Annotated in this window: 463 protein-coding genes, 22 tRNA genes, 3 rRNA genes, 1 other RNA gene, 2 pseudogenes and 1 riboswitch (1 of these 492 cut by a window edge); of the genes and pseudogenes, 430 read left to right on the top strand and 61 right to left on the bottom strand. The window is 37.2% G+C overall.

Going from position 1 to position 461,373, the window contains the following annotated elements; translation table 11 throughout:
• Window positions 1-828 carry the 5' portion of a hypothetical protein gene (locus Gferi_RS03530; RefSeq protein ID WP_069974302.1) on the bottom strand. It extends 207 nt beyond the left edge of the window, so 828 of the gene's 1,035 nt are visible here — the first part of the coding sequence; it begins with the start codon at window positions 826-828; the stop codon falls past the left edge of the window.
• Window positions 829-1,006: 178 nt separating this feature from the next.
• On the opposite strand from Gferi_RS03530, the gene Gferi_RS03525 reads away from it, so the two are divergent.
• The 12 genes from Gferi_RS03525 (at window position 1,007) to Gferi_RS03470 (ending at window position 14,904) form a co-directional block, all read left to right on the top strand.
• Window positions 1,007-2,389 (top strand): radical SAM protein, encoded by a 1,383-nt coding sequence (locus Gferi_RS03525; RefSeq protein ID WP_069974301.1) that lies wholly within the window; start codon window positions 1,007-1,009, stop codon window positions 2,387-2,389.
• A 234-nt stretch (window positions 2,390-2,623) separates the two neighbouring features.
• The gene (locus tag Gferi_RS03520) at window positions 2,624-2,842 is read left to right on the top strand and encodes a helix-turn-helix domain-containing protein (protein ID WP_028309340.1); all 219 of its coding nucleotides are present in this window, start codon (window positions 2,624-2,626) and stop codon (window positions 2,840-2,842) included.
• A gap of 44 nt (window positions 2,843-2,886) precedes the next feature.
• Window positions 2,887-2,976, top strand: a riboswitch (cyclic di-GMP riboswitch).
• Between the two features lie 695 nt (window positions 2,977-3,671).
• Window positions 3,672-3,950, top strand: coding sequence for a sigma-70 family RNA polymerase sigma factor (locus Gferi_RS03510; RefSeq protein ID WP_169832960.1), 279 nt, complete (start codon window positions 3,672-3,674; stop codon window positions 3,948-3,950).
• A 636-nt stretch (window positions 3,951-4,586) separates the two neighbouring features.
• Window positions 4,587-6,941, top strand: a complete 2,355-nt coding sequence (locus tag Gferi_RS03505; protein ID WP_069974300.1) for an ATP-dependent DNA helicase — start codon at window positions 4,587-4,589, stop codon at window positions 6,939-6,941.
• Window positions 6,942-7,017: 76 nt separating this feature from the next.
• Entirely contained in the window at window positions 7,018-7,224 is a 207-nt protein-coding gene (locus Gferi_RS03500; RefSeq protein WP_069974299.1) for a DUF6870 family protein, read from the top strand.
• Between the two features lie 142 nt (window positions 7,225-7,366).
• Entirely contained in the window at window positions 7,367-9,004 is a 1,638-nt protein-coding gene (locus Gferi_RS03495; RefSeq protein ID WP_069974298.1) for a recombinase family protein, read from the top strand.
• Window position 9,005: 1 nt separating this feature from the next.
• Window positions 9,006-10,694 carry a recombinase family protein gene (locus Gferi_RS03490; RefSeq protein ID WP_069974297.1) on the top strand — a complete coding sequence of 563 codons (1,689 nt, stop codon included), beginning with the start codon at window positions 9,006-9,008 and terminating at the stop codon, window positions 10,692-10,694.
• Window positions 10,691-12,349: a recombinase family protein gene (locus tag Gferi_RS03485; RefSeq protein WP_069974296.1), complete on the top strand. Its 1,659-nt coding sequence runs from the start codon at window positions 10,691-10,693 to the stop codon at window positions 12,347-12,349. The genes Gferi_RS03490 and Gferi_RS03485 overlap by 4 nt, the downstream gene beginning before the upstream one ends.
• On the top strand, window positions 12,234-12,680 hold the full coding sequence (locus Gferi_RS27440; RefSeq protein WP_083273342.1) for a recombinase family protein: 447 nt from the start codon (window positions 12,234-12,236) through the stop codon (window positions 12,678-12,680). The genes Gferi_RS03485 and Gferi_RS27440 overlap by 116 nt, the downstream gene beginning before the upstream one ends.
• Window positions 12,681-12,907: 227 nt before the next feature.
• Window positions 12,908-13,294 carry a helix-turn-helix domain-containing protein gene (locus Gferi_RS03475; RefSeq protein ID WP_035270256.1) on the top strand — a complete coding sequence of 129 codons (387 nt, stop codon included), beginning with the start codon at window positions 12,908-12,910 and terminating at the stop codon, window positions 13,292-13,294.
• 226 nt (window positions 13,295-13,520) lie between these two features.
• On the top strand, window positions 13,521-13,619 hold the full coding sequence (locus tag Gferi_RS29365; RefSeq protein ID WP_408607481.1) for a putative holin-like toxin: 99 nt from the start codon (window positions 13,521-13,523) through the stop codon (window positions 13,617-13,619).
• A gap of 460 nt (window positions 13,620-14,079) precedes the next feature.
• Window positions 14,080-14,904 (top strand): hypothetical protein, encoded by an 825-nt coding sequence (locus Gferi_RS03470; RefSeq protein ID WP_156782316.1) that lies wholly within the window; start codon window positions 14,080-14,082, stop codon window positions 14,902-14,904.
• A gap of 317 nt (window positions 14,905-15,221) precedes the next feature.
• Here Gferi_RS03470 and Gferi_RS03465 read toward each other — a convergent pair whose 3' ends face one another.
• Window positions 15,222-16,055: a MurR/RpiR family transcriptional regulator gene (locus tag Gferi_RS03465; RefSeq protein WP_069974293.1), complete on the bottom strand. Its 834-nt coding sequence runs from the start codon at window positions 16,053-16,055 to the stop codon at window positions 15,222-15,224.
• 165 nt (window positions 16,056-16,220) lie between these two features.
• On the opposite strand from Gferi_RS03465, the gene Gferi_RS03460 reads away from it, so the two are divergent.
• From Gferi_RS03460 to Gferi_RS03385, 16 genes are all read left to right on the top strand, one after another.
• Entirely contained in the window at window positions 16,221-17,009 is a 789-nt protein-coding gene (locus Gferi_RS03460; protein WP_069974292.1) for a sugar phosphate isomerase/epimerase family protein, read from the top strand.
• Window positions 17,000-18,031 (top strand): ABC transporter substrate-binding protein, encoded by a 1,032-nt coding sequence (locus Gferi_RS03455; protein WP_069974291.1) that lies wholly within the window; start codon window positions 17,000-17,002, stop codon window positions 18,029-18,031. Before Gferi_RS03460 ends, Gferi_RS03455 begins: the two co-directional genes overlap by 10 nt.
• Before the next feature lie 109 nt (window positions 18,032-18,140).
• Entirely contained in the window at window positions 18,141-19,853 is a 1,713-nt protein-coding gene (locus Gferi_RS03450; RefSeq protein ID WP_069974290.1) for an ABC transporter permease, read from the top strand.
• Between the two features lie 17 nt (window positions 19,854-19,870).
• The gene (locus tag Gferi_RS03445) at window positions 19,871-20,908 is read left to right on the top strand and encodes an ABC transporter ATP-binding protein (protein ID WP_069974289.1); all 1,038 of its coding nucleotides are present in this window, start codon (window positions 19,871-19,873) and stop codon (window positions 20,906-20,908) included.
• Window positions 20,905-21,615 (top strand): phosphatase, encoded by a 711-nt coding sequence (locus tag Gferi_RS03440; protein WP_069974288.1) that lies wholly within the window; start codon window positions 20,905-20,907, stop codon window positions 21,613-21,615. Before Gferi_RS03445 ends, Gferi_RS03440 begins: the two co-directional genes overlap by 4 nt.
• 588 nt (window positions 21,616-22,203) lie before the next feature.
• Window positions 22,204-22,827, top strand: coding sequence for a hypothetical protein (locus Gferi_RS03435; RefSeq protein ID WP_069974287.1), 624 nt, complete (start codon window positions 22,204-22,206; stop codon window positions 22,825-22,827).
• A gap of 230 nt (window positions 22,828-23,057) precedes the next feature.
• Complete coding sequence (locus Gferi_RS03430; protein WP_069974286.1) at window positions 23,058-23,864, top strand: IclR family transcriptional regulator; 807 nt, start codon at window positions 23,058-23,060, stop codon at window positions 23,862-23,864.
• A 329-nt stretch (window positions 23,865-24,193) separates the two neighbouring features.
• The gene (locus Gferi_RS03425; protein ID WP_069974285.1) at window positions 24,194-24,583 is read left to right on the top strand and encodes a RidA family protein; all 390 of its coding nucleotides are present in this window, start codon (window positions 24,194-24,196) and stop codon (window positions 24,581-24,583) included.
• 102 nt (window positions 24,584-24,685) lie between these two features.
• Window positions 24,686-25,702, top strand: a complete 1,017-nt coding sequence (gene eutB, locus Gferi_RS03420) for a hydroxyectoine utilization dehydratase EutB (protein ID WP_207645794.1) — start codon at window positions 24,686-24,688, stop codon at window positions 25,700-25,702.
• 70 nt (window positions 25,703-25,772) lie between these two features.
• Entirely contained in the window at window positions 25,773-26,951 is a 1,179-nt protein-coding gene (locus Gferi_RS03415) for a M24 family metallopeptidase (RefSeq protein ID WP_069974283.1), read from the top strand.
• Between the two features lie 137 nt (window positions 26,952-27,088).
• Window positions 27,089-27,658 (top strand): TRAP transporter small permease, encoded by a 570-nt coding sequence (locus Gferi_RS03410; RefSeq protein WP_069974282.1) that lies wholly within the window; start codon window positions 27,089-27,091, stop codon window positions 27,656-27,658.
• A 2-nt stretch (window positions 27,659-27,660) separates the two neighbouring features.
• The gene (locus Gferi_RS03405; RefSeq protein ID WP_069974281.1) at window positions 27,661-28,929 is read left to right on the top strand and encodes a TRAP transporter large permease; all 1,269 of its coding nucleotides are present in this window, start codon (window positions 27,661-27,663) and stop codon (window positions 28,927-28,929) included.
• A 38-nt stretch (window positions 28,930-28,967) separates the two neighbouring features.
• Window positions 28,968-30,146, top strand: a complete 1,179-nt coding sequence (locus tag Gferi_RS03400; RefSeq protein ID WP_069974280.1) for a M20 metallopeptidase family protein — start codon at window positions 28,968-28,970, stop codon at window positions 30,144-30,146.
• Window positions 30,147-30,215: 69 nt separating this feature from the next.
• Window positions 30,216-31,295 carry a TRAP transporter substrate-binding protein gene (locus tag Gferi_RS03395; RefSeq protein WP_069974279.1) on the top strand — a complete coding sequence of 360 codons (1,080 nt, stop codon included), beginning with the start codon at window positions 30,216-30,218 and terminating at the stop codon, window positions 31,293-31,295.
• A 24-nt stretch (window positions 31,296-31,319) separates the two neighbouring features.
• Window positions 31,320-31,988, top strand: coding sequence for a GntR family transcriptional regulator (locus tag Gferi_RS03390; RefSeq protein WP_069974278.1), 669 nt, complete (start codon window positions 31,320-31,322; stop codon window positions 31,986-31,988).
• Between the two features lie 369 nt (window positions 31,989-32,357).
• The gene (locus Gferi_RS03385) at window positions 32,358-33,296 is read left to right on the top strand and encodes a hypothetical protein (protein ID WP_069974277.1); all 939 of its coding nucleotides are present in this window, start codon (window positions 32,358-32,360) and stop codon (window positions 33,294-33,296) included.
• Between the two features lie 124 nt (window positions 33,297-33,420).
• Here Gferi_RS03385 and Gferi_RS03380 read toward each other — a convergent pair whose 3' ends face one another.
• Entirely contained in the window at window positions 33,421-35,283 is a 1,863-nt protein-coding gene (locus Gferi_RS03380; protein WP_069974276.1) for a sigma 54-interacting transcriptional regulator, read from the bottom strand.
• A 392-nt stretch (window positions 35,284-35,675) separates the two neighbouring features.
• On the opposite strand from Gferi_RS03380, the gene Gferi_RS03375 reads away from it, so the two are divergent.
• The 8 genes from Gferi_RS03375 (at window position 35,676) to Gferi_RS03340 (ending at window position 47,980) form a co-directional block, all read left to right on the top strand.
• Entirely contained in the window at window positions 35,676-36,941 is a 1,266-nt protein-coding gene (locus Gferi_RS03375; RefSeq protein ID WP_069974275.1) for a peptidase, read from the top strand.
• A gap of 42 nt (window positions 36,942-36,983) precedes the next feature.
• The gene (locus tag Gferi_RS03370; protein ID WP_069974274.1) at window positions 36,984-38,573 is read left to right on the top strand and encodes an L-serine ammonia-lyase, iron-sulfur-dependent, subunit alpha; all 1,590 of its coding nucleotides are present in this window, start codon (window positions 36,984-36,986) and stop codon (window positions 38,571-38,573) included.
• A gap of 135 nt (window positions 38,574-38,708) precedes the next feature.
• On the top strand, window positions 38,709-40,265 hold the full coding sequence (locus Gferi_RS03365) for a BCCT family transporter (RefSeq protein ID WP_069974273.1): 1,557 nt from the start codon (window positions 38,709-38,711) through the stop codon (window positions 40,263-40,265).
• 59 nt (window positions 40,266-40,324) lie between these two features.
• Entirely contained in the window at window positions 40,325-41,506 is a 1,182-nt protein-coding gene (locus Gferi_RS03360; protein WP_236932682.1) for a M24 family metallopeptidase, read from the top strand.
• 271 nt (window positions 41,507-41,777) lie between these two features.
• The gene (locus tag Gferi_RS03355) at window positions 41,778-42,545 is read left to right on the top strand and encodes an IclR family transcriptional regulator (RefSeq protein WP_069974272.1); all 768 of its coding nucleotides are present in this window, start codon (window positions 41,778-41,780) and stop codon (window positions 42,543-42,545) included.
• Between the two features lie 63 nt (window positions 42,546-42,608).
• Window positions 42,609-43,460, top strand: coding sequence for a 3-methyl-2-oxobutanoate hydroxymethyltransferase (panB, locus tag Gferi_RS03350; protein ID WP_083273341.1), 852 nt, complete (start codon window positions 42,609-42,611; stop codon window positions 43,458-43,460).
• Between the two features lie 330 nt (window positions 43,461-43,790).
• Window positions 43,791-45,779 (top strand): toprim domain-containing protein, encoded by a 1,989-nt coding sequence (locus tag Gferi_RS03345; RefSeq protein WP_069974271.1) that lies wholly within the window; start codon window positions 43,791-43,793, stop codon window positions 45,777-45,779.
• 11 nt (window positions 45,780-45,790) lie between these two features.
• The gene (locus tag Gferi_RS03340; RefSeq protein WP_069974270.1) at window positions 45,791-47,980 is read left to right on the top strand and encodes a DNA gyrase/topoisomerase IV subunit A; all 2,190 of its coding nucleotides are present in this window, start codon (window positions 45,791-45,793) and stop codon (window positions 47,978-47,980) included.
• A 120-nt stretch (window positions 47,981-48,100) separates the two neighbouring features.
• Here the strand turns inward: Gferi_RS03340 and Gferi_RS03335 are convergent, their stop codons facing one another.
• Window positions 48,101-49,297, bottom strand: a complete 1,197-nt coding sequence (locus Gferi_RS03335; RefSeq protein ID WP_069974269.1) for an FprA family A-type flavoprotein — start codon at window positions 49,295-49,297, stop codon at window positions 48,101-48,103.
• 252 nt (window positions 49,298-49,549) lie between these two features.
• Between Gferi_RS03335 and Gferi_RS03330 the strand changes: the two genes are divergently transcribed.
• The 10 genes from Gferi_RS03330 to Gferi_RS03290 all read left to right on the top strand — a co-directional run bounded on the left by Gferi_RS03330 (window position 49,550) and on the right by Gferi_RS03290 (window position 60,782).
• Complete coding sequence (locus Gferi_RS03330) at window positions 49,550-50,080, top strand: ferredoxin domain-containing protein (RefSeq protein WP_069974268.1); 531 nt, start codon at window positions 49,550-49,552, stop codon at window positions 50,078-50,080.
• A gap of 122 nt (window positions 50,081-50,202) precedes the next feature.
• A complete protein-coding gene (locus tag Gferi_RS29360) occupies window positions 50,203-50,337 on the top strand; it encodes a cyclic lactone autoinducer peptide (protein WP_083273340.1) in 135 nt (44 codons plus the stop codon).
• A gap of 61 nt (window positions 50,338-50,398) precedes the next feature.
• A complete protein-coding gene (locus Gferi_RS03325) occupies window positions 50,399-51,778 on the top strand; it encodes a sensor histidine kinase (protein ID WP_069974267.1) in 1,380 nt (459 codons plus the stop codon).
• Between the two features lie 55 nt (window positions 51,779-51,833).
• On the top strand, window positions 51,834-52,067 hold the full coding sequence (locus Gferi_RS03320; protein ID WP_069974266.1) for a hypothetical protein: 234 nt from the start codon (window positions 51,834-51,836) through the stop codon (window positions 52,065-52,067).
• A 273-nt stretch (window positions 52,068-52,340) separates the two neighbouring features.
• The gene (locus Gferi_RS03315) at window positions 52,341-53,882 is read left to right on the top strand and encodes a sigma-54 interaction domain-containing protein (protein WP_083273339.1); all 1,542 of its coding nucleotides are present in this window, start codon (window positions 52,341-52,343) and stop codon (window positions 53,880-53,882) included.
• A 353-nt stretch (window positions 53,883-54,235) separates the two neighbouring features.
• Complete coding sequence (locus tag Gferi_RS03310; protein ID WP_069974265.1) at window positions 54,236-55,603, top strand: uroporphyrinogen decarboxylase/cobalamine-independent methonine synthase family protein; 1,368 nt, start codon at window positions 54,236-54,238, stop codon at window positions 55,601-55,603.
• Window positions 55,604-55,884: 281 nt separating this feature from the next.
• A complete protein-coding gene (locus Gferi_RS03305) occupies window positions 55,885-56,523 on the top strand; it encodes a cobalamin B12-binding domain-containing protein (protein WP_069974264.1) in 639 nt (212 codons plus the stop codon).
• A 1-nt stretch (window position 56,524) separates the two neighbouring features.
• A complete protein-coding gene (locus Gferi_RS03300; protein ID WP_069974263.1) occupies window positions 56,525-57,889 on the top strand; it encodes a uroporphyrinogen decarboxylase family protein in 1,365 nt (454 codons plus the stop codon).
• Window positions 57,890-57,923: 34 nt separating this feature from the next.
• Window positions 57,924-59,300: an MFS transporter gene (locus Gferi_RS03295; RefSeq protein WP_069974262.1), complete on the top strand. Its 1,377-nt coding sequence runs from the start codon at window positions 57,924-57,926 to the stop codon at window positions 59,298-59,300.
• 114 nt (window positions 59,301-59,414) lie between these two features.
• Window positions 59,415-60,782, top strand: a complete 1,368-nt coding sequence (locus Gferi_RS03290; RefSeq protein WP_069974261.1) for a uroporphyrinogen decarboxylase/cobalamine-independent methonine synthase family protein — start codon at window positions 59,415-59,417, stop codon at window positions 60,780-60,782.
• Between the two features lie 160 nt (window positions 60,783-60,942).
• Here the strand turns inward: Gferi_RS03290 and Gferi_RS03285 are convergent, their stop codons facing one another.
• Window positions 60,943-61,155 carry a helix-turn-helix domain-containing protein gene (locus Gferi_RS03285; RefSeq protein ID WP_069974260.1) on the bottom strand — a complete coding sequence of 71 codons (213 nt, stop codon included), beginning with the start codon at window positions 61,153-61,155 and terminating at the stop codon, window positions 60,943-60,945.
• Window positions 61,156-61,238: 83 nt separating this feature from the next.
• Here Gferi_RS03285 and Gferi_RS03280 point away from each other — a divergent pair, with 83 nt between their 5' ends.
• Both Gferi_RS03280 and Gferi_RS03275 read left to right on the top strand, forming a co-directional pair.
• Complete coding sequence (locus tag Gferi_RS03280; protein WP_069974259.1) at window positions 61,239-61,784, top strand: GNAT family N-acetyltransferase; 546 nt, start codon at window positions 61,239-61,241, stop codon at window positions 61,782-61,784.
• Window positions 61,785-61,821: 37 nt separating this feature from the next.
• Window positions 61,822-62,247 (top strand): CGGC domain-containing protein, encoded by a 426-nt coding sequence (locus Gferi_RS03275; RefSeq protein WP_069974258.1) that lies wholly within the window; start codon window positions 61,822-61,824, stop codon window positions 62,245-62,247.
• A gap of 46 nt (window positions 62,248-62,293) precedes the next feature.
• Here Gferi_RS03275 and Gferi_RS03270 read toward each other — a convergent pair whose 3' ends face one another.
• Window positions 62,294-62,755, bottom strand: a complete 462-nt coding sequence (locus tag Gferi_RS03270; RefSeq protein WP_069974257.1) for a hypothetical protein — start codon at window positions 62,753-62,755, stop codon at window positions 62,294-62,296.
• A gap of 154 nt (window positions 62,756-62,909) precedes the next feature.
• Here Gferi_RS03270 and Gferi_RS03265 point away from each other — a divergent pair, with 154 nt between their 5' ends.
• Together Gferi_RS03265 and Gferi_RS28740 are read left to right on the top strand one after the other, a co-directional pair.
• Entirely contained in the window at window positions 62,910-63,650 is a 741-nt protein-coding gene (locus Gferi_RS03265; RefSeq protein WP_083273338.1) for a DUF3298 and DUF4163 domain-containing protein, read from the top strand.
• Between the two features lie 223 nt (window positions 63,651-63,873).
• Entirely contained in the window at window positions 63,874-64,701 is an 828-nt protein-coding gene (locus tag Gferi_RS28740; protein WP_069974256.1) for a copper amine oxidase N-terminal domain-containing protein, read from the top strand.
• Here Gferi_RS28740 and Gferi_RS03255 read toward each other — a convergent pair.
• Window positions 64,648-64,989, bottom strand: coding sequence for a hypothetical protein (locus Gferi_RS03255; RefSeq protein ID WP_069974255.1), 342 nt, complete (start codon window positions 64,987-64,989; stop codon window positions 64,648-64,650). The genes Gferi_RS28740 and Gferi_RS03255 overlap by 54 nt on opposite strands.
• A gap of 121 nt (window positions 64,990-65,110) precedes the next feature.
• Entirely contained in the window at window positions 65,111-65,995 is an 885-nt protein-coding gene (locus Gferi_RS03250; RefSeq protein WP_069974254.1) for a DMT family transporter, read from the bottom strand.
• A gap of 522 nt (window positions 65,996-66,517) precedes the next feature.
• On the opposite strand from Gferi_RS03250, the gene Gferi_RS03245 reads away from it, so the two are divergent.
• The 24 genes from Gferi_RS03245 (at window position 66,518) to Gferi_RS03130 (ending at window position 73,373) form a co-directional block, all read left to right on the top strand.
• Window positions 66,518-68,036: ribosomal RNA gene (locus Gferi_RS03245) — 16S ribosomal RNA — on the top strand.
• Between the two features lie 65 nt (window positions 68,037-68,101).
• Window positions 68,102-68,177 (top strand) — tRNA-Ala (locus tag Gferi_RS03240).
• Between the two features lie 51 nt (window positions 68,178-68,228).
• A 23S ribosomal RNA gene (locus tag Gferi_RS03235) occupies window positions 68,229-71,292 on the top strand.
• 135 nt (window positions 71,293-71,427) lie between these two features.
• Window positions 71,428-71,544, top strand: a 5S ribosomal RNA gene (gene rrf, locus Gferi_RS03230).
• The 16S, 23S and 5S rRNA genes sit together here with 21 tRNA genes alongside, the layout of an rRNA operon.
• Before the next feature lie 9 nt (window positions 71,545-71,553).
• Window positions 71,554-71,628 (top strand) — tRNA-Asn (locus Gferi_RS03225).
• A gap of 7 nt (window positions 71,629-71,635) precedes the next feature.
• Window positions 71,636-71,723, top strand: a tRNA-Leu gene (locus tag Gferi_RS03220).
• Window positions 71,724-71,731: 8 nt separating this feature from the next.
• Window positions 71,732-71,807 (top strand) — tRNA-Met (locus tag Gferi_RS03215).
• A gap of 4 nt (window positions 71,808-71,811) precedes the next feature.
• Window positions 71,812-71,886 (top strand) — tRNA-Glu (locus Gferi_RS03210).
• Window positions 71,887-71,893: 7 nt separating this feature from the next.
• Window positions 71,894-71,969 (top strand) — tRNA-Val (locus Gferi_RS03205).
• Window positions 71,970-71,976: 7 nt separating this feature from the next.
• Window positions 71,977-72,053 (top strand) — tRNA-Asp (locus Gferi_RS03200).
• Between the two features lie 19 nt (window positions 72,054-72,072).
• Window positions 72,073-72,147 (top strand) — tRNA-Thr (locus Gferi_RS03195).
• Window positions 72,148-72,153: 6 nt separating this feature from the next.
• Window positions 72,154-72,238 (top strand) — tRNA-Tyr (locus Gferi_RS03190).
• 5 nt (window positions 72,239-72,243) lie between these two features.
• Window positions 72,244-72,318, top strand: a tRNA-Gly gene (locus Gferi_RS03185).
• 9 nt (window positions 72,319-72,327) lie between these two features.
• Window positions 72,328-72,401, top strand: a tRNA-Gly gene (locus Gferi_RS03180).
• Between the two features lie 4 nt (window positions 72,402-72,405).
• A tRNA-Arg gene (locus Gferi_RS03175) sits at window positions 72,406-72,482 on the top strand.
• Window positions 72,483-72,491: 9 nt separating this feature from the next.
• Window positions 72,492-72,568: transfer RNA gene (locus Gferi_RS03170), tRNA-Gln, on the top strand.
• A 4-nt stretch (window positions 72,569-72,572) separates the two neighbouring features.
• Window positions 72,573-72,648: transfer RNA gene (locus tag Gferi_RS03165), tRNA-Lys, on the top strand.
• A 103-nt stretch (window positions 72,649-72,751) separates the two neighbouring features.
• A tRNA-Ser gene (locus tag Gferi_RS03160) sits at window positions 72,752-72,840 on the top strand.
• Window positions 72,841-72,845: 5 nt separating this feature from the next.
• Window positions 72,846-72,937, top strand: a tRNA-Ser gene (locus tag Gferi_RS03155).
• A 19-nt stretch (window positions 72,938-72,956) separates the two neighbouring features.
• A tRNA-Trp gene (locus Gferi_RS03150) sits at window positions 72,957-73,032 on the top strand.
• Between the two features lie 16 nt (window positions 73,033-73,048).
• Window positions 73,049-73,125: transfer RNA gene (locus Gferi_RS03145), tRNA-Pro, on the top strand.
• 6 nt (window positions 73,126-73,131) lie between these two features.
• Window positions 73,132-73,208: transfer RNA gene (locus Gferi_RS03140), tRNA-Ile, on the top strand.
• Window positions 73,209-73,215: 7 nt separating this feature from the next.
• Window positions 73,216-73,292, top strand: a tRNA-Ile gene (locus Gferi_RS03135).
• A 5-nt stretch (window positions 73,293-73,297) separates the two neighbouring features.
• A tRNA-Phe gene (locus Gferi_RS03130) sits at window positions 73,298-73,373 on the top strand.
• A gap of 47 nt (window positions 73,374-73,420) precedes the next feature.
• Here the strand turns inward: Gferi_RS03130 and Gferi_RS03125 are convergent.
• Entirely contained in the window at window positions 73,421-74,428 is a 1,008-nt protein-coding gene (locus Gferi_RS03125; protein ID WP_069974253.1) for a ribonuclease H-like domain-containing protein, read from the bottom strand.
• A 192-nt stretch (window positions 74,429-74,620) separates the two neighbouring features.
• Here Gferi_RS03125 and Gferi_RS03120 point away from each other — a divergent pair, with 192 nt between their 5' ends.
• The 3 genes from Gferi_RS03120 to Gferi_RS03110 all read left to right on the top strand — a co-directional run bounded on the left by Gferi_RS03120 (window position 74,621) and on the right by Gferi_RS03110 (window position 77,701).
• The gene (locus tag Gferi_RS03120) at window positions 74,621-76,045 is read left to right on the top strand and encodes a hypothetical protein (RefSeq protein ID WP_069974252.1); all 1,425 of its coding nucleotides are present in this window, start codon (window positions 74,621-74,623) and stop codon (window positions 76,043-76,045) included.
• 109 nt (window positions 76,046-76,154) lie between these two features.
• Entirely contained in the window at window positions 76,155-76,514 is a 360-nt protein-coding gene (locus tag Gferi_RS03115; RefSeq protein WP_069974251.1) for a hypothetical protein, read from the top strand.
• Window positions 76,515-76,630: 116 nt separating this feature from the next.
• A complete protein-coding gene (locus Gferi_RS03110; protein ID WP_069974250.1) occupies window positions 76,631-77,701 on the top strand; it encodes an HD-GYP domain-containing protein in 1,071 nt (356 codons plus the stop codon).
• Window positions 77,702-77,730: 29 nt separating this feature from the next.
• Here the strand turns inward: Gferi_RS03110 and Gferi_RS03105 are convergent, their stop codons facing one another.
• Window positions 77,731-78,729, bottom strand: coding sequence for an asparaginase (locus Gferi_RS03105; RefSeq protein ID WP_069974249.1), 999 nt, complete (start codon window positions 78,727-78,729; stop codon window positions 77,731-77,733).
• A gap of 206 nt (window positions 78,730-78,935) precedes the next feature.
• A complete protein-coding gene (locus Gferi_RS03100) occupies window positions 78,936-79,382 on the bottom strand; it encodes a hypothetical protein (RefSeq protein ID WP_069974248.1) in 447 nt (148 codons plus the stop codon).
• 382 nt (window positions 79,383-79,764) lie between these two features.
• On the opposite strand from Gferi_RS03100, the gene Gferi_RS03095 reads away from it, so the two are divergent.
• From Gferi_RS03095 to Gferi_RS03035, 15 genes are all read left to right on the top strand, one after another.
• Window positions 79,765-80,382 (top strand): lactate utilization protein, encoded by a 618-nt coding sequence (locus Gferi_RS03095; RefSeq protein ID WP_069974247.1) that lies wholly within the window; start codon window positions 79,765-79,767, stop codon window positions 80,380-80,382.
• Between the two features lie 211 nt (window positions 80,383-80,593).
• On the top strand, window positions 80,594-81,754 hold the full coding sequence (locus Gferi_RS03090) for a cysteine desulfurase family protein (RefSeq protein ID WP_069974246.1): 1,161 nt from the start codon (window positions 80,594-80,596) through the stop codon (window positions 81,752-81,754).
• 4 nt (window positions 81,755-81,758) lie between these two features.
• Window positions 81,759-82,934 (top strand): tRNA uracil 4-sulfurtransferase ThiI, encoded by a 1,176-nt coding sequence (gene thiI, locus Gferi_RS03085; RefSeq protein ID WP_069974245.1) that lies wholly within the window; start codon window positions 81,759-81,761, stop codon window positions 82,932-82,934.
• A 29-nt stretch (window positions 82,935-82,963) separates the two neighbouring features.
• On the top strand, window positions 82,964-83,314 hold the full coding sequence (locus Gferi_RS03080) for a phage holin family protein (RefSeq protein WP_069974244.1): 351 nt from the start codon (window positions 82,964-82,966) through the stop codon (window positions 83,312-83,314).
• A 117-nt stretch (window positions 83,315-83,431) separates the two neighbouring features.
• Window positions 83,432-83,767 carry an anti-sigma F factor antagonist gene (spoIIAA, locus tag Gferi_RS03075; protein WP_069974243.1) on the top strand — a complete coding sequence of 112 codons (336 nt, stop codon included), beginning with the start codon at window positions 83,432-83,434 and terminating at the stop codon, window positions 83,765-83,767.
• 31 nt (window positions 83,768-83,798) lie between these two features.
• Window positions 83,799-84,209: an anti-sigma F factor gene (spoIIAB, locus tag Gferi_RS03070; protein WP_069981278.1), complete on the top strand. Its 411-nt coding sequence runs from the start codon at window positions 83,799-83,801 to the stop codon at window positions 84,207-84,209.
• A 17-nt stretch (window positions 84,210-84,226) separates the two neighbouring features.
• Window positions 84,227-84,997 (top strand): RNA polymerase sporulation sigma factor SigF, encoded by a 771-nt coding sequence (sigF, locus tag Gferi_RS03065; protein ID WP_069974242.1) that lies wholly within the window; start codon window positions 84,227-84,229, stop codon window positions 84,995-84,997.
• A gap of 119 nt (window positions 84,998-85,116) precedes the next feature.
• Window positions 85,117-85,278, top strand: coding sequence for a hypothetical protein (locus tag Gferi_RS27940; protein ID WP_156782315.1), 162 nt, complete (start codon window positions 85,117-85,119; stop codon window positions 85,276-85,278).
• Between the two features lie 4 nt (window positions 85,279-85,282).
• Window positions 85,283-85,918, top strand: a complete 636-nt coding sequence (locus Gferi_RS03060) for a stage V sporulation protein AA (protein ID WP_169832959.1) — start codon at window positions 85,283-85,285, stop codon at window positions 85,916-85,918.
• 15 nt (window positions 85,919-85,933) lie between these two features.
• Entirely contained in the window at window positions 85,934-86,347 is a 414-nt protein-coding gene (locus tag Gferi_RS03055; RefSeq protein ID WP_069974240.1) for a stage V sporulation protein AB, read from the top strand.
• A gap of 14 nt (window positions 86,348-86,361) precedes the next feature.
• Complete coding sequence (locus tag Gferi_RS27935; protein WP_156782314.1) at window positions 86,362-86,514, top strand: hypothetical protein; 153 nt, start codon at window positions 86,362-86,364, stop codon at window positions 86,512-86,514.
• An 89-nt stretch (window positions 86,515-86,603) separates the two neighbouring features.
• Window positions 86,604-87,029, top strand: a complete 426-nt coding sequence (gene spoVAC / locus Gferi_RS03050) for a stage V sporulation protein AC (protein WP_069981277.1) — start codon at window positions 86,604-86,606, stop codon at window positions 87,027-87,029.
• Between the two features lie 13 nt (window positions 87,030-87,042).
• The gene (gene spoVAD, locus Gferi_RS03045; RefSeq protein WP_069974239.1) at window positions 87,043-88,065 is read left to right on the top strand and encodes a stage V sporulation protein AD; all 1,023 of its coding nucleotides are present in this window, start codon (window positions 87,043-87,045) and stop codon (window positions 88,063-88,065) included.
• Between the two features lie 12 nt (window positions 88,066-88,077).
• Window positions 88,078-88,434, top strand: a complete 357-nt coding sequence (gene spoVAE / locus Gferi_RS03040) for a stage V sporulation protein AE (RefSeq protein WP_069974238.1) — start codon at window positions 88,078-88,080, stop codon at window positions 88,432-88,434.
• A gap of 23 nt (window positions 88,435-88,457) precedes the next feature.
• The gene (locus Gferi_RS03035; RefSeq protein ID WP_069974237.1) at window positions 88,458-89,042 is read left to right on the top strand and encodes a stage V sporulation protein AE; all 585 of its coding nucleotides are present in this window, start codon (window positions 88,458-88,460) and stop codon (window positions 89,040-89,042) included.
• 85 nt (window positions 89,043-89,127) lie between these two features.
• Here Gferi_RS03035 and Gferi_RS03030 read toward each other — a convergent pair whose 3' ends face one another.
• The 5 genes from Gferi_RS03030 to Gferi_RS03010 form a co-directional block, all read right to left on the bottom strand.
• Entirely contained in the window at window positions 89,128-92,007 is a 2,880-nt protein-coding gene (locus Gferi_RS03030; protein WP_069974236.1) for a transglycosylase domain-containing protein, read from the bottom strand.
• A 166-nt stretch (window positions 92,008-92,173) separates the two neighbouring features.
• Window positions 92,174-92,980, bottom strand: coding sequence for an ATP-binding cassette domain-containing protein (locus Gferi_RS03025; protein WP_069974235.1), 807 nt, complete (start codon window positions 92,978-92,980; stop codon window positions 92,174-92,176).
• Window positions 92,980-93,744: a cobalt ECF transporter T component CbiQ gene (gene cbiQ / locus Gferi_RS03020; RefSeq protein WP_069974234.1), complete on the bottom strand. Its 765-nt coding sequence runs from the start codon at window positions 93,742-93,744 to the stop codon at window positions 92,980-92,982. The genes Gferi_RS03025 and cbiQ overlap by 1 nt, the downstream gene beginning before the upstream one ends.
• A complete protein-coding gene (locus Gferi_RS03015) occupies window positions 93,741-94,055 on the bottom strand; it encodes a PDGLE domain-containing protein (protein ID WP_069974233.1) in 315 nt (104 codons plus the stop codon). Before Gferi_RS03015 ends, cbiQ begins: the two co-directional genes overlap by 4 nt.
• On the bottom strand, window positions 94,055-94,699 hold the full coding sequence (locus Gferi_RS03010; RefSeq protein ID WP_069974232.1) for an energy-coupling factor ABC transporter permease: 645 nt from the start codon (window positions 94,697-94,699) through the stop codon (window positions 94,055-94,057). The genes Gferi_RS03015 and Gferi_RS03010 overlap by 1 nt, the downstream gene beginning before the upstream one ends.
• A gap of 384 nt (window positions 94,700-95,083) precedes the next feature.
• Here Gferi_RS03010 and Gferi_RS03005 point away from each other — a divergent pair, with 384 nt between their 5' ends.
• Window positions 95,084-95,572, top strand: a complete 489-nt coding sequence (locus Gferi_RS03005) for a prolyl-tRNA synthetase associated domain-containing protein (RefSeq protein WP_069974231.1) — start codon at window positions 95,084-95,086, stop codon at window positions 95,570-95,572.
• 17 nt (window positions 95,573-95,589) lie between these two features.
• Here Gferi_RS03005 and Gferi_RS03000 read toward each other — a convergent pair whose 3' ends face one another.
• Window positions 95,590-96,063 (bottom strand): DUF441 domain-containing protein, encoded by a 474-nt coding sequence (locus Gferi_RS03000; RefSeq protein WP_069974230.1) that lies wholly within the window; start codon window positions 96,061-96,063, stop codon window positions 95,590-95,592.
• A gap of 292 nt (window positions 96,064-96,355) precedes the next feature.
• On the opposite strand from Gferi_RS03000, the gene Gferi_RS02995 reads away from it, so the two are divergent.
• Window positions 96,356-97,714: an MATE family efflux transporter gene (locus Gferi_RS02995; protein WP_069974229.1), complete on the top strand. Its 1,359-nt coding sequence runs from the start codon at window positions 96,356-96,358 to the stop codon at window positions 97,712-97,714.
• Between the two features lie 193 nt (window positions 97,715-97,907).
• Window positions 97,908-98,492: an accessory gene regulator ArgB-like protein gene (locus Gferi_RS02990; protein ID WP_069974228.1), complete on the top strand. Its 585-nt coding sequence runs from the start codon at window positions 97,908-97,910 to the stop codon at window positions 98,490-98,492.
• 79 nt (window positions 98,493-98,571) lie between these two features.
• Here Gferi_RS02990 and Gferi_RS02985 read toward each other — a convergent pair whose 3' ends face one another.
• Window positions 98,572-99,006 carry a hypothetical protein gene (locus Gferi_RS02985; protein ID WP_069974227.1) on the bottom strand — a complete coding sequence of 145 codons (435 nt, stop codon included), beginning with the start codon at window positions 99,004-99,006 and terminating at the stop codon, window positions 98,572-98,574.
• A 656-nt stretch (window positions 99,007-99,662) separates the two neighbouring features.
• Between Gferi_RS02985 and Gferi_RS02980 the strand changes: the two genes are divergently transcribed.
• The 17 genes from Gferi_RS02980 to Gferi_RS02900 all read left to right on the top strand — a co-directional run bounded on the left by Gferi_RS02980 (window position 99,663) and on the right by Gferi_RS02900 (window position 119,434).
• A complete protein-coding gene (locus Gferi_RS02980; RefSeq protein ID WP_069974226.1) occupies window positions 99,663-101,273 on the top strand; it encodes a BCCT family transporter in 1,611 nt (536 codons plus the stop codon).
• A 343-nt stretch (window positions 101,274-101,616) separates the two neighbouring features.
• Entirely contained in the window at window positions 101,617-102,072 is a 456-nt protein-coding gene (locus tag Gferi_RS02975; protein ID WP_069974225.1) for a (2Fe-2S)-binding protein, read from the top strand.
• A gap of 23 nt (window positions 102,073-102,095) precedes the next feature.
• Entirely contained in the window at window positions 102,096-102,977 is an 882-nt protein-coding gene (locus Gferi_RS02970; protein WP_069974224.1) for an FAD binding domain-containing protein, read from the top strand.
• A gap of 1 nt (window position 102,978) precedes the next feature.
• On the top strand, window positions 102,979-105,246 hold the full coding sequence (locus Gferi_RS02965; protein ID WP_069974223.1) for a xanthine dehydrogenase family protein molybdopterin-binding subunit: 2,268 nt from the start codon (window positions 102,979-102,981) through the stop codon (window positions 105,244-105,246).
• A gap of 25 nt (window positions 105,247-105,271) precedes the next feature.
• Window positions 105,272-106,795, top strand: a complete 1,524-nt coding sequence (locus tag Gferi_RS02960) for an HAL/PAL/TAL family ammonia-lyase (protein ID WP_069974222.1) — start codon at window positions 105,272-105,274, stop codon at window positions 106,793-106,795.
• Window positions 106,796-106,863: 68 nt separating this feature from the next.
• Complete coding sequence (locus Gferi_RS02955) at window positions 106,864-108,825, top strand: glycine betaine ABC transporter substrate-binding protein (RefSeq protein WP_069974221.1); 1,962 nt, start codon at window positions 106,864-106,866, stop codon at window positions 108,823-108,825.
• Window positions 108,826-109,008: 183 nt separating this feature from the next.
• Entirely contained in the window at window positions 109,009-109,407 is a 399-nt protein-coding gene (locus tag Gferi_RS02950) for a ribosomal maturation YjgA family protein (RefSeq protein ID WP_069981276.1), read from the top strand.
• A 122-nt stretch (window positions 109,408-109,529) separates the two neighbouring features.
• Window positions 109,530-110,093: a rubrerythrin family protein gene (locus Gferi_RS02945; protein WP_069974220.1), complete on the top strand. Its 564-nt coding sequence runs from the start codon at window positions 109,530-109,532 to the stop codon at window positions 110,091-110,093.
• Window positions 110,094-110,462: 369 nt separating this feature from the next.
• The gene (locus Gferi_RS02940) at window positions 110,463-110,975 is read left to right on the top strand and encodes a ferritin-like domain-containing protein (protein ID WP_069974219.1); all 513 of its coding nucleotides are present in this window, start codon (window positions 110,463-110,465) and stop codon (window positions 110,973-110,975) included.
• Between the two features lie 330 nt (window positions 110,976-111,305).
• The gene (locus Gferi_RS02935) at window positions 111,306-111,941 is read left to right on the top strand and encodes a GntR family transcriptional regulator (protein WP_169832958.1); all 636 of its coding nucleotides are present in this window, start codon (window positions 111,306-111,308) and stop codon (window positions 111,939-111,941) included.
• A gap of 535 nt (window positions 111,942-112,476) precedes the next feature.
• A complete protein-coding gene (locus Gferi_RS02930) occupies window positions 112,477-113,496 on the top strand; it encodes a zinc-binding alcohol dehydrogenase family protein (RefSeq protein ID WP_069974218.1) in 1,020 nt (339 codons plus the stop codon).
• Between the two features lie 45 nt (window positions 113,497-113,541).
• On the top strand, window positions 113,542-114,573 hold the full coding sequence (gene dctP / locus Gferi_RS02925) for a C4-dicarboxylate TRAP transporter substrate-binding protein (protein ID WP_069974217.1): 1,032 nt from the start codon (window positions 113,542-113,544) through the stop codon (window positions 114,571-114,573).
• Between the two features lie 91 nt (window positions 114,574-114,664).
• Window positions 114,665-115,180: a TRAP transporter small permease gene (locus tag Gferi_RS02920; protein WP_069981274.1), complete on the top strand. Its 516-nt coding sequence runs from the start codon at window positions 114,665-114,667 to the stop codon at window positions 115,178-115,180.
• A complete protein-coding gene (locus tag Gferi_RS02915) occupies window positions 115,171-116,460 on the top strand; it encodes a TRAP transporter large permease (protein WP_069974216.1) in 1,290 nt (429 codons plus the stop codon). The genes Gferi_RS02920 and Gferi_RS02915 overlap by 10 nt, the downstream gene beginning before the upstream one ends.
• Before the next feature lie 41 nt (window positions 116,461-116,501).
• Window positions 116,502-117,986: a tagaturonate reductase gene (locus Gferi_RS02910; RefSeq protein WP_069974215.1), complete on the top strand. Its 1,485-nt coding sequence runs from the start codon at window positions 116,502-116,504 to the stop codon at window positions 117,984-117,986.
• A gap of 243 nt (window positions 117,987-118,229) precedes the next feature.
• Entirely contained in the window at window positions 118,230-118,763 is a 534-nt protein-coding gene (locus Gferi_RS02905; protein WP_069974214.1) for a GNAT family N-acetyltransferase, read from the top strand.
• A gap of 32 nt (window positions 118,764-118,795) precedes the next feature.
• Window positions 118,796-119,434, top strand: coding sequence for an MBL fold metallo-hydrolase (locus tag Gferi_RS02900; RefSeq protein ID WP_069974213.1), 639 nt, complete (start codon window positions 118,796-118,798; stop codon window positions 119,432-119,434).
• A gap of 80 nt (window positions 119,435-119,514) precedes the next feature.
• Here Gferi_RS02900 and Gferi_RS02895 read toward each other — a convergent pair whose 3' ends face one another.
• Entirely contained in the window at window positions 119,515-119,961 is a 447-nt protein-coding gene (locus Gferi_RS02895; RefSeq protein WP_069974212.1) for a hypothetical protein, read from the bottom strand.
• A gap of 302 nt (window positions 119,962-120,263) precedes the next feature.
• On the opposite strand from Gferi_RS02895, the gene Gferi_RS02890 reads away from it, so the two are divergent.
• From Gferi_RS02890 to ybaK, 19 genes are all read left to right on the top strand, one after another.
• On the top strand, window positions 120,264-121,346 hold the full coding sequence (locus Gferi_RS02890; RefSeq protein WP_069974211.1) for a D-alanine--D-alanine ligase: 1,083 nt from the start codon (window positions 120,264-120,266) through the stop codon (window positions 121,344-121,346).
• Window positions 121,343-122,755: a UDP-N-acetylmuramoyl-tripeptide--D-alanyl-D-alanine ligase gene (locus Gferi_RS02885; RefSeq protein ID WP_069974210.1), complete on the top strand. Its 1,413-nt coding sequence runs from the start codon at window positions 121,343-121,345 to the stop codon at window positions 122,753-122,755. The genes Gferi_RS02890 and Gferi_RS02885 overlap by 4 nt, the downstream gene beginning before the upstream one ends.
• A 21-nt stretch (window positions 122,756-122,776) precedes the next feature.
• The gene (locus Gferi_RS02880; RefSeq protein WP_069974209.1) at window positions 122,777-123,484 is read left to right on the top strand and encodes a response regulator transcription factor; all 708 of its coding nucleotides are present in this window, start codon (window positions 122,777-122,779) and stop codon (window positions 123,482-123,484) included.
• Complete coding sequence (locus Gferi_RS02875) at window positions 123,468-124,565, top strand: sensor histidine kinase (protein WP_207645792.1); 1,098 nt, start codon at window positions 123,468-123,470, stop codon at window positions 124,563-124,565. Before Gferi_RS02880 ends, Gferi_RS02875 begins: the two co-directional genes overlap by 17 nt.
• Before the next feature lie 147 nt (window positions 124,566-124,712).
• The gene (locus Gferi_RS02870; RefSeq protein WP_069974207.1) at window positions 124,713-125,567 is read left to right on the top strand and encodes a D-alanyl-D-alanine carboxypeptidase family protein; all 855 of its coding nucleotides are present in this window, start codon (window positions 124,713-124,715) and stop codon (window positions 125,565-125,567) included.
• A 338-nt stretch (window positions 125,568-125,905) separates the two neighbouring features.
• Complete coding sequence (locus Gferi_RS02865) at window positions 125,906-126,472, top strand: flavodoxin family protein (RefSeq protein ID WP_069974206.1); 567 nt, start codon at window positions 125,906-125,908, stop codon at window positions 126,470-126,472.
• 534 nt (window positions 126,473-127,006) lie between these two features.
• Window positions 127,007-127,315, top strand: a complete 309-nt coding sequence (locus tag Gferi_RS02860; RefSeq protein WP_069974205.1) for a PTS sugar transporter subunit IIB — start codon at window positions 127,007-127,009, stop codon at window positions 127,313-127,315.
• A 125-nt stretch (window positions 127,316-127,440) separates the two neighbouring features.
• Window positions 127,441-129,369: a BglG family transcription antiterminator gene (locus Gferi_RS02855; RefSeq protein ID WP_069974204.1), complete on the top strand. Its 1,929-nt coding sequence runs from the start codon at window positions 127,441-127,443 to the stop codon at window positions 129,367-129,369.
• Between the two features lie 192 nt (window positions 129,370-129,561).
• A complete protein-coding gene (locus tag Gferi_RS02850) occupies window positions 129,562-130,509 on the top strand; it encodes a N(4)-(beta-N-acetylglucosaminyl)-L-asparaginase (protein WP_069974203.1) in 948 nt (315 codons plus the stop codon).
• A gap of 33 nt (window positions 130,510-130,542) precedes the next feature.
• On the top strand, window positions 130,543-131,859 hold the full coding sequence (locus Gferi_RS02845; RefSeq protein ID WP_069974202.1) for a PTS sugar transporter subunit IIC: 1,317 nt from the start codon (window positions 130,543-130,545) through the stop codon (window positions 131,857-131,859).
• A 57-nt stretch (window positions 131,860-131,916) separates the two neighbouring features.
• Window positions 131,917-132,612, top strand: coding sequence for a copper homeostasis protein CutC (locus tag Gferi_RS02840; RefSeq protein WP_069974201.1), 696 nt, complete (start codon window positions 131,917-131,919; stop codon window positions 132,610-132,612).
• Between the two features lie 280 nt (window positions 132,613-132,892).
• Complete coding sequence (locus Gferi_RS02835) at window positions 132,893-133,159, top strand: HPr family phosphocarrier protein (protein WP_069974200.1); 267 nt, start codon at window positions 132,893-132,895, stop codon at window positions 133,157-133,159.
• A 119-nt stretch (window positions 133,160-133,278) separates the two neighbouring features.
• The gene (locus Gferi_RS02830) at window positions 133,279-133,608 is read left to right on the top strand and encodes a PTS lactose/cellobiose transporter subunit IIA (RefSeq protein ID WP_069974199.1); all 330 of its coding nucleotides are present in this window, start codon (window positions 133,279-133,281) and stop codon (window positions 133,606-133,608) included.
• A 244-nt stretch (window positions 133,609-133,852) separates the two neighbouring features.
• Window positions 133,853-134,497, top strand: a complete 645-nt coding sequence (locus tag Gferi_RS02825; RefSeq protein WP_069974198.1) for an accessory gene regulator ArgB-like protein — start codon at window positions 133,853-133,855, stop codon at window positions 134,495-134,497.
• Window positions 134,491-134,610: a cyclic lactone autoinducer peptide gene (locus Gferi_RS27425; protein WP_083273331.1), complete on the top strand. Its 120-nt coding sequence runs from the start codon at window positions 134,491-134,493 to the stop codon at window positions 134,608-134,610. The genes Gferi_RS02825 and Gferi_RS27425 overlap by 7 nt, the downstream gene beginning before the upstream one ends.
• Before the next feature lie 222 nt (window positions 134,611-134,832).
• Complete coding sequence (locus tag Gferi_RS02820) at window positions 134,833-135,318, top strand: hypothetical protein (protein WP_069974197.1); 486 nt, start codon at window positions 134,833-134,835, stop codon at window positions 135,316-135,318.
• Window positions 135,319-135,323: 5 nt separating this feature from the next.
• Entirely contained in the window at window positions 135,324-136,226 is a 903-nt protein-coding gene (locus Gferi_RS02815; RefSeq protein ID WP_069974196.1) for a sensor histidine kinase, read from the top strand.
• A gap of 344 nt (window positions 136,227-136,570) precedes the next feature.
• A complete protein-coding gene (locus tag Gferi_RS02810) occupies window positions 136,571-137,188 on the top strand; it encodes a lactate utilization protein (RefSeq protein ID WP_169832957.1) in 618 nt (205 codons plus the stop codon).
• 154 nt (window positions 137,189-137,342) lie between these two features.
• Complete coding sequence (gene ybaK, locus Gferi_RS02805) at window positions 137,343-137,795, top strand: Cys-tRNA(Pro) deacylase (RefSeq protein ID WP_083273810.1); 453 nt, start codon at window positions 137,343-137,345, stop codon at window positions 137,793-137,795.
• Window positions 137,796-137,985: 190 nt separating this feature from the next.
• Here the strand turns inward: ybaK and Gferi_RS02800 are convergent, their stop codons facing one another.
• Window positions 137,986-138,570, bottom strand: coding sequence for a GNAT family N-acetyltransferase (locus Gferi_RS02800; protein WP_069974193.1), 585 nt, complete (start codon window positions 138,568-138,570; stop codon window positions 137,986-137,988).
• 137 nt (window positions 138,571-138,707) lie between these two features.
• Here Gferi_RS02800 and Gferi_RS02795 point away from each other — a divergent pair, with 137 nt between their 5' ends.
• Window positions 138,708-139,166: a hypothetical protein gene (locus Gferi_RS02795; RefSeq protein ID WP_069974192.1), complete on the top strand. Its 459-nt coding sequence runs from the start codon at window positions 138,708-138,710 to the stop codon at window positions 139,164-139,166.
• 92 nt (window positions 139,167-139,258) lie between these two features.
• Window positions 139,259-139,804: a GNAT family N-acetyltransferase gene (locus tag Gferi_RS02790; protein WP_069974191.1), complete on the top strand. Its 546-nt coding sequence runs from the start codon at window positions 139,259-139,261 to the stop codon at window positions 139,802-139,804.
• 224 nt (window positions 139,805-140,028) lie between these two features.
• Here the strand turns inward: Gferi_RS02790 and Gferi_RS02785 are convergent, their stop codons facing one another.
• Window positions 140,029-140,394 (bottom strand): YmaF family protein, encoded by a 366-nt coding sequence (locus Gferi_RS02785; protein WP_069974190.1) that lies wholly within the window; start codon window positions 140,392-140,394, stop codon window positions 140,029-140,031.
• A 509-nt stretch (window positions 140,395-140,903) separates the two neighbouring features.
• On the opposite strand from Gferi_RS02785, the gene Gferi_RS02780 reads away from it, so the two are divergent.
• The 10 genes from Gferi_RS02780 (at window position 140,904) to Gferi_RS02735 (ending at window position 150,611) form a co-directional block, all read left to right on the top strand.
• Window positions 140,904-141,425 (top strand): aminoacyl-tRNA deacylase, encoded by a 522-nt coding sequence (locus tag Gferi_RS02780; protein ID WP_236932681.1) that lies wholly within the window; start codon window positions 140,904-140,906, stop codon window positions 141,423-141,425.
• Between the two features lie 1,214 nt (window positions 141,426-142,639).
• Window positions 142,640-143,125: a GNAT family N-acetyltransferase gene (locus tag Gferi_RS02775; protein WP_069974189.1), complete on the top strand. Its 486-nt coding sequence runs from the start codon at window positions 142,640-142,642 to the stop codon at window positions 143,123-143,125.
• 257 nt (window positions 143,126-143,382) lie between these two features.
• A complete protein-coding gene (locus Gferi_RS02770) occupies window positions 143,383-144,339 on the top strand; it encodes a lysine exporter LysO family protein (RefSeq protein ID WP_069974188.1) in 957 nt (318 codons plus the stop codon).
• A 178-nt stretch (window positions 144,340-144,517) separates the two neighbouring features.
• Window positions 144,518-144,766 carry a hypothetical protein gene (locus tag Gferi_RS02765; protein ID WP_069974187.1) on the top strand — a complete coding sequence of 83 codons (249 nt, stop codon included), beginning with the start codon at window positions 144,518-144,520 and terminating at the stop codon, window positions 144,764-144,766.
• 141 nt (window positions 144,767-144,907) lie between these two features.
• The gene (locus Gferi_RS02760; RefSeq protein WP_069974186.1) at window positions 144,908-145,354 is read left to right on the top strand and encodes a hypothetical protein; all 447 of its coding nucleotides are present in this window, start codon (window positions 144,908-144,910) and stop codon (window positions 145,352-145,354) included.
• 683 nt (window positions 145,355-146,037) lie between these two features.
• Complete coding sequence (gene yunB / locus Gferi_RS02755) at window positions 146,038-146,721, top strand: sporulation protein YunB (protein WP_069974185.1); 684 nt, start codon at window positions 146,038-146,040, stop codon at window positions 146,719-146,721.
• 544 nt (window positions 146,722-147,265) lie between these two features.
• A complete protein-coding gene (locus Gferi_RS02750; RefSeq protein ID WP_069974184.1) occupies window positions 147,266-148,105 on the top strand; it encodes an MBL fold metallo-hydrolase in 840 nt (279 codons plus the stop codon).
• A 50-nt stretch (window positions 148,106-148,155) separates the two neighbouring features.
• Window positions 148,156-148,347: a DUF6954 family protein gene (locus Gferi_RS02745; RefSeq protein ID WP_069974183.1), complete on the top strand. Its 192-nt coding sequence runs from the start codon at window positions 148,156-148,158 to the stop codon at window positions 148,345-148,347.
• Between the two features lie 271 nt (window positions 148,348-148,618).
• The gene (gene hflX, locus Gferi_RS02740; protein WP_069974182.1) at window positions 148,619-149,917 is read left to right on the top strand and encodes a GTPase HflX; all 1,299 of its coding nucleotides are present in this window, start codon (window positions 148,619-148,621) and stop codon (window positions 149,915-149,917) included.
• 19 nt (window positions 149,918-149,936) lie between these two features.
• Window positions 149,937-150,611, top strand: a complete 675-nt coding sequence (locus Gferi_RS02735) for a HEAT repeat domain-containing protein (protein ID WP_083273330.1) — start codon at window positions 149,937-149,939, stop codon at window positions 150,609-150,611.
• Here Gferi_RS02735 and Gferi_RS02730 read toward each other — a convergent pair.
• A complete protein-coding gene (locus tag Gferi_RS02730; RefSeq protein ID WP_236932740.1) occupies window positions 150,601-151,071 on the bottom strand; it encodes a DUF3189 family protein in 471 nt (156 codons plus the stop codon). The two genes, Gferi_RS02735 and Gferi_RS02730, sit on opposite strands and share 11 nt — an antisense overlap.
• A 219-nt stretch (window positions 151,072-151,290) precedes the next feature.
• Between Gferi_RS02730 and Gferi_RS02725 the strand changes: the two genes are divergently transcribed.
• From Gferi_RS02725 to Gferi_RS02715, 3 genes are all read left to right on the top strand, one after another.
• On the top strand, window positions 151,291-151,722 hold the full coding sequence (locus Gferi_RS02725; RefSeq protein WP_069974181.1) for an NUDIX hydrolase: 432 nt from the start codon (window positions 151,291-151,293) through the stop codon (window positions 151,720-151,722).
• Window positions 151,723-151,779: 57 nt separating this feature from the next.
• Window positions 151,780-152,430, top strand: a complete 651-nt coding sequence (locus Gferi_RS02720; protein WP_069974180.1) for a YigZ family protein — start codon at window positions 151,780-151,782, stop codon at window positions 152,428-152,430.
• Window positions 152,431-152,513: 83 nt separating this feature from the next.
• Window positions 152,514-152,903 (top strand): CoA-binding protein, encoded by a 390-nt coding sequence (locus tag Gferi_RS02715; RefSeq protein ID WP_069974179.1) that lies wholly within the window; start codon window positions 152,514-152,516, stop codon window positions 152,901-152,903.
• 9 nt (window positions 152,904-152,912) lie between these two features.
• Here the strand turns inward: Gferi_RS02715 and Gferi_RS02710 are convergent, their stop codons facing one another.
• Together Gferi_RS02710 and Gferi_RS02705 are read right to left on the bottom strand one after the other, a co-directional pair.
• Window positions 152,913-153,275, bottom strand: coding sequence for a sulfite exporter TauE/SafE family protein (locus Gferi_RS02710; RefSeq protein WP_069974178.1), 363 nt, complete (start codon window positions 153,273-153,275; stop codon window positions 152,913-152,915).
• Window positions 153,275-153,637 (bottom strand): sulfite exporter TauE/SafE family protein, encoded by a 363-nt coding sequence (locus Gferi_RS02705; RefSeq protein ID WP_069974177.1) that lies wholly within the window; start codon window positions 153,635-153,637, stop codon window positions 153,275-153,277. The genes Gferi_RS02710 and Gferi_RS02705 overlap by 1 nt, the downstream gene beginning before the upstream one ends.
• Before the next feature lie 146 nt (window positions 153,638-153,783).
• On the opposite strand from Gferi_RS02705, the gene cysK reads away from it, so the two are divergent.
• Complete coding sequence (gene cysK, locus Gferi_RS02700) at window positions 153,784-154,707, top strand: cysteine synthase A (RefSeq protein ID WP_069974176.1); 924 nt, start codon at window positions 153,784-153,786, stop codon at window positions 154,705-154,707.
• Window positions 154,708-154,927: 220 nt separating this feature from the next.
• Window positions 154,928-155,683: an NAD(+) synthase gene (gene nadE / locus Gferi_RS02695; RefSeq protein ID WP_069974175.1), complete on the top strand. Its 756-nt coding sequence runs from the start codon at window positions 154,928-154,930 to the stop codon at window positions 155,681-155,683.
• Window positions 155,684-155,743: 60 nt separating this feature from the next.
• Here nadE and Gferi_RS02690 read toward each other — a convergent pair whose 3' ends face one another.
• On the bottom strand, window positions 155,744-156,175 hold the full coding sequence (locus Gferi_RS02690; protein ID WP_069974174.1) for a DMT family transporter: 432 nt from the start codon (window positions 156,173-156,175) through the stop codon (window positions 155,744-155,746).
• Between the two features lie 179 nt (window positions 156,176-156,354).
• Between Gferi_RS02690 and Gferi_RS02685 the strand changes: the two genes are divergently transcribed.
• Window positions 156,355-157,419: an HD-GYP domain-containing protein gene (locus Gferi_RS02685; RefSeq protein WP_069974173.1), complete on the top strand. Its 1,065-nt coding sequence runs from the start codon at window positions 156,355-156,357 to the stop codon at window positions 157,417-157,419.
• A gap of 161 nt (window positions 157,420-157,580) precedes the next feature.
• Here Gferi_RS02685 and Gferi_RS02680 read toward each other — a convergent pair whose 3' ends face one another.
• Window positions 157,581-158,585 (bottom strand): hypothetical protein, encoded by a 1,005-nt coding sequence (locus tag Gferi_RS02680; protein WP_069974172.1) that lies wholly within the window; start codon window positions 158,583-158,585, stop codon window positions 157,581-157,583.
• Between the two features lie 187 nt (window positions 158,586-158,772).
• On the opposite strand from Gferi_RS02680, the gene Gferi_RS02675 reads away from it, so the two are divergent.
• The 4 genes from Gferi_RS02675 to galU are packed head-to-tail and all read left to right on the top strand — an operon-like array spanning window position 158,773 to window position 162,744.
• The gene (locus Gferi_RS02675; RefSeq protein ID WP_069974171.1) at window positions 158,773-159,327 is read left to right on the top strand and encodes a phosphatase PAP2 family protein; all 555 of its coding nucleotides are present in this window, start codon (window positions 158,773-158,775) and stop codon (window positions 159,325-159,327) included.
• Between the two features lie 13 nt (window positions 159,328-159,340).
• Window positions 159,341-160,492 carry a glycosyltransferase family 4 protein gene (locus Gferi_RS02670; protein WP_069974170.1) on the top strand — a complete coding sequence of 384 codons (1,152 nt, stop codon included), beginning with the start codon at window positions 159,341-159,343 and terminating at the stop codon, window positions 160,490-160,492.
• 13 nt (window positions 160,493-160,505) lie between these two features.
• Window positions 160,506-161,915, top strand: coding sequence for a UDP-glucose dehydrogenase family protein (locus tag Gferi_RS02665; protein WP_207645791.1), 1,410 nt, complete (start codon window positions 160,506-160,508; stop codon window positions 161,913-161,915).
• The gene (galU, locus tag Gferi_RS02660) at window positions 161,851-162,744 is read left to right on the top strand and encodes a UTP--glucose-1-phosphate uridylyltransferase GalU (RefSeq protein WP_069974168.1); all 894 of its coding nucleotides are present in this window, start codon (window positions 161,851-161,853) and stop codon (window positions 162,742-162,744) included. Before Gferi_RS02665 ends, galU begins: the two co-directional genes overlap by 65 nt.
• Window positions 162,745-162,775: 31 nt before the next feature.
• Here galU and Gferi_RS02655 read toward each other — a convergent pair whose 3' ends face one another.
• Genes Gferi_RS02655 through Gferi_RS02635 form a run of 5 tightly spaced genes read right to left on the bottom strand, consistent with a single transcriptional unit; the run spans window position 162,776 to window position 166,653 of the window.
• A complete protein-coding gene (locus Gferi_RS02655) occupies window positions 162,776-163,873 on the bottom strand; it encodes an NADH:ubiquinone reductase (Na(+)-transporting) subunit F (protein WP_069974167.1) in 1,098 nt (365 codons plus the stop codon).
• 12 nt (window positions 163,874-163,885) lie between these two features.
• On the bottom strand, window positions 163,886-164,476 hold the full coding sequence (locus Gferi_RS02650; protein ID WP_069974166.1) for an NADH:ubiquinone reductase (Na(+)-transporting) subunit E: 591 nt from the start codon (window positions 164,474-164,476) through the stop codon (window positions 163,886-163,888).
• The gene (locus Gferi_RS02645; protein ID WP_069974165.1) at window positions 164,473-165,093 is read right to left on the bottom strand and encodes an NADH:ubiquinone reductase (Na(+)-transporting) subunit D; all 621 of its coding nucleotides are present in this window, start codon (window positions 165,091-165,093) and stop codon (window positions 164,473-164,475) included. The genes Gferi_RS02650 and Gferi_RS02645 overlap by 4 nt, the downstream gene beginning before the upstream one ends.
• A 1-nt stretch (window position 165,094) precedes the next feature.
• Window positions 165,095-165,697 (bottom strand): FMN-binding protein, encoded by a 603-nt coding sequence (locus Gferi_RS02640; RefSeq protein WP_069974164.1) that lies wholly within the window; start codon window positions 165,695-165,697, stop codon window positions 165,095-165,097.
• Entirely contained in the window at window positions 165,694-166,653 is a 960-nt protein-coding gene (locus Gferi_RS02635; RefSeq protein ID WP_069974163.1) for an RnfABCDGE type electron transport complex subunit D, read from the bottom strand. Before Gferi_RS02635 ends, Gferi_RS02640 begins: the two co-directional genes overlap by 4 nt.
• A 274-nt stretch (window positions 166,654-166,927) precedes the next feature.
• On the opposite strand from Gferi_RS02635, the gene Gferi_RS02630 reads away from it, so the two are divergent.
• Window positions 166,928-167,572, top strand: coding sequence for a glycosyltransferase family 4 protein (locus Gferi_RS02630; RefSeq protein WP_069974162.1), 645 nt, complete (start codon window positions 166,928-166,930; stop codon window positions 167,570-167,572).
• Between the two features lie 39 nt (window positions 167,573-167,611).
• Here Gferi_RS02630 and Gferi_RS02625 read toward each other — a convergent pair whose 3' ends face one another.
• Window positions 167,612-168,250: a nitroreductase family protein gene (locus Gferi_RS02625; protein WP_069974161.1), complete on the bottom strand. Its 639-nt coding sequence runs from the start codon at window positions 168,248-168,250 to the stop codon at window positions 167,612-167,614.
• A 613-nt stretch (window positions 168,251-168,863) separates the two neighbouring features.
• Between Gferi_RS02625 and Gferi_RS02620 the strand changes: the two genes are divergently transcribed.
• Both Gferi_RS02620 and Gferi_RS02615 read left to right on the top strand, forming a co-directional pair.
• A complete protein-coding gene (locus Gferi_RS02620) occupies window positions 168,864-169,130 on the top strand; it encodes a hypothetical protein (RefSeq protein WP_069974160.1) in 267 nt (88 codons plus the stop codon).
• A gap of 85 nt (window positions 169,131-169,215) precedes the next feature.
• Window positions 169,216-170,244 (top strand): homoserine dehydrogenase, encoded by a 1,029-nt coding sequence (locus tag Gferi_RS02615; RefSeq protein WP_069974159.1) that lies wholly within the window; start codon window positions 169,216-169,218, stop codon window positions 170,242-170,244.
• A 57-nt stretch (window positions 170,245-170,301) separates the two neighbouring features.
• Here the strand turns inward: Gferi_RS02615 and gltS are convergent, their stop codons facing one another.
• The 3 genes from gltS to Gferi_RS02600 all read right to left on the bottom strand — a co-directional run bounded on the left by gltS (window position 170,302) and on the right by Gferi_RS02600 (window position 173,786).
• Window positions 170,302-171,507, bottom strand: a complete 1,206-nt coding sequence (gene gltS, locus Gferi_RS02610; protein ID WP_069974158.1) for a sodium/glutamate symporter — start codon at window positions 171,505-171,507, stop codon at window positions 170,302-170,304.
• Between the two features lie 158 nt (window positions 171,508-171,665).
• Complete coding sequence (locus Gferi_RS02605) at window positions 171,666-172,541, bottom strand: response regulator (RefSeq protein WP_069974157.1); 876 nt, start codon at window positions 172,539-172,541, stop codon at window positions 171,666-171,668.
• A gap of 6 nt (window positions 172,542-172,547) precedes the next feature.
• On the bottom strand, window positions 172,548-173,786 hold the full coding sequence (locus Gferi_RS02600; RefSeq protein WP_069974156.1) for an ATP-binding protein: 1,239 nt from the start codon (window positions 173,784-173,786) through the stop codon (window positions 172,548-172,550).
• 367 nt (window positions 173,787-174,153) lie between these two features.
• Between Gferi_RS02600 and Gferi_RS02595 the strand changes: the two genes are divergently transcribed.
• The 15 genes from Gferi_RS02595 (at window position 174,154) to Gferi_RS02525 (ending at window position 193,238) form a co-directional block, all read left to right on the top strand.
• A complete protein-coding gene (locus Gferi_RS02595) occupies window positions 174,154-174,453 on the top strand; it encodes an ATPase (protein WP_069974155.1) in 300 nt (99 codons plus the stop codon).
• A 136-nt stretch (window positions 174,454-174,589) separates the two neighbouring features.
• Window positions 174,590-177,544: an ABC transporter substrate binding protein gene (locus Gferi_RS02590; RefSeq protein WP_069974154.1), complete on the top strand. Its 2,955-nt coding sequence runs from the start codon at window positions 174,590-174,592 to the stop codon at window positions 177,542-177,544.
• Between the two features lie 283 nt (window positions 177,545-177,827).
• Window positions 177,828-179,390 (top strand): recombinase family protein, encoded by a 1,563-nt coding sequence (locus Gferi_RS02585; protein ID WP_069974153.1) that lies wholly within the window; start codon window positions 177,828-177,830, stop codon window positions 179,388-179,390.
• A gap of 254 nt (window positions 179,391-179,644) precedes the next feature.
• Complete coding sequence (locus Gferi_RS02580) at window positions 179,645-180,085, top strand: Lrp/AsnC family transcriptional regulator (RefSeq protein ID WP_069974152.1); 441 nt, start codon at window positions 179,645-179,647, stop codon at window positions 180,083-180,085.
• A gap of 13 nt (window positions 180,086-180,098) precedes the next feature.
• Window positions 180,099-180,692, top strand: coding sequence for a LysE family transporter (locus Gferi_RS02575; RefSeq protein ID WP_207645790.1), 594 nt, complete (start codon window positions 180,099-180,101; stop codon window positions 180,690-180,692).
• Between the two features lie 135 nt (window positions 180,693-180,827).
• Window positions 180,828-181,634, top strand: coding sequence for a hypothetical protein (locus Gferi_RS02570; RefSeq protein WP_069974151.1), 807 nt, complete (start codon window positions 180,828-180,830; stop codon window positions 181,632-181,634).
• Between the two features lie 90 nt (window positions 181,635-181,724).
• Window positions 181,725-182,729 (top strand): LacI family DNA-binding transcriptional regulator, encoded by a 1,005-nt coding sequence (locus Gferi_RS02565; protein WP_069974150.1) that lies wholly within the window; start codon window positions 181,725-181,727, stop codon window positions 182,727-182,729.
• Between the two features lie 141 nt (window positions 182,730-182,870).
• A complete protein-coding gene (locus Gferi_RS02560; RefSeq protein ID WP_069974149.1) occupies window positions 182,871-184,319 on the top strand; it encodes a tagaturonate reductase in 1,449 nt (482 codons plus the stop codon).
• Between the two features lie 75 nt (window positions 184,320-184,394).
• Complete coding sequence (gene uxaC, locus Gferi_RS02555) at window positions 184,395-185,801, top strand: glucuronate isomerase (RefSeq protein ID WP_069974148.1); 1,407 nt, start codon at window positions 184,395-184,397, stop codon at window positions 185,799-185,801.
• Between the two features lie 31 nt (window positions 185,802-185,832).
• Window positions 185,833-187,320, top strand: coding sequence for a UxaA family hydrolase (locus Gferi_RS02550; RefSeq protein WP_069974147.1), 1,488 nt, complete (start codon window positions 185,833-185,835; stop codon window positions 187,318-187,320).
• Between the two features lie 275 nt (window positions 187,321-187,595).
• Window positions 187,596-189,071, top strand: a complete 1,476-nt coding sequence (locus tag Gferi_RS02545; RefSeq protein ID WP_069974146.1) for a sensor histidine kinase — start codon at window positions 187,596-187,598, stop codon at window positions 189,069-189,071.
• Entirely contained in the window at window positions 189,068-190,123 is a 1,056-nt protein-coding gene (locus Gferi_RS02540) for a response regulator transcription factor (protein ID WP_069974145.1), read from the top strand. Before Gferi_RS02545 ends, Gferi_RS02540 begins: the two co-directional genes overlap by 4 nt.
• A gap of 201 nt (window positions 190,124-190,324) precedes the next feature.
• Window positions 190,325-191,353: a TRAP transporter substrate-binding protein gene (locus Gferi_RS02535; RefSeq protein ID WP_236932680.1), complete on the top strand. Its 1,029-nt coding sequence runs from the start codon at window positions 190,325-190,327 to the stop codon at window positions 191,351-191,353.
• Between the two features lie 73 nt (window positions 191,354-191,426).
• Window positions 191,427-191,903 carry a TRAP transporter small permease gene (locus Gferi_RS02530; protein WP_069974143.1) on the top strand — a complete coding sequence of 159 codons (477 nt, stop codon included), beginning with the start codon at window positions 191,427-191,429 and terminating at the stop codon, window positions 191,901-191,903.
• Between the two features lie 39 nt (window positions 191,904-191,942).
• Window positions 191,943-193,238 carry a TRAP transporter large permease gene (locus Gferi_RS02525; protein WP_069974142.1) on the top strand — a complete coding sequence of 432 codons (1,296 nt, stop codon included), beginning with the start codon at window positions 191,943-191,945 and terminating at the stop codon, window positions 193,236-193,238.
• Between the two features lie 27 nt (window positions 193,239-193,265).
• Here the strand turns inward: Gferi_RS02525 and Gferi_RS02520 are convergent, their stop codons facing one another.
• Together Gferi_RS02520 and Gferi_RS02515 are read right to left on the bottom strand one after the other, a co-directional pair.
• Complete coding sequence (locus Gferi_RS02520; RefSeq protein ID WP_069974141.1) at window positions 193,266-195,836, bottom strand: calcium-translocating P-type ATPase, PMCA-type; 2,571 nt, start codon at window positions 195,834-195,836, stop codon at window positions 193,266-193,268.
• A 434-nt stretch (window positions 195,837-196,270) separates the two neighbouring features.
• Complete coding sequence (locus Gferi_RS02515; protein ID WP_156782313.1) at window positions 196,271-197,152, bottom strand: vanadium-dependent haloperoxidase; 882 nt, start codon at window positions 197,150-197,152, stop codon at window positions 196,271-196,273.
• Window positions 197,153-197,360: 208 nt separating this feature from the next.
• Between Gferi_RS02515 and Gferi_RS02510 the strand changes: the two genes are divergently transcribed.
• Window positions 197,361-198,758 (top strand): Na+/H+ antiporter NhaC family protein, encoded by a 1,398-nt coding sequence (locus Gferi_RS02510; RefSeq protein ID WP_069974140.1) that lies wholly within the window; start codon window positions 197,361-197,363, stop codon window positions 198,756-198,758.
• Window positions 198,759-198,925: 167 nt separating this feature from the next.
• Window positions 198,926-200,305 carry a cardiolipin synthase gene (cls, locus tag Gferi_RS02505; protein WP_069974139.1) on the top strand — a complete coding sequence of 460 codons (1,380 nt, stop codon included), beginning with the start codon at window positions 198,926-198,928 and terminating at the stop codon, window positions 200,303-200,305.
• A gap of 173 nt (window positions 200,306-200,478) precedes the next feature.
• Here cls and Gferi_RS02500 read toward each other — a convergent pair whose 3' ends face one another.
• The 3 genes from Gferi_RS02500 to Gferi_RS02490 form a co-directional block, all read right to left on the bottom strand.
• Window positions 200,479-201,681: an alanyl-tRNA editing protein gene (locus Gferi_RS02500; protein ID WP_169832956.1), complete on the bottom strand. Its 1,203-nt coding sequence runs from the start codon at window positions 201,679-201,681 to the stop codon at window positions 200,479-200,481.
• Window positions 201,682-201,747: 66 nt separating this feature from the next.
• Complete coding sequence (locus Gferi_RS02495; RefSeq protein ID WP_069974138.1) at window positions 201,748-202,737, bottom strand: hypothetical protein; 990 nt, start codon at window positions 202,735-202,737, stop codon at window positions 201,748-201,750.
• Window positions 202,738-202,887: 150 nt separating this feature from the next.
• On the bottom strand, window positions 202,888-203,355 hold the full coding sequence (locus Gferi_RS02490; protein WP_069974137.1) for a hypothetical protein: 468 nt from the start codon (window positions 203,353-203,355) through the stop codon (window positions 202,888-202,890).
• A 171-nt stretch (window positions 203,356-203,526) separates the two neighbouring features.
• Between Gferi_RS02490 and Gferi_RS02485 the strand changes: the two genes are divergently transcribed.
• The 4 genes from Gferi_RS02485 to Gferi_RS02470 all read left to right on the top strand — a co-directional run bounded on the left by Gferi_RS02485 (window position 203,527) and on the right by Gferi_RS02470 (window position 205,893).
• Entirely contained in the window at window positions 203,527-204,123 is a 597-nt protein-coding gene (locus tag Gferi_RS02485) for a hypothetical protein (RefSeq protein WP_069974136.1), read from the top strand.
• Between the two features lie 96 nt (window positions 204,124-204,219).
• Window positions 204,220-205,152, top strand: coding sequence for a hypothetical protein (locus Gferi_RS02480; protein WP_069974135.1), 933 nt, complete (start codon window positions 204,220-204,222; stop codon window positions 205,150-205,152).
• 17 nt (window positions 205,153-205,169) lie between these two features.
• Window positions 205,170-205,355, top strand: a complete 186-nt coding sequence (locus Gferi_RS02475; RefSeq protein WP_069974134.1) for a DUF4177 domain-containing protein — start codon at window positions 205,170-205,172, stop codon at window positions 205,353-205,355.
• 103 nt (window positions 205,356-205,458) lie between these two features.
• Window positions 205,459-205,893, top strand: a complete 435-nt coding sequence (locus Gferi_RS02470; RefSeq protein ID WP_069974133.1) for a hypothetical protein — start codon at window positions 205,459-205,461, stop codon at window positions 205,891-205,893.
• 34 nt (window positions 205,894-205,927) lie between these two features.
• Here the strand turns inward: Gferi_RS02470 and Gferi_RS27415 are convergent, their stop codons facing one another.
• Complete coding sequence (locus Gferi_RS27415) at window positions 205,928-206,104, bottom strand: small, acid-soluble spore protein, alpha/beta type (RefSeq protein WP_169832955.1); 177 nt, start codon at window positions 206,102-206,104, stop codon at window positions 205,928-205,930.
• A 150-nt stretch (window positions 206,105-206,254) separates the two neighbouring features.
• Between Gferi_RS27415 and Gferi_RS02465 the strand changes: the two genes are divergently transcribed.
• The gene (locus Gferi_RS02465; protein WP_069974132.1) at window positions 206,255-206,866 is read left to right on the top strand and encodes a hypothetical protein; all 612 of its coding nucleotides are present in this window, start codon (window positions 206,255-206,257) and stop codon (window positions 206,864-206,866) included.
• Between the two features lie 28 nt (window positions 206,867-206,894).
• Here the strand turns inward: Gferi_RS02465 and Gferi_RS02460 are convergent, their stop codons facing one another.
• Window positions 206,895-207,536: a hypothetical protein gene (locus Gferi_RS02460; protein ID WP_069974131.1), complete on the bottom strand. Its 642-nt coding sequence runs from the start codon at window positions 207,534-207,536 to the stop codon at window positions 206,895-206,897.
• A 124-nt stretch (window positions 207,537-207,660) separates the two neighbouring features.
• Between Gferi_RS02460 and Gferi_RS02455 the strand changes: the two genes are divergently transcribed.
• From Gferi_RS02455 to Gferi_RS02445, 3 genes are all read left to right on the top strand, one after another.
• The gene (locus Gferi_RS02455) at window positions 207,661-209,814 is read left to right on the top strand and encodes an Eco57I restriction-modification methylase domain-containing protein (protein ID WP_069974130.1); all 2,154 of its coding nucleotides are present in this window, start codon (window positions 207,661-207,663) and stop codon (window positions 209,812-209,814) included.
• Window positions 209,815-209,838: 24 nt separating this feature from the next.
• Window positions 209,839-210,468: a hypothetical protein gene (locus Gferi_RS02450; protein ID WP_069974129.1), complete on the top strand. Its 630-nt coding sequence runs from the start codon at window positions 209,839-209,841 to the stop codon at window positions 210,466-210,468.
• 133 nt (window positions 210,469-210,601) lie between these two features.
• Complete coding sequence (locus tag Gferi_RS02445; protein WP_069974128.1) at window positions 210,602-211,885, top strand: tetratricopeptide repeat protein; 1,284 nt, start codon at window positions 210,602-210,604, stop codon at window positions 211,883-211,885.
• A gap of 26 nt (window positions 211,886-211,911) precedes the next feature.
• Here the strand turns inward: Gferi_RS02445 and Gferi_RS02440 are convergent, their stop codons facing one another.
• From Gferi_RS02440 to Gferi_RS02430, 3 genes are all read right to left on the bottom strand, one after another.
• The gene (locus Gferi_RS02440) at window positions 211,912-212,097 is read right to left on the bottom strand and encodes a DUF1858 domain-containing protein (protein WP_069974127.1); all 186 of its coding nucleotides are present in this window, start codon (window positions 212,095-212,097) and stop codon (window positions 211,912-211,914) included.
• Between the two features lie 18 nt (window positions 212,098-212,115).
• On the bottom strand, window positions 212,116-212,778 hold the full coding sequence (locus Gferi_RS02435; protein WP_069974126.1) for a hypothetical protein: 663 nt from the start codon (window positions 212,776-212,778) through the stop codon (window positions 212,116-212,118).
• Between the two features lie 65 nt (window positions 212,779-212,843).
• On the bottom strand, window positions 212,844-213,518 hold the full coding sequence (locus Gferi_RS02430; RefSeq protein ID WP_069974125.1) for a nitrite/sulfite reductase domain-containing protein: 675 nt from the start codon (window positions 213,516-213,518) through the stop codon (window positions 212,844-212,846).
• Between the two features lie 165 nt (window positions 213,519-213,683).
• Between Gferi_RS02430 and Gferi_RS02425 the strand changes: the two genes are divergently transcribed.
• The 7 genes from Gferi_RS02425 to holA all read left to right on the top strand — a co-directional run bounded on the left by Gferi_RS02425 (window position 213,684) and on the right by holA (window position 221,286).
• Window positions 213,684-214,370 (top strand): Crp/Fnr family transcriptional regulator, encoded by a 687-nt coding sequence (locus Gferi_RS02425; protein ID WP_069974124.1) that lies wholly within the window; start codon window positions 213,684-213,686, stop codon window positions 214,368-214,370.
• Window positions 214,371-214,524: 154 nt separating this feature from the next.
• Window positions 214,525-215,064: an ECF transporter S component gene (locus Gferi_RS02420; RefSeq protein WP_069974123.1), complete on the top strand. Its 540-nt coding sequence runs from the start codon at window positions 214,525-214,527 to the stop codon at window positions 215,062-215,064.
• 259 nt (window positions 215,065-215,323) lie between these two features.
• The gene (locus Gferi_RS02415; protein ID WP_069974122.1) at window positions 215,324-216,064 is read left to right on the top strand and encodes an MBL fold metallo-hydrolase; all 741 of its coding nucleotides are present in this window, start codon (window positions 215,324-215,326) and stop codon (window positions 216,062-216,064) included.
• 105 nt (window positions 216,065-216,169) lie between these two features.
• Window positions 216,170-216,478: a hypothetical protein gene (locus tag Gferi_RS02410; protein ID WP_069974121.1), complete on the top strand. Its 309-nt coding sequence runs from the start codon at window positions 216,170-216,172 to the stop codon at window positions 216,476-216,478.
• A gap of 99 nt (window positions 216,479-216,577) precedes the next feature.
• A complete protein-coding gene (locus Gferi_RS02405; protein ID WP_069974120.1) occupies window positions 216,578-217,690 on the top strand; it encodes a YibE/F family protein in 1,113 nt (370 codons plus the stop codon).
• A 138-nt stretch (window positions 217,691-217,828) separates the two neighbouring features.
• A complete protein-coding gene (locus Gferi_RS02400; protein WP_069974119.1) occupies window positions 217,829-220,177 on the top strand; it encodes a DNA internalization-related competence protein ComEC/Rec2 in 2,349 nt (782 codons plus the stop codon).
• 74 nt (window positions 220,178-220,251) lie between these two features.
• The gene (holA, locus tag Gferi_RS02395) at window positions 220,252-221,286 is read left to right on the top strand and encodes a DNA polymerase III subunit delta (protein ID WP_069974118.1); all 1,035 of its coding nucleotides are present in this window, start codon (window positions 220,252-220,254) and stop codon (window positions 221,284-221,286) included.
• A gap of 87 nt (window positions 221,287-221,373) precedes the next feature.
• Here the strand turns inward: holA and rpsT are convergent, their stop codons facing one another.
• Window positions 221,374-221,649 carry a 30S ribosomal protein S20 gene (rpsT, locus tag Gferi_RS02390; protein WP_069974117.1) on the bottom strand — a complete coding sequence of 92 codons (276 nt, stop codon included), beginning with the start codon at window positions 221,647-221,649 and terminating at the stop codon, window positions 221,374-221,376.
• A 197-nt stretch (window positions 221,650-221,846) separates the two neighbouring features.
• Between rpsT and gpr the strand changes: the two genes are divergently transcribed.
• From gpr to rpoD, 42 genes are all read left to right on the top strand, one after another.
• Window positions 221,847-222,821, top strand: coding sequence for a GPR endopeptidase (gene gpr / locus Gferi_RS02385; RefSeq protein WP_069974116.1), 975 nt, complete (start codon window positions 221,847-221,849; stop codon window positions 222,819-222,821).
• Between the two features lie 93 nt (window positions 222,822-222,914).
• Window positions 222,915-224,189 carry a stage II sporulation protein P gene (gene spoIIP, locus Gferi_RS02380; RefSeq protein ID WP_069974115.1) on the top strand — a complete coding sequence of 425 codons (1,275 nt, stop codon included), beginning with the start codon at window positions 222,915-222,917 and terminating at the stop codon, window positions 224,187-224,189.
• 149 nt (window positions 224,190-224,338) lie between these two features.
• On the top strand, window positions 224,339-224,671 hold the full coding sequence (locus Gferi_RS02375; RefSeq protein WP_069974114.1) for a hypothetical protein: 333 nt from the start codon (window positions 224,339-224,341) through the stop codon (window positions 224,669-224,671).
• Between the two features lie 119 nt (window positions 224,672-224,790).
• A complete protein-coding gene (lepA, locus tag Gferi_RS02370) occupies window positions 224,791-226,602 on the top strand; it encodes a translation elongation factor 4 (RefSeq protein ID WP_069974113.1) in 1,812 nt (603 codons plus the stop codon).
• Between the two features lie 36 nt (window positions 226,603-226,638).
• Window positions 226,639-227,778, top strand: a complete 1,140-nt coding sequence (hemW, locus tag Gferi_RS02365) for a radical SAM family heme chaperone HemW (protein WP_069974112.1) — start codon at window positions 226,639-226,641, stop codon at window positions 227,776-227,778.
• A 105-nt stretch (window positions 227,779-227,883) separates the two neighbouring features.
• Window positions 227,884-228,915: a heat-inducible transcriptional repressor HrcA gene (gene hrcA, locus Gferi_RS02360; protein ID WP_069974111.1), complete on the top strand. Its 1,032-nt coding sequence runs from the start codon at window positions 227,884-227,886 to the stop codon at window positions 228,913-228,915.
• A 90-nt stretch (window positions 228,916-229,005) separates the two neighbouring features.
• Window positions 229,006-230,538 (top strand): TCP-1/cpn60 chaperonin family protein, encoded by a 1,533-nt coding sequence (locus tag Gferi_RS02355; RefSeq protein WP_083273324.1) that lies wholly within the window; start codon window positions 229,006-229,008, stop codon window positions 230,536-230,538.
• A 26-nt stretch (window positions 230,539-230,564) separates the two neighbouring features.
• Complete coding sequence (gene grpE, locus Gferi_RS02350) at window positions 230,565-231,143, top strand: nucleotide exchange factor GrpE (protein WP_069974110.1); 579 nt, start codon at window positions 230,565-230,567, stop codon at window positions 231,141-231,143.
• 39 nt (window positions 231,144-231,182) lie between these two features.
• Window positions 231,183-233,021, top strand: a complete 1,839-nt coding sequence (gene dnaK, locus Gferi_RS02345) for a molecular chaperone DnaK (protein ID WP_069974109.1) — start codon at window positions 231,183-231,185, stop codon at window positions 233,019-233,021.
• A 127-nt stretch (window positions 233,022-233,148) separates the two neighbouring features.
• Entirely contained in the window at window positions 233,149-234,282 is a 1,134-nt protein-coding gene (gene dnaJ, locus Gferi_RS02340) for a molecular chaperone DnaJ (RefSeq protein ID WP_069974108.1), read from the top strand.
• 125 nt (window positions 234,283-234,407) lie between these two features.
• Window positions 234,408-235,364, top strand: coding sequence for a 50S ribosomal protein L11 methyltransferase (gene prmA, locus Gferi_RS02335; protein WP_069974107.1), 957 nt, complete (start codon window positions 234,408-234,410; stop codon window positions 235,362-235,364).
• Window positions 235,357-236,115 carry a 16S rRNA (uracil(1498)-N(3))-methyltransferase gene (locus Gferi_RS02330; RefSeq protein ID WP_069974106.1) on the top strand — a complete coding sequence of 253 codons (759 nt, stop codon included), beginning with the start codon at window positions 235,357-235,359 and terminating at the stop codon, window positions 236,113-236,115. The genes prmA and Gferi_RS02330 overlap by 8 nt, the downstream gene beginning before the upstream one ends.
• Window positions 236,116-237,435 carry a tRNA (N(6)-L-threonylcarbamoyladenosine(37)-C(2))-methylthiotransferase MtaB gene (gene mtaB / locus Gferi_RS02325; RefSeq protein WP_069974105.1) on the top strand — a complete coding sequence of 440 codons (1,320 nt, stop codon included), beginning with the start codon at window positions 236,116-236,118 and terminating at the stop codon, window positions 237,433-237,435. It abuts the gene before it with no gap.
• Between the two features lie 81 nt (window positions 237,436-237,516).
• Window positions 237,517-237,861 carry a histidine triad nucleotide-binding protein gene (locus Gferi_RS02320; RefSeq protein ID WP_069974104.1) on the top strand — a complete coding sequence of 115 codons (345 nt, stop codon included), beginning with the start codon at window positions 237,517-237,519 and terminating at the stop codon, window positions 237,859-237,861.
• A gap of 127 nt (window positions 237,862-237,988) precedes the next feature.
• Entirely contained in the window at window positions 237,989-238,171 is a 183-nt protein-coding gene (gene rpsU / locus Gferi_RS02315) for a 30S ribosomal protein S21 (protein WP_069974103.1), read from the top strand.
• Window positions 238,172-238,184: 13 nt separating this feature from the next.
• The gene (locus Gferi_RS02310; RefSeq protein WP_069974102.1) at window positions 238,185-238,628 is read left to right on the top strand and encodes a GatB/YqeY domain-containing protein; all 444 of its coding nucleotides are present in this window, start codon (window positions 238,185-238,187) and stop codon (window positions 238,626-238,628) included.
• A 164-nt stretch (window positions 238,629-238,792) separates the two neighbouring features.
• Window positions 238,793-239,917, top strand: coding sequence for an endonuclease/exonuclease/phosphatase family protein (locus tag Gferi_RS27410; RefSeq protein ID WP_083273323.1), 1,125 nt, complete (start codon window positions 238,793-238,795; stop codon window positions 239,915-239,917).
• A gap of 127 nt (window positions 239,918-240,044) precedes the next feature.
• A complete protein-coding gene (locus Gferi_RS02300; protein WP_069974101.1) occupies window positions 240,045-241,364 on the top strand; it encodes an NfeD family protein in 1,320 nt (439 codons plus the stop codon).
• Between the two features lie 36 nt (window positions 241,365-241,400).
• Entirely contained in the window at window positions 241,401-242,369 is a 969-nt protein-coding gene (gene floA, locus Gferi_RS02295) for a flotillin-like protein FloA (protein WP_408607504.1), read from the top strand.
• Between the two features lie 40 nt (window positions 242,370-242,409).
• Window positions 242,410-242,916: a hypothetical protein gene (locus tag Gferi_RS02290; protein WP_069974099.1), complete on the top strand. Its 507-nt coding sequence runs from the start codon at window positions 242,410-242,412 to the stop codon at window positions 242,914-242,916.
• 119 nt (window positions 242,917-243,035) lie between these two features.
• Window positions 243,036-243,314, top strand: a complete 279-nt coding sequence (yqfC, locus tag Gferi_RS02285; protein ID WP_069974098.1) for a sporulation protein YqfC — start codon at window positions 243,036-243,038, stop codon at window positions 243,312-243,314.
• A gap of 14 nt (window positions 243,315-243,328) precedes the next feature.
• A complete protein-coding gene (yqfD, locus tag Gferi_RS02280; protein WP_069974097.1) occupies window positions 243,329-244,510 on the top strand; it encodes a sporulation protein YqfD in 1,182 nt (393 codons plus the stop codon).
• Between the two features lie 60 nt (window positions 244,511-244,570).
• Window positions 244,571-245,560: a PhoH family protein gene (locus Gferi_RS02275; protein ID WP_069981265.1), complete on the top strand. Its 990-nt coding sequence runs from the start codon at window positions 244,571-244,573 to the stop codon at window positions 245,558-245,560.
• 20 nt (window positions 245,561-245,580) lie between these two features.
• Complete coding sequence (locus Gferi_RS02270; RefSeq protein WP_069974096.1) at window positions 245,581-247,677, top strand: HD family phosphohydrolase; 2,097 nt, start codon at window positions 245,581-245,583, stop codon at window positions 247,675-247,677.
• Between the two features lie 2 nt (window positions 247,678-247,679).
• On the top strand, window positions 247,680-248,135 hold the full coding sequence (gene ybeY / locus Gferi_RS02265) for an rRNA maturation RNase YbeY (protein WP_069974095.1): 456 nt from the start codon (window positions 247,680-247,682) through the stop codon (window positions 248,133-248,135).
• A 13-nt stretch (window positions 248,136-248,148) separates the two neighbouring features.
• Entirely contained in the window at window positions 248,149-248,847 is a 699-nt protein-coding gene (locus Gferi_RS02260; protein ID WP_069974094.1) for a diacylglycerol kinase, read from the top strand.
• A 165-nt stretch (window positions 248,848-249,012) separates the two neighbouring features.
• Window positions 249,013-250,287, top strand: coding sequence for a hemolysin family protein (locus tag Gferi_RS02255; protein WP_207645789.1), 1,275 nt, complete (start codon window positions 249,013-249,015; stop codon window positions 250,285-250,287).
• 29 nt (window positions 250,288-250,316) lie between these two features.
• A complete protein-coding gene (locus Gferi_RS02250) occupies window positions 250,317-251,378 on the top strand; it encodes a DUF3048 domain-containing protein (protein WP_069974092.1) in 1,062 nt (353 codons plus the stop codon).
• A gap of 17 nt (window positions 251,379-251,395) precedes the next feature.
• Window positions 251,396-251,791 (top strand): cytidine deaminase, encoded by a 396-nt coding sequence (locus Gferi_RS02245; protein WP_236932679.1) that lies wholly within the window; start codon window positions 251,396-251,398, stop codon window positions 251,789-251,791.
• Window positions 251,792-251,824: 33 nt separating this feature from the next.
• Window positions 251,825-252,712: a GTPase Era gene (gene era, locus Gferi_RS02240; protein WP_069974091.1), complete on the top strand. Its 888-nt coding sequence runs from the start codon at window positions 251,825-251,827 to the stop codon at window positions 252,710-252,712.
• A gap of 97 nt (window positions 252,713-252,809) precedes the next feature.
• Entirely contained in the window at window positions 252,810-252,953 is a 144-nt protein-coding gene (locus tag Gferi_RS27405; protein ID WP_169832954.1) for a YqzL family protein, read from the top strand.
• Between the two features lie 4 nt (window positions 252,954-252,957).
• Window positions 252,958-253,701 (top strand): DNA repair protein RecO, encoded by a 744-nt coding sequence (gene recO / locus Gferi_RS02235; RefSeq protein ID WP_069974090.1) that lies wholly within the window; start codon window positions 252,958-252,960, stop codon window positions 253,699-253,701.
• A gap of 16 nt (window positions 253,702-253,717) precedes the next feature.
• A complete protein-coding gene (locus Gferi_RS02230; RefSeq protein WP_069974089.1) occupies window positions 253,718-254,212 on the top strand; it encodes a DUF4342 domain-containing protein in 495 nt (164 codons plus the stop codon).
• 329 nt (window positions 254,213-254,541) lie between these two features.
• Window positions 254,542-255,930, top strand: a complete 1,389-nt coding sequence (locus tag Gferi_RS02225; protein WP_069974088.1) for a glycine--tRNA ligase — start codon at window positions 254,542-254,544, stop codon at window positions 255,928-255,930.
• Between the two features lie 213 nt (window positions 255,931-256,143).
• A complete protein-coding gene (locus Gferi_RS02220; protein ID WP_069974087.1) occupies window positions 256,144-256,773 on the top strand; it encodes a helix-turn-helix transcriptional regulator in 630 nt (209 codons plus the stop codon).
• Window positions 256,774-256,795: 22 nt separating this feature from the next.
• Window positions 256,796-257,614 carry a pyruvate, water dikinase regulatory protein gene (locus tag Gferi_RS02215; RefSeq protein WP_069974086.1) on the top strand — a complete coding sequence of 273 codons (819 nt, stop codon included), beginning with the start codon at window positions 256,796-256,798 and terminating at the stop codon, window positions 257,612-257,614.
• Window positions 257,615-257,635: 21 nt separating this feature from the next.
• Window positions 257,636-260,260 carry a pyruvate, phosphate dikinase gene (gene ppdK / locus Gferi_RS02210; RefSeq protein ID WP_069974085.1) on the top strand — a complete coding sequence of 875 codons (2,625 nt, stop codon included), beginning with the start codon at window positions 257,636-257,638 and terminating at the stop codon, window positions 260,258-260,260.
• Window positions 260,261-260,765: 505 nt separating this feature from the next.
• Window positions 260,766-261,797: a 1-aminocyclopropane-1-carboxylate deaminase/D-cysteine desulfhydrase gene (locus tag Gferi_RS02205; RefSeq protein ID WP_069974084.1), complete on the top strand. Its 1,032-nt coding sequence runs from the start codon at window positions 260,766-260,768 to the stop codon at window positions 261,795-261,797.
• A gap of 338 nt (window positions 261,798-262,135) precedes the next feature.
• On the top strand, window positions 262,136-263,140 hold the full coding sequence (locus tag Gferi_RS02200) for a deoxyguanosinetriphosphate triphosphohydrolase (RefSeq protein WP_069974083.1): 1,005 nt from the start codon (window positions 262,136-262,138) through the stop codon (window positions 263,138-263,140).
• Window positions 263,141-263,237: 97 nt separating this feature from the next.
• Window positions 263,238-263,696 (top strand): YaiI/YqxD family protein, encoded by a 459-nt coding sequence (locus Gferi_RS02195; RefSeq protein WP_083273320.1) that lies wholly within the window; start codon window positions 263,238-263,240, stop codon window positions 263,694-263,696.
• 81 nt (window positions 263,697-263,777) lie between these two features.
• Window positions 263,778-265,625 carry a DNA primase gene (gene dnaG / locus Gferi_RS02190; RefSeq protein WP_069974081.1) on the top strand — a complete coding sequence of 616 codons (1,848 nt, stop codon included), beginning with the start codon at window positions 263,778-263,780 and terminating at the stop codon, window positions 265,623-265,625.
• A gap of 25 nt (window positions 265,626-265,650) precedes the next feature.
• Window positions 265,651-266,769, top strand: coding sequence for an RNA polymerase sigma factor RpoD (gene rpoD / locus Gferi_RS02185; protein WP_069974080.1), 1,119 nt, complete (start codon window positions 265,651-265,653; stop codon window positions 266,767-266,769).
• A gap of 94 nt (window positions 266,770-266,863) precedes the next feature.
• Here rpoD and Gferi_RS02180 read toward each other — a convergent pair whose 3' ends face one another.
• Window positions 266,864-267,064, bottom strand: coding sequence for a hypothetical protein (locus Gferi_RS02180; RefSeq protein ID WP_069974079.1), 201 nt, complete (start codon window positions 267,062-267,064; stop codon window positions 266,864-266,866).
• Between the two features lie 96 nt (window positions 267,065-267,160).
• Here Gferi_RS02180 and Gferi_RS02175 point away from each other — a divergent pair, with 96 nt between their 5' ends.
• The 5 genes from Gferi_RS02175 to rnpB all read left to right on the top strand — a co-directional run bounded on the left by Gferi_RS02175 (window position 267,161) and on the right by rnpB (window position 271,000).
• Window positions 267,161-267,883, top strand: a complete 723-nt coding sequence (locus Gferi_RS02175; RefSeq protein WP_069974078.1) for an HAD family hydrolase — start codon at window positions 267,161-267,163, stop codon at window positions 267,881-267,883.
• Window positions 267,884-267,920: 37 nt separating this feature from the next.
• Window positions 267,921-268,634: a tRNA (adenine(22)-N(1))-methyltransferase gene (locus Gferi_RS02170; RefSeq protein ID WP_069974077.1), complete on the top strand. Its 714-nt coding sequence runs from the start codon at window positions 267,921-267,923 to the stop codon at window positions 268,632-268,634.
• Window positions 268,601-269,719 carry a Nif3-like dinuclear metal center hexameric protein gene (locus Gferi_RS02165; protein WP_069974076.1) on the top strand — a complete coding sequence of 373 codons (1,119 nt, stop codon included), beginning with the start codon at window positions 268,601-268,603 and terminating at the stop codon, window positions 269,717-269,719. Before Gferi_RS02170 ends, Gferi_RS02165 begins: the two co-directional genes overlap by 34 nt.
• A 91-nt stretch (window positions 269,720-269,810) precedes the next feature.
• The gene (locus Gferi_RS02160; protein ID WP_069974075.1) at window positions 269,811-270,524 is read left to right on the top strand and encodes a zinc ribbon domain-containing protein; all 714 of its coding nucleotides are present in this window, start codon (window positions 269,811-269,813) and stop codon (window positions 270,522-270,524) included.
• 87 nt (window positions 270,525-270,611) lie between these two features.
• An RNA gene (gene rnpB, locus Gferi_RS02155) (RNase P RNA component class A) lies at window positions 270,612-271,000 on the top strand.
• An 84-nt stretch (window positions 271,001-271,084) separates the two neighbouring features.
• Here rnpB and Gferi_RS02150 read toward each other — a convergent pair.
• Window positions 271,085-271,321 (bottom strand): hypothetical protein, encoded by a 237-nt coding sequence (locus tag Gferi_RS02150; RefSeq protein ID WP_069974074.1) that lies wholly within the window; start codon window positions 271,319-271,321, stop codon window positions 271,085-271,087.
• 227 nt (window positions 271,322-271,548) lie between these two features.
• On the opposite strand from Gferi_RS02150, the gene Gferi_RS02145 reads away from it, so the two are divergent.
• Window positions 271,549-272,445 (top strand): divergent polysaccharide deacetylase family protein, encoded by an 897-nt coding sequence (locus tag Gferi_RS02145; RefSeq protein WP_069974073.1) that lies wholly within the window; start codon window positions 271,549-271,551, stop codon window positions 272,443-272,445.
• Window positions 272,446-272,488: 43 nt separating this feature from the next.
• Here the strand turns inward: Gferi_RS02145 and Gferi_RS02140 are convergent, their stop codons facing one another.
• Entirely contained in the window at window positions 272,489-273,469 is a 981-nt protein-coding gene (locus tag Gferi_RS02140) for a hypothetical protein (protein ID WP_069974072.1), read from the bottom strand.
• Between the two features lie 240 nt (window positions 273,470-273,709).
• Between Gferi_RS02140 and Gferi_RS02135 the strand changes: the two genes are divergently transcribed.
• On the top strand, window positions 273,710-274,966 hold the full coding sequence (locus Gferi_RS02135) for a hypothetical protein (RefSeq protein ID WP_069974071.1): 1,257 nt from the start codon (window positions 273,710-273,712) through the stop codon (window positions 274,964-274,966).
• 346 nt (window positions 274,967-275,312) lie between these two features.
• On the opposite strand, the gene Gferi_RS02130 is transcribed toward Gferi_RS02135, so the two are convergent.
• Window positions 275,313-275,792, bottom strand: coding sequence for a hypothetical protein (locus Gferi_RS02130; protein WP_069974070.1), 480 nt, complete (start codon window positions 275,790-275,792; stop codon window positions 275,313-275,315).
• 209 nt (window positions 275,793-276,001) lie between these two features.
• Between Gferi_RS02130 and Gferi_RS02125 the strand changes: the two genes are divergently transcribed.
• The 12 genes from Gferi_RS02125 (at window position 276,002) to Gferi_RS02075 (ending at window position 285,210) form a co-directional block, all read left to right on the top strand.
• Entirely contained in the window at window positions 276,002-277,588 is a 1,587-nt protein-coding gene (locus Gferi_RS02125) for a DEAD/DEAH box helicase (RefSeq protein WP_069974069.1), read from the top strand.
• 260 nt (window positions 277,589-277,848) lie between these two features.
• Complete coding sequence (locus Gferi_RS02120; protein WP_069974068.1) at window positions 277,849-279,033, top strand: ABC transporter substrate-binding protein; 1,185 nt, start codon at window positions 277,849-277,851, stop codon at window positions 279,031-279,033.
• Window positions 279,034-279,095: 62 nt separating this feature from the next.
• Window positions 279,096-279,974 (top strand): branched-chain amino acid ABC transporter permease, encoded by an 879-nt coding sequence (locus Gferi_RS02115; protein ID WP_069974067.1) that lies wholly within the window; start codon window positions 279,096-279,098, stop codon window positions 279,972-279,974.
• An 11-nt stretch (window positions 279,975-279,985) separates the two neighbouring features.
• Entirely contained in the window at window positions 279,986-280,882 is an 897-nt protein-coding gene (locus Gferi_RS02110) for a branched-chain amino acid ABC transporter permease (protein ID WP_069974066.1), read from the top strand.
• Window positions 280,879-281,652 (top strand): ABC transporter ATP-binding protein, encoded by a 774-nt coding sequence (locus Gferi_RS02105; RefSeq protein ID WP_069974065.1) that lies wholly within the window; start codon window positions 280,879-280,881, stop codon window positions 281,650-281,652. Before Gferi_RS02110 ends, Gferi_RS02105 begins: the two co-directional genes overlap by 4 nt.
• On the top strand, window positions 281,646-282,374 hold the full coding sequence (locus Gferi_RS02100) for an ABC transporter ATP-binding protein (RefSeq protein WP_069974064.1): 729 nt from the start codon (window positions 281,646-281,648) through the stop codon (window positions 282,372-282,374). The genes Gferi_RS02105 and Gferi_RS02100 overlap by 7 nt, the downstream gene beginning before the upstream one ends.
• A gap of 137 nt (window positions 282,375-282,511) precedes the next feature.
• Window positions 282,512-282,859: a YkvA family protein gene (locus Gferi_RS02095; protein ID WP_069974063.1), complete on the top strand. Its 348-nt coding sequence runs from the start codon at window positions 282,512-282,514 to the stop codon at window positions 282,857-282,859.
• A 15-nt stretch (window positions 282,860-282,874) separates the two neighbouring features.
• Entirely contained in the window at window positions 282,875-283,414 is a 540-nt protein-coding gene (locus Gferi_RS02090) for a cob(I)yrinic acid a,c-diamide adenosyltransferase (protein ID WP_069974062.1), read from the top strand.
• 114 nt (window positions 283,415-283,528) lie between these two features.
• On the top strand, window positions 283,529-284,068 hold the full coding sequence (gene hpt / locus Gferi_RS02085) for a hypoxanthine phosphoribosyltransferase (RefSeq protein WP_207645788.1): 540 nt from the start codon (window positions 283,529-283,531) through the stop codon (window positions 284,066-284,068).
• Window positions 284,069-284,190: 122 nt separating this feature from the next.
• Window positions 284,191-284,364, top strand: a complete 174-nt coding sequence (locus Gferi_RS28420) for a hypothetical protein (RefSeq protein ID WP_169832953.1) — start codon at window positions 284,191-284,193, stop codon at window positions 284,362-284,364.
• 165 nt (window positions 284,365-284,529) lie between these two features.
• Window positions 284,530-284,790 carry a YkuS family protein gene (locus Gferi_RS02080; RefSeq protein WP_069974060.1) on the top strand — a complete coding sequence of 87 codons (261 nt, stop codon included), beginning with the start codon at window positions 284,530-284,532 and terminating at the stop codon, window positions 284,788-284,790.
• A gap of 78 nt (window positions 284,791-284,868) precedes the next feature.
• Window positions 284,869-285,210 (top strand): rubredoxin-like domain-containing protein, encoded by a 342-nt coding sequence (locus Gferi_RS02075; protein WP_069974059.1) that lies wholly within the window; start codon window positions 284,869-284,871, stop codon window positions 285,208-285,210.
• Between the two features lie 13 nt (window positions 285,211-285,223).
• On the opposite strand, the gene Gferi_RS02070 is transcribed toward Gferi_RS02075, so the two are convergent.
• Window positions 285,224-285,739 (bottom strand): hypothetical protein, encoded by a 516-nt coding sequence (locus tag Gferi_RS02070; protein ID WP_069974058.1) that lies wholly within the window; start codon window positions 285,737-285,739, stop codon window positions 285,224-285,226.
• Between the two features lie 132 nt (window positions 285,740-285,871).
• On the opposite strand from Gferi_RS02070, the gene Gferi_RS02065 reads away from it, so the two are divergent.
• The 8 genes from Gferi_RS02065 (at window position 285,872) to Gferi_RS02030 (ending at window position 291,775) form a co-directional block, all read left to right on the top strand.
• Window positions 285,872-286,867, top strand: a complete 996-nt coding sequence (locus Gferi_RS02065; RefSeq protein ID WP_069974056.1) for a restriction endonuclease — start codon at window positions 285,872-285,874, stop codon at window positions 286,865-286,867.
• A 26-nt stretch (window positions 286,868-286,893) separates the two neighbouring features.
• Entirely contained in the window at window positions 286,894-287,466 is a 573-nt protein-coding gene (locus tag Gferi_RS02060) for a flavodoxin family protein (RefSeq protein WP_069974054.1), read from the top strand.
• Window positions 287,467-287,479: 13 nt separating this feature from the next.
• Window positions 287,480-287,785: an MTH1187 family thiamine-binding protein gene (locus Gferi_RS02055; RefSeq protein ID WP_069974053.1), complete on the top strand. Its 306-nt coding sequence runs from the start codon at window positions 287,480-287,482 to the stop codon at window positions 287,783-287,785.
• A 134-nt stretch (window positions 287,786-287,919) separates the two neighbouring features.
• Entirely contained in the window at window positions 287,920-288,495 is a 576-nt protein-coding gene (gene pduL, locus Gferi_RS02050; RefSeq protein ID WP_069974052.1) for a phosphate propanoyltransferase, read from the top strand.
• Window positions 288,496-288,510: 15 nt separating this feature from the next.
• The gene (gene deoC / locus Gferi_RS02045) at window positions 288,511-289,179 is read left to right on the top strand and encodes a deoxyribose-phosphate aldolase (protein ID WP_069974050.1); all 669 of its coding nucleotides are present in this window, start codon (window positions 288,511-288,513) and stop codon (window positions 289,177-289,179) included.
• A 79-nt stretch (window positions 289,180-289,258) separates the two neighbouring features.
• Window positions 289,259-290,635 (top strand): CapA family protein, encoded by a 1,377-nt coding sequence (locus tag Gferi_RS02040; protein ID WP_083273319.1) that lies wholly within the window; start codon window positions 289,259-289,261, stop codon window positions 290,633-290,635.
• Between the two features lie 205 nt (window positions 290,636-290,840).
• Window positions 290,841-291,071: a hypothetical protein gene (locus Gferi_RS02035; protein WP_069974046.1), complete on the top strand. Its 231-nt coding sequence runs from the start codon at window positions 290,841-290,843 to the stop codon at window positions 291,069-291,071.
• 59 nt (window positions 291,072-291,130) lie between these two features.
• On the top strand, window positions 291,131-291,775 hold the full coding sequence (locus tag Gferi_RS02030) for a YidC/Oxa1 family membrane protein insertase (RefSeq protein ID WP_069974044.1): 645 nt from the start codon (window positions 291,131-291,133) through the stop codon (window positions 291,773-291,775).
• 85 nt (window positions 291,776-291,860) lie between these two features.
• On the opposite strand, the gene ychF is transcribed toward Gferi_RS02030, so the two are convergent.
• The gene (ychF, locus tag Gferi_RS02025) at window positions 291,861-292,955 is read right to left on the bottom strand and encodes a redox-regulated ATPase YchF (RefSeq protein ID WP_069974043.1); all 1,095 of its coding nucleotides are present in this window, start codon (window positions 292,953-292,955) and stop codon (window positions 291,861-291,863) included.
• Window positions 292,956-293,223: 268 nt separating this feature from the next.
• On the opposite strand from ychF, the gene Gferi_RS02020 reads away from it, so the two are divergent.
• The 56 genes from Gferi_RS02020 to Gferi_RS01755 all read left to right on the top strand — a co-directional run bounded on the left by Gferi_RS02020 (window position 293,224) and on the right by Gferi_RS01755 (window position 342,754).
• Entirely contained in the window at window positions 293,224-293,733 is a 510-nt protein-coding gene (locus Gferi_RS02020; RefSeq protein WP_069974042.1) for a YhcN/YlaJ family sporulation lipoprotein, read from the top strand.
• Window positions 293,734-293,840: 107 nt separating this feature from the next.
• Entirely contained in the window at window positions 293,841-295,046 is a 1,206-nt protein-coding gene (locus Gferi_RS02015) for a ferrochelatase (protein ID WP_069974041.1), read from the top strand.
• A 68-nt stretch (window positions 295,047-295,114) separates the two neighbouring features.
• Window positions 295,115-296,398, top strand: coding sequence for an EF-P 5-aminopentanol modification-associated protein YfmF (yfmF, locus tag Gferi_RS02010; RefSeq protein ID WP_083273317.1), 1,284 nt, complete (start codon window positions 295,115-295,117; stop codon window positions 296,396-296,398).
• Window positions 296,398-297,687, top strand: coding sequence for an EF-P 5-aminopentanol modification-associated protein YfmH (yfmH, locus tag Gferi_RS02005; RefSeq protein WP_156782310.1), 1,290 nt, complete (start codon window positions 296,398-296,400; stop codon window positions 297,685-297,687). The genes yfmF and yfmH overlap by 1 nt, the downstream gene beginning before the upstream one ends.
• Window positions 297,688-297,775: 88 nt before the next feature.
• Window positions 297,776-298,510 (top strand): prolipoprotein diacylglyceryl transferase, encoded by a 735-nt coding sequence (lgt, locus tag Gferi_RS02000; protein WP_069974038.1) that lies wholly within the window; start codon window positions 297,776-297,778, stop codon window positions 298,508-298,510.
• Between the two features lie 231 nt (window positions 298,511-298,741).
• Window positions 298,742-298,885: an aspartyl-phosphate phosphatase Spo0E family protein gene (locus Gferi_RS27400; RefSeq protein ID WP_083273316.1), complete on the top strand. Its 144-nt coding sequence runs from the start codon at window positions 298,742-298,744 to the stop codon at window positions 298,883-298,885.
• Window positions 298,886-299,078: 193 nt separating this feature from the next.
• Complete coding sequence (gene mraZ, locus Gferi_RS01995; RefSeq protein WP_330389553.1) at window positions 299,079-299,552, top strand: division/cell wall cluster transcriptional repressor MraZ; 474 nt, start codon at window positions 299,079-299,081, stop codon at window positions 299,550-299,552.
• 58 nt (window positions 299,553-299,610) lie between these two features.
• On the top strand, window positions 299,611-300,546 hold the full coding sequence (gene rsmH / locus Gferi_RS01990; protein ID WP_069981261.1) for a 16S rRNA (cytosine(1402)-N(4))-methyltransferase RsmH: 936 nt from the start codon (window positions 299,611-299,613) through the stop codon (window positions 300,544-300,546).
• A gap of 30 nt (window positions 300,547-300,576) precedes the next feature.
• Window positions 300,577-301,065, top strand: coding sequence for a cell division protein FtsL (locus Gferi_RS01985; protein WP_069974037.1), 489 nt, complete (start codon window positions 300,577-300,579; stop codon window positions 301,063-301,065).
• Between the two features lie 38 nt (window positions 301,066-301,103).
• Window positions 301,104-303,131: a stage V sporulation protein D gene (locus tag Gferi_RS01980; RefSeq protein WP_069974036.1), complete on the top strand. Its 2,028-nt coding sequence runs from the start codon at window positions 301,104-301,106 to the stop codon at window positions 303,129-303,131.
• 222 nt (window positions 303,132-303,353) lie between these two features.
• Window positions 303,354-304,832 carry a UDP-N-acetylmuramoyl-L-alanyl-D-glutamate--2,6-diaminopimelate ligase gene (locus Gferi_RS01975; RefSeq protein WP_069974035.1) on the top strand — a complete coding sequence of 493 codons (1,479 nt, stop codon included), beginning with the start codon at window positions 303,354-303,356 and terminating at the stop codon, window positions 304,830-304,832.
• On the top strand, window positions 304,816-306,207 hold the full coding sequence (locus Gferi_RS01970; RefSeq protein ID WP_069974034.1) for a UDP-N-acetylmuramoyl-tripeptide--D-alanyl-D-alanine ligase: 1,392 nt from the start codon (window positions 304,816-304,818) through the stop codon (window positions 306,205-306,207). The genes Gferi_RS01975 and Gferi_RS01970 overlap by 17 nt, the downstream gene beginning before the upstream one ends.
• Window positions 306,208-306,211: 4 nt before the next feature.
• Window positions 306,212-307,177, top strand: coding sequence for a phospho-N-acetylmuramoyl-pentapeptide-transferase (mraY, locus tag Gferi_RS01965; RefSeq protein WP_069974032.1), 966 nt, complete (start codon window positions 306,212-306,214; stop codon window positions 307,175-307,177).
• Between the two features lie 34 nt (window positions 307,178-307,211).
• Window positions 307,212-308,576, top strand: a complete 1,365-nt coding sequence (murD, locus tag Gferi_RS01960; RefSeq protein ID WP_069974031.1) for a UDP-N-acetylmuramoyl-L-alanine--D-glutamate ligase — start codon at window positions 307,212-307,214, stop codon at window positions 308,574-308,576.
• Window positions 308,573-309,676, top strand: coding sequence for a stage V sporulation protein E (gene spoVE / locus Gferi_RS01955; RefSeq protein ID WP_069974030.1), 1,104 nt, complete (start codon window positions 308,573-308,575; stop codon window positions 309,674-309,676). Before murD ends, spoVE begins: the two co-directional genes overlap by 4 nt.
• Window positions 309,677-309,680: 4 nt before the next feature.
• Window positions 309,681-310,811: an undecaprenyldiphospho-muramoylpentapeptide beta-N-acetylglucosaminyltransferase gene (gene murG, locus Gferi_RS01950; RefSeq protein ID WP_069974029.1), complete on the top strand. Its 1,131-nt coding sequence runs from the start codon at window positions 309,681-309,683 to the stop codon at window positions 310,809-310,811.
• 116 nt (window positions 310,812-310,927) lie between these two features.
• Window positions 310,928-312,181, top strand: a complete 1,254-nt coding sequence (murA, locus tag Gferi_RS01945; RefSeq protein WP_069974027.1) for a UDP-N-acetylglucosamine 1-carboxyvinyltransferase — start codon at window positions 310,928-310,930, stop codon at window positions 312,179-312,181.
• Between the two features lie 63 nt (window positions 312,182-312,244).
• Complete coding sequence (locus Gferi_RS01940) at window positions 312,245-312,994, top strand: cell division protein FtsQ/DivIB (RefSeq protein ID WP_069974026.1); 750 nt, start codon at window positions 312,245-312,247, stop codon at window positions 312,992-312,994.
• Between the two features lie 13 nt (window positions 312,995-313,007).
• Window positions 313,008-313,739: a DUF881 domain-containing protein gene (locus tag Gferi_RS01935; RefSeq protein ID WP_069974024.1), complete on the top strand. Its 732-nt coding sequence runs from the start codon at window positions 313,008-313,010 to the stop codon at window positions 313,737-313,739.
• A 22-nt stretch (window positions 313,740-313,761) separates the two neighbouring features.
• Window positions 313,762-314,481 (top strand): DUF881 domain-containing protein, encoded by a 720-nt coding sequence (locus tag Gferi_RS01930; RefSeq protein WP_236932739.1) that lies wholly within the window; start codon window positions 313,762-313,764, stop codon window positions 314,479-314,481.
• Window position 314,482: 1 nt separating this feature from the next.
• Window positions 314,483-314,824: a small basic family protein gene (locus Gferi_RS01925; RefSeq protein ID WP_330389551.1), complete on the top strand. Its 342-nt coding sequence runs from the start codon at window positions 314,483-314,485 to the stop codon at window positions 314,822-314,824.
• A gap of 225 nt (window positions 314,825-315,049) precedes the next feature.
• Entirely contained in the window at window positions 315,050-316,129 is a 1,080-nt protein-coding gene (gene ftsZ, locus Gferi_RS01920) for a cell division protein FtsZ (protein WP_069974019.1), read from the top strand.
• A 191-nt stretch (window positions 316,130-316,320) separates the two neighbouring features.
• Complete coding sequence (spoIIGA, locus tag Gferi_RS01915; protein WP_069974018.1) at window positions 316,321-317,217, top strand: sigma-E processing peptidase SpoIIGA; 897 nt, start codon at window positions 316,321-316,323, stop codon at window positions 317,215-317,217.
• Between the two features lie 82 nt (window positions 317,218-317,299).
• A complete protein-coding gene (gene sigE / locus Gferi_RS01910) occupies window positions 317,300-317,980 on the top strand; it encodes an RNA polymerase sporulation sigma factor SigE (RefSeq protein WP_236932738.1) in 681 nt (226 codons plus the stop codon).
• A 110-nt stretch (window positions 317,981-318,090) separates the two neighbouring features.
• The gene (sigG, locus tag Gferi_RS01905) at window positions 318,091-318,864 is read left to right on the top strand and encodes an RNA polymerase sporulation sigma factor SigG (RefSeq protein ID WP_069974015.1); all 774 of its coding nucleotides are present in this window, start codon (window positions 318,091-318,093) and stop codon (window positions 318,862-318,864) included.
• Between the two features lie 124 nt (window positions 318,865-318,988).
• On the top strand, window positions 318,989-319,258 hold the full coding sequence (locus tag Gferi_RS01900) for a YlmC/YmxH family sporulation protein (protein WP_069974014.1): 270 nt from the start codon (window positions 318,989-318,991) through the stop codon (window positions 319,256-319,258).
• A gap of 157 nt (window positions 319,259-319,415) precedes the next feature.
• Window positions 319,416-319,871: a transcriptional regulator NrdR gene (nrdR, locus tag Gferi_RS01895; protein WP_069974012.1), complete on the top strand. Its 456-nt coding sequence runs from the start codon at window positions 319,416-319,418 to the stop codon at window positions 319,869-319,871.
• 119 nt (window positions 319,872-319,990) lie between these two features.
• Window positions 319,991-320,806 carry a peptidoglycan editing factor PgeF gene (gene pgeF, locus Gferi_RS01890; protein ID WP_069974010.1) on the top strand — a complete coding sequence of 272 codons (816 nt, stop codon included), beginning with the start codon at window positions 319,991-319,993 and terminating at the stop codon, window positions 320,804-320,806.
• Between the two features lie 29 nt (window positions 320,807-320,835).
• Window positions 320,836-321,528, top strand: a complete 693-nt coding sequence (locus Gferi_RS01885; RefSeq protein WP_069974008.1) for a response regulator transcription factor — start codon at window positions 320,836-320,838, stop codon at window positions 321,526-321,528.
• Window positions 321,529-321,537: 9 nt separating this feature from the next.
• Window positions 321,538-323,313: a two-component system histidine kinase PnpS gene (gene pnpS, locus Gferi_RS01880; RefSeq protein ID WP_069974005.1), complete on the top strand. Its 1,776-nt coding sequence runs from the start codon at window positions 321,538-321,540 to the stop codon at window positions 323,311-323,313.
• Between the two features lie 247 nt (window positions 323,314-323,560).
• Complete coding sequence (gene pstB, locus Gferi_RS01875; RefSeq protein WP_069974003.1) at window positions 323,561-324,313, top strand: phosphate ABC transporter ATP-binding protein PstB; 753 nt, start codon at window positions 323,561-323,563, stop codon at window positions 324,311-324,313.
• A gap of 23 nt (window positions 324,314-324,336) precedes the next feature.
• The gene (phoU, locus tag Gferi_RS01870; protein ID WP_156782307.1) at window positions 324,337-324,987 is read left to right on the top strand and encodes a phosphate signaling complex protein PhoU; all 651 of its coding nucleotides are present in this window, start codon (window positions 324,337-324,339) and stop codon (window positions 324,985-324,987) included.
• A gap of 132 nt (window positions 324,988-325,119) precedes the next feature.
• Window positions 325,120-325,323 carry a YIEGIA domain-containing protein gene (locus tag Gferi_RS01865; protein ID WP_069974002.1) on the top strand — a complete coding sequence of 68 codons (204 nt, stop codon included), beginning with the start codon at window positions 325,120-325,122 and terminating at the stop codon, window positions 325,321-325,323.
• Between the two features lie 2 nt (window positions 325,324-325,325).
• Window positions 325,326-325,454 (top strand): YIEGIA domain-containing protein, encoded by a 129-nt coding sequence (locus tag Gferi_RS27930; RefSeq protein WP_236932678.1) that lies wholly within the window; start codon window positions 325,326-325,328, stop codon window positions 325,452-325,454.
• A 13-nt stretch (window positions 325,455-325,467) separates the two neighbouring features.
• A complete protein-coding gene (locus tag Gferi_RS01860; RefSeq protein ID WP_069974001.1) occupies window positions 325,468-325,662 on the top strand; it encodes a capping complex subunit for YIEGIA in 195 nt (64 codons plus the stop codon).
• 129 nt (window positions 325,663-325,791) lie between these two features.
• Window positions 325,792-327,132 (top strand): DUF512 domain-containing protein, encoded by a 1,341-nt coding sequence (locus Gferi_RS01855; RefSeq protein WP_069973999.1) that lies wholly within the window; start codon window positions 325,792-325,794, stop codon window positions 327,130-327,132.
• Between the two features lie 2 nt (window positions 327,133-327,134).
• Window positions 327,135-328,457 (top strand): ribosome biogenesis GTPase Der, encoded by a 1,323-nt coding sequence (der, locus tag Gferi_RS01850; RefSeq protein WP_069973998.1) that lies wholly within the window; start codon window positions 327,135-327,137, stop codon window positions 328,455-328,457.
• Window positions 328,457-329,050, top strand: coding sequence for a glycerol-3-phosphate 1-O-acyltransferase PlsY (gene plsY, locus Gferi_RS01845; protein ID WP_069973996.1), 594 nt, complete (start codon window positions 328,457-328,459; stop codon window positions 329,048-329,050). The genes der and plsY overlap by 1 nt, the downstream gene beginning before the upstream one ends.
• Window positions 329,051-329,066: 16 nt before the next feature.
• Window positions 329,067-330,095 carry an NAD(P)H-dependent glycerol-3-phosphate dehydrogenase gene (locus Gferi_RS01840; RefSeq protein ID WP_069973994.1) on the top strand — a complete coding sequence of 343 codons (1,029 nt, stop codon included), beginning with the start codon at window positions 329,067-329,069 and terminating at the stop codon, window positions 330,093-330,095.
• Between the two features lie 206 nt (window positions 330,096-330,301).
• Window positions 330,302-331,780 carry a stage IV sporulation protein A gene (spoIVA, locus tag Gferi_RS01835; RefSeq protein WP_069973993.1) on the top strand — a complete coding sequence of 493 codons (1,479 nt, stop codon included), beginning with the start codon at window positions 330,302-330,304 and terminating at the stop codon, window positions 331,778-331,780.
• 331 nt (window positions 331,781-332,111) lie between these two features.
• Window positions 332,112-332,188, top strand: a tRNA-Pro gene (locus Gferi_RS01830).
• A 137-nt stretch (window positions 332,189-332,325) separates the two neighbouring features.
• Complete coding sequence (locus Gferi_RS01825) at window positions 332,326-332,709, top strand: hypothetical protein (RefSeq protein WP_069973992.1); 384 nt, start codon at window positions 332,326-332,328, stop codon at window positions 332,707-332,709.
• A 156-nt stretch (window positions 332,710-332,865) separates the two neighbouring features.
• Window positions 332,866-334,131 carry an HlyD family efflux transporter periplasmic adaptor subunit gene (locus Gferi_RS01820; RefSeq protein WP_069973991.1) on the top strand — a complete coding sequence of 422 codons (1,266 nt, stop codon included), beginning with the start codon at window positions 332,866-332,868 and terminating at the stop codon, window positions 334,129-334,131.
• A gap of 18 nt (window positions 334,132-334,149) precedes the next feature.
• Window positions 334,150-334,845 carry a YggS family pyridoxal phosphate-dependent enzyme gene (locus Gferi_RS01815; RefSeq protein ID WP_069973990.1) on the top strand — a complete coding sequence of 232 codons (696 nt, stop codon included), beginning with the start codon at window positions 334,150-334,152 and terminating at the stop codon, window positions 334,843-334,845.
• A 13-nt stretch (window positions 334,846-334,858) separates the two neighbouring features.
• A complete protein-coding gene (locus Gferi_RS01810; RefSeq protein ID WP_069973989.1) occupies window positions 334,859-335,299 on the top strand; it encodes a cell division protein SepF in 441 nt (146 codons plus the stop codon).
• 19 nt (window positions 335,300-335,318) lie between these two features.
• Entirely contained in the window at window positions 335,319-335,582 is a 264-nt protein-coding gene (locus Gferi_RS01805; RefSeq protein WP_069973988.1) for a YggT family protein, read from the top strand.
• A 13-nt stretch (window positions 335,583-335,595) separates the two neighbouring features.
• Window positions 335,596-336,381, top strand: coding sequence for a YlmH family RNA-binding protein (locus Gferi_RS01800; protein ID WP_069973987.1), 786 nt, complete (start codon window positions 335,596-335,598; stop codon window positions 336,379-336,381).
• A gap of 13 nt (window positions 336,382-336,394) precedes the next feature.
• Window positions 336,395-336,868: a DivIVA domain-containing protein gene (locus tag Gferi_RS01795; protein WP_069973986.1), complete on the top strand. Its 474-nt coding sequence runs from the start codon at window positions 336,395-336,397 to the stop codon at window positions 336,866-336,868.
• A 111-nt stretch (window positions 336,869-336,979) separates the two neighbouring features.
• A complete protein-coding gene (locus Gferi_RS01790) occupies window positions 336,980-337,681 on the top strand; it encodes a 5'-methylthioadenosine/adenosylhomocysteine nucleosidase (protein WP_069973985.1) in 702 nt (233 codons plus the stop codon).
• A gap of 211 nt (window positions 337,682-337,892) precedes the next feature.
• Window positions 337,893-338,174, top strand: coding sequence for a DUF5665 domain-containing protein (locus tag Gferi_RS01785; RefSeq protein ID WP_069973984.1), 282 nt, complete (start codon window positions 337,893-337,895; stop codon window positions 338,172-338,174).
• 12 nt (window positions 338,175-338,186) lie between these two features.
• Window positions 338,187-338,861: a TraR/DksA C4-type zinc finger protein gene (locus Gferi_RS01780; protein ID WP_069973983.1), complete on the top strand. Its 675-nt coding sequence runs from the start codon at window positions 338,187-338,189 to the stop codon at window positions 338,859-338,861.
• Window positions 338,862-338,871: 10 nt separating this feature from the next.
• A complete protein-coding gene (locus tag Gferi_RS01775) occupies window positions 338,872-339,237 on the top strand; it encodes a hypothetical protein (RefSeq protein WP_069973982.1) in 366 nt (121 codons plus the stop codon).
• 93 nt (window positions 339,238-339,330) lie between these two features.
• Window positions 339,331-339,768, top strand: a complete 438-nt coding sequence (lspA, locus tag Gferi_RS01770; RefSeq protein ID WP_069973981.1) for a signal peptidase II — start codon at window positions 339,331-339,333, stop codon at window positions 339,766-339,768.
• A gap of 15 nt (window positions 339,769-339,783) precedes the next feature.
• The gene (locus Gferi_RS01765; RefSeq protein WP_069973980.1) at window positions 339,784-340,713 is read left to right on the top strand and encodes an RluA family pseudouridine synthase; all 930 of its coding nucleotides are present in this window, start codon (window positions 339,784-339,786) and stop codon (window positions 340,711-340,713) included.
• Window positions 340,714-340,870: 157 nt separating this feature from the next.
• On the top strand, window positions 340,871-341,413 hold the full coding sequence (gene pyrR / locus Gferi_RS01760; protein ID WP_069973979.1) for a bifunctional pyr operon transcriptional regulator/uracil phosphoribosyltransferase PyrR: 543 nt from the start codon (window positions 340,871-340,873) through the stop codon (window positions 341,411-341,413).
• 108 nt (window positions 341,414-341,521) lie between these two features.
• The gene (locus tag Gferi_RS01755) at window positions 341,522-342,754 is read left to right on the top strand and encodes a uracil-xanthine permease family protein (protein WP_408607503.1); all 1,233 of its coding nucleotides are present in this window, start codon (window positions 341,522-341,524) and stop codon (window positions 342,752-342,754) included.
• Between the two features lie 32 nt (window positions 342,755-342,786).
• Here Gferi_RS01755 and Gferi_RS01750 read toward each other — a convergent pair whose 3' ends face one another.
• Window positions 342,787-344,571: an Rqc2 family fibronectin-binding protein gene (locus Gferi_RS01750; RefSeq protein WP_069973978.1), complete on the bottom strand. Its 1,785-nt coding sequence runs from the start codon at window positions 344,569-344,571 to the stop codon at window positions 342,787-342,789.
• Window positions 344,572-344,810: 239 nt separating this feature from the next.
• Here Gferi_RS01750 and dapF point away from each other — a divergent pair, with 239 nt between their 5' ends.
• The 19 genes from dapF (at window position 344,811) to Gferi_RS27920 (ending at window position 361,278) form a co-directional block, all read left to right on the top strand.
• Window positions 344,811-345,644, top strand: a complete 834-nt coding sequence (gene dapF / locus Gferi_RS01745) for a diaminopimelate epimerase (protein WP_069973977.1) — start codon at window positions 344,811-344,813, stop codon at window positions 345,642-345,644.
• A gap of 146 nt (window positions 345,645-345,790) precedes the next feature.
• Complete coding sequence (locus Gferi_RS01740; RefSeq protein WP_069973976.1) at window positions 345,791-346,672, top strand: YicC/YloC family endoribonuclease; 882 nt, start codon at window positions 345,791-345,793, stop codon at window positions 346,670-346,672.
• A gap of 11 nt (window positions 346,673-346,683) precedes the next feature.
• On the top strand, window positions 346,684-346,968 hold the full coding sequence (remA, locus tag Gferi_RS01735; RefSeq protein ID WP_069973975.1) for an extracellular matrix/biofilm regulator RemA: 285 nt from the start codon (window positions 346,684-346,686) through the stop codon (window positions 346,966-346,968).
• 18 nt (window positions 346,969-346,986) lie between these two features.
• The gene (gmk, locus tag Gferi_RS01730) at window positions 346,987-347,607 is read left to right on the top strand and encodes a guanylate kinase (protein ID WP_069973974.1); all 621 of its coding nucleotides are present in this window, start codon (window positions 346,987-346,989) and stop codon (window positions 347,605-347,607) included.
• On the top strand, window positions 347,601-347,804 hold the full coding sequence (gene rpoZ / locus Gferi_RS01725) for a DNA-directed RNA polymerase subunit omega (RefSeq protein ID WP_069973973.1): 204 nt from the start codon (window positions 347,601-347,603) through the stop codon (window positions 347,802-347,804). The genes gmk and rpoZ overlap by 7 nt, the downstream gene beginning before the upstream one ends.
• Window positions 347,805-347,816: 12 nt before the next feature.
• The gene (coaBC, locus tag Gferi_RS01720) at window positions 347,817-349,019 is read left to right on the top strand and encodes a bifunctional phosphopantothenoylcysteine decarboxylase/phosphopantothenate--cysteine ligase CoaBC (RefSeq protein ID WP_069973972.1); all 1,203 of its coding nucleotides are present in this window, start codon (window positions 347,817-347,819) and stop codon (window positions 349,017-349,019) included.
• An 84-nt stretch (window positions 349,020-349,103) separates the two neighbouring features.
• Window positions 349,104-351,581 (top strand): primosomal protein N', encoded by a 2,478-nt coding sequence (gene priA, locus Gferi_RS01715; protein ID WP_069973971.1) that lies wholly within the window; start codon window positions 349,104-349,106, stop codon window positions 351,579-351,581.
• A 14-nt stretch (window positions 351,582-351,595) separates the two neighbouring features.
• The gene (def, locus tag Gferi_RS01710) at window positions 351,596-352,036 is read left to right on the top strand and encodes a peptide deformylase (RefSeq protein WP_069973970.1); all 441 of its coding nucleotides are present in this window, start codon (window positions 351,596-351,598) and stop codon (window positions 352,034-352,036) included.
• 9 nt (window positions 352,037-352,045) lie between these two features.
• A complete protein-coding gene (gene fmt / locus Gferi_RS01705) occupies window positions 352,046-352,975 on the top strand; it encodes a methionyl-tRNA formyltransferase (protein ID WP_083273313.1) in 930 nt (309 codons plus the stop codon).
• Window positions 352,976-353,180: 205 nt separating this feature from the next.
• A complete protein-coding gene (locus Gferi_RS01700; RefSeq protein WP_169832952.1) occupies window positions 353,181-353,750 on the top strand; it encodes a DUF116 domain-containing protein in 570 nt (189 codons plus the stop codon).
• Complete coding sequence (locus Gferi_RS01695; protein ID WP_069973969.1) at window positions 353,750-354,451, top strand: zinc metallopeptidase; 702 nt, start codon at window positions 353,750-353,752, stop codon at window positions 354,449-354,451. Before Gferi_RS01700 ends, Gferi_RS01695 begins: the two co-directional genes overlap by 1 nt.
• Window positions 354,452-354,504: 53 nt before the next feature.
• Window positions 354,505-355,845, top strand: a complete 1,341-nt coding sequence (gene rsmB, locus Gferi_RS01690) for a 16S rRNA (cytosine(967)-C(5))-methyltransferase RsmB (protein WP_069973968.1) — start codon at window positions 354,505-354,507, stop codon at window positions 355,843-355,845.
• A 108-nt stretch (window positions 355,846-355,953) separates the two neighbouring features.
• A complete protein-coding gene (locus tag Gferi_RS01685) occupies window positions 355,954-356,685 on the top strand; it encodes a Stp1/IreP family PP2C-type Ser/Thr phosphatase (protein ID WP_069973967.1) in 732 nt (243 codons plus the stop codon).
• 22 nt (window positions 356,686-356,707) lie between these two features.
• Window positions 356,708-358,657 (top strand): Stk1 family PASTA domain-containing Ser/Thr kinase, encoded by a 1,950-nt coding sequence (gene pknB, locus Gferi_RS01680; protein WP_069973966.1) that lies wholly within the window; start codon window positions 356,708-356,710, stop codon window positions 358,655-358,657.
• Window positions 358,650-359,525, top strand: coding sequence for a ribosome small subunit-dependent GTPase A (gene rsgA / locus Gferi_RS01675; RefSeq protein WP_069973965.1), 876 nt, complete (start codon window positions 358,650-358,652; stop codon window positions 359,523-359,525). Before pknB ends, rsgA begins: the two co-directional genes overlap by 8 nt.
• 1 nt (window position 359,526) lies before the next feature.
• Window positions 359,527-360,180, top strand: coding sequence for a ribulose-phosphate 3-epimerase (gene rpe / locus Gferi_RS01670; protein WP_069973964.1), 654 nt, complete (start codon window positions 359,527-359,529; stop codon window positions 360,178-360,180).
• A gap of 17 nt (window positions 360,181-360,197) precedes the next feature.
• The gene (locus tag Gferi_RS01665) at window positions 360,198-360,833 is read left to right on the top strand and encodes a thiamine diphosphokinase (RefSeq protein WP_069973963.1); all 636 of its coding nucleotides are present in this window, start codon (window positions 360,198-360,200) and stop codon (window positions 360,831-360,833) included.
• Between the two features lie 125 nt (window positions 360,834-360,958).
• Window positions 360,959-361,114, top strand: coding sequence for a hypothetical protein (locus Gferi_RS27925; protein WP_156782305.1), 156 nt, complete (start codon window positions 360,959-360,961; stop codon window positions 361,112-361,114).
• 11 nt (window positions 361,115-361,125) lie between these two features.
• Window positions 361,126-361,278 carry a hypothetical protein gene (locus tag Gferi_RS27920; protein WP_156782304.1) on the top strand — a complete coding sequence of 51 codons (153 nt, stop codon included), beginning with the start codon at window positions 361,126-361,128 and terminating at the stop codon, window positions 361,276-361,278.
• Between the two features lie 62 nt (window positions 361,279-361,340).
• On the opposite strand, the gene rpmB is transcribed toward Gferi_RS27920, so the two are convergent.
• Window positions 361,341-361,532 carry a 50S ribosomal protein L28 gene (rpmB, locus tag Gferi_RS01660; protein ID WP_069973962.1) on the bottom strand — a complete coding sequence of 64 codons (192 nt, stop codon included), beginning with the start codon at window positions 361,530-361,532 and terminating at the stop codon, window positions 361,341-361,343.
• A gap of 232 nt (window positions 361,533-361,764) precedes the next feature.
• Here rpmB and Gferi_RS01655 point away from each other — a divergent pair, with 232 nt between their 5' ends.
• The 7 genes from Gferi_RS01655 to Gferi_RS01625 all read left to right on the top strand — a co-directional run bounded on the left by Gferi_RS01655 (window position 361,765) and on the right by Gferi_RS01625 (window position 368,005).
• Window positions 361,765-362,121: an Asp23/Gls24 family envelope stress response protein gene (locus Gferi_RS01655; protein ID WP_069973961.1), complete on the top strand. Its 357-nt coding sequence runs from the start codon at window positions 361,765-361,767 to the stop codon at window positions 362,119-362,121.
• A gap of 18 nt (window positions 362,122-362,139) precedes the next feature.
• A complete protein-coding gene (locus tag Gferi_RS01650) occupies window positions 362,140-363,756 on the top strand; it encodes a DAK2 domain-containing protein (RefSeq protein WP_156782303.1) in 1,617 nt (538 codons plus the stop codon).
• 67 nt (window positions 363,757-363,823) lie between these two features.
• On the top strand, window positions 363,824-365,887 hold the full coding sequence (recG, locus tag Gferi_RS01645; protein ID WP_069973960.1) for an ATP-dependent DNA helicase RecG: 2,064 nt from the start codon (window positions 363,824-363,826) through the stop codon (window positions 365,885-365,887).
• Window positions 365,888-365,990: 103 nt separating this feature from the next.
• Window positions 365,991-366,203 (top strand): alpha/beta-type small acid-soluble spore protein, encoded by a 213-nt coding sequence (locus Gferi_RS01640; protein ID WP_069973959.1) that lies wholly within the window; start codon window positions 365,991-365,993, stop codon window positions 366,201-366,203.
• Between the two features lie 290 nt (window positions 366,204-366,493).
• Window positions 366,494-367,048: a 16S rRNA (guanine(966)-N(2))-methyltransferase RsmD gene (gene rsmD / locus Gferi_RS01635; protein WP_069973958.1), complete on the top strand. Its 555-nt coding sequence runs from the start codon at window positions 366,494-366,496 to the stop codon at window positions 367,046-367,048.
• Between the two features lie 2 nt (window positions 367,049-367,050).
• Entirely contained in the window at window positions 367,051-367,530 is a 480-nt protein-coding gene (coaD, locus tag Gferi_RS01630) for a pantetheine-phosphate adenylyltransferase (protein WP_069973957.1), read from the top strand.
• Window positions 367,531-367,555: 25 nt separating this feature from the next.
• Window positions 367,556-368,005: a V-type ATP synthase subunit E family protein gene (locus Gferi_RS01625; RefSeq protein WP_069973956.1), complete on the top strand. Its 450-nt coding sequence runs from the start codon at window positions 367,556-367,558 to the stop codon at window positions 368,003-368,005.
• Between the two features lie 5 nt (window positions 368,006-368,010).
• Here the strand turns inward: Gferi_RS01625 and ylbJ are convergent, their stop codons facing one another.
• The gene (gene ylbJ, locus Gferi_RS01620) at window positions 368,011-369,285 is read right to left on the bottom strand and encodes a sporulation integral membrane protein YlbJ (protein WP_083273310.1); all 1,275 of its coding nucleotides are present in this window, start codon (window positions 369,283-369,285) and stop codon (window positions 368,011-368,013) included.
• 155 nt (window positions 369,286-369,440) lie between these two features.
• Between ylbJ and Gferi_RS01615 the strand changes: the two genes are divergently transcribed.
• Window positions 369,441-370,340: an MBL fold metallo-hydrolase gene (locus tag Gferi_RS01615; RefSeq protein WP_069973955.1), complete on the top strand. Its 900-nt coding sequence runs from the start codon at window positions 369,441-369,443 to the stop codon at window positions 370,338-370,340.
• Between the two features lie 14 nt (window positions 370,341-370,354).
• On the opposite strand, the gene Gferi_RS01610 is transcribed toward Gferi_RS01615, so the two are convergent.
• On the bottom strand, window positions 370,355-371,593 hold the full coding sequence (locus Gferi_RS01610; RefSeq protein WP_069973954.1) for a nucleotidyltransferase: 1,239 nt from the start codon (window positions 371,591-371,593) through the stop codon (window positions 370,355-370,357).
• Between the two features lie 243 nt (window positions 371,594-371,836).
• Between Gferi_RS01610 and Gferi_RS01605 the strand changes: the two genes are divergently transcribed.
• The 29 genes from Gferi_RS01605 (at window position 371,837) to Gferi_RS01465 (ending at window position 397,867) form a co-directional block, all read left to right on the top strand.
• The gene (locus Gferi_RS01605) at window positions 371,837-373,030 is read left to right on the top strand and encodes an acetate/propionate family kinase (protein ID WP_069973953.1); all 1,194 of its coding nucleotides are present in this window, start codon (window positions 371,837-371,839) and stop codon (window positions 373,028-373,030) included.
• 211 nt (window positions 373,031-373,241) lie between these two features.
• A complete protein-coding gene (locus Gferi_RS01600; RefSeq protein ID WP_069973952.1) occupies window positions 373,242-373,748 on the top strand; it encodes a YceD family protein in 507 nt (168 codons plus the stop codon).
• Window positions 373,749-373,761: 13 nt separating this feature from the next.
• Window positions 373,762-373,941, top strand: a complete 180-nt coding sequence (rpmF, locus tag Gferi_RS01595) for a 50S ribosomal protein L32 (RefSeq protein WP_069973951.1) — start codon at window positions 373,762-373,764, stop codon at window positions 373,939-373,941.
• A gap of 318 nt (window positions 373,942-374,259) precedes the next feature.
• On the top strand, window positions 374,260-374,823 hold the full coding sequence (gene fapR / locus Gferi_RS01590; RefSeq protein ID WP_069973950.1) for a transcription factor FapR: 564 nt from the start codon (window positions 374,260-374,262) through the stop codon (window positions 374,821-374,823).
• Between the two features lie 16 nt (window positions 374,824-374,839).
• Window positions 374,840-375,850 carry a phosphate acyltransferase PlsX gene (gene plsX, locus Gferi_RS01585; protein WP_069981253.1) on the top strand — a complete coding sequence of 337 codons (1,011 nt, stop codon included), beginning with the start codon at window positions 374,840-374,842 and terminating at the stop codon, window positions 375,848-375,850.
• On the top strand, window positions 375,840-376,838 hold the full coding sequence (locus tag Gferi_RS01580) for a beta-ketoacyl-ACP synthase III (protein ID WP_069973949.1): 999 nt from the start codon (window positions 375,840-375,842) through the stop codon (window positions 376,836-376,838). The genes plsX and Gferi_RS01580 overlap by 11 nt, the downstream gene beginning before the upstream one ends.
• A gap of 20 nt (window positions 376,839-376,858) precedes the next feature.
• On the top strand, window positions 376,859-377,803 hold the full coding sequence (gene fabK, locus Gferi_RS01575) for an enoyl-[acyl-carrier-protein] reductase FabK (protein ID WP_069981252.1): 945 nt from the start codon (window positions 376,859-376,861) through the stop codon (window positions 377,801-377,803).
• 12 nt (window positions 377,804-377,815) lie between these two features.
• Entirely contained in the window at window positions 377,816-378,760 is a 945-nt protein-coding gene (gene fabD, locus Gferi_RS01570; RefSeq protein ID WP_069973948.1) for an ACP S-malonyltransferase, read from the top strand.
• A gap of 16 nt (window positions 378,761-378,776) precedes the next feature.
• Window positions 378,777-379,520 carry a 3-oxoacyl-[acyl-carrier-protein] reductase gene (gene fabG / locus Gferi_RS01565; RefSeq protein ID WP_069973947.1) on the top strand — a complete coding sequence of 248 codons (744 nt, stop codon included), beginning with the start codon at window positions 378,777-378,779 and terminating at the stop codon, window positions 379,518-379,520.
• Between the two features lie 28 nt (window positions 379,521-379,548).
• Window positions 379,549-379,779: an acyl carrier protein gene (acpP, locus tag Gferi_RS01560; RefSeq protein WP_069973946.1), complete on the top strand. Its 231-nt coding sequence runs from the start codon at window positions 379,549-379,551 to the stop codon at window positions 379,777-379,779.
• Window positions 379,780-379,886: 107 nt separating this feature from the next.
• Window positions 379,887-381,128 carry a beta-ketoacyl-ACP synthase II gene (fabF, locus tag Gferi_RS01555; protein ID WP_069973945.1) on the top strand — a complete coding sequence of 414 codons (1,242 nt, stop codon included), beginning with the start codon at window positions 379,887-379,889 and terminating at the stop codon, window positions 381,126-381,128.
• A 133-nt stretch (window positions 381,129-381,261) separates the two neighbouring features.
• Complete coding sequence (gene rnc, locus Gferi_RS01550; protein ID WP_069973944.1) at window positions 381,262-381,972, top strand: ribonuclease III; 711 nt, start codon at window positions 381,262-381,264, stop codon at window positions 381,970-381,972.
• Window positions 381,973-383,052: an elongator complex protein 3 gene (locus Gferi_RS01545; protein ID WP_069973943.1), complete on the top strand. Its 1,080-nt coding sequence runs from the start codon at window positions 381,973-381,975 to the stop codon at window positions 383,050-383,052. It abuts the gene before it with no gap.
• Between the two features lie 88 nt (window positions 383,053-383,140).
• On the top strand, window positions 383,141-386,716 hold the full coding sequence (gene smc / locus Gferi_RS01540; RefSeq protein WP_069981251.1) for a chromosome segregation protein SMC: 3,576 nt from the start codon (window positions 383,141-383,143) through the stop codon (window positions 386,714-386,716).
• Window positions 386,717-386,730: 14 nt separating this feature from the next.
• Complete coding sequence (ftsY, locus tag Gferi_RS01535) at window positions 386,731-387,894, top strand: signal recognition particle-docking protein FtsY (RefSeq protein WP_069973942.1); 1,164 nt, start codon at window positions 386,731-386,733, stop codon at window positions 387,892-387,894.
• 89 nt (window positions 387,895-387,983) lie between these two features.
• Window positions 387,984-388,361: a putative DNA-binding protein gene (locus tag Gferi_RS01530; protein ID WP_069973941.1), complete on the top strand. Its 378-nt coding sequence runs from the start codon at window positions 387,984-387,986 to the stop codon at window positions 388,359-388,361.
• 12 nt (window positions 388,362-388,373) lie between these two features.
• A complete protein-coding gene (ffh, locus tag Gferi_RS01525; RefSeq protein WP_069973940.1) occupies window positions 388,374-389,720 on the top strand; it encodes a signal recognition particle protein in 1,347 nt (448 codons plus the stop codon).
• A gap of 33 nt (window positions 389,721-389,753) precedes the next feature.
• A complete protein-coding gene (gene rpsP, locus Gferi_RS01520) occupies window positions 389,754-390,023 on the top strand; it encodes a 30S ribosomal protein S16 (RefSeq protein ID WP_069973939.1) in 270 nt (89 codons plus the stop codon).
• A gap of 23 nt (window positions 390,024-390,046) precedes the next feature.
• Window positions 390,047-390,277: a KH domain-containing protein gene (locus Gferi_RS01515; protein ID WP_069973938.1), complete on the top strand. Its 231-nt coding sequence runs from the start codon at window positions 390,047-390,049 to the stop codon at window positions 390,275-390,277.
• A gap of 122 nt (window positions 390,278-390,399) precedes the next feature.
• Window positions 390,400-390,912: a ribosome maturation factor RimM gene (gene rimM / locus Gferi_RS01510; protein ID WP_069973937.1), complete on the top strand. Its 513-nt coding sequence runs from the start codon at window positions 390,400-390,402 to the stop codon at window positions 390,910-390,912.
• Window positions 390,909-391,655, top strand: a complete 747-nt coding sequence (gene trmD / locus Gferi_RS01505) for a tRNA (guanosine(37)-N1)-methyltransferase TrmD (protein WP_069973936.1) — start codon at window positions 390,909-390,911, stop codon at window positions 391,653-391,655. Before rimM ends, trmD begins: the two co-directional genes overlap by 4 nt.
• Window positions 391,656-391,759: 104 nt before the next feature.
• The gene (gene rplS, locus Gferi_RS01500; RefSeq protein ID WP_069973935.1) at window positions 391,760-392,107 is read left to right on the top strand and encodes a 50S ribosomal protein L19; all 348 of its coding nucleotides are present in this window, start codon (window positions 391,760-391,762) and stop codon (window positions 392,105-392,107) included.
• Between the two features lie 59 nt (window positions 392,108-392,166).
• Window positions 392,167-392,679: a signal peptidase I gene (gene lepB, locus Gferi_RS01495; protein ID WP_069973934.1), complete on the top strand. Its 513-nt coding sequence runs from the start codon at window positions 392,167-392,169 to the stop codon at window positions 392,677-392,679.
• A 50-nt stretch (window positions 392,680-392,729) separates the two neighbouring features.
• The gene (gene ylqF, locus Gferi_RS01490; protein ID WP_236932737.1) at window positions 392,730-393,572 is read left to right on the top strand and encodes a ribosome biogenesis GTPase YlqF; all 843 of its coding nucleotides are present in this window, start codon (window positions 392,730-392,732) and stop codon (window positions 393,570-393,572) included.
• Between the two features lie 98 nt (window positions 393,573-393,670).
• Window positions 393,671-394,441, top strand: a complete 771-nt coding sequence (locus Gferi_RS01485) for a ribonuclease HII (protein ID WP_069973933.1) — start codon at window positions 393,671-393,673, stop codon at window positions 394,439-394,441.
• Window positions 394,442-394,452: 11 nt separating this feature from the next.
• A complete protein-coding gene (locus Gferi_RS01480; RefSeq protein WP_069973932.1) occupies window positions 394,453-396,012 on the top strand; it encodes a hypothetical protein in 1,560 nt (519 codons plus the stop codon).
• 2 nt (window positions 396,013-396,014) lie between these two features.
• Window positions 396,015-396,287: an EscU/YscU/HrcU family type III secretion system export apparatus switch protein gene (locus Gferi_RS01475; RefSeq protein WP_069973931.1), complete on the top strand. Its 273-nt coding sequence runs from the start codon at window positions 396,015-396,017 to the stop codon at window positions 396,285-396,287.
• 6 nt (window positions 396,288-396,293) lie between these two features.
• Window positions 396,294-396,653, top strand: a complete 360-nt coding sequence (locus Gferi_RS01470) for a YraN family protein (RefSeq protein WP_069973930.1) — start codon at window positions 396,294-396,296, stop codon at window positions 396,651-396,653.
• 128 nt (window positions 396,654-396,781) lie between these two features.
• A complete protein-coding gene (locus Gferi_RS01465) occupies window positions 396,782-397,867 on the top strand; it encodes a YifB family Mg chelatase-like AAA ATPase (protein ID WP_069973929.1) in 1,086 nt (361 codons plus the stop codon).
• On the opposite strand, the gene Gferi_RS01460 is transcribed toward Gferi_RS01465, so the two are convergent.
• Entirely contained in the window at window positions 397,821-399,497 is a 1,677-nt protein-coding gene (locus tag Gferi_RS01460) for a recombinase family protein (RefSeq protein ID WP_069973928.1), read from the bottom strand. The genes Gferi_RS01465 and Gferi_RS01460 overlap by 47 nt on opposite strands.
• 20 nt (window positions 399,498-399,517) lie before the next feature.
• Window positions 399,518-400,030: an ImmA/IrrE family metallo-endopeptidase gene (locus Gferi_RS01455; protein ID WP_069973927.1), complete on the bottom strand. Its 513-nt coding sequence runs from the start codon at window positions 400,028-400,030 to the stop codon at window positions 399,518-399,520.
• A 490-nt stretch (window positions 400,031-400,520) separates the two neighbouring features.
• On the opposite strand from Gferi_RS01455, the gene Gferi_RS01450 reads away from it, so the two are divergent.
• On the top strand, window positions 400,521-400,769 hold the full coding sequence (locus Gferi_RS01450; RefSeq protein WP_069973926.1) for a type II toxin-antitoxin system Phd/YefM family antitoxin: 249 nt from the start codon (window positions 400,521-400,523) through the stop codon (window positions 400,767-400,769).
• Between the two features lie 198 nt (window positions 400,770-400,967).
• Here Gferi_RS01450 and Gferi_RS01445 read toward each other — a convergent pair whose 3' ends face one another.
• Entirely contained in the window at window positions 400,968-401,342 is a 375-nt protein-coding gene (locus Gferi_RS01445) for a helix-turn-helix domain-containing protein (protein WP_069973925.1), read from the bottom strand.
• Between the two features lie 158 nt (window positions 401,343-401,500).
• Between Gferi_RS01445 and Gferi_RS01440 the strand changes: the two genes are divergently transcribed.
• The 52 genes and pseudogenes from Gferi_RS01440 to Gferi_RS01195 all read left to right on the top strand — a co-directional run bounded on the left by Gferi_RS01440 (window position 401,501) and on the right by Gferi_RS01195 (window position 448,736).
• On the top strand, window positions 401,501-401,740 hold the full coding sequence (locus tag Gferi_RS01440) for a helix-turn-helix transcriptional regulator (protein WP_236932677.1): 240 nt from the start codon (window positions 401,501-401,503) through the stop codon (window positions 401,738-401,740).
• An 11-nt stretch (window positions 401,741-401,751) separates the two neighbouring features.
• A complete protein-coding gene (locus tag Gferi_RS27915) occupies window positions 401,752-401,907 on the top strand; it encodes a hypothetical protein (protein WP_156782301.1) in 156 nt (51 codons plus the stop codon).
• Window positions 401,908-402,102: 195 nt separating this feature from the next.
• Window positions 402,103-402,654: a helix-turn-helix domain-containing protein gene (locus Gferi_RS01435; protein ID WP_069973924.1), complete on the top strand. Its 552-nt coding sequence runs from the start codon at window positions 402,103-402,105 to the stop codon at window positions 402,652-402,654.
• Window positions 402,655-402,674: 20 nt separating this feature from the next.
• The gene (locus Gferi_RS01430) at window positions 402,675-402,857 is read left to right on the top strand and encodes a DUF2175 family protein (protein WP_069973923.1); all 183 of its coding nucleotides are present in this window, start codon (window positions 402,675-402,677) and stop codon (window positions 402,855-402,857) included.
• A gap of 403 nt (window positions 402,858-403,260) precedes the next feature.
• On the top strand, window positions 403,261-403,968 hold the full coding sequence (locus tag Gferi_RS01425; RefSeq protein WP_069973922.1) for a DUF2786 domain-containing protein: 708 nt from the start codon (window positions 403,261-403,263) through the stop codon (window positions 403,966-403,968).
• 101 nt (window positions 403,969-404,069) lie between these two features.
• Window positions 404,070-404,297, top strand: coding sequence for a hypothetical protein (locus Gferi_RS01420; RefSeq protein ID WP_083273308.1), 228 nt, complete (start codon window positions 404,070-404,072; stop codon window positions 404,295-404,297).
• Between the two features lie 68 nt (window positions 404,298-404,365).
• Window positions 404,366-404,728, top strand: coding sequence for a hypothetical protein (locus Gferi_RS01415; RefSeq protein WP_083273307.1), 363 nt, complete (start codon window positions 404,366-404,368; stop codon window positions 404,726-404,728).
• A 25-nt stretch (window positions 404,729-404,753) separates the two neighbouring features.
• Complete coding sequence (locus tag Gferi_RS01410; RefSeq protein ID WP_069973921.1) at window positions 404,754-405,920, top strand: ParM/StbA family protein; 1,167 nt, start codon at window positions 404,754-404,756, stop codon at window positions 405,918-405,920.
• Window position 405,921: 1 nt separating this feature from the next.
• Window positions 405,922-406,263: a hypothetical protein gene (locus Gferi_RS01405; RefSeq protein ID WP_069973920.1), complete on the top strand. Its 342-nt coding sequence runs from the start codon at window positions 405,922-405,924 to the stop codon at window positions 406,261-406,263.
• A gap of 219 nt (window positions 406,264-406,482) precedes the next feature.
• Complete coding sequence (locus tag Gferi_RS01400; protein ID WP_069973919.1) at window positions 406,483-407,466, top strand: hypothetical protein; 984 nt, start codon at window positions 406,483-406,485, stop codon at window positions 407,464-407,466.
• Window positions 407,467-407,486: 20 nt separating this feature from the next.
• Window positions 407,487-408,131 carry a hypothetical protein gene (locus Gferi_RS01395; RefSeq protein ID WP_069973918.1) on the top strand — a complete coding sequence of 215 codons (645 nt, stop codon included), beginning with the start codon at window positions 407,487-407,489 and terminating at the stop codon, window positions 408,129-408,131.
• Window positions 408,132-408,136: 5 nt separating this feature from the next.
• Window positions 408,137-409,732: a M23 family metallopeptidase gene (locus Gferi_RS01390; protein WP_069973917.1), complete on the top strand. Its 1,596-nt coding sequence runs from the start codon at window positions 408,137-408,139 to the stop codon at window positions 409,730-409,732.
• A gap of 19 nt (window positions 409,733-409,751) precedes the next feature.
• Window positions 409,752-411,353, top strand: coding sequence for a hypothetical protein (locus tag Gferi_RS01385; RefSeq protein ID WP_069973916.1), 1,602 nt, complete (start codon window positions 409,752-409,754; stop codon window positions 411,351-411,353).
• 22 nt (window positions 411,354-411,375) lie between these two features.
• Window positions 411,376-412,245, top strand: coding sequence for a hypothetical protein (locus Gferi_RS01380; RefSeq protein ID WP_069973915.1), 870 nt, complete (start codon window positions 411,376-411,378; stop codon window positions 412,243-412,245).
• Window positions 412,242-414,065 (top strand): hypothetical protein, encoded by a 1,824-nt coding sequence (locus Gferi_RS01375; RefSeq protein ID WP_069973914.1) that lies wholly within the window; start codon window positions 412,242-412,244, stop codon window positions 414,063-414,065. Before Gferi_RS01380 ends, Gferi_RS01375 begins: the two co-directional genes overlap by 4 nt.
• Window positions 414,066-414,257: 192 nt before the next feature.
• On the top strand, window positions 414,258-414,674 hold the full coding sequence (locus Gferi_RS01370; protein WP_069973913.1) for a hypothetical protein: 417 nt from the start codon (window positions 414,258-414,260) through the stop codon (window positions 414,672-414,674).
• 97 nt (window positions 414,675-414,771) lie between these two features.
• Window positions 414,772-415,140, top strand: a complete 369-nt coding sequence (locus Gferi_RS01365; protein ID WP_069973912.1) for a hypothetical protein — start codon at window positions 414,772-414,774, stop codon at window positions 415,138-415,140.
• 195 nt (window positions 415,141-415,335) lie between these two features.
• Window positions 415,336-416,458 (top strand): IS3 family transposase gene (locus Gferi_RS01355; protein WP_456297973.1). Its coding sequence is split into 2 segments (ribosomal slippage): window positions 415,336-415,607 and window positions 415,606-416,458, totalling 1,125 coding nucleotides; the frame shifts between segments, so codons are not numbered across the junction.
• 561 nt (window positions 416,459-417,019) lie between these two features.
• Complete coding sequence (locus Gferi_RS27910; RefSeq protein WP_156782299.1) at window positions 417,020-417,175, top strand: hypothetical protein; 156 nt, start codon at window positions 417,020-417,022, stop codon at window positions 417,173-417,175.
• A gap of 628 nt (window positions 417,176-417,803) precedes the next feature.
• Window positions 417,804-419,402 (top strand): AAA family ATPase, encoded by a 1,599-nt coding sequence (locus Gferi_RS01350; protein ID WP_069973909.1) that lies wholly within the window; start codon window positions 417,804-417,806, stop codon window positions 419,400-419,402.
• The gene (locus Gferi_RS01345) at window positions 419,399-420,139 is read left to right on the top strand and encodes an SAF domain-containing protein (protein ID WP_069973908.1); all 741 of its coding nucleotides are present in this window, start codon (window positions 419,399-419,401) and stop codon (window positions 420,137-420,139) included. The genes Gferi_RS01350 and Gferi_RS01345 overlap by 4 nt, the downstream gene beginning before the upstream one ends.
• 3 nt (window positions 420,140-420,142) lie before the next feature.
• Complete coding sequence (locus Gferi_RS01340) at window positions 420,143-421,441, top strand: ATPase, T2SS/T4P/T4SS family (RefSeq protein WP_069973907.1); 1,299 nt, start codon at window positions 420,143-420,145, stop codon at window positions 421,439-421,441.
• 15 nt (window positions 421,442-421,456) lie between these two features.
• Window positions 421,457-422,422 (top strand): type II secretion system F family protein, encoded by a 966-nt coding sequence (locus tag Gferi_RS01335; protein WP_069973906.1) that lies wholly within the window; start codon window positions 421,457-421,459, stop codon window positions 422,420-422,422.
• 23 nt (window positions 422,423-422,445) lie between these two features.
• Window positions 422,446-422,688: a hypothetical protein gene (locus Gferi_RS01330; RefSeq protein WP_069973905.1), complete on the top strand. Its 243-nt coding sequence runs from the start codon at window positions 422,446-422,448 to the stop codon at window positions 422,686-422,688.
• A 48-nt stretch (window positions 422,689-422,736) separates the two neighbouring features.
• A complete protein-coding gene (locus Gferi_RS01325; protein WP_069973904.1) occupies window positions 422,737-422,937 on the top strand; it encodes a hypothetical protein in 201 nt (66 codons plus the stop codon).
• A 95-nt stretch (window positions 422,938-423,032) separates the two neighbouring features.
• The gene (locus tag Gferi_RS01320) at window positions 423,033-424,127 is read left to right on the top strand and encodes a hypothetical protein (protein WP_069973903.1); all 1,095 of its coding nucleotides are present in this window, start codon (window positions 423,033-423,035) and stop codon (window positions 424,125-424,127) included.
• A 23-nt stretch (window positions 424,128-424,150) separates the two neighbouring features.
• Window positions 424,151-424,369 carry a hypothetical protein gene (locus tag Gferi_RS01315; protein WP_069973902.1) on the top strand — a complete coding sequence of 73 codons (219 nt, stop codon included), beginning with the start codon at window positions 424,151-424,153 and terminating at the stop codon, window positions 424,367-424,369.
• Window positions 424,370-424,418: 49 nt separating this feature from the next.
• Complete coding sequence (locus Gferi_RS01310; RefSeq protein ID WP_069973901.1) at window positions 424,419-424,637, top strand: hypothetical protein; 219 nt, start codon at window positions 424,419-424,421, stop codon at window positions 424,635-424,637.
• Between the two features lie 53 nt (window positions 424,638-424,690).
• Window positions 424,691-424,909, top strand: a complete 219-nt coding sequence (locus tag Gferi_RS01305; protein WP_069973900.1) for a hypothetical protein — start codon at window positions 424,691-424,693, stop codon at window positions 424,907-424,909.
• On the top strand, window positions 424,887-425,306 hold the full coding sequence (locus tag Gferi_RS01300) for a hypothetical protein (RefSeq protein ID WP_069973899.1): 420 nt from the start codon (window positions 424,887-424,889) through the stop codon (window positions 425,304-425,306). Before Gferi_RS01305 ends, Gferi_RS01300 begins: the two co-directional genes overlap by 23 nt.
• Window positions 425,303-425,755, top strand: coding sequence for a hypothetical protein (locus Gferi_RS01295; RefSeq protein ID WP_069973898.1), 453 nt, complete (start codon window positions 425,303-425,305; stop codon window positions 425,753-425,755). Before Gferi_RS01300 ends, Gferi_RS01295 begins: the two co-directional genes overlap by 4 nt.
• A 139-nt stretch (window positions 425,756-425,894) precedes the next feature.
• The gene (locus Gferi_RS28730) at window positions 425,895-425,993 is read left to right on the top strand and encodes a putative holin-like toxin (protein WP_330389542.1); all 99 of its coding nucleotides are present in this window, start codon (window positions 425,895-425,897) and stop codon (window positions 425,991-425,993) included.
• A gap of 259 nt (window positions 425,994-426,252) precedes the next feature.
• Complete coding sequence (locus Gferi_RS01290; RefSeq protein WP_069973897.1) at window positions 426,253-426,657, top strand: recombinase family protein; 405 nt, start codon at window positions 426,253-426,255, stop codon at window positions 426,655-426,657.
• Between the two features lie 23 nt (window positions 426,658-426,680).
• Entirely contained in the window at window positions 426,681-427,742 is a 1,062-nt protein-coding gene (locus tag Gferi_RS29110; protein WP_069973896.1) for an S-layer homology domain-containing protein, read from the top strand.
• Window positions 427,743-427,813: 71 nt separating this feature from the next.
• Window positions 427,814-431,152 (top strand): hypothetical protein, encoded by a 3,339-nt coding sequence (locus Gferi_RS01280; protein WP_069973895.1) that lies wholly within the window; start codon window positions 427,814-427,816, stop codon window positions 431,150-431,152.
• Between the two features lie 29 nt (window positions 431,153-431,181).
• Window positions 431,182-433,236 (top strand): hypothetical protein, encoded by a 2,055-nt coding sequence (locus Gferi_RS01275; RefSeq protein WP_069973894.1) that lies wholly within the window; start codon window positions 431,182-431,184, stop codon window positions 433,234-433,236.
• A 15-nt stretch (window positions 433,237-433,251) separates the two neighbouring features.
• Complete coding sequence (locus tag Gferi_RS01270) at window positions 433,252-435,126, top strand: hypothetical protein (protein ID WP_069973893.1); 1,875 nt, start codon at window positions 433,252-433,254, stop codon at window positions 435,124-435,126.
• Between the two features lie 172 nt (window positions 435,127-435,298).
• Window positions 435,299-435,547 (top strand): TIGR04540 family protein, encoded by a 249-nt coding sequence (locus Gferi_RS01265; protein ID WP_069973892.1) that lies wholly within the window; start codon window positions 435,299-435,301, stop codon window positions 435,545-435,547.
• A 13-nt stretch (window positions 435,548-435,560) separates the two neighbouring features.
• Window positions 435,561-435,887 (top strand): nucleotidyltransferase domain-containing protein, encoded by a 327-nt coding sequence (locus Gferi_RS01260; RefSeq protein WP_069973891.1) that lies wholly within the window; start codon window positions 435,561-435,563, stop codon window positions 435,885-435,887.
• Entirely contained in the window at window positions 435,880-436,269 is a 390-nt protein-coding gene (locus Gferi_RS01255; protein WP_069973890.1) for a HEPN domain-containing protein, read from the top strand. Before Gferi_RS01260 ends, Gferi_RS01255 begins: the two co-directional genes overlap by 8 nt.
• Before the next feature lie 124 nt (window positions 436,270-436,393).
• Window positions 436,394-436,828, top strand: coding sequence for a hypothetical protein (locus tag Gferi_RS01250; RefSeq protein WP_069973889.1), 435 nt, complete (start codon window positions 436,394-436,396; stop codon window positions 436,826-436,828).
• Window positions 436,829-436,996: 168 nt separating this feature from the next.
• Window positions 436,997-437,254, top strand: a complete 258-nt coding sequence (locus tag Gferi_RS01245) for a hypothetical protein (protein WP_069973888.1) — start codon at window positions 436,997-436,999, stop codon at window positions 437,252-437,254.
• 17 nt (window positions 437,255-437,271) lie between these two features.
• Window positions 437,272-439,290, top strand: a complete 2,019-nt coding sequence (locus Gferi_RS01240) for an FtsK/SpoIIIE domain-containing protein (RefSeq protein ID WP_069973887.1) — start codon at window positions 437,272-437,274, stop codon at window positions 439,288-439,290.
• 140 nt (window positions 439,291-439,430) lie between these two features.
• On the top strand, window positions 439,431-440,567 hold the full coding sequence (locus Gferi_RS01235; RefSeq protein WP_069973886.1) for a toprim domain-containing protein: 1,137 nt from the start codon (window positions 439,431-439,433) through the stop codon (window positions 440,565-440,567).
• Between the two features lie 30 nt (window positions 440,568-440,597).
• Window positions 440,598-441,191 (top strand): HD-GYP domain-containing protein, encoded by a 594-nt coding sequence (locus Gferi_RS01230; protein ID WP_069973885.1) that lies wholly within the window; start codon window positions 440,598-440,600, stop codon window positions 441,189-441,191.
• 17 nt (window positions 441,192-441,208) lie between these two features.
• Complete coding sequence (locus tag Gferi_RS01225) at window positions 441,209-442,228, top strand: metal-dependent hydrolase (RefSeq protein WP_069973884.1); 1,020 nt, start codon at window positions 441,209-441,211, stop codon at window positions 442,226-442,228.
• Between the two features lie 123 nt (window positions 442,229-442,351).
• Window positions 442,352-442,903, top strand: a pseudogene (locus Gferi_RS28715) (DDE-type integrase/transposase/recombinase); the annotation flags it as partial.
• 166 nt (window positions 442,904-443,069) lie between these two features.
• A complete protein-coding gene (locus tag Gferi_RS27900) occupies window positions 443,070-443,219 on the top strand; it encodes a hypothetical protein (protein ID WP_156782297.1) in 150 nt (49 codons plus the stop codon).
• 414 nt (window positions 443,220-443,633) lie between these two features.
• Window positions 443,634-444,452, top strand: coding sequence for a DNA adenine methylase (locus Gferi_RS01215; protein WP_069973882.1), 819 nt, complete (start codon window positions 443,634-443,636; stop codon window positions 444,450-444,452).
• 15 nt (window positions 444,453-444,467) lie between these two features.
• The gene (locus Gferi_RS01210) at window positions 444,468-446,465 is read left to right on the top strand and encodes an ATP-binding protein (protein ID WP_069973881.1); all 1,998 of its coding nucleotides are present in this window, start codon (window positions 444,468-444,470) and stop codon (window positions 446,463-446,465) included.
• Window positions 446,466-447,812 (top strand): hypothetical protein, encoded by a 1,347-nt coding sequence (locus Gferi_RS01205; protein ID WP_069973880.1) that lies wholly within the window; start codon window positions 446,466-446,468, stop codon window positions 447,810-447,812.
• 699 nt (window positions 447,813-448,511) lie between these two features.
• Entirely contained in the window at window positions 448,512-448,736 is a 225-nt protein-coding gene (locus tag Gferi_RS01195) for a hypothetical protein (RefSeq protein ID WP_069973878.1), read from the top strand.
• A 52-nt stretch (window positions 448,737-448,788) separates the two neighbouring features.
• Here Gferi_RS01195 and Gferi_RS27895 read toward each other — a convergent pair whose 3' ends face one another.
• Window positions 448,789-448,962: a hypothetical protein gene (locus Gferi_RS27895; protein ID WP_156782295.1), complete on the bottom strand. Its 174-nt coding sequence runs from the start codon at window positions 448,960-448,962 to the stop codon at window positions 448,789-448,791.
• A 73-nt stretch (window positions 448,963-449,035) separates the two neighbouring features.
• Here Gferi_RS27895 and Gferi_RS01190 point away from each other — a divergent pair, with 73 nt between their 5' ends.
• From Gferi_RS01190 to Gferi_RS01175, 4 genes are all read left to right on the top strand, one after another.
• Window positions 449,036-449,818: an IS3 family transposase gene (locus Gferi_RS01190; protein WP_069973877.1), complete on the top strand. Its 783-nt coding sequence runs from the start codon at window positions 449,036-449,038 to the stop codon at window positions 449,816-449,818.
• Window positions 449,819-450,113: 295 nt separating this feature from the next.
• Complete coding sequence (locus Gferi_RS01185) at window positions 450,114-453,062, top strand: S8 family peptidase (RefSeq protein ID WP_069973876.1); 2,949 nt, start codon at window positions 450,114-450,116, stop codon at window positions 453,060-453,062.
• A gap of 26 nt (window positions 453,063-453,088) precedes the next feature.
• Window positions 453,089-458,089: an RHS repeat domain-containing protein gene (locus Gferi_RS01180; RefSeq protein WP_069973875.1), complete on the top strand. Its 5,001-nt coding sequence runs from the start codon at window positions 453,089-453,091 to the stop codon at window positions 458,087-458,089.
• 14 nt (window positions 458,090-458,103) lie between these two features.
• Complete coding sequence (locus tag Gferi_RS01175; RefSeq protein ID WP_069973874.1) at window positions 458,104-458,604, top strand: hypothetical protein; 501 nt, start codon at window positions 458,104-458,106, stop codon at window positions 458,602-458,604.
• A 356-nt stretch (window positions 458,605-458,960) separates the two neighbouring features.
• Here Gferi_RS01175 and Gferi_RS29585 read toward each other — a convergent pair.
• Window positions 458,961-459,391: pseudogene (locus tag Gferi_RS29585) on the bottom strand (IS91 family transposase); the annotation flags it as partial.
• Between Gferi_RS29585 and Gferi_RS28710 the strand changes: the two are divergent.
• The 4 genes from Gferi_RS28710 to Gferi_RS01160 all read left to right on the top strand — a co-directional run bounded on the left by Gferi_RS28710 (window position 459,346) and on the right by Gferi_RS01160 (window position 460,925).
• The gene (locus Gferi_RS28710) at window positions 459,346-459,705 is read left to right on the top strand and encodes a hypothetical protein (RefSeq protein ID WP_069973873.1); all 360 of its coding nucleotides are present in this window, start codon (window positions 459,346-459,348) and stop codon (window positions 459,703-459,705) included. The pseudogene Gferi_RS29585 and the gene Gferi_RS28710 overlap by 46 nt on opposite strands.
• 103 nt (window positions 459,706-459,808) lie before the next feature.
• A complete protein-coding gene (locus Gferi_RS01165) occupies window positions 459,809-460,459 on the top strand; it encodes a hypothetical protein (protein ID WP_069973872.1) in 651 nt (216 codons plus the stop codon).
• 78 nt (window positions 460,460-460,537) lie between these two features.
• On the top strand, window positions 460,538-460,603 hold the full coding sequence (locus Gferi_RS29350) for a hypothetical protein (protein WP_408607502.1): 66 nt from the start codon (window positions 460,538-460,540) through the stop codon (window positions 460,601-460,603).
• Between the two features lie 19 nt (window positions 460,604-460,622).
• Entirely contained in the window at window positions 460,623-460,925 is a 303-nt protein-coding gene (locus tag Gferi_RS01160) for a DUF6980 family protein (RefSeq protein ID WP_069973871.1), read from the top strand.
• Window positions 460,926-461,373 lie beyond the last annotated feature (448 nt).

The following is a 461,373-nucleotide window of genomic DNA, read 5'->3' as shown; positions in this document are numbered from 1 at the left end:
TTTGCACGCAAAGGCATGGACTGCGTCCCTGCATGTATCCGGGACGCCGTTTTCGGCGATGTATGTTCCAAACAGATTGCCAAGGCTGATCGCAGAGCGAATATACTCCGGGGCTGTCACTTGTTTTATCGTATTCTCGCTATAGCTTACATGAAAGCCATATAGGCAACGGTTTTGCTTTAATAACCGGAATGCGTTTACATCGCTTTCACAGCTGAAATCCATGTTTGTCACCTGCACGGAAACCATCGCATTATGGATTTTACCGAGAAATTCGGCAGTTTGCTCCAAAATTAAGCCGGAAGGCACTTTCAACACGAATAAGCATTCTTCAAACCGTTTTGCGATTTCGCATATGGAGAGAATATCGTCTTTTTCGTGCGGACAGATGATATAGCTGTAAATGCCTAATTCCTTGCCTTCCCCGATAAGATGCTCCATCTGATGAAAAAAGGCAGGACCTGATTCAGAAATATCAAAAATGAGGAGCCATGGAAGCATAAATCCTAAATCCTCCTGCCTTTTTTTGAGTTTATTGGCTCCATAGATCAGACTGCTGTATCCCAAATTCAAGCCGACTTTTTTTATCGTGTCGTTATCAACATCGGAAAGAATCCTTGTGACCAGTGAATTATAGGGGTTTCTCGGGTTGGCAATTACCTTTTGAGCGGTAGAAAAAAACCACTTCTGATTTTCACTTTTTGAAAACAGCAGGCCCAAATCAATCAGGTTTCTAATACTACGTCTTGTATTACCTTTCATATCTTCCATAGCTTTGCTAATAGCTATATTGATTGCCTGCCTCACCAACCTATGCTGCAACTCCAATATTAAACAACTCCTTCCTAAATAAGTACACTCCTAATATACTCTAAAATGAAGATGCACTCTATTTACAGATATCTGTTTGTGTAAAGATTCTTTACACAAGCTGTTTTTGTTTAATTACTCAGAATATGCGATATGGTAAACTTCATCATAGATAAATTTAGTTGGAGGTCATATTATGAACAAAATAATCAGTTCAACAGGTATGAAGCTGGCATATGCCTATTTAAATTCCAATCCTGAAAAAAATATCCCAAAACTTATGGATTGGATAGACCGTTTTGATAGAAACAACGAAATGGAAAGTCAGCGCAAGGCAATCCGCAAGATCATCGAAGATAAGGACAATAACTGGTATAAACTGATCCTCAGCATGTGGTCGGATATTAATACTAAAGTGCGAAAGGCATTTTTCAATAATTTCATACTGAATGAGAGCTTCATCGGATGGCCCATACAGGAGGCAAACCGGGAAAAGTACGGCTGCAACATACCATGGGCAATCTTGATGGACCCCACTGCAGCCTGCAATCTCAAATGCACCGGCTGCTGGGCAGCAGAATACGGTAAAAATTCTTCCATGAGCCTTGAAATGATGGACAGTATCGTTAAACAGGGCAAACAACTGGGCGTGTATTTTTATCTGTATTCCGGCGGAGAACCCCTTGTCCGCAAAAAGGATATTATCGCACTTTGCGAGAAACATGGCGATTGTTTGTTTGCCGCCTTCACAAACGGTACGCTTATTGACGAAGATTTTGCCGACGAAATGCTACGTGTCAGGAATTTCGTTCCTGCCATCAGTATTGAGGGCTTTGAGAACGCCACGGATTCCCGTCGCGGCAAGGGAACCTATCAGGCGGTCATCCGCGCTATGGAGATTCTCAAGCGGAAAAAGTTGATTTTCGGCGCTTCTCTCTGCTATACCCGTTATAACACTGAGGTGATCGGCAGCGAAGAATTTTTTGATTTTATGATTGACAAAGGAGTGAAATTCGCATGGTTCTTTACCTATATGCCGGTGGGCGCGGATGCGGTCCCCGACTTGATGGTAACCGCCGACCAGCGTGAATTTATGTATCGCCAGATTCGTCACTTCCGTGAAACAAAACCTCTGTTCACCCTGGATTTCTGGAATGACGGCGAATATGCAGCTGGCTGCATCGCTGGCGGGCGCAGGTATTTGCATATCAATGCTAACGGGGATATCGAACCATGCGCGTTTATCCATTATTCAGATTCCAGCATTTATGAAAATACCATTCTTGAGGCACTGCAGTCCCCATTGTTCATGCAGTATCATATGAATCAGCCCTTTAACGATAACCATCTGAGGCCCTGCCCTCTGCTGGACAATCCAGGTAGACTGACAGAGATGGTAGAGGTGTCCGGTGCAGCCTCGACGGATTTTATCAAACCGGAGGACGTACACAGCCTGAGCTGTAAGTGTGTGAATACCGCAGAAAAATGGGCTGTGACTGCGGAAAGGCTTTGGACCGAATCACATGGTTGCGCCGATTGCGTGAAATGCGGGGGAGAGGCTCGAAAAGCTGCCGGTTGAAAAAAACTGGAGCTTTCTCCAGCCTGCACTGTATTCAAAAGCATAGATAAATCCTTCGGAGTAAAAATTTGTTCTGCAGAGAGGTAATAGATGTTTGGTAAAAAAAGTCTGTCAAAAGTAGGTATACCATTACAGTCAAGGATTACGACAATTAGGACTATGCATTACCTAAAGGGATTTATTCTATGATTATAATATAACGAACGTACGAATTAGTATAAGGGATGAATCATTATGGCTATTCTTGTAAATTTAGAACACTTATTGCTGCAGCAAAAAATAAATTCCATCGGGTTAGCAGCAAAAATAAACATCACTAAGACAAATTTATCAATCTTGAAAACAAATAAAGCAAAACTAATCCGGTTCTCAACACTTGACTCAATTTGTAGAATATTGAATTGTCAGCCTGGTGACATACTAAAGTATGTGCCAGATAACGAAACTTCATAAAATATCTACTTCAATTAAAATAGATTTTAATTTTCATATGAATCAAGCACTAAGGGCAAACCTGCCGAAAGGCAGGGACGCAAAGCCATAGGGTCTACGGTGCTTACCGGCACTATGACAGCCTGGTTGCCGCAGAAAGAATATGTGTCTAAACCTGCCATTCTTAGCGGCAGGTTTTTTGTCTTTTTAGAGTAAAGGGTAAGCGGCTTTGCTGGTGAAAAATTGCAATATTTTAAACAGCAAGGCCGCTTGCTTATTTCGACATAAAATGACAGCGTTTTTGGGACATACCTATCCAGATCGGAGCTTTCATTTTGAGTAAGTGAGGTGCAGACAGATGAGAAATCAGACTCTGTTGAAGCGAAAAAAGTTAAAATAGCTCACCTCCGAAGGTATAAGGGTTATACCATTGTTGAAGTCGCCCATAACATGAAGGTACACCTTCCACCACCCTGGAATGACCCAGTGAGGCTGTTCTTTCTTCGATTTAATATAGCCTGCAAAGCCCAAAAAACCGCAATTTGCTTGCCGCAAATTGCGGTTTTTTCTTTGACAAAATATCTGTTTTTACAACCTTTTCCAAGCTTATATTACTTTTCTCTTTCAAAAAAAATTATAGAAGCGGACAAGCCTGGCTTTTCCGCGCTACTGCTATATTCCTCAGGCTGCCGTTCTCCCCCTCGAATTCTGGATTTTCAAAAAAATTCAGGATTCGGAGGAAATGAACGTGACAAATCATATTGATTGGGACGAGCTACTCAAAAGAGAGGACAAGCTCCTTGCCAATTCCGACCGCAAGCACCGGTATCATTTCAAGTCGATGGACAGCATGAGCGAAGAACTCCTGTTTCAGGAAAGCGTGTTAAAGTATCAGGAACATGAACCGGAAGCGGTAGAATCCGAGGACTTTATTGAAACCATAAAGAATGAAAAGCTGGCCAATGCACTGCGGCAGCTTACGCCTAAGCAGCGCAAGGCGTTGGAGCTTGCCTACTGGAAAGGCTATAAACATTGGGAAATTGCAACTGCTATGGGCTGCAAACGCAATACGGTAACAGAACTTCTGGCAAGGGCGCTGGAAAGGGTCAGCCGGTATATGGCTGATTAACCGTCCTGGGTGGGATAGTGCGTAAAAACACTGTCCCGCCTTTTTTGATGTAAAAAATATTTTAAAAATTTTTTTAAAATACGACCTTTTACCCTCTCCCATCTCCGATAGGTGAGGACCCTTTTGCACCTTGACAAATATCGGCGGTTTCGCCGACCATACCGGGATGTCGAGTACATTACCTTCCATGCTGCGCGCGAGGATCGCCGGCCATTTCCGTCCCACAAAGTAAATGACTTTTCGAGGGCACCGGATTGGGCCAGGCAGGAGCGTCCGCCCTTTTGTGTTTTCAGAAGGCCGGCAGACAAAAGGCATGGGAGCCATAATGATACTTTCCATAAAAGGGCCAGCGAAAAGGCAGTAGCTGGGAAAGCGTCGCTCCGGCTGGGATAGGTCGGAGGGAGCTTTCATGCGCGGCGGTAAATCCGTTGCGGCTTGACATTACCCCCAGTGTGTCCGGGAAGCGGGGTCAAATAGGACACGAACATGCTTTACTGTTTTGCATTTGCATTTTTGAAATATTGCCTGACGGCAGAGCTACTGCGGCGGAGCGGAAGAATTGTTCTCTCATCTTTCGTGTGTGGAAATCTGTTCCGCCGCACCACTCTGCCGCCAGTAAAAAAGGAGGGAAAGACCATGCACTACTCTGCAATTCATGAGGTCAGCCGTGAAATACCGCCAGGTATTATAGAGAAATACGGCGATTCGGCCCTCTTTACTGCCTATGGCTGTGTTTTGTTGGAGTGTGAAACCGGAAAAGGCTACACCTATCGAGCTCTTAACCTGAAAACCGGACGCTCTGCGGTTATACACCGCAGAACCACCCCCCTGATGATCTCCGGCGTGGCGGCTATGGCAGAACGAATCCGGCTGTCGCCCGTGGCCGGCAAGGGGAAATATGAAATTGACATGCCTCCCGGTGAAAATCTGCTCCGGGAAAGCCTTTCGGATATTCAAAATCATATTTTTGAAGCCATTCTACCGGAATACGGCTACGGCATCCGGGAAAAACAGATGGAACTTGCCGCCCACATTCTTGAAGCTATCGGCCACCGTACCATATCCCTGTCCGAGGCTGAGGTAGGCATCGGCAAAACCCACGCCTATCTCATTGCCGCCGCCCTTGCCAAGCGGGGACGTGTCAACGATTTCTGGCTGCGGGGATACTATCCTGACCAGAGCTATGCCGCCAGCGCCTATATGCCTGTGGTGATTTCCACCGCCAGCATTGCGCTTCAAAACGCCATCGTAAAAGACTACATTCCTGAAATATCCCGTATCCTGATGGCCCACGGCATTATCAAAACACCGCTGTCCTGTGTCCTGCGCAAAGGCCGGGAGCATTATGTCTGCGAAAAGAACCTGTGGGCGTATTACTGTGACGCGGACGAAGCCACCCAAAGGCTTCTGGCTCCCCTTTTTAAGAGAACGGCATCCATTGACCTAGCTGACGCGGAAGGGCTGACACCCTACATCAAACGCAGGATCGGTGTGTCGGGACGCTGCGGTGAGCATTGTCCATATTATGACGATTGCAGGTATTTACGCCATCTGCGGAATGCCCAGTCCGGCGAACACGATTTTCAGGTCTGCAACCACAACTATTTCCTCGCCGATGTCATTCGCCGCTCCAAGGGGCAAATCCCCCTCATTCCCCATTACCAGGCCGTGATTATCGACGAGGCCCATAAGTTTTTACAGGCAGCTCGGCAGATGTACGGTGTGGAATTTGGAAGCCTTGCTATTCCGCGTGTGGTAGAGGACATTGGCTGCTTCACCTTCCAAAAGGGTGTCAGCGGCGCGATGGTACGGGAGCTTGCCGGAAAGCTGATGGGTCAGAACCGGCGGTTGTTTCAGCTTTTACTGGACAACATCCCTCCCGATAGCCTGGAGGAGGAAACGGAACGCTACAAAACGGTCATGGATAAAACGGCTGCCCGGCACCTGCGGAATATACGGAATATCGGCGGAGAACTTTCGGAGCTGCTGTCGGAGCAGATGCTGCTTCTTCGGTACAGAGGCCGCTGTTCTCAGATACGCTTTGAGCTTTCCCTTATCCGTGAACAGGCCGGTGTGCTGGAAAAGTATGATGAGCTTGTTTACTGGCTGGAAAAGCCGGAGGAAAGATACCCGGCAGAAACGGATAAAGCGATTGAAACCATGTTATGCGCCATCCCCAAGCAGTTGAGCGATATGCTGTACACTGATCTTTGGAGCAGCGGGATTCCTGTTGTCCTTACTTCGGGTACGCTGTCGGCAGCCGGGAGCTTTGAACATATCAAGAACAAAATGGGCCTTGACCGGGTGCGCTCTTTGATGGAAACCAGCAAGCCTTCACCCTTCTGCCACCGGGAGAATGTTGTTTTATACATTAGTGAAACCGTACCCTTTCCCAACAGTCATGACAATGAATATATCACTGCCGTGGCGGAGGAAGCCGGACGGCTGATTCAGGCGTCTCACGGCCATGCTGCACTGCTGTTTACCTCCTACAAGGCAATGGATCAGGTGTTTACGCTTTTGGAGCGCCAAAGCCTTGGCTTCCCTCTGTTCCGTCTGGACAGGGGAGGAATAAACGCCATTGCGCGTTTCCGAAAGAGCGGAAACGGTGTATTGTTCGCAAGCGGTGCGCTGTGGGAAGGAATCGACCTTCCCGGTGATGTGCTTTCTCTGCTGATTATCGTCAAGCTGCCCTTCGCGGTGCCCGATCCCGTCAGCGAGTATGAACAGACGCTGTACCCCAGCATGGAACAGTATAAAAACAGTGTATTGGTGCCTGAAATGATTATTAAGCTCAAGCAGGGCTTTGGGCGGCTCATCCGGCGGGAAACCGATACCGGCGTCGTAGCCCTGCTGGACTGCCGGGTGCGTGAAGATGGCCCATACCGGACACGGGTGCTCCAAGCCCTACCCAACTGCCGTGTAACCTCCGACCTAGAGGACGTGGAAACCTTTATACAGAGCAAAAAAGGGCAGGATTACTTCGTGTAGTCCGGCTCCCTTACCTTTTAACGGACGTATTCCCAACTTGGGAATATGCAGACTATCAGAAAAGGAGGTGCAGGCCATGAATTCGGGAGCATGTAATGAGTTAGTGGACATACGGGACATCTCGGTAGATAAAAACCTTTCCAAAGAGGAACGGATTGCGGAATACGTCCGGCAGATCAAAGACCCTTACAACTTTAAATGCGGAAATTTTACCGTCCGGGCACGGTTTGCCGATAACGGCGTCACGCTGGAGGACTGCCTGCAAAGGCTTTTGACCGAATGAAAAAGGCAGCCCGCAAAATGGACTTTCTCCCTGTGTGGTGGTAATGTAGGCATTGGAAAAAGAATGAAACAAACAGAATGACAATGCCTGATCACCCTTTGATTTGCGGGGAAAGACCGTAACTTTTCAAAGGAGTGATTTTATGTCCGAAAAACAGTACAAAGCTGTGAAATATATACGCCTGTCCTATACCGATGACAAGGCCAACGAAAGCGACAGTGTGGCCAACCAGCGGAAACTCTTAGACAGCTTTATTGAGGGCCACCCTGATATAGAAGCGGTATTGGAAAAGGTGGACGACGGCTGGAGCGGTATTCTCTTTGACCGTCCGGCTTTCAAGGAAATGATGACAGAAATTGAAGCAGGAAATATCAACTGTGTCATCGTCAAAGATTTATCCCGCCTGGGACGCGACTACATTGAAACCGGACGTCACCTTCGCCGTATCTTCCCCGCCTATGGGGTAAGGTTCATTGCCATCAACGACAATATCGACACCCTGAAAGACAGCGGAGATGATTTGGTTGTTTCCGTAAAAAGTATCATCAATGACGCCTATTGCCGGGATATCTCCGTGAAAACCCGCAGTGCCCTGTCCGCCAAGCGGAGCAACGGGGATTATGTGGGAGCCTGCACCGTCTATGGATACAAAAAGTCGGAGGAAAACAAAAACCGGCTGGAAATAGACGAATATCCGGCAGGTGTGGTACAGAACATTTTTAAGATGAAGCTGGACGGCATGAGCGCCGCCAGAATCGCGGACGAACTGAACAGCCGGGGCATTTTATCCCCGCTGGCATATAAAAAAGACCGGGGCCTGCCGCACCCAAAGAAAGGCTATGCGGATAAGGCCGACGCCAAATGGTCTGCCACAACGGTCATCCGCATCCTGAAAGATGAAACCTATACCGGAACGCTGCTTCAAGGCAGACAGGGAACTCTTAACTACAAGCTGAAAGACCTGATTGACAAGCCGAAAAGCGAATGGGCACGCACAGAGGATGCCCATGAAGCCATTATCCATAGGCAGGATTTTGACCTGGTACAGCGGCTGCTGCGGCTGGATACCCGGACATCGCCGGGAAGCGACGCGGTGCAGCTGTTCTCCGGCGTCCTCATCTGCGGCTGCTGCGGAAGCCGAATGACCCGCAAAACCGACCGTTACAAAGACACGGTTTATCACTATTACTATTGCCCCACAGGAAAGAAAGGCGGCTGTAAATCCCCCGCCAGAATCAAGGAAAGCGAACTGACGGACTGTGTATTGGAAAGCCTGAAAGCCCATATCCGCAATGTCGCTTCTCTGGAAGCCCTTTTGGAAAGCACCGACAGCAAAGCCGTGGAGAGCAGGCTTGCGCGCCGGATAGAGGCGCAGATTGCCGAAAATGAGCATCAACTGAAACAAATCGGCGGTTTTAAGTCCACCCTGTACGAAAACATGATAAAGGGCATTATCTCCACAGAGGATTACAAAACCTTCCGGGCAAAGTATGCCGAGGATGGAAACTGCCTGCAACACGCTGTTTCTACACTCCGGCAGGAGCTTGAAAACCTGCGGAACCATAAAAGCGGGCGTCTGCTTTGGATGGAGCATTTCAAGCGCTTTGAAGGGCTCACGGAGCTTGACCGGAAAACCGTGGCCCACCTGATTCAGTCCGTTCGTATTATGGGCAAGACTGAGCTTCAAATCACCTTCAACTACCAGATGGAGTATGAGAAAGCCTTAGCCGCCTGCAGCGAAGCCATCTCAACAAAATCTACCGGGACGGAGGTGGCATAACATGGCAAGGAAAAGCAGAAAAAACATAGAAGCCGTTTCGGACATGATATACGGACAGCCCTTTTACAATGTAGGAGCCTATATCCGCCTTTCGGTGGAGGACAACAAGAAAAAGGGCGATTCCCTGGAAACACAGAAAAGCATCCTGCAAAGCTATATTGCCCTTACACCGGGCCTGAAACTCCATGATTACTATATCGACAACGGTTCGACGGGCACCAATTTTGAGCGTCCCGCATTTCAAAGGATGCTTGCGGATGCGGAAAACGGCGTCATCAACTGCATTATTGTCAAGGACCTGTCCCGGTTTGGCCGAAACGCCATTGACACCGGCTACTATATCGAAAAGTATCTGCCGTCGCTGAAGGTGCGCTTCATTTCCGTAAACGACGGATTTGATACCGACAGCGTAAACCCTGGCGATGGGATCATGCTTCCATTAAAAAACATGATCAACGAAGCTTATTCCCTGGATATCGGACGGAAAATCAAGGCACAGCAGCGCCAGAGCATGAAAGAAGGCGAATTTGTTGGTGCAAGGCCGCCCTACGGCTACTTGAAAAGCCCCGAGAACTGCCACAAGCTCATCATAGATGAAGAAACCGCGCCGGTGGTGCACCAGATATTCCAGTGGGCCTATGATCGGGTGGGCTTGAACGACATTGTCCGCCGCCTGAATGAAGCAGGTATTCCGACCCCCAGCCATATCAAAAAAGCGACGGGTCTTATCAGCCATGAGAACCTGATTGGAAAGAATGCCTGGCAGACCCGGACGGTGAGTAGGATTCTTTCCTGTGAAACCTATACCGGCGATCTGGTGCAGGGGAAAACCAAAACTGTCTGCCATCAACAGACCTATGCCGACGAAAGCAACTGGATTAAAGTAGAAAACACCCATGAAGCCATTATCAGCCGTGAAATGTTCGACGCGGTGCAGGCATTCCGTAGGCAGGTGGCGGAGGAAGCAATCCGGACACCCAAAAGCCCCTATACCCCCAACCTGTTCAAGGGGAAAATCTATTGCGGGCACTGCGGGGGAAGCCTGCACCGACAGCGGTGCGAACGGAAACGCGGCCCGGATGTTTACCTGTTCCACTGCCTGTCCAACAGCCGTATTGCGCGGGGTTCCTGCTTCCCATATACCCTCCCGGAGGAAGAACTGCTGTCCTCCCTCTTGACCATCATACAGAAACACGCTGACGCTGTAATCGGTAAGGCTATCCGGCTCCAAAAGAACAAGCCGGCCCTGGAAGCCACACGTGCCGCCATAAAGTCCCGGCTTGCCGCCCTGCGGCAGGAGCTTGACCGGGACAGGCGGCTTACCAAAAGCCTTTATGAGAGCCTTGTGACCGGTATTATCACCGGTGACGAATACCGCCAGATGCGCGCCGATTATGAAGAAAGGATATCAAATAAAATCAATCTTGCGCAGGAATTGGAGCGTCGGCAGAAAGAACTGGAAGCACAGGTTACAGAATACATTGCTTTATCCGACCTGATCGGAAGCGTAAAAGGCAAAGAGAATATTACGGCGGTTCTGATTGACCGGCTGATCGGCAAAATAAAGGTATTCTCCGACAGACGCATTGAAGTTACGTTCACCTTTGAAAGCGGATTTGAACGATTAAGCGAGGCCGAGCGTTATCTGCGCGAACTGCTTGCCCCTGCGGAGGGGAGGATGCGGGCATGAGTAAATATATCATTGCCATGTATATCCGCCTGTCCATGGAGGACACGAAAACCGACAGCCTTAGCATCCCCAATCAAAGGCTTTTGCTGGGCCGGTACATCGACACACTGGAACAGAATGATGTGGAAATCCTGGAATTTGTAGACAACGGCTACTCTGGTGTGAACTTCGAGCGCCCTGCCGTACAGGAGCTTTTAGAGCTTGTACGGCAGAGCAAAATTAACTGTATCATCGTCAAGGACTTTTCCCGGTTTGGCCGAAACAGCATCGAAACCGGCTATTTCATCGAACACGTATTTCCACTGTTCCGTACCCGCTTTATCTCCGTAAGCGACAACTTTGATACCAACGACTACAAAGAAGATACGGGCGGGATGGCGGTCGCCTTCAAATACCTGATGCACGAGTATTACAGCCTGGATTTGTCCCGTAAGACCAAAAGCGCCAAATACACCAAAATGAAGCGCGGCGAATATATCAGCGAGGTCTGCTGCTATGGCTACAAAAAAGGAACGGATGGCCATCTGGCTATTGATGAGGAAGCCGCTGCGGTAGTGCGCCGGATATTTACGCTGGCATTAGAAACGAAGAACGCACAGGAAATTGTAAAGGCACTGTATGCGGATAAAATCCCCACGCCTGGCGAATACCGGGCCTCAAAGGGAAAGGGCTTCCATGACATCTCAAGGTGCGGCGGTATCTGGCAGAGGTCATCCGTGCTTCGGATTCTGACCGATGAGCGGTATATCGGCACATACATCATGGGAAAACGCACCCTCAAAGAGGTCGGAGGTAAGCGCTCCCGGCTCAAGGACGAAAGTGAATGGTTTAAAATCCCTAACCACCACCCCGCCATCATAGAAAAGGCAGTATATGAACAGGTGCAGGCCAAACTGCTCCATTTCAAATGCGAAAAGCACAACCATGAATATGTTTTGCGCGGCAAAATCGTCTGCGGTTGCTGCCAACATGCCATGAACAGAGCACCAAGAAAGGAACCGGTTTTCGTCTGCCGTTATACCAAGGTGGACGCTTCGGCTCCCTGCAACGGCATGGAAATCAAGGAAGGAGAACTGGAAACCATGCTGTTTGACATTATCTCCAAACAGGCACAGGTCATTTTAAACACCGACAACCTGAACGACATAGGCGAAATGGAACTGCGCTCCGAGCAGCAGGCAGAATACTGGAAGCTCATAAGCAGATGCCAGGATAACAAACGGAACCTGTATGAGCGGTATGTCATGCAGGAAATCAACACCGGGCAGTATGCGGAATTAAAGGCCGGTTTAGACGCGGAACTGAACCACCTGAACCGCATCTACACTGCAATTTCCGCGCAGGCCGCCAAATTAAAGGCAGACTGTGAGGAAAACAACAAGGCAAGGGAATTTGCCGAGGATATTTCAAAGGAAACCGGCCTGACGCAGGAGCTTATGGAATTGCTGATTGACAAGGTGTTTATATATCCGGGAAACCGAATTGAAATCAGCTGGAAAGTGACGGACTTTTCGGACTTTCAGAACAGGAGGGATACGCATGGAGAAGAAAGAAATAAGGGTTGCCATCTATTGCCGCGTGGCGACCGCAGACCAGTTGTCGCTGGAAGCTCAAAAGGAATACCTGCGCGGATATGCCAAGGAACACGGATATGACCGCATTGGATATTATATGGACAACGGGTACAGTGGTTTGAATTATGACAGACCCGCATTTTCAAGACTGGAAGCCGATATACAGGCCGGACGTGTTGGGGCAGTTATTGTCCGTAATGTGGATCGCATAGGACGTAATGTCTTAGAAACCACCCATTGGATTGAGCAGCTAAGAAAAAAAGGAGTCGCTTTCCTTACAACGGATTCGTCCTTCAATGAAAACTCTTTGCAGAATTTGGGATGCTTGCTTAAAAACCCAAAAGAGTATGATCGTTATGGGCATAAAGACCATACTGGCAGAAGAATATGTAGGACAGCTTTTAGGAGATAAGGATTTTATCACTTCTGAGGATATCCCTCTGGACAATGATTTTGATTTTGTGATGTCACTTATGATTGCCGCCGAATATAGTTAAAAAAAGAGATAAAAGTATCAGAAAGGGATTAAATTCTATTGTTAAAAACAATAAACGATAGATATTATCCCTTTATTTCATTCACACTTTCGTGATATAATTAATGAAAAATTCACGTTTGCGGGAAAAGAGGATGTAGATAGTGGGGAAGAGGTCAAAGATAGCAGAGATAATAATTAAGAAAGGCGATAAGCTAACAATCCGAAACATTAACGGAAGGAGCATCTCAGGAGAGGTCACAAATATTAATGAGGAAGCAGCCGAAGCGATGCTCTTTGAAGCATATGGTGATTCAAATTTCAAGGTTCACCATATTGAACTTACAGTCCAAGCCAGTCTCCCATCACCCAATAACATTTCAGAAGTTTTAACTTTTTCGGAAGCAGCAGAGATTTGGAACATTGACCCAAGCACACTTAGGCATCGGGTTACAGGCGAAGAACTACAAGAAGGTTTAGATTATCGAAAAAGTGGTAAGGTGTGGTTAATTACAAGAAAAGCTATGGAAAGATTATATGGGTTGAAATAACCGCTCTCTTCTTCCCCGCATTGTCGTTTACGAAAAAAACCTAAATTATTTTTCGGTGTGTACTTGACATACGGGTGTCTTAGAGCGTGGAAATTTCTATCCGGCAGCCCTGCAGATTGAAATCTTGTGAATGCTTAGTTTTTATGATACTATATGGAGAAGGTAATCGAATAAAAGCAGGGTGTTGGTTGCCACCGACTTTCGTAAAAGAAAGGAGGTGGTTGATATGAGTACATATGAAGCAATATCATTGATGATAATGTTTTCTGTGTTCGTAATATCGCTAATCTCCTACTTAGATAGGAATAAAAACCAAAAGAAATAATCACCCTGCCTGGCCGCAGCGTGATTATATAATCTAAAACGCGTATGCTGGCAACCGCACCTTGCGGATTCGATTACCTTTTATAGTTATATTATATCAAAAGTAGCAGTATTGTAAACCTTTTAGTAGACATTTTTAATGGTTTTATTCTTATTTTTAATAACAAAATTATCAAAAACAATAACAAACACTCTTAATAGGGTGATTGTTTTATGTTTAAAAATAAAGGGGATAAAATCTAATATGTTTGAAATAGTAAAGCTAGGAAATTTCTAAGGACAAATGGCTTTATCCATATGATTTATGCAACAGTTGGAACGATTATATTGGGTGCTATTGGAATATATTTTTCTGAATATAACCAAACTGTTGAATCTTTTAGAATACGATTATCCTTCTCGTTCTTTTCTGTCTGTTGCGCTTTATACCCGAAATACTTAAATGAGCTTTGGAGTGATGAATGATGTCAAAGAGAGTACTGATTTTTACTATTATTGCTGCTGTAATAATGGTCGGAGTTTGGAGATTAAGAGATAGCCCTGTCACTGAAGTAGAGATTGATAACAATATAGATGAAGTTGAAGAAGGGGCGCTTCAAGATGATAAAAGCTACGTGCTAAGTGTATCGCCGCGTGGAAATAAAGAAATCGTATGTACTGCTGATAATGAATTAGTGCTGCATGTGAAAAGTGGTAATAGTGAGGCTTCGAAGGTTATATACAAGGATTATTCACCATTATCGGAGGATCCGTATTCAATATATAATTTTGAAGATTATAATATACAATGGTCTGAAAGTGAAAGATATGTTTTTGTAAGGGATAGCATATATGACATCAAAACCGATAAATTGATAGAAATAAAAAGTAATGTAGTTTTCATGTGGATCGGTAATAAAGGATTATACATGGACAATGGATATTACTACACAATGCATTTTGATGACGGTTACTCAAATTATATGGCTGTATCCAGGGCAATAAATGTTTTTGAGGAAGGGGATATCAGAACTCTTGCCTGTGCAGAAGATGATAAGTATTTTATACTGGATAATATATATATGAAGAACAGGTTTAATATTACAGATGATTGCTTGGTTGTGAATACAGCTTCTCTAAAGTATAAGGCTGAAGACCTTCAGGAAATCATCTATAAAGAATACCGGAAGATGGTAAATGCAATATATGAGGAAAAAGGGATAGACCGCTATGAACAACCTGAACATCTTATCGTAAACGGCAGTTATTATTTAGAAAACATAAAGACCGCAAAAATGCCGTTATAGTCCCTATTTTCAGGGAGATTGATTTCAATAGACCCAGCCATGTATATTCCTCCTTTCATATTTTGTCAGGCTTCCACTCTCTGGCCAGTTCGTTTTGCCCTACACTAGATAAGAAGGTAGGACAGATAAAATAATCAACCAGACTTAAAATATATTTTTTAAAAAGTTTTTTTTAAATGGTTGATTTATTTATTGCTCTATCCGTTTTATATAGGGTGGATTAATTTCCACCCTTAATTTATTATTTTAGTTGTGGTTTTATCCTATTGCAGTTTTTATACGAATAATAAATTATGTTTATGAATTCGAGTTAAAAATTATCTTTTTATGTAACCTTGATATTTCCCTCTAATCTGATTGAGTTTATCCATATGTCCTACCGCATTTTCTGCTTTCATGGCGATTTTGATAATCACACAATCTACGATGGCCATAGGGGCTGTCATAGAATGGTATTCCGTAGGTTCACCCCGATAACTGTACAGGATGACATCGCTTTTTTCCTGAAGATCCTGGGAAAGCAAATCTGTAAAGATGATGACCGCGTAATGGGCAGCTTTTTTTTGCTCTAATAGAATTGTCGTTTCGGCTAGTATCCGGCTAAAGCAAAATATAATTACCAAATCATCTTCTTTTATGTTTATTAAATATTCATAGATTGAGGACCCGCCGTTGATAAATATAAATTCAATGCCGAATCTTCTCAGCCGGTATTGGATGATATGGGCAACGCCGAAAGAAGCGTCCGGTGCAAATACATAGATTCTTTTATGCTTCAAGACCAGATCTGCTGCTTTGTCAACCTGCTCATAAGAAAAAAGAGCAATGGTTTTTTCTATGTTTTTTATACTTTTTAGGAAAAGTTCATTTAAGTCTGAATCTTTACCCTCTAATTTCTGAAGGGTATTTTTTATTTTTAACGCAGGAGTAGCCTCTGTTTTCTCTGCCATCCATTTTTGAAATTCCTTTATATTCTGATATCCTATCTTTTTCCAGAATCTGCTGATGGTTGTATTGCTTACACCAATTTTTTCAGCGATATCCTTTGAACTTTCATAAAACAACTGATTTTCATTTCTTAAAAGATAATCTAAAATCATATAATCCTTTTTAGTAAGCTTGTTCTTGTCGATTTCTAATAATTCTATCATGTTTATCCCTCCTGACAATATTATAATATACAATTACCAAAAATGAAAAATAATTTTCAAAAAATATATAAAGAAAACTATTTTACACAATGTTAATATTCCGATAAAGCAGCTTTAACAAATATTTCGTAGAATGGTTTTGTAAGGTTGAAGGGAGGTAAGAAGATGAAAGAAATTTATTTTTCTTCTACATTGATGTGGGATGCATCGATAGAAGAAATGTTTCAATGGGTAATAGAATCCGGTTTTGTAGGTGTAGAGCTTTGGGCCCAGCATTTTGATGCAAGGGAGTGGCAGCTAGAAACCTATAAAGAAAAAGCAGAGATATACAATATCAAAACAATTCTTCACAGCAATAGTTGGGATTTGAACTTTGCATCTTTAAATAAAGGAATAAGAACAGCATCTTTAAATGAAATCAAAAGCTCCATCGATTTGGCTGCAGACTTGGGGGCAAAGGAAGTAACCATACATCCCCCAAAAGAAACAGTATCTGAAGCGCGGGATGTATCCATGGAGCTTGCCCGGCAAGGAATAGAAGCGCTGCTGGATTATTCGAGGCGTAGAAATGTGGAGCTGTCACTGGAAATAATGGAAAAGCTTCCAAAAGAACTCGTTACCGATCTAAAATCCGTAAAAGAAATGACGGGCAGTTTGTACGACAGCTTTTCTTATACATTGGATATTGCACATTGCAATAGTATTGAAGAATTTAAAAGGTCGCTTAAAGAAATCAATCATATATCTAAAATTCATTTAAGCAATAAGCAGGGAGAGAAACTCCATACCAAGTTATCTGAAGGAGATTTTGATTTTTATGAGGTTTTTTCCATATTGGAAAACGAGAATGTTACCATTGTGATTGAAGGATTGGAAAAAGGCAGATCTTTCAACACTTTAAAAGAAAATATCAACCTAATACAAAAGATAAAGGAGAGATTGACATGGGGTTAAGGAAAAGAATTGTATCTATCTTATTGACAGGCTTATTTGCGGTATCTTTTGCAGGGTGCTCCGCAAACAATCAGCAAAATTCAGTGTCTGCGGAAGACAAAGGAGCGCTAAAAGGTCAAATTACTATTTACACTTCGCAGCCGGAAGCCGATATACAGGCTCTTTTAGAGAGTTTCAACAAGGTATATCCTGACATTCAAGCAAATGTATTTCGGAGCGGAACAGAAGAGGTAGTGAGCAAGGTTCTGGCTGAAAAAGAGGCGAACGCAGTGCTGGCAGATGTATTGCTAGTGGCAGATGCCGCTACTTTTGAAGGGCTAAAAGCCAAGGAGCTTCTGATGAGTTATGCATCACCGGAGCTAAAAGGCATCAGCAGTGATTTCTATGATGCAGAGAATACATATACAGGCACCAAAATCATTACTACTGGAATTATAGTCAATAAGGAAATGATAAAGGAACCGGTAGAATCCTTGGCAGACCTGATGAAAGAAAGGTTCAAAAACAATATCATTATGCCAAGTCCTCTTTATTCGGGAGCAGCAGCTTACAACTTAAGTGTTATTACCAGAAGCCAAGGATTGGGATGGGAGTTTTATGAAGCATTAAAGGGCAATCAAGTAACCGTTGAGAAGGGTAATGGTGCTGTGCAAAAAGCTGTTGTGGCTGGAGAAAAAGGAAGCGGAATGATTGTTGATTATATGGCGATCAGGGCAAAGGAAGAAGGTGCTCCCGTTGAGTTTATATATCCGAAAGAAGGGTCTTTGATTATTACGGAGCCTGTGGCAATTATCAAAGGAACAAAAAAAGAAAAATTAGCGCAGACTTTTGTAGATTTCATTCTTTCGGAAGAAGGCCAAAAAGCCACAGCAGAAATAGGATATACACCAATCAAGTCGGGTGTATCAGCACCAGAAGGCTTCAAGAATGCTGATGAAATTAGAAACTTAACCTATCCATTAGATGTTCTGGTGACAAATCGTGATGCAGACAAGGAAAAATTCAGCAAGCTATTCGAATAAATCTATGTTATTAGAATAATAAGGAAGGAGGCAGACCGCAAAACCAATAGTAAAGTCTGTCTCCGCTACGCTTATGAGAAAACACCTTCTTATGAAAGGCTAGGATAATATGTTAAAAGGAAAATTAAGCAAGCGGATACGATTAAATTATATCTTTTATCTTTCTGTCTTTTTTGTTTTTATATTACCGATGCTCAGACTGGTGATCATGAGTATTACAGTAGAGCATGGAATCGGATTGGATAACTTTGTTCAGCTGATTAAAGAGCAGAGAACCATTCGTTCCATCAAGAACACCATTATTATTGCAACAGGTTCGACCCTGATATCAGTTGGATTGGGCGGTATATTGGCATGGATCATTGCTTATATGGATATTAAAAGAAAACGGCTTATTGAGATTCTGATATTAGGCCAATATGTTATCCCTTCTTATATTATTACTTTGGCTTGGAGCAACTTCCTTCAGGAGAAAGGATTTGTCAATAAGGGCCTTTTATCCTTTGGTTTTCCGGCAATCAATCTCTATTCATTATGGGGAATAATCCTGGTTTTGGGCATATGCAACACACCCATGGTATATTTGATTACCTTGAATATGCTAAGAAAGATTCCAAGAGATTTAGAATGGGCAGCAAGAACTTCCGGCTACAGTCAATGGGAAACCATGCTCAAAATTAATTTAATCCAAGTTATGCCAGCGCTAATGAGCGGGGGAATTTTATCCTTTTTATCTGCCATTGACAATTTTTCTGTACCGGCTTTTTTGGGAATATCCTCTGGTATTCCTGTACTGAGTACTTACATATATGAGAAAGCCATAAGCTTTGGCCCAAGGGCATTTTCTCTTGCTGCAGCTCTTTCCGTAATGCTTTCAGCCATCGCTATAACCGGTGCATTGCTGCAGGGAAAATTGATTAGGAAGAGCTCTGGCTTAGAGAGCATTAAAGAGGATCATTCCGTAAGAATACAGGTTAAAGAGAGAACAAGAGCTATTATAGAATGGACAATACTTTCTTTGCTTGCATGTATCAATTTGATACCAATCTTAAGCATGGTATTGTCCTCTTTTAAAAAATTCTATGGTGCAGCGTTTAATACAGTAAATCTTTCTCTAAGAAACTATCAGTTTGTATTTACAAACAGGGGAGTTATACAGGCAGTGCGAAATAGCATAGGACTAGCCCTTGCCACCTGTATAGTATGTATATTATTAGGAACAGCTATTGCCTATATAAAGGTCAGACGAAATCCTAGGGCAATGAAGCTGGTGGAGTACAGTGCATCTCTTACCTATGCTATTCCAGGTATCGTGCTGGCTCTTGCCATGATTTTTCACTGGACAAAGGTGCCAAATGTATACGGGACAATAAAAATTCTACTGATAGCCTATAGCACACGCTATCTGATTCTGCAAATCAAGGGAAGTACAACGGCTCTTTTAGCTGTTGAATTGGAATTAGAAGAGGCGGCTGCTGTATCGGGAAGCACGAAGGTCGGTACATGGAGGTTAATCATAGGACCCTTGATCGCAAAACCAGTATTATCTGGTACATTTTTTATTTTTGTTTCTGCTATGACAGAGCTGACATTATCCTCGATGCTTGCTGCTGCAGGAACCAAAACCATAGGATTAACCATTTTCAATTTGCAGCAGTCAGGAGACTACAATCTTTCAGCTGCAATGTCGGCTGCAGTTATATCCATGATACTATTAGGTTATATCATCACAGAAGGCATGAAGAAAATAAGCTTTGGAAAACTGGGAAAAATTTCGTACAGGCAGCAAACTCAATCTAAAGTTGTCAATAGACCTTGTTAAAGACCAAGGAGGATATCATGAGTTTAATAATAAATAAAGTGACAAAGAAATTTGGTAATATAATCGCATTGAATAATGTTTCGATAGAGATAAAAGATGGGGAATTCATTGCCATTTTAGGGCCCTCGGGCTGTGGAAAAACGACGTTGTTAAGAATTATAGGAGGTTTTGCAGAACCGACATCTGGAACAATAAAAATGGGAGATGTATTGTATTCTGATTCAGCCTTCAATCTTCCTGTTGAAAAAAGAAATTTAAGTATGGTCTTTCAGTCCTTTGCACTCTGGCCCCATATGAGTGTGAGAGAGCATATTGAATTTCCTTTAAAAAGTAAAAGAAATAAGGCCATGGGGGATGAAGAAAAGAAGAATGCAGTGGAAGAAGCAATTTCCTGGACGGGTTTAAAGAAATTGGCAGATAGATTGCCCGGAGAGCTTTCAGGAGGTCAAAAACAGCGGGTAGCCTTAGCCCGTGCAGTTGTTTCAAAGCCGGACATTCTTTTAATGGATGAACCCCTTAGTTCACTGGATGCAGAATTGAAGGTAAACATGAGAAAAGAAATTCAAGACCTTCATAAACTTACGGGAGCGACCATTATCTACGTTACCCATGATCAAAGTGAAGCACTTGCCATGGCGAATCGTATCATTATTATGAAAAATGGAAACATTGAACAAATCGGAACGCCTGAAGAGGTATATAAGAAGCCCAAAACAGAGTTTGTAGCTGTTTTTGTAGGCAAGTGCAATTTAGTAAGGGGTAGATGGAACCAAAATATTTTTTATGTTAAAGATACAAAAATAATGTATAACAATGAAAGCGTAGAGCCCTATTTTATTCAACGTGGCATGTATCCTGTAAGGCCGGAACAGTTTTCGATTGAAAGGAAAGGTTTAGGGATAGAGGGAAGAATAACAAATAAGCAATATAACGGAAGAGAAATCCATTATACCGTCAAGTGTGAAGACGATTTTTATGTTGTTTATGAGGATGAAGAAAAAAATTTTAATATAAATGAAGCCATTGTTTTGGTAAAAAAGGAGAGGGGAAATTGAAAGCTTTTATAGATTTACATACACATACCCTGTCCAGCGGCCATGGATTTAGCACATTGAAAGAAAATATCGAAGAGGCTGCAAGAAAAGGCTTATTGGTATTAGGAACCAGTGATCATTCAGTCAGAATGCCGGGAAGTGCTCATCGATTTTTCTTTGAGAATTATAAGGTAATCAGGGAAGAAATATCAGGCGTCAAAATTCTATCAGGGATTGAAGGAAATATATATGACTACGAAGGGAATATCGATATTGAACCCTCAATGATGAAAAATCTGGACTATATCATAGCCAGCCTTCATTCCCACTGTATTGAAAGTGGTACCGTCCAAGAAAATACAAGGGCTATTATTGGAGCTATGAAAAATCCTTATGTAAAAATAATAGGGCACCCTGACGATAGCAGATTTCCTTTGGATTATGATAACGTGGCCTATCATGCAAAAAAATATCAAGTTGCCTTAGAATTAAATAATTCTTCATTGCTGCCTAACTCTGTAAGAAAAGATTGTAGAGAGAATGCTAGAAGCTTATTGGAAAAAGCGAAAGAATATGAAGTATATATTATATTAGGAAGTGATAGCCACATCTATTATGATGTTGGCAGATTTGACGAAGCCTATGAGCTTTTGACAGAAGCAAATTTTCCGGAGGAACTGATCATAAACAATGATTTGGAAAAGCTTTCATATGTGCTTATAGAGTAAAAAATTCTACAAAGGCTTATGTATAAAGGAATTGGACGAAACTGCCCAATTCCTTTTATTGTATACTGAAAACCCTGGCGCATAGTTTTCGAGCTGGACATTATGGAATCGGATGAAAGAATAGCCAACCAAATCCAAGCGTTGAGCATAAAAAAAGAACATAATTTAGTGGATTGCTGACTAGCATTTAAAGTTGGAACTACCACTCATATTATGTTCCTATGAGTAGTATGTGCAGAGCAGATATAAAAAATGCCAAGAAAATACATAGACTTTATCAGCGAAACAATTCAAAGAAAAATAGAGGATAGGGAGGTATACATTGATTATGCAGATATATTTTACTATAAACACGTCACGATGTAGGTGTTATCTATGTTATGACGTGTTTATTATTTAGATCACGGAAATAGTACCAAAGAAAATTTATGATGAGAATTGGCAGTACTTATAAATCAGTGAAATAAAAATGTGTTATCAGAGTTGCCAAATAAGCATAAATAGGTATCCAGAACTAAAGGGGAATAGGGAATCTTGTAGAATTACTGAATGTTGACTATAATATAAACATTCTTAGGAGGACTGAACATGAGAAAAAAATTAGTGATTACCTTGATTGGTACCTTGCTGGCCTTTACTATGGTGGTGGGTGCAGCGAGCATTAATGGGGACTTTAAAGGATTCCCTATTGTTAAGGTCAATGTAAATGGGGTTGAGGTTGCCAGTGAAGTGCCAGCTGTAAATTTCTTCGGAAAAACCGTATTACCAGTTGCCGATATCGCAAAAGTATTTAATACGGTAATCGAATGGGACAGTACTACTTGGACGGCTAACTTAGTAAAACCACAAGTAGACATGATATTTGCTGATGGTACTGAAACAATAGATGATGCAGAAGTAATTACAAATCCATTTAGGTATATGCATTTGGGAAATGAAAATATCTTCACTACCTATGTAGATGTAGATAAATTAAAACCTGGTGCTTATGAGTTTAGAATTTTAATCCTTGCACCAAACGGAGAAACTATCGGAAATTCTGGTATTAGTAGATATGAAGTACCGGTAGGGGACAGCTCGTTTTATTGGGTGAGAGAGTTTGAAGATGTACCTTTTGATGAAGCCGGCAACTATACATTCCAGTTCCAGATTAAGTATAATGATACCTTTAAAACGGTTTATGAGAAAGATATGTTTGTTGTTGGTGAGTAATTACATATATCTAGGTCTACATTTTTTCAAAAGAAAAACATCACTGAGGCACTGTTGTGCTTAGTGATGTTTTTCTTTGAAGAGGCAGCATTAAATAATTGATTTAGTTGGATTGATGAGCAATAATCTTTCATATTCTATGCCTGCCTGTTGAACTTTATAAATGATAATGATATATTATTAATAGAAATGATGTTCTAATATATAGAATAAGATAGGAGAATGATGAGGTGGATAAATTATCAACAGTGCATAAGCCTAAATATCCTGTACAAACACTGGAGAAGGCATTGGAAATAATCGAGGTTATGTATAAGGAAGGCGTAGGGGGTCTAGGCATAAGCGAATTAGACAATAAGCTAGGTATTGGAAAGAGTACAATACATAGAATATTGGACACGCTTATGGCGTATAATTACGTTGAAAAATGTGCTGAAAGCACAAAGTACCGCTTAAGCTGGAAGTTTTTTGAGATAGGCAATCTTATTCCGCAGCAACGGAATTTATCGAATTTGAATATGGAAGATCTCCAAGAGCTTTGCAATAAGTATGAAGAAACAGTAAACCTAGGTGTTAGAGTGGATGATAGTGTTGTTATTATTTCTAGAATCGATCCGAAATCAACACTTGTGGCCAATGTGCCAATTGGAACCAGGGAACCGCTGCATGCTACGGGCATGGGTAAAGTAATTCTTTCAGAGCTAAGCAAGGAAGAATTAATAAGAATATTTGGAGACAGCCCATTGAAGAGCTGCACCCCTAATACGATTAGCTCGTTAGATGATCTGATGATCCAGTTGGATAAGATTAGAGAACAGGGTTATAGTATAGATGATGAGGAGTTTTATCCAGGTCTGTCATGTATTGCTATGCCTATTAGAAATTACAAAAGAGAGATTGTTGCAGCGGTTAGCGTGAGCGGTCCCAGCATGCGTTTAAATTTCACCAAGATCATGAATATTAAGAAAGACCTGGAGAAGACATGCAACATATTATCAAATTACCTAGGATATAATGAGAATGCAGCAAATGAATAGAATAAAATTCTACAAACTAGAATCGATTAAAGCAGATTAAGAAAAACTTAATCTGTTTTTTTATTAGACAGATAATCCTTTAAAAGAGACTTAGAAGGCAAAAACACTGAAATTCTCTATGATATTCCTGCATTGAATAGCTACACTTGCCAATTAAATATTGCAGAATGACTTAGTGAGTCTATAATAAAAAGAATTATACATCTAAAATATAGAAAACAATTTTAAAATACAGAAAAAACATATTGCGTTATTTTTCCAAATATTATAAAATATTTTCGAAGAGCTGCAGGAGATTCGTTAGATTAAAAGAAAGGAGTGAAATGTTCATGTCCAAAAAAGCTGTGCACCCGGAATGTTCACCCATACCGGCAGGCCCCTACACACCTGCTCTAATCGCTGGAGATTTTGTATTTGTAAGCGGACAAACACCAGAGAAACCAGGGACGGATGAAATGGTACAGGGTGATATCAAAGTGCAGACGAGGCAAGTTATGGAAAATATTCAAAACATACTTGCGGCTGCAGGCTGTACCATGAATAATGTCGTCAAGGTGCATGCATGTTTAGTAAATATGAGGGATTTTGCAGGCTACAATGAAGTGTATAAGCAGTTTTTCTCTAAACCTTATCCGACCCGTACGACAGTTGAGTGTGGTGTGGCAGGAGGTTGTCTGGTAGAGATTGATGTGATCGCCCTTCGCCCTGCAGAGAAATAATAAAAGGTTCCTATTAGATGGGTGACATGGTAGTAGAAAAGGAAAAAGGATCCATCGGACAAAGCAAAAAAATAATGTTGTTTTCTAGAAATACGGGGTGAAATGATGTCAAATAAGGTGGAGAATAATGAAAAAAATGCTGGTATCCCTAATATTATTGATGTTTGGAGTGCTCGCGAGAGAAATTCTCAGATTGTAAGAAAGACACCACTTATACATTCTTTTAAAGTATCTGAACAAATAGGGAGTAATGTATTTTTAAAAATGGAAAACCTTCATGAAATTGGGGCTTTTAAAATTAGAGGTGCTGCAAATAAAATTCTTAGTTTGACAGTTGAACAACAAAAACGGGGTGTAGCTACCTATTCTACAGGAAATCATGGTATAGCGGTATCCTATGTGGCAAGGCAGTTAAATATACCGGCCTGTGTATTTATTTCTGAAAGGGTGCCGGAAGCCAAGGTTAATGTTTTACGCCGTTTGGGTGCTGTGGTCGAAATCAATGGCAGTTCTCAGGATGAGGCTGGAAAGCATTGTTATAAAGAGGCTGAAGAAAAAGGTTATACAGTGGTGGAGCCCTTTGATGATCCGCATGTGATTGCCGGGCAGGGGACGATAGGATTGGAGATTTTAGAAGATGTTTCAGATATTGACACGGTCATCATACCTCTATCAGGCGGAGGATTGCTTTCTGGTGTTGCGATGGCATTAAAATCGAAAAATCCTAGTATCCGCGTGGTTGGGGTCTCTATGGAAAAAGGTGCTGTGATGTATCATAGCCTTAAGGCGGGAAAGCCGGTAGTTATGGAAGAAGGAGATACATTGGCGGATAGTTTGCTGGGAGGTATTGGAGTAAATAACCAATATACATTCTCTATGGTTCAAAAATATATGGATGAGGTTATTCTTATACCAGAAGAAAATATAGCAAGAGCCATGGCATACATACTAGAAAATCATCGGATGATTGTGGAAGGGGCAGCGGCAATAGGGGTAGGAGCCCTTTTAGGAGAAAAAATCAAAAACCCGGGAAAAAAAGTGGCAGCTGTTGTAACCGGAAACAATGTCAATCTATCTTCTTTTATGGAAGCCACCAAAAAATACTGGTGTAAGGAATAAAAAACAACAAAGATTGTCGACAATAGACAATCAACAATATAATCATAGCTTAATAAAGGGGGATATGAAAATGGAAAAGGTCTTATATTTTGAAGTTCAAGAGTATAAAGAAAGGCTTCGAAAGACAAGACAGGCAATGAGTGAGAAGGGTATTGACGTTTTAATTGCTACGGATCCTGCTAATATGAACTATATTACAGGATTTGACGGTTGGTCCTTCTATGTTCACCAATGTTTGATCATCATGGCCGATCAGGACCAGCCCATTTGGGTAGGCAGAGGCCAGGATGCAAATGCAGCGAGATTGACAACGTGGTTGACAGAAGAAAATATCAGACCCTATACCGATGATTATGTACAATCTTTAACCAAGCACCCGATGGATTTTGTTGCAGATATTATTAGAGAAAAAGGGTATCAGGATGAGATTATTGGTACGGAAATGGATACTTATTACTATACAGCCAAATGTCAAGAGCGATTGGCATTGGGATTGCCAACTGCAAAGTTTAAAGATGGAACAAACCTGATTAACTGGGTAAGAATCGTCAAATCTGATGCAGAGGTTGAATATATAAGAAAAGCTGCAAAGATTGCTGAAAAAGCAATGGAAGCTGCCTACCATTCTGTTGATCAGGGTATTCGGCAGTGTGATGCTGCTGCCAATGTATATCATGCACAAATCAGTGGGACAAAAGAGTATGGTGGAGACTACTCTGCGATTGTTCCGCTGATGCCAAGTGGTATCAGAACCTCAACACCGCATCTAAGCTGGACCGATGAACCTTATCAGGATGGAGATACGGTGATTCTTGAACTATCGGGATGCTACCGAAGATATCACTGTCCTTTAGCCAGAACTATGATCATTGGTGATGCACCGCAGAAGGTCAGAGACTTAGCTTCCGTTGTTGTTGAGGGAATTAACAATGCATTAGCAGCAATAAAGCCGGGAATTAGCTGTGAAGAAGTGGAGCGTGTTTGGGCAAAAAGTATTGCCAAGAGCGGATTTATTAAAGATTCCCGTATTGGATATTCTATGGGGCTTAACTATCCTCCTGACTGGGGTGAGCATACAGCCAGCTTGAGGCCTGGAGATAAAACGATTTTGCAGCCAAATATGACTTTTCATATGATTCCGGGTATCTGGCTTGAAGATTGCGGTGTAGATATTAGTGAATCCTTTAGGGTAACAGAAAGCGGATGCGAAACCTTTACAAATTATCCTCGAAGATTATTGGTGAAATAGTAGGGGACATGATGATTTAGAAAAGAGGATACAAGACGCACATAGATCCGGAAAAGGTTTCCAAGAAGGGAAATGATCTGGTATCCTCTTTTAAGAAATCCCTACATGCTGATCCTCAGCGAAAAGGAGGGGGAAAGATGAATAAATTTTTTAACAAAACCTTATCTAAATTTGAAGAAATTGTTTTAAGCTACTCGATCATCCTTATGGCCATAGTCTTGATCGGAAGTGTTATCAGCAGATCCTTATTTAACAGCAGCTGGACTTTTGCTGAAGAAGTTGGGCAGTCCCTGGTTATTATTGTGACCTTTATGGGGGTCGGATATGGAGCTAGAAAGGCAAGACACATTAGTATGTCCGCTGTATTTGACCTGCTGAGTGATAAGTACAAAAAAATATTTATGTATGTAATTTCCAGTGTAACATCTGTTTCTATGTTTTATCTTGCGTACCTTGGATTACAGTATACACTAAAGGTACAATCTTTGGGAAGGGTTACGCCGGCACTAAGAATACCTATGTATCTAATTATAGCAGTTGTACCGATCGGGTTCTTTCTAGGCGCTATTGAATATGCCAGAATATTCATCGTAAATATAAAGGAAAAGGATGTATATATATCCAGTGAAATGACCGCCAGAGGCAGTAATGAAGAAACAGAAGAAAGCGTGAGTCTTTGCGCAGGTGGAAAGGATCAGGAGGTGTAAGAATGGTTTCTGTATTAATGAGTATCATGGTTATTTTACTTTTATTGAATTTTCCTATGCTTATACCCATGATTATTGCACCCCTTGTTGTGTTGATTATGTATTTTCCAAACATCAATCCGCTGCTTGCGACACAGCAGATTATTGCAGGGGTGCAACCTTTTGTTCTCTTGGCAGTGCCTATGTTTATTTTTGCGGCCGACATTATGTGTGCGGGGCAAACCGCAAAACGGTTATTAGATTTTGTTGAAACTTTTGTCGGACATATTCATGGGGGTATGAGCATTACGACGGCTGCTACCTGTACGTTGTTTGGAGCCATTTCAGGTTCCACCCAGGCAACCGTCGTTGCCATCGGTAAACCTATGCGCAGCAGACTACTGAATATAGGATATGACGATGAAGATACCATTGGACTGATCATTAGTTCTGCAATTATCGCTTTATTGATTCCACCAAGTATTTCCATGATTATGTATTGTGTGGTGACAGGAGCATCTGTTGGAGATCTATTTATCGCCGGCGTTATTCCTGGGCTGTTAATATTGCTATTCTTTGCAGTTTTTAATTATTTTCATGCAAAAAGAAAAAATATTCCCAGAACGTTAAAACTGAATTGGACAGAAAGAATAAAGGCCATTAGAGAAGCGATGGCACCTCTAGGTTTTCCAATAATTATTTTTGCGGGCATATATTCCGGGTTTTTCAGTCCTACAGAGGCCGCTGCAGTGTCCGTCTTGTACGCAATGATCTTAGAGCTGTTTCTATTTAAAACGATCAAACCAAAGGATTTTCCACAAATTGCACTATCCACAGCTGTTGTAACCGCTGCAGTGTTTATTCTGGTAGCAGCAGGATCCTTGTTCTCATGGGCAATATCTTATGCGAAGATCCCCCAGATGATTACAACTGCACTGCTAGGACCGAGCCCTTCTGCTCTTAAGATTTTAGCGATGGTCACTATATTCTACTTTGTTGGATGTATGTTTGTGGATTCCATTGTGGTCATCATTATCTTAACTCCAATCTTCTATCCATTAGCTGTAAAAGCGGGTATTCATCCAATTCATTTAGGGATCATCATAACATTGCAAGCGGCTATCGGCTCTATTTCTCCGCCCTTTGGGTGTAATATCTTTACAGCCTGTGCCATATTCGATAGACCCTATCTGAAAGTAGTAAAGGGAATACCTCCTTATATGATTATGTTGATTATCATCTCTGTTTTGATCATTATGTTCCCGCAGATTTCTTTGTTGCTAATATCATAAGTGTTAAAAGATTAAAAACTAATTGAAGGTGAAAAATTATGTCGGATATCAAAAAGGAAATAGAATCTTTATATGATGAATTAATCAGATTGCGCAGGGACTTCCACATGCATCCTGAACTGGGATACGAGGAATATCGGACCTCCCAAGTCGTTTATGATTATTTAAAAGAATTGGGCCTAGATGTAAGAAAGGCTGCCAAAACCGGTGTAGTAGGGGTACTTAAAGGCAATGTGGAAGGAAAAACCGTGCTTCTTAGGGCGGACATGGATGCACTGCCCCAAGAAGAAAAGACAGGAGTGTCCTATCAATCAATAAACAAAGGGATTATGCATGCCTGTGGACATGATGGACATATGGCCATGTTATTGATTGCAGCTAAAATTTTATCTAAGCACAAAAACAGTATGAAAGGGAATGTTAAATTTGTTTTTCAGCCCAATGAGGAAGCGGCCGGGGCCTTAGATATGATCCATGAAGGAATTCTGGAAGATCCAAAGGTAGATGCAGCTTTCGGATTACATCTTTGGACACCTATTGAAAGTGGGAAAATCGGCTTGGCTGGCGGACCGGTCATGGCGGCCACTGAGGAGTTTGAGGTAAGTATTATTGGAAAAGCAGGACATACTTCTGCACCGCATACAGCCATAGATCCGGTTTTAGCAGCTGCCAGTGTTGTGCAGGGATTACAATCCATTCAAACCAGGGAAATAGATCCGCTGCTGCCAATTACGATTATGATTGGAAAGATCCATGGCGGCAGTGGGCGGAATATCATCGCAGACCAGGTGGATATCGGAGGAACCATACGATTTTTGTTCAAAAACGAAAAGGTGGAGAAAGATATTCTTTTAAACAAGTTTGAAAGGGTTATAAAAGGAACTTGTGAAGCTTTTGGCGTACAGTACTATCTGAAATATATACCCAGCAATCCATCGCTGATGAATGATGAAAGAATGATGGAATATGTAAGTAGAGGAGCTTCAGAAACCTACGGAACGGATCAAAATGTGATTGCATACCGATGTCTGGCTGGAGAAGATTTTGCAGAATTTACCCATAGAGTACCCAGTGCTTTCTACTTTATTGGTACAGGAAGCGTTGACAAAAACACCCATTATCCCCATCACCACCCGATGTTTAATATTGACGAAGAAACATTGAAGTATGGCGTGGAAATGCATGTAAGAACGGTTTTACACTTTTTAAATGATTAAAAAGTCTGGACTTATCGGCATTCTATAATCAAGAATGTTGAAAAATAAAAAAATAAGAGGGGGATCTTAATGAAAAAGGTTATTTCATTTATTATGCTTATTGTTTTGGTGATGGCATTAACCACTGGCTGTGGGCCGAAACAAACGACAACTGGGGATGCTGGAGATCAAAATAATCAGGAAAGTACTTCGACGGGAGGAACCTACACCTGGAGATTTGCTCATGAGGAGATTGATGGTAGTGTGCAGGATCTATATGTTAAGAAGTTTAAAGAGGTTATAGAAAAGAAATCCAATGGTAGGGTAAACATCGAAATCTATCCTGTGGGGCAGATCGGAGATGCGACACAACAGTGTGAACTATTGCAAAATGGTGGTATAGAATTTGGTATAATATCACCGGGGAATACGGGTACCATTGTTGCTGAAAACCAATTATTCTCACTGCACTTCCTATTTACCGATGATATGGACAAAAATGCAGAAATTTTTAAAACAAGTACAGCCCTTAATGAACTGTTGTCCAATAAATATTTAGAAAAGGATATAAAGGTATTGGCTTATTGGACGGAAGGGGCTATGCAGTGGACTTCCGGCAAAGCGGTAAATACACCTGATAAATGGAAGGGCTTTAAAATGAGAACCATGCCTTCGCCAATGATCGTTGCTGCATATCAGGCATATGGTGCAAATCCAACGCCAGTTCCCTATATGGAAGTTTACAGTGGATTGCAGCTAAACATGATCGAAGGACAAGAGAATCCGCTATTTGCAATCGAAGAGATGAAATTTTACGAGGTGCAAAAGTATTTGACATTGGCCAGCTCAAACCTCTATGTAACAACTACCGCTGTTAATCCAGATTTCTTCAATGGACTGCCAAAAGATATGCAGGATATGATCATGGAGACCGTAGATGAAATAAGAGACTATTCCTTCGACGTACAGGCTGACCTTAATGGTAATGCTTTGGATAAGATCAGGGAAAAGAGCAATATTGAGATCGTTGAACTGACGACAGCAGAAAGAGAAGCTTTTAGAGAGGCAAGTAAGGCAGCCTATGATAAATATGTTAGCATGGTAGGAGCGGCAGGAAAGGAAATCCTGGAAAAGCTTATAGAGGAAGTGAAGGCAATCGAACCGAAATAATATAGAAGAACTAGGAGGTGAATTATGCAAAGCAGCTTAGGAGCTTATCAGCGTGAAAATTTATGCAGTGTAGTTGCTGACTATATAAAAGAAGCCATTTTATCAGGCGTATATAGGGAAGGTGACCATATTCTGGAAACCGAAGTGTCACAAGTACTAGGCATTAGCAGGGCACCGGTGAGAGAAGGCATCAAAGAACTGGAAAAAGAAGGAATCGTAACGATTGTACCGCGCAAAGGAACCTTTGTGACGAGGTTTAGTATTGAAGATATTAAAGAGGTTTTTGATATCAGGCTGCTACTGGAAAATGATATTTTAGAACGATTGATTGGGGAGAATAAGTTATCAGAAAAGGATTTTAAAGCATTAGAAAGCATTGTGGAGGATATGGTTACGATCGTTAATGGCTCTGGAGAATTATTGAAAAAAGCAATTATGCTTAATGGAAAAGATATGGAATTTCATCGATATATATGGCAACAGTCTGGAAGTAAAAGAAGGGTTGAGATTTTGGAAAGGATATTTTTTCAGTTAAGGATGGCAATGATGTATGATACCAATGAAACAGGCAACTTGCTGGTTACGGCAACGGACCATTATGAAATTATTAAACATTTGCGAAGTAAGGATTTAGAAAAATGTAAAAAAGCTTTACGAGATCATATTGTATCATATAAAAAAGGAAGATTTTAACTAAGTTTTGAAAGGTTAAAGGATATTGGTAAAATTAAATAGAATTAGTTTCTTAAATATAGAAAATCTATTATACGGATTGAGGGAGACCTTGATCCCTTTTTTCTGTTCAGGTAGATAATCTTTTGGAAAAGAAAAAAACATTATAGAAAAACACAGATAATATATGTAAATGGAGCGTATTGACAGATAGCTTTTAAAGACTGATGGTTTAATGTGAATTAAGAGATGCTCTATAGAAAAAACAATAAATCCTATATATAGAAAATCATTTCGAAATATAGAAAAAAGTATTGCGCTATTCTTCCAAATGTTGTAGAATAATCTCAAAGAGTTGAAGAATCTTTATAAAGATAGGGGGACTAACAAATGGCAATGAAGAATATTGAAAAATTCGTAACGGAGAAAATGAACTTTCCGTTAAAAGACAGATACGATCTGCCTGCATCAAAAGTAACATTTGAGGGTGGGGCGCACTACAGAATGGAGATCGCAGGTATAGAAAATGCGGAAAACTTTGAAGTATTGGTCAAGGAATCCGGAAAAAGAAACCTGCCGATCCACAGAATCATAGGCACTGTAGGAGGATCAGCGCTGCTGGAATATGAAGAATTAAAATATTATGCTCAAATTGGTGCAGAAAACAAGATTGAAGTAATGATCAATCCGGTACCTACCCGAGCTTGGGACCTGGGAAGACAGTACACTACGCCGGAAGGCTATGTATCCGGAATGAGAATAAGAGGCCAGGACAATCTACATATGTGGTTAAAAGAATTTGACCGCTGCTTAGAAGCAGGAATTAGAGGATTTTTGATTTGTGATGAGGGGCTCCTGTATCTGGTAAATCAAATGAGGAAAGAAGGCGTTATTCCACAGGATGTAAAATTCAAAGTATCGGTTTTTGCCGGACATGCCAATGCCGTTGGAGCTAAATTGCTGTCAGAGTTAGGGGCAGATAGCTTTAATCCGCTGGCAGATTTATCACTGCCCATGCTTGCATCCATCAGAAGTGTCGTAGACATGCCATTGGATGTCTATATGAGTATAGTTGATTCCATGGGAGGCCATCAAAGAAATATACAAGCAGATGAGATTGCAAGAATATGTGGTCCGGTATACTTTAAGTTTGAACCGGGAAAGAGCGAAGCTGATTTATATAATGCTTGGAGAGATCCAAGCTATCTGAACTTCTTAATCAAGGAAAAGATTAGATTTGCTTCCATAGCAAAAGAATGGTGTGATAGGAGTCCATATACATTAGTATTTAACGACTATAGGGAAGACCTTTCTATTCCTAGGCCATAGTTTTTTCAGACATTGATTTAGCCCTTGGACTGTCCCAAAGGATGGGAAGATTGAGGAAGGATTTCAAGGAAGGGAAAGTGAAAGGAACAGGGAGAGGGATCATTTGTGATCTCTCTCCCTGTTCCTATGTAAGGGTCTGTTCTTCGTCCATATACTCCTTTATTTTTCGATACGCTGTGGCTTGGCTGATTTCCAGGATTTCAGCTACCTTATAGCTGCTTTTGTATTTTTTATAGGCCATTTGAATCAGTTTTTTTTCTATTCCTCTTTTTGCTTCTTCCAATGGGGTGATTTTTTCTATAAAGTCTGAATTTGTACTATAATGATCATATAAATGAAAACTAAAAATGTTGGATTTATTAGTGTCTTTTTCAATAAGCTCTGAAGGGTTGGTGACTACCAGGCGTTCTACGGTGTTTTCCAGTTCACGCACATTGCCGGGCCAGTCGTATGATAACATCATATTTAATATACTTTTTCCAATTTTCACATTTTTACTATATTTTGTATTATATTTATCCAGGAAAAATGCAACCATAGGGATAATGTCTGCGTGTCTTTCTCTCAAGGATGGAAGATTAATAGGAATGACATTTAAACGATAGAATAAATCTAAACGGAATTTACCTCTCTTTACCATTTCCTGTAAATCCTTATTTGTTGCGGCTATAATTCTGACATCAATATCGATAGGTTTAATTCCTCCTACACGGTTAATTTGTCTTTCCTGAATAACCTGCAGCAATTTAACCTGCAGCTGCATTGGCATTTCACCTATTTCATCTAGGAAAAGAGTGCCTTTATTTGCCAGCTCAATTAATCCCGGCTTTCCGCCTTTCTTAGCACCGGTAAAAGCACCTGCTTCATAACCTAATAGTTCAGATTCCAGTAAGGATTCAGGAATTGCACCACAATTAATCTCTATCATTCTTTCTTTTTTTCTTATGCCGTTATGGTGCAAATATCTTGCGATAACTCCTTTTCCTACACCGGATTCACCGGTGATCAGTAGAGTGGAGTCTATATTTTTCAATTCATTTGTCAGCTGCATGATTCTTTTCATGCTTTCGCTTTCGTAGATAATCTTTACATCCTCAGCTTTTGCTTGTATGACATTTCTTTCTTTTTGTTTTGCATAATACTGATTGATGATATTTAACTCTTTAAAATCTATAGAGTTAATGATGATTCTAAATATGTTTCCGTTTTCATCATAGATGGGTATGCCTGTAACCAGAGCTTCTTTGCCGTTTTGCAATTTCTGAATGATAGAAATCTTACGTTTCTCTTTCAAAATCAGAACACCGACGGATGGATTATAGGCACCTTTTTCTTCCATTTCTTTTACGTTCTTTCCTGTAACCTCTTCCTTTTTTATATCTGTAATATTTTCGAATTCTTTATTGACTCTTACGGTATTACCTTTTCCGTCTAAAATAACAAATGCATTGGGTGAGTTTTCAAATGCCTGATCCAGTTCTTTGTTCCAAAGATTTATTTGATCCAAATGATCAATTAATTCAGTTATCGTTAACTTCTTATCATCAAAAATATATTCATGACCATGGTTTTCTGCTTTCTTTTTCTCTTTTCTAAAGGTATAGATTCTTTTCTTTATTTCTGCATAAAAACAGGCCAGCACAACTTCATTTGTTATGATTCCCTTTGCTTCTTTATTTTTATCTCCTACAATAATATGCATCGTTGGGGTTTCTTTCAATATATTTGCTATTTTGTCTAAAGGGCAGCTGTTTTCCACAAAGCAAACATGGTCATTTACAATATCTTTAATGCTTTCCGTCAAGTGTCGTCCGCAAAGATATGCATCTAATAATTCATTTTGAGTAATGATCCCTTTTATTTTTTCATTTTCATAAACTACAGCATATTTTGCAGTCTCTTCTCTAAATGTCTTTATCATATCGCCTATCGTTATATTTGAGTGAATATTTTTAACACTGAAGGGTTTTAGGTTTCTTGCGATCAAAACGTATACCTCCCTTAGTTTGCTGCATTTCCGTATGATACATATATTCTCCAAAGATGATGCTATTCCTCTTTTGTTAAAGAGACAGGTAATCCTAGAAAACTGTCGAAATAAGTAAATATCAGTGGTTTGAAGAATAATTCATAAGTGAATTATTCATTCACTTATGAATTGTCTGAATACAAAGCCAAATAAAGAATGAAGAGAAAAATAATTCATTGTTGAATTAAATGTATTATAGATCTGTGACTGAGAAAGCTTACTTATCCATCCAAGACCGTAGGGGCAGACACAAGGGCTGTCCCCAGGAAAATCTTTCTTTAAAGAATTTTTTATTTTTGGAATAGATCTTGCTTTATTGTTTATTGCAGGTGGCGAAAGGAGCGTATGATATGGACAATGTAAAACAGCAAGTATTAAAAATGATTGAAAACAGTAAAAATGAAATCATTACAAGGGTACAAGAGATTGTCAGGTATCCTAGTGTCACGGGAGAAGAAAAAGATGCGCAGGCCTATGTTTCGAGAATGCTTAAAGAATTATCTTTTTATGTAGATATATGGGAGCCTACGATGGATGAAATGGAGATAAATCCGGATTTTTTAGCAGCTAGAGATCATTTTGACGGGAGCCCGAATGTTGTGGGTGTGTTAAAAGGAAAAGGAGGAGGAAAATCAATTCTATTAAATGGACATGTAGATGTTGTGCCTGAAGGAGATAATGATTGGGATGATAGTCCGTGGAGCGGTAAATTGGAGGATGGAAAAATATACGGACGTGGAGCCTCAGATATGAAAGGCGGCATCATTGCCAATATCATGGCAGTAAAGGCAATCATAGCTTCTGGAATAAAACTAAAAGGGGATGTGATTATAGAGAGCGTAATCGGAGAAGAAACAGGAGGTGGAGGAACTTTATCAGCGATTAGCAGAGGTTATAAAGCGAATGGAGCTATTGTTTCCGAGCCGACCGATTTACAGGTATGTCCGGTGTCGATGGGGGCTATGTGGTTTAGAATAACAGTAAAAGGATTGGCAGCCCATGCAGGAACTTCATACTTAGGAATTAATGCAATCAGTAAGGCCAGCAAAATCATACAAAAGTTGGATGAGTTTGAAGCAAGAAGAGTTAAACTTAAAAAACATGAGTTGTACCAGCATATGGCAGTTCCATTTGCTGTGAATATTGGAACGATTAAAGGGGGCGTATTTCCGACGAGTGTACCGGATGAGGTAATCATAGAAGGAAGAATGGGTGTTTCACCCGATGAGGAAATACGGGAAGCACGCAAAGATCTGGAAGATGCAGTATATGAAGTTTCGGAGAAAGATAACTGGCTAAAAGAACATATGCCTAAAATCGAGTGGTATGGTTTCTGTATCAGTTCCGGTGGCGTAGATAGAGATCATGCCATTGTAAAAGCTATAAATGATAATTACAAATATGTTAAAGGGAGTGAGCCGGTTGTAGTTGGAACACCTTGGGGAACGGATGCAGGCGCTTTAAATAGGTATGGCAATACACCTACGGTTATTTTTGGACCGGGACCTGGAGAAACAGCCCATAAAGCAAATGAATACGTGGAAGTGGAGAAATTGATGGAGGCGACGAAAGTCATTGCATGTACTATATTAGACTGGTGCGGATATGAACAGTAGAGGTTAATCAATAGAAGTTAATAAATAAAAGGGTGGGATAACATGTATAAAAAACCATGCAGTATTTTTAATGAAGTTTTTGGACCGGTTATGATTGGGCCATCAAGTTCACATACAGCCGGACCAGCGCGAATCGGAAAAGTCGCAAATATGCTGTTGGATGACGAAGTAGAAGAAATTGAAATTATATTTGACTGCAATGGGTCATATGCAGCAACCTACAAAGCACAAGGTTCTAACTATGGATTTATCGGAGGCGTGTTAGGAATCGACGTGTCTGATGAAAACATTAAACAGTCCCTTAAAACTGCAGAAGAAAAGAACGTAAAAGTGACCTTTAAAATAGAAAACATAGAGGGTGATATACATCCCAATTTTGCCAGAATGAACATTACAGGAAAAAGCGGTAAACAAATAAGCATTGAGACAGCTTCAACCGGTGGCGGGATGTTTGAGATAACAAAATATGATACTTTTCCCTTGTCTTTAAAGGGTGACTGTATTGACATTCTTGTAATGGCAGAAAAAATGGAAGTTTTGGCAGAAATAAAGATATTACTTGAAAAATCGAATATGGATTATGAAATCAGAACGGAAGAAGATGAAAATAAGATTCTAATAGATATCAAATTAGACAGGGAAATATCTCATGAAATACTAAAGCAATTTAAGGGTTTGCCTGGGGTACTCCTCGTAAAATACATAAAGCCTGTCTTGCCTGTGGTAAAGAAAAACCTTTGCAGCGTTCCTTTTATGAATGCTGAAGAAGCGCTTGAATATTCAAAAACGAAGAGCAGTACCCTATGGGAACTGGCATGCGATTATGAAGAAGCAATTAGCGGTAAAGGCAGAAATGAAATTATTGAAATGATGATCCACATCGTGAGGGTTATGAGAGCATCTGCACTGAAAGGGATTGAGGGAAATTTTGAGAAGCGGGGCTTTTTAACCTCAAAGGCAGGGATTATTGACAAAAATATGAGAAAAGAAAATGCAAAGATGGTTGATATGGGAATGTTAAACAAAGTTATGGTATGGGCAACTGCCGTAATGGAGTACGACATTTGCAGAGGGAAAATTGTTGCGGCACCGACCGGCGGTTCTTGCGGAGTTATTCCGGGAGCGATTGTTGCTGTTGGAGATCAAATGGAATTATCCGATGAAGCGATAGCAAAAGGGCTATTAGCCTCTGGGATGATTGGTGTTTTTATTGATCATCAGGCAACTTTTGCTGCAGAAGTATGTGGATGCCAGGCTGAGAATGGTGCTGCCAGCAGTATGGCAGCAGCAGGAGTTGTTCAATTACTGGGCGGAAGTGTTGAAGAAGGATTTTCTTCAGCTTCATTGGCTTTACAAAACATTCTTGGGCTGATTTGTGATCCTGTAGCAGGTGTTGGCAATATACCTTGCGTTAGCAGGAATCCTATGGCAGCAGTAAATGGAATTCTTTCTGCGAATATGGTGTTGAATGGATTTGATCCCTATATACCTCTGGATGAAACCATCAACGCCATGATGGAGGTAGGGCGTTTAATGCCTAGAGAGCATAGGTGCACCGGCTTAGGCGGATTATGCATCACAAAATCTGCAGGCAGGGCATTAGAGGAATTCAACGCAAACTGCAGTGTATAACAGCTGGTAAATATAAAGGCATAATGTCTTTAAATAAACCAGCAGAAAAATGAAGAAAGGAGGTTAAGTCCAAAATATAAAATAGAGGGCTATCCTATGGACAAATACCAAGTAAGAAATTAAAAGGGGGAAGTAATGATGATTGATGTGAGTAATTCTAAAAAGGGAGCTTCGCTAGACTCGAAGATATTTTGGCCGTCTGTAATTATTATTATTGCTTTATGTATACCTTTTGCATTGTATGAGTCTTCATCAGTGGATTTATTAAATGGAATATTTGATGTTATTGTAAATAACTTTGGGTGGGGATATATCTGGTACTCGATTATTCTTGTTGGAGCTGGGTTCTATATTGCATTTTCAAAGTATGGAAAAGTAGTACTAGGCAGCCCGGATGATAAACCCCAGTTCAGTATGTTTGAGTACGCCTCGATATTGATCGCTATGGGGCTTGGATCGACGATCATGCGTACAGGAATGATGCAGTGGGCTTCTGTTGCTATAAACTCGCCTTTTGGTGTTGAACCTCTGTCAAATGAAGCGATCATGTGGGGAAATCCTTACGGCATGTTTCTTTGGAGTCTTCAAACTTTTGCAATTTTCGTAATGTCAGCTCCTGCCATGGGGTATATTCTTCATGTTCGGAAGCGTCCGCTTCTGAGAATTTCTGAAGCATGCCGCTGTGTTTTAGGAGATAAATTTACTGAGGGCATAGGCGGGAAGATTTTAGACATTCTTTTTCTTGTCAGCATCGTGGCAGGGGCAGGTTGTACCTTAGGTCTGGGAACACCGATTGTTACTACCCTTCTCTCTAAAATGTTCGGATTGAAAATCACCTTTGGATTAACTTTAATCATTACGATTGTATGGATCATTGCATTTACAGCCAGTGCATACTTGGGTATCGAAAAAGGAATTAAAAGACTTAGTACCTTTAATATGTATCTTGCAGCTGCGTTTGGAATCTTTGTTTTACTGGTAGGGCCAGGCGTGTTTATTCTAAATCATTTTACAGATAATATTGGTTTCCTTCTTAAAAATTACATTGATATTTCATTTTATAGCAACTCTTTAGGTGCAGGTGCAGGTTACATTCAGAAATATACAGTGTTTTGGTTTGCATATTGTGCGACATGGGCTTTGCTGCATAGTGTTTTTGCTGCAACCATTTCAAAGGGCAGAACAATAAAAGAGATGATATTAACATATTTCTTTGCTCCGCTGTTTTTATCCTGGGTAGCAACGGGTATTCTTGGAGGACTTAGTATTAATCGATATCTTACCGGTGCTGTCCCTGTGCTAGATATTGTACAAAATGGAGGAGGGTCATTGGTTGCTATCGGAGAAGTTCTTGCTTCATTACCAATGCCGTATGTTGCTATGTCAGTTTTCCTTTTTGTTACAATGGTATTTTTAATTACGACCCTTGATTCTACAACTTATACTATTGCCGCTTATGTAAGTACAGATGATATGAGTAAAAATGAGCCTTCTCAAAATGTACGCCTGATTACCTGTTTTATGATTTCAGTTTTTGCATTGGTATTAATGAGAATAGGCGGGCTAGCTCCATTGGAGGTTGTCTCCGGGCTTATGGGAATCCCTATCATATTTGTACAATTTATAACCATTTATGCTGCTAAGAAGATGATCGATGAAGATAAAGCGTGGATCCATAATATAAGGAAATAAAAAAATCCATATACTTAGGAATTATGGATTGCAGAATAGATGAGGAGGGATAAAGGAATATGAAGATGCTACCTTTTGAAAAAGCAGAATATCAAGAACGGGTAAGAAAAGTAAAGGCAAGTATGGAGAAACAGGGAATAGAAGTACTGCTGATAACAGATCCTGCAAATATGAACTATGTATCGGGATATGATGCAATGTCCTATTATGTGCCGCAAGGCATAGTTGTGGCAACAAGCCTGGAGGAGCCGGTATGTATCGTGAGATTGCAAGATTTGTATTGTGCAACAGAAACCACCTGGATGGCAGAAGAAAATGTAACCGCTTATCCGGATAAATATTTGTGGGAGCCAAAAGTATTGCACGTAATGGATTTTATAGGAGATCTTTTAAAAGAAAAAGGACTTCAAGATAAAACAATAGGTGTAGAATTCGATGCCTACTATTTTAACGCACATTGGTATAAAAAGTTAGAAAAAAGTTTGCCCGATGCAGTATTTAAAGATGCTACTGCACTAGTAAACTGGATAAGAGGACCAAAATCAGTTAGAGAACTGGAATATATGCAGATTGCGGCAAGAATTGTAGAAAAAACCATGTATAATGCCATTGAGAGGATTGAAGCCGGTGTAAGAGAATGTCATGTAGCAGCGGAAATTTATAGTGACCTCGTAAAAGGGACAGGTGTGTATGGCGGAGAGTATCCATCGTTAGCACCCATTATGCCTGCTGGAGAAAGGACAGCAGGAGCCCACTTCTCTTGGACTACAGAAGGAAAATATCAAAAAGGCCAGTTAATATATATGGAATTATCAGGATGTTATAAACGGTACCATGCGCCGCTGACACGGACCATCTTTATCGGAGAACCGCCAGAAAGAGTAAAAGAAACAGCAAAAGTAGTAGTAGAAGGGTTAAACGCGGCCTTATCTGCAGTAAAACCGGGCATAACCTGCGAAGAGGTAGAAAGGGCATGGCAGACAACGATTAATAAGTATGGTTTGGAAAAAGAATCAAGAATGGGGTATACAGTGGGTTTGAGCTATCCTCCTGTATGGACGGAAAATACGGCGTATTTCAAGCCGGGAGAGATGACTCTCTTAAAACCGGATATGACATTTCATATGATGCCTGGAATGTGGCTGGATGGTTATGGGGTAGCAATTACGGAAACCTTGAGGGTTACCGAAAAAGGCTGTGAAACAATAACCAGATTCCCAAGGAAATTGTTTGTCAAATAAGTTTTCTCTATAAGTTTTTCATAAAAATGAAATCAGATATCTCCTGAATTTGCTTATTTGTAGATAAGATGAGTATTTCTAGGATTAGATATCTGATTTTCTATTGCAAAGCTTGTTTAAGGAACTAGCTGATTTTTATAATGCATGTATAAAATTTTCAGAAAATATGTTGAACAGAAAAACCATATTATGGTATAATACGATTGTACGATAATACATAACGTTGTACGACTATATAGAACAAATGTATTAATGAGAGGTAAATGTGAAAATGGAAAATGATAAAATGATTCAATCGGTAGGTCGAGCCATCCAGATTCTTAAATGTTTTGAGAATCATGAAGAGCTGGGAGTGACAGAAGTCAGTAAAATCATGGAATTGCACAAAAGTACTACTTTTGGTTTAATCGCCACACTTGAAGCCTATCGGTTGCTGGAAAAGAACGAAGAGACAGGTAAATACAGACTAGGACTGGAGCTGTTCCGGTTGGGCACAAAAGTTAATTCCAATTTAAGGAGGATCGCTATTCCCTATCTGGAAAGATTAGTGAGTATGTATGGGGAAACGGTGAATCTGGTAGCGATGGATGATACTTCTGTCATCTATCTGGAAAAGGTTGAAAGTTCACACTCGATGCGAATTTGCACAATGGTTGGAGGTCGTCTTCCGCTTTATTGCACGGCAGTAGGGAAATCGATTTTAGCGAGCCTTCCAAAAGATGAAGCAGATGCGATTATCGAAAGAATGAATTTCAAGAAATTTACGGAGAACACCTTATGTGACAGGGAAAGGCTGCTGAAGTATTTAGAGGATACAAAGGGAAACGGGTATGCGGAAGAATCTGAGGAATTTGAAATGGGATTGAGTTGTATAGCGGCACCTATTTTTAATCACTTTGGAAAGGCTTTTGCAGCTATCAGTGTATCCGGGCCTGCATCCAGGATGACAGAGGAATTCCGTAAAAAGATTAGCGCTTCTCTGATAGAATTCACCCAGGAAGTATCGCGAAAAATGGGATATGTTAAAACCTCGGTATAGAGCAGGAGGCAGCTGTATGCCCTCTAGCTTACATAAAAAATAATTTAAAAGGGAGAGATTGAAGTGGTAAAGAAAAAGACGATTCTTGATCTTGAGGAAATGAAAAAAAAGGGAGAGAAGGCAACTTGGATTACAGCATATGATTTCCCAATGGCTTCATTTGCAGAACAGGCAGGATTGGACATGATCCTTGTAGGAGACTCTTTGGGAATGGTTGTATTGGGTTATAAAGGAACGGTTCCGGTAACGATGGATGATTGTATTTCTCACTGCCAGGCCGTAAGGAGAGGTGCGCCAAACACATTTGTCGTTGGAGATATGCCCTTTGGTTCCTATCAGGTATCTGACGAAGACGCTGTAGTGAATGCCTGCCGCTTTTTAAAAGAGGCAGATATGGATGCAATCAAACTAGAAGGCGGGAGAAGGGTAATCAGCAAAATTAAGGCAATCAGTGATGCCGGAATCGTTGTATTTGGACATATCGGATTAACGCCGCAAAGTTCAGGGCAGCAGGGAGGCTTTAAGGCGCAGGGAAGAGATGTTGGGAGTGCCAGGGAATTAATCGTAGATGCCATTCAAATACAGGAAGCAGGAGCCCGGGCCTTATTATTAGAAGCAGTACCGCCGGAATTAACGGAATTTATCGCTAAAAAATTAAGCATTCCTGTATATTCTATCGGTGCAGGACTTCCATGTGATGGACAGTTAATGATCTGCGGCGATATGTTGGGAATGTTCCAAGCATTTACACCAAAATTTGTTAAGAAATATGCCAGTGTAGCAGAAGTTATTACAAACGCATTCAAAGAATATGTGGATGATGTAAAAAATGAAAGATTCCCTGAAGACAAGCATGTATATCATGCGAAAGACAGCATGGAAGATTTCGAGAAGATGTTTAAAGAGTTTGAATAATAGAAATAAAAACAATCAAACCCCGGCAAGTAATATTATTTGCCGGGGTTGCTTATTTTTACATATTGTCAAGCACTCTATGAAATTATAAAATATAAAAAATTGCTTTCAAAACCTAGAAAATGATTGTAGATATAGACTTCCAATACCATAGACATATGTAAAAAAACAAATTATAATATGAAAGTTAGAAGTTAATGTAAAATATACAGAACAAATGTTTGCATTTGTACAAAAGAATGATATAATACGGTTGTCCGGCAAGGATATAAAGAGCCGTAAAGCATGAAAGATGTATGTTGTTTCAAAGCTTTCTGTAGGAGGGGAACTATGGTAAAAAAACATAATTACGATAACGAGAGTTTGTCAACGTTGGTAGAAAAAGATAAAGTTCGGCTTAGACCCGGTGTTATATTTGGTAGTGACGGGTTAGAAGGCTGTCAGCATACATTGATGGAGATTGTGGGGAACAGCAGAGACGAGGCCTGTGAGGGCTGGGGAAATGTAATTGAGGTAACAAGATTTAAAGATCACTCTATAGAAGTCAAAGACGAGGGGAGAGGGATCCCTTTAGAATGGAATCCAAAGGAACAAAAATATAACTGGGAGATTGTGTTCACGATTCTATATGGCGGCGGAAAATACGATAACAATTCTGGCAACAACTATCAATTTAGTATTGGATTAAATGGATTGGGAACTGCCGCAACCCAATTTGCTTCAGAGTATATGGATGTAACTGTTTTTCGGGATGAATATAAATACGAGCTTCATTTTGCAAAGGGAGATAATGTAACCGGTACAGAAGAAGGTTTTATCAAAACAAAGTGCGGATATGAACATTCAGGCACCATTATAAAATGGAAACCCGACTTAGCTGTGTTTAATGATATTAATATTCCTCTGGATTTTTTTAAAACATCACTGAAGAGGCAAGCTATCGTAAATAAAGGAATTACTTTTAAACTCTACGACGAGGAAAGTGGAGAGACTTTTACATACCTATATGAAAACGGTATCAAGGATCACATTAGGCAATTAAGCGGAGAAAAAGGATTTACAGAGCTGCAGTACTTTGAATTAGAAACAAAGGGTAGAGACCGGGAGGATAAGCCTGAATATAAAGTAAAACTGGAAATCGCCTTCTGCTTCAATAATGAAGTGAATCTATTGGAATACTACCACAATTCTTCTTTCTTAGAATATGGAGGCTCCCCGGATAAAGCAGTAAGAAATGCCTTTGTTTATGCACTGGATCAAAAGCTGCAAAAGGAAGGGAAGTATAATAAAGATGAGAAGAAAATAACCTTCCAAGATATTGGAGACAGCTTGCTATTAATCGCAAACACTTACAGTACCATCACTTCCTATGAAAACCAAACAAAAAAAGCTATTACCAATGTCTTTATCAAGGATGTCATGACTGATTTTTTAAAGGAAAAGTTAGAGATTTATTTTATTGAAAACAAACTAGAGACGGAGAAAATTCTAGAGCAGGTGCTCATCAATAAACGAAGCAGAGAAAAGGCTGAAAAAACTAGAATCGATGTAAGAAAGCAATTAAGTAAGAAGATCGACAACATCAGCAATCGTGTTAAGAAGTTTGTGGATTGTAGAAGTAAGGACAAAAACAAAAGAGAATTATTTATTGTTGAAGGTGATTCTGCATTGGGAAGCACGAAGATGGGAAGAGATGCAGAGTTTCAAGCGATTATGCCTGTCCGGGGTAAAATCTTAAACTGTTTGAAATCTGATTATGATAAAATTTTTAAAAACGATATTATTATGGATTTGCTAAAGGTGATTGGCTGTGGCGTAGAAGTGCGGTCGAGGCATCTAAAAGACTTAACGGATTTTGATCTCTCTAATATGTCGTGGAACAAGTTGATCATCTGTACTGATGCAGATGTAGATGGTTTTCAGATCCGGTGTTTGATTATTACGATGCTGTATGTGCTTACACCTACTCTCATTGAGGAAGGCTATGTATATATTGCAGAATCACCTCTTTATGAGATATCTGATGAAAAAGGACACAGCTATTTTGCATATACGGAAGGTGAAAAAGCTCAAATTCTTAAAAAAATCAAAGGAAAGTTCAAGATCCAACGATCGAAGGGTTTAGGCGAAAATGAGCCGGAAATGATGTGGGAAACTACGATGAATCCAGACTCTAGAAAATTGGTTCAAGTTACCCCTGCAGAAGCCAAGGCGACACAAGAGGCCTTTGAACTGTTTTTAGGAGATAATCTTCCGGGAAGAAAGCAGTTCATTGAAGAACATGGACATAAGTATTTAGATATATCAGATGTAAGTTAAAGGAGAAAAATATGAAAAATAACATTAAAAAATTAAATGTTATCGATACAATAGAAACAAACTATATGCCTTATTCTATGTCTGTAATTGTATCTAGAGCGCTGCCTGAAATTGATGGATTGAAACCCTCACATAGAAAGCTGCTCTATACGATGTATAAAATGGGGCTGCTGAAAGGACAGAAAACCAAATCTGCAAACATTGTTGGTCAGACCATGCGCCTCAATCCACATAGTGATATGGCCATCTATGAAACTATGGTGCGGCTCACAAGGGGCAATGAAACGCTGCTGCATCCCTATGTCGATAGTAAAGGAAACTTCGGAAAAAACTATTCAAGAGATATGGCTTTTGCTGCGCCAAGATATACAGAGGCAAAATTAGACTCTATCTGTGAAGAATTCTTCAACGAGATTGGAAATGACACTGTGGATTTTGTTCCAAATTATGATAATACTATGCAGGAGCCTACTTTGCTGCCTACAACCTTCCCTAATATCCTAGTCAATCCTAATTTAGGGATTGCAGTAGGAATGGCAAGCAGTATCTGTAGTTTTAACTTAAGAGAACTGTGTGATACCACTGTCAGACTTCTTGAAGATGAAGGCATTGATGTTATCGAATATTTGAAAGCACCTGATTTTTCTTCCGGCGGAGAATTGATTTATAACCAAAAAGATATGAGAAAAATATATGAAGAAGGAAGAGGCACTTTCTATTTAAGAGGAAAATACCGATATGATAAAGCCAACAGCTGTATTGATATTTACGAGATACCCTATACGACCAATGCAGAAACGATCATAGACCAAGTTACTGAGCTGGTAAAGGCAGGAACGATCAAGGAAATTACTGATGTACGGGATGAAACCGATAAAAACGGACTAAAAATCACATTGGATATTAAGAAGTCGGCAGATGTTGAGCAGCTTATGCTAAAGATATTTAAATATACCAAGCTTCAGGATAGCTTTAGCTGCAACTTTAACATCTTAGTCAACGGACATCCGAGAGTATTAGGTGTAAAAGCCATATTATTAGAATGGATAGATTTTCGAGTCGGCTGCATCAAAAGAGGCTTGCGTTATGATATTGAAAGAAAGACGGAGAAATTACATTTATTAAGAGGATTAGAGAAAATCCTTCTGGATTTAGATAAGGCAGTACAGATCGTAAGAGATACAAAAAAAGATAAAGAGGTAATACCAAATCTCATGAAGGGATTTGAAGTAGATGCGGCGCAGGCTGAATTTATTGCAGAAATTAAGCTGAGGAACTTCAACCAAGAATATATTCTTATGAAGACAAAGGATATCAAAGACTTGGAAAAGGAACTAAAAAACCTTGAAGAAACATTGAATAGCGAAAAAAAAATGAAGAAAATTATTATAAAGCAGCTTGACGCAGTATCAAAGAAATATGGCCAGGATAGAAAAACGGATATTGTGGAGGAACACCATATTGAAGAGATAAGTCCTGAAGATCTTATTGAAGATTATAATATAAAGCTGTTTCTTACCAAAGAAGGATATCTAAAGAAAATCCCTTTGATTAGCCTGAGAGGAAGCAATGGACATAAGCTTAAGGAAGGGGATACGATCATTCAGGAAATTGACGGAACCAATAAATCAGATTTATTGTTTTTTACCAATAAGCATACCGTATATAAAAAGAAAGTATATGAGTTGGAGGACTGTAAAACCAGCAACTTAGGAGACTATCTGCCAAATCTGTTAGCCCTTGAAGAAAAGGAAGAAATTATTTATATGGCGGCAACTGCTGACTACAGTGGCTATATGCTGTTTTTCTTTAAAAATGGAAAATGTGCCAAGATTGACATGTCTAGCTATGAGACGAAAACGAACCGGACACAGCTGGCCAATGCTTATTCCGACAGCGATCCATTAGTATATTTGATGAAGATTAAAGAGGATATAGAGCTCGTTGCGATCAGCAGCATCAAGAAAGTTTTGATTTTTAATACAGAGCAAATCAATTCCAAAACTACAAGAAATTCACAAGGCGTTCAAGTACTAAAATCGAAGAACAGCAGTGTCTTAGCAGAAATCAAGCTGATAGAGGAGATTCAGTATCAAGATCCGGATTATTATAGAGGGAATATCCCGGCTGTTGGGACTTTTTTGAAGAAAGAAGATGAAGAAAAACAGAGTCAACAGCTTCAGTTTCTATTAGAAGAATAGCTTTAAGAGAAATTAAAATGAAGAATCCAATAAAAAGAGCTACTTTCTGAAATGATTCCAATCATAGATAGAAAGTAGCTCTTTTGCATGGCTGTTTTAGTCATTGGACATGTCAAATTTTTATGCTTCTTTTAGTGCTTTAGCCATTTGCTTCCCAATCATAACGCATCCGTCAATATCATTGCCGCAGGCAGCGCATTTCGCTTCTACAGGCTCAGCGATTAAAGGCCATTTAATTTGCTCTGCAAACTTCTTCAGATTAATAACGCCGCCTCCACTCCAGCTATAGGTTCCAAAAATTCCTAGGATCCTATTTTTGACGCCCATATGGACCAGCTTACTGGTTAAGCTTTCAATAGGTGGGAATAAGTTATTGTTATATGCGCAGCTGCCAATAATTAACCCTTTATACTTCCATATATCTCTTAAAATATAAGACATGTGTGTCTTGGAGCCATCGTAGATTTTGATATTTTTAATTCCTTCTTCGGAAAGGGTTCGGGCAATGGTCTCTGCCATTTTACCTGTGTTTCCGTACATGGTACCGTATACGATAACGACGCCTTCTTCCGCTTCGCATTTGCTCCACTGATCGTATAACGATACGACTTTTTGAATATCACTTCTCCATATAGGACCATGGGTAGCACATATCGTAGAGATTTCCAGACCATGAAGTTTTTTCAAGGCGGCTTGAACCGGTGCGCCATATTTGCCAACGATATTAGCGTAATATCTTCTCATTTCTTCTTCAAAAAAGACCAAATCTACTTCATCGTCAAATATGCCGCCGTCTAGGGCACCGAAGCTGCCAAAAGCATCTCCAGAAAACAGAATTTGACTGGATTGATCATAGGTCATCATGGTTTCTGGCCAATGAACCATTGGCGTCATGTAAAATTTAAGTTGGTGCTTGCCTAAATTGATTTCATCTCCATCTTTTACTAAATGGGTATTATTTGTAATTCCATAGAAATCAGCAATCATTCCAAAGGTTTTTTCATTGCCTACGATTTTGATATCCGGATAGAGCTCTACTACAGACTGAATCAGTCCGGAATGGTCAGGCTCCATATGATTAATGATAAGATAATCAATTTTCTTATGTGTACCGATGATACTTTGAATCTTTCGGACATATTCTCCTACTTGTCCACCTTCTACGGTATCTATAAGTGCAATTTTCTCATCTACGAGGAGATAGGAGTTATAAGCCACACCATGCTCTAGCGGCCATAGGTTTTCAAAAAGTGCTGTGCGTCTGTCATTCACTCCTACCCAATAAATATCCTCAGTAACCTTCACTGAATTAAACATAAATCTTGACCTCCCTAAATTTTATAAGCATTGGACGAAACATTATACAAATACCCCAAATTTCTAGGTCTATTCAATAGATATATACCATTAATTTGAAAAAAAGTCAATAAACTAAAATACCATAATATGAAAGGAAAGAAGAGAATTTTGTAGAATGAAATATATAAAAATAAGAAGCCGGATGATGCAAGGGTTAAATCCTAAATAGGTATAAGCCTGTGGAGCGGCTTTAACAAAGGAGGAAGCTAAATGATTTATAGTAGTCAAGCGGCAGAAATGGCCGCATTGCTTCAAACTGCACAAAAAATGTGTGTTGCAGCACGAACCGCCCCCAAAGGCAAAGGTGTAGACAATATTGTTACAGCAATCATTACCGCCGGCGAAAAGGATGCTTTGGCTGATGAGATGGACAGGATTGCCGAGCGAGAAGGGGTAGAGTTTTTTAAAAGAGATGCGGAGAATATCCGAAAAGCGCAAGTGCTGGTTTTGATCGGAACAAAGGTAGGCCAACGGGGAATCGGGTACTGTGGATTCTGCGGATTTAAGAATTGCGGGGATCAGTCGAAAAAAGGGGGACGATGTTCCTTTGATATTATGGACTTAGGTATCGCAGTGGGTGCTGCTGTAAGCGCTGCTGCCGATGATCGGGTAGATAACCGGATTATGTTTAGTGTGGGCAAAACCGCCATTGATCAGAAGATAATGGATGAAGAGGTAGAAATACTTTATGGCATTCCACTGGCGGCCTATGGAAAGAATATTTTCTTTGACAGAGTATAATTAAAAAAAATGTAGTAAAATTTTCCTAAATTACAAATTTCTACTTTTTTTTCATATACTTTGTTGTATTATATAAATAGATAGACTATTTTGCAAAAATAAAACGAAAGGAGGAAGTGAATATGTTGAGATACTTAAAAAGCAACTCTCTTAGATTACTTACTGCCTTCGCACTACTTATTGGTACTACAGTCACAATAAATGGTTCTGCCGTATGGACCCATCAACCAAAATGCCCAGAAGAATTACTGAAGTAACACAGGAGGGAATGATACTACTTTGTATCATTCCCAAGTTTCATTTGAAGGGGTTTTGTCAATGAACATATATGAACTATGTAATGAGATAGGCTTTCCCGCTATTGAAGCTTTTTATATCTTATTGATTTATATAATATTATTAAACAAAGAGTTATTTTTGCGTGAAAATAAAATAAAGGCCTCTATTTTTATAGTATTCTATACAACATTTACTTTGTGGATTTCAACATACCTTCCTGTGGGACTCAGTACAGCAATAATAATGGTGTTTATGATAATCAATTTGTCTATTATTACTTCTAGCAGTTTACTAAAATCATCTATTGTAGCCCTTGCAGTAATTATATATTTGATGATTACGGAAGGTCTTAGTTTTTTATTAATATCTTCAATCCTACATATGGAAATATCGGATTTGATTACCAATCAGGCTAGTCGATTTTATTTTTCTCTGATTGTTAAAGCCTTACAGGGTTTATTAATTCTATTTGCACTAAGAAAGAGGGTAAGAGTATTTCTGTCTTTAGAAGATGATTTTCATGATACGGGTGTTTCCTATATACTTTTAGCTATATTTCTGGTAGGTACAGTAGTTTTTAATATACATTATGTAACTGCTAATAGCGAAAATATAATACTATATGAGTTTTTGATCATGCTGATTTTCCTTATATTCATAGGCCTTGGCGTATTGGTATATAAGGAGAAGGAAAAGCTGTGGCGAATCCAGCAGCAGTACAAGCTGCAGGCGGAATATGTTAAAAACATCGAGACCCTGCTAAACATCATTCGCAGAGAGAAGCATGATTTTTCAAACCACATCAATACGGTATACGCCCTGTGTATCATTAATTCCGAGAATACTACGGAGAAAATTAAAAATTATTTGGATAAACTGATTCATAACATGCAGTCCAGCTATCGCTATTATAATACCGGTAATGATTATGTAGACGGGCTGATGACAGTGAAAAGTAATATAGCTTTTTCTCATGATATACATCTGGATGTGGATTTTGAAGTACCGCTTAACTTCCTGACTTTGAACGAATACGATTTGATCACGATTATCAGCAATATCGTTGACAATGCCTTTGACGCAGTTTTATCTGATCCTGAAAATGAACAAAAAATTGTATCTATTTGTTCTTACATAGAGGAGGGTGATTATTGCTTATCGATCTCAAATAATGGTCCTCCAATTCCGGCGGAGATCATTGATAAGATCTTTGAAAATGGTTTTTCCACGAAAACCAAAGATAAAGAGGATCACGGACTGGGACTATTTATAATAAAAGAGCTTATAGGCAAGCACCAGGGGGTTATTGCTGTGAATAGTTCTGAATTAGAGACGGAATTTCTAATAAAATTTCCACTGGCTAAATCGAAGAATGAAAAAGACCGCTTGGGTAATTATAAATATGGTACGGTACAATAATGTTGAAAAGAACTATCTTTGGAGATGGGATAAACTGGAAAAAGGGGAAATTAGTATGAAAATGCTGAAAGGTGAAATACTTGAAAATGATACGGTGGTTAATATTTTCAAAATGCCGTTTAGTGATGAACAGAGCTTTTTTGTTGCACTGGTGACTTTATGTGATAAGTTTAAGGTGGATATACCTATTTGGACACTTAGGGAAGATAAAATATTAAATGAAAAAAAAGAAATTATCATACCTTTGGAAAAGGAAGCCAAAATGAGATTACGTGTAATCACCCAATAAAGCAGAGAAATTCTCTGTTTTTTTTTACATAAAAAAGGATGGAACTGAAATGTACCATCCTTTTTTAAATTCAAAAGCAAACATAAAATATTCAGCCATGGGAAGGAAAGATTTTATAAATATCAGAGGGAAAAGAGGAAAAATATAGAACATTACATATATTCAGAACATATATAGTGTTTCAGTCGCGTCAAAGTCGTCCATAACAATCCTATTTCAGAGATTTTTAAAGGGAGCATTGATCAATATATAAGGTTCAGGGAGTGATTTTAATTGAAAGAATTACAATTACGCATACAAGAACTGGAGAAGGCCCTAGAAAATCAAATAGAGGAAAGCAAAAAACTTATCAAAAACAATCAAGAGTTAGAAGTGGAAAACAAGGCGTTAAAATTTAAAGTCAATTTAATGGAGGATATCCTTGATAACATGTACGAAGCTGTACATGCTGTTGACACAGAAGGGAAGATCATCCTTTATTCAAAACCAAATGAAAAATATGATATATGGAAGAAGGAAGAAGTTATCGGAAAATATGAAATTGATTTATGGGAACCCCCCTCTGATTTCCTTTTTGATAAAGAGCAGATTATCAAAAAAGGAAAACCAGTGAAGAATATAAAAATGATAGGAAACTCAAGGATAGGAAAACAATTCCATATTATAGCGGGATTTTATCCATATTTTGAAAATGAAGAATATAAGGCATTTTACTATACAGGAAGAGATATAACGACACTGGACTCTTTTATAATGCAAACATACGAATTACAAAGGAAAATGAGTCAGACAAAATTGAAAAAAGATTTAATAAATGGATGCAAATTTACCTTAAATGACATCATTGGTAATAGCGAAGCTGTCCGTGCATGCAAGGAAAAAGTCAGGAGAATTGCGAATTATAATGCCAATATATTGATTTATGGAGAAACGGGAACGGGAAAAGAATTGTTTGCACAAGGAATCCACAATGAAAGTCTGTATGCCCATGAACCATTCATCGCATTAAACTGCTCAGCCGTACCAGAAACCCTTATTGAAAGTTTGTTGTTTGGTACAGTGAGGGGTGCCTTTACCGGGGCAGAAAATATACCGGGAGTATTTGAACAGGTAGGGAAAGGTACCCTTTTTTTGGATGAAATCAATTCGATGCCTTTATCCATGCAGGCAAAGCTCCTCAGAGTGCTGCAAGACAAAAAAATTAGACGCATAGGAGATACGAAGGATATTGATATCGAATGCTGTGTGATCTGTGCAACCAATATGGACCCTAAAGAGGCTGTAAAGAAGAACATAATGCGGGAAGATTTTTTTTACAGGATTGCAACCGTAATATTGACCATACCTCCACTCCGTGAACGAAAAGAAGATATTCCGTTACTTATAGATTATTTTATTGAAAAATTTAATAAGAAATATGGAAAGTATATTAAAAATTTAGACGCAAATGTTATGGAGTATTTCGTAAGATGCCACTGGCCTGGAAATGTACGGGAGCTTGTAAATACACTGGAATGTGCAATTATGCTCTGTGAAGAGGATCAATCCACCTTAACGGCAGAACTTTTTCCAAACTACATTTATTATGCTAGAAATAGACATCTTAATATCGTAGAAATCAGTGAAAAAAGTGAAAGTTCCAGGGAATACGATAGTAGCTATGGAAATTTAAATACTCTTTTAGACAACTATGAAAGAAATATTATTATGTCAGTAATAAATGAGAACAAAAACAATATTTCGGCTGCTGCAAAAAAATTAGGTATTGATCGAAAATCTTTATATAGAAAAATGGAGAAATACAATTTAAGATAAATTTTCTTTTCGCTGTGGCCCTATGCCACATGTGTAAATCTGCCCCAAATCCATATCAACGAAGATAAAATTTCTATTTTAAAAAACAAACTGTGTAAATACGCCACAGTTTATTTTTTTTAAGATCAAGAAAAAGATATGAAGGTTAAAATGGAATCAAGAAATATCAATCTGTGAGAAAGAGAAAATAGATATACATTAACTGGCATAATACTTGCTGTAGTATTTGAGCGTATATGCATATATCATTTGAGGGACGTCATAATCATAGGAAAGCTATGAATGAAAGGCGGTTTGAAAAGAATAGCCGCTGTATAGAAACTACTTATATATTTAAAAGGAGGAATATTCAGATGTCCGGTATGAAAGCGCTTCAACAAGAAAGACAACAGATATTTAAGGATTTGTATGACAGTAAAATACCGAAAAGGGTACCGATTAATGCAAATTTACCTCTTGAATTCTGCATTCAGTATGCAGGGCTTCCCTTAGCAGAAACACAGTGGACTTTGAATGGTATCGAAGAGGCTTTAGATAAAGCCTGCCAGATGACAAGGTCTGATGCCTATCCTTCAGGCTTTGCGAGATTTCCTGCCCACTTGCAGATATTGGGTGCCAAAGGATTTGTTATGGGTTCAAATGGGTTTATTCAACATCCGGAGACCGTCGGTATGGAAGTTGATGAATATGATGACTTTATAAAAAATCCATACGATTGTATTATGGAAAAGGTATTGCCGAGGCTCTATTCTGAGTTGAATACCGATCCTGTAACAAGGTCTTTGGTGTTTGCAAGAGCTTTTAAGGCTTTTTACGATTACGTTGAGACCTATGGAAAAATTGATGTAAAACTGATAGAAAAATACGGATTCTATACAGTGCCCATGGAATCCAGCAGTTGGGTGACTGCACCCTTTGACTTTATTGCAGACTTTTTAAGAAGTTTTAAGGGAATCGCTATGGATGTAAAAAGATGCCCTGAAAAAATCACTGAAGCCTGTGAGGCAATGCTTCCGATACAAATCAAGAGAGGAATACCTCCTGTACCTTCTAAGTATGGTCAGACTTTTATTCCGCTTCATATGGGTACTTACCTTAGAAATAGTGATTTTGAAAAACTATACTGGCCTACCTTTAGTAAAATGGTTCATGCCCTCGCAGAAGCAGGACAGCCATGCGTTATATTCTGTGAACACGATTGGATGAGATATTTAGATTATCTCTATGAACTGCCCGAAAACACAAGGCTTTACTTTGAACATGGTGATCCTAAGCGCGTAAAGGATAAACTCGGTAAGAAGCATATTATTTCTGGATTTTATCCATTAACCTATCTAAGAACCGCAACGAAGCAGCAATGTATTGATAAAGCAAAAGAATTGATCGATATTCTGGCACCTGGAGGAAAATATTATTTTGAATTCGATAAAAGTCCAGTTACCTTAGATAGTATAAATGTGGAGAATTATGCAGCAGTTCTTCAGTATGTAGCCGAAAATGCAAAATATGATAATCCCGGTGAGCCTACAGTGGCGGAAGGAAAACCAGTTGTAAAGAATATTCTGGCAGGTATTCCGAAATTCAAATCAAAGTATTATCAAACATGGGATGAATATAAGGCAGGACATCCTGATATCAATCCTGCGTTAGAGGCCATAATCGCTTCTAAGCTTCAAAGCTATGAAGAAATGTTATTTATGATGATGTTTATGCTTTTGTAATTGTGACATTTTGACACATGTGTCATTGAGACACAAAATCTACATGCATAGGGGATAGTAACGCTAAAAAAAGAACTGGGGCATTTTGCCACAGTTCTTTTTTTAACATCCTTAGAAATGGTGGAAAGAAGATTTTGAAAACCTGTAATAACAACATATATGACAGATATATGCCAATTGGCATAGAATTTGCTAATTACTACCCATATATACATGTATAAAAAGTGACATTGGAGAAATGACATGAATGCACTAATCTACAATATTAAGGAGGGTTTTTTATGGTTGAATTGAAAACGTTATCAGAGTTGGTAGGTCAGCTGGAAGAACAAGAAGTATTAGAAAAGTTAAAGGATTTCGTAGCAAGTAATCCCACTGAAGAAGAAGCACAGAAGGTCGTAGAAGCCTGTCAGCAGGGAATGGCGATCGTAGGGGATTTGTTTGATAAGGGTGAGTATTTTGTCGGAGATCTAATCTTTGCCGGAGAATTGCTGGGAAGTGCCATAGACATCCTAAAGCCTGCAATCGGAGGACGTAATACAACAAAGGTGGGAATCATGGTGCTTGGAACCGTTGAAGGAGATTTACACGATATTGGTAAAAATATATTCAAAAGTATGTCAGAGGCTGCAGGTTTTGAAGTGTATGACCTTGGTATTGACGTTTCAGCAAGTGCCTTTGTAGAAAAGATAAAAGAGGTTAAGCCTCAGGTTGTAGGGATGAGTGGTGTACTTACGCTGGCTTTAGATTCTATGAAGAACCTTATAGATGAATTAAAAAATGCAGGCTTAAGAGACAGTGTAAAAACAATCATCGGGGGAAACCCTGTAACAAAAGAAGCCTGTGAGCAAATTGGTGCGGATGCATTTACAACGAATGCTGCAGAAGGGGTAAAAATCTGTCAAGGGTGGGTGAAGTAATATGAGTGATACAAAAGCTTTGCAACAGGAGAGAACGAGTCTTTATCATGATATTTTTGACAATAAGATTCCCAAGAGAGTGCCTGTAAATATGATGCTGCCATTTGAAGTAATTGCAGGATTTGGCGGCTTTGATCTGGTAGAAGCCCAGTGGAATCCCGGAATAGTAGAAGAGGCAGTGGATAAGATTTGCCAAACCCTGTATGCCGATACTTGCCCAAGTATGGGATCGCTCCGATATCCTTCCTTTTATCAAGCATTAGAATCTCAATCCTTTGTCATGGGCTCCAATGGATTTTTCCAACACCCGGAGGTAATTGGCATGCTTCCGGAGGAGTATGATTATCTGATTGAAAAACCTTATGATTGTTTACTTGAAAAAGTAATACCCAGGCAATACAAAGCGTTAGATTTAAGCAACCCTGTGAAAATGATGCTGTCTTTTTCGAAAAGTTTGCTGGGCTACAACAATGATATGATGGCCGGAGGTATGATCGTAGGTAAGATGGTAGAGAAATACGGATACTATCCGGGGGCACCCTTTGGCTCCGGCGGCTTTACAGAAGCACCCTTTGACTTTTTAGCGGACCAGCTGAGAAGCTTTAAAGGAATAAGCATGGACGTAAGAAGAATGCCTGAAAAGGTAGCTGAGGCTTGTGAGGCCCTTTATCCAATCGTTCTAAAGATGGGAATGCCAAGAACCATTTCAAATTATGGCACGGTAATGCTTCCACTACACATGCCTACCTTTATGCGGGAAAAGGATTTTGAAAAACTCTGGTGGCCTAGCTTCAAAAAAATGCTTGATGAGTATGCTTCTATGGGTATTCATTCACAAATTTTCTGTGAAGATGACTGGACCCGATACCTTGATTATTTGTATGAATTGCCCACAAATACAGTCATAATGTTCGAATATGGAGATACGAAACAAATCAAAGAGAAGTTAGGTAAAAAACATATCATACAAGGACTCTATCCGGTAACCATGTTGAAGACGCATACAAAAGAGCAGTGTGTTGACAAGGCAAAAGAGATGATCGATATTTTAGCGCCTGGCGGCAAGTATATTTTTGGATTAGACAAGAGCCCGCTGACTATTCATGATATTAAAATGGAAAATCTATGTGCCGTTACAGAATTTGTACGCGATTATGCGGTATATAATAATGCTGGAGAGAACTCTGGTTTGGCATTTAAGAAGGATGATTACAAAGCGCTTCCTTCAAGAAAATTAGAAAGCAAGTATTATACAACCTGGGAAGAATATAAGACACAGCATCCACATGTTTCAGACTTTGGTGCACCAAAGCTGCAAGGCTATGAAGAAATGCTATTCCAGTATCTTATGTTCCTATTAATATAATATAAAAATAAATAGGTATAAGGAGGTCTGGTTTATGGAAGATATGAAGGTACCAAGCAAGATTATAAATATCTATGGTATGGCAGACTTTACTTTTAATATGATGATGATGATTGCAATATCCTATTACGCCTACTTTCTAACAGATATAGCGATGATTAGTGCAGCCGCCATGGGAACCATTTTGCTCATTGCCCGTATTGGCGATGCAGTTTCTGTACCAATTACCGGCGGAATATTACAGAAAACACAGCTGAAATGGGGCCAGTTCCGCTCATGGCTGCTGATAACTCCTCCTATCACATGTCTATTCTTTATTCTTATGTTTACAAATTTTGATATGAATGTAGCAACAAAATCTGTTTTTTTGGGAACCTGTTATGTAATTGCCCATGTATGTGTAAACTTTACATTCAACGGGCATATTGGGCTAATGAGTATTTTGGGGAAAACAGCTGAGGATAGAATTCAGCTTTCTGCAAAGAAAACGCAGTTTACAACAGCTGCTTCCATTGCATTTAGTTTAGTATTTATGCCTTTGGCTGCGTTCCTGGGAGGCACGGATCAGGGACAGGGATTCCTTTATGCAATGGTCATTTTTGCTGTCCTACAAGTACTGGGCTACTGGAATGTATTTAGAGTAACTAAGGAATACGATCTATACGATCCAAACAAAAAGTTTAGCGGAGCAGGCAGCGCTGGCTTAACGGTAGGTGAAATGGCACAGCAGATTTTTGGGAACAGTCAGTTGTTAACCATTATGAGCGCAGACTGCATCAGATATGCAGCAATGTTTGCAGTACTGGGTATGGCTACCTACTATTTTAAATATGTAGTTGGCAATTTAGCATTGATTACCGTATATATGCTGTGCACAAATGGTATAAACTTTGTAGGCAGTTTAGTTGCGCCTATGGTAGTAGGTAAGACCGGAAAAAAATCGACCTATCGCTTGTCTTGTATCATTCCTATTGTTGCTTTCGCGTTGATTCGTGTATTTGCAGGTACCAATCCATCTACTTATATAGTCCTAGTGAGTATTGCCGGTTTTGGATTAACGCTTGGAACAACGATCGCACCGGCAATGTATTTAGACGCTGCAGAATATGGACACTACAAGACTGGAAAGAATGGTACTGCATTTATCATGTCCATGTTCGCAATGCCAATAAAAATAGGAGTGGCATTAAGCGGTGCCATTATAGGCTTCGGACTTTCATCTATAGGGTATAGTGCAACTGTTGAAGCTACCCCTGCTTTTGTAAGCGGGGTGATGAACATCGTCTCCATTGTACCTGCAGGGTGTGCGGTATTGGCGTTAGTGCTAATGCTATTCTATAAGCTTGATGATGTCAAAGTGAAAGAATACATGGAAGCTAATATGAAAAGAAATACAGTGGTACAGCAGTAACACGGGCGGTAAAATAATGATTGGCATCATTATTGCAACGTTATTGGCTCAAAAAGCATGACATCTAAGGAATGACCAGTTGGATTCATTTATAATAGTAGGGAGATGATGATCATGTTAGACGCAAAACAACTGCGAATGGAAAGAAAAGAGCTGTTTGAAGATCTATTTGACGGGATCATACCAAAAAGAGTACCGATTATGGCAAATCTACCTATCGAGTTCTGTATGCAATATTCCAACCTTCCTTTAGCAGAAACTCAATGGACATTAGAAGGAATAGAAGAGGCATTAGACAAAGCATGTCAAATGACGAGTGCAGACTATTATCCTTCTGCATTTTCAAGATATCCGGCACATCTTCAGATATTAGGCTCAAGAGGGTTTGTAATGGGATCAAATGGATTTATACAGCATCCTGAAGTTACAGCAATGGATGCCAGTGAATATGATGAATTTATAAAAAATCCATATGACTGTCTTATGGAAAAAGTACTTCCCAGATTGTATCCTGAACTAAATACAGATCCAATAAGAAGATCCATTGTCTTTGCAAAAGCATTTAAAGCCTATTATGATTATATAGAAGCCTATGCAAAAATAGATCAAAAACTGATCGAAAAATACGGCTTCCATACTGTGCCCCGAGGAACATTTGCTGGAGCTACTACACCCTTTGATTTTATATCAGACTTTTTAAGAGGTTTTAAAGAAATTGCTTTAGATATAAAAAGATGCCCTGAAAAAATAATAGAAGCATGTGAAGCAGCCCTTCCGCTACAAATAAAGAAAGGAATGCCACCGATACCTTCTAAATATGGACATACTTTTATTGCATTGCATATGGGTACATATCTTAGGACGAAAGATTTTGAAAAACTTTACTGGCCTACTTTTAGTAAGATGGTTCATGCACTTGCAGAGGCGGGCCAACCATCCTTGATATTTTGTGAGCATGATTGGATGAGGTATCTTGATTATCTACAGGATCTGCCTGAAAATACCAGGCTTTATTTTGAATTTGGAGATCCTAAACTTGTAAAAGAAAAATTAGGAAAAAAACATATCATATCCGGATTCTACCCGATTACCTACTTAAAAACGGCAACGAAAGAGCAATGTATTGATAAAGCTAAGGAACTGATAGATATTTTAGCGCCTGGAGGCAGATACTATTTTACATTTGATAAAACTCCGGTTACGCTAGACAGCATTAATGTAGAAAACTATGCTGCAGTGCTTAAATATGTCGTCGAGAATTCAAAATATGACAATGCCGGAGAAAAAGCGGCTTCTGAAAAAATATCAGCTAAAACACCGATAAAAGAGGAAATTCCCGAATTTAAATCTAAGTATTACATGTCTTGGAACGACTATAAAGAAATACATTCGGATATTGATCCAAAATTAGAACCTCTAATGGCTGCGAAACTGCAAACCTATGAAGATATGGTATTTAGAATGCTTGCTTTGCTGGTATAAGAAGATTAACCCCTGTTAACGTACTGTTGACAGGGGTTAATCTTCTTAAAACTTAAATTTGACTTTTGTAAATAAACTTTTGACTAAAGGCTCAAAGGATTAGTTGTTGTTTGTAAAATCATTTGATAATATATAGGAAGAAGCGTAATTTGTGCCAATGCTACCACGGAATCTTATCCGTATCATCTCCTCTCAATATTGGAGTCAGTTTGGATTTTAACGGCTCAGGTACATCTTTTAGTTTCATATCATCTACTCTTAGAATTAAGGATTTAGATATTTTCATTCTATCTGACAGTTCCTGTGCTGTATATCCGCGTTTTTTTCTTAGTTCTTTGATCGTTTTGTTTCTTATACCGAAATTAAAAAGCATCTTTTCACCTCCATTAAGATAAAATTTAAAAAGTGTAATCAAGATATATATAATGTTTAGATATCATTGAGGAGGTTAGTGCCATGATTAAACTCCAACCACTGGAAAGACAAGATTTTAAAAAGATTTTAGAATGGAATGAGAACAAATCGGCAGATGATTTAGCCCAATGGGCAGGCCCTTTATATAATCATCCTCTAAATGAAGAACAACTAGAGAACTATTTTAGATATCATATCTATATAGACCATCCTACCATATTTGTCTATAAAATCATACTAGGTGAGACGAATGAAGCAATTGGGACCGTTGAACTGCGCCAGGCAGATGCGGAAAATAAAATAGGAAAAGTGTGCAGGTTTCTTATTGCACATCAAAGTATGAGGGGAAAAGGGCTCGGTCGAAAAGTATTGCAAGAAATTGTTAGATTGGGTTTTGAGGATTTTGGCTTCAATAAGATAGCATTAAATGTATTTGATTTTAATACGGGTGCGATTCAATGCTATGAGAGGGTTGGATTTAAAAAAGAAAAATTACTTAAAAATGTAAGAAAAGGAATGGATGGAGATTGGAGTTCCTATGAAATGGTTCTTTTAAAGACAGAATGGAAAAGTAAACAGTATCTCTAGGAATAAATCACAGATAAAAACAAAGGGGGAAATAAATATGGAAGCGAAATATGTAGTAATCCTGCAATGTGAAATTGCCCATAACCGATGTAGTGGGTTTGCATGTACCAACGCTTTTTATAATAAAGAGGGTGTCTTTGACAGATATACGGAGAATACCAGATATATATCTTTTACTTGCGGAGGCTGCTGTGGAAAAAGTGTATCGGCAAAATTAGAGCATTTGTCGAATAAATTTAGAAAGAAAACCGATGTAAATAAAGATGATGTTGTAATTCATTTAGCCTCTTGTATGACTACAGATAACTATCACTATGACCGGTGTCCCCATATTGAATATATAAAGGGAATTGTTGAAAAACGGGGATTTAAGCAGGTAGTAGAAGGCTCTTATGTCAGTAAGAATGCATCCAGGAAAAGAGAACAGGGTATATATAAAGACTATTTAAAAATCGAGGAATAAGTATTTTAAAAACAATAAAGGGATAGGACCCAGTCGTCCTACCCCTTTATTGTTCAACAAATAACTCTTCATATCTTTCTCTAGTATCAATGTTTCGAATATAATACTTATCATTTTCTTTCTCTAATAAAAAAAGTAATGGCTGCTCGTCAAAATTAGTTACTTCTGCAATGATCGGTACATAGCCGTGTTCTTCCTCCATTTGCTCTAATACACCATCCAACAAATCATTCTCAGTGATAACCCTTACGTTAATCTTATCGATTGTTACTTCCTTTTCTGCGGCAAACTCAGCATAAACTTTTATATAAGCTTCTGCAAAGGCATCTTCATCCTGAGGTAATTTAAGGAGTTCTTTAAAAGTTTCCTTGTCTTCTGCAATTCCGGCGGCAATAAAATTTTTAACCGTATCTTCGGGTGTTTTATTTGGTGCATTTTGGGTGCAGGCTCCTAAAATTGCTATAAGGGAAAAAATAAGCAAAACAGCAGATATTCTTTTTATATTCATCTTTTGATCTCCTTGTTCTGTAGATTTTGGTACGTCGATATTATTGTAGCATATGAATGCTTCAGATACAATGCACCAATTCTTGTGAGGAAAGGTGTAACTTTGTGTGTCAGTGACATAGGATGGAGTGAAGAAAGATTTGGAGGTGCACGGCATGCAATATGTATATATGAATTATGGATATCCATATCAATATAATTCTGTAATCGATCGTACCGTTTTATATGGGATGGAGTATGGGGGTTTAAATATAAATCCAGTGACAGTTTATACAAAAGAATTAAGGTACAAAAAGGATTATATAGAAGTAGACTTAAGAATTCCTGTATTTCAGGGACCTATGTTTCAAACTGCAGTGAACAGAATGAACACAGCCATTGAAAGCGATATCAGGGAATTCAATCGACAGATGGAAGAAGCAGCAAAGGAATATGTTGAAGGGCCCATGTTGGAAGGAAGGGATGTTATACCCTATAGGATATCCAATGTCTATAGGGTCACCTATAATAGAAACAATATCATCAGCATTGTTTTAACCTATTATGAATTTGTTGGGGGAAGAGACTATTATATAAAGGTTTCGTACAATTATAATTTGCTGACAGGGAGGCCATTATCCTTAAGTGATTTGTTTAGAGAAAATATTGATTATAAGAAACTCATTGACGAAGCAATCCGAAGCGAGGTCCGGAGAAACCCAGAAGCTTATTTTCCCGGAACGATAGAACGATTTCAAGGGATAACTGTGGGGCAGCCCTTCTATATTGAAAATGAGCGTATTGTTATATTTTTCGGTTTCCACCAAATTGCACCGACTGAAGCAGGGATACCAGTAATTGCATTACCCTTTACGCTGTTTGGCAATGCATTGCGGCCAGAGTTATTAGTGAGATAAAAAAATGCTCCTGAATGTAAGCTTTAAAAAAGCATGTATTCAGGAGCATTACAGTAAATGAACTAAAACTCATTATTAAGCAGATGAGCAAGTGATGCAGATAAAAATGAGAAATAAGGACTAATTCCTTCGGACGAAAATGAGTAGGATAGATCATTGATACATGTTGGTAACTCCTGTAATGTAAGATGTAAAGCATAATTAACTAAAGAGGAGGATACCTATGCAGAGATTTAGGTACTTAATGGTTTTTGTTTTGACTTTTGCAATGCTTTTGGCTTATCCTACATATTCCTTGGCAAAGCCCCAAAATACAGACAAGGGAACAGGTAAAAACCAAAATCTAGAGAATAAGAATAATGAAAAAGCAAATCAAAAAAGTGCAGCGGTGAGGGAAGAAACAGAAGAGTCGCAAGAAGAAATTGATCCGCAAGATAGAAACAAAAAAGCTGAAAAGAATGAGATGAAAACTAGTGTTAAAGAATTGAGAGAAACTGCTAAAAATGCTTATTCCACTGAAGAAATAGAGAAAATACAGGAGCGAATCACAGAGATTAAAACAAGTTATCCAGATATAAAAATCCTCCCCATCGAAAATATCGTTTCGAAAAATATGAAAATGAAATTTGATATACCGCCTGTTATTAAGGACGGCAGAACATTAATTCCTGTCAGAGCATTAACAGAAGCTTTTGGAGCAACGGTAAACTGGAATAGTGATACGAAAGAAGTAACAATTATCAAAGGTGATGGAGAGATAATTTTAAAAATAGACAGCAAAATTGCCTATGTTAATGGACAAGAGGTGGCGATTGACGCTCCAGCAGAGATTGTGAATAAAAGAACCGTAATTCCTCTGCGTTTCATTGTTGAAAGCTTGGGACTAACCGTAGACTGGGATGAAGAAGCTGAAACAATCGAAATAATAGATGAAACAGAAGGTGAAATTGCTGAGTCTGAAGATTTATTGAATGGGGAAAGCCAGCCTGAAGAAGTATTAAATGATGAACCGGAAGAATTCGTCGAGGACAATAGCATAGCTACAGACTAGAGCAAATTCTTTGGTCACATAGTTATCGAAATTCTTATCCTGCATGAGTCCCTGTTCTAACAAAATATCCTTCGTTTCTCCAGACGGCTTTGTCATTTCATAGCAGGATTCCATCAATTCTCGCAGACCTGCTTTGCCTAAAATCGGTTCAAGGATCTTCATTTCCTCATCATCAAAGCCTTGACTCATTACAGCTTCTTCTTCCCAAACATCTTTTGAAGTAATAAAGACTGCAGACCCATCAGCGGTTTCTACCATTGAAAATAGAAAATCATTACCATCCATCATTGATTCACTCCTAAAATCCAGAATACTTTTTTGTAATTATATTATAAATATATGCAAGTTTTTGATTTTTATAGATCGTGGTGAAATTTGGAAAATGAGTAAAGCTCAAAATCGAGGATTGTCAATTTTGAGCTTTTGCTGTATGTTCCTGGGATTTAGCTGTTAAAAATGCGCCTAAAAGAACGACAACACCACCGATGACTTGGAAAATCGTAATAGGGTCGCGAAATAGGGCAATGGATATAAGAATCGCAAAAAGCGGTTCGGCCATACTTAAAATAGAAGCATGGGTAGGACCTAACAACTCCATCCCTTTGAAAAAAGTAAATATAGCTAGAATTGTAGAAAAAAGAGAAAGTCCTAAAATCCAAATCCATGCACTTGCTTCAAAGTGAAAAGAAAGATCTCCAGAAAATATTCCTAATAAGAAAATTCCTATGGAAGAAAACAATGTAATAAAAGCAGTTGCAATAAGAGAAGGGATTTTTCTAATGATCCTGTTTCCTACTACTATATAGATAGAGTAAATCAGCGCAGCGCTTAGTGCAAGAAGAACACCAAAGCGACTTACTGTTCCAATCGAAGTGCCGAGTACCAGAATAAGTCCAACAAAAGAAATACCTAAGGAAAAGATTACTTTCTTCGAAGGAGTTTCCCGATCTATTAAAAATGATAGTATAGAAACCATCATAGGGTAGGTATATAATATTAAAACTGCCAATGCTGCAGGAATATATTTAACCGATGAGAAGTAGAGATTAGACATTGTGTTATAACATATACCACCTAGCAGGAAGAGCGAAAAATAATCCTTTCCTGAGAGCAATAGGGGTATTTTTTTAAAAAATATATACAGAAAGAAAAGCGCAGAAGCTAAGGCAAAACGAATAAAAAGAAGTGTTGTGACACTAATTCCTGTTTGATATGCAAAAAGAGCAAAGGTAGGCATTAAAGCAAATCCCAAAGCAGAAAGCAACACTAGAATTGTACCCTTATAACTGTTCATATATATCCCTGCCTTATTATAAATATTGAACATTTATTCAAAGTAGGTTGTAAATCACTGGAGACCAACCAGATTTTGATTGAAGTTCTATTTCATTATAATGTAAATCCACGTCGAATACAATTACATAGGATTTCAAAGATTGGAGAGTCTATCATTATAGCGTCTATACGGTGGGGGTAGAATATTAGAATTGGAAGTAATTACCATTTGACTGGAACTGAAATTGGTGGTAAGATAAATCTTGTCGTCACTGCCGAAGATTAACAAAAACTGGTGGTTGACGGGAGTGCAAGAAGATGATAAGATATTCTTTGTCGTCGCCGAAAGAAAGGTACTAAAAACTACCAAGAAAAACGGTGTTGACATAAGATGAGAAATGTGGTAATATATTTAAGTCGGTGTCACTAAGACGCCAAAGCAAATTGGTCTTTGAAAACTAAACAGTGTAAGAATTAAAGCCAGCAAATATAGCGCGTAAGCGCAAACCCGTTCAATATAATTTGAACGAAGCGAGCATTTTTATTTGAGAGTTTGATCCTGGCTCAGGATGAACGCTGGCGGCGTGCCTAACACATGCAAGTCGAGCGGGATTGTGGAGTAGCTTGCTACGAAGCAATCTAGCGGCGGACGGGTGAGTAACGCGTGGGCAACCTGCCCTATACAGGGGGATAACACACCGAAAGGTGTGCTAATACCCCATAACACCGATGCTTCGCATGGAGAGTCGGTCAAAGATTTATCGGTATAGGATGGGCCCGCGTCTGATTAGCTAGTTGGTGAGGTAAAGGCTCACCAAGGCGACGATCAGTAGCCGACCTGAGAGGGTGATCGGCCACACTGGAACTGAGACACGGTCCAGACTCCTACGGGAGGCAGCAGTGGGGAATATTGCACAATGGGGGAAACCCTGATGCAGCAACGCCGCGTGAGCGATGAAGGCCTTCGGGTCGTAAAGCTCTGTCCTAAGGGAAGAAGAATGACGGTACCTTAGGAGGAAGCCCCGGCTAACTACGTGCCAGCAGCCGCGGTAATACGTAGGGGGCAAGCGTTATCCGGAATCACTGGGCGTAAAGGGTGCGTAGGCGGCCGATAAAGTCTGGGGTGAAAGGCTACGGCTTAACCGTAGTAAGCCTTGGAAACTTATTGGCTTGAGTGCAGGAGAGGTAAGTGGAATTCCTAGTGTAGCGGTGAAATGCGTAGATATTAGGAGGAACACCAGTGGCGAAGGCGACTTACTGGACTGTAACTGACGCTGAGGCACGAAAGCGTGGGGAGCGAACAGGATTAGATACCCTGGTAGTCCACGCCGTAAACGATGAGTGCTAGGTGTCGGGGGCGACAGCCCTCGGTGCCGCAGCTAACGCATTAAGCACTCCGCCTGGGGAGTACGCTCGCAAGAGTGAAACTCAAAGGAATTGACGGGGACCCGCACAAGCAGCGGAGCATGTGGTTTAATTCGAAGCAACGCGAAGAACCTTACCAGGACTTGACATCCTCCGCATTAGCCGTAACGGGTGAAATCCCTTCGGGGACGGAGAGACAGGTGGTGCATGGTTGTCGTCAGCTCGTGTCGTGAGATGTTGGGTTAAGTCCCGCAACGAGCGCAACCCTTGTCTTTAGTTGCCAGCAGGTGAAGCTGGGCACTCTAGAGAGACTGCCGGGGATAACTCGGAGGAAGGTGGGGATGACGTCAAATCATCATGCCCCTTATGTTCTGGGCTACACACGTGCTACAATGGCTGGTACAACGGGAAGCGAAGGAGTAATCCGGAGCAAATCCTAAAAGCCAGTCTCAGTTCGGATTGTGGGCTGCAACTCGCCCACATGAAGCTGGAGTTGCTAGTAATCGTGGATCAGAATGCCGCGGTGAATGCGTTCCCGGGTCTTGTACACACCGCCCGTCACACCATGGGAGCTCAGGGCACCCGAAGTCAGTGAGCTAACCGAAAGGGAGCAGCTGCCGAAGGTGAAATGAGTGACTGGGGTGAAGTCGTAACAAGGTAGCCGTATCGGAAGGTGCGGCTGGATCACCTCCTTTCTAAGGAGCTAAGGCTTTTTCTTACACTGTCTAGTTTTGAGAGACTAATAGTCTTTCAAAAAGTTGGGGATGTAGCTCAGCTGGGAGAGCACCTGCCTTGCACGCAGGGGGTCAGGAGTTCGATCCTCCTCATCTCCACCAACATGTACCTTGAAAACTGAACAATGAAGAGAGAATCAAAATACAATTTCTGGTCAAGTTATAAAGAGCATAGGGCGAATGCCTTGGCACCAGGAGCCGAAGAAGGACGCGGTAAGCTGCGATAAGTCTCGGGAAGCCGCAAGCAGGCATTGATCCGGGGATTTCCGAATGGGGGAACCCAGCTGGGGTAATACCCAGTTACCCACTACTCAATCCATAGGTAGTGAGGAGGCATACCAGGGGAACTGAAACATCTAAGTACCCTGAGGAAGAGAAAGAAAACTCGATTCCCTAAGTAGCGGCGAGCGAAAGGGGATTAGCCCAAACCAAGAAGATTTCTTCTTGGGGTTGCGGATATACTCGTTAAGAGATGGCAGTTGTAGTCGAAGCGGTCTGGAAAGGCCCACCATAGGAGGTAAGAGTCCTGTAGATGAAACGACTAAAGTCTTGAGTATACTCCAGAGTACCACGAGACACGTGAAACCTTGTGGGAAGCAGGGGGGACCACCCCCCAAGGCTAAATACTACCTGGTGACCGATAGCGTATAGTACCGTGAGGGAAAGGTGAAAAGAACCCCGGGAGGGGAGTGAAAGAGAACCTGAAACCCTATGTTTACAAGCAGTGAAAGTCCTTTATATGGACGATCGCGTACTTTTTGTAGAACGGGCCAACGAGTTACGGTATGCAGCAAGGTTAAGCTGTTATGCAGCGGAGCCGCAGCGAAAGCGAGTCTTAAGAGGGCGTCTTTAGTTGCATGCCGTAGACCCGAAACCGGGTGACCTATCCATGAGCAGGATGAAGCGGAAGTAAAATTTCGTGGAGGTCCGAACCCATGTCTGTTGAAAAAGGCTGGGATGACTTGTGGATAGCGGAGAAATTCCAATCGAACCCGGAGATAGCTGGTTCTCCCCGAAATAGCTTTAGGGCTAGCCTCAAATGAAGAGATGCGGAGGTAGAGCACTGAATAGCCTAGGGGCCCTCATCGGTTACCAAAGCTTATCAAACTCCGAATGCCGTATTCTTATATTTGGGAGTCAGACTACGTGAGATAAGTTTCGTGGTCAAAAGGGAAACAGCCCAGACCGTCAGCTAAGGTCCCAAAGTACAGGTTAAGTGGAAAAGGATGTGGGATTGCACAGACAACTAGGATGTTGGCTTAGAAGCAGCCACTCATTTAAAGAGTGCGTAATAGCTCACTAGTCGAGTGATCCTGCGCCAAAGATGTCCGGGGCTCAAACCTGTCACCGAAGCTACGGCTTGATGTAGAACCAATAGTATTCTTTAGGAAAATCCCTAACGGGATGAAGGACATCTTCGCGAAAGATTTCGAGCTTACCTAAAAGAGCGAGAAAACTTACGCCAAGATCCAAAAAGCTAAAACCTAGAGGGTAGTACTGGTTCTACATCAGGGGTAGGGGAGCATTGTATGCGGGTAGAAGTCACACCGTAAGGAGTGGTGGACTGCATACAAGAGAGAATGTTGGCATGAGTAGCGAGAGGTGGGTGAGAATCCCACCCGTCGAAAACCTAAGGTTTCCTGAGGAAGGTTCGTCCGCTCAGGGTTAGTCGGGACCTAAGCCGAGGACGAAAGTCGTAGGCGATGGACAACAGGTTGAAATTCCTGTACCACCGAAGATTGTTTGAGCAATGGGGTGACACAGGAGGATAGGTCATGCGCACCGTTGGTCGTGTGCGTCTAAGCCCGTAGGGAGTTAGGATAGGCAAATCCGTTCTAACAATCCTAAAAGGTGATGGGGAGTGAAATTTAAGTAGCGAACTGACTGATTCCACACTGTCAAGAAAAGCCTCTAGTTAGATCTAGGTGCCCGTACCGCAAACCGACACAGGTAGGTGAGGAGAGAATCCTAAGACGAGCGAGAGAACTATTGTTAAGGAACTCGGCAAAATGACCCCGTAACTTCGGGAGAAGGGGTGCCACGGTAGGGTGTTAAAGCCCGAGGTGGCCGCAGAGAATAGGCCCAAGCGACTGTTTAACAAAAACACAGGTCTCTGCTAAGTCGAAAGACGATGTATAGGGGCTGACGCCTGCCCGGTGCTGGAAGGTTAAGGGGACGTGTTAACCGCAAGGTGAAGCACTGAACTTAAGCCCCAGTAAACGGCGGCCGTAACTATAACGGTCCTAAGGTAGCGAAATTCCTTGTCGGGTAAGTTCCGACCCGCACGAAAGGCGTAACGATTTGGGCACTGTCTCAACAATAGACTCGGTGAAATTGTAGTACCAGTGAAGATGCTGGTTACCCGCAGCAGGACGGAAAGACCCCGTGGAGCTTTACTGTAGCCTGACACTGGATTTTGGTATTGCATGTACAGGATAGGTGGGAGATTTGGAAGCTTGGACGCCAGTCTAGGTGGAGTCAACCTTGGGATACCACTCTTGTAATACTGGAGTTCTAACCATAAGCCGTGAATCCGGCTTTGGGACACTGTCAGGTGGGCAGTTTGACTGGGGCGGTCGCCTCCCAAAAAGTAACGGAGGCGCCCAAAGGTTCCCTCAGCGCGGTTGGAAATCGCGCGTAGAGTGTAAAGGCAGAAGGGAGCTTGATTGCGAGACGTACAGGTCGAGCAAGGACGAAAGTCGGGCTTAGTGATCCGGTGGTTCCGAGTGGAAGGGCCATCGCTCAACGGATAAAAGCTACCCCGGGGATAACAGGCTTATCTCCCCCAAGAGTCCACATCGACGGGGAGGTTTGGCACCTCGATGTCGGCTCGTCTCATCCTGGGGCTGTAGTAGGTCCCAAGGGTTGGGCTGTTCGCCCATTAAAGAGGCACGCGAGCTGGGTTCAGAACGTCGTGAGACAGTTCGGTCCCTATCCGCTGTGGGCGCAGGAAATTTGAGAGGAGCTGTCCTTAGTACGAGAGGACCGGGATGGACGTACCTCTGGTGTATCAGTTGTTCCGCCAGGAGCACGGCTGAGTAGCTATGTACGGACGGGATAAGCGCTGAAGGCATCTAAGCGCGAAGCCCCCCTCAAGATTAGATTTCCCATCCGCAAGGAGTAAGACCCCAGATAGACTATCTGGTTGATAGGTCGGAGGTGTAAGGGCAGTAATGTCTTCAGCTGACCGATACTAATAGGTCGAGGACTTGACCAAATGTATTTTTTCTCTAACTTCATGGTTCAGTTTTGAGGGTATATTGGATAAATTATCTAGCCTTATACACCTTGACAACACATTAAAATTGTGTTAATATATATCTTGTCCTCGTAAAACAGAGGATTAAACAAATCCAGTGACTACAGCGAAGGGGTCACACCTGTTCCCATACCGAACACAGCAGTTAAGCCCTTCAGCGCTGATGGTACTTAGGCGGAAGCGCCTTGGGAGAGTAGGTCGTTGCTGGTTTGGAAACGTTCCAGAGTAGCTCAATGGTGGAGCACCCGGCTGTTAACCGGTAGGTTGAGGGTTCGAGTCCCCCCTCTGGAGCCAACCCCTTGCCGGGGTGGCGGAACTGGCAGACGCACAGGACTTAAAATCCTGCGGTCCTCAAGACCGTACCGGTTCGATTCCGGTCCCCGGCACCATATATTATCGCGGAGTGGAGCAGCTGGCAGCTCGTCGGGCTCATAACCCGAAGGTCACAGGTTCAAATCCTGTCTCCGCAACCATTAAGGCCCATTGGTCAAGCGGTCAAGACACCGCCCTTTCACGGCGGTAACCCGGGTTCGATTCCCGGATGGGTCACCAATATTAAGGTCGCATAGCTCAGCTGGGAGAGCACCTGCCTTACAAGCAGGGGGTCATAGGTTCGATCCCTATTGCGACCACCATTAAAATGGCCCGGTAGTTCAGTTGGTTAGAATGCCAGCCTGTCACGCTGGAGGTCGAGGGTTCGAGCCCCTTCCGGGTCGCCATTTTTATATTCAATATCATGCTAGTGTGGCTCAACGGTAGAGCAGCTGACTTGTAATCAGCAGGTTGGGGGTTCGATTCCCTTCACTAGCTCCATTTTTCGGAGGAATTCCCGAGCGGCCAAAGGGGGCGGACTGTAAATCCGTTAGCTGAGCTTTCGGTGGTTCGAATCCACCTTCCTCCACCAAACATGCGGAAGTGGCTCAGGGGTAGAGCATCGCCTTGCCAAGGCGAGGGTCGCGAGTTCGAATCTCGTCTTCCGCTCCATTATTTCATGCGGATGTAGTTCAATGGTAGAACTTCAGCCTTCCAAGCTGATAGCGTGGGTTCGATTCCCATCATCCGCTCCATTGTGGGCTCATAGCTCAGTTGGATAGAGCAACGGCCTTCTAAGCCGTGTGTCCGGGGTTCGAATCCCTGTGGGCTCACCACTTTAATATTGGGGTATAGCCAAGTCGGTAAGGCACCAGACTTTGACTCTGGCATTCCGTTGGTTCGAGTCCAGCTACCCCAGCCATTATGACCCATTAGCTCAGCAGGTAGAGCACTTGACTTTTAATCAAGGTGTCCCGCGTTCGAGCCGCGGATGGGTCACCAAAATGAGAAGTGAGGAATCAGAGGTGAGAAGTGAGAAAAGCTTTTTAGGTTTTCTTCAAAGAAGTTACCCTAATTCTGACCTCCGACCTCTAACTTCTAATACGGAGGGGTGTCCGAGCGGTTTAAGGAGCTGGTCTTGAAAACCAGTGACTCCGAAAGGGGCCGTGGGTTCGAATCCCACCCCCTCCGCCAAATGTGGAGAAGTACTCAAGTAGGCTGAAGAGGACGGTTTGCTAAACCGTTAGGCCGGGAAACTGGTGCGAGGGTTCGAATCCCTCCTTCTCCGCCACATTTTAGATTTTTAATACAGGGGTATAGTTCAGTTGGTAGAACAGTGGTCTCCAAAACCACGTGTCGTGGGTTCAAGTCCTGCTACCCCTGCCAATTTCCAATCTAATACCGGGGTGTAGCGCAGTTTGGTAGCGCATCTGGTTTGGGACCAGAGGGCCGCGGGTTCAAATCCTGCCACCCCGACCATAGTATGGGCTTATAGCTCAGGTGGTTAGAGCGCACGCCTGATAAGCGTGAGGTCGGAGGTTCGAGTCCTCCTAAGCCCACCATAGATTGGGGCCTTTAGCTCAGTTGGTTAGAGCGTCCGGCTCATAACCGGTAGGTCCGGGGTTCGAGTCCCTGAAGGCCCACCATTCTCGCCCAGATAGCTCAGTCGGTAGAGCAGGGGACTGAAAATCCCCGTGTCGGTGGTTCGATTCCGCCTCTGGGCACCAGGAAAAAAAGTACAGTGATAATTCGCTGTACTTTTTTATTGTATTCGTTAATATTTTAAAAGGATATACTCTATTAAATGATTTACAAAGTCAATAATTTCTGCAGTTTTTAGGCTATTAGAAACTTTAATTGGAATAATATGCTCTTGAAGTGGCAGATCTAAGGTTTGTTTTGTATAGGGGAATGAAAAGTCAAAGGCATCGATGTATAGGCATTTTACTCCTGAAGAAAGCATTCCGGCATAAAGGGGAATACGAAGCTGATATTGATGGGTCAACTGCTCATAATGAAAGCTATACCCATTTTCGTGGATGATACAATCTTCTAGCGGAGAACCTGTATAATACCCTTCTACTTGTAAAGTATTGGTCTTTATCTTTAGGCTTGAAATATTCCAGATCTGATCAGCTTTGGGCTTTAGAATGAGCGGCATTTGTTCTAGTGCTTGATCGTAGGATACATGATCAATAATCTGCAAGCAGTGGCCTAGATAGTATATATCCTCGTAGTTATGCAGCAATATCTTGTTCTTTAATGCAAGGCTAGGGTTCTTTTCATAGGCTTTATATAATTCTACACTCTCTTTACCAGATATAGTATCTTTTCGATGTATGCCAATACTTTTCTCAACAGATTTTAAGGTGCAGTCGGTTAAATTCAGATGTTGTTGATATTTTCGAGCAAAACGCAATAGGTCAAGATTTTTATATTTATTAATTTGGTAGGTAATCCCATTCTGATGAAACCTTTGATTTAAAAAAGGTATATCAAAAGAATTTCCGTTATAGCTAATTAAAAGATCATATGGACGAATTTTTTCAGAAAACTTGTTTAGCAGCAAAGGCTCATTTTTGCGATGATGGCAAAAATATTGCTCAATGACCGGTTGTCCCTCTTCAATATACATTAATCCAATGAGGATTACCTTTTCATATTTGGCATTGAGACCTGTTGTTTCGATATCAAATACGATAAAACGATGATTTGCATAAAAAGATGTAAAATGCTTCGATAAGGGAAAGATTTCTGTTCGTTTATGTTGTAATATTTCCAAAAAATCACCTCATGTTTATGTCTGGAAAACTATTCTACATATTATGATATACTTTGCGTTCCATAAAAAGCAAGGGAATTCTCTGAGAAACACGGAATATTTACCCCTTGAAAAAATTGAGCTGTTTTATGGTATAATGAATATTGTTATTTGCAGTTAATCAAGAGGCAATCATAAGAGGAGGTTTATTTGTTGGTAAAAAAAGAATTGAAAGATTATAGAAATAAAAGTGAAGGTGAGGTGAATATATCTCCTTTAGCGAAGATTCTTCAGGAACAAAATCAAAATATAGAAAATATATTTTTTGTGGAAATGCTACAAGAAGCGGTCTTGTGCATTGGACAATATGAACATGCACAAATGATGAACAGAGACATTGATGTAAACATTCAGGAAGTCCATCAAAAGACGATTGAAGTGATGTACAATCTTCCTGAATTATTAATAAATGCCGAAAGACAAATAGTGATAAATGAACTTAGGAAACAAGTTATAAGACATATTAAGGTTTTAAATGCCTATTATTATGAATGCAGCTATGTACATGAAATACTAAACGATAGGTTGGGATTGGCTGCCTTTGAAAAGAAAAATCTTCCTAAGCCTGATGCTGAGGCGTTTTATCAGGAAGTTGCGGCTTATTTATCAAAAGATGTAGAAAAGATGTCTTATCGAATTAGTAACCTCTTATCAGTACTTCCCTTCCGTATGACGAAACAGTTCTTTTTAGATAGAGTACATGCTGTACTAGATGAGCATAGAAGCAGAATACCTGCTCATGAGTGGAAAAATACTCTACAGAGTTTCGAAGAACAATTCTACGGCAAGGACTGTGAGGGATATGGCGATGGTTTTCCTTCTGTATGTGATAAGATTGAGGCGCTGGGCAAGCTAGAGTATAAAAAGCTAGATGAAGGACAAATGCAATCTATTGCAAAGGATACATATCAAATCATGCAAAACATTTCTAGACTATGTCATACATTCCAAATCTACGGCCGAATTTTAAATAGAATAATGCTTTTAAAGGAATTACACTTTAAAGACTTACATAGAGAAATCGGTAAGGGAATAAGACTACAAGATGTTTTTGAAGATTTCTGCAATATTATTACCATGAAAAATGTGGAAGAAAACATAAAGAATATTTCCCTGGAACAGCTTTATGAAAGCTGCAGAATACAGAAAGATCAGTTAACAAAGGATATGCAACAACTTGGAGAATATTTTAATAAGGTTGTGGAGAAAGAAAATTTGCTGCAAAACGAAGACATTCAAGTCTTTATCAAAAATTCACAAAAAATTATAGCGATTTCGGATGATCTAAATACGGTTGACATTGATAAAGTAGTTAGTTTAGAGGATAAATCTTCTATATTGGAAAATGATCCTGCTATTTTGAAGAAATTTATAGAATATATGGATGCGCTATTAAAGGATATGTCAGGAGATTTCCGACGCATACGGATGAGACGATTATTTACACTGATACCTATTCCATTCAAATCACCAGAGGAATTTTTCGAGTATGTAAAAAGCTGTATTGAGTTTAATACAGGAAATGCAGAGAAAAACTGGATTATGAATAAGGTGCGAGAGCAGATGAAAACCGAATAAATAAAGCAAGAAATGCATATAAATGTATGATAATAAAGAGCAATTGATTTGATAAAAAATATCTCTCTTTGTCTATTGTGAATAGTATAAATAGAAGGAGGGATTTTTTATGGATTTCTTTAATAAACTAGGTCAGAAGATCTCCGAAGGAGGCAGAGTGCTATCTGATACAACAGATAAGCTTTTGGAGATTGCAGATAATAAACTGGAAATCAATCGTATTGAATCAGAAATTAATGAAATAAAGATGTTTATAGGAGAACTGGTATTTAAAAATTATTTAGGGAATAACGTACCTCCTGCGTTGATTCAAGAAAAATGCGAGGAATTAGAGCGGTTATTTCAAGAGATTGCCCGAATTAGAGGGCGGTTGGATCAAATGAGGGGAGTAACTTATTGCCGTAGATGTGGCGGACAGGTAAAAGGTGGAGAAGGCTTCTGCCAGAATTGTGGATATCGTGTCAATTAAGTGAAAATTACTCTGTTACAAAAGGAGGAAAATGAAGAATTATGTAGAATTATATAGATCATAATTCAGATGTCTATTATATACAATTGAAACAAAGGTAAAGGATGGTGCAGTGAATGAAACGTATTCATATCGATGAATTATGCGAGGGCATGATCCTTGGAGAAGATATCGTTGGTAAATATGATATTGTACTGCTTACGAGTGGAACTATTTTAACAGACAAGCAGATTGACAATTTAAAAAAGATCCACCTCAATTATGTTTATGTTATGGAAACCGATGATGCAAATATAGAAAGTGGTATCAATAATCAAAGCGAGGCTCCATCCGTTATTATTGTGGATCGCAAATTAAATATTGAATATCATAAATCTATGAAGTCATTCAAAGACATGTACCACAATTTAGGACTTGGGAAAAAAATTGAAAAAGAAGTGGTGGATAAATCAGTAAAGCCATTGATTGATGAAGTATTAAGTCATAATAATATCTTAGGTAGATTGAGACAAATTGAAACAGGGGATGCCTATACTTTTAATCATTCAATGGGTGTATGTGTCTTATCTACAATGATAGGAAAATGGTTGGATTATTCATCCAGTGACTTGAATAAACTGGCTACTGCAGCCTTATTGCATGATGTAGGAAAAGGAAAGATTCCCGCTGAAATACTCAATAAGCCAGGTCCGCTGACAACAGAAGAATTTGAGATTATCAAAAAACATTCCGTTTTTGGATATGAAATGGTAAAAGGAACAGAAGGAATCGATCATGATATCTGTTGTGGTATTCTTCAACATCACGAGCGCATGAATGGAAGCGGTTACCCATTTGGAATTAAAGGAGATCGTATTCACGAGTTTGCAAAGATTATTGCCATTGCCGATATCTTTGATGCCATGACTTCAAACAGAGTATATAAAACAAAAGAATCGCCTTTTAAAGTCGCTGAAATATTGGCAGAGAACAGTTTCGCTTCCTTAGATCCTTACATTGCCAATGTGTTTTTGTCCAATATATCTAAGTTCTATGTTGGAAATATCGTGAAATTAAGTACTGGAGAAGTAGGGGAAATCGTATTACTGAATCAACAAATGCCTACAAAGCCTCTAGTCAAAACAGAAAATGGATTTGTTGACCTACTGAAGTTTAAAGAGATTGAAATTGTTGATGTGATTGCATAAAAAAGCAAGGCAGTTTAGATGCCTTGCTTCTATTTATGATATAACCCATGCTCGAAAATGTCTTTTATAGTTTCATGATTTTGTGTTACGCTTAGGGCCAGCATAAGTTTAATTCTTGCTTTTTGCCCTGGAAAATTACCGCCAAAAATCACGCCTAGATTTCTCAAAGACCTACCGGCTCCTTCATAACCATAGGTGTCTAACACCCTTCCCATAGGACATCGGGATACCATTACAACAAGAATACCTTTTTGAATCGCGTACTCAATTCCTTCCATCATCATCGGTGGAACATTTCCTCTTCCCATAGCTTCTAAAACCAATCCCTTTGCACCAGAGTCCACGCAGCACTTGATGAGTCTAGAATCCATTCCAACAACGCATTTAATCAAATCTACATTTGGTTCAATCGTGTCGGTTTCAATATGATGGTGTTTGGTCATGTCTCGATAAAAGATTACTTCATCATTATCTACGATGCCCAGAGGACCGAATTCCATAGATTTAAAGGTATCCAGACTAAGCGTATGGGTTTTAGTGACCTCACTGGCAGCATTGACCTCTGTATTCATTACAACTAAAACACCTCTATTTTTTGCATGATCAGAAATTGCTGTACAAATTGCTGCAGATAAGTTGCTAGGACCATCATAACCGAGTTCAGAGCTGCTTCGCATGGCACCTACCACAATAACCGGTTTTTCAGTATGAATCGTCAAATCAAGCAGGAAAGCGGTTTCTTCAAGGGAGTCTGTACCATGGGTAATGACAACACCCGTGATGTCCTCACGAGATACTAAAGTTTTTACAATCTTTGCTAAATCCATCATCCGGCTAGGTGTCATATGAGGTCCAGGAATTTGATCAAAATTTACAATTTCTATATCAGCAAACTTATCTATGTTTGTGACCATGGACATTATTTCTTCACTGGATAGCGCTGGAATTGCAGCAGCTATCCTAGGATCAATCTTCATGGAGATTGTCCCACCAGTAAAAACAACAGCTACTTTATGGGTATTGGCCATATTGATTCCTCCTGCATTTTTTATCATATCTATATTAAGGATATAAATTTTTTATTACATTGTCAACGACCAATATATTTTGAGATGGCTATGACAGATAATGGGATTTCGAAAAAAGACATAGTGATTTATAAATTTAACCTAATATAACAAGAAGCCCTCACCTCTAAGCATTAGCGTAGGTGGTGAGGGTATGCCACAATAAATCATTTATAAGTAACCAGGATTTCTCGTGTTTCGATTCGTTCTTCATTTAGATATATTTCAATTCTATAGCTGCCAATATACCAGCCACTTGCAGGCGCTTGAAGCCAAAAATGTACTGTATCGCTTCCAGAAATATCAATAGAGGCCACATGGAATGGCTCTTGATCTACTGAACCATAAAACCACTTTGCAGTTAGTTTAGATTCTTTTGGGAGGTTTTCAAACTGAAGCAGGCTATGAATTTCGGGAGAATCTACATAAAAAGTTGCTGTAGGTTCAATTGGTTGAAATCTTTCACCGACTTTTCTACAGGTTATTAGAGGATGTATTGCAGCGGCAGTACTAGTTTCTTGGGAACGTGTATTCATAGTATTGTATAGAAAATAGGATAATGTAATAATGAGCAAAATTGAAAAAATCAATCGATATTTTTTAAAAGTATGCATAATATTCACTCCCCTGATTACTTTTTGTTTACAATATAAATTGCCCTTTTTCTATGATATTCCTAATTTGGAATAAATATTATGAAAACCAACAAAAATACCAGTCCTCGGGGACCGGTATTTTTGTTGGTTTACGTTCAAAAGGGGTATTGGGAATAGAGATTATATTATAGAGGTTACCAGGGGGATAACCACTAAACAAATTATAACAAAATACGACAAGGTTTACAATATATTTATGAAAAATATTTATAAAAAAGTTTTTAAAAATATATGAATTTTATATGATGTGAATATATCAAATGAGATAAAATATCTATTTAAATATTACAGATTTTTATATTATAATGAAATAGTAAATTATGTTAATAGGGGTGATAGAATGAACAGGGAAAGTATTGAGCAAACATTAAAAAGTTTTCGGCAGAATCGAATGGATGCGGTCTATTTTGATACAGCAGATGAAGCAAAAGATTACATACTAAAGTCTGTAGCAAAAGAACAGTGTGTTGGAATTGGGGGTTCTATTACGATTCAAAATATGAACCTGCACCATGACCTAATGGAACAGGGAAACGAAGTGGTATGGCACTGGTTAGAAACGACACCGGAGGGTAAAAAAGCAGCGCTAGAAAAAGCAGGAAAAGCAGACCTGTACTTAACAAGTGCAAATGCAATAACGTTGACGGGTGAGATTATCAACGTTGATGGTGTTGGTAATCGTGTTGCTACTATGATCTATGGACCTAAAAAAGTAATGATTGTATGTGGCATCAATAAAATTTGTAATGACATGGTAGATGCTTTGGATCGTCTGCGAAAACAAGCTGCTCCTCCGAATGCGAAGCGATTGAATCTCAAGACCCCCTGTAGTGTTACTGGCGAATGTATAGACTGTAATTCTCCTCAAAGAATATGCAATGTAACCACGATTATCCATAAAAAGCCTATGCAGACAGAAATGGAAGTAGTTTTAATCGGAGAAAGCCTAGGATATTGATATGAAAAACGGGAATAATGCACATTGAGTGCATTATTTTTTTTATTTATTTAGGAAAGGATAGAAATATAATATCGGATTTGCATTATTTTGTTTTCATTCATCAAAGCTATAATGACAGGTTTGCATGAAGAACAGCTTTACAAAAAAAATAAGTTAATATACAATATTTTAGATACAGGAAAAATTTGTTGTATTGGGGAGAAATAAAATGGAAGCATATTTTGATAATAGTGCCACTACGAAACCAAGCAAAGAAGTAGTAGAAACGATGCTGAAGGCATTAACAATACATTACGGAAACCCTTCCTCCCTCCATCGTAAGGGTGTAGAGGTAGAAAAGCTGATCAAAGCATCTAGAAGACAGGTAGCAAAAGCATTAGGCGTAAAGGATGAGGAAATTATCTTTACCTCCGGCGGTACAGAGTCGAATAACGCTGCAATTTTAGGAACGATTGCAGCCCAGCATAGAAGGGGAAATAAAATTATTACCAGCAGTATAGAACATCCATCGGTGTTAAATGTTTTTAAATATTTAGAGACCAAAGGATATAGTGTTGTTTATCTGGATGTAGACCGTAAAGGGAAAATTGACCTACACCAGTTGGAGCAGGAAGTGGATGAGAATACAATTTTGCTCAGTATCATGCATGTAAATAATGAAGTAGGGACTATACAGCCTATTGAAAAAATTCGACAGATATTAAATAATTCTAAAAATAAGATTATTTTACATGTGGATGCAGTGCAATCCTTTGGCAAGTTAAAAATGAATCCAAGTAAATTAGGTATAGATTTGCTTTCTATTAGCGGACATAAGATTCATGGGCCTAAAGGAATCGGAGCACTTTATATAAGAAAAGACCTAAAGTTTACCCCGATTATTTATGGAGGGGGACAAGAGATTGGTATAAGACCCGGAACAGAAAATGTTCCAGGAATTTTAGGACTAGGCATTGCTTCAGCTGCTATTGAAAAGGAAATTGACGATGGCATTCAAAAAATGGTTCAGGTAAAGGAACGGTTAAAGGCAGGAATACTAAGTGAAATCAAGGATGCAATCTTTAACGGCTGCCAGGGAGATGAAAGTGCTCCTCACATTCTTAGCATTAGTTTTCCCGGAATAAGAGGAGAGGTGTTGCTGCATATGCTGGAGCAAGATGAAATTTATGTGTCTACAGGTTCTGCCTGCTCCTCAAAAAAAAGCAGTCAGAGTCATGTATTAAAGGCAATGGGTTTGTCAGAAGAAGAAATTGAAGGAGCTATTCGATTTAGCTTTTCTTATCAGAATACAATCGAAGAGGTAGACTATGTTCTGAATCAATTAAAAAAACATATATATGACTTAAAAAAGATTATGATGAAGAGGTGATCCAATGAAAAAGGTACTGATAATAAGATACGGAGAGATAGCCCTAAAAGGCTTGAATAAATCATTTTTTGAAGATAAATTGGTACGGCATATCGAATTGAATCTTAGAACGCTGGGAAAAGCAAAGGTTCACAAGTCAAATGGGATGGTTTTTGCTGATATTGATGCATTAGATGAAGCAGAGGCAATTGCACAGGTAACAAAAGTTTTTGGCGTTGTATCTGTAAGTCCTGCGCATGCTTTCGAAATAGATATGGATCAAATTTATCGGGTTGCGTTAGAGCATACGCTAGAACGTCTAAAGGAAGGAAACATCAAAACCTTTAAGGTGGAAAGCAGAAGAGGGGATAAGCGGTTTCCTATGAACTCCTTGGAAATTGCCAGAGAAGTAGGAGGATACATACTTTCTAATGTAGATGGTTTAAAGGTAGATGTACACCAGCCGGATCTGACAATCCACGTAGAGATTCGAGACCGTGCATATGTTTTCTCGAAACGGATACAGGGATTAGGAGGACTCCCTTTAGGTACCAATGGGAAGGCCATGCTTTTATTGTCTGGAGGAATTGATAGTCCTGTTGCCGGATGGATGGTTGCAAAACGCGGCGTGATGATTGAATCAGTTCACTATCACAGTTATCCTTTTACCAGTGAACGGGCAAAAGAAAAAGTGATTGATTTAGCCAGAATCTTATCGCAATATTGTGGAAAAATTAGAATGCATAATATAAATCTGCTGCCTATCCAAAAAGAGATCAATGAAAAGTGTCCGCCAGAAGAAATGACGATATTGTCTAGAAGATTCATGATGAAAATTGCAGAAAGATTGGCAATCCAAGAGGGTTGTGACGGACTGATTACCGGGGAAAGCATTGGACAGGTTGCCAGCCAGACAGTGCAGGGTTTAACTGTTACGAATGCAGCGGTCTCTATGCCTGTATTCCGTCCATTGATTGCTACGGATAAGTCAGACATTGTAGATTTAGCAAGAAAGATTGGTACCTTTGAAACCTCTATTCTTCCTTATGAAGATTGCTGCACTGTTTTTTTGCCGAAAAGACCTGTTACAAAACCAAAATTGGAAAGAATTTTATTGTCAGAGAATAAACTGGATGTAGAAGCACTTATTGAAGAAGCGATTAAAAATGTTGAAATACTTGAGATCGAGCAAGAAGATTAAAAGAAGCATCAGGTAAAGGGGGAAGAAGAATGGGTAAGTTTTTGATGCGATGGTTTGTCAGTGCATTGTCTATTTATATCACTGCAAGATTATTTCAAAATGTCTACGTTGCAGATTTTGCTACAGCAATGATTGCTGCAGTTATCCTAGGTGGGGCAAATATGGTTATTAAACCAATTGTTTTTCTACTTACACTGCCGATCAATATATTAACTTTGGGATTGTTTACTTTTGTTATTAATGGAATTGTACTAAAGTTATCAGCGGCTTTTGTCAGCGGATTTGTTGTCAGTGGATTCTTAGGAGCTATATTAGCGGCTGTTGTTTTGAGCATTGTGCATATGATTCTTAGTGGATTGCTAGGAATAGAAAAAGATTAGATTGGTTGAAAAACCAATCTTTTTTCTTATTAGACAAAAGAAGCTAATTTTCATCAAAGGAAAATAGTGATGCCTGCAAGAATATATAAAATGACAAGGAATAGAGGGGGGATTATATTGCATTTAAAATTTGAAGTAATCAATAATACTTTAGTTGCGCAGATCGAGGGGGAATTGGATCATCATACAGCAGAAGAAATTCGTGAGGATATTGATAGACAAATTGATCAGCATAGTATTAGAAATCTGTTGCTCGATTTACAGGGCATGAACTTTATGGATAGCTCCGGTATCGGGTTAGTAATCGGACGTTATAAAAGGTTGTATAAAACTGGTGGACAAGTTGCTGTGGTTCATATGAACAGCCGCATTGAAAGAATTTTCAAGATGTCAGGCCTGCTCAATATTGTAAAGAAATTTGATACAAAGAAGCAGGCAATGGAGAACTTATAAAGGGGTGAGGGTATTGACAAATACAAATCATATGAGATTAGAGTGTATGAGTAAATCGCAGAATGAAGCATTTGCAAGAATTGTTGTTGCTTCTTTCGCATCACAATTGGATCCGACGATTGAAGAATTGGCAGATGTAAAAACTGCTGTTTCAGAAGCTGTTACGAACGCTATTATACATGGCTACGAAGAGGAAAAAGGTACTGTGGTGATAGAATGCAGTATAAAGGATAATGAAATAGAAATAATAGTGGAGGACCATGGAAAAGGGATCGAAGATATTGAACAAGCGAGGCTGCCCCTTTATACCTCTAAACCTGAATTGGAACGATCCGGCATGGGCTTTACCGTCATGGAAACCTTTATGGATACGGTAGAAGTAACCTCCGAACAAGGTGTAGGTACAAGGGTACGGATGGTTAAGAAATTCGAAAGTCGATAATACGAGAGGTAGATGATATGAATATGACCGCATTATCTGATGAGACCAATGAAATCTTAACCCATGAAGAAACCATAGCATTGATTAAAAGAGTCCAAGGGGGAGACAAGTATGCCCAAGACATACTTGTAAGTCATAACCTTGGTCTGGTACGAAGTGTATTAAAACGTTTTGCAAATAGAGGATATGAACGAGATGATTTATATCAGTTGGGCTGTATTGGTCTTGTAAAGGCTATAGAGAAATTTGATTTATCCTATGATGTTCGTTTTTCAACCTACGCTGTACCGATGATTATTGGAGAAATCAAAAGATTTTTAAGGGATGACGGAATGATTAAAGTAAGTCGATCCCTAAAACAAACTGCTGGGAAAGTAAAATCTGTGAAGGAAACCTTGTTCAAACAGCTAGGGCGGGAACCTACGCTTCAGGAAGTATCAGAAGAACTTAATATATCAAAGGAAGAGATTGTAATGGCCTTGGATTCCAATGTGCATCCCGACTACCTATATGATGTAATTCATCAGGATGACGGATCACCAGTGCATCTAATAGATAAAATCAGCGAATCCAATGTGGAAGACGATAGTGAAGTGATCGATCGGCTAGCATTGCGGGAAGTTTTGTCGAAACTGAAGCCTAGGGAACGGCAGATTATTGTCCTTCGCTATTTTAAAGATAAAACTCAGACAGAAATTGCAGAGATTCTTGGTATTTCACAGGTTCAAGTTTCTAGAATAGAAAAAAAGGTTTTGCAACAAATGAAAGATTTATTAGCAAAGACATGACATTGGCATGTCTTTATTTTTTTATCAATACAAGAGAGAAGCTTATTGATAAGGAAAAATGAGAATGAAGGGAAATAGAATGGAGAATACTAAGATCAAAGACTAAGAGAGGTGATCAAATGCAGATTCAAAACAAGAGTGTCCTTGCATTGATGACTACACTGATCATAATTGCTGTAGCTGTATGGGTTTTCATTAACTATAAATCGAATACGCAAAAATTTACAAGAGCCAAGCTTGTATATGAAGCGGTTCAGGAGCAAGGATTGCAAAGGATGTGATTGGGTGGAAAGGCAGCAGTCAATCTATATTCAAGTAAGGGATGGTTTTACTGCGAAAGAGGGTAGTCTGATTCGCGTAGGAGATATAGCAACCCTACTCATGCAAGACCAACAGAATAAGGAAATCATATTGAATCTCCCCCTGCTGAAAGCAGAAAAAAAGGCACCTAGTTATATCGTTGTTTCTATCCTTACAATTATAGAAAAGATCCAGGAAAGATATAAAAATGTTCATATTTATCCTGTAGGAAAATCTGAAATATTAGTTTCTGTAGAAAGTGAAAGAAAACCTATTAGAAAGAGTTGGCTGTATACAAAAATTGCAATTGTAGGTTTTACATTGTTTGTAGGAACGGGATTAGCCATCATGAATTTCCATGCAGATGTAAATATGGCTGAAGCGCACCGGCAGATTTATGCCATGATTACAGGCATAGATACGAATAAACCATTGATTCTGCAAATTCCCTACTCTTTAGGAATCGGAATTGGGATGGCTCTCTTTTTTAATCACATTATACCAAAGAAGGTACGAGACGAACCAAGTCCAATGGAAGTAGAAATGTATTCTTACAAAAAAGGTGTCAACGATTATATTTTAAACAACACAAAGAATACCGAGGAGAATAGCAGATCTTGAAAGAGTGAAATAGCTATGCATAAATTGGTTGTAGGATTTATAGGATTTTCTGAAGGCATTGTTGTAGGAAGTGCTATTGTAGCTTTTATAACTTTGTTAGATATTATACCTAGGCTTACGCAGCTTACAGAGACAGAGGAATATATAAAGGTATACGAACGAACGATGATTCTGTCAGCAATGATTATTTCTCTGTTTAGTTTTTATGATCTAGATTTTTTAGGAGCAAAAGTACTTGCTGGTTTATCTGGATTATTTATGGGTGTATTCGTAGGATTAACGGCGGCTGCCTTAGCAGAAGTAACCAATGTAATTCCTGTTGCAGCGAGCAGATTTCAATTGGAAAATTATTTGGGATATATCCTAGCAGCCATCGTTTGCGGTAAAGTTTTCGGATCTTTAATTTATTGGATTTTACTCAATCCGTAGAAAGGATGAAAAAAATGAAAAAGGAGTACTACGAAAAAAAGCTGCAATCTCCCATCGGGATGGATACCATAGAAGAAATTAAAAAGATTCACGAATTTGATCAGTTAGCAATAACCGGCAATATTATAGACGGTACTGCACATAAAGGTTTAGAACATATTCGCTAAGCAGAGGATCTATATGATTAGTAAATATTTTTTAATATAAGAGGTGTATTGTTTTGCAAAATAAAAAAGTCCAGAAAATAAACAAACAAATGGAATACAATGCATATGTAAAACAAAAGATTCCTAAGCCCAACTACGTAAAAAATTGTTTCTGGGCCTTTATGGTAGGTGGAGGCATTTCAACCATTGGTCAAGGAATCAATAATATTTTCAGAGGGACGGGCTTTAATCGGGAAGATGCAGCGACCATAACCGCCATAATCCTGATTTTTTTTGGTGCATTTCTCACAGGATTAGGCATATATGATCAAATTGGAAAAAGGGCAGGGGCAGGTTCCATTGTACCCATTACCGGGTTTGCAAATTCTATTGTATCACCGGCTATGGAATTTAAGCGGGAAGGTTATATTTTCGGTGTGGGGGGAAAAATGTTCGCGCTTGCAGGACCTGTATTGGTATATGGATTTAGTTCCTCTGTACTCGTAGGATTAGTATATTATTTTCTTACAAGATAAGGAGGTGGCAGCCATGGCTCGAAAAAGATTAGGAAGGCAAACGGTTAAGCTTCAACATCCACCAAGTATTATCTCAACAGCAACAACAGTAGGACCTAAGGAAGGAGAAGGGCCTTTAAGCCACTATTTTGATGTTGTTTTAACCGATGATTTGTGTGGAGAAAACAGCTGGGAGCTTTCAGAAAGCAAAATGCTCAGAGAAACCATTAAATCAGCTATACAAAAGGCAGATAAAAATATTGTGGAAATAGAATATTTGCTTTCAGGAGATTTATTAAATCAGTTAATGGCAGCATCCTTTGCGGCAAGAGATCTGGATATCCCTTTTCTAGGCTTGTATGGTGCCTGTTCAACTATGACAGAATCCCTTAGCATTGGCGCTATGTTAATTGATGGTGGATATGCTAATTATGTGGCTGCAGCCACCTCCAGTCATTTTAGTTCTGCGGAGCGGCAGTTTCGATTTCCCTTGGAGCTGGGAAATCAAAGATCTCTCACAGCACAGTGGACAGTGACTGGAGCTGGGGCAGCAATTCTGGCTGCGAATGGAAGTGGTCCTTATATCAGTCATGTGACAACGGGAAAAGTAATAGATTTAGGAATAAAAGATGTCAACAATATGGGAGCAGCCATGGCACCAGCAGCAGCGGATACCATTACTGCACATTTTGAAGATACAGGATTTAAGCCAGAAGACTATGACCTGATTGTGACAGGTGATTTAGGAGCCATTGGTAAAGAGATTGCTGAAGAAATTGTTTTGGATAAGGGTTATAATATTACAAAGGTATTTAATGATTGCGGTCTTTTAATTTTTGATAATAAGACGCAAGATACCCATGCGGGTGGTAGTGGATGCGGCTGTTCGGCATCTGTTTTCTGCAGCTATATTTTTAAGGAAATGATTAATAAGAAACTTAATAAAGTTTTATTGATTTCTACAGGTGCGCTGCTATCTTCTACAAGCGCATTACAGGGTCAATCCATTCCTAGTATTGCCCATGCAGTAACCATTACCAATATACTAAAACATTAGGAGGGATCTTCCATGGAATATTTAAGAGCATTTCTAGTGGGGGGAATCATATGTGTGATTGGACAATTGCTGATGGATGGAGCAAAACTAACCTCTGCTCATGTTTTAGTATTATTTGTAACCTTAGGTGTGATTTTAACAGCTATTGGAATATATGATCCTATTGTAGATTTTGGCGGTGCAGGTGCCACTGTACCATTACCTGGTTTTGGATATGCCCTTGCTAAAGGAGCGGTTAAGGGTGTAAAGACCTCAGGATTGCTAGGTGCTTTTACAGGTGGGGTATCAGCTGCTTCAGGGGGTGTTGCGGCCGCTATTGTATTTGGATATACAATGGCAGTGCTGTTTACACCAAAATCAAAAAAGTAAACGCTTGGGAAAGGAATTAAATTATGACGGAAAAAAGAAAAGTAATTTTAGTGACAGATGGAGATTCTATTGCCCAAAGAGCTGTAGAAATAGCAGTAGAAAAAGTCGGTGCCCGATGTATATCACGATCAGGTGGCAATCCAACGCCGATGAGTGGTATTGAAATCGTAGATTTAATCAAAACTGCCAAACATGATCCAGTGGTGGTAATGGTGGACGATAAAGGTTCTGCTAGAACTGCACAAGGTGAGTGGGCGTTATATGAGATTGTAAATCATCCGGATATAGAAGTTTTAGGTGTGATTGCAGTTGCCTCCAACACGCAGGGGGTGAACGGCATCAAAGTAGATTTCTCTATTACAAAGGATGGAAAATTTATCGAGGGCTCAGTCGATAAAGATGGAATTCCCCGTCAGGGAAACGTGATATATGGCGATACGGTAGACATTATTGGGCAATGTGATATTCCTTTAGTAATCGGCATAGGAGATATCGGAAAAATGCAGGGCCATGATAATTGTGAAATTGGAGCACCTATTCTTACAAAGGCTATGGAGGAAATACTAAAAAGAAGCGGATATAAGACCGGTCAAAGAGATAGAGGATAATAAAAGCTTTAAGATTGTTTGTAAATATTTTCTTATATAAAAATAAAAAGGCCATATGGCCTTTTTATTTTTATATAAGAATCTTTTAATCTGAATAATTAGGATCTTCCGTTAGGTTATTGATATCCAATTCAGGGAGAGAATCAATGACTCCCGGTGTTGTTGGATTGTCGCCTGCAGGTGGATCTTGGTTGTATTGGCTATGGGCAGTACACTCTGCTGTAGGTACTTCATAGGGGTAGTCTCTTGGAACGATACCATTATTGGCCGATGGATTGTAAGGAATTGGCCTTCTTACAAACACCCGTTTTTCAACAAGGGTTGGTGGACAATAAGGGGTTGCTAATTTTCCGGTAGAGGTATCTATTTCTACTTCCACATGAACATCATCATGTTCCTTTGGTTCTGTACCTTTTACAAAAAGCTCTGTGTGAACCTGACTTCCGCGGGGATCCCTAAGGCTTAATTCCGTAGGACGTTTGCCGGATATTTTATCAACCTGAACAGATATTACGTTTTCAGGCCTGTCAAAGTTTTTTGCGGGAAGGCCTTGATGTACCTGAGCCATTACCGTTTTCCAAAGCTGGGCACTCATAGCACTGCCGCTGTTTAACTCAATTTGTACGTCATTTCCGATCCATACGGCGCCTACGTAATAAGGCGTATATCCAACAAACCAAGCGTCATAGTTATCGGTAGTAGTACCGGTTTTACCGGCTACAGGGATATTTGCGTTGCCTTGATCTAATTTAGCTCTTTGGCCAGTACCGCCAGAGACAACACTGCGCATCATGTCGGTAATAATATAGGCCACTTCAGGGCTGACAACACGGTTTTTGTATCCGCCGTTTTCCAGAATCAAATTTCCTTCCCGGTCAGTAATTTTAATAAAGGATTTTGGTTTCATATAGACACCTTGATTTGCTAATGACCCATAAGCTGCTGTCATTTCAAGTGGACTGATACCTCTTGTCATACCCCCTAAAGACATGGAGGCAAGATTTAAATCGTTGGTACCACCTTTTTCATCCACCGTGGTAATACCCATTTTTTTCAAATATTCGACGGAGGTGTTGACACCTAACCGTTCAACTACTTTTACAGAAAGAACGTTCATGGACCACTGCACACCATCACGCAGCGTGGAAAGACCCCAAAAACTGTTATAGTAATTTCTTGGCCACATTTTTCCAGTGTGGTCATAATTTGGTACATCATCTACTACACTAGCCGCAGTCCATCCGTTGTCTAATGCTGGTGTAAAAACGGAAAGAGGTTTGATGGAAGAACCGGGCTGTCTTGGATTGGTGGCACGGTTATAGAGCTTTCTACCTTTAATATCACGCCCACCTACCAAGGCTTTAATCTCACCGGAACGATAATCCATAATGACCATTGAGGATTGAGGTTGTATGACCCCTTTATCACTCATGGTATAATCATCCTTTGAAATCAAAAGATTTTCACTGCCGTCTTTTTGAAAAAACTGTGGATTTGAATCTAAAAACTCTTTGCTTACAACAAGATTCTTCTGTTCATCATATTGTTTATGCTGGGCTGCAATTCGAAGGACGCCACCCTTCAGCATGAGGTATTCCTTTGCAGAATTTTGAATATATGCATCCTTTACCAACACTTGAATCCCTTTCACTTCACCATTCTCATACAATGGTTCGAAGGAGAGACGCTTTCCTTTTAAAAGAACAAGATTACCGGCAGCATCATATTTATAATCACTCTTTGGAATAATAAGTTCTTCTTTACTATTGATCAGGTTTTCCCGTTTATACATTAAGATGGCCTTACTCTTATTGTTGATCAAATTTCCGGCACCATCTTTTTTGGCAATGAGATTCGGAAAGTTTTTACTGTCTTGATATACAGTCTCCAAGGATTTCTGCATTTTTAAATCCATTGTACTGTAGATTCTAAGTCCTTGATTATAAAGCATATCGAGGGCTTCCTCATCGGTTTTACCCAATTCTTTTTTTAATGCTTCTATTACATCTTGTTTTACTAAATCAACAAAGAAGGATGAAATACCCTGACTTTGTTGTTTACCCGGTTTCAATCGGGGTTTTAGATCCTCATTGATCGCTTGATTGTATTCCTCTTCTGTAATCATGTTTTTGTTTTTCATGACTCTTAGCACCAATTGCTGTCTATCTTTATAGCGGTCATCATAAACAACGGTATAAATCGAATCGCTATCATCAACGATATGGTGTTTCTCAGGATCTACATCTTCTTTACGAAGGGTTTTAAGCGGAGAATATTTGGACGGATGCTGTGTAATTCCTGCAATAAGCGCACATTCAGCTAAATCCAGTTCACTTACATCCTTTGAGAAAAAAGTAAAGGCAGCAGCCTGTACTCCGTTTGCTCCTCCGCCAAAATGAGCAGTATTCATGTAAGCTTCAAAAATCTGCTCTTTGCGTAAATGTTTTTCCAACTGAAAGGCATAATAAGCTTCCTTTATCTTTCTCGTATAGGTTTTGTCATGGCTAAGATAAAGATTTTTAGCCAACTGCTGTGTAATGGTACTACCTCCGGAAACGGGATTACCACCCGCTCTTACAACATCTATAGCTGACTTTATAATTCTTTTTGGACTGATACCTTTGTGAGTAAAAAAGTCTTGATCTTCAATGGCAATAAATGCATCCTTAAGATTTTGCGGTATTTCATCGTATTTTACGATTGTTCTTAAACCGTCACTTCTTTCAACTTTTTCAATTAAGTTTCCTTCCTTATCTAAAATAAAGGAATTTTCATCAAGTATTGTATAGATTTTCGTCGGATCAATGGGCTTCGCAGACTTTAAAGTAGCGACCACAAGACCGCCGACTGCTCCAGCACCGATGAAGCCGAGTAACAATATAGTCAATATGAGTATTTTAATGATACTAAACCGTCGTTTTTTCTTCTTTGTAGTTTTCTTTTTACGTTCTGTATTTTCAGACAAAATAAATCCCTCCTAATAATATGAAAAAGGAAAAAGCATGCTTAAGAACACAACTTTACACCATTATACCATATTACACGAGGGATGTTAATAAATAAGCATGGAATCACACTGATTTGTACAAGTCTGAAAGCAAATTGATATATTGAAGAGCTTCACCTTTCTACTATTTTACCCACTGATTAATCTGTGAAGCTGCTTCCTCAAGGGTAGTAGGTAAAGCATCAATATCTTTATTGAGTTTTTGGAATAGTTTGGCCACAATTGGAAGGCGCAATCGGGCTTGATTAACGAGATTTTCTTGAACCAAAAGCTCTGTACCGCCCTGTCCCAGAATTTGACCATCTTTCATAAGAATGATATAATCAGCCCATTCGCAGGCAAGATTTACATCGTGGGTAGCGATTAGGATGCTCATACCTTGTTGATACAACTCATCCAACAAAGAGAACAGTTGGTCCTGACCTTGAGGATCAAGATATGCTACAGGTTCATCTAACATGATGATTTCACAATCCATTGCTAATATGCCAGCAATAGCCGCCCGTTTTTTTTGACCATAGCTAAGGTGATAAGGAGCCTTATGACGATAATCCCACATATCTACAGACTTTAATGCTTTTTCTACACGGCGGTCTATTTCTTCCTGTGAGTAACCCATATTTTCAGGACCAAAGGCCACATCTTCCCATAGGGTAGAGGAAAAAACCTGATCATCAGGGTCTTGGAACACGAGGCCAACTCTTGTTTTTAAATCTATTTCAGTTTTTTTATTTACTGGAATCCCCAATACTTCTACACTTCCTTCTTGGGGAAGATAAATGCCGTTAAAATGGAGAAATAGAGTGGATTTACCGGAACCATTTGGGCCAAGAATGGCTACCTTAGAATGATCCGGAATAGAAAAACTAATTTGATTTAGCGCTTTTGTACCATCACGGTAGGTGTAGCTTAACTGATCTACTTTAAGCATTATATGCGGCCTCCCTTATCGATCCAAATCATAAAGCAGGTAAAGCTAAGAGAAGCTATAGCTATGCCACAATCTTTACAACTAAATGCAGTAGTTTCTGGGAAATTATGATTTCTATTGTAGCCTCGTGCAGCCATCGCCCAATAGATTCGTTCACTTCTATCCAGTGCTCGAAAAAAGACATGGCCGATAGTTTGCGCAATAATTTTTAATGTATATGTATTCATTAGACTTTTACCTCTTCGAAAACCACGAGATTTCTGAGCCCGATCGATTCGCAGAAATTCTTGATGAATAATAGTGAAATAGCGAAAAGTAAAAGCGATGGTTTGTAGAAGCAAGTCAGGAACATGTAGGGCATGCAGAGCTTTTTGCAATTCTTTTAAGGAAGTAGTCTCTGTTAGAAGCAATAAGATCATGATACTGTTCAATGATTTTAACCATAGTATAAGGCCAAATGAAAAGCCGCTATGGGTTGCGGTAAGTTGAATAAAGCCTAGCTGGACGGAAAATATTGGTTCTCCAGGAATTTGAAAAGGAACAATCAAAAGCATAAAGAGCAAAAAGGGAAAAGCTATCCATAGTCTTTTTACGATGCGATTTATGTGAACTTGCAAAAACAGGCTGCAGCATAACACAACACCGATGCAAAGAATCAGCAGGGACAGTTGATTAATAAATACTACTCCGAAAATAAATATAAGTGCAGCTAAAAGTTTCATCGTGGGATTTATAGGTTTGATAGATGTCTGCAGCAGCATCATACCTTTGTTCCTTCTTTCACTTTGGATTTTGGTACCATGAATTTGCCTATACTATAGAGAAATAAAAATGTTAGTAAAACACCGATAATACCAGCTATTGCAGTAGCGATTCCTTCATGGGCAATGCCGGGAAACAGATAATCCGGTATTAGTGCTGCGACGATATTATCTTGTGCCCATTCAATGAAGCCTATATCTTCTCCGACTTTTTCTAAGCCATCTGGAGAAGATGATGCGAAAGGTGAAAAAATCCCTGCTATAACGAATGCTGCGATTAGCCCGATCCAAATGAATTTCTTTTTACTATTCATTATTTCTCCTCCTTCACAGTAATAGGCTGAAGTAATAGATCACCGCGTACCTTTGCGATATAGGATACAAGGAATAAGGTAATGAGGCCTTCTCCAATACCGATTAGGACATGCCAGAGCATCATTGGAGGTAAAACAATCATCAGTTCAGATCTTCCAGATAACACAATTTCAATGGCCGCTGCCAGGGCTGCTGCTACGACAGAAAAACATCCTCCCACGATAATGCCTGCCTGAGAGTAGCTTTTACTATTTTTTTTGAAAAGCTGATACACATAGTATCCGGTAAAGTTAGCTAGAACAGCCATATTAAAAATATTTGCACCCAGGGCAAGTATGCCGCCGTCTCCGAAAAAAAGACTTTGAATGATTAATATGGCAGATAATACTAAAGCCGAAGCCCAAGGTCCCAGTACAACAGCCGCAAAAAAAGCACCAATAAGATGACCGGAAGTACCCAATCCAACAGGGAAATTGATCATTTGTGCTGCAAAGATAAAGGCACCCATTACACCTAGCAAGGGAATTTTATTGTCTTCCAGATGCTCTCTTGTTTTTTTTACAGCAGTTCCGATTCCTCCAACCGAGGCGGCTCCAGTTGCTACCAAAGTTGGTAAACTCAATAATCCGTCAGGAATGTGCATAAAGTTATCCTCCTTTAAAAAGATGAAATATATGATTGAAAATAGAAAAAGGCAATCTAAAAGATGATAAGATTTCAATCTTTAAGATTACCTTCTTGGCACTCTTGGAAATATTCTTTTTACAGTAGAAATAAGGAAATTCCATGACCTAAATAATAATGACAGATGAAGACCTTCATGACCTTCGGTTCAACTTTATTATAATAAAGTTTTGTGGAAAAATCAACCATAGTATAGAGATTTAATAAAAAATTCACAATATCTGCAAAACTTCATTCAACTAAAAGAAAGGAATGGGAATAAAGCAAAAAATGAAGGAGAACAATAGAACGAAATAGAAAAGAAAAAATATGCATCGGGAAAATATGAAAGGGAGGAAAAAGGATGGAGAAAGAGAAAAAGGTATACGAAGTATTAGAGGCTTTGAAAATATCCTATCTAAAGTATGAGCATATTCCGATCTATACGATCGAGGAGGCGAATCAACTAAATCTAGATATGCAGGGCCAACACTGCAAAAACCTTTTTGTTCGAGACAAAAAGGGAGAAAAGCATTATTTGGTGATTATAGAAGAGTCGAAAAAAGTAGATTTAAAAAGTTTGTCCAAGCAGATCGAAAGTACAAATCTCAGTTTTGCATCAGAGGAGCGCTTACTACGCTATTTAGGACTTACTCCTGGTGCTGTAAGTCCCTTTGGATTGGTAAATGACATGGAAAAACACGTTGAGGTTTTGCTAGATAGCGATTTGACAGATTTAAAGCATATAAGCTTTCACCCCAATGTGAATACCGCAACAATTACACTTCGCTTTGAGGATTTTAAAAAGTTTTTGAACTGGTGTGGAAATGAGCTTCGCCTCATACAGGTATAGAAATATAAAAATATCATTTATACGCCCCTCCACATTTTCTGAATGTATGAAATGATATTATAAATAAAGACGGCAACCCCGGATGCGACTAAAGGGCCGACAGGAACACCTTTAAATAGTATAATGCCTAGTATCGTTCCAATAAGGATAGGCACGGCTATAGATGGATCTTCTGTTAGAAGTCCGTAACCTCTGCCAGTCAGCAGTATGATGATTGCACCACCTAAAACCGCAGAGAAGCCTAAAGGTGTTTTGAAGGATTGATAAATTTCAAGCAGTGTATATTTATCCGCTGCGATGGGTGCTAAAATACCTATCGTTACAATAATAATACCTACTTTCAGGCCATATGCCTCCAACTTCGGAAGTAATATATTCATATTTAAAAGTTTGAGCAGAATTAAGGCAGCTCCGGAGATTGCCAGTGAGTCATTCTTCATAAATAGTCCCATAACTAAAATGATGAGCAGCATCCAATAACTTTGTTCCATAAGGATAACCCCCAAACAATAGTAAATTGTAATTACTTACAGAAAGAAAATCATAACCTCTAAGAAAAATAAAGAGAGGTATATTCAGTATATTCATTGCAGCACGGGGTGTGAAAGAAGCAGCATAATAAAATCTGCAGCTTATGTTTTAAATGGAATAGATATCAAAAGAGGCTAGAAATTAAATGTATTTTATTGCTTTCTGTATAGCTTCTCAATTATAATAGTGAGGTTAGGGCTGCGAAATACAGATGATTGAATGTAATTTATTGGGAATAGGTGGATGAAGCGCATGCAAATAGATTTATATGATCGACATTTTTATAAAACAATGCTGGGAATTGCACTGCCAATTACACTGCAAAACTTAATATCGTCGGCTTTGAATATGGTAGACACAGTAATGATCGGTAAACTTGGAGAGACACAGATTGCAGCGGTAGGATTGGCAAATCAAGTTTTCTTTTTATTTATTCTCCTAATGTTTGGGGTCAATAGCGGGTGTGCCATATTTACAGCTCAATTTTGGGGTAAACAGGACATTCGAAATGTTCGGAGAGTGATGGGGATTGCATTAGTATCAGGAATATCAATAAGTTTCCTCTTTGGAATAGGCGCCTATTTTATTCCGGAAAAGCTGCTGAGGATTTTCACAACAGATGCAGTAGTGGTAGATATGGGAAGCCAATATCTAAGAATCGTATCTTTTAGCTACCTTATTACTGCAATAACCTTCGTTTATGCCTTTGCATCCAGGAGTATTGGTCAAGCGAAATTACCGATGATGGTCAGTGCAGTCTCACTACTGGCCAATACAGGGTTGAATTATTTACTGATTTTTGGAAACTTTTATTTTCCTAAAATGGGAATCCAAGGAGCAGCTTTAGCCACATTGATTGCAAGAAGCATTGAATTGATCCTGCTGGTAGGAATCATTTACGGGAATAAAGATGTGTTGGCTGGAACCCTTAAGGAGATGTTGGCCTTTGATAATAAATTCTTTAAAAAAGTTTATAACACAACAATTCCTGTAATTTTAAATGAAGGACTTTGGTCGCTAGGCATGATTATGTATACCGCTGCCTATGCCAGAATCAGTACAGAAGCGATTGCTTCCATACAAATTGCCAATACGATTCAAAGCATGTTTATGGTAATTTCTATGGGGCTAGGGAATTCTTGTGCAGTTATGTTGGGGAATGTGATCGGAGCAGAACGGCAAGAGAAGGCGGTTATTTATGGAAACACCTTCTGTTTACTAGGAATCATAACTGGTGTGGTATTGGGATTAAAATTGGTGCTGCTGTCTCCTGTGATTTTGAGTTTCTTCAATGTTTCTCCAGTGGTTTACAATAATGCGGCTAAGATTCTGTTGATTATGGGAATATTTATGTGTTTTAGATTCTTTAATACGGTATTGATTATTGGCATTCTTAGAAGTGGGGGAGATACAAAATTTTCCTTGTTTCTTGAAATGGGAAGTGTATGGATTTTAGGGGTACCGTTAGCTTTTTTGGGAGCCTTGGTATTAAAGCTTCCTGTATATTGGGTATATGCTTTGATTTCTTTGGAAGAGCTAGTAAAAGCATGTATTGGGGTACCAAGAGTGATCTCGAAAAAATGGGTAAGAAATGTAGTAAGGAACATGTAAAAATTGAACAATGATGCACCGTCTAGGCCTTTAGTATGAAATTATAGATTTTTCTGAAAAAAAGCATAGAAAACATGAAAAACCAACAAATTTCTACAAAAAACGCGATTGCTTTATGATAATATTTTCATAAGCAGCGTGTGTTTATTAAAGAAAGAGAGTTCTCGATTAAACTGGGCGGGTGAACACAAAAATGGAGAGATTAGCTCAAAAAATTACTAACTTTATACAAGTCAATAATTCTAATTTAAGTGATTTAGAAATTAAGAAAATAAAGTTTGGATTAGAGTGCTTTTTGGGAGAGATTACAAAATTTTTTATTTATCTAATCATATTTTATGCTTTATCCCTAACAAAACCTTTCTTAGTTGCTACTTTGTTTTTCTGCGTTCCGAGAATGCCAGCAGGTGGATTTCATGAGGATACATATTGGCGATGCTTCTTTACAAGTTTAATAATTCTTGCTGCTATTGTAATCGTTGGAAGCAAGGTTTTGCTATATGCGCATATTCGTCTTATTATTATTCTGATTACACTTCTGTTGATTTGGATCTATGCCCCTGTAGACCACCCGAACAAGCCAATTATTAGTATAGAAAGAAGAAAAAGATTAAAATATGCTTCTTTACTGATTACATTATTGTTTACGGGAATAAGCTTTATGATTCCGGAAAGATATGCTGCTGTTGCAACCTTTGCACTGTTTTGTGCAGCTTTGGCACTTCCAGTAGGTGAATTTTCAAAAAGGAGATTTGCAAATAAAGTGGTTAATCAGTGAAATAATTATACAAAGACAATAAAAATCATCCTTATCCAGTGAACATGCTGAAGCGGGATGATTTTTATTATAAATTGATTCAGGATTTGACTTTGATATTTTTTGTAGCTATTCTTATCATCGCATCTAGTCCAATAACACTAGTGAATATAGAGATTCCGATACCGTATAAACCCAAGAGAAATATAATTGCAAAAGGCTTGTCTTTCATTAGGAGATACAGTGCTTCGCCTATGCTTATAAGGATTATGGCAGCTAATATGGTTTTCATGCCAAAAAATTTTTCTGCTGCATTATAAATAAAAATCAGCACAACAACAAATAAAAAATCAGTATTTAATAATATCTTAATGGCAGGGAGAAGGGTTATGAAGCTATTGGAGAAACCTAGAAGATATTTTATATAAACTACAATTGCCAGGATGTTTAATATGAGGAAGGTAAAGAGACTTGTCAGACCTATACTTTTAGTAAAATGATTATCATTTCCCAACAACTGAATTGTTTTTTTCATTCTTCAGTAACCTCCTCAAAATAAAATATTTCTTCAATTTTTTTACCAAAAACATCGCTTGTCCTTCCCTTTTATCATGAAATATATCTGTGTTAATATATATTATACGAATCCAGAATTCATGACATCCTGTTAAAAATAATTTCATTGTTTATTAGTATCTACATCAAATTTTGAATGTGTTAGGAGAGGGCCCTAGGTCTAGGACTATAGCTCTTTCCTTAATATTATAAAAAACTTGGTGTATTTTTTATTTGGATGATTTATATATGTACTTTCTAATCGATTTTAAAGTAGATTACTAGGTGTGCGTGTATGACGACTGTCATCTTGTAATGCTTTCCTATCTATTTGTTTGTTATTTTTTTTATTGCAAGGTCGAATTACTAAGGTTTACTTAAAAATATTTTTAAAATTGAGATTCTTATAATTTATTAGACTTTTTATTGACGTTTCGTTGTTAAAATAAAAACATGATTAAGGTACTGATTGGAGTATGGGCTAGGAATACGTTATCATTAATTATTATTTATCCAGTTCTCATGATATCTCTGAACAGATCCTTGACACAACATCAATAAGGGGGTAGAACAAATGTAAGATTAGAAAAAGATAATTTAAGGATACTTATGATTATAATAGGGGGTATAGAGAATATGAAGAAGGAAACCATGAATGTTATTAGAAAAGTTATTTTTATCCCAATGAGTATCATATTTATAGGAATAATATTAATGGGAATCATTAGCCCAACAACTTTTTACAATATTGAAAATGCTATATCTAATTTTCAATATAATTGGTTTGGTTGGCTTTATTCACTTATGGCACTTGCAAATCTTGCAATATTAGCATGGCTTTTTGTGTCTAAGTATGGAAGTATTAAACTGGGTGGAGAGAAGGCTAAACCTATACTCAGTAGATGGAATTGGTTTGCTATATCCCTTTGTGGTGGTATCGGAACGGGTATAGTTTTCTGGGGAATCGCTGAACCGATTTTTCATTTAAATAATCCCATACCCGGCTTAAATCAAGCAGCAGGAAGTCCGGAGGCAGCACTATCAGCATTATCGGTCAGTATGATTCACTGGGGAATCCCATCCTATGCACATTATTGTATATTCGGTGTAGCTGTAGGGTTTGCTATATACAATATGAAGCTGCCATTTAGAATTTCATCTGTATTGTATCCAATTTTTGGAAAGAGAAGTTTTGAATCGATTGGAGATATGGTGGATAATGTTTGTCTATTTGCTATAGCTGTTTCTGTATCTGCTATACTAGCAGTTGCATCATTACAATTTGGAGCTGGGTTTAAAGCAGTATTCGGTCTTGAACCGAACAATCTCATCAGAGGATTAATACTTTTTGTAATCGTAACCACATTTATTATATCAAGTTATACAGGCTTACAAAAAGGTATCCGAAGATTATCTGATTTGAATGCAAAAGTGTTTATAGGATTGTTAGCATTTATATTTGTATTTGGTGCTACTAGATTTTCACTATTTTTCACTGTCGAAGCATTTGGTGAATCTTTAAGCACATTCTTTACAAGAATGACTTACCTTGGCGCCATCGCAGATGATAAATGGCCAATGTGGTGGACTGTAATATATTGGATATGGATGATCGTTTATGGACCGATGGTGGGATTATTCCTAGGTAGAATAGCTAAAGGAAGAACGATTAGAGAATTTATTTTCATGAACTTAATTGTGCCAGCATCATTTGCAGTCATTTGGTTTGGTATATTTGGATCAAATGCAATACATTTAGAATTAAATCAAGGTGGACAGATTTGGAACGTAATACAAAACCAAGGACTTGAAGCATCTGTATTTACTTTCTTAAAAAACTTCCCGCTTCCATTAATTACTAGTATAGCATTCATGATAACATTATTCTTATCAGTAGTTACGCTATGTGACTCTATGACTTCAACAGTTGCATCCTTATCAATAAATATTCGTGATAATGCAGAAGTTGAACCACCAAATAGCATTAAGATATTCTGGGGATTGGTCATGTCTTCAGTTGCATTTTTAAGTATAATAGCTACTACACAATCTACTGAAGGCGCTATTTCAGTTATACAATCTACAAAATTATTACCTATGACAGCAGCATTGCCTGTATTATTTATATATGTTGCATTAGGGGTATCTATGGTTAAGATGTTTGTAATGATAGAAAATTATGATGTAGTTCATTATCCGGAAACAGCTAAGATTGACGCTGAATTAATTACAGAACTTAATGATTAATTATGTAAATAGGTAAATAAGATAAACGCTTATTTACCTATTTATAAATTCAATTTTCGTGCAATAGGCATTCGTTAGAAATATAGAAGTTCAATGTTAATTGCCGAGGTGGGTATTCCTCTTGAATGTCTACCTCTTCTTCTTTTAGTTACTTTTTAATTGATATGAAAAGGCAAGAAAAATTTGTATATGATAAACCTAGTATGCGTCACATACTTCCGGCAACATTTTTCTATCTTTTTTTCCTCAATTGTTTTCTTGACTTTTTATTGACGCTATAGCTATAAGATAAATATAGAGCTAGGATGGGATATAGCTAACCTGTACATAAGGAGGAGTAAGTATGGCTTTAGAGTTAAATATTAATGGGGTTGATTATAGGCTGGAAGTAAACCCAAGACTTAGGTTAATAGATGTATTGAGGGATCATCTGGGTCTAACAGGAACGAAAGAGGGCTGTGGTGAGGGTGAATGCGGTGCCTGTACCATTATCATGGATGATGTAGCTATCAATTCATGTCTTATATTGGCATACCAGGCAAGGGGCAAAAGAATATTAACGGTGGAATCTTTAGCTCAAGATGGAGAATTAGACAGACTGCAAAAAGCTTTTATAGATAATGGAGCTGTACAGTGCGGATATTGTACACCGGGGATGTTAATGTCCTGTAAAGCGCTGCTTATGAGAAATTCCAACCCAAGTGAGGAAGAGATCCGTATTGCTATTGAAGGAAACTTGTGCAGATGTACGGGCTATACAAAAATTGTAAGAGCTGTAAAGGATGTAGTGAAAAAGTAATGATGAAGGGGGCATGCTGCCATATGGAGGAAATGTTATTGAAAACCCCTTGCAGTGTAGCAGAACTTGTTACTGCGCTAAAGGGTGCAGACACAAATACCTACTTAATCAGTGGGGGAACAGATTTGATCATTAAACTTAGAAAAAATAGGATTTATTCCGGTACAATGATTGATATGAAAGGAATTAGATCCTTGGAATATATTCGAGAGGAAGCTGGGTTTGTTAAGCTGGGGGCCAATACTACCTTCATCCACATCATCAATAGTCCTGTTCTGCAGCAGTATGCTGCATGTCTGGTAGAAGCTGCAGGTCAAATCGGATCTACACAGATTCGCAATGTAGCCACTGTAGGAGGGAATATAGGCAATGCCTTTGCTGGAGCAGACTGCATACCTGCATTGATGGCCATGGATGCGAAGGTAGAAGTGATTTGTTCAAAGGGAGAAAGCTATATAAAAGATATAGCAGATATTGTGATCGGATCAGGGAAGAATAGCCTGAAAAAAGACGAGGCAATTATTGAAATTGCATTTCCAATACAAGGAAACCGATGCCGAACTGCTTTCGGAAAAATTGGCAGCAGATCAAGAGTAACAATCGCCAAAATAAATATGGCTGCATTTATTAAGCTAGATGAGACAGAAGAGAGAATTGAGGAAGCGAGAATCTTTTTAGGAGCCTTAGGACCTAAGGCTTTCCGATCAAGGATAGTAGAAGAAGCTCTGGTGGGGAGAACTGTCTCACTGGAGCTGATCCATTCCTTTGCAGAAGCTTTGACAGCGCAAGTAGATTCTGCTATTGCAGGAAGAAGTTCACAGGAATACAAAAGAGAAGCAATACGAGGCTTAGCCGATGAAGTATTTTATAAATTATTCGGCGACCTGCTCCAGGAGGTGAAGTAAGATGAAAGATAACTTAAAGTATGTGGGAAAAGATATCTCCATGCATGATATCAGCGAAAAGGTTACTGGGAAGATGAAATATGCGGGAGATATGCAGCTTCCAGGTATGCTTTATGCAAAGCTTGTATTAAGTGATGTCGCTCATGGCCGGATAATAAAAATAGATACTTCAAAGGCAGAGGCTTTAGCGGGTGTTGTAAAGGTCTTTACCTATAAGAATTCACCGAACACCCTATATAATTCACACAAGTGGTATGTAGGATTAGAGGTACTAGAGGATGAGAAACTGTTTACAGATCATGTGAGATTTATTGGAGACCGTGTAGCTGCAGTCGTTGCAAAAGACAGATATACCGCTGAGCGGGCTGCAGAGCTGATTGAAATCGAGTATGAAGATTTACCTGTTATTACAAACCCGGAAGAAGCAATTAAAGACAAAGGATATACCATCTCAAGAAAGGAAATAGAGTGTGGAATCCCAGAGGAAATAATAAATCGTGCAGAATTGGTATTTGAAGATAGAGTTGAAACACCTAAAGTCCATCATGCAGCAATGGAAACCCATGTTTGTGTTGCTGCACCAGCTACAGGAGGAGAAATTACAATTTGGACACCTTGCCAGGTTGTTTTTCAAGTGCGTTTGATTACAGCTGAGGTATTAGATATGCCTTTGAACAAGGTTCGTGTAATCAAAACCACCATGGGAGGATCCTTCGGAGGAAAGGGGCAGCCAGTACTTGAGCCTGTTTGTGCATTCTTAGCAAAAGCTGTCGATGCACCTGTGAAACTCTCTTTAGACCGTACAGAAAGTATTCTTGCTACTAGAACCAGGACGGCTACAATCGGTACAATTAAAACTGCAGTAGATCAGGAAGGGAATATTTTAGCAAGGGATATTCATATGCTTGTGGATACGGGGGCTTATTTCACCAATGGAGATGCAGTTTCTATGGCTATGGGAAAGAAGGCTTTTCGCTTATATAGGATCAAAGATCAGAAATATGTAGCTGACGTAGTGTACACCAATACGCCAATCGGCGGCGCATGTCGCGGTTATGGTTCTCCGCAAATTCATGCTTTATCAGAAATTCATATGGATAATATTGCACGGGCATTAAGTATGGATCCTACCGAATTGAGGTTAAAAAATCTAGTACACCCTTATGATGCAGATCCAACCGGAGGACCGGCTCTCGGGAATGCGCGGGCCATTGACTGCGTGACAAAAGGTAGAGAAGCATTTCGCTGGAAGGAAAGATGGCAGCGTCCAAAAGATACAGGGCGATATGTCCGGGGAATAGGAATGGCCTGTGCAACCCATGGAAATGGTTATCATGGAGGATATCAAGATTTCATTACCATGTCGTTAAGAATGACAGAAGATGGAGGGGCCTACCTCAACGCAGGCATCCATGATCTGGGCTGTGGTACAGTTACAACGATGAAACAGATCGTTGCAGAAGTATTAGATATAGATGTAGATAGGATTTTAGCACCAGAAGCGGACACCTTAGTCAGTCCTTTTGATATCGCAGGGACACAGGCCAGCAGAGTGACCTTCGTCTGCGGCGGATGCGCTATGAAGGTATCAGAGATGGTTAAAGGGAAATTTATTCACTATGCATCAAAAATATGGGCATGCAAACCGGAAGACATAAAGATGGAAAACGGAACCGTTTATAAGGACAGGGAAAAGGATCAGAAAATAACTTATGGGGAAATGATTATTCAGATACAGAAAAAATTCCAGGATGATATCAGTGAGACCTATACCTATACCTCTCCTGCGAACCCCGCAGTATATGCAGCAAATTTTGCAGAGGTAGAAATAGATACCTATACGGGGCTGGTAAGCGTCACAGATGTGCTGGCGGTTCATGATATAGGCAAAGCGATTAATCCGGGATTTGTTGAAGGGCAGATCCAAGGAGCTATTCAAATGGGAATTGGATTAGCTTTAACTGAAGAGATCAAAGCAGATCATAAGGGAAATATATCTGGAGATAGTTTTAGCAAATATCATGTGATCAATGCACCGGATATGCCGGATGTAAAGGTGCTTTTAATAGAGGAAGGGGACGAACATGGTCCATTTGGGGCTAAAAGTGTAGGGGAGATCAGTACCTGTGCCATCGCTCCGGCTATTGTAAATGCTATTAATAGTGCTTTAGATATCAATGTAACATCATTGCCTGTAACACCAGAAAAAATCCTAAAGGCATTAAAGAGCAAACAAAAGAGACAGCAGTCAGAAACCATTTTGGTTTAGTAGATAAAGGGAAAGAGGTGCGAATATGACAGAAGAAAAGGTAACTCTTAAAGGAAGCGGGTTAACCATAGAGCAAGTGGCGAAGGTAGCTCGGGAAAAGGCAGAGGTTGAAATCACATCAGAAGCAATGGATCGGATTGTAGCAGGCAGAAATCTAGTCTTTGAGATGGCAGAAAGTGATGTGCCTGTTTATGGTTTTACTAGGGGAGTAGGACTCAACAAGGACCGGCAGGTTGTGGCCAGATATTATCAAGACTATAATAGAAATTTGATTTTATCTCACTGCGTAGCTGTAAAACCTGAGGCCAGTGAAGAAAACGTAAGAGCGATTCTTCTAGCCAGACTAAATACATTATTGGTAGGATGTACAGGGATTCAACCAGCTATTGTTACCATGTATAAGGATTTTCTAAATCACGAGATTCACCCAGTGATTCCAGAGAGAGGTTCTATCGGCGAAGCAGATATTACTTGTCTCTCCCATATCGGCTTGGCAATGATCGGGGAAGGGGAAGTTTTCTATAAGGGAGAAAGAATGCTTGCTGCTGAAGCGTTAAGACGTGCCGGACTGGAGCCCATTGTGTTAGGTCCCAAGGATGGATTGGCAATCGTCAGCTCCAATGCCCTTGCTGCAGGAGAAGGAGCCTTATTATTAAAGGATATTGCAGATCTGATCGATACTGCAGATATTTTGTATGCACTATCTCTAGAGGGCTTTAAGGGAAATGTAAGCCCCCTCAATGAAGCAGCCTATAAAGTGAGACCTTTACCAGGTCAGGCATATTCCGCAAAAAAAGTGAGAGAGTACCTTAAAGGAAGCTACCTATGGCTGCCGGGTGTGAATGATACCCTGCAAGATCCCCTTAGTTTTAGGGGTTCCTGTCATGTTCATGGGTCTGTAAGGGATGCTTTAGAATTTGTATTACGATTTATGGATTACCAACTAAATACTTCCGATGACAATCCTTGCGTATTGGTTGATGAAAAGGTGATGTTTCCATGTTCTAATTATGAAGTAACCTCCTTGGCCATTGGATTTGAAATGCTTGGCTTAGCTTTGAGCCATCTTTCAAGGAATGCCTGCTTTAGAACCATTAAACTCAGTAGCCCTAAGTTTACGGGACTTTCTAGATTCCTAACCCCAGCAGATACAAGTGTTATAGCCTATGGTACGATTCAAAAAACATTTACATCCTTAGATGCAGAGGTAAGGCACCTGTCTAACCCAGTAACTGTAGACTACTATTCTCTAGCAGGAGAAATTGAAGATCACGCCAGCAATATGCCAATAGTGGTGCAAAAAACAGCTAAAATCGTAGATAATATCTGTTATATTTTGGGTATGGAAGCCATGCATGCTGCTCAAGCCATTGACTTGCGTAAGGCAACCCGATTAGGAAAGGGGACAAAAGCAGCCTACGATGTAGTTCGTGAAGAAATTCCTTTTTTAGAAAAAGATAGGAACTTGACGGTAGACATTCAAAAAGCATATGAAATCATCAAATCCGGTAAGCTGTTAGACGCAGTAAAGAAAGCTATGACTGAATAAAAGATAAAAAAGTTCGCTGCTGGTAAAGTTGCGAACTTTTTGAATACAAAGGAGAAGGGGGATATAATTTGAGGAAGAAAGTGATAAGAGTTCTGGAGAGCTGCATGGCGATTATTTTAATCAACAGTATATATTTCTACCAGCTGCCACAGAAAATCGGATTGGGAAATGGTACATCTTTCATCTTGGTTCAAGCCTTGTTATGCTCTATAGTATATTTTGCTCTTTGGAGAGAAACGGATTCTCATCATATGGAGACTATAGCAGACAAGCTGCTCCAGTTTGATTATTCGTCTGTAATAGAATGTAGTAAAAAAATGACAAGGGTAGATCACTCACTTAATCAGCTAATGAAAATACTCAGAAAACTCATAGCTGATATTTATGGTGTAGCAAGAACAGTAGAATCTAACGGTATTGCACTGAATCAAGATGTTCAAGCAATAGAGGATTCCTCAAGGGATATTGTCAAAGCAGTAGATGAAGTAGCTCAAGGAAATAGCCATGTGGCAAATTTGGTTGAAGAAATCAATATAAATACAACAGAAACCGGTCATTTTATTCATGATATCAATCAGGATGTAAATGAGATAAAACACAAAACGGATAATACGATTGTATTGATACAAAACGGGAAAGCTGCCATGGATTTTCAAAGGCAAACTGTGGAAAACAACGTGAAAAATTTTCAAACGATCTCAGTGGTGGTACATAATTTAGAAATGGCAGCCGGTGAAATCAACTCCATCGTCAATACCATATCGGGTATCTCGGAGCAAACGAATTTATTAGCATTAAATGCAGCGATTGAAGCAGCTAGAGCCGGGGAAGCCGGTAAGGGCTTTGCTGTTGTAGCTGAGGAAATTAGAAAGCTGGCTAATAATACGGGAGATTCCACGAATCAGGTGAAATCTCTTATTGATCGGGTAAAACAGAGTGTTGAGAGGATTGTGGATGAAGTTTCAATGGCTAACAATGCAGTAAGTGAACAGGCTCAGTCGATTAAAGATACTGATGAGGCTTTCAGTACGATTAGCAATGCTGTAGTAACCATCGACTATCAAATAGCTCAGATATTGGAGAAAACAAAGCAGTTATCTATTGCCAGCGAGGGAATTGTTAAAGCTATAGAAAACATCGCAGCTGTCTCAGAGGAAACTGCTGCAGGTGCACAAGAAGTAACAGCGGTGACACAAAATCAGGCAGATACTATCGCAGTGATGAATGAGAGAATTCTGGATTATACAAAAAAAATCGGCGTTATCAGTCAAGAATTAGATCGATTTCGATTTATTAAGATCGCTCAAACTGAATATGATGAGCATATGATCCAGGTGGAAATATTCAAGCAGATTGTGAAAAAGAAGCTAGGGTTAGCCTTAGAAGGGATAAAAGTACCCAGTGCAGATCTTTTTCGCAGTGTAGCAGAGGGAAAAGTGGATGCTACGGTGGCTCCCTGGATGCCTGCTGAAGAAGCATCTTTTAGAAAGCATGCTAAAAATCTGGAAGATATGGGTGCTAATCTTCATGGCTGTAAAAGCGGACTTGTAGTTCCTGATTATGTACCGATTGACCAAATTGAGGATTTAAGAAAAAATGCTGCGCAATTTGACAATACAATTTATTCTATCCAAAGGACTTCTTCAATAGGTGCAGTACTTCCTCAGATTATTGCCGAATATGGGCTAAGCTTTACCATAGATTATGGGGATGAGAAATCAATGTTAGATGCACTTGAAAGAAAGATAAAGGAAAAAGAGTGGGTTGCAATTACGGGATGGCAGCCTCATTGGATGTTTGGGACGCATAAACTCAAATTTTTGAAAGACAGCAAACAAATCTTGCCAAAAGATCAATATTGTATAACTCTTGGCAGAAAGGGATTGAAACAGGAGCATCCAGAGTTTTACAAGGTTCTTCAGGACTTTAAACTAGATATAGATGGAATCAACCATGCTTTAAATGATATCTATCAGGGAATGCAGATAGAAGCCGCTGCAAAAAAATATATTGAAAATTACATGAAGTAATTGGAGAAAAATATACGCACGTTGATGAAGCCCCTGGACCAGGTTGTACAGGGGCTTTTAGCATATAATAAACCCATGGGGTGAGACACAAAATCTAAATTTTAAGTTATAATAATCTTATGAAAAAGAGAAATAGCTATGCTCCAGAGGAATAAAAAAAATGTAAGGAAGGAAATAAAATCAATGGAAGTGAAACGAAATAGATTTATTTACAGTATTTTTGTGTTGGCAGTGATCTTGCTGGGACTAGGATCTAGAATGAATGCTTTTTTCCTGCCGAGATGGGTAAATCTCTATGCAGGAGATGTTTTGTGGGCACTGATGATTTTCCTGATAACGGGCGTTTTATTTAATAAAAAGAGTACATACGAAATTGCAGGGATTGCTATAAGTTATGCATATTTAACTGAAATTAGCCAGCTTTATCAAGCTCCCTGGATCAATACCCTAAGGAAAACTGTCATCGGAGGACTGGTACTAGGTTTTGGCTTCCTATGGAGTGATTTATTAGCATATACCATTGGTGTAGCAATCGGTGTTTTATTGGAAAAGTTTATTTTATTAAAATACAAGAAACTATGACTGCAAAAAAGTTCAAGCTGGGTCCAATAAAACAAATTACTGCCTATCCTCATGGTTATCAAGTGAAAATATTGGATATACTTTAACGGATAATCACTAAATTATAAGGAGGAACTGAAGACATGGCAGTAAAAAATGATATGACAGCTGACTTTTTAAGATCAGCTTATGGTGGAGAGAGTATGGCCCATATGAGATACCTCATTTGGGGAGATGTGGCGGATAAAGAAGGCTTTCCCAATGTGGGAAGACTTTTCAGAGCAATCGCTTATGCAGAATGGGCCCATGCCGATAATCATTTTCGCGAATTAGGAGAAAAGAAAATAGATTTTAGTGTGACAGCAGGTGCGGTATTTGGCTTGGGGAAAACCATACAAAATCTGCAGGGTGGAATCGACGGTGAGCTCCATGAGATAGAGCAAATGTACCCAGTTTATTTGAATGCCGCTCGATTTCAAGAAGAAAAAGGTGCTGAGCGGGCTTTTCACTACGCATTGGAAGCTGAAAAGATTCATGCAAAATTGTTCCAAGAGGCGCAGGAAGCAGTCAGGCAGGGAAATGATATGAAACTGGATGATGTACATGTTTGCCAGATTTGCGGACATACCACAGCAGATGGATTGCCGGACAACTGTCCAATCTGTGGTGCCAAAAGCAACATGTATAAAACTTTTTCTAAAGCATAAAAGCTATATGGATCAGTAATGATATAGATGTGTGCTTCTAAAAGGGAATATAAGCAGGGAATGCCCCCTGTGTCGTTTCGGAAAACGGGCAGACACACAGGTATGCCTCTATGACAAAAATAGATTATATTTTAAAGACACACATCTATACAAGGCTCATTTAATCACCCCTTTAATGGTTATAAAAAGAGGGTGATTTTTATTTTTTAATAGATCGAATAATTTTGTGCTTTATTTATAGGGAAAAAGTTGGTAATATAGAAATACTAGAAATTTATCGAAATTGAAAAATTTTTAGTGATTAGATCATCGGTTGTATGGGTAATTAATAAACGTGTGAAATTGTTGGTGAATAAGGAGGATATTATAATGGGAAAAAAGTCTGTTGAAATTGCAAACTTAGATGTAGAAAAATTAATTCAAATGTTAAATGAAGCTTTAGCAGAGGAATGGCTTGCATATTACCAGTACTGGATTGGCGCAAGACTAATGGAAGGCCCAATGAGAAGTGAAATAGAGCCTGAACTGCTCATTCATGCCAACGAAGAACTGGCACATGCAGAATTGGTAGTTAACAGAATCCTGCAGCTGGGAGGAACACCTATCCTAAATCCAGTGGAATGGAGTAAATTTGCAAGATGTGAATATGAAGAACCGAACGATCCATATGTAGAAGTAATATTGGAGCAGAATCTTAGAGGAGAAAGATGTGCGATTCAGAGATACGAAGAAATCGCTGATTATACAAACGGAAAAGATCATGCTACCTATCAAATGGCTATAACTATTTTAAATGATGAAATAGAACATGAACATGACATAGAGGATTGGATTACGGATATAGAGCGATTAAAGGATCAAATCAGACAAATACGAATCTAAAAATGAATAGGTAATTATATAAAAGCATCTTACTGTCATTATAATAGATAGTTGGATGCTTTTTTTACTCTATAGGTTCATCAATGAAGATAAAAATATTGATACTGTAAAAGATAGATTTTTACAGGGTTTGAAAGAAATTTACTTTGTGAATTTAAAGACAAACATCGAAAAATAAGTTGAAATGAAGAAATCTTTATGCTATGATTTATTGAAGTTATCCCTGTGTAACGTAAGAATAAAATAATGATAAAATCAAAACCTAAATCTTGAGAAAAAAATGTAATGGGGTACAGCGCATTAATCTATTTTGAAATGGAGTCTAATAGAATGAAAAAAGAAAATCTGAAACAAAAAGCATATTGCTTTATTAAATCTAAAATTATAAACTGCGAGTACTTACCTAATACTTTTTTAAATGAAAGTATTTTAATGGAAGAGATTAATACTAGTCGTACACCTATACGAGAAGCACTTAATAAACTTGAACAGGAAAATCTAGTGACGATCATGCCGAAGAAAGGTGTGGTTGTAGGAGAACTGTCAATTAATGAGGTAAACATGATTTTTCAAGTAAGAGACAGCATTGAACCCTATATTATACGGACATGCGGCGCAAATATAGACAAAAATGCACTTAAGCTTATGCGAGATAAAATCTTAAACAATATTGAACAAGAAGAGATAGAAAAATTTTATCAGATTGATGATGCGTTTCACCGTTTTCTTATCTCTAGCAGCGGCAATAAATATTTTCACCAGACTATGGATTGTATCTATAACCAGATTCATCGCATGCGTGTATTATCAGGAAAAAAAATAGATGAAAGATTGAAACAAACTCAAGAAGAGCACCTGACGATTATAGCGTTATTATTAGAAGATAAGGTAGAGGAATCCGCCGAAGCAATGCAGAAGCACCTCCAAAATTCTAAGAATGCAACTTTGATGAGTTTGATGATATAATCATGAAAGCCTATATTTATCGCAGGTCTATTTTTATAATGACAGAACCTACTATCGTTCGTTGAAATGATGGTAGGTTTTTTTATATAATAGGAAAGTTCTACTTTTCTATTATATAAAAAATAGGGGTTGTAGGGGATGAAATCCCCTGCCGTACTAAGGAGGGTACTCAGACTGCGATAGCAGTCGTCGAAGGGAACCTAGGGTTCCCTAGCGAAAGCGTCGTAGACGCTCTTTTTATGGCGGAGTTTGCACGTTTATATTTTTAGGTGTATAGATTTGTTTATTGAATGAAAGTTCGTCTACAAATATAAAATTTTTTTGCAAGTACTAAAATTTTTTCGTTAAAAATATTAATTATTATGAGCAACATGAATTGACAAGGCCTATAAAGCAAGTGTATAATCATACATATGATCAATAGCTTCTGTTGTATACATGATGTATACAACAGATATGCAATAGATATATATGAATCTTAAAAACAACTTATAAATGCCTAGTTTATTTTGCTGGACTAGCTTAGGAGGTAGAAATGAACAAATCTATTGTAATCACAGAACCTGGCAAGGTAGAACTTCGTGACAATGAAATGCCGGTACCGGCAAAGGGAGAAGCTGTATTGAAGCTTCTTTATGGAGGTATTTGCGGGTCTGATCTGGGTACATATCGGGGTACATTTGCCTACGTGTCTTATCCAAGAACCCCTGGACATGAATTTTCAGCTGAAATTGTTGAAATCGGAGATAACGACAGAGGTCTAAAAAAAGGTATGGTAGTTACTGCAAATCCCTATTTTAACTGTACAACCTGTTATTCTTGCCGACGCGACTTAGTTAACTGCTGTACAACAAACCAGACGATGGGTGTACAACGGGAAGGTGCATTTGCGCAATATATCACAATGCCTATTGAACGTATTTATGACGGAAAAGGGCTTTCTGGGAAAACACTTGCATTAATTGAGCCTTTTTGTATTAGTTATCACGGTGTAAAGCGTGCGAAAGTCAAGCCTCAGGAAAAGGTTTTAATAATAGGCGCTGGAACAATCGGCATACTTGCGATGATTGCTGCAAAACAATTTGGAGCAAAAGTTTATTTAAGTGATGTTGCCCAAGGCAAACTTGATTATGCACTTAAACTGGGTGCAGATGGTGTAATTTTAAACGATCATGCAGAAAGTTTTGAAGCAAAAGTGAATGAAATTACAGGAGGGGATGGATTTGATGTTACAATCGAAGCCGTAGGCTTACCATCAACCTTCCAGAGCTGTATAGATGCTGCGGCTTTTGGCGGCAGGGTTGTCCTCATAGGGGTTGGTAAATCTAATCTTGACTTTAACTTCACGATGATTCAGAAAAAAGAGCTTAGCGTATACGGCTCACGAAACGCATTAAAAGAAGACTTTGAACAGCTAATAGAGATTGTGGCTAAAGGTGAAATTGACTTGGAAAAGATTGTAACCAACACATATCATGCTTCTGATGCGGTAAAGGCATTTGAAGACTTTGATAAAAATGCAGGAAATATGCTGAAGGTATTGTTAACGTTTTAAATGTGTGAAACACACAATTAAAAACATAAAGAAAGGTGGAAGAAAATGAAAAGAAAGATTGCAATTTTATTAGCAGCATTAATGGTTCTGTCTATGCTTGCAGCATGTAGTGCTCCAGCGCAAAACTCAGGTGCACCGGATGCAAATAAGGCAGAAGAAAAACCTGTAGTGATTCAGATCGGTTATGAAAATAACCCAGGTGAACCAACTGACCTTGCAGTGAATGAGTGGAAAAGACTGCTTGAAGAAAAAAGTAATGGCACGATGAAGATGGAAGTATTCCCATCAAGCCAATTAGGTTCAAAAAATGACATTATCGATCAGATGTTAGCAGGCTCTGCAGTAATCACTCTTGCAGATGGTGCATTCTATGCAGATCGTGGAGTTCCTGATTTTGGTATCACATTTGGACCTTACCTTTTTGAAAGCTGGGATGATACTTGGAAGCTTACAGAGAGCAACTGGTGGGCAGAGCAAAGCGGTATGCTTGAAGATAAGGGCTTAAAGATTTTAACAGCGAACTGGATGTATGGAGACCGTCATACACTTACGACAAAGCCTGTTAGAACAGTGGCAGATTTAAAGGGTATGAAGATTCGTGTTCCAAATAATACAATCCAAATCAAAGGTTTTGAAGTTTTAGGTGCAACACCAACGCCTATGCCATTAGGTGATGTGTATACAGCTTTACAACAAGGTACGATCGATGGCCTTGAAAATCCGTTGCCAGTACTTTACAACGGTAAGTTCCATGAGGTTGCGAAGTATCTTACACTGGATGGACACGTTAAAAACTTTACAACTTGGGTTACAGGAACAGAGTTCTTTGATTCATTAACGGCTGAACAACAACAATTATTAATTGAAACGGGTAATGAGGCAGGTCTGTATAACAACTCAATCCAGGAAAAAATTACGCAAGAAACCCTTGAAAAATTAAAAGCAGAGGGTGTAGAAGTAATTGAAGTTAATTCTGCTGAGTTCCGAGACGCTGCGATGAAATTCTACTCTTTACCAGAAATTACAGCTAAGTGGACAGAAGGATTATATGACAAAGTTAAAGAAGCTATGAAATAGATTTATTTGATAACTGTTTCATTTATTTAAATCATCCATAATCCGGAGACAATCATTGTCTCCGGATTATAACATGAAAGGCGTGACAAATATGAAATTGAAAAATAAGGCACTAAACTGTTTGCTGAATTTAGATATGGTCATTGCAGGCATTTCGTTGATCATATTAATCATCATAACTTTTTCTGGCGTATGGATGAGATATCTTGTAAATAATCCCTTTGTTTGGCAGGAGGAAGTGCAGCTTTGGTGTTTTATATGGGTAGTTTTTTTTGGTGCCAGCGCAGCATTCCGCAGCGGCAGCCATGTAGCAATTGATATAATCGTTGACCGGTTACCTTCCACTGCTAAAAAGATTGTAGATATATTTAACTATTTTGTTGTTATGTTTATACTCTATTATCTGATGACCCATGGAACAAATTTAGTAATGCAACTGTTGAAAACGGGTAGAATGACGAACATCTTAGATGTGCCCTATCCTGTAATCTATTCAGCATTTCCTATTGGCTGCGGTCTAATGATGATAAATCATACCATAATGACAGCAATGTCTGTATTTTCGAAAAAGGTTGATATGGAAGGTGGGGAAGAGGAATGGGTATAAGTGCTGTTGGGATTGCTGCTATTATTATGTTGGTTCTTCTATTTTTAAAAGTTCCGGTTTTCGCTTCTGTATTAGCTGGTTCTGTAGCTTATTTTTCACTTACGCCAAATGTTCCGACACAAATTATTGCACAGCGTGTTATTGTAGGTGTTGAAAGTATACCTCTGCTTGCGGTTCCGTTTTTCGTTTGCGCAGGTGTATTTATGAATTATTCAGGTGTTACAAAGCGTGTAATGCATTTCTGTGAGATCCTGACTGGACGAATGTCCGGTGGTCTCGCACAGGTAAATGTATTACTGTCTACCCTTATGGGCGGATTATCAGGTTCAAATCTGGCTGACGCAGCAATGCAATCGAAGATGCTGGTACCTGAGATGGAGAAAAAGGGTTTTTCTAAAGAATTTTCTTCTGTGGTTACTGCCGCTTCTGCTATGATTACACCACTTATTCCGCCAGGCATTGCAATGATTATTTATGGTTCTATCGCCAATGTCTCCATTGGGAAGTTATTTATAGCCGGTATAGGACCAGGGGTGTTATTGTGTGTTTCAATGATGATACTTGTATCGATTATCTCTAAAAAGCGCGGGTATAAGCCTGTTCGCCAGAAAGCAATAACAATAAACGAATTTTTGTCTGCATTATGGCAAGCTGCATTACCGCTTTGTTTACCGGTTATTATCATTGGGGGTATTCGACTTGGGATATTTACCCCAACGGAAGCAGGTTCTGTTGCAATTATTTATTCTTTGATCCTGGGGGCGGTTTATCGTGAGATGAAGTTTTCGGATGTAATCAAAGGATTGAAGGAGACCATTACAACGACGGCTGCAATTATGCTTATTGTAGGTGCTGCATCTGCCTTTGCATGGATACTTACCAAAGAACGTATTCCGCAGCAAATGACAGAGATGATTGTTAATATGATTTCTAACAAGTATATATTTCTTATCGTAGTGAATTTATTCTTGTTGTTTGTAGGTATGTTTATAGAGGGAAATGCAGCAATGATTGTATTGGTACCACTATTGGCACCGGTAGCTGCAAAATATGGTATCCATGAAATACAATTTGCCATGATTTTTATCTTTAATATGGCGGTAGGTTGTCTTACACCACCGATGGGTGCATTGATGTTTGTAACCTGTGGTATAACAAAGTGTAAAATTAAAGACTTTATTAAAGAAGCTGTACCATTCTATATATTACTTTTTATTTGTCTAATGCTATTAACTTTTGTTCCGTTATTCTCGGTTGGCGTAGTTGATCTGTTCTTCTAGAAGAATAAGGGAAGAATTATTAAATTGGAGGATTATTATAAATGAAACGTTTATCCTATCAAGCATTAAAAAGTTTAAATGATAATTCCTTTAGGTTAAAAGAGGCTCCAGAGCGTGTTTTGCAATTTGGAGAAGGTAATTTTCTACGTGGTTTTGTTGATTATTTTATTGATATCCTCAATGAAACACAAAGTTTCAATAGTAAAGTTGTTGTTGTTCAACCCATTGCCAATGGACTTGTCAGTGTGTTGAATGAGCAGGAAGGCTTGTATACACTATATTTGCGTGGCTTTGAAGATGGAGAGAAGGTTAATCGGAAGCGTATTATCAGCTGCATCAGTCGAGGAATTAATCCTTATGAAGATTTTGAGGCCTATTTAAATAATGCGAAAAATCCTGAATTGAGATATATTGTTTCCAATACTACCGAGGCGGGAATTGTATTTGAGCCAAAGGATCAAATGGATGATGCTCCTCCTTCAAGCTTTCCGGCTAAGTTGACAAGACTGCTGTATGAACGGTTTAAGGTCTTTGGTGGGGAAAAAGGAAAAGGATTTGTTATACTCTCTTGTGAATTGATTGATAACAATGGCATAGCATTAAAAAATTGTGTTGACCAATATGCATCAAAATGGAATCTAGGAGAGGATTTTACAAAATGGGTAACTGCAGAAAATATATTCTGTAGTACGCTTGTTGACAGGATTGTTACAGGATATCCAAGGGAAGAGGCAGAAAATCTAAATGCAGAGAACCATTATGAAGATAAATTAATAAATACAGCAGAGGTATTTGCATCTTGGGTAATAGAGGGGCCTAAGACACTGGCCGACGAATTGCCATTTGAAAAGGCAGGATTACCTGTCATGATTGTAGATGATCATACACCATACAAAAAGCGGAAGGTCCGTATTTTAAACGGAGCCCATACCTCCATGGTTCTTGCCGCGTATCTTGCTGGTAAGGATATTGTGCGTGATTGTATGGAAGATGATATCATACTGTCTTTTATGAAAAAAACTTTATTCGAAGAGATTATTCCGACTCTTACTTTACCACAGGAAGAATTACTTTCTTTTGCAAATGCGGTTATTGAGCGATTTAAAAACCCTTATATCGATCATGAACTTTTAGCAATTTCCTTAAATTCTGTTTCTAAGTGGAGAGCAAGAGTTTTGCCAAGCATGAAGGCTTATATAGAAAAGTTTGAACAGCTGCCATCATGTATTGTACTGTCATTTGCTGCACTAATGGCTTTCTATACGGGCACAAGGATCGAAAACGGTGCACTGATTGGTGATCGAAAGGGTAAAGAATATAAGATCATAGATAATCTAGAGGTACTTGAGTTTTTTGCTAAAAATTCCAAAGCACTATCTCGTCCTGAATTTGTTAGCGCTTTTGCTTCTAATGAGGGATTCTTTGGTGAAGATCTTACGAAGTATGATGGTTTCGTTGAAACTGTTGTAAACTATTTAGATAGCATCGACACAAAGGGCATGGAAGCTGTGTTAAAAGGGATGTAGCAGCATGTAAAGTGATACCTAATAGAGGTTGTAGTGTTTAAGTTTCTTAATATTCGATAAGACAGAAAGCATTCTTTCAATTTTTATAAATTTGAAGGGATGCTTTTACTTTTAGTGAATTAGTATAAAAAAACAACAATTAAAGAGATATACTAGAAAAACAGAGTAATGAAAAGGATTAATCAAAAAAGAATAGAATAGTAATGAACATGTATTGAGAAATTTGATAGGGGGATTATATTTATGAAAGAGATCATTGCCAATGGGGAAAAGATTGTGATTCGAAAAGCTGTCCCATCAGATGCAAAAGCGATGCTGGAATTTGTCCATACAATTGCTGGAGAGTCAGATTTTTTAACCTTCGGAGTTGGGGAATTTGAGAAAACGATTGAAGAAGAGAAAGTCTTTATTGAAAGTACCCTAGGGAAGGATAATGTTTTGTTTATCATTGCTGAAATAAAGGGAAAGGTCATTGGAAATTTAAGCTTTACCGGTGGATTTAGATCCAGAACGGCCCATACTGGGGAATTCGGCGTAAGTGTACTGAAAGAATATTGGGGGAACGGAATCGGTGAAGCACTTATAAAGTATTTAATTGATTGGAGTAAGGTTTCGGGAATCGTCAAAAAGATCAATCTGAGGGCTAGAGTGGATAATATTCGAGGAATTTCTTTATATAAGAAGCTTGGATTTTTAGAAGAAGGGATAATAACAAGAGATTTTTTTGTCAACGGCAAATTTTATGACTCTTTACAAATGGGGTTATGTATTGACTAACGCAATGGAATAAAAACTAGGGGGATACCATCATGAGAATTCAGAAAGTTAAAAACAGAGGCGTATTATTTACCTATTCTTCCGAGTGGGATTTAAACCTTTATTTGATTCAGGGGGAAAAGTACAATTATATTATTGATACGGGACTAGGACCAATTAGTATTGCCCCTGTCAAGGAATACATAAAAAATGACAATAAGCCTATTATTGTAATTAATACCCATTATCACTGGGATCATATATGGGGAAATAGTGCTTTAGAAGATTGCATTATAATTTCCCATAAACATTCTAGAGAAATGATTGAATCCGAATGGGAGAATATGATCCATAAGAATAAACGCTATGCCCGTGGAGAATTGGAAATATGCCTTCCAAACTTGGTTTTTGATGGAGAGCTGTATTTTCAAGAAGATAAAATTAGACTAATCTATACACCAGGACACACAATCGATTCTATTAGTGTACTGGATGAGAAAGAGAAAGTGCTGAATGCAGGTGATAATATTGGAGATACCATAGAAGAAATTGTACCCAGCATCTATACGGATAGGCAAACTTATTTGGATACGCTCTATAGATATAGGAACATGGATTTCGACACCTGTGTTTCCGGGCACAATATTATTCTAGGAAAAGAAGTCATTGATCAGATCATCAGCTTGGTTTAATCCCTGTCATAAGCAAAATAGATGCATATAAAAAATAGATCCTAAAATCAGGATCTATTTTTTATATGCATCTTATGTTGTTATTCACCTAGAAGAATTTCAGCAATTTCCGGACTAACCAAGTGATAGGAGATGTTTTCACCGGATGCTACCACATGGGTAGTGCTGCCATAACTGTGAATATTGATGGTCGTATCGTCCTTGAGTGTAATGCGCATTTGTTTTCCGCTGATCATCATAACATAAGGATCATAGGTAATTTCACTCTTATTGTAAGCTGTGGCAATATCTTTTATATCTTTCTCATCATAATGTATATCGATTTGCTTATCGTCTAAATCAAACATTTCGACTGATTTTACATTTTCAAAATTGATTTCTTTTTCTTTCATGGCTTCATCGATATTTAGGTGGATACCGGAGATATCTTCCGGCTGATCCTTTGGTGCTGCTTCAGTATTTGCGCATCCAGCTAATAGTGATGCACTTAAAGTTAATATTAAAGCATATTGACTAATTTTCTTCATAATCCTCATCCTTTCAATGTTCTCTATTGACCTTTTATCATTTAGACGGATGATTTATTGTATAAGTTCCATAAAATAAATGGCCATCAATTAAACTTCTCAGTCATATATCTATAAGTTCATAGAAGGAAAAGAACCTTTGTCCTTCTTAATAAAATCTTAATAAATTCTTCAAGACTTTAATGAGTTCTTTTTGAAGATTATATCGTAAACTAGGCATATTACAGCTTTAAGACGGTAGTGGAAGTATAGTAGATATATTAAACTTTAGTGAAAAAATGCCCATAAGGAGGAGGGAGAACATGAAGACAAATGTCTATGTAATATACGGCGGCAGGTCGGTAGAACACGAAATTTCTCTAAAAACAGCTTCTTTTATATTGAATGCATTAGATAAAGAGAAATACAATGTATACCCGGTATATATCACAATGAAGGGAGCATGGTTTCCACTAGAAAAAATTAAAGAAGAGATCCTAGATGTAAAAACGCTTCAGAGAAGCTGTACGGATTCAGCAGCTAAATCTATCGGATCATTTTTCATGAAAGATTTCCGGCAGGAAGAGAGAAGTATTGTATTTCCTGCTTTACATGGGACCAACGGAGAGGATGGGACGATTCAAGGATTCTTAGAACTATTAAGAATTCCCTATGTTGGCAATGGCGTACTGGCGTCAGCAGCTGGTATTGATAAAGTTGTGATGAAGGATTTATTTGCTAATGCAGATATTCCCCAGGTAAAGTATATTCCTTTTTCATTGAATCAGTGGATGAATAATGAGCAGGATACCTACAAGGAGATTGAAAAAATTATTGGTTATCCTTGCTTTGTCAAACCTGCAAGATTAGGCTCAAGTGTGGGAATTAACCGCTGTGTAAATCGAGAGGAATTGGAAGAGGCAGTGAAGGAAGCATTTTTATACGATCGAAAACTGGTTATTGAAGAAGAGGTTATTGGCAGGGAAATGCAAATAGCAGTAGTCGGAAACGATGACCCCATAGCTTCTGTTGTGGGAGAGTTCATTCAGGAAAGGCCTTTTATGGACTACAATGCGAAGTATTTGGATGGTAAACTGGTTTCTGTAATACCGGCAAGACTGCCAGCTGATATCAGTCAAAAAATGCGAGAAACTTCCAACGCAATTTTTAAATTATTAAATTGCTCTGGTCTTGTACGTGTAGATTATTTTGTAACAGACAAAAATAGATTTTTTGTTAATGAAGTAAATACAATGCCTGGATTAACAAAGCTGAGCATGTTTCCCGCTCTATGTGAGAAAACCAGTGGTATGACAAAAAAACAGCTCATTGAAAAATTAATTGAGTTAGGATTTGAGCGGTATGAGCAGCAGCAATCTATATTAAACGCGAGGTGGGAAAAATGATTCAACGTACATTAAGAGAAGTAGAAAAAATGGCCGGAGGTTTTGGTTTAAAGAAAGAATATGAAGAAATCCTTATAAAAGGGGTTTCGACAGACTCAAGAACAATTACAGCAAATCAATTATTCATTCCGATAAAAGGAGTGCATTTTGATGGGCATAAGTTTATTGAAAAAGCTGTCCGGGATGGTGCTGCAGCCGCTTTGTGGAACAAGGATACACCCCTTCCGGAGATGGACTTTCCGATTATCTTTGTGGAAGATACTTTGACTGCCATTCAAAAACTGGCAAAGGAATACCGTATGCAGTTGCCTATGAAGGTAATCGGAATTACAGGAAGCAATGGGAAGACATCTACAAAAGATATTCTGGCCGGCCTTTTAAAAACAAAATATAAAACCCATAAAACCTTTGGAAACCTAAACAATCATCTCGGCGTACCATTAACGATTTTGGAGATTGCTGAAGGTACAGAGATGGCTGTTATTGAAATGGGCATGTCAGAACTGGGAGAGATTGAGCTATTAACTTCTATCGCGTTGCCAGATGCTGCAATTATCACCAATATTGGAGAGGCACATCTGACTACACTAAAAACAAAGGAAAACATTTATCAGGCAAAACTGGAGATTTTGAGGGGATTAAAAGAGCATGGCCTATTTGTATATTTTGGAGATGATGGTATACTAAAAGGTAAAATAGAAGACATGAATTTAGATCAGAAGATTACAACTTTTGGACAGGATTCATCGAATAATTACCGCCCTGCGATAACGGAGATTAGAGAAGATGGGATTTCTTTTAAATTAAATGGTATGGATCATCATACATTTTTATTACCCATGCTTGGAAAGCATCAGATGTATAATGCAGTGGCAGCGATAGCGGTTGCACGCTATTTCAATGTATCCTTTGACTTGATAAAGGAAGGATTATTAGAAGTAGATGCAACAGGAATGCGAAATGAACTTATCCATACTCCGAAGTATACAATTTTAAATGATTCCTACAAATCAAACCCAACAAGTCTCCGTGCAGCCCTAGAGACTCTTTATGGATTAAAAGACTATCAGCAAAAAATAGCTGTTCTGGGAGATATGGAAGGAATAGGAGAGGAGGAAGTGGCATTTCATAAAGAGATTGGAGCGCAAATTGATCCAAATCAGATTGACTACCTGTTTACAATAGGTCCTCTTGCCAGCTATATTGCAAAAATGGCAGCTCCAAGATTTCCTCAGAATAAAGTGGTTTCTTGTAAAAATAAGAAACATTTAATTGTACAAATCGTAAAAGTATTACAAAAAGGGTCGATAATTTTAGTAAAGGCTTCCCGTGGATTCGAATTAGAAGAAGTAGTGGATGCTTTACGAAAAGAAGGAGAGAATACTAAAGAAACAAAAAAATACGCTTAATAAAAAGGAATGTATTGGGATATGGATAAACAGAGCATTTTGATTGTAGAGGATGAAAAAGAGATTGCGGAATTAATTGAAATCTATCTGGTAAATGAAGGATACCATGTAATAAAAGCGAATACAGGAATAGCTGCATTGGATGTTTTGGATAGAGAATCTATTCAGCTAGTGATTCTTGATATTATGATGCCAGGAATTGACGGATTAGAAGTATGCAGAAGAATACGTCAAGAAAATAATATTCCAATTCTGATGTTGAGTGCAAAGTCAGAGGACATAGATAAAATTATGGGACTTGCCACTGGGGCTGATGATTATATGACCAAGCCATTTAACCCACTAGAGTTGATCGCAAGGGTAAAGTCACAGCTTCGAAGATATATACAATTAAATCCGCAGTCCGCGAATCCGGCTAAAGAGGATGAGATTAGCAGTAATGGGCTGACAATTAATAAAAGCACCCATAAAGTAATTCTATTTAACCAGGAAATAAATCTAACTCCGATAGAATTTGATATACTGCTTTTACTGGCAAGCAATCCAGGGAAAGTTTTTACGGTGGATGAAATATTTGAAAAAGTATGGAAAGAGGATTATTTAGAATCTGATAATACCGTACGGGTGCACATCCGAAAAATACGCGAAAAAATGGAAGTAGATTCTAAGAAGCCCTTTTTTATTAAAACCGTTTGGGGGGTAGGATATAAATTTGAAAGCACGGTCTAGTATCCGTTGGAAAATAATATTGTTGTTTGTTATTAGCATTGGGGCGGCAGTAGTAAGTGTTTTGCTTCTAATGCTATTTGCATTGTATTTAACAGGCAATGTATTGATCTTTAGAGTATTTTTTCGTTTTTTGTATAGGTGGATAGGTGTGGTGCCCCTGGGATTATTGGCAGGGATTGTACTCTTTTTAGTGTATTTTTTTATTTTAACCCAAAGAAGCATACGCTATTTGGAGGAAATATCTGATAGTCTCGAACAAATTTCAAAGGGAAAATTGGATATTCGCATTCCCATAAAAACTACAGATGAGCTGGGGGTATTGGCGCAAAATATTAATTATATGACAAAACAATTAAAGGAATCGATAGAAGAGGAGAGAAACGCAGAAAAAACAAAAACTGAACTGATTACCAGTGTATCTCATGATTTGCGTACACCATTAACCTCAATTTTAGGATACCTGGATTTGATTGTTCATGACCGTTATCATGATGAAGTCGCTCTCCGGTACTACGCCGATATTGCTTACAGCAAATCATTGAGGTTAAAGAATCTGATAGATGAGCTTTTTGAATATACAAGAGTCAGTTACGGGGGAATGAATGTAAGTCTGAAAAGATTAAATATCGTTGAACTTATGGAGCAACTGGTAGAGGAGTTTGTACCTTTACTGCAAGAGGCGGATATGATCTGCCGTTTATCTCCCGCAAAGAAAGAAATTTTTACTGAAGTAGACGCAAATTTAATTGTAAGAGTTTTTGAAAACCTGATCATGAATGCAATTCGCTACGGAAAAGAAGGCAAATATCTGGATATAGAATTAACAGAGGATACAGATATTTTCATCCGGGTAATAAATTACGGAGAGCCAATTCCCTCTAAAGATTTACCCTATCTATTTGAACGGTTTTACCGGGTGGAAAAATCACGATCGGAAGAAATGGGAGGAACAGGGCTGGGGCTGGCCATCGTGAAAAGCATTGTAGAACTTCACGACGGAGAAATAGCAGCCTATAGCGACCAGAACCGGACAGTTTTTGAATTAAAATTAAAGCATAAGCAGGAGAAGACTATTTTGTAGTCTTCTTTTTTGTTAATAGCAAAAATAGTTTTACCACATTAATAAAATCTTAATAAAATCTTTAAGTCTCTCATGAGGTTTGCAAACGGCCATTGCTGTAAACTAAAAAAAGGACAAGCGGTTGGGATAACTGAAGGAGGAGATTTTATGAAAGAATTTATTTTAGTTATAATAATATTTTCTTTACCAATAACGGCACAGGTGATGCTTGCTGCTTTAGATGCTGAGAGTGTAATTCTGTTGGATCAGAATTCTGGTGAGATTTTATATCGTCAAAATGAACACAAGCGTCTTTATCCTGCAAGTACAACGAAAGTCATGACGGCTTTGCTTGTCATAGAAAATGGGGATCTGGATGAAGTGATAACAGTAGGCGAAGAGATCAATCTAATTGCTGAGGACAGCAGCAAGGCAGGATTAGTGATAGGGCAAAAAATCTCTGTGAATGATTTAATGGAAAGCCTTATGTTGGTATCGGGAAACGATTCAGCAAATACACTTGCAGTGTACACAGCCAGGAAGATTAATAACGAGCCAAATTTAGATATAGAAGCGTCGCTCGGTAAATTCCAGGAGACAATGAATCAGCGGGCCAAGGAGTTAGGTGCGATGGATTCACACTTTACGAACCCTCATGGATATCATGACAGCGAACACTATTCTACTGCTTATGATCTGGGTATTATTACGAGAGAGGCAATGAAGAACAGATCCTTTAAAGAACTTGTTCAAAAACCTGAGAACGGTGATTGGAAAAATAGAAACTTACTTTTAAATAAAAATGATGCGCATTATTATCCTTTTGCAACAGGGGTAAAAACAGGATATACATCTGCAGCAGGACAATGTTTGATTTCTTCTGCCAGCAAAAACGATATAGATTTAATTGCAGTTGTATTAAATAGTTCAAAAGAAGGAAGATGGGTTGTATCTAAGCAATTATTAGAATATGGATTCAAATTATTAGAGGAATCTAAGGAGATACAGAGAAAAGTCTCTTAAAATTTGGTATCAGCAAATATTCAAATTGATAAATAAAAGCTTATCAGAAGATGATAGGCTTTTATTTATGAGAAGTTAAATGAGCTTTTAGTCAAAAATTTATCGTCTTAATGAATTATATCCGTTCAACGGACAACTGGCATAGGATCAGTAGCTTGATAAGAATATGCGAACCCTGTCCTTACAACAATGTGAGGATAGGGTTTTGACTATAGAGCGTATGAATAGTAAAATATTAGAAACGGGGCCAATATCTAGGATGACTTCTGGAAACTTCAAATGACTACAATGCTATATTGAGACGTGAAGAAGATTTTTAAAAGCTTAGGGGGGATAAAATGGGTGAAAGATGGATAGCGGTGATAGGTAGCCCTAGAAGAGGAAAAAACACGGAGTTACTGACGGATTATATCATTAGGGGATTAAATGAGAAAAATATCGACGTAGAAAAATATTATTTAGACAGTAAGAATATTGCAACCTGCTATGGCTGCGAATACTGTATCAAAGCAGGAACTTGCAACATTCAAGATGACATAACTAAAATCATTGAACAGATGAAGATCGTAGATGGATATATATTTGCTTCACCCTCTTATAATTATAATATGACTGCACAAATGAAGGCTTTGTTAGATAGGACTTTTTGTTTAAACGATTATAGCAATGGTTGGAGAAGCCGCCTATCGACAAATAAAAAAGCAATTATTGTGGGTACGTGTAAAGGTAAAACCCATGAATTCATGGGTTATACGGTAGAAGGTATTATGAAGACGCTTTCTGAGCTAGGTGTAAAAATTATTGATGTGATAGAGTACTATAATACAAAGCATATTCCTGTTGCGGATAATGATGGAATTCGAGAGGATATCCTTGTAAGAGTTAGGAACAATAGAGAGATTTAGATTTGAATGGTGGTGCTTGGATTGGACAATCTATAGAGTGTGTGAGCAAGCGCTGATCAATCTTGCTAACGAATTTGATAAAGAATGAGAATATAACGAAAATCATTGTAGCTACAGGAGAAGAGAACAGACCTGCAGTAAGTCTATATTTGAAGAAAGGGTATCATCAAACTGGGGAGACTGAAATTGAAAAAGGTATTTATATAACCAGGTTTGAAAAGACCTTTTAGTTGGGGTTGCTCTTTTTACGCTTGTTATGGGTGATGCACAATTATATCGAATGAAATTTCCTAATTGAAAGGAAATTATTTATTTGAAACGCAATGATAAATATTGTACCATTAATAACACATAGGGAAAATTATGGATAACTTCATGATTTACGTTATATGTACTAAGAAAGCTTACTTATAGATATATCAAAGGAAAGTTTTGTTCTACTAGTCTATTGAAAGAAAAAGATATTTCGTGCGGATCTTAGTGTAACAAAGAGAGAGATTAAATACAATTAAGAAATAAAAGGGGGTTGGGGGCATGAAAATTGTTTTAATTTGTTACGCAGGCATGTCAACCAGTTTATTAGTTAACAAAATGAAGAAGGTTGCAGAGGAAAGAAATTTGGTGTTAGATATTGATGCTTATGCAGCATCAGAAATCCATGATGTTTTGGACAGCGTTGATGTGGTATTATTAGGACCTCAAGCCAGATACGCCTTGAATGAAGTGAAAAAAATAACTGATCCAAAAGGAATACCAGCTGCGGTTATCGATAGTGTCGTTTATGGACTTATGAATGCAAAAGCCGTATTAGATATGGCTTTAGAGCTTATACAAAATAAATAATTCCGTTGAAATGTGCTTAAAAATCTTATAACGTTGAAGATAGGTTTTTAAGCCATTTTTATAAACATAGAAAATACTGGACACGAATGAGGCATTATGATCCCATAAAACGGGAGGTATTCAACTTGACGAATTTAATCAATAGGCAAAAAGAAATTATAAAGTATATATGGAATAAAAGAAAAACCGTTACAGGAAAAGAATTGGCACTTTTTTTCTCTGTAACAGCCAGAACAATTAGAATGGACATAAAAATGATCAATGTCAATAATACAATTATTTATGCTAACAATAAAGGGTATTACATACCGCAGTCTGCAGAAAAAGTAATAAAAAAAGTTTTACATAGTGTAAATATGCCCATAGAACAATGTGATAGGGTTAATTATTTATTAAAAAAACTACTAATGTTTAAAAATAAACTGGACGTTTTTGAGGTGGCAGATGAAATCCATGTAAGTGAAGTAACGATAGAAAAAGATCTTAAAGCTCTATCAAGTCTGCTTTGCAAAAAAAACAGTCAGCTGATTCTTAGAAAAAAGGCAAATAAATTCCACCTTTTAGGGGAAGAGAAAGATAAGCGTTTTTTGTTTAGCAAGCTGTTACATGAAGAATTAAAAGAAAATTTTCTGGATTTAAAAAGATATGAAGCCTATTTTCCATATGATTTGATGAAATTGAAATATATAATTATATCCGCGCTGGATAGAAATAAATATCAGATAAGAGATATTGGCATTATAAACTTGATTATTCATATGGCTATTGCGATGGAGCGAATAGAGAAAAATAATATACTGCAAAACTGCGTTTTGATCGAAAGTAATAGTGCAGAATATAGGGTAGCTACAGATATCTGCAATAATATTAAAAAAGAATTTGACATTGATTTCCCAAAAGAAGAAATAGCATACATAGGAATTTTATTAATAGAAAAAAGGGTACTGAGGATAGACAATATAAACAAAATAGAGCTATATAAGAATTTTCCTATTGAGTATATAAAGATTATGGAAAGCATCATTCTTGATACGTATGAAGAATTTGGTATCAATTTTATCGATGATGAAGAACTGATTGTTGGACTAACTATACATATGAAGTTGATGCATGAAAGACTGGAAAAGAAAGCCCCTATGAGGAATATTCTTTTAGGGGACTTGAAATTAGAGTATCCTATCATATTTGAAATTGCCGTGTTTGTCTGTAAAAAATTTTATGAAAAGATGGATCTAGAGATTGAAGAGATTGAAGAAAGCGAAATAGGATTTATTGCATTACATTTTGGTGCATCCTATGAAAGAAATTTTAATATGGATAAGATGTTGAAAGTGGCATTAGTTTGCCCTACCGGATATACTGCTTCTAATATTCTTTTGCATAAGATAAACAGGTTGTATGCAGATAGTATCAAAGTTGTTGAAATATATTCAATTGCAAATGTAGAGAAGATCGAAAAAAAACAAGTTGATTATATATTCACTACTGTTAAATTAGGCCATTTTACTGATATTCCGATACTGGTCCTATCAGCTTTTTTAACAGAAAAGGATATGAAAAATATCGATCGATTAATAAAACATCAACTGTTGATAAAATGCCCAACAATGGAAAAATATTTTATTCCTCAGTTCTTTTATTTAAAAGATACTTTTGAAAACGAGTTTGAGGCCATAAGCTTTATGGCGGAGAAATTACAAGAGGCAAAAATAGTTCCAGCAAATTATAAAGCCTTAGTAATAGAAAGAGAGTTAATTGCATCCACTTCCTTCGGAAATTTAGTTGCATTACCTCATGCAGTAGAGCTGAATGCCTTTCAAACTGTGTTTTCTGTCGCTATATTAAAAAAGCCTATGCGGTGGGGAACTCATAAAGTTCAGCTTATCTTGATGAGTGCAGTAAAGCGAGGAGAAAGAAAGATGTTAAATGAATTGATCAATCATATTGCTGCAATACTAGATGACAGCAAAGCGGTGAATAACCTTGTAATGTCATCTAATTTTGATAGTTTCAAGCATAATATAACTAGATTACCTTACGAGGACGGCATGTAAAGGATTTATATAATCCTTAGGGCTATTAACAGTATGCTCTAAGGATTTTTTATTGAAAATGTTTTATGCTGTCTTCCTAACCGGTAGGAAAATAGTTATTTGAGCAGGGAATTGTTATTAAATAAAATAAAATTATACAAATGAGATGTAGGATATCAGCAAAAAGAAAAATGACCGGGAAAGGAAGATTGTATGGGCTGGGGAATCATAGGGACATGGCGTATGGCTTTAGAAGGAGTACAACATGCTTCGGATATGTTAAGCAAAGGTGGTGCATCTGGTGATGCGATAGAAAAGGCTATTAGGATGGTTGAAGATTATCCTTTTTATAAATCAGTTGGTTACGGTGGATTGCCCAATGAGGTTTGCGAGGTTGAGTTAGATGCAGCGTACATGGATGGACATACATTGTCTATTGGTGCAGTTGCAGGAATAAAGGATTTTAAAAATCCTGTTTCAATTGCACGAAGATTAAGTAAAGACAGATTTAATGTATTTTTAGTTGGTACTGGTGCAGAAGAATATGCTTGTAAACATGGCTTTGAAAAACAAAATATGTTAACGGATAGAGCAAAAAAGATGTGGGAAAGCCGTATACAAGAAATCAAAGAAAAAAACCTCAACCCTTATGATGGACATGATACTGTTGGAATGATTTGTCTTGACAAAGATCGTCATATGACAGCTGCTACCTCAACCAGCGGATTGTTTATGAAAAAAAGGGGCCGTGTTGGAGATTCACCGCTATCGGGGTCAGGGTTTTATGTTGATAGCAAAATAGGAGGTACCTGTGCAACTGGTTTAGGTGAAGATATTATGAAAGGCTGCTTATCTTATGAAATTGTACGGTTAATGGGTGAGGGGTTTCATCCACAAGAAGCAGCGGAAAAAACTGTGAATGCATTCAGCAGAAAATTATCTGAAAGGAGGGGAAAGGCGGGTGCGATTTCCGTTGTATGCATGAATAATATAGGGGAATGGGGCGTGGGAACAAATGTTGAATTCTCATTCGTTGCTGCGACAAATACAGCAGCGGCAAAGGTTTATATTGCAAAACCCGCAGGGAATAAAACTGAATACGAAGAAGCTGCAAAGGAATGGCTGGATGTATACCAGAGAAGAATTGAAAAAACTGTGTAAGCTGTAATGCAATGAGAGGAGTGAGGTTCAGATATGAGTAGAGTACAACATTTTTTAGAAAATAAATTATTGCCGTTTGCTACTAAATTGGCTTCTCAAAGACACTTAGCCGCAATAAGAGATGGATTTATTTCTTTTATGCCCTTTCTAATTATCGGGTCACTTTTCATCATTATTCAAGATTTCCCTGTCCCCGGATGGGAAGAGTTGCAAACAAAATTATTTGGTCCGGATTTTAATCAATTTATCATTTTGCCAAAAAGAGTAACGTATGATATTATGGCGTTGTATATTGCAGCAGCAATTTCTTATAAGCTGGCACAGCAGTATAAAATTGATGCATTTTCAGCTGCATTGCTGGGAATAGCTTCATTTATACTGGTAACACCTATTACAACGACCATTAGTATCGATGGTTCCAGCCATTTAGTAACACGTGTAATGACGGTTGGCGGATGGTATGGGACTCAAGGTTTACTGGTTGCATTAATCATAGCAATTGTGTCTACAGAATTGTTTAACTATTTCATAAAGAAGAAATTGGTTATTAAAATGCCTGAGGGTGTTCCGCCGGCAGTAACAAAAGCATTCATGGCATTAGTACCAGGATTTATAATTTTGGTAGTTATGTTATTTATAAGATTTGTGTTTCTGCAGACACCCTATGAATACATACATGAATTTATCTATCAGATCGTTGCAGCACCTATGACTGCACTTGTAGCGAATAATTTGCTTGGAGCAATTGGAACTGTATTTGCCATTTCTTTATTATGGTGTATCGGACTTAACGGCGGTGCTATCGTAAACGGGATTTTAAGACCCTTCTGGGTGCCACTGCAGGAGCAAAATTTGGCGGCTATTGAGATGGGAAGAGAAATACCTAACATTATTACAGAACAGTTTTTTGATTTGATTTGGATTGGTGGAGCAGGTGCAACACTGGCTGTTGTATTTGTGTTGATTGCCAAAGCTAAATCAACACAATATAAGGAACTTGGAAAATTATCGCTTGCACCAGGATTGTTTAATATCAATGAACCCATTATGTTTGGATTACCGGTCGTTTTAAATCCTCTTATGATGATTCCTTTAATTTTAGGGCCTGCGGCGATTACTATTGTAAACTATTTTGCTATGGCCACCCATCTCGTTGCAAGGCCTACAGGCGTTATCATACCATGGACTACACCTCCGATTATACAGGGATTTTTAGTAACGGGACATTGGTCGGGTGCAGTTTTGCAAATAATAGATATTCTTATGGTAATGGCCATCTGGTGGCCGTTTATATCTATGATGGATAAGAACAAACAGCTTGAAGAAGAAAGTGCTGAAGAAAAAGCATAAGATACGGTTTATTTAGAGCAACTTTTAAAATATCTTTATGAGTGCGGGAGTAGACAAATGATAGAGATTATTGCAACAACGTTAGAAGATGCCGTTAAGATTCAACACTGTGGTGGGAATAGAATAGAGCTTGTAAGTGCACTGTCGGAAGGAGGACTTACTCCTAGTTATGCTCTGATCAAAAGAGTGGTGAATGGTGTCAGTATACCAGTAAACGTAATAATAAGGCCCCATGCCAATTCTTTTATGTATACGAAAGAAGAAATTGAAATAATGAAAGAAGATATTATGATTGCAAAAAGTCTGAAGGTTAATGGTGTCGTATTTGGGATTTTAGATAAAAGAAATGAAATAGACGAAGAAGCTTTGATAGAATTATTGAAGGTTTGCGATGGCATCGATGTAACCTTTCACAGGGCGATCGATGAGCTGCCAAATCCAATATACGGCATGAAAATATTAGTAAAATATCCACAGATAAAGACCGTTCTTACTTCAGGAGGAAAAGGTCCTATATCAATGAATATTGATACGATAAAAAAAATGATGGAAAGTGCACAGCATATAGAGGTTATGGTGGGCGGCGGTCTTAATTTCGAAAATATTGCCGATATTGTCCAGAAAACAAAAGGTCGCCAATATCATTTCGGGACGGTTGTCCGTGAAGAAAGATCCCCTCTTAAACCAATACTTGAAGAAAAAGCAGTACGAATTGTTTCCATTGTCGAGGTTCTTGAAGAAAGAAACAAATAGAATATATTTTAGTTGATATCTAAAGTCCAATTTAAGAGGCGCAGATCTATATTAGCCACAAACTAAAAGTCGTGGAAATGAGGGTGAATGATTTTCTACGACTTTTAGTTGTATCAGTAATGATACAAAAGGCAAAGGGATCATGAAAATAAACTGCTATAAGTTATGCATAGATTTGATCATAGGAGAATGAATCATTTGAAATGCTACGAAAAGAATGTAGGCTGTCTTTCATTTTTGAGAAGAAGATTTTATTGCTGAGAAGAAGGTGATACATACTATGAAGACAATCGATGTAGTTGTAAGAGGTAAAGCCGGATTACATGCGCGCCCTGCAAGCATGCTTGTACGTCTTACACAAAAGTTTGAAGCAGATATAAAAATTGAGAAAGATGGAAACATCGTAAATGGAAAAAGTATTATGGGTATTTTACAAATGGCAGCAGTTAGTGGAGATAAATTGATTATTCATGTTGATGGAATAGATGAAAGCGATGCAGTTAAGGAAATATTGGATTTTTTTAATAATGTATTAGATAAAGAATAGTGAAAATATGGCGAGGATACATTGAATAATTGACTAAAAATATAATTGGGACATCCTTTATATATTGTGAAAGATATTATAATGGTACAAGATTATATAGCTAAAGGAGGAAAATTTAGATGGAAACGATTATATTTACAATCATATCCTATAGCGGAGATGCGAGAAACTTTTTTTTAGAGGCGCTTGCCCCTGCTAAGAATGGATATATAGAGAAGGCCGTGGAGCTCATTAAACAAGGAGATGAAAAACTGGAATTAGCCCATAAAGAACAGACAAAATTGATACAGGCTGAAGCCAGAGGGGAAAAAATGGAAATATCACTTCTCATGATTCATGCCCAGGATCATTTGATGAATGCTATTACAGTTAAACAACTGGTATGCGAAATGATTGATATATATATAACTTTCTTTGAAAACAATAAAAATGATTGCGTGGAAGTTTAACAAACTGTGAAAAATTGCAAAATATAATAAAGGAAGCAGATCACTGCTTCCTTTATTATATTTGAACTCAAACTAATCGGTATACGAAAATAAAATTAGATTCATAGATGAAGTAAATATAGTTATAAAGTGGTAATGCAAATAACGGATAAAAATGGTATAATTTTTTATAGGATTTATGATAAAAACTTAATTTGCAGCTTAGTAAATAAACTGAATTCTTAAAAGCAGCTGGAGGATTGCTATGGAAAAACTGATTAATAAGATATTAATATTATATAAAAAACATCTGGATATAGACAGTAAACAAGAAGCAATTTTAAAATACTCCTTAAAACTTCTGATCAGTTCAATAGAAGGATATGTATTAGCGCTTGTGATTGCTTGGGCTTTAGGTATTTTTCCATATGTTTTGATTGCTATGGTCACTGTTTCTACGCTAAGAGTATTTTCAGGCGGAGCCCATTGCTCCAATGCCACAAACTGTATTCTTTATGGAGCAATTACCATGAATGCATTAGGAGCATTATCCAGAATAATAGAATTTTCTAAAATAACAGAATTAGTATTCATAAGTCTAATATTTTCATATGGCCTTTGGGCGATTAGAAAATATGCACCGGCAGATACTCCTGGAAAGCCCATTTCAACAAAGCTGCAGAAGGATAGACTAAGGAGAAGATCTGCACTTGTAGCATGCATATGGGCAGTTTTGGCTTTTGCATTAACATTTGGTTATAGGGAACAGGGTCATATATTGACCTATGCATCTTCTATAGGTATCCTATGGCAAAGCTTTACATTAACAAATATAGGATATAAACTTTGCCATGCTATGGATAGAATACTAAGCAGAATGCTTATGAGAAAGGGGGAACCGTCATGTTAAGAAGATTATTACAAGTTAGCATTGCTATATTAACATTCCTCGCCTATGCTAATGTAGCTGCAGCAACAACGATAACATCTTACCAACCAGAATTGCCAGAAGAACTTATGTAAAAAATTATACTTACTGGGAATACTAAAAAGGATTTGAAACTTCAAATCCTTTTTAGTATTCTATACTGACAATTATAACTAGCACTTTTTTGACATTTAAAGAAGGTTTTTTGAAAAAATTGTCGAAATAACTCGTATGGCAAATTGACATATCTGCTGATTTGTTATTTTAAAAGACATGTAGTGTATTTGCGAATTTCCGGAGAAAAGGATGTGCTAGTTATGGTAATTATTGAAAGACTAATAATGCATTTCATGGAAGGATTTTTTATGATTGGGGCAGGTCTTGGGGTGTTGGGGATACGGCTAAAAATGCCAATCATGACAGCAATCGCTTGCCTTTATGGTCTAATGACATACAGTGTCAGACAATTTTATATCATCAATAAAATTCCTTTTGGTACGCATACATTTGTTCTGATAGCTTGTTTTGTTTTATTGCTGATGGTTTTAGGGAAGCAAACATTCTTTACTAGTTTAAGTGCATCGCTGATTAGTCTTGTGCTTTTAATTATGGCAGACGGAGTAATTTTAGCACCTGCACTTACTTATCTGAGAATAAATCCTGTTACGATTGCAACTAAGCCTGGTGGACTATTATTGGCAGGACTGATTTCAAATGCGCTGCTAATTGTTACTTTTTTTATAACCTATGTTCTTAAGATTCAATTTGCTAGTCTAGTTTTTGAAATTAAAAACAAGGGGTAATAGATGTGGTGATTAAACAGAAAGCTTATATATTGATCAGCCTTATACTGCTTCAAAGTGTCTTGAGTATGTCTGTGGTAAATCAGATATATATGAACAAATTATATGACATAGGTCTATCCTATAAATACTCGTACCCTATAATAGCAATAATCAATATACTAGGGTTATGTGCAATTATATGTATCTATTATATTATCAAAGTACTAAAAGCAGAAAAAGAATCTATTATGAAATTAAATCATTCGAAAGAGGTTATTGATTCCTTGCAGGGACAGAAACATGATTTTAATAATCATCTTAACATGCTTGCAGCAATGATGCAGATTGGTAATTATGACAAGGCTCTAGAATATATTTTCAATTTAGCACAAAAAGTAGATGGCATTTTTTCAATTTCAAAAATTGCACACATTGAAGTTGGTGCTATCTTGTGCAGAAAATGCGCCATTGCGGAAAATAAGGGGATAACTGTAGAAATTGATATTAAAACCTCCTTAGAGAATTTAAAGATGAGTTCGATGGAACTGTCTACAATTATATTTAACCTATTAGATAATGCTATTTATGAATTGGAACATTGCAACGAAGAAGAAAAGATTCTCACAATTGATATTGGGGAATATGAAGACACATATTGTATTGCTATAGGGAATTCTTTTCCTGTTCTATGTTCAAGCTTGTATGACAAAGTCTTTGAAGTTAAATATAGTACAAAAGAAGGCGCTGATCATGGATATGGGCTGAATATAGTAAAACAAACAGTAGAAAAAAACAAAGGGCAAATTACTGTTGAAAGCTATGAAGGTGTAGGAACCATATTTACTGTATTCCTTCCGCTAAAGAGAGAACTGGGGGTACAGAATTCAGCCAATATGCAAGGGTCATCTAGTTCAGGTTTGACTTAAAAAAGATATTGAATAATGAAAGTCAAAATCACCTCAGGAATTATGAAAGGGGTGATTTTTTGTTGTGAAGGAAATGTAAACGAGCTAGAATGAAGGAGAAGATTAAACTGTTTTTAGAATATAACGAAATTTATTAAAACAGTCCTGTGAAATAATTCCAGATTACTGTATAATATCACGTATACACGATAAAAGTCTTATGTTTTCACGAAATCAAATTTAAAATAAATAAGGCGTAAGCAGTTAAAGTGGCTACTACAAGCACTTAATCCATTCATGTTGTCAATACCTTAGCTATGCGCAATAATAACTTAAAATAAGAAATGAAAAAAGGGGTAGATGAAGTGGAAAAAGAGAAAATTGAATATCTGATTCAAAGTTTAGCAGCTAGAAATATTGAAGGATATTTTATGGACACATTTGAAGAAGCAAAGTCAAAGATAATGGAGATGATCCCAATTGATGCCCGTGTGGGTATGGGAAACTCTATAACCTTGAAAAATATGAAAATCAGTAAAGAATTAAATGATAGAGGGAATATTGTATGTGATAAAACATTAGCTAAAAGTAAAGAAGAAAGTAAAGAACTTAAAAGAAAGTCATTATTAAGTGATTGGTATATTACAGGAACAAATGCTGTTTCATTAGAGGGGCATTTAGTAAACATGGATCATAGTGGAAACCGGGTAGCTGCAATGTTATATGGTCCTAATCATGTTATTATTATAATCGGTATTAACAAAATTACAATGACTTTAGATGAAGCAGTACATAGGGTAAGAAATATTGCTTCACCCCAAAATGCTCGAAGGGCAGGCTTCAATCCACCCTGCGTTGAACTGGAAAAGTGTATCGATTGCAAGTCTGCAGAAAGAGTATGTAATAATTTGGTGATTATAGAAGGGCAAAGTGATAGGGGAAGGATGAAGGTATTTATTGTAAATGAAAATGATGGATTTTAACTTTATTGGTGTACATTAGCTGAGACGGGATGATTTCAAGAGAGATTTTTAAATTTAGAGATTATAATGAACGGAAACAACTTTTATTGATAACGGTGTGAATAAAAAATCATTAAATGGGGGATAAACCTTGGCAAATTTAAAGACAAACGCTATGCGTATTCTAGACAAAGCAGGAATTACATATAAAACCTATTCGTACGATCATGGTGACGGCTTGGTGGACGGGATTTCGGTTGCTGCCAAGATCGGGCAGCCTGTTGATAAGGTCTATAAGACCCTTGTCACACAGGGAACAAATAGAGAATACTATGTTTTTATCATTCCGGTTGCTGCTGAGCTGGACTTAAAAGCTGCTGCTAGAGCAGTGGGTGAAAAAGCTGTGGGGATGATCAAGGTTATAGACATTAATAAGGTCACAGGCTATATTCGAGGCGGATGTTCTCCAATCGGTATGAAAAAAGAGTATAGGACGATATTGGATAGCAGCTGTAAAGGATTGGATACAATCATTGTAAGTGCGGGAAAGATAGGTCATCAAGTTGAATTGGCACCGTCGGATTTGGTGAGGCTCCTTCCGTGCAAAGTAGAGCGTGTTATCGTGTGAAAATGAAGATTGTAGGCACACAAATACAGACTGGAAAAACTAGAAGCAAGGTATCGTGAGATTTGGAATCCAAAAAACGAGCACCTTGCAAAATTTATGAATAATACTACAGTTTTATTTGTTACTTTTTAATAATATGCTTATCGTAAGCTGAAATACGGTGTTGAGTATTTTCTCAGCAAAAGAATTATTATAATTTCCGAAACTGTAGCTTATGGATGAAGCGTTGCCCCATCAAGCTATAATATATTTGATGAATAATTTGTCCGATTTCTTGATGAAGGGTTTCTACAGGGGTTTTGTAGGACAATGCCATTAGGTGCATTGGAACATCCCATATAGAGAATTCAATGTTCGGGATTATATAAAAACCTAAATTTTCATAAAACTTTATTCTTAAGTTACGAAGGTTTTGATCTTTTAATGTTGCTGCAAGCTCTGGACGTTCTACTTCTACAAGAATGCTCTGCTTATGGGCATATCTTTCACAAATTGCACTTACAAAGGCTGAACCGATTCTCTGACCCCGGTATTCCGGAAATACTGCAAGCTGGCTAATCAAAACGTGGTCATTGCTGTGACTGTCGGCACAAATGGCATAGGCCAAATCTATTGATTGGTTACAAAATACTAAACCATTCTGAATCCTCTCTTCCAAATGCGTATACATCACTTCATACGGTGGATATTCATCTGGAGGAAAATCTTGTTCGATTTGTTTAAAAAAAGCTTTCAGTTCAGATAAATGCATCGGACGAATGAAATAGTCTGTCATTATAATCCTTCTTTCTGGGGATTGATTTAACCATAGAATGATAGAGATAAGATCGGTTAACTTTATTATACCCTATGCTATATAAAATTTTAAATCCATGTTTCATAAATTAATGATAAATAAGGGGGGATACAACAGTGAAAAAGAAGACAATGATATATGTTTTAATGATCATAGGATATCTTATTATTAGTATTACTATATTTTATCCACGTGACCTTGTCAGAATTATCGGGGAGGGACCTAATATAGGTTCAAGCGCTCATTTAACAGTGATTCATCGAAATTCTATTTCTGAAGAGGGTACTATCGTTGAAAGTTATAACAAAGATCATTCTAAAGAAATATTAGAATTTCTAAGAATGTATAAATATAGGAAAACTAATATCAGTTATCAAAAACTCGATAATGTGGAATATTACACCATAAAAATTGAGAATAATGGACAGCAAGTTTTCCGCGCAGCTGTGAGAGGGGATCGATATCTTTCTGTTATTGATAGAAATGGAAACTGGTCAATCTTTAGAGTTTCAGGAGATAAATTTGATACAAAATTTTTGGAAGACTTATATAAAAATCTAAGTAAAATTGATTAAAACATCATATTTAAAAGGCGCACATCTATTTTAAACAACAAAAATAAAGGTAATAGAATTTTGAACCAGAACCTGGTTAAGGAGGTTAGCATATGAGAGATATAGAAATTAGTAGGCCTAAATTTGAAGATATAGCGTTAATGAATGAATTTTTCGAAATAGTTATCAGAGATACCTTTGAAAGAAATGGAATTTCAAATTTAGTAGATACAATAAATGGAGAAATTGAAAATAAGAGAAGGTTTTTGAATCAGGATATGGAAAGCGGTGGAAAGAATAGATATTTTCTTGTAGCAAAAGAAGAAGAAAATATTGTGGGAACAATTGAATATGGACCATCAAATGAACTGATTGTTTCATGTACGGATGGAGAATTTAAAGAATTAGCAGAGATAGGAACTGTATTTGTACATCCGGACTATCAAAAGAAAGGGATTGGCAGCAGGATGCTTCATTTAATGTTTATTGAATTAGATAAAAGAGGCATAGAAGAATTTTGCCTGGATAGTGGGTATAAGAGTGCACAGCAAATATGGATCAATAAATTTGGCAATCCTGAATATCATTTAAAAGATTATTGGGGAGAAGATGCCGATCATATGATATGGAGAATAAGCGTAAAAGCTGTATTAAAGTAGGAACGGAAAAAATGAAAATGAAAAACAATTTCAGATCGTTGTATCATATCACTTCCGTACAATTAAAAAGTATATATATATATGATATTTGCTAAAAGACGGCTAAGGCTAAGCAGAGAAGAAATTAAGATTTAAAACAACGTTATGTAAGCAAGGACAACTTAATTTTGAAAGTTAATATTATAGAAGTCGTCCTTATTATGATAGTAAATAATTAGTAGTTCCTATCTAAGCGGATCTTCTATGAGTGTAGCAAAAACAGCTTCATGAGAATGTCCAAGATTAAGAGTAGAGAGTGTTTCAACAAAGTGTACATGTCTTCCATCGCCAACTTCAATGGCAGGGCCGGTTTCAGCAGCAATTTCATGAAGATGTCCAACAACAAAATCTGTGTTTGTGAGTAGTCCATGTATATGGCTGCCACCGGGAATTAGAATTGCTTGACTAGTTACTCCTGCAAAACGATGGTTGTGTATAATTGCTCCTGCAAGCTTTGTACTACCTAAGAATTCGTGTACATGAGTTTGCCCACCGGGAGTAGGCACATGCTGTGCATCCTGTTCTGGTGATAAATTGATTTTTACAGGCATAAGAGTTTGCTCCTCTCTCATCATTATCTGGAAATATGAACTGAGTTATAAGGCATTAGTATTCATTTGTTCTACTTACATTACATACTATTAAGGACTAACTCAAAATGTGATACTAGAATGTAGCGATTACAAAATATATGTAGGCAGATTAGAATTTTAAGGCATAAAAAAAGCTGAGTTTTAGTTCTCAGCCTTAGGGTAAGCTATTTGCTATCTATTTGTTTCATACAATACACCAGTGTGTTCTCATCCCAATGATACTTAACACATAAACAGCATTTTCCATGGAACTCGCATTCGGTGTCTAAACAAGTACACCAGTTTTTATTACATGAAGTCACTATATCTACCTCCTAGATAAATATATTTGTTATCCATATAAATATGTAAATATTTCCATGTTATGATAAAATCTTTGTATAGGGCTAGAAATCACAGGTTATTCTGAATTGTATTGGCGGAGAGGACTCATATGCTGCCAACTTTAAAGAGGGATAGGTATCTATATGAAAAAAGAGCATACTGGCAAAGAAATCCCGATAGAGCCTGCTAAATCAAAAACTTATGGAAGAAGTGTAGTTATGGATAAACTAATTTCGATTTTGGATAAACACGAAACTGAATATGAAATTATAAAACATACGAAGCAAATTAATACTGCACAGGAAGGCGCTGATTATTTCGGTATTGAAATTGGACAAACAGCTCCTACTCTGATTTTAAAGACTGAAAAAGGTTTTTTTGCATTAATAATATCAGGTGACTATGGTAGGGTAGATTTTAAAATAATTAAGGAACTAATATCTGTCAAACAGGTTAAATTAGCAACCCCAAAAGAGGTTGAACAAGTTACCGGAAGCAAAGTGGGGAGTGTATCATTAATTAATGAGAGCTTACCAACGATAATTGACAAACAATTAAATCGATTTTCCTATGTATATGGAGGTACGGGAATACCGCAAACGACATTAAAGCTACGTCCCAATGATATAGCGAAGTTAAATAAAATAGTTGGGTACGTAAGGTGAATTTTATAATAAATGATTTTGGAAAATAACCTTTGAAGATTAGGACGTTGTGAATACAGAAACGTTATCTGAGATGCAAGATTATAGTATAGGTTGTTCTCCAGGGCCACAGCCGAATAAACCACCTAATCCTTTAGCTTCAGACATGGCTCACACCTCATATATCAGTAATTGGGCCTTGTTTTTTGTTTAAAATATGTGGGATGTGGGTTTAGAACCGGGCACTATCATTCTCCGGTAATTCATACGCTAACTGCTCAAAATCATGTTAGAAAACATAAATAGCCCAAGAAAAGAGCCTCTTAAATGTTAAGAAGCTCTTTTAAAAATAAAGATTTAAAAGGAGATATTAATAAATGACAGAAAATGCAATGCGATAGGTGACTTGAGATAAAAGATTATTCTTCTTCCCATTGCTAGTAATCGTATTTGGAGGGTTAATAATTTTTTGTGATAAAAAATTATGTATTAAGAATTAGGGAATGCTCTCCAATTCTAACGGATTTATCTGTGTCCACATCCACCAAAGAAGTAAGGATAGCAGAATAAAACTACAAGTAATAAAAAGAAAAATAATAAACTATCGTCACATCCGAAGATACCACCTACACCATATTGTTTGTCAGCCATTTACTTCACCCTTTTCATTATTCTATGGATAAGATTTTCTTCTCTGTCTATTTTTCTAATATAGAATATGTAAAGGAAAAAAACATGTGCTACCCTAAAAAACAGATTTTAAACAAAAAAATAAAAAAGACTCAAAAATCTTTCCATAACTTTAATTGCAGGAACCAGCCTAAGCTTAAATAATCCCTCTAGTATTATAAGATATAAAATTAACCAAAATACTATGTAAAATAATTCCAGATTGCTATATAATATCACTTACATATAATTTAAAAAGTACAGAACTATGAAATAAAGCTTAGGAAGGGAGAGGCTGCGTGAATGATTGATAGATTAAGAGATAGAGAAGAAATATTAAACGATTACAACGCCGGGACAGACTCCTAAAAATCAGTAGGAAAGTGGAAGAAGATAGTTTGCTGGGAATGAGTCCATACTTAACTTATTGGCTATCGCGAAGAAAGCCGCTGATTAAATAAAAGAGAAGCAGCATAATCAGACATAGCGTATAAGGCAAAGGAGATGGAGCGTTATGTTGGATTATCTAATAACATAATTGTTTCAGCATATGGAGGAGAAGATTAATGCAGAAGTATGTTTTAACAACTTTAAGTGAGAATTATGCGAAAGAGATCTGTAATTGGAGATATGAAGGGGATTATGCAGTTTATAATTTCTCGGATTGGAATGTTGTAGTTAAAAATGGATGGGATTTGGCTGTAAAAGAAAGAAGAGAATCGGATTTTTTAGCGATATTGCTGGATAATCGATTAATTGCCTTTGGGAGATTGACAACAAGTGAAGGGAAGGCTTTTATCGGTATCGGACTAGAGCCATCTATATGTGGAAAAGGTATCGGAAAAGATGTGATGAAGTTATTAATTATAGAATGTAAAAAAAGATTTCCTGAATGCATAATAGCTCTGGAAGTAAGGAGTTTTAATAAAAGAGCCATTAAATGTTATGAAAATGTTGGGTTTGAGATTAAGGATAAATATATTAATATTAAAAATAGGTTTGTAGGCGATACAGAATTTGTCTATATGGAATATCAACCAACCCAACAATAGTAAGTACCGCGTAGTATATATCGGGGAAACACCGTTCTCGCCCTATGGTGACGGTAAGGCGACTCTTTTGGTTCTGTCGTCTTGAACACATTGAAGGATATTTAAATGCAGAACGCTAGATTCTTCGCTTTGTTCAGGAGGTCAGGGATACGTTCTTGAAGTAATGAAGATGTAGGGGCCGCACAGTGTACATCCGCATTATGATGCATTCTGATATTACTTTAAGCTAAAAAGAATATCACTGGGAGGAGATTGTTTTGACTTGGCTTCCTTTTATTTGTTTGACTATTGGCTTTTTTATAGGAATTCAAAAGCTATCACAGTATCTCTTAGTACTGGTAGATAAGATTATAACGCTAACGTTAATACTGTTGATGTTGGTGATTGGTTCTTCAATTGGAATTAATCCACAGGTTATGGCAAGACTGGGCATAGTAGGATTTAACTGTGCTGTACTAGCCTTGTTGTCTATAACTTTTAGCATATTTTTCGTTTGTTTTGTTGAAAAGACAGTTTTACCTCTTGAAAAAATTCAGAAAGAATTATTTTTAGATCAATTAAACATAAGCAATGAAGTGGATCTTTCGGGACAAGAAAATCAAAGAATATCTCATTTAGTTTGGATTATGCCGGGTAGTATTTTATTAGGAATTGTAGTTGGTTTTTTCATTTTGCCGAAAGCCAGTACTGGCATTTTATCTATTTCTCTGACACTTTGCCTAATTGCTCTTTACATAGGTGTTGGAATAAGTTTAGGAATCAACAAGAAAGTATTCAGATATGTAAAATTGTTGGGTTGGAAAATCATCTTTCTTTCTATCGCTATTTTTCTAGGGAGTGTTCTAGGAGGAGTAATCGGAGGAACTGTTTTGAAAATACCTTATTCTATTTCGGTTACATCTGTCAGTGGAATGAGCTACTATAGTATCACTGGGGCATTTATGACCAGTGTATATGGAATTGAAGCTGGGACATACGGTTTTATTGTAAATATAATGAGAGAATTCTTTACTGTGCTGATGCTTCCTTTCCTGATTCGAATTAGCAAAGGAAGTCCAATTGCTGGAGGAGCTGCTGGAAATATGGATACTATGCTGGCGCCAGTAACAAAATTTGTAGGTGTTGAATTAGGGTTGGTTGCATTAATTACCGGAACCATTTTAACCTTTGCAGTACCATTTATTTTACCTTTTCTACATGGAATATTTGTGTAGAGGAACAGAAAAGGCAATTCTGAAATCTGTTCAATGGACAATTAAACGTGGAAGCTGCAGAATATAAGAAGTCTTAATAAATAGGGAGTACATGTGGGGCCTTATCTAAAAATTATTTGAATACTAAAGCGTCACATGCTACATAGAATTAATATATTGTAGCATGGGGGTGAGGTATATGAAAACCTATACATTCTATTTTCGGATCGAAAAAGAAGCTGGAATGAAAAGCAATGAGGGAATTCCTCAATCAGAACCTGCATATGTAGAAATCTGCTTTGAAACAAAAAAGAAAATGAGTAATAAGGAGATAAATGAAGCAATCTTAAGGTTTAGAAAGGACCTGGCAGAACAGTTAAAAGTAAAAGTATGGCATATCGTATCAATCAGCGAAAAAGAGTATATGAAGCATTTGGAGGAAAAGTAAGATACAGGCTATTAGACTTTTCTAAGAATCATTTTATATATAAACTTTCTCCTGGTAATTCATAAAGCTCAGACCGGATATCACCCCCTTAGATATAAAATAGACAAAGGGGGTGATTTTGCAAAGAGAGGATGATCATATATGAAAGAAAGAATAAGAAATAAGTCTGCAAAACTTCAATTGATTGTTGGGATTTTACTTATTTTAAGCGGCATCTGCTATAGGCTGTACTCCAATGAATTGAGTGCTTTTAATCCTTATGTAAAATTCTCTAGTGATAAGGAAGACAACAGTATTAAAAATCTAGAGTATAAGTTGTACATTACAAATAGCAGAAATAAACCAATCAATTTTCATATAATATTTAAACGGCCTGATTTGGATTGGTATCCATATATAAATAGCATTCCTGAAGAATATTATACTGAGCGATTATTGATTGATGCAAAGACAACAGAATACTATGAAATTCATACGACTTATAAATCTATAGATGATAGAATTACAGGTGGAATATTAAGTGATTTACAGGTAGAGATAGTATCCGAGGGCGAATATGAAAAGCGGATGGAAAAAATAATTAGATAAATTTCTATTCTAGGTAATACAGATACCTTTTTACATGCCCATATTTTTCCCAGATATGAATGGGAAGAGGAAGTAAGAAGAAAATATCCCGTATGGCTATATCCGAAAGAAAATTGGACTAATGGAAAATATCAGCTATGTGCAGAAAAACATGGCGATATGAAGGAAAAACTAATTGTGAAGTTGAAACAATTAGTTGAAAAAACTTATTAATAAATTGCCCAATTTAAGAATTACATAACAGTAGGATAATACTTCATAAGGAAGGGTAGGGGCGCACAGTGTGCGCCCGCTAGCGGTTTGCTACGAGAAAACACTGTGCGCCCCTGCAAACAAGAAAATACCACGCAAGGTTGTAGGTTTGGGGCTATGCACCCAGCCGAGTTGAAAAAAAAATAATGATCGGCATGAAAACCTGCTACTACGTAATACAATATACGAATCATAATTTTAACTGTAGGGTCGGACGACTCTGTCCGACCGCTAATGTTACATTATTCCTACTAAACGTTATAATCCTAAGAAGCGAAACTTGGAAAAAATACCGTATCATTCAGATAAATTTTAGATATTTTTATATCAAGCTTCAAGCATGTCATTCTGCTAGGTTGAAAAACTTTTATATTCATTAATCACAAAATCATCCCTCAAGTCATAAAATAGATAAAGGGGGTGGTTTTTTGATGCGAAGGAAATATAGACGACCTAGAAGAAAAGGAAATCTCAAAGCATTTATAGCAATACTAGCAATATTTTTATTCGTGATCTACAGCTTCCTCCTTGTCGATAAAAAGGTAAAACCGTCGGTTCTTGCGATCGCCGAAGTAAAAGCACGGGAGATTGCAACAAGAGCGATCAATGAATCGGTAAACTCCAAGGTATCTGATGATATAAAATATCAGGATCTAATATTTATTCGTACGGATACTGAGGGTAATGTCACAATGATGCAGGCTAATACCGTAATGATGAACCGCCTAGCTTCGGAGGTTGCATTGACTGTCCAAGATAATATCAAGCAGATTAAAGCATCCTCTGTAAAAGTACCCTTAGGCAACGTATTTGGCAGTCAGCTGCTTGCACAATATGGCCCTAAGATTAATATTAACGTTACCCCAATTGGTATGGTAAATGTAGACTTTAAAACACAGTTTGAACAGTCTGGAATCAATCAAACCAGGCATAAAATCTACCTGGTAGTCAATACCCAGGTGAGGATCATTGTACCATTTTCAACAAATACTACATCTGTAGAAACTTCAGTACCTATTGCAGAGACTGTTATTGTAGGAAAAGTACCACAAAGCTATATTTTTGTTCCAGAGAATCAAATGCTAAATATTATGCCAAAGACACCTCTTGAGTAGCTATCATATTCAAAATATGATAGCTATTTCTATGAAATGGTGTAAAATACGATAAAAAAAGATGATAAAGTGATATAATATAATATGGAATAAAGTGGAATACCAAATTTGCCGCACTGAAAAAAAGATTGGAAGGGGAGATATAGGATGAAAAAATTCATTGTTGAGGATGATTTTTAGCAACTATTTCCCAATGCTCAAATCGGGGTCATCATTGCCCGGGACATAAATAATCATAAAAATGCCGTAAATTATGATCCCCCGAGCCTAGGCGAAATCATCTACAAAGATGAGGCAGGAGGGATATGCCGTTGTTGGAATTGGCGGGAAGCAGACTGAACGAAACTGACAGAAAATACCAAGGATGCCATTCTTGTAATAGAGCTGATAGATGAAAGCAGAGAAGATGCATTTAAAGAAGCCCTAGGGTCTTTAGTCCAATTGATTCAGGAGCATTTAGGTGGAGAGCAGAAGATTCAATTTTTAAGTCATGATGTGCGTGAGGTATCTCTATAAAATAGGAAGGATACCCTAAGGAGGAGAAATGAAGTTAACAATTTTGTTGGACAATAATACGTTTATCGATCGATATTTTTATGGAGAACCAGGTGTAGCCTACCTCATTGAATCGGAAGGGAAAAAAATCTTATTTGATACGGGCTACTCTGATGCTTTCATCCGAAATGCACAAAAGATGGGGGTTTCTCTTTTAGATTTAGATTATATTGTTCTTTCCCACGGACACATGGATCATACATGGGGCTTAATACCTTTGATGCGACACTACATAGAAGCAGCTATAGAAGGAAAGGCTTATATGAGGCCTACTGTTGTCGCGCATCCCTTTGTATGCCTGACAAGAAGTATAGCCGAACAGGAAGAAATAGGTTCGCTGCTTTCTCAGGAAAAGTTAGGTCAGCATTTTCATCTCGCTCTGAGTAAGGTTCCTGTATGGTTGACAGAAAAACTCGTTTTTTTAGGAGAGATAGAGCGGGGCAATGATTTTGAAGCGCAAAAACCCATTGGAAAAATACTGAAAGACGGTTCGTTAGAGGAGGATTATCTTTTAGATGATTCGGCACTGGTTTATCGATCCGCACAAGGACTGGTGATTATTACAGGATGCTCACACGCTGGGATTTGCAATATCATAGAATATGCAAAGCAAATATGTGAAGACGAGCGAATTGTAGATATTGTTGGAGGTCTGCACCTACTGGATCCAGATGAGAAACAGATTCAAGGAACACTGGAATATATAAAGAAGCAGAAATTGAAAAATTTACACGCCTGTCATTGTACGGATCTCCATTCTAAAATCGCACTATCGCAAATCACCAATCTGAAAGAGGTCGGTGTAGGTCTGGTACTTGAATATGAATAACAGAGATTAAAAATGTGACAGGATAGGACAGGGAGAAGGGAGAATCGTCTATGAAAAAAATTCTTGTATATACTCTTTTTGCTGTGCTTTTTTTACTTTTAACCTTCTTTGGAATGGGACCTGTAATGCTTGCTGATGGCGATATCGGAGAAAGGGCTTTGACGTTTATTGCAGTATTGTGTGGTTATACGTTGCTGCTGGGAACCTTCCGGTGGTGGAGAAAAAGATATAACAAAAAATAATAAGGTTCGATCAATAATCTTCAATACGTCAGCAATGGCGTATTTTTTATATCATAGGAAAGTTTTACTTTTCTATGATATAAAAAAAGGGGTTGTAGGGGATGAAATCCCCTGCCGTACTAAGGCGGGTGCTCAGACAGCTTTGCTGTCGTCAACGCTCTTTTTATAGGCTAAAAGGATATTTTTCTGAACAACCTTGAAAATCCTTGATGTTTTTGTTTGAATTTAGAGTATAATAAAAGATATATAGAAAAGTAGGGTTGGTGAAGATATGCAGTTTAACGAAAATAATGAGATCATTGAACACATAGAGCAAAGAGCAGTCCTTGTAGGTGTAAGTACTGGAAGCCGGGATGAGGTCACTACCATTGAAAACTCTATGCAAGAATTAGAGGAATTAGCGCAAGCAGCAGGGGCTGAAGTTCTAGAAAAGGTGGTGCAAAATAAGCAGCGTATTGATGCTACATATTATATTGGAAAAGGAAAAGCTGAGGAAATTCGTATTTTATGCAATGCATTGGATGCAAATCTGGTGATCTTTAATGATGAATTGTCCGGTGCTCAAATAAGGAATTTAGAAGAATTGATGGAAGTGACAGTGATTGACAGAACTACTTTGATTTTAGATATTTTTGCACAGCGGGCCCAATCTAAAGAAGGAAAGCTGCAGGTAGAGTTGGCACAGCTGCGCTATCGGTTGCCGAGATTGATAGGATTGGGAAGAGCTCTCTCCAGAACCGGTGCAGGAATTGGTACACGAGGGCCGGGAGAGAAAAAACTGGAGTTGGATCGTAGACATATATTGGATAGAATCAGTGACATTCGCCAGCAATTAGAGGAAATTAAAAAGAATAGAGAGGTTCAAAGAGGGAAAAGAAGAAAAAGTGAGATTCCTGTAGTCGCTCTTGTAGGTTATACGAATGCAGGAAAATCTACATTGATGAATCAAATTTTAAGTTATGCAGGATTCCATCAGGAAGATAAGAGCGTTTATGCAGAGGACATGCTTTTTGCTACTTTGGATACTGCGCATCGAAAAATTCAGCTTCCGGATAAGGAAGAATTCATCTTAATCGATACGGTAGGATTTGTTAGTAAGCTGCCCCATGCTTTGGTAGATGCATTTAAAGCCACCCTTGAGGAAGTACAGGATGCCCACCTAATCATTCACTTGGTAGATGTGACCAATAGGGACTATGAGATGCAGATGAAAGTCACCGAGAATGTATTGGAAGAGCTAGAGGTAAAAGATAAATCTACCATTCTGGTATTTAATAAGATTGATAGGATAGAGGGAGAAAATACTTATATCCCTAGAGGAAAAGATTTGATCCATCTTTCTGCATTGAAAGGTATCGGTTTAGATGAATTGTTAAAGACAGTCAAAGAAAAGCTTTTTCAAGATCAGAAAAAAGTAGCATTATTAATTCCGTATAATCGAGGAGATATCGTATCTTATCTATGTGATAAAACAAAGGTACTCTCAACAGAGTATCAAGAAGAGGGTGTTTTTGTAGAGACCTGGTTAAATACTGCAGATTACAATAGATATATCAGCTTTATCCGGTAAGTAGCGAGGGAGAGATTTTATGAAGTCTATGAAGTTGAGTACCCTGTCTTGGCAGAACTTGGGTGACAAAGATGAGCATCTGATTACTTATCTGCTTTATAAAGAGGGAAAAGATGTTGGACTTATTGCTAAAATAAGAAGATTGAATGTGGAGGAAGTGAACCGGCATCTTATCCGCGCTAAATGGGAAATTCTTTCAGCTGGAAAGGAAGAAAAAACCTTGCTGGAACGAATGATTGAGTTAGATAAAAGTGAGCGAAAAGACATTTTAACAGCTATGCCGAATAACGAAAAAAAAGAACTGGCTAGGGAGATTTATAAAAAATATTTTGAAATTAAACATTCGGAAGATAAGATGTTAATCATTTGGTTGATCGGTGAGTTGAGGTTAAAGGAGCTTCTTAAGCTAATTCACGGGGATATGGATCATCCCCATGGGAATGTGAGAAGATTAGCTTGTTCAGCTATCGGAAAAATTGGAGATGAAAGCAGTCTGGATTATTTGCATAAGGCTTTGGCAGATACAAAACCACAGGTGAGACAATATGCTGCTAAGGCATTAGGAAACTTAGGCAGCAAGAAGACCATACAGAGGATACAAAATCTTTTATATAATCCCGACGAAAGAGATTATGTAAGACGTGCTTTTGAGGAAGCGATTGTGAAGATAGAGAAGAAGTATACTACTGGTTAATGCATCTGTGTTTTGTTTCCTGTACCAGCTTTACTAAGTTGTTATAGGCTAGGACTGTTCCTTTAGCTACGATAGGACGTCCAAATCTAACCCATTTTAATCTTCTAGAGGAAAAACCTCCAATTTTCATCCAAATGTTTACACAGGGCATCGTATTGACAAATAGGATGTCCTCCTTATTTTCTCCAAGAACTTCCCATAGATCCAGGAGAGCTGGCAGCATAAGATGGGGAATAAATTGCCTGCTAAAGTTATATATATGGTTCCCGTATTCATCTATTCCACGTAAGAAGATTGTTCCACGGTCAACCGTTTCAAGGGTGTCGTAAAAGGGGATATGAAGTAGATCGGAAACACTGGGTATGCGATCCTGGGGAAGCATATTTAGATGAATAGCAGCTGCGGTAGGAGAAGAGTGAGCACCACCAACGCAATGATAAATAATATGCAGAAATATCACCTCCAATTGCTATTGTAACCAGGAATATAAAAAAATATAAATTTCTTTTAAGCTGTATACATGATATCGAAAAATAAAGATATACTATAGAATAATTAAAAATCTATTGTACAAGGTTAATAAAGAATTTACATTATGATAAATTTTCTGAATAGTCTTGAAAAGTCTTAGGCTTTAAGATATGATAATATTAAATATATTGGAGGGAGGAATCGTCCAATGCTTTTCAGAAGTTGTGCAGGCGGCGTAGTATTTTTGGAGGACAAGGTATTGATTTTGAAAAATGAAAAAGATGAATGGGTACTACCAAAGGGTGCAATTCGTAATGGGAATCTCTCAAGAGACACAGCTATCAACCGTGTGAAGGAAGAAACCGGTGTAAATGCTGAGATTGTCTCTTCAATTGGAGAAACTTGTTACGAATTTTATTCTATTTCCAGACAACAACCTGTGTGCAACGAAATAACTTGGTATTTGATGAGTGCCTCGAATGATCATTGTGAACTCAATAAAGAGTTGGGATTTAAAGATGTAGGATTCTTTTCCATTGAGGAAGCATTAGATATGATTACTTACAGCCAGGATCGTTCCTTAGTAAGTCTCTCCTATCGAAAATTTAAAGAGTTATCTGAAAAAGAATTAATGGTATAATGGTAAGGAAGAGTAGTGAAGTCAACTACTCTTCTAATCTTTTAAGGAGGCTCTAATATGATAAAAAGATATAAAACAATCTTTCAATATGGAGAGGCAGAGCATATTATTGAAAAATCCAGATTTATTGGATATGCAAAACCGGTAGAAAATGAAGAAGATGCCTTAGCTTTTATTGAAGGTATTAAAATAAAACATAAAAATGCGACACATAATGTACCTGTTTATATTATTGGAGAAAAGGATGATATTCAGCGTTATAGTGATGATGGAGAACCTGCAGGAACAGCTGGAGTACCTATTTTAGATATGTTAAAAAAAGAAGAGATTAAGAATACTGCAATTGTAGTAACAAGATATTTTGGGGGAATTAAACTGGGAACTGGGGGCTTGGTAAGGGCCTATACTGCAACGGCAAAGCTTGCATTGCAGCAAGCAAAAATCATTGAGAAAGTGTTATATGATGTGGTTAGCATCAAGATAGATTATACGCTTTTGGGAAAAGTCCAAAATGAATTAATGATTAAGGAATACAGTATTAAAGAGACTGTTTTTGAAGATACTGTCAGCCTGTTTGTATATGTAACCGTAGAACAGAGCAATCAATTGATCAACAGCATAACGAATCTTACCAATGGAAAAGCTGTAATGAATATCACAGATACACTTTATCTAAATGAATATAATGGACGATTAATGAAAGAATAGATAGATACAGAGAGAAGTTGGAATAAGTTATTTATGAATGGGTATATAATAGTATGCGTAAAATATTGAAGGAGGAATATACTATGGATATGGAATTATTAAAAAAAGAAATGCTAGAGAAAAAAATATGGGCAGTGATTGGTGCTACACCAAATGTAGAAAAATTTGGCTATAAAATATTTAAAAAGCTGAAAAGTAAAGGGTATGAAGTATATGCGGTAAATCCAAACTACGATACGGTAGAAGGTGACAAATGCTATTCTGATCTTGCCTCACTTCCTGTAAAACCAGAATGCGTAAACATGGTAGTACCACCAGCTGTTAGTAAAAAATTCTTAGCGGAAATAGAAAAGGAAGGTATACAGTACGTATGGTTCCAGCCCGGAACATTTGATGAAGACACGATCGACCTAGCAGAAAGCAAAGGGTTAAAGATTGTTTATTATGATTGTGTCTTGGTAGCGCTGGGATAAAAAGTCGTACTATTTCGTACGACTTTTCTCTTTCCAAAAGAATTCATAAAGGCCCATAAAAAAAAGAAAAATACCAAAGAGTCTTCGCAGTAGCTCCGATGGTAGATTTACTGCTAAAAAAGAGCCTCCTATAGCACCAACCATACCTAAAAAAATCAATGGAAGACAGAGCTGGATTTCAATGTTTTTATTTTTAAAGTGGGTAAAGAGTGCTACTACAGCTACAGGAAGGAAGGAGATTAGATTTACACTTTGTGCCTGATGCTGGGTCAGTGCAGTAAAAATGATAAGGGCAGGAATTAAGATCGTTCCTCCTCCAATGCCCATTGCACCGATTATTCCTGAAAACAGTCCGATAAGAATTAAGAGCATTAAAACACCATCCTTATTGCTGCGATAATCATAAAAACACCAAAGGCTTTTCGAAGTAAATTATCAGAAATCCTTGCAAACAAGCGGGCTCCAATATAGCTGCCCACGACACCGCCCAAGATAACCTTCAAGGTTACGTCCCAAGCTATAATTCCATGCTTTACATAAATGAAAGCACTGACCAAAGTCAGTGGAAGGATGATTGCGATGGCAGTGGCATGAGCTTTATGTTGGCTTACACCTAGGAGAAAGAACATACCAGGTACTAAAATCGTTCCGCCGCCTGCGCCAAAGAGACCATTAATCATTCCGGTAATTAAACCTAGTAAGATTATTTTAAAAGAAAGAGATGGTTTTTCCATAAGATCACCCTATTGTCTTAAATTTGTCACTATCATATAGTTTGAACAATGAAAATATTTTTATTAGTGTGTTGACATATAAAATAAAATAGCATAAAATAATACCATAAATTCCGATAAGAAAAGTATGAAATGGAGGCTATAGAATGAAGGTTGCAAATAGTATTATTGAATTGATTGGAAATACACCAATGGTAAAGTTAAATAAATTAGTAGGGGATGAGGATGCTGCAGTTTATGCAAAACTCGAATTTTTTAATCCTGGCAGCAGTGTTAAGGATCGTATTGCCCTAAGCATGATTGAAGCGGAAGAAAAGAAAGGAAAGCTGAAGCCAGGCTCTGTAATTATTGAGCCGACCAGTGGAAATACAGGAATTGGTTTAGCAATGATTGCTGCAGCAAAGGGATATAAGGTTATTTTAGTAATGCCTGAGACCATGAGTATGGAGCGAAGAAAGCTACTAAAAGCTTTTGGCGCAGACCTTGTTTTAACAGAAGGCGTTAAGGGAATGCGGGGTGCTATTGAGAAAGCAGCGGAAATTGCTAAAGAAAATCCAGATTATTTCATGCCTCAGCAGTTTGAGAATCCTTCGAATCCTGAAGTTCATAGAAACACTACTGCTAAAGAGATTCTAGATCAAATGGATAGTCACTTTGACATGTTGGTTGCTGGTGTAGGAACAGGGGGAAGTATTACGGGAATCGGTGAAGTAATTAAGAATGCAATTCGAGATGTAAAGGTAGTTGCCGTTGAACCTAAAAATTCTCCTGTACTTTCTGGTGGACAGCCGGGTCCCCATAAAATTCAAGGAATTGGTGCAGGATTTGTGCCTAAGATATTGAATATGGATATAATCGATGAAGTAATACAGGTAGAAGACGAAGTCGCTATGGAATATGCACGAAAAATGGCAAGAGAAGAAGGGATTTTGGTAGGGATTTCTTCAGGTGCCGCTGTTTACAGTGCCATACAGAAAGCAAAAGCTCTAGGGAAAGGAAAAAAGGTTGTTGTGATCATTCCAAGCTATGGAGAAAGATATTTAAGTACACCGCTCTTTGATATTGAATAAACCGGAAAAGGACATGGTTTACTGCACGGTAGCCATGTCTTTTTTATTATTCTTCGTTAGACCATCTTTATGTATAATGCCGTTAAAGTAGAAAATATAGAGAAAAAACTTATCTAATAAATATATATCTATGAAAATTTGCTGATTATTTATGTTATAATATGTAAAAAAGATAGAAGTCCTTGGCAACACTTAGCATTGGGAGAGAGGGGTTAAGCTGATGGAAAGAAGCATAGGCAATAAAATTGATTTAACGGTTGAATGGCTCAGAGAAAGAGTTGAACAATCTGGAACAAAGGGGCTTGTCGTAGGCATATCTGGTGGAATTGATTCGGCATTGGTTGCATTTTTAATTAAGAAGGCTTTTCCCGAGAATTCTATGGGAATAATCATGCCTTGTAAAAGTAATCCAAAAGATAGAGAAGATGCCTTAAGCGTAGTAGAAGCATGCGGCATCCGACATATAGAAGTGGATCTAACACAAGTGCATGATGACTTGTTTGAAACAGTCACTAGTACATTGGGAGAATCACTTCTTAAAGATGCAGGAAACGGCCTGCGGTTGAGCGATGCAAATTTAAGGGCACGGCTTCGAATGAGCACTTTATATAGTGTAGCAAATGTATTAAATTACTTAGTCGTAGGAACAGATAATGCAGCAGAGGTGTATACAGGATACTTCACAAAGTATGGTGATGGAGGGGTAGATATTTTGCCAATAACCCACTTGAAAAAGCGGGATGTATATGCCTGGTCCAGGTATTTGGGTGTACCGCAAGGCGTACTGGATAGACCTCCAAGCGCCGGACTATGGGAGGGGCAAACAGACGAGTTGGAAATGGGAACCAGCTATGACATGGTGGATGATCTTTTAGAAGGAAAGGAAATTCCTGCTCGTGATCGGGAAATCATTGAGAAATTGCATAAGCGTTCTGAGCATAAGCGCAGAATGCCTGAAGGACCACCTGTATTTTAGTAAATTACATAAATATCGTTTCAATATAAAACACACCATTGGAAGCAGAAGCGGTGTGTTTTATCGTTTTACTGTTAAATAAGTACCGGTAAGAAGAAAAAGAATTCCTAGACATTTAAGCCAATCCAATTGATTTTGTTTAGAAATAAATATGTCGATAATAAGGCCGCTGATGACCTGTGAGGCTACAATAATGGTTAGTGTTGTTGCAACACCAAGTTTTGGAATGGCTTTGGTAACAAAGTATACAATAAAGGTGCCGAATATACCGCCGATCAAAAGTTGGGGATTTACATGGATAATTTTACGATATTGATGAATCGTTCCTTTTAGGATATTTGCTACTAATATAACCAGTACCCCTGTAACAAGATTGTGGAGCGTAGCAATTTTAGGCGTTACAATTTTTCCAAGTTTAGCATTAATACCTGCTTCAAGTGTGGTGAAAATTCCAGCAAGAATTGCAAATATTAAAGCAAGAGATTCATTCATTCGCTCATACTCCTTTCAAATTATTGCCCATTTATTATATATTCATCAAGAGGACGATTCAGGATGAAATTAGCAAAAAATATAATACTTTTGTAATGCAGGAAAAATCAAATTCATAGCGTATTCATTATTATAGATAATTATGGATAAAGTAATATGGATATGGGAGCTGGAGTTGTATGAGACTAGTTAATTTGAAAAATGTAATGGCTGGAATGACGTTAGCAAAGGGGATATACTCCTGTGAGGGAAAGGTGTTGCTGGCAGAAGGGGTAACGCTGACGGGAAGCTATATTGATCGGTTAAAAGAAATGAGTATTCATGAGGTTTATATAGAAGATGCGATTTCTAAAGATATACAGATAAGAGACATTATTAATGATCAGACAAGAATAGCAGCAAAAACTACAATCTATCAGGTCGTTCGTGATTTAAAGCTTAAAAAAAGCTTTGATATGTACCTTGTGAATGAAACCATCAATCGGATTGTGGATGATCTGCTGTCCAATAAAAATATCATAATCAATCTAACGGATTTACGAAGTGCTGACGAGTATACTTTTTCCCATTCTGTCAATGTGGCAGTGATTTCCATCGTTATTGGAAAAACATTAGGCTATAACCAACTAAAACTCAGAGATCTAGGAATCGGGGCCTTATTGCATGATATCGGAAAAACAGAAATTCCATTAAGTATATTAAATAAGCCTGGAAAACTAGAGTCAGACGAGATTGAAATCATGAGAAAACACACAGTATACGGCTATGAAATTTTAAAGCAGTATCCGAATATCAGTATCCTTTCAAGAGGGATTTCACTTATGCACCATGAACGGATTGACGGTACAGGCTATCCCTACGGGAAAAAAGGAGATGAAATTCATGAGTTTGCAAAAATCGTTGCCATTGCCGATACCTATGATGCTATGACCTCTAATCGTATATATAAGAAGAAAGTTGCTCCAGAAAAAGCAATTGAATATTTGATATCAACAGGAAATTATAATTATGACTACAATATTGTAAAGCTATTTTTAAACCATGTTACCATATATCCTGTTGGAACAATTGTACGTTTAAATACAAAGCAAAAGGGAATTGTTATGGATAATAATCAATATTCTCCTACCAGACCGATTGTTAGAATCCTAAAGGATCAAAATATAGATGATAACTGTGAATTTGAGGAAATTGACCTGCAGAAAAATTTGACGGTATTCATAGAAGAAACATGTGATGAATAATCTATAGAAGAGAGCAAATAATAAAATTAGACAGGATTGTAGAGAGAGCGAAGCCGCAGGATTTAGTCCGAGTTTTGAAGTGGCAGTGAAATTTAAGGACCTTTCTCTATGAATCCTGTTTTGTTTTCCATATAAAAAGCATCATAAACTTATGATGCTTTTTATATGGAACCGGCTAAATCGTCCCGCATTAAGCCTACATTTTTCATAACAATACTAGCGTTGATTTTCACTAGGTTTAAGTCTTTTTTCTCAACAGATTTTTGTAAGTTGCCTACAGAAGCATCAAACTTGTCGGCTGTGGATTTTGCTTTTTTTTCTATCAATTTTGATTTTACACTTTGAGATTGTTCCTTAATTTTATCCAAGCTGTCCTGTGCACCTTGATAATTTTCTGAAGCTGCAGTGATGACTACATTTCTAACAAGAAACTTTAATGAATATACCGTAGGAGGAACATCTTTTTTAAAATTTCCCATAAATTTTGGAAGATGGGAAGTAAGTAGGTTTGCTGTTGACAGTGTTTCAAAATATTTGTTCTGCATGCCATGGGCTGTAAGGGTATCTAGGGTGTTTTCAAACCCACTGATAGTTTCTGGAGGTATATTTTCTTCAATTAGAACGGGCTCCAATATATTCCACTTATCATGGAGCGCCTTAATCGTTGTATTAATCTCCTTCCAGGTTTCGGTAATATCTTCAGGCGGTTTTAGCATCTGATTACTATCGTTTCCTGTTTTCTCACGCATGAGTACTTCTGTTAAAATAACATCTCCCAGCGTTCTAGGCTGCGGTTGAGGAGGTTCTTTCTGCTCTTCTTCACCTTTTTGCTCCTGCTGCCCACCGCCCTGGTCGCCGGCTTGGCCGTCACCTTGGCCGCCACCTTGCCCACTGCCTTGAGCCATGGTCTGCTGCGCTTTTTCTTCTTTTTGCTGCTGTTCCTTTGCTTCTTTTTCTTTAATTGCCTTTTCGAAATAGGGAACGAGATCGGCTAACTGCATTATTTTAATTGCATCGTTTTCAATTTCTTCAATGGTTTTTGGCATGGGCTTTTGTTGATTCTCAGATTGTGGGCTTGGTTTTTTGGCACCTTGTCCGCAGCCTGTTATAGCAAATAGGATACTTATAACTAATAGGTAAAGGATTCCTTTGTTTGTTGTTTTCATATTGTACATCACCTCTAGTTTAGTATTTCCTGCAGGGAAAGAATCATACGATAAACCTTGTCATATAAGTCTCGGATGATGATGATGAAATTTAACCTAAAGCTAACTTTTGCTTTACAAGGGAATAACTTTTAGAAAGTCCTTTTTATAATAAAATAATAATGGAAATAAAGAAAGGGGAGATTCTATGAATAAAATTATTAGGCTTATTCATCTAAGTGACTTAAAACTGTTGTATATGTTTAATGATGGATTGAAGTGTAGTGTATTTGATAGACTGATTCCTTTCGTTACGGGTCTGGGTAGTGCTTTTTTTACCGTAGCCGTATCCTTGGTTTTGGTATTTTGGGGAAACGGTAGACTACAGGCAATTGGATGTCAATCTATTGCCGCCTTAGCCTCCAGTCATATCTTCGTGCATTATTTGAAAAAAGTATTTACAAGGCCTAGGCCCTTCTTAAATCTGTCCGATATCAATACCTTCAATATGCATTTATATGATTACTCATTTCCATCAGGGCATACCACAGCAGCCTTCTCTCTGGCATGTACGCTTTCATTTCACTTTCCAATCCTTTCCTGGATTTTTACTATTCCTGCATTTATTGTAGGCTTTTCTAGAGTATACATGGGTGTACACTATCCTTCAGATGTAGTAGTAGGCATGGTCATAGGAGCTGGTTTTGCAGCAATCAATCATATCTTGTTCTATTCATGGATGCAACAGATGTTTAATCTATAAAGGGGGAAAGAAAATGCGCGTTGCTATTTTTACAGATACCTTCTTGCCGCAAATTAATGGAGTAACCAATACACTGGAAAAATTAATCAGATATTTTGAAGACAATAAGATTGACTATAGAGTATTTGCTCCTCAAGATGGAAATGAGGAATACAATCATAAAATAGTCCGTTTTTTTAGCTTTAAATTTTTCTTATATCCTGAATGCAGAGTTAGCTTACCAAATTATATCTCTATTAGTGAACAGTTAAATGCTTTCAAGCCGGATCTAATTCATGTAGTAACGCCATTCAACATCGGTCTATGTGGCTTAAAATATGCAAGAGATGCTCAGATTCCATTAGTGTCTTCTTATCATACCAATATCCCTCAATATCTAGAATACTTCAACCTTAAATTCCTTTCCAACGTATCCTGGGGTTTTTTTAAATGGTTTCACAGTTTTTGTGCGAAGACCTACTGCCCATCTCAAATGACACTGGAGCTTTTACGGAGTCAGGGAATCGAAAATTTAGAAATTTGGGGAAGAGGGATTCAAGTTGAAAAATATTCACCGAAGTATAGAAGTACGATGATGCGTAAGGAGATGAATTTAGAGAATAAGACCGTATTTTTATATGTAGGGAGAATATCTCCGGAGAAGGATTTAGATATTTTCATGAAAGTTGCCCAAAGATTAAATGAAAAGTATCAAGAGCATATACACTTCATGATGGTAGGCGATGGCCCCTTAACAAAAACATTAAGAGAAACAGCTCCGGGCAATATGACCTTTACAGGATTTTTGGAAGGGGAAAATTTATCAGCGATGTATGCATCTTCAGATATATTTTTATTTCCTTCTTCTACAGAAACCTATGGTAATGTAATTTTAGAAGCTATGGCATCAGAAATTCCGGTCATTGCTTGTAATGCAGGGGGAATACTAGAAAATTTGATAGATGGATATAACGGTATTGGCTGCCAGGAACGACAGGTAGAAAGTTTTTATCGTGCTTCAGAACGACTGCTGCTAAATTATGAAATCAGAAAGCAGTTGGCCGTTACAGGGAGAAAATACGCCATGGACATGGGATGGGATCATGTCTTTGAAAGACTTGTACACAGCTACCAACGTGTTATAGCAGATGCAAAATACCTGTCCAATAATAAAAGGACGGCTTAGCAGAGGAGAAGTGATGATGAAAGTTACTGTTGTGGGAACCGGTTACGTAGGATTGGTCACAGGTGCGTGTTTGGCAGAAATTGGCCATCATGTAATCTGCGTAGATCAGGATGAAATGAAGATTGAAAAGTTGAAGCGGGGTATATCTCCAATCTATGAAGCCTATCTGGAAGATATGATCTTCAGAAATATACAAGAGCAGCGGTTGAGTTTTTCTATTGATATGGAAGCAGCGATGCCAGGTTCTCAGGTAGTTTTTATTGCTGTGGGAACACCTTCCTTAGAGGATGGAGATGTAGATCTATCTCAGGTTGAGAAAGCTGCAAGAGAGATTGGAAAACACTTAAGTGCTTATACTGTTATTGTTAGCAAAAGTACTGTTCCTGTAGGCAGTTGCAGAAGAATTGCTCAAATCATTAAAAAAAATCTTATAAAAGAAGTATCCTTTGATGTAGTATCTAATCCTGAGTTTTTGCGGGAAGGCACAGCAATTTATGATACATTTCATGGAGATCGCATTGTTTTCGGCAGTAGATCTAAAAAGGCTGTTGACATATTAACAGAGTTATACAAACCGCTTCATCAAAAAATACTTGTTACAGATCCTGAAAGTGCTGAGTTGATCAAATATGCATCTAACGCATTTTTAGCTACAAAGATATCCTTTATCAACGAAATGGCCAATTTATGTGAAAAAACAGGGGGAGATATTCAAGCTGTAGCTGAAGGGATGGGTATGGATCAGCGTATTGGTAATAAGTTTTTACAGGCAGGGATTGGTTTCGGCGGTGCATGTTTTCCAAAGGATGTAAGTGGCCTATTAAAGACTGGTGAAAAATACGGTTATGATTTTAAGATTATTCGACAAACCTTAGCAGTAAACAGTACACAAAAACAGAAACCTTTAGAAATTCTAGAAAAAATAATAGAAGATTGGAAGGATATTAAAATAGGCATCTTAGGGCTTGCTTTTAAGCCGGGAACAGATGATGTTCGGGAAGCACCTGCACTTTACATTATCAAGGAACTGTATGGGAGAGGCGTACACGTGAAAGCTTACGACCCGGTAGCGAATGATAATATGCAGTCTGTTCTTAGCTTTCCGGTAACTTATTGTAATAATCCATATGACGCAGTCTCAGACTGTGATGCAGTGATTTTAGTGACAGAGTGGCAAGAGTTTAAAGAGTTAAGTTTAAGAAAAATACGTAGGTTGATGAAACGTAAAATCTTCATTGACGGTAGAAATGTTTTTGCTTCGGAATCAATGAAAAAGAAAGGTTTTGATTATTATCCTATCGGAATCTGCTGTAAAGAAATCATGACTCAGAATTTAGTGGAAGGAGAGATATATATTGATGAAAGTGAAAAAAGCAATTATACCGGCAGCGGGACTTGGAACCAGATTTTTACCTGCAACTAAGGCACAACCGAAGGAAATGTTGCCAATTGTAGATAAACCGGCAATACAATATATTATAGAAGAAGCGTTATTATCGGGAATTGAGGATATTCTAATCATAACCGGAAGAAATAAACGTTCTATAGAGGATCATTTCGATAAATCCATAGAGCTGGAAATAGAACTTCGGAAGAAAAATAAGCTCTCCTTGCTACAGAGTATACAAAATATATCCAGCGGGGCCAATATTCATTATATCCGGCAGAAGGAGCCTCTTGGCCTGGGGCATGCCATTTATTGTGCCAAGTCCTTTATTGGGAATGAGCCTTTCGCTGTTTTATTGGGCGATGATATTGTCAGAAGCCCAAAGCCTTGTTTAAGGCAGCTCTTAGATGTATATGACAGGTATCAGCGGTCAGTATTAGGAGTCCAAGAAATAGAATACAGAGATGTTACGAAGTATGGAATTATTTCTTGCAGCTCGCAGGATTATCCGCTGTATCAAGTATCCGATTTAGTGGAAAAACCAAGTGTGGAAGAAGCTCCAACAAATATTGCTATTATGGGAAGATATATTATTACACCCGGTATTTTTGAAATATTGGAACACCAAAAACCGGGGAAAAACAAAGAAATCCAATTAACGGATGCGCTAAAGCAGCTAAGTAAACAAGAAGATGTATATGCCTATGCTTTTCAGGGCAAACGCTATGATGTAGGAGACAAATTGGGATATCTTCAGGCTACTATTGAAACGGCCCTTCATCGAGAGGACTTAGGAGGAGAATTTTATCGTTATCTGCAGCAGGTTATTGAAGAATATAGACAGGTGGAAATAGAGATCGCATAGAAAAAAGGTGGCAAACAGAGAGCCACCTTTTTTAATCAAATTTATCATAATAAATTGCCTCTTCCGGAACACCTTTTTGCTTCAATGCTTCAACTGTAGATTCTATCATGGCTTTGCTTCCACAGAGGTAAGCTTCCATATTGCTGCCATCTTCGATATGTTGCTTGATTAAATCAGTTACCCGGCCCACATCTCCCGTCCATTGGTCCTCTTCTCTTGGTCTGGATAGGATCGGATAGTATTTAAGATTAGAAAGTCGGTTTTCAAAATCCTTCATGTCTTCATAAAGGACTAAGTCTTCAAGGGTACGTGCTCCAAAAAAGTAGAATGCTCTTTTGTCAATATCCTCTGATTCCATCTGATAAAGGATAGAACGGATTGGAGCCATTCCTGTACCTACTGCGATTAAAATAATCTCCTTTACAGTATCCCGGAGATAAAAATCACCATAGGGACCGTTAAATAGTACCTCGTCTCCAGGTTTTAAGTGCTTGTGAACATAGGTAGTACAAATACCATTTGGAACATAGCCAATAAGCAATTCAATAAAACCCTTGTCGTTTTTGCTTGAGGCTAAGGAATATGCACGATAAACTTCCTCATCATTACCCTCATAAAGGGGTGCTTTAAGTTGAACATATTGCCCTGCTTTAAAAGTGATTTCAGCAGGATCACTAAGCTTTAAACGAAGCAGCTTGATTGTAGGAGAAAGATTTTGAATTTTTTCAACGACTGCCTTATATTCTTTTACATTAAACAGTTCTTCTGGGATTTCAATTTTTATATTCTCTTTTACTTTACATTGACAAGAAAGCCGCACATGATCTCTTAATTCTTGTTCAGAGAGATAGGGAAGTTCTGTCGGGAGAACAGGACCGCCACCCGCTAAAACCTTAACTTTACAGTAGGCGCAGCTGCCTTTGCCACCGCAAGCCGAAGGAATAAAAATCTGGCTGTCTCGAAGAGAAGAAAGTAATGAACTGCCGCCTTCTGTAATACACTCCTTTTCACCGTTGATTAAAATCTTACATTCACCATAATTTGCAATATATGAATTCGCTAAGGTCAGCATAATCGCTAAAACCGCTGCTATGGAGGTGATCACCGCAACGGATATTAAGATTGTCATATCAAACACCTCCTATTGAATCTGCACGATACCGGAAAAACCAAGAAAAGCTAAAGCCATTAAACCGATAATTATTAAAGTTATGCCAGGGCCTTCAAGCCCTTTTGCAATCTTATTTCGTTTAATTTTTTGGCGGATACCGGCTAGTGCTAGAATCGCTAATGACCAACCTAATCCAGATCCTAATCCAAAGGCCATCGATTGTATTAAAGTATACTGCCGGATGACCATGAATAAAGATACACCTAAGATTGCACAATTCACTGTAATCAGCGGTAGAAAGATTCCTAATGCATAATATAGGTTAGACATATATCTTTCCAGAATCATTTCGACTAATTGCACGAAGGCAGCAATTACAATGATAAATACGATGAATCTTAAATATTCCAGGTTAAAGGGTACCAGTACATAATGATAGACAAAATAATTAAGAATTGTTGTTGCAGTAAGCACAAAGGTAACTGCCTGGCCTAAACCAAGTGAAGTATTGAGTTCTTTTGATATGGCGATAAAGGAGCACATACCAAGGAAATTAGAAAGAATCATATTATTTGTAAAAATAGCAGCAAATAGAATGACAATAGGACTCACTTCGATCATGCAGTCGCACCTTCTTTCTCGTCTTCATTTTCCGGAGAAAGATTTCTGGCAAGCCATATAACAATGGCAAGCATAAAGAAAGCACCAGGAGGCATTACCATAATACTCCATTTCATCCACCAGTCTCCTAAAACGGGAAATCCGAACAGGGTGCCAAAGCCTGCCAACTCTCGGAAAAATGCAATAAATAGCAGAATAAAGGCATAGCCAATGCCAGAGGCGATACCATCCAGAAAGGAAGCAAAGGGTGGATTATTTTGGGCAAAGGCCTCACATCGTCCCATGATAATACAGTTCGTGATGATTAAGCCTACATAAGGGCCTAAAGCTTCACTCATGGTAGGATAATAGGCCTTCAGAACAATATCTACAATAATTACATAGGAGGAGATGATTAAGGTTTGTACCATCATGCGAATATGCTTTGGGGTAAAGGTTCGGAGGATGGATACGGTTAGGCTGGAAAAAGATGTAACAAAAATCAGCCCGATGCCCATGACAAAAGAATTAACCATAAGATTCGTAACTGCCAATGCAGAGCAAATGCCTAAAATTTGACGAAAAATCGGATTATCCTTCCACAAGCCCTCAATAAATATCTTTTTTGCCTTAGACATTTTAAATCCCTCCTTTAGCCGTTTCCTTGATTGTATTTACATCCTCATTAATAATATCGAGAACAGCTTTTGATGTTGCAGTAGCACCGGATATTGAATCTACTACTCCTTCTTGTGCTGGTCTGTAAAACACGAAAGGATATGTTTTTCCCAGAGAAATATTGCGAAATTGCTCTTTAAACCAGAGTTCATCAATTCTGCCGCCTAGACCGGGGGTTTCGGAATGGGCAAGGAAATCAATACCCAGTATAGTATCTAATTCAGGTGTCATAGCGATGATGCCCCTTATGGAACCCCAGAGGCCGGAACCATCTAATGGAAAGGCATATCCAAGTAAGTTGTCATTTTGAAAGGCTTCATAAACATTATAGTTACCTAGAGTGGTTTCCCGAATATGTTCTTTATAGAGGTTACTGATTTCTTCTGCGGACATTCCGTTATGTATAGGGATATTGAAAACATAGAGAATGGCTTTCTGCTGCTTTAGAAACTGATTTCCTTCTATAAGACCGGCAGTACTCTCATTTAGTGCTGCCAATGCAAAAGTGAAAGTGCTGGTGATCAGGATCATGAAAATGATAGCGTATAAACTTCCTTTTTTCATGCATGCACCTTCTTCCTATAGTTTTTATAGGCTTTGATTCCTTCATCAATCAATGGAGCAAAAGTATTTCCTATAAGGATTGCAAACATAATTCCGCCGGCGAAAAGGGCATAGCCACGAATGATCACAGTAACGATACCGATAAGTATACCGTAGATCCATTTTCCCTCCACTGTCATAGGGGAAGAGATCGGATCAGTGGACATAAAGACGGTACCGAAAAGGAATCCTCCGGAAAGTAGTCCAAATAGCGGATTGGGAACCGTAGCTGAGCCCATGAAAAATAGAGAGATGCTCATAAAAAGATATCCGGTTAGTACAGCTGCCATCGTTTGCCAAGAGGCAGATTTTGTATAAATTAGATAAATTGCAGCCAATAAGATGAGCAGTCCACTGGTTTCACCAAGTGAACCAGATACATTGCCGAGAAATAAACTTAAATAGGATGCCGTTTGTCCAGAATCTCTAAAGATTAGCATAGGTGTTGCTTGAGAAAGTACATCGACGGTTTCTGTAAGCCACATACCAAAACCTCCAGGAAATCCCGATGCAGGTTTTGACCAATACATTGTCAATGGTGTAGGAAAATTGACATACACGAAGCATCTGGCTACGAGGGCAGGATTAAAAATGTTTTTACCAAAACCACCGAACACTTCCTTCCCAAAAATGATTCCAAATATAATACCGATTCCAGCTACCCAAAAAGGTGTAGTTGGAGGTAGCGTTAATGTATAAAGCATACAGGTAACAATGGCAGCTTCTGAAATCGGTTTTTTATTGCGTCTCTCAAAAAACCACTCCGTTAGCGTACCAAGTGCTATAACCCATATCATCAGTACAAGTGCTCTTAGTCCAAAAAAATAAACTGAAGCAAGGCAGATAGGGAAAAGACTAATGATTACCTTCCTCATCAGTTTTTGCTTCATGAACAACTGCTTATACACGATTCCCATGGAGACACTCCTTTCATGCGTTATAGAATAAAGATACCCACTTCAGAAATGTTTAAAAAATTTTTTTATCTGTTTAGAGCGTGCATTTGCGTAAAATGAAAGTATACAGATAAAGAATGATAAAAGTACAGGATGTAAAGAGAGCAGATTCACCATCTTCAGCTTTTTTTCATAGAATACAATTGAACGGTTTTTTACATATTATTTTTTTAGCAGAAGCAATATTCTATTTAGTTTTATTTGTTGCAAAAAGATATTAAGGAGGTATTTTGCTGTGCCAAAGGAGAAAAAGAAAGAGATTTATTTAGATGTTGATAAGATTTTCAAACCATTGGATAAGAAGGAAGCAAAGAAGGTTATTGCAAAGAGATATAATATTGAAGATAAGTTTATTTTGACAGTGGGAGGAGCCAATCCCAACAAAAATATTGGGAGAATTATTCGGGCGTATCATCTAATCTGTCATGAGTTTCCAGAAGAATTTAAACTGGTTATATTGGGAGATTCAGAAGACAACTATGAGGTTTTTGGAAGATTGGCACAAAAACTTTCTATAGCAGATAAAATCATTTTTACAGAATATGTTTCAAAACGAAATTTACCCTTTTTTTATAATGCCTGTGAATGCTTTTTTTACCCTTCTTTATATGATAGATTTGGTCTGCCATTGCTGGAAGCTGCTTCTTGCGGAACGCCTATTATCACGTCTAAAATATCTGAAATTCAAGAGATCCTGGGAAATTGCTGTATTTATGTAAACCCTTACGATATAATCAATATGGCACAAAATCTTTACGATACAATGAGAAATGAAAAGCTTAGAGAAGAGCTCTCATTAAAATCCTTAGAATACAGTAGAAGATATTCGTGGCAAAATACATCTCAACAAATTTTAAAGTCATATAAAAAATTACTATAATAAAGAAAACACATACCAGAGGGCATGTGTTATAGGCCGCTAATCAATAATTGTTAAAATCTCATCAATAGATTTGCGGGGTGGACTGGATAGTTCTTTTTCTTCCGGTACACCTAAGGGAGTCATGGCAGCTAAAAAATATCCTTCTTTTTCAAATCCGAGATATTGGTGAATTTCATTAAAGGCATAGGCAGGACCAGTCATCCAGCAGGTGCCATAACCTAATGCAGCAGCTGTGAGCATAAGATTTTCTAAAGCAGCAGAAATATTTTGTATTGCGGGAGCTACTCTTAAAAGACTATGGATTTCCTCAGAAGATGCATTTCTTGCTTTATAGGCATCTACTGCCATATCTCTATAAGGACCTGCAAAGACAAAAACCAATGAAGGTGCCCCTCGAAAAACGGTATGGAAGCTCTTGAACTTCAGGATTTCTTTTTTAAGATTTTCGTCATTTGTCCAGCTGGCAAGGGTATCATTTTGTTTTTCAACAATTTTTACGATATCCTGAATCTTTTCTTTGTTATTCAATACAACAAAGTGCCAGTTTTGTACGTTTTTTCCTGAGGGTGCGTGGATGGCCGCCTTGATCATTTCCTGAAGGTGAGTTGGATCTACGTCTTGATTTTTAAACTTTCGTACACTATGCCGCTGATAAATAAAGTCCAATGGTTGCATATTTTTCCTCCTCAGTGATATTCTGTTTCATATACCATTTGTTTGTTCTTTACCCATTAGTATAATCAAATATGAACATAAATAAAAGATCGATAAAAATAATCGAAATATTAAAATTATTTTAATAGTATTACAATTATATTACAAATTTAAAAAGAGGTTGTAAAGATTACCAAGTAGGAATATAATAAGCTATAAGCAAATTATGGAAATTTTGAAAGGAGGTCGTGTTTATGAAAATTTTATATACAAGTGCAATTAGATTAAGTAAAGGCGTATGTGCCGCTTCACAAATCAATAAATATATACACGACCTGTGTTCTTTGGGATAGCTTGTAAATTTTTTATTTGCATATAAATTATCAGGAGCCATAGGTAGTGTTGCTAACTATGGCTTTTTATGCGTTGTTCAGTATATTGCTTCTATATTTGAGAAAGAAATATTGATGCTGCAGATCTGATACGTATAAAAAAGTGTATGACACATAAAAGCCATAGATAGCCATCTATGGCTTTTGTTTTTTTTGAAAGGAGGAGTTATTGATGAAGGTGATTTGTACTAGGTACTAGGATTTAAAAAGAAGCAAAGAAATTATAATCAGGGGGAATGAACATGGTAAAATCAGGCATTATCACAACAAATGTAGAAGAAATGAACTTTAAAGATATATTAATGGATAGGAGGAATAAAGCAATGTCACTATTAAATCTTCATTTAAATGTAAGTTATTTTAATATAAATATTCATATTCAGAAAGATGAAGCAAAACAGCGTGAGAAAACGAGAAAAATATTGGCCCATGAAATGCGAATGAAGGAAGAATTCAATAGAAGAAGGAATCAAGATTATCAGCATATGTTGTATAATATTATTCGGTAACCTAGTAATAGATCGATTTATCATCTGTTATTTTTACTGAATAGAGGATATAATGTCCATGAGAAACAATAAAGGAGAGAATTCAATGAAGTACATCAGTGTAATCTTAACAGGATTTGGAAATGTAGGTCACAGCTTGGTAAATATATTAAATAGCAAAAAGAATGTCATTGCCGGGCAGTACAAATTAGATATAAGGATCACGGCTGTCATCGGCAGCCGATATGCTATCATTGAAGAACAAGGAATTGATCTGCAACGATTGAGCAACTGCGACAAGCATTCAAAGGGAATTCAGCAATATGGAAAGTGCTTATATGAGATAGTAAATAGCAAAGATCTATTGGAAAAGTTAGAGGCAGATGTACTGATAGAGGCAAGTCCTACGAATATAGAAACCGGTGAACCAGGCTTTTCTCATATTTATACAGCCATCAGCAAAGGGATGGACGTGGTTGTCCTCAGCAAAGGAGCGCTGGTGCAGCATAGCAAGGAAATTCAGGAATTTGCACATCTCAAAGGAGCTAGGGTGAAGATGAGTGGTGCTACTGCTGCAGCACTGCCGACGATTGATTTGGCGCAGTATAATCTAGCCGGAAATGATATTTATAAAATCCAAGGGATACTCAATGGAACGACTAATTATATTCTTACAAGAATGCACAAGAAGAATATTTCTTTTACAGAAGCACTGCAGGAAGCCCAGGAAGAGGGCATTGCAGAAGCAAATCCAAAGCTTGATATTGGAGGTTTTGATACAGCTTCCAAATTATTGATATTAGCAAATACTATCTGGGGGACCTCGCTTCGTTTAAAAGATGTAGCACTAGAGGGGATAGAGAATATCACAAGAGAGGACGTTGCTGCAGCTGTAAGGGACGATAAGACCATCAAACTGGTGGGAGAGGCTGTAAGAGAATCCTATGGCGTTCGTCTTCGCGTTGTCCCTATTGTATTGGAAAATAGCAACATATTAACAAGGGCAGACTATAAAGATAAAGCGGTTGTATTCTATACAGATCTAATGGGCACCATGGCGGTGGTAGGGGGAGCTTCTGATCCGAAAGCGGCAGCAGCAGCAGCTTTAAAGGACGTTATTAATTTATTTAGATAATAAAAAGCGAGTTAGATACCTTTCTAACTCGCTTTTTATTAGAAGCATTGACTATTTTTATTTGAAAAAATTCATAAATGCAGTAATAATACCGGCATTGGCAAAATCGATGAAAAGGCTTCCAATCAGTGGAAGAATGAAAAATGCTCGTGGAGCTGCGCCAAACTTACCGGAGATAACCTCCATATTTGCAATGGCATTTGGTGTTGCACCCATGCCGAAACCACAGTGCCCGCTTGCTAAGACAGCTGCTTCATAGTCTCTGCCCATTAGATTGAAGGTGATAAAATATGCAAATAATCCCATAAGTGTAGTTTGTGCAACTAGCATAATAAGCATTGGAACAGCTAAATCAGCAAGCTCCCATAGCTTCAAGCCCATAAGCGCCATAGATAGGAAAATGGATAAAGAAATATTACCTAAAATATCTATTTCATCCATATGCACCTCAAATATTTTTGTACTGTCTGATAAATTTCTCATGATTGCAGCTGCAAACATAGCCCCAATATATGGCGGAAAAGTCAATCCTGTTTTTTGAAGGACGATTGAAATGATTGTTCCGATACCCATTGCAAATATAATTTGAGATGCTGCAACCGCGAAATGGTTAGGTATAAGTGTTTTTGGCATTTCGGTATTATCTTCACTTTCAGTAATTCCCATATTGCCTGATTTTTTTTCTGATTTTTGTGCTAAGTTGTGTTTCTCAATGAGCCTCTTGCCGATAGGGCCTCCGATCATACTACCCATAATGAGACCAAAGGTTGCCGAGGCCATAGCTACTGTTGTGGCACCGAAAGCACCGGCATTCTCAAAAATAGGTGCGAAGGCTCCAGATGTACCGTGTCCCCCAGTCATTGGAACGGAACCAGTGGATAAACCAATTAATGGATCGAGATGGAAAACCTTTGCCAAGCTAACGCCAACAACATTTTGGAGTGCAACCAAGGCAATGGCTAAACCTAAGAAAAGGAAAACCTGTAAACCGCCTTTTTTAAGCAATTTTAAGCTTGCAGTAAAGCCAATTGTGGTAAAGAAGGCTGTCATAAGCACTCTTTGAAGCGTAGTATCCATTTCAAAGGTTAAAACACCTGTTTGTCTAAGTACTAAAGTAAGGATAGCAAAAATGATGCCCCCGATAACAGGTGCAGGGATACAAAACTTTTCTAGAAAAGATATCTTTTTTCTAAGTGTTTGTCCTAAAAATAGAACTACTACAGCAATTGAAATTGTTTGAATCATGTCGAGCTGTACAACCATTGCAACATACCTCCTATTTAATATTTAATAATGAAATAATAGCTTCTTAAAAGATTATATGGGTATGCTACAGCAGATAACAAAAAACTACACCATGCTACAAAAAGATTTAGTAAATTCAATATTTTCAACATTGATGAATGTAATCCGTCATTTTTCTAAAAATTGATTTGAGAAATTACGCCTTCCACAAATCTTTTTATGTTGATTTTTCCCCTCTCTTCTGCAGGATTTTCAATATATCTCATTTCCTGCTTAACTTGTTTTAGTTCAAACAATCTTGAGCTATACTCTGTAAACTTTGGATTATAATAATCATCAAGGCCTAATTGTGAAATGTTTTCCATTGCTTTCAAAATCGTTCTTCGAATTCTCTGTTCAAGGGTACGAGCACTGGCTTTAACATCCTTGGTATTGGCATCTTCATTTGCAATTTGCTGATAAATATCCTGAAGCTGGTAGGAAATTAACGGATTCTTTTTTTTATGAAGGATAATTCGGTGAATTACTGTAATGAGATCTTTGCTTCCTGCTTCAGAAATGATACCGATATCAGTCAAAACATTTCGGATTCCATCTTCTATTGAAGATACGTTCGTTGATGTGCTGGAAGAATCAATGCCGGAAAGGACATTCTTGATTAAATTTACAGACCTTTCTAATTCTATGTTCTGACTAACCATCTTAATGACGTGAATAGCTTCTAGCATATTAATGGGTTTATGTATAAAAAACATAATTCCTTTCTCGTATGCGCTAGAAACCATATGCTCATTTTCTACCTGGGAGATCATAATAAATTTACCGGTGAAACCTTGTGCTATTGTTTGGTCAATGATGTCGATTCCATCCTTAACTGGCAATAGCAAATCGATCAATACAATATCAGGATTATAAAAATTGATTTCTTCTACAGCATGTTCTCCACTAGATAACTCTGCTACGATTCTGCCAAAATTATTCTTTAAAACGATTTGCTTGAGCATTTTTCTAATATTCATATCATCATCAATGATTAAAAAAGTATTTGACATTATACATCACCCTTGTAAAATTTTTTTTGGAATTTTTAATGTGAAAGTAGTACCCTTATTGGGTATAGATTTAAAATGAATGGACCCTTCAAGTTCATCCATGATATTTTTAACGTGGGAAAGACCTATTCCTGTAGAAGACTTTCCCGTTTGATCATCATATTTTGTAGTAAATCCCGGATTGAAAATATATGGAATAACATCTTCATCAATACCTATGCCATTATCTTCCACGTAAAAGTATAGATAGTCCTGATCACTTTTTTGAGACAGATGGATTGTACCCTCCTGATTGCATGCTTCGATTGCATTTATAATCAAATTATTAAGCACGGTAAACAAATGATAGTATTTTTTTAGTATAAAATTATCTTGAAAGTCAAAATAAAGGGTTATATTTTTCTGGTTTTCTTTAAGGTATCGGTTCGTATTGTCTCTGATAATAATCCACATATTTGCAAGGCTCATGGCATCATCTTCTTCAAAGGCATTAATAAAGCTTTCGAAACCCCCTAGTACCCTCAAATAGTCTTTTTTAATTTCATGAACTTCCCGGGCAAGGTCTAAAGTAGCTTCTTTCAAATGATCGGTTTGTTTATATTTTTGATAAAGAGCATAGCTTTTACTCATAATTCTTTCAATGTCTATGGTAGACTTTCTTAGATAAAACATTTCTGCCTGTATATTAGAAATCAAAGTATTTAACTGTATATACCTCTTTTGATGTTCGCGGGCTTGTATGAATAACTCCTGCTTTTTATAAAGCAGATACATAAAATAGGAAAAAATACTTCGAATCAAACCAGCTAAGATAATAATTTTTATAATATTCAAGTTTATTTCCTGATGTCTTACTATGGCTTCCAGTATATTGCTTAGGGAGTCTATGATCGTAAATAATAAAATAATGGCTGTCAAATTATCTCTATACTTTCGAAACTGCGTACCAAGCATCAATAATCCGTAAGCGATATAATATGAGACAGATGGAAGATTGGATTGAATAATATGATCAATGCTCACTGGGGAAAACAAAAAACCTGTGGTGCTTCGAAGGAGAAAGACTGAGATTCCAGAATAAAGAGCAATGTAAAACTCCTGTATGTCATTAGTAACAAGAATGATTAGATTCAATGCAATAACACCTGCAGAAAAACGCAAGTGACTTGCAAAGGGGTAAAAATAAAATTCTCCAAAAAGTGCCACCGATAGCATAAATAGAATATATTTTTTTGATATTTTCATGAAATCCTCCCAAATGATATCTATATCAGTTGCAGTCAAGCAATTGCAACACTGTGTGAAATAGCGGAGTCATGGGGACCGTTCGTCTGTCACAGATGTTTTTAATGTGCCTGAGGAACTGTCCCCGTGGCATAGCGGATGTAACGATATATAAAAGATATAAACCTATTGTATCACTAAATACCTATTATTGTTTTCAAATACTTTTTATTCTAGCGCACAAATAGTAATGTATACAAGACAATATGTGAATTTTCAGCAGTCAATATACGTAAACAAGTACAAACACTTATGTAATTTGAAAACATAATATGACTATAACTGAACTATCTATAGAATAAGTAAACAGAGAAGGGAGAGTTTCATTATGGATAAAAAGGGTAAAATTAAAAGAGTTTTTCCGGGCGGGAATACCGCGAAAGGCTTTTATTCATATTATGATAATATTATTGGGAAAGAAGCCAATCAGTTGTTTATCATCAAGGGCGGGCCAGGAGTAGGCAAGTCATCTTTTATGAAAAAAATTGGGTATGAAATGATTGAAAAAGGTTATGACGTAGAATTTCATCAATGTTCTTCGGATAATGGGTCATTAGATGGTGTAGTAGTACCGGCACTAAAGGTTGCTATTATTGATGGTACAGCGCCCCAGGTAGGCGTTTTCTAAATACAAATGAAGCAAGTATTCTTTGTTGATTATGAAAATATGTGAATGTATACTAATAGTACAGAGCAGAGTGTAAAAAACATCAAAATATGTCGATATACATTAAAATACCTAGAGGACAGAAGGGTGTGGATATATGGGTAGATGGTATAGCAGGGTATTTACAAAGCAATTAATTTCCTGTGTTTTGATTAGCTGTTTTATTTTAAATATTTCTTGGTTATTCGGCCAGATCCATAGCGTGCAAGCCCACCATAGTCCGAAAAAGGTTTTGCTCATAAATTCATATCATAAAGGACTTACATGGACAGATAACATAACGGATGCTATTACAAAATCCTTTAAAAACAATACTTCAGACATAGAGCTGTTTGTTGAATATATGGATTGGAAAAAGTTCCCTGAATTTGAAAATCTCATTAATTTTTATCGGTTAATGGAATATAAATATTCAAATAAAGAAATCGATTTGATTATAACCAGTGACGATGCCGCTTTAGATTTTGTTCTGCAAAACAGAGACAAGCTTTTTAAGCATATTCCTATTGTATTTTCAGGCGTATATACAGATACAGCTAAAGACTACATGGAAAGATATACGAATATAACTGGGGTGGCAGAGAAAATTGATCCTAAAGAAACCATCACCCTGGCTTTAAGTATTAATCCCAACGTTCGCAAAATTTATGTGTTTCATGATAATACAGAAAGTGGAATACAGGCTTTTCATGATGTCATCAAAGGAACGAATGAAATCAATAAGGACTTAGAATTGGTTTCGCTAAGCAGCATGAGTCATACGGATATAACCGATGGAAGGTTAGAACTGTCAAATGACAGCATTATCTTGATGACTACCTTTACAAGAGATATCGAAGGTAGAACACTGGAAATAGAAGAATGGGTAGAGTTGGTGCGCCAGAATACATCAGCACCTTTATATGATTTGTACGAGATGGGAGTAGGATATGGCAGTATAGGCGGCAGTGTGGTAAGCGGAACCTTAGAGGGCAGTGAGGCCGCAAGCATAGCTATGAGGGTTTTAGAGGGGGAAGATATTTCTGAGATTCCTCTTCAAGAAAGAGAGACCATCACACTAAAGTTTGATTATAACCAGCTTAAGGCTTTCAATATTCCTCTTAATAAATTACCGGAAGGGAGTATTATTATTAATAAGCCCTTTTCCTTTTATGAAACCTATAAAGGACTTGTCTGGACAGTCGTTATAATCTTTTTCTTGATGGGTTTATTTATTTTGATATTATATATGAATATCATGAAAAGGAAAAAAGCAGAAAAAGACTTATTGCACAGTCATGAGGAATTAAGCAGCCTATACGAAGAACTAGCAGCATCAGAGGAAGAACTGAGGGTGCAAAATCAACTGTTAGAGGAAAGCAGAAATGAAATTCAGAAAAGTGAAGAGCGGTATAAGCTTGTATTTGGAGCCAGCAATGAGGGCTTGTGGGAATTGGATATGGTTACCAATGAAATGTTCTTTTCTGAGAACTGGTATGATATCTTTGACAGTTTTAAAGAACATAGGGAAATAAAGAATTTTGACAGCTGGTTTGAACTGATGCATCCTGAAGACAGGGAGAGAGCCGTCAATGAACTTGAACGCTTAAAAACGGGAAAAAGTGATAAGTATGAATGTGAATATAGAATCCGAAACAAAAACGGTGAATACCAATGGGTATTTTCCAAAGGAATCGCTCTAAAGAACCTTGATAACAGCATAAAAAGATTGGCAGGCTCCCATATTAATATTCACGAAAAAAAGCTGCAGCAAGAAAAGATTAAACAACTAGCTTATTATGACACACTAACAGGTTTGCCCAATCGAACATTTTTAAATCAGAAGCTTTATTCAATCCTTAAGATTGCTGCAGAAACTAAAGACAGCGGTGCAGTAATCTTTATTGACATTGATAATTTTAAGATGATCAATGATGCCTTTGGACATACTTTCGGAGATATCTTGCTAGAACAAATCGGAGAAAGGCTAAAGAAAAAAGCAAGATATGATATATATATTGGAAGATTAGGCGGAGATGAGTTCTTGATCCTCTATGAGGGTGTAAAGCAGGATAAGCTGGTTGAAGGATTGGCAAAAGAAATTATTGAATGCTTTGAAGCAGATTTTATTGTGGAAGAAAAGAAACTGCATATCACTACAAGTATTGGTATTTCAAAATATCCTGATGATGGACATACTCCGGATGATTTATTAAAGAATGCGGATACCGCTATGTATCGCGCAAAATATGAGGGAAAAAACAGATATAGGTTTTTTGAAAAGTCTATGAATGAGGATCTGGCCCAAAAAATGATTCTGCAAAATAGTTTGAGAAATGCATTGGAACGAAGTGAGTTTGTATTATATTATCAGCCAGAGATAGATACCTTTGATGGCACTGTATACGGATTTGAAGCATTGATCCGATGGCTTAGTCCGGATCACGGCTTTGTCCCTTCGATGAAATTCATTCACATATTGGAAGAAACAGGGATGATCGTCGAAGTAGGTAAATGGGTTTTTAAAAATGCCTGTGAGTTTGCGAAGAAAATCAATCGAAATAATAGCAAAGAGATCCTTGTATCTATTAACGTTTCACCCATACAACTTATGCATAATGATTTTGTTGAAGATATTAAAAATATTATTGAGAATACAGGAATATCACCGAAATTAATAGGATTTGAAATAACAGAAACAGCTTTAATGGAGTCCTTTACAGAAAATATTGAGAAGTTGTATAAATTGAGGGCATTAGGTGTTGTCATCCTATTAGATGATTTTGGGACAGGCTACTCCTCTTTAAATTATTTAAGAAAAATGCCAATAGATATCTTGAAAATTGATAAGTCCTTTGTAGATGATTTGATCAGCGATGAAGGAAAGCCTCTGGCAGAATCAATCGTAGTACTTGCACATTCTATCGGACTGAAAGTAGTTGCTGAAGGAGTAGAAACTGAAGAACAGTTGAATATCCTAAAAGCATATAGCTGTGACTTTATACAAGGATATCTAATCAGTAAACCGGTTCCGCCTGAGGAAACTGTAAAGTTTCTGAAAACAAATGAATAAAATACATAAAAAGGCTAGCTTAAGTAAAAAGCTAGCCTTTTTATGTGGTATCTGGGCATAGGACAAATTTACCTCGACATAAAAATAATTAGGGGGATGAATTTGTCCATAAAAATTGTAATAGAAGAAGTATTTCAGTTTGAATCAGAAGAAGAAAGAATTGCAGAGATAGAGAATTTACTGATAAGACTGATCACAGCATATGAAGACCTGCAAGTTTAGCATTTGGCAGGGTATAAAAACCTTATATTAGAAACTGACAGAATAAAGGAGATAGGGATTCATGGACAAGGTTGCAATCTATTGCAGACTTAGTGATGAAGATAAAGATAAAGTCAATGCATATGATGAAAGTGAAAGTATTCAGAATCAGAAAAACCTATTGACAAAGTATGCCATTGAAAAAAATTGGGATATTTACAAGATTTACAGTGATGACGATTATTCGGGAATGGATGAAAAACGACCAGAGTTTAATCAAATGATAGTAGATGCAGAGCAAAAGAAATTTGATATTGTGTTGTGTAAGCATCAGTCAAGGTTTACAAGGGACCTTGAAATGGTTGAAAAGTATCTGCACCGAAAGTTCCCTGAATGGGGTATTCGATTCGTCAGCATAACAGACAATGTGGACACAAAAGACAGAGGAAATAAAAAAGCAAGGCAAATCAATAGCTTAGTAAATGAATGGTATTGTGATGATATCAGCGAAGCCGTTAGGGCTACTTTTAAAGTTAAGAGAGAAGACGGTAAGTTTATTGGTTCCTTTGCACCCTTTGGATATATGAAAGATAAACAGGATAAGAACAAATTTGTAATCGATGAAGAAGCAGCAATCGTGGTAAGGGCAATCTTTCAATGGTATTTGGAAGGCTATGGTACGCAAAAAATCGTCTATATGCTGAATGAAAAAGGCATCCCAAATCCAACAAAATATAAACAGGAAAGGGGATTAAAGTATAAAAATCCTTCTCAAACTGATTCTTACGGATTATGGAACAAAACTACGATCAGGCGGATGCTTCGGGATGAGACACATATAGGACATATGGTTCAAGGAAAACGAGAAAAAGTAAACTATAAATTGGACGTAATCCTAAATAAGCCAAAAGATGAGTGGATTGTAGCAAAGAATACCCATGAGCCGATCATTGAACAGGATCTCTTTTATGCAGTACAGAAAAGACTTAATAACAATATAAGAAGTTCAGGAGAGGGGAAAACCCACATTTTTGCCGGAAAGATAAAGTGCTTGGATTGTAAGAGCAGCATGAATAAGGTTAGAAGTGGCAAGGATTATGCTTATTTGCGATGCAAGCTCTATGCCCGGGCACCTGCAAGCAGGTTATGTACTAGTCACAGCATTCAATTGGATAAGCTGGAGGAGATTATAGGCGATAAAATCAGAAGATATTTTTCGATGACAAATTCTGACACCTTAATAGATCGGCTAAAACAGAATGACTTATTCTGCAGAAGGATAGGCACTTTAGAGAAGGAGCTTTTTGCAGTTGAAAAACAGATAAGAGAAAAAGATAATATTATGAAAAGTCTGTACACCGATAAGGCCAATGACATGATTACACCTATTCAGTTTTACGAGCTAAATGATAGATTTATACAGGATAAGGAAGGACTAATGAAACGAAAGAAATCTATAGAGAAAGCAATGACCGATATCAAAGACCAACTCAATAATACCGAAAAGTGGATAGAAATTATCCGAAAATATAAAGGTTTTAATAAATTAACCCCTGCAATGGTCAATACATTCATAGACTATGTTGAAATTGGGGAAACGGATAGTAGCAGCGAGAAAAAAATAATTATTTATTGGAATTTCTAAAGAGCTAAAATCTCAAGACTGAAGAGTATTTTATTAGAAATGATTGAAGAAAACTAGGGATATTATATATTGCTATCCACCAAGATACAGAGATAAGTATCGCGGTGGATATTTTTATAACAATTCATATTAAAAAAATAATGAAAATAATGAAAAAAATTAAAAATTTTAATAAAATCAGATAAAGTATTTACAAAATTTATGTAATATCATAATATCTAATAAATTATTTATAAAAAGGATGGTGTAGGGGAATGGATGATATTGATTATGGAATTCTACAACAGTTGAAGGAAAATGCAAGGATACAGGTATCTGAAATCAGCAGGAAGGTCAATCTTTCCATACCGGCAGTGTCAGAGAGAATTAGAAAGCTGGATGAGTCGGGCATTATTGAAAAATATACAATAAAATTAAATAGAGAAAAGCTAGGTTACAAGCTGATGGCATTTATTTTCGTTAACATAGAGAAGACGGAGTACATAGAAGCCTTTAGAAAGTCTATTAAGCAGTATAATACGGTATTAGAATGCCACCACCTGGCAGGTGAATATGACTACATACTGAAAGTTGTAGAAAAGGATACCAAAGCGCTGGAAGAGTTTATTACGCAACGGCTAAAGAGAATTAAAGGCGTCTATAAAACAAATACGATTATCAGCCTTTCAAGTATAAAAGAAGAAGTGAATTTTTAAGGGGGAGTAGCTAATGATTTTTCTGCAGGGTTTCTTGCTGGGACTTACACTTCAGTTGTCGGTAGGACCAGTTTTTTTTGCTGTTTTGCACAAAGCGATAAAGCAAGGTTTTGCGGAGGCTTTAAAGATGACTTCTGCTGTAACATTAGTAGATGCATTTTACATCGGCATTTCTTTTACCGCTATATCTGCCTTGATAAAAATACAATATCTTCATCGAATCATCAGTATGTTGGGAATGTTCGTACTTATTTATTTTGGTATAAATTATATTAAAAATGCCAATAAAAAGAGCATTGCTGCCGAAAGCGGAAATATTGAAAATAGCTTTTTTTATGGATTAAAGTTAACCGCGCTCAATCCGCTTACGATTATTTTTTGGTCTGGAACTTTTGGTTCTCTCATAGCCGGAGGTAAACTTATAGGTATGCAGAATATTATTTTATATGCAGCTGGATGCTTGACGGCTACAGTTTTATTTTTAGGAAGCGTAAGTTTTACCGGACAATATATAAAGAAATTCGTTAACGAAAAAGTCTTGAGAATAATGGATTATACTGTAGGTATTGTATTGATTGCTTTTGGAATCCATTTGTTTTTTAGGTAGGGTTTACAAATAGCGTTTATAGATATAGATGAGGAAAGTAGCGGGGTATTAGCTGTTTTTGAGAAGCCGGTGGATTGGACAGATAAAAGGGGAGGCAGATCGGTCTTATGTGTTTAGGGGACCGCACCCCATGTAGTGGATCCTAAGTACCCGGGAGCTGTAGATCAGATTATCAATTTCGGAGAGTTTTGGAATGAAGAAGGAATTCTAAGTAATAAAGAAAAGATCATTGAAACCACTGCAAGAATCACTAATTTATTCAAACGTGCCTATCGGTTTTTTGCAGCAGCAAAATCCATAAGAGATGATTTAGAAGTGATATATGAAGAGGCCTTGGATAAAGGAAAGTACAACTTTGCGTCAGCAAGACTGAAGGCTGAAATATTTGGCGGTATTCCCTATGCGCTGAAAACCATAAAGCCAAGGCATCTGTTTGGCAGCGCCTTTTCTCCAAAAGGAATTGTTGATTATTATGAAACGATTATCGACGGGATTGAGAAGGTTGTATATATCAACGGAAGATACATCAGAGGCAAATCCCTAATCATGGAAAATATTCTTGACGACGCAGTGAAAAAAGGATTATTTGCAGAAGTATATCATGAGCCTATGGAGGAGAATAATATAGAAACGCTTGTAATTCCTGAATTGAAAATTGCAATAACCAGCAGTAAAAAATATGAAAAAAATAACCAGCGGCAAGTTGATCTGGAGAATTATTTGAATTCAAAGGTTGTTGAAGAAAATGAAGATAAAATAAAGGAAGATGAAATCTTATTTGAACGGCTTATGTCTGCGGGACTAGCCAATATCTATAAAGCTAAACGGGAGCACGATGTATTGGAAACTTTTTATGTACCCTATATGAAGTTCCATATGATCGACGAAATCAGAAAAAAAATAACTGAAAAGATACTAAGCTATGAAAAAATAGAAAAGTAATTAATAGGGATAGATCATTTAAATGATCTATCCCTATTAATTACTTGTTAACGTGTGCATTATATGTTATGATAACATTGAGGTGGTAGAATGAGTGTTACAATAAAAGATATTGCGAAGATTCTCGGCGTATCTCATACAACCGTTTCCAGAGCACTAAATGATAGTCCTCTCATTCGCCAGGATACAAAAGAAAAAATAAAAGCACTGGCAAAAGAACTGAATTATACGCCTAATTACAATGCGAAAAGTCTTGTTTTAGACAGATCTTATAACATTGGACTTTTCTTTTCAACCATCAATGAAGGTACCTCTTCAAGTTTCTTTTATGAGGTGGTAAGAGGTGTCAATTTTATTCTTCACAAAGAATTTAACCTAGTTGTGAGCGGAATTGATGATTGTACTGATTTTAATGCCATAAACAAAAAGCATTTCGATGGCATCATTGTGATGAGTCAGAGTACGAAGGATGATTTTTTCATATATAATGCATTGGAAAAAAACATCCCTTTGGTCGTATTAAACAGAGAAATTGAAGGCGCCCCCATTGTGAATATTCTTTCCGACGATCGAAAAGGTGCCCGCACAGCGATAACCTATCTTATACAGCAAGGACACCGGGAAATCGCTATTATCGAAGGAAAAAAAGGATTTAAATCTGCACAGGAAAGAAAGGATGGCTTTCTACAGGCCTTAATTGATCATGATATTCCTATCAACAAAGATTATTTTGTGGAGGGGAAATATGACTTGGAAAGCGGATATAAGGCAATGAAAAAACTCTTACAGCTCTCTATCATTCCGACAGCAGTATTTTGCTCCAATGATGACATGGCAGTAGGTGCAATGAAAGCGATTACAGAACAAGGATTAAGTATACCAGGCGATATATCCTTATTAGGTTTTGATGACAATATATTCTCGTCATTTTTAACCCCTGCATTAACAACCGTTAAAAGACCCATTGAAGAAATCAGCAAAGAAGGGGCAAGGAAGCTATTAAAAATAATTAAGGAAAAAGAAATACCCCAGCAGCTCCTATATTTTCATACGGAACTTCAGATTAGGGAGTCCGTCAAGAAAATAGACAGTTAATCTGTAAGATATTAAAGTATGCCGAAAGTTGTATAAAAGGCATAAGATAGATGAAACAATAACTCATGGTGCAACGGCCGATGAGTTAACCTTTAAAAATCAATGCACACGTTAACAAAAATATAAAAGGAGGAAATATGTATGAAAAAAATTCAAGAAACCCATGAAAAGAAAAGATATCCAGAGAAGATATTACAGATTGGGGAGGGAAATTTCCTGAGAGCTTTTGTTGACTGGATGGTTTTTAAAATCAATCACGAAGCTGGTTTTAATGGAAGTGTAGTGGTAGTACAACCCCTAAAGGAGGGAATGGTTGAAAAACTAGAGGAACAAAATGGGTTATATACCTTGTATCTAAATGGTATAAAAAATGGAGAAGTAGTTAGTGAACATAGTATTATTGATGTAATTAGCAGAACCATTAATCCCTATGTGCAATTTGATGAATATTTACAGACTGCAAAGAATCCGGAACTAAGATTTGTTGTTTCTAATACTACAGAAGCAGGAATTTCATTTGATGAAAATGATAAACTGGAAGATCGGCCGCAAAACAGTTTCCCGGCAAAGCTAACTGCTTTTTTATATCAAAGGTATAAAGCTTTTAATGGAGATCAAACAAAAGGTCTGATTTTTATTCCTTGTGAACTTATTGATAAGAATGGAGTAAAATTAAAAGAAATCATTCTCAAATATGCAAAGCTTTGGAATCTCGAAGATAGCTTCATAAACTGGATACATGCTGCAAACACTTTCTGCAACAGCCTTGTAGACCGGATTGTACCGGGATATCCGAAGGAAAAAATTGAGGAGATCAGAAAAGAATTAAGATATGAAGATAATATGGTGGTAGAGGCAGAGCCTTTTCATCTATGGGTAATTGAAGGACCGCAGTGGGTAAAGGACGAATTTCCGGCAGATCAAGCTGGATTAGATGTATTATTTGTAGAAGACTTAACGCCGTATAGAACAAGAAAGGTAAGAATTTTAAATGGTGCGCATACTTCTATGGTGCCGGTTGCATATCTGTATGGCAAAGATACAGTACGTGAAGCGATAGAAGATCCTGTAGTTGGCAAATTTGTCAAAGATACTATCTTCGAGGAAATTATCCCTACCCTGGAATTATCAAAAGAAGAATTAGTAAATTTTGCAGGTGCAGTAATTGATCGTTTTAAAAATCCATTCATAAAGCACTATTTGATGAGCATATCATTAAACGCTATGTCAAAGTTTAAAACAAGAGTTTTACCTTCTATTCTGCAGTATAAAGAAAGTAAAAACCTGCTGCCAAGCCGGCTGGTATTTTCCCTTGCCGCTTTGATTGGTTTTTATCGGGGAGACAGAGCCGGTACAGCGATTGAACTGAAAGATGATGCCGAAATTTTAGAGCTATATAAAAATTTGTGGTCAGCCTATGATGGAAGCAGATTAGGATTGGAAAAGCTTGTAGAGCAAGTTCTGGCATATGAAAAGGTATGGGAAATGGATTTAAATGAAGTGGATGGGCTTCAAAAGCAAGTAACCGATTATTTAGCATTGATAATGGAAAAGGGTATGGAAGAAGCTGTGAAAGATTTTGTGAGATAATATTGAGGCGATTGGAATCGGTAAAAATGTTTTTCAAAGGGAAGAATTCATTTTTATATAAAGGAGAAGATGGAAATGAAAAAATTTATGGATGAAGATTTTTTATTATACAATGAAACCGCAGTAAAACTCTATCATGAACATGCTAAAAATATGCCGATTATCGATTATCACTGTCATTTGAATCCTAAAGAAATTGCAGAAAATAAGCGATATAGAAATGTTACAGAAATCTGGTTAGGGGGAGACCACTATAAGTGGAAGGCAATGCGAAGCAATGGAATTGATGAAAAGTATATTACCGGTGATGCTGAGGATAAAGAAAAGTTTTTGAAATGGGCAGAAACCGTTCCCTATACTGTTGGAAATCCGCTGTACCATTGGACTCATTTAGAATTAAAACGATACTTTGGAATAGATACATTACTAAGCCCTCAAACGGCAGAAGGAATATGGGAAAAATGTAATGAATTGCTTCAAAAAGAAGCGTTTACAGCACGGGAACTCATTAAAAGATCAAATGTTAAAGTGATTTGTACTACGGATGATCCTGTAGATACGCTGGAATATCATAAGAAAATTGCGGCAGATGAAACCTTTGATGTAAAGGTATTGCCCGCCTTTCGTCCAGACAAAGCAGTAAATATCGATAAAGAAGACTTTGTCGTTTGGATTGAAAAGCTGGAAAATGTGGTAGGAAGAAAGATTACAACCTTTGAGAATTTATTAGCAGCATTAGGGGAGAGAGTCGAATTTTTTCATCATTTAGGATGCAGGGCATCCGACCATGCATTAGATCCTATTGTTTTTGAAACCGGAACAATAGAAGAGGTCAATGAAATTTTTAAAAAAGCTCTGGCGGGTGAATCTCTAAATGAATTAGAAGTGAAAAAATATAAAACACAAGTGCTGTTGTTTCTGGGAAAAAAATATGCTAAGCTTGGATGGGTTATGCAGCTGCATATCGGAACCATTCGAAATGTAAATACAAGGATGCTGAAAATGTTAGGTCCGGACACTGGCTTTGATACGATCGGTGACTATATTTTTGCCCAATCCCTGGCTAATTTTTTGAATGCACTGGATTGTGAGGATGAACTGCCAAAAACAATTCTTTATTGTCTTAATCCAAGAGACAATGAGGTATTGGCAACAATGATCGGCTCTTTCCAAGGAGGCGGAATTCCAGGAAAAATACAATTTGGATCTGGTTGGTGGTTTAATGATCAAAAAGACGGTATGATTCGTCAAATGATTGCACTGTCCAATGTTGGTCTGCTAAGCCGCTTTGTGGGTATGCTGACAGACTCAAGAAGCTTCCTGTCCTATACAAGACATGAATATTTTAGAAGAATACTATGCAATTTAATCGGTGAATGGGTTGAAAATGGAGAAGCGCCTGACGATTTAGATTTGCTGGGAAAAATTGTAGAGGATATCTGTTATCATAATACAAATCAGTATTTTGGTTTTAAGCAATAACAGGGTCAGGAATGTAAAAAGGAGTGGTTTTATGAAAACATATATAAAAATTCATGATAAAGATAATGTTTTTGTTTTACTTAAAGATTATAAAGCCGGTGAAAGTATAGAAATCGATGGTATAAAAGTAGAAATAAAGCAGGATATTCCAAAGGGGCACAAGGTTGCCCTCAGAAAAATTAAAAAAGACGACCCAGTTGTGAAATATGGGCTGCCCATCGGTTATTCCTTACAGGATATCGAAACGGGGGAGCATGTACATGTTCATAATGCAAAAACCAGATTAAGCGGAACAATAGAATATTCTTTTCAGCAGAAACTGGCAGATAAGGATATTTCTAAAGACAATAAGACATTCATGGGTTATCAGAGGAATGATGGCAGTGTAGGCATAAGAAATGAGTTATGGATTGTTCCAACAGTAGGATGTGTAAATGGAACCGGTCAAATGATCATAGATACTTTTAAGAAGGAAGTAGACCTTCAGTCAATAGATCATATTGAGGTTTATAAACATAATTATGGGTGCTCTCAATTGGGAGATGATCATGAAAATACAAAAAGGATTTTGCGGGGATTGGTAAAACATCCGAATTGCGGAGGCGTTCTAGTATTAGGTTTAGGATGTGAAAATAATCAAGTTGCGGAATTTAGGGATTTCCTAGGAGCAATAGATGAGCAGCGTATTAAATTTTTAATAACCCAAGAAGTAGAAGATGAGATTGAAGCAGGTGTTAAGCTATTAAAAGAAATATTTGGAGTAATGAAAGATGATAAGCGGACAGAAGTGCCATTGTCAGAATTAAAAGTAGGATTAAAATGTGGTGGTTCTGATGGCCTTTCTGGGATTACAGCCAATCCTCTTTTGGGAGAATTTTCGGATTACCTAATTGCCCAAGGTGGAACCAGTGTACTCACGGAAGTGCCGGAGATGTTTGGTGCGGAGACCATATTAATGGAAAGGGCGAAGGATGAAGAAACTTTCGAAAAAATCGTTCATCTTATCAACGATTTTAAAGATTATTTCATAGCGAATAATCAACCCGTATATGAAAATCCATCTCCAGGGAATAAAAAAGGTGGTATTACCACATTAGAAGATAAGTCACTGGGATGTACACAAAAAGCAGGACATTCTAAAGTAGTAGATGTATTAAAGTATGGAGAAGTTCTGAAGAAGAGAGGTTTAAATCTTTTAAGTGCTCCTGGTAATGATTTAGTGGCTGCAACCGCATTAGCGGCAGCAGGATGTCATATGGTTTTATTCACAACCGGACGCGGTACTCCCTTTGGTACCTTTGTTCCAACGATGAAGATCTCTACAAATTCTGAACTGTATAATAGAAAGAAAAACTGGATAGATTTCAATGCTGGAACCCTTGTTGAAGATCAATCGATGCAGAAAGTACTGGAGGCCTTTATAGCTTATGTGATACAAGTTGCAAGTGGGGAACTTGTGAATAATGAAAAGTCTCAATTTAGAGAAATAGCAATTTTTAAAACGGGAGTAACCCTATAGGAAAGTTAATTAAAGAAAAAATGCTTATAATAAGAGAGATAGAGAATGGACTATCTCTTTTTTTATATAATTAGGAAAGTTCTACTTTTCTATTATATAAAAAATAGGGGTTGTAGGGGATGAAATCCCCTGCCGTACTAAGGAGGGTGCTCAGACTGCGATAGCAGTCGTCGAAGGGAACCTAGGGTTCCCTAGCGAAAGCGTCGTAGACGCTCTTTTTATAGAAAATTTAAAACGTATAATACAATTTTCAAATAGAAAACTGAGGGAGAAAAATGAATGATAAAAAAATGTCCTTAAAGGCAAGTTTGTTATATGGATATATCACCATGTTGATGATACTTACGCTGGCGTTCGCTGTAAGTCTTTATACAGATCAGATGTTATCCAGCCAAAGAAGAAGAATTGATCAGACAAACTTAAACTTAAGCCATATTTCACTAGAGATAAGGAATTTCAATGATTATTTAGATCTTTTTATATCGCAGCAACAGAAAGACAGTGTAGATAATTATAAAAAAAGCAGGGCAAATATAAAAATTTTATTAGAAGAAATTAGGGAAGAATTAAGTGAAAATGAAGAAACCGATATGTATAACAGAATCCTAAATAATTTATTAGAATATGAATCAAATTTGGTGCGGCAGATTTTAATTCGAAATGAACGGGATCTGAAAACCTATGACATGATGGTGGAATATAAAAGGCTTACATCCTATATGATCCAGTATTCAAATTTGCTCATTAATGTTTATCTGGAACATGGCACGAGAAAGCATCAACTGTTGACAAGAGATTATGTGAGAATGAAAACTTTTATGAATGCTTCCTTTATATTTATTGGTATTCTGCTTTTTATTTATATTGGAAAAGCTGTTAGAAATGCGACGACAATTCTTACAAACTTTTCAAATACAGCAAGAAATATATCTAACGGACAGTTTCACGTAGAAGATATAAGTGAAAATAGTTATCAGGAACTAAATACATTAGCAGCAGCCTTTAACCAGATGAAAAAGGACATAAAGGATTATATTGAACAAATGAAGGAAAAAGCGGCCTTAGAAAATAGATTGAACGAGGAAAAATTAAAAAGTGCAAAAATTGATAAACTGTATAAGGAATCCCAGTTTCTATCATTGCAGAATCAGATTAATCCCCACTTTTTATTCAATACTTTAAATACAATCAAACTGACAGCCATGTTTGGAAATATAGATGAAACCATGGGCCTAGTAGATTCTATCGGTAAAATTCTTAGGTATAACCTTTCAAAAAAGAGCAAACTGGTGCCACTACAAGATGAGGTAAGTGTCTTGAAGTCATATATTCATATTCAAAGTACAAGATTTCAAGATCAAATATCCTTTGAATTGAGTATACAAGAAGATATTGATATGAATAAGGTGTATATTCCTCCAATGACCATACAGCCTTTAGTAGAAAATGCTATAAAACATGGTTTTAGAGAAACTGAAAAAGGCGGTTTAATTAGAATAAATATTAAGGAGTCCAAAGCTTATATCCATGTTTTTGTCGAAGATAATGGCCAAGGAATGCGTGCAAAAGCTGTGAAGGATATCTTCAAAGAAGGGAATCCAAATGTAGATTTAGGGATAGGACTCATGAACATAAAAAACAGACTGGAAATAATATTCGATAAAGGAGATTTGCTGAAGGTTGAGAGTGAAGTAGGCAAGGGCACAACGATTATTGTTTTATTGCCTAAGGAAAGGAGTATACACGTATGATTCATCTCATGATTGTAGATGATGAACCCCTGGAAAGAAAAGGATTAGAATATTTGATCGAAAAGTATTTTAAGAATGAAATAAGAGTCGTTCAAAGTGTATCAAATGGAAACGCAGCAATAGAAGGTCTGGAGAGAGAGGCGATTGATTTGGTATTAATGGATATACAAATGCCGATTATGGACGGGCTGCAAGCATCAAAGGAGATAAAATCTAAAAATAATAATATAGAGATTATTATATTGACAGCCTTTGACGAATTTGAATACGCAAAGAAAGCAATTCATATTGGTGTAAACGATTATCTATTAAAGCCCATTGCAAATGATGAATTCCTGGATGCAATAGAGCGTGTTCTACTCAAAATAAAAATAAGAAAGGATCGTGTTAACGATCTGCTGGAAAACGAATTGTTGGTAGAGCAATTAATTAATCTAAATGAGTATATTAAAGGAATTAGTGAATTACTATTAAATAAAGATCTGGTAGGATCATTGGCGTATTTTGATAAAATCATAACTACTTTGGAGTCCTATAGGATATCGATAGAAGATCTTGTAATCTCTTTAAAAATTATCTTGAAATCTGTGTTACAAGATGTATCATTCTACCTATCTGATTTTGACATAGATACCAGCCTAAAGCTACTTTCGGATCAACTGCAAACAGGAGATAGAATGAATGTCATTCTAGAAGGGTTCTTAAAAGATGTTATAGATAAAATCGATATTACAAGGGATAGAAGTGAAAAGGCCGTTGTACTGGCAAAAGAATATATAAAAGATCATTTCAATAAAGAGATTTCTCTAGAAGAGGTCGCTGAATACGTTGACCTGAATCCTCACTATTTCAGTAAGTTGTTTAAAAAGATTGAAGGAAAAAATTTTAAAGATTATCTTATTGAACTGCGAATGGAAATTGCTAAAGAATTATTAAAAACAACGAAATTTTCTATAAAAGAAATTGCATATAAGGTAGGCTATAACGATGCAAATTATTTTAGCAGAGCTTTTAAAAGATATACAGGGAGACCTGCAACAAAATATCATTAAACCATAGTCTTACGCAATGGCTTTCCTTTGTCGTAAATCATTGGAAAGCCAATTTTATTTATAATTTGACAAAAAACTTTTATGCATGTCAATAAAGTGAAGAAGATACCAAGTCAGTCCATTGATGGGGATTCAAGGGGAATGCTATCATAAGGTATGCAGCAAACGTTATCATCGAACCTAAATAAGGGAGGAAAAACAGTGAAGCTAAAAAAACTAAGTTCATTGCTATTAGCAGGTGTGTTATCTATAGGGGCTTTGGCAGGATGTGCGACGCCTGCAAAAGACCAGGGGACAGCTCAAGATCAACCAAAGGAGCAAAAGGCCATCGTTTTAAGGATGGCGGATGTTCACAGCGAAGATTATCCTACAGTTAGAGCAAACAAAAAATTTGCAGAGATTGTTGAGCAGGAAACCAACGGTAGAATAAAGATTGAAGTTTATCCAAGTGGACAGCTGGGAGATGAAAAAGCAACATTAGAGCAAGTACAATTTGGTGCAATCGATTTTATAAGAACAAGTATTGCACCACTGGCAGAGTTCAATAAAGATTTAGAAGTGTTGATGCTTCCTTATCTATACGATGATAGAGACCACATGTTTAAGGTTTTAGACAGTGAATTAGGAGATAGCTTCTTAAACGGACTAAAAGATAACAATATGGTAGGTTTATCCTGGTATGATGGAGGAGCTAGAAACTTCTATAATTCAAAAAAGGAAATTAGATCTCCACAGGATTTAAAAGGACTTAAAATAAGAGTGCAAGAGAGTAAGTTAATGATGGATCTTGTGAAAAGCTTAGGCGCTTCTCCTACACCAATGGCTTTTGGAGAAGTATATAGTGCGATTCAAACCGGAGTTATTGATGGTGCAGAAAACAACTATCCAAGTTATCTTTCAACATCGCATCTTGAAGTAGCAAAATACTATACATTGGATGAGCATACAAGAGTTCCGGAAATGGTTTTAGCAAGTAAGGCAACAATAGACAAGTTATCAGCAGAAGATCAAGCGATTATTATGGAAGCTGCAAAACAAGCTGCTGAATTTGAGAGAGATGAATGGTTTAAAGAAGAACAAAAATCAGAAGCTGCAGCAATCGAAAAAGGAAGTATCATAACAAAGTTAACAGCAGAAGAGAAAAAAGCATTCCAGGATGCAGTTAAGTCGATTTACGATCAATATGCAGATAGAAAAGATATCATTGAGCAAATATTAAATACAAAATAGTAAAAACATTAAAAGGTGAAGAAATATCCTTTCTTCACCTTTAATTAATATATGGGAAGGAGATGCATCGTTTATGAAATTTTTAGATAGAATCAACAAATTATTCGAGCAGATCGGTATGATTTTTATAGTACTTATGATCTTAATCATATCTATACAAGTTTTTTCAAGATATTTCTTTTCTGTGACCCCAAGATGGTCTGAAGAAGTTGCATTGTTACTGATGGTCTGGTTTGCTTTTATTGGAATTTCTATCGGAGTAAAAAGAGAGTCTCATCTTAGCATAGAATACTTTGTGAGCTTATTACCAGAAAAAATTCAGAAGGTTATTATTCGATTCGGTCATGTGCTTGTATTATTTTCAGGTTTGTTTTTATTTTACTACGGAGGATTGCTGGCGATACAGACAAGGACTTCTACGCTTCCGGCAACGAGATTACCTTCCTCTTATTTATATATTATGGTACCTATAGCTGGATTTCTTATTTTCCTTTATTCTATACCAAAAGTATTGGGAAAAACGGAGGTATTAAAGGAAGAGAAAGAATAGTAAAATTATAGAATTGATCATAAGAAAGGAGATAAATATATGATTAATGTAACAGCAATTCTCATATTAATTGGGTTATTGTTTATATTTTTAATATTACGTGTACCTGTAGCGTTTTCATTAGGAATATCTACGATGGTTACTGCACTATATTTAAAAATACCGCCACAGGTTGTTACACAACAAATGGTAAAAGGGATAAACTCATTTTCTTTGCTAGCAATACCCTTCTTTATTGTTGCGGGAGAAATAATGAGTGAAGGCGGTATTTCAAGAAGACTCATTGACTTTTCCAATGTTATTATTGGAAGAGTCAGAGGCGGATTAGCAATGGTAAATATACTGGCAAGCATGTTTTTTGGAGGGATTTCCGGATCTTCCGTAGCAGATACTTCTTCGATTGGGTCAGTTATGATCCCAATGATGGAAAAGCAGGGCTATGATAAGGACTATTCTATAAACGTTACAGTAACTTCATCTACACAAGGTGTAATTATTCCACCTAGTCACAATGTTATTATTTATTCCGTAGCTGCAGGGGGCTTATCTGTAGGAAGACTATTTTTAGGCGGTATGGTGCCAGGAATTTTCCTTGGACTAGCCCTAATGGTATTGAGTTATATTATAGCAGTACAAAGAAATTATCCTAAAGGGGATAAGGTTACTTTAAGAGAAGGTCTAAAAATAACGAAAGATAGCTTATTGGGCTTATTTACAGCTGTAATTATTATGGGTGGTGTTATTTCAGGAGTCTTTACGGCTACAGAATCAGCAGCCATTGCAGCAATCTATGCTTTTATTGTTACCTTTTTTATTTATAGAGATATTCCAATATCAAGAATGAATAAGATTTTGAGAAATTCATTACGTACATTGGCAATGGTAATGGCCGTAATTGCGACTTCAAGTGCTTTTGGCTGGATGATGGCTTATTTAAGAATTCCTGCAATTGTTACAGAAACTCTTATTGCTTTTTCTGACAATAAGTATGTAATTTTATTATTGGTAAATGTTATCTTACTATTCTTAGGTATGATTATGGATATGGCCCCGCTAATTCTTATTACAACGCCTATTTTACTACCTGTGGTTCAGAAGGTGGGCATGGATCCAATTCAATTTGGAATTGTTATGATGCTAAATCTAGGAATTGGCCTAATCACTCCGCCAGTAGGTTCTACTTTGTTTGTAGGCTGTACCATTGGAGGTGCAAAAATAGAAGATATTGCAAAGTCTTTAATACCTTTCTATGTGGTTATGTTTGTTGTATTGATTGCATTAACCTTTATACCACAAATTACTTTGTTTTTACCAAACCTCTTAATGGGGAAATAAAAAACTGCCCTCGATGGGCAGTTTTTTTTATTTCAAGTTTGATTTGATGCATTTAATCAGTTCATTTACAAGGAGAATAGATGCAGATAGTCCGAATATCAACAGCCAATCCTTTATAAGTAATGGAACCGTGCTGAAAAAATTATTTAGAGTAGGAATCTGTACGATAGATATTTGCAATAAGATACCCATTAAAGCGGAATAGAGTAAGAATTTATTCTTGAATATCCCCACCTTGAAAATAGATTCTTTAAAGCTCCTACTATTGAGAGAGTGGAACAACTGGGAAATGCTGAGAACCATAAATGCCATTGTCTGTGCATAGATAATATTTTGTGTTTTTAATCCATACCAGAATAAAATCAAAGTCAAAAGTGCAATAAAGCTGCCATTGAAGATGAGGTAAAATAATCCGCCTTGTGCAAAAATGCTTTCACTTTGTTTCCTGGGCTGTTCGCTCATAATCTCCTGATCACTAGGATCCACACCTAGTGCAAGGGCAGGGAGAGAATCGGTTACCAAATTTACCCATAATATGTGAATAGGTTTTAAAGGTGTGGCCCAGTTTAGCAATACAGCTGTAAATAAGGCGATGACCTCACCTAAATTGCAAGATAAAAGATATAGGATAGATTTTTTTATATTGCTGTAAATGTTTCTTCCTTCTTCAACTGCTTTTACAATCGTAGCAAAATTATCATCGGTTAAAATCATACTAGAGGCTTCCTTGGAAACATCGCTGCCGGTTATACCCATTGCAACACCAATATTGGCAGCTTTTAAGGATGGGGCATCATTTACACCGTCACCAGTCATTGAAACGGTATATCCTTTTGACTGCAGCGCCTTTACAATCATAACCTTATGCTCTGGCTGTACACGGGCAAAAACTCTATAGCGCTCAATATTTTTATTTAAGTCATCCTGAGTTAGATTAGAGAGTGTGTAGCCACTCATCACCTGATGAATATCGGTACAAATTCCTACATCCTTAGCGATAGCAAAAGCAGTATCCTGATGGTCTCCTGTGATCATTATGGTACGAATGCCGGCTAGGTTACACCGTTTTACGGCTTCCACTACTTCCTCGCGGGGAGGATCAATCATACCGACTAAGCCTATAAAAGTAAGGTTGCTTTCATAGGGGGTGTGATCTTTTTCTTTATAGGTCAGAGCCAACACTCTAAGTGCTTTACTAGACAGTAAGGCGGCATTTTTCTGGATATCCTGTATATAGTGATTTATGGGCAGTCTATCGCCTTTTATCAAAATATGGGTAGTTTTATTTAATATTAAATCTAGTGCGCCCTTTGTGAAAATAATTTCTTTGCCATGATAATGGTGAAAGGTTGTCATCATTTTTCTATCAGAATCAAAGGGAATTTCATCGATTCGTGGGAATTGCATAACTAATTCGCTTTTATTTAAGGATAGATATTTTCCTAGATCCAATAAGGCGATTTCTGTGGGGTCGCCGATTGGGCCGTTCTCATTGTTTGCATCATTGCAAAGCATAAAACCATCTACTAATAGACGATGAGCTTCTGTTAATTCTTCTGATTTCTTCAATTGGCCATCATAATAAAAGTAAGTAACAGTCATTTTATTTTGTGTGATCGTACCTGTTTTATCAGAGCAAATTACATTTACTGAACCGAGTGTTTCAACAGCCGGTAGTTTTTTTACAATAGCATTTTGGTGAATCATTCGCTGAACACCGAGGGCAAGTACCACCGTGATTACAGCCGGAAGTCCCTCCGGAATGATGGCAACGGCCAGAGAAATAGAAACAAGGAGCATTTCGATAATATCGCGGCCCTGCAATACACCAATACCAAACATTAAAATACAGATTATAACAGAGGCAATTCCTAATAGCTTTCCTAATTCTGCCAATCTCTTTTGAAGAGGGGTTTGCAATTCTTCTGTATTATTGAGCATGCTGGCAATTTTACCGATTTCTGTATGCATACCGGTCGCTGTAACAATTCCTACACCCCGCCCATAGGTTGCATAACTGGACATAAAGGCCATATTTTTTATATCTCCTAAAGCTATGGTGTTTTCAAGAATTATATCTTTTGATTTTTCTACAGGTACAGACTCACCTGTTAATATGGATTCGTCGATTTTCAAATTGACAACCTCTGCAAGTCTCAAATCAGCTGGTATATATCGACCGGATTCTATGATTACAATATCCCCGACAACCAGATCTTCAACATTGATCTCTTGCAGCTGATGATCACGCTTTACCAAGGTTTTTGGTGTGGACAGCTTTCTTAGCGCGTCTAATGATTTTTGTGCCTTATCTTCCTGTATTAAGCCGATTACAGCATTGAGAAGAATTACAATTATAATAATGATTGCATCGCTAAGTTCATGCATAATCATAGAAATAAATGCAGCGACCATTAGAATATAGATCATTGGTTCATTAATTTGGTCAAAAATTTTGGCGAAAATTGACTTTGGTTTTCTTTCATCAAGGACATTGCGGCCATGTCTCTGCCTCTCTTGAACCTGTTTGCTTGTAAGACCTACTTTTAAATTTGTATCTAATTCCTCTAATAGTGTTGCTATTTCTTTTTTGAACATTTACCCACAACCTTTCATGAATAAGTGATTCATAATAAAAAAACTCTATAGCTGGCTTAAAAACCAGCTATAGAGTCTCACTAAACAGAAATGTTATCAAAGCCGGGTACGGGGACCGAAATGACGACTTTGATCCTGCTTTGCAACAGGCAGTTACTCCCTCTATTAACACATTTTATGATTTCATTTATAATATTATTACGCACCTGCTGTTTTGTAAATATTTAGAAAAAATAAAAATAAAGATTTAAAAAATAGATTGAAGAAGTAGTTCTTGAATAACTCCTATTCATAGCATAAGGCTGAAAATATGAAATATAGGTAGTTGTAAAAAGAGTTTCATGATAGTATATAGACAAAGGATGGTTACCTTTATTAATAAATATAAAGCTGTGTCAGTTAATATGGACACAGCTTTAAAATAAAAAGATGAGTTATCTTGCGTCAGGGTCTTGTCTTTCGTCCAACAATGAACTGCAAGTACGATCACGAGGATAAGAAATTACCTGCTTATAAGGGGGCGGAGGCAAGATGGCCTTTTTATCTTCTATAATTTGATAGTCAATTGCAACCAGATTGTTATCGATCTGTTCTGATAAAGCATTTACAATCAAGCTGCCTATTTGGCGTCCTAAGCGTAGGCCTTCAGTGTTGTCAATGGAAAAATGTACACCTCCATACAGCCGAGAATTCGCACATTCTTCAGCAAGCGTAATAAGGCGCTTTGATTCAGGAGAGAAGAAGTAACTTAAAAGGATTTGCATACAGCCTGCAACAACAGAATGACCAGAAGGATAGCTAGGATGATAAGGTGTACAGATTATGGTAGCTAAATGATGATCCAATTGGTTGGGCCTTGGAATATCCCACAAGTACTTGAAGTGCCAAGTAATAATCATTGCATCATTTGCTGCTGCGTTACACGCACCTAGAATTCGGGCTGCTCTTGGTGCAGATATGTCATAGGTGTCAATGAGACGATCGATCAAAGGGGTAAACTGTTTCGTTGGTGGCCCTGCATTCCAATATTCTGCGATTGTTATTTGTTCTTGTGTAAGGTTTAATAATGTATTTTGTACTTTTTTAAGCTCCTCATGAATAAAATCAATGCTATCAGGCGAACGTATCTCCCAGTGGATTGGCTTTCCATTATGATCTAAAAAGTCTCCTTTTGTATTTCTATAAAAAAAGAATGTAGGCCATGTGTTTGTATTTTTCTCAACCGGTGAAGGGAGACGCTGTTCACCTGCATAAGCAAGTTCTGACCATTTAATTGGTAGTGCATTGCCATAATCTTTCTTCATATCTGCTTTCACGGAATATTCCTCCTCTTAAGGCTACGGTGCTATGCAGTTTTTACTGCAATAGATAGATTATATAGTAGATGCGGTTAAGATTTCTTTTAATATCATATTATGAGTGAAGGGGAGGTATGGACACTTTACTTAAGCTTAAAAAATAATATATAGCGTCGAAAATGGCTAGTGTTTATACATATTACTATGATAGAAGGTTGGGGATTTTATGGAAAAAATAATCATTCCATTAAGGCAGATATATCTGTTATTATCCATTATGATATTGTTAATTGCAGGCTGTATTCTCTTTGGTATTCCATTATATTACGGTTTACTTATCGTTATTGTATTTGCTGTTGTTATTTGTATAAGAAATGGTTTCCACTTGCCTGATTTGATGGATATGATAATAGGCGGGGTAAAAGAATGCAGCAGTATATTTATTATCATTCTATTAGTCGGATCCCTCGTGGCTGTATGGCTAGCTTCCGGAATTGTTCCAGCCATGATGTATTATGGCTTTAACTATATTCAAAAAATGAACTTTTTATTGGCGTGTTTTCTGATTACCATGCTGACCGCTATTGTCATGGGGACAGCTTTGGGAACGGTGAGCACCATTGGTGTTGCGCTGTTGGGACTTGGAAAAGGTTTGTTGATTCCTGAATCATTGCTGATGGGAGCAATCATATCAGGAGCTTTTGTAGCAGATAAAATTTCCCCCATTGCTGCGCTTGTAAATCTTACGGCAAAGACAACAGAAGTACCCTATAAAGATAGTGCAAAGCAGGGGATGCTAACGCTTTTACCTGCAATTGGCATTGCCGGTGGCATTTATTTTTTCTTAGGCAGAGGTTATACAGCAGAATTAGATGCTGTAAAATTAGATACCTATCAAAATACGATAAGAGAATTTTTCAACATATCACCTCTGATGCTCTTGCTTCCAATGCTTGTTATTGTGTTAGCTTTTATGGGTGTTAAAATTATTAAAAATATGGCATTGGGTCTTTTAGGCGGAATCATAATCAGTGTTGGATATCAAAGACTTGAGTGGACAGAAATCGTCCGGATTATTTTGAGAGGTTATAAGGCAGTTACTTCCATGGAAGAATTAAATGCAATCATAAAAGGTGGCGGCGTTATGCCGATGATAGAGGCTATTTTGATTGTTTTGGCGGCTGTAGCATTAAACAGTATTTTTGAAGGTACAAATATGATTGCACCTATGATAAATGGATTCCTGATAAAAATAAAGTCTAAAAATGAATTAATTGCTAAAACTGGATTCTTAAGTATTTTGTTAACGGTTTTAACTTGTGATCAAACAGTAGGCATATTGATGCCAGGTAAATTTTTAAAACAAAAATATAAAGAAATCGGTTTACCAAGAGCTATCCTAGCCAGAACGATTGCAGATACAGGCGTGATTATTGCGCCAATAATTCCTTGGAATGTAAATGCGATTCTAATAACCGTGATTACAGGAGTATCTGCAGTGCAGTATGCTCCCTATACTGTATTATGTTATGGATTGCCTATCATAACGTTATTATTTGGAGCTTATGGATTCGTAGGAGAAGGAGATCATACAGATTTGGAAAAAGCTACGGAAATCTTTTAATTATCTCTAAGGCTCTTTTATTTGATGATTAGGATATTGATAAGGAGTTTTCCCGGCAAAGGATTCTAAAAAGTGCTGAAAAGCACTTTTTTATGTAATATAATCTGACTAAAATATTCTCCGATTTCACAGACTAAAATAGAATACTGATAATAGGATGTGATGCGTTGAAAAGGTTTTGGCTAGTGATTATATTTTTTTACTTTTTTTATACAATCATCCGCCATTTTTCTATCAGAACGGGCATGAAAGCGCTGTTTATATTGATTCTTTTGCTGATTACCGGAGTCTTGATCAGAGAAATTCAAGATAATTACTTCGAAAAACTAAGATCAAAAAACAATACTTATTTGGAGGCACTAAAAGAAAGTCTGGGGACTGAGGAAGCTGAGAATTATAGGCATGTGCCGAATCAATGGGGTTTTTTATTTTTAAATGCATCGGATTCGGATCATGTAGGATATAATCAATTGGAAATATTAGGAGATCAGGTAGATACTTTCTCAACCATATTGGACGAAATCAATAAAGCTAGGCATCATATACACATGGAATATTTTATTGTTCGCAATGATAGCATTGGAGAAAAATTGAAAAACCTGCTTATCGAAAAAAGTAAACAGGGTGTAGAAGTTAGATTTATTTATGACGGTTTCGGAAGTTTCTTTATAAGTAAGCAATTTATCAGAGATCTAGAGACAGCTGGCGTTCAACTGGTTAAGTTCTCGCCCATTTCTCAAGGGATTCGCCACTTCAATCTAAATCATAGAAATCATCGCAAAATATTAGTTATTGATGGAGAAATTGGCATCATTGGCGGTTCTAATATCGGGGATGAATATTTAGGACGAGATGAGAAAATTGGGAAGTGGCGGGATATGGATATATTTATTAGAGGAGATGCTGTAAAAGCTATACAGGCTGCTTTTCTAAGAGACTGGTATATTACAAAGGGCGAAATATTAGTAGATAAGACCTATTATAGAGGATCAGGAGTAAAGGGAAGTATTCCAATGGAGGTAGTAACAGGAGAACCAATAACAACAGTGAATAGTATCGAACACTTTTTTCTATCGATGATTTATGCTGCAAAAGATTATTTGTATTTTACGACCCCGTATTTTATACCTCCTGATAGTATTTTACTTGCTTTAGAAAGTGCGGCTGCGAGAGGAGTAAAGGTAATACTCATCATTCCAGATCAGTCTGATAATGTCGTTGCAGAATATGGTACGAATCTCTATGCGCAAAAGATGCTGGAAGCCGGAGTAGAAGTCTACCGATATGAAGAGGGATTTTTGCACAGCAAAATATCTATCATGGATGGAAAAATCTCAACTGTTGGGACAGCTAATTTCGACCATAGGGGATTGAGATTGGACTATGAGATATTAGCAGTAATGTATGATTCAGAAACTGCAGAAGTGATGAAAAGCTTTTTGCACAAAGATATAGCGAAATCTACCCCAATGAAAAAAGATAGAAAGATGACTTTTAAAGATCAGATTGGATTTCAGTTGATTCGATTGATAAGAGGATTTTTATAAGCGAATTTGTGCTTTTGCAAATTTCCCATGTAAAAAAAGGTAGAAATTAATCGAATTATTCTATTGAAGTCTTAGAAAAATTCATATAAAATATACATGGAATACATTGTTTTCCAAGCATATAAGGGTGAAAAAGAGAAGTGTCAGTTTCGGCACTTCTCTTTTTTAGTGGCTTAAAGATAACGGTTTTGTATAATTTGTTTGGCTGCTTGCAGAGCGCCTTCTAAATTTGATACATCACTGCCGCCGCCTTGAGCACTTTGAGGGTTGCCGCCTCCCTTTCCATTAATCATTGGTGCAACTTCTTTAAAAAGTTGGTTCATGTTGATATCAATTTCTTTTGAACGGCTAAAAAGCATTTGGACTTTGAGATCCTGCTTTGTACCGAAAAGAATTATAATGTCTGGTTTAGAAGTAATTTTTGCGGCCAATACTCTTAGTTCATTAATATCTCTATCCTCAAAGACCTTTACCAGCAGCTTTGTTTTTTTGTGAACATCACTTCTATCATAAAGAAAGTCAGCCTCATAGTCTGTCAATTGCGCTTTCATGTGTCTTATTTCTTTTTTCATTTGACCATATTCATTGTAGAGACGATCTATACCCTCGTATGCATCTATATCCTTTACGGATAAGAGGGCGGATATCTTATTGATACTATTATTTTTCCAATGATAGTCTTTAAGGGCACGATTCCCGCACAAAAACTCGACCCGTATGCCACCCTTCATTTTTTCCCACTTTCGTATCTTGATTATGCCCACCTCTCCTGTATAGCTAGGGTGTGTACCTCCGCAGGGGGAATAATCAAACTGATCAACTTCAATGACTCTAATATTATCACTCACCTTAGGCGGTTTTCTAAGGGGCATTTTTTTCAGTTCATCTGGGTTCGGATAACGTTGATGTACATGAAGGTTATTAAAAACGATCTGATTTGCTAGATATTCTATTTTTTCTGCTTGAGATGGAAGCATATTTTCCATAGTAATGTCAATGGTAACTGTATCCGTACCTAAATGGAAACCGATGGTTTCCCCATCGAAAAGTTTTTCGAAGCAGGCAGAAAGGATATGTTGTCCAAGATGTTGCTGCATATGATCGAAGCGGCGTTCCCAATCAATCTGACACTTTACATTATAGAAGTTTTCAGGAGCTTGTTCCGTCACATGATAAATTTTCTGATTTTCTTCATAAACATACTCTATTGCGGAGTCATCGATTTTGCCTAAATCATTTGGCTGCCCTCCACCCTCAGGATAAAAGGACGTTTGATCCATGACAATGTGGAATTTAGCATCTTGTTCTTTGACTTCAATAATATTTGCAGTAAATTCCTTTGTGTATGCATTTTCATAATATAGTTTTTTTATCAATTTAATCATTCCTTTCAGCAACTACTGGTTTATCTATTATTTTCTATATTAAAGCATAAAATCCTTCTACTCTGACAGCAAGCTTTCTTTCTTAATAAAATCAATTCTTCCGTCAAGATAAGTTATCTTGTAGTGCTTGGCAGCAAATCCTAAATAAGCCTCAAGACCAGCTTCAAGGTCTTCGATGATCGCTATAGGAGTAGCACATTCTTTCAAGATACCCTCTTTTTGTATATAACGATGATATTTAGAACTCCAATAATAAGTTTCATGTGTTTTGGTACTTTCTTCTAGATGAAAATCCTCTGGTAATGGAAATTGATTTTTTAGCGCAGTTAATTTACTGCGATTAACCGTGACATGAATCTCAGGGATTGGTTTTGGCAGAAAACGTATATCATTATTTTCAATGATTTTTATCCATTGATTGGCATTGGCTTGAGGATTAATCCACTGTTGATTATAAATTTCCTCCATATAGATCGTCTTCTTCCATATAGAATGCCACTTTTCATTCATAAAGGTATAGCTTTCTACAAATCTTTCTAAAATATAAGCCCCAAGGCGCTCATCCAATATTTGAAAAACATTTAAGGTATAATATCCTAACGCTGGAATTTCAAAAAGTTCTATTTTTTCAACGGGTAACAAATTTTCAAGGCTATGAACAAAAACGAATTCTTGGTTGACCGGGCTATAAATAGTGATTGCAGCTAAATCTTTAGAAAGATTTAATACAACAATCAGCTCTTCTCCATTGTTTGGCATAACATCTCCAATGTAAATCTGAAGATCTATGTATTCACGATAGTCTATCCATTTTTCATAATTAAGGTTTTTCAGAGAAGTAGTAATAATCAGATTTCGTGCATTTTCTTTCTGATTCGGTGAGCCATGAAGGTAGTGATGAACGACTTCTGTAGTAAGTTTTCGTTCACGAATCACATGGTTCTTAAAGGTAGTTATGGCAGTATAATTTTGATAGAATGCGTTAAGAGAGAAAGTCACAAGCAATAAGAGAAACGTACAAAAAATAAGGGACAATTTTTTTAGCATAATAAATCACCTCATTTAAGTATATGAGATGTATAACGGAAACTGTACTTTCTTTTCACGAAAAAACGCTGAGATAGACTCAGCGTAAATCAGTAGTGATCTTATTAGATAGAATTGCAAAAATGCATGTAACATCTTTATGATTATAAATTAGTTCGGTATATCTACTTGAATACTGTCCCAGGAATACTGATTGACAAAAAATAAGGGCTCTGCATCTTTATTCCAAAGCTGATAATGGGTGATAATGCAAATGCGCATGATGATATCTGTAATATTGTTCCAATCATTTTCTGATATGATTCTAAGCTGATGACCTCTAGAAAGTTGAATTCCATGAACAATTGAAAAAGGTATATTTACATTAAGTGTATCAATAATATAATCATCAACAGAATAATTAAATTCGTTCAGATGCTGCAGCTTTAAGGCTTGATGATAGTCTTCCATCACATTTTCCTGTACATTTTGGATGATAAGCTCCATGTCCTTAAAGGCTAACTGTTTAATCCCATCATTAAGCTCGTAAAACCATACAGGCCCACGCAATACTACATTTTTATACTTTTGACGGCTCTTATCTTTTCTATACTTGTCTAGTTCTATGACTTTAGACACATATATCCCCCTTGCTTGACATAATGTTACTCTTTACATTATACACTATAAATTTGCATAATTAAAAGCAGTTTTCGAGAAAATTGTAATTTCTATTAATAAACACAATATAGACAGGCTGAATAATATATAGTAAGTTGTAGGCCTAGTTTACGATAGGGAGGAAAGCGCATGAGGGGTATAAAGTTAATTGATGAGATGCTGCAAGTTTTTATCCAGGCCTTTTTCATAAAGTATAAATATGAGTATAGGGGCTTAATGAAAAAATTCCGCATAGATAGTCGATTAAATCTGGAGCTAGATGAGGAAAAATGGTGTGAGCATTTTCTATTTAAAGCTTGCCTAAATCGATGTGCTCAGATTATAATCATGCGGATTTTAGAGGATAGAGGACTGATCTATAGTAAAATGAATAGAAGGGGGATAGAGAAATGGGTGCAATTGGTACAGAATTTATCAGATAGGTTCCAGATACTTTTGGAAATTGGGCAGCGGGATTTGCAGGAGGATGAGAATAAAGTTATCAGTAGTATTTTCCGTAAAAGTGATTATGATATATTTACAATTGATGATGAACTGGCAAATATAGTTGTACAGCATTCTGCAGATATAGACTTGTCAGATACTAAAAGAGAAGATTTAATCGGACTGCTGCGTAAAATTTATTCTCTTGAACAGCGGGAAGAATGGAAATTAGAGGAGTTTTACAAGGAGGCACCTGCACTAAAGTATTTATTGAGTTTAGAAAAGAAGGAGTTCACATTTTAGAATCGAATAAAGGATGAAGAAAGTTTCTATTGGTCATAATTCTTATAGGATATGAAGAACAAGTTTTGTTGCGAAAGAAGAAAAGGAGAGAATAGAATGAATTTTGATCGTTTTGCTGCAAGTATAGAAGAGGATGTTCTTGTTTTTGCTCTGCAATCCAATTTTCATGAAGAGATTGAAAGGGCAAAAAACAAATTTTATGAAATCATTGGGGAACTGGATGCTAGCCACGAAATAATTGTAGATTTTAATTCATGGCTTATCTATGATTACAAGGACAAGAATAAAGCATCCTTCATTGAACGATATCATAAAAATACAATGGAAAAATTTACTGAAGAAGAAAACAATTTTATCAATCAGATAAAATACGCTTATTTAAGCCTGTACGAAATCCGTGATCGAACTGGAGATCAATATCAATTAAGAGACATATTTACGAAAAAGGAATTACAGCTGACTGCGGCACAATTAGAGGATCTTCGGGATGGGGAGCTCATTTTGTCTAGAATTGTTAAAGCCGATGAAGGCTATTGGGCGGTAGGGAACAGAAGCTATATTCCTGTTATGTTTCGTAATTCAATTGAGAGAAATATGATCAATCGATATGAAGAATTTATAAAGGCAAATAGCTATGGAACCTGGGAAGTGTTCTTGAAGACCCATAGTCTTTACTTATATAAATATGTAAGCATCATTCAAGATGTATTAGTACATGAAGGGGAAAATGAAGAGGATTATAGTGTTTGGCAAAGCATTTACCTAATTAAAGACGGCAGAAATATAAAACAAATTTTATCTGAAAAGAAACAGATTAACTTGGATTATGAGGAAAATGGTACTTTATTCTTTCGGATCATGACAGGAGAAGGAATTCTTGCAGAAATGGTAATTAAAAATAATCGGATGGAACTGGAATGTAATTCTTTACAGGATCGAAAGGAGGCAAAAAAGCTGGTTGAATCTCTTTTGGAAGATCGAATTACTCACTATAAAGATGAAAAAATTAACCTTGACGATATCCTGTAAAAAGGGAGGGACTAAAGATGAAAACTTGGGAATATAAAATTATTAATCTAAGGGCGAAGGGTGTTACCAATCTCGTATTAAGTAAAGAAGATGAAGATGAACTGAATAAGCTGGGAAAAGAGGGATGGGAGTTAGTTTCTACGGCACCCACTGTGAATGGAAGGACCATTTGTTGTATGCTCAAAAGAGAAACAACAGAGTAGCATTATTACCCCTGAGCCTATTGATTTGACATTCTTTCTTTAACGATGTAAAATATATAATAATTATTGTTTATGGCGATTAAAAGGGGGAGCTAAGAGGTATATGCAAAGTGCAATATCGGATCTGGCAGACTCGTGTGAGAAGGCTTTATGTGTGGAACTGAACCTGTCGCAAGAGCACACCCGTGACGATTTAAAATTTCTGAGAGAATTGAGAAAATTTCTGAAGAGATACAATAAGTCGACGAATCAGATAGACCATTTAATTAAAAAAATTGAAGAAGATATGGGTGTCGAAAAAGCAATTCAAGTTTATGATATTGACGAATATAAGATTAAAAAGAATATTGAAAAACATCCTTATTTTAAGAATCCTTGCAACTATCCGATTCGATTGGTTACGATTATGAAATATTTGAAGAAAAAGGGAATCAACATTCATTATACAGATTTAGATTTGATTGTAGACAAACTAATACAGGAAATTGACGGCGTTAAAAAAATTGGAGACGGCATGTATTTAAAGAAGAATCCATAAAAAGAATAACCTTTTGGTTATTCTTTTTATTTCTTTATGAACGCCCAAGATGGGTGTATGCATCTTCAACTTTATTGCGTGTGTTTGTCTTTAGACTTGAAGAAGATAACTGGTTATATACAAAGTTATCAATGCCAAGTTCCGATGCGATTTCTTCTTTAAAAAGATCTAGAGCCTGCCTTGCGTTAGGATTTGTAATGCTGTTTTTCATCTTCATACCACCTTTTGAATGAATTTATTAGTATTTTTCCTTGCGGGATTTTGAATTATACCTTTTTAACAGATGCTAAATTAAAGGGAAATTATCACTTTTATAGAATTAAGAATAGAGAGAAAAGGCGAAGCAAAGGGGAAAAAGGCAATGAGTATGAATAAAGAAAAAGAAATAATAAGTTCAATAATAGGTAAAAAGAAATCTATTGGAAGAATAGCGCTTGGTGTTTTTGTTGTGGTCTTTTTTTTGAGCAGCATACTATATTTGCCTAGTGTATCAAAACTTCATTCGGTGAGTCCTATACAATTCATTATCAATATGCATTCAAAATATGAAATCTTTACATATTTAAAAGACGTACAAGCAATAGAGGACGATTTCTATGAAATTGTTAATAATGAAAAACTGCTTTATACAAATGGGAAAGCAGATGAAAAAAGTTTTATATTATTTTATGAGGAGGCGATACCTGTCCTGGAGCAACTAATGATAGCTTTAGCAAAGATAGATACAAATCCTACGGTTATAGAAAATTATCAGCTTTTTTCTGAAGAAATAAAGAGTATACGGGATATGATGGTTGAGAAAAAATTTGCAATGGAGTACCAAGACAGTATTAGCTATGAAAAGGCAATGAAATATACAGAGAGATATACTTTGGCTTCCCGTATGCGAAGAGAAAATTTGAAAAGTTTATTTGATCGATATAAGATTCTGTATATTGATTTAGGAGATAAAATAAAATACAAGGTCAAATAGCCTGTTACAGGAGGCTCTAAAAAATAACTTATGTTTTTTTATTTATGATAGAGGGTAGATCTATAGAAGGATGACTATATTTCTCCTTATTGGGAACTTTTATTTCTTTAAAGGAGCGATAGATTTTTGAGATAAATCCATTTTTTGTATCAAATAAAAAATTTGTTATATTTTTGTGGTCTTTTAGGCTCTGAATAAGTACAGTTTCATTAAGAAACAAATGAAAATTACGGTCAAAAGTAATCCCTATTTTGTATAATTGCGGCTTATGAAGCAGTACGATGGAATAGACTGTTTTTGCATGTTGTGTACCAAAACGATGGTCAAAGTCTTGTAAGGAAGCAATTGCAGAATTATATTTTTTAATAAGACTTTTAATAACAGTAAGAATATCTTCGTGTTCTTCATTTTTAAATGTTTCGATTGTTTCTTCCAAATCTCTTTCTGCTTGGTAGTAGGCATGATACTGTTCTTTTAGCGCTCTTAACTGCTCATAGAAACTGGAAGTGCTGAGAAATGTGTTGTCTGAGGACTGAAAATTTTTATTACTGATCTTGGAAATCTTATTAACGGGTTTTACGCCATCAATTTTTCCAACCTCTGTATTTCTGTCTACATACATGGTATAAACTCTCGTCCGATTAGCGGAGGATATTTTTTTGATTGTCATATCTTCACATCCTTTTAGAATCTATATTATTAGATGTATCGGCAAAAATATAAGACTTTTGTACTAGAATTGAAAATTATATGAGAGTATTATAACGGGGAAATATATACGTTAGGAGAAAATTATGAATTCAATAGATCAACAGATAGAAATTCTTTATAAATATATGAAGCACATGAAATGTGTGGGAAATACACCAGAGGACAGTTTCGTGGATCTATGCAGGATGGTGTATTCCTATCGTTATGAAAATCTATCAGAGAAAGAAACATACCGGCTGTCATGGAATGAAAATATGCTATTAGGTATAAAGACCTCTTTTGATATGAGAATCTTTAGTCGTATTTATGATCAATTTATAAATATGGGTTTACGAGAACAAACGGGTAGTTTTTATACACCGGAGTATATTATTGAATACATGGTGGAGGAAGCTATAACAAAGTATTTAGTAAGAACTACAGACGTAACAGAAAGCAAACTGTTATTTTTTTTAAAAGAAGAACAGTTTGGCCACTTATCTATTTATGATCTGTTAGAATTACAGGAAACTTTAAAAAAATTGAAAATAATTGATATTGCATGTGGGACAGGACTGTTTCTAATAGTGGCTTTAGAGAAAGTTTTTAGTTTTAGAAAGAAAATCAATTTATGTCTTGGTATAGAGACTGAGGATTTTTTGCTTAAAAAGGAAATTGTAGAAGAAAATATTTTTGGTATGGATATACAGCAGCATCCGCTTGAGATTGCAAGGTATGTTCTTTTATCTATGATACTTGATGAAAAAAAATCTGATCTGCAAGAAACGATACAGTTGAATTTGAGAAAAGCAAACAGTCTTTTAGAGGAAGAGCTTTTTCAGAAAGAATGGCCCCGATCCTTTGACATTGTAATCGGTAATCCTCCTTACCTGGGCGAAAAAGGAAACCGAAATGTCTTTCTTGAAATTCGGGATACTACTTTTGGAAGAAAATATTATGAAGGTAAGATGGATTATTTCTACTTTTTTATTTATAGAGCCTTAGAACTATTAGAAGATCAGGGAATATTAAGCTATATTACTACAAACTATTTTGTCACAGCAGATGGAGCGAGTAAGCTCAGAAATTATTTAAAAGAGCATACCACCTTTTTGCAAATCGTAAATTTCAATCATACGACGATTTTTCAGGATGCTAAGGGCCAGCATAATATGATCTTTTTATTATCCAAAGGAAAAGAAGAGAAAGGGTTTATTGTTATGAAGTGTTTTAAAAATCCGCATCTTTCAGAGGACCACATAAAGGAAAAGCTTTATCAAAAATACGGAGATGATAAAAATATTGATGTTTTTGATTTAGATGTATCACAGCTGTTTACCAGTAAAAATCATATTGTAATCCAAGGAAACAGAGAAGAACAATGCCTGCTGGAAAAATTGGAGAATTGCTGCGACCTGTTTCTAGAAGAGATTTGCCATGTAAATCAGGGAATTGTAACTGGTGCCGATAAGGTTACAAAAAATATGCTGGATAATAAGTTTTCACAGGAGAGTATCAATCGGTATGACATACAGGAGAATGAAGGAATATTTGTATTAAAAGAGGAAGAGGTTTTGTCCTTAGGTTTAGAAACATCGCCATTTATAAAACCTATGTTTAAAAACAGTGATATTTCAAATTACAGCGCTAAGAATACTACAAATAAATATATTTTATATGTAAATGATCTTTATATGCTTCATAGGACGGAAGAAGAATATGAAAAAGTTATCTGCCATTTATCCAGATATAAGGAAGTACTAATCCAACGAAGGGAAGTACTCAAGGGCTTACGAAGCTGGTATGCAATCCAATGGCCTCGGCAACCGGAGATCTTTGAAAAAGCAAAGATTGTTGTGCCTCATCGGGCGAAAGACAATAAATTTGCATTTACAGAGGTTCCTTGGTATGCAAGTGCAGATGTATATTATATAACTTCCAAGGAAAAATATATAAACTTCAAGAGTTTACTCGCGCAGCTTAATTCAAATCTGATGTATTTTTGGCTATATCATCGAGGCAAAAGAAAAGGTGTAGACTTAGAACTATATGCAAATCCTTTGAACAGATTACCTATTCGTACGAAAATGACAGATAAAATTCAGAATGAACTAGAGAAAAGAATTGATCGTATATTAAAAACAAATTGTACAGAAGACCGAAAAGCGATTGATCTTTGTTTATATAAGGCATATGGGCTAAAGCCAAATGAAATTCAGTGGATTGAGACGCTATGCAAGGAGAATAGAAAAGTGTAGAAAATATTTTCGGAGGTGGAAGGTATGCGGTTCTATGTTTTGGCTAAATGCATAGACACAGAGAACGGAAATATTGCCATTGATTTTGAGCAAAATCAAATAAAAAAAATAGATCTTCAAGAGAATTTAGAAGAGGACCAAACTTATGTTTATGCGAACGGAGAACTGATCAAACTAAAAAATATCGACTGGAGTATCCGCGATACATACTTATTAGCCTTCCAACGAATACGAAAAATTAATATGATGGATTATCGGTTTGTAAAATTGACAAAGCAGGATAAAATAGGTTTAGATGAAAATTTTTTTATATTCAAGGAAGGCAATTTACTAGGGAGATTAGTGAATCAAAATGAGATAGATGTAGTAAGCAGCCAAGGATTGGAAAAAGCACAGAAGTTTCTTAATAAGTTTTCGGAAGATGGAATGTCTGCACTTGTTAAGGGTAAAAAAATCTATAGAATTTTTACCGCAGCCAAGCTAAAATCTATTTTGGCAGAGAATGATAAACAAATCAGTATACAACAGTATCTGACTGCAGATGATCAGAAAGGGGAAAAGGAGATTATGAGAGATCTTCAAGAGCATATTGTACAAGCCCATGCACGATTGGAAACTGCAATGAAAATTATAAAAGAAAAAGCGTCGAAATAATAATACGGGTTATTCAAAGAAAAATGCATCACGAAATTTTTCTGATAGAATATTATATACTGAAATAACGAAGTAAAGGAAATGAAGTGACTATTTTTCCGTATAGTCCCTTAATAGAAAGGAGGGCTATATCATGAAGACAGTAAATATTTTCTTTCCAACAGTACAATTAAGGGATGATTGGTTAAAGAGCTTATTTGGATACAAAGCCCCTATCCAAATAAAAGAAATTATAAAACAGTTACCAGCAGGAATTCAATGCATTGGTTTAAAAGGAAGCTGGAATAGTATTCCTGGCTTCTGGGTGAAAGTTCAGTTTAAAGATGACCCTATAGGGAAAAAACAATTAAAAAGAATGGAAGCAGTAACTCCATCCTATTGGATTGATAAGAATGTTTATTTTCCAAAGGAAGCCCTTGCTGCTAAAGAAATGGAGTGTTTATGGAGACAGAAATATGATTTGGAAAAGGAAACGATTCAATCAGAGGCTTGGAAACTTTTTTTAAAGGAAATAAAGCAGCATTGCAGTCAGGAAAGAATGGAAATTGCGGGTATTGGATTAATGTATATATATAGACATAATCCCTATTTTTTAAAAAAATACAAGCGTTTTTATTTATTTGAAGACTTTGCGTATTTTTATGAAGCCAAAGGAGAGCTGCATAAGAGCATAAAGTATCTACGGGCTCAAGCAAGCCTGCAGCCTGAATCTGCAGAAGCATATCTGAATATGAGTAGTTTTTTGATTCTAAATGGCTTAAGCCATGAAGCAATTGATGTTTGCCACAAAGGGATGCAAATTAATGAAGATGACGAATATCTTAATAATAATCTTTTGATTGCATACCTGAATGAAGGGTATTATGAAGCTGCACTAGAGCATCTTAAAAAGAAAGTAAGAAGAGATCCTGAGAATTCGACGAATTGGAAATTCATTGGAGATGTTTTTTCAGAGATGGGAAGAGATTTAGAAGCAATAAAATATTATCATAAGGCACTTCAAATTCGTTCAGCGGATTTGCATAATGTAGAGCAGGATATCTATTATGGTCTTGCAATTTGCAATCAGCAGCTTAGAAGATTTAAAGAGGCAATCAAATACTATCATAAGATGCTTCGATATAATAGCACAGATCCCAAAGTGTTGCTAAATCTGTCAAAAATATACGGAGATGATTTAAAAAAATACGATAAAGCGCAGTTTTATGCAGAAAAAATTGTTGAACTATTTCCTCAAAATGGTTATGGACATCACAATTTAGGATTGGTCTATTTATATACGGGAAGATTAGACAGCGCTAAATGGCATCTATATCAGGCCCGCCGTCTTATTCCAGACTATCAGCCGGTCTATGAAGCTATTCAGAAATTAAAAAAGATCAAGAGAAATAAAATTACAGCAAGAACAAGTCAATGATTTCTCATTGACTTGTTTTTTTAGAACTACTGATTTAACGCTTCTAGAAGTTTTTCTAAATCAATTCCGTGTATTTCAGCTGCTTGTCCGATAGACTCCATCTGTGAAGATGGGCAGCCTAAGCATCCCATGCCAAAACCCATTAAAATTTGTGCAGCCCTAGGATTTAGTTTTAAAGCCTCGCTGATTAATGTTTCCCTTGTTATTTTCATAATGATTCCCTCCCGAATTTATTTAAACTGAATTTCATGAACAAAGACTGGATTCCCATTTGAGGTTTCTGTTTTCACTGTATACAGGTAATGCTCGTTGGCATTTTCTACAAAGGAAGCAATCCATGCAGAGCGTAGCTGATAGAAAGTGTCGGGATTTGCTCCAACAGTTTCCCAGTATCCCCGATGGAGGCAATGTATGTTCTTCCACTGCAGAAGATCTGGTTCGGCTATGGTGATGTTGTTGACATTATCACAAGGCATTCCGTCTAACAAGTAGTTGTTTAACGCCTTATAAATCGCAGGTGCGCTATCAACTTGCACATTATTGCATGCATCAAGCCCGGATTCCTTACCTTGTTTTTTATATTCTTCCAATGCAATTTCCAATGCCTTATTACCATATTGTTGGAATATACCTGTCAAAATAGCTGCTTGCCTTGTTTCAGCAGTAGTTATTTTACTTTGCAGCCAACCGTGAATATTACCTGTATCAATCATTTGATCCAAAGGTTTATTCTCCATAGGGGATCCATACTTTGTTTCTGCTTTTTCCTTTATTTTTAAAATTTCACCGCCGAATATCTCTTCATAACGAGATAATAAATTTTTTTCTAAGTCTTCATGCAGCTTAATTTTTTTAAAAAGCCAATGATGGATGGGTCCTAAAAAAGCACTCATTTATACTCCTCCTTTTAAAATTAGTGTACTCCTTTTGATTGTACGATACAGTGATGTGAATCACATTATTTAGATTTTTTAAAGATCTCCATAACATCCTTCTGAAACTTAGTAAAGCTGATGCGATCGATAAAATCTCCCATTTTTTCACCAACAGAGGCGTGATGATTATAGTATTCCAAAATAATCTTTACCAATACAAATGCATCATCTTCTGTAAGGCCAACCGTAACAATATCAGACAGTCTTTGATGAAAACCAGCGCTCCCTCCAACAGTTACCATATAACCATCTACATCTGCTATGACGCCAATGTCTTTTGAATAAACACTGGTGCAGGCATTACGGCATCCGGCGACTCCTACTTTTGTACGATTTGGCGCAGCGGCACCGTATAAGGTTTTTTCCAGTTTCATACCCAACCGTAGAGAATTTTGTTTTGCTCTTTTGCAAAAGGATGCCGGGCACATTTCTACATTTTTTACAGAATAAGGTGACAATACCGCAGGTTCCATGCCCAATTCCTCCCATACTTTATCTACATCCTCCGGCTGTAGACCTAGTATGGCAACCCGTTGACCTGATGTGATTTTTAAAGTACCATTGTATTTTGCAGCTACCTCCGCAATTTTTATTAACTGATCAGGTTTAATAAAACCCCCTGGTATTCTTGGTGTTACACCATAAGTTTTCTTGCCGTCTCTAACTTTTTGCAGGGTCGCATATTTAGGTGCGTCCATCTATATCTCCTCCTTTTTGAGGTTGTTTTCTGTTGCTAATTCAATTATAATAGGCAATAATGGTAACACATACTATATATATCACAATTTCTTGTGATTTGTATCACCTTTGTGATTACTAGACACGATGAAGTAAATTTATCCTAACCGGAAATGAGGGGTCTTATGAATAAAAATATAGAACTAATCAAGCATATACCGATATTTTCACAGTTGGATCAAGTATCATTAGAAAAAATTTCATCGATTACGATAGAAAAAAAGTATAGAAAAGGGACGATTATCTTCATGGAAGGAGATAAAGGCGAGGCGTTACATTTCATAAAATCAGGTAAAATAAAAATATCAAAGGCATCCAGTGATGGAAGAGAGTTGATTTTGAATATTTATGGAACTGGAGATGTTTTTGCAGAAGTAACGCTCTTCAACAATGTTATGTACCCTGCAACCGCTGAAGTAATGGAGGATGCAGTAATTGGCATCATTATGAATGTAGATTTAGAAGAATTAGTGAGGCAAAATGCAGATTTAGCCCTACAGATTATTAAAATATTAAATAAAAGGCTATATATGTCACAGATGAAGTTGAAGCAAATGGCTTTAAGTGATACCTATGTAAGAACAGCACAAATACTTATTAAGCTGGCTGACGATCATGGTGTTGAGAAAAACGGAGCGATTGATTTGAAATTAGACTTATCAAGACAGGAATTAGCCAATATGATTGGAACTGCACGAGAAACTGTCAGTAGGGCCTTGAGCCAATTTAAAAAGGAAGGTTCCATCGATATCAGCGGAAAAAAAATTATCATAAAAAATATGGATAAATTAAAAGCGTGGCTTCAATCTTAATCGTTAGAGAAAATAAACCCCGCCGACAATTGTACTGGTACAATTGTCGGCGGGATTTATTTGAAATGTGCTATTTACAGTAGAATGCAATGATGATATAATAAAATTATAGCAATGCATAACGATACAATTTTAAGGAAGGTGTGATACAATCATGAAATTTGGTATCAAAAAATTGATAATGACAGGATTGGTAGCTTCTCTTGTAATGGTAGGAACAATGCTGATCCAGGTGCCTACCCCTACAGGCGGATTTATTCATATAGGAGATAGTATGGTTTATCTTAGCGGTATATTATTAGGTCCTGTCGCTGGTAGTTTAGCAGCGGCGATGGGCTCTATGCTGGCAGACTTATTTTCCGGGTATGGAATCTATGCACCGGCAACTTTTGTAATTAAAGGGTTGGACGCACTGGTAGTAGGATATATTTATCATAAGCTTGTAACCCAGGATTCAGCTGTGATGAAAAAAATGACAGTTTTCGGCGTGGCAGTGTTTTTAGGCGGTTTGATCATGGTTTTTGGATATCTTGCTTATGAAAGTATATTACGTGGCTTTGCGGCAGCTTTTACAGGCGTGCCTGGGAATATTACCCAGGCGGTAGGCGGCGGTGTATTAGCTGCACCGCTAGTACTTGCACTGGAACGCATGAAGGTATTTGAAAGCTTAAAGAGTACGATTCATAAGGCATAGACTCTCATTTTGAGAGTCTCAGACTGTTGAAAATCCCTTATCTTCTTCGTTGCTGCAAAAATCCAGCATCCTTACGTATTACTGTATACGCTGCGGTCGCTAGATTTTCTTGCGCCTCGAATCTAAGGAATTTTGAACAGCCTGGATATTGTTGACTTTTTCAACAACCTCAGACTCTCATTTTGAGAGTCTATTATTTTTTATATTGCGAAAACTATTTATGATGATAAAATGAAGAAAAAGGGAAGGTGAGCTGAATATGAAATTAACCGTTCTAGGGAACTGGGGACCTTATCCAACGGCAGGGGGTGCTTGCTCTGGATATTTGTTTGAAGGGGAAGGTGCAAAGATACTGATCGATTGCGGCAATGGCACTTTAAGCAGATTACAGCAAGTATTGACTTCTTTAGAAGAATTAGATCTAATCATACTTAGTCATTTACATAGTGACCATATATCCGATGCGATGGTGTTAAGATATGCAATAGGAATCAATAAAATGAAAGGGCTCTTTCATAAAACTATACCTTTATATGCACCTGCAACACCTCAGGGAGATTTTGAAAAGCTTCAATTTGAAAATGCATTTTTGATACAAGCGATTGAAGAAAATTTAGTTGTTCATGAGCAGGGATTGAAGATTAGTTTTAAGAAAATGGATCATCCTGTAGAAACTTATGCTATTGGGATTGAGAATAAAGAAAAGAAATTTGTGTTTTCTGCAGATACAAGATATTGTTCCCAACTTATTGATTTTTCAAAAAATGCAGATTTACTGTTATGCGAGGCTGGTGTGCTGGAACGGGACAAAACAGCTACAACACCGCATTTATCAGCAATGGAAGCTGGACAGGTCGCAACACAAGGGCATGTCAAGAAACTATTGCTTACTCATTTTTGGCCGGGATATAATTTACAGGAAATATTGGATGAAGCTGGAAGTGCATACGATGGACAGTTGATATTATCAGAAGAAATGAAAAGCTATCCAATAGGATAGTGTATCATGTTATATAATGGCAGGCGGCGTTTAGTAAGCTTTCAATCTTTCTAGGATATACTAAGGATAGATGAAATATAGGAAGAGTTGAAAGGAAGTGTGCTTATGATTGACATTGTTAGTGAACGACGGGTTAAACTTGCAGATAAATACAAGTTATATATTGAAGTACCGGAAAAAGAATATCTTATTGCATATGAAGACAATGTTAGTGTAGAAAATGCAAAAGATATTCTTTGGCAATATCTCGACTATTATCAAGATGATGCAAGGGTTGAAAATGTAGAGGTCAATTATGATAGAAATAATCATAGTATAAATATTGAAGCAGATTTAATTTATACAGGAAATGATCATACTTCTGTACGTTATCGTGCCAACTATTTAAGAGACGAAAAAGAGTTAATGGAATAAGAATATACAAATGAGAAAGATCTTTTATTATAAGAGATCTTTCTTTTATTTTATTCTCCTATGGACCCGTGTTATAATGGACAGGGGGAGGAGAAGCAAATGAAAAAATTATTGTTGTGCGTATTTGTTTTTTTGATGGCAGCGTTTTCCATTAGTTTGGCAGAACCGGTGGATAGCTATACGGAAACAGCTATCGTTATTGGAGTCGACGATATTGAAGATTCATCCGATGAAATGTCAGGAGTTGAACAGATTCAAACGGTACAGTTGAAAATTACCAGCGGTAAGTATAAAAATGAAGTTTTTGAGGTTCATAACAATCTCTCAGGAAGCTTTGTCTATGATATTCCAGTAAAGGTTGGAGATAAGATCGTTGTGGTGGTTGACGAGTTGGAAAACGGTGATATAGACGTATTTGTCGCTGATTATATGAGACAGGATTATATTCTTTATTTATATCTCATCTTTGTAATTCTGCTCCTATTGATCGGAAGGATTAAAGGTTTAAAATCAGTGATCAGTCTTACTGTCACCATTTTTGCAGTACTTAAGATTTTGCTTCCGCTGATTTTATCTGGTGTAAATCCTGTACCTGTAACTGTTTTTGTTTCCATTGGAATAACTGTTATTACGCTATTTATCATTGCGGGAGTAAATAGCAAAAGTATTGCGGCGATTATTGGAACCACTACAGGCGTCATTGTGGCAGGATTACTGGCTTACTATATCGGAAGTAAAATTAAACTTACAGGTTTAAGCAGTGAAGAAGCAACAATGTTGCTGTATATTCCGCAGGAAGTAAATTTTGATTTTAAAGGACTTCTTTTTTCAGGAATTATCATGGGTGCATTAGGAGCTGTTATGGATATTGGTATGTCTATTGCTTCTGCTATGGATGAGATCTACCGGGCAAATCCTAAACTTCATAGGAAAGAGTTGTTCATGGCGGGAATGAATGTAGGCAGAGATGTTATGGGTACTATGACCAATACGCTAATTCTCGCTTATACGGGTAGTTCTATTCCGCTGCTTCTAATTTTTATGGCTTACGAAACTTCATTGGTTAAGATATTAAATCTGGATATTATTGCAACTGAGGTGGTGCGTGCATTATCAGGAAGTACCGGATTAATCCTTACAATTCCAATTACTGCAGCGGTTTCAAGTGTTTTATTAATAAGAGAAGCTGCGAAAAAAGAAAAAAAGCAATGATTGGTTAAAAAGAGATGTATTTCTTTCAAAGAAGTACATCTCTTTTGCATTATTTATCAAAAAACAATTGTATAAAAAAGGAAATTAAAGAAAATTTGTAGAAATATCTAGTGAAAATTTGTGAAAGAGGAACTCCTTATGAAAAGACCAATGGTTTGGATAGCATGTCTATATATTGGAGGTATTGCTTTACAGTATCAGTTTTATAATGGTTTTCAAATCATTATTTTCTCTATGGCTCTTACTTTCACTTTTGGCCTATTCGCAGGAGAATTGAACAGATATGGTGTTTTTGGGCTACTACTGATTATTGCTTTGTTAGGGAGTCTAAATTTTAAAAATCATTATGAATATGAAGGACAGCTTAGGCATTTTGTAAATCAGGAGATTACTATTATCGGGGATATATGGAATCAACAGGCCGGTACCTCAATTCAGTATACAGTGCTGTCGCAGGAAATTCATACTGTGGAGAAAAAAACAGTTGTAAAAGAGAAACTATTGATACATGTTTCTAAAGGGGAAGAAGCAGAGCTTCCCCGATTAGGTGACCGGGTGGTTCTAACAGGAACTTTACGTATACCAGAGAGACGGCGGAATCCTGGAATGTTTGATTATCACCTATATCTTAAAGCAAAGGATACCCATACGGTAATGTATTTAAAGCCTTGGCAGATTGGAACTATAGGGGAGGGGCAGATTCCGCTTTTTTTAAAGTACATCGGTAAAATAAAAGTCTCTATATCAGAGAAAATACGACAGATTTTCCCTGAGGAAGAGGGAAATATGCTATTGGCAGTTTTAATGGGAGAAAAAAATTTGTTAGAAGAGAAGCAGCAAAAGATTTATAGAAATACAGGCATTGCCCATATCTTTGCAGTTTCTGGTCTGCATGTAGGTATTATATTTATTTTTTTAAATAAATTTTTAGGAAAGCTTAGAAACTCAACTAGAACAATATTCATCTTGTGTTGTCTATGGTGCTATGCTGCGGTTACGGGGTTTTCTCCCTCCGTAATGCGTGCTGCTGCACTGATCTCCATACTCATCTGTGCGCCCTTTTTAAATAGGAAGTATGATTCCCTGTCGGCCATTGGTACTGCAGCAGTGCTGTTTTTAGCATTCAATCCAACGCTGCTGATGCATGTAGGATTTCAGCTTTCTTTTGCGGCGGCTCTATCCATTGCGCTATTGTATTCGCCGATTTATAAACAACTGGGAAGAGTGCCAGACATGCCTAGGCAGCTTTTATCGGCTTCTGCTGCTGCGCAATTAGGGACTATGCCTCTCCTTGCCTACCACTTTAACCTACTTTCTCCTATTGCCTTGCTTTTGAATATTCCTGTAATATTTATTATAGGATATCTAGTACCTTTAGGATTTTTGACCGTAGTAATATCTTTTATTTACATGACAGCAGCAAAGCTCATAGGAAAAATTATACTTTTGTTGATTTACGGGGTGAATTGTTTATCCCAATGGGCCTACCAGTTCCCTTATTCATATTTTCATGTGGTTTCTCCAAGTATGTTCTTTATGCTCATCTATTATTTAATTCTATATATATCCGTATCAAAAAACAGTTACTTTCTCAAAAAAAATAAATCCATTCGGCAACGGGCTGTTTTCTTTATTATTAGCATTTATTTCGGAATAATCTTAATACTGAATATCATTCCCAAGAATCAAGAAATCATTTTTGTAGATGTTGGGCAAGGGGATTGCACATTGATTCGAACGGCTGAAGGAAAGAATATTTTGATCGATGGAGGGGGAAGTTTTAGAAAGGATCTTGAGGAGGAAGAAGAGAAAGATAAATTTTTAATAGAATTCTTGTTGAAAAATCACATCAGCAGGATACATATGATAATACTATCCCATCCCCATGGAGATCACATGGGAGGCTTATTCGAAGTTGTGAGGAAGATGCCTGTAGAGGCATTGATTGTAAGCAAAGATACACTGCAGAGAAGCGAATGGACACCACTGCAGCAAGACTGCCAGGAGAATCGTGTCAAGGTAGTTTATGCTGAAAAGGGAGATCTGATGAGGATTGACGAAAAAACAGTATTTTCTGTTCTCAGTCCTGGAAAAGAACTGCTCCGTGGCAGCCGGGACGATGCAAATAATAACTCTCTTGTAGTTTTGCTAGAACATGACGGAAAGAGAATTCTTTTTACAGGGGACATCGAAGAGGCGATGGAACAGCTTCTTTTACAAGAATATTCCTCTATTCCGGTTGATGTATTAAAGGTACCCCACCATGGCAGCAGATTTTCCACCACTGAGGATTTTTTAGATCGATTCCCTCCGAGGATTGCTGTAATTCAGGTAGGAAGAAACAATTTCGGGCATCCACACCCGCAAGTTTTAGACAGGCTTAATCATAGAAACATTGATATCTATAGAAACGATCAGCAGGGTGCCATACGCATGACGATTAAAAATGGCGATTTGCAGATCCATCCCATGCTGGATTTTCGTTAGCGCTTTTCAAACTGTAAATGAAAAAGAGTGGATTTATGGTAAAATAAGAGGGATAGGAGATTGGAGGAGCAAAAATGAATTATAAAGACGTACTAATGGATTTGAAGAATAAGCAATTATCAAGCCTATATTTATTCTGGGGAACAGAGCATTATTTAATGGAAAATACTGTTGCCGCTATTCGGGAGCAGATGATTAATCTCTCATTTCAAGATTTAAACTATCAAGTGTTGGATGGCAGGGAGATTAAAGCGGATGAAATTATAAATGCCTGTGAGACTTTGCCTTTCATGGACGAAATCAGGGTAGTGCTGGTAAAGGAGTTTGAATGCTTTTCGACAAAGAAAAAGAATATTACGGATGAGGAAGAGGAAAGGTTAATTCGTTATCTTTCAAATATCCCTTCTACTACTTTATTAATATTTTCTGTAAGTGAGGGAATTGATAAAAGAAGAAAAATTGTAAAAGAAATAGGAAAGTCCGGGAAGGTAGTGGAATTTGGAAGATTAACGGGAAAGGATGCTCACAAATGGGTGATAAAAGCTTTTAATAAACATAAAAAGAAAATTGGAGAAGGAGAAATTGATGCATTATTAGATATCATTGGCTATTCTGATAGAAATTCAACAAAGACCCTAAAGGATCTGGAAAACGAAATCATCAAGCTGGTCAATTATGTGGGGGAAAGAAATGCAGTTACAAAGCAGGATATTGAACTGCTCGCACCAAGAACTCTGGAAAATGATATTTTTCGATTAGTTGAGGCCATAGGAGATAAAAATGGAGATGAGGCACTACAGATATTAAACGACATGCTCGTTGAAGGAGAGCCGGAAATAAGAATTCTGCATATGATTACCAGGCAGTTTCGATTCCTTTATCAGATCAAGCTGATGGAAGTTCAGGGCTATACATCTACAGCTATCGCGCCAAAGTTGGGAATTCAACCCTTTATTGTAAAGAAATATTTAAAGCAAGCTGTTAATTTTGATACGGCTGCGCTTCGAAAAGCAATGAATCAATGTCTTCAAACCGATGGAAGTATAAAAAAAGGAACAATGAATCAGCGTTTAGCAATCGAATTGTTAATTAGCCAGTTTACTTGCTAGGAAAAAGCATACCAAAAAAGCGGAAAAGCGTACCTTGTACGCTTTTTATATTTATGGGGAATTCATGACGGTTGTTAAATAAAAATACTATACTGCTTGATTTGTAGCATTGTGAAGCATTTTTGCCAATCTTGCAACTTTTCTAGAAGCAGCGTTTTTGTGGAAAGTTCCTTTTGCAGCAGCTTGGAAGATTTTCTTCTCAGCGTAACGGAACTTGTCGTTTGCTTCTGCGAAATTACCAGCAGCGATTGCTTCTTCAAATCTCTTGATCGCAGTTTTTACGATAGATTTGATTTTTCTGTTTCTTACAGTCTTTACTTGAATTACTTTAATTCTTTTCTTTGCGGACTTAATATTTGCCAACCAATTCACCCCCTTATATCCTGTTCGACAAAAGATATTTTATCATGTCTCGTATAAAAAAGCAAGGAAAAAAGTACTACTTCTTTTATTCCCTTTAATTTTTGAATTTATACATAGACAAAGAAATAGTTCTGAGTATGTTTTTCTTTATTATAACAAAAAATAGAAATAATATGGAGAAAAAAGGAGGATTTTAAATGTTTCAAATTCGTACCGATTTAGCTCTAGAGGCCAGAGAAATGTATAGAGAAACTACCCAACAAGAGATTCCTGGTGTAGAAGTAGAACAAAAGGAAGAGGATTTTGCATTGGTGACACGAGTGAAGGTTTTAGATCAACAGGGAAGCCAGATCATGGGAAAAGCAGAAGGAAGTTATATTACCATAGAAGCTTCTGGTTTAAAAAAGGCGGATGCTGATTTAAAGGACAGTGTCAGCCAGCTTTTAGCAAAAGAGCTGGTTCATTTGCTGCCGAAAAAAAATAACTTAAGAACTTTGATTGTAGGTCTGGGGAATTGGGATATAACACCAGACGCTTTAGGACCTCAAGTGGTATCAAAGGTTCTTGTCACGAGACAATATTTTGAAACCTATAATAAAAGCGAAGATGCAACCATGACTTCAGTCAGTGCCATTTCTCCAGGAGTTATGGGAACTACAGGCATCGAGACGGGAGAAATCATTCGCGGAATCGTTGAAAAAACAAAACCGGATTTAGTGATCGCTATCGATGCATTAGCATCTAGAAGAATGGAGCGGGTTCATACGACGATCCAGATTTCCACTACGGGAATCAATCCAGGATCAGGTATAGGGAACAAGCGTAAGGGGTTAAATCAGGAGGCATTAGGAGTTCCGGTACTGGCTATAGGAGTACCTACGGTTGTAGATGCGGCAACTTTAGCCAATGACACCATTGGATTAGTAGTAGAGAACCTATCGAGTCAGGCTACAAAGGGTTCTGATTTTTATAAAATGCTGAAAGGTATGTCCGATGAAGATAAATACAGCCTTATCCGTGAAGTATTAGATCCCTATGGTGCCAATGTAATTGTGACAACGAAGGATATTGATATGATTATCAAAGATGTCTCTCATATTATTGCCAATGGCATTAATATCGCCTTGCACCCAGGGATCGAGCTTAAGGATGTAAATCGATATTTACAATAATAGCAGCGGAATCTTTTATCATAGTTAACATGTACCTCTCATATAATTTTATAGTATAGTTTTACGACAGCAAAAAGAAGAGAGGTGCATGTTTTGTTTAATATTAAAGTAATATCATTAAGAAAGTATTACAAATGTATACCACTTTTTATAACTCTGTTAATGTGCGTATATGCATTAAAGATACTGGTTTTGGATAATATGGATTATACAGTACAGGCCGACAGGCTACAAATTCCTTCTATGGTGGTACAAGCAGAAGAGCGTATAGATCTTCAGGAAAATATATTTGTATGGGCATTGAACAAAACAATACCCATGATGGAAGTTAATTATAAGCAGCACAATAACAGTTCCTATACGCAAGTTATTAAAATCGCCATAAGCCGTTTGCTGAATTTTGATTATCAGGATCCCAAAACGCTATTTAGGGCAGAATTATCTATATTAAGTGAATTGGATGACATGGCATTGCATGTCAACGATCCGAATCAAAATGAAGATATGGATACCCGTGAAATCCATTTTGTTGATGATATAGAAAATAATATTGATGACAATCTGCAGCATGCATTAGAAAATCCGCCTGTAGAACAGGGTGTTCCTACTCTTTCTGGAGATGTAACCAGAGAGGGAATGACAGCTCCTATAGAAGCTGCCGTAGGACAACAGACAGAAACAATACAGGTGGTTAGTTCTCCTATACAGGCACCTAGTAAAGTGAAGCTGGATTTGAAAAAACCTGTAATCTTTATCTACCACACCCATGGCACCGAATCCTATAGACCAGAGACTGTTGGAAATTATCATTCTTTAAATAGAAAATACACGGTAATTAATGTAGGTGAAAAACTTAAGGAGCATCTAAATAATAAAGGATACCAGGTAATCCATGATGAAACCATCCACGATCACCCTTCTTTCCAAGGATCCTATGTTAGATCTTTGGAAACCCTCAATACGAATTTAAAAAAGAATGATTCTTTAAAAATCATATTTGACATTCATCGGGATGGAATTGATAAAATAGAAACATTGCCAAATTACAATGCACTTAAAGAAGATAGTGTGGTGACCATTAACGGAGAGAGGGTGGCAAAATTTTTGTTTGTAGTTGGCGGGCAGAATGAAAATTACGACAAATTATTAAAATTGGCAGAATATATCCGTATTCGAAGTGACGAAATGTATCCAGGGCTAGCAAAAAAGACGATCGTAAAGGATTATGCTAAGTTTAATCAATATAAATCTGACATTAGCTTATTAATTGAAATTGGAAGCAATGCCAACCATATTGATGAGGCTATAAGAACGACAAAGTACTTAGCTGAAATAATAGACAGTGTCATTAAAGATATTAAGGAATAAAAATGATTTTATTCAAGCAGTATCTGAAAAGGTTGCTGGCGGCAGGATGTAAGTACACCGGTTTACCGGAAAGCTGATTCTGCAGCACCTACCTTCCTTATACGTATAAACTTTTTTTAGGTTGTCAAAAATACGTATAGGTGATGCGGATGAGTAGAGTGGAACGGAAAGAGAAGGAAAAAAAGGAAAAGAAGCACCCAATATACCGATATATTTTAATTGCCACTATATTTTTGATTATTTTTAGTGGAATTATAATCGTTGATGAGGCTGTTAGATCTATGTTGATGACAGAAGAACCAAAAGCCTTCGGCTATAAGAAAATTGATGCAACGATTCATCAAATCTATTTTTGCGGACAGAAAATTTATATTGATGAGATCGAAGTACGGGGACAATACCTTCAGTGGAAGGCGGATGTACAAGACTTATGGAAGCAATTAAAAGATTTAACAGGACGTTTGATTGTTGATCATCTATAGAAGCCGAGCGATTCGCTCGGCTTGTTCCAATTATGCCATACACGCTATATACTATAAAAGTGAATTGTGATATAATGTTTTAGATTACGACAGAGAAGGATATGAGGAGGATGTAGTACATGACCAGTAATCGACAAAAAAAGATACGAAATTTTTGTATCATTGCTCATATTGATCACGGAAAATCTACCCTTGCTGATAGATTGATTGAAAAAACCGGCCTATTAACGTCAAGAGAGATGAAAGATCAGATACTGGACAGCATGGATCTGGAGAGAGAGAGAGGGATCACCATAAAGCTCCAGACAACTCGGCTGATTTATAAAGCAAAGGATGGAGAAGAGTATATCCTGAATTTGATTGATACACCAGGGCATGTGGATTTTACCTATGAAGTCTCTAGGAGTCTGGCAGCCTGTGAAGGTGCTATTCTGGTAGTAGATGCAGCGCAGGGTGTAGAAGCGCAAACTTTGGCCAACGTTTATTTGGCCATTGATCAAAATCTGGAGGTTGTTCCTGTAATTAATAAAATAGACCTTCCAAGTGCAAGACCTGATGAAATCAAGGCAGAGATTGAAGACATTATTGGGATCGATGCCAGTGATGCACCTTTGATATCTGCAAAGGAAGGCTTGAACATTGAGGAAGTGTTAGAAGCTGTTGTAAAACACGTACCTCCTCCATCAGGAGATGAAGACGCAGCAGTAAAAGCACTTATCTTTGATTCCTACTATGATAGCTATAGAGGAGTAGTGGCTTATGTTCGTGTAAAAGAGGGTGCCATTAGACCCGGAGATAAAATTTTGATGATGGCTACAGGTAAGAAATTTGAAGTAAACGAAGTGGGTATATTTATACCCAATCCAATGCAGGTGAATGAACTAAGAGCTGGAGATGTAGGGTATGTTACAGCGAGTATAAAAAATGTAAAGGATACCCGTGTAGGAGATACGATCACTAGTGCAAGCAATCCAGCGTCGACTCCGCTGCCTGGCTATAAAAAGGTTGTGCCAATGGTTTATTGCGGTGTCTATCCAGCAGAGGGCGAGAAGTATGAAAACGTACGTGATGCATTAGAGAAATTGCAAGTAAATGATGCTGCCCTTGAATTTGAACCGGAAACATCTGTAGCATTGGGTTTTGGATTTCGATGCGGATTTTTAGGACTGCTTCATATGGAGATTATACAGGAAAGATTGGAACGAGAATTTAATTTAGATTTGATTACCACGTCTCCCAGCGTAATATATAAGGTTGCAACAACAAACGGAGAGGTACAAATGATTCAAAACCCGACGAATCTGCCGCCGGCTACAGAGATTGCCTACATGGAAGAGCCTATTGTGAATGCAAATATCATGCTTCCAAATGAATATGTAGGCAGTGTGATGGAATTGTGTCAAGAACGCAGAGGTACAATGAAGCATATGGAATATCTTGATGCGAAGCGTGTAGTACTCCATTATGATCTACCCTTAAATGAAGTTATCTACGATTTCTTTGATGCTTTAAAATCCAGAACCAGAGGATATGGCTCTTTAGACTATGAATTCAAGGAATATCAGCGATCCAAATTGGTGAAAATGGATATTTTACTTAATAAGGAATTAATTGATGCTTTCTCTATGATCGTCCACGAAAGCAAGGCGGAATCTAGAGGTCGTGCCATTTGCGAAAAACTGAGAGAAGTTATCCCAAGACACATGTTTGCCATTCCGATTCAGGCGGCTATCGGATCAAAGGTTATTGCACGGGAGAATATCAGTGCTTTGCGTAAGGATGTATTGGCAAAATGTTATGGTGGAGACATTACGCGAAAGAAGAAGCTTCTTGAGAAACAAAAGGAAGGAAAGAAGCGAATGCGGCAGTTAGGCTCCGTAGAAGTACCTCAAGAAGCTTTTATGGCAGTTCTGAAATACGACGATAAATAGTCACCAAAGGGTGGCTATTTTCATAGAGGTGAAAGTATGAGAGAGATCGGATTGTATATCCATATTCCCTTTTGCAAACAGAAATGTGCTTACTGTGATTTTGTATCTTTTGAAGGAAGAAATACTGAACGAGATGAGTATATTGCTGCTCTGGTAGGGGAACTGGAAAGTTGGCATAATCCATTAAAAGATTATCAGGTTCAGACAGTTTTTTTCGGTGGCGGAACACCATCTCTGCTGAGTATTCCTCAACTAGATTTTATTTTAGAAGGAATCCACCGGTATTTCAAGCTGAAAGCATCGCCGGAAATTACAATTGAAGCCAATCCCGGAACACTAGACAAAGAGAAATTGACATATTATCGTCAGTCTGGTATCAATCGCTTAAGTATAGGTCTACAGGCTTGGCAGGATGAATTGCTTAGAACCTTAGGCAGAATACACACCCGGAAAGAATTTTTAGAAAACTATTATGCAGCAAGAGATGCTGGATTTGAAAATATCAGCGTAGACCTAATGTTTGGACTGCCGAATCAGTGTTTTCAAGACTGGAAAGAAACATTGCAGCAGGTTCTTTACCTAAAGCCTGATCATATTTCTACTTACAGTCTGAAAGTTGAAGAAGGCACTCCTTTTGATCGATTGTATGAACAAGGGAAGCTTATATTACCTGATGAAGAGTTGGAAAGGGCTATGTATCACTATACAATAACAGTGCTGGCACAACATGATTATCGACACTACGAGATTTCAAATTTTGCTTTAAATGGAAAGGAATCTATTCATAATAAAATATACTGGAAAAACGAGGAATATATCGGAATTGGTGTAGGTTCCCATTCTTCATTTAATAAGGTCCGTTTTTCCAATACTGCTGATATCAATAAATACAGGGAACTTATAGAAAGTCAAAAGAACCCTATGGTGGAGCAGGAGAAAATTTCTATTGAAGAAGAAATGTCAGAAACTATGTTTTTAGGGCTCCGGATGATGGCCGGAATTGACCTGGATCGCTTTCAAAGACGGTATCAGGTAGATGCCAGAGAAAAGTATGAAAAACAAATTACAGATTTTATCAAGCAAGGATTATTGACTATGGCAGGTGATAAATTGCGTCTTACTCAGAGAGGAATTGATGTATCCAATCGTGTATTTGCTTCCTTTTTGCCGGAATAGAAAATTTTAAAAATTATATTGACAAAATATTTTATTAGTGATAATTTAAAATCATAATAGATTAGCACTCAACGAGATAGAGTGCTAACAAATGGGAGTGGTATTATGGATCTGGCAGATAGAAAAATGAAGATTCTACAGGCCATAATAAGAGATTTTATAACAACTGCGGAGCCTGTAGGATCAAGAACCATCGCAAAAAAGTATGACTTGGGCATTAGCTCGGCAACGATTCGGAATGAAATGGCCGACTTGGAGGAGCTAGGTTATCTCCAGCAGCCCCATACTTCTGCCGGGAGAATTCCATCAGATAAGGCCTATCGATTGTATGTAGACCGCATCATGATGATGAGAAAAATTGCTCAAATAGAGAAAAATATTATTCAGAAAAGCCTGACAGAGAAAATCGGGGAATTGGAACAGTTAATTTCCAATACAGCAAGGATATTATCTCAAGTGACAAAATTGACTTCTGTGGTGATTTCCCCTCAATATCGGCATAATCGATTAAAACACATACAACTAATTCCAATTGATGACAGAAGTATTCTACTGGTCATTGTTCTGGAATCCGGGGTTGTAAAAAATGCGGTTTTACGTGTCGGAGAGGAAATGCCTGTAGAGCATTTGGATAAGGTTTCAAAAATGTTAAATTACAGGCTGCAAGGATTGACAGTAGCTGATATTTCTAACAAGTTGATGCATAGTGCAAAAGAAGAAATGCAGATGTTTAACTCTATCATCGCTTCCATTATGCCTATGGTGATGTCTACGCTGGAAGAAATTGAAGATGTACACTTATATTTAGATGGTTTAGTAAATATACTAAATTTACCAGAATACAATGATATTCATAAGGCAAGAGAATTTATTACAATGTTGGATCAAAAGGACCTGCTAAAGGATTTGCTTCTAAATACGCAGGAAGATGTAAGCATCACTATAGGAAAAGAAAATAAACATGAAAATTTACAGGAATGCAGTATTATTACAGCTACCTATAAGCTAAATGGAAGAACTGTTGGAAAGATTGGTGTAATAGGTCCTACTAGAATGGATTACGATAATATTGTATCTGTTGTTGACTTTATGAAAAGTAATTTAACCCAGCTTTTAATGGAGCATAAGGGAGAATAAAAAATATATAGTGCAAAATACGAAAAGCGTATTTTGCACTATATATATGTCTTTTACGCAAGATTCAGATCGTATGAAAGGAGAAGAATATTGAATCATATACAGGCTGAAGAAGAAAAAGGAAGAGAAAACTATTCGGCACTTGAAAACAATATTCAAGCAATTAAGGCTCTGGTATCAGCGGTGGAAGGGACTCTCGGCCCTAAGGGAATGGATTGTATGATTGTCAATGACCAAGGAGAATTCATCGTCACAAATGATGGTGTTACGATTTTAACAGAAATGGATGTGAGCCATCCGGCTGCAATTATGCTGATTAATGGAGCCTTTGCACAGCAAAACGAAATCGGTGACGGGACCACCACGATGACGATTCTAACCGGGCAACTGCTGGAATCTTCCCTTCACTATATTCAAAAAGGTGTATCCATTCATCAGATTATTGAAGGAATAAAATTGGCTATTCAAAAGTCGATAACCCATATCCAACACAGCAAAATCCCTATAGAAGCAGAAAATTGGAAGCTATTGCGTGCCATTGTCAGGATTGCCGGAAGAAATGACGAGGCTCTCGTAGAGCTGCTGCATAATGCAGCAGAATATGTTGGGGAAGAACGATTACAGTTTAAGGATTTCCGATTTGCAGACATCATTGAAGGGATAGAAGGATTAGAGGATGAGGTAATCAAAGGGATGATCATTCACCGGGTACCAGCAGGAAATCTTGAGGATATTTGCATCCAGAATGGAAAAATACTTGTTCTAGATGATGAACTACGTCCAGAAACTCTGGCTGATGAATTAATGGGAACGGAAAGTGGATTTAACCAGTACATAGAAAATAGGAAAATATTTGAAGATGGAATTCAGAAAATTATCGATCAAAAAATAGATATTGTATTTTTGGAACGAACCATAGATCCATATGGAGAACAACTTTTAACCGATGCAGGTATTGTTGTGATCACTCATGTGCTGCGAGAACAGCTGAGCCGATTGGTACGATGCACAGGAGCTAAGTTTATGAAGAAAAGCCTGCTGTATAAAAAACACCAAGAGTTAGAGGTATATTGTGGCAAAGCTGGGCAAATTATATATGATGCAAAGCTTGACGGATTAAAGATAATCGAAGGCGCAGGTATACCGACGGCTACGGTCTTGGTAAGCGCCGCTACTGGAATTGTAACAAAAGAAAAGGAAAGGGTAGCCCGAGATGCAGCTTCTGCACTGCAGGCAGCGGTGAAAGAGGGCATTGTTGCTGGAGGTGGTGCAATAGAACTATCCTGCGCGCTTATGCTGGAGGATCTAAAGTATCATACCGATGGTATGGAGAAATATGGTATTGATTGCGTCATCGATGCATTAAAAAAGCCTATGTACAATATTATAAAGAATGCAGGTTTTAATCCACTGGAAAAACTTGAACAGACAGCAACTGCAATGAAGAATACAGACTGTCAAAGCTTAGGGGTTTGTTGTGACACGGGATCCGTGAAGGATTTACTTCAAGCCCGAATTATAGATCCTGCAACCGTAAAAATATATGCCTTAAAAGCTGCAGGTGAAATTGCTGAGGCAATTTTAAAAATACACTTAATACTAAAAGGAAGATCATTCCAATAAATTATGACTTAGGGTAGGTGAAGAAGATGGAACAAAATTACTCGGGAAAAGATGAAAAAGCCTTTACGAATGATGAAACTGCCAAGAGTGATCTAGAAGCCACAAAGGAAGAGTTAAATGAACAGCGACAGTTGTATCAGGAAGAGGACTTGAAGGAACTATTGGCGAAAAAGACTGAAGAAGTTGAAGAGATGAACAGCAAATACTTGCGGATTTCTGCAGATTTTCAGAATTATAAAAGAAGAGTTGAAAAAGAAAAGAGCGAGCTTCATAGTTACGCAAATGAAAAATTAATATTGGAATTGCTTCCTGCAATTGATAATCTAGAACGTGCCGTAAGGTCTATATCTGAAGAAGGCAATAAGGATGAAGCCGTAACAAAGGGCATTGAAATGATTCTTCAGCAATTTTTAGATACGATGAATAACAACGGACTAGAGGAGATTAAAGCTTTAGGAGAGGATTTTGACCCCAATCGCCATCATGCAGTGATGCAAGAAGCAAGTGGGTCAGAGGAAACGAATAAAGTGCTAGAAGTATATCAAAAAGGATATGCCTTAAATGGGAAAGTGATTCGTCCAAGTATGGTTAAAGTATCCAATTAAATATTATTGTAACTATATATAAGGGAGGAAAAATTGATTATGGGTAAAGTAATCGGTATTGACTTAGGAACAACAAATTCATGTGTTTCTGTATTAGAAGGTGGAGAGCCAGTAGTAATTCCAAACGCAGAGGGAAATAGAACCACACCATCCATTGTAGCTTTCACAAAAAATGGTGAAAGACTAGCAGGAGAAACTGCCAAGCGACAAGCAATTACAAATCCGGATAGAACGATTATATCCATTAAGCGATATATGGGTTCTGACCATAAGGTTACAATAGATGGCAAAGACTACACGCCTCAGGATATATCAGCGATGATCTTAATGAAACTAAAGGCGGATGCTGAAGCTTACTTAGGTGAAAAGGTAACAGAGGCAGTAATTACGGTACCTGCATATTTTACTGACAGCCAAAGACAAGCAACAAAGGATGCAGGAAAAATTGCAGGTTTAGAAGTAAAGCGAATCATCAACGAGCCTACGGCAGCATCCCTGGCTTATGGTTTGGATAAAGATACAGAACATCATAAAATTATGGTTTTTGATTTGGGTGGAGGTACATTTGATGTATCGATTCTAGAATTGGGAGATGGGGTATTCGAAGTTTTAGCTACAAATGGAAATAACCATCTTGGTGGGGACGATTTTGATCAAGTAGTTATGGATTATTTAGCGGAAGCCTTTAAAAAAGAAAATGGCGTAGATCTAAGGCAAGATAAAATGTCTCTGCAGAGATTAAAGGAAGCAGCAGAAAAAGCAAAGAAAGAGCTTTCCAGTATGCAGACTACAAATATCAACCTACCATTTATTACAGCAACTGCCAATGGACCACTTCACTTAAATATGGACTTAACACGGGCAAAATTCGATCAGTTAACTGCACATTTGGTTGAAGCTAGCATGGGACCAACAAGAAAGGCATTAGAGGATGCGAAGCTAACTGCAGCTGACATTCATAAAGTGATTCTAGTAGGGGGTTCTACGCGAATTCCAGCGGTACAAGAAGCTGTGAAAAAGTTAACAGGAAAAGATCCGCATAAAGGTGTGAATCCTGATGAGTGCGTTGCTATTGGCGCTGCTGTACAAGCAGGTGTTTTAACAGGAGAAGTAAAAGACGTGTTACTGCTGGATGTGACGCCACTCTCATTAGGAATAGAAACCTTAGGCGGTGTATTTACGAGACTAATTGAGCGAAATACAACGATACCTACAAGAAAGAGTCAAGTATTCTCAACGGCTGCAGATAATCAAACGGCTGTAGATATTCATGTGCTGCAAGGCGAAAGACAGATGGCATCAGATAATATCACTTTAGGAAGATTCCAATTGTCAGGAATTCTACCAGCACCAAGAGGAATTCCACAAATTGAAGTAACCTTCGATATAGATGCAAACGGAATCGTACATGTTAGTGCAAAGGATAAGGGCACTGGTAAGGAGCAAAGTATCGCCATTACTGCATCTACAAATCTTTCCGATGAAGAAATTCAGAAAAAGGTTAGAGAAGCAGAGCAATTTGCCGAAGAAGATAAAAAGAAGAAAGAAGCTATCGAAATTAGGAATAAAGCAGATTCCATGGTATACGAAACTGAAAAAGCTTTAAAAGAGGTAGGCGACAAAATTAGTCCTGAGGACAAAACAAAGGTAGAGGCAGCTTTAGAGGCATTAAAGAAAACCTTAGAAGGTGACAATATTGAGGAAATGAAAAAAGCTACAGAAGAATTGACAAATGCTTTCCATGTATTATCACAAAAAATGTATGAGCAGACGGCACAACAAGGTGCAGCGCAGGGAGAAGAAGCACATGGTGATGGAAGCGCAGACAAGGAAAATGTAGTTGATGCAGATTATGAAGTAGTAGACGAAGACAAATAACCTACAAAAGGCACCCCTTTGGGTGCCTTGTAGTTGTGAAGAATGGTTGCATATTACTAAAGTATTTCTTATAATAGATAAGGTATGCGAGTTTACGCGAATCCTAACTGGAAAGGCGGTGAGAAGGATGGCGAAAAGAGACTATTATGAAGTCTTAGGCCTGGAAAAAGGTGTGGATGAACAGGCAATTAAAAGAGCCTACAGAAAACTGGCAATGCAATATCACCCAGATAAGAACCCAGGTAACAAAGAAGCAGAAGAAAAGTTTAAAGAAATCAATGAAGCCTATGAAGTATTAAGCGATGCAAATAAAAGAACGAGATATGACCAGTTTGGACATGCAGGAGTAGGTGGGAATGGCGACGGCGGGTTTGAAGGCTACTCAGGTTACGGTGGGTTTGATGATATTTTTGGAGATATTTTTGACATGTTCGGCGGAGGATTCTCCGGTGGACGACGGCGGAATGGACCGCAAAAAGGTGCTGATTTAAAATATGAATTAGGAATCACCTTTGAGGAAGCTGCTTTTGGTGTAGAGAAAGACATCAATGTTTCTCGGCATGAAAGCTGTAATACTTGTAGTGGCACAGGAGCAAAGCCGGGCACTTCAAAAAAGACCTGCTCAAAGTGTAATGGGTCTGGTGAAGTGCGGTATGCGCAACGAACGCCTTTGGGACAGTTTGTTAATGTAAAAACCTGTGATGTTTGCCATGGAGAGGGAAGCATTACGGAAACTCCTTGTAAGGATTGTGGCGGTACAGGCAAGGTGATGAAAGATAAGAAAATTCATATAAAGATCCCTGCAGGAGTAGATACAGGTTCAGTGATACCTTTAAGGGGGCAAGGAGAACCTGGTATAAAAGGGGGCCCTACAGGAGACCTCTATATTGTATTACGGGTGAAGCCTCATGAAATCTTTCAAAGAGATGGTACCGATGTAATCTGTGAAATGCCGATTACTTTTGTTCAAGCAGCACTAGGTGATGAATTAGTTGTACCTACCCTAGATGGCAGGATTAAATATAAAATACCAGAAGGTACACAAAGTGGTACGATTTTTAGGATGAAGGGAAAGGGTATCCCTAGTTTGCGAGGATATGGCAGAGGAGACCACTATGTAAAAGTGGTTGTAGAGATACCCAAAAAGCTAAATGACAAGCAGAAAGAGTTATTAAAGCAGTTCGCCGATGAGATGGGCGAGGATGTTCATGAACAAAGAAAGACATTTTTTGATAAGGTGAAAGATGTTTTCGGTATATAATCTAAGAGCACCCAGTTAAAGCTGGGTGTTTCTAATAGAAGAAAGAATTTTAATTAACTGGTAAATTTTATAGGGTTAGGGTATAATATATCCGATAAAAGGTCAAAGCTACGGAGGGTATGCAAATGAAATGGATTGAGGTAAAGATAAAGACAACCACAGAAGCAATCGAAGCAGTTTCCAATATTCTTTACGATGTAGGCGTAGGCGGCGTTGTTATTGAGGATCCCAACGATCCAATCTTTAAAGAAAAGGATGCTGGAGACTGGGACTATGTAGATGAGTCACTGCTGCAAAATGTATTGGAGGGTGCAATTGTTAAGGGATACCTTCCAGAGAGTGAGGACCTTATCGACAAAATTGAATGGATCCGACAAAGTGTGGAAATGATACCTCAATATAACCTGGATAAGGGTTTAGGAGAGGTAACGACTACAGAAGTATATGAAGAAGATTGGGCCAATGCATGGAAAAAATACTATAAACCAAAGAAAATCGGCGGCAAAATTGTCGTTAAACCTACGTGGGAGTCTTATACACCTCAAGAGGAAGAAATTATTGTTGAACTTGATCCAGGTATGGCCTTTGGAACTGGAACACATGAAACAACCATGATGTGTGTCCAAAACCTAGAGAAATATGTTACAGCTGACAGTCTTGTTTTTGACATCGGGTGTGGTAGTGGAATTTTATCGATTGTTGCCGCAAAATTAGGTGCAAAAAAAGTAGTAGGAATCGACCTTGATGAAGTTGCGGTAAAAGTATCGAAAAAAAATGTAGAAGACAACCATGTAGTTGGACAGGTTGAAATTAAACGTGGAAATTTGTTGGATACCCTGCATGAACAGGCGGATATTGTAGTGGCCAATATTATTGCGGACATTATAGTCATTCTGGCTGAAGATATAAGGAAGTTCCTAAAAAGAGACAGTATATTTATTGCCTCAGGAATTATATTGGATAAAATCGATGAAGTAACGGCGGCGCTCAACAAAAATAGGCTGGAAATCCTGCAGATCGAAACCCTGGGAGAATGGGCTGCAATTGTATCAAAGCCAGAGGGTGATCAGAAAAATGAATAGATTTTTTGTAGACAGAAAAAATATCATAGGAGACCAGAAGCTGATTGTTCTTGATGACCCGGAAGATGTGAAGCATATCATTAAAGTACTTAGACTTGCAGAAGAAGATATATTAGAAGTATGTGATGGAGAAAAAGGAATTTATATTGGGGAGATTTTATCCCTTTCCAAAACAAAAATAGAATTGAAAATACTAGAAAAATTTCTTTCAGATACAGAACCGCCTATAGAAGTGACACTTTTCCAAGGAATGCCAAAGGGTACAAAAATGGAAATAATCATACAAAAATGCACAGAACTAGGAATTCATAGCATTATTCCGCTGAATACAGCGCGAACAGTGGTTCAGCTAAAAGACAAAAAAGACGAAGTGAAGAAAATAGAGCGATGGCAAAAGATTGCAGAAGAAGCTGCGAAACAATCTAAAAGAGGAGTCATACCACAGATCGGACTTCCGATAAATTTTTCTCAACTACGAGATGTACTGCCTCTATTTGATTTAGTTATTATTCCTTATGAAAAGGAAACTGTTTTGGGATTAAAAACGCTTTTAAAAGAACAAATGAGCCCCAAAAAGATAGCCGTTATTATTGGCCCAGAGGGTGGATTTGAAGAGACTGAGATTGAGATTGCTAAAGAATTAGGAAGTATGTCCATAAGCCTTGGCAAAAGAATTCTGAGAACAGAAACAGCAGGATTTGTTGTTTTAAGTACCCTCATGTATGAACTAGGGGATTTAGGAGGTATATAGGTGAAAAAAGTAGCATTTTATACCCTTGGGTGCAAAGTTAATCAGTACGAAACAGAAGCCATGGGCGAGTTATTTGAAAAAGCTGGCTACCAGGTGGTTGACGATGAAGCCAGTGCAGATGTCTATGTGATCAATACCTGTACGGTTACCAGCCTTGGAGATCGAAAATCACGGCAATTAATTCGTCGGGCCAAAAAAGACAATCCGGATGCAGTCATTGCTGTAGTAGGGTGTTATTCGCAGACAGCACCAGAGGAGGTTTCCAGTATAGAGGGTGTAAATATTATATTGGGTACCAATGATCGAAATAGAATTGTAGAGTACGTTGAAAAATTCAGAAAGGCTAATGAAAGAATTTATGCAGTTGAAGATATCATGCAGATCAGAGAATTTGAAGAAATGACCATAGGAGAGATAAAAGGGAAGACTAGGGCGTTTCTCAAGATTCAAGAAGGCTGTAATCAATATTGTACCTACTGTATTATACCTTATGCCAGAGGACCTATACGAAGCAGAAAGCCTGAAGATATTATTAAAGAAGTGCAGCGGTTGGCTGATAACGGCTTTAAGGAAGTCGTATTAACAGGGATACATGTAGCCTCCTATGGTAAGGATTTAGATAAAGGCTCCTTGCTGGATGTACTTAAGGCAATTCATCCTATAGCAGGCGTTGAAAGAATTCGATTAAGCTCTATAGAGCCCACGTTGATCAGCGAAGCTTTTGTTGCGGAGATTGTACAGCTTCATAAAATGTGTCCGCATTTTCACCTTTCTCTGCAAAGCGGCTGCGATGAGACACTAAAGAGAATGAATCGAAAATACACAACAACAGAGTACAAAGAAAAAGTAGATATCCTTAGAAAATATCTCCCTGATGTTTCTCTTACTACAGATATCATGGTAGGTTTTCCCGGAGAGACAGGGGAAGAATTCGAAAAAACATATGATTTTGTACAAGAAATTTCCTTTAGTCAAATCCATGTATTTAAATACTCTCCAAGAAAGGGAACGCCTGCTGCAAAATATGAGCGACAGGTATCGGCAGAAATAAAGCAGCAGAGAAGTGAGCGGCTCATGCGCTTAGCTTCTGAGGATATAATTAAATATAATGAAAAGTTTCTTAATACCCGAAGAGACGTGCTATTTGAGGTTGCAAGCCAAGAATATAAGGAATATTATGAGGGACTGACAGATAATTATATACGTGTACTTTGCAAATTTAATGAAAGTCCTGAAAGTAAAATAAAATCAGTCCTACTTACAGATATACAAGGTGATGCGCTGATGGGCACTCCTGCTGAAGAAAAAAATGACTTATAGATGCGATAAGCAGGAATTTTTTCATTTCTGTTGAATATGTATTTGAGCTTATGAGAAACCTTATTTAAGGAGGTGAACAGCGTGTCTGACTGTATTTTTTGTAAGATCATATCCAAAGAAATTCCATCTAAAATAGCCTATGAGGATGAACAGGTATTGGCTTTTTATGATATAAGTCCTGCAGCTCCCGTCCATATACTCATTATCCCAAAAGAACATATTGTTTCGATTGCCGAGATTGGAGAGATCCATCGGGATCTTCTGGGACACATTCACCTAATTGCAAAAAAAATTGCAGAAGAATTGAATATCAGTAAGGACGGTTATCGAATTGTTAATAACTGTGGCGACTCTGGAGGACAGACAGTTCATCACTTGCATTTTCACTTACTGGGTGGGCGGCAAATGAAATGGCCGCCAGGTTAAAAAAAAGTTGCAGAAATAGTAAATATAATGTATAATGACATAGTATTATACACATTTTGATTCTCTATAGCTGTGTATTTTGCTATGGATACAGCACAAGATTGCTAGCGGAGGGAGGGAGAATTATATGTCACAAATTAAAGTTGGGGAAAATGAAACTCTTGAGAGTGCTCTTCGTAGATTTAAGCGTTCATGTGCCAAAGCTGGTGTTTTGTCAGAAGTTAGAAAAAGAGAGCATTATGAGAAGCCTAGTGTAAGACGTAAGAAAAAAGCAGAGGCTGCAAGAAGAAAAAACGCTAAGAAATTCTAAAAGAGGTGAAACTATGTCCCTCAAAGAAAAATTAATGGAAGATCTAAAAATAGCCATGAAAGAGAAAGACCAGCTGAAAAAGTCTGTTATCACAATGGTAAGAGCTTCGATTAAACAGTATGAAGTTGATCATAGAGTAGAACTTGACGATGACAGTGTTTTGGAAATCATGTCAAAACAAGTAAAGCAAAAGAAAGATGCTATTGAAGAATTTGCTAAGGGTGGAAGAGAAGACCTTGTAAATGAAGCAAAGGCAGAAATTGAAGTTTTGTTGACCTACTTACCGAAGCAGTTAACGGAGGATGAAATTTCGGAAATTGTTGTTCAGGTGCTCAATGAGACTGGTGCAAGCACTGCTAAGGACATGGGAAAGGTTATGGCCGCTCTGATGCCTAAGGTAAAAGGTCGTGCTGACGGAAAACTTGTTAATCAAGTTGTTAAAAAACATTTACAATAAAAAAAGACCATTTGGTCTTTTTTTTATTGTCTAAAATCGAAAAATATCAAGACTTTGTCAATCTAAGAATGTTTTTTTATTTGTAAAAATTATCAAGTAAACAAAGTAGTGGGGGATATGGTATAATATAGTCAGAAAATTTAAAAAAGGGGGAGGGGTATACATTGAGAAAAATTGCTGCAGTTCTGATTTTGGCATTGTTATTTCTAGTGGGATTTTCTTTTTCCACTACTGTATTTTCTGAAGAAGAGATTGAAATGAAAATAATTAAAGGCAGCAATAATAATTCTCTTATAAAAATATATACCCCCACGAATATTGGGAGCGTTTATTTGGAAATCTACCATATGGAGAGCAGGTTTTTAGCGGGTATTCATTTAAACTATCATACGGTTGAAGTATTAAATGACAGTACGAAAAATGTGTTTTTACTCAATACGGGAGTTCTGAAAGGAAAAAAACAAATCCATTTCACATTATTTCCCGGGACACAACGGGAGGAGAACTTCTGGCTGAAGGATTTAGAAATAATAGAAGATACGATTGAAACCGCTGTGATACAACAGGAAAGTAAGGGTGTGTTTGTGGAAGAGATCAATCAACTAAAAGTGATGAGCTTTAATATTCATCATGGAAGAAGCAAGTTTGGAGCCTATAATTTGAATGATGTAGCTAAGGTTATACGGGATCACAATGTAGATATCGTTGGATTGCAGGAAGTAGATAAGAGTGTATATCGTTCTCGATTTGAAGATCAGATCCAAAAATTGGCTGAAGAACTAGATATGCATTATGCCTATGGTTCCAACATACGGATTCTTGGAGCAGAGTACGGCAATGCAATTCTTAGCAAATATCCTATCGAGAGTTTTGAAAATGTTATTTTACCAGGGAATCGGAAAGAAAAAAGAGGATTATTAATGAGTAAGATTCGCGTAGAGGAAGAAGAAGTTAATTTTCTGGTGACTCATTTAGGATTAAATAGAGAAGAAAGAAAAAAGCAAATGCAGGCGATCGATCAGTTTATAAGGTTTTTAGGAAATAGAGTTATTTTAGTAGGGGACTTTAATACTACTGATAGTAATATAGATTTTTTTAATTTTAAGAAATATTTAATTGATACAGCAGAGGTTTTTGAGAATCAGTATCAACATACCTATGATGGTTTTGTTTTTAAATCAAGAATCGACTATATCTTTACAACTCAGGACTTTAGAACCATGTATTATGAGGTGCTGGATATGGATATATCTGATCATTTTCCTGTAATTGCACAACTGGAGCTTTAAAGTAGCGGTCAGTCTATTATGAATCGATAGACTGATTGTTTTTTGAAAATTTTTTTGGAAAAATAAGAAAGTGTTTTAAATATTTGGAGAAAGTGTATTATACTAATATATAGAGGAGGTGAATGAATTGGTAAGACAAAAGGGAAAGATACTGCTGCTTCTTCTGGTATTATTGATATTGTTGCCTTCTGGACAAGGAAAGGCTGCAGAGGGTGCCACTGTATATGTTATACCGGTCAAAGGTGAGATTGGCCCGGCTACAACGCAGTTTATTAGAAGTAGTATTGCAAAAGCAGAAGCTGATCCAAACTCTGTAGCTATCCTATTTGAAATAGATACATTAGGGGGAAGAGTGGATCAGGCCACACAAATCAGGGATATAATTTTTACAACACCCTTGCAGACGATCGCCTTTGTGAATAACAAGGCAGAATCTGCAGGTGTATTGATTACAATTTCTGCTGAAAATATTGTTATGGCACCAGGCGCAACGATTGGATCTGCAGAAACCATTCCCTACAATGAAAAGAACATATCCTACTGGCGTGGAGAATTGAGAACCACTGCCGAACGAAGAGGAAGAGATGCACGGTTAGTAGAATCTATGGCAGATCGAAGAATTGCTATATCAGACCCAAATGATCCTGAAAAGTTTATTGTACAAGAAGGAGAGCTGCTCAATTTAACGACAAAGGAAGCAGAAACTCTTGGATTTACAGATTTTACTTCAAACAATTATGAAGATATTTTATCATTTTTTCAGATTGATTATGAAGAAATCATTTCTGTACAACAAGACTATAAAGTAAGGGTTGCTCAGGCTGTTACAAGCTCGGTGGTATTACCGGTGATATTAAGCATCGGTTTTATTGGATTTGTTATTGAGGTACTTACACCAGGTTTTGGTTTTGGTGGAACAATTAGTTTGATTGCTTTCGTAATCTTCTTTGGGGGAAGCGTATTGGCAGGAAATGCAGGGTTAGCAATTATCGCACTATTTGTCACAGGAATTGTTTTATTGTTGATTGAAGCGATGATTCCAGGTTTTGGCGCGCCAGGAATAGGCGGTGTGATTTGTATAACCTTAAGTATCATTCTAGCATCTGATTCTATTGCTCTAGGGTTAACTTCTCTGTTTATTGCCTTTGTTATGACGATTATTGTTTCGGTATTGCTGTTAAAGTATGCACCACGAAATAAATATTTTGATAAGATCATTCTAGGGACAGAGCTGAATAAAGGAGCCGGGTTTTCATCAAACATGACAAGAGAGGACTTGTTAGGTGCTGAAGGAATTGCTGTAACAATGCTGCGGCCTTCCGGTACGATGGAGGTCAACGAGATTAAGTATGATGTGGTCACAGAGGGAGGATTTATTGAACAAGGAGCAAGAATAAGGGTTATTAAGGTTGAGGGACGAAGAATTGTTGTAAACAAAATTGATTAGGAGGGAAAAGGCATGGAGATTGTAGTATTAGGGATCATGATGATTGTTGTTTTAGTAGTACTAGGGATACTTTTTAGTTTTGTACCGGTAGGATTATGGATTACTGCGTATTTTTCAGGTGTAAAGATTGGTATTTTCACTTTGGTTGGAATGAGATTTAGAAGGGTAGCACCTTCGAGAATTGTGAATCCTTTAATAAAAGCTACAAAAGCAGGATTAAATTTAAACATTGATAAACTAGAAGCCCATTACTTGGCAGGTGGAAATGTCAATAGTGTTGTGGATGCACTCATTGCTGCACAAAGAGCAGAAATCGCCCTTGAGTTCGAAAGAGCAGCTGCGATTGATTTAGCAGGACGTGAGGTACTTAGCGCTGTACAAGTAAGTGTAAATCCAAAAGTAATTGAAACGCCTAAGATTTCCGCAGTTGCAAAGGATGGTATTGAAGTGGTGGCAAGAGCAAGAGTAACTGTACGGGCCAATATAGAAAGGTTGGTAGGGGGTGCAGGCGAAGAAACGATTATTGCAAGGGTAGGAGAAGGTATTGTAACAACTGTCGGTTCTGCTGCCAGTCACAAAGCAGTTCTGGAAAACCCTGATATGATTTCCAGAACTGTGTTGTCCAAAGGACTGGATGCAGGAACAGCTTTTGAAATTCTATCAATAGATATTGCAGATGTAGATGTAGGCAGAAACATCGGAGCCCAGCTGCAAACAGACCAAGCAGAGGCAGATAAGCGAATTGCCCAAGCAAAAGCTGAAGAAAGAAGAGCCATGGCTGTTGCGAAAGAGCAGGAAATGGTAGCGGCTGTACAGGAAATGCGTGCAAAGGTTGTGGAGGCAGAGGCTGAAATCCCTAAGGCAATGGCACAAGCTTTGCGGGAAGGGAAAATTGGTGTAATGGATTACTACAACTTGCAGAATATTAATGCGGACACAGATATGAGAAAATCAATTTCTAAGATGAGTAAAGAGGATGATTCCAACAGAACAGGCAAAAAATAAGCGCAGAACTTAATTTTGCCAATCAAAAGGATGTGATAGCATGGAGTTCTTAGGAAATATCCTACCGTTTTTGATTTTTATTCTTGTTGTCATCAGTAAAACAAAAAAAACTGCTCAGAAAACTAAACCGGCAGCAAGAAAAAATGTTTCTCAGGAAATTCGTCCCAATGTAAATGAGCAGCGAACAAAAAAAACTGTTATCAGTAAAGATTTTAAAAATATTGGTGAAATGCTGCGAAAAGAAATTAATACAGCAATTGAAGAAATGATGGACGGGAAAAAAGTTTCTCCCCATCATAAAAGAGACCTTCATAAAGCTACCAGCGGATTAGCGGATGAAAGGATTGTTGAACAATATATTGATGATGAAAGAGAAAAATTTGAAAAAACTATTGAAACTCCAGGAATCCAAGTAAAAGGAGAAATTGGAGATATCATTAGTGGAAATGAAATTGGAGGCAAAGACATGCCTATCCAAAGAGATGAGTTAGTTCGAGGAATTATTTTGTCTGAAATATTAGGGAAACCTAAATCTATTAAAAGATAAAAAAGGATCGAAAGCCTATGGCTTTCGATCCTTTTTTACATCGGTTAATAGGTGCAAAATCCTGTACTATGGAAAAATTCATTTGCATAAACTGTATATAGATAAGGGGGGATTGTTTCATGCAAAGTAGGACCGCGGCAATCAAAGAAAGTATTTCAGAACTACTAGAGCTTCCAAAGGATATTATATTAGATCTTCCCCGCGTTACGATGATCGGTAACCTACAGATTTATATTGAAAACCACAAGGGGATTGTAGAGTATTCAAAAACAAGGGTAAGAATCAACACCAGAAGCGGGATATTAAGGATTACGGGCAAGGAGCTTACAATAAAAAATATTGTAACAGATGAAATTGTGATCTGTGGCAGTTTTGAAAGTATAGAATTTACCGTGTAAAGGAGGGGAGCCTGTTGTCATTTGGAAGGCTATGGTATTTTTTTAGAGGATATGTAGTGATTAGGATTGAAGGACTTGCATTAGAAAAATTTATAAATTATGCTATTGCACGGGGGATTTATATATGGGATATTGTTAGACTGGATTATACTACTCTAGAGGCCAAAACAGGGTTGAGATCGTACAAAAAACTGCGGTCTATTATCAAAAAATCTGGCTGTAGGATAAAGATTTATGAGAAAATCGGATATCCTTTTTTTATGCATAAAATGAAAACCCGTAGAATGATGCTTCTGGGAGCTGTTCTTTCCCTATTTCTAATCTTTGCTGCCAGTTCCTTTGTATGGGATATTCAGATTTTTGGTATTGAAACTATATCACGAAGAGAGGTAGAAACCTATTTAGAGCGAATGGGACTCCGTATAGGGGCTTATAAATATCAGCTGGATATCCAAACCATAGAAAATGAGATGATGATTCAAATAGATCAACTGGCTTGGATTGGCATTGAAATGAAAGGAACGAAGGCTATTGTACAAATTGTAGAAAAAGTGAGCCCGCCGCCGCTCATACCGATCAATACACCTTGTAATATTATAGCAAATAAAAATGGTGTAATCGAAAAGGTAGTTGCAAAGAATGGCGAAGCTAAGGCTGAAAAAGGAGATATTGTAAAAACGGGAGATGTTTTAATATCTGGTATTATTGCAAAAGAAGGGCAGGAAATTAGATATGTACATGCTTTAGGAGAGGTTTATGCAAAAACCTATTATGAAGAAAATGAGGAGATGGATACTGTAGTAAACAGAAAGATTAGAACTGGAAATGTCTTTAAACGAAAAATTTTTCGCGTTCAAAATAATGAATTAATCCTTAGTAACAAAAGCGTACCCTATACAAACTATATCCTAGAGATAAAAAAGAAAAGCCTGCCTAGTTGGAGGAATATTGAATTACCTGTCGAAATTATATTTGAGGAGTATTATGAAGTTTTTGATGAAGTTGAAGTAATTGATAAAGAAATCGTGAAACAAGCATTGAAGGAGAAGATTTTGGTCAAAATACTGAATAAAATTCCTGAAAATATACCCATTTTAAATCAAGACCTCCAATATCAAGAAGAAAATACTAAAATTAAGGTTAAAATGATTATAGAAACGTTAGAAGAGATCAGCGCACAACAGAAATTGTGGTAGGAAAATGATCGAAACAAGAAATTTAAATTCTAAGGAGGATTTTATTTGGAACAACAGACAATGGAAAGAAGAATCAAAATGAATGAGATTGATTACACGAAAGAACTATTTGGTAATTATGATGCCAATATCAAAATTATTGAAGATCGTTTTGGTGTAAACATCGTATCAAGACAAGGAGAAATTGTCATTATCGGTTCTTCTACAGAAATAGAGACTGTAGAAAAAGTTATTAACAAATTAATCAAGATGCTGCAGTCCGGAGAAACCTTGGATCATCAAAAGATAAATTATGCAATCACACTTTTTGAAGAAAAGAAGGAAGATCAGATAGAGCAGCTGCTGGAAGGTGTAATCTGTATTAGTGCAAAAGGAAAACAAATCAAACCTAAAACTTTAGGGCAAAAAAAGTATACGCAAGCCATTAAAGCGAATGATATTGTTTTTGGTATAGGCCCTGCCGGGACAGGCAAGACCTATCTGGCAATGGCAATGGCAGTAAATGCTTTCAAAAATAAGGAAGTAAGCCGGATTATTTTAACAAGACCAGCTGTTGAAGCTGGTGAGAGTTTAGGATTCCTTCCTGGAGACTTACAAGAAAAGGTTGATCCTTATCTACGTCCTCTTTATGATGCCCTATATGATATTTTAGGGGGAGAAACCTTTTTAAAATATCGGGAAAGAGGTATGATAGAAGTAGCCCCACTGGCCTACATGAGGGGAAGAACTTTAGACGATTCTTTTATTATACTCGACGAAGCGCAAAATACAACACGAGAGCAGATGAAAATGTTTTTAACACGATTGGGATTTGGATCAAAGGCCATTGTTACTGGAGATATTACACAAATTGATTTGCCGAAAGGAAAAGAATCAGGTCTGAAGCAGGTTGTGGAAATCCTCTCTGATGTAAAAGGGATAGAATTTGTGTTTCTGAATGAAAGTGATGTGGTCAGACACGAGCTGGTGCAGAGAATTGTTAAAGCCTATGATAAGTATGAAAAACGCAAGGAGAGTAGGCCAAGAGAAGTAAAACATAGGACAAGGTAGTACGTATAGGAGGAAATAAAATGTTCTTTCTAAAGCACATCAAAGAAAAAATGAAGCAAAATTTTCTTATTCGCTTCTTAGGGAAAAAATGGATAAGTTATAGTTTATTAACAGGAGTTTTTTTTCTTGTTATATTTATTAGTACTATTTCAACCCTAGCACCGGAAAAGTATGAATTGCAGCCAGGTCAAAAAGCACCTGTGGACCTTAAAGCACCACGGGATATTGAGGATAAGGCTGCTACAGAAAAACTAATAAAAAAAGCCGTTGAGTCGGTGGAACCTAGAGAAAAAATTGATCCAACCATTCAAATTGATATTAAGAAAAAAATAGAGAGGTTTTTCGTCCATCTGTATCAGGTGAGGGGATTGTTAGAGGCTGAACATGATGAAAAGCTTGTGCTTTTAAAAGATGAGAATGGATTAGAATTAGATGAAAATCAATTGGCAATTATGCTCAATGCCTCTGAAAAAGAGTTAAAAAGCATGGAAAGTTACATCTATGAGATTATCACCCAGGTAATGTCAACGGGTATAAAAACCGAAGAATTAGAAAAAGAAAGAATCAATATCACGAATTATTTTATGAGTATCAAAGAGTTTTCCCAACAGATTCGTCAGATCGGTATCTACATTGTTAATTCTTCTATTCAAGCAAATCGTTTTTTAGATATAGAGACGACACAGCAAAAAATAGAAGAAGCGAAGAAAAATGTAGAAAAAGTGATCATCCGACGGGATAGTATTATTGCAAGCAGTGGAGATATCATTACAGAAGATAAGTATGACCTATTAAAAGAAGCAGGGTTAACAAAGGAGGATGGGAAAAAGGATTTTTCTCTATATATAGGAATTGGTCTCTTGGTTTTGATCGGCCAAATTCTTCTAATTTCTTATTTGTATGTTTTCAATAAGGATATTTTTCATTTTCAATCAAAACTCTATCTCATTCTGATTATATTCTTGTCTACCTATTTGATTTCTAAAACCATGTATACGATTTCTGCTTATCTTGTACCTATTGCAGCTTCTGCAATGTTACTGGGGATTTTAATCGATACACGGTTTGCAATTCTAGTAAATTTAGTGCTTACGATTTTATTAGGGCTAATAACCGGAAACAATTGGGGATTTTTAATGAGTGCACTTATTGCAGGTACTGTGGGTGCATTTTCGGTCAGTCATACGCATCAACGTTCGAATATCTTTTTTGCCGGACTGATGGTGAGCGTTAGTAATATGATTACGATTGTAGGTATAGGCTTGATAAACAACGCGGAAATGGCTAAAATTCTAATGGAGTGTTTTTATGGAATCTTAAACGGCATCTTCTGTGCAATCCTCACAATCGGTACTTTACCCCTATGGGAATCCGTTTTTCATATCTTAACACCGTTAAAGCTGTTAGAGCTTTCTAATCCTAATCAGCCTGCGTTAAAAAAACTTTTATTAGAAGCACCGGGGACCTATCATCATAGCATCATTGTAGGAAATCTCAGTGAAGCTGCTGCTGATGCAATTGGGGCCAATGGTTTAATGACACGGGTAAGTGCTTATTATCATGACATTGGGAAATTAAAGCGTCCGTATTTTTTTAAGGAGAATCAGTTGACCAGTGAAAATCCACATGATAAGCTTACTCCTAGTTTAAGTACCTTGATTATCACCAGCCATGTGAAGGATGGAATTGAAATCGCAAAAAAATATAATTTGCCTTCGGAGATTATTGAAATGATCGAGCAGCATCATGGCAGTACGCTGGTAAAATATTTTTACCACAAAGCAGTGACAGATGATGAACAAGAAAATGTAGAAGAAGAAAGCTTTCGCTATGATGGTGTAAAACCTCAGACAAAAGAGGCCGCTATTCTGATGCTGGCCGATTCAGTTGAGGCTGCTGTCAGAAGCATGTCTGAACCAACGGGAGAGAAGATGAAGGTACTTATTGACAAGATTATTAAAGATAAGCTAGATGATCATCAGTTGGACGCCTGTCCCTTAACCTTGAAGGATTTAGAAAAAATTGCCCAGTCTTTTCAAACCATATTGATGGGTATATTCCATGAGAGAATCGAGTATCCTGAAATTAATAGAAAAGAAGTGGAGGCGGCAGAATAGTTATGAATATTTTATTTGACAATCGTCAAGGAGAATTGGACCTTTCAGAACAGTTGGAGAAATTTCTCGGAAAAGTAGTTTCTTATACATTAGAAAAAGAAGGAATAAATCCCAATGCTGAAGTAAGTATATCTTTCGTTAATAATACAGAGATTCATCATCTGAATCTTACCTACAGAGGAGTAGACAAACCGACAGATGTTTTATCTTTTCCACAATATGAAGGGTTTGATGAAGTACAACAACTGGACTGCTTGGGGGATATTGTTATTTCTATAGAGAAGGCCCAAGAACAAGCTGTTGATTATGGACATTCTTTTGAACGGGAGATGGCATATTTGACAGTACACAGTTTGTATCATCTGTTGGGCTATGATCATGATACTGAAGAAAATACCAAAAAGATGAGGGAAAAGGAAGAAGAAGTTTTGCAGGCTTTGGGTATAATAAGAGAATAAGAGAGGAAATTGAATGAAAGTAAGAAAACTATTAGATAGTTTCAATTTTGCCATTGATGGGATTCTATACACATTAAAAACCCAGAGAAATATGAGAATTCATTTTACCTCAGCAATCTTAGTACTTTTTTTTAGTCTTTTTTTTAATATCTCAAAATTAGAGATGCTTATACTATTTTTCACCATTTCCCTCGTAATCATCGCAGAAATGATTAATACATCTATTGAAGCAACGATAGATTTAATTACCAATCAGTATCATGAACTCGCTAAAATTGCTAAGAATGTAGCTGCCGGAGCAGTTTTTATAGCAGCACTAAATGCAGTTATTGTAGCCTACATTATTTTTTTTAATAAATTAGATCAAGTGACAGAAATTGTCTTGCATAAAGTAAGACATGTGCCCATGCATATTACCTTTATTAGTTTTATCATTGTAGCACTAATTGTAATCTGCCTAAAGGCGTTCTTAGGCGGAGGAACCCCTTTTCGCGGAGGGATGCCAAGTGGGCATACCGCTTTAGCTTTTTCTATTTTGACGTCTGTTGCGTGGATTTCTGAGAATACTTTCATTATTACATTATGCTTTTTGATGGCATTTTTGGTGGCTGAGAGTAGAATTGAAACAAAAATTCACAGTTTATTTCAGGTGATTGTAGGTGCAATTCTAGGGGTATTTATCACTTTGATGATTTTTCAAATGATACAGTAAAGGGGAGTAGTCGATACTACTTCCTTTTTATAACAAAAAATAGTGTGGATTTTATTATACAAATTCTTTATTTTTGGTAAATATATAAGTTAGGAAGAATAATAGAAATCATTCCTGAAGCTCTCTGCAATGAATTGTGCTAAAATAGTACTGGGAGGAATTATTTTGTTTGCAAATGAGGATTGGCTAAGGTTCCTAGGACTTATGATTTTATTGATCTTTTCTGCATTATTTTCCAGTGCGGAAACATCCTTAACCTCTATGAGTGTAATCAAAGTGAAACAATTGAAAAATAAAGGTATTAAGCAGGCTTCGATTATTGAAAGGTTGATGGAAAAGTCTCATAAGATATTGGCAACCATACTTATTGGAAATAATATCGTAAATATAGCAGCTACAGCAATTGCAACAGAGTTGACCTATAAGTATTTCTCAGGGAAGAATGTTACCTTTTTGGTTACAATTGTAATGACCTTTGTGATATTGATTTTTGGAGAGATTACACCTAAGACTTTTTCTTCTTACTATCCGGAAACAGTGGCAATTAAATTAGGGAGACCCATCGAAATATTGTCCTATGTATTGTATCCTGTACTGCAGGTCTTGAATGGCATTACAAGTATAACGATCAGGTTGCTAGGCGGGAATGTGGATCAAAACAAATCTCTTGTATCAGAAGATGAGATTAAAACGCTGGTAGATGTAGGAGAGGAAGCCGGAATCATTGAGAGCAAGGAAAAAGAAATGATCAATAGTATTTTTGCCATCGGTGACATTGAGGCAACGGAGGTAATGGTTCCGAGAATTGATATGGTATATTTGGAAGAAGAATCAAGTCTTGAAGAGTCTCTTAATATTGTTATTGATTTTGGGTATTCAAGAATCCCAGTGATTAAGGATACGATTGACAATGTCATAGGAATTCTTTATGCAAAAGACTTATTGGCCTATGCACGGCAACCGGGGAGCAATGAAGATTTTGATATTAAAAAAATCATCAGAGCTGCTTATTATGTACCTGAAAGCAAAAAAGTCAGTGATCTGCTGAGAGAGATGCAAAAGGAAAAGGTGCATATTGCTATTGTTCTGGATGAGTATGGAGGAACCTTGGGGTTAGTCACTATAGAAGATATACTTGAAGAGATTGTGGGAGAGATTTTAGATGAGTATGATGATGAACTGGATCTCATTGAACAAATGAATGAGGATTCGCTAATTGTCAGCTCAAAGGCTTCTATCGAAGAAATTAATGAGGTGTTAGGAATATCTCTTCCAGAGGACGAATATGAATCCATTGGTGGTTTTGTCTTCAATTTGTTAGGCAGAGTACCACTAAAAGATGATATAATTGAATTTGATGATGCGAAAATTAGAGTAATGAGTGTTCAAAATCGAAGGATTAAACAGGTAGAGATACAAAAAAAGCCGCTGCAAGATTAATCTAGTATTGATGAAAGGATGAGGGGGACATGAGGAAAAGGTTCGGTGTAGGAGTGCTGTGTATTACTATTCTAGTACTTATTTTTGCTGTAGGTTGTAGTAAGAATAAACCTACAGGAGCAGAGCAGGACGATATTGTAGTGATTACAGACCCTGCAGATTCAAATGATGTGGTAGATACGAGAGAGGATTTAACTGGAAAGGTACCATCTCCGATAAGCGGGATCTATGTGGAACAGGAAAGGATAGAAAGAAGACCTTTTGCAGTCATGTTCGACAACATGGTAAAAGCGCGACCTCAAGCTGGGTTGGACCAGGCAGAGATTGTATATGAGTTTTTAGCAGAGGGTTTGATTACACGCTATATGGGTATTTTTCTAATTAATGAGCCGGATACCATAGGATCTGTTCGAAGTGCAAGACCTTATTTTATAGACAGAGCATTGGAATATGATGCACTGTATGTTCATGTAGGCGGCAGTGAACAAGCCAAAAGCGATATTAAAGCATTAAAAATGGCAGATATTGATGCTCTTTCTAGAAATAGTACGATTTTTTGGCGAAAAAGCCATAAACAAGCACCACATAACATGTATACCAGTACACAGGCAATTCGGAAAGCGGCAAGTGAAAGTAAGTATAATACAGAAGGCGTATACGAAAGATTAAAATTTCATAACAGCGACGTAAAGCCTAATGGTGCTGAAATATCAAAAGTAGGTCTTCCTTATAGTAAAAACTATACAGCAGCTTTTATTTACAATCAGGAAGAGGGAATCTATTATAGAGAGATCAACGGGAAGTCCCATCAGGATGAGATTTCTAAGCAGCAGATGACAGCAAAGAATATTATTGTACAAAAAGCTGCTACGAAGGTAATAGACAGTGAAGGTCGTTTGGAGATTGAGATGGTTGGAAAAGGTGAAGGATTTTATCTGACACAGGGTGAAATGCTTGAGATTACTTGGGAAAAGAAGTCAAGAAAGGCAATTACGAGATACTATGATAAGGATGGAAAAGAGATTCAACTCAATCCTGGTATAACTTGGATTCAAGTAGTACCTAAAACAATGAATTCAATCTTTGAGTAGTTTAGGAGGCGAGGGTTTTGACAGAATTAGCATTAATGCAACAAGCAAGGAAAGCCATGGAATATGCCTATGTGCCTTATTCTAAATTTAGAGTAGGAGCTGCACTTTTGACCACGGATGGAAAGGTCTATACCGGCTGTAATATAGAATGTGCTTCTTTTGGTGGAACAAATTGTGCAGAGAGAACAGCACTTTTTAAGGCAATCTCTGAAGGCCATCGTTCTTTTGAAGCGATTGCAGTGGTTAGTGATAATGATGAATATACCTTTCCCTGCGGTATCTGCAGGCAGGTCATTGTAGAATTCGGCAAGGATATAAAGATCATTGTCGGTACAAGTGATGGAAAGATAGAAACTTTTACGATAGAAGAGCTGCTGCCCCACTATTTCTCCGGCATAGATCTTAAAAAATAATACATTGATACAGATGAGAAAGAAGGTTCCGTTATGAAGTTCAAATCAGGGTTTGTAACTATTGTCGGTAGGCCAAATGTAGGGAAATCTACCTTAATGAATAGGATGGTTGGAGAAAAAATAGCCATTATGTCTGATAAACCCCAGACAACGCGAAATAAGATTCAATCTATTTATACACAAGACAACTTCCAGATCATTTTCCTAGATACTCCTGGTATTCATAAACCCAAAAATAAACTGGGAGAGTATATGGTAAAGTCTGCGCAGCAGACGCTAAACGAAGTAGATGTGGTATTGTTTTTAATCGATGATACAGCCAATATGGGTGGGGGCGATCAGTTTATACTGGAGTCACTAAAGGAGATCAAAACGCCTATTATACTCGTAATTAATAAGATTGACAAGATTCCGCCTGACGCCTATGAAAAAATGTTTCATCTCTATAATGAAACGGGAATTTTTAAAGAAATTATAGGAATATCGGCGTTAGAGGATATAAACATCCAAAAACTTCTGAATAAAATCTTATCATTTCTCCCGGAAGGACCACAGTATTTCCCAGGAGATATGATTACAGATCAACCGGAGCGGGTGATCGTATCTGAAATCATTCGAGAAAAGCTGCTGCACTATTTACAGGATGAAGTTCCTCATGGAGTGGCTGTACAAATTGATTCAATGAAAAAAAGAGAAGATAAAGATATCATAGATATCCAAGCAACGATCCTTTGCGAGAGGAAGTCTCACAAAGGAATTATCATCGGAAAAAATGGAAGAAAGTTAAAAGGGATTGGTAAAAGCGCCAGAGAAGATATCGAAAGATTAATGGGAACAAAAATTTTTCTGGAACTATGGGTTAAGATAAAGGAAGATTGGCGTGATCATGAGGGAACATTAAATCAGCTGGGATATAAATAAAAAAGAAGTGTAGTGACAGAATTTTCATCGTATAGGAACCCCCAGTCATTGAAAATCATAATATATGATACAATTTTTTTATGAAGGGGATGATAGGGTGGTACAAAAAACATTATGGAAGCTATTTGAAAACACCGGTAGTATTCAAGCCTATCTATACTATAAAGGTATAGAACGTGCTGTAGCATCTAAGGTTCAGGAGGATATAAAAGGTTCAGAGAAACAAGCATTCTTGAGGTGATGAAATGCTAATTAAGACCGATGCAGTGGTCTTGAAACAAAGCAAGTTTGGAGAAGGGGACAGAATTATTACCCTCTTTACTAAAAAGCTGGGAAAAGTACAGGCGGTATCCAAGGCATCTGGAAGACATAAAGGGAAATATGCTGTGGGTACACAGCTGTTCTCCTATGGTGAATTTGTTTTGTTTAAGGGACGTGACTTGTTCCAAATTACGCAGGTAGATCTAAGACATTCCTTTTACTCGATTCGTGAAGATGTTACGAAATTAGCCTATGGAGCTTATTTATTAGAGCTAACACTAGCTGCTATAGGTGAAGGACAAACAAACAACCGTCTGTTTGAACTTTTAATCAACAGCTTGCAGATATTCTCCAAAAGTAAAAAAAATATGGAAACCATCATTAAGGCTTATGAAATGAAGCTGTTATATTATTCCGGATATAAGCCTGAATTAGAATGTTGTGTACATTGCGGCACATCGGAGATAGGAAATCCCCGTTTCAGTTCAGCAGAAGGCGGGATTCTATGTAGGAATTGCTTCCAGCAAGATCTGTACGCAATGAAAATATCTCCCGTTACCATACGGGTAATGCAGTATCTAATCACTCAGGAATTGGAGCAGATTGCAAAGCTTATGATTCGAACAGAGGTTATGGAGGAGTTAAACAAAATTACGCGGCACTATATTGGGACCCATTTGGAGAAGAATGCTTTTAAAAGTCTAGAATTTTTAAATCATATAAAATAAAAAGGGTGGTGTACTTATGGAGATTACTTTAGAAAAAATTGATCAAGTCAGAGAAAGAACAGGAGTAAGCTACAAAGAAGCAAAAGAAGCTTTAGAGGCAGCGGCAGGAAATGTTGTGGATGCGATTGTACATATTGAAGAAAGACAGAATATTCGATGGACAGATAACTTTGCAGGCGCTGGAAATGAGATCCTAGAAAAGCTGAAAGCTGTAGTGAAGAAGGGAAATGTTACAAAAATATTGTTAAAACGAGATGGTGAAGTGATTATGAATATTCCAGTAACGGCAGGAGCTATCGGTGCGATTTTATCGCCGCCTATAGCGATGGTCGGCGTTTTTACAGCTTTCGCAACAAAGTGTAAGATCGAAATTGTAAAAGACACAGGGGAAGTATTAGATCTTAATGAAATTGCAGATGATACCTATAATTCTGTTCGCAGCAAAGTAGATGAATTAAAAACGAAAGTAAATGCCACTGAGAAAGAAAAAAGAGATGGTGAAGAAGAATAAATTTGTAAAAAAGATAAAAAACATTGAAAAAAGAATGGAAAAACCGCTTAAATGCCTTTACAGTCTTTGTGCAATATGATAGAATCGTAGAAAAGTATATGGTGTGCGCAATGAGAGAGAAGAGTAGTCAATGCCTATTATCTAAGAGAGTTGGTGGTGCTGGAATACCAACATAATAGCTTGATGAAGGGAGCTCTTGAGCGAGAGAATAAAAGTGGGTACCAGATGCCAAATAGGGTGGAACCGCGGAAGTAAAGTCTTTCGTCCCTTGTATTACAAGGAACGGAAGGCTTTTTTATTTTAATCAATTTTGAGAAGGAGGATGTAATATGGCAACTGAAAAAACAATGGAAAAAATTGTTGCTTTGGCTAAATCAAGAGGATTTGTATTTCCAGGCTCAGAGGTATATGGAGGATTGGCAAATACTTGGGATTACGGACCATTGGGAGTAGAATTAAAAAATAATGTAAAGCGTGCCTGGTGGAAAAAGTTTATCCAAGAATCTCCTTACAATGTAGGTTTAGATGCAGCAATTTTGATGAATCCGCAAGCTTGGGTAGCCTCAGGCCATGTAGGTGGTTTCAATGATCCGCTGTTGGATTGCAAAGCATGTAAGGCTCGGTTTAGAGCAGATAAGCTTATAGAGGATCATTTGAAAAAAGCAGGTGAAGAAGCAACCGTAGATGGTTGGTCCAATGATAAGATGCAGGATTATATCGAGGAAAAGAAAATTGCATGTCCTGAATGTGGCGCCAATAATTATACGAAAATCAGGCAATTCAACTTAATGTTTAAGACCTATCAAGGAGTAACGGAAGATTCAAAGGCGGAGATTTATCTGCGTCCAGAAACGGCACAGGGAATCTTTGTAAACTTCAAAAATGTATTGCGGACATCAAGAAAGAAAGTACCTTTTGGAATAGGACAAATTGGAAAGTCTTTTAGAAATGAGATTACCCCGGGTAATTTTACTTTTAGAACCCGTGAATTCGAACAAATGGAACTTGAATTTTTCTGCAAGCCGGGAGAAGATATCGAATGGTTTAATTATTGGAAGGATTTTTGCAATCAATGGCTGCTGAATCTCAATATGAATCCTGAGAATATTCGGTTAAGAGACCATGAAAAAGAAGAATTATCTCATTACAGCAATGCGACTACAGATATAGAATATAGATTTCCTTTCGGCTGGGGAGAGCTTTGGGGCGTAGCAGATAGAACTGATTTTGATTTAAAACAGCACAGTGAACATTCTGGCGTTGATTTTACTTATCAAGATCCAGTTACCAATGAGAAATATATTCCTTACTGTATTGAACCTTCTTTAGGCGCAGATCGGGTAACCCTAGCTTTTTTAATTGATGCTTATGAGGAGGAGCAGTTGGAAGATGGCAGTGATAGAATTGTATTAAAATTTCATCCAGCTCTTGCACCTTTTAAAGCAGCGGTATTTCCATTAACGAAAAAGCTCAGTGAAGGAGCCACTGCGTTATACCAACAATTAGCCAAAAAGTTTATGGTTGACTATGATGAAGCAGGAAGTATTGGTAAGCGGTATAGAAGGCATGATGAAATCGGAACACCGCTGTGTATTACATTTGATTTTGATTCTCTAGAGGATCAATCTGTGACCATCAGAGACCGAGATACAATGACACAGCAAAGAGTTAAAATTGAGGATTTGGAGAAATTTATTGAAGAAAAAATCCAGTTATAGTGTTGGAGAGGGTTTTCAATAAACCCTATTCCAAATATTATAAAAATAGATACAAAGGTAGACAATAGTGGTGAATGATTTTTCAATTTCATCTCTATTGTCTTTTTTTTTCAGAAAAGTATAGCAAAAATAGGAAAGCTTTGCTAAAATATAATATATCACAATAAAAAATAGTATAACACATATAATTTGTTTTTGAAATGAGGTGATACTTTGGAGCTTTCAGAAAGACAGCAAAGAATTGTGGAGATTGTAAAAGAAAATGAACCGATCACAAGTGAACAGATTGCAGCACTGTTAAAAGTAACAAGAGCAACCTTACGTCCAGATTTAGCCATTCTAACAATGTCGGGAATCTTGGATGCGAGACCGAAGGTAGGCTATTTATATGCTGGAAATACTGGAATAAATATTATTTCTGAACATATTAAACAGACCCGTGTGAGTGATATCAAATCAATCCCTGTGATTGTAGATGAACAAACCAGTCTTTATGATGGTATTGTAGCATTGTTCTTAGAGGATGTTGGTTCAATATATGTTGTTTCTAAAGGCTACCTAACAGGTGTAGTATCTAGAAAGGATTTTTTAAAGAGTATTATGGGGGGAATGGAAATCCATAAGGTGCCTGTGGGACTGATTATGACAAGAATGCCCAATATTGTTTTGACTTATCCACACGAAACAGCGTTGGAAGCAGCAATTAAAATTATTGAGCATGAGGTAGATAGTTTGCCGGTAGTAGAGAAAGAAATGATTGGTGAAAAGGAGTGTTTCAAAGTAGTTGGAAAGATTTCTAAAACCAATATTGCAAGACTATTTGTTGAACTTGGAAAACAATAATGGATTATGGAGGGTTAAAAATATGAACCGTCGATTGGTAGTTTATGTAATCTCCGACTCAATCGGTGAAACAGCGGAACAAGTTGTAAAAGCCGCTGTCAGTCAATTTGAATGTAATGATTATGACATTAGAAGATTTTCTTATATATCAGAGGCAGAGCAAATTCGGGAGATATTTAGCGAGGCAGTGAACGAAAACTGTGTCATTGTATTTACTATGGTAGTACCTGCACTTCGCAGACTGATGCTAGAAATGGCAACAGAAAGTAAAATTCCTATCATTGATATTATGACACCGATCATAGATTCGATTCAGACAATCATCAAAAGCGAACCCAAGAATGAACCGGGGTTAATTCGGAAGCTGGATGAGAAGTATTTCAGAAAAGTTGAAGCGATAGAATTTGCAGTAAAATATGATGATGGCAAAGATCCAAGAGGTTTGAAAAAGGCAGATATTATTTTAATCGGTGTTTCAAGAACTTCCAAAACACCGTTAAGTATGTATCTGGCCCATAAGAATATCAAGGTGGCTAATGTACCGCTTGTTCCAGAGGTTCCAGTTCCAGAAGAACTTTTTGAAATTCCTTCAAAAAAAATCATTGGACTAACCACAAATCCAATAAAACTTAATGAAATTCGCCAAGAAAGATTGAAAGCTTTGGGTTTAGGCAATGAAGCCAGCTATGCAAATATGGATAGGATCCTGGAAGAGTTAGAGTATGCTGATGGACTTATGAAAAGATTAAGATGCCCGGTAATTGATGTCTCAACAAAGGCTGTAGAAGAAAGTGCCAACATTATATTAGAAATAATGAGGCAAAATGCCCATTTGAAATAGTAAGTAGAGAGGAGTTTATTTATGAATAAAAAATATGTATATTTTTTCAATGAAGGAAATAAAGAAATGAAATCTCTCTTAGGTGGAAAAGGAGCTAATCTTGCAGAAATGGTAAAGATCGGTCTGCCTGTTCCACCTGGATTCACGGTGACTACAGAAGCATGTAATCGATACTATGAGGATCAAAAACAAATTCATGCGCTGATTGTTGAAGAGATTTTTCAGAGTCTAGAGGAATTGGAAAAAAGAACCGGGAAGAAGTTTGGCAATCCACAGAACCCACTTCTTGTATCCGTTCGTTCCGGTTCAGTATTTTCCATGCCGGGCATGATGGATACCATTCTAAACCTTGGTTTAAATGATGAAACAGTAGTGGGAATGGCATTGGCCACAGGCAATGAGCGATTTGCATTTGACAGCTATAGAAGATTTATCCAAATGTTTGGTGATGTGGTTTTACAGATTCCTAAATTTAAGTTTGAGCATATCCTAGACCGCGAAAAGGAAGAGAATCGTATTGTTTTAGATACCGAGTTAACTGCCGTGCACTTAAAGAATATTATTCAGGCTTATAAACAGCTCGTACAGAAGGAAACAAGAAAGGGATTTCCGCAAGAACCGAAAGAACAGCTGCTTATGGCAGTGAATGCAGTATTTGATTCATGGAATAATCCAAGAGCTGTTGTGTACCGGGACCTTCATGATATACCTGGACATCTGGGAACAGCTGTGAATATTCAGTCCATGGTCTTCGGAAACATGGGGGATACATCCGGAACAGGCGTTGCATTCACAAGAAATCCGTCAACCGGAGAAAAAAAGATTTTCGGTGAATTTTTGATGAATGCTCAGGGAGAAGATGTAGTGGCAGGAATCAGAACGCCTCAATCCATAGAGCAGCTTAAAGACTATATGCCAGAGGTGTATGACCAATTTATTACGCTAGCGAATCTATTGGAAAATCATTATAAGGATATGCAGGATATAGAATTTACGATTGAAAATGGAAAACTCTATTTGCTGCAAACCAGAAACGGGAAAAGGACTGCGACTGCTGCGATTAATGCGGCAGTGGACATGGTAGATGAAGGAATTATTGACAAGGAAACTGCCTTGATGCGGGTAGAGCCTATGCAATTGGACCAATTGCTGCACCCTACATTTGAGGAGAAAGCATTGGCGGAAGCCGAAAAGATTGCGCAAGGGCTGCCGGCATCTCCTGGTGCAGCTACAGGTAGAGTGTACTTTAGTGCTCAGGATGTAGTAGCAGCTGTAAATGAAGGAGAAAAAGCAATTTTAGTGCGATTGGAAACTTCACCCGAGGATATTGAGGGAATGGTGGCTGCAGAAGGAATTTTAACAGCTAGAGGTGGAATGACCTCCCATGCGGCAGTTGTAGCCAGAGGAATGGGAAAATGCTGTGTTGCGGGATGTGGAGAAATACGAATCGATGAAGGAAATAGAGTTTTCAAGGTAAATAACCTTGTATTCAAAGAAGGAGACTATATTTCTTTGGATGGAAATGCAGGTGCTGTTTTTGCAGGCAGCATTCCAACCATGGAACCGGAACTCTCAGGAAAATTTAGTATTCTGATGAACTGGGCAGATGAAATTCGTTCTTTAAAAATACGAACAAATGCAGATACACCAAGAGATGCTTCTGTAGCTGTGAAATTTGGTGCAGAAGGTATTGGCTTGTGTAGAACAGAGCATATGTTTTTTGAGGAAAATAGGATTCCAGCCGTACGCCAAATGATTGTAGCGAAAACGAAAGAGGAGCGAATGGCTGCGCTAAATAAGCTGCTGCCTTTCCAAAAAGAGGATTTCATCGGTATCTTTGAGGCTATGGGTGAAAGGCCAGTGACCATCCGCCTTCTAGACCCACCCCTTCATGAGTTTTTACCTCATCATGAGGAGGATATAAAAGCTTTGGCTCTGCAGTTGGGAATGGAATACGCTAAGCTGCAGGAAACTGTAGATGAGCTCAAGGAATTTAATCCAATGCTGGGGCACCGCGGCTGTCGTCTGGCCATTACCTATCCGGAGATTTATGAAATGCAGGTTAGAGCAATCGTTATGGCTGCTTTGGAAGTAAAAAAAGAAAAAGCGTTGGAAGTAAAGCCGGAAATCATGGTGCCATTGATTGCTCATGAAAAAGAACTGGCAATTATAAAGAAACTGATTATAGATACAGCGAAGAATGTAATGGAGCAATATCGAGAAACCATTGATTATATGATTGGAACGATGATCGAAGTCCCACGGGCGGCCCTGACTGCTGATGCGATTGCAGAGCACGCGGAATTCTTTTCTTTTGGTACCAATGATTTGACGCAAATGACCTATGCTTTTTCTAGGGATGATGCGGGTAAATTTATTGGAGAATACAGAAAGAAAGAAATATTCGAAAAAGATCCTTTCCAGCGATTAGATCAGACTGGTGTAGGAAGACTAATGGAAATTGCTATAGAATTAGGCAGAAAGGCAAGATCAGATATTAAGCTTGGAATCTGCGGAGAGCATGGAGGAGATCCGGAATCAATTGAATTCTGTCACCGAATTGGATTAGAATATGTTTCCTGCTCGCCTTATCGTGTTCCTATTGCACGTCTTGCTGCTGCGAGAGCCGCTGTAATCAACAAATAAAATGTTGAAATATCAATGATTAGATAGGATATATAAAAAATGATGTATGGGTATTGTCTTTAGATAAATCTATAGGCAATACCTAATTTTTTAAAATTATTAGTATTTTGGAACAAAAAACATCGGCAAAAATATGTATTATGGAACACCATTCATGTTTTTATCATTATAAGATATCACTCTGTTCAATATAATTATTTATTCAATGCTATCATGAAAGATACCCTAAACAAAAAATACATATATAAAAGGAAGGAAACCTTTTTAGTTGTGTTGAATTAGTTGAATTGTAAAAAGTGTTCCATAATAGTGAAAAATGGAGATTGGTCTATTTTGATAGCGGTGGGTCAGGCCCAGGTAAATAATATTTTAGTTTAAAGTGTCGCGAACGTAATTTAAGGTGTTACATTTTAAGTTATGGCTACTTAAAATGTGACGCCTCTTTAGATATTGTAAGAATCTATTTATATGACAATATTAAAAAAATATACGGAGGTTGATAGCCATGTTAGTAAAAAGAGAAAAGATCTCATTTTTAGATCCACAACCGACACCGATTAACTATCTTCCAACACTTTCAAAAGAACTAGGAGTGGAACTGTTCATTAAACGGGATGACCTTACTTTGTTTGGTGCAGGCGGAAATAAGCTGCGCAAGCTTGAATACATTCTTTATGATGCTATTCAGAAAGGTGCTACAACACTACTTACTGTAGGCGGAGCACAAACAAACCACGGGCGCCTTACAGCAGCAGTGGCAGCAAAGTACGGTATGAAATGCGCTATTGTATGTGTTGATGAGTATCCTGGTGAAATTAGTGCAAATATCCTTTTGGATGGCATCTTGAATGCAGAGGTTGTTATGAAGAAGAATGATGGTCGTGATAAGGATGAGCAGCTTGCGGAAACCGTGGCAACTGTCAAAGCCAGATATGAAGATATGGGTGAAACAGTATATGAAATACCTCTTGGTGGCAGCGACGTAGTGGGAATGATGGGATATTATGAATGTGCAGTAGAGATTACAGCTCAAGCCCAAAAGTTAGGTATTGAAGACGCCACTGTTGTAACTGGTGTGGGCAGCATGGGAACTTACTTAGGCCTTTACTGTGGTCTCAAGAACGAAGGTTCACCTTTGGGAATCACAGGCATTGCTATTCTTCCTTTCAATGATTATCATGATAGGCGAATCGTTGAGTATTTTGAAAATGCAAAGGAAGAGTACAATCTTTCAATAGACGCATGCCGTAAGGATTTCAATATTGAAACAGGATATACAAGAGGAGCCTATAACAATTCTGATTCTACTGTTCGCCAGGCTATTTATCGTATGGCAAGGTCGGAAGCTATATTACTGGATCCATGCTATACAGGAAAAGTATTTGCGGGCGTATTGGATATGATTGAAGAAGGAAAGATTAAGAAAGGTGAAAAGATAATCTTGCTTCATACAGGTGGTATGCCTGGGTTTTATACCAAACACCACCGTGTGGAATTTGAGAAAGAGCTGATGGGCCATGTTACAATCGTAGAGTAATTTAAAATGAAATTATCCATTTTAGAAAGTAGTAATAACGATTTTATTTAATAGGAATTCAATTATTGATTTGGATTATTTATATTCTGTGTAGTTGGCTAGAACAGTTATTAAGAATAAATAGTTTAAAGGGTATGGCGATAAGTCATACCCTTTTTAACCGAAAAAATGTTCGCTATCCAGAAGGAATAAAAACATAATTGTGGTATATATAATAAGGTAAGATAATTTTTACTAAAATGAATGTGCTATCGACAAAGTAAGGGACAAACTTGTATATTCAGATAAGTTTTTGACGGAATGCAGCCAAAGAACTATTTATATGCGAGGGAAAAACTATGTTGTTTCGTGAAATCACTGAAAAATATGAAGAAGAGAGATTTTCTCCCTATGCTGCACGATCACAGCATACAAAGGGGAGAAGACTTACAGAAGCTCTTTGTGAAGTAAGAACTGAATTTCAGAGGGATCGGGATAGGATATTACATGCCAAGGCCTTTCGACGTTTAAAGCATAAAACACAAGTATTTTTATCACCAGAAGGAGATCATTACCGTACCAGATTAACCCACACATTGGAAGTTGCACAAATATCCAGAACGATTGCAAGAGCATTGCAATTAAATGAGGATTTGACGGAAGCGATTGCCCTGGGACATGATTTAGGACATACACCCTTTGGACACAGCGGAGAAAGAATTTTAAATGAAGTGCATCCAATGGGGTTCCATCATAATGAGCAAAGTCTGCGTGTAGTAGATCATCTGGAAAAAGGGAAACGGGGGTATGGACTCAATTTAACTTTTGAAGTAAGGGATGGAATTCTGCACCATACAGGAGCGGACAGACCAGCTACACTGGAAGGTCAAATTGTTAAGATTAGTGATCGTATCGCATATATCAATCATGACATTGATGATGCAATCCGTGCCGGTGTTTTAAAATATGAAGACCTACCGAAAGACTGTTTGGAGAATTTAGGCGCAACACATAGTGATCGTATTCATACGATGATCATGGACTTAATTCACCATAGTATTCATCAGCCTAAACTTTCTCAAAGCAGAGAAAAATTGTTTTATATAGATAAGCTTCGCGCTTTTATGTTTGAAAATGTATATCTGAATAAGAAAGCCAAAAGGGAAGAGGAAAAAGCTCAGCATATTATCCAAGAGCTATACCATTACTTTTTAAAAAATTGTGACAGACTGCCAGAGGAAATGGGACAGAGGATTGAGGAATTTGGCATTCAGGAAACTGTAAAAGATTATATTGCCGGAATGACAGACAGGTATGCAATACAGAAATATATGGATATTTTTGTGCCTACTGTGTGGAAATAGAGATTTTGAAAATTCTGTACTTAACTTTTTATTTTTTTTAGAAGGATTACTGATGATATATGTCGAATAATGAGAATCGCGAAAGATTAAGGATGATATGATGATAATTTATGTCGATGGAGATGCTTGTCCTGTTAAAGGGGAAATTGTCGAGGTTTCAAAAAAATATGATTTACAGGTAATCATGGTTTTGAGTATATGCCACCTGACAAAGTCTGATGGTTTCTCAGAGTATGTTGTTGTAGATCATAGAGATCAATCAGTAGATATGGAGATCATCAATAGAGTAAAGAAGGGAGATGTAGTCATTACAGACGACTATGGCTTAGCTTCTATTGTATTAATGAAGGAAGCTTTATGCATGTCTAGTAGAGGCATGCAATATACAGCAGAGAATATTGATTTATTACTATATAAAAGACATATGAACCAAAAAATAATGAGAGCCGGGGGGAAAGTAAAAGGACCGGCAAAGCGTTCTAACAGCGAAGATCGTCAATTTCTCATTAACTATGAAAAGATGCTGAAGCAGTCACTATATAATTCTCTTCTATAGATAGGGATTTAATTTCCTGCTAAGGAGGAAATTCGTTAAAAATGGAGAAACATTACTAAAAGGATTATATGGGTGATAAATATGGGTATAAATCTACATGAAGGATTAATTGAAGAAATAAGAAATAGAAGTGATATCGTAGAAGCAGTCTCAAAGTATGTCAACTTGAAAAAAGCAGGAAGCAACTATAAAGGATTATGCCCCTTTCACCATGAAAAAACACCTTCCTTTATTGTATCAGAGGAAAAGCAGTTGTATCATTGTTTTGGATGCGGTGAGGGCGGCGATATCATTAATTTCATTATGAAGATGGAGAATCTTGACTTTATCGATGCGGTGACTACATTAGGTGAAAAGGCTGGAATACGTATTGAAGAGGCTTCATCAAAAGAAGAAAAGAAAGAATTTGAGAATAGAAACCGAATATACGAGATGAATCGAGAAGCAGCATTGTTCTTTTACAGCAATCTGATAAAGAAAGAAAATAAGGGTCTAGAATATTTAAAAGAAAGAAAAGTCGACCTTAGTACAATAAAAAAATTTGGATTAGGTTATGCAGAGAATCAGTGGGAAGCCTTAAACAATTATCTCCTAAAAAAAGGATATACACAAGAGATGATACTTTCGGCAGGCTTGGTATTAAAGCGAAATCAGAAGGATGGATGCTATGACCGCTTTCGTAATCGAATCATTTTTCCAATTATTAATACGACTGGAAAAGTAATCGGTTTTGGTGGGAGAGCGCTTGGGGATGAGCAGCCTAAGTATCTTAATTCTCCTGAAACATCTGTATTTAACAAAGGAAGAAATCTATATGGTTTAAATACTGCAAAAAAAGTGCTTGGAAAAGAAAAACGAATGATTGTTGTTGAAGGGTATATGGATGTTATTTCCCTAAGCCAGCGTGGAATTTCCAATGTTGTTGCTTCCTTAGGAACAGCACTGACAAAGGAACAGGCAGCTCTTTTAAAGCGATATACAGATGAGGTATATATTGCTTATGATGGGGATAGTGCAGGACAAGCTGCTGCGTTACGAGGACTAGAGGTACTCGGAGAAGCAGGCTGTGATGTAAAGGTAGTTATTTTCACTCAGGGAAAGGACCCTGATGAAATCATAACAAAAAAAGGAAAGAAAGTCTTTTTAGACGAACTAGAAGGGGCACTTTCACTAATTGATTATAAGATTACGTTGGTAAAAAAAGAAAATGATTTAACTACGATTGAGGGTAGGATTAAATTTGTAAAAGCAATCGCAGAAATTATTAAACAATTGAAAAGCCCTGTAGAGGTTGATGCCTATATCAAGAAAATTTCAATAGAAGCGCAAATATCTGAAGATGCTATAAAAACGGAAATATATGGCAATAATAGGTATAATCAACCAGTAAAAATGCATAAACCTATAGTAAGTGGAGAAAAGCATAGAAGTAAATTTGAAAGGCATACTAATAAATATAATATTGAATCCATACAGCCGACAGAAAAATTAGGCTATCTTGAAGCAGAAAGAGGCATTTTGAAATTAATGCTTATGAACAAACAGTACTTTAATAATGTGGTAAGCACCTTTCCAGAGCTTAATTTTACTGATCCTGTTCATAAGAAGATTGCAAAGCTCGTTGCCCGTGCTTATGAAGATATGGACGTTATAGATATGGATTCCTTAATGAATCAATTAGATATTAATGAGATTACGATACTTCATAATATAAAAAAGGTAATTATACCAGAGGATAATACCCAGAAAGCACTGATTGATTTTATGAACCAAATACAAAAATTTGATCTCATGAAAAGGAAAAAGGATATTGAAACAGAATTAAAAGAAATGGAAAAGAAAGAAAATAAATCTCAAATGGAGATAGCGAGGATAAGGGAATTATGCATACAACTGGAAAAAATATTGAAGGAGCTCAAACACTTATAGAAAAGCAAGAAAGGAGGGGAAGTCAGTGAGTAAGAAAGTTGAAGAACAAAAAGTTGAGTCGGTAAAAACATTAATAGACAAAGGAAAAAAAAGAGGTATATTAACATACAATGAAATTATGAACACATTAGAAGAAATTGAATTAGATAAAGAACAAGTAGAAGAAGTTTATGACAACTTAGCATCTATGGGTATTGATATTGTTGGTGAGCGTGATGATGAAGATTTAGATGATATACCAGAAGCAGAAGAGATTGATGACATACCCGAGACAGAAGAAATTGTTGATTTAGATATTTCTATACCCAAAGGTATTAATATAGATGATCCCGTAAGAATGTATCTTAAGGAAATAGGTAAAGTTCCCTTGCTTTCTGCAGAAGAAGAAATAGAATTGGCGAAGAAGATGGAACAAGGTGATGATGAGGCAAAGAAAAGATTGTGTGAAGCAAACCTTCGTTTGGTTGTCAGTATTGCAAAAAGATATGTAGGGAGAGGAATGCTATTCCTAGATTTAATCCAGGAAGGGAACTTGGGATTGATTAAAGCTGTTGAAAAGTTTGATTGGAGAAAAGGGTATAAGTTTAGTACTTATGCAACTTGGTGGATTAGACAAGCAATTACTCGGGCCATAGCTGATCAGGCAAGAACGATTAGAATTCCCGTACACATGGTTGAGACAATTAATAAGCTGATTCGTATATCCAGACAGCTGCTGCAAGAATTAGGTAGAGAACCTCGTCCTGAAGAAATCGCTAAAGAAATGGATTTGCCAGTGGAAAAAGTTCGGGAAATATTAAAAATTGCACAAGAACCCGTATCGCTAGAAACACCTATTGGTGAAGAAGAAGACAGCCATTTGGGTGATTTTATTCCTGATGATGATGCGCCTGCCCCTGCGGAAGCTGCTGCGTTTTCTATGTTAAAGGAGCAGCTAATAGAAGTACTGGATACACTTACGCCCCGTGAGCAGAAGGTATTACGTCTGAGATTTGGTTTAGATGATGGAAGGGCTAGGACTTTAGAAGAGGTTGGGAAGAAATTTGATGTTACAAGAGAAAGAATTAGACAAATTGAAGCAAAGGCTCTTCGCAAGCTTCGCCATCCTAGCAGAAGTAAAAAACTAAAAGATTATTTAGAATAAAGATTCGCTCTAATGGAGCGAATCTTTATAATTGACTAGAGTATCTATTAAAATAAAGTACAAGAATTTAGTATAACTTAAGCAAATAGATATTTTACCAATATTGTTTTTGTTTGGCATATTCTATCTTTTTTTCTTTGACAATATCATTTTCTTTAGAATCCAGTTGATCCTGCAGACAATTCATCAGTTGATCGGCTTCTTCTTCCCACTCAGTAGTTGTACCTCCCCATTTGAAATGAACTAAACTAGGATTAGGAGTCATAGAATGGGATTGGGTTTTCTTTTCATTCATAAAATAACCTCCCTTCCTATTAGTTTTTGTAAAAGTATGTTCTTTTATAGTAGATAATTATTGGCTGGAGTTCAATAATAGAAAGGATGCGATCTATTGATTAATACGATATTATTTGATTTAGACGGTACGCTTTTACCAATGGATGTAGATGTTTTTATGAGCAATTACTTTAAAGCTCTGGGGAAAAAATGTGCACATTTGGTAGATCCAAAGAAACTGCCAAAGATGATTCTTGATTCTACCGAGTGTATGGTTCGGAGTGTCGATGCAGTTAAGACCAATCAGGAAGTATTTATGGAGGACTTTGCTAAAAAAATTGAATCTGATTTTCAAAGCCTACTGCCTGTGCTTGACGAATTCTATAAAGAAGAGTTCCAAAATCTAAAATTCACTACCCAACCAGTAGAAATCGTTGTAGAGGTTATCAAGATTTTAAAAGAAAAAGGTTATACCCTTGTGGTTGCTACCAATCCTTTATTTCCCAGGCAAGCGATCTTGCACCGCATTCAGTGGAGCGGACTAGAAGAAAATGATTTCTCTCTTATTACAGATTATGAAAGTATGCACTTTTGTAAACCTAATTTAGATTTTTATAGTGAAATTCTTCAGAAGATTGAGAAGAGGTCTGAGGAATGTATAATGGTAGGCAACGATGTACAAGAGGACATCATAGCAGAAAAGCTGGGTATGAAAACATTTTTAATTGAAGACAATATCATCAATAGGGAAAATAAGGAACCCAGTCCAGAATATAGAGGAAGCTATCAGGATTTACTAGACTTTGTAATGGCTTTGCCAAACTTAAAGAAGGAATAAAGGATTGTTTATGGAATATAAATAGTGAGGAATGAACATGAAACTAAAACCCAGATTGTTAGCAATTGCACAAATGGTTAAGAATAACAGTGTAGTAGCGGATATTGGAACAGATCATGGTTATATACCCGTTTATTTGATTAATCATGAAATTGCTCGAAAGGTAATCGCTGCAGATATTAATCGGGGACCGTTAAACAGCGCCAACAGCACCATAAAAGCCCATGGTTTGGAAAACTATATCGAAACAAGACTAGGCAGTGGGTTAGAGGTATTATTGCCGGGAGAAGTAGATACGGTAATTATTGCAGGAATGGGTGGGCTGCTGATTCGAGACTTGTTGAATGCCCGACCGGATATTGTACAAACGGTGACTACATTTATCCTGCAGCCTATGGTTGCACAGGATGAATTAAGAAAATGGCTGATACACAATAGCTTTCAAATTGTTGAAGAAAAATTGGTAAAAGAAGATCATAGAATATATGAAATAATGGTTGTACAAAAAGGGCATCAGGAGATTCCAGATGATCTATATTATGATATCGGCATCAAACTGATAGAGAATAAGGATCCGCTGCTTCGAGAGTTTCTTTTAAAACATATACAAAAGAATAAGGTGATTATCGAAGGATTGAAAGATCAAAGTAGTGAAGAAGGCTGTGCAAAGAGACTGTCTTGTAGGGAAAAGCTTGAAAAATTAGAAGAGGTGTTACAATGGCTGAATCAGGAAGAAAAATTATTGAAATAATTGAAAAGCAGGCACCTCTTTACTTGGCAGAATCATGGGATAACGTAGGTTTACAGTTGGGCAACCCTGATAAACTAGTAAAAAAGATTATGGTATGTTTAGAGGTTACAGAGGCTGTTCTCCAGGAGGCGGATGCCAAAAGGATAGATATGATTGTAGCCCATCACCCATTGATTTTTAAGCCAATGAAAAAGTTCACAACCGATGATCCTTTAGGTAGAATGATCTATTTTCTAATTCAAAAGGATATATTACTCTACTGTGCCCATACTAACTTGGATATGGCTTATGGCGGTCTTAATGATCTATTGGCGTTTAACATTGGATTGTCAGAAATAAAATCTTTAACCAACACCTACCAGAGAAAGTATTTTAAGATTGTTGTCTTTGTACCTGAATCTCATGAAGAGGAAGTGCGTAGTGCATTATGCAGCGCAGGTGCTGGATTTATTGGAAACTATAGTGACTGTTCATTTAAGGTGAAAGGAGAAGGTACCTTTAGACCGCTAAGGGGTGCGAATCCTTATATTGGCAGCATTGGAGAAGTGGAACGGTTAAAAGAATCTCGAGTGGAAACCATTATTGCTGAGGATTGTTTACAAACAGCGCTTAAAAAGATGCTGCACGCCCATCCCTATGAAGAAGTTGCTTATGATTTGTATCCTTTAGGAAATGTGTATGAGAAAAATGGATTAGGGAGAATGGGCTATTTGAAGAATCCTGAAAAGCTATTAGAACTGTGCAATAGACTCAAGAGACTACTCGGAATAGAGACTATAAAAATTATGGGAGATCAAAGCAAAATAGTGAAAAAAGTTGGACTTTGTACCGGAAGTGGGGCAGAGTTTATTTACAATGCCTATCAAGAGGGTTGTGATTGCTTCATAACAGGAGATGTGAAGTATCACGAAGCGCAATATGCGCAGCAGCTGGATATCCCTGTAATCGATGCAGGCCACTTTGATACAGAAAATTATGCATGTGGTTTATATGCAAAAAGCTTAGAAAAACAGCTAGCGGACAATCACTGTCATGTAGACATATGCTTTTCCAGTACTAATATTAATCCATTTTGTTATATATAGAATAGGTTTACTTTGCCTATTCTTTTTTCATGTTTATTTTAAGCAATGAACAGATTAGACATTACTACAAATAAAAGAAAGGTGGGCTATTATGAAACAGTTGGATTTATTATGGGAGTTACAAGAAATGGAGCAGCTTCTAAGCGAAAAGAAAAAGCTTCTTAAAAATCTTCAACAACCTAAAGAGATCGAAGAGAAAATTCAAGAACATAAAAAAATGAAAAATGGATATGAAACGATTAGAAAGCAACTTGAAGATACACAAAAAGATATCAAAAAAATAGAACATGATCTAAAAGAGCTGGATTTTAAGAAGGAAGAGGTAAAGGGGAAACTTTATAGTGGGAAAATTAACGATTTAAAGCAATTGGGGATATTAATGAAGGAACAGGAAAAAGCAGAGGGGCAATATACACAAGTAGAAGCTAACCTGGTAGAAAAAATAGAAGAGACGGAGTCGTTGGAGGAAAAGGTTCGGGAAGAAGAAAAAATGGAAAGGAAAATGGGCTCTAAAATTAAGCATATGCTTAAGGAAAGAAAAATCGATATTGAGAAATTACAAGTCGAAATAGAGGCTTTAACAAAAAAAATTGAAATCCATTTGAATAATATAGAAAAAGCTTATATAGACGTCTATGAGGACGTCAAGCGGCGTAAAAACAATCCTATTGCATTGGTGGAGTATGATATCTGTACCGGCTGCCATATGGATCTCCCTGTGATGACAATGTCGGATTTAAAAAATCATAAACTTGTAACCTGTAATAACTGTAGTAGGATATTATATGTCCAGCTCAAGGGGTAGACGGTAAAGCCTGATTTACAATATTTGGATTTTGACAAAAACGATCCTTTATGATAATATATTCTTTGTCGTTAAAAATGAATAAAGCGAGTAAGTCAGATGGTCGCGTCAGAGGATTCATTCTCTGACGAGGAAAGTCCGAGCTCCGCAGGGCAAGGTGCTGGGTAATACCCAGTGGAGGCGACTCCAAGGATAGTGCAACAGAAATAGACCGCCCGGTATGCTGTAGAGCGTGTAATGCTTCTACAAAGGGGTCACCCCAATATACCAGGTAAGGATGGAAAGGTGAGGTAAGAGCTCACCAGCAACTAGGCGACTAGTTGGCTCTGTAAACCCCACCCGGAGCAAGACCAAGTAGGGATGAAAAAGCGGCTGCCCGTCGTGTCCCGTGGTAGGTTGCTTGAGCCTACTGGCAACAGTAGGTCTAGATAGATGACTGTCAAATACAGAACTCGGCTTATAGATTTGCTCGTTTAAGTAAAAATCACCTTTTCATAAAGGTGATTTTTTATTTTATTGCGTTATGTAGAGAATTGGGGACTACCCCAATTCTTTATTATTTAGCATCCTCTAATTCCGCCAAAAATTCCACAATTGCAGAATATTATTACAAGCAATAGGAAGAAGAATAACAATGATGTGTTATCGCCGATACCACCGATACCACCGACACCGCCAATTCCTCCAAACAATCCACAATTACAGAATATCAACACTAGCAATAGGAAGAAGAATAACAATGATGTGTTATCGCCAATACCACCAATTCCTCCAAAAAATCCTTTACTTTCACTCATGCGTTGCACCTCCAATCATTTTTATGTCCTTAGCCTTTTCCTTTGGCTAATACAAGTTATGCTAATATAGAAGCAAGTGTGCATAATTTAAGTAACACTATGCATTAAGAAGTGTTTTTTTATTTAAAAACGAAAATTATAATCTGAGAATCTTTGCAGGTGTTTCATAATACAAGCACTATTAATAATATACTTTGATAGAACCTGATTATAAAGGGGTGTGCATAGTGAGGATTAAAAAACTATTGACAGGAATAGGAGGGTTCCTTTTAATTGTTTTTACATACTTAGCGTTGAACCATGTTACGCTTTTGAATGTACAATTAGGTGGAATCATTGATTCGGTTGAAAAAGCGGAAATATTAGAAGAAATAAAAGGATATGGAGCACTTCAAGGAGGGGCAAGATTATTTCGCGTAGAGGAGGATAAAAAATACAGAGCAAAGGTAGCATTTCTAATTGATGATTTCGGAAATAATGGCGAAGGCACTGCAGAGATGATGACGATTGATAGACCTATGACCTTTGCCATCATGCCTTTCATGAAGTATTCAAAGCGAGATGCAGAAAATGCTCATAAAAAAGGATATGAGGTGATTGTACACCTCCCTATGGAGACGCGAAAGAATAGTGTTAGAGGGTTAAGTGCTGGAGCTATAAAAACTTCACAAACAGATGACGAAATTAAGAGCTTCGTCATTAATGCTTTTAAAGATGTTCCTTATGCGGTAGGTGCAAACAATCATATGGGCGTATTGGCAAGCAGTGACAGAAGAGTTGTTAACGCAGTAGTCAGTGTATTGAAAAAAAAGGATAAATATATAGTCGACAGTAAAACTACGCCAAAATCAGTTATATCAGAAGTCGCCCGGGCTCATGAGGTGCCTGTTATTGAGATGTCTGTTTTTCTGGATAATGAGAAAGCACCGGAAACCATTAAGCGGCAAATTAATCTTCTTGCTTATAGTGCATTAAAAAGGGGTTATGCTATTGGAATCGGTCATGTAGGTCCATTAGGTGGCAGCAATACAGCAAAAATGATTAAAGAAATGATCCCTGAGCTGGAAAAAAGGGGAATTAAGATTGTTTTTGTTTCAGAATTAATGAGGGACAAATATAAATAATAAAAGAAGAGATTTCCAATGTCGAAATCTCTTCTTTTATTATTTACTCGATAGATGCTTCTTCTGCTGCCTCTGTCGCTTCCGTTACGACGTCCTCGCTCCATTTTCTAGGTGGGCATGGACGGCGTTTTTTGTCTATTTGATCTGGGAATAATTGTGGAAAGGTTGTGCAAATTGGAGATACATCTGCTTGTAATACTGGGAATCCTGTTGAAAGGACGCAAAGTTGTACAGGAACTACAATTTTCTTTTCACAGGTTACGCAAAGTGCAATAATTAAATTAGCTCTTACAGCGCCAGTATTTGGATCGATAACGATGTCTCTCGTAATACTATTCGTAGCTAATCTTGTTTCGCAAGAGATATTACAGAACTCAGTAAAACGTGGCAAGAAAGCAGTGTCAAATACAGATGGTATACATAATTCAAAAAAGTTCGTCAAAATAAGGGGTGCTCCTTCTTTAGCAATGGGTACATTTGCAGATAATGTGACAGTCTTTTCACACTTTTTGTGATCAGCTATGACTACATCAATTTCAACAATTACATTTCCTGTTATTTCAATGATCTGTGTACCAAAAATAGGAGTACCTTTTCCTAATTCATCACATTCTTCTGTATCTGCAAATAATAGATTTTCTGAAGCAGTCCCATCAGGTCCGATGACTGTTACGGGTCTACCGCAGCCGTCCTGGACAAATTCTGCTCCTGCTACAGTTGTTGTAGGAGTGGCAACCAAATTTCTAGGATCATTAATATTAGCTGGATTAAAAAATTTTCTGCATCGAATGTCTAAGATCCGAAGAATTCTAGCGCCTGCACCTAATGCCGGTGTAAAGGGTTGGCCTGTAACCGTTGTTAATCCTTGTAGGTTAAATAATGCAGCATCGTATACTTTTTGAACATATATTGGCTCAGAAACGACATTTCGCAATGATCCGTCAAAGTGGCAACCAGTTTCAGCAGTACAGCATCTATCGGGAAGTGCAAGACTAACTTGTGGCGATTTATTTGTATTTGCCATAAATTTTCCTCCTTTTCATGATATTAAGACTACCCTTTCTAATTTCAGTATATTCCAGTTGAAAATTTCTGCTACTCTTCTTGTACGAATATAGCATAACTTTTGAAGGGGATTCATAGGATTAAAATGAAGTAAGAAAATATTTGTCTACTGCAATATCATAATATGTCAGAAATATAAAAGTGTTCCTTAAACCGAAAATCGATTGTACAAAGACAATTTTGATGGGAAGGTGATGAGATGTCCTTTGCAAACCAGAAGAACGCATTGGTAACAGACCAAGCAGGTAATATACATAGTTTTCGTTGGGATAATGAAAAGATTATTTATGCCTGTTTTTATAAACATACGAAAAAAATGGAGAAGGAAATTTTGGTTGAAGCTTGTATGCCGGAGTTTGACGTTATAATAGATAAGAAAGATACCATCTATCTTACCTGTCAACAAAAGGAAGGAAAGCTGCTATTGTTTATTTATCGTCTAGGTATATGGGAAAGAGAGGTACTACTGAGCTCGGAGGGAATAAATATTTATAATTTAAGTGTAATATCCTGGAAAGACGGACTTTACATTTTTTATTGCGTGCCTTCTTTTGAGAGCAATAAGGTTTATCGGATCTATTACTTATACCGGAAAGACGAGATTTGGAGAAATGCTGAACTGGGAGATATTCGGGTTAAGACATTATTAAATCCTCTCCAGGTTCTCAGCACCTCTCAAGGATTGATTTTAGGATACTATAATTTGGTCAATGGAGCAGAGCAACTATTTATTAAGTTATACGATGGAACATTGGATCTTTGGAGAGATACATTACAGGTTACTGATGGATTGAATGATAAATTGTATATAGATATCTTATTAGTGGAAGAGGAAGAATTAAACATTGTTTATAGTGAATATATAGATGGGAATTTAGTTGTCAAATATGAAAAGTATAAAATGGCAGGAAATAAATTAATTAAGAAATCAGAATACGAATTGTCGAATCCGGGAAACTGTTCTTATCCTACATTGATCATGTTTGATAACATGCTTTGGACTGTATGGACAGAGTATGATTATGTAGCCAGTAGTTTTTCTGAAGACAATGGTATGACTTGGAGTGTTCCATATCAATGGACAGAATCCAAGGAAGGTATTTTTGTACGTTATAAATATTGTTTAAATCCCAGAAATTCTGATCGATCTTATCTACTCAATTATTCCTATGGAAAGGATTTTCCTGACTTTACTTTTTTAGGTTTTGGATCTTTTGAAAAAGCAGTGGAAATGCCTCTTATAACTAAAAAAAAAAGAGAAGAGGAGGTTGAAGAGATATTGAGCATTCCTGAAAATCAAGAAAATGACTTAGTAGAAGTAAACCATGAGATTATTGAACAAGAAAACCTAATAGGAATAAAAGAGAAGCTACTTGAATTGGAAGATCGAATTGAACAAATTGAGAATTTTATTAATCGCAGGAGAAGAGGGTTTTTGTTTCCGCCAAGAGAATAATGATTCTGTAGAAGGGATAGTGGGCACGTTTAAGCGCTGTACTATCCCTTTCTATTATATCAGCAGTTAAAACGGTAAAAACTACAATAAAATTATTAAAAAATATAACAATATAAGACATATTTGTTGCAGGCTTAAAGTTCAATCATATAAAATATATTATATAAGAATATTTGTGAAAAACATTATTAGAGGTGAGCCTATGCCCAACCAAGAAATACTCCATAAAAACCATGGATTTTATACTGCATGGAGAGCCTTAGAGTAGGAGGGCCGTTATTTATGGGTCCTGAGTGGATACATATGTGTCATTACAGGACGTTGCAGGATAAGGTGTTGCAATGTACTAGGAAACATTGTTGGTGTGAAGTGGTATGAAAACTGTTTTTAAGGACATATATGCTTCATCTAAACTGGTCCGTCTAAACGCAAAATGCTGAGAGAGGGTGCGCGTCTCCTCGCCAAGCAAACGAAAGCGAAGCATGTCAAAATCTAAATTTTGAAAATGCTGAAGAAATAATTTTAAAATTTTTTGATCCATCTGTTTTTCGATACAACTTTTAGGAAAATTAAAATCTTGAATATAGATATATGAGCAATCCTCTTGGGCGTCATCATGAAAGCTAATGGTTATCAAAATCTTATTTTGAGCTGTATACCTAAACGACCAACTGTTACCCATATTCTTTGTATAAACTTGACAATGAAACTTATATCTGGTAATATCTTGTAAGGCTTTCACAAAATTCATTAGCTTAAATGTATTAATTTTTTCTGTAATAGGGAAGGTTTTTCTTCCCTTGTTTTTTGCGTAAATAGGCAGCATGCTAAAGCCTCCTGTTTATTTGCTTATCTTTATGTACCAATACAATATATGACATGTAAATAGTTTTTATGATGGCTTGTACATAGAAAAGGGATAAAAAGAAATTCACTGAAAATAATAATTCATATAAGATGATTGTTTTTTTATTAGATGAGACCATAAAAAGCTGTTTATCAGCGAGAATAAAGAATTGGAGAGTTGATAAAAACATGAACAACATTACTTTTAAACAACTAGGACTTATGCCGGAAATATTGAAGGCAATTGATGCCCTGGGCTATGAGGAACCGACGCCGATCCAAAAGGCTGCTATGCCTGCGGTAATGGATGGAAAGGATATTATTGGTCAAGCACAAACCGGCACAGGGAAGACCGCAGCCTTCAGTATGCCTGTCATTCAAAAACTTTCTCTAGATGTGAAGGGACCACAAGCCCTAATCCTTACACCTACAAGGGAACTGGCGGTACAAGTAGCTGACGAAATCAGCAAGTTTTCAAAGTATCTATCCGGTGTAAAGACTTTGGCTATTTATGGAGGTCAACCTATAGAACGACAAATTAAGGCATTAAAGGCAGGTGTACAAATCGTAGTAGGTACGCCAGGTAGAATGATTGATCATATTAACCGTAAGACGATAAAACTGAATAATGTGCATACGGTTGTATTAGATGAAGCAGATCAAATGTTGGATATGGGATTTTTGGAGGACATAGAAAGAATTCTGCAGGAAACTCCTGAAAATAGACAAACGTTACTATTTTCAGCAACGATGCCAAAAGAAATTGAAAATTTAGCGCGTAATTATCAGAAAAAACCCGAAAAAATCAAGGTTGTCCATGAGGTTTTAACGGTTCCCCTTATTGAGCAATACTACTATGAGGTCAAACCTCATGAAAAGTTAGAGGTTTTGACTAGATTGCTGGATATGGAAAAAGAAGGTTTAACCATCATATTCTGCAGAACAAAGAAGGGTGTAGATGAACTGGTAGAAAGTCTACAGAGCAGAGGATACTTTTCAGAAGGACTACATGGAGACCTAAAACAAAGTCAGCGGGATCGCGTTATGAAGAAGTTTAGAGAAGGAACTGTTGACCTTTTGGTAGCTACAGATGTAGCAGCTAGAGGCCTGGATGTAAACAATGTTCATATTGTTATCAACTATGATATCCCAGAGGACTTAGAATATTATGTTCATCGTATTGGCAGAACAGGCAGGGCAGGCAAAGCTGGAGTAACCTATACCTTTGTTACAGGCAGACAAATTGGATTATTAAAAAGTATAGAAAGATTTACCAAATCAAAAATTCGCCGTAAACCAATTCCGTCAGTAAATGATTTAGCAGAAAGACAGAGAGAAGTGTTTAAAAAGAGAATTGTATCTACGATTGAAGCAGGCCATTTAACACCTTATATTTCCTTAACGGAGACATTAGCTGAAGAATATAGTTCAATCGAAGTAGCTGCTGCATTAGCTAAAATTATTATGGAAAAAGAACGTACAGGCTTAGTGGATCGAAGTGAAGACTTGTTTGATGATACCGGTGCTACAGAATCTGATAAAGCTAGAATATTTATTAATATCGGAAAAAGGGATCGTATAAGAGCTGCGGACATTTTAGGTGCTGTTGCCAATGAAGGCGGTATATCCGGTCGTGAAGTAGGAACCATTGACTTATTTGATAAATATGCTTTTGTTGAAGTTCCCAAAAACCAAGCCGCCAAGTTAGTAAAAAAACTGAATAAAATCAGAATTAAAGGTAAGAAAATAAACGCTGAACCTGCAAACCAAAGATAGAGAATTTAATCTCTATCTTTTTTTTATAACTATTAGATATATTGAAAATTGAAAATATAAAAATGTTTTTACGTATCAAATTAATAATAAGCTATCACAAATGTCCAAAAAGATTTATAATGTTATAAAGAATGGAAATGTTACAAAAAATTAATTTTTTTACGCATCTATTTGCTAGGAAGGAAAAATACAATAAACGGGGGGAGGATAAGCTTTACCATAAAGCATATCATTTATTAAAAAATTAAAGGGGGAGAAAGATGAAAAAGAAAACAAGTTATTTGGTTTTAACAGCTTTTTTGATCTTTGCTTTAGTTCTTGGCGGTTGTGCACCAAAGACCCAAGATACGCCAGCTGCAGGCGGTGAAGCTGCCCAGGAAATTGTCAAGGTTGGTTGGATCGGATCTTTATCTGGAGACCAAGCTGTATGGGGACAATGTGAATTAAATACTGTGAAAATGATGTTCGAGGAAATCAATGAGAAGGGTGGTTTGTTAGGCAAAAAAGTTGAAGTCGTAGGATATGACACCCGAGGCGATGCTACTGAGGCGGTAAATGCAGTGAAGCGCTTAACCGCACAGGATAAAGTTGTTGCGATCATCGGTCCCAATGCCAGTGGTCAGGCGATAGCGGTTTCGTCAGTACTAGAAGAAATGAAGGTTGCTGATATCGCTACTGTTGCTACGAATCCAAAGGTTACCGTTGTAGATGATAAGGTAAAGCCATTTAACTTTAGAGTATGCTTTATTGATCCATATCAAGGGGCTGTTGCTGCAGGATATGCAACAGAAGTACTCGGATTTAAGAAAGCTGCAATCTTATACGATGTAGCCGATGATTATTCTCAAGGACTAACAGAGTTCTTCGAAAAATACTTTGTTGAGAAAGGCGGACAAATTGTTGCCAAAGAAGCATTTAAGTTTGGTGATGTTGATTTTAGACCTCAGCTAAGTAAGATTAAGGAAGCTAAGCCAGAAGTAATCTTTATGCCATATTTCTTTAAAGAAGTTGCATTAAGCGCAAATCAAGCAAGAGAACTTGGCATTGATGCAGTACTAATGGGTGGCGATGGATGGCCTTCAGATGTATTGTTAGAAATGGCGAAAGATGCTGTTGAAGGCAGCTATTTTGTAAATCACTTAGATTTTGAAGATCCGGATGTGCAAGATTTTAAAGCTGCTTATAGAACAAAGTATAACTCACCAGTAGAGTTGAACGGCTACTTAGCATATGATGCAGTTAAATTACTTGAAGCAGCTGTAAATAATGCAAATAGTCTAGACTCTGTAGCGATTCGGGACGCTTTAGAAACAGCCAGTGTTAAAGGGATTACAGGACAAATCACAATCAGTAAAGATACCCATAATCCAGAAGGTAAGGATGCTGCGATCATAAAGATTGTAGATGGGGAATACGTTTTCCAACAAAAATACTCTGCTAAATAATTATAAAAGAGAGGGTTTTCCCTCTCTTCTATAATAAAGGGCAAAGCGAAGGAGGACTTTTCATGTCTGCTTTTATGCAACAAATCATCAACGGCTTGTCAATCGGCAGTGTTTATGCATTGATGGCAGTAGGCTATTCTCTTGTTTATAGTATTATGAACTTCAGTAATTTTGCCCATGGAGGCGTAATTATGCTAGGTTCATATTTTGGTTTTTTTCTGTTAACACTCTATGAGCTTCCTTTTGTGCCAGCTTTTGCCCTTGCAGCCATAGGGGCAGGTGCATTGGCCTTGGTTATTGAGCGGATTGCTTATAGGCCTTTAAGAAAACGTAGTGCTCCATTTTTATATTTTATTATATCGGCTATGGGAGCTTCTATCTTTTTAGAAAATATCGTCATTGCCACTATTGGACCTACTTTTAAAACATACCCGCGGATTTTATCGCCCCAGCCATTTACATTTGGATCTTTGTCCATTGGACGATTGGATATGATGATGTTTATTATATCAGGGATTAGTTTGACTTTGCTTGTCTATATCATCGAAAAAACAAAAATAGGAATGGCCATTCGGGCAACAGCTTATAACATGAGAGCCAGTGCTTTAATGGGCGTGAACACAGATAAAATCATTTTCATAGTGTTTGGATTAGGCGGCTTTTTAGGAGGGATTGCAGGGGTACTTTTTGGTATGAAGTATACGGTATATCCTCAAATTGGATTTATTACTATAAAGTCCTTTATCGCTGCTGTTTTTGGCGGGTTGGGAAGTCTTCAAGGAGCAGTGATTGGCTCGGTGTTATTAGGAATTATAGAAACATTAACCTCTGGATATCTATCTTCCCAATATAGAGACCTGATTGCCTTTGCATTGCTAATTTTTATATTAATTGTCCGTCCTATGGGGCTTATGGGCAAAATGACTGAAGATAAGGCATAGGAGGTGGCAGCATGGATTGGTTTTATGTACAAGGAATCTTGATCTTATCAGGTATTTATCTCTTAGCAGTATTAGGTCTTTCACTCCTGACAGGTTTTACAGGACTGTTTTCCTTTGGTCATGCAGGCTTTATGGCGATTGGTGCATATGTAACAGCTATGATGACTGTAAATTTTAAAATACCCTTTGTTTTTGCTCTTTTGATTGGCGGGAGCGCTGCTGCCTTGCTAAGCTTACTCATTGGAAGACTTACTTTAAATCTAAAAGGAGATTACTTTTGTATTGCTACGTTAGGTTTAGGAGAAGCCATACGTTTGATTCTAGATAATGTACAATATTTTGGCGGGGCGCGAGGCTGGCCTGGAATACCTTTAAAGACTTCTCTCGTCAATGTAATTGTAATTAACATTATTGCGATTATTGTGATGGCAAATCTAATTCGATCAAGGCATGGGAGAAATTTTATTGCCATCCGGGAAGAAGAGATGGCTTCGCAAATCATCGGTATTAATGTATTTCGGTATAAAATGATCTCTTTAGCAATCAGTGCCATGTATGCTGGTATTGCAGGGGGGATGTTAGCCCATTATCTAGGTTTCTTGCAGCCTAAGATGTTTCAGATGGCAAAGTCAACAGAGTTGACGATTATGGTAATTTTTGGCGGATTAGGCAGCATTTCTGGCAGTGCGCTAGGAGCGATTGTACTAACTGCACTCCCTGAACTGTTGAGAAGCTTTGCAAAGTGGAGACTGGTGGTATATGGACTTGCAGTAATATTTATTATGATTACCAGACCACAGGGATTAATGGGTGGATATGAATTAACTTTTAGAAATATCAAAAGATTCTTCTCTCAGATTGGTCTTAAATCTAAAGAAAAAACATCAGCAGGAGGAGATCAGTCATGAATATTTTAGAGATGAAAAATGTAACAAAGCAATTTGGCGGCTTAACGGCTGTAGGCAATGTAAGCATACAGGTTGAGAAAGGCTCTATATTTGGATTGATCGGGCCCAATGGAGCAGGAAAAACAACAATTTTTAATCTAATCACAGGAATTTATAAAGTATCAGAAGGGGAAATTATTTTCCAAGATCAACGTATAGACCAATTTCAACCCTATCAGATTGCAGATATGGGCATTACAAGAACCTTTCAGAATATAAGGCTTTTCAAAAAGCTTACGGCTTATGAGAATATATTAACAGCTTGCCACTATAATGCAAATTATAACATACTGGATGCCGTTATTCGAACACATAGATTCAAAAAAGAAGAGAAGATGCTTCATGACCATGCAGAGGAACTGATGGAAATTATGGAGTTGAAAGATCGGAAGGATATCGTTTCATCCAATCTGCCTTACGGTTTGCAGCGCAGGTTAGAAATTGCAAGGGCTTTAGCATTGAACCCGAAACTTCTGCTTTTAGATGAACCCGCTGCAGGAATGAACCCAGATGAAACCATAAAACTAATGGAATTAATCCGACAAATTCGTGAACAGTTCAAATTAACTGTGGTCGTGATTGAACATCATATGGATTTGATTATGGGAGTATGCGATAAAATTGCAGTACTAAATTTTGGTAGAAAGCTAGCAGAAGGAACTGCCCAAGAAATACAGGAAAATCCAAAGGTAATCGAGGCGTATCTTGGGGAGGAGGAAGTGAATTGCTAAAGGTCGAGAATCTAAATGTTTATTATGGAGGTATTCATGCTTTAAGAGGTATTGATATTGAGGTACAGAAAGGCCAAATTGTATCTATTATTGGAGCTAATGGGGCTGGAAAATCTACGCTGTTGAATGCAATATCTGGTGTGATCAGGCCTAAAGAAGGAAGTATAAAGTATAGAGGAAAAGACCTTCCTGCTATGCCCTATAAAATAGTAGAAGCAGGTATATCACAGGTGCCTGAAGGACGTCTAATCTTTGCAAACCTTACAGTAAAGGATAATTTAATCATAGGAGCGTATCTTCGCAAGGACAAGGAAGGCATTGCTCAGGATTTAAAAAATGTGTATCAGCTATTTCCGCGATTAGAGGAAAGAATGAACCAAATGGCAGGAACCTTAAGCGGCGGCGAACAGCAGATGCTGGCGATGGGTAGAGGTCTAATGAGTAATCCAGACTTGATTCTGCTAGATGAACCTTCTCTGGGATTAGCGCCACTCTTGGTAAAAACCATTTTTGAGATCATAGAAGATATTAAAAAAATGAATAAAACCATCTTGCTGGTAGAGCAAAATGCTTATAAAGCATTATCTATTGCAGATAAAGCTTACGTTTTAGAGCAAGGAAAGATTATTAAAGAAGGCAATGCAAAGGAACTAACAAAAGATCCTTCTATACAGGAAGCATATTTAGGAAAATCTCATGGAACAGGGGAAGCATCGAAATAAAGATGCATCTCCTTTTTCATGGGCATTAAAAAAGAACAGGACATAAATCCATAGACCCTTTTATGGAAGCTGATAAAAAGAGTTGAAAGAACATATACTATCCTTTAGAATAGAAAGTAGTGTATTGGGAGGGGGCGATGATCATACAAAAGCAATCCCGCAATAAAAAAGGCATGTTATTATCTGCTGCCAGATTTATAAAGCGAATTGGCGTTTTGCCTAAATTTATCAAAGATCCAAAGATTTCCATATGGAAGAAGATAATGGTTTTTATGGGTCTTGCATATGTCATCAATCCTTTTGATCTCATACCTGTTCCTGTATTTCTAGCCTTTGGACTTATTGACGATGCAGTAATTATCGGATATATTTTATCTAGGATTTCTGACGAATTGGATTATTACATAGAAAATCCTTATAGCAAAGAATTTAGTAAAGATAAGATGATCCATGACATAGAATATAGGATCGATGATGACGAATAAGAGGAGGATAAGGACATGAAGATTTATACGAAAACTGGTGATAAGGGTGAAACGAGTCTCTACGATAATACTCGGGTATATAAGGATAGTCTACGGGTAGAAAGCTATGGTACGATAGATGAACTAAATTCTTGTTTAGGGTTAGCCCGTAATTTTGTTGAGGATCAAGAAATTATTGAAATACTGTACCGTATTCAAAGAGAACTTTTTGATGTGGCCGGAGAATTGGCAACAAAGGATCGAGAAAAATTTCCTGAACAAATTCAAGAAAAACATATTCAAGATTTAGAGAAGATTATTGATGCTTATATCGCAAAAATTGATAAAATGGATAAGTTTATTATACCTGGAAGCAACAAGGCTAGCGCATCCTTGCATGTAGCCAGAACTGTATGCAGAAGGGCTGAGAGACGCATCCTAACATTAAATAGAGAAGAGTCCGTCAGTGCAATGCTGATTAAGTATGTAAATCGTCTCTCTGATGTAATTTATGCTTTAGCAAGATATTTGGAGACTGAATTGAAATATGTGGATTTTGAAAAGCCATCTGTTTAAAGATGGTTTTTTCAGAAAACAATACACGAACAAAAAAGATATAGATTCTTAAAACGTACAAAAACAAATGAACTATGTTATAATTATTTTAATAAACGGTAAGAGGTGAAGGATTTGGAAAAGAACATTCGCGAAATATTATTTACAGAAAATCAAATTAAAGAAAAAATAGATGAACTAGGAGATCAAATCACTTTAGATTATCAAGGAAAAGATCTTCTCCTGATTGGCGTTTTAAAAGGTGCTAATGTGTTTATGAGTGATTTGATGAGAAAAATTCAAATTCCTCTATCTATAGACTTTATTGCAGTTTCTAGTTATGGATTATCTACAGAGAGTTCTGGTGTTGTTAAAATTATTAAAGATTTGGACCATAGTATTGAAGATAAAGACGTGTTAATTATAGAAGATATTATTGATACAGGATTAACGCTGGATTATTTGTATCATAATTTGCTTTCAAGAAAACCTAGAAGCTTCAAAATTTGTACATTGTTAGATAAACCTGAGAGGAGAAAGGCAGACATCAAAGTAGATTATAAAGGCTTTGATATTCCTGATGAGTTTATCGTTGGTTATGGAATTGATTATGCTGAACAATATAGGAATTTGCCTTATATAGCTATTCTTAAAAAAGAGGTCTATGAGAAATAGATTGATATTATATTCGATTAAATAAAACTGTTTAATAAACAGTGGGGATTCTAGAATAAATTTTTAATCCATTTCCTATACTAATAATGTAGTCTATTACTGATGATTATAGGAGTGAGGTTATGGGACAAAACGGAAACTTTGAGATGATTAAAGAGCGATTTAGAAATGCAAATGTGGACGAAAAAATACAAATATACACAACAACCCAAGGATTAACGGTTGATCAATTTAAAGAACTGTTGAGGATGTTTCCTCTTCAACACCTTGATAAATTAGAACGAGCCATGGGATAGATTTGTAATTGAAAATTTTATAGAAAAAACATTGATTTAGAAGAACCTTCTTTGGAATGTATGTAATTTTCAAAGAGGTTCTTTTTTTAAAATCCAACCCCAAAGTATATCTTAGAAAAAATTGAGAAAAATATTAAAAAAAGATATTTTGGGGAGGTACGTAGTATGTTAGGTAAGGTTGTGGCAGTGCAAAGTGGTTTAGATAGTATTGCAAATAAATTAAGGAATAAAGGGTATTATGTTACTGATTTTAATGGGACAAGCGAACCTATTGATGCCATGATTTATTCTGAGCAGGTTGGGTATCAAACCCCGCCAGAAATAACTAGTTCTAGAATTCTTTTAAATAATCAGTATGTCGTTATGCTCAATGCAGATGAATTAGAAGAAGATGAGATTATAAATAGAGTGGATGCCATTCGGTAAAAATATGTTTAAAAGAGCTTACGAAGGGATATCTATAGGATGTAACCATGTAAATTTATGTAGAGAGGATGATGTAGTATGAAATTATTTAAATGTGAGGTCTGTAACTATATACATACTGGAGATGATGCACCGGATAAATGTCCTAAGTGCGGCGCACCAAAAGAAAAATTTGCTGAATTAAATGAAGAAGCTACTACAAAGGTTGTACGCTCAGAGTTTTCCAATACGCTGCATATGGAATTATATAATGTCCTGCAGGAAGTTGAAGATATCGCTGAAGCGGGAATAGAGGATGATTTAGATCCCGGATGTGTAGCGATATTTAACAAGGCGAAGGAGCAAGCCATTTTCTTAAGAAAAATGATTGTTGCTGAATTAGAAATTCATATGAAAAAAGGCAAATGGGGAGCAGAATAGCAGAAAGAGCACACTATGTGCTCTTTTTTATATAATTTAGTATTTTTTCCCAACCAAGCGGTACAGAAATTCCTTCCTGAATATATTCCTTTAGGTAAGATGCTTCTGAAGCAGTTAAAAACTTTGAAGGAATCGATAGGGTGTATCCATTGTCATGAAGAATTTTCTTGAGTTCCTGTCTATCTTGTAAGGTCAACATATCCTTCTGGGCCGCTTTTTCGGATGGTCGTTCAGAGAGTACTTTATGCTTGTGATTTACATTCAGTTTATTTTGTTGTTCCATTTGAATATATCCATTTGTTATATTTTTAATATATTGAATCAAAGAGTCTCGAAAATCTAAATCTTTCTCTAGATTAGGGTAGTTTTTGAGCCACTGGGGTTGTGTTTTTATCGAAAACATTTTATCAATAAAAGATTCGTATTTTAGAGAGCCATTTTTTAGGCCTTTATAATATTTACGAATAATACGTTTCATATGATTGTGGAGTTCTAATCGAGTATCATCAGGTAAGTCAGCAATTTTCACGTAGTGAGCCTCCCATAATATATCTTATTGTCAATATTATTGCCATATCTCCCTTACGTTATGAACAAACAATCGAATATATTTTATATAAATCGGAAAAAATTGTAATATATAACGGATGGAGGTAGTCAAATGAATAAGTATAATGAAGTAACAAAATATTTTATGAAGCAATTAAAGATTCACATTCATCAAAACAGAACGAATAAAAAGTTAAAAAAATATTATGTAGAAAGAAAAACAGATGGTAGAAGCAGTTTGGGTAAAATATTTGATTATATAGGAAGCCGTATCATCGTTTTTTTTTCAGGCCTGTTGTTTTTCCTGATTATGAGTAAGCAGCTATTTACAGCGGTGTTATTGTCTATTTTGTTGACAAGTTTATTTCATATTATAGATATTCGTATTAGAAATAAAAAAATCACGGAAATTATTAACCAAAGACGTAAATATCTAGCAAGTCAAAGAGTATATAAAGAATTAATGGGAAAAAAACCGGAAGAAATTCATTCATTTATTTGTCAAGTATTTGAAAACGTAGGATTTCAGCGCTTAACAGAGGAAAAGAATGAGGATAAGGAAATCTATTATCTGTTTAAATACAATGAAACAAATCTTCCTGCACTTTTCAAAATGAATCGCTATGATGAGAATACACAGCTAAAAGAATTAGAGCGCTATAGTGAGCGATTAAGAAAAAAAGGTTTTAAAAAAGGAATTATGATTGTGACGACAGACTTTACGAAAGAGTGTTATGATTTTATAGAGAGAAACATTGAACAGAAACTTATATTAATAGAAAAAGAAAAACTGCTTAAAATTATTGATAAAGCAGGACTTTTTCCTACAGACCAAGAAATGGATAAATATATCTTTGACAGAATTGAGAAAAGGGAACGAAAAATGGCGGCTTATAGAGATGCGCTATTATCAAAATCAAAGGCCACACGATATGTGGTGCTAGCTTTTTTTCTACTGCTTTGGTCTCGGTTTACGCCTTATTCAAATTACTATAATATTATGGCCCTTCTATTATTTGCATTGGCAATTCTTACATTTTATTGTAATATTAAAGGGAAAGTGGATTCAGAAAAAGAGTTTAATCTTGAACAGTTTATAGAAGGATAATTTTGAATAGATAAGGAGGCGACCTATTGAAAGCGTTAGCAATAATGGGTAGTCCCAGGAGTAAAAAGAACACAGATTTGCTTTTGGACGCAGTAATCGAAGGATTGACATCTCAAAAGGTTGAGGTGGAGAAGATTGAGCTTCGAAAATTATCAATGCAGCCATGCAACGCCTGTGACTATTGTGGCAAATCAGGTATATGCGCGATCAAAGATGATCTTTCTACGCTTTATGGTAAGTTTAATCAAGCAGATATCGTAGTGATTGGTTCCCCCATTTATTTTAATTCCGTTTCTAGTATTACGAAAATTATGATTGATCGGTGTCAGGCTTTTTGGTCAAGCAAATACGTTTTACAGAAATCTGCAATCGATAGAAATAAGAAGAGGAACGGATTGTTCTTATGTACAGCAGGTTCAACCATGAGTGAGAACGGTTTTATTGGTGCCACTATAGTGATGGAGTTATTTTTCAGAGCAATTAATACAAATTATAAATATAATCTATTAGTAGACCGTACTGACAATGAATTTGTTGGAGATCGGAAGCAATTGCTAGATGATGCCTTTGAATTAGGACAAAAACTAATCGTTTTTTAAGGAGGGGTATTGAATGGCTATCGTGGAAACTTCAATTGTACCACTGGGAACTGGCGATACCAGCATCAGTCATTATGTAGCAGCTTGCCATTGTATATTGCAAGCAGAGAATCGAGTAAATTATGAATTGACAGCTATGGGCACGATTATTGAAGGGGACTTAGATATTATTTTAGATGTAATAAGGAGAATGCATGAGGTACCTTTTGAATCCGGTGCACTTAGAGTATCTACAACTATAAAAATAGATGACAGAAGAGACAGGCGTGCTAGCATGGCAGGGAAGACACAAGCAGTTACGGATAAGCTGAAAAAATAATCTCTCAGCTGTAAATATTACATTTATTTAGAGGAATAGATTTGATTTTTTAATATTATAGAGATATAATATATGCGTATCGTGTATACATAATGGAAATTATTACTACTTTAATTTAATCAGGGGGGTTATTTATGCCAAACAATATGATACCGGTGGGTCTGTCAAACAGACATTTACACCTGAGCAAAGAGCATATTGACATTTTATTTGGAGAGGGTTATGCGTTAACAATCATGAAAGATTTATCGCAGCCCGGACAATATGCGGCAAATGAAAAGGTTGATATTGTTGGACCGAAAGGCACTTTAAAAGGTGTAAGAGTTTTAGGACCAGCAAGAGGAAGTACACAAATTGAGATTTCTTTAACCGATGGTTTTGTTTTGGGTGTAACACCGCCCGTAAGAGATTCCGGCGACTTAGTGAACAGTCCGGGAGCAAAAATTGTCGGGCCAAAGGGCGAAGTTACAATAGAAAGCGGAATCATAGCTGCTGCCAGACACATTCATATGCATACTTCTGACGCGGAGAAATTTAATGTAGTTGATAAAGAAGTAGTAAGCGTAAAAGTAGATGGAAAACGAGGGCTAGTATTCAATAATGTTTTGGTTAGGGTTCATCCAACATATGCATTGGAAATGCATGTTGATATAGATGAAGGCAATGCTGCAGGCCTAAAGAACGGAGAACTTGTAGAATTAATCAAATAGTTTGGAGGGTTATCGATGAATATTGCTAAATATATTGATCATACAGTTTTAAAACCCGATGCACAGAAACAGGACATTATAAAGGTATGTCAGGAAGCTGTTGAAAATGGTTTTTATTCTGTTTGCGTTAATTCATGGTATGTACCTTTCGTAAAAGAGCAGTTAAAAGGAAGTGATGTAAAGATTACTTCTGTAGTAGGCTTTCCTCTTGGAGCTATGGAATCCAGCGGAAAAGCATCTGAAGCAAAGACTGCGATAGCAAATGGAGCTGATGAGATTGATATGGTGATCAATATTGGCGCTTTGAAAGACAAAGAATATGACTTTGTTCGGAAGGATATTGAGGGGATTGTGGAAGTACTCAAACCCCATAATATTTTAAAAGTAATTATCGAAACCTGCTTATTAACAGAAGAAGAAAAAATAAAAGCCTGTGAGCTGTCAAAAGCTGCAGGAGCGCATTTTGTGAAAACCTCAACGGGTTTTTCTACAGGCGGCGCTACAGTAGAAGATGTTATACTGATGAAGCAGATTGTAGGAGATAGGCTTCAGGTAAAAGCTTCTGGAGGTATCAGAAACATTGAAACTGCTCTGAAAATGATTGAAGCTGGCGCAACGCGATTGGGAACCAGTGCTTCTGTTTCCATTGCTAAGGGCGTAGAAAGTGGAAATATAAACTATTAAGAATGGTCTCTGTACCATTCTTTTTTTCAAAAAAGAATGGATTTACCCTAGCGTAAAATAGAATTGAGATGAGGTTTTGATGATGTTTATAAGAAAAATAAGAATAATCCTTACACTCCTTATATTAACGACGAGTCTCATCATAGATGTTCATGCAATACCAGAAAAAAAGGAAACCGTGACGATTTCCCTTGCAGGAGATGTTATGCTGGATCGAAGTATTGGAAGCCAAATCGAAAGAAATGGTGTGGATTATCCTTGGATAGAGGTAAAGCCCTATTTTGAGAAAAGCGATTTAGTGCTGCTTAATTTGGAGACCTCCGTAGGCGTAAAAGGCGCTGCAAGCCCTGACAAAAGCTATACCTTTCAGTCAAAGCCAGAAACTTTAACGGGTCTGGTAAATGCAGGTGTAGATGGTGTTTCAATTGCAAACAATCATATCTTGGATTTTGGACAAGAAGGATTTATTGAAACGCTTGAGAATCTGGAGAAGAGTAAAATCAAGTATGCAGGTGGAGGCAGAAATATTCAAAAAGCATTAACGCCGGCTATTTGGGAGGTTAATGGACAAAAGATCGGGTTTTTAGCTTTTTCCAGAGTTATCTACGATATGAGCTGGTATGCTACCGATAAGCGGCCAGGTATTGTCAGTGCTTATGATCACTATGTCAATCAAATCAAAGATACTGTCAGCCAAACAAAGCAGCATGTAGATTATCTGATTGTATCGGTGCATTGGGGAAAGGAACTGGATCAATTTCCCCAGGGATATCAAGAGAAGCTGGGTAAAGTGATCATTGACAGTGGTGGAGATGTTGTGATGGGTCACCACCCCCATGTGCTGCAGGGAATCGAATTCTATAAAAACAAGCCAATACTGTATAGTTTAGGTAATTTTGTTTTTAATTCCAAAGGCCAGTTAAGTAACAGGTCCATGATTTTTAATATTGAGGTTAGTAAACAGGGCATGATAAACAGCTGGATTGTACCAATCTCCATTGTAAATGGACAACCGAAGGCAGCGGAAGAAAAAGAAGCAAAAGCAATCATTGATAACCTTAACCGGATTTCAGAGAGGTGGGGAACCGTAATTGCTGATGATGGACAGATAAATGGAAATCTGGAATATATTTCTTTAGAAGCGGCATTGCAAGACGATGCTGAATTGCCGGAAAAGTACACTGAAGGCAAGAAGATGAAAGGAAGAGCTGTAGCGCATGGAAAGGCAGCCCGCTTATTTCGTCTGCTAGGGTATCAAACAGATTACAGGCAGGAAGAAAATATAATGATTTTGACCAAAGGAGAGCGCCTTCTAGAGATGGATTTTACCAATACAGTACTGACTGCCGAAAAAAAGAAGGGCTTTGCAAAGTGGATTGAAGCTGCATTTATACATTTTCCAATAAGAATCCTATGTCAGGCCTTTCAATGGCAGTATCAGATACAATCTTCATAAAGGCATTTCAGTCAAAAAGTAATATAGAGTTTCCTTTCCATCAATATCATGGGTCAATTACATAATGAAATTGAATGCTTAAACAGCAAAGTGGTCGAGTCAAAAAGTTAACCAAATTTAATAGGTTTAAGGGAATGTTTATGTTAAAATATGAGTATATAAAATCTAAGGACACATCTAGATAAGAAAGCAGGTGAGGGTTGCCGTGAAATTGAATATTGCTGAGATTATGATGCTCATATTTGTTCTTGCTTATTTTCTGTCAATTCTCTATTGCAGTTTTAAAATTGCTAGAACTGCTGTAAAGTGGCATTTTGAAAGCGGTATTACCGTGCTGACGAAACTAAAGGTTGCCAATTATATTCGGCAGCTTGTTCTTGAAGATTTTAATATCTATGAAAAATATGACATATGGCGGTTCTGTATTCACGAATAAATACAAAATGATTTCTAACGATACAACACTTTTAATCGGATAGAAAGGTGGAGATCATTTTGAATATTATTTTCGAAGTATTGCATCAAGCCTTAGGCCTTCTTTTTCATGTAACCGGTGATTGGGGACTTGCCATTGTTTTATTAACCATAATCGCAAAACTGGCCCTTTTGCCCGTAAATTTAAAGCAAAAAAATAGTCTTGCAAAACAACAGGAAATGTCGAAGCAGATTGAGGCACTTAAAAATAAATATAAGCACAATAAAGAAAAGCTCGAAGTTGAGTTACAGAAAGTATATACAAAAAATGCAGGAAATATATTTGGAGGTTTTGCAGGATTTATCCAGCTTCCAATATTAATTTCTTTATATAGGTTTTTTATTGTGATGCCAGTAGAGGGAACGACCATTATATTACCCTGGATTTTAAAGCTATCTCTACCGGACCCTTATTATATTGTACCAATCCTCGTTACGGTCATTCAATTGCTGCCCAATATTTTGGTTTCATTAGGGGTGCTAAGGGATAGTGGGATTATGAAACTTTCAGTAGGTAATATTCTTCCTGCCCTGCTCATGAGTGTATTTATTGTTGTAAAGGCACCCATAGGGTTGGGATTATACTTTTTAACTTCAGCGTTCTTTTCTGCAGTTGAACAGATCTGCTTTACAATATATGTTAAGAAAGCTTATTCTGTACAATAACAGGATAGGAAAACTGCTGACTTTAATTATCTGAATAATTTTGCTATGAAAAAAGCAATGATTCGAAAAAATCATTGCTTTTATTCTACACGTTAAATCTGAATAAAATTACATCGCCGTCTTGTACGATATATTCCTTTCCTTCAAGGCGAACCAAGCCTTTCTCTTTAGCTGCAGCAATACTGCCCGCAGCTACCAATTCATCGAAAGAAATAGTTTCTGCACGAATAAAGCCCCGTTCAATATCGGAGTGGATTTTTCCGGCAGCTTGAGGTGCTTTCGTACCGATACGAATGGTCCAAGCCCGAACTTCTTTTGGACCGGCTGTTAAAAAGCTCATGAGATTTAACAGGCTATAACCTGCTTTGATCAGAAGATCTAAGCCTGACTCTTCTAAACCTAAATCTTGCAGGAACTCAACCTTTTCCGCATCGTCCAGTTCTGCAATTTCAGACTCGATTTTAGCGCAGATTACTACAACTTCAGCATTTTCTGATTTAGCATGCTCTCGCACCTGTTGTACCATTTCATTGTTTGCGCCGTTTTCCAGAAGATCATCCTCTGATACGTTGGCTACATAAATAATAGGCTTATAGGAAAGCAGATTAAAATCCTTTACGATTTCCTTTTCTTCCTTTGTCAAATCTAATCCCCTTATAGATTTACCACTCTCTAGGGTATCTTTTACCCGTTGAAGAAGATCAAATTCTAGTTGATAAGATTTATCAGACTTAACCAATTTATTTGTTTTTTGTAAACGTCTTTCAATCATTTCTAAATCGGAGAATATTAATTCCAAGTTGATGGTTTCGATATCTCTGAGAGGGCCTACACTTCCTTCTACATGGACGATGTTGTCGTCTTCAAAGCAGCGAACTACATGGACAATTGCAACGACTTCACGAATATGGGATAAAAATTTATTGCCTAATCCTTCCCCTTGGCTTGCACCGCGAACTAAGCCAGCGATATCGTAAAATTCTATAACTGCTGGAACTTTTTTCTCAGAATTATACATTTGATACAGTACGTCTAAACGATGATCAGGGACTGATACAACACCTACATTGGGTTCGATTGTACAGAAGGGATAATTTGCCGACTCTGCACCAGCTTTTGTAATGGCGTTAAAAAGAGTGCTCTTGCCTACATTGGGTAAACCTACAATACCTAACTTCATATAGAATTCTTCCTTTCAAACTTTGTACGTTATTAAACACAAATAAAATTATAACTGATTTATGAGGAATGTTCAATCAATTCAATGATTTCTCTACTAGAATTATCCTTTGAAAAAGCCGTTAAATTATTCAAAAAAATTTTTTCTACAGAAAAAGGAGCAAATTATTTTATTCGTCATGAATCTATTTTAGGTTTCTATAAATATTTTTAAAATTTGAAATAAAGATAAAGACTTGGTGAAAAAATAGTTATAGGAGGTGTTATGCTTGAAAAAAACTATGTATAGAATTTTCGTTTTTGTGATTGTTATACTATTGATAAGCGGTTGTCAGCCTGCTCGAAGACCAACTCCAAATGAACAAGCAAATCCGGGAGATATACAAAATAACGGTATGGCAACAAATCCTACAATTCCCTACAATAGTGAGGATGGTGCATTTGAAGGAAATATCAATGTAAACGATCTAAATGCCCGTGCAGATCGGCTGGCTGATGAATTGAAAGTAGTAGAAGGTGTTGAAAGAGCACATGTTATTATTAGTGCCAATGCAGCTCTAATAGGTGTTATCAGCGAAGAAAACCAAAACCTTGAAGAGCGAATTGAAGCCAGAGTACGTACCGTTGATCCAGAAATTGATCAAATCTTTTTTACACAGGATGAAGGAATGGTTCAGGAGATTCGAGGACTTGCAACAAGATTGGAAAATGGAGAAGCTGTTACACGTGTAAATAATGAAGTGACTGATTTAATGAGAAGGATGACCTTAGTTAGGTAAAGAAAGATGGGATTGTATTCAATCCCATCTTTCTTTTTGCATGACTTTCATAATCCTTTTACATATATGGAACGCTCCTTCAATAAAATGAAGGAGGGGGGAATATTATGATAAATCTGTTCGATATTAAACAATTATTGATTTCATTCATCTGTGGATTTTCAGTACTATGTGTTATTATATATAGTGGTGCGGTGGAAAGATTAACCATGTTCCTAATAGGTTTTTTTTGCAGCTATACGATTATGAGCTATAAGAAATGGAGTTTAAAGTATTTTAGTGTAACGATTAGCGGTATTATTTTAGGCTTTTTCATTGCAGTTTGGTCAATACTATCAATAGTTCCCGATAGAGGGATAAAACCATATCCTCAGGTCATAAAAGAAGGAAATCAAACGGCGGTACTGTTAATATTGAAAGGAGAAGAAGAACGTTATAATATTTCAGGCTTATTGGAAAAAATGAAAGAGGATAAGCGGTTTTTTAATAGATTGTACAGTATTATAGACTTATATCAATATAAAAGAGCTTATGAACGTGTAGGAATTAGCAAATATAATGATCAATCACGGGAAATATACAATAAACTAAATAATCTGTTGGATGTAGATTATGATTTATATTTTTCCTATATGGATGGTGCTGTAAATTATAAAAAGATTATCGAAAATAAGCTAATGAATAGCAATTATGAAAAAATAATCGTCGCGCCAATTATGCTTACAGAATCCCTAGACTATCTCAAGCTGATTGATGAACTAAATAGATATAGTGTACAAAATTCTATAAATCATATTAGATTTGTCCAGCCGCTTTGGAATAGTGAAAAGCTCATTAGAGGAATAGTTTATCAGATAGATGCATATGCTGAAGGATACGAAAATAGTAATATGGGTATTATATTGATGAGTAGTACGGAAACAGAGGGGGATAACAGGAAGGCTGATACTACTGTCTTTAGACAGGAGATGTTGTTTTTGGAGAATCTTAAAAGACAATTGATTCGTAGTGGATATGAAGATAGAAAAGTAAAATTTGTAGCACCTTATTTGCCTACTTCAAGTATTAAAAGCGCAATAGAAGAGCTTCAGCAATATGGGGTAAAAGAAATTTGTATTATCTCTATAAACGATATTGCAGATCATGTACGAAGTATTGCTCATACTGAAAAAATTATAAAAAATATGAATAAAGAAAAAGAGTTTGATATTAACTATATAAAAGGGTGGGGGACTTCTGATTCACTGATTGAAGAATTAGAAAACAGGGTAAGATTGCTTAATGTAGAAGATTTAAGTCCTGACAATCAATAGCACAGGATTATAAATATAAAACGATTATTGAGAGAATATAGATAAGAAAGAATCAAGGAGGGATTTTATTGTTGGAAAAATATCAGCCAATAGACATGAATGAAGATGTAAAGCTTCACTATATTAAGACGGATAAGTTTAAAACAAATCTTGTAAGTGTTTATTTTCAAAGGCCTTTGCTACGAGAAGAGGTTACGCACAATGCGCTTTTGTCCATGTTGCTGCCGAGAGGTACACAACACTATCCTACTGCTCAAAGTATTTCAGTGGAATTAGAAAATCTATATGGTGCTTCATTAGGCAGTGATGTTGCAAAAAAAGGAGAGAGGAACATTTTACAGTTCAGACTACAGGTTGCCAATGAAGCCTATCTGGACGAAAAAAATATATTTAACAAGGGTTTAAGTATGCTTGATGAGCTAATGAATAATCCCTATTTAGAAAATAATAAGTTTTCTAGCAGTTATCTGCAGCAAGAAAAGGAAAATCTATCAGAAAAAATTGAAGGGCGTATGAATGACAAGATCAAATATGCTTATGAGCGTTGTATAGAAGAAATGTGCAAAAATGAAAACTTTGCATTGTATGAATACGGGCAAAAAGAGGACTTGCTTAAAATATCTGAAGAAAATCTATATAAGCATTACCAGAACATTATTGAAAGCTCTCCTATTGATATCTTTGTTGTGGGAGATATGGATCAAAGAGATGTAGAAGAACAAATTCGCAAAAACTTTCAATTCAAGCGGCAGAACATTCAAAAAGGAGTACGTGAGCAAATTTATAAGAAGCAGTCAGAGGTTCGCCGTATAGAGGAAACTATGGAAATTAATCAAGGGAAGCTAAACATGGGTTTTCGAACAAATGTAGCATATGAGAGTGAATTATACGAGCCTCTGGTTGTTTTTTCAAATATACTTGGAGGGGGACCGAACTCTAAGCTGTTTAAAAATATTCGGGAGAAGGAAAGTCTGTGTTATTATATATTCTCGAGAGTTGAAAAATTCAAATCTCTTATGCTGATTGGTTCAGGAATTGAATTTGAAAACTATGAGAAAGCTGTGACTTTGATTGAAAAAGAAATAAATGAAATGAAGGAAGGAAACTTTACTGAGGAAGATATAGATAGTGCTAAGAAGGGAATTGTCACATCAATTCGCTCTTTAACAGATACGCCGAGTATGCTGGCGGATTTTTATTATACCCAGTTTCTAAGTGGAAATTTTGATAGCTTGGAAGACATTATCCATAAGATTGAAAGGGTAAAAAAGAATGAAATCGTTCAAGCAGCACAAGAAATATTTTTAGATACGATTTACTTCCTTAAAGGCAAAAAGGAGGTTGCAGAATAATGGAGACAAAGATTATGGAAAATCTGCTATTAAAGGAAAAAATAAATATTAAGGAGCTGTCCAATGGATTAAAAATATACTATATGCCTAAAAAAGGATACACAAAGCAGTATGCCATTTTCGCAACCAAGTATGGTTCGATTGACAGTAAATTCCGTGTAGAATCTCAAGAGAAACCTATTGAAGTTCCTGAGGGCATTGCACATTTTTTAGAGCATAAACTCTTCGAAGAAGAAGAGGGAAGTATTTTTGATAAATTTTCTCATTTAGGATCGAATGTAAATGCTTATACCAACTTTACATCTACTTGCTATTTATTTTCATCAACAGACAAGTTCTATGAGAATCTGGAACTTCTTGTTCAGTTTGTTCAGTCTCCTCATTTTACAGAAGAAAATGTAGAAAAGGAAAAGGGAATTATTGAGCAGGAGATCCGAATGTATGAGGATAATCCAAATTGGAAAGTCTTTTTCAACGCATTAAAAGCATTGTACCACCATCATCCGGTAAAAATTGATATTGCGGGTACCGTAGAGAGTATTAATAGAATTACTAAAGAAGATTTGTATACTTGTTACAACACTTTTTATACACCGCAAAACATGATCCTTTTTATAGTAGGGGATCTAGATGAGGATGAAGTATATACGACAATAGAGAAAAATATACTTTGGAAAAACGAAAGTATTCATGATGAGGTTGAAAGGTACTATCCGAAGGAGCCTGACTCAGTGGTTCAAAACAAAATTGAAGAAAAGCTTTCTGTTTCTATTCCATTGTTTAATATTGCATTTAAAGATGTAGATACAGGTTATGGTGGAGCAGCATTTCTAAAGAAAGATGTAATCACTAAAATGCTGCTGGAGATGATTTTTGGAAGAAGCTCAAAGCTTTATAAAGAATTATATGAGGATGGATTGATCAATGACACTTTTGAAGGTGAATATACTGGAGAAAAAGATTATGGACACTCGATGATTGGCGGTGAATCGAAGAATCCGGATCAAGTTTATCAAAGAGTCTTAACACATATTAAAGAGCTGGAAGAAAAAGGTTTAAACAAAAATGATTTTGAGAGAATTAAGCGAAAATATATTGGAGAGCATTTGCGTTCCTATAATTCAATAGAATTTATTGCTACTACTTTTGTTGCCTATCATTTCAGGGATATCTATATTTTTGATTATATGGATACGATTAAACAGATAACATTCGAAGAGCTGCAAAGACGATTTGCAGAACATTTCCAGCCGGAACGAAGTGTGTTGTCGGTCATTCATTCAAAATAAATTGTATATTAAAGAAAAATTCATTATAATGGTTACATGGGTTGTCAGTTTTTCTGACAACCTGCTGATTTTATAAGGAGTGATATTTATGAATCCTGTTGCATTTGAGATTTTTGGTCTGTCCATACGATGGTATGGAATTTTAATCTCTATAGGAATGATTTTGGGAGCCATGCTAGCAATGCAAAGAGCAAAAAAAGAAAATATTCAGGAAGAGAGAATTCTTGATTTAGTTCTTTTTGCAATCCCTGCAGCGATTGTTGGTGCCAGATTGTATTATGTAATTTTCAATTGGGAATATTATAGTGGGAATTTGATGCGTATTCTCAATACACGGGAAGGAGGTCTTGCAATCCACGGAGGTGTGATTGCAGGTGTTACCGTAGGATATTTCTTTTGCAGGTATCACAGATTACCTTTTAGAAAGCTTGCAGATATCTGTGCACCTAGTATTATTCTAGGGCAAGCCATTGGAAGATGGGGAAATTACATAAATCAAGAAGCGTACGGCAGACCTACTGATTTGCCCTGGGGAATTGTAGTTGATGGAGTAAAAGTGCATCCTACTTTTTTGTATGAATCCTTATGGAATTTTGCGGTATTTTTCTTACTGCTAAGATATGATCGATATAAAAAGTTTGAAGGAGAATTACTGGTTTTATATGCAGTTCTCTACTCGGTCGGCAGATTTTTTATTGAAGGTCTGCGAACTGACAGTCTTATGATTGGACCCTTTCGAACTGCACAGTTCGTTAGTATTCTAATCATTCTTGGAGGAGCCTTTATTATTTATCGTGAAAGGGACAAAGTTAAGATAAGATAAATGTCGAATCGTAAAATCTTTGACAGAGAGTAAATGTCGAATTATTTAGGTAAATCATACAAAAATAAGTGAAAATAAAAAGAAAATTCAAAATAATGTAATAATTTTGTAATATAATTGTCACATGATGCCGTTGACACTTATCAATATTTATTATATTATGTAGATACACCAATTTCTACCACTATTTCTAAATGTAAACAAAAAATAAACTTAGTTTGAGGTGGTATTATGCTTAAATATGATATTGAGCAAATGCGGGAAGTTCTTAACGAATTAATGGCAAAAGGCGGAAATTATGAAGAGATTTACAAAGTAAGCATTGCTTTAGATCAATTGATCGCTGATTATTATAAAGAAATGTCCGCTATATAATCTACACTGTAGTAAAATATAAGCTGATTTAAATAAATATCTGTGAACTTTAGAGACTCTTAGAAGAAAATTCTAAGAGTTTTTTTATTTGAACAATAAATGGGCCCATAAGCCTATAAAAATATTATAAAAAGAAGAAAAAAATAGAAGGATTTTTCAAGAAGTCATAGAAATAGATAATAAGTGGTAGAAAGTGGTGAAAAGTGGTGGGTTTTCCCTTAAAGAGGTGGACAATTTGTTTATTGGTGAGTACTTACATGCTATCGATAACAAAGGTCGGGTTATTATTCCTTCGAGATTTCGCGATGAACTGGGTGAAAAGTTTATTGTGACCAAAGGATTGGATAACTGTTTATTTGTGTACCCTCAAGAAGAGTGGAAGACTTTTGAAAACAAACTGAAGCAATTGCCCTTAACAAGCAGAGATGCGAGAGCATTTGTCAGATTATTTTTTTCCGGGGCAACAGAATGTGAGCTGGATAAGCAAGGGAGAGTTACGCTCCCCAATAATCTGCGGGATCATGCAAGGCTTGAAAAAGATGTCATAACTATTGGTGTATCTACCAGAGTAGAGATTTGGAGCAAGGAAGAATGGGATCGGTACAATGAAACAGCGGACTTAAGCTATGATGACATTGCGGAAAAAATGGCAGAGCTGGGCATATAATATTTCTTCCTGAAGATGCGGATACTAGCGGTAAGATATGAGAAAGCAGGTGGAAGAATTGGATTTTCAACACGTTACAGTACTGTTAAAGGAGACCGTAGAGCATTTAGATATTAAGCCGGAAGGAATATATGTAGACGGCACCTTGGGTGGTGCAGGACATGCCGCAGAGGTATGTGGAAAACTTAACAAAAATGGATTATTCATTGGTATTGATCAGGATACTACAGCTCTTGCCGTATCAAAAGAGAGATTGGCTAAGTACCCTGTACGACAGCTGTTTGTGCACAAAAATTTTTCTGAGATTAAAGAGATACTCAATGATTTGGATGTTGCAGGAATTGACGGAATGATAATGGATTTAGGGGTATCTTCCCACCAACTGGATGAGGCCAGTAGAGGATTCTCTTATATGCAGGATGCACCATTAGACATGCGGATGAATCCTAACAAAAGCTTTACTGCTGAAGATTTGGTAAATGAATATGATGAAGAAATGCTGACGAAAATTATTCGAGACTATGGTGAAGAGAAATGGGCAAAGCGTATTTCCAGTTTTATCGTAGAAGACAGAAAAAGAAAACAGATCAAAACAACAGGGGAATTAGTAGAGATTATTAAAAAAGCCGTTCCGGCGGCGGCTAGAAGAGAAGGACCTCATCCAGCCAAAAGAACTTTTCAAGCGATTAGAATCGAAGTGAACCAAGAATTAGAAATCTTAGAAAATACGATACGTGATATTGCAAAGAGCCTAAATAAAGGCGGCAGAATATGCGTTATTACTTTTCATTCATTAGAAGACCGAATTATTAAGAACATCTTCAAAGAGTTGAGTACCGCATGCAAGTGCCCTCCGGAATATCCAATTTGCATGTGTGGTGGGAAGGCAGAACTAAAGGTTATAACAAAAAAACCTATATTACCGAGTGAAGAAGAAGTAGAATTAAATCCACGATCTAGAAGTGCAAAACTGAGAGTGGCGGAAAAGGTTTAAAGTTCTAAAAGCAAAAAGGGGTGAATAAATTTGGTAGTAGCACAACGAAAAGTTCAATATGAGGAAGTTCAACCTAGGGAATCCCGTCATAAGGAAAAAAAATCTGTCGGGATAAGCAAAAAAAATAAGGTAAAAGCCTCTCATAAGCTACAGATTATTATTAGTATTACAGCACTGGTAGGACTTTGCATTGGAATGATTTTTGGTTATGTGCAATTAACAGAAACAAAATACCGAATTTATTATCTCGATAAAGAGGCCGGTGAACTGAGTGCTCAAATTGAAAATCTGAAAGTAGAATTGGAAAGCGTGAAAAAGACGGATATTATAGAAACACAGGCGAAAGAAATGCTGAATATGCAGTACCCTCAAAAGGAGCAAATCGTATACCTTAGTTTGGACGATCAACCCATAATGGCTCTTAAAGATACAGAAATGAAAGATTTAGAGGCAGAAGAGAAAAAAGGCTTATTTTTCTTAAAAGACATGTTTGCAAAAATGTATGCATTATTAGATTAATAGTATAGAAGGAATGGATTCGTTAGGGGGCAATTAAATTGTCAACACCCAGTATTGCTAATAAGAAGAGATTAGTTGTATTATTATTTACAGTATGTTTTATTTTGTTTGGGCTGATTTTTAGAATTGGATGGATTCAAATTGTCGACGGGGAAAGGTACCGGCAACTGGCCCACATGCAGCAAACAAGAGATATTCCTATACCGGCGAAACGTGGCGTTGTTTTTGATAGAAAAGGAAAGGAATTAGCCATAAGTGCAAGTACCAGTACTGTTTGGGCGAGACCGGCAGAGGTCGAACGCTCCGGCAAGGCAGATGAGATTTCTAAAGAATTGGCAGCTATCTTAGAAAAAGATGAAATTGAAATCAAGGAAAAATTGACAAGAAAAAATGTCGGTTTGATTAAAATAGAGAAATGGATTGACAAGGAAAAGGCTGATGCGATCCGTCAGGCGAAGATGGAAGGTGTATGGATTGCTGAAGACAACCGCAGACATTACCCATTCGGAACATTTGCAGCCCATATATTGGGTCATACTACGGATGACAACCGAGGCTTAGTAGGGATTGAACTTGAATATGATAAATACTTAAGCGGATTGCCAGGTAGATGGATAAAAAATACAGATGCAGCAGGACGTCAATTACCCTATGGAGTTGAAAAATACTACAAGCCAGAGAATGGATTAAATGTAGTTTTAACCATTGATGAAGTCATTCAGCATTTTACAGAAAAAGCCCTTGATAGTACGTTGGCTCAGACCCAAGCGAAGAAAGTAATTGCTATCGTAATGGATCCGAAAACTGGCGATATTTTAGCGATGGCTACAAAACCGGATTTCGATCCAAATAGTCCAAGAATACCTACAAGTGAGGAAAAAAAGAGGGAGTTTGAGAATTTAGATACGAAAGAACAGCAGAAGCTATGGAATGAAATGTGGAGAAATCCCATGATCAGTGATACTTACGAACCGGGATCAACGTTTAAGCTGATTACTTCTGCAGCAGGATTAGAAGAAGGAGTAGTAGAGCCGAATTCTCCATTCTACTGCTCAGGACATATCACTGTAGCAGGACAGCGGATTCGATGCTGGAGATATTATAATCCCCATGGGGCGCAAACCTTTACCGTAGGAGTTCAAAATTCATGCAATCCAGTATTTATTGAAATAGGCCAGCGATTAGGGGTTGAAAATTATTATAAATATATTGAAGCCTTTGGATTTACAAAAATAACCGGTGTAGATTTGCCCGGTGAAGGAAACGCTATCGTTCAAAGTAAAGAACGTGTAGGCCCTGTAGAACTGGCAACCATTTCATTTGGACACGGAATCTCCGTAACACCTCTTCAGTTGGTAAATGCAATTGCGGCAATTGGAAATGACGGAAAATTAATGAAACCCCGTATTGTGAAGGAATTGGTCGACGATGAAGGAAATGTAATTCATCGCTATGAGCCGAAGATGATTCGCCAGGCAGTGTCGGAGAAAACTGCCAGAGAACTTCGTTTGATTATGGAATCGGTTGTAACCGATGGTTCAGGTAAAAGTGCCTATATTCCAGGCTACCGGATAGGTGGGAAAACCGGTACAGCAGACAAAATTGAAAATGGACGATATGTGTCCGGCAAAGTTTATTCTTCCTTTGTTGCATTGGCGCCTATTGATGATCCCCGGCTTGCTGTTCTCGTGGTGGTTGACGAACCGCAAGGAGTACGCTTTGGTAGTTTAACAGCAGCGCCGGCAGTCCACGATATTTTAAAGGATAGTTTGCGATATATGGACATAGAACCCCAATATAATGAAAAAGAAGCAAAGCAATATGCAAAGGAAGAAGTTACCGTTCCTGAAGTTAGAAATCTGACCTTAAAGAATGCTGCAAAAACTTTAGCAGATCGTGGTCTGCAATATGATACGGAACCAACAACTCATGGTCTGCAATATGATACAGAACCAACAACTGCAGAGAATCCTGAGACAATTATTGTAGATCAATTTCCAAAACCGGGAGCTAAAGTTCCGGAAAAGTCAATTATTATATTGTACTTAAAAAGAGAAAATCCATAATAGGATGACTAAATATACAAAAATTAATAGTGGAATAATTGATGGGGTTGGACATAAAAAAATTTTTTATGTTATAATGTAAATAATTGCAACTATGAAGGCAACTCAAAGCAAAGCTTTTACCACTTTGTTTTGAGTTGCCTTTTAACGAGTTTTGTCTATATTAATAGATCTAGGTCTATACTAAATAAGGAAAGAATTTATTATTAAGGAGATGTTTCCATGGATTTAAAAGAATTATTAGAATGTGTTCATGTGCTATATATAGACGGGAATCAGGATTTAAAAATACAAGGTATTGCTTATGATTCAAGAAAAGTTGAAAAAGATTTTGCTTTTGTTTGTATATCTGGCTCTAAAACGGATGGACACCTCTTTATTGAAGATGTAATCGCAAAAGGTGCAAAGGCCATTGTTGTTGAACGGGAGGTTCAAAGTCGGGAGGGAATTACCTTTATAAAAGTGGAAAATAGCCGAAAAGCACTATCGGCTATGGCTGCAAGCTTTTATGGATATCCTTCAAATGCTATGAATGTTATCGGTGTAACTGGAACAAATGGAAAGACAACGACAACGCATTTAGTCAAGAATATCTTAGCGGTGAATGGTGTTCAATCCGGACTAATTGGTACCATATCTTACAAAATATTAGATCAAGAATATAAGGCCAACAATACAACTCCTGAATCCCTTGAATTGCAGAAGCTTTTTCAGGAGATGCTGGATCAAAAAGTCAGTACATGTGTTATGGAGGTATCTTCGCACTCCTTAGATCTATATAGGGTAGAGGACATTCAATACCAGATCGGAGTATTCACAAACCTTACTCAAGATCATTTGGATTTTCATGGAAATATGGAAAATTATAAAAATGCAAAACGAAAGCTATTTTACAAAACAAAGCAAGCGAATATTATCAATGTTGATGATGCATTTGGCGTAGAACTTTCTACTCAGCTGCACGGGATGGATGCAAAATGTATTACTTATGGTATTAAGCGGCAGGCAGAAATCAATGCGAAAGATATTGAAATAACGTCTAAAGGAACTCGTTTCCAATTGGTAACGCCTAAATTCTCAGGGATTATTGATATCGGTACACCTGGCATGTTTTCTGTATATAATGCACTAGCAGCAGCTGCTGTAGGCTATGTGACGGGGTATGATTATCTGGAAATTAAAAAGGGATTGGAGGAGACTCGTGTAGTACCCGGAAGATTTGAACTGGTGCCTAACGATAAAGATCTTACTGTGATTGTAGATTATAGTCATACTCCAGATTCGATTGAAAATGCAATTAGAACCATACAAGAGTTTGCAAAAGGAAGAATTATTACAGTATTCGGTTGTGGCGGAGACCGAGATAAAACCAAACGCCCTATCATGGGTGAAATTGCAGGAAGATTATCAGATTATTGCATTATTACTAGTGATAATCCACGAACAGAAAAACCGGAAGAGATTATAAAAGATGCTGAAGTAGGCATAAAAAGGACATCATGCAAATATAAAATGATAGTAGATAGAAAGGAAGGCATTCGAGAAGCAATCCGTCAATGCGGATCTCAGGATGTGATACTGATTGCAGGAAAAGGCCATGAGACTTATCAGATTATTGGAGATCGTGTAATCGATTTTGATGATCGAAAAATTGCCCAGGAGCTCATACGGGAGGATTTAGAGGATGAAGTTGACAATTGATGAAATATTAAATGCTACCCAAGGAGAATATCTCTCCGGAAATATTACAGAAACGGTGGTGCAAGTAACAACAGATTCGAGAAAAGTAAGAGGAGGAGAATTGTTTATTCCTCTTATTGGTATCAATTTTGATGGTCATGATTTTATTTCGCAGGCGGTACAACAGGGAGCTGCTGTTGTATTAACCCAAAGAGTATTAGAAAACAGCATAATAGATTCCAGCAAGGCATGCTTCATTGCCGTTAAGGATACACTGAAGGCACTGCAGGATTTAGCAAAGTATTATTTGCGCAATTTTACCATTCCGATAGTGGCAGTTACTGGAAGTACTGGAAAAACAACTACGAAGGATCTAGTACATTCTGTTTTGCAGCAAAAATATAAGGTACTGAAAAGTGAAGGGAATTTCAACAATCATATAGGTCTTCCGTTATCTGTTTTTCAACTGCAGAAAGAACACGAAGCAGCAATATTTGAAATGGGAATGAGTGCATTGGGGGAAATTGACACTTTAGCGGAAATCGTAAGACCGAACATATCCGTAATTACAAATATAGGTTTGTCTCATATAGAGCATCTTGGCTCTCAAGAAAATATATTGGAAGCGAAGATGGAAATAACAAATTATTTAAATGCTGAGGATGTGCTAATTGTAAATGGAGATGATGCTTTCCTGAAAAATCTAAATAATCAATCTCATTTATTTAAAAAGTTTTATGTAGGACTTAATAGTAACTGCGATCTGAAAGCTGAGAATATTATAAATTTAGGAGAAGAGGGCAGTTCTTTTGATGTTGTATTGAATGAAAAAAAAGTTAACTTCCGTTTGTGCGTACCTGGAGATCATAATATTTATAATGCCCTTTCAGCCATTGCTGTGGGGTTATGTTTGGATATGGACAGTTCTGAAATTCAAAGGGGAATACAAGCTTATAAGGGTAGTGACATGCGTTTGCATATTATGGGTATTCAGGATAACATAAAAGTTATTAATGATGTTTATAATGCAAGTCCTGATTCTATGAAGGCAGCTATTTCTGTTTTGAGCAAAGCTGTTGCGAAAAGGAGAATTGCTGTATTGGGTGACATGCTGGAAATGGGACACTATACAAAAATGGGACACTATACAGTGGGCTGTGAAGTTGCTAAAGAATCCATTGATCTGTTGATTGTTGTTGGTACAGCATCTGCTTATATTGCCGAAGGTGCTATAGATCACGGATTTGACAGACAAAAAATTATTGTATGCGATAATAACCAAGAAATAACTACATACCTGAGAAAAAATATGCAGGCAGAAGATATAATTTTAGTTAAAGGATCTCGAGGTATGAAAATGGAAGAAATTGTTACAGGCATACAAGAGAGGAGTTAATTGAATGATACAGTATAGACAGCTGATTGTTACGATTGTGATTTCTTTTTTTATCACACTGATATTGGGACCCATTGTTATTCCAATTTTACATAGACTCAAGGTAGGACAAAGTATCCGGGATGAAGGTCCAAAATCACATATGACCAAATCGGGAACGCCTACGATGGGTGGTTTGATTATGATTGCAGCAATCCTTATTACTGCAATTACTTCTGGTCTTGTAAATAAGGATTTATTTGTAGTACTTTTTGCTACACTTTCTTTTGGACTGATTGGTTTTATAGATGATTTTATTAAAGTGGTGCTCAAAAGAAATCTAGGATTAAAGGCTTATCAAAAACTATTGGGACAAATTGTTATAGCTGTAATTATTGCATTTTATCAATCTAGCATATCTGTTTCCGGTACAAAAATATTAATTCCTTTTATGAATCAGTACTGGGATTTAGGATATTTTTATGTACCCTATATTGCCTTTGTGGTAGTGGCAACAGCCAACAGTGTAAACTTAACAGATGGGCTGGATGGTTTAGCGGCTGGGGTTACACTGATTGTATCGTCTTTTTTTAGTCTTGTTGCGATGAATTGGGGCTATTCAAGTATTGCAGTCTTCTGTGGGGCCCTAACAGGTGCGTGTTTGGGTTTTTTAAGGTTTAACGCACATCCTGCGAAAGTTTTTATGGGAGATACCGGCTCTATGGCTCTTGGAGGTGCGGTAGCTACAATTGCTATTTTAATGAATCTTACCTTATTAATTCCTATTGTTGGTGGGATATATTTTGCGGAGGCTTTATCTGTTATCATTCAGGTGGTATCCTTTAAACTAACAGGAAAGAGAGTTTTCCGAATGAGTCCCCTACATCATCACTATGAGCTGAAGGGATGGAAGGAAACAAAAGTTGTTGCAGTATTTTGGAGCATTACTTTGATATTATGTATTGTAGGTTTATTTGGTTTAAGTCAATAAGCATAAATATTTTCACGAAAGCAGGTGTTGCAATTTGGAGATTAAGAATAGAAATATATTAGTAGTGGGGATAGCCACATCGGGTATCCCCACAGTCAATACGCTATTACAGCTTGGGGCAAAAATAACCATTAATGACATAAAGGAAGAAGATCAACTAAAGGAAGTTCTTGAACACATCCATACAGATCAGATTCAAATGATTCTTGGACACCACCCGGAGAAAGTTTCCCAGTATGATTTCATCGTTTTAAGCCCTGGTGTTCCTACGGATTTACCTTTTCTAACAGAAGCAAGAGAGCAGGGGGTGCCGGTGATTGGAGAACTGGAACTGGCATACCAACTATGTGCCGGAAGTTTTGTCGCGATTACTGGTACGAATGGAAAGACCACCACCACTGCATTAACTGGAGAGATTTTTCAAAATGCGTGCAAAGAAACTTATGTGGTAGGAAATATTGGGGTAGCAGCAATATCAAAAAGTTTAGAGGCTGGCAAAAATGCTGTAATGGTTACAGAAGTCAGCAGCTTTCAACTGGAGAGTATTGTAGATTTTAAACCCCATATAGCTGCGGTATTAAATATAACACCGGATCATTTAAACAGACATAAAACAATGGAAAATTATATTGATGCAAAATCCAATATTTTTAGAAATCAAACTGCAGAAGATATTTTGGTATTGAATATGGATGATGAGCAAGCTTATAAACTGAAAGAACGGGCTAATTCCCATACTATTTTTTTCAGTAGAAAACAAACTTTAGAAGAAGGCGCTTTTATAGAAAATGGGAGCATTGTTGTTCACAAGAATGGAACCAAAGAACATATTTGTAAAATAGAGGAGTTAAGAATTCCTGGAGCACATAATCTTGAAAATGCATTGGCCGCAACGGTGATAGCCTATTGGACTGGAATAGATGGCAAAATTATCGAAGAGACTTTAAGAACTTTCATGGGCGTGGAGCATCGTATTGAATTTGTCGATGAAGTATCGGGAATTCTTTTTATTAATGATTCAAAAGGAACAAATCCTGACGCTTCTATCAAAGCTGTTGAAGCGGTGAGGGAACCGATTATTCTCATTGCAGGCGGAATGGATAAAGGCAGCAGTTTTGAATCATTTATTGATGCTTTTCAAGGAAAAGTAAAGTATATGGTATTAATTGGAGAGACGGCAAATAAAATGAAAGAGACAGCTGTGTACATGGGTTTTGAAAATTGCTGTATTGTAAAAGATATGGAAGAGGCAGTGAAACTTGCTTACAGCACCGCAAAAAGCGGAGACACAGTATTGTTATCACCTGCATGTGCCAGCTGGGATATGTATCAGAGCTATGAGCAAAGAGGAAATCACTTTAAAGAATGTGTTGGAAGATTAAGGAGGTCCATTGAATGACCAAAAAGAAATCCAGTGATTTCACACTTATGTTGACGGTATTAATACTTGTAGCCATTGGAATCATCATGGTTTTTAGTTCAAGTTATGCCTATGCATACTTCAAAATGAATGATGGATATCATTTTCTGAAAAGAGAGATCATGTGGGCTAGTTTGGGATTGCTAGGTATGATTTTAGCTATGAATTTTGACTATTGGAAATATAAAAAAATGGCACCTTATGGCTATATTGTCAGTTTAATTCTTTTGGTACTTGTATTGACACCTTTAGGAATTGAATTTAATGGGGCACGACGATGGCTGGGTGTCGGCGGTTTTACGATTATGCCTGGGGAGTTGGCTAAGATATTCGGTATTTTTTTTGTGGCTTCACGTCTTTCAAGGAACCAGGATAAAATAAAAAGTTTTACGAAAGGAGTAGTGCCGAACCTACTCATTATTGCAGTTTATTTTGGTTTAATTATATTACAGCCAAATTTAAGCACCGCTATGACCATTACCTTTATTATTGTATCGATGATGTTTGTTGCGGGAATGCGCTGGAGCCATATCACAACAATGGGCATTGTGGGTGCAGGTTTATTGGTAGTGATGATTTTGCTGGAACCCTACCGAATGAGAAGAATAACTGGTTTTTTAGATCCTTTTGCAGATCCTAGAGGAAGTGGATATCAAGTTATTCAATCATTGTTGGCTCTCGGGTCCGGAGGTGTCTTTGGTGTAGGATTAGGCAAAAGTGTTCAAAAGTATTTATACATACCAGAGCCTCAAAATGACTTTATATTTGCTATCATTGGAGAAGAATTAGGCTTTGTTGGATGCTTAACCGTTATCGTATTGTTTTTGCTGTTGATTTGGAGAGGTGTTCGAATCGCAATTAATGCGCCAGACTTATTTGGATGCCTATTGGCTACTGGTATTACAGCGATGGTTGGGGTACAGGTAATCATTAACATTGCTGTAGCCACATCTTCCATGCCAGTTACAGGGATTCCATTGCCTTTCATCAGTTGGGGTGGAAATTCCTTGGCAATTTTTATGTCTGCTATGGGGGTAATGTTAAACATTTCAAGGTATTCGAACTTAGATAGGAGTTGAAAAAATGAGAATCCTCATTGCCGGTGGTGGAACGGGGGGGCATATATATCCCGCCATAGCCATTGCAAACAGAATCAGAGAAGAATATCCAGACTGGGAAATATTATTTGTTGGAACAAAAAGAGGATTGGAATACAAATTAGTTCCAGAAGCAGGATATCGAATACAACTTGTGCGGGTTAGTGGTTTTAAAAGACGATTGAGCTTGGATACCTTCAAATCTGTAAAAGATCTATTTGATGGTTTGAAAGATGCTCGCAAGGTAATTAAAGATTTTAAACCAGACATTGTAATTGGTACCGGGGGTTATGTTTGTGGCCCAATTCTCTGGACGGCATCTATGATGCAGATAAAAACGATTATTCACGAGCAAAATGTAATACCTGGCGTTACGAATAAAATTTTAGGCAAATTTGTAGATCGGATCATGGTTAGTTTTGAAGATTCAAGGAAGTATTTTCAAAACAGCAGTAAGATCGTTGTAACGGGAAATCCAGTAAGAAAAGAATTTATCCGTTTCGATAGGGAACAATCCAGAAGAAACCTTGGAATAAAAGATAACTGTATGCTGGTTATGTCTTTTGGAGGAAGCCGGGGGGCAGAAAAAATCAATGAAATTATGAAGACCGTTGTAAAGAAGATGAGCAATAAAGAGGAGCTTCAGCTAATTCATATAACGGGAAGCAGTCATTATGAATTGTTTATGAAAGATCTAGAAAAAGAGAACATAATAATTGGAAAAAATATTATGATTAAACCCTATGCACATGATATGCCGGCATTGATGGGAGCATGTGATTTAGTAATCTGTAGGTCAGGTGCAATTACTTTGGCTGAAATCACCGCGATGGGTCTACCTTCCATATTAATTCCTTCCCCCCATGTAACCAATAATCATCAAGAACACAATGCTAGGGTCCTTGAGAAAAAAGGAGCTGCAGTATTGTTGCTTGAAAGAGAGTTAAATGATAAAAATATAGTGGAATTACTGAGTCGGTTTACGAAAGAAAAGCATCGTTTAGTAGACATGGGAGAAAAAAGTAAACTCCTCTCAAAAACTGATGCTACAGAAATAATTTTTTCCAATATCATGGGTCTTTTACAAAAAAGCAAAAGTCGTGATTCCTATATGTAAATCCGGATTGTTTTCAGGAACACCTCAATGATTTCTGCATATGATGGTTATATATTACATTAAATTATTATTTATTGAAATAAATATAAACAGCAGACATCTCGGAGGTGGAATATGTGAGTAAATTTGTCATACACGGCGGAAATAAGCTCAGCGGTCAGTTACGGATAGGTGGTGCCAAGAATGCAGTATTACCTATTTTAGCAGCTACAATCCTGAATGGAAAAGAGAGTATTTTATATGATTGTCCAGCATTAAAAGACGTTGATACTATGATCGAAATTCTCATATCTATTGGATGTAAGGTTTCTTTCGAAGAAAATATATTAAAGGTTGATTCAAGTACCCTTTCCACTCATGAAATACCTGAGCATTTGGTACGGGAAATGCGATCTTCCATATTTTTAATGGGGCCAATGCTGGCCAGATGTGGTAAAATTAAGATAAGTTACCCCGGTGGTTGCGAAATTGGGCCAAGGCCTATTGACCTTCACTTAAAAGCACTAAGAGAAATGGGTGTAACCATTCATGAATCCCACGGATTTTTAGAATGCGAGGTTTCTGATTTGAATGGATGCGAAATACAGTTGGATTACCCTAGCGTAGGGGCCACTGAGAATGCAATGCTGGCAGCGGTTATGGCAAAAGGCGCAACAAAAATTAGAAATGCAGCAAAGGAGCCGGAAATTGTCGACTTGCAGACTTATTTAAATGCAATCGGAGCAAAGGTTTTTGGTGCGGGAACCAGTGAAATTATTATAGAAGGTGTAAAAAGCTTGACAGAAGCTGAACATCATATCATGCCTGATAGAATTGTGGCAGGCACATTTTTGGCGGCAGTAGCCATTACTGGCGGAGATGTGACCCTAGATAATGTGGTGCCAGAGCACATACAACCAATTCTTTCTAAAATGAAAGAATCGGGATGTCTGATATTAGAGAAGGAAAGACAAATTAAGTTAAAAACACCCAATCAAATCCGTGCAGTTGACATGCTTAAAACTCTGCCTTATCCCGGATTTCCTACGGATATGCAAGCACAGTTTATGGCTTTGATGACTATTGCAAAAGGTACGAGTATATTTACGGAAACTATATTTGAAAACCGGTATAAACATGTAAGTGAACTGATTCGTATGGGTGCAAATATCAAAGTGGATGGTCGGGTGGCAGTGGTTAAGGGTGTAAAAAGATTAACCGGTGCGAAGCTTAGCGCAAAGGATTTAAGAGGAGGAGCAGCACTGGTTTTAGCAGGGCTGGCTGCAGAAGGAACAACTGTTGTCGATCAAATCATTCATATAGAACGGGGCTACGATCGGTTTGATAAGATGCTAGAACAGTTAGGTGCGCAAATATATAGAATAAATTAAGAGACAGCTTTAGCTGCTCTTAAATTTAACGAAAGAAGCGGACGAGCTGTAAGGTGGGAGAATATGTACATAAATCAATCGGTTCTAGATAAAAAAGTCAAAAGAAAAAAGAAAAAGCTTGTTTTATTTGTCATGTTATTATGCTGTATTATTTCTTTTATAATTATTTTTAAAACCGATCTTTTTTGTATAAAGACTGTTGAAGTAAGTGGAAATGTATTATTGTCCCAGGAAGAAATTATACATGCCTCAGGAATAACCTTGGGGAATCAAATCTACAAGGAGAAAATTAAGAATGTTGAAATCGGATTAACGCAGCATCCATACATCAAATTTGTTGAGGTAAAGAGAAAGCTTCCTAATAAAATTTTGATCCAAATTGAAGAAAGAACAGAGGCTGCTGCAATTCCTTTTATGGGAGCCTATGTATTTATAGATGAGAATGGGATGATACTAAAGTCTGAATTAGATTCTGGGAACTTAAAAATCATTCAAGGCTTAGAATTTGATCATTTTATGGAAGGGGAGCCGCTGGAGGTAAAGGATCCGGAAAAATTGCGAAAAGCGCTGGAAATCGTTAAATATATCGACAGGATGGAGATTTCTATAAAAAACATTGATGTAAGTCAGTCCAAAAACTATGTTATTCGGCTAACAGATACCCTAATCTGTAGAGTTGGTGAAGGCAACAATATTGATTACAAATTAAGGGCACTTGAAAAAATTTTACTAGATTTAAAGAGCAAAGATATAACAAGAGGCGTTATTGATATCAGCTATGATGGAAATCCGACCTATAGACCTGTAGATTAAGGAGGATGTGGGGATGAAAAGCATTAAAGGACAGCTGGCTGTAGGCATCGTATGTGTTGTCTTGGGATTGGTTTTAGCACTTCAATTTAAAAGTGTTCAAACGAATTACTTGGAAGGAATTGCACCTGCACAAAAGGCCCAGGAATTAACAGCTGAGCTAAAAAAAATCCGACAAGAGAAACAGCAGCTATTAAATGAAATTAATACGCTGGAAGCTAGAATCAATGAAATTCAAGAGGCAGAATCAAAAGAGGATGCATTGATTAAAAGCTTAAGTGCTGATTTAGAAAAATATAAAATTATTTCAGGGTTACGAAGCGTAAAGGGGCCTGGAATTATCGTAGCAGTTGATGATCCCCCTGTGGATCCGGAATATCCCGTGGATTACAGTACAATCATGCTGAACTATGATTTGCTATTAAGTTTACTGAATAAATTAAATGATGCTGGCGCAGAGGCGATCTCTGTTAACGACCAAAGAATTGTATCTAGAACAGAAATAAGTCTTGCAGGAAATAATGTGAATATAAACTCTGTACCTACGGCACCTCCTTTTATTATTAAAGCCATAGGAAATCCTGATACCTTAGAGGCAACATTAAACATTCGTTTTGGAATTGTATGGGAGATGAGAGAACGGCATGGTTTGCAGGTATCTATTAAGAAACAGGATGAAGTAATTGTTCCAAGGTATAATGAGATTATTAAGTTTAGATATGCTAAACCCGTGGAAGAAAAGGAATAGTCATGAGGTGAGTTCATTGAAAATGAATGTGTGGAAATTTAATATTTTAATTCTTTGCATTCTATTGGGTTTCTTAATTGTATTGCAAATAAAAAGTGTGTCCGGTGATTACTTATATGTACCATTAAAGGTAATCTATGACTATAAGCTATCCATCGAGAGTGAGAAGAAAGAGATAGAAAATCTTCATGGTGTAATTGAAGAACGGAGCAGCTTTATAGAAAACTATGATAAGCTGAAAAGCGAGGGTGGACTTTTTAAAGACGCTCTAACACAAGAACTGGAAAATCAGAAACTGATCAGTGGGTTTAAAAATGTGGAAGGGCCTGGAATTGTTCTGACGGTAAATGATGGAACCCGGGAATTAATTGGTGACGAAAACCCGAATAATGTACTTGTGCATGATATTGATATATTAAATCTGATAAATGATCTAAAGGCGGCAGGGGCTGAAGCAATATCGATCAATGGGCAGCGGATCATTTCTATTTCAGAGATTAATTGTGCGGGTCACACCATTCGAATTAATAATCAGGTCTTTGCACAGCCTTTTATTATAAAGGCAATCGGAGATCCAAAAACGCTAGAGGCCTCTATTTATGCTCCTGGCCAATCGGGTCATTATCTAAAAGAAATTATAGGTCTTTTAATAGAGGTAAAACCTGTAGTAAATGTTAAGATAGCAAAATACCAAGAGGATATAAATTATCGTTACTTGAAAGTAGCAGAAGAGGGTGAATAATGTGATTATTGCAATCTTAGGTTTAATGATTGGGGTATTTTTGGGTATTTATTTGCCCATAACCTACCCTTCCTCCTATTCGCTTTACATGTCTGTGGCAATTCTAGCTGCATTAGATTCCGTATTTGGTGCAATTCGCTCTCATATGGAGGACAAATTTCATTCAACAATTTTTGTCTCTGGATTTTTTGGAAATGCCATTCTTGCCGGATTTCTGGCATATATTGGCGACCGTCTAGGTGTTCCTCTTTATTATGCAGCAATATTTGCATTTGGAGGAAGATTATTCCAGAACTTTGCAATCATTAGGCGTTATCTCATTGAGAGAATCACCAAAAAATAAAGTTTTTGCAACAAAAAAAAGGATATTTGAATAGTACGTTGAAATATGTTATAGGATTATTTGAAAATATTCTTGCTTCAGATTTTTTCATATTATGCCGATATATTAATGATTTGAATTGAGAAACAAGATATATAGATGAAAGAAACATACCAAAAGCTCAATTAATTAATTTGGACTAACGATCTTATAATATTTTCGTAGCCGTATGAAGGGGGTAATATTGTGTTAGAATTTGATGTTGATATGGAGCAATTTGCTCAGATAAAAGTGATTGGTGTTGGTGGCGGCGGAAATAACGCTGTCAATAGAATGATAGAATCCCAGTTGAAAGGGGTTCAGTTTATAGCTGTAAATACGGATAAACAAGCATTATTTACATCTAAAGCAGAATATAGAATCCAAATCGGAGAGAAATTAACAAAAGGTTTAGGTGCAGGTGCAAATCCAGAAATCGGTAGAAAAGCTGCTGAGGAAAGTAAAGAGGATATTCATCAAGCATTGCAAGGGGCAGACATGGTATTCGTTACCTCTGGAATGGGTGGTGGAACGGGAACGGGCGCAGCACCTATTGTAGCGCAGATTGCAAAGGAGATGGGCATACTGACAGTGGGTGTTGTCACAAAACCCTTTACCTTTGAAGGAAAACGAAGAATGCAGCATGCGGAACAAGGGATTGAAGAGCTAAAGGGGAAAGTAGATACTTTGGTTACAATTCCCAATGATAGATTGCTTCAGGTTGTTGAGAAAAAGACATCGATTATGGATGCGTTTAAAATGGCAGATGATGTACTGCGTCAAGGGGTCCAGGGCATATCCGATCTTATCGCCGTACCTGGTCTTGTAAATCTTGACTTTGCTGATGTGAAAACAATTATGTTTGAGCAAGGGTTAGCCCATATGGGAATAGGAAAGGCAAGCGGAGAGAACCGAGCCACTGAGGCTGCAAAACAAGCCATACATAGTCCTTTGCTCGAGACATCTATTCAAGGAGCAAAAGGTGTACTTTTGAACATAACAGGAGGTTCTAATTTAGGACTTTTTGAAGTGAATGAAGCTGCTGAGCTGGTAGCACAGGCTGCAGATCCAGATGCAAATATTATTTTTGGTGCTGTAATTGATGAAGATTTAAAAGATGAGATCCGTATTACAGTAATTGCCACAGGTTTTGAAAATCAGAAACCCAATGTAATAAAAGTGCCTCAGCTAGACAAGGATGTTGGAGTGCACAATCATAGAGAAGAGGAACATCTGCCTATTCAAGATGATTTAGATATTCCTACCTTCCTAAGAAAAAAGAGATAGTAAAGAAGACCGTATCTTATCAGGGATACGGTCTTTTGTCGTAATATGGGAAGTTTTTTTACCCGATAGAAGAGATTCGACTTCATACAATGACAAAAAATGAATATGAATTCCTATATAATAGACATAAATCATAGGACAATTGAATAATGTGTATCAAGTAGAATTATCTCCATAATGGAGGAATGTTTATGTTTGAGGTATATGGAGAGTATCTGTTTCTTGAGAATTTGCTGATGAATTGGCTAATTCTTTATCTCACTGCAACCTTTAGTAGATTTAAGGTTTCCAAAGCCAGGCTTTGGATTGGGGCAGCAGTGGGTGCTTTATATGCTTTTGTCGTTTTTTTTCCATCACTTAGCTTTCTATATTCGACGATGATGAAATTTTTAGCATCTATGCTCATTATCATTATTACATTTATTCCTTATCATTTTAAGGATTTCTTAAAGCAGTTAGCCATTTTTTATTTAATTTCCTTTATGTTTGGCGGCGCAGCCTTTGCTTTATTCTACTTTACTGACTTTAACGGCCTTGTGAGTAATGGGGTGTTTTATATTGCAAATTTCCCTATTAGATTGCTGCTATATTCTGGAATTGTATCCTATATTCTTTTAAAGTTTTGCTGGGAATATATCCAGGTGAAAATATCTCGCAACAAGGTCTATATACCTATTTGGGTAGCGGTAGGCGAGCAAAAAAGTAAAATTTGTGCTTTGATTGATACTGGAAACTCTCTTCAAGAGCCGCTTTCAAAATATCCAGTAATTATCGTTGAATATTCAGCAATTAAAGAACTTTTGCCAGAAAATATTCGATATTATTTTGACCGGTCGCAGGAAGTGAATTTAGATCTACTATCAAACATCTTACAAACCTCTGATTGGATGAACCGATTTAGAGTTATTCCTTTTAAATCTTTAGGGAAAGAGAATGGGATGCTTATAGGATTTAAGCCGGATAGCGTAATATTAGAGGAAAAAAATGAAGTAAGGCGTATTACAAATATTATAATAGGGATCTATACAAAAGAGCTTTCATCGAATGGAGACTACCGTGCATTATTGCATCCAGATATTTTGACTTAAAATCTATCATCAAATGGGGGGCGTTAGAGTGCTAAGCTTTTTTACTAGGCTAAGACTTAATTATAGAATAGTTCTGATTAGGATGTTAAAGAAGTTAGGATTTTTAGAGGAAGATAGTATTTTCTACATAGGGGGGAGCGAGGCTTTACCACCACCATTGAGCTCTGATGAAGAATTATTTTTGATAGATCAACTGCGTGAAGATGATGGGGCAGTTAAAAGTGTTCTTATTGAGAGAAATCTTAGATTGGTAGTTTATATTGCTAGAAAATTTGAGAATACTGGCGTAGGTGTAGAAGATCTCATTTCTATAGGGACGATTGGACTTATAAAAGCAGTAAACACCTTTGATCCAGAGAAAAAGATCAAATTGGCTACATATGCTTCACGGTGTATAGAAAATGAAATTTTGATGTACCTAAGGAGAAATAGCAAGGCAAAAGCAGAAATTTCCTTTGATGAACCGTTAAATATCGACTGGGATGGAAATGAATTACTTTTATCAGACATTTTAGGTACAGACAATGATTTAATTTATAAATTTCTAGAGGAAGAAATTGATAAAGAATTATTGGAAATCGCACTTAAAAAGCTAACAAAAAGGGAAAAGAAAATAATGGAGTTAAGGTTTGGTTTAAATAATGGAGAAGAAAAAACCCAAAAAGAGGTAGCAGACATGTTAGGCATTTCCCAATCCTATATTTCAAGATTAGAAAAGAGAATTATAACGAGATTACGAAAAGAAATTAATCGGATGACATAAGCAGCAATTAAGCTGCTTTTTACTTTTCTTTCTTTATTGTATAAAGGATTTTTAAAAAGGCAATAATTTTGATGTAAGGGGGCAATAATCCATCGAATGGAGGAATTGTCATGCATATCAACAAAGTAGAAATTTGTGGAGTAAATACATCAAAACTTCCTGTGTTAACCAATGAAAAAATGAGACAATTATTCAGCAAGATTCATCAAGGAGATTTGTCTGCAAGAGAGGAATTCATTCAAGGAAATCTAAGATTGGTTTTAAGTGTAATCCAGCGTTTTAATAATAGAGGAGAACATGTAGACGATTTATTCCAAGTAGGATGTATTGGTTTGATCAAAGCCATTGATAATTTTGATCTATCTCAAAATGTAAAATTTTCAACCTATGCGGTACCAATGATTATCGGGGAAATCCGAAGATATTTACGGGATAATAACTCGATTCGAGTAAGCCGATCCCTTCGCGATACAGCCTATAAAGCACTACAGATTCGGGATCAGCTTATCAACAAAAATGCAAAGGAACCTACTATATCAGAAATAGCAAAGGAGTTGAATATACCTCGGGAAGAGGTTGTTTTTGCCTTAGATGCAATCCAGGATCCCATTTCATTGTTTGAGCCGATTTATCATGACAGCGGAGACGCAATATTTGTAATGGATCAGGTAAGTGACGAAAAGAGTGAAGATGAGACTTGGCTGGAAGGAATTGCACTTCGGGAAGCCTTAAGAAAACTGAGTGATCGTGAAAAACTGATACTTACACTTCGGTTTTTCGAAGGAAGAACACAAATGGAAGTAGCTGAAGAAATAGGAATCTCTCAAGCTCAAGTTTCGAGGTTGGAAAAAACTGCTCTAAAGCATATGAGAAAACATATTTAAACAAAAGCAAATTATTTTGCTTTTGTTTTTTTATGATCATATATTGTTTCCAAGCTCTATATACATAGATATAGAAAGAATAGTAGTTTTTAAATACTTATAATAAAGATGAGAAGGTGATTAAATGATTAGTACATCAGATCTGCGACAAAAAGAAATTATTAACATTGTTGACGGAAGGAGATTAGGCTTTGTATCTGATATCGAAGTTAATTTAGAAAAAGGGAGAATTGAAGCATTGATCGTTCCTGGACCTGGTAAGTTTTTAAATTTCTTCGGGAAGGAAAATGATTTTGTAATTACTTGGCATGAAATAAAAAAAATAGGGATGGATGTGATTTTAGTTGAACTCAAAGATGTAATCTTGCCTGCCGATTTAGAAGAAAACGAGTAAAGCTTGTGCTTTCAAAAGAAAAGGAATAATTAAAAGCTTCTAAGGTACTTATATAGGACAATCAAAAAATTCACAGTAGACATCCCCTATATGAAATATTATAATTTGAGTAAGATATGTTTCGACTATAGAATAGTCACATATAGGGGGAGACGCGATGAACTGTCCATACTGCGAGTATTTTGAAACGAAGGTAGTAGATTCCAGACCTACAGAAGAAGGACAAGCTATCCGAAGAAGAAGAGAATGCAGCAAATGTAAAAAAAGATTTACGACCTATGAAAAGGTTGAAGAGATTCCGTTGATCGTAATTAAGAAAGATGGTACAAGAGAAGCCTATAACAGAAACAAAGTTTTAAATGGTATGATCCGTGCTTGTGAAAAACGCCCTGTTTCAATGAAAGATATAGAGCACACCATAGATGATGTAGAAAGAAGTCTTCACAATACTATGGATAAGGAAATTACCAGTATATTTATTGGAGAATTGGTAATGAATCATTTGAAGGATTTAGATGAGGTTGCCTATGTAAGATTTGCATCTGTATACAGACAGTTTAAAGATATTAATACTTTTTTGGAAGAACTAAAAAAATTATTAAATGAAAAATAAAGCTCTAGATAGCTCATTCATCATGAGCAATAGAGTGAATAAATCAGGGGCAAAATAATAGCAAGTTGACAAGCGACTTGCTATTATATGTTTATTCTGCTGGCTAAAGGAGAAAAAATATGAATGAATTGAATATGCGTAAAAACTGTGGAATAACATACTTTTCAATACCTGCTTTTGAGGAAACAGGTTTGGTAATCAGCTGTTTTGCCAGTCGTATTGGCGGCGTCAGCAAAAAACCCTATTCTTCGTTAAATCTGGGGGTGAAAACAGCGGATTCCAGAGCTAATATTCAAAAAAATTATGAATTACTTTTTAAAGCGATAAATATACCCATAGAAAATAGTGTTCTTTCAGATCAAGTACATAAAGATAACATAAAAATTATTACAACAGCTGATCGTGGAAAGGGAATCATAAGAGATAGTAATATTTTTGAAGTAGATGGAATGATTACAAATGAAAAAGGAATTGCTTTAGTTACCCATTACGCTGACTGTGTTCCCATCTATCTTTTGGATCCTGTAAACAAAGTAATAGGACTGGTGCATGCAGGGTGGAAAGGAACGGTTCTTAGAATTGCTCAGAAGGCTATTTTGAAAATGCAAGAGTCTTTTGGCACAGAGCCGAAGAACTGTTTGGCAGCGATTGGACCCTCAATTGGTAAGTGTTGTTATGAAGTTGACGAACCAGTAATCAATAAATTTAATCAAAATTTTACAAACCTTAGCAAATACGTATTTTTCAAAGAAAATAATAGATACAACCTGGACTTATGGGAAGCGAACAAAAACCAGTTAGAGGAAATAGGGATTTTACAAAGAAATATTATAATAAGCAACTTATGTACCCACTGTAACAATCATCTGTTTTTTTCCCATAGGTCAGAAGAGGGAATAACAGGAAGAATGGCTGCAGTTTTACAGCTAAAATAGTATATTAGAACACTGGAGGGAGCGGTTTTATGGCTAGGAAGAAAGTATTGGTTGTAGATGATGAGCATCATATTATAGAGCTGATACAATTTAATCTAGAGAACAGTGGGTTTGATGTATTGACCACAGATAATGGAGAAGAAGCAATCCGGATTGCGGATGATGAGGCTCCAGATGTGATTTTATTAGATTTAATGCTGCCTGGGATAGATGGTTTTGAAGCTTGTAAAAAGATTAGATCAAATAGTAGAACCAGTAAAATTCCGATTATTATGCTTACCGCTAAAGGAGAGGAAACGGATAAGGTGTTAGGTTTAGAATTGGGGGCAGACGATTATCTTACAAAACCTTTTAGTGTTAGAGAACTAACTGCTAGAATTAAAGCTGTATTAAGGAGATTTGAAGAAACACCTAAAGAGGCGGGCAAAATCATTCGATGCCATGATATCGTAATAGATACAGAAAAACATGAAGTTACAAAAAACGGAAAGGTTTTTGAATTAACCTTAAAGGAATTTGAATTGCTAAAGATTCTCGCAGAGAATAAGGGAAAAGTACTCTCCCGAAATTTTCTGCTGGATGAAGTCTGGGGTTATGATTACTTCGGGGAGACAAGAACCGTTGATGTGCATATTCGGCATTTGCGAAAAAAGATAGAGGATAATGACCGGCACCCTGTATATATTGAAACCATTCGAGGAATCGGATATAAGATGAAATAGGTGAAATCAATGCAAAGAAAAATTTTTTTAACCTATACCCTTTTATTTTTAGTGGGTATTATTATTACAGGACTCTTATCTTTGGGCTTTATGCAAAAAAGCTATATGGAGAATACAGAAGACAAGCTGGTAGCTTATGGAAATTTAATCAATGGATTTCTACGACAAAGAACTTACGAGGATAAACTGCAACAGTTAGATTATTCCAGGTTAGCCTATGAATACAGTCAGGAAATCAATGCCAGAGTAACTTTTATCAATCTAACTGGACAAGTAATCGGTGATTCAGAGGTTAAACCGGAAAATATCCAAAAAATAGAGAATCACCTCTATCGACCTGAAATTCAAGAGGCACTCTCGGGCAAAGTAGGTAAAAGTAAAAGAACAAGCAGCACAACGGATGTAAACTATATTTATGTAGCTGTGCCATTAATGCTGGATGGGCAGATATATACGATAACGCGATTGGCGTTTCCACTGACAGAGATTAACCGTATTAATTTTATGCTTATGCAGAATGTACTGATTGCTGCTTTTTGCGGGATGATTGTTGCTACCATATTAGGATATCGGTATGTCAATAGCGTCACGAAACCCATTAAAGAAATCACTAGGACAGCTCAGAATATAGCCAACGGAGCATTAAACAATCGCGTCTATGTGAACACCAGTGATGAAATTAAAATATTGGCTGATACTTTTAATATTATGACAGAAAAATTGAATGAAACGATCTCTGAACTATGGGATAAAAATACAAAGCTGCAGTCAACCCTTGCAAGTATGAATGAAGCACTTTTTGCGATAGATAAATCTTATAAGATTATGCTTATGAATCCTGTAGCGAAAGCTCTATTTAGGATTGAAAATGAGCAGGTAATGGGAAAACACATTCTGGAAGTTATCCGGAACAATAAGCTTCACGATGTGTTACAAGACATCTTAAACAGTAACCATATCGGACAAAGGGAAATTACAATTGATTATCCAGAACCAAAAATCTTAAAAATATATACCAACTTTATCAGACTAGATATGGACCCAAATCGGATTATTGGTGTTATGGCATTAATTCAGGATGTAACTGAAATGAGAAAACTTGAAAAAATGCGGTCTGATTTTGTTGCTAATGTTTCCCATGAGCTTAAAACACCGTTAACCTCTATTACCGGATTTATTGAAACCCTTAAAAATGGTGCAATTGATAATGAGAAAGTTCGAAATCGGTTTCTAGACATTATAGAAATTGAAACAGAAAGACTCTCCCGGCTGATAGACGATTTGTTAAGTTTGTCAGCCATCGAACATGACCGCTTAAGCTTTACAAAGGAAAAAATTAAAGTAAATGAGGCTATTAAAGAAATCAGAGAAATGGTTGATGGATTGGCGAAACAAAAAAAAATAAAGATATCTTTTGAGCTAGACGGCTCGCTGCCTGAAATTTACGGAAATCCGGATTGGTTTAAACAGATGATGATTAACTTAGTAGACAATGCGATTAAATACACACAAGAAGGGGGGGGCGTAAAAGTTCTGGCTTATAAGCGCTATGAGAATATCATTATTACGGTTAAGGATACGGGGATTGGTATTCCAAAGGAAGATATTCCCCGATTATTTGAACGCTTTTATAGAGTAGATAAAGCGCGTTCTAAAAAAGCAGGTGGAACTGGCTTAGGGTTAGCGATCGTAAAGCATATTGTGTTATCCTTTGATGGGGAAATCAAAGTAAATAGTGAACTGGGAAAAGGCTCTGAATTTATTGTCAGAATTCCCTTATCATAATAAAATAAACAACCTGAAGACGATTCTTATATCGTCTTCTTTTTAGTTTATAAGAATATTAAGTTTTGGTAAGCTTGCTGCTTTGAGAATAGATACTGCATTTTTGAATCTCAAAAACTTAACATGGATTTAACCTACTTTTAATCAGGATATAAAAAAATCAAAATAAAATAGTAGAGAGTAAAGGAAACCCAAACAGAAGATCGGATAAATCATTGCCCTGAAGATGGGAAAGGAGCTTTTTTGTATGACAAAAATTGAAGTAAATCATTTAAATTTATATTATGGAGATTTTCAGGCCTTAATAGATGTTAACATTCCTATTCGGAAGAATAAGGTTACGGCATTAATCGGACCCTCTGGATGCGGAAAGTCAACTTTTCTACGTACATTAAACCGTATGAATGATTTGATTGATAATGTACGTATTGAAGGAGAAATATTATTGGATGGTGTGAATATTTATAGTGAAAAAAGTGATTTGATTCAGCTGCGAAAAAATGTAGGAATGGTATTCCAAAAACCAAATCCTTTTCCAAAAACAGTTTACGAAAATGTTGCTTATGGTCCCAAGATTCATGGTATTAAGGATAAGCACAAATTAGATGAGATTGTTGAAAAAAGTTTGCGGGGTGCAGCATTGTGGGAAGAAGTAAAAAATCGCTTGGACAAACCGGCGCTAGGTCTTTCTGGTGGGCAGCAGCAGCGTTTATGTATAGCCAGATGCTTAGCTGTTGAACCGGATGTACTCCTGATGGATGAGCCTACTTCTGCATTAGATCCTATTTCAACACTGAAAATTGAAGACTTATTAGAGGATCTAAAAAAGGAATATACCATCGTAATTGTAACTCACAACATGCAGCAGGCAGGTCGCGTATCAGATTATACATCCTTCTTTTTAAATGGTGAGATCATTGAAACAGATCTTACAGATAATATTTTTTCAAAGCCAAGAGACAAGAGGACAGAGGATTATATCACAGGAAGATTCGGCTAAAATAAAAATGGAGGTCGTTAACGGTGCCAAGATCACAACTAACCAATGAATTGGAGAAATTACACAATGATTTGTTAAAAATGGGAAGCATGGTAGAGGAAGCGATTTTAGATTCTATAAAATCCTTAAAGGATCAAGATGTTAAGTTAGCCAATAAAGTTATTGAGTCTGATCAATATATTAATCAAATAGAAGAAGATATCGAAGATAGGTGTATTAAATTGATTGCCACACAACAACCTATGGCAATTGACTTACGGGAAATTTGCTCTATTCTGCGTCTAATTGTAGATTTGGAGAGAATGGCAGATCACTCTGTAGATATTGCAAAAATTACGATCCAATTAGCAAATGAAAAATACATGAAGGCGCTAATTGATATACCAAGAATGGCAGATCTGGCAGCAGATATGGTGAAAAAATCTTTAGATGCTTTTGTTAAGAAAGATATTGAATTGGCAAAAGAAACCTGGCTATTAGACATAACCATCGATCAAATTTATAGCCAGATTTATAGGGAACTGCTCACCTATATGATAGAAGATCCAAGAAAAATAACACAGTCAACAAGTTTTTTATTTATCTGTGCACATATTGAGAGAATCGCTGATTATGCAAAAAATGTTTGTGAGAAAGTAGTCTATATTCAGACCGGTGACTATTGGATGAAATAAGAATCGAAACCAAATAAATCAAAGAGACAGCCTAATGTAAGGCTGTCTCTTTGATTTATTTGTGAAATGTTTATAAAAGAGATTGTAAAGTAAATAATATAACAAAGAAAGAAAATAATTGGGAGGGAATTTATGAAGGAATATACACTTACGATTCTAGTACCTTTGGTTATGGGAATGATTGCCCGTTTTTATATGATGCGCATCGATTATAGGCAATATCCCAGTTATCCTCAAGGCCTGGTTTCACATCTTACATTAGGAGTCATAGCAGCTGCATTAGGATCAGTAGCAATACCAGCATGGCTAGGAGAAATCTTGAAAAAGGAAATATAGTCGTGAGCATTGTACCTATGGAAAGGGATATTGATCTCCTCATTGAAGCGGTAAAGAGAACACCGGTATTAGAAACTACAAAGAGAAAACCATTACAGTCTAAAGTATGGGCGAAGGCAGCTGATAGATAGGAGGAGGATTCTTGTGGATTTTGGCATTAAGGATAATGTGATTGCAATCATTGCAAGAGAAGAAAATGCTTTGTCAGCAGCTACTGTTCCGGTTTTTTATGCGAAAACGGAACAACAGCAGGAAACTATTGCTTTTTATCTGTCAAAAGTTACTACAGGTATGGTTCATGATTTAGGGAATGGATGCTACGTAGTTGTAAAACATTAATTTGATAATCATTGACTTTACAAAGATAGGTATGAGATGATAATATTACGAAGCGAGTGAAAAAAAATTTGTTTTATGGTATAATATATAGCACCAGGTACTAAAACTTGATATTAAGTGGGTGGAGTCATGGAAGAAGTGCAAGGCAGAAATATTATATGTGAGGTAATAGAAGATAGCATTGCTGCAAAATTAAGTATTAAAAAAGGAGATAAGCTTTTAAAAATCAATCACCAGACTATCGAAGATATTATTGAATATATGTTTCTGCTGGCAGAGGAAGAGTTAGAGATTGAAATTGAAAAGGAAGACGGAAGTCTAAAGGTATACTCTATAAGAAAAGAATATGATGAAGATTTGGGAATTGTTTTTGAGAATCCTATTATTGATGAGGCGAAAAGCTGTCGAAACAAGTGTGTTTTTTGCTTTATCGATCAACTCCCCAAGGACATGAGAAAAACCTTATATTTTAAAGATGATGATTCCCGATTATCTTTTTTACAAGGAAACTTTATTACGCTTACAAATATGTCTGATAATGATATAGAAAAAATCATTAGATATCGGATTAGTCCCATCAATATTTCTATACATACTACAGATCCAGACCTGAGAAAGAAGATGTTAAATAATAAAACTGCTGGCAACATTATGAAACGTTTAGAAAAACTGTCCGATGCAGGAATTAGAATGAACGGGCAAATCGTACTCTGTCCTGAGATAAATGACGGAAAAAATTTGGACAAAACGATCGAAGATCTTTCCCGTCTTTATCCTGCGATGGTAAGTGTGGCAGTTGTTCCCGTAGGACTCACCCATTTTAGGGAAAATTTATATCCGCTAAGATGTTTTAATGAAAAGGAAGCAAAAGAAACCATTCATCAAATTCATCGTTGGCAAAAAAAGCTTCTGAAAGAAATTGGTTCTCGATTTATTTTTCTTTCTGATGAGTTCTATGTTACTGCAAAGCAAGAAATTCCAACCTATGAAGCTTATGAAGATTTTCCACAACTGGAAAACGGCGTGGGATTAATGGCAAAGTTTTATAAAGAAGTACAAGAACATTTGCCTTCAATACAAAACAGGGATGTCAAAGAAAAGATTGTAAGTGTGGCAACAGGTATTTCTGCGGGCGATTTTATGAAAAAATTATGTGCTGAAATTGAGAGATATCTACAACCTATTAAGATACAAGTTTATCCGATTCACAACGACTTTTTTGGAAACACCATCACAGTGTCAGGTTTGATCACAGGCAGTGATATTATAAAAGCTTTACGCCATAAACACTTAGGAGTCAAACTAATATTGCCTTCAAGTATGTTCAAGGCAGGAGAGAATATTTTATTAGATGATAAGACCACCGATGAATTAGAACGAATCTTAAATGTGCCAGTAATCATTGCAGAAGTTAGTGGGTTGGATTTTATCAATAAGATCATAAATGACGAAAGAAATATGGAGGTGTAGAAATGCCTAAACCAGTAGTAGCAGTAGTAGGCAGGCCGAATGTAGGTAAATCAACTTTTTTTAATAAGATAGCTGGAAAAAGAATATCTATTGTAGAAGATCAGCCCGGTGTTACAAGGGATAGAATCTATACAGAGGTAGAATGGTTAAATAATCAATTTACATTAATTGATACAGGAGGGATTGAGCCAAAGTCTGATGATATCATTTTATCACAAATGAAAAGGCAGGCACAGGTTGCAATTGAGACGGCAGATGTAATTATTTTCATGGTGGATGGAAAGGAAGGTTTGACAGCTTCGGATCAAGATGTGGCGAATATGCTTAGAAAGACAAACAAACCAGTGATCCTTGTAGTAAATAAAATCGATGCACAGCATTTCACAGGGAATATTTATGATTTCTATCAGTTAGGTTTAGGAGATCCGTTAGCAATCTCCTCTGTTAACGGATTAGGCTTAGGGGATCTGTTGGATGAAATTGTAGATAGGTTTTCTGACGACAGCGGAGATGACTACGAAGAGGATCGGATAAAGGTTGCTGTCATTGGCAAACCCAATGTGGGTAAATCCTCAATTATTAACACTATTTTAGGAGAGGAAAGAGTGATCGTCAGTGATATTGCAGGGACAACAAGGGACGCCATTGATACACCCTTTACCCAGGGAGAAGATAAGTATGTTTTTATTGACACAGCTGGAATCAGAAGAAAAAGTAGAATAAATGAAAATGTTGAAAAATATAGTGTTATAAGATCTCTGACTGCTATTGAGCGTGCTGAAGTATGCTTAATTGTAATAGATGCTACAGAAGGTGTTACAGAGCAAGATACAAAGGTTGCCGGTTACGCCCATGAACAGGGAAAAGCCAGTATTATTGTAGTAAACAAATGGGATGCGATTGAAAAAGAGACCAATACAATGAATACGTACACAAAAGAAATTCGAAATGAATTATCCTATATGCCCTATGCACCGATTCTTTTTGTTTCTGCAAAAACAAAACAGAGAATTCCACAAATATTAGAAACTATTAAGTTTGTGTCAAATCAGCATGCGCTTAGAGTGCAAACAGGGGTATTGAATGACATAATTGGTGAAGCGATTCTTTTAAATCAACCGCCATCTGACAAAGGAAGACGATTGAAAATCTACTACGGAACACAAGTAGCCGTTAGACCGCCCAGGTTTGTTTTCTTTATTAATGATAGAGAACTGACACACTTTTCATATACTAGATATTTAGAGAACAAAATTCGAGATGCTTTTGGCTTCGAAGGCACACCTATTTTTATTGAATATAGAGAAAAAGGTGGGGATGAATAATGTTTATGAAGAGCGTAGCTATTTTGATCAGCTACTTGATCGGGAACTTTTCTACATCTATGATCGTATCAAAACTATGGGCGAATATTGATATTAGAAAGCACGGCAGTGGAAATGCGGGATCTACCAATGTCCTACGAACTCTTGGCTTTAAGCCCGCGCTGATTACCTTCATTGGAGATGCGTTGAAAGGAATGCTTGCCGTATGGATCGGAGGAAAACTTGGCGGTGAAGATACGGTACTTTTATGCGGAATTGCTGCAATTATAGGACATAATTGGCCGCTGTTATTTGGATTTAAAGGAGGCAAGGGGATCGCAACCAGCATTGGTGTTGGTATTGCAGTAAACCCGATTGTTGCTTTTATTTGTATTGTTATAGGAATTATGATTGTGGTAAAAACAAAGTATGTCTCTCTTGGATCAATCACAGCAATAAGCTTACTCCCAATATTATTTATATTTTCAGGCTTTAAATATTTTGTATTTGGATTAGTATTGGCTTTGATGGCAATATTCCAACACAGGCAAAACATTCAAAGGCTTTTGAGCGGTACGGAATCAAAAATAGGGCAAAAATCGAGAACAAGATAGATGAGGTGCTGAAGTAATGAAAAATATAATCTGTGTAATTGGGGCAGGAAGCTGGGGAACTGCCCTTTCTATTTCCCTCTCTAAAAAGGGGCATGAAGTGCGATTATGGATGAGAGATGGAAAGCAGCTAGAACAAATGAAAATATCCAGAGAAAATGTAAGATATCTATCCGGTGTAATCCTGCCAGAAAATATAAAATTATATGGAGATTTGAGAGAGGCAATACACGGAGCAGAGCTTGTTTTGCTGACGGTGGCATCCCAGTCGGTTCGTCAAGTTATACATAGCATTAAAGATGCGGTAAAAAAGGATCAGGTCATTGTAAATGCAGCTAAAGGTTTAGAAAATGAAAGCCATCTAACAATCTCACAAGTGATAAAGGAAGAACTGCCGAATAATCCGTTTGCCGTATTATCAGGTCCATCCCATGCAGAAGAGGTTTGTAGAGATATGCCTACGACTTTGGTAGTAGGTTCAACAAAGAAAAACGTTGCGGAATTTGTACAGGATGTTTTTATTACACCGAAATTAAGAATATATACCAATCCAGATGTTATTGGAATCGAATTAGGTGGAGCATTGAAAAATGTTATTGCCCTTGGCGCAGGGATTTGCGATGGATTGGGATTTGGTGACAATGCAAAAGCTGCATTGATGACAAGAGGAATTAGAGAGATAGCTAGATTAGGCTCTGTAATGGGGGCGGATATCAATACCTTTTCAGGTTTGACTGGAATCGGGGATTTAATCGTAACCTGTACGAGTATGCATAGCAGAAATCGCAGATGTGGTATACAGATCGGGCAAGGCAAAAAAGCGCAGGAAGCGATTGAATCAATCGGAATGGTCGTTGAAGGTGTTGTAACAACAAAGGTTGCATATGAATTATCACAGCAATTCCAAGTGGAGATGCCGATAACAACAGAGATCTATAAGATACTCTATGAAGACAGCGATGCGCGGGAAGCAGTTATAAATCTTATGTTAAGAAGTAGAACCCATGAACTGGAAGAAATCGTAGGCAATCAGCAAATTGAATGGTAGAGAAAGCATGAATGAAAAAGATACCTAATAGAATTGTATTAGGTATCTTTTTCATTATTCTCATTGCAATCATTGGAATAATGAATAGTACCTTGTCATATATATATATTGTTAAACAAACCCTGTAAGTAAGAGCATTTTTTGAAGAGAAGAACATAAATATTAATATAATCATGAAAATTTTATCCATAAGGGAGGGGAAGAATTTGGAAAAGTTCGATATATACAAAGATATTGCTGAAAGAACGCAAGGAGATATCTATATCGGGGTTGTAGGACCAGTAAGAACTGGGAAGTCAACGTTCATAAAACGGTTTATGGACTTATTGGTTTTGCCCAATATCGAAAATTCGTACAGAAAAGAAAGAGCAAAGGATGAATTGCCCCAAAGCGGCGGGGGAAAAACAATTATGACAACAGAACCTAAATTTGTACCAAACGAAGCGATAGAGTTAACGCTAAAAGACAATGCAAAATTTAAGGTGCGCATGGTAGACTGTGTAGGATATCTCGTAAATGGTGCTATTGGACATCAAGAAAATGGGAAAGCAAGGATGGTTACAACACCCTGGTTTGAAAAAGAAATTCCTTTTGAGGAAGCAGCAGAAATTGGAACGAAAAAAGTAATTACGGATCATTCTACAATTGGCTTGGTAGTTACAACCGATGGCAGCATCACAGATATTGAAAGAGAGAATTATGTTGAAGCAGAAGAGAGAGTCATAAAAGAGTTGAAAGAATTAAAAAAACCTTTTGTTATGTTATTGAATTCAACTAGACCAAATCAGGAAGGTACGCTTGCATTAAGAGAACAATTGGAAGAAAAATACGCTGTTCCTGTATTGGTTGCAGACTGTGCAAAAATGAGTATGGAGCATATTAATGACATTTTAGAAAATGTACTATTTGAATTTCCGATTAAAGAAATCAATATTACGCTCCCTGGATGGGTTGAAGGTCTTGAAAGTACACATTGGTTGAAGAGTAAGATTGTGCAATCTGTAAAACAGTGGGCAAAAGACGTATCAAAAATTAATGATGTAAGAGAAGTCGCCAGTAAATTCATGGAAATTGATGTGATCTCAGAAGCAATGTTAAGTGATATTCAGTTGGGAAATGGTATTGTTCACATTCGAATGAAAACAAATGAAGGACTATTTTATAATATATTAGAAGAGGTGACGGGTTACAAAATCGAAGGAGATCACCAATTACTAGGACTCATACGAGAATTTTCAAGGGCCAAGCGAGAGTATGATCGCGTTGAGCAAGCATTATTAGATGTTAAGGAAACTGGATATGGCTTAGTGCCGCCAAGGTTGGAAGAACTAGAACTGGAAGAACCTGAAATATTCAAACAAGGCAATCGATTTGGAGTAAAACTGAGAGCCAATGCGCCTTCTCTGCATTTGATTCGAGCTGATATTGCAACAGAGGTATCACCAGTAGTTGGAACAGAAAAACAAAGCGAAGAATTACTAAAGTATCTTCTGAATGAGTTTGAAGCAGACCCAACAAAAATCTGGCAAACAAACATGTTTGGAAAATCGCTGCATGATATGGTAAAGGAACAGCTGCAGAATAAACTGTTTATGATGCCTGAGGATGCACGGAGCAAGCTTCAGAGAACACTGCAGAAGGTAATCAATGAGGGCAGCGGTGGTTTAATCTGTATTATCCTATAAGTAAAAAAATAGATAGGTTTTCCTATCTATTTTTTTCAGTTTGTGGATAAACTCTTCGCAAGATCCTCTCTGCTCCGCAACAAAGTCACTTTTATTGAATGAAACAGTTGAAAAAAGTGATACAAATATTGGAGAATATGGCGGATAATTCTTTATCTAACTGCATATCCTATAAAATGATAAGATCGCAGATCGGTGCAAGATATTGATGAGATTGATTTTGATTTTCGGAAATCAAAAAAATGCTTGCAAAATTGATATCCCTGTTTTATAATATTAAATACATGAAAAGCCCATTCGCTAAATAAAAAGGTAAAGTAAATTTTTTCATCTGGGTGTGGCGCAGCTTGGTAGCGCGCTAGAATGGGGTTCTAGAGGCCGGGAGTTCAAGTCTCCCCACTCAGACCAACAGAAAAGCATTAAGGCTTACTATCAGCTTTGATGTTTTTTTATTTTTGTTCTTTAGATTTTTAAAAAATATTGATTATCGATCGTGTAAAGTGTAGTATATAGTTATGATTTCAATTGTAAAAGGAGAGTAGAAAATGTATACACAATATATACTGCTTTCATTACAGATGCTGTTTTTTGTTACATTATTAGGATATTTTATGGTTACGATTAAAGAAAAATATTATTTACTGAATAATGTGATTATGATTGACTGTAAAGGAGTAACACAGGAGGATTTGGATGAAGTCGAGCTAAAGCATTTTAAACTGGGAAACGCGGAAATCATGGCTGGCGATGAGATGAAGATTTGTATTCATGAAAATCATAAACTTCAGGGAACGGTTCTCGGTGCAAAAATGACAAATAATAGCATTTTAATGATTACTGAATATCAGAGGGTTGAAGCAATATCGATCAAGGACATAAAAAATTTTAAAATTATCAGTAGATACGGAAAGTTCTTCAAAATTATTTAGGCACCTTTAGGTGCTTTTTTTCATTAATAGAATAAGATTAAGATTCTAGTACTTTGTTACTAATTAAAATTTATACAGGCTGCATGCAGGAAAAACTGTGAAAATGAAGAATTATACAGTGATAGAAACCAATCAAACTTATTGTAGGTGAAGGTAGTGAGTGATAAAAAGAACCAGAAAAAAAGAAGAGTAGGTATTTTTCCTTATCTTTTCTTTGGGACGATTGTGTTATATCTGTTAATCCATTTTGCGCCCATTGTAATGTCTTCTGCTGCAGAAACAGAAGTTGTAAAATATGATAGCATACAGATCATTCATCAAATGACTTGTTATATTATCCGGAACGAGAAACTTATTAAATCAAATCAAGAGGGTGAAATTAAATATTTTGCGCAAGAAGGAGAACGGGTAAAAAAAGGATATAAAATAGCTGAGATTTATAAGGATGCGGTAGACGATGCTACCAGAAAGAAGCTGGAAGTCGTCAATCAAAGAATTGAGAATCTAAATGAGAATAAGGAAAACCTATTTGAGCGGGATGTTGAAAAGTTAGATACAGAAATTCATAAAACCATATCCCAGTTGAAAGAATATAATGAGAAAGGCAATCTACTAAAGGTAGAAGAACTAAAAAAAGAATTAACAAGCAAATTGGATAAAAAACGTATTATCGCAGGAGACAAAAGCTTCGCGGGTAAAAACTTAGAAGCGCTAAAGCAGGAACAGCAACAGCTGGAAAAAAAGATTAATAATTCTATCAGCTGGATGTTAAGTCCTGAGCCTGGAATTGTCAGCTATCAGATTGATGGATATGAATCCATATTAAATCCATCTAATATGGCAGCGCTGGAATATGAGAAGATTAGTAAGATTGAACCTCAAATAACGGATTTGCGCGTACAAAAAGTGATCCGTACCCAGCCATTGTTCAAAATTGTGGATAATAATATTTGGTATATGGTTACCTGGCTGGATAAAGGCTTGTTAGATCAATATAAAGTAGGAAGAACCATTGAATTTAAGTTTCCTCAAGGGCAAATTAAGGGACAAATATTTAGAGTTATTGAAAATGATAAAAATATAGCTGTTATTTTTAAAATAGATGAATATATTGAGGGATTTTATAAAACCAGAAATATAGATCTAGAGGCAGTCGTATTGAATTATGAAGGACTTAAAGTTCCAAAAGAAAGCATATTAGAGAAAGATGGCAAAAAAGGCGTTTTGGTATTGGATATTAATCGAAATGCTACCTTTAAACCGGTAAAAGTAAAAGGGTATGATGAAGTATCCGCGATTGTGCATAGTAATGTGTTTTACGAAATAGAAGGTGACCAACAAAAGGCAGTAGATACGATCAAACTGTATGATGAAATTGTTAAAAATCCTTCACGCGTTAAGGAAGGGCAGATGATTTATTAATTACCGAGGAGGCAAGCTATGTCCCAAATTACAGATAACATCACTGATATAAGACAGGAAATTGCAGATACATGTAAAAAGTTAGGAAAGAAACCAGAAGAGGTTCAATTGATTGCAGTTACAAAAACCATAGAGCCTGAGCGAATTAATGAAGCAATTGCAAATGGGATTACGGATATTGGAGAAAACAAGGTGCAAGAAATAATGGATAAATACACCCTCGTTTCTCCTATAAACTGGCATATGATTGGACATTTGCAAACGAATAAAGTAAAATATATTATTGATAAGGTAAAATTAATTCATTCATTAGACCGTATCAGCCTTGCAGAAGAGATACAAAAGCGGGCTGAGCGGATAAATCGTGCCGTTGATGTGTTGGTACAGGTAAATATAGGACAAGAAGAAACCAAATCCGGAATCGAACCAGATGAGGTATATGATTTTGTAGCGGCATTACGGCCTTTCTCATACATTCAGGTGAAGGGTCTTATGACTGTTGCTCCCTATAAGGAAGATCCTGAGGAGGTAAGGCCCTATTTCAATACGATGAAAGAAGTTTTTGAAAGGATTCGTGCTAAGAATCTACCGGGTATAGAGATGAAATACTTATCAATGGGAATGACAAATGATTATAAAGTTGCCATTGAAGAAGGTGCAAATATAATTCGGGTTGGAACTGCAATTTTTGGAAGTAGAATTTATCGAAAGTGAAAGGAGAAGGTATATGTCAAATAAATTTCTCAATAAGGTAAAATATTTCATGGGGCTAGATGATTATCAGGAGGACGATGACGATTTTGTAGAAACCTCTGTGGAAGAAGATGAAGAAATTATTCCCCTGAATAGCAAGAAAAACAAGATTGTAAATATACATACAACAACGCAAATGAAGGTAGTAATTTATGAGCCTAGTGAATTTGAGGAGGCTCCCAGTATTGTAGATAATCTCAAAAACCGCAAGCCGGTGATCATTAATTTAGAAACCTTAGATCAGGAATTAGCAAAAAAAATCTTTGATTTTCTAAATGGAGCAGTATATGCATTAGATGGAAATATTCAGAAGGTATCAAAGGGAATATTTATATTGGCACCAAACAATGTGGATATTTCTGGAAATATAAGGGAAGAATTAAGAAATAAAGGTTTATTTCCTTGGCAAAAATAGATTTTAGGCGGTGAAATTTATGTGGCTTATAAGACAGTCGGTAGATTATTTTTTCCGGGTATTGGATTTTTTGATTATCGCAAGGATTATCATGTCTTGGATAAACTTAAATCCCTATGGATCAGTTTATAAACTGGTACATCAATTAACAGAACCAATTTTAGCACCTTTTCGAAACTTGTTGATACGCTTAGGTATAGGTGGCGGATTTATTGATTTTTCACCAATATTGGCTGTATTTACCTTGAGTATCGTGCGAAATTTTATCATCAGCCTATTATAGAGGTAAATAATTAATGGATAAAGAAAAGTTGACAAGACATTTGACTCATGTGCAGGATAAGCTTCTAGTCTTAAGAATGCTGGATAAGGCAGAAAGAGTGGCAAAACAGTATACACCCTATTATACGGACTTTTTAGATCCTTATCAGATTACCCTTTGCAAAAATGTTTTAGATAATCTTCAAGATGTAGCCTATTGTACTTTTGGGGGCATAGAAAATGCTGAGAGAAATGTTTTGGCAATCTATCCCGAGACCATGACAGCATATGCATTGGAAAATCCATTGGAGGCCCTCCGAATCACTGGAAATTTTTCTAAAGCAGATATTACGCATAGGGATGTCTTGGGAGCAGTGCTGGGATTGGGAATTAAAAGAGAAAAAATCGGAGATATATTGGCAGGAGAAGGGGAAATAGATTTTATTACCTTCAAAGAAATCTGCAGCTTTCTCTGCATAAGTTTAGAGAAAATATCAAGATATAAGATCAATATAGAACCAGCGGCCTTTGATACGCTGCAAAAGCCAACGGAACAATCCAAGCAAATTGTGGGTACCGTGAGCTCTTTACGATTGGATAGCATATTGGCATTGGGATTTGGAGAATCAAGGAGCGGGATATCTAAGTTTATTCATCATGACAATGTAAAGGTCAATTGGAGAGCAACAAATCGTATGGATTATGAAGTAAAATCAGGTGACGTTATCTCCTTGAAGGGAAAAGGGAGAATCATACTTGAAGAGGTTGGAAGCAAGACGAAGAAGGACAGACTAAAAGTTGTGATCAAGAGACTGATATAGGGGAGGGGTTCATGTGATTACACCATTAGAGATACAAAATAAAGAATTTAAGAAGGTCATGAGGGGTTACAAAGAAAGTGAAGTAGATGAATTCTTAGATCGTATCATTGTTGATTATGAAAAGCTTTACAAGGAAAATATAGAGTTGAAGGATAAAATTACACTGTTGAATGAGCAGATTGAGCGATATGCCAATTTGGAAAAGACATTAAATAATACATTGATCGTAGCGCAAAGTACGGCGGAAGAAGTTGCCACAAATGCACATCGAAAAGCCGAGCTGATTATTAAAGAAGCAGAGGATCGTGCCAGTAAAATCATTGAGCAGGCCAATCAGGAAATTATGAAAGCACGCAGAGAGCACGAGGAAGTTAAAAAGCAGATGCAAATCTTTAGAACGAGATTTAAAACATTGTTAGAAGCACAGCTAGAAGCGGTAACCACTACATGTAGTGAGATTATCAATGATGACGATGATGCAGAATAATTAGTTTGTCCTCGTTTTTTGGAACGAGGATTTCCTCTTTAAATGATTGTAACAAAAACCAAGAGATATTATAAAATTTAACACTTGAAAAAATATAGGAGGAATAAAAGAATGGGTATAATAGGCATTATTGGTGCGATGGACGAAGAAATACATATTTTAAAAGGAAAAATGGAACTGACAGAAACGATCGAACTTGCGGGAATGAAATTTCATAAGGGGCAATTAAAGGATAAAGCTGTGGTACTTGTAAGAAGTGGTATTGGAAAGGTAAATGCTGCGGTATGTGCCCAAATACTTATTAGTAATTTTGATGTTTCTACGATAATTAATACAGGGGTAGCAGGAGCAGTACATGATGCATTATCTGTTGGAGACATTGTGATTTCTTCAGATGTTATTGAGCATGATTTTGATGTTACCGGTTTTGGCGGCTATAAACTTGGGCAGATTCCGAGAATGGATGAATATATTTTTAAGGCTGATAAAAAAATAATAGACATTGCACTGAATGCCAGCAAAAAAGAAAATGAAAATCATAAAACCATGGTAGGGCGTATTTTATCAGGAGATATTTTTGTAGCTTCCAGGGAGAAGAAAGATTTATTATGGGGGGAGTTCCAGGGTTATTGCACAGAAATGGAAGGTGCTGCCATTGGACATACCTGTTATTTGAATCAAGTTCCTTTTGTGATTATACGAGCCATGTCGGATAAAGCTGATGGCAGTGCACATGTCAATTTTAATGAGTTTGTTCATCAAGCAGCCAATCATTCGAGTCAAATCGTAATCGATATGATACAACATATGTAACAAATATTGCTGCAGCTAAGTAATAGCTATAAATACATTAGATAGGGATTCCCCTATCTTTTTTGTTTATTTATTATATATTAAGTCTAAAAGTTGGGTAATAACACAATGAATCCGTATAGGAATTCTTTGAAAGAAAAAAATATAATCATATAATTCTTGCAAATAGAAATAGATATAAAGAAAGAGAGCATGATGGAGGAGAGCATTTATGAACGAGCATAAAAAATTGGAGGAACTGGAAGATCGTTTAGAAAAAATTGCTACAAATTTAGAACGTATGAAGTTAGCTGATTACGTGGATATTATAAATAATCCCAAAAAATTATTATATACCAACTTTATCGGCGGCTTAGCCCGCGGCTTGGGGACTGCCATCGGACTTACCGCTCTAGCGGCTGTATTATTTTACATTATGCGTCAAACCGTCAATTTGCCATTGATTGGACAATACATAGCAAATCTATTAGACATTATTGAGAATTATCGATAAGGAGGCAAGCCATTGAACAAAAGAAAATTAAATCATTACAAAGAATTGTTAATGAATGAAAAAAAAGAGGTAGAGGATACGCTGCGAAGAATGGATGAGTTTGAGCCAAATGCTTCTTTAAGAGAATATTTTGATGAACTGTCTGCCTATGATAACCATCCTGCGGATATTGGAACAGAAACCTATGAAATGGAAATGAATTTTAATCTGAAAAATAACGAAGCACTTCGTCTAAAGGAAATTGATCAGGCACTTGATAAAATTGCAGACGGAAGCTATGGAAATTGTATTACTTGTGGGAAAGAGATCCCTGAGGATAGGCTGGAGATATTGCCTACGGCGATTCAATGCATGGATTGTGATAATAAGGGATTATCTATTCATAAGGAAGTAGACACTAGGCCGGTAGAAGAAGAGGTATTGTATCCTCCTTTTGGAAGAAGCTATAAGGATAACGATGAAAATTATAATGGTTTTGATGGTGAAGACAGCTGGCAGGCTGTAGTAAGATTTAATGACGTTCCGAATGATCCGTCCGATAGTACAGGCGATTATTTTGGGGATTTCGATGAAGGGGAAAGTGGAATCGTTCAAGAAGTAGAGCAAATTTCTGAAGAATATTATAGAGGACAGATTCCAGGATTAGAGCGGGATGATATACCAGATCATCAAAAGAAAAGAAAATAGGTGAGATAAAATGATAAGAGTAACGGGGTATTTTCAATCCATATATGATGCACAAAAGACTTACAATCAGCTCAAAAAACAGGGTTATAAAAATGCTGCACTGGATATAATTGATAGATTTCCCAAGAATACCGATCAAATACGAGAAAACGTACTCGGCGGAGATGAAGGTAGTTTGTCTGCACTTGTTCTTAAACCTGGGGAAGGAGAGTTTTCCATGGAGGCAAGACCAATGCTTGCAGCAGATCCTCATGTAAGTGGAATGGCAGGGTTTTCCGAAATCACGGATGCAAATATCATGGTTTCTGTTACTGTGGAAGAAGGAGAAGAAGATATTGTAAAAAAACAGATCCAGGATAATGGCGGAGAAGTATAAAAGTGGAGCGCTGCTTCACTTTTTATTCTTTTTAGTTATAACAGCAAAAGAATTATGTTATAATCATAGAGACAAATATTAGGGAGGGGTCGCATGAATTATTTCCTTATTATCACACTATTAGCCTTAGATCAAATAACAAAGTATATGGTGAAAAACCGATTCATGGTAAATGAGTCTATTGCTATTATTGAAAATGTCTTTCATCTTACATATGTTAGAAACTTTGGTGCGGCCTTTGGGATATTAAAGCACCAAAAACTATTTTTTATTGTTTTGACTACTGCTGTGTTGATTGGAATTATTATTTTTTTACGGAAACAACCGCGTATTCATTCTATCGTTAAATTTAGCTTATCACTTATTGTAAGTGGTGCGGTGGGAAATCTTATTGACCGAGTGGCATACGGATATGTAATTGATTTTTTTGATTTTAGAATTTGGCCTGTTTTTAATATTGCAGACATGGCAATTGTAATAGGTGCATTTTTGCTCAGCTATTATTTGATTTTTATTGAGCCCTCTTTATAAGAAAGGAGGACAAATATGGAAAGGCAAGTTTTTATTGTAGATGACCACGAGGAAGATACGCGATTAGATTTATATTTATCAAATCAAATGGATCAACTTTCCAGAAGCTTTATACAGAAGTTGATCGAGCAGGAAAAAATAAAAATTAATGGACAGCGGGAAACGCTAAAAAAGTATAAGGTAAAAGAAAATGATGTGATTGAAATAGAAATTCCATTGCCGAAAAAGCTGGATATTCAACCGGAAAATATTCCAGTGACCATCGTTTTCGAAGACGATGATGTGGTGATTGTTGATAAACCTCAGGGAATGGTCGTTCATCCTGCACCAGGCAATTACACGGGTACCCTGGTAAATGCATTACTGTATCACTGCAAGACCTTGTCCTCCATTAATGGCATTATTCGTCCTGGTATCGTTCATCGAATCGATAAGGATACCAGTGGCTTGCTCATGGTAGCTAAAAATGATAAGGCCCATCGGTGTCTGGCAGAGCAATTGAAAGAGCACTCCATACATCGTGTGTATGCCGCATTCGTTTACGGAAATATAAAAGAAGATAAAGGAACTATTGATGCGCCTATCGGGAGACATCCTGTAGATCGACTAAAAATGGCAGTAACCGATAGAAACAGTAAGACCGCCATAACACATTTTGAAGTACTGCAAAGGTTTGGAAATTATACACTTATTGAGGCCAAGCTTGAAACTGGCAGAACACATCAAATACGTGTACATATGTCTTACATACAACACCCACTCGTGGGAGATCCTGTATATGGACCTAAAAAGGAGAAATTTAATTTGCAAGGACAGGCTCTTCACGCAAAAGAATTAGGATTTGTCCATCCCTCTACAGGTTTGTATATAGAATTTAAATCGCCTTTGCCTGATTATTTTAATAAACTATTGCAAATAATAGAAAATGGCAGTAGACAAAATTAGTCATTTATGTTAATCTAATATACAGAGTAAGCCTTTAAAGTAGCCCTGTGAGGTTAAGAAGGATTCTACAATAGTATTAGCGGCATATGGCCATGTAGACAAACTTTCTGCCCACAGGTAGAAAGTTTTTTTATTTGACCTGAAATGAGGTGGAATTATGAATTTTAAGGCTCAAATCATGGATGAACAGGCAATACAAAGAGCAATTACAAGAATAGCCCACGAGATTATTGAGAAGAATAAAGGAGTAGAGGATGTAATTCTAGTTGGCATCAAAACGAGAGGAGTTCCATTAGCTTCTAGATTGGCCGAGAAAATTGAGGCCATTGAAAAAATAAAAGTAAATGTAGGAACATTAGATATAACTCTTTATCGTGATGATCTGAGCAAATTAGGTGATAATCCTGTATTAAACAACACAAATATTGATTTTGATTTAAAGGACAAAGCCATCGTACTGGTAGATGATGTTTTATTTACGGGGCGGACTGTAAGGGCAGCCATGGATGCAATCATGGATATCGGTAGGCCGAGATCAATACAATTAGCTGTTTTGATTGATCGGGGACATAGAGAACTGCCCATTCGAGCAGACTTTGTTGGAAAGAATGTACCCACTTCAAACGAAGAAATTGTTTGTGTACATTTTAATGAAATTGATAACATCAATGATGTTACAATAAATGAAAAAGATACTTAAAAGGCATCAACCTTTTAATTCAGTCCGGCGAGGCTGAAAAGGGAGATAGCAATACTTATCTCCCTCCTTAACTAAAATAAAGGAGGAATTTTTATGGCGGAAAAAACAATGGAGCTAAGAAGTGGCATGAATCAATTTGATGGTGTTCGTTTAGAGAAAAAACTAGTATTGGGAATACAGCATGTATTGGCTATGTTTGGTGCAACTGTATTAGTACCCATCTTAACAGGGTTAAATCCGGCAGTTGCATTGTTGGCAGCAGGCTGTGGAACACTTTTATTTCACTATGTTACAGAAGGCAAAGTACCCGTATTCCTCGGTTCGAGTTTTGCATTTATTCCGGTTATACAGTTAGTGGATAAGGCCTACGGTGGTTTGGAGTACGCACAGGGTGGTATTGTTGTAGCCGGTGCGATGTATGTCTTGCTTTCAGCTTTTGTTAAGGTGTTTGGTGTTGAGAAGATTAAGAGCTATTTACCTCCGATTGTAACTGGACCTATGATTATGGTAATTGGTTTAAATCTTAGCCCGGTAGCAATTCGTATGGCAGCAAGTCATTGGCCGATAGCGATCGCTGTGGTATTGACGGTAATAGGCGTATCTATATTTGCTAAAGGATTCTTTAAAATGCTGCCAATTCTGGCGGGTGTTACTGTAGGATATATTCTGTCTCTAAGCATGGGCTTGGTGGATATGACTGCAATCCAACAAGCAAATTTTCTAGCTTTACCTGGAGTCACATTCCCTAAATTTAGCTTAGGTGCCATCGCTGTAGTTGCACCTATTGTAGCTGTTGTATTTATGGAACATATCGGTGATATTACAACAAATGGTGCGGTAGTAGGAAAAGATTTCTTTAAAGATCCTGGACTGCATAGAACGCTTTTAGGCGATGGTTTGGCGACAATGTTTGCAGGCATGATTGGTGGCCCTGCAAATACTACCTATGGTGAAAACACTGGTGTATTAGCTGTAACAAAGGTATATGATCCTTCTATACTAAGGATCGCCGCTTGCATTGCAATCGGGCTTAGCTTTGTCGGTAAATTCGGCGCCATGCTGCAAACTATACCAACAGCTGTAATGGGCGGAATTAGTTTAATCTTATTTGGTATGATTACGAGTGTAGGATTGAGAACAGTGGCAGAAGGGAACATAGATTTTACAAGCAATAGAAACCTTATCATTGCCTCTCTCATTCTAGTAGTAGGCATTGGAGCCTCCGTTGTAACAGATATATCAGTAGGAATTAGGATTACAAAGGATATTCAATTGACTGGTTTGAGCTTGGCAGCTGTAATTGGAATTGTAGCCAATAAAATCCTGCCAACGGAAAAGTAATTCCAACATTAAATAGGACAAAAAACCCAAGTCTATTCTGACTTGGGTTTTCTTAATATTTCTAATAGATTATAGCGAGGTGTTAAAAATAAGGTTTTATAATCCTCGTAGATTACCATGCCGGGCTTTGCTCCACTTGGTTTTTTTACGTTTTTTATTCGTGTATAATCAACAGGCACATTGCTTGAGGACTGGCCTTTACTAAAATAGGCAGCCAATTCCGCTGCTTCAAGGATACTTGTTTCAGAGGGTTCTGTATGTTCGCAGACTAGGATTACATGAGAGCCTGGAATGTCCTTTGTATGAAACCAAAGATCTTTTTTGGAAGCAATCTTTAAGGTTAATAAATCATTTTGCTTGTTGTTTTTTCCTACATATATTTTTAAACCCTCGCTAGAGACAAAGGACAAGATATTTGAGGCAGGAGTTTTTGACTTGGAAGAAGATTTACTTTTTCTTTTTCGAATATATCCTTCTTCAACCAGTTCCGTTCTGATTTCTTCCAAATCCTGTATCATTGTAATGCTTTCAATCGTATGAAGCAAGTTCTCAAAATAAGTGATTTCTGCTAGCGTATCTTCTAGCTGCAGTTTTTTTTCTCTTACGGCATTTTTAAATTTAGCATATCTCTTAAAATATTTTTGTGCATTTTGAGAAGGGGACAGTTTAGGCTCCAAGGGAATTGCAACATTATCGCCCATCTCATCATAGAAGTTTGGAACTACTGCCTCAGAAGCACCTTTTTGTATCAGATGAAGGCTGGCTGTAAGAAGTTCTCCAAAAATTCTATATTGATCTGCATTATGGGCTTCTAATAATTCTTCTTGAAGCTTTTGAGACTTTTTATAAAGACGTTCTAATGTTTGTGATGCAAATTTTTTAAGATCTACAGATTTTTGCTTTAGGCGGTCTGAAAGGTCTTTATGATGATAGTAGCTTTCGAGCATAGCACTCATTGTATCAAAAAAAAGCTGATCATAGAGATGATCATATTGATGTAAGTGGATCGCCGCGAAATCAATAAACTGTTTCTCTTGCTTTGCTATAAGAATATTTGGAGAATACATTTCTCGTTGTATCGATGTAATCATATCCTTGAAAGCAATCCATAGGGCTTGTACGTTATCTGCACACATTTGAGAAATGGTCAATTCGCTATCCAATTTAGCCCGATAGCAGATTTCTCGAGCCATTATAGGACTAATTCCTTGTAATCCCGAATAGAGTACTTTAAAAGCAGCGGTTCCCATTGTACTGCTTTCTAGTAGAAATTGAAAATCTTCTTGTGAGAAAGTTAAAGGATTTCTTTTATCGTGGGAGGGAGGCGCTATATAGAGTTTCCCGGGTAATATTTCTCGGTGTCGATTTACTTCTCCAGTTATTCTTTTAATGCTGTCTATAATCTTGTTATGTGATTGATCAATTAAAATAATATTGCTGTGTTTTCCCATCAATTCGATCATAAGCTCTTTCTTTGATAAAGTACCTAATTCGTCATAACTCTCTATTATAATCGAAACGATTCTTTCAAATTCGATTTGCCGAATTTCTATAATTTTACCGCCTTGGAGGTGCTTTCGCAGGAGCATGCAGAACATAGGCGGTGTTTCAGGATTTATTTTACTTTCTGTAGTTAGATGAATTCTCGGATGATTGCTGCTGGCAGAAAGAACCAACTTTTGATTTTTACCCATAGCTCTGACCAGCAGGTTGATTTCATCAGATTCCGGTTGATAGATTTTTTCAATTTTTCCAAATAAAAGGGATTGTCTAAGTTCGTTAACAATTGCAGAGACAACAATTCCATCAAATGGCATAATTATTCCTCCAAACACTAATTACTTATTTGTAAAGTATAACACTATTTTATTACATTTAAAAGTTGTTATATTTATGAAAAAGATCACAAAAAATAGTAAATGAATAGCAGGGAATAGAATATTTTTGTATAATATCCTATGTTATAATATTTATCAAAAGTTATACATTATTCTTTTAGCAAATAAATGAATAGAGTCGACTATAAATTATTAGAATAGAAAAGGAGCAGAAAGGTATGTTAAAGTTTTCTAAAATGCAAGGAGCCGGAAATGATTTTATACTGATAAACGGACTGGAACAGGATATGGATAATCTGTCGGGATTGGCAAAAAAATTATGTGACAGACATTTCGGCATCGGTGCGGACGGCTTGATGGCTGTAGCCCATTCGGAGGTTGCAGATATACAAATGATTTATTATAATTCCGATGGGTCCAGAGGAGAAATGTGCGGAAATGGCATTCGTTGTTTTTCCAGATTTGTTTTTGAAAAAGGAATTGTCACAAAACCATCCTTCCAAGTAGAGACCTTATCAGGTATAAAAGAGATAGGATTGAAGCTATCAGAGGGTCAGGTTAAGCGAGTGGCTGTAGACATGGGACCATGGAACTTTTCACCAGTAGAAATACCCGTGGAGACAAATAAGCCGGAGTTTATAAGGGAGCCGATCAGCGTTGAAGGAATACAGATGGAGATATCTTGTGTTTTGATGGGAGTTCCTCATGCAGTAATTTTTGTTGATCGAATAAATGAAACAGAAACCGTTCAATGGGGTTCTTTCATCGAGAAGTTGAAAATATTTCCAAAGAAAATTAATGTTAATTTTGTTAAAGTTGTTAATGAAAGGAATATTTTGGTCGATACTTGGGAGAGAGGCGCGGGAAAGACACTGGCTTGCGGAACTGGCGCATGTGCGTCTGTGATTATTGCTCACCACTTAGGACTTTGTGATACTGCTGTCAATGTAAAAGTAGCAGGAGGAGAGTTGCAGATTTGTATAGAAAATGAAAATCGTATTATGATGGAAGGGAAAGCCGATTTCATTTGTGATGGTTTATATTATTTATAAAAAAGAAAAAAAGATATCTCTTAAATTTTTCGAATAAAAATGATATAATTATTAGCTATGGAACTCAATATATGGATAGAGCATGATGAATGGATAGATAAAGCAGTTTATAACATTGTAAATTCAAAAACGGAAGGATGAACCATATGATTAGAAGTATGACTGGTTTTGGAAGAGGTGAAGCCAGAGACGATGCAAGACAGTTTATCGTAGAAATGAAGTCCGTAAATCATCGATACAATGATATTGTTGTCAGAATGCCAAAACGACTGTCCTATCTGGAGGAAAAAGTAAAGGATCTCATAAAGGATGAAATTAAGCGTGGAAGGGTAGAACTATATATAAGTTTGGAAGATATCGGTGAAGGAAACACCGATATCTCTCTTAATTCACCATTAGCTGAAAAATATTTGACTTGCTTAAAAGGCCTAAGGGATCAGTTTCAAGTTACTGACGATATTAGTGTTTCTTTGCTCGCAAGATTTCCAGATATTATTAAAATTGAGACGGCTGAAGAAGATGAGGATCAGCTATGGCTTTGTCTGAAAGAAGCGTCTCAAAAAGCACTGCAGTGTTTAATGGATATGCGAAGAGATGAAGGAAAAAAGCTGGCTGAAGACATTGGAAATAGATGCACTTACATATCGGGGATAATAGAAATCATCGAAAAGAGGGCACCGCAAGTTGTGTTGGAATACAAGGAGAAATTAAGAGAGCGTGTTAATGAATTATTGGAGGATTCTGCTCAAATAGATGAAACCAGGTTAAGTACAGAGGTTGTGATTTATGCCGATAAAAGCAGTATAACAGAGGAAATTGTAAGATTGAACAGCCATATCTATCAACTCAGAAAAACCTTAACCGAAAAGCAAGCTGTGGGAAGAAAGTTAGATTTTTTAATTCAAGAAATGAATCGAGAAGTTAATACCATTGGTTCTAAATCAAATGATTTGGAAATCGTAAATCATGTGGTTGAATTAAAAAGCGAATTGGAGAAAATCAGAGAACAAGTACAAAATATTGAATAGGAGGTTGAAAAATGAGTATTAAATTAATAAACATTGGTTTCGGTAATATTGTATCGGCAAATAGACTCGTAGCAATCGTAAGCCCAGAATCTGCACCGATTAAGAGAATTATACAAGAGGCACGGGACCGCGGCATGCTGATTGATGCAACTTATGGCAGAAGAACGAGAGCTGTAATCATTACCGATAGTGACCATATTATATTATCGGCTGTACAGCCTGAAACAGTTGCCCATCGATTGACTTCGAAGGATGATGCAGCAAAGGATCACTCTGAAAGTATGAAGAATGACTAAATAGAAGGAGATAAACAAATGATGAACAAAGGATTGCTCATTGTTGTATCAGGGCCTTCAGGTGCAGGAAAAGGAAGCATATGCCGCCAGTTGCTGAATACAGTATCTGAGATCAAATTATCTGTTTCGGTAACTACTAGAAATCCTAGATCAGGAGAAGTTGAAGGAGAAAACTATTACTTTGTTGAAAAAAAAGATTTCGAGAAATTGATCGAAAAGGACGATTTGTTAGAGTATGCTAAGGTATATGATAATTATTATGGAACGCCTAGAAAATATGTAATGGATCATATTCAACAAGGAAAAGATGTACTTTTGGAAATTGATATTCAAGGAGCATTGCAGATTAAAGAAAGGTATCCCGAAGGTATATTTGTGTTTATTTTACCCCCATCCATGCAGGAACTCAAAAGAAGAATTATTCACCGTGGTTCTGAAACAGAAGCTTCATTGGAGAAACGATTTCAAAGTGCTTTTGAAGAAATCAATTATGTAAAAAAATATGATTATTGCGTAGTGAATGATCATCTGGATCAAGCGGTGGAACGGGTTAAAGCAATTATTAAAGCAGAAAAGTGTAAAGTTACAAAAGATATAGAAGAAATCATTTTAAAATATAAGGAGGAAGGTTTATGTTAAATCCGCCGATTAATAAATTAATGGAGAAGGTTGATAGTCGATATACGTTGGTAGTAGCTACTGCAAAGAGAGCAAGAGAAATTATTGATGGTGACGAAAAGTTAACGAAGGTATCATCGAATAAACCTGTCACGATTGCAACTCATGAGATTGCAGAAAATAAGGTAACGTATAGAAGATTAGAATCGGATAAATAATGAGGTGTTACAATGTATTCTGATAAAAATGTAGTAATTGGCGTTACCGGGGGAATCGCAGCCTATAAAGCAGCTGATATTGTAAGCAGATTGAGAAAACTTTGTATTAACGTCAATGTTATTATGACAAAATCAGCTCAAGAATTTGTGCAACCACTGACATTTCAAGCTATATCTCAAAATTATGTAGTAACAGATATGTTTGAAGAACCAAAAACTTGGGATGTAGAACATATTTCTATTGCACAAAAAGCAGATGTTTTTTTAATTGCACCTGCCACTGCAAATGTAATCGGAAAGATTGCCGGCGGTATTGCAGATGATATGCTGACAACTACAGTAATGGCCACAAAAGCTCCAGTGCTGATAGCCCCAGCAATGAATACAAATATGTACGAAAATCCAATTGTACAAAAAAATATTGAAGCTTTAAAATGTATGGGTTATCATTTTGTTGAGCCAACTTCTGGGCGATTGGCATGTGGTGATTTTGGAAAAGGAAAAATGGCAGAACCTGAGGTTATTGTGAGCGAGCTACTGAAATTGTTATCACCAAATAAGGATTTACAAGGAAAGAATGTGTTGGTCACAGCGGGACCAACTAGAGAAGCTATTGATCCTGTCAGATTTATTACGAATCATTCCTCCGGTAAAATGGGTTATGCCATCGCTGAAAGAGCAGCTGCCAGAGGTGCTGAGGTGATGTTAGTTTCCGGACCTACGAATCTGCCAACCCCTATAGGTGTTAAACGTCTAGATGTGAATACAACAAATGAAATGTATAATATGGTGATAGAGCATTCAGATAAAGCAGATATTATTATTAAGTCTGCTGCCGTGGCAGACTATAGGCCAGAGACTGTAGCTGAGAATAAGATCAAAAAAGGTGACGTCGATATCGCGATTTCGTTAACACGAAACCCGGATATATTAAAAAAACTGGGAGAAATTAAAAAGGATGGACAAGTACTCGTAGGCTTTGCAGCAGAGACACAAGACATAATAGAAAATGCAAAAAGTAAGGTAGAAAGAAAAAATCTTGACTTTATTGTTGCAAATGACTTGACGAAAGATGGTGCTGGATTTAAAGGGGACACCAATATTGTAACGATTATAGACAGCACTGGAGATGTACAGCATTATGAGAAAATGGATAAGAAAGATTTAGCAGATATCATATTAGATAAGGCGAAGTCTATCTATATAAAGGAGTAGGGAAACCTACTCCTTTCCACTTCCTTCTACAAAAGGATATTTTTTGTTATAATGATATTAAGCTAAATACATGGAGGAAACATTATGAAGCAGGGGCACTTTGCAGAAATTTATATTAATCAGAAAAGCAACCATACAGACAGAGCCTTTACCTATCAGATTTCCGCTGATCTAGTAGAACGGATTCATGTTGGCTCTAGGGTCATGGTGCCCTTTGGAAGAGGAAACAACCTTATTGAAGGCTATGTGGTGCAGTTAAGGAGCTATGCAGAAATTGATCAAGCACATATCAAAACAGTACAAGCTGTCGTTGAAGAAGAATATGCTTTAAATCAGGAACTAATAGATTTGGCACAGTGGATGAAGGAACAATATTTATGCCGTTTTATTGATGCTGTTCAATGCATTTTACCAACAGGATCTACTTTAAAAAGAGAAAGAGTTTACAGTCTTGCAAGAGAATTAAATATTCATACTGCAATAGAGAGCGTTACAGAAAAGCAGCAGGCAATCTTACGGCTGCTGGATCAATATGGCAGTATGAATGAAAGTCAGCTGCAATCCAAACTAGAGGGTGCAGTAAAAGAGTTAAACAAGCTGCTTAGGAAAAAAATGATTCGGGTAGAGGAACTATTTAAAAAAGATGTGAATACGATCAAGGAGAAAATGATTCGATTGCCTGAAAACAAGTCCTATGAAGAAATCTTGGGTTGTATTGCGAAAACAGCAGTAAAGCAAAAATCTATTCTAGCATATCTTATGCAAAACGGGCCTACATCCTGGCCGATCCTAAAAAAAGCTGTGGGCGTAAGTACTGCTATACTCAAAGGACTTGAAGAGAAAGGTCTTGTTAATGTTCTTGAAATTGAAAAGAGAAGAAATCCCTATAAAAACCTTCAGGTAGCGTCTAATCAGCCCTATAAACTGACGAATGAACAAGAACAGGCAATGGAAACCATAATGCCTTTTCTCAATCATAAGCAGAACAGGATGTTTTTATTACATGGGATCACAGGTAGTGGAAAAACAGAAATTTACCTGCAGTTAATTGAAATTCTGATGAAACAAGATAGAGATGCAATTTTACTCGTGCCAGAGATTTCGCTGACAACGCAAATGATTGAACGATTTCATGCCAGGTTTGGAGATCAAATCGCAGTATTACATAGCAGATTGTCTCTTGGAGAACGGTTTGATGAATGGAAAAGGATTTATAATGGTGAGGTAAAAATTGCCATAGGCGCCCGTTCAGCGGTCTTTGCACCTTTTCGTAATCTTGGAATGATTATCATCGATGAAGAACACGAGCATTCCTATAAATCAGATTATAGCCCTAAGTATCATGCGGTAGAAGTTGCAGAGGTCCGTTGCAGAGCGAATAATGCCCTGTTGATTTTGGGTTCGGCAACGCCTTCCGTAGAAAGCTATAATAAGTCCATTACCGGAGAATATCAATTGATTCAAATGGTAAGCCGCTACAACTTCAATCCACTGCCGAAGGTAAGTGTGATTGATATGCGTGAAGAACTGCAGCGGGGCAATAAGAGTATCTTTAGTGAAATGCTTTATAATGAAATCAGGGAGAATTTGAAAAGAAAAGAGCAAACTATATTATTTTTGAATAGAAGAGGCTATTCCACCTTCATTTCTTGTAGGAAATGTGGCTTTGTTGTAAAATGTCCTCAATGTGAGATTGCATTAACCTATCATAAAAATATTCATCACTTAACCTGCCATTACTGTGGACAAACACAAAAACCGCCGACGACTTGTCTGAGTTGCGGAAGCAAATACATTAAATATTTTGGTGTTGGGACTGAGCAGATTGAGAAGGTAGCAAAAGATTATTTTCCAAGCGCAGTGGTTGCCAGATTGGATTTGGATACGACTACCCGTAAAGGCTCAATGGAAAGAATACTTAAAGATTATAGTGCTGGTCGTATTGATTTGCTCATTGGTACACAAATGATAGCAAAAGGGCTGGATTTTCCTAATGTAACACTGGTTGGGATCATTGCCGCAGATACCAGCTTAAACCTGCCGGATTTCCGTGCATCAGAAAAAACTTTCCAGTTGATTACACAGGTTTCAGGAAGAGCAGGAAGAGGGGAGCGTCCTGGGAGAGTAGTTGTTCAGACCTATGAACCAAATCACTTTGCTATTCGGCATGCTACAAACAGCAACTATCTAAGCTTTTATGAACAGGAGATCAAGTTGCGCAGAGAATTTTTCTATCCGCCTTTTTCAAGCTTGATTAATATTATTTTTAGTGGAGATGATGAAGGAGAAGTGATCAGAGCCGCTCAGGAATATACAGGAAGTTTAAAAAATTATTTACATAAGGAAGGGATTGATCCGGCTCAGACTGTCTATGGTCCTGCACCGGCACATTTGGCGAAGATAAGGCAAAATTTTCGCTGGCAGCTTATTATAAAAAGCAAATCTGTTGACCAAAGTCGTTTAACGGGTATAATAAATAGTATAAGAATGGAAAATAAGATGCAGGATATTATGAGAAGGATAATCATTAGCATCGATATAAATCCCTATAGTATGCTCTAACAAGGAGGAATTTTATGGCCATTAGAAACATTTTAAAAGATAGTGATCCGACCCTTAGAAAAAAGTCTCGGATTGTAGAAAAAATAGATGATAGAATATTGGTGTTATTGGATGACATGATTGATACCATGTATGAAGCGGATGGTGTCGGTTTAGCTGCACCACAGGTAGGCGTACTGAAACGAATCATTGTGGTGGATGTAGGAGAGGGTATTATCGAATTGATTAACCCGGAGATCATAGACTCTTGGGGAGAACAGGTAGGAGCTGAGGGCTGCTTGAGCCTGCCTGGAATTACAGGTGATGTAAGCAGACCGGCGGGTGTAAGGGTAAAAGGGCTAAACCGCAAGGGAGAAACGATAGAAATTGAAGGGAAAGATTTATTAGCAGTTGCCCTATGCCATGAAATTGATCATCTTGAAGGGATTCTATTTACAGATAGAGTCATAGATTAGGAGGCTAAAATGAAAATCGTATTTATGGGAACTCCAGATTTTGCTGTTCCTTGTTTAGATGAGATCATTAAGCGGAATTATGAAGTCTTGACGGTGGTCACACAACCAGATCGGCCAAAAGGAAGGGGGAAAAAACTAGCAGCTCCACCAGTAAAGGAAACTGCCATATTGAATAATCTCCCTGTGATACAGCCTGAAAAAATTAGAGAATCACAATTTGTCGAACAATTAAGAAGGCTTCAGCCGGATTGTATCGTAGTAGTAGCTTTTGGGCAAATTCTGCCCAAGAGCATATTAGAAATACCACCCTTAGGATGCATTAATGTACATGCTTCACTTTTGCCGAAATACAGAGGTGCGGCACCGGTTAATTGGGCCATTATTAACGGCGAGAAAAAGACGGGTGTTACGACGATGTACATGGATGAAGGACTGGATACGGGTGATATGATCCTAAAAAAAGAAATTGACATTGGAGAAATGACTGCAGGTGAGTTATATGAAAAGATGGCAATTTTAGGGGCAGATTTGCTAGGCGAAACATTGGCGCTTATTGAGAAAGGCATGGTAAAAAGAAGGCCGCAAACAGATGCTGAAAGCAGTTATGCGCCTATAATGGATAAAAATCTAGGGCGAATAGATTGGAGCAAGCCGGCTAAGGATATATACAACCTTATACGTGGTGTAAACCCATGGCCAAGTGCCTATACTACTTATAAAGGGGAAAGCTTTAAGATTTGGAAAAGTACGATTGTGAATCAAGACTGCCACGATCAAGCAGGTAAGATCATGAAGGTAAGTAAAGATGGTTTGCTGGTATGTACTGGAGAGAAATTGCTAAATATTGAGATTGTGCAGTTTCTGAATAGTAAACGCATGACTGTTGATGAATATTTGAGAGGGCATACCATAGAGGAAAATAATATACTAGGTGAGTAAGATGCTACTGAACGCGATGAATAAAAACAATTTTACATTTATCTTTATTATGCTGCTGATGACAAGTCTTTTTATTTTGTTTGGATTTTTTTGTTTGTATTTGACGCAGATCAGTAGTCTTGTATTATATCGGATATTTTTGAATATAATACTAATAGCAGCCTTTTTAATCGGGTTATTTATGCTGACAAGCATGATTTTAATTATGCGTACTTTTAAGCATGAGAAAATATCTGCTTTTCAAAGTTGGATGATAAAGTTATCCATGGCGGTTATTTATCCTAACATTTTGAGCATCTGTGGTATTATAGGTATTGATAAGGATCGGGTTAGGAAGGTTTTTTCGGATATTAATAATCAACTGATCTTATCCAAAACTTATCATATTGCCCCAGAGCAAATACTAATTTTAATACCGCATTGTTTGCAGAAAAAGGAATGTCCCCATAAGATTACGTCAGAAATTGAAAATTGTAAAAGATGTGGTTTGTGTGATGTGGACAGACTTATTATGTTAAAAGAAAAGCATTCAGTACAGTTATTCGTAGCAACTGGAGGTACTATTGCCAGAAAAATTGTTCAAGAAACACAACCAAAGGCGATTATTGCAGTAGCTTGTGAAAGGGATCTAAGCAGTGGGATACAGGAAGTGAGAGGGATACCGGTAATTGGTATCGTCAATGAAAGACCAGAAGGTCCTTGTGTGAATACACGGGTAAGTATTAAAAAAATAGAAGACTGCATCAAATATTTAAAAGGCGAGGGGGAATTATAATGGGTTTATTTTACTCACCATATGGAGGTTTTGGTCCGGGAATGATGTTTTTGTTGCCAGCCATTATTTTAGCAATGTACGCACAAGCAAAGGTAAGGAATACATTTCAGAAGTATTTGAAGGTGAGCAATCAAAAAGGATATACAGGAGCTCAAGTAGCGAGAGCTATTTTAGATAGGAATGGGTTAAGGGATGTAGAAGTGGAGCATGTCGGAGGCTATTTATCAGACCACTATGATCCAAGGGTAAAGGTGCTGAGATTATCTCCTCAGGTATTTAGTGGGACCTCCATTGCTTCCATTAGTGTTGCAGCTCATGAAGCGGGCCATGCAATCCAGCACGGCGTTGGATATATACCCTTAACAATGAGAAATACAATTGCTCCTATTGCAAGCTTTGGGTCGCAGGCGGTTTGGATGCTTGTTTTTGGCGGCTTTATTTTAGGCTGGACCGGTTTAATTGATCTGGGAATTTTATTATATATGGCTGCCGTAGCCTTTCAGATTATCACTTTACCGGTAGAATTTAATGCCAGCAGTAGAGCTATTGAACAATTAGAAATAGGCGGATTTATTTCTACAGAAGAAATTCGTCCTTCTAAAAAGGTATTAGACGCTGCTGCACTAACTTATGTCGCTGCGATGGCTGTGTCTGTGGCGCAGTTATTACGACTTTTAGTTTTAAGAAATAGAAGAGATTAATAAATGCACCCTGTATAGGGTGCTTTCATTTATGGAACAAAGGAGCGAGAAAAATGGAAAAAATCAACGCAAGAAGAATTGCATTGGATGTACTGGTGGATATTGAAAAAAATAACGCTTTTTCGAATATTGCATTGCAAAGAGCTTTGAAAAATAAAGAAATAGAAGATCGGGACCGAAGATTTGTGACAGAACTGGTCTATGGTGTTATTGAAAATAAAATCTATTTAGATTATATTATAAATATACTGTCGAAAATTAAAATGAACAAAATTAAATTGGAAGTGCTGAATATATTGCGGATTGCCCTATATCAAATTATTTTTCTAGATCGAATTCCCTCGGCAGCAGCTGTCAATGAAAGCGTTAAATTGGTAAAAAAAATCGAGTTTGGAGCAACCGGCTATGTCAATGGTTTGTTAAGGAGCTATTTGCGTAGGATGGATGAACTAACACTCGATAAGGAGCATATGGATATTGCAGAATATTTATCGATTCGGTATTCCCATCCAAAATGGTTAGTGGATAAATGGCTGCAAGATTTCGGAGAGGTATTTACGGAGGGTTTGCTGAAAGAAAATAATGAAACTCCTCCTTTAACTGTGAGGACAAATACGCTGAAGACAAGCAAATCTGCTTTAATGAAAGAGTTGATTGCAGAGGGATTAGAGGTTGAGGCTGGAAAATATACACAGGAAGCATTACATATTGGCAATGCAGCCAGCATAGAAAAGCTGAAATCCTTTCAACAAGGATTGTTTCAGATTCAGGATGAAAGTTCTATGCTGGTATCTCATGTTGTAAATCCAAGACCTGGGGATTTTGTAGCAGATCTTTGTGCTGCGCCGGGAGGAAAAACAACCCATATGGCACAATTGATGGAGAACAAAGGGAAAATATCAGCTTGGGATATTCATGCACATAAGGTTAAGTTAATTAATGAAGCAGCTCGGCGGCTGGGAATCACTATTGTGGATGCAAGATGCTTTGATGCAAAAGAACTGGACGAGACCTTTTTGGAAAAGGCAGATAAGGTATTGGTAGATGCCCCTTGCTCAGGTTTAGGAATTATACGGAAAAAACCAGAAATCAAATATAATAAAAGTTTGGAAGAGATTGAAGGAATTGCTGAACTTCAGCTGGATATTCTAAAGAATGGAGCAAAATATGTGAAAAAAGGAGGTTATTTAGTATATAGTACTTGCACAATTGAGAAACAGGAAAATGTTGGAGTAATGAAACGCTTTTTGGAGGGAAATCAGGATTTTGAGTTAGCAGATATTAATGAAACCTTGCCGGAGAATTTAAGGACTGAACAAAAGTATTTACAGCTGTATCCTCATATACATGGTATTGATGGATTCTTTATCTGCAAATTTAGAAGAGTAAGATGAGGCCATAACTGCAAAGGCCTTTTAAGTATGGTATAATATGGTTTGTATATAAAAATAATATTACTATCTTTTGATAGGGTTAGGATTAAACATTGGTGAGGTGATTTAATGGAAATCGGGGCATGTTCTCATATTGGAAAAATAAGAGAGATAAATGAAGATGCATTTTTTATTGCTAAGGACGATGATAATCTTTTTATCGTTGCAGATGGAATGGGAGGACATAATGCTGGAGAGGTAGCAAGCAATATAGCCATAGACGCCATTACAGATTATATTGATAAAAATATGAACATACAGGGAGACCATGAGGAGCCATTGATCTTTCGTGAGATTCGGAAGGCAATTATTGAAGCAAATCATAGAATATTGGAACGTGCTGTAATGGATGAGAATTGTCAAGGAATGGGTACAACTTTAACCCTCGCACTTATACTATCAAAAGTTTATATTGGACATATAGGAGATAGTAGAGCTTATCGAATCAATAAGCAATGCATGACACAAATCACAGAAGATCATTCTTTAGTCGCGGAACTCGTTAGAAATGGTAGTATTACTGAAGTTGAAGCGAAAACTCATCCACAACGAAATATTATTACACGAGCCCTAGGTACGGAAGAAAATATTAAAATTGATATTTACAGTGTTCCTTTCGATAAAGAAGATATCATAGTGCTCTGTACAGATGGGTTGACGAACTTGGTAGAACCTTCAGAAATAATGGAATGCATGCTTTATAGTGAAAATCTACAAAGAGCCTGTGAGCACCTAGTAGAATTAGCGAACGAAAGAGGCGGATATGATAATATTACAATTTTAGCAATCAAAAATAACTGAAAATGAGAATCGAGGTGATAGAATGAAAGGAAGAATACTAGGAAACAGATATGAAATGATAGAGAAAATTGGTGGTGGCGGTATGGCTTTGGTATATAAAGCAAGATGCCAGCTATTAAATAGATTTGTTGCAGTAAAAATATTAAGGCCTGAATTTACCAGTGATGAAGATTTTATCAGTAAATTTAAGCGGGAATCACAAGCTGCAGCAAGTCTATCCCACCCGAATATTGTAAACATATATGATGTGGGCAATGAGGACAATGATGTATACTATATCGTTATGGAATATGTTAAAGGAAAAACCTTAAAACAAGTTATTAAGGAAAAGGGTACATTGGAAGCCGATGAATGCATCAATATCAGTAAACAGATTGCCCTTGCCCTGCAGCACGCGCATACAAACCATATTGTACACCGAGATATTAAACCACATAATATCTTGATTACAGATGATGGCCGCGTGAAGGTTACTGACTTTGGAATTGCCAGAGCAGCTACTTCTTCCACTGTCACCAATACAGGAAGTGTTATTGGTTCCGTTCATTATTTTTCTCCCGAACAAGCTAGGGGCGGATATACAGACGAAAAATCTGATCTTTATTCTTTGGGGATTGTAATGTATGAAATGTCTGCAGGAAGAGTGCCTTTCGAGGGAGAAAGCCCTATTTCTATTGCATTAAAGCATATCCATGAGGATGTTACACCCCCCTCGATGATTAATAAAAATATTCCAAAGGCACTGGAAGATATTATTATGAAGTTGATCCAAAAGGATCAGTTAAAACGATATAATAGTGCGAAAGAGATATTGGAAGACTTAAATCAGGCATTAAAGCAACCTATGGGGAATTTTGTTAAAATTGATGAGGATGATGATAGTCCTACCCAGGTTATACCTGCTATAAAAGATGAAGACATTAAAGTTAATCGAAATACAGTAAAAAATGCTGGTAAAGAAAAAAGAAAAGAAGTAAAAAGTAGATGGATTATTTGGGGCGCAATTGCTACAGCATTCATTTTAGCACTTATATTCATAGGGAGTATGTTTTATTTTAATGGTATTTTTACAGGGCAAGAAAAAGAAGTGCCGGATGTAGTGGGAATTCCTTATGAAAAGGCAAAGGAAAACCTTGAAAATATTGGATTGACAGCGGAATATACGGAACAATTTAGTGCAGAATTTGACGAAGGCACCGTTATGGCCCAAGAACCTAAAAAAGGAGAAGTCGTAAAAGCCGGTTATCCGATTAAATTAATTGTCAGCAAAGGTGCTAAGATGGTCGAAGTGCCTAATTTGGTAAATAAAAATATCAATGAAATCGATGCAATACTTTTTAATGCAAATCTCAAGGAAGGACTCGTAAAATACGAATACAATACATTACCTATAGGGGTTGTGATCAGCCAAAGTCCTCAGCCAAAGAGTGAGGTGGCAGAAGGTTCCGAAATCAGTGTGGTTGTTAGTCAGGGCCTTGAAACAAAAACGATATTGATGCCGAATCTCGTTGGAAAAGATTTGAATTCTGCAAAAAAAATTATAGAGACCTCAGGATTAGTTTGGGGTAATGTAGAGTACAAATTTGATAACAATATAGCCAAAGATGATGTTATATCTCAGAGTATAGCACCTGAAACAGAAGTAGAAGAGAAAAGAGTCGTGGATTTAGTAGTTAGCAAAGGACCGGAAAATTTAGAGCAGCCAGGAAATAGTGGTGAACTTAAACCAGTTGATTTAACCATATATTTATCAACTGCCAAGCAAGAAGAATTTAGATTGCGTATTGTAAAGGAACAGGATGGATCTTCTGTTGAAGTATATAGCGGTATCGAAAATAGATCAAAGGGTGAGAAAAAAATAACAATTCAAGGAAGGGGAAAAGCTACATTGTATATTTATTTTGATGATGTGATGGCTGGAAAACCTACACAGATTGATTTTGATACTGGGAAGTTAATTAAAAATGATTGAGGGAACGATTATTAAAGGTATCGGCGGATTTTACTATGTAAGGGTTGAAAATAAAATTTATGAATGTAGAGCTCGGGGAAGGTTTCGAAAGGAAAAAATAACGCCCCTAGTGGGAGATCATGTTCATATTTCAGTTGATAATGCATCTAAACAAGGTGTTATTGAAGGGATTATGGATAGAAAGACAGAGCTGATTCGACCGCCAGTGGCAAATGTGGATCAGGCTGTGATTGTTTTTGCAATCCAGCAGCCGGATCCCAAGTTGTCATTGCTGGACCGATTCCTTATATTGGCAGAGAATGAGGATTTAGATGTGGTAATTTGTCTGAATAAGATTGACCTTGAGGCGAAAGAAGAGCTTCAGCGCTTAAGGATGATTTATGAGCAAATAGGTTATCAAGTGATTGCTACCAGTACCAAAGTCAAGATGGGTGTCGAGGATTTAAAGGAATGTTTAAAAAACCAAACCACCGTTTTTGCGGGTCCCTCCGGTGTGGGAAAATCCTCTCTTTTAAATAGCATACAGCCGAATCTGGCACTGCAAACTGGTGAAATTAGCCAAAAAATTGAGAGAGGAAAGCATACAACCCGTCACGTTGAACTACTGCCATTAGAGTTTGGAGGCTGGGTTCTTGATACACCTGGATTCAGTTCCCTGCAGGTAGATTTTATTGATAAAGAAGAACTGCAATACCTCTTTAAAGAATTCAATGAATACTTGGATAGGTGCAAGTTTCAGCCTTGTAATCATATTAATGAACCGGATTGTGCTGTAAAAAGAGCTTTGGAACATGGGCATATTCATATAAGCAGATATGAGAGCTATCGGCAGCTTTTAGAAGAAATAGAACAAGCGAGGAGGTATTAACATGATAAAAATTGCACCTTCCATATTATCAGCTGATTTTTCCAATTTGATACGGGATATTGGCAAGGTAGAAGAAGCGGGGGTCGATTTACTGCATATTGACGTGATGGATGGGCATTTTGTTCCAAATATAACCATTGGCCCCTTGGTCATGCACAGTATTCGAAATAAGACAAAACTCCCTTTTGATGTACATTTAATGATTGAAAATCCAGACCGGTATATTGAGGATTTTGTGAAAGCGGGAGCAGATATTATTACTGTCCATGCGGAAGCTTGTACCCATCTTCATCGGACAATACAGAACATCAAATCCTTCGGGATTAAGGCAGCAGTTTCCCTAAATCCTGCTACGCCTTTAAACGTCTTAGAGTTCATTCTAGATGATTTGGATATGGTGCTGCTGATGTCTGTAAATCCTGGATTCGGAGGGCAGAAGTTTATTCCTATTGTATTGGATAAGATTAAAGCCCTAAGGCATATGCTTGCAGAAAGAGGTTTAAATACAGATATACAAGTAGATGGGGGAATTAACTTAGAAAACATCAAAGATATTGTAAATGCTGGAGCAAATGTTTTGGTAGCAGGGTCTGCCATATTTAACAGCAAGGACATTGCGGCGACAGTAGCTGCATTTAGACAAATTACGCAATAAATAGATGGAGGTTTTCCATGAGATGTGCAATTGTTACAAATGGTAATATAAATGATTATGATTGCACCAGAGCAGCTCTTTTAAGACATGATTTTATCATTTGTGCAGATGGGGGAATACGGCATTTATTTCATATGAACCTATTGCCGAACCTGATCGTAGGTGATTTTGATTCGATTGATGGGAAGTACATGAAATATTTGCAGGAGCATAATATTGATCTGTGTCAATTTTCTGAAAGAAAAGATTTTACTGATACAGAGCTGGCTGTACAATATGCCATTGCCCGCGGATCAACGGAGATTAATTTCTTTGGCGCCCTAGGCAGCAGAATGGATCATACGCTGGCCAATATCCTGCTGCTGGTACCTTTACTGCAGAAGGGTATCCGCGCAAGCATTCAGGATGAACATAATCATATATGGATTACATCCGATGAGTTGTTTCTAGAAGGCGAAGTTGGAGATTCGGTTTCCATACTTCCGCTGACACCGAAGGTAGAAGGGGTTACTTTAAATGGACTAGAGTATCCTTTAAAAGACGCGACAATAAAAATGGGACAATCGATTGGTGTAAGCAATCAATTTGCTGTCCAACATGCTTCTATAACGATAAAGCAAGGAACAATTCTTGTAATTAAGGCGAAGGATTGATTAAAAAAAACCATCATAGATGGTTTTTTTGTTGTCAATAAAGGGCCTATTGAATAATATATATAAATATGGTTTTCTAAACATGTTGATTCTTTCCATGGTACAGCCTTAAGCGGGGTGATCATTTGAGAAAAGTAAGAATAATGAGGCGGGTTTTAGGAATTGTATTGGCATTGATCGGATCAATTATCATTATTGAAATGATTCCATTGTGGGCGTGGTATAGTGTTTTAGGGGCCTTGTGTTTATTGTTTTTTTTATTTCTAATAAAAGCATTATAGGAGGAAGTTTTATGAGGAGGAGAAGGATCGAGCGTAGAATAATAGGTTTGATGCTATTAATGGCTGGATTGGTTATCATAGCTGTAATTACTCTGCCCTATAGAGTTTGGATGGTTTTATTAGGGTGCTGTATGCTCTATTTAGGATATAAATTATTTATTTAGGAAAACATGAAAACAGGAATAAAACTAAATAAAGCCTACCCCATGGGGTAGGCTTTTCCAGGCTAGATTGCTCTCTCAACTTTGTTTGATCTTAAACATCTTGTACATACGCTAATTCTTTTTGGAGAACCGTTTACAACTGCTTTCACTTTTTTTATGTTTGCACTCCAAACTCTTCTTGTATGACGGTTTGAGTGACTCACGTTATTTCCGGACAATCTACCTTTCCCACATACGTCACAGGATCTTGACATATATTACACCTCCTTCGAGACAGTATACCATAATTAAAAACATTATTATTTTACCACACTACATGTATTTTGTGCAACATTTAGGAAAAAATATTCCAATTATTAATGAAGAAAGGTGATGTACATATTATTTAAGTTGAATATAGATATTAATTAATATAAAATATATATATAAATTTATATGGACGCATTTAATCATCGGTAAAGGTTCTATATATAGGGAGGGTAAGTAATGGCGGCGAAATTAGAGAATGAATTGGGTAACATTTTCATAGATAATGAAGTCTTGGCCTCAATAGCAGGTATTTCTGCCATGGAATGTTATGGACTTGTAGGAATGGCAACGAAATCAGCAGCAGGAGGCTTGTTTGAGCTATTGAGAAAAGAAAATATGAGCAAAGGTGTGAAGGTGTATACGGATAATAATGAAATTGTGATAGATCTTTTTATTGTCGTTGAGTTTGGCACCAGAATTTCTGTTGTTGCAAACAATATCATTGATAAAGTAAAGTATAATATAGAGAGTTTTACCGGCATGCAGGTGAAAAAAGTAAATATAAACGTACAAGGCGTTCGGGTTGAAAAGTAATCTAAGGAGGTACGTGTTTTGAAAATTAAATATATAGATGGTCCATTGCTAAAGAAGATGATGATTCAGGCTGCCAATTCATTAGAAAATAATAAGAGCACAGTAGATGCGCTAAATGTATTCCCAGTACCTGACGGAGATACAGGTACGAATATGGCACTGACAATGAATTCAGCGGCAAAGGAGATTAAAAATATAAAAGATGAAAGCGTAGAATCGGTATCAGAGGCAGCTGCGAATGGTTCATTAATGGGTGCAAGGGGAAACTCGGGAGTTATATTGTCTCAGCTGTTTAGAGGCTTCTCTAAAGCTTGTAAGGGGAAAAATAAATTAAATACAGTAGATCTGGCCAATGCTTTGAAAAGTGCTTCAGATACGGCTTACAAAGCGGTTATGAAGCCTATAGAGGGAACGATTCTAACAGTTGCTCGGGAGACCGGTGAAAAGGCTATTGAGATTTCTAAAAAGGAAGAGGATTTAGAATCCTTTTTATGGCAAATTATAGAGTATGCTGAAAAGGTTTTAGATAAAACACCAGACCTATTAAAAGTGCTAAAGCAAGCAGGAGTTGTAGATGCTGGGGGAAAAGGTCTTATATATATTTATAAAGGTTTTTATGGAGCATTGACAGGAAAAGAAATGGAGATTTCTGAAACAGCACCGCTAAATACAGTTGAATTTCATTCTGATGTGGAATTAGGAGAGATTACCTTTGGCTACTGTACAGAATTTATTATCAAAGGAAGCCGTATTGACATCGAAGACTTTAAGAAAAAAATAGGGACCTATGGGGACTGTATGTTGGTGGTAGGCGATGAGAGTCTTGCAAAAGTGCACATACATACCAACAATCCGGGAAGTGTTTTGGAGCATGGATTAAAGTTAGGAGAACTAATCAGCATTAAAATTGATAATATGAGGCAGCAGCATAGAAATCAGATTTTTGAAGAAGAAAAACCTCAAGAAACACAACCGTTAAAAGCGTACGGAATGATTGCCGTTACCATGGGGGAAGGGCTAACCAATATTTTTAAAGATCTGAACGTGGACGAAATTATCACTGGTGGACAAACCATGAATCCGAGTACAGAAGAAATTAAGAAATCTATCGATGCCATTTCTGCTAAAAATATTTTTATCTTCCCGAATAACAGCAATATCATTTTGGCGGCAAATCAAGCAAAGCAATTAAGTGATAAGCATGTAATCGTGATTCCTACAAAATCCGTACCGCAAGGAATTGCAGCAATTTTATCCTTTAACGGAGAAACTGACCCGGAAACAAATGAAAAGACCATGTCCGATGCCTTAAAAAATGTTAAAACCGGCCAAGTTACTTTCTCTGTTCGAGACACGCAGTTTAATGATATTGACATTAAAAAAGACGATATATTAGGAATATACGATGGAAATATAAAAGCAGTAGGTACAGGCGTAGCAGAAGTATCGATGAGCCTATTGAAAGAAATGATTACAGATGAAGATGAGATCCTGACCATTTTTTATGGAGAAGAGCAGAGTGAAAGTAGTGCACAGGCACTTGCAGACACCATAGGTAAAAAGTATAAGGACATTGATATTGAAGTATATTATGGAGGGCAGCCGCTGTACCATTATATTTTCTCTGTAGAATAGGAAATGACGAGGGTCGTTTCCTTTTTTTCTTTAAACTATCTTTTACCGCCGATGAAAGGGGATTTATATGGAGTCATTAAAACAACCAGTTCAATATTTGAAAGGTGTTGGGCCCAAAAAGCAAAAACTATTGCAACGCTTATCTATTTTTACAGTAGAAGATCTTATTTATACCTTTCCCCGCGAATATGAAGACAGAAGGTCGGTAAAGACTGTGCAAGGGCTAGTGGATGGAGAAAAAACCTCCTTGTATCTTGAGGTGTGCGGGAAGATTCAGGAGAAAAGCATTAGAAGGAAGCTGAAAATTTATACCCTTCCTGTTAAGGATGCTACTGGTACGGCCCAGTTAGTATTCTATAATACGCCGTTTATAAAACAAGTATTTCAGCCTGACGATAAAATATTTGTACACGGGAAGGTGAAAATTGATTTTTACACCGTTCAAATTCTGCACCCAGAGTATTCTTTTATAAAAGATGAGCAGCATCAGGCGTTTCAACAAATTATGCCTATTTACAGGCTAACTGAAGGATTATCACAAAAGGATTTTTATGCATTACAAAAATTTATATTTTCAAATGGGGCAACATTGATTCAAGAGTTCTTACCTGAGGATATTTTGAAGAAAAATAAGCTTTGCAGTTTGGACTTTGCACTTCAAAATATTCATTTTCCCTCCTCATCACAAAATCTGCGTATCGCAAAATATCGGTTGATCTTTGAAGAATTACTGATACTTCAATTAGGACTTTTATTGACAAAGGGACAGTTAGATGAGAATCGGGAAGGGATTGCTTTCAATAAAATGCCACAACTGAATGATTTTATAAAGCAGCTTCCTTTCCAATTAACAGAATCCCAGAAAAAGGTCTTGGAAGAGATTGAAGAAGATATGGAAAGCAGCAGGATCATGAATCGCCTAGTGCAAGGCGATGTGGGATCGGGAAAAACAATCATAGCAATCATAGCACTGTATAAGGCTGTATTAAATAATTATCAGAGTGTTTTTATGGCGCCCACAGAAATTTTAGCAGAACAGCATTATGATACGATTCATGCACTGTTAGAACCACTGGGAGTGAAAACTGTTTTATTATCCGGAAGCATAACCAAAAGAAATAAAGAAAAGATATTAGAAGAGATTGAAATAGGCAAAGTAGATATAGTTGTAGGAACCCATGCAGTTATACAGGACAATGTTCGGTTTCACAAGCTGGGATTGGCCATAACTGATGAGCAGCATCGTTTTGGTGTACGACAGCGTGTAAAGTTATCGAATAAAGGGTTAAACCCAGATATATTGGTAATGACTGCAACCCCGATTCCAAGAACTCTTGCTTTAATACTATATGGAGATTTGGATATATCTGTTATTGATCAATTGCCCCCAGGCAGAAAGGCTATTGAAACCTATTGTGTAGATGAAAATAAGAGAAAAAGAGTATATAATTTTGTTAGAAAGCAAATTCAAGAGGGCAGACAAGCTTATATTGTATGTCCATTAATTGAGGAATCTGAAAATATTGAAGCTAGATCTACCGTAGAACTATATGAAGAACTGACAAAAGAGTATTTTCAGGATATGCGGGTCGGACTGCTCCATGGAAAAATGAAAAGTGCCGAGAAAGAAAATTTAATGAAGACCTTTAAGTCAGGGGAGATAGATCTATTGGTATCTACTACCGTAATCGAGGTAGGTGTAAATGTTCCTAATGCTTCTGTAATGGTTATTGAAAATAGTGAAAGATTTGGCTTGGCACAGCTTCATCAGCTGCGTGGAAGAGTTGGAAGAGGCAGCTATCAGTCTTATTGCATTTTGATTAACTACGGTAAAAATCCAATTACACTGGAAAGAATGAAGATTATGGAAGGAAGTACAGATGGATTTGTTATAGCAGAAAAGGATCTGGCATTAAGAGGACCCGGAGAATTCTTTGGAACAAGGCAACATGGTCTTCCGGAATTAAAAATTGCCAATTTGTTTAAGCATATTAAAATTTTACATCAGGTTCAGGTTGAAGCGAAAAAAGTATTGGCTGAAGACCCAGGGTTACATTTAGAAAAAAACAAGGGATTAAGGAGAAAACTACTGGAAGCATTTCAAGAAAAAATGGAAGAGATTGGACTATGACAAGGATTGCCATTCTGTTACTAAATAGTAAAAATGTTCTAGATATAATTCGAAAAATACTGGTTACATTAATACTACAAGGTTATAGGAGGTGATAAAGAAAATGACAACTAACAACAATAATAACCAAAAGGTAGTTCCTGAAGCAAAAGCGGCATTAAATTCTATGAAATATGAAATTGCTAGCGAACTAGGATTAAGCAACTATCAAACAGTTGATAAGGGAAACCTTACAGCAAGACAAAATGGTTATGTAGGCGGATACATGACAAAAAGATTAGTAGAAATGGCTGAAAGACAGCTTTCTGGAAAATAATTAGGGTTTATATAATACAAAGAAGAGATGAAAACATCTCTTCTTTGTATTTTACCCCAAAAACTCTGATAAAGAATTTAGAATAAAAAATACTGGTGCATAAACACCAGTATTGGGAGAGGAGAAATGAAGGAAGAGCTCTAAGGGGAATTTTATTTTGCTGTGCTTATATATAATATGTGTATTCGGAAAGAATATTATTCAGATAGGTAAATGAACTTTTCCGAAATACTACTTTTCATTTTGTTAATATATGCTAAAATATAGTTATTGAAAGGAGCGATGGACATTTGAGGGTTATTGCCGGATTAGCAAAGGGCAGACGTTTAAAATCACCTGTTGGACTTGCTACAAGACCTACAACAGATCGGATTAAGGAATCCATATTCAGTATATTACATCCCTACTTACTGGAAAGCTATGTTTTAGATTTGTTTTCCGGTACAGGAAATCTTGGTATAGAGGCATTAAGTAGGGGTGCAGAAAAAGCAATTTTTGTCGATAATAATAAAAACAGTATTCGTGTTATTTGTGAGAATATTGAAATAACTGGTTTTAAAGAAAAAAGTAAAGTTTTTCATCAGGAAGCCCTTAAAACGATTCGAGAATTAGCTCACTTGGAGCAAAAATATGATATTGTTTTTATGGATCCTCCCTATTTGAAAGGTTTTATTATACCCTGTGTACAAGCTATAGAAGAGGAAGGGTTGCTTTCTAGTACTGGGATCATTGTAATAGAGCATGATAGCAAGGATGTTTTGCCGGAGAAATTTGCAAAACTAACAAGAATTAAAAACAGAAAATACGGAAATACAACCATATCGATCTATTCTGAGGAGGCATAGTAATGAAAATCGCAGTATATCCAGGTAGTTTTGACCCGGTAACCAATGGACATTTGGATATCATCAAAAGATCAGCAAAGCTATTTGATAAAGTTATCGTAGCAGTACTTCACAACCAAAGTAAGAATCCACTTTTCGATGTTAAAGAGCGGTTAGATTTATTAAAACAAGTAACCGAGGAGCTGCCGAATGTGGAGGTAGATTGTTTTTCTGGTCTGCTTGTTGATTACGTTAATCAAAAAGGGATTCACAGTATTGTTAAAGGATTAAGAGCTGTATCGGATTTCGAATATGAATTTCAAATGGCGCTTATGAATAGAAAGCTAAATGCTGATGTTGAAACTGTATTTATGATGACAAGCAGTGAGTATTCTTATCTAAGCTCTAGTTTAGTAAAAGAAGTTTTTAAGTTTAAAGGGTGTATTAAGGGCCTGGTTCCAGATGAAGTATTGGCTGCAATGATAAAGAAATATCGAGAATAAAGATCAAAAAGGGGGAATTTGATTCATGAACGTGTTGAAACTCATTGATGAGCTAGAAGACATTATTGAGAATAGTTCTTCGATTCCATTTGCAGGAAAAGTGTTTATTGATAAAGGAGAAATCCTGGATATTATCAAAGAAGTCAGAATTCAGCTGCCCGATGAAATTAAACAAGCACAATGGATCAAGGAAGAGAGACAACGAATATTAATTGAAGCACAACAGGAAGCAGATTCAGTCTTACAGGATGCAAAACGACATATAGAAGAAATGGTTGAAAAAGATGAAATCACTAAGCTAGCACAAAAAAGAGGAGAAGAAATTATCTCCCAAGCGCAGGTGAATGCGAAAGAAATTCGAATTGGCGCAAGACAATATGCAGACGAATTATTGGGTGGATTAGAACAAAATTTCATTGATATGATAGATACCATTAAACAGAATCGAAAAGAGTTAAAAGGAATGAAGGGATAAAGCCTTCATTTTTTTTCGTATAAATGGAAAATCCAAGGCAATAAAAGAGAAATGCTTAAAGCAGTAAAGGTTATAATAAGAAAGAGCTCAAAGGAGAACAACAGGTTTTTTAGCCAATTCTCAAAGGGTGAAATTTCAGGTGTATGTAAAAATACTGGGAGTATAATATGTTTTGAAGCAGCAGTAACTAAGGGGGATACCAGAAAAACCATACTGCTTGATAATATAGCATGTAAGAGCTTTGAGAAGATATATATATTCGTGCGAATATCCGTTTTACTAAGGAGGCTTATAGCTTGAGCATGAATTGAGAGTCCACTCCAAGAGATTACCATAGTGGTGAAAATCGCTTGCTGAAGAAAAGTAATGTTCTGAATTTCGGAAGCTAACTTACAACCTATCGTAATTTCAAAAATTCCGCTGATAAACGCAGGATGGAGATTCTGATGTAAGCCAAACAAAGACAGCGGAGTTGAGAAAGCGGTAGAAAGCCATTGAATAATGCCAGTGAGCTGAAAAATCCTTATAATTACAGAAAAGATAATAATGAATCCTCCTACTGCAAGCATAGTTTCAATAGAATTCTTTACAGCTTCTCCCATCAAAAGACCAAAGGATTTGTTATTGTTTTTGTAAGTTGCAGACATCTCGCGGAAAGCCCTTGAAAAATAACCCTTGTGTGCTAAGCTTTGGAGAGAAGCTCTTTTTTCGCAGTGATAAAATCGAAAAAGCAAACCGGTGGCAATGGCACCTAAATAGTGGGAGAGAGATAGGGTCACTCCCAGTTGTGGATTATGAAACATGCCAATGGATACAGCACCGATTAGAAATAAAGGTCCGGAGGTACTGCAGAAGGATACCATTCGCTGGGCTTCAACTCTACTAACAATACCCTGTTCTCGAAGCTTTGAGGTAAGCTTCACGCCTACAGGATAGCCCGAAGTAATGCTCATGGCAAAAACGAAAGAAGCTTCACCGGGTACATTAAATAAAGGACGAATAATTGGCTCTAATAAAACGCCCATAAAACGGACAACCCCTAATCCAACCATCAGTTCGGCACCAATAAAAAAGGGAAGCAGTGCAGGAAATACAATATTAAACCAGGTATCAACACCTGTCTTTGCAGCATCAACAGCTTCCTTAGGGTAAAAGATCATGCTTAAGGTAATGGTTGTGACAAGAAGTACAAGTATAGCATAGCCGAGGTGCTGTTGTAAACGTAATTTCTTACATAGTAAAAAAAAGATGAATAGACTGAATAAAATGAGCAGTTTCATGATCCGCCCCCTCAAAGATAGGTTCTATCATATGTATATGGGGGCAGGTAAATTTTATTACAATAATTGAGGCATTTAGACTTTGGAAAAGAAAGGTATTTCCTCCTCTACATCGAAAGTACTATTTATAGAATCTATACGAAGGAGAATGATCTATGGAATTAAAAAGAATAACAGAGAAGATTTACTATATCCCAAATGTAGTAAACATTGGCTGTATTGTTCATGAGGACAATGCGATTCTAATTGACACAGGTCTGGAGGATCATACTGGAAAAAAAATATTAAATACCTTAAAGAAAGAAGGCCTGAAGGTAACTGCTGTAATAAATACCCACTCTCATGCAGATCACTGTGGCGGCAATGCTTATATACAGAGTCAGACAGATGCAAAGACATTTGCCTCTGAAATTGAGGAGGCAATTATTCGCTATCCTTATCTGGAGCCCCTATATCTGTTTTCAGGTGCGCACCCGCTAAAGAGTTTGCAAAATAAATTTCTCATGGCAAAACCCTCAAAGATTGACTATGTCATCAAGGAAAGAGAGGCAGTACTAGAAGTATGTGGCCTGGAATTGGGAATTGTTTTTCTGCCGGGACATTCACCTGGGCAAATGGGCATAGCATTTGAGAATGTTCTTTTTTGTGCTGATGCTTTTGTATCCAGTGAGGTTTTAGATAAACATAAAATCCCTTTTAATGTAGATATTGTTAAACATAGAAAAACGCTAAATTATTTAAAAAATAGCACCTATGGCTACTATATTCCTGCTCATAGTAGTCCGGTGTCAGATATTACCGATGTAGTAGAAAAAAACATTGCCAGACTGGATGAGATTGACAGCACAATTATAGAACAACTAAAGAGTGAAAAAAGTACAGAGCAAATATTTCAATCTGTCTGTACCTACTACGGCATTCAGGTTAATAACTTAAGCCAATTCTATCTTCTGCAAGCAGCAGTGGCAGCACATTTGAGCGGATTGGAAACACAAGACTTAATTGAGGCTAACACAGTGGATAATCTAGTATTTTGGAAAAGAAAAAGTATATAGGGCAATTATTATTTTTACCGATGAAAGTAAGGCTGCATGTAATGATCCCACCCACCGTAACGATGCTCCATAGCAGGGTACCCCAAGCTATAAATGTCTGTTGCGAGAAGATCAAAGAATAACATTTTTTGTGCGGCTGTATCCGATAAAGCTGATTTATTAATATTGCTGATGATTGGAATAGAGGAAGTAGATTTCATTAATCGAATGAGTTCTGCTCCTTTTTGCGTAAAGGCCAGTATACGTGCGTAGGAAGGGCCTTTTTCATGAGCCATGGACAGCAGCTCTTGTCTTGAAAGACCCAGAAGGCTATGGATGAGTATTCTTTGAATGCGGGTCAGGGTATAGCGCTTTGTTTTGATTAAATCCAGTAGTTCAGCATAACTTTTTGCGCTGTAAGCAGCTTCTTTTATCCGGTTTTCTAGGCCTTCACTGACATCGGACAACTCCATCAGCCTTGATTTTTGAAGGTATCTTAAATGATACAGGATGGTTTGATCAAAGGAAGATTGTGTTACGGGTGCAAGATGATTCTTGATGCTGTCCATAAGCAGGGCATAGCTTTCTTTAGGCATAAAACTGAATAAAAGGGAAGATTCTTTATTTGTTTCTGCAAGATGTTTTCTTATGGCTGTAGCACTGCAGATCGTACCTTCCAGCTGATGAGAATGATAATCCGCCTGTACCCTTTTGATGGTATAGGGCTTAATGGAACTATTTAATCGATAAAGCGCTTTAAGATACTCTATGCCCAGAATGTTGTTTGGCGAGGAAATTGTAGGGGCTAGATTTTTCTGATTTAAGAAGCACTCAAGTGCCAAAGATCTTGCTTTCGGATAAGGCAATCCTTTTTTTATGTAATCTTGTAGTGAATTTTTGTATTCTAATGGTTCTTCGTACAGTGTTTTAGCAATTTTTAGCAAAGGTTTTAATTCTCCGGCTTCACTGCCAAAGCATACCGAATCAATTATACCCAGCTTGTGGAGCAGAGATATGGCCCCGAAGGCAAAGTATTCTGCACTGCTGCATGCATAAGCGACGGGAAGCTCAATCACTAGATCAATTCCCTCACGAACAGCCATCTTTGCGCGAATCCATTTATGGGTTAAGGCAGGTTCTCCTCTTTGAAGAAAATTTCCACTCATTATAGCAACTGTATGGGTGGCGCCTACTGCATCCTTTGAAGCTGCAAGATGATATTTATGTCCATTATGAAAAGGATTGTATTCTGTGATAAATCCTAAAACTTTCATTTAAAGCCCTCCGATATAAAGATATAAAAAGAAGCACAATTTTAAATTACCAATAAATTGCAAGAATATACTCTAACAATAATATTACTAAATTTGACGAATAATATCAAAAGAAAGAAGTAATAAATTTCTTATTTTAAAAAAAAGTATTTTATTTTATAATATAATAGGCTTTAAAAAAAGGATAAATTAAATTTTTATAGAACTTTAATTTGTTAAAATTTTATTAAGGAGGCAACAAAAATGAATGTATTAGTAATTAACTGTGGCAGTTCATCTTTAAAGTATCAGTTAGTGGATATGAGAGATGAGAGTGTATTGGCAAAAGGACTCGTAGAAAGAATTGGTATCGAAGGATCTGTTCTTAAACATGAGACTACAGGCAAAGAAAAAGCAGTAATTGAACAGCCAATGGAGAATCATAAGGTGGCTCTTGAGTTGGTTATCGCAGCATTGACAGACGAAAATCATGGTGCGATTAAAGGAATGAATGAAATTAATGCAGTAGGTCACAGGGTTGTTCATGGTGGTGAAAAATTCAGTGGTTCAGTAATCATTGATGGAGATGTAATTAAAGCGATGGAAGAGTGTGTTGAATTAGCACCTTTACATAACCCTCCAAATTTAATGGGTATTAGTGCGTGTAAAGAGATCATGCCAAATGTGCCAATGGTAGGTGTATTTGACACAGCTTTCCACCAAACGATGCCCAAATCCTCTTATATTTACCCGCTTCCTTATGAACTTTATGAAAAGTATGGGATTAGAAAATATGGGTTCCATGGAACCAGCCATAAATATGTAGCACAAAGAACAGCTGCTTTATTAGATAGACCACTGGAAGATCTAAAGATCGTAACTTGTCACTTGGGGAATGGTGCAAGTGTAACGGCGATTGACGGAGGCAAGTCTATTGATACCAGCATGGGCTTTACGCCGTTAGAAGGTTTAGCAATGGGAACGAGATGCGGTGATCTTGATCCGGCTATTGTAACTTTTATTATGGAGAAAGAAAATCTGGATATTGAGGGAATTAATAACCTTTTAAATAAAAAATCAGGAGTTTTAGGAATCTCAGGTGTGAGCAGCGACTTTAGAGATATTGAAAATGCTGCAAAAGAAGGAAATGAAAGAGCTCAACTTTCATTAGATAAATTTGATATCCGCGTAAGAAAATATGTTGCTGCTTATGCTGCTGTGATGGGCGGCGTAGATGCCATCGTATTTACAGCAGGTTTAGGAGAAAATTCTGCAACCAACAGAGAAGAAATCGTTCGTGGACTAGAATTTATGGGTGTAAAAATATGCTCCGAGAGAAACAAAACAAGAGGCAAAGAGGTTATTGTAAGTACAGATGACTCTAAAGTGAAAGTACTGGTAATTCCGACAAATGAAGAATTAATGATTGCAAGGGATACACAAGAGCTATTAAAGTAAGAACTGCTGGAAGAATATTTTAGCAGCGCTATTTAATCTTTCTGATGAAAACAGATAAATTTATTGATAAAAGGTAGGATGAAATTCCTACCTTTTATCAATACTAAAAACAGATTCAAAGAACAAACAGTATGGCTATCAAGTAATTTTGCTTGACAAATGATGATTCCGTTTGTATAATAAAATCTGTCAACACGTTGAGGTGTACGTTATGAAAATTGATTTGAAAGAATTATTTGAAGGACAAAAAAATACGATTGATATTGAAGTCCAGGAGCCTTACAAAAACTTCAACTACTATAATGAAGAAATAAGCTTCAGTAAACCAGTTGTATTCAAGGGGCAGGCATATCGCGTGAATCATGAAGTGTTTTTAAAGGGAATTGTAGAAGGGGTATTGTTATTAAAGTGTCATCGTTGTTTAGCGCCTTTCGAACATGCTATTACCCACCATATTCATGAGAAACTAACTGTCAGAAATCATGAGCAGGCTGAGGAAGATGAATTGTTTTCTGTCGAAGATTATATGCTGGATATCTCGGATATAATAGAAAATAGTTTAGTATTAGCATTCCCAATGAAAGTTGTTTGTGATGAAAATTGTAAAGGCTTATGTTTGGTCTGTGGTACGGATCTTAACGAAAGTTCATGCGAATGTGAAAAAAGTGAGATTGATCCCAGATTATTAAAACTAAAGGATTTGTTACAACAAGATTAAGGAGGTGGGAAGAATGGCAGTACCTAAGCGGAAGACGTCCAAAGCAAGAAGAGACAAAAGAAGAGCAGAAAACATTAAGATGACAGCTCCTAATATTATAAAGTGTCCACAATGTCATGAACCGAAACTACCACATAGAGTATGTAAATCTTGTGGATTCTATCATGACAAAGAGGTATTAAAAGTTCAGTAATCCCAAATAGTAATGATGAATAGCATCATTACTATTTTTTTTAGATTAGGAAGTGGATGTAGTATTTGAATCTATATGTATGCTTCTATAAAATTATGAAATAATAAGAATGGTTTAATTTGAGGCGATTTAAGAGATAATTTTGTCAAAGGTTTGATCTTATAGCGTTATTTCAAAAAAAACTATTATTTTAACTATTATGCATGGATATGAATCATGTGTTATAAATAACAAAAATGGTTGATTAAATCAATAAAATAATATATACTAATTGTTAGTATCAGGTACTAATTTTAAGTACTAAAATGAGGTGAGTTTATGCCTAGGGGCAAAATGTCTAAAGGGGAAAGGCAAACCCAATTATTAAATAAACTTGAAGAGGAGCCCTTCGTAACGGATGAAGAACTATGTGAGTATTTTCACGTAAGCATCCAAACGATAAGACTAGATAGACTTGAGTTGGGAATACCTGAATTAAGAGAACGGGTTAAAAAAGTTGCGGAAAAAAATTATTTAAAGGTTAAAAGCCTTGGAGAAGCAGAAATTATTGGAGAATTGATAGATCTCCATTTAAATCAGAGTGCGATCTCTATTCTCGAAACAACAAGGGAGCTGGCTTTTCGTAAGACAAAGGTTGTTCGAGGACATCATATTTTTGCGATGGCTGAATCTCTTGCGATGGCGGTCATTGATGCAGACGTTGCTGTTACTGGTGTGGCAAATATGAAGTATAAGACGCCTGTATTTGCTGGAGAAAAACTGATTGCGAAAGCAGAGGTCGCACGTATAAGAGGAAACAAGTATTTTGTTCATGTAAAGATTAGTGTAAGGCAGGAGCAAGTGTTTAGAGGAAAGTTCATCCTTGTATCTATTGAAGAATAATAGAGAGGTGGATATGATGAAAATTGCTGTAGATGCCATGGGAGGAGATTTTGCTCCCCATGAAATTGTAAAGGGATCTATTGAAGCACAAAAAGAATTGGGTTTAGAAATTATTTTAGTGGGAAACAAGACACAAATAGAGAATGAATTGAAAAAATACGCTGTGAATTTAGAAAAGATACATATTCATCATACTACAGAAATTATTACGAACGATGATAAACCGGTTCATGCGGTAAGACAAAAAAAAGATTCTTCAATGGTAGTAGGATTGAATTTAGTAAAAGATGGGACAGCAGAAGCTTTTGTATCAGCAGGAAATACAGGGGCATTATTGGCTGGAAGTCTGTTTCAGTTGGGAAGAATTAAGGGTATTGACAGACCTGCCATTGGGGCACCCTACCCAACGCAAAAAGGAATATCCTTATTAGTTGATGCAGGTGCCAATGCTGAAGGTAAGCCTAGAAATCTGTTAGAATTTGGAGTCATGGGAAAGATTTATGCTGAAAAAGTCTTTGGAATTGAGAATCCAGAGATCGGGCTGGTGAATATCGGCACAGAAGAAGGAAAGGGAACAGAAATCATTAAACAGGCATATGAACTTTACAAAAAAACCAAGATGAACTTTATAGGAAATGTTGAGGCGAGAGAATTATCTAGAGGTGTGGCGGATGTAATCGTATGTGATGGCTTTGTAGGTAATGTAGTTCTAAAGTTAACAGAAGGTGTAGCAATGACAATAATGGATATGCTTAAGACGCAGCTAAAAAAGAATTTTGTGTCCAAGATTGGTGCTATGATCTTGATGCCGTCACTGAGGAATTTTAAAAAGGAATTGGATTATACAGAATATGGCGGCGCACTTATGCTAGGTGTAAACGGAGCAGTAATAAAGGCCCATGGCAGCTCTAATGCCAAGGCAGTTAAAAATGCAATCCGACAGGCGAAGAGCTTTGTAGAGCATCAAGTAATCCAATCGATTGTCCAAGAGATTGAAAGAATAGGAGATGAAAATAATGCTGATTAGTCTAAAGCCTGTTGGCATATTAGGCGTAGGTAGTTTTTTACCGGAAAAAGAAATAACGAATTTTGATCTGGAGAAAATGGTAGATACTACAAATGAATGGATCATTGAGAGAACGGGAATCAAGGCTAGACGTGTTGCAGATGAAAATACCGCAACCTCTGATTTGGCTACAGAAGCTGCCTTGAAAGCATTAAAAGATGCAAATGTCACTGCTGAAGAAATCGATCTGATTATTGTCGCAACCATAACGCCAGATATGGCATTTCCATCCACGGCTTGTATGGTTCAAAAAAATCTTAAAGCGATTAAGGCGGCCTCCTTTGATTTGGAAGCAGCATGCTCAGGATTTTTATATGGTGTAGCTATCGGAAAACAGTTTATTGCTACAGGCACTTATCAAAAGGTCCTTGTGATCGGTGCTGAGACCATGTCCCGAATTGTAGACTGGAGCGACAGAAATACAAGTATTTTATTTGGCGACGGCGCAGGCGCTGTTGTGCTGGGGGAAACAGAGGAAGGAAAGGGAATTTTGTCTACCTACATAGGATCGGATGGAGAAGGCGGAAAATTCTTAGCTTTGCCTGCCGGAGGATCGAGAATGCCTTCTACTGTGGAGACGATTCGAGACGGATTAAATTATGTAAAAATGGACGGCAGTGAAGTATTCAAATTTGCAGTAAGAATTATGGGAAGAGCAGCTGAGGAATCCTTAAAGCTTAGCGGACATCAGATTAATGAGATTGATTATCTCGTGCCCCATCAAGCCAATATACGTATTATAGAAGCAGCAGCAAAAAGACTGAAAATGCCTTTAGATAAAGTTTACGTAAATCTCGATAAATATGGAAATATGTCAGCTGCATCGGTTCCTGTGGCATTGGATGAAGCACTGCGGGAAGGAAAAATAAAGAAAGATGATTTGATTGTGATGGTAGGTTTTGGTGCAGGACTTACCTGGGGATCTTGTGTAGTAAAATGGAACAAGTAATCAATTTGAGAGGTGAATCTATGATATCTTCTAGGATAAGTAATTTGCTAAATATTCGTTACCCGATTTTGCAAGGAGGCATGGCTTGGATTGCGACTGCAGAATTGGCTGCGGCTGTTTCAAATGCAGGAGGTTTAGGGATCATTGCTGCAGGAAACGCACCAGTTGAATTTGTTGAAAATGAGATAAAGAAAATAAAAAGACTTACAAACCAACCTTACGGTGTAAATGTGATGCTTCTTTCTCCCCATGCGGATGAGATTATGGAATTGATCTTGAGAGAGGACGTTCCTGTTATTACAACCGGTGCCGGGAATCCAGGAAAATATATGACAAGATTAAAAGAACGCCAGATTAAAGTAATACCTGTGATTCCTTCTGTAGCATTAGCACAGCGGGTTGAAAAAATTGGTGCTGATGCAGTTATTGTTGAAGGAACAGAGGCCGGTGGACATATTGGAGAGCTGACAACCATGGCCTTAGTACCACAAGTAGTAGATGCTGTGAAAATTCCAGTAATTGCAGCTGGAGGAATTGCTGACGGGAGAGGTCTAGCGGCTGCTTTCGCATTAGGTGCTGAAGGGGTACAGGTAGGAACGCGGTTTGTATGTGCTACCGAGTGCACTGCCCATGCTCGATATAAAGAGGCTATTCTTAAAGCGAAAGATCGGGATACCATAGCAACAGGGAGAAGTACAGGACACCCTGTAAGAATTCTTAAAAATAAATTGGCCAAAGAATTTGATAAGCTTGAAAAAAACGGTGCCTCGGTTGAGGAACTAGAAAATCTTGGGGTAGGAAGATTAAGAATGTCAGTGGTAGAAGGTGATATAGAAAATGGTTCTGTTATGGCTGGACAAATTGCTGGAATGGTAAAAGAGATTAAGCCCTGTAGGGAGATCATAGAGGAAATGGTTGAAGAAGCTGTTAAATCCAGTGAACGAATTCACCATCTTTTGAAATAAGGAGTGTGTAAAATGCGAAAAATAGCGTTTATTTTTCCAGGGCAGGGTGCGCAATATGTTGGCATGGGAAAAGATATTGTAGAAAAGTATGGGGTTGCTGAACAGATTTTTACAGAAGCGGGGAATGCTGTTAGCTATGATATGAAAAAATTGTGTTTTGAGGGACCTGAACAAGAGTTAATCAAAACGGAAAATACACAGCCTGCCATATTAACTACTTGTATAGCCATCGCGAAAGTCCTGGAAGAAAAAGGACTAAAGGCAGATATTACTGCTGGATTGAGCTTAGGTGAGTATGCGGCATTGGTAATTGCAGGCGTTATTTCTTTTGAAGATGCGGTTGCACTAGTAAAAAAGAGAGGGCGATATATGCAGGAAGCTGTGCCGCTGGGCGAGGGTGCAATGGCAGCAATTCTTGGAATGGAACGCAATGAATTGCTGCAAGTGTTAGAACAGGTTCAATCTGTAGGTGTTGTGGAAGCTGCTAATTTCAATAGTCCTGGTCAAATCGTTATCTCAGGAGAACTAAAAGCGGTAGAAAAAGCCTGTGAAGCAGCAAAAGAAGCAGGCGCACTCAAGGCGGTTCTTTTGCCTGTTAGCGCACCTTTTCATTGTTCAATGCTGATTCCTGCAGGAGAAAAACTGAAAGAAGATTTAGAAAAAGTAGATGTAAGGGAATTACATATTCCGGTGATTGCCAATGTTCATGCAAACTATTACGAGGATGCAGAGCAAGTTAAGGAATTGCTGGTAAAACAAGTAAGCCATTCAGTACTATGGGAGGATTCCATGATCCGCATGCTAGAGGATGGTGTCAATACCTTTATTGAAATAGGACCAGGAAAATCACTCAATCAGTTTTTAAAAAAAATCCTAAAGAAATCCAAACATAGTGCAGAGATTTTTAGTGTAGAAAATGAAGCGTCTTTGGAAGTTGTTCTAAAGAACTTGCTTTAAGAAGGAGGTTGGAGTAATGAATTTTATAGGGAAAACAGCTATTGTAACAGGTGGATCAAGAGGGATCGGTAAAGCGATCGCGCTTAAACTGGCAGAACTTGGTGCAAATATTGCTGTGAATTATACGAGTAAACCAGAGGAAGCAGAGAAGGTTGTTGCTGCAATCAGGGAGATGGGAAGAGAAGCCATTGCAATAAAGGCAGATGTTTCTAAAGGGGATGATGTACAGCGGTTAATCGATGAAGTGGAGCATCAATTTCCAACCATCGACATACTCGTCAATAATGCCGGGATTACTAGAGATACGCTGCTGATGCGTATGAAGGATGAAGATTGGGATCAGGTTATAGCAATCAACTTAAAAGGAACCTATAATTGTACGAAAGCAGTTACTAGAAAAATGATGAAGCAAAAAAGCGGAAAAATCGTGAATATTGCTTCTGTTGTAGGTGTGATGGGTAACATAGGGCAATCCAATTATGCAGCCTCTAAAGCTGGAATCATCGGATTTACAAAATCCATAGCGAAAGAGTTAGCTACTAGAGGGATCAATGTAAATGCTGTTGCTCCTGGGTTTATTCAAACCAATATGACAGAAGTATTGTCGGAGGAGGTCAAAGAATCATTAATGACCCATATTCCAATGAAACAATTAGGGACGCCTGAAGATGTGGCAAATGTGGTTGCGTTTTTATGCTCGGACAATGCGCGATATATAACCGGACAAGTGCTCAACGTAGACGGTGGTATGGTTATGTAATGGAATTCACTGAGGGGAGGTGAAATGTATGGTATTTGAGAAGGTAGTAGAAATTATTGCTGAACAATTAGGCTTGGACAGCACAGAGGATATTACACCGCAAACTTCTTTAATGAAGGATTTGGAAGCAGATTCTTTAGACGCTGTAGAAATTATCATGGCATTAGAAGATGAATTTAGCGTGGAGATTCCTGATGAGGAAGCTGAGAAATTTAAGAACATCGGCGACATTGCAAATTATATTGAGGAAAACAAATAATAAAAGTCCCGGCTGTTAAGGTCGGGACAAATAATATCCTAGGGTTAAAATAATGGAATTATTCATTTTATATAGATGATCATCTGAAAAGATAGGAGGGTTATAACATGAAAAAACGTGTAGTTGTAACAGGAATAGGAGCAATTACCCCAATAGGTATTGGAAAAGATGTTTTTTTTAATGCATTAGAGAATGGGGTTAGCGGTTTGGATAACATTACAAAATTTGATGCATCTGAGTATAATACTAAAATTGCTGCAGAAGTAAAGGGTTTTGAGCCGAATGTGTATATTGATAAAAAAGAAGCAAAGCGGATGGACCGATTTACCCAATTCGCTGTAGCTGCATCTAAATTAGCTATTGAAGATGCTAAACTAGATACAGATGCAATAGATCAAAACCGTTTTGGTGTTGTTCTGGGATCTGGAATTGGTGGAATTGAAACCTTGGAAAAGGAATATGAAAAATTAGCAGAAAAAGGTCCAAACCGGGTAAGTCCATTTTTTATTCCAATGATGATTTCTAATATAGGAGCGGGGCAGGTTTCTATGACTTTTGGAGCAAAGGGGCCTAACACAACCGTTGTAACCGCATGTGCTTCTTCAACGAATTCAGTTGGTGAAGCCTTCAGAATAATTCAGGGTGGAGAGGCTGATATAATGATTACCGGTGGTGCAGAAGCCTCAATTACACCTTTAGCGATAGCGGGATTTTGCGCTATGAAAGCCATGTCCACTAGAAATGAAAATCCTCAAAAAGCAAGCAGTCCATTTGATAAGAACCGGGACGGCTTCGTAATGGGTGAAGGTGCCGGAATTTTGATACTAGAGGAGTTAGAACATGCAATAAAGCGTGGTGCACCCATCTACGCAGAGATTGTAGGTTATGGAATGAGTGCGGATGCTTATCATATTACCGCGCCGGCACCAGGAGGGGAAGGTGCTGCAAGAGCGATGAAAAATGCATTAAAAGATGCAGGATTATCACCAAATGATGTAGATTATATTAATGCTCACGGAACATCAACACCTTATAATGATAAATTTGAAACAATGGCGATCAAATCTGTATTTGAACAGCACGCATATGAACTCGCGGTCAGTTCTACAAAATCAATGACAGGACACTTGCTGGGAGCAGCTGGTGGTGTTGAGGCAATTGCCTGCATAATGGCTATTACGAAGGGAATTGTTCCGCCTACCATCAATTTAGAGAATCCTGATCCGGAATGTGACTTGGATTATGTGGCGAACAAAGCAAAGACAAAAGAGGTAAATGTAGCTTTATCAAATTCCCTGGGCTTTGGAGGGCATAATGCTACAATTATATTGAAAAAATATAAGGAATAAAAGAGAACCAAGAGGTTCTCTTTTCCTTTCTTATTTATTGGGATATGAAATGGTGCTTTTAAAATAAGAGGAAAAAGTGTAAAATATATAGAGAAAATGAATCATTCGTATAATATAGATCAGGAGGCTTCAAATGCTTAGCAAAACCTGTAGTAAAAATGAAACTATGAAGGAGTTAGAGGAAAAAATCGGGTATTATTTTCAGGATATTCATTTGCTGTTTGAATCTTTAACCCATAGCTCCTATGCAAATGAAAATAAGAAAAAAAATATTGCCTATAATGAGAGACTTGAATTTTTAGGAGATGCAGTCTTGAGTATTGTCATTAGTGAGCATTTATACAATAAGCTCAATACGTTTCAAGAAGGAGAGCTTACAAAAATAAGAGCGAGTATTGTCTGTGAGCCATCTCTCGCAAATTGTTCCAAAAATTTAAATATCGGAAAATATATTCTCCTAGGCAAAGGAGAGGAAGTGACAGGCGGAAGAGAGCGGGTTTCTATTTTAGCAGATACCTTTGAAGCAATTATTGGTGCTATTTATTTAGATGGTGGTTTGGGACAAGCACAAAGGTTTATCTTAAAAAGTTTAAAGGATACCATTGAGGATGCCATAAGCGGAAGAGTCTATCAAGATTATAAGACCCATTTGCAGGAGTATATTCAAAGCGAAAATTCTGAAAGAATTTTATATGAGGTCATTCATGAAGAGGGACCTGACCATAATAAAATTTTTCACGTCCATGTAAAGGTAGGAGAGAAAATTCTTGGGACTGGTATTGGAAGAAGCAAGAAAGAGGCAGAACAAAGTGCTGCGAAAGAAGCGTTGAAAGAGGTACAATAGATGGGAAAAAGACATTATATCATACCTGTATTTGTGCCACATCGCGGGTGTCCCCATGACTGTGTATTCTGCAATCAAAAAAAAATAACCGGTTATCCATGCGAAATAACCGGTGAAATGGTAGACCGTCAAATTCTTAATTTTTTAGATACCATAAAACCGGATGGACAGAAAACAATAGAAATAGCATTTTACGGGGGAAGTTTTACAGGTATTGAACAGCAGTATCAGGAAGAATTATTGACAGTTGCCTTTAATTGGAAAAAGAAGGGTTTTATCCAGGAAATTCGGATCTCTACAAGGCCGGATTATATTAGCGAATCAATTATTGAAAGATTATCATCTTTTGGAGTTACTGTTATTGAATTAGGTGTACAGTCTATGGATATAGATGTACTAAAGGCAAGCTGCAGGGGACATCTGCCAGAGGATGTGATTTATGCTGCAACTTTGATAAAATCACGTGGAATACAATTGGGATTGCAGATGATGATTGGGTTGCCGGAGGATACTTTGGAAAAATCCATTTATACCGCTGATCAAATTATTGCATTAACTCCTGATTTTGTAAGAATATATCCTACGTTAATTATACGGGATACCTATTTGGAAGTATTATTCCAGAAGGGGCTCTATGTGCCATTAACCCTTGCCGACGCATTGCTTTACGCAGAAACACTGGCGCTTAAATTTTTAAAGCATGATATTCCAATTATTCGGCTGGGCCTTCAGCCTACGGAAGATGTGGCTTTAGGCAAAGCGGTAATTGCAGGGCCTGTGCATCCAGCTTTCCGCCAAATGGTTGAAACGGAGATTTATAGGCATATGCTAGAGAAAATCTTCCGATATCATCGAATAGAGCATCTGGACATTGTAGAGATAAAAGGAAACGATGCAGACATTTCTGCTCTAGCGGGACAGAAAAGAAGAAATGTGATTGAACTTCAGAAGAACTTTAATATTAAAAGGATAAAGATTGTCAGGAATAATGAATTAAACAAGGGGACTATTCAGATCACTGCAGATGAAAAAGTGCCCATCTCTTATAGTATGAAAGAATACGCTTCCAATACAGTTTAAAGCCTATCCTTAGGATGGATAGGTTTTAAACTGTATTGTATTCATATTTGAGCATCATAGGTGTAAGAAAAAAATGGGGGGATTTGGCTTGTATCTTAAAAAAGTGGAAATTCATGGATTTAAATCCTTTGCAGATAGAGTTGAAGTGGAATTTGAAAAAGGAGTTACTGGAATCGTAGGGCCTAATGGAAGCGGTAAAAGCAATATTTCTGATGCAGTACGCTGGGTATTGGGAGAACAGAGCGCAAAAACCCTTCGTGGAAGCAAGATGGAGGATATTATATTTGCAGGAACTACGCAAAGAAAACCGGTGGGAATGGCAGAAGTATCTATGACACTTGATAATTCGGAAAATATATTACCCATCGATTATGCAGAGGTTACAGTTACCAGAAGAGTTTATCGTTCTGGAGAAAGTGAGTATTTAATCAATAAGACTCCCTGTAGACTAAAGGATATTCGGGAAATGCTTATGGATACAGGAATAGGGATAGATGGCTATTCTATTATTGGCCAAGGGCGGATTGATGAAATACTAAGCAATAAATCAGAGGATCGAAGATTAATATTTGAAGAGGCAGCAGGAATTGTTAAATATAAAACTAGAAAAGAAGAAGCCGAAAAGAAGCTAGAAAACACAAATCAAAATTTAACCAGAGTCGATGATATTATACAGGAGTTGGAGAACCGGATTGATCCTCTGCGTATTCAAAGTGAAAAGGCAAAGAATTTTATTCAACTAAGGGAAGAATTAAAAGATGTAGAGATCAATCTTTACATCCATGAGCTGGATGATCTAAGAAACAAAATCGAGACGATGAAGGAGCAGGAAGAGGTTATTCTTGGGCAATTGCAGCATTATACTCATGATAAAAAACAAATTGATGAGCAGCACAAAGGTTTAAAGGTAGAAATAGAATGTTTAGAAAATAGAATACAACAGTTGCAAAGCAATATTTTTGAAGCAACGAATCTACTAGAAAAAAAGGATGGAGAAATTAGCCTATACCACGAGAAGGTTTCTAATGTTGCAGAGTACGTTGCAAGATTGAATCTGGAGATTACTCAGATAGAAAATGAAAAAAAATCTGTTGAAAACCAGTTAGGTGAAAAGCTTCAGGAATTAGAGAATTATAAGATGCAACTGAAGGATGGAAAACAAGAAGTATATGAGAAAGAGAAGGAATTGGAGCAGTTTATTCAGTTATTAGTAAGACATGAGCAGGATATTGAGCATTCTACAGGAAATATGATTGAGCTATTGAATCAAAGCGCCAATAAGAAAAGTGAAATGAACAGTCTCATTTCTTTAAGGAGCAATCTTTCGAAACGATGCCAGCAGCTTTCTATAGAAATAGAGGAAATTAAAGAGAAGCAGCAAAACACTGCAGTAAATATAGAAAAGATCCTTGGAAATCTTGGGGCAAAGACACAGCAATTAGAAAGTAGCAAACGAGCGTTAGCGGAATTAAGAATAGATTTGGGAAAAGCAAAGCAGCTGGCTGTGGAAATGAAGAAGAAGTGTGAATATGCGAAACAAAAGATGCAAGAAAAACAGACTAAGAAGAATTTGCTGGAAGAGATGCAAAAAGATTATGAAGGATTTAATAAAAGTGTTAAAAATACATTGCAGGAAACAAAAAAGAATGCAGAATTGGGAAAAAACATTTATGGGGTTGTAGCAGAACTCATAGAAGTTCCAAAAGAACTAGAAGTAGCTATTGAAGTTGCATTAGGGAGCTCACTGCAAAATATTGTTTGTCAAAGAGCGGAAGATGCAAATAGAGTTATAGGACACCTGAAAAAAAACAACCTGGGCAGAGTAACTTTTTTACCTATAGACAGCATACGTATAGGCAGCTTTGTATCTGCAGCAACAAAAGAAGATATCCGAAGAATGAAGGGCTTTGTGGGGTATGCCAGCGAGGTCATTCGATATGATGCTTATTATAAAGACATTTTTCAATATCTTCTGGGGAAAGTAATATTAGTTGATAAGATTGAAAATGGTATAGTCATAGCGAAGGCCACAGGGCATAAACTTAAAATTGTTTCCTTGGAGGGAGATATTATTAATCCTGGTGGATCCATTACTGGCGGAAGTTATCATGCTAAAACAGTAAATTTTCTGAGTCGAAGAAGAGAAATTGACGAATTGGAGCAGGAAATATCTCTGGAGCGGAAAAACTATGAGGATTATGAAAGGCAGTTTTCAAGCAAAGAAACCCTTATTCACAGCTTAGAAAATCAAATTCAAGCAGCAGAAAGTGAACTAAAAAATGCGGAGATTCATGTAATCCACGAAAAAAACGATTATGAGCAGTTGAAAAAAGAAGAAAAGATGTATCTGGAACAAATAATGAAAAGTGAAAAAGAAATTCAACAGCTTATGGAAGAACAGGAAAACATTACGGTTTCACTGGAGATAAAAGAAAGAGAGATCGAGCAGCTTCAGAAAGATCAAGATACGCTGCAAAAATTGGTTTCTGTGGATAAAGATCAATATGATCTGCAAAAGAGCAAAAAAGAAGAAATGTCCGAGCAATTAACCGGAATAAAGATAAAAATGGCGTCCTTAAAACAGCAGATACAGAACTTAGAGCACCAGATTGAAGAGATTGAAAGAAGGAATGCAGAGTCACTGGATTTAAAGGTGAAAAAAGAAATGGAGATTGAAGCATTACTTCAGAACAAGTTATCCTATGAAAAACAGCTAGACAGACTTGCGATTGAAAGTAAAGATATAGATGTTTTGCGTCAGCAGTATGAATTTAATCTAACACAGCTCAGAGGGGACAAAGCCGATGTTAGCAAAAGGTTTGATGCAGTTGCTGAACAATTGGAAAAAATCAACGAAATCACTAGTGAACTACAGGACAGCCGCTATAAGATTGAAGTAAAACGAACGAGATTGGAAATCCAACAGGAATCTTACTGTAATAAGCTTTGGGAAGATTATGAAATGACCTATCTAGAAGCTATGGAATATAAAAAAGACAATATTCTTATGGGAGAATCCACGAAAAAAATTAAGATTCTTAAGGAGAAAATTAAAGAACTAGGCGCAGTCAATCTAGATGCCATACAAGAATATCAAGAGGTTATAGAAAGGTACGAATTTCTAACAAACCAGCGTTTTGATTTAATCCATGCGAAGGAATCTCTCCATGGTGTTATCAAAGAAATGGAAACGACAATGAAAGAGCAATTTATTGTATATTTTGAAAAGATTAGAGAAAACTTTGATCAGGTATTCAAACAATTATTTGGAGGTGGAAAGGCTGAACTGAAGCTGGTAGATGAGAGTGAAATATTAACTACGGGTATTGAAATTAATGCACAGCCCCCAGGTAAAAAGCTGCAGCATTTGTCTTTATTATCCGGCGGAGAAAGAGCACTGACAGCGATTTCACTTCTATTTGCAATATTAAAGGTAAAACCTACACCATTCTGTATATTAGATGAAATTGAAGCAGCATTAGATGATGCAAATGTTTATCGATACGCTGATTTTTTAAAAGAATTTTCAAAGGATACGCAGTTTATTGTAGTAACCCATAGAAAAGGTACCATGGAATGTGTAGATGCGCTATATGGTGTTACCATGCAAGAATATGGTGTTTCAAAATTAGTATCTGTAAAGCTAACAGATAAAGCGAGCTAAATTGGAGGGTTAAAATGTTTAAGAAAATACTGTCTAAATTAAAAAAAGATGAAGATAAAAAAGAAGAACAAAAATTGGAAGAGATTATAGAAGCTGAAGAAATCGTTGAGGATGACGAAGTGAATGGAGAGCATTATATAGGAGAAGATCTTGCAGAAGAAGATCTCATTGGAGAAGAATGGCAGGCAGCAGATTCTATAGAAGAGAAAGAGTCGCCTGTAGAGATTCAGCAAGCAGGAGAAGAGATTCCAGAAAAATCAGGATTTTTCGCCCGTCTAAAAGAAGGATTGACCAAAACAAGACAAGGCATAGCAGACAAGGTAGACCAGGTTTTGAAGACCTATAAAAAAGTTGATGATGAATTATTCGAAGAAATTGAAGAAATTTTGATTACTTCTGATGTGGGCATTAATACAACAATGAAAATTATCGAAAAACTAAAAGTAGAAGCGAAGGAGAAAAAAATCACTGAAGCTTCTGAACTAAAAGGATTGCTCAAGGAGATATTGATAGAGATATTAGATTTTGGTGACGCGCATCAGTTAGGAATCCAACCTGCTCCAGCCATATTGCTAATTGTTGGAGTAAATGGGGTTGGTAAGACAACTTCGATTGGAAAAATTGCACATCGTATTAAAAGCCAAGGAAAAAAAGTACTGCTAGCTGCTGGAGATACTTTTAGAGCTGCGGCCATAGATCAGCTAGAAATTTGGGGCAACCGGGTCGGTGTAGATGTTATAAAGCATCAAGAAGGTGCAGATCCGGCAGCAGTCTTATTTGATGCAATACAGTCTGCAAAGGCTAGAAAAATCGATGTATTGATTTGCGACACTGCAGGTAGACTGCATAACAAAAAAAATCTAATGAATGAATTAGGAAAAGTTAGCAAGGTTTTGGAAAAGGAATATGGAGATGCTACAAAGGACATTCTGCTGGTTTTAGATGCTACAACAGGACAAAATGCTATACAACAGGCGAAAACCTTTAAAGAGGTGGTAGATATTAATGGCATTATACTGACAAAGTTGGATGGTACGGCTAAAGGAGGTGTTGTTTTAGCCATTAGTTCTGAATTAAATGTACCTGTAAAATTGATCGGCGTAGGAGAAGGGATGAATGACTTGCAGGTTTTTGAACCGCGGGCTTTTGTAAATGCTTTATTTGGCGATGATGTATAAAAAAACGTTGACAAGAATGTCAATGTAAGGTAGAATTACATGTGTAAAGCAAAAAACCTTTACACATGTATCAGTAAGGAAGTGTTCAGATGTTTGATAAAATGCTCCAAATTAGCCTTCTATATGATTTTTATGGACAGCTGCTTACGGAAAAACAGCAAGAGGTAGTACAACTCTATTACAATAACGATTATTCATTAGGAGAAATATCTGAACAACTAAGCGTAAGCCGTCAAGCTGTATATGATACGATAAAAAGAACTGAGAAAGTACTATTCGAGTACGAAGAAAAATTAGGATTGGTTGAAAAATTTATTAATACACAGAGAGATATAGAGAAGATTCTTGAAATCGCAGAAAAAATAGAACACCATATTGATCTCTCAAAGAATGATATGCGTGATTTTCAAGAAGAAATAAAAAAAGTTAGATCTATTGCTATACACATATTGGAAAATAGCCCTTAGGGAGGTAACAAAATGGTTTTTGAAGGGTTGGCTGATAAACTCCAAGGAGCACTGCAAAAGCTGAAGGGCAAGGGCAAACTTACAGAAAAAGACGTTAAAGAAGCGATGCGCGAAGTAAAGCTAGCTCTTCTGGAAGCGGATGTAAACTTCAAGGTTGTAAAGGATTTTATAGATAAAGTTAAAGATAGAGCTGTGGGAAATGAGGTATTAGAAAGTCTTACTCCGGGACAACAGGTTATAAAGATTGTCAATGAAGAATTAACTGCATTAATGGGGACAACACAGAGTAAAATTGCATTTTCTTCGAAACCGCCTACGGTTATCATGTTGGTAGGGTTGCAAGGTGCGGGTAAAACTACAACCGGCGGAAAATTAGGGGGATTCTTGAAAAAGTCAGGCAAGAGACCTCTCCTTATAGCCGGGGATATTTACCGTCCTGCTGCGATCAAGCAGTTGCAGGTTGTTGGAGGACAATTAGATTTGCCGGTTTTCTCACTTGGAGATAAAGTAAATCCTGTTCATATTGCAAAGGCTGGTGTAGAACACGCAGTAAAGCATGGAAATGACTTAGTCATTATTGATACCGCCGGAAGACTTCATGTAGATGAGAATCTTATGGAAGAACTTCAGAATATAAAGCAAGAAGTCAAACCTCATGAGATCCTATTAGTTTTGGATGCTATGACAGGGCAGGATGCAGTCAATGTGGCAGAAATATTTAATGAAAAACTCGGGATTGACGGAGTAATTCTGACGAAGCTGGACGGGGATACAAGGGGCGGCGCTGCCCTCTCTGTACGAGCTGTTACCAATAAACCTATCAAGTTTATTGGTATGGGGGAAAAACTCAATGACTTGGAACCTTTTTTCCCGGATAGAATGGCTTCAAGAATTTTGGGCATGGGAGACATTTTAAGCCTTATTGAAAAAGCCCAGGCAAACTTTGATGAGAAAAAAGCAAGAGAGTTAGAAAAGAAGATAAAATCACAAGATTTTACATTTGATGATTTTTTGGATCAACTTCAACAGATGAAGAATATGGGGCCTTTGAGCCAGCTTTTGGAAATGATTCCCGGTGCAAATTCAAAGCAGCTTAAAAATCTAGAAGTAGATGAAAAAGAGCTTGTTCATATTGAAGCCATTATTAAATCAATGACAAAAGCGGAGAGAAAGAACCCGTCGATTATCAATGGCAGTAGGAGAAAACGAATTGCTTTAGGCAGTGGTACGACGGTACAAAAAGTAAATAATTTATTAAAGCAGTTTGAGCAGACAAGAAAAATGATGAAGCAATTTGCCGATATGGAAAAAGGCATGAAAAAGGGTGGCAAAATGAAATTTCCATTTCTTGGAAGATAAATCATTACAGGATATTTAAAGGAGGTGAAGAATGTGGCGGTAAAAATTAGATTGAAAAGAATGGGAGCTAAAAAGAAGCCTTTCTATAGACTTGTAGTTGCAGATTCTCGTTCACCTAGAGATGGCAGATTCATCGAAGAGCTAGGATATTACAACCCAGTTGCAGATCCAGCTGAAGTAAGAATTGATGATGAAAAAGCAATTAAGTGGTTAAAGACAGGTGCGCAACCTACAGATACTGTAAGAGACCTATTCAAAAAATATGGCGTTATTGAAAAGTTCGAGCAGTCTAAGAAAGCATAATCGCTTTCAGGGGGTGTGTAAAAATGGGTGAATTAGTAAAAGTAATCGCTAAAGCATTAGTAGATAACCCAGACGAAGTTTTTGTAAATGAAATTGAAGGAAAGCAATCTTTAATTGTAGAATTAAAGGTTGCTGCTGAAGACATGGGAAAGGTGATCGGTAAGCAGGGAAGGATTGCCAAAGCGATCAGAACTGTTGTAAAGGCCGCCGCTACCAAGGATAATAAAAGAGTAGTTGTAGAAATTATTCAATAAAATGAAAGGATTAGGTCTGCCTAATCCTTTTATTCTATTTCATCTTTGTATACAAAAAGAGAGCCATGGAAATACTGATAAAAGTAGATTCGCTCAGGATGTAACAAGAGGCAGGTGAGCTTATGAATAAACTGCTTAGAGTAGGGCAGATCGTGAATACACAAGGAATTCGCGGGGAGATGAGGATATATCCTTTAACGGATTATAAAGAAAGATTTGAAGAAATTGATTGGGTTTATATGGGTGAGGACACAGATAAAAAGTATTTTATCGAAAAAGTAAGATATAAGAATGAACTTGTGATTCTAAAGCTAAAAGGGATAGATGATATCAACGAAGCTGAAAAGTTTAAAACGAAATATCTGACAATTCCTAAAGCGTTCTCTCGAATATTGCCTGAGGATACTTATTATATTGTGGATTTGATTGGTATGGAGGTCTACACGCAAGAGCATGAATATCTTGGTGTACTTAAAGAGGTAATACAGTCAGCAGGTAATGACATCTATGAAATAACCTATCATAAAAATCCTGAAAAAAGTATTTTGATTCCAGCAGTAGGTGAGTTTATTAAAGAAGTAGATATGAAAGAAAAAAAGATTACGGTGCAATTGATTGAGGGTTTTTTAGAATGAAAATTGATATATTAACACTTTTTCCCCATATGTTTGAGGCTCCTCTAGGAGAAAGTATTATTGGCAGGGCCAGAGAAAAGGAAATCTTAAATATACAGGTTTATAATATTCGAGACTATGCCGAAAATAAACATAAGCGAGTAGATGATTATCCCTATGGTGGGGGTGCGGGGATGGTGATGCAGCCTGAACCTATTTTCAATGCGCTTGAATCTATCGGAGTAGAAAAAGCAAGAATTCTTTATATGTCTCCCAAAGGAAAAACCTTTCATCAGGAGATGGCCATAGCGTTATCTAAAGAAGAACATCTGGTCTTTCTTTGCGGGCATTATGAGGGAATCGATCAAAGAGTACTGGATTATTGGGTGACTGATGAGATTTCCATAGGAGATTATGTATTAACCGGGGGAGAGCTTCCGGCTATGGTGGTAATCGATGCAGTAGCAAGAATGATCCCGGGTGTATTAAGCCAAAGCGAATCCTTTATGGACGAATCTTTTTATTCCGGATTATTGGAGTATCCGCAATATACAAGACCTAGTGAATACCGTGGGCTCAAGGTGCCAGAAACGTTGTTGTCCGGGAATCATAAAAATATTGAGGCGTGGAGAAAAACAGAGGCACTAAAGCTTACAATTCGAAATCGGCCGGATCTATTGGAAAAATACATACAAAATCCAGGGTTACCTGAAAAGGAAAAACAAATGATCCGCAAACTAATGAAAGAAATATTAGAGAAATAGGCATTGTCTTCTCATTGGTATTGTGATATAATGACTTGTGGCATTACGGACGGTCCTCTGCTAATAAGGTAGCAAGAACGTCTAGGAAGGAAGGAGGGGCAATTATGGATATTATTCGTGCGATTGAGCAAGAAAATATGAAGTCAGATATTCCTAATTTTGCAATTGATGACACAGTAAAAGTTCACTTAAAAGTAAAAGAAGGTAATAGAGAAAGAATTCAGGTTTTCGAAGGTGTTATCTTAAAGAGACAAAATGGCGGGGCCAGTGAAACCTTTACAGTAAGAAGAATTTCTTACGGTGTAGGCGTTGAGAGAACATTACCTTTACATTCACCAAAGATTGATAAGATCGAAATCGTGAAGAGAGGTAAAGTGCGTAGAGCGAAGTTAAATTATCTTCGTGAAAGAACTGGTAAAGCAGCAAAAATTAAAGAGAAAAAGTTTTTCTAAAGGGACTGATTTTCAGTCCCTTTATTAATATGGGTCTAAAAATGAGGTGAAGTCTTTTTATGAACAAATCAAAAAATGAATTAAGAGAATGGTTAGAAACAATTGCAATTGCGGTTGTTTTGGCAATCTTAATCAAAGCATTTTTGTTTGATTTGATTCAAGTTGACGGAAATTCTATGATGCCTACATTAGCCAATCATGAAAGACTGATTGTATATAAAGCAGGATATTTAATACATAAGCCTAAAGCGGGAGATATCGTTGTATTTCGGTATCCCCATGAACCAAAATATAATTTTATCAAAAGAGTTATTGCTGTCGAGGGAAACACGGTTGAGATTACCGATGGCAGGGTGTTTGTCGATAATGTACCCTTAGATGAACCTTATATTCTTGAGGTAACTCTTGGAGATTTTCATAAAAGAATCGTCCCTGAAAATACAATTTTTGTTTTAGGGGATAATAGAAATAATAGTAAAGACAGCAGGTTTGAAGATGTAGGATTTGTTCCCGTCTATCATGTTAAAGGAAGAGCATTATTAAAGATTTGGCCCCTGTCCAAAATACAATAAATATAAAATGTGTGGTGATTGTTGTGCATATCAATTGGTATCCAGGACATATGAAGAAAACGAAAGAGCTTATTCAGGAGAACCTCAAGCTGGTAGATGTAGTCATTGAACTGCTGGACGCCAGAATTCCTATGAGCAGTAGAAATCCTCAGATTGATGAACTGGTTGAAAGAAAACCTAGGGTGATAGTTCTAAATAAGAGTGATTTAGCGGACCCACAGGTCACAAGGAGATGGATAAACTACTTTGCAGCACAAGGAATTAATGCGATTCCAGTAAACTCAATGACTGGTGAAGGCTTAGATAAAATGACTGCATTAGTAGAAGCTGCTGCAAAAGAAAAAATGGATGCACTTGTAAATAAAGGTATGAGAAAAAGAGCTGTAAGATCTATGATCGTAGGCATTCCTAATGTTGGAAAGTCTTCAATTATTAATAGACTAACAGGTAAAAAAAGTGCAAAAACGGGGGATAAACCGGGTGTTACAAAGGGGAAGCAGTGGGTACGGCTAAGAGGCAATATTGAACTGCTGGATACACCCGGAATTCTATGGCCAAAGTTTGAAGATCAACAGGTAGGGTTTAAACTAGCTTTTACTGGTGCGATAAAAGATGAAGTGCTGGATATAGAAACCATAGCATTGCATCTTGTGGCCTATCTTGTAAGAGAATATACCGATCAGATTCAGGAAAGATATAAGCTATCAGAAATTTTCCAAGAAGATTTGGAGAATTTAGAAGGAATCGCAAAGAATAGAGGGTGTATTTTTTCAGGTGGAAGAATTGATTATGCCAGAACTGCAAATCTGATTCTAGACGAATTTAGAAGTGGAAAAATAGGAAAAATTACATTAGAAAAACCGGAAGATTATATAAGCACTATTGAAGCATAGTGCTTTTTTATTTTGCACCTCTAAGCTTATTTTACTTGATTAGATAAGGATTATGGTATAATAGTTAAAAGACGAAGGGCAGGAGGAACAAGAAAAACATGGATTTTAAAGCGATGACAGGGAAAGAGATCGAAGCCTTTTTAAAAGATCAAGTAAGTGAGCACTATAAGTTGTATATACCAAAACTGATGGAGGATGAAAGAAGTGCAGTGCAAAAAATAGGACTAAAGCTTCAAAAAAAGTTGGAAAAGCTTTCAACAGAGAAAGAACGGGTAGAATCCTTATGGTTTTATGAAAAGGAGCTGGCTAAAGAAGGGTATAGAATGATTGCCGGATTAGATGAAGCGGGAAGAGGTCCCCTTGCAGGGCCTGTAGTTGCAGCTGCAGTTATTTTACCCTTCGATTTGTTTATAGATGGAATCAATGATTCAAAAAAAATTTCGGAAAAGAAAAGGGAGAAACTATATGATATCATAAATGAAAAAGCTTTGGCAGTCGGTGTAGGCATTGTAGAAAACAATGTGATCGATGAAATTAATATTCTGCGTGCCACCAAAAGAGCTATGGGAGAGGCTGTAAAAAATCTTGAAATAAAATCAGATTTTCTGCTTATCGATGCAGTAAAATTAACCGATATAAAGATTAAACAACAATCGGTCATAAAGGGTGACCAGAAAAGCATCAGTATTGCAGCTGCATCGATTATTGCAAAAGTAACCAGGGATAGAATTATGAATCAGTATCATGAAGTTTTTCCAGAATACGGATTTGTTTCACACAAGGGGTATGGCACCAAGGAACATTACGAGAGCATTGAAAAACATGGTATAACCCCAATCCATAGAAAATCCTTTTTACAAAATTTATAGGAGTTTTTACGATGAAAATTCATAATGAATGTTTAACATTTAATATTCCATCACAACAGAACAAAGAAGAATCCAGTGGCTCCCTTAAAGAGGGGCAGACAATTCGTGCAAAGATTAATCAAATTGCAGGGGAGATTGTTTTATTAAATCTGGGAAACGGGGAGACTGTACAAGCAAAACTAACAATGCCATTACCCTTGAAGACTGGACAGCTGTGTGATTTTTTAGTAAAAGAAATACAAGATCATCAAATTCTACTCAAACCTGTTCTTGATGATGCTGAAGCAATTAGGGTGGCTGAGCAAAAAATTACATCCTTGCTAGAAAAAATGGGTTTAACTCCTGACAAGGAAAAAATTGAGATTGTAAAGGAAATGATCCGCTTTCAATTACCCATCCAGGCAAATACCCTAAAAGAGATATCCAGCTTAAAAACAGCTTATGAAAAAGTATCGGACTGGATGCACCTTTTGCCTTTGAAAGGGGAAGATGATTTATCTGAGCATTCTATTCAAACGGTTTTAAAAAGAGTTCTGAGTACAGAAATTAATCCGGAACATGGTGTAAAAGCAACTGTAAATCATTCCGGAACTGAGACTGGATTCAATGAGACAAAGGAAAAAACAGGGGAGACAGTGCTGCTCAATGTGGAGAGTAAAATTGCAAATAAGATGACAAAAGGCTCTGTTGAAATAGCGGAAAAACCAGCAGAAGGAACAATGGAAAAACCGGCAATTGAATATAGCAGTGGAGAATCGGAAGCCAAAAGACCAGTGCCAAAAACAGGATTTAATCTTCAAAATATGACCTATGAGAAAATCATATTTCTATTAAAGAATAATTTTCAAGGGAATATACAAAATGCCAGCAATATCAACCAGATTCTATTTCATACCGCTCCTGTAGGAAAGCAACTAGAGGATATCGTAGGAGCATTAAAAGGTCAAAAAGAAATTGAACAGCTCGTTAAAAATCTTGAAGATATAGGAAGCCGGATAAAACCCTCGCTGATTCAAGACAAAGAAAGTGTTAAAGAGGTTATAAAAGAACTGTATAACACTATTCAGAACATAAAGGATTTAGCAGAAAATGGAGCCGTGAAAATTGGGAAAGAAGTGATCCAGCAATTAGATTCACTAAAAAGCGGAATTGACTTTATCAATAAAATCAATGACTATCAAGGGTTTTTGCAGCTGCCTATTCAAATAAAAGGAGAACAGAGAAACCTAGAAATCGTTCTATGCAATAAAAAGAAAAAGAATTCTTCGTTGAATCCATCAGATTTAAAAATATTTATTTCATTAGATACCAAATCACTAGATACAGTACAAGCCTTTATTGAGATTAAAGAAAAATATGTAGCAGTAAATTTTCGGTTGATAAGCGAGCAGGTGAAAAATTATGTGGTAAAGCATGAAAGTAGTTTGCACACGGCTTTAAAAACGCTGGGTTTTACAAAAGTCGATACCAACTATAGTATTTTTAAAGATAAATTAGACTTAATAACTGTACTGGAGCAAGAAGCGCTGTTCAATCAGAAAAAACATAATTTTGTAGATTTGTGGGTGTAGCCATGAAAGACATGAAAGAGAAAAGTGAAATTGTAGCAGCAATACAATACAATGAAGAAAAAGATCATGCGCCAAAAGTAGTAGCTAAAGGTAAGGGAGAAATTGCGCAAAAGATAAAATCAATAGCAGAAGTGCATGAAATTCCTACCTATCAAGATGAAAAGCTGGCGAGGCAGCTTTATAACTTATCGATTGGAGATGAAATTCCTCCGGAACTCTATCATGTGGTAGCAGAGATATTAGCTTTTATCATAACCCTTGATACAAAGGAGTAGAAGCAAATGACGAAAAAACGAAAGCTATTGGGAGCCCTAGGTGAAAGGCTGGCAGCCTCTCACTTAGAGAAGAGGGGATATAAAATCTTGGATATGAATTACCGGTGCTGTATGGGAGAAGTGGACATCATCGCTTATGATGGGAAAACATATATATTTGTTGAAGTAAAAACGAGATCAGGTCTTGCCTTTGGAAGACCCATTGAATCTATAAATTATAAAAAACGAGAGCATATGGTACGTACAGCTTTAAATTATTTAAAAGCTAAACAATTGGGGGATTGCAGTTACCGCTTTGATGCTGTTGAGGTTCTATTCGAGGGAGAAAATCTTTCTGAAATTCATCATGTTAAAAATATTGTTTAAAAAATCTCCATTATTCGGGAGATTTTTTTATTTATTGAAAATATTCGATCAATTAGAAGGAAAATATAGAAATTTATGGAAGTATATAAGCAGAATGATGCTGAATTGCTTTTTCAGGAGGCGTATATATGTTATCTAAGATCAACAGCTGCGTTTTGTGTGGACTAGATGGAAATATTATTGAGGTTGAAGTGGATATATCTAATGGATTACCATCACTGACCACAGTAGGTTTACCTGATGCAACCGTTAAAGAGTCTAAAGAAAGAATACGTTCTGCTATTAAGAACTCTGGTTATGAGTTTCCGATAAAAAGAATAACAATAAATCTTGCACCTGCAGATACCAGAAAAGAAGGAAGCCATTTAGATTTACCGATGGCACTCGGAATACTTGAGGCATCTGAACAGATTAAAAATCAGGATATAAGGGAATATGGATTTATCGGTGAAATGTCACTAAATGGGAAACTAAATAGAATTAATGGAGCTCTGCCACTGGTAATTGCTTTTAGAGACTGGGGGATTAAAAAGATTATTCTTCCGAAAGCGAATGCAAAAGAAGTATCTGTTATTCCAGATGTCGACATATTCCCTTTTGAAAATCTATCAGAAATTATAGATCACTTACAAGGTACTGAGGTGCAGGCACCCATTTTTATAAACGCTAATTCGAATACGCAAGAATTAAATTGTTATGAAGAGGACTTTGGTGATGTGGTTGGACAGGAAGTAGTAAAACGCGCTTTTCAGATTGCTGCAGCCGGTGGTCATAATCTGCTGATGATTGGTCCACCTGGAGCGGGAAAAACGATGTTGGCCAGGAGATTTCCTACGATTTTGCCAGATATGACCTATGAAGAATCTCTGGAGGTCACAAAAATTTACAGCATAGCGGGATTACTAAATGATGGTAGATCTCTTATTTGCAGCAGGCCTTTTCGAGCCCCGCATCATACTATATCAGCGGTTTCTTTGGTAGGTGGTGGAAGGATACCAAAACCGGGTGAAGTTTCCCTGGCCCACTATGGTGTTTTATTTTTGGATGAGTTGTCGGAGTTTCATAGAAGTGTATTAGAAGTTCTAAGACAGCCGATAGAAGATGAAATTGTTACGATATCAAGAGTAAATGCCTCTTTGACCTATCCTTCCAAATTTATGCTGATTGCTAGTATGAATCCTTGTCCTTGTATGAGCAAAGTGATAAATCATTAAACTCTTGAGTGGGAAGAAAATAAAGTGTTAGTTCAACTTTATCCTTATCTACTTTTACTTCCTTAACAATTTGCTTAAGCAGTTTTTTCTTTTCTTCAATCGTAAGATATTCATAGGTCTCATTAAAAGTATTTATGTATTTCATTACCATATCAATATTATAGGTTTCAGAATAATTGTTTTCTAATTCGAGGGCAACTTCTTGAAGTTGTTTTTTTAATGCTTTTTTTTGATCTTCTAATTCCTTATAGCGGCTTTGAATAACTATTTCAGGAAGAATACCTTTACCAAGCGCAATAACTAGGTTTTTCATTTCTTTATCATTAACATCTAATTCTAATTGTAATTTATTTCTTTTAGCAATAAGCGGTATACGATTGTTCTCTAACTCATCGTTTGAGCCCTCTAGAAGCTCTGTAATAAAGTTTTTGTTATTACACAGACCGCTAATATGTCCAACTACTATTTGTTCCAGAAGATCAGCTCTTACGTTTGTATTATCACATAATAATTTTGATTTTTGTTCTCTGCAGATACATCTGAAGTAAGCCCAGAACCCTTGTGATTTATCCTTAGATTTTCTGGAAGTGAAAACTGACATAGCTGCACCACATCTGCCACATCTTACTAAACCAGTAAGCGGGGAAGAAAGACCCTGACCATGTCTAGGCGCTTTTATTTTGTTGATATGTAGCTTATTTTGTAGCTTTTTATACATTTCCCCGGGAATAATACCTTGGTGATCACCAATTACTAAAATCCATTCTTCTTCATCCCTCTCCCTGGAGGTTTTCTTGTGCGGCTTTCTGCGATTATAAAACATTAAGCCGTGGCTACCATCAAAATCTTCTCTACGATTGATTATCTGAACCTTAGTTTGAGTAGAAAAATATTCATATGCCTCTTGATCGGCTATACAATATATAGGATTTTGTAGCAGTCGCGACATTTGATTATCACTCCATAGAGCTCCATGTTTTGTTTTATATCCATTGATAGGATCATTTGCTCTGAAAGTATTGCTGCGAATAGACCCTTCATCTTGGATATACCATTCATAAAACAATTTAACTAGTTTAGCTTCTTCTACATTAATGGTAAGTGCTGAAGTTTTCTTATTACGCCCATTAGTGACAATGGTATCTCTCTGTACGTCGAAGCCAAAGGGAACAGGCCCACCATTCCATTTGCCCATTTTAGCTCGATCAATCATATTATCTCTAACACGTTCGGCAATTGTTTCACGCTCTAGTTGGGCAAATACTGCGGTAATATACATCATAGCTCTACCCATTGGACTTGTAGTATCAAAGTTATCTTTAATGCAAATAAAACCTACACCGAGGCTGTCTAATTCTTCAACTAGGGAGGAAAAGTCATTTACGCTTCTAGAGATCCTATCTAGCTTGTAACAAATAATATAATCAATATTTCTATTCTTAGCGTCTTTCATCATTCTTTCAAAATCTGGTCTGTCCAAAGTCTTTCCAGAGAAGTCATAGTCTTCGTAGATTATGTAGTCCCATCCACGCATTTCACAGAGGGATATCCCACGTTTTGTTTGATTCTCTATAGATTCACCTTTATCGGTAGCTTTGGACTTTCGTACATAAATACCTGCTGTAGCCATGAATCATACCTCCTTTTATTTTAAAGTTTTGGTTTTTGATGAATAAATACGGAGGGGAGGTTGTATAGACACAAAACTCTTTCCTCATCAATATCCCACATGTCTTTTTGTTTGGCCATGAAATCTAATTTATGCATAAAAAAATCATAAGTAACGAAAAAGTAGTCAATCAGTTCCTGAACTGTGGATGCAGTTTTCTCTCTAATAATTTTCAATAGTGTATCTGTAGGTATCAAAAGGTCTGTTGCCCACCTGAGTGCCTGCAGTTCTTTCTTATCCACTAACAAGCGATCACGATAACACATATATTTTCTAGGTGTAATATCCCCAATGGTGGTCCGATAATGACCAATTTCCTCCGCTAGAACTATTCTATAAAGTCTTTCATCATTTCTAATACTTTCATTGATCAGGATACAATAATAGTCTCCATCATAATAATAATACCCAAGGGTGGATTCAGGTAAGGGACAAAAGCTTTTAATTATATGACATTTCGTTATAACGGATTCTAATTCATCTGTTGTAAGCATAGTAGTACCTCCGGATGGAACATATGTTCTAATTGTAGCATATTTTTCCAAATAACAAAAGCTTTCTTACTAGAGCATGACAATTATTATAATTTCGAGTATTTATTTAGAATACAATCAATATCATTGTTTAATGTAATATAAAAGTGTAACAGTCTGTGATGCAAAAAGTCCACTGTAACACCCCTCAAATTAAGTTATCCTTTAGTTTGTTTGACGAACTGAAGGAGGAACAGAGAGGATGTTATCAATGGACGATATTAAATATATCAGAAGAATGCATGATGTGGAAGGGTGTTCTAGCCATGAAATTATGCGACGCTCCAGTTATCATTACGAAACCGTTAAGAAGAGGTAGTACCAGCAAAGTCGGAAAATCCCACGCTAAGACAATAAATGGGTAAAAAACTTAGCTTTTTCGCACGTTAAGTAAATAGGTATAATTTCTCCTATTCATATGTTAAAATATAAAATATAAGAGGTGTTGAAAATGTTAATCAATCCTAAGAGACAAGTTAGCATTACAGAAGCGAATCAAAACTTCTCAAAAGTTACTAAAATTGTTGACGAAGAAAAGATGGTTATTATTTTAAAGCAAAATAAACCAAAGTATCTTGTTATAGATTTCGAGGAAATTGCTCAAACCGTAGAAAATAATGAAGAAGAAAAAGCTTGGGAAGAAGTAAGTAAAAAGATGTTGTTCAAAAACTTTGAAGCTTATAAGGAGCTTGCGAAATGATTTATCCATCTTTAGAGCAAATTATAAGTGACCAAGCTATGATCGTACAGTACACTGGTATATCCGCTGAGAGTTTTTCTGTTGTACGCATATAGTATCCTCCTTCAAAAGAGATTTTACAATATTATAGCTAATATTCCATGTAGAAATCAGGTAAAAATTGTCGCATAAAATAAAAAAAGACCAAAATTTGGTCTTCTAGTCTTTCTTCTTCAAAGTCCCGTCGGGATTGTACTTCTGCTTCAGCAACTCAATATACTCTTCAACTTTAGCGATATCCTCATCTGACAACCCACCAACATCTAGATTGTGATAGGCCTTGGTAGCGAAGCCGTACCTCTTTTCCGGTGATTCCTTAATATTCATAGAATTCTTTTCGTTTGTCCTACCTAGAAGATAATCAACAGATACATTAAAAAAATCCGCGAGTTTCTGTAATGTTTCTGCATCTGGAGTTCTTTTACCTTGTTCATAGAATCCATATGCACTAGTTGTAATATTTATTTTATCAGCTACATCTTTTTGAAGTAAATCATTTTCCGTTCTTAATTGTTTCAGTCTTTCACTTAACATGAATGCTTCACCACCGATATTTTCTTATACATATTATACAACAGATAGTTGGATAAAAAATAAATACAACAAAAAGTTGAATTGGCTGTTGACAAACAACAAAATGTTGTCTAGAATTAAAACAAGAACAACATTAAGTTGTGTAAGGAGGTGTAAGTGTGGATAGAGTTCAACGCACTGAACTAATTAATATGAGGAAAAAGAAAAATTTAAATCAGCTGGATGTAGCTAAATCTCTTGGAGTTACAACAAGTTATTATGGAATGATTGAACAAGGCGTGAGGACACCATCTTTAGATCTTGCTGCTAAAATTGCGAAGTATTTTGATAGAAAAGTCGAAGATATTTTTTTTGCAAACGAAAACAACAAATTGTTGGATGAAGATCAATCCGCATAGGAGGTAAGAATATGTCAAGATTACCTGAACTGAAACTGGTTCTTGTGAAAGTAGAACCAGATGAGGAAACCGAACAACGAATGAAAGAGTTCAAATCAATTATCAGAAGAGCATTACAGAGAAGATATACAGCCAAAACGAAGCAAGAAGAAAAAGGAATCGGGTAGGAGGTGCCTTTTATTTAAAGACACCTAGAAAGATGGGAAATTTTTTAATATCTAGTAAAGGCGGGTACTGAACTGAGAGTAATTTCTATCTTAAGTATAGCAATTTAAGGCAGATAGAAACATTCAATTTATATGACAATTTGTTATATAAATAGGAAAATTCACAATCTAAGTTGAAGAAGGGAAGTAAAGAGGATGTTTTTTGCCCAGTTGCTAAAAGAAGCCAGAATACAATATGGATTATCTCAAAAGGTGTTAGCCAAACGGGTAGGAGTTACGCAGGCAACGTGGTCATTATATGAGAATAAAAAAAGGCAAATACCTGAAGATGTTATAAGGAGAGCATCAGTAGTTTTAAAGAATCCGCGGCTTTTAAATCAGTATGTTTATGAGACAAAATCAGAGTTTTTCAATGTTCCAATCCTTAAGAATGAGGATGAAAGCATTTTTGCTATTCTAGATATATTGATTGAAAGAGCAAAGGAGCTCATAAGACATACGCAGGAATTGCAAAACTTTTTAAAAGATAAAGGATCAGATACACCAATTACAACTCAGGAATTGGAACGAATTATGGTAAGCCAAGAGCAGATAGCAGACTTACTTGCTGTAATCAAGCTTAACTTAGTGGTTATGATTGAACAGTATGATGTAGATATGGAGCTGCTGGAAAATAGGATCAATAGTAGATTTAAAGAAAACAGCTCTGTAGAGTCAGATGAGCAAGGCAGTATGATAGAGAAATAATTATCTAGGAGGGGTGTAAAATGAAAAAATCTATTACAGTCGCAAACTGTGATCATTGTGGAGAAGCAATTTATAAAGGGGAAAAAGTCCAGCTTTGTGAAGATGGTGGGGTAGTACATAACCGTTGCCTGATGGAGTATGCCATGAAACTGGCTGCACCGATTAGCATCAATATAGATGAGATTACTAATAACTGTGCTTGATGCGATAATTTGCGCGCAGAAATAAAAGGGGGACTGATAAACATTTTTGTAATTGTGTAATATAGAAGGCTGACATGAGAGATTCTTATGCAAGGAAATAAAGATGGAAAAAGAGAGAAAAAGAATTCAAGTTGTAATAGCAGAATGTGATAGATAGAAAGAACTATTGGCAAAGGATACATCGTTGTATAGATTCGATCATCAAAAGTACAGATGTAATAAGTTATGTTCTCATTGTATTAAAGGAAAAAAAGCATTAAATTTTACAGAAGGACAAGCTATCACAGGGGCTTTACAATTCGCCTCATGATAATAGGCAGAAGAATACAATCTCTTCTGAGGCATAATTTAAGCATATTATTTGATCTCCGTTCAAAGAGTAAAAAAGGAAAGTAGGTGTGACATGGATATTAAAATCGTTGAGAAAATACAGAAGCTTTTGGCATTAAGCGAAAGCAGTAATGAGCATGAGGCACAGGTGTCCATGCTAAAGGCACAGCAGATGCTTATCAAACATAAATTATCGCTAAAAGAAGTTAGGGAGTTTAAAACGTTCAACAGCGCAATTCAGGAGAAAAAGAGTACAGTTTCTTTTACAAAAGCAAAATGGAAGTCCAAACTGGCAGAGTTGATCGCCGAAAACTTTGGCTGCTATCATTTCTTTAAAACCAGATATACCCACACAATCACTTTCTTTGGAAGAGAAGAAGATGTTGCAGTATGCAATATTGTATTAGAATATGCAGTTGACTGTATTGACAGTGTTGTGAAAAAGTTACGGTATCAATATGCAAAAGATGGATACAGCACCAGAGGACTAGAAAATGACTATGCGATTGGCTTTATATCTGGACTCAGAAAAAAATTTGATGAACAGAAAAAGGCTAATCAGGAATGGGGTTTAGTGTTGGTAAAAGACAGTGAGGTCGTTGAGGCATATTCAAAGAAGAAATTTATGAGAATTATTGACACCAATACAACCTTTCAGGGACATTCAAAGGTTTTCGAGAAAGGATTTGAAGAGGGAGGGAAATTCAGCATTTCAGATAAAATTACAGAAGGCGAAATAGATGGAACTTTGAGATTAACTGAAGCTATGGGGGGAGCATAAGGAGGTTAAGGGAGGATATTTAGAAAAGGCGAAGTTGATATGGCTGAGCTGAATGACTTAGAAATACCTATAATATTTGAAGTAAGGATAGAGGGATTGCAGTGAGTTACGTTGATATAAATTTAAATGAAGTAAAAGGGTATGACAAATTATCTGAGAGTGCGAAAAAACTGTTTGGAGAGGTTTATAAAAGGCATAACACATGGCATGAATTAGCGTGCAGGGAAGATTGGGTTCCGGTACAGGTACAAGAATGCAAACACCATTTAAAGGTAATTTTTAAAAATGGAGAATGGCTGCATTATCTTCCAAACGGTACATGGTTTTAGCATATATTGCAGAATAAGAGTATCGCTGAATTTTAAAATATCTACAACCAATGAAAGGGGGATCTGCTATGGGATGCTGCCAAAGTATTTCTATGCTCAAAAAACCGTCGACAAAAATAGGTAATCAACAACCCTGGCAGGAAGAGGCAAAAACGCTTTTCTTTCAAGAAGGGTTAAAAATCGGAAAGATTGCGGAAACGCTAGGAGTGACAAGAAAAACCATATCTACCTATTTAACAAAGCAGCCGGGCTTTGAAGAAGAAAAGGTAAAAAGAAAGGCGGATAATCAAGAAAAACGGAAAGTCTATCAGAAAAGCTGGGTAAAAGAAAAGAGAAAAAGAGTTTCTGCTGAAGGAAGCTTTATCGAAGCTGCATTGCTAAAGAAACAACATATTATTGACGTTATGGTGCTATCAGCAGATAGACATTAATTTTCATTTGGGAAGGAGAATATATATGAGCCATCTTATCAATGCGGGTTGGGACCCGGGCCGGTTGAATAACAAACTGTATATTGACAGCGGTCATAAAATCATTAATATGAATGCGATCTGTTCCGGCTATGAAAGAAGAAATTTAGAAGAAGAAGTGGGTGAGACCATAAATTTTTTGGATGTGGAGGTTTATCAGGAAGAAGAATTTTTAGGCAGATATTTTGTCGGAGGAATGGCCTACAAGCACCATCGAGGAGATCTGCGGTGGGCTGCCAGTGGAATACCTAAATTTGAGTATGAAGACCATAATTATGATGAGATCATAAAGATGGTAACCCATTTAGCGCTTTCACAGTTCGATGTTAGAGACTTACATAAAAAAGCAGCTTTCAGATTGGGAACCGGATCTCCCACAGAGGAATATTTCGAAAACTCCGAGGTATTGGAGAAGTTTGCACAGATTATGAGAAAACCCTATAAGGTTAGATTCCTACATCCAATATTTAAGGGAGCGGAAGTTGAGGTGGTGATTCCCAAGATGTATTTTAAGCCTGAAGGAACTGCCTCTATGATCTCAATGGCCTATGGAGAAGATTTGAGCAGGAAAGAGGAGATTACTCGGGCATTTGAAAAGGGCCACAAGATCATTTGTATAAACATAGGATCCTCTACTACTGATGTGGCAATGATGCTTCCGGACATGACCTTTGATTCTTCTGGTTTTTTTGGTATTAGTGTAGGAACAGCTAACGCCTTAAATCAAGTGAGAAGTCAATTGTATAAGGATTACGGATACGATATTTCCAAAATAAAGCTGGATTTTCTAATCAGAAAATATAAAAAGGTAAGTTATAAAGGAAATATCATAGATTTGGAGAGTATTAGTAAAAGACCCATGGAGGATATGCTGGCTTTACTGAAAACAAGATTCTTTGACCAGCTTGAATTAAGAGGCATTGTTCCGGGAGAAGCAGGGGCTGTATATTTTTCGGGGGGAGGAATTACTTTCATCGAAGAACGATTGGAAAACTTTATACCTGGAGTCTCGACAAAATTGTCTATGGATCCTTTGTTTGAGGATGCAAGAGGGTATTTTTTAGAGACAAAGATCAATGAAATATTAGAAGAAAGAGCATCAACAGAGATATTCGATGCAGATGAATATGATGAGTGCCTAGGGGTTGAATAAAATGTCCATAAGAAAGAAAAAGCTAACGAAAGGCTCTATCATAAGTTATAAGGTGCCGGTCCTGAAAGGAGATGAGGGGAGATTTTTCTATCAGTGGATAAATAGGCAGCATAGTATTAATGGGTTGATAACCAAAGCTCTCAAACTTCAATTCATGCTGGACACAATACAAGGTCAAAAAGCAATAAGTCAATTTAAAGAAGAAACTTTATGTCAATCCCCTATATTTCAAGCAAAAGATGAAAAAAGTGACATAAGGCCTAAAACTTTACCCCAAAACTATGGAGAAATTGTAGATATAGAGCATTTGAAACGAATGCTGCAGTCGGTTAACAGAAAATAAGAACTCATGATAGGATGGGTTTATTTTTTTTTCAGAAAAATAGATTAAAGGTATTACTTTTTCTCCTGAAATTCATCATGTAGAGCAATGTAAAATGATAAAAAGGTAATACCTTCTCCAGTAAGAAGATATCAGGTCCATAAAAGAATATCTGGTAAAAAAGTTATACCTAAAGCGCTTTAACAGAAAAGGTAATACCTTCATAAAGGGGGTGCTAGGATGAATGGAAGTAAGCTGTTACTAGATGAGCAGCCTTTGGTATTGCTGCCACAACTGGCAATAGTGGTGGGTTTGAATGAAGCCATTGTACTACAACAGATCAATTACTGGATTCGGTTGAAAGAAAAGGCTCAGGCTAAGGACTGCTATAAAGATGGGTATTACTGGGTCTATAACAGCTATGGGGATTGGCGCACTCAGTTTCCATTTTGGAGTACGAAAACCATTCAGCGGACGATCCGTAATCTTGAATCTCTGGGGATACTCATTAGTACCGATCGATACAATGTTAAAAAATATGATAAGACAAAATGGTATAGGATTGACTACATCCTTCTAGATGCATTAGAAAAAAAGAATGAAAAAAAAGTATCTCTGAAAGAAAAAACTTCGATTGAAAATAAAAACGCTAAAACTATTGAAAACACCCATGAGGACAAATTGTCCAGTGGTGAAACCATTGGAAATGCTCATGAGGACAAGTTGTCCTTATCCAATAGGACAACTTGTCCTCATGGAGTTGGACAATCTGTCCTTACCAATACCAGAGACTACACAGAGATTACTACAGATATATTTATAGTTCCTTCAGTCAGTCCTAAAGAAAAGAACCCTGACAGAAGGACGGAAGACAAAGAACTGGAGAGGATCTTTTTAAGCTGTGAATTCGATCATCTGAAAAGGTACAGCACCTACAGTGATTTAATAGATGCGGTTAAACAGGCTGTGGTAGACATGTACTTTGCTAAGGAACTTAAGGTACAGCAAAGATGGATCCCCGGAAAGGCTGTAAAGGAAGCGCTGATAAAGCTAAAGCCTTATATCATCGAATATGCCTTAGACAAATATAGGGAGGCTTCCCAACGAGAAAGAATTAAAAGTCCAAAAAGTTATCTGCAGTCCTGTATATATAACGCAGTCAGCGAATGTACACTGGGCGTATATGCTGAGGTTTCTTACGATTTGCACAACGGATATCTCTAACAAATGAGGAGGGGAGTAGCATGACCGTTAGCTGCTGCAGTCAGTATCAGGAATGCTCTGATCAAGAAAGCTGCATCCAAAGCATAGAAGAAATTCGCAGGGAGTGCCAATACAAGAGAAAGCTGGAACAAGGCATTAATTACTATAGCCATAAGACAGAAGAAACGAAAGGCGTCTATCTGTTGATTGATGGACGGATGTACCGTGTTGGAAAGAGAGCTGCTTATGGAGCCTATACCTATCCCTTAGAGAGGCAAGAGATAAAAGCACTCTCAGATATATTGGAAAAAGCAGGCTTAACTTGCACAGAAAGAATCAGTTCAAATCTCTGCACAGAGGAAAAAAATGAAGGAGATGAAAGAGCCTGCTGCAAAGTAATCCTAACCCTGGAAGAGCATAAATATAACATTCATAACTATGATGGCAGGGCATTGAAAGAGAGCACCTGCTCCAAGATCAAAAATGCTTTAAATAAGCTAGGATTTGGAGCAGCAATAGAAGTAATTGGAGCAAGAAAGAACTATGATGCGGTTACAGCTATAGAGGGCAGAATCTTAAAGCCAGAAAAAAAGAAAGTTCAGGTGGAGAAGGAAGAGACACAAGAACCATTGGAAGGCGTACAATTATCCTTATTTCCCGCGGATAATATTAGGATGTGGGGGTAAATGCTTTGAGGGATAAAAATAGATCGCTAATGTGGATAGTACCCGTTATTTTCATCATAATTATTGCGATCATATTCACGGGAAATATTCTTAATGCCATGCCAATTCTGGCAGTAGAGGAACTCTTTTCTATAGCGGGAAGTACAAATCAGGAACAGATAGCGTGGAGTAAGGAAGTAGAAGACCTCCAGGCAGATCAATTAGAAGAACAGGGGATCAGCGTGCACCCGAAGAAGGTCGCTGCATATGCTTTACTTGAAAATAAAAGTATTCCCCAGGATGCTGTCATCAAAAGAAAGGTTTGGAAGAAGGTATCAGAAGGGCAGCATCATGAATGGCTGGATACATCATCAAAGCCGGATCGGTATGAATATACGCTGAATCTGTGGAATGAAACCTATCCCTACCGGTTATTTAAGCAGGCACTGGTAGGTGTTGATGTGATCAATGAGACATCGGACAAGGAAAAGGATACTGCACTATTAAAACAGGCTGAAAAAAAAGTAGATCAGGATGGCCTGGAAACTGTGTTTGACTGGAGCTTTAAATATACTGTAGATCAGGATTTAGAAAAAGGAGAGACCTATTATAAGATTGATGATGACAGTTTTCAATATGAGGAGACTATCTGGGAATCTACCTATCTCAGAAGGATTGTCACCTGCAACGGTGTTATGGTAGAAAATACAGATGAACAGACAGATTACAGATACTCCTATCCGCTGCCTTATCCAAACCATATTTCCACTATGTTTAAGGATTACGCCTTTAAATATAAGCGGGAGGTGCAGGAGGATACCGGTTGGATAAAAAGTCAGCCATATCCGGAAAAAAGATCCTGGACCCAGACCCGTGTGGTGACTACCACCCGTACAGGTAAGGATGGGAAAAAATACAAAACTTCAAGAACGGTAACGGATCATTATACCAGTACTACCTGGATGGAAACAAGAAGGAAAGTGGAAAAGGATGTGTTAGATGTTTTAACAACAACGGATAACTACAACTTTTTTTCTTTTTTGTCAAATAACCGGTTAGATACCGATGCAGATCCTTATTTAATCTATGAATTGGCCCAGGTAATACCCAATAATAAACCATTTTTAGAACTCTTGGCCGAAGCTATGAACATTCAGCCCGATACCATCTATCCTAGTCCAGGCGAGGATATTGATTTAGGCGAGCTGGTTATTCCACCAGGCCGGTTTCTAAGACCTCTGGGTAGCAAATATCCCATTACTTCAAAATTTGGCTATAGAATTCACCCGACCTTAAAAGATAGAAGGTTTCATAACGGAATCGATATCGGTGCACCTATGAACACGCCGGTGCATGGTGCAGCTGCCGGAAAAGTTATCTATGCGGGAGGGATGGGAAGCTACGGCAATCTGTTGATTATTCAACATACAGAAGAGGGATATCAAGATTTTGAGACCTACTATGCCCATCTGAATAAATTCTATGTAAAGAAGGGAGATATGGTAAAAACCGGACAGGTGGTTGCTGCGGTGGGCTCTACAGGAAGAAGTACAGGACCCCATTTGCATTTTGAGATCCGGTATCAGGGAAAGGCCATAGATCCTCAGCCGCTAATAAACTAGTAAAAGGAGGAATGGGAATGTGATATTTTTTAAAAACAAAATTAGAGCTCGAATAATTCTTGCAGTGCTGTTAGTAATCTTTCTTACTACTGTTGCTTACGGGGATACAGGGCCGAGGGATGAGAACCTACAAGAAAACCCGCAAGAAAATCCACAAGAGAAGAGCTGGTTTACAAAGGCCCTGGAAAAAACCAACGGAGAAGCTTTGGAAGATGTATTGAATGCTACTTCCGGTCTGATGAACCAGTGGGTTTTTCAAACCCCTAAGCTAATAGGATATAAGTGGATTGTAAGCCTTTGGTGGCTAACCTATATGCCGGCCATTATTCTGATTGTCATCGGCGGGGGATATTCGCTTTTGAAGGTAATTACCGGATCAGAAGGCCACAAAAGAATATTCAGTGCTTTTTTAATCAGCTTTATTGCTGCATCCCTATCTTTATATAGCGGGGATTGGATTATTGAAATGAGCAATATGGCCTTTTCATCTATTGCACAGCCTACTTTGGAAGAAAAGTATGAGAAGGCAGAGAGCAGTATACTGACACAGGAAAATACCGGAGGAGACATAGGCTTTAGCAGCTTTACGGGAGTAGGCTTGATGAAGATCGCCTTTGGGGCAGACCTGAGCAAAAACGAACCCTTTTATAAAACCTTCACGGAAAACGGAGGCGGAGGTCTTTTTGTTATGCTCTGGGCCATGGGTGTCATGGGGCTGACCGGGGTGTTTGGGATTATTCGTTATTTTGTCGTCGGGGGACTGGGTGGCTTGTGTTGCTTGTGGATTGCTGGATGTGCCTATACTGGCAATATGGAACCGGCCGTCGGGCTTTTGAATCTGTATGTCCGCTCTGTAATGATTACACTGATTACCACCCTTGCTTGGCTGTTTTCGGTATATGCTGCAGAAAGTGAGGATTTTGCCAGAATTATTCCCCAAATTATTGCCTGTATTCTCTTTACGGTAGGAATCGCTTTAGCCATATGGATATGGTTTCGTTGGCTCATACAGGCTGTGAAGGATCCTGTAACTTTAGGAGGCAAAGCCTTTATGAAGGGATTAAAAACCATTGGAGAGCATCTGGATAAAGCCGGAGAGTCTATTAGAAACCGGATGGGCTTAAATCAAGGGGAGACTTCTTCCCAACAGGAGAGTACAGAGGCCAGTAAACATTCCGGTGGTTTTGAGGATACAGAGCACCTGTTGGCATCCAGAAAGAGCAAAATCGAAGAACTGCTGCAGGAGGTGTCACAAACTGAAATGAATCTAAAACAGATTTCAAAAGGACAAGCCTACGGGAAGGATCAGGTAGCAAAAGAAAATCTGCTGCAATATGCCTTTAGGAATGAGCGGGATCTGGAAAATATCTACCAGGACATCTTAAAGGCCCTGCCGGAGGTTTCGGTAGAAAAGGTTCAACTGGAGCATCAGAAAGGGCTTATTTTTGATGAAGATTACAGTACCCAGGTAGGAGACATCATAAAAAGCTATGAACAAAAAGACCGGTACTATGATTCTCCTGAAGGAGATTTTTATTATTTAGATAAAGAACTGGGCCGTTTAGTAAAGGATAAACAGCCACCGGAGGAAGGGGCTTACATGGGTCCGTTACCGGTATAGGGTAGAGGAGGGAGAAGGAAATATGGGACTGCGCAATCGATATATGCCAGCAGATATTAGAGAAGACGTTAAATTAGGAAAGCTGGTACCCATCACAAGTCTTCCATGGATCCTTGGGGTGCTGGTGATCAGCATTATAGCAGCCCTTATTATCAGGAACCCCTTTATAGGGGTTCTGCTTGTGATTCTGTCTTTTTTCATGACAACAGGGTTCTTTGTGTTAGAGGTGCCAAAATATCGGCGTACCAAAAACAGTTACAAAAAAGCAAAAAAGAAAATCAATGACCTGATGCAGCTCAGTAGTATTACAGCATATGGCTCTGTCTGCAAGCTTAAAAATAAAGCAGAAGCTGTAATCATGGAATATGCAGCGGATCCCTGGGAGGTATGCGAGACAGACAAACAGGATAAGCGGGCGGACATCTTTTCACAGGATGTATTTTCCATTCTAAAGGCTGGCGGGGAAGTGAGCATATACCGCATTTGTACTGCAGAGGATACCGCATCCTTAGAAAGGCGCTACGCACGATTAAAGGACCTTCCGGAAGGTTCCCGGGAGCTGGAGAATGCTAGAATTGAACACCACTATAAAGAGTCTAGAAAAGCAAAAAAAACCAGGCATATCATTCGGATTGTAAAAAGAGAAAGCACGGCTAAAGGGGACGAAGAGGAATTGACCCTGCAGGATATTTTAGGACCTTTTGAAGGCGAGAATAGTGTATACCTGGGAGCCGAGGCCATAAAGGAACTGGAGACCTGGCAGCTGACCCCTAATGCAAAAGTGGAACGGGGAGAACAAGAGCAGTCTCAAAGAAAGAACCGGCTGCAAAAGCTTAAAGGGTGGATTGAAGATAGAAAAAAATCGATGAAGGGGTGGGGTGAGAAAAAATGATCAAAAACACTGTAAAAGTAAAACCAAAGCATCTTGAAATCAACGATTCCTTTGTGAAGACTTTTCTCATTAAGGATTTTCCCCAGTCGGTTACGGCTAACCTCATGTATAGCATTACCCATGGAGAGCATGTCATTCCAGGTGTGAGTGTGATTTGTGGAGAGCACTTTAAGCCGGCAGAAGTAAAGTTTGACCAGAAGATGAAATGGAAAATGGATCGTATCCAGAGAAACTTAGAAGCCTATAAGACCAAAAATCTCAGTGATAAGGGAAGAGAAGAAGAAGAAAAGGCATTAAATGCTTTGCTCTACTTTCGTGATGGTACCAGTAAAGGAAGATATGCAGACTTTTGGGTTACCGTCACCATCGCCAGCAATAATCAAAAGGCATTTAAAGAAAGCGTCAGAAAATTCAAGGATGATTTTGAATTTAAAGGATTTATCCTAGATGATCTGACAAACGAACAGCACAGCGGATTGGATGCTGCATGGATTGCAGGGGGAGATGAACTCTTTAAAAGACATCCGGGCAGAATATTGGACTTAAATGCAGTAGGGGCCGTTTACCCTATGTTGGACGGATCCATCTCCGACGCCTTCGGGACCTACATAGGACATAGGATTTACGATAATTCGATGGTGTATAAGGATTACAAAAGAGGAGAAGACAATCAGAATCAAATTTTTGTAGGCTTGTCGGGAGAGGGAAAATCGACGGCGATAAAAGGTCATAGCGAAGGGCTGCTGGAAGAGGGTTTTAAACTTTATGTCTATGATGTAGACGGTGAGTATCGGGCTCTATGTAAAAAGGTTAAAGGAGAGTGGGTAGACCTTACAGAGGGGAGCGGTAAATATGTAGATCCTACCATCATTGAGCGCGCCATAGAAGAAGAAATGGAGCTAGGCATGCTGGATAAAGCTTCACAGGAGGTAGCTAGGGAGGCTGACATGGCCAGATATAACGAAGCTACCGTAAACACCCGGGCAACCTTCAGTCTTTTGAGCGAGAATCTCACGGTCAAAAAGAGAAATGCCTTAGAATACGCATTAATGAAAATGTGGGGAGATGCGGGCATCCGAAAAAAGGATCCTAGGACCTGGAACAAAAGAGATCCGGATGTAGGCCTACATCCCCTGTATGAACGGATTAAGAAAAATGCAAAATCCACTGACAGCAGCATCCCTTTTAAGGATGGGGCAGCGGAGCTGGCGGAGGATATCTGGTCCTTTTTTGAAGGTCCAAACAGTGACCTGTTTGCCCAGGCCCAAGACTCTGATTGGATCAGAAACAAAAAATTAGTTGTCTACCATGTGGCCAGCTCCGTAGAAAATGAATTTGATCAAAGCATTGGAGCGATTAAGATTGTTATGGCCACCGGCCTATCCTGGCAGCAGATTAAAAGAGACCGAATCAAAAAGCAGCATTACTCCGCGGAAGTATACGATGAGCTGCAGCGGCTGATCCGTAAACAATACGCCTGGCCGCCCCTATACCGCTCTGTAACAACTGGAAGGAAATTTAATGATATGGTACTGATGGGTTTTAACGATCCTTCCATTTTATTTAATACAGAAGGCGGACAGGGAATCTGGGACAATACTAAATACAAATTCTTCTTTGCCTTGGAGCGGGATAAGATTGAGAAGCTGGCCGGGAATGCGGACATGCCCCGGGAAGTGATTGAGGCTTGGTTGAATTTACCGAAATATTCCTTTATCTACCGGGAGAAGAGTAGTCGCGGAGATCTGTATGACATCCTGCGCCTAAAGCTTCCGGACAGCGAGTTTAGACAGCTTAGTAAAACCAGAGGATTGGCCTAGAACTTCAGGGGAAGGAGCATGAAAATGATTATCGTCGATATAATCTTTTTTATTTTTTTGTATTTTGCTCTCTTAAAATGCATTATGGCCATAGCGGAGAAAGGAGGTGAGTTAGAAAAAGAATAAAAGTGTGAGACATTGGATTTTGCAATGTGAAGAATGAAAGGTGCAAAATAAGAAAGGAGAAGGATCATGAAAAAAAGAATTGCCTTCGAAAGAATCACCTTGGGAATGATTCCGTTAATGGCATTGTTCGCTTCAACCATTACAAGTTTTGCTGACGAAGGTGTATTAGACAAATTCGCAAAGCTTATGAAGGCCAATGATGCCATGGCCTGGGGCGTATTGGGACCGATATTGATCATTAGTGCTACAATTATTTTAGTGCTAGGAATTCTTGGTATTGTAGCCGCTTTGGGGTATATCGGCTGGCATGGACTGCTGCAATTTTTCGGCAAAGGAAAGGTTGGAAAAGAGGAGTTAAAACGCTTTGCCACAGGGTTGATTATTGGACTTTTAATTACCGGTGGCGGATGGTTAAGCTTTATAAAATTATGGGACCGTGTAGTAATAACTCCTGCAGAACAGATCTTTCAAGAGAAAAATTAATCTAAAAAAGGTAAAGAGCTGCAGCAGCTTGCAGATCTTTACCTTTAAATCCAAATAAAGCTTTCTATTAGGGATTTAGGAAAGGAAGTGTACCTAAATGAGTCCATATGTCAATCCTCCACCAGATCTTAACTGGAGACCCATAGAGGGGATCATAAGTGTGGGTGGAGCATTTATTACGATTATTGGAGGATTGCTCATCATTACATCGGTTATGTATGTTTTAATAGGTGTTTTGACCTTATTCATAGGGAGGGGACGACTGTTTACAAAGGAGAATAACAAATGGTGCGCCATTGGCCTTTGTGTAGGATTATTGTTTTTAGGAGGCGGTTGGTATACCTTGCTAAAGACAGGACAAGATAAACTGATTAAAAATATCACAAAAATCTTTCAAATGGATCAGGCCACAGAAAGTAGGCCGATTCAGGAGAATTGGCCATCAAGAGGGAGCGTTCCCTATTAGTACTTTAATAGTGAAATAATCTAGGGTTATAAAATTTAATATTAGGTATTATTACGGATCAATAGTGAAAATGTACAATAAGAAAGGGGACTGTGAAAATGAATACAAGAGAAGCAATGAAAGTTATATTGAAGCATTTTATAATGGACCCGTAGATTTGACACAAAAAACGTCAGAATAAGTTATAATGAAACTATGAAAAAACGAAGACAATTTACCCCAGAAGAGAAATCCAAAATAATAATGGAGCTAATCCAGGGAGAAAAAACACTCTCAGAAATCTGCTCAACCTATGAGATCCATTCAAACCAGATTCTAAGATGGAAAAAACAATTCTTAGATAACATGGTGAATGCATTCAAGGGTGCAGATGACAAAGCTCATAAAGAACAACAGCAGCTTGAGGCAGAAAAGGAGGCATTACTCAAAAAGATTGGCCAATTAACCATAGAGGTTGATTGGTTGAAAAAAAAATCTGGCCTCAAATAAATCCGTTGAAGAGCGAAAGAATATGTTAGAGCCTGACTTTAGGAAAATATGTATCAAAAGGCAATGTGAACTGCTGCAGATCAATCGAACCGGAACATACTATCAACCTAAGCCAAAAGATGGCTCTCAGATACTTCTGATGCAATTAATTGATCTGATACACATGAAGCATCCCTACTACGGCTCTCGCCGAATGGTTGAGGAATTAAAGGGGCTTGGCTATGAAGTCAACTGTAAACGTATCCAGAAATACATGAGACTTATGAGATTAAAAATACATTATCCAGGTCCCAATCTCAGTAAGAGAAATCGTCAGCATAAAATATACCCTTATTTGCTCAGAAATGTTCCAATTACCCGTGTAAACCAAGTGTGGGGAGTAGATCTTACCTACATTCCTATGCCAAAGGGACATATGTACCTATTCGTCATCATAGACTGGTACTCACGGACAATTATAGACTATCAGCTGTCCAATACCCTTGAGTGTGATTTTATTCTCAGATGCCTAAAAAGGGGATTTACAAAGGCTAAGCCTGAAATTATCAATAGCGATCAAGGTAGCCAATTTACAAGCAATGACTACATTAGCCTACTGAAAGAGCAAGAGATCAAGATTAGTATGGACTCAAAAGGCAGAGCCACAGATAATGCCATAACAGAACGGTTCTTTCGCAACATAAAACAAGAGAAACTTTATCTATATGCTTATGAAACAGTGGGTGAGCTTAGAGCCCTTGTAGATGAGTACATGGACTTTTATAACCGTGAAAGAAAGCATCAATCTCTCGATTATCAGATCCCATATAACGTCTATATGGCTGCTTAGCATGCCTAAAAATATATGAGAAGGAGGACTAACTTATCAAGTGCAATTTTGTGTCTTGACAAAGGGGTCCATTACATTTATTCGAGAATTTGATAGACGAAAAAGGTATTCATTTTACTCAAGAGCAAATAGAGAAAGCAGTAGAAATGATGCATGATGACGAAGTTTTTTTTGAAGAGTTACTAGATTTTATGGAAGGACATTTAGAGATGTATGGAGGAGATTATGGGCTATAATCTTTAAATTTACAGTTAATTAGAAAAGGATGCCCTAGAAGGAGGGTGATTGAATGCTTAATCAATTGAATGAAGGCTTATGACTTATATCAATAAGTTTTACGATTGCTATTTTACTTACAATTTATATATTTTCGCCTAGCGCATACAGTAACTTATTCATTGAATATAAGGAACTATGGTTTAACAATCCTAGATTTAGATTTGTTGTTAGTATTTTTGCTTGTATCGCTTTATCCTTTCCAATCTTGGCGTATCTTATGAGAAGAAATAATAAGACTATTGGAAGAAAGTAAGATATTAATGAATGAAGGGAGAAGGAAATATGGGAATTAAAGTTTTATATTTGAGTAGTGTTATATACACTATATTTGGTTTGTTTGTATTATTTGGAATATATGAACCTAGTCGTTTTGTTATATCGTTTTTATATCTGGCAGCTGCTTTGTTATTTTTTATTGTGACAAGAGGTGATAAATAAGATATTAGTCTGATTACTAAGGTGTGATAAAAAGTGTATAAGCGGAAAATGGAAGAATTGACAGGTCGTAAAGTTTCTAAAGAGGAATACCTAAAGTTTTTAATTTTATTGGACACTCTTATTGAAATGAAAGAGTCCGGGGAATTTACGAATGAGGATATCTTAAATCTTATATTAAGCTGTCGGCAAGATTGAATATATAGTGGTTAATAATGAGAAAAAGTGGAAGGTAGCCGTATTCTGGTTCTATGACTGGTTAGTTAATATATTTAGTATGGTAGATGGTTATGCTTTAAGCAGTGAAATTAGAGATAGTGGTTCACCAGTACATTTTTCTAATTATAGAGAAGATGGAACATTGCCATATGAAGATGAATAAAAGATGAACTTAGCACAAATTTCAACATTGGTAACGAAATGCGGAAATGAAAAAATATAGGGTGTTCAATACAGAAATCCGAATACCCGTTATTTTTAGTGATTAGAGTCTAATAAATAAAACCTCACTATTTGCTCTATATGGAGAGGCGTATATGATAGGTCAATTTAACCGTGGCAAAATATGAGTCGAGGTTTGTTTCTTGCGATAATTTTTTAGAAAACTAAGAGGAGAAAGGAGGAAGAGGTATTGGAACAAATAGGCGGAGAAGGTAAAAAAATAGCTGTTCTGCTGGGATTAAAAAACACAGAGCTGCTGCAAAAGATTCAAGAGATATCGATTATAGATATAAAAGGCCAGATTCAAAGTAGGGAAGAGATTCTAGCGTATGTAAAAGAGGGCACAGGGTGGTCCATTGTAGTGACGGAAACCGCGCTAGAAGGGGAATTAAGCTGGTTGGAGTTAATCCGAAAGATACCGGTGAAATATAGGATCCTGACTTTTGATACGGAAAGATTAAACCAGCTGCTCTATGGTGAGATGGAACGGCTGGGAGTAGAATTTCTAGAACAGGATGCAGAAAAAGATCAAATTCTTCAGATCATTGAAAGGCTTCAGATCATGGTAGAGGAAATAGCCAATATGGATGCAGCCTTGGAAGAAGAAAAAGAAAATGGGCACATTCCCATCCAATCAGATCCTCCAGAGAAACAAGAGGAGGAAGGAGAAAAAAATAAAGGGCCTAAAAAACTGGGCAGTAAGCTTGCAAAGCTCCGGGAAGCCTTTCAAGGAAAGGATAAGCAATCTCCACAGCAGTCTTCTGAAAAGCCGCAAAGAGAGCGCGCTGAGATCGAAAAAATCAGGAAGAAGCTTGCGGAGGAGATGCGCTTAAGAAAGGAGCTGGAAAAGCAAAGTGCCCTAGCAGAAAAGAAGCTTAAAGAACTGGAGAAAGAGAAGGAAAAGGAAGAAACGCCTGACGATTTAAAGGATGAATATATCTATAAAATTAATAAGGGTTTAAAAAGAATTGTAGCGGTCTTCTCGGCAGCCCCTACAGGGAAGAGCTATGTCATGAATAATCTTGCCCATACGGTAGCCCGCAGAAACATTAAAACCGCACTGGTAGATGGAGACCTTAAAAACAGGTCTCTATACTATTATTGTTTTATCCGTGATGAAAAAAAGCGGGAAGGATTAAAAGCCATCCTGGAGGAGGATGCTTTAGGCGATATCTACGAGTATGGCCAGGATTTTCTGGATGGATTACTCATCACCTTTACTTGCCGAAAATATGATGATGAATTTTATCCCATCCCGATTGAAAGGAATAAGGCAAGATTACTCTCATTAATCGATCAGCTAAGGAGAGAAAGAGATGTTGTATTTGTGGATACAGGAGCCATCGAAGAAGATGGCTTAGTAAAGGACATCCTAATGATGGCGGATACGGTTTTGCTGGTACAAAACCTTGATTACCGAATGATGGATGAAAACAAGGCGGCTTTAAAGCAATTGACCAAAATGAATGTACCGACAGAAAAAATGATTCTGGTATTAAATCAATATGTTGAAAACAAAGAGTTTGATATAGACAAGGTTGCATCCTTCCTAGGCGGCCCTTTTGCAGGAAAACTGACGGTTCCCATGGACCCTGTAATGGCTGTGAAGAATATTCGATATGGCCAGTCAGCTGTTGCCAGGGGAGAGTGTGAGGAGGCAACAAAAGAAGCTTTTGAGGAGCTGGCAGCCTTTTGTTTTGGCATGAAAAAGAAAGCGCGACAGCCCAAAGGGTTTGCAGGGATTAAAATCAGGAGTATTTTTAGCTTAGGGAAAGGAGTTAGGGAATGAAGTTAATCAAAAATATAGCCAACAACATTTCAAAGACGCTTTTAACAGCGTTTTTTATATTGCTTTTGGGAGGGACAATCACCTACTATCAAACGAGGCTGGCGGGTATAGAAATACCCAAACAGACAACGGTAATCGTAGCCAGTCAAAAAATTAGTAAAGGAGATGAAATAACCGGCACCCACCTAAAAGAGAAAGTAATCGATGAAAAGTATAAGCATAAGGGAAGCTATAGCAAAATGTCAGAAATCATTGGGAAGGTAGCCCTAACAGATCTAATCGCAGACAAGGAAATTACTGCTTCAGAAATAACTACGAAGGAACAATGGTTTAGGCCGGAGGAGAAGGAGGTGGGCATTACCTTTGAAAAATTCACCGATTTGGTAGGGGGAACTGCAAAGCCTGGAGATGTGGTAGATGTAATGCTTTCCCTAAGTCTGGAAGAGACCGGAGGCGTGCCGACAGCACCAGAGATGATTGTCGCCGGTGTAGAACTGAAAAATGTATTTGATGAAAGCAATATAGCCCATCAGAATGCTAAGGATAAAAACGCCTTCAAGCCTATAACTGTGTTAGTAAAACTAGATAATGAGATGGATGCAGCAGTAGATCAGGTGAAGAAGAAAGGAAAGCTGTACTTAAAAAGGCATGGGAATGTAATAAAGGTAGACGAAGATCCATCTACAGAGAATACAGACAAAGTCATTATTAGTGGCAAGCGTAAGGATGGTGAATAGAAAATGGACTTGCAGGATGAATTGAAAAGCTATAGGAAAATTGTACGAAAAGAGCTGGATGAGTATGAGGGAGAAGAACATTCAGAAATGATTTTTCGCTGCTGCAGTGGGGATCAACAGGCTGAAGATTATATGATCAGAGCCATCAGGGAAATACTAGCAAAATATGGGATGGAAGGAGAACGGCTTGAGACCCTAAGCTATGAGATCTATAAAAAAGAGTATGGACTATCGGTCATTCATGATCTGGTAGCCAACCGGAAGAAGCAATATAACAATATTGAATGTATTGGCTATGACTGGATTGAAGTAGAAAAAAGCAATGGATTATGGGAACGGCTAGATCTTTCCTTTGAGGATGAAAAAGAGTTCGAGGAGGTTATCCGAAGGGCCATCCAGCACGATAATAAGCCGGATATCAATACAGAAAATAGTCTCATGGAAAGCAAGCGGGTAAGTGGCGAGCGGATTACCGCAGGAGTAAGACCTTCCTGTTATGAAAATTATCTGTTTATTAAGCTTTTTAGCTCCTTTACCCCTTCTGAAGAATCCTATATATCCAGCGGGGCACTAACAGAGGAGATGATATCCTTTACAAAAATTTTATTTAAAATACTACCAGCTATTGCGATCATTGGTGGAATCAACCGGGGAAAATCTTCTTTCTTAAAGTACCTGGTAAGTCTTCTGAATCCTAAATTTAAAATTGGTACGCTAGAGCCGGATTTTGAAGTAAAGCTTCAAGAGCTATTAAAGGACAGAAACATAATCAGTCTTCAGGAATCTTCTCAGTTTGATCTACTAGCTTGTTTCAAGTGGTTACTGAGAACCAATCGGGATGTAATTATTGTTGGAGAAGCAAGGGGAGCGGAAATAAATGAAGCGGGAAAGGCCTCAAGGCGTGGTATTGGATGCACCTTTCTTACAGCTCATGTGATTGATCCTGAATCCCTTCCGGAAGAATTTGCTCAGATGCATCTGGAAAATGGTATTCCCATGGACATTGATTTTCTGATGTACCGGTATGCAAAGGCGTTTCCCATTACCTACAGAATCCGACAGCTGGAAGGTGGCCGAAGGATTATCGATGATATATCTGAACTGGTCGCTGATAGAAGGAGCAGAACCTATTACCGAAACCCATTATTTATTTGGGACCCAAAAACGAAAGAACATAAAAGAGTTGGAGGGATCAAGGGAGAGGACCAGCGGATGCGGATGGATTATTACAATTTGACAGAAGAAGAAAAAGAGCAGCTGCTTTATGATCCTGAAAAGAAAAAAATAAAGGTAGCGCTATAGGAAGAAGGTGATGAAATGTTGATTTTTAGTATGCTGAAGGATCTGGACAGGATGAGGATCCTAGGTATTGCTATGATGATGCTCTCCGGGTGTATGATACTTATCAATCTGATCAGAAGCATAAAGCAAAATACACAGATACGCGGGGAAGTTTTAGTTTTAAAAAATGAATTTTATGAAAAGGTAGATAGAGGTATCAGCAAAATAAAGGTATTAGATGGGTTAAAGGAAGAGCTTCAGCTAAAGTATGGAGTGATTAATGGAAATACAGAGAATAAAAACCGGATTGCTGCAGTAAAGACTATATTTTTTTTATCCATCCTATCACTGCTTTGTATAGTGGTGTTTGCATATGTTATTAAAATTTGGTATTTGGTAGTGCCGGTAGCCATCGGGATGCTGTTCTTTCCATACGGAGTACTATTTTCCCTGCTGCATATGAAAATGTCTGTATTAAAAGATCAGTTCCCTGATGCAGTGAATGTATTTATTTCAAAGTATCCTGCAGAGAAAAATAAAGATAAAGCCTTGCAGAAGACCTATGTAGAGCTTGAAAATCCAATGCGGTTTCAATTTATGCGATTGGCCAGGGACTTGGCAAATAAAACCGATGTAGAGAAAGCGGTCTATCGGTTTTGTAAGCGAATCAATTATATCTGGACCGATATTTTCGGAGAACTTCTAATCATGAACCATCATTCTGTGGGAGATATTGGGCCAGAGTTGAATGAATTTAGTTTACTGATGCTAGAGGACCAGGTTATGGAGGCACAGCAAAGAGCAGAAATCAGTGCCACTAAGACTGTAAACTTTCTAGTAGCAGCCTTTGTAGGCATAGTTGTGCTAATTAATATTGCCATATTTAAAGCGGAGGCTATGAATATCTATTTTCAACAGTATGCAGGCATTGCCTCTATCAGTATTGCGGTGCTAACAATTATTATATGCCTATCTCTAACCTTTTATTTTGAAAAAAGTTGAGCTCTTTATGGCTTTAGATAGAGATGAATTATATAAAGACTTTGCGAAAGGAGGGATACCTGAATGAGCCAATTGAAAAGGAGACAGTTATTGCAGGTTTTGAAACCTTTTTACCTGATGTAGAAGGGCTCTTGATTGGGGAAAATTGCAAAACTAGTGCATCTGTAGTATTTGATCTGTATGAACCCAATAAGAATATCAATGTAATTACAGTAGGAATAGCTGGTGAAGGAATGAACTTTAAAATTAGGGCTATATGCAATTAATAAATATGTTATTGCATCTTATAATGATAATACGAAGGAGAGAATAATATGGATAAAAAAGTAGTATTTTATTGTTTTACAGATTCCAAAGAAAGTGAAGGGCAAAAAAGCAATGTTATAAATTGTGATTTAGAGCAAGCTCACAAGCTGTTTGACGAAGAGTATGCAAAGAAAAAGAATGGAACATGCGAATGGGACTATTTTGATATAACTGTAAACGGTAGACTATTAAGAAGCTCAAACAAGTAGTTCACAGTTCATTTCAACATAAGTAACTAAAATTTGCAATTTCAAAAGTAAAATACCCAAAATTAGAAGGTGAAAGCAAGAGGTGAAGTGAATCGATGAAATATTTTACGTTAGCTGCAGTCATCTTAATTCTCATCGATGTTTTCAAAAGAATGTTCAAATATAAAGATGAGATCAGGGAAAGTATTCATCAGATTGAACACTGTAGACTTACAAAATGGGTTACACCCAATAAAGAAAGTGATGCTTATAAAAGAGAGGAAAAACTCTTAGAAAGAGCAAGAGTAAAGATTAGTGTAGAAGCATTGCAGCTTATAAAGCTTACGGGATTTTTTATAGCCCTGGTTATTGGAATCCTATTGGTATGGTCCCAATATCAGCTGGAATTAAAGGAGATATTTGATAAAAAATCAATTAACTTTAGCATTGTCGGAGAGCAAACACAGACGGCCTACGATGATGCCATGTTAAATCAGCTGACACGGGAAGCCCATGAAAAAATTAATTATAAAGCTTATGTGAAAGGAGGGGAGTATTCTCTACTACAACAAGAAGTGGTTGAGCTGGTAACGCAAAAGGAAATGGACCGAGAGTACACCATGTATTATGCAGAAAAGGTATACTATAATCTAATAGAACTAAGCAACAAACAAAAAATTAGCTACATGAGAATTGCTTTGCCGCTGATTTTGGCTGCATTAGGTATGCTTTTACCAAAGACAATATTAAGAATTAGAGCAAAGAAAACTGAGCAGCTAATGAATATAGAACTAAATAAACTTGAGATATTAACGCTTTTACTTTTAAAGAAGGAGAATATCAATATCTATCAAATTTTACTGCAGCTAAAAAGAAAATCCAAAGTGTTTAATCCCTACCTAACCCGCTGTGTTAATATCTATCCAAAGAATGCAAGACTAGCACTAGAAACAATGCAAAAAGAAGTGGAACATAAGGAATTTAGCAGGTTTATTAATATCCTAAAGCTAGGAATTGAGACGAATAAACGATCTACAGCTGAAATATTAGAAATTGCCAGAAGACTTAAAAATAGCATCCAACAGGCTCAAACAAAGGAAAAGATTGATAAGAAAAACAGAAGAATCCTGTTGATTCGGTTTCCAATGATTATCGCAGCCATTGAACTATTACTGCTGCCGATGATCATTATTTTTTATGAGAATATGTAAAAATTAAGGGAGGAATTTACAAAATGACAACAACAGAAAAATTAGCATGGTTTATTATTACGGTTGGATTGGTAGTAGCAGTGGCAGCATTGATTATATCGCCAATCTTAAATAAAGCTGATGACGTAAAGGATGATATTAACGGTATAGAATTTAAGACCGGAAGTTTACCTAGTCACTACAACTTGAGTATAGACGAACTTACAGAGAAGGTTTTAAGTGACAATCTTAGAGCTGCTTAAACGGACTGTCAAAACTAGTATTTATTAAATTACAAGGAGGAATTTACAAATGACAACAACAGAAAAATTAGCATGGTTTATTATTACAGTTGGATTGGTGGTAGCAGTGGCAGCATTGATTATATCGCCAATCTTAAATAAAGCTGATGACGTAAAGGATGATATTAACGGCATAGAATTCAAAACTGGAAGCGTACCTAACCACTACAATTTGGGTATAGACGAACTTACAGAGAAGGTTTTAAATGATAGTCTTAAAGCTGCTTAAAGAGGAGTGTAGGATTGTGACACCATTAAATCTCAAGGGGGGATTAAGAAAATATGGTAACAACAGAGAACTTAATATGGTTCATTCTGATTTTCGGTCTGATCATAGCAGTGGCAACATTTATTATAGCCCCAATCTTGAATAAAGCAGGAGAAGCAAATGACGAAATAGATGTGATAGAATTCAACACTGGCAGCGTATCAAACCATTATAACCGGAGTGTAGATGAATTTATGGAGGCGGTGCTAGATGACGACCTTAGAGCAGCTTAAATGGCTGCCAGTTTGGTTAATTCTAAGTCTTTTACTATTTACAACAGGGACTTATTTTTTTAAGCAGTCTCTGTTAACCCATTTGGGTGATGAGTACTTACGGGCAGCGGCAAACAAAGGGAAATTTGAAGCAGTCGATGTAGAGCGGCTGTTAAACAGAATAGAAAAATATGGATTTGATAGGGATAAAATAGAAATCGAAATCACTCCTGCAGCAGCTTATGGGACTGGGGTATCGAAAGATACCGATATACTGATCGGATTAAATATTGATACAAATACAAAGGCTATGATTTCAGCAGTTTTTGAATGGTTAGATCCGACCAGCAAGAAATTTTACTACAGGTATTCCCGAGTTGCAAAGTCTGAGGAGTTTTTTGATGAGGTAACACCATGAGTACGATTCAGTTCTTACAAAAAGTGCTGCTCTTTTTTGCTTGCATGATCCTGGTCGTGGATATTGGTGGTTCTATCTACACAAAACTTTATTATCAGGGAGGGATTGATTTTTGTGTTAAGGCTGCATCTATGGAAATTGTCCGGGATGATGATTATGCCAGGGGAATTATAAAGATTGATGAAACAAAGTCTGTAGAAGAATTTAAAAAAATGATGGGCGTGCAGTTTCAAATGGCCGCTGGCCAGATCGAGGAAAGAATTATATATGCAGCTCCTATTAATACGGTACCCTCTGAATTTGTTCATCCAGTAACCGGAAGAGCTTATACGATTCTAAAGCCTATGTTTGTGGCAATTTATCGGGTAAAAAGAGATGGGATATTTCTTAAAAAAGAGATTCTAGTAGACAATTTGTCGGGAAGTCAGGTGCAATTTAGGCCAAAGTAGAGAAGGAAAATATATAGAGAGGGGGAACGGAAAATAATGGCAACAGTGTAAGAATTCTGATAAAATAGACATAAGGTAATCGGAAAAAGCAGGGTGAGGTTGCCACTTCACTTCACAAAAGAAGGGAGGTGGTGCGCTAATGAGCACATATGAAGCAATATCGTTAATGATAATGTTTTCGGTGTTCGTAATATCGCTTATCTCCTACTTAGATAGGAATAACAACCAAAAGAAATAACCACCCTGCTGCCAACAAGGTGGTTATTGTTAAAAATTATCCTTAATGTTGGCAACCTCACCACTGGGGTTCCGATTACCTTTTGACTGTATTATACCATAAATAGGATTAAAATACACATGTTTTAGATATAAAAATATAAAATTTGAACGAGTTTTCTGAAAATTAACACTGTAAAGCATTGTAGAAGTTTACATTATATGGTACAATATAATGTACAATAAATATTTATACATAAATGATGGGGGGAGGTAGGGATTTGTCAAAGAGAGAGAGCAAAGCTAGCAGTAAAAATGATGATAATCCTGCCGTCATCATAGAGAGGCTAAGAAATTATATTTCTGAATTAATTAAAGAAAATGCCTACTTAAAAAAGGAATTAAATCAGGCACTTGAGAGCATCGGTGGCCAAAAGCCCTTACATGATCCAGAGACTATTAAAAAAATATTTGATATGTACTTGGAAGAAAACAAGTCTCTGCAAAAGATTACTGAGGAGCTCACAAAAGAAAATATAAAAACAAAACGGGGTGGAAAGTGGTATAGATCTACAGTTAAATATATTTTAGAGAATACACAATATGTAAATCTCGGTTATATAACTGAAGATAAGCTGAAACGGGCACAGGAGAAACTAAGAAAGAACAGCCGGGCAAAAAAGTAGAGACAAAGGAAGGAGGAAATTACATGAAAAGATTTTTACGAATAGCATTAAGTATTTTTTTGATTATATCCATGAGCATAGGGAGTTTAGCAGAGAGAGCTCCCGATGGAACTGTTCAATTTAGTGATATATCAAACCATTGGGCAAAAGAGTTTATTGTTACATTGACTCAAAAGGGAATTATCGGAGGTTATCCCGATGGGACATTCAAACCTAATAATAACATTAAGGTATCGGAATTTACGATCCTTGTACTAAAGACAGCAGGGATACCTATTAATCAGTCAACAGGAGCATGGTATCAGGGGGCTATAGATACAGCTATAGAATATGGAATTATTGCAAAAGGCGAATTTAATGATTATGAGAGAAACATCAACCGTGGTGAAATGGCTAGAATGATTGTCAGAGGATTAGGAGAACAGGCAAGTACGGGAGAAACTACTTTTGCGGATAATGGGCAAATACCAAGCGACGTGAAAGGATTTGTGAAAAAAGCAGTTGAATTAGGTATAATAGGCGGATATCCAGATAATAGCTTTAAAGCGGCGGGTAATGCTACTAGAGCGGAAGCTACCGTTGTACTTACAAAGATGATGGATATACGAGAGGAAGCGGGAGATGTAGAACTACAGCCCAATCCATTGCCGCCAGTAGTCACAGACGGTATTCCTGAACCAGATATTGAAGTTGTCACTTATTATCATGATGAGTGGGAAAATAAACATTTTCAAATAGCTATTAATAATATAGCTAGATATTCATCAGATACACAGTTTAAAATAGTCTGTACAAACTATGAAGAATTGAATAGTTATGAACAGCCATCATGGACTGTAGAAGGCAAGTGGTATTATCATGATAAAACAGTATGGATGGATCAGTCTATAATTAGTCAAAAAGAAATTCCTACTATATATACATTGGGTAGAACGCCATACTTTGTAGCACAAAAATATATAAATACATTTCAGTTAAAAGATGGAATGGTTTTTGAATTTAAAATCTATATCAAGAAGGGAGACATCACAAAAGAATATCCAGTAAAAGTAGAGAACTTTAAATATGTAGAAAGTAAATATTAATTGTCTTTAAAAAGAGGTTGAATATGATTCAACTTCTTTTTTATATGGTTAATTATGAAAGGAGGATATATTTGGATAATATAAATAAAAGAATTTTGACTATGCTTTTAGCCTTTCTTTTAACAATATCAAGTCTTGGATTAAGTATGTTATTCTCTTATGCAAGTACACATGATAATTGGCGAGCAATAGAAATTCCAGAAGAAACAGGTATAAAAAAACCTAAAGCAACACTGAGAGCTGAAATCAATGGAGATACAAAGAATCCCATAGTAGCGTATGAAGGAAAAGAGCTAGGATATAAGGTTAGTACAGGCTATGCAAAGGTTGGAGATAGGGCTGCATTTTATGGCCCAGCAGGAATGCATATATATGATTTTCAATATAGATCTCCAAGCGGATTTAAAAAGGAATTTCTTGGCACATTAAATGGAAAAGAAATCTATCTTGATGAAGCTGGAGAATATCACGTCTATTTACAAGTAGCAATAGATAAATCCTATAAAGAATGGACATATGTATGGAGTGAAAATGGGTCTCATAGTGCAATAGGTGAGGGATATTTACCTGGCAAAACAGTAACATGGTACTTTGTTGAGCTGATTATTATCGTTGAAGAAGAAAAGCCAATGGCAGAGTTTGAAATACACCATGATAATAAAAATGTAACAGATAATATAAACAACCCTATTCAAGTTGAAGAGTTTCCTTTCAGTGTAAATCTAATTGATAAATCAACCGTACCAGCAGGAACTACTATTATATCCTGGGAATGGCAAGGAAGTACAGGAAATGATTGGGTGCCTTTATCAACTCAAAAGAACTTCAGCGACTCTGTTCCTGGAAGTTGGAAGAGTTACAGGCTAAGGGTTACAAATAATAAGGGTGTTACATCGAATTGGGTTCAGCATGATGTATATGCACAGAAAAAGGGAGAACCAGCACCAGAACCGCCCCCGGCATCAGACAACGCAGAGATTAATGCGAAGTTGAAGATCGACCCCTACCCAAGAAAGGTGCCGATAAAATACGACGCATATTACAAAAATGAAACTGTTCAGATTAATATGGAATTGGATGCATCGGGTAGTACCTCATCAAAAGGCATAAAAGACTACCTTTTCTATTACCGCATCAATGGAGGAGATTGGACATACCTAAATTGGACATCTAGCAGCAAAGTAACGGTAAATCTAAATATACGAAAATCTCATGAAAATGCTAGTGGGAAAATACCTATACAAGCGAGGGTCGGAGTAAGAGATATCGAAGAAAATACCAAATATGCTAATGATAGCAGTGAAGTGGAATTTGAGATACAGATGGAACCACCAGAAACAGAGCTGCAACTTCCAAACATGTTCTATCCAAAAGAAATCACAACGGCCCATCCAACAATAAAGAATACGATCACCTGGAGCTATGAAGGGGAGCGGCCTTACAAAAAATCTATTGTTTCTCTCTATAGATACAACGAAACCGATGAAGTTTTTGAACCTATTTTTAATAACCTTGAAACAATAGAGAGGAAGCTTGACGTTGTAGGAGATCCTGATGAGCTACAAAAAATCGAAGTAAAGGTCATTGATACAGCAGATTTAGAAAGTGAGAAGGTAGAACAACAATATATCTATGAAAATGCCTATCCAAAGATAAAAGTGGTTGTTGATGCAAGCAGAGAAGCTGCGGATGGAGAGGTAGATATCACAGTAAATAAATTGACAGGACCAGAGGTTGAAGCAATTTTTCCTACGGAGTATACTGCATGGACTATTATAGATGCCTATGGCAATTCGATAGCCAATGGAGCGGGAAAACTTCCTGAAAAGATGGCTATTGACGAGAGATTCAAGGCAAATGCTGTAGTTTTCAAGCAGTATGCAAAAAATAACCTTGGATATACCACAAGCGATAAAGATTTCTACAAAAACAATTCAACACTAGATTTTCTATTAGAACCTACAAGATTATTTGAAAGTGAATTAGCCCAGGTTAAAGATTTTTCTGAAAGCATTCTCAATAAAGAGTGGATGATTAAAAGGACATCCGATCCCGAATACTCTGAATTAACTCTTGATGAAGAAAACAAATTTACACAAAATGCAGGGATATATATCGTGAAGCTGGAAGGGGATGCTCGATTTGTCCTTAGCCAAAATATGTATCAATATACCAATAATAAAGATGATTTGAAGCAAGTGGAACCTGTCGAATTGACAAATGCTCAGATTCTTGAAAAACATGGAGAAGGGTTTATTTATGCACAGAACAGTGCTAAATGGTTAGAAGGAGAGACCTTAGAGCAAGGAAAATACACGGCTGATGGAAAAACCTATAGTTTTAGAAGAAGATTGAGTTATTTAACTATAAGAGAATATAGAACATCAAAAGAAAGGCAAGTAGAGTTCATCAGCGGGACACCTGTGGCTGATTTTGTAAAGGTGGGGGAAGATAAGGTGTTCAAAAAGCAGACCCTAGACGGCAGCAATTCAGTGAATGTGACCAATCAGGAGCTACAGCAACGCTATCCGATTCTGTTTGACCATGAGCGGACCAAATTTGTAATTGAACCTATCACAGGACCCGGTGGAGAAGTAGATACAAGCCTTATACAGCACATCAAAGGCGAAGAGAAAATCACCGGTGGCAGCGGTGTAGAGTTCCGAGGGAAAAAGTTTCAGGACTTCCGGGTAGACAAATCTATGGATATAAGGGTGAGATACACTGTTTTCAATGGTCTGAAAAACAGCCCATATGCAGTGAAAGAATTCTATATTGAACCAGACCTGGAACCTACAGTAGACATTGATGTATTGCAGTCTGTGGTCTACCGGGAAGCGGAAAATGAACTAAAATCTAAACTTCGAGTGGTTGCAACCTATAACTCTCCCGATGATGAGATTGACCTGGAAAAATCTAAGCTTTTGATCTATTATGACAAAGACAATAACGGAGAATACAACGACGGAGAGCAGTGGATCATGAAGGAGGATCGCAGTCTAGCGGAATATCTCTCTATCGAAAAGAGTGTTTTTGGAGAAAACCAGGCAGAATTCATCATGGTGATAGACAATGAAGAAAAGAATGTGCTGGGACGTTTCAAATTTGAGTTTGTGGCGGTGGAAAAGCCGAAAACGCCTAACTTTGAAATACCAGGAGAGAGCATTCCGGTTTTAAGTGCAAACACCTTTGGCTTGGAAGATACAAAAAAGGTGATCTATATTGACAATCATCAACCGGTTATTACTCTGGAGACCCGGAGAGGGAACAAAAATGAGGTCTGGATTATAGAAACTCATGACGCAATTTTGGATTATCAGACAATTCTTAATCAACTAGGACTAAACAAACTGAGTACAATCGTCTACATCATCAAGAAAGATAACAGCATACAGGTTCTTGAGAATTAGTTAGAGGTAAATTAGAAAGAGGTGAATGAATGAAAAAAAGAAGAATAATGACCATCATTTTGATGGTCATTATGTTAATCAATATATCTGCAATTCAAGCATTTGCAGATTATAATTATGTATATGTCACAAGGGATATGGCATGGCCTGCAAAAGGGTTCAACTATAAAGATATTATACAACTATATGAACCCTCCAATTATGGGGGCAGGGCCATCGGGGAATTTGTTTTTGTAGATAATAGTATAATGCAAATCACTGCGCTATATCGAGATAGCAAAAATAGGATATCTGCCTTTGATGCAATTGACCGGTATGGAAATACTCATTGGCTCTCCAACTCCATGAATAACAGCAACTATGAAACAGTAACAAAAATAAATCCCAACCTAAGTAATTCAAATCTAGGTACCGTATCGAATGTGCCGAATACGTTTACGCAAAATTACCTAGATAACATAGAAGCGCAGGGATGGGAACTAGTTCATGAGCATGCGCAGATATCGACCTACAATGTCCCGGACAGTTCTACTTATGTAACTAAGGAAATCAAATATTCCTGGCCGTTTAGCGCAGAATGGACAACAAACAATAGTAACAGAAGTGATATTTTTGGTCCAGGAATCCTGAATTTGGAAATTGTCCAATATACCCGAAGTGCATCAAATTACGTGAATTATGGGAGAGTGGGGAGCTACAATCCCAAGTTATATGAGCACAAAATTCTTCTGTATGGAAGCCCAAGTGATTTTTCAGTCTATGCAACATCCAAAACAGAAATATCGCCGCGAGAATTCGATATTCCCGTAGGAAAAAGTTTCTCAATTAGATTTGCAAAATGGACTACAAATGAATATAAGTATTACGTTAGAATCTACAGGCGCTATAAAGGAGAAGCCGCAGCAGTACAGAGTGTATCTGTTACACAAACAGGAGGAAATTCTTTTACAGCTGTGGCCAACATCACCAATCCAGGACTACCGGAAGCCGATGAACATGGTCATGTATGGTCAACGAGCACATCAAACTTAACTTTCGAGTTAGCGCCTTATAGGACAAAACTTGGATACAGAGAGACTACAGGGCAATATAGCAGCAATATTACAGACTGTCTACCGGGCGTCACTTATTATGTCAGACCATACGTGATTAATGAGCTAGGCGTCAGCTATGGAGCTACCCAAACCTTTAAAATTAATACTCCTCCAATGGTGACCATAACAGAGCCTACAGTAGATCAAGTCCTTCACAAGGGTAATAATATCAGTATTAAAGCCAATGTATCCGATGGAGAAGGCGATAACATCACATATAATATTCAAATTGGAACTACAGCAGGAGCCAGTAACCTGTATAATGGTACGCCTAATGGAACGAAAACAAACACATTAGTAACCCACAGCTATAATACATCAAGCCTGCCCTTAACCTGGAATGCTTCAACCAATCGCTATGAGCAGAAGGTATATATTCGCCTAACAGCAAATGACGGGAAACATGAGGGCGAAACTGTCAAGGATATTGCTTGTATTGTAGTTAATTATAAGCCGAGCATTAGCTTAACAGCGGGAAAAAATATCTCCAATTATGGTGAAATGATTGAACTGACAGGTAAAGTATATGATTCCTATGGAGGACAATTAACTATAAGTGCAACTATGGGAGGAAAAAGCACATCAACTACACTCACCACTTCCCCAACTACACAACCTTCAGCAGATAATTACAGTTTAAAATGGCAAGGAACCAATGTTCCAGAAGATGGAGAATATACCAATATCATTATTACTGTAGCTGATACACATGGAGGAAGTAGCACCGTAACTTTAAGTAAATTTACTATTACAGACATTTTATCCATGATCAAAAATAGAATACAAGAACACATCTTCCTAGATTCAGGAAGTGACCTGAGATTTCTAATCATAGATACAGACACTAAGATTACAGAATCTCAAAGAAATAATGAGTTACTAGAACAAATTCGTTCCATGATCAAAAATAGAGGAACGCATCTATTTTTCATCGGAAACGATAATGACACAAAAAACTATATCCAAAGATATCTAAAAGACCTCAATTAGAAGGCAGGTGAGAGAATGAAAAAGATACTATTAACGATATTCCTAATATTTTGTCTAAGCATTACAAGCTTTGCTATTCCTTTAGAATCCCAATACGATAAATCTAAAGATCCAAAGAACATAGAAAATATTATAAATTTCATTTTAGGTGTCAATCAGAAAAAGGGAGATCAGGAAGGGCTGATATATCTTGTAGGAGATACGATAGATATAGAGATGCTCTTTGAGGACATAGAGAAGGACTATGAAGGCATCAGCCCTCAAGACAAGCTAAAGAAAAACGCAGATTTAGATGAAGAACAGAAGAAACCTAAAGCCGGAACCCTTCAAATAAAATATACCCATAATCCCAGCATATTTGATAATCCAGATCCTAAGCATGTGAAAGGCAATAACAACTACAAGATCATAGCAAGTATGCAAGATCCATATGTTATTCAGAGAGCAACAACAGGAATGCGCGGGGAGTGGACAGTCACCGTTCAGGGCAGTGACACTACGAAAAATGATCCTTTTAATAAGATGGCTACACCTAAAACCAGAACCTACATAATCCATTATGCTCCTGATGCCGTCATCTATATGTTAGAAACGGCAACACACTACATTCTCACTGGAATAAATAGCCGTGACAGAGATTTTCAATACTCCCGGGCAAATAACGGAATTGACCGCTACGAATGGTTTTATGAACAAAAGGATGGCAGTGTTTACAAGTATCCAGAAGAAAATCAATATATTGCCTTGCCAAAGATAATCAATGGTAAGGAGGTAACAGCTTTTACACTGACTGTAACTGATTGTTACGGGGCAAAGGGATCTACAAATATAACAGGACTCATTACTCCGGAACTCTTTGCCGAGCTGCATCCGGAGCTTGCAAAGTTTGATATCTTCACAGCAGGAATTCCGGCCTCGGAAGAGCTGAAAGTAACTGATATTGTTACCATGCCACATCCTATGGATCGAATTGATTTTGCCCTCTATAAGGATGGTGTACGAAAAACAAATATCAGATCTTTAAACAGGCCATCAGATATTACAAAGACAGATATTTTGTACCATCATTGGAAAGACATCCGGAATTATCAAATTCCAGAAACTCTGCCGGACGGAAATTATACAGCTAAGGCTACAGCAACACAAGGCACCTTAGTATTAGAGAAGAATTGGTCTATCCGGGTAAAAACACCGATCAATCTGATGCCTGAAATGCCAAATCGAGTATTTACGAGTAGTGAAATTACTATAGAGGCTACTACGTCAAAATACGCAAATGCTGTAACTGTGGATGTATTCTCTGATGGGAATCCAATTTCTATGCAGTTAGTAAATCAAGTAGGAGATATAAAGTACTGGAGGTTAAATTATACTGTACCTTTCAGGCCTGATGGAAACTATACAGCCAGATTTAGGGCCACCACTCCTAATGGAAACGAAGAAATCAAGACACTACCTTTCTTCTTGCAGACCTTAGACTTGAAGGACCTGAGAATCACAGACATCGTAAACCATAAAGAATATGCAGGTAAATATCCAATTTATTATAATGCACCAGAGGTGCCGGTAGGCTATAAGGCAGGATACTATGTGACCTTTAAAATCACCGCCATTGGAAATCCGGATTCTGTAAAAATGAAAATATCCCATCCTGGATATAATAAAACCCTTAACATGGTGAAAGAATCCGAGAACGGGAATGAGTCAACCTGGAAGCTGGAATGGTATTCAGATCCTTTCCTGAAAAAAGGAACAATAATCAATACAGAAGTTACAGCAGATAAGGGAAGTATACACCTAAACTTTAATACAAAGTATGGCTGGGACGGAGATTATTTAAAGGTTGTAGGAAGCATTGAAGGAGACTGGAGAATTGACCAGGAGCTCTAAAACGTAAAACCCCCCTTTAATTAAAAAATAAAGGAAGGGATAGAAGGAGGATCTAGAAGTCATCCCTTCCTTTATTTATCAGAAATGTCTTGAAATTAATCATACAAAAATGATACAATAAGCATACAAAAAATACAAAAACGTACAAAGTCGGAGAGGTGTTATTGGGAAGATGGAAATTCAAAGGCATCCGAGCTCTATCCTCAACCTGGCGAAAGAAATCATCAAGGTTGTAGATGCTTATTGGACCAGGAGGATAACAGAAAAAGAACTCAATGAATATATGACATATTGGGCGCATCATGAAGCAGAAAAATTGTTTCGAGCCAATGAATGGAATCCTACGATCAAACAGCGGGTCGGAAGCAAGCGTTTAAAAGTAATGGAAAAAATGCTTTCTGGTTACCAAATAAAAATGTAGGGGTGGAATAGCCATGCGTAATTTTAAAAGAGAAATAGAAAATCTTAAAGAAGGAATAGCAAGGAGATTCCATCCAAAAGCTATAGTTGTCTTTGGATCCTGTGCAGCAGGGACCGCAACAGAAAAAAGCGACATTGATCTGTGTGTGATTATTGAGACGGATAATAAAAGAAAATTAAATGGTGTGATGAGTGAATATATCTATGCAGAAGACGGCCTGGATTTTGATCAGCCGGTGGATTTGTTAATTTATACACCGGAAGAGTGGGATAAGCATGTCAAGACACCAGGATCCTTCGCAAATTTGATAGAGAAGAAGGGTGAGATGATATATGGTTGATAGTAAAAAATTTGAAGATTGGGTAAGAAAAGCAGAGCAAGACCTAAGAGGTGCACAAACGCTGTTAAAGCATGGTGATGCCAATGAATTAGTAGCTTTTCACAGCCAACAGGCGGTAGAGAAGATGCTGAAGGCATATTTATTACATAAAGTCGAAAAGTTAGCAGAAGGTCACTCGCTAGTATATTTAAGTAGAGAATGTCAGCGGTTGGATAAGGATTTTTCACAGACCATGGCGGATGCGAGGGAACTAAACAACTATTATATTGAAACCAGGTATCCTGCAGATGAAGGAACAGAAGTGACAAATAATGATGCGAAGGAAGGGCTTGCAGCTGCAGTAAGAGTAGTAGAGTTTACAAAGAAGAAAATGGGATTATAGCATGAAAAGAGTGAGAAGGGTTCAAAAGAGCCCTTCTTTAAATTTTACCTTTAATTAGGCGGGTATTGGATAATTCAAAGGATTAATACAACTCTTCATGAAAATCAAAGGAGGGTAAGGCTGTATGGAAAAGCCGATTTGGAAGTTGGTAAGTATTGCTATGTTATGGATTTTACTATATGGAGAATATGAAGGGTTAACGTACATTTATTCGCTAGTCGGTGATTTGGAAGACTTTGCTAATGTTTTAAAGACTTTTCTTGATTTTAGCATTTTTCCAATAGGTTTTATTTTAGGGATATATTTTTTGCTTTGCCTGAAATTAAGAAAAAAAATTACTCTTTTTGTACCGCTGGCAATGATAATAGTATGGCTGCTGATCCCGGGAGCTGTGGGGTTTTTAGTGTTTTTTGAAATAGTAGGAGAAATGGCATTATGGAAATGCGTACTTTGGGCAGGGCTGATTTTATTTATATTTGTAGCTACTATAGATAGATATATTATTAGAGATTGCATAGAGGTTTTTGGGAAAGAAAGAGTAGCGGAAATAAAAAAATAAAAGGAAGTCAGAGCTGTTTGATTTAGAAATCGAAAATATAATTCTAGAAAAATTTTGTACAAAAAAATCAATCAAAAGATTATGGACAAAGGTTATATTAATGGCTAAATTTCAAAGATAATACAACTTTAAAAATATTAACTATTAAACAAAAAGGCAGGTGAGTCTATGGCACAGGAAAAGGCGGTGATCATCACCAGTATCATTATCGGTGCAGCAGTTTTTTCTAACATAATCAGCCACGAAATCAAAAAATATCTGCGGTATGTACTGTTAGCTTTTATTCTGTTTATTCTCCTAACACGATTCGGAGAAATTCTGTTGCTTATGGATGCGGTGGCCACCATTACTTGGCCAACATTTAAAGAATGGGTAATTACCGGAAGCCAAAAGCTTGTTAAGCTATTATATCTTATTACACATTAAAGGAGGCGATTATAGAAATGACTAAAAACGAATTAGAAAAATTTACAGATAGCATCACGGATTTCTTTGCAAAAACAGCTTGTATATCGTTGATGGTAGGTGGAGGATCCATTTTTATAATGCGAACCAGCTTTATCGAGAATTATCCGGATTTAAAAAGCTACGCTATAGAAGGACAGAAAGTAGGCTTTAGTCTCTTTGTAATGATTATTACAGGGTACTTTGCATGGCTTAATCGTACAAAGCTTTTTGAGTGGTTGATCAACATGATTGGGAAAATATGGAAGGAGATGTTTACAGGTGTTAAGACCATGCTCTCAGGATCCTTTAGTCTAAAGAACTTGAAACGTCTTAATGATGAAAATATGGATTTTGAGATGGATGATGAAGGAGATCCGAAAGGAAACCAAGGCTTAAAGGGCTTACCTAATTTGGAAATATTTCCACCTCAACCGAAGATGGAGTTTGAAAAAAATGGTGCCGTAGTTGCAAAGAGTTTACCTGAAGGTTTTAAAAGAATGGGTGTGGCAGATGAAGTGATCCAGGGCATAAAGGTGGTAAGTGTTAATGATGGACCCTCTAGTGCCTTAATTGAGATTGATCTGCCAAATGGATTAAAACAAAGCACCATAGAAGGATATGCAAAAGATCTTGAAGCTGCACTAGGAGTACCTTCTTTAGAAATTATCAAAGGATCTGCAGCAGGAAGAGCCGGGATTATTGTAGGGAGTCAAAATAGAGTACCTGTATATTTGCGGAGTATATTGGAGTCAAAAGAGTTTAAATTGGCCAGAAGAAAAATGATACTACCTATCCCCATCGGCATCGATCCGAAAGGAAACATCGTTTTTGCGGATCTAACGAAGTTTCCCCATGCATTGGTTGCTGGGGCCACAAACAGTGGGAAAAGCGTATGGTTAAATGCATTAATTTCAACCCTTTCTTATCTTACAGGACCCGATGAATTAAGATTGTTGCTAACAGATCCAAAGCGAGTGGAGTTTCATATCTATGAGCCGCTGCCCCATGTGGCAAGAATCGAAAAAGATGCTGAAAAAGCGGTTTTGATGAAACAAGAACTGGTAAAGGAGATGGATCTTCGATACAAGCTGTTTGAAAAAGTGAAGGTAAGAAATATTGAAGCTTACAATGAAAAGGTCCCAAAAGAACAGCGGTTACCGTATATTGTAGATGTGGTAGACGAGTATTATGACTTAATGATGGTAGGAGGAAAAGATGTATTAGAACCATTGTTTGTTAGACTTGGGCAGTTGGCCAGAGCAGCAGGAATACATCTAGTTATCGCAACTCAAAGGCCTTCAGTAGATGTTATCACTGGAGTGCTAAAGGGAAATCTTCCAACCAGAATATGTTTTTCCCTAACAACACAATCAGATTATTCTACGGTCTTTGGCGCAGAAAAAGGATTGAACTTTAAACTGAGAGGTTTTGGAGACGGAGTAGCTCGGATCGAAGGAAGATTGGAGGGAAATCTAAGATTCCAGGGTGCAGCCGTTAGTATAAAAGATAGTGAAGTCGAGAAAAGCATTATGGATCTGGCCAGTTATTGGAGAGAGAACTCAAATGAATTAATACCCGAATTCATAAATCCTGCTTTAGCTGATCCAAGTTTGGTCGTGGAAAATCAGGAAGAAGATAATAAAGCTTCTAAAAAGAAAGTAAAGTCTGTATCAGAAGAATCGACTAGGGAGACAGAAGATGTATATGAAAAAGTGGATACAGAAGAAGTAGCAGATGAGGAGGAGTTTGATCAGGATCATGGAGAGAAAAGTGATTTGGAATACCAGGTTGCTCTTCAGATTTTAGAGGAAATTGATAAAACGCCGGACGGAAAAGAGATTATTGTATCAGCGAATAAGATTAGGACCAAGCTTCGGAAAAACAAGAATGACATACAAAGTGTATTTGATAAGTATGTAAATGAAAAGCATATAGAGTCAGTTCCTGGTAGAGGGTATAGGGTTATAGATGAGGAGGCTTTTTATAGGCTCTGTGACGAATTTGAAGCCTCCTAGAGGTATACTTAGGTTGTATTATAGCTTGTATTATTGGTTGTATTATAGGGATGTATTATTCGAAGATCTCCCTTAATTTTACTAAGGGTTGAGGGGGTGGGAGAGAACAAAAAAGGGAACCTGAATCCGGGGGTGAAAATATGACATGGAAAAAGAATGATCATGAGATTGCGACGATGAAAAAAATTGTATTTTCAGTGATGCCGGAAGCAATTATTCGAGCTAGTGGTGGAGGAAAATATCCCTTTAGTGCCAGAGGTTTATACTACCAGGTAAGACCGCTCATCCAAATGTATACAAACAAGGAATTAAGCTACGAATATTTTACCCCGCCACTGCTTACGGAGTATCAAGAACAATATGGAACCATCGATGGCCTTTACTATGAAGCTAGAGGAATTCTGATAGAGCCCCACACCGGAAGAGAGATTCCGTTAGGAACAAGAGAAGTGGCAGCCTATAAACCGGAACCTTATACATTTAATAAGATACTCTATGTTGAAAAGACAGGGTTACTACCAATGCTTCAAGCAGGAAAACTGGCTGAAAAATATGATATGGCGCTAATGTCTAGCCAGGGCTTTGCCAATAGATCGGCAAAAGAACTCTTGGCGGATTTTGAGAGGGAATTTGAGGATATGACTATTTTATGTTTGCACGATTGCGACATTAGTGGTCATGAAATTAGTAGAACCCTGGCCGATGAAACTAGGACCAGCAAGCATAAGATTAGGGTCATAGATATTGGCTTAAGTGTAGAGGATGTGAAAAAGGCAGAGCTGCAGATAGAAAAAGTAAATATCCGGTATACTCCGCCAACTGAATTTGTGAGTCGTCTTTCAAGGCTTGAAAGGCGCTTTTTTCTTGGGAAAAGTGCGAATTTATATAACGGCGTATTAAAAGGAAGTCGATGTGAGCTCAACGCCTTTCGACCAGATGACCTTATTGCATATATTGAGATGAAACTGAAGAATTTAGGGCTTACAGAAAAGATTCTTCCACCGGTGGAAGTAATCGAGAAGGAAAAAGAAAAGGTGTTAGAAACAAAGCTTCAGGAAGAAGTAAGAAATGAAATTATAAAGAGATTGGAGCTTGACGAGTTGGTTAGAAATATTTCAAAGCAGCTGATTGATCAGAATAAGACTCATGAAAATATAGAGGTAAAAGACGGCATCCAGGAGGGCGAAAGCTGGCGGGATGTGGTTAACCAAAAGACTGCATTGCAAATAAAGATGCTAATCCAGAAAAACATGAAAATATTTGAATCTATAGTTTAAAGAAACGCTAATGCCAGAGAGGAGGAGACAATGATTGATAGACAAGGTGCAATTAAAATATCACAAATGATGGAGACGATTATTCCAAAAGATGTTATAGCTCATGGTCATCGGGTAGGAAATATTGCTTATAGGGTTGCGGTGGAACTAAAGCTAAGTGACATAGAAAAGAGGGATGTAGTCATTGCAAGCCGCATCCATGACTACGGGAAAGCATGGGTCAAAAAAGAAATACTTAGAAAGCCCGGAAAACTGACTGCGGATGAATACGAAGAGATGAAGCTGCATGCTCTCTATAGTAGTCAAATAGCCAAAATGCACAAGAAGCTACGCAGGCATGGTGAAATGATCCTTTATCATCATGAAAAGATAGATGGTAGTGGGTATTATGGATTAACGGATAAACAAATTCCATTGATATCGAAAATTATCGTTGTTTCAGATATATTTGATGCATTAAGCTCCAATAGAGACTACAGACGTGCTTATGGTACTGACGAGGTGATAAAGATTATGAGTAATGAATCTTACAAATACGATCGGCGAGTCTTTGAAGCTTTCTTAAGGATTGTTGATTGCAAAAATTTAAAGCCGGAGTATGATAGAAACCTAAGTCTCAATTAGGGAAAGGAGAGGTATTTATGATGGGAAGAACCCATTTTCAAGTGGGGGTACTAAGCTACGTATTGGCCAGTACAGTGCCACATATAGCAAATTTACCAGTGATCGGAGGAGGGAGAGGAGAGATCAATATAGCCGCTGCGTGTATCGCCGGGGCAGCAGCGTTGATGGCAGATGTGGACAGTCAACATAGTAAGATTAATCAAATGAATCCCGTAGTAGGAAGCGCCAATAAATTAGTGGATACAGGGGAAGACATACTAAAAAAACTATTATCTATAATATTTACCCTTGGGATCGGGGCAGGTATTTTGTTTTTTCGAGGGGATATTATTAAAATGCTTTGGTATTTTAATAATATAAAGCCCTATGCCGAGGGAATTACCTATGGAGCTGCAGCATTCTTTTTGATATTAGGGGTATGCGGAAGAAAGGGAACACGAGTACTCACAAAGTTGCCACTGATAGGAAATATCTACACCAGTATTACTACAGGAATAAATAGAGGAAGCGCGTTACTAAAAAGAATGATGATGATTATAATTTATGGGGGTGCAGGACTATGGATCATAGGATATAACGCGTCCCATGGAAAGGATCCATACTTGTATTTGGTTGGAGCTTTATTTATTGCTGCCGTAATTTTCCCCCACAGAAGCTTTTTTCATTCCATAGAAGGATTTTTAATCTTTACAGCTGCAGTATCTTATTTAACCAATAGGATAGGCTATCCGGAATTTAGATATGCCTTTATGATTGGGTATATCAGCCATCTATACTTTACAGATATTTTTACCAAGGAAGGGGTCCCCCTATCGGTGCTGCCAAGAATCTTAGAAAAGATAGGATTGCATAAGCGGTTAAGAAAATTTAAGTTGTATAGTTTGCTATACCAGGTTTTAAATATTAGGCTTAGGGTACCACTAATCAGTACAGGTACCAAACTTGGAAACATCTTTGAAAAGGGATATGTATTGACATTATTAGTAACATCGATTGTGTCTTTTGTAATCTTTGATGGATCGATAAAGCTAATATAAAATAGACTTTTAATAGCATTTAAATAAAATTTAAGCCCTGGGATTCCAGGGCTTATTCTGTTCTATAGGATTTCGTCTGAGATATTCTTTTAAGCAGAGATATCTTTCATCTGCAGTTCTAAGTTTGTAGAAAAATGTAATGAATCTGCTTTGGCTAGTTTAGCGAACTGTAAATTCCATCAACAGCGCGATCTCAATATGGTAGCAAGCGATTTAACCTATATTAGAGTAGCATGAACTGGAATTACATGTGTGTTCTAATCGATCTTTTTAACCGTGCAATTATTGGGTATAGCTGCGGCAGAAATAAAGATGCTCAACGGGTGTCCAAAGCTTTCGCCAGTGTTAGAACAAACCTGAATAACATTCAGATATTCCATACGGACCGTGGGAACGAATTCAAAAACCAACTGATCGATGGAAACCCTAGAAACTTTTAGTATTGTACGTGCTCTCAGCATGAAGAGTTGTCCCTATGATAATGCTGTAGCTGAAGCAAGCTTTAAACTAATTAAAGCTGAATTTATCAAAGGCGAGATATTTGAATCCTTAGAAGAGTTACAATATCGATTATCAGACCATGTTAATTGGCTTAATCATCATAGAATTCATTTCTTATTAGGATGTTTGACCTCAAACCAGTACGAATTAAATCACCTTAGAAAAGTTGTCTAAAAGTTAGAGGTATGTAGGAGAATATCAGATTTAGACATGATAAAGGACATCTGCTTAGGTAGTTGCTTTCTATTATGTTTAATTGTCGAAATGTGCAGAATGAAAATTTTGAAAGATTTCATGGAATGATGTAGAATTAAGGTGAATATATGTCGGAGGATGAAACATGTTTGATTTTAGTAAGAAGTTTATATCATTAGGAATTGAATATAATCAGGAATATTTTAAATCAGTTGTTAATAGAAAAATCTATAATGATAGCTTGTTTCCACCTACAAAACCTATTGAGGGTGGTTTATGGAGATCTGAGTTATAAATAAAATTAGGAAGTATCTTTCTTCATGGCACGAATATATATTTGAGAAATTAAATATATCGATGTTTGAGCATCAGTTAAATAACAGAGCTACGATATTTACTATAAAAAATATAGCCAAAGTGCTGTTAATTAATTCAATGGAAGATATTGTGATTAATATTTATGAGAATGGAAGGTTATATTCAAATTTAACATTACGTAAAGTTAAAATTGCAGGTGATATGCATAAACAATTAGAAAGACTAGGTTAGAATGGGCGTGGGCAATCCCTAGAGGGGCAGACAAGCCTGGAGATGCTTGTAAAAAAAGAGAAATATGCTGTAAAGTTTTGAGTTCTGGATGTTGGACATTAATGACAACAATTTAAAATGAAAAAATGATATTTGATGATAAAGTAAAGGGGTTACATAAATGTCTATAGCTAAAAAAGTGGCTCCATTTATAAAGTGGCCTGGTGGAAAGCGGTGGTTTGTGCAAGCGCATTTAGATATTATTCCGCAACAATATAATCGCTACATTGAACCTTTTTTAGGTGGAGGAGCTGTATTTTTTGGGATTCAACCTTTAAAGGCAATTCTTTCTGATACAAATAAAGAATTGGCTATAACATATAATGCAATTAAAAAGGATTATAAGAGAGTTTTAAGTTATTTACAATTTCATAAGCAATATCATTCAGAAGAATATTATTACCAAGTAAGAGATATGTTATTAGACGATGAATTTGAAATTGCCGCTCGATTGATTTATCTTAATCGCACTTGTTTTAATGGTATTTATCGAGTAAATAAAGAAGGGAAGTTCAATGTTCCTATAGGAACAAGTTCAAGCGTAATTTATGATACAGATGATTTTCAAGCTATAGCACAAGCTTTAAAACATGCCAATATTTTTAATGATGATTTTGCAAAAACAATAGGAAAGGCACGGGAAGGTGATTTGATTTTTGCTGATCCTCCTTATACTGTTAGGCACAATAATAATGGATTTATTCAGTATAATGAAAAACTTTTTTCATGGAAGGATCAGATTAGATTGACTAAATGTCTAAAGAGGGCCAAAGACAGAGGAGTAAAAATTATTGCTACTAATGCGAATCATCCGTCAGTTGTTGATTTGTATCGACAACTTGAGTTTGAGATAGAAGAAATAACACGCTACAGTTCTATTTCTGCTAACCCAGAAAATCGAAAACAATATGGTGAGATAATTATTACAGCTAATATTTGAGGGGGATAAACAATTATGGACATTAATTCAATGGTAACAACATCAGCAACCCAGGATAATCCTATTAATATACTACGTACTTTTATTGGTGAGCAAGATCGTTTTGAAAGTGCTATGAAAACTGATGAATGGCGTTTTGTAGGTTATGTACTGGAATTAGGATTTGACTCGGCTAAAATTATCACCTCTGACCCCTATAAAATCGCAGTAGGTGGTATTCCTAGAGGATCTTTTTTAATCATGGTTCCCATGGATTTTGATAAAATAACACCACATTTTACTTTGCTTCGAGTTACGGATGTTGCAACAACTCCACTAAGCTCTCAAGTTCAACAAACTTACTTTGAATTACATAAAAAATCAATGCCTGAAATAGATATTTGGACTCAAAGCGAACTCCAATGGGGTGCTTTAGATTGTGATGTTTTAGGAATGTTTTATCCTGATCCGGAACACATGGATAAATTGTTCTTTTCAGGTGATGTGAATAATGTTGTTAGCGCACATAAATATAGGATATTTTCGCCTAATGATAAATTGTTAAATCTTATCATCAATTCATTAGTACGAAAAGAGAATAAAGCATCTATAGGGAATTTAAGAACAATGGAGTGCAAACTCAGTTTGTCTAGCAAATCCTTATCTAAAATACCTGTAGAAGTTTCTATGAGAGATTTTATGGGTTGTAGAACTGCTATGTTTGGCAAAACACGCTTAGGAAAATCTAATGTTGTTAAATTAATAATGCAAGGTATGTTGGATTCAACTGAAACTGAAAAAAACATAGGTCAATTAGTCTTTGACATTAATGGTGAATATGCAAATGACAATGAACAAGATAATAATTTCTCTATTCGTTCTGCTAACGAAGAGAGATGTGTTGTATATGCTCTGACTAAAAGGGCAGAAACTCCATCGGAACCACTCAGACTTAATTTTTATGAATATCCAGACCAATGTATGGGTATTTTAGCATCTATGCTGGATCAAGATGGGAAAAAGTCTATATACATTACTAGTTTTGCGAATGCTGTGATCCCATCAATTAAGGAAGTATTGGAAACTGATTTTAATACGAGAACAAGACCTATACGAAAAATTCAAATGTACTGGGCAATTTTAAAAAAAGCTGGATTTTCTACTGATGAAGCTTCTCTTAAAAAACTTGGATTGGTATCAAAGTATACAAAACATTTCGATCCTCACTTTAATGAAAAATTAAGGCGTGCTATATATAATATTGGAAAAGAAGATGATCTGCCTCAGACTCCTTCCACATTAGATGAATTAGTTAAAGAACTTGAATGTATGTCTGACTATGTTCAGAATAACTCAACTTCAGGTTTATTAAGTAATAATGGTAAAGCAATGTTCGATCCAGATGACTTGGCTTTATTAAAATTTTTAAAACCTTCAGCAGGGAGTGCTGGACCTACAATGCTAAGATCTTATATAAAATACCATAGCTCTGCTGCTGGAGATTTTATAAAAGATATTTTAACTTTGTTAGATGAAGGGAAAACCGTTATTTTGGATTTAGGAAATGCGAGTGATGAGATTCGACGTTATTTTTCAGAAATTCTTGCCAAAGCAGTTTTTGCTCATCAAGAACAAAAATTTGTTTCAAATACTTTAAAAAATCATTATGTTGAACTGTACTTCGAAGAGGCACATAACCTTTTCCCTCCGAATGATAATGATTTGACTGGCGTTTATGCCAGATTTGCAAAAGAAGGTGCAAAATTTCATATTGGTATGGTCTATTCAACGCAATCACCTTCAACAATTAATAAGGAATTGTTAATTCAGACAGAAAACTTTTTTGTAGGACATCTATCTTCACAAGACGAAGTAAAGGCATTATCAAAATTACAAATTGCGTTTTCGGGGATTGAAGATGATATTTTAAGAGCAAAAACACCTGGATATATGCGAATGTTGACTTTATCTCATCGTTTTGTAGTTCCTATGCAGGCATATTTATTTCAACCTAAAAAGAAGGGGGAAAATTAAATGCCCTACAGCAGCGTAAACGGTAATTTACCAAATGAAAGTGCATCTAAGCTTGGACATCTAAATGTTATTAAAAGTTCATGGGTAAAATCACTTATTGAAGATTTTGAATATGTAGAAACATCAACTGAAATTGACACAAGAAGAACTAATTGGAAAGAGTTTGATTCAAATTCAGATCCTTTAATGAATATTTGGGCTGTTGATGGTTCATTCGTTAAAGTTACTGCTGGAAATCATCCTCCTAAAGAGGTAGCCTTTATAAAAACTGCTCTTCTAATGGTTGATAAAGTCAAAATTGAATTAATTGATCCAAAATGCCCGCATCCTCTTCAAATAAGAGATATTATGGATAATAGTGCACTATTTCATTCAACGGTGTTTCCTTTAAATAATATCAGAACAAGTAAAGGAAACAATTACGATGCTGTGCGGCATATCATATTCGATTCTTTACAAATTGATGAGAATGGTGCTTACTATGAGACTTTGAAGTGGATTACATATAAAAAATGGGATACATTAAAGGATATTTCACCTAATTTTCAATGTCCAAGCTGTGCTAAAGTGATTGATGGTTTTCCTTATGATAGTGATACTATGAAATGTCCTTATTGTCATAATGATGTTCTACTTACAGATATGTTGGGTTTTCATTTGGATATGATTGAAGATAGTGCCCCAGAAAGCGTAGCATCAGCTTATATGCTAATAGTAGAAACATTAATGCTTTTTACCCCAATTAGACTTTTATGGGATTATTCTGACCATGCATTAATATCAAATACACTGTTTATTAAGGATGGTCCCCTTAGTTTAGCAAGTCAATATAGCAAATTAGTTCCTAATATTAGAATATTTATGCAATTTGCTAAAGATAAGGGTAGACCTGTACACATTATTGGATGCGAAAAAAGCGGAAAATTTTTCGATCATTTGATAAGTATTGAAAATAACGTGCCGCCACACAGTAGAAATGAGAAAATGCATTATTTTGTCCTCCCTCACCAATATATTCTTGATGAAGTCCAGAGAAGGCCTTTATCCGAAAATCAATATGGTTCTAGAACAAATTGGGGAGAAAAGATATATGTAAAAGCCGAACCAGGTACTTTTATGGTGCTAAATATTCCTACTGGTTTTTATAATTCAGCTAATGATTTTCCAAAGGATGCTGATATTATTGGATTAAATCGTATTTTACAAACAATACCATCCCTGATTAGTAGAAAACATGAAGGAGCGTTGTTTCCGATAGAGTTAGCAAATGGCATTGCTTCTATGTCTAGTTATCCTTCTGCTAAAATTTTAGAGCGCTATATGGATAGTAACATTAAATCAAAATAAATTTCTGAGAAAAAAAGCGGATTATAAGATTTTCAATTAAACAGAGAAGAATGGTGTTCAATTAAATAAAAAATATAATAATTTGGTATTTTGATAGAAATTATTTTGATTGGTAATATCGAAATTGGGATGAGAATATGTAGGATATTAAAGTAACGGATAGCTATTTTACTGGAACTTCTCAAGAGGATATAGTTGAATATTACTTCAAACAACGAAAAATAAGCCTGTACTGCTTTAAGATCGTCATTGTAACGCTTTCTATTGTCTGCCATCATTCATTCCTCCAAAGTTGTTATTATACCTACCTCCTGTGTGTCTGGAAAATCAGGTATGGGTCGGATTTTATATTTAAAAATAATACAGACAATTATGATTACGTATTTTAAGCAGAATTACCTTCACATTATTGATTATTTCATTAGAAAACTTCATTTAGTAGATAAAGTATTTCTATCTCGTATACCTAGGCATAGAGAAGTTTTATTTAGTTTAACGTCAATGAGATTGAATATTTAAAAAACTTCTTTTTTTTTGAAATAAGCATTATAGGAAAAACTTGTAATTGTTTGTTTTGATAATTTTAATATATGTAATGAAGAAATTTATTTGCCAGTCTCCTGGTAATCGATAGATTTGCAAATTTTCTCTAGCCATCTATACTTAACAGATATTTTTACCAAGGAAGGGGTCCCCCTATTGGTGCTGCCAAGAATCCTAGGAAAGATAGGATTGCATAAGCGGTTAAGAAAATTTAAGTTGTATAGTTTGCTATACCAGGTTTTAAATATTAGGCTTAGGGTACCACTAATCAGTACAGGGACAAAACTTGGAAACATCTTTGAAAAGGGATATGTATTGACATTATTACTAACATCGATTGTGTTTTTTGTAATCTTTGATGGATCGATAAAGCTAATATAAAATAGACTTTTAATAGCATCTAAATAAAATTTAAGCCCTGGGATGCCAGGGCTTATTCTATTTCTATAGGATTTCGTCTGAGATATTCTTTTAAGCAGAGATATCGTTCATCTGCAGTTCTAAGTTTGTGCAGTAGATTTTCTAAAAGGGCCTGGGCATCTTCCAGATCATATTGGATATGCCTGAGCTCATCCATATTTGTTTTTTTATCGAGGTTACTTTTCATCTCAAGAATTTTCTCGCGAAGAGCCGCAACTTCTCTGGATGCATTAGAAAGCTCCTGACGGAGAAAATCGTCGGTGTTGTCAATACCTAGATTTCGAAGCAACAGAAAATCAGAGAATCATAAAATACTAGAACTGGCTCGAAAGAGCCATAAACAAAGCGATGGAATCTATGGCCTGGATAAAATCCTCCGTGATGTTAATGAGAAGATTCCCTGTGGTAGAAACCGACTTTATCGGATATTAAAAGAAAACAAGATACATTCTAAGCGGCCTAAAAAGTATAAAGCCACTACTAACTCTAATCATAAACTGCCTGTTGCAGAAAACTTGCTAAATCAGAATTTTAATGTCTCAAAGCCTTATGAAGTCTGGGTCACTGATATAAGCTATATACCCACTGAAGAAGGCTGGCTTTATCTTGCAATCGTAAAGGATCTGTTTAATAAAGAAATCGTTGGATGGTCTACAGATAAAACCATGACCAAAGAGCTTACAATCCATGCCTTAAAGAATGCCATAAGGAAACATCGACCACCAAAAGGACTTATCCATCACTCCGACAGAGGGGTTGAGTATTGCAGTAAAGGGTATCAAGATTTACTTAAAAAGCATCATTTTAAATGTAGCATGAGCCGTAAGGGCAATTGCTATGATAATGCTTGTGCTGAGACGTTTTTCAGCACCATAAAAACAGAATGTATCCATTTTAGGAAGTTCAAAACTCGTAAAGAAGCACGAAATGTGATCTTTGAATATATAGAGATATTTTACAATCGAAAGCGTCGCCATGCAGCTTTAGACTATATGACACCATTAGAATTTACACGTAAATACAAACAACGTCTGGCAGCATAAGGAATTTTAAGTAAATTAAAGAATAGCTAACTCTGAAGTGTCTAGTTTATCGATAAAGGCGCATTCCTTTGAGTGGGAGTAAATCAGATACAGTAAGGATATTGTGAAATAAACCAAAATCCAACAAAAAAATATAACAGCAACTATAATTCGACAAATATCAATGACAAAAATTGATAAAATATTCAAGGTATTAGCTATATGCTGATGCTTTGTGTTTTTTTTGCAAGGGTTGTTTATATCTGAGAGAACAACCCTATTTTACAAATCTATTTTGAAAGGGGCATGTGTAAAAATGAAAAAGGGTGTAAGGAAGGGACTGGCAGTCATTTTGGCAATCTGTTTCAGTATGGTATCCGCAATGATACCGGTATATGGGGAAAATAACGTCATGGGTACTGCACTGGACAATCTCCATGAGCCGTCTCCACTAGAAATGGAAACCAACCGTTTCATTATCAAGTACAAAAAGGATCATCAGAGAAAAGAAAAGAAAATGGCAGTAGAAAAAGTAAAAAATAAGGGAAAATTGGTTGAGATTGAGGGCAACCAAGATCTGAAGCTGATGCTGACCGATAAGAAAATGAAGAAAAAAGACTTAATCAATCTACTAAAATCAGACAATAAGGATACCAATATTGAATATATTCAGCCGGATTATCTGTTTACATTGGAGTCAAATGACCTCTATTATCCGGAACAATGGGGACTGGGGACCGTATCCGATGCGGTCTACGGTACGGTAAGCGGAACCGTATATGCAAATGACGCTACAGGATTATTTGAAGACCGCATCCATGCCAATGTCTCCGCCGCATGGCAGGCTACAGAGGGAGAAGGCAGTATCGTAGCGGTCATTGATACGGGAGTAGATATTCATCATGAGGATTTAAAGGAGAATATCTGGGTGAATGAAAGAGAGATAGGCGGAAATGGAAGAGATGAGGATGGAAACGGGTATATAGATGATGTTTACGGGTGGAACTTTTCAAACAATACCCATAAGGTGTATGAGGAAGGCGCTCAAAGCCAGGAAGCTCATGGAACCCATGTGGCAGGAATTATCGCTGCAGTAAAAGACAATGAAAAAGGGATGGCAGGAGCAGCGCCGAAGGCTAAGGTCATGGTCTTAAAAGTATTTAACAATGGAACGGCCTATACCAGTGATATCATCAATGGGATCCATTATGCAGAGGCAATGGGTGCAAAAATTGTCAACTGCAGCTGGGGAAGCATGGAGGAAAATCCAGCCCTGGAAGAAACAATAAAGCAGTCCAAGATGCTGTTTATTGCGGCAGCAGGAAACCATGGGATAAACATTGACGAAAGACCGGTTTATCCGGCATCCTATAATTTTGACAATGTATTGACAGTAGGGGCATTAGACAGAAAAGCGAGATTACACGCAACATCGAATTATGGACAAGCCTCCGTAGATGCAGCGGCACCGGGAGAAGAGGTCCTCAGTACCATACCGGCAGACAGATATGAAAAAAGGACAGGAACCTCCATGGCGGCAGCCTTTGCATCAGGAGAAGCTGCATTGATATACAGTAGATACGGGGATATAGGGGCTAAGGCAGTAAAAGATAGGATCATTGAATCATCAGATCAACTCAACAGCCTAAGCGCAAAAATCCAAGGTGGAAACCTCATCAACGCCTATAACGCAGTAAATGGGCTCATTGGGCAGGAAATAACCATTGCGGGCTATACGGGGGAAGAAACGGTAACGGATGCTGTATACGGCACAGGATTTACTACCTTTTCTAATGCTGCTTACTCAATGCCACAAACCACGTCTGCAGCAATATTTTCTGTTCCGGCAGGCAGCGTGAATGGGAAAATGAATATTAAGTTATCTGGTAATATAAATTTGACATCACCAATAAGAATTAAGAGTATTGGTGAGAATTTATTTAATCCATATAGCAATCCAGCAGCAGTAAATGCAGCAAAAAAGATAGTCATCACTGATGGAATAAAAGTTGTAACGACTAATAATTGGAATTGGGCTAACACCAGATTTGATTTTGATTTGGAACCAAATACAAGATATAAAATAGATTTTAATGTTAACACCGTTAAAGGCAAAGGCTCAATCACTATTCTAGATAAGGTTAGTGGTACAGCACTATCCTATTCAAAAGGAGAATTTACAACACCAAATCACGGAAAAATATGTATACAATTTTTCTGTACCAGTGCTGATATTGAGCAAGGTGAAGTTGAATATAAAAATATCATTCTCACAAAACATTTAAATTTATCTTATCGTCCACATCAAGAATACATAACGTATCTTCCTTCTGCAGTAGAATTACATTCTTTATCAAATGGTGTAAAAGATGAAATAACGAGTAATTGTGAATTAGCTAGACGAACGATCAAAGTAATTCTAGATGGTAGTCTCAATTGGAAATTTGGAAAGGATTATAATGGATACAAGTTTGTAAGTATCCCATTGTCAGAACTGCCTGATATTTATGTCACAGATGATGAAGATGAGCAGCATATAGTTATGAGCGACAGAGGCACACGGTTAAATAATAAGATCTCTTTTGCAACATATGGCTCCCAATTTGAATGTTATAATGTATCTAATGTTTTAAATTCATTTGATTTAACTATCAATGATATAGATAGTGGATGGGGAGAAGCTCATATTCCTTCTCCTGAAGAAATAGGAACCTATTTTATGAATCATCCATATACCTTAATCTATCAACTAGCTCAACCAGAGATAATTAAACTAAACATGTCTCCAATCATAGGATACGAAAACGGAACCTTATATATCGATAGAGCCGTAAAAGACATGAGCATATATAAAGGAGCGGGCATAGCCATAAAAAATACTGCTTTTCCCATCCAGGCAATAGAAAGTGTATACAAAGTGACGGAGAATGCAAAAATCCCTGTGAACCTTAGTCAGGTATGGATTGCATCCGATAAGCTTTCCTTTACCATTGAAGGAGCCAAAACCGGTGATCAATACGAATACGTATACCTATACGATGCCAGTCTGGGAACTTTGCCAACCATTGAGTTTTCTGCACCCCTGAATTCACAAGCCCAGATCGAAGGAAATATCGATATGATAGAAAAACTTCTTGAAAGAATCGAACTGCTGGAAGAAAAAGTTAGGCTGCTAGAAGAGAATGGAGCCGGAGCCGGCGGCAGCGGGGTTGTTCGATACGAATATGATGCTAACGGAAGACTCACACTGAGAAAATTTGAGTAGATAATAAACTGAAAGGGGGAAAGACATTGAGTAGGATAAAGAAATATATCAGTATGGCAGTCATTGCGGCGATGATGGTTACCACCGTATTTGCAAATCCTTTCACAGCCTATGCCGATCAAAAACAAGATATTGAAAACCCACAAGAACTGTCTGGAGAAAAACAGCCAAACAATGAAGCACTAGAGCAAAATACTGAAGAGGAAGAAGGAAAAGCCCATGAAGAACCCTTAAAGCCTGTGGAAGAAGAGACCCAAGAGCAGGAGAAAGCGTCCATGCGAGAAATGAATGTAGCCTACCAGGCCGCTGCAGCGGCATCCTATGACCCATACGGCATTAAATTTGACGAATACTTCAACAGTCCCTTTAAATTAAGCCGGCAGGATGCAGAAGAAATCAATATGGTCACCGGAGCACTGCACTACCAGATGCCGCTGTTTCATTTGCCGGGGAAAAACGGGATGAACTTAAACCTAAATCTTCGTTACGAATCCGATGAAGCTACGCTCCATACCCACCAGACCGGAGTGTCCAATACAGGGGAGAATCTCTATGCCGTCCGTGTAGACGAGTCCTACAACGTAAAAGACCGCAATGGCAATATCGTGGACAACTACCGGAAGCGGTATACACTAGACAAAAAATACACCAATTCTTACGATGCCTGGAAAAGGGCAGATGAACTGAACAGCAGGCCCCTGCCTGAAAACTGCACAGACAGGTACTACAGCGTAGAGCGCTTTTTCGAGTATTACGACAAGCCCGGTAATTCTAATTCCTACGCCATGGAAAGATACAACTTGGGCGCAGGATGGTTTTTCAATTTGACCAGCATACAAATGCTGACAGAAGAAGAAGTATCTCAGTCGAATCGATCCAAATACATGGTATTGCACCTTGGAAACGGAGAGAAAATCAACATAAAAAAAACCCTGGAAGGCAGTAACTATGACCGCGTTGCCATGCGAACCCTCACCCCTTACGAAGACTACAGCGTAGAATACGATGGAAGCGGTATATATACCAACGGGCAGAAACCTTCCATGTATATTCTAAGCCATATCGACGGCAAAAAAGCATACTTTGCAGCCGACGGCAGACTTCTGGGGATAAAAGATGCATTCGGCAATGAAATCCGGTTTAAACATACAATGATAAACAACAAACCCTTCATAAATGAAATCATCGACACATACGGAAGAACCGTCAGCATAAACTATAATACCAGCAGCAAAACCGCAACCATAACCTTGCCCGATAATACAACCATTCAGCTAAAATCAGCGGCTCAAGGAAATGCAACGGTTTTAAAAGAAGTGGTTGACCCAAAGGGAAATAGCACAAAACTAGATGAATATGCAATCGATACAGCCTCCTTTCTTCGAAATGTATGGGCCAATGACAGAGACTATCCAGAAACAAAGACCTACGTTTTACTAAAAAACATTACCCATGCCACCGGCGCTAAAACCCAATACGAATACATAAAAGGCACCAAAAGAAACACCGATGTCATATCCCAGTCAAGCTGCAGTCCCTACGAAGAATACTTCAAAATATCCAGACGATACGAGCGTTTAGCCAACCAAATCTACAACGACGAAGCGATCACCTACGAAAATGATTACACAGGCTATCCGGAGTTTGCACACTACGATAAACCGCTAAAAAGCTTTCGCCACTACACCCGGATCACCGACAGTAATGGACTGGTCAGACGATTGACCTTTGACAACGAAAACCTGCTGAGAGCAGAAGACTACCTAGTGAACAGCCAACTTCAGAAAACCATTGAAAGAGACTACGATTCCCTCAAACAACCTTCACGGGAGACGATCAAGACCTATGACAGCAGCGGAGCCTTTAGCCTTAAAGAAAAAGCCTATAAATATAATCCATACAAACAGCTGGAAGAATATACCGATGAGCTCGGACATGCAAGCAAAACCATCTATCAGCCGGAGAACCAGAGTCTAATCCGCCAGGAAATCCTTCCGGTGGATACAGGAAAAGAACAAATCATCACCTACGAAATCAGTGAAGATAAAAAATACAACAAAACAAAAACCATACAATACAAAACCGTTGATGGAACAGCCAAAACCATAAAAACCGAATACCTGAGAAACCCAGACGGAACCCTCCAGAGAACCAGCCTGACCATGGAAGATAACAGCATCCTCACCACCCTCTTTAACTATGAATACGGCGTCCTAAACCGTGAGGGAAACAAAATAAACAGAGTCACCAGCATCACAAACACCACCTACCTAAACTGGGGTGCCGACAAAGCCGTAACCCAGGCTAAAGAAAACACCATAGAAAAAACAGAATACCAATTTAGCACAGGCCAAACCATCAAATACATTGCACCCGACGAAAAATACGAAGCCTACAAATATGACCCCCTGGGGCGACTAGTCGAATACACCAACTTCGACGGCACCAAAAAAACCATAAACTATGACGATATCCGCAACATCCTCATAACCACCGACGAAGACGGACTGGCCCTTAGAAACACCTATGACGGTCTGGGAAACGAAATAACCCTGGAAGAAGGCTACATCAAACCGGGACAAACCACCTACACCTTTAGCGTAAAAACAAAAAAAACCTACAATAACCAGAGCCTTCTAAAAACCCTGACCGATGGGAACAACAACACAACCACCTATGACTACGATCCCTATGGGAGAATGATCAAAACCGTAAATTCAGATACCACCTATACCCAGACCCTATACGACGACAAAAACCTCATGGTGGCGCATAAAAACGAAGAAGGTCATATCCTGCTAAAAGAATACTTTGACAAAAGAGGCCAAAAAATCAAAGAAGAAGCCCTGCAAACAACCGGAGAAATCCTTACCACCCAATATACCTATGACCATGCAGGAAACCTAAAAACCCAAAAAGATCCCAAGGGCAACCTCACAAACTACCAATATGACGAACTATCCAGACTCATCAAGACCAGCAATGCAAAACAAGAAGCCACAAAATACTACTACAACCACCAAAACAGCCTAATCAAAATCCAATTTCCAGACGGAAAAACAAAACAAAAAACCTATGACGAACTGGGAAGAATCATCAAAGAAACCGATGAAACAGGAAAAAACCAATACATCCGGTACAACCAAAACGGAACCATAGACAAAATACAAGACAGAGAAAAACAAGACCAAAAATTCACCTACACTGCCAACGGACAGATCAAAACCCATGCAGGACAGGGCTTTAATATCACCTACCAATATCACCGCAACGGACGGATCCAATCCGTGAGCGATACCGCCTATGGAACCGTCAGCTACGAATACGATGATATTGGAAGACTACATAAAGAAATCAACCCAGGCAACAAACAAACCACCTATACCTACGATCCAAACGGAAACCTGCAGACCATCCAGGACCCCTTTGGAACCCTGACAAAATACAACTACGACAAAAGAAACCGGATCGATACCATCCAAATAAACGGAAAAACCTTTGATTACGACTACTACACCGATGGGATGATGAGAACCCTCAAATATCCGGTCCTGAACAACCAGCAGCTGCTGCAAACCGATTATACCTTCGACAACCTCAACCGGCTAAGCAGCATCACAAACAAAATAGGGACAAAATCCATATCCGACTACAACTACACCTACGACTCAAACAGCAACATAAAAACCATCACAGGAATAGACGGAAACCACCAATACAGCTACGATGAACTAAACCGCCTAAAGAGCCTGCAAAGATACAACCAAAGCATCCAGACAACCTTTGAATATGACCCGAGAGGAAACCGGACAAAAGCAACAGGAGACATGGATGCCCTACTGAGCAGCGGAAAAGAAGGCAGCTTTACCTGGGATGGACTGAACAGACTCCGCAAATTTACAAACAGCCAAACCGGACAAGAAGAAACCTATACCTACGACTACAAAGGCATCCGCAAAAAGAAACAGACCCCCAAAGGAACCACCCACTACTACACAGACCAGGCAGGAAGAGTCATCGCAGAAGCCGACGGAAACGGAAACCTAAAAGCCAGCATCATATGGGGACACAAACCCCTGGCAAGAATTGAACAGGGAAAATGGTACTACTATGTGTATAATGGTCATGGAGATGTAGTGCAATTAGTGGATGAAAATGGTAACATAGTAAATAGGTACACCTATGATGAATGGGGGAATTTGTTAGCAAGTGATGAAACCATAGAGAACCCAATCCGGTACGCCGGGGAATACTATGATGAAGAAACAGGACTGTATTATCTCAGAGCCAGATATTACGATCCAACCATCGGAAGATTCATATCCAAGGATAGCTATGAGGGAGCAGTCACGAATCCACTGAGTATGAATCAGTACATCTATTGTATGAATAATCCGTTGGTCTATGTTGACCCGAGTGGGAATATACCCGAAAAGACCAGAGCATATTTAATGGGATTAATACATGCAATAGACGACGGATTTTTCTTTGGTGCGGCTTCAAAATTGACAGGAAATACACCAGCAGGATGGCAAAACTCTTCATATGCAAAAGAGTTTAATGAAACTTACACCGCAGGAAAAATAACAAATCAAATATATGGTTTAGTAAATATATCTTCTGGTCTGAAGGATTTAATTTCAAAAGGAAAATTTGTAATAAATAGTGCTGGTGAGCTAGTTTCTGTTGGTACTGGGGAAGTAGTGGGTGTATTTAAAACTGTTAAGGGAACAATTGTTTTCTCTCTTTCCAACAAGGGGGCGAGTAACGGTGCGGACTTTAAATTCCCTAAATCAAATAACGACATGAAAAAAATATTTGGAGTAAATGATAAAACATACCACAAGGAAATTAAACCTAAAATACTAAAACAGATTAAGCAAGACTCTGTATATGGTAAGGAGTTTAAGAAGATGGGCAATAATCCAGATATCGGAATAGATAGTGCTGGAAATATAGTTTTAAAAGATGTTAAGACTGGAAAAACACTGCCAACTAATTGGTCTTTTGAAAGTTTTAAGCCTTAATAAGGAGGATTCTTATGTCGTATGATTTAAATATTTTGTGTATAAATCAAGATAAGGTAGCAAAATTACCCTTTACATCATCAATTGAATTAAGAAACGAAAATGAATTTCCAGAGTTAGGAAGATATAATTCATTATGGCCATTTATGTGCGGTTCAAAAGGAATTTGGTACTCTATTGGAAAAGATGATGAGGGTTGGTTTAATGCTATGGCACTAGTAGATGCAGATTTTGACAAAGTTATTAAAAGAAGTGACATGCCTTTTTGGATTTTAGATGATGAAGTAATGTCAAATTTAAAACCATTAATCGTGTATGATGAATATAAAAGCGAATTTGATAATATAATCAAGTTTTTAATTCAACAGTCTCCCAATAACCACATAATGTTTCTTGCTAGATTTCAAGGTGGGGAAAAGGAAATAGTTCAGGGAGTCTTAAAACGTGAGGAATTTGCAAAGTTACTATGCGAGTCTAAAATACTTTTTAATGTATGTTATGTTATAACCGATTAATAGTCTCATTTTATGAATTAATAAAGCAATGAATGAAGCAATGCGACAAGAGGACGGTTCTTAAAGGGGTCAATCGGAAGTTTTGCGCGCGAAAAAGGCTCAACAGTCAGTTGTTTACTGCTTGTTGGGCCTTAACAATACCTGCGCGCAAAATTTTTGATTGCCGCAGAAGAATGAAGTCGCGGTCTATGGGATTTCATTCTTTCGACTTTGTATTTTTGTCTTTTGATTTTGTTGTTTTTTGTTACGAAACTGGCTTTTGCAGTATTCCATTTTACGAAAAGGACTGGATTTAGGTATACTTCCCCCCTCCCCACTAAAGAGGCTTTGAATTAAGTATTCAGTTCCAAGCATCATTATGGTGATGCTCCCGGATATAGTGTAAGTACTTCCTGTAGTTTACCTTTTCTACATTCAGGGCACATCGTTACATCTTTACCTTCTAGAAGACAAAGGATCTCAATGGTTTTTAATCCTTTATATTTAGGTTTGTATGAAGGAGTGCCGGTCAGTTTTCTGCTCAGCTGGAGTTTTGTCTTTTTATTGCGATTGGCCAATATTCCATAATGTCTGATTTTCACAAAGCCTTTGGGAGAATATGCATCAGGAATCTACGGATGAATTCTACACCGCCTAGGGTAATGGTCTTTGCCTTGTTCTTGTTTTTGTAATCTTTAACGGTAATGGTGACTGTGTCCTTATCCATGGAAATAATCCTGTTGTTGGATATGTCAATCCGGTGTGTGTATCTTCCAAGATGGAGTAGCTGAGGGGGAGAGTAATCCCGAACGTGAGTTATGTCCGAATGATGGAAAACACAAAGAGTCATCAAAAGGAGATATAAGTGCAGATCCTTTCTGGAATAATCAGAAGGCAGGAGAAAAATCTTTAAACACGGCATATTCATCATCTGATACTAAACAGTTATATAATGTTTATAATGGAAAATTAGTAAAATTTCAACCTGACAATGTAGGTGGATGGCATGCTTATGAAGTCATTAATCCAGCAGAAGAAGTGCCAGCAGATGTGCTTAGACAAATGAAAAAGGACGGGGTAATTACAAATTCACAATATAATAAATGGATAAAAAATAAGTAATAGAATCCTATTCTATGGTATGTTAGCTCATATTTTAGTTTTTTTGCTAGCTTACCATAGATGACTTTCTTTTGTGATTAAGAATTTTATGGAGGAAGATTAGATGAATAATAGTTTTGGAAATCCAAATAAGTTTGCAATACAATATATGCTTTTATCTAATCCACATAATGAAACAGGAATTTTAGGAGAATCGTGGGGAATTTTTAAGTTTCTGATCGAAGGAAAAAATATATGCCAATATAAAATAGGAAATGATACTGTAGATTATAAATGGAACTTATTGTACATTGTTGAATGGATGTGTGAAAATTTGCACCACATATTAGGATATGATCCTTTTCCATTACCTATACAAGGAGAAAGCACACTGGAATTAATCAAAAATGCTGATGAATTTGAAACTGATGAAGATGACGAAATGTATCTATGGTATCAAGCGAAAAGCTCATGGATTTTTAGACATTCATGGTTTCAAAATAGAGGGGGTTCCTTCCTAAGTAGTGCCTATTTTAGGAGAATTAATGATAGAATAGAGATATCATGGAATAATGATTTTTACAAAGAAAAGGGAATAATGTTTATTTATCCTAAGGGAACCAGTTTAATATCCAAAGTAGAATTTAAGGAAGTTATTTTTAAATTTTTGTATGATATATTAAGTAATTTAGATAGAAAAGTTTCAAATGATATAAAAAATGATAAAAGCTATATATCAGAGTTGTGGAAAAAAATAAAATTACTTGAGCCATAGTTTATTAATTATGCGTACAACATTTATACTCATAATGATATCGAAGTGTATAATAATAAAGGTCAGCATCTAGGTTCAATGGATCCTGTAACTGGAGAAATGTATAAAGATCCAGTAAAAGGAAGGACTATAAAGATTAATTAAATGGAGGTGGAAGGTGGATATGATGACATTCTGCTGTGAAGATATGAAGAACAATATTAATACTAATTGCTGTGAGCATAATGAGAAATTTCAATGTTCAGATTCACTAATTTATTATGATTTAATTTTTGATGAATATGGTTTGATTGTTCATGATGGCGGTAATTCCTATATTTTAATAAAATTTTGTCCGTGGTGCGGTGCTGAATTACCTGAGTCAAAACGAGATAAGTGGTTTGAGGAATTAGAACAACTTGGGTATGATTCACCATATGATAAAGAAATACCACAAAAGTATAAAAGTGATAAATGGTATAGATAAGTAATATAATTGAAGTGTAATAATTCTAAATTCCTAAAGTCGGAGCTTTATTTATTGCTGCCGTAATTTTTCCACGCAGAAGCTTTTAGAAGGATTTTTAGTCATTACGGCTGCAATACAGATTATTTTAAACTATATACGCTAGAACTATTGTATGTTTAAGAGGGGGGAATTTTAATGAAGAAATTTTTATTGTTGATTGGTGTGTGAGGATTAGTAGGTATTGGGTTATTTGGAATGATATTGAGGAATATAGGGTATGATGCAATAGCAGTAAGAAAATATATAGTTTCAGTTGCTTTGGTATTGGGTTTAGCAGCCTATGGTGTTTTAAGGATATGTATTAAAATTAAAGAACGACAGTATACGAAATTAGCTAGTGGAGAAAAGAGTTCAAAGATAAAATAAAAAATAGTTATAGTGTATCAAAAACTTAATGGAGAAAGAT

Origin of the sequence: Geosporobacter ferrireducens (assembly GCF_001750685.1) — a bacterium.
Taxonomy (GTDB): domain Bacteria; phylum Bacillota; class Clostridia; order Peptostreptococcales; family Thermotaleaceae; genus Geosporobacter; species Geosporobacter ferrireducens.
Note: the sequence above shows the minus strand (reverse complement) of the source record. Positions and strands in the feature narration are given on the sequence as shown.

Coding starts and splice junctions, on each gene's coding strand:
- Gferi_RS01900 (WP_069974014.1), top strand. CDS start 318,989: ATGATTAGTACATCAGATCTGCGACAAAAAGAAATTATTAACATTGTT.
- Gferi_RS03365 (WP_069974273.1), top strand. CDS start 38,709: ATGATGATTGATGTGAGTAATTCTAAAAAGGGAGCTTCGCTAGACTCG.
- Gferi_RS01410 (WP_069973921.1), top strand. CDS start 404,754: ATGAGCCATCTTATCAATGCGGGTTGGGACCCGGGCCGGTTGAATAAC.
- Gferi_RS03355 (WP_069974272.1), top strand. CDS start 41,778: ATGGAAAATGATAAAATGATTCAATCGGTAGGTCGAGCCATCCAGATT.
- grpE (WP_069974110.1), top strand. CDS start 230,565: ATGGAACAAAATTACTCGGGAAAAGATGAAAAAGCCTTTACGAATGAT.
- Gferi_RS02905 (WP_069974214.1), top strand. CDS start 118,230: ATGAAAGAGATCATTGCCAATGGGGAAAAGATTGTGATTCGAAAAGCT.
- rsmB (WP_069973968.1), top strand. CDS start 354,505: ATGGAAAAAATCAACGCAAGAAGAATTGCATTGGATGTACTGGTGGAT.
- Gferi_RS01370 (WP_069973913.1), top strand. CDS start 414,258: ATGAAAAAAAGAATTGCCTTCGAAAGAATCACCTTGGGAATGATTCCG.
- Gferi_RS03090 (WP_069974246.1), top strand. CDS start 80,594: ATGGAAGCATATTTTGATAATAGTGCCACTACGAAACCAAGCAAAGAA.
- ylqF (WP_236932737.1), top strand. CDS start 392,730: ATGAAGAAAACGAAAGAGCTTATTCAGGAGAACCTCAAGCTGGTAGAT.
- Gferi_RS01740 (WP_069973976.1), top strand. CDS start 345,791: ATGATTAGAAGTATGACTGGTTTTGGAAGAGGTGAAGCCAGAGACGAT.
- nrdR (WP_069974012.1), top strand. CDS start 319,416: ATGAACTGTCCATACTGCGAGTATTTTGAAACGAAGGTAGTAGATTCC.
- Gferi_RS03250 (WP_069974254.1), bottom strand. CDS start 65,995: ATGAACAGTTATAAGGGTACAATTCTAGTGTTGCTTTCTGCTTTGGGA.
- Gferi_RS03335 (WP_069974269.1), bottom strand. CDS start 49,297: ATGTTTAATTCAGTGAAGGTTACTGAGGATATTTATTGGGTAGGAGTG.
- Gferi_RS02840 (WP_069974201.1), top strand. CDS start 131,917: ATGATAGAGATTATTGCAACAACGTTAGAAGATGCCGTTAAGATTCAA.
- Gferi_RS02430 (WP_069974125.1), bottom strand. CDS start 213,518: ATGGACGCACCTAAATATGCGACCCTGCAAAAAGTTAGAGACGGCAAG.
- Gferi_RS02165 (WP_069974076.1), top strand. CDS start 268,601: ATGGCTGAATCAGGAAGAAAAATTATTGAAATAATTGAAAAGCAGGCA.
- Gferi_RS02745 (WP_069974183.1), top strand. CDS start 148,156: ATGAAAAAAATTCTTGTATATACTCTTTTTGCTGTGCTTTTTTTACTT.
- Gferi_RS02040 (WP_083273319.1), top strand. CDS start 289,259: ATGATGTTTATAAGAAAAATAAGAATAATCCTTACACTCCTTATATTA.
- Gferi_RS03095 (WP_069974247.1), top strand. CDS start 79,765: ATGAACAGGGAAAGTATTGAGCAAACATTAAAAAGTTTTCGGCAGAAT.
- Gferi_RS02960 (WP_069974222.1), top strand. CDS start 105,272: ATGACAGAAGAAAAGGTAACTCTTAAAGGAAGCGGGTTAACCATAGAG.
- Gferi_RS02205 (WP_069974084.1), top strand. CDS start 260,766: ATGTTAGTAAAAAGAGAAAAGATCTCATTTTTAGATCCACAACCGACA.
- thiI (WP_069974245.1), top strand. CDS start 81,759: ATGAAAAAGGTACTGATAATAAGATACGGAGAGATAGCCCTAAAAGGC.
- Gferi_RS02095 (WP_069974063.1), top strand. CDS start 282,512: ATGATCATACAAAAGCAATCCCGCAATAAAAAAGGCATGTTATTATCT.
- Gferi_RS01685 (WP_069973967.1), top strand. CDS start 355,954: ATGGAAATCGGGGCATGTTCTCATATTGGAAAAATAAGAGAGATAAAT.
- Gferi_RS02180 (WP_069974079.1), bottom strand. CDS start 267,064: ATGAATGAAAAGAAAACCCAATCCCATTCTATGACTCCTAATCCTAGT.
- Gferi_RS02065 (WP_069974056.1), top strand. CDS start 285,872: ATGAATAAGTATAATGAAGTAACAAAATATTTTATGAAGCAATTAAAG.
- Gferi_RS02120 (WP_069974068.1), top strand. CDS start 277,849: ATGAAAAAGAAAACAAGTTATTTGGTTTTAACAGCTTTTTTGATCTTT.
- Gferi_RS03330 (WP_069974268.1), top strand. CDS start 49,550: ATGATTTATAGTAGTCAAGCGGCAGAAATGGCCGCATTGCTTCAAACT.
- Gferi_RS01865 (WP_069974002.1), top strand. CDS start 325,120: ATGAAGGAATATACACTTACGATTCTAGTACCTTTGGTTATGGGAATG.
- Gferi_RS02835 (WP_069974200.1), top strand. CDS start 132,893: ATGAAGACAATCGATGTAGTTGTAAGAGGTAAAGCCGGATTACATGCG.
- Gferi_RS02195 (WP_083273320.1), top strand. CDS start 263,238: ATGATGATAATTTATGTCGATGGAGATGCTTGTCCTGTTAAAGGGGAA.
- Gferi_RS03415 (WP_069974283.1), top strand. CDS start 25,773: ATGGAAAAGGTCTTATATTTTGAAGTTCAAGAGTATAAAGAAAGGCTT.
- Gferi_RS03310 (WP_069974265.1), top strand. CDS start 54,236: ATGTCCGGTATGAAAGCGCTTCAACAAGAAAGACAACAGATATTTAAG.
- Gferi_RS02480 (WP_069974135.1), top strand. CDS start 204,220: ATGAATTTTGATCGTTTTGCTGCAAGTATAGAAGAGGATGTTCTTGTT.
- Gferi_RS03280 (WP_069974259.1), top strand. CDS start 61,239: ATGATTAAACTCCAACCACTGGAAAGACAAGATTTTAAAAAGATTTTA.
- recG (WP_069973960.1), top strand. CDS start 363,824: ATGGAGTCATTAAAACAACCAGTTCAATATTTGAAAGGTGTTGGGCCC.
- Gferi_RS01345 (WP_069973908.1), top strand. CDS start 419,399: ATGAAGTTAATCAAAAATATAGCCAACAACATTTCAAAGACGCTTTTA.
- Gferi_RS01640 (WP_069973959.1), top strand. CDS start 365,991: ATGACAACTAACAACAATAATAACCAAAAGGTAGTTCCTGAAGCAAAA.
- Gferi_RS01175 (WP_069973874.1), top strand. CDS start 458,104: ATGTCGTATGATTTAAATATTTTGTGTATAAATCAAGATAAGGTAGCA.
- Gferi_RS02520 (WP_069974141.1), bottom strand. CDS start 195,836: ATGTTCAAAAAAGAAATAGCAACACTATTAGAGGAATTAGATACAAAT.
- hrcA (WP_069974111.1), top strand. CDS start 227,884: ATGGATCTGGCAGATAGAAAAATGAAGATTCTACAGGCCATAATAAGA.
- Gferi_RS02575 (WP_207645790.1), top strand. CDS start 180,099: ATGATTTTTCTGCAGGGTTTCTTGCTGGGACTTACACTTCAGTTGTCG.
- Gferi_RS03525 (WP_069974301.1), top strand. CDS start 1,007: ATGAACAAAATAATCAGTTCAACAGGTATGAAGCTGGCATATGCCTAT.
- Gferi_RS02785 (WP_069974190.1), bottom strand. CDS start 140,394: ATGCCTGTAAAAATCAATTTATCACCAGAACAGGATGCACAGCATGTG.
- Gferi_RS02410 (WP_069974121.1), top strand. CDS start 216,170: ATGATTGACATTGTTAGTGAACGACGGGTTAAACTTGCAGATAAATAC.
- Gferi_RS03035 (WP_069974237.1), top strand. CDS start 88,458: ATGACGGAAAAAAGAAAAGTAATTTTAGTGACAGATGGAGATTCTATT.
- Gferi_RS01160 (WP_069973871.1), top strand. CDS start 460,623: ATGATGACATTCTGCTGTGAAGATATGAAGAACAATATTAATACTAAT.
- rpoZ (WP_069973973.1), top strand. CDS start 347,601: ATGTTAAATCCGCCGATTAATAAATTAATGGAGAAGGTTGATAGTCGA.
- Gferi_RS01250 (WP_069973889.1), top strand. CDS start 436,394: ATGGAAAAGCCGATTTGGAAGTTGGTAAGTATTGCTATGTTATGGATT.
- Gferi_RS01270 (WP_069973893.1), top strand. CDS start 433,252: ATGAAAAAGATACTATTAACGATATTCCTAATATTTTGTCTAAGCATT.
- mraY (WP_069974032.1), top strand. CDS start 306,212: ATGATACAGTATAGACAGCTGATTGTTACGATTGTGATTTCTTTTTTT.
- Gferi_RS02680 (WP_069974172.1), bottom strand. CDS start 158,585: ATGAAAACAACAAACAAAGGAATCCTTTACCTATTAGTTATAAGTATC.
- Gferi_RS03465 (WP_069974293.1), bottom strand. CDS start 16,055: ATGATAGAATTATTAGAAATCGACAAGAACAAGCTTACTAAAAAGGAT.
- Gferi_RS01975 (WP_069974035.1), top strand. CDS start 303,354: ATGGATTTAAAAGAATTATTAGAATGTGTTCATGTGCTATATATAGAC.
- Gferi_RS02620 (WP_069974160.1), top strand. CDS start 168,864: ATGGTAAAATCAGGCATTATCACAACAAATGTAGAAGAAATGAACTTT.
- Gferi_RS02075 (WP_069974059.1), top strand. CDS start 284,869: ATGAAATTATTTAAATGTGAGGTCTGTAACTATATACATACTGGAGAT.
- Gferi_RS01295 (WP_069973898.1), top strand. CDS start 425,303: ATGAGTACGATTCAGTTCTTACAAAAAGTGCTGCTCTTTTTTGCTTGC.
- Gferi_RS01225 (WP_069973884.1), top strand. CDS start 441,209: ATGATGGGAAGAACCCATTTTCAAGTGGGGGTACTAAGCTACGTATTG.
- Gferi_RS02250 (WP_069974092.1), top strand. CDS start 250,317: ATGAGGAAAAGGTTCGGTGTAGGAGTGCTGTGTATTACTATTCTAGTA.
- trmD (WP_069973936.1), top strand. CDS start 390,909: ATGAAAATTGATATATTAACACTTTTTCCCCATATGTTTGAGGCTCCT.
- Gferi_RS01615 (WP_069973955.1), top strand. CDS start 369,441: ATGGAATTAAAAAGAATAACAGAGAAGATTTACTATATCCCAAATGTA.
- dnaK (WP_069974109.1), top strand. CDS start 231,183: ATGGGTAAAGTAATCGGTATTGACTTAGGAACAACAAATTCATGTGTT.
- Gferi_RS01185 (WP_069973876.1), top strand. CDS start 450,114: ATGAAAAAGGGTGTAAGGAAGGGACTGGCAGTCATTTTGGCAATCTGT.
- Gferi_RS01485 (WP_069973933.1), top strand. CDS start 393,671: ATGGATTTTAAAGCGATGACAGGGAAAGAGATCGAAGCCTTTTTAAAA.
- Gferi_RS01700 (WP_169832952.1), top strand. CDS start 353,181: ATGCGTACTTTTAAGCATGAGAAAATATCTGCTTTTCAAAGTTGGATG.
- Gferi_RS01580 (WP_069973949.1), top strand. CDS start 375,840: ATGCTGATTAGTCTAAAGCCTGTTGGCATATTAGGCGTAGGTAGTTTT.
- Gferi_RS01235 (WP_069973886.1), top strand. CDS start 439,431: ATGACATGGAAAAAGAATGATCATGAGATTGCGACGATGAAAAAAATT.
- Gferi_RS03005 (WP_069974231.1), top strand. CDS start 95,084: ATGGAGAAAGAGAAAAAGGTATACGAAGTATTAGAGGCTTTGAAAATA.
- Gferi_RS02890 (WP_069974211.1), top strand. CDS start 120,264: ATGAAGACAAATGTCTATGTAATATACGGCGGCAGGTCGGTAGAACAC.
- Gferi_RS03325 (WP_069974267.1), top strand. CDS start 50,399: ATGAACATATATGAACTATGTAATGAGATAGGCTTTCCCGCTATTGAA.
- rimM (WP_069973937.1), top strand. CDS start 390,400: ATGAATAAACTGCTTAGAGTAGGGCAGATCGTGAATACACAAGGAATT.
- rplS (WP_069973935.1), top strand. CDS start 391,760: ATGGATATTATTCGTGCGATTGAGCAAGAAAATATGAAGTCAGATATT.
- Gferi_RS27910 (WP_156782299.1), top strand. CDS start 417,020: ATGGGAATTAAAGTTTTATATTTGAGTAGTGTTATATACACTATATTT.
- Gferi_RS02975 (WP_069974225.1), top strand. CDS start 101,617: ATGGCTTTAGAGTTAAATATTAATGGGGTTGATTATAGGCTGGAAGTA.
- dnaG (WP_069974081.1), top strand. CDS start 263,778: ATGGGTATAAATCTACATGAAGGATTAATTGAAGAAATAAGAAATAGA.
- Gferi_RS03290 (WP_069974261.1), top strand. CDS start 59,415: ATGTTAGACGCAAAACAACTGCGAATGGAAAGAAAAGAGCTGTTTGAA.
- Gferi_RS03080 (WP_069974244.1), top strand. CDS start 82,964: ATGGGTAAGTTTTTGATGCGATGGTTTGTCAGTGCATTGTCTATTTAT.
- Gferi_RS02860 (WP_069974205.1), top strand. CDS start 127,007: ATGAAAATTGTTTTAATTTGTTACGCAGGCATGTCAACCAGTTTATTA.
- ftsY (WP_069973942.1), top strand. CDS start 386,731: ATGTTTAAGAAAATACTGTCTAAATTAAAAAAAGATGAAGATAAAAAA.
- Gferi_RS02750 (WP_069974184.1), top strand. CDS start 147,266: ATGAAGTTAACAATTTTGTTGGACAATAATACGTTTATCGATCGATAT.
- Gferi_RS02530 (WP_069974143.1), top strand. CDS start 191,427: ATGAAATTTTTAGATAGAATCAACAAATTATTCGAGCAGATCGGTATG.
- Gferi_RS01320 (WP_069973903.1), top strand. CDS start 423,033: ATGAAATATTTTACGTTAGCTGCAGTCATCTTAATTCTCATCGATGTT.
- ybaK (WP_083273810.1), top strand. CDS start 137,343: ATGCGTATTCTAGACAAAGCAGGAATTACATATAAAACCTATTCGTAC.
- Gferi_RS02935 (WP_169832958.1), top strand. CDS start 111,306: ATGAAAAAAGAAAATCTGAAACAAAAAGCATATTGCTTTATTAAATCT.
- Gferi_RS01415 (WP_083273307.1), top strand. CDS start 404,366: ATGGGATGCTGCCAAAGTATTTCTATGCTCAAAAAACCGTCGACAAAA.
- Gferi_RS02965 (WP_069974223.1), top strand. CDS start 102,979: ATGAAAGATAACTTAAAGTATGTGGGAAAAGATATCTCCATGCATGAT.
- Gferi_RS27900 (WP_156782297.1), top strand. CDS start 443,070: ATGTTTGATTTTAGTAAGAAGTTTATATCATTAGGAATTGAATATAAT.
- Gferi_RS01330 (WP_069973905.1), top strand. CDS start 422,446: ATGAATTATATAAAGACTTTGCGAAAGGAGGGATACCTGAATGAGCCA.
- Gferi_RS03100 (WP_069974248.1), bottom strand. CDS start 79,382: ATGCATACTTTTAAAAAATATCGATTGATTTTTTCAATTTTGCTCATT.
- Gferi_RS02625 (WP_069974161.1), bottom strand. CDS start 168,250: ATGCAACCATTGGACTTTATTTATCAGCGGCATAGTGTACGAAAGTTT.
- Gferi_RS01625 (WP_069973956.1), top strand. CDS start 367,556: ATGAACGTGTTGAAACTCATTGATGAGCTAGAAGACATTATTGAGAAT.
- lepA (WP_069974113.1), top strand. CDS start 224,791: ATGACCAGTAATCGACAAAAAAAGATACGAAATTTTTGTATCATTGCT.
- Gferi_RS02415 (WP_069974122.1), top strand. CDS start 215,324: ATGAAATTAACCGTTCTAGGGAACTGGGGACCTTATCCAACGGCAGGG.
- Gferi_RS02440 (WP_069974127.1), bottom strand. CDS start 212,097: ATGAAAATAACAAGGGAAACATTAATCAGCGAGGCTTTAAAACTAAAT.
- Gferi_RS27400 (WP_083273316.1), top strand. CDS start 298,742: ATGCTTAAATATGATATTGAGCAAATGCGGGAAGTTCTTAACGAATTA.
- Gferi_RS01885 (WP_069974008.1), top strand. CDS start 320,836: ATGGCTAGGAAGAAAGTATTGGTTGTAGATGATGAGCATCATATTATA.
- Gferi_RS02735 (WP_083273330.1), top strand. CDS start 149,937: ATGAAGTCTATGAAGTTGAGTACCCTGTCTTGGCAGAACTTGGGTGAC.
- Gferi_RS01460 (WP_069973928.1), bottom strand. CDS start 399,497: ATGGCTACAGCAGGTATTTATGTACGAAAGTCCAAAGCTACCGATAAA.
- Gferi_RS02635 (WP_069974163.1), bottom strand. CDS start 166,653: ATGGGAATCGTGTATAAGCAGTTGTTCATGAAGCAAAAACTGATGAGG.
- rpmB (WP_069973962.1), bottom strand. CDS start 361,532: ATGTCAAGATCCTGTGACGTATGTGGGAAAGGTAGATTGTCCGGAAAT.
- Gferi_RS02400 (WP_069974119.1), top strand. CDS start 217,829: ATGAAAAGACCAATGGTTTGGATAGCATGTCTATATATTGGAGGTATT.
- priA (WP_069973971.1), top strand. CDS start 349,104: ATGAAGCAGGGGCACTTTGCAGAAATTTATATTAATCAGAAAAGCAAC.
- lgt (WP_069974038.1), top strand. CDS start 297,776: ATGAATCCTGTTGCATTTGAGATTTTTGGTCTGTCCATACGATGGTAT.
- deoC (WP_069974050.1), top strand. CDS start 288,511: ATGAATATTGCTAAATATATTGATCATACAGTTTTAAAACCCGATGCA.
- Gferi_RS01840 (WP_069973994.1), top strand. CDS start 329,067: ATGAAAAATATAATCTGTGTAATTGGGGCAGGAAGCTGGGGAACTGCC.
- Gferi_RS03055 (WP_069974240.1), top strand. CDS start 85,934: ATGCATAAATTGGTTGTAGGATTTATAGGATTTTCTGAAGGCATTGTT.
- Gferi_RS01665 (WP_069973963.1), top strand. CDS start 360,198: ATGAGATGTGCAATTGTTACAAATGGTAATATAAATGATTATGATTGC.
- cysK (WP_069974176.1), top strand. CDS start 153,784: ATGAAGGTTGCAAATAGTATTATTGAATTGATTGGAAATACACCAATG.
- Gferi_RS03490 (WP_069974297.1), top strand. CDS start 9,006: ATGGCAAGGAAAAGCAGAAAAAACATAGAAGCCGTTTCGGACATGATA.
- Gferi_RS03300 (WP_069974263.1), top strand. CDS start 56,525: ATGAGTGATACAAAAGCTTTGCAACAGGAGAGAACGAGTCTTTATCAT.
- Gferi_RS01300 (WP_069973899.1), top strand. CDS start 424,887: ATGACGACCTTAGAGCAGCTTAAATGGCTGCCAGTTTGGTTAATTCTA.
- Gferi_RS01610 (WP_069973954.1), bottom strand. CDS start 371,593: ATGAAAGTTTTAGGATTTATCACAGAATACAATCCTTTTCATAATGGA.
- Gferi_RS01215 (WP_069973882.1), top strand. CDS start 443,634: ATGTCTATAGCTAAAAAAGTGGCTCCATTTATAAAGTGGCCTGGTGGA.
- Gferi_RS03500 (WP_069974299.1), top strand. CDS start 7,018: ATGAATTCGGGAGCATGTAATGAGTTAGTGGACATACGGGACATCTCG.
- Gferi_RS02595 (WP_069974155.1), top strand. CDS start 174,154: ATGGATAAAAAGGGTAAAATTAAAAGAGTTTTTCCGGGCGGGAATACC.
- Gferi_RS02450 (WP_069974129.1), top strand. CDS start 209,839: ATGCGGTTCTATGTTTTGGCTAAATGCATAGACACAGAGAACGGAAAT.
- dnaJ (WP_069974108.1), top strand. CDS start 233,149: ATGGCGAAAAGAGACTATTATGAAGTCTTAGGCCTGGAAAAAGGTGTG.
- Gferi_RS01310 (WP_069973901.1), top strand. CDS start 424,419: ATGACAACAACAGAAAAATTAGCATGGTTTATTATTACAGTTGGATTG.
- gmk (WP_069973974.1), top strand. CDS start 346,987: ATGATGAACAAAGGATTGCTCATTGTTGTATCAGGGCCTTCAGGTGCA.
- Gferi_RS02940 (WP_069974219.1), top strand. CDS start 110,463: ATGGGAAAAAAGTCTGTTGAAATTGCAAACTTAGATGTAGAAAAATTA.
- Gferi_RS03445 (WP_069974289.1), top strand. CDS start 19,871: ATGAGTTTAATAATAAATAAAGTGACAAAGAAATTTGGTAATATAATC.
- yqfC (WP_069974098.1), top strand. CDS start 243,036: ATGCAAAGTAGGACCGCGGCAATCAAAGAAAGTATTTCAGAACTACTA.
- Gferi_RS28740 (WP_069974256.1), top strand. CDS start 63,874: ATGCAGAGATTTAGGTACTTAATGGTTTTTGTTTTGACTTTTGCAATG.
- Gferi_RS01930 (WP_236932739.1), top strand. CDS start 313,762: ATGAATGTGTGGAAATTTAATATTTTAATTCTTTGCATTCTATTGGGT.
- pduL (WP_069974052.1), top strand. CDS start 287,920: ATGCCAAACAATATGATACCGGTGGGTCTGTCAAACAGACATTTACAC.
- Gferi_RS02885 (WP_069974210.1), top strand. CDS start 121,343: ATGATTCAACGTACATTAAGAGAAGTAGAAAAAATGGCCGGAGGTTTT.
- Gferi_RS29365 (WP_408607481.1), top strand. CDS start 13,521: ATGAGTACATATGAAGCAATATCATTGATGATAATGTTTTCTGTGTTC.
- gpr (WP_069974116.1), top strand. CDS start 221,847: ATGTTTCAAATTCGTACCGATTTAGCTCTAGAGGCCAGAGAAATGTAT.
- Gferi_RS01475 (WP_069973931.1), top strand. CDS start 396,015: ATGAAAGACATGAAAGAGAAAAGTGAAATTGTAGCAGCAATACAATAC.
- Gferi_RS03385 (WP_069974277.1), top strand. CDS start 32,358: ATGGCAATGAAGAATATTGAAAAATTCGTAACGGAGAAAATGAACTTT.
- Gferi_RS01480 (WP_069973932.1), top strand. CDS start 394,453: ATGAAAATTCATAATGAATGTTTAACATTTAATATTCCATCACAACAG.
- Gferi_RS01425 (WP_069973922.1), top strand. CDS start 403,261: ATGGATATTAAAATCGTTGAGAAAATACAGAAGCTTTTGGCATTAAGC.
- Gferi_RS01750 (WP_069973978.1), bottom strand. CDS start 344,571: ATGCCATTTGATGGAATTGTTGTCTCTGCAATTGTTAACGAACTTAGA.
- yunB (WP_069974185.1), top strand. CDS start 146,038: ATGCGAAGGAAATATAGACGACCTAGAAGAAAAGGAAATCTCAAAGCA.
- Gferi_RS01470 (WP_069973930.1), top strand. CDS start 396,294: ATGACGAAAAAACGAAAGCTATTGGGAGCCCTAGGTGAAAGGCTGGCA.
- Gferi_RS01970 (WP_069974034.1), top strand. CDS start 304,816: ATGAAGTTGACAATTGATGAAATATTAAATGCTACCCAAGGAGAATAT.
- Gferi_RS02640 (WP_069974164.1), bottom strand. CDS start 165,697: ATGAAAAAAGGAAGTTTATACGCTATCATTTTCATGATCCTGATCACC.
- Gferi_RS01800 (WP_069973987.1), top strand. CDS start 335,596: ATGGATAAAGAAAAGTTGACAAGACATTTGACTCATGTGCAGGATAAG.
- Gferi_RS01435 (WP_069973924.1), top strand. CDS start 402,103: ATGTTTTTTGCCCAGTTGCTAAAAGAAGCCAGAATACAATATGGATTA.
- Gferi_RS02290 (WP_069974099.1), top strand. CDS start 242,410: ATGGAGTTCTTAGGAAATATCCTACCGTTTTTGATTTTTATTCTTGTT.
- Gferi_RS01825 (WP_069973992.1), top strand. CDS start 332,326: ATGTATACACAATATATACTGCTTTCATTACAGATGCTGTTTTTTGTT.
- Gferi_RS02985 (WP_069974227.1), bottom strand. CDS start 99,006: ATGAAAAAAACAATTCAGTTGTTGGGAAATGATAATCATTTTACTAAA.
- Gferi_RS02715 (WP_069974179.1), top strand. CDS start 152,514: ATGGATATGGAATTATTAAAAAAAGAAATGCTAGAGAAAAAAATATGG.
- spoVE (WP_069974030.1), top strand. CDS start 308,573: ATGACCAAAAAGAAATCCAGTGATTTCACACTTATGTTGACGGTATTA.
- Gferi_RS02140 (WP_069974072.1), bottom strand. CDS start 273,469: ATGGCAAATACAAATAAATCGCCACAAGTTAGTCTTGCACTTCCCGAT.
- Gferi_RS01340 (WP_069973907.1), top strand. CDS start 420,143: ATGGACTTGCAGGATGAATTGAAAAGCTATAGGAAAATTGTACGAAAA.
- ychF (WP_069974043.1), bottom strand. CDS start 292,955: ATGAAGTTAGGTATTGTAGGTTTACCCAATGTAGGCAAGAGCACTCTT.
- Gferi_RS02585 (WP_069974153.1), top strand. CDS start 177,828: ATGGACAAGGTTGCAATCTATTGCAGACTTAGTGATGAAGATAAAGAT.
- Gferi_RS01545 (WP_069973943.1), top strand. CDS start 381,973: ATGGGAAAAAGACATTATATCATACCTGTATTTGTGCCACATCGCGGG.
- Gferi_RS01255 (WP_069973890.1), top strand. CDS start 435,880: ATGGTTGATAGTAAAAAATTTGAAGATTGGGTAAGAAAAGCAGAGCAA.
- Gferi_RS03345 (WP_069974271.1), top strand. CDS start 43,791: ATGGTAAAAAAACATAATTACGATAACGAGAGTTTGTCAACGTTGGTA.
- pyrR (WP_069973979.1), top strand. CDS start 340,871: ATGAATTTTAAGGCTCAAATCATGGATGAACAGGCAATACAAAGAGCA.
- Gferi_RS02545 (WP_069974146.1), top strand. CDS start 187,596: ATGAATGATAAAAAAATGTCCTTAAAGGCAAGTTTGTTATATGGATAT.
- Gferi_RS01210 (WP_069973881.1), top strand. CDS start 444,468: ATGGACATTAATTCAATGGTAACAACATCAGCAACCCAGGATAATCCT.
- Gferi_RS02820 (WP_069974197.1), top strand. CDS start 134,833: ATGGTAATTATTGAAAGACTAATAATGCATTTCATGGAAGGATTTTTT.
- Gferi_RS02135 (WP_069974071.1), top strand. CDS start 273,710: ATGTCCTTTGCAAACCAGAAGAACGCATTGGTAACAGACCAAGCAGGT.
- Gferi_RS02650 (WP_069974166.1), bottom strand. CDS start 164,476: ATGATCGAAGTGAGTCCTATTGTCATTCTATTTGCTGCTATTTTTACA.
- Gferi_RS02485 (WP_069974136.1), top strand. CDS start 203,527: ATGAGGGGTATAAAGTTAATTGATGAGATGCTGCAAGTTTTTATCCAG.
- Gferi_RS02510 (WP_069974140.1), top strand. CDS start 197,361: ATGGAAAAAATAATCATTCCATTAAGGCAGATATATCTGTTATTATCC.
- Gferi_RS02550 (WP_069974147.1), top strand. CDS start 185,833: ATGAAAACATATATAAAAATTCATGATAAAGATAATGTTTTTGTTTTA.
- fabD (WP_069973948.1), top strand. CDS start 377,816: ATGCGAAAAATAGCGTTTATTTTTCCAGGGCAGGGTGCGCAATATGTT.
- Gferi_RS02895 (WP_069974212.1), bottom strand. CDS start 119,961: ATGAAGAAAATTAGTCAATATGCTTTAATATTAACTTTAAGTGCATCA.
- hemW (WP_069974112.1), top strand. CDS start 226,639: ATGAGAGAGATCGGATTGTATATCCATATTCCCTTTTGCAAACAGAAA.
- Gferi_RS03360 (WP_236932682.1), top strand. CDS start 40,325: ATGAAGATGCTACCTTTTGAAAAAGCAGAATATCAAGAACGGGTAAGA.
- Gferi_RS02665 (WP_207645791.1), top strand. CDS start 160,506: ATGATGAAAGTTACTGTTGTGGGAACCGGTTACGTAGGATTGGTCACA.
- Gferi_RS02760 (WP_069974186.1), top strand. CDS start 144,908: ATGAAAGAAAGAATAAGAAATAAGTCTGCAAAACTTCAATTGATTGTT.
- Gferi_RS01230 (WP_069973885.1), top strand. CDS start 440,598: ATGATTGATAGACAAGGTGCAATTAAAATATCACAAATGATGGAGACG.
- Gferi_RS01815 (WP_069973990.1), top strand. CDS start 334,150: ATGTCCCAAATTACAGATAACATCACTGATATAAGACAGGAAATTGCA.
- prmA (WP_069974107.1), top strand. CDS start 234,408: ATGAAATGGATTGAGGTAAAGATAAAGACAACCACAGAAGCAATCGAA.
- Gferi_RS02800 (WP_069974193.1), bottom strand. CDS start 138,570: ATGACAGACTATTTCATTCGTCCGATGCATTTATCTGAACTGAAAGCT.
- pnpS (WP_069974005.1), top strand. CDS start 321,538: ATGCAAAGAAAAATTTTTTTAACCTATACCCTTTTATTTTTAGTGGGT.
- Gferi_RS01240 (WP_069973887.1), top strand. CDS start 437,272: ATGACTAAAAACGAATTAGAAAAATTTACAGATAGCATCACGGATTTC.
- plsX (WP_069981253.1), top strand. CDS start 374,840: ATGAAAATTGCTGTAGATGCCATGGGAGGAGATTTTGCTCCCCATGAA.
- Gferi_RS01165 (WP_069973872.1), top strand. CDS start 459,809: ATGAATAATAGTTTTGGAAATCCAAATAAGTTTGCAATACAATATATG.
- Gferi_RS02880 (WP_069974209.1), top strand. CDS start 122,777: ATGGATAAACAGAGCATTTTGATTGTAGAGGATGAAAAAGAGATTGCG.
- Gferi_RS03375 (WP_069974275.1), top strand. CDS start 35,676: ATGGACAATGTAAAACAGCAAGTATTAAAAATGATTGAAAACAGTAAA.
- Gferi_RS02015 (WP_069974041.1), top strand. CDS start 293,841: ATGATAAATCTGTTCGATATTAAACAATTATTGATTTCATTCATCTGT.
- Gferi_RS03105 (WP_069974249.1), bottom strand. CDS start 78,729: ATGGCCAATACCCATAAAGTAGCTGTTGTTTTTACTGGTGGGACAATC.
- sigE (WP_236932738.1), top strand. CDS start 317,300: ATGTTAAAGAAGTTAGGATTTTTAGAGGAAGATAGTATTTTCTACATA.
- Gferi_RS02980 (WP_069974226.1), top strand. CDS start 99,663: ATGAAGAAGGAAACCATGAATGTTATTAGAAAAGTTATTTTTATCCCA.
- Gferi_RS03450 (WP_069974290.1), top strand. CDS start 18,141: ATGTTAAAAGGAAAATTAAGCAAGCGGATACGATTAAATTATATCTTT.
- spoVAC (WP_069981277.1), top strand. CDS start 86,604: ATGGAATACAATGCATATGTAAAACAAAAGATTCCTAAGCCCAACTAC.
- Gferi_RS02990 (WP_069974228.1), top strand. CDS start 97,908: ATGGAGAGATTAGCTCAAAAAATTACTAACTTTATACAAGTCAATAAT.
- Gferi_RS02425 (WP_069974124.1), top strand. CDS start 213,684: ATGAATAAAAATATAGAACTAATCAAGCATATACCGATATTTTCACAG.
- spoVAD (WP_069974239.1), top strand. CDS start 87,043: ATGGCTCGAAAAAGATTAGGAAGGCAAACGGTTAAGCTTCAACATCCA.
- ppdK (WP_069974085.1), top strand. CDS start 257,636: ATGAATAAAAAATATGTATATTTTTTCAATGAAGGAAATAAAGAAATG.
- Gferi_RS02465 (WP_069974132.1), top strand. CDS start 206,255: ATGAGTATGAATAAAGAAAAAGAAATAATAAGTTCAATAATAGGTAAA.
- fmt (WP_083273313.1), top strand. CDS start 352,046: ATGAAAATCGTATTTATGGGAACTCCAGATTTTGCTGTTCCTTGTTTA.
- Gferi_RS01365 (WP_069973912.1), top strand. CDS start 414,772: ATGAGTCCATATGTCAATCCTCCACCAGATCTTAACTGGAGACCCATA.
- era (WP_069974091.1), top strand. CDS start 251,825: ATGAAGTTCAAATCAGGGTTTGTAACTATTGTCGGTAGGCCAAATGTA.
- Gferi_RS02230 (WP_069974089.1), top strand. CDS start 253,718: ATGGAGATTACTTTAGAAAAAATTGATCAAGTCAGAGAAAGAACAGGA.
- Gferi_RS02455 (WP_069974130.1), top strand. CDS start 207,661: ATGAATTCAATAGATCAACAGATAGAAATTCTTTATAAATATATGAAG.
- rnc (WP_069973944.1), top strand. CDS start 381,262: ATGCTTAGCAAAACCTGTAGTAAAAATGAAACTATGAAGGAGTTAGAG.
- Gferi_RS02655 (WP_069974167.1), bottom strand. CDS start 163,873: ATGACAATCTTAATATCCGTTGCGGTGATCACCTCCATAGCAGCGGTT.
- Gferi_RS02150 (WP_069974074.1), bottom strand. CDS start 271,321: ATGAGTGAAAGTAAAGGATTTTTTGGAGGAATTGGTGGTATTGGCGAT.
- lspA (WP_069973981.1), top strand. CDS start 339,331: ATGAATTATTTCCTTATTATCACACTATTAGCCTTAGATCAAATAACA.
- nadE (WP_069974175.1), top strand. CDS start 154,928: ATGGAAAGAAGCATAGGCAATAAAATTGATTTAACGGTTGAATGGCTC.
- ylbJ (WP_083273310.1), bottom strand. CDS start 369,285: ATGAAACTGCTCATTTTATTCAGTCTATTCATCTTTTTTTTACTATGT.
- Gferi_RS03485 (WP_069974296.1), top strand. CDS start 10,691: ATGAGTAAATATATCATTGCCATGTATATCCGCCTGTCCATGGAGGAC.
- rpsU (WP_069974103.1), top strand. CDS start 237,989: ATGTCACAAATTAAAGTTGGGGAAAATGAAACTCTTGAGAGTGCTCTT.
- acpP (WP_069973946.1), top strand. CDS start 379,549: ATGGTATTTGAGAAGGTAGTAGAAATTATTGCTGAACAATTAGGCTTG.
- Gferi_RS03520 (WP_028309340.1), top strand. CDS start 2,624: ATGGCTATTCTTGTAAATTTAGAACACTTATTGCTGCAGCAAAAAATA.
- Gferi_RS02710 (WP_069974178.1), bottom strand. CDS start 153,275: ATGCTCTTAATTCTTATCGGACTGTTTTCAGGAATAATCGGTGCAATG.
- Gferi_RS02375 (WP_069974114.1), top strand. CDS start 224,339: ATGAGTAGAGTGGAACGGAAAGAGAAGGAAAAAAAGGAAAAGAAGCAC.
- sigF (WP_069974242.1), top strand. CDS start 84,227: ATGAATATGACCGCATTATCTGATGAGACCAATGAAATCTTAACCCAT.
- Gferi_RS03000 (WP_069974230.1), bottom strand. CDS start 96,063: ATGGAACAAAGTTATTGGATGCTGCTCATCATTTTAGTTATGGGACTA.
- Gferi_RS03115 (WP_069974251.1), top strand. CDS start 76,155: ATGGATTTCTTTAATAAACTAGGTCAGAAGATCTCCGAAGGAGGCAGA.
- Gferi_RS02090 (WP_069974062.1), top strand. CDS start 282,875: ATGAAGATTTATACGAAAACTGGTGATAAGGGTGAAACGAGTCTCTAC.
- remA (WP_069973975.1), top strand. CDS start 346,684: ATGAGTATTAAATTAATAAACATTGGTTTCGGTAATATTGTATCGGCA.
- Gferi_RS01775 (WP_069973982.1), top strand. CDS start 338,872: ATGATAAGAGTAACGGGGTATTTTCAATCCATATATGATGCACAAAAG.
- Gferi_RS03390 (WP_069974278.1), top strand. CDS start 31,320: ATGCAAAGCAGCTTAGGAGCTTATCAGCGTGAAAATTTATGCAGTGTA.
- rsgA (WP_069973965.1), top strand. CDS start 358,650: ATGATTGAGGGAACGATTATTAAAGGTATCGGCGGATTTTACTATGTA.
- Gferi_RS29110 (WP_069973896.1), top strand. CDS start 426,681: ATGAAAAGATTTTTACGAATAGCATTAAGTATTTTTTTGATTATATCC.
- Gferi_RS02200 (WP_069974083.1), top strand. CDS start 262,136: ATGTTGTTTCGTGAAATCACTGAAAAATATGAAGAAGAGAGATTTTCT.
- sigG (WP_069974015.1), top strand. CDS start 318,091: ATGCATATCAACAAAGTAGAAATTTGTGGAGTAAATACATCAAAACTT.
- Gferi_RS02775 (WP_069974189.1), top strand. CDS start 142,640: ATGCAGAAGTATGTTTTAACAACTTTAAGTGAGAATTATGCGAAAGAG.
- Gferi_RS02260 (WP_069974094.1), top strand. CDS start 248,149: ATGAAAGTAAGAAAACTATTAGATAGTTTCAATTTTGCCATTGATGGG.
- eutB (WP_207645794.1), top strand. CDS start 24,686: ATGATGTCAAATAAGGTGGAGAATAATGAAAAAAATGCTGGTATCCCT.
- Gferi_RS02580 (WP_069974152.1), top strand. CDS start 179,645: ATGGATGATATTGATTATGGAATTCTACAACAGTTGAAGGAAAATGCA.
- Gferi_RS02670 (WP_069974170.1), top strand. CDS start 159,341: ATGCGCGTTGCTATTTTTACAGATACCTTCTTGCCGCAAATTAATGGA.
- Gferi_RS01335 (WP_069973906.1), top strand. CDS start 421,457: ATGTTGATTTTTAGTATGCTGAAGGATCTGGACAGGATGAGGATCCTA.
- Gferi_RS02420 (WP_069974123.1), top strand. CDS start 214,525: ATGAAATTTGGTATCAAAAAATTGATAATGACAGGATTGGTAGCTTCT.
- Gferi_RS01655 (WP_069973961.1), top strand. CDS start 361,765: ATGGCGGCGAAATTAGAGAATGAATTGGGTAACATTTTCATAGATAAT.
- Gferi_RS01400 (WP_069973919.1), top strand. CDS start 406,483: ATGAATGGAAGTAAGCTGTTACTAGATGAGCAGCCTTTGGTATTGCTG.
- Gferi_RS01375 (WP_069973914.1), top strand. CDS start 412,242: ATGATCAAAAACACTGTAAAAGTAAAACCAAAGCATCTTGAAATCAAC.
- Gferi_RS02160 (WP_069974075.1), top strand. CDS start 269,811: ATGAAACAGTTGGATTTATTATGGGAGTTACAAGAAATGGAGCAGCTT.
- fabG (WP_069973947.1), top strand. CDS start 378,777: ATGAATTTTATAGGGAAAACAGCTATTGTAACAGGTGGATCAAGAGGG.
- Gferi_RS01405 (WP_069973920.1), top strand. CDS start 405,922: ATGTCCATAAGAAAGAAAAAGCTAACGAAAGGCTCTATCATAAGTTAT.
- Gferi_RS01765 (WP_069973980.1), top strand. CDS start 339,784: ATGGAAAGGCAAGTTTTTATTGTAGATGACCACGAGGAAGATACGCGA.
- Gferi_RS27415 (WP_169832955.1), bottom strand. CDS start 206,104: ATGAAAAACAGCATTACAAATCCTAACGCAAGGCAGGCTCTAGATCTT.
- Gferi_RS02945 (WP_069974220.1), top strand. CDS start 109,530: ATGGCAGTAAAAAATGATATGACAGCTGACTTTTTAAGATCAGCTTAT.
- Gferi_RS02470 (WP_069974133.1), top strand. CDS start 205,459: ATGCAAAGTGCAATATCGGATCTGGCAGACTCGTGTGAGAAGGCTTTA.
- Gferi_RS02995 (WP_069974229.1), top strand. CDS start 96,356: ATGCAAATAGATTTATATGATCGACATTTTTATAAAACAATGCTGGGA.
- Gferi_RS01445 (WP_069973925.1), bottom strand. CDS start 401,342: ATGTTAAGTGAAAGACTGAAACAATTAAGAACGGAAAATGATTTACTT.
- Gferi_RS27935 (WP_156782314.1), top strand. CDS start 86,362: ATGAAAAAGGAGTACTACGAAAAAAAGCTGCAATCTCCCATCGGGATG.
- dctP (WP_069974217.1), top strand. CDS start 113,542: ATGAAAAGAAAGATTGCAATTTTATTAGCAGCATTAATGGTTCTGTCT.
- Gferi_RS02445 (WP_069974128.1), top strand. CDS start 210,602: ATGAAGACAGTAAATATTTTCTTTCCAACAGTACAATTAAGGGATGAT.
- Gferi_RS03405 (WP_069974281.1), top strand. CDS start 27,661: ATGGTTTCTGTATTAATGAGTATCATGGTTATTTTACTTTTATTGAAT.
- Gferi_RS02590 (WP_069974154.1), top strand. CDS start 174,590: ATGGGTAGATGGTATAGCAGGGTATTTACAAAGCAATTAATTTCCTGT.
- ffh (WP_069973940.1), top strand. CDS start 388,374: ATGGTTTTTGAAGGGTTGGCTGATAAACTCCAAGGAGCACTGCAAAAG.
- Gferi_RS27920 (WP_156782304.1), top strand. CDS start 361,126: ATGAGGAGGAGAAGGATCGAGCGTAGAATAATAGGTTTGATGCTATTA.
- recO (WP_069974090.1), top strand. CDS start 252,958: ATGCTAATTAAGACCGATGCAGTGGTCTTGAAACAAAGCAAGTTTGGA.
- Gferi_RS01275 (WP_069973894.1), top strand. CDS start 431,182: ATGAAAAAAAGAAGAATAATGACCATCATTTTGATGGTCATTATGTTA.
- spoIIGA (WP_069974018.1), top strand. CDS start 316,321: ATGTTTGAGGTATATGGAGAGTATCTGTTTCTTGAGAATTTGCTGATG.
- gltS (WP_069974158.1), bottom strand. CDS start 171,507: ATGGTTGTACAGCTCGACATGATTCAAACAATTTCAATTGCTGTAGTA.
- Gferi_RS03470 (WP_156782316.1), top strand. CDS start 14,080: ATGATGTCAAAGAGAGTACTGATTTTTACTATTATTGCTGCTGTAATA.
- Gferi_RS03510 (WP_169832960.1), top strand. CDS start 3,672: ATGAGCGAAGAACTCCTGTTTCAGGAAAGCGTGTTAAAGTATCAGGAA.
- floA (WP_408607504.1), top strand. CDS start 241,401: ATGATGATTGTTGTTTTAGTAGTACTAGGGATACTTTTTAGTTTTGTA.
- Gferi_RS01260 (WP_069973891.1), top strand. CDS start 435,561: ATGCGTAATTTTAAAAGAGAAATAGAAAATCTTAAAGAAGGAATAGCA.
- Gferi_RS01395 (WP_069973918.1), top strand. CDS start 407,487: ATGACCGTTAGCTGCTGCAGTCAGTATCAGGAATGCTCTGATCAAGAA.
- Gferi_RS02705 (WP_069974177.1), bottom strand. CDS start 153,637: ATGGAAAAACCATCTCTTTCTTTTAAAATAATCTTACTAGGTTTAATT.
- Gferi_RS02405 (WP_069974120.1), top strand. CDS start 216,578: ATGAAAAAATTATTGTTGTGCGTATTTGTTTTTTTGATGGCAGCGTTT.
- Gferi_RS02900 (WP_069974213.1), top strand. CDS start 118,796: ATGAGAATTCAGAAAGTTAAAAACAGAGGCGTATTATTTACCTATTCT.
- lepB (WP_069973934.1), top strand. CDS start 392,167: ATGAACAAATCAAAAAATGAATTAAGAGAATGGTTAGAAACAATTGCA.
- Gferi_RS02870 (WP_069974207.1), top strand. CDS start 124,713: ATGAAAGAATTTATTTTAGTTATAATAATATTTTCTTTACCAATAACG.
- Gferi_RS27425 (WP_083273331.1), top strand. CDS start 134,491: ATGTTAAGAAGATTATTACAAGTTAGCATTGCTATATTAACATTCCTC.
- Gferi_RS03295 (WP_069974262.1), top strand. CDS start 57,924: ATGGAAGATATGAAGGTACCAAGCAAGATTATAAATATCTATGGTATG.
- Gferi_RS02435 (WP_069974126.1), bottom strand. CDS start 212,778: ATGAGTGCTTTTTTAGGACCCATCCATCATTGGCTTTTTAAAAAAATT.
- Gferi_RS02110 (WP_069974066.1), top strand. CDS start 279,986: ATGGATTGGTTTTATGTACAAGGAATCTTGATCTTATCAGGTATTTAT.
- Gferi_RS02690 (WP_069974174.1), bottom strand. CDS start 156,175: ATGAATGAATCTCTTGCTTTAATATTTGCAATTCTTGCTGGAATTTTC.
- def (WP_069973970.1), top strand. CDS start 351,596: ATGGCCATTAGAAACATTTTAAAAGATAGTGATCCGACCCTTAGAAAA.
- Gferi_RS02310 (WP_069974102.1), top strand. CDS start 238,185: ATGTCCCTCAAAGAAAAATTAATGGAAGATCTAAAAATAGCCATGAAA.
- Gferi_RS01515 (WP_069973938.1), top strand. CDS start 390,047: ATGGGTGAATTAGTAAAAGTAATCGCTAAAGCATTAGTAGATAACCCA.
- Gferi_RS02915 (WP_069974216.1), top strand. CDS start 115,171: ATGGGTATAAGTGCTGTTGGGATTGCTGCTATTATTATGTTGGTTCTT.
- Gferi_RS02950 (WP_069981276.1), top strand. CDS start 109,009: ATGGAAGTGAAACGAAATAGATTTATTTACAGTATTTTTGTGTTGGCA.
- Gferi_RS27915 (WP_156782301.1), top strand. CDS start 401,752: ATGTCAAGATTACCTGAACTGAAACTGGTTCTTGTGAAAGTAGAACCA.
- Gferi_RS03395 (WP_069974279.1), top strand. CDS start 30,216: ATGAAAAAGGTTATTTCATTTATTATGCTTATTGTTTTGGTGATGGCA.
- Gferi_RS02600 (WP_069974156.1), bottom strand. CDS start 173,786: ATGAAAATATCAAAAAAATATATTCTATTTATGCTATCGGTGGCACTT.
- fabK (WP_069981252.1), top strand. CDS start 376,859: ATGATATCTTCTAGGATAAGTAATTTGCTAAATATTCGTTACCCGATT.
- Gferi_RS03285 (WP_069974260.1), bottom strand. CDS start 61,155: ATGCTTTTTAATTTCGGTATAAGAAACAAAACGATCAAAGAACTAAGA.
- Gferi_RS02275 (WP_069981265.1), top strand. CDS start 244,571: ATGGAAAGAAGAATCAAAATGAATGAGATTGATTACACGAAAGAACTA.
- Gferi_RS02495 (WP_069974138.1), bottom strand. CDS start 202,737: ATGCTAAAAAAATTGTCCCTTATTTTTTGTACGTTTCTCTTATTGCTT.
- Gferi_RS03435 (WP_069974287.1), top strand. CDS start 22,204: ATGAGAAAAAAATTAGTGATTACCTTGATTGGTACCTTGCTGGCCTTT.
- Gferi_RS02920 (WP_069981274.1), top strand. CDS start 114,665: ATGAAATTGAAAAATAAGGCACTAAACTGTTTGCTGAATTTAGATATG.
- Gferi_RS02115 (WP_069974067.1), top strand. CDS start 279,096: ATGTCTGCTTTTATGCAACAAATCATCAACGGCTTGTCAATCGGCAGT.
- Gferi_RS02790 (WP_069974191.1), top strand. CDS start 139,259: ATGAGAGATATAGAAATTAGTAGGCCTAAATTTGAAGATATAGCGTTA.
- Gferi_RS03305 (WP_069974264.1), top strand. CDS start 55,885: ATGGTTGAATTGAAAACGTTATCAGAGTTGGTAGGTCAGCTGGAAGAA.
- Gferi_RS03275 (WP_069974258.1), top strand. CDS start 61,822: ATGGAAGCGAAATATGTAGTAATCCTGCAATGTGAAATTGCCCATAAC.
- rpe (WP_069973964.1), top strand. CDS start 359,527: ATGATAAAAATTGCACCTTCCATATTATCAGCTGATTTTTCCAATTTG.
- Gferi_RS02970 (WP_069974224.1), top strand. CDS start 102,096: ATGGAGGAAATGTTATTGAAAACCCCTTGCAGTGTAGCAGAACTTGTT.
- pstB (WP_069974003.1), top strand. CDS start 323,561: ATGACAAAAATTGAAGTAAATCATTTAAATTTATATTATGGAGATTTT.
- Gferi_RS03320 (WP_069974266.1), top strand. CDS start 51,834: ATGAAAATGCTGAAAGGTGAAATACTTGAAAATGATACGGTGGTTAAT.
- Gferi_RS01935 (WP_069974024.1), top strand. CDS start 313,008: ATGAAAAGCATTAAAGGACAGCTGGCTGTAGGCATCGTATGTGTTGTC.
- Gferi_RS02130 (WP_069974070.1), bottom strand. CDS start 275,792: ATGCTGCCTATTTACGCAAAAAACAAGGGAAGAAAAACCTTCCCTATT.
- cbiQ (WP_069974234.1), bottom strand. CDS start 93,744: ATGATGCTGCTGCAGACATCTATCAAACCTATAAATCCCACGATGAAA.
- hflX (WP_069974182.1), top strand. CDS start 148,619: ATGCAGTTTAACGAAAATAATGAGATCATTGAACACATAGAGCAAAGA.
- Gferi_RS01455 (WP_069973927.1), bottom strand. CDS start 400,030: ATGCTTACAACAGATGAATTAGAATCCGTTATAACGAAATGTCATATA.
- rpmF (WP_069973951.1), top strand. CDS start 373,762: ATGGCAGTACCTAAGCGGAAGACGTCCAAAGCAAGAAGAGACAAAAGA.
- Gferi_RS02170 (WP_069974077.1), top strand. CDS start 267,921: ATGAAACTAAAACCCAGATTGTTAGCAATTGCACAAATGGTTAAGAAT.
- Gferi_RS02565 (WP_069974150.1), top strand. CDS start 181,725: ATGAGTGTTACAATAAAAGATATTGCGAAGATTCTCGGCGTATCTCAT.
- Gferi_RS03110 (WP_069974250.1), top strand. CDS start 76,631: ATGAAACGTATTCATATCGATGAATTATGCGAGGGCATGATCCTTGGA.
- coaD (WP_069973957.1), top strand. CDS start 367,051: ATGAAAATCGCAGTATATCCAGGTAGTTTTGACCCGGTAACCAATGGA.
- Gferi_RS02560 (WP_069974149.1), top strand. CDS start 182,871: ATGAAAAAAATTCAAGAAACCCATGAAAAGAAAAGATATCCAGAGAAG.
- Gferi_RS03265 (WP_083273338.1), top strand. CDS start 62,910: ATGCAATATGTATATATGAATTATGGATATCCATATCAATATAATTCT.
- Gferi_RS02725 (WP_069974181.1), top strand. CDS start 151,291: ATGCTTTTCAGAAGTTGTGCAGGCGGCGTAGTATTTTTGGAGGACAAG.
- Gferi_RS03270 (WP_069974257.1), bottom strand. CDS start 62,755: ATGAATATAAAAAGAATATCTGCTGTTTTGCTTATTTTTTCCCTTATA.
- Gferi_RS02930 (WP_069974218.1), top strand. CDS start 112,477: ATGAACAAATCTATTGTAATCACAGAACCTGGCAAGGTAGAACTTCGT.
- Gferi_RS03015 (WP_069974233.1), bottom strand. CDS start 94,055: ATGAATAGTAAAAAGAAATTCATTTGGATCGGGCTAATCGCAGCATTC.
- Gferi_RS01325 (WP_069973904.1), top strand. CDS start 422,737: ATGGATAAAAAAGTAGTATTTTATTGTTTTACAGATTCCAAAGAAAGT.
- uxaC (WP_069974148.1), top strand. CDS start 184,395: ATGAAAAAATTTATGGATGAAGATTTTTTATTATACAATGAAACCGCA.
- Gferi_RS02460 (WP_069974131.1), bottom strand. CDS start 207,536: ATGACAATCAAAAAAATATCCTCCGCTAATCGGACGAGAGTTTATACC.
- Gferi_RS01245 (WP_069973888.1), top strand. CDS start 436,997: ATGGCACAGGAAAAGGCGGTGATCATCACCAGTATCATTATCGGTGCA.
- Gferi_RS02125 (WP_069974069.1), top strand. CDS start 276,002: ATGAACAACATTACTTTTAAACAACTAGGACTTATGCCGGAAATATTG.
- Gferi_RS29360 (WP_083273340.1), top strand. CDS start 50,203: ATGTTGAGATACTTAAAAAGCAACTCTCTTAGATTACTTACTGCCTTC.
- Gferi_RS03410 (WP_069974282.1), top strand. CDS start 27,089: ATGAATAAATTTTTTAACAAAACCTTATCTAAATTTGAAGAAATTGTT.
- Gferi_RS01450 (WP_069973926.1), top strand. CDS start 400,521: ATGTTAATCAATCCTAAGAGACAAGTTAGCATTACAGAAGCGAATCAA.
- murG (WP_069974029.1), top strand. CDS start 309,681: ATGAGAATCCTCATTGCCGGTGGTGGAACGGGGGGGCATATATATCCC.
- spoIIAB (WP_069981278.1), top strand. CDS start 83,799: ATGAGATTAGAGTGTATGAGTAAATCGCAGAATGAAGCATTTGCAAGA.
- Gferi_RS02685 (WP_069974173.1), top strand. CDS start 156,355: ATGAGACTAGTTAATTTGAAAAATGTAATGGCTGGAATGACGTTAGCA.
- fapR (WP_069973950.1), top strand. CDS start 374,260: ATGCCTAGGGGCAAAATGTCTAAAGGGGAAAGGCAAACCCAATTATTA.
- Gferi_RS02270 (WP_069974096.1), top strand. CDS start 245,581: ATGTTCTTTCTAAAGCACATCAAAGAAAAAATGAAGCAAAATTTTCTT.
- holA (WP_069974118.1), top strand. CDS start 220,252: ATGAATTATAAAGACGTACTAATGGATTTGAAGAATAAGCAATTATCA.
- Gferi_RS02330 (WP_069974106.1), top strand. CDS start 235,357: ATGAATAGATTTTTTGTAGACAGAAAAAATATCATAGGAGACCAGAAG.
- Gferi_RS01430 (WP_069973923.1), top strand. CDS start 402,675: ATGAAAAAATCTATTACAGTCGCAAACTGTGATCATTGTGGAGAAGCA.
- Gferi_RS01605 (WP_069973953.1), top strand. CDS start 371,837: ATGAATGTATTAGTAATTAACTGTGGCAGTTCATCTTTAAAGTATCAG.
- coaBC (WP_069973972.1), top strand. CDS start 347,817: ATGTATTCTGATAAAAATGTAGTAATTGGCGTTACCGGGGGAATCGCA.
- Gferi_RS02850 (WP_069974203.1), top strand. CDS start 129,562: ATGGGCTGGGGAATCATAGGGACATGGCGTATGGCTTTAGAAGGAGTA.
- Gferi_RS27440 (WP_083273342.1), top strand. CDS start 12,234: ATGGAGAAGAAAGAAATAAGGGTTGCCATCTATTGCCGCGTGGCGACC.
- pknB (WP_069973966.1), top strand. CDS start 356,708: ATGAAAGGAAGAATACTAGGAAACAGATATGAAATGATAGAGAAAATT.
- Gferi_RS28730 (WP_330389542.1), top strand. CDS start 425,895: ATGAGCACATATGAAGCAATATCGTTAATGATAATGTTTTCGGTGTTC.
- Gferi_RS02830 (WP_069974199.1), top strand. CDS start 133,279: ATGGAAACGATTATATTTACAATCATATCCTATAGCGGAGATGCGAGA.
- Gferi_RS02055 (WP_069974053.1), top strand. CDS start 287,480: ATGGCTATCGTGGAAACTTCAATTGTACCACTGGGAACTGGCGATACC.
- dapF (WP_069973977.1), top strand. CDS start 344,811: ATGTTAAAGTTTTCTAAAATGCAAGGAGCCGGAAATGATTTTATACTG.
- Gferi_RS03340 (WP_069974270.1), top strand. CDS start 45,791: ATGAAAAATAACATTAAAAAATTAAATGTTATCGATACAATAGAAACA.
- Gferi_RS28420 (WP_169832953.1), top strand. CDS start 284,191: ATGGGACAAAACGGAAACTTTGAGATGATTAAAGAGCGATTTAGAAAT.
- Gferi_RS27940 (WP_156782315.1), top strand. CDS start 85,117: ATGCAGATTCAAAACAAGAGTGTCCTTGCATTGATGACTACACTGATC.
- Gferi_RS01305 (WP_069973900.1), top strand. CDS start 424,691: ATGGTAACAACAGAGAACTTAATATGGTTCATTCTGATTTTCGGTCTG.
- ybeY (WP_069974095.1), top strand. CDS start 247,680: ATGAATATTTTATTTGACAATCGTCAAGGAGAATTGGACCTTTCAGAA.
- Gferi_RS01530 (WP_069973941.1), top strand. CDS start 387,984: ATGTTTGATAAAATGCTCCAAATTAGCCTTCTATATGATTTTTATGGA.
- Gferi_RS02780 (WP_236932681.1), top strand. CDS start 140,904: ATGAAAAAAGAGCATACTGGCAAAGAAATCCCGATAGAGCCTGCTAAA.
- Gferi_RS02865 (WP_069974206.1), top strand. CDS start 125,906: ATGGGTGAAAGATGGATAGCGGTGATAGGTAGCCCTAGAAGAGGAAAA.
- Gferi_RS02475 (WP_069974134.1), top strand. CDS start 205,170: ATGAAAACTTGGGAATATAAAATTATTAATCTAAGGGCGAAGGGTGTT.
- plsY (WP_069973996.1), top strand. CDS start 328,457: ATGTTTATGAAGAGCGTAGCTATTTTGATCAGCTACTTGATCGGGAAC.
- Gferi_RS02080 (WP_069974060.1), top strand. CDS start 284,530: ATGTTAGGTAAGGTTGTGGCAGTGCAAAGTGGTTTAGATAGTATTGCA.
- Gferi_RS02525 (WP_069974142.1), top strand. CDS start 191,943: ATGATTAATGTAACAGCAATTCTCATATTAATTGGGTTATTGTTTATA.
- Gferi_RS03495 (WP_069974298.1), top strand. CDS start 7,367: ATGTCCGAAAAACAGTACAAAGCTGTGAAATATATACGCCTGTCCTAT.
- Gferi_RS01265 (WP_069973892.1), top strand. CDS start 435,299: ATGGAAATTCAAAGGCATCCGAGCTCTATCCTCAACCTGGCGAAAGAA.
- Gferi_RS01790 (WP_069973985.1), top strand. CDS start 336,980: ATGGGTATAATAGGCATTATTGGTGCGATGGACGAAGAAATACATATT.
- Gferi_RS03255 (WP_069974255.1), bottom strand. CDS start 64,989: ATGATGGATGGTAATGATTTTCTATTTTCAATGGTAGAAACCGCTGAT.
- Gferi_RS02615 (WP_069974159.1), top strand. CDS start 169,216: ATGAAGTACATCAGTGTAATCTTAACAGGATTTGGAAATGTAGGTCAC.
- Gferi_RS02225 (WP_069974088.1), top strand. CDS start 254,542: ATGGCAACTGAAAAAACAATGGAAAAAATTGTTGCTTTGGCTAAATCA.
- galU (WP_069974168.1), top strand. CDS start 161,851: ATGAAAGTGAAAAAAGCAATTATACCGGCAGCGGGACTTGGAACCAGA.
- Gferi_RS01855 (WP_069973999.1), top strand. CDS start 325,792: ATGGAAGAAGTGCAAGGCAGAAATATTATATGTGAGGTAATAGAAGAT.
- Gferi_RS02605 (WP_069974157.1), bottom strand. CDS start 172,541: ATGTCAAATACTTTTTTAATCATTGATGATGATATGAATATTAGAAAA.
- Gferi_RS02645 (WP_069974165.1), bottom strand. CDS start 165,093: ATGTCTAAGGCAAAAAAGATATTTATTGAGGGCTTGTGGAAGGATAAT.
- fabF (WP_069973945.1), top strand. CDS start 379,887: ATGAAAAAACGTGTAGTTGTAACAGGAATAGGAGCAATTACCCCAATA.
- Gferi_RS02765 (WP_069974187.1), top strand. CDS start 144,518: ATGAAAACCTATACATTCTATTTTCGGATCGAAAAAGAAGCTGGAATG.
- Gferi_RS01755 (WP_408607503.1), top strand. CDS start 341,522: ATGGAGCTAAGAAGTGGCATGAATCAATTTGATGGTGTTCGTTTAGAG.
- Gferi_RS01805 (WP_069973988.1), top strand. CDS start 335,319: ATGTGGCTTATAAGACAGTCGGTAGATTATTTTTTCCGGGTATTGGAT.
- Gferi_RS02720 (WP_069974180.1), top strand. CDS start 151,780: ATGATAAAAAGATATAAAACAATCTTTCAATATGGAGAGGCAGAGCAT.
- Gferi_RS02845 (WP_069974202.1), top strand. CDS start 130,543: ATGAGTAGAGTACAACATTTTTTAGAAAATAAATTATTGCCGTTTGCT.
- Gferi_RS03370 (WP_069974274.1), top strand. CDS start 36,984: ATGTATAAAAAACCATGCAGTATTTTTAATGAAGTTTTTGGACCGGTT.
- Gferi_RS01315 (WP_069973902.1), top strand. CDS start 424,151: ATGACAACAACAGAAAAATTAGCATGGTTTATTATTACGGTTGGATTG.
- Gferi_RS03425 (WP_069974285.1), top strand. CDS start 24,194: ATGTCCAAAAAAGCTGTGCACCCGGAATGTTCACCCATACCGGCAGGC.
- Gferi_RS27895 (WP_156782295.1), bottom strand. CDS start 448,962: ATGAAAAGTAACCTCGATAAAAAAACAAATATGGATGAGCTCAGGCAT.
- Gferi_RS01600 (WP_069973952.1), top strand. CDS start 373,242: ATGAAAATTGATTTGAAAGAATTATTTGAAGGACAAAAAAATACGATT.
- der (WP_069973998.1), top strand. CDS start 327,135: ATGCCTAAACCAGTAGTAGCAGTAGTAGGCAGGCCGAATGTAGGTAAA.
- Gferi_RS02825 (WP_069974198.1), top strand. CDS start 133,853: ATGGAAAAACTGATTAATAAGATATTAATATTATATAAAAAACATCTG.
- Gferi_RS03505 (WP_069974300.1), top strand. CDS start 4,587: ATGCACTACTCTGCAATTCATGAGGTCAGCCGTGAAATACCGCCAGGT.
- Gferi_RS02105 (WP_069974065.1), top strand. CDS start 280,879: ATGAATATTTTAGAGATGAAAAATGTAACAAAGCAATTTGGCGGCTTA.
- yfmH (WP_156782310.1), top strand. CDS start 296,398: ATGGAGACAAAGATTATGGAAAATCTGCTATTAAAGGAAAAAATAAAT.
- Gferi_RS03455 (WP_069974291.1), top strand. CDS start 17,000: ATGGGGTTAAGGAAAAGAATTGTATCTATCTTATTGACAGGCTTATTT.
- Gferi_RS02215 (WP_069974086.1), top strand. CDS start 256,796: ATGAACCGTCGATTGGTAGTTTATGTAATCTCCGACTCAATCGGTGAA.
- Gferi_RS02910 (WP_069974215.1), top strand. CDS start 116,502: ATGAAACGTTTATCCTATCAAGCATTAAAAAGTTTAAATGATAATTCC.
- Gferi_RS01205 (WP_069973880.1), top strand. CDS start 446,466: ATGCCCTACAGCAGCGTAAACGGTAATTTACCAAATGAAAGTGCATCT.
- Gferi_RS01695 (WP_069973969.1), top strand. CDS start 353,750: ATGGGTTTATTTTACTCACCATATGGAGGTTTTGGTCCGGGAATGATG.
- Gferi_RS02540 (WP_069974145.1), top strand. CDS start 189,068: ATGATTCATCTCATGATTGTAGATGATGAACCCCTGGAAAGAAAAGGA.
- Gferi_RS02675 (WP_069974171.1), top strand. CDS start 158,773: ATGAATAAAATTATTAGGCTTATTCATCTAAGTGACTTAAAACTGTTG.
- Gferi_RS01785 (WP_069973984.1), top strand. CDS start 337,893: ATGAACGAGCATAAAAAATTGGAGGAACTGGAAGATCGTTTAGAAAAA.
- Gferi_RS01940 (WP_069974026.1), top strand. CDS start 312,245: ATGTACATAAATCAATCGGTTCTAGATAAAAAAGTCAAAAGAAAAAAG.
- Gferi_RS01465 (WP_069973929.1), top strand. CDS start 396,782: ATGTTATCTAAGATCAACAGCTGCGTTTTGTGTGGACTAGATGGAAAT.
- pgeF (WP_069974010.1), top strand. CDS start 319,991: ATGAATGAATTGAATATGCGTAAAAACTGTGGAATAACATACTTTTCA.
- Gferi_RS01810 (WP_069973989.1), top strand. CDS start 334,859: ATGTCAAATAAATTTCTCAATAAGGTAAAATATTTCATGGGGCTAGAT.
- Gferi_RS03400 (WP_069974280.1), top strand. CDS start 28,968: ATGTCGGATATCAAAAAGGAAATAGAATCTTTATATGATGAATTAATC.
- Gferi_RS03010 (WP_069974232.1), bottom strand. CDS start 94,699: ATGCACATTCCTGACGGATTATTGAGTTTACCAACTTTGGTAGCAACT.
- spoVAE (WP_069974238.1), top strand. CDS start 88,078: ATGGAATATTTAAGAGCATTTCTAGTGGGGGGAATCATATGTGTGATT.
- Gferi_RS01380 (WP_069973915.1), top strand. CDS start 411,376: ATGGGACTGCGCAATCGATATATGCCAGCAGATATTAGAGAAGACGTT.
- Gferi_RS03025 (WP_069974235.1), bottom strand. CDS start 92,980: ATGCTTAAAGTAGATCAGTTAAGCTACACCTACCGTGATGGTACAAAA.
- Gferi_RS03460 (WP_069974292.1), top strand. CDS start 16,221: ATGAAAGAAATTTATTTTTCTTCTACATTGATGTGGGATGCATCGATA.